Raw genomic sequence first — 461,373 nt, forward strand, 5'->3', positions numbered from 1 at the left:
TCAGGCGGTTGATGTTGGCGCCAAGCTGCGAACGCAGAGTGCCGACGGCGTCCAGAGCGGTTTCCAGCTCGTCCATGGCGCTACCGGCGTTGGTGGCGTCATCGAGGGTCTCGGCCTTGATGGTGGTGATCGCACCGGTAACGGCGGTCAGGTTTGCACTGGCGTTGAACGACAGGGTTTCGGCGCTGCTGGAGCCGATCTGGAAGGTCATTGCAGCGGTCAGCTTGCCACCGGCAGCAAACAGGGCTTCGCCTGCGTACTTGGTGTTGCTGATGATGTTGGTCAGCTCGTTGCCCAGCTCGTCGTACTCGGCCTTCAGCGAGGTACGGTCGTCGTCGCTGTTGGTGTCGTTCGCGGCCTGGGTGGCCAGGTCCTTCATGCGTTGCATGATGTCGGTCATCTCGCTGAAGGCGCCTTCGGCGGTCTGCAGCAGGGAGATGGAATCACCGGTGTTGCGCATGGCCACGTCCATGCCGCGCGACTGAGCGTTGAGGCGGGTAGCGATCTGCAGGCCGGCGGCATCGTCGGCGGCGCTGTTGATGCGCAGGCCGGTGCCCAGGCGCTGCTGGTTGGTGCCCAGGGCGTTGTTGGTTTTGCCCAGGTTGGTCTGAGTGATCAGCGAGGAGTAGTTGGTATGAATCGACAAGGCCATGATCGTAATCCTTCGTGCGGTAGGCGCGGAATGAAGCTGGCTGTGATTGCCTGCTGTAGGTGAAGGGCGACCGGCTTTTGGCGCTGCTTAAATGACGCCGAAGATTTTCCTGCACTGCGCAAAGGTTCGGGCACCTGCCTGGGCCTTTAATGAAAACGGCGACCCGAAGGTCGCCGTTGTGGTATTGCCAAGGCCGATCAGCCGATTTCGATCATCTCGAAATCCATCTTGCCGACGCCGCAGTCGGGGCACAGCCAGTCTTCCGGCACGTCTTCCCAGCGGGTGCCGGGGGCGATGCCGTCATCCGGCCAACCCTGGCTCTCGTCGTAAATCAGTCCACAGACCACGCATTGCCACTTCTTCATATCGACCTCGGGTGAATCTCACGGTGCCGGCAAGCTACCGCAATTGGCGGGATGCGCCAAGCCGGCTGGCGGCAATCGCCGCCAGTCGGCGGACCAAGCACAGTCGGGTCGTGCGATAGACGACCCGTGTGGCGTCAGCGCGCGGCCATCAGCGGATCGGTCAGCGCCATGCCGTACATCGCCACCAGCGCGATCACACCAGCCATGGTGAGGTAGTACAGCGTCGGCAGAATGGTCTTGCGCAGGGTGATGCCTTCACGGCCGAGCAGACCGACGGTCGCCGAGGCCGCCACCACGTTATGGATGGCGATCATGTTGCCCGCCGCCGCGCCGACCGACTGCAGTGCCACCATCATTGCCCCGGACACACCGAGCAGCTGCGCCGCGTTGAACTGGAACTGCGACAGCATCAAGTTGGACACGGTGTTGGAGCCGGCGATAAAGGCGCCTAGCCCGCCCACCGCGGGGGCGAAGAACGGATATACGCCGCCGACGCTATCGGCCACCAACTGCGCCATGGCTACCGGCATCGACACCAGGTCGCTGCCATTGACCCCGGAGTTGATCAGGATACGCACCATGGGGATAGTGAAGATCAACACGAAGCCGGCGCCTAGCAGGGTCTTGCTCGACTCGCCCACCGCCGCCTTGAGCTCGGAGAAGCGCATGCGATGGAGGAAGAAGGTCACCAGCACCACCATGCACAGGATGCCGCCTGGCAGGAACAGCGGCTCGATGGTGCCGGACACGCCGGTCTCGCCGAGGATGTCTTTCCAGCCGAAGGTAACGCTCATCAGTGCCGCTTTCACCTCGGGGAAGGTGCGCGAGATCACCAGGAATGCCGCCAGCAGCAGGTAGGGCGCCCAGGCCATGGGCACCGAGATCGGCGCCTTGCCTGCCACCTCGTCCAGTTTCATTTCGATCTTGCCCATCCAGTCGGACGGCCAGTCCTTGGGATCGGCGAAGTCCCAGGTCTCCTTGGGCAACAGAAAGCCCGCCTTGGCAGCCGGCACCACGATGGCCAGGCCGACCAGGGCGCCGATCATCGAGGGGAATTCCGGGCCGAGGAACACGCCGGCAGCCATGTAAGGCAGGGAGAAGGCAAAGGCGGTGAAGATGGCGAACGGCGCGATGGCCAGACCTTCCTTCCAGCTCTGATTGCGGCCGAAGAAGCGCGTCATGATCATCACCATGATCAGCGGCATCAGCAGGCCGATCAGGCCGTGGGTGATGGCCACCCGCGAATAGATCAGGTGGAAGAAGGTTTCCCAGGTGCTGCCGGTGGCCACCAGTTGCTCGGTGATACCGGTCTTGTCCAGACCGGCGCCGACGCCCACCAGGATTGGCGTACCCACCGCACCGAAGGATACCGGCGTGGATTGCACCATCATCCCCAGCACCACTGCGGCCAGGGCCGGGAAGCCCAGCGCCACCAGCAGCGGCGCGGCCACTGCGGCCGGGGTGCCGAAGCCGGAGGCGCCCTCGATGAAGCAGCCGAACAGCCAGGCGACGATCAGCGCCTGCACGCGACGGTCCGGGCTGATGTTGGAGAAGCCCCGACGAATCGCCGCGATGCCACCGGAGTGCTTGAGGGTGTTCAGCAGCAGGATCGCGCCGAAGATGATCCACAGGATCGAGGCCGTGAGAATCAGTCCCTGCAGACTGGAGGCAATGACCCGGTTGAGGGACATGTCCCAGGCCAGCAGGCCGATCAGGGCTGTGAGGACGAACACCAGCGGCATCGCGTACTTGGCCGGCCAGCGAAAGCCGATCAGCAGTACACCCGCCAGTACCAGTGGCACGAAGGCCAGGATGGAGAGCAGCGTTTGACTCATGGGTTGGTTCCTTCTTTTTCTTGTGAACCACAGTTTTCCGGGGATACCCGGCGCCACGCATCTGGAAGGGCCGGGCACCACGGCGCCGACCTTTCCGCGAGCCGCGACGGCAGGGATCACCCGCCACCGCGCTCATGCTCGAAAGCCCCGACGGTCAGCGACCGTCAGGGCTTGTTTCGTGGAGGCTTTCGGCTCCGTCCACGATGGTTAGTCTGCTTTTTGTGGGAGGGGCTTTAGCCGCGAGCTTTTTGTAGTTGTTTTGTCGCGGCTAAAGCCCCTCCCACAGTAGTTCAAACCTCCTGCTTGAAACGCAGCCGCCAGGCATGCAGCAGCGGCTCGGTATAGCCGGACGGCTGCTCGCGGCCCTTGAACACTAGATCACAGGCAGCGCGGAAGGCATGGGATTGTTCGAAGTCAGGTGCCATCGGGCGGTAGGCCGGATCGCCGGCATTCTGTCCGTCGACCACCTGTGCCATGCGCTGCAGCGTCTCGCGCACCTGGGCCTCGTTGACCACGCCGTGGTGCAGCCAGTTGGCGATGTGCTGAGCCGAAATGCGCAGGGTGGCACGGTCTTCCATCAGGCCGACGTTGTGGATATCCGGCACCTTGGAGCAGCCGACGCCCTGCTCGACCCAGCGCACCACGTAACCGAGGATGCCCTGGCAGTTGTTGTCCAGCTCCTGCTGGATATCGCTGGCGCTCCACGGCCGCTCGGCGCTGACCGGCACGCTGAGTAGATCGTTCAGCAGGCTGTCGCGCTGGCTGGCCAGGTCGATCAGTTCCAGCTCGCTCTGTACCGCCTGCACGTCGATCTGGTGATAGTGCAGGGCGTGCAGCACGGCGGCGGTCGGCGACGGCACCCAGGCGGTGTTGGCGCCGGCTTTCGGATGGCCGATCTTCTGCTCCAGCATGGCTGCCATCAGATCCGGCATGGCCCACATGCCCTTGCCGATCTGCGCCTTGCCGCGCAGCCCGCAGGCCAGGCCGACCAGCACGTTATTGCGCTCGTAGGCCTGGATCCAGGCGCTGGATTTCATGTCGCCCTTGCGCAGCATCGCGCCAGCTTCCATGGCGGTGTGCATTTCGTCGCCAGTGCGGTCGAGAAAACCGGTGTTGATGAAGGCCACACGCGCGCTGGCGGCCTCGATGCACGCCTTGAGGTTGACGCTGGTGCGCCGCTCCTCATCCATGATGCCCATTTTCAGGGAATTGGCCGGCATGCCCAGCAGCTGCTCGACGCGACCGAACAGTTCGTTGGCGAAGGCCACTTCGAACGGCCCGTGCATCTTCGGCTTGACGATATACACGCTGCCGGTGCGCGAGTTGCCGCGGCGCTTGAGGTCATGCAGGGCGATCAGGCTGGTCACCACCGCATCGAGGATGCCCTCGGGAATTTCCAAGCCTTCACCGTCGATGATCGCCGGGTTGCTCATCAGGTGGCCGACGTTGCGGATGAACAGCAATGAGCGACCGTGCAGGGTCAGTTCGCTGCCATTGGCTGCGGTGTAGATGCGATCCGCATTGAGGCGCCGGGTGATGCGCTTGCCAGCCTTTTGCAGATCTTCGGCCAGATCGCCCTTCATCAGGCCCAGCCAGTTGCGGTAGACCACCACCTTGTCGGCGGCGTCGACGGCAGCGACGGAGTCCTCGCAGTCCATGATGGTGGACAACGCCGCTTCCATCAGCACGTCCTTCACGCCGGCGGCGTCGGTACGGCCGATGGGGCTGCTGGCGTCGATCTGGATCTCGAAGTGCAGGCCGTTGTTCTTCAGCAGCACGGCGCTCGGCGTGGCAGCATCGCCCTGGAAACCAACGAATTTCTCCGGTTGCGCCAGCGAGGTCTGCGCGCCGCTGCTCAGGGTCACCTGCAGTTGGCCGGCGACTACGGCATAGGCACTGGCGTCTGAGTGCGAGCCCTGGGCCAGTGGCGCGGCCTGGTCAAGGAAGGCGCGGGCGAAGGCGATCACCTTGGCGCCGCGCACTTCGTTATAGCCCGGGCCCTTGCTGGCACCACCTTCTTCGCTGATGGCATCGGTGCCGTACAGCGCGTCGTACAGCGAGCCCCAGCGGGCGTTGGCGGCGTTCAGCGCGTAGCGCGCATTCATCACCGGCACTACCAGCTGCGGGCCGGCCTGGGTGGCGATCTCGCTGTCTACGTTGGCGGTGGTCGCTTTGACCTGCTCCGGCTGCGGCAGCAAGTAGCCGATGGAGCCGAGGAAGGCGCGGTAGGCGTTCATGTCGGTGATCGGCCCAGGGTTGGCGCGGTGCCAGGTATCCAGCTCGGTCTGCAGACGGTCGCGCTCGGCCAGTAGGGCACGGTTGCGCGGCGCCAGGTCGTGCACCAGCGCATCGAAACCGCTCCAGAAGGCCGCCGCCTCGATACCGCTGCCGGGCAGCACTTCGCTTTCGATGAATTGCTTGAGCTCGGCGGCTACCTGCAGGCGCTGACATTGCACGCGTTCGGTCATTTTTCTGTTCTCCTGTCTAATCGCTTGCGAGAGGGGCCAGGCGTTGTCTGTTGGAACCCTCTTCCGTCACTTCGTGACACCTTCTCCCGGAGGGAGAAGGTCATCAGTTGGCGGCTGCGCCGCATGTTTAAAGGGCCGCAATACCCGCCTTTGCCACCTGCGCATCCTGTTCGGCCTTGACCCCGGATACACCGACGGCACCCACAACCTGGCCATCCACCAGAACCGGTACACCGCCCTCCAGCGAGGTGATCAGCGGCGCGCTGACGAAGGCGGTGCGACCGCCGTTGACCATGTCCTCGTAGCCCTTGGTTTCGCGGCGGCCAATGGCGGCGCTGCGCGCCTTCTCGGTGGCGATGTAGGCGCCGATGGGCGCGCAGCCGTCGAGGCGCTCCAGAGCCAGCGGATGACCGCCGTCGTCGACCACGGCGATAGCCACGGCCCAGCCCTGTTGCTGCGCTTCGTTACGGGCGGCTGCGATGATCTGACTGACTTCGCTCTGGCTGAGTACGGCTTTGTGTTGCATGGCATACCTCGTGTTCTTGGTTTTTCTCCCCTCTCCCGCATGCGGGAGAAGGTGTTCAGTCGCGTAGCCCGGATGCAATCCGGGAATATCTGGCGCTTTGCCCGGATTGCATTCGGGCTACCGGGCAATCACCGTGGGAGCGGCTTCAGCCGCGATAAAAGCTCGCCGCTAAAGCGCCTCCCACAGGCGGGACTCATTCCTCCGCTTGTGCGTTGCGGTACATCTGTAGCCGTGCGCGTGGCACCGGCTACGCGTGATCAGCCCATCGCCTCCTCGACGATCTCGATCCAGTGGCGCACCGGTGTGCGTCCGGCACCGTCCAGATGGGTCTGGCAGCCAATATTGGCGGTGACGATGGCGTCCGGTTTGCCGCTTTCCAGGGCGTTCAATTTGTTGTCGCGAAGCTGCCGCGACAGTTCTGGCTGGGTCAGCGAATAGGTGCCGGCCGAGCCGCAGCACAGGTGACCGTCCGGCACAGCGGTCAGGCCGAAGCCGAGGCGCGTCAGTACGCCTTCAACCGCGCCGCCGAGTTTCTGCGCATGCTGCAGGGTGCAGGGGCAGTGGAAGGCCAGGCGCTGCTCGGCGCGTACCTGCAGCTGTTCCAGTGGCTCACCCAGCAGCACCTCGACCAGATCCTTGGCCAGGGCGCTGACCCGCGCCGCCTTGCTTGCATACGCCGGGTCACTGGCGAGCAGGTGGCCGTAGTCCTTGACGAAAGCGCCGCAGCCGCTGGCGGTCTGCACGATGGCCTCAGTGCCGGCTTGGATGGCCGGCCACCAGGCGTCGATGTTCTGCCGCGCGCGTTGCAACCCGGCTTCCTGGGCGTTGAGGTGGTAATCCACGGCGCCGCAGCAGCCCGCCTCGCGGATCGGCGTGACGCTGATGCCAAGGCGATCCAGCACGCGTGCGGTGGCGGCGTTGGTGTTGGGCGACAGCCCCGGTTGCACGCAGCCTTCTAGCATCAGCACGCGGCGGGCATGCTGCTGCGTCGGGCGCGGCTTGGCCGGGCGAACCTCGCGCGGCAGCTTGGCCTTGAGCGCGGCCGGCAGCAGCGGGCGCAGGGCCAGACCGGTCTGGGTCAAAGTCTTGAACAGCGCCGGGCGTGGCACCACGGCGCGCAGGCCCTGACGCAGCAGGCGCTCGTTCAGCGGCCGCGGCACCGCCTGCTCGACCACTTCGCGGCCGATATCCAGCAGGTTGTGGTACTGCACACCGGATGGACAGGTGGTCTCGCAGTTGCGGCAGGTCAGACAGCGATCCAGGTGCTCCTGGGTCTTGGCCGTGACTTCGCCACCTTCGAGCATCTGCTTGATCAGGTAGATGCGTCCGCGCGGGCCGTCCAGCTCGTCACCGAGTAGCTGGTAGGTCGGGCAGGTGGCGTTGCAGAAGCCGCAATGCACGCAGGAGCGCAGGATGCGTTCGGCTTCCTCGGCGCGCGGCAGGCGCTTGGCCTGTTCACTCAAATTGGTCTGCACGTCTTATACCTCGGCGTACATGCGGCCAGGGTTGAAAATACCCTGGGGGTCGAGCTGGTTCTTCAGCTGGCGCTGGTAACGCAGCAGAGGAGCAGCCAGCGGCTGGAAGGGTTGTACCTGGCCGGCGGCGAAGCAGGTGGCGTGGCCGCCGAGCCCCCCCGTCACGCGCTGGATCAGCTCGCCATCGGCGTCGGTTTTCAGCCAGCGCTGCGCGCCGCCCCAGTCGATCAGCTGGCGGCCGGGCAGGTCGAGCAGGCCGCTATTGGCCGGCAGCGACAGGCGCCAGAGCGTGCCGCTGGCGCTGAAGAACGGCAGGCGCTGTTCACGCAGTTCGTGCCAGTAAGCGTTGTCGATCTCTTCACCGCCCAGGCGCTGGCGCGCAGCCAGAACCGAGCCTTCGCCGCCCTCAAGGCGCAGGTGAAGCGCGACACCGTCATGGCTGGCGGCGCTGATTGGCAATGGCTGCTGGCCCCACTCGGCAAGCTTGTTGAGCGCGTCGCGAGCACTCATGTCCAGGCGCAGGCTGAGCACCTGGCGCGGTTTGGGCAGCACCTTGAGCGAGACTTCGGCGAGCAGGCCAAGGCAACCGAAGCTGCCGGCCATCAGGCGCGACAGGTCGTAGCCGGCGACGTTCTTCATCACCTCGCCGCCGAAGCGCAGCAGCTTGCCCTGGCCGGTGATCACGCGGGTGCCGAGCACCTGATCGCGCACCGAACCGGCCCAGGGCCGACGCGGGCCGGACAGCCCGGCGGCGACCATGCCGCCCAGGGTGGCGCCATCGCCCAGGTGCGGCGGTTCGCACGGCAGCATCTGGTTGTTGGCCTCCAGCGCCGCTTCGATTTCTGTAAGTGGTGTGCCGGCGCGGGCGGTGAGCACCAGTTCGGTGGCGTCGTAGCTGACGATGCCGCGGTGCATGCGGGTATCCAGCACTTCGCCGGTGGTGGCGCGGCCCAGATGGGCCTTGCTGCCGCTGCCCTGGATGCGCAGCGCCGTGGCGCTGTTGAGCGCGTGGTTGACCTGTTCCAGCAGCGCGGCGCTGGCATCGAAATCCTGCTGCATCAGAAGCGCTCCAGTTCCGGGAAGGGCAGTTGGCCGTGGTGCACGTGCATGGCACCGAACTCGGCGCAGCGGTGCAGGGTGGGGATGTTCTTGCCCGGGTTGAGCAGGCCGCTGGGGTCGAACGCCGCCTTTACCGCGTGGAACAGGGTGATTTCGTCGCTGTTGAACTGCGCGCACATCTGATTGATCTTCTCGCGGCCGACGCCGTGCTCGCCGGTGATGCTGCCGCCGACCTTGACGCAGAGTTCGAGGATCTTGCCGCCGATGGCCTCGGCGCGCTCCAGCTCGCCCGGTACGTTGGCATCGAAGAGGATCAGCGGGTGCATATTGCCGTCGCCGGCATGGAACACGTTGGCCACGCGCAGGCCGTACTCCTCGGACAGCTCGGCGATGCCGCGCAGCACGCCGGGCAGCTCGCGCCGCGGGATGGTGCCGTCCATGCAGTAGTAGTCCGGCGAGATGCGCCCGACCGCCGGGAAGGCGTTCTTGCGCCCGGCCCAGAATTTCACCCGCTCGGCTTCGTCGCGGGCCAGGCGTACTTCGGTGGCGCCGGCCTGTTCCAGCACCTCACGCACGCGCTCGCAGTCGTCGGCGACGTCGGCCTCCACGCCGTCCAGCTCGCAGAGCAGGATGGCCTCGGCCTCCACCGGGTAGCCGGCGTGGATAAAGTCTTCGGCGGCGCGAATCGCCAGGTTGTCCATCATCTCCAGGCCGCCGGGGATGATGCCGGCGGCGATGATGTCACCGACCGCGCGGCCGGCTTTTTCCACCGAGTCGAAGGCCGCCAGCAGCACCTTGGCAACCTGCGGCTTGGGCAGCAGCTTGACCGTCACCTCGGTGACGATGCCGAGCATGCCTTCGGAGCCGGTGAACAGCGCCAGCAGGTCGAAACCCGGCGCGTCCAGGGCGTCGCTGCCGAGTGTCATGAACTCGCCTTCGACGGTGAGGATGTCCACCTTGAGCAGGTTGTGCACGGTCAGGCCGTACTTCAGGCAATGCACGCCGCCGGCATTCTCGGCGACATTGCCGCCGATAGAGCAGGCAATCTGCGAGGACGGATCAGGGGCGTAATACAGGTCGAACGGCGCGGCGGCCTGTGAGATCGCCAGGTTACGCACGCCGGGCTGTACCCGGGCGAAGCGGCCTTCACGGTTGATCTCGAGAATTTGGTTGAAGCGCGCCATCACCAGCAGGATGCCCTTCTCCAGCGGCAGCGCACCGCCGGACAGGCCGGTGCCGGCACCGCGCGCCACGATCGGCACGCCACGGGCGTGGCAGAGCTTGAGCAGCTGTTGCACTTGCTCGATGCGCTCGGGCAGCACCACCAGCATGGGTGTGGTGCGGTAGGCGGACAGGCCATCGCACTCATAAGGCTTCAGGTCTTCGACGGTATGCAGGATGTCGAGGTCGGGTAGGCACTGGCGCAGCTCGGTCAGCAGCGCGGCCTTGTCGACTTTGGGCAGCGCGCCGTCGACGCGCTCGTCGTACAGAATGCTCATGGCAGGCTCAATCGGGAACGTTGTTTTTATAGGCGGTCATGCCGCGACCATGGCCTTATGTTTAGGCCGCCTGAATTTTTACGTCCATCGTCTTTATCACTGGTAGGACCAGTTTCTTTCGTCAACCTTTCGCACAAGGCTGCTCAAAGTGCTTATTCTCATAGGCTTTGAACATGGCTTTCGGATGAAGGGCGTATGCTCGCGTCAGCTGGTACGACCAGTTGAAGGGAGGGTTGAAATGGATACGAATCAGGCTGTCGCAAGACGGCAGGTCAGCGACGTGGTGGCCGAGCGCATCGAGCGGCTGATCGTCGATGGCGTACTCAAGGTGGGTCAGCCGCTGCCCTCGGAGCGGCGCCTGTGCGAGAAGCTGGGCATTTCCCGTTCGGCGCTGCGTGAAGGGCTGAAGGTCCTGCGTGGGCGCGGCATCATCGACACTGCGCAGGGGCGTGATTCACGGGTGGCCAAGCTTAGCGGCGAGCGCGATGCCAGCCCGCTGATGCATCTGTTCGGCTCGCAACCGCGCACCCTGTACGACCTGCTGGAAGTGCGCGGCCTGCTAGAGGGCGAGTCGGCGCGCCTGGCGGCGCTGCGTGGCACCGACGCGGATTTCGTCCTGCTGACCCGGCGCTACGAGGAAATGCTCGCGGCCCACGCGCAGGAGCATCCGGTCGACCCACGCGAACACGCACGCCTCGATCACGCCTTCCACTTGGCCATCTGCGAGGCGTCGCACAACCCGGTGCTGGTGCACACCTTGCAGTCGCTGACCGACCTGATGCTCAGCACCGTGTTCGCCTCGGTGAACAATCTCTATCACCGCCCGGCGCAGAAGCGGCAGATCGACCGCCAACACTCGCGCCTGTATCACGCGGTGATCGAGCGCCTGCCGGAACAGGCCCAGCGCGCCGCGCGCGATCACATCAACAGCATCCGCGACAACCTGCAGGAGATCGAGCAGGAAGAGCAGCGCCTGGTGCGCGCGACCATGCGCCTGGAGGGCTGGGCGTAGGGCGGGTGACACCCGCCGGTCAATGGTGGCGGGCTGCACCCGCCCTACATATTTGTGGGAGGGGCTTTAGCCGCGACCCGCCAGACCCGCTCGCCGCGCAAGCGCCTCCCACGTGGCATGACACCCTACCTGAAGGTGCTGGTGACCACGCCATCTTCCACCACCTGCGCCTCGATTACCTTCTGGCTACCGAGGTTGCGCACGCGGATCACCTCGCCTTCGCGGCCATTGGCCAGCGCCTCGCCGGTGGCCGAGGCGGAGATACCGTCCTGGCTGGCGATGATGGTCACCTGCTGGCCGCGGCGAATCAGCAGCGGTGCGGTGAGCAGGTTTGGCGCGATCAGCTGGCCGGCGCGCACGCGGCGTTTGGCGCCCTGGCCGACCACCTCGTCGAGGTCGTTGTAGAAACCGCGCGATGCCTTGCCGATGTTCACTTCCTGCAATTGCAGCTGTTCGGCGCTGATGGTCTGGCCGCGTTCGATCACCCGCGCGGCATGTACCACCGGTAGGAAGACGTTGGCCTGCACCAGGGCGGTGATGCTCCAGCCGGGGGTGTCCGGGCAGCTCAGCTCCAGGCGCTGGCGCGCCAGCGCCGAGGGATCATCGCTGGCGACCGCCACGCTCAGGGCCTGGGCGCAGGCCGGCAGTCGTTCCGCGCTGCCCACCAGCGTTGTATCGAGGCTGTGGCGCTGGCCTTGCCAGGCCTGGCGTTTGGCCTCCTCGGCAAGCTTCTGCTGCATATGCGTAGCGATGGCCTGATTGATCTGGCCGGCGGCGTCGGCCTGCGCACGTGCCGTATCCGCAGGCAGTGCGGCGAAGAGGAAGAGCACTGACGCCAAGGCGGAAAAAGCCTTTCCGCTTTTCCCTCCGGCGATGCGGCGATGCGGAAAAAGGGCGACGCGAAAGGCGCCGGCGGTTCTCAAGAATCCCTGATAAATCAATGTAATACGGCTCTCTTATGGGTTGGGCACGCTTTGTGCTCAAGGCACCTGGGCACAACCTTGGGTTAAGGGTACCGGTGAATGAGTATACGGATTGATGACGTGGTGGGGCTGCATTCGCGAGCCATCGAACTGCGTATGCAGCGCAGCGAGATTCTCGCCGCCAACCTGGCCAACGAAGACACGCCGGGCTTTCTCGCCCGCGACATCGATTTTGCCGGCGAGATGCAGCGGCTCGATCCACAGCAGGCGTTCAGCGCCAGCACTGCCGATCTCAAGTACCGCGTGCCGACCCAGCCGTCGCAGGACGGCAACAGCGTCGAGCTGAGTGTGGAACAGGCCGCGTTCTCCAAGAACAGCATGGACTTCCAGACCAGCCTGACCTTTCTCAGCATGAAATTCCGCGGCCTGAAACAGGCCATCGAGGGACGCTGACCATGGCTTTCGATTCCATCTACCGCATCGCTGGCTCGTCGATGAACGCGCAGACCGTGCGCCTCAACACCGTGGCCAGCAACCTGGCCAACGCCGACTCGGCCGCGGCCAGTGCCGAGGACGTGTACCAGGCGCGCAAGCCGGTGTTCGCCGCCGTCTACAACAACGATCAGCTGACCCGCGGCGTGGGCATGGGCGGCGCCCATGTGCAGGTGCTCGACGTGGTCACCGCCGGCCGCGAGCCGGTGCGCCGTTACGAGCCGGACAACCCGCTAGCCGATGACAAGGGCTACGTGTTCTACGCCGACATCGATCAGATCGAGGAAATGACCGACATGATGTCGGCCACCCGCAGCTTCGAGACCAGCGTCGAGGTGCTCAATCGCCTGAAAAGCATGCAGCAAGGCCTGCTCAAGCTCGGAGAATCCTGATGGCCACGGTCAGCAACAACAGCCAGAACAATCCCGCTTACAGCATCGACGAAGCGGTGAAGCAGTCGGTCAACGTCAGCGACGCGACCCAACTGGAAAACAACTTCCTCACCCTGATGGTCGCGCAGATCCAGAACCAGGACCCGACCAAACCGGTGGACAGCACCGAATTCCTCAACCAGTTCGCCGCCATGAGCCAGGTCAAGAGCCTGGAGAACATGGCCTCGCTGAGCAAGAGCAACCTGGTGCTGCTGGACAACCTGCAGACCCTCACCGCTGCCGGCCTGGTCGGCCAGGAAGTCAAGGTCGCCACCGAGCAGCTGGAGCTGGATGCAGACAAGGTCAAAGGCGAGGTCAATCTCGAGCACGCCGCCGGCAAGCTGGCCCTGGTGGTCACCGACAGCAACGGCGTGAAGAAGGAAATCGACCTGGGTTCCCAGGCGCCGGGCCGCGTGCCCTTCGAGCTAGACCCCAAGGCCCTTGGCCTGGCGCCAGGCCGCTACAAGGTCGAGGTCAAGAGCGACAGTGGCGAGTATCCGAAGGTCGAGGTGGCCGGCCGCGTCACCCAGGTGCGCGTCAGTGCCGAGGGGCCGGTGCTGGAAGTCGTCGGCATCGGCTCCGTGCCCTTCTACAACATCACCGAATTCGGCCAGACGCAGACCGCCGGTCTGCTCTGAACCCACCCAGTCGTTAATTCAAAGGTCCAGTCGCCATGAGTTTCAATATCGCCATGACCGGCCTCAGTGCCGTCAACGAACAGCTCAACACCATCAGCCACAACATCGCCAACGCCGGCACCACCGGCTTCAAGTCCTCGCGCACCGAGTTCGGCAGCATCTACGCCGACAGCCAGGCGATGGGCGTGGAAGTGCTGGCCACCACCCAGAGCATCAGCCAGGGCGGCTCCCTGGTGACCACCGGGCGCAGCCTCGATTTGGCCATCTCCGGCGGCGGCTTCTTCGTTACCCGCGGCGGCAATGGTGATGTCAGCTACACCCGCGCCGGCGTGTTCGGCGCCGACAAGGACAACAACATCGTCAACGCCGCCGGCCAGACCCTGCAGGGCTACCCGGTGGACGCCGCCGGCAATCTGCAGGTAGGCGCCATGGGCGACCTGCAGCTGCAGAACGCCAACCTGCCGGCGCGCGCCACCGACAGCCTGGCCTTCGTCATGAACCTGGACTCCAACCAGACTGTGCCGGCCACCGCGCCGTTCGATCCGGCGGACGTCAACACCTACAACTCCACCTACACCACCAAGGTGTTCGACTCCCAGGGCAAGGAACACACCCTGACCCAGTACTTCGTCAAGACTGGCGATAACAACTGGGAAGCCCACTATTACGCCGGCGGTGCGGCTGTAGGCGCCCCTCAAACTCTGACCTTCGGCACCAACGGCACGCTCACCGCGCCGGCCGGCCCGGTCAACGTCGGTTTCGCCCTGCCCGGTGTCGACCCGATGGCCATCGCCATCGACTACAGCAATTCCAGCCAGTACGGCTCCGACTTCGTCGTCACCACCAACCGCGCCAGCGGTTATGCGGCGGGCGAGCAGACCGGCTTGTCGGTAGAGAAGGACGGCATGGTCTATGCCAACTACAGCAACGGCCAGCGCATGCTGCAGGGCCAGGTGGCGCTGGCCACCTTCGCCAACGCTGGCGGCCTGAAGAACATCAGCGGCACCGCCTGGGTGGAAACTGCCGACTCCGGCGCGGCGCTGATCGGCGTGCCTGGCGTCGGCCCGTTCGGTGCGCTGGTGGCCGGTTCGCTGGAGAACTCCAACGTCGATCTGACCCAGCAACTGGTCGGTCTGATGGAGGGGCAGCGCAACTACCAGGCCAACACCAAGGTGCTGACCACCAACAAGGAACTCACCCAAGTGCTGTTCGGCGCGATCTGAGGCTGAACCATGGACCGTCTCGGTTACACCGCAATGACCGCCGCCAGCCGCACCATGAGCTCGCTCACGGTGCGCGCCAACAACCTGGCCAACGTCAACACGCCCGGCTTTCGTGCCGACCTCGAACAGGCTCAGGCCGTCGCCGTGGAAGGCTACGGCTACGACAGCCGCCACCTGGCACGGGTGAAGAACAACGGCGTCAACCTGGCGCCCGGCGAGCTGATGGCCACCGGCCGTGATCTCGACGTAGCGATCCAGGGCCGCGGCCTGTTCGCCGTCGAGGGCGATGAAGGCGCCGAGCGCTACACCCGCAACGGCGCGCTGCAGGTCGATGCCGAGCTGCGCCTGACCCTGAACGGCCGCGCCGTGCTGGGCGAGGGCGGCCCCATCGTGCTGCCCGAGTACGACAGCCTGCATATCGGCCGTGACGGCACCGTTTCGGTAATCCCGCGTGGCGATTTCGTCACCGCCGAGGTGGACCGCATCCGCGTGGTGGATGTCGACGCCGCCGACCTGACCAAGGACGCCAGCGGCCTGCTGGCGCGCATCGATGGTCAGCCGGCAGAGGGGCTGGAAGCGCCGGTGCTGGTGTCCGGCTACCTGGAGGCGAGCAATGTCGGCGCCATCGATCAGCTGGTGGCGACCATGAGCCTGAACCGCCTGTTCGAGACCCAGGTGAAGATGATGAAGGCCGCCGAGGACCTGTCCGAGGCCGGCAACCGCATGATTCGCGGCAGCTGAGCCGGAAAGCCGGCGGCCGTGTAGGAGCGAGCTTTGCTCGCGAATCGAGTTTCGCCAGACACAGCTTCGCGAGCAGAGCTCGCTCCCACGAAACACAGGCGCACGTCGTTGATAAGGCGTTCGCCACAGCGAAGAGGTAACGCACATGAGTTCCGCACTTTGGGTCAGCAAGACCGGCCTGGCCGCACAGGACAAGGCCATGAGCGCCGTGGCCAACAACCTGGCCAACGTCAACACCAACGGCTTCAAGAGCGACCGCGTGGTGTTCGAAGACCTGTTCTACGCCATCGAGCTGCAGCCGGGCGCGCAGGCCGATGAGGTCAATACCGTACCGTCGGGCATCCAGCTCGGCAGCGGTGTGCGTGTGGCCGGTACGCAGAAGGTGTTCACCGAAGGCAGCATCCAGACCACTGGCCAGCCGATGGACCTGGCGATCATCGGTGCCGGCTTCTTCCAGGTGGAAGCGCCCAACGGCGATATCTACTACACCGAGAACGGCCAGCTGCAGCTCAACGCCGAAGGCATGATCGTCAACTCCCAGGGCCTGCCGCTGACGCCGGCCATCGAAGTGCCGGCCGGTAGCAGCCGCTTCACCGTGGGCAGCGACGGCATCGTCACCGCCGTGCTGGCCGGCGACACCCTGCCCTCCGAGCTGGGCCAGATCACTCTGGTCAACTTCACCAACCCGGGCGGCCTCGAGGCGCTGGGCGGCAACCTCTATCGCGAAACCGTGGCCAGCGGCGAGCCGCAGGAAGGCGTGCCGGGCGAGGAAGGCCTGGGCAACCTCAAGCAGGGTGTGCTGGAAGGTTCCAACGTGCAGGTGGTCGAGGCCATGGTCAACATGATCTCCATTCAGCGTGCCTACGAGGCCAACGCCAAGGTGCTCGACGCTGCGTCGGGCATGCAGCAGTTCCTCAACCAGACCGTGTGATCGCCATGACCCGCCTGCTCCCGCTCGCTCTGCTTCTGGCCCTCGGCGGCTGCGCCAGCTTCAACGAGATGCTGCCTGAGGAAGACTCCAGCCACTACGAGCCGCTGGCGCTGGACTACAGCGTGCCGCCGACCACCGGCGGTGGCCTGTTTCGCAGCGGCTACAGCGGCTCGCTGACTGGCGACAAGCGTGCAGTGCGGGTCGGCGACATTCTCACCGTCGTGCTCGACGAGTCCACCCAGTCGAGCAAGAGCGCCGGCACCAGCTTCGGCAAGACCTCGGGCGTTTCCGTCGGTATTCCCACCGTCCTGGGCAATACCTACGACCGCCTGGAAAGCTCCGCCTCGGCCGAGCGCGATTTCAATGGTTCGGCGCGCAGCTCGCAGCAGAACACCCTGCGCGGCTCCATCGCCGTGACCGTGCATCAGGTGCTGCCCAACGGCACCCTGCTGATCAAGGGCGAGAAGGCCCTGCGCCTGAACCAGGGCGACGAGTACATCCGCCTGGTCGGACTGGTGCGCATGGACGACATCAACCGCGCCAACCAGGTGTCCTCGCAGAACGTGGCCAACGCGCGCATTTCCTATGCCGGCCGCGGCGTGCTCAACGACAGCAACTCGGCGGGCTGGTTGACGCGTTTCTTCACCCACCCGCTGTTCCCGCTCTGAGGCCCGGTCATGCTCAAACGCTCACTCGTCGCCCTGCTCCTGACCTGGCCACTGTCGACCCACGCCGTGCCGCTGATGGACCTGGTGGATATCGAAGGGATCCGCGGCAACCAACTGATCGGCTACGGCCTGGTGGTCGGCCTCGACGGCACCGGCGACAAGAACCAGGTGCGCTTCACCAGCCAGTCGGTGGCCAACATGATCAAGCAGTTCGGCATCAACCTGCCGCCGAACGTCGACCCCAAGCTGAAGAACGTCGCGGCAGTCACCGTGACCGCAGAGATTCCGCCGTCCTATAGTCCGGGGCAAACCGTGGATATCACCGTCGCCTCGCTGGGCGATGCCAAGAGCCTGCGCGGCGGCCAGTTGCTGCTGACGCCGCTGCAGGGCGTCGATGGCGAAACCTATGCCCTGGCCCAGGGCGCCGTGGTTGTCGGCGGTCTGAATGCCACCGGGCAGAGCGGCTCCAGTGTGGCGATCAACTCCGCCAACAGCGGCCGCGTGCCCAACGGCGCCACCGTCGAGCGGATGATCCCCAGCGATTTCAGTACGCGCGACGAGGTCATGCTCAACCTGCGCCAGCCCAGTTTCCAGACCGCTGCCAAGGTGGTCGAGGCGGTCAACGGCCGCTTCGGCAGCGGCACTGCCAGCGCCCTGAATTCGACCAAGATCGCCATCCGTGCGCCGATCACCAGCACCCAGCGCATCGGCTTCATGGCCATGCTTGAAGGCCTTGAGGTGGAAGAAGGTCGTGAGCGACCGAAGGTGGTGTTCAACAGCCGCACCGGTACCGTGGTGGTTGGCCAGGGCGTGCGGGTCAAGGCCGCTGCTGTGGCTCACGGTACCCTGACCGTGACCATCAGCGAGAACCCGCAGGTCAGCCAGCCCAACGCCTTCTCCGGCGGCCAGACCGCCGTGGTGCCGCGCTCCGACGTTGCCGTCAGCCAGGACAAGAACGCCATGTTCAAGTGGCCCGATGGCGCCAGCCTGGACAGCATCATCAACACCGTGAACAGCCTCGGCGCCACCCCGGACGATGTCATGAGCATCCTCCAGGCGCTGGAACAGGCCGGTGCCCTCAACGCTGAACTGATCGTGATCTGAGCCATGAGCATCGTTTCCCTCGCCCAACACATGAACAGCCACCGCGGCAGCGCCGACGGCATCGGCACCGCCCGCGAGCAGCAGCTGCAGGCTGCGGCCGAGCAGTTCGAGGCGCTGTTCCTGCAGCAGATCCTCAAGCAGATGCGCAAGGCCAGCGACGTGCTCGCCGAAGGCAACCCGATGCGCAGCCGCGAGATGGACACCATGCGCGACTTCTACGACGAAGTGCTGGCCGAGACCCTGGCCGGGCGCAAGCAGACCGGCATCGCCGACATGCTGGTCAAGCAGCTGTCCGGTGGTGGCAATAGCGCGGTGGACATGGACGCGGCCGCCGCCGCTGCCCGCTCGGCAGAATTGCCGCAGCGTTCCGCCAGCAGCCTGCTGGAGCCGTTGCGCAGCACCTGGCAGCGCGGCATCGACAGCCTCGGCAAGGTCTGGGACAAAGGCTCGGCAGGCTTCGTCGCCCTGGTCGATCGCGTCATCCAGCAGGAGTCGGCCGGCCGCGTCGACGCTGTATCGCCCAAGGGTGCGCGCGGCCTGATGCAGCTGATGCCGGACACCGCGCGGGAAATGGCTGCCGAACTCGGCCTGCCCTTCAGCGAGTCTCGCCTGACCACCGACGCCGCCTACAACAAGCGTCTGGGCAGTGCCTACCTGGACAAGATGCTGCAGCGCTACGACGGCCACCAGGCGCTGGCGCTGGCGGCCTACAACGCCGGCCCCGGCCGCGTCGACGAGTGGCTGAAGGTCAACGGTGACCCGCGCAGCGGCGAGATCGCCACCGGCGCCTGGATCGAGCGCATCCCCTTCCAGGAAACCCGCGACTACACGCGCAAGATCCTTGGCGACCTGGCCAAGACGGAGATGCCGGCCAAGGACGATGTCCAGGCCAGCAGCCCGCTCAGCGCGCAGACCCGCCAGCAACTGGCCAGCGCCCTGAGTGCCGACAGCGGCCTGTTGCTCGGCACCGTGGCCGGCAAACAGGCGCTGACGCGTGACGAATTTAAGTCCGTCGCTGATTCCGTCGCCCTGTCATCGGTAACAGCCCAATTCGCTGCCGACGACGCCCGTGCGCCGCGTCTGGCGGCTTTCGCTCAGCCGATGCGCTTCGAGCGGCAGGAGAGTTAATTCGTGAGCATCCTCAACCAAATCGCCTACAGCGGTGTGCGTGCCAGCCAGGTGGCCCTGGCCAGTACCGGGCAGAACATCGCCAACGTCAACACCCCGGGTTTCAGTCGCCTGCAGACCATCACCGGATCGCTGGCCGGGCAGGGTGGCCTGAGCGTCGGTGGCGGCGTGGAGGTGATCAGCATCCGCCGCATGACCAACGAATTTCACAACCAGCAACTGTGGCGCGCGACCACCGAGCAGAACTTCTATGGCGCCTCGCAGCAGTACCTGACTGCGCTGGAGGCGCTGATGTCCGGCACCGGATCGAGCATCAGCGCCGGTCTCGACCAGTTCTTCGCGGCCTTGAGCGAAGCCAGCGCTACGCCCGGTTCCATCGCCCTGCGCCAGCAGATCATCAGCGAGGCCGGGAACCTGGCGCAGCGCTTCAACGGCCTGAGCAGCAACATCGACGCGCAAGTCAAGGCACTGCAGGAGCAACGCAGCGCCATGGCCACCGAGATCAACGGCCTGACCGAGAACATCGCCCTGCTCAACAAGAAGATCGTCGAGACCGAATCGGTCAAGGGCGACAGCACCGCGCTGCGCGATCATCGCGAAAGCCTGATCGGCGAGCTCAGCCAGTTCGCCAAGCTGCGTGTCAACGAAGTGCCCGATGGTTCGGTCAGCGTCGCCCTGGCCAACGGCCAGCCGCTGGTGGCCGGTCCGACGGCCGGCCAGCTCAAGGTGGCGATGACCGCGAGCGGTGAACAGGAAGTCAGCCTGGCCTTCGCCGGCACCAGCTTCCCGCTGCGCCAGGATGGCTTCGGCGGCGCCTTCGGTGGTCTCCACGAGGTCGAGTACGGCAGCCTGCGGCCGAACCTGGACGCGCTGCATGACATGGCCAGCCAACTGGCGCAGATGGTCAATGACGTGCTCGCCACCGGCTTCGACCTCAATGGCAACCCGGGCCAGCCGCTGTTCGTCTACGACCCGACCAGCACCACCGCGCTGCTGCGTGCCGAGCCGCTGACGGCCGAGCAACTGGCGCTGTCCTCGGCTGCCGGGGAGACCGGCAACAACGAAGTGCTGCTGGATTTGCTCGGGCTGAAGAACCAGACCATCACCTTGGGCGGCAGCCAGGTGACGCTCAACGACGCCTATGCCGGCCTGCTTGGCCAGGTCGCCAGTGACAGTCGGCAGAATCAGGCCGACCTCAAGTCCGCCACCGCCGTGACCCAGCAGGCCCAGTCGCAGCGCGACAGCGTCAGCGCCGTGAGCCTGGACGAGGAGGCGGTCAACCTGATGACCTACCAGCAGGCCTACCAGGCCAACATGAAGGTCATCAGCACCGCCAACCAGTTGTTCGACGACATGCTTTCCGCGTTCTGACGCGGCTCTAGAGAGATTCAGCCATGATGCGCATCACCAACTCGCAGATCACTTCGATGATGCACAGCTCGATGAACGCCAGTTCCGCCGAGTTGGGCAAGCTGATGCAGCAGATGGCCACCGGCAAGCGCATCCTGCTGCCGTCCGACGACCCCGTCGCCAGCGTGCGCGTGCTGCGGGTGGAGCGTGAAGAGGCGAGCCTGGAGCAGTTCCGCAAGAACATCGCCAACGTCTCCGGCAGCCTGTCGACGCAGGAGGCCAACCTCAAGTCCACCTCCGACGCCATGCTCAACGTGCGTGATCTGCTGCTGTGGGCAGCCAACGGCTCCAACGCCAGCGAAGACCTGGCCGCGATGGCCGGCGAGCTGTCGATCATCGAGGACACCATCTTCAGTTTCGCCAACGTGCGCGACGAGGAAGGCCGCTACCTGTTCTCCGGCACCCTCAGCGACACGCCGGCGCTGGCCTTCGACGCCGCGACCCAGACTTACAGCGTTACCGGCAACGACAAGCATCGCCAGGCCGCCGTGGCCAACGGCGTGCTGGTCGACGAGAACGTCACCGCTGCCAGCGTCTTCGGCGCCGGCGTGGACGTGCTCAACGAACTGCGCGGCCTGATCAACACCCTGCAGGACCCGGCGCTGGACGCCACCGACCCGGCCGTCCGGCAGCAGATCGTCGACACCTTGGGCGCCCTGGACGAGGCTCATGGGCGCGTGATGGGCTCGGTCACCGAACTCGGCGGCCGGCAAAACGCCCTGACCCTGCTGACCGACAGCAACGAGGACGTCTCGCTGGTCAACCAGAAGATCGAGGGCGAGCTGTCGAAGCTGGACTATGCCGGCGCCACCATCGATCTGAATAACTACCAGCTGGCCCTGGGGGCAACGCAGAAGACTTATCTGAAGATCAACGAGATGTCGTTGTTCAGCCTGCTGTAAGGAGCCTGCGGTGATCAAGGTCGATAAACAGCTACCGGTCGTCACGCCCCTCGATCCGCAGGCACGGCGCCCGGTGCAGGGCGAGCAGGCGGTGCAGCGCCAGCGTAAGCAGGCGCCCGCTGCCGAACAGTCTGCGCAGCCTCGCGGCAAGAGCGCCACCTTCAACCTGCAGCTCAATCAGCAGCTGACCTCGATGCAGGCCGCCGACAGCTATCTGGGCGAACTGGCCGGCCGCCTCGGCCAGCTCAAGCTCAGCCTCAGTCGCGAGCTGAGCAACGCCCAGGCCGGCGAACGCGAAGGCCTCAAGCGTGAGCTGGAGCAGGTGCGCAAGCTGCTTGGCGAACGCAGCCAACGCTCCGGCGAGGCGCTGGATGCCGGCTTCAAGCTGCGCCTCAACGAGCCGGTGCGCAGCCGCTTCAGTCTGCAGGGGCTGGATTCGATCGCCAGCGTGCAGCAGGCCGGCAAGGAAACCCTGTTGTTCAGCGCCGGGCGCAAACTGGCCGAGCCGCTGGCAGTAGTGCTCGACGAGGGGCTGAGTGAGCAGCAGATCCTGCGCCGCTTCAATGCCGGCCTCGCTCCGGCGGGCATTCGCGCCGAAGTCGATAACGGCGGGGCGCTCAAGTTCAGCGCCCGCGAAAGCGAGTGGCAGCAGCTCAGGGGCGAGCTGCGTATGCAGGGCGAAGGCAAGCTGGCGGCCAAGGCCGCGGCGCCCGTCGTCAGCCAGGAAGACCAGCTGCTGCGTCTGCCCGAAGCTGCGCGCCTGGACGGCGCGCGAGAACTGCGCCGGGCGCTGGACGAAGTGGTGGCGGCGCTGGACAAGATCGGCGCATTGCGTGAGCAGCTCAGCCATCGCCAGGACGAAATCCGCGAGTTTCTCGCCCGTCATGCCGAGCACAACGAGCGCGAATGGGCGCGCGACTTCGCCGGCGAGGTCTTCAGCCTGATGCGCCGCAGCCCCAGCAGTTATGCCGCGGTGACCCAGACCGTCGTCGCCCAGGCCAACATCAGCAGGTCCACGGTGGTCAGCCTGCTCTCCTGAGCATCGATACTCCGACTCCTCAGCCGTCAGTCGCTCTTCCCCTTGTTTCATGGCGACTGGCGGCTTTTTTATGCGAACGCTGACGACCAGTCGTCCGCTTCATGACTGGTCGCACAGAATGATGGCGTTTTAGCAGCTATCATTGCGCCCTTTCCGCAGCAACTGGGCCTTGCGCCCGTCGAACTGCCCCTCGCATTCCAATAAAAACCCCGCACTCAAGGGTTCACCCATCACTGCTGGCGCACGCCTGCGGTGCATTGCCTCGTCCCCGAATTGGAGTACCGACGTGTTGAAGAAGTACCTATCTCTTATTCTGCTCGCCTGCACCGCGCTGGTGAGCATGCCAAGCCTGGCGCAACTGACCGATTCCGAAGCCATGAACATGGCCGGCCTGCAGCGCTCGCTGACCCAGCGTATGGCCAAGAACTACCTGATGCTGGGTGCCGATGTGCGCGTGGACGTGGCCCAGCGCCAGCTGCAGGAAACCATCCAGCGCTTCGATGCCAGCCACACCGCGCTGATCGCCTATGCGCCCACCGCCGAGATCAAGGCTGCGCTGGCCAAGGTCGATGCCACCTGGACCGTCCATCGCCAGCAGATCGAAGCCAAGCCGGAGCACGCCAAGGCTGCGCAGATGCTCGCCACCAGCGAGGAATTGCTGCAGCAGACACAGCACGTCAGCGACCTGATGGGCCAGCACCTGGGCGCCATGGGCGCCTCCGTGCACCGCACTGGCTGGGCACGCGTGCAGACCCAGCGCATCGCCATGCTCTACATGGCCAAGTCCTGGCGTGTGCCGGCGCCGGACCTGGACGCCAAACTGGACACGGCCGTGAGCGATTTCGAGACCATCCTCAAGGAGCTGGAAGCCCGCGGCACGCCGAGCGAGGAAATCGCCAACACCCAGCGCCGCGCCCGCGCACACTGGGGCTTCACCCTCAAGGGTATCGATCTGCATGCCGAGCGTGACTTCGTGCCGACCGTGATCACCGTCAGCACCGACTCGCTGTTCCGCCAGCTCAACGAGCTGACCCGCCTGTACGCCGGCCTGCAGGCCAAGGAAGCCTGATAGCCATTCGCCAGGCCGTCACCTTGGCCGCCCGTTTTTGCGCTATAACGGAGCGCAAGGCGGGCACAGGTGGCGGACATGAGCGAAGCAACTGATCAGGCGGTTTACAAGACCCTGCTGGAGTCCACCCGGGCGATCCCCTGGAAAATCGACTGGAAGACCATGACCTTCGCCTACATCGGCCCGCAGATAGAGAGTCTGCTGGGTTGGTCGCAGGCCAGCTGGGTCAGCGCCGAGGACTGGGCCTCGCGCATGCACCCGGACGATCGCGAGAAGGTGGTGCAGTTCTGCGTGTCGCAATCGCAGAACGGCGTCGACCACGAGGCCGACTACCGCGCGCTGACCGCCGCCGGCGACTACGTGTGGATTCGCGACGTGGTGCATGTGGTACGCGACGACAACGGCGAGGTGGACTCGCTGATCGGCTTCATGTTCGACATCAGCGAACGCAAGAAGACCGAGGAGCAGTTGCTGATCCTGCAGAAGCAGCTGGAAGAGTATTCCTACAAGGACGGCCTGACTGGCGTGGCCAACCGGCGCATGTTCGACACGGTGCTGGCCACCGAGTGGGCCAATGCCCAACGCACCCAGCAGCCGCTGTCGCTGATTCTGCTGGATATCGATCACTTCAAGCAGTTCAACGACCATTACGGCCATATCCAGGGCGACGATTGCCTGAAGAGTGTCGGCCAGGCACTGAGCCGCGCCGCCAGCCGGCCACGGGATTTCGTCGGCCGCTTCGGTGGCGAGGAGTTCGTGCTGGTGTTGCCGGAGACCGACGAGGCCGCCGCCCGCCATATCGCCGAACGCTGCCGCCAGCAGGTGCGCCAACAGCGCATTCCCCATGAGCGCTCGTCAGTATCGTCCATGCTCACCATTAGCCTTGGTGTCGGCACCATCGTGCCGGGCGCGCACGACCGCCCGCTGGATTTCCTCAATGGCGTCGATAAGCTGCTCTACCTGGCCAAGCAGCGAGGTCGCGACCGCTTGGAAGTAGCCAAGATGCCTGCTCGCTCTGGGTTGGACGGTGCCGCCGACGCCCGCGCTTGAGCAATCGTTAACCTGGGCGTAACGATTGCGCCGCCTGCTTGATTGATGACCCTAGGGTCACGCTCCTAAGGTGCCTCCACGACAGCGGAACTCGTGGAGTCATCGATGACAACAACAATATCCCCACCGCCGCAGTGGTCGCGCCGTCGCGCGGAAAAGGCGCGGCGACTCGATCAGGTGCGCACCCTCGCCGATGGCGTGGTGTTGCCCAGCGACAAGATAGTCGCGGCACTCGAAGCGCTGATCGCTCCTGGCGATCGGGTGGTGCTCGAAGGCAACAACCAGAAGCAGGCGGATTTCCTCTCCCGCTCGCTGGCCCAGGCCGACCCCGGTCGCCTGCACGACCTGCACATGATCATGCCCAGCGTCAGCCGCGCCGAGCATCTCGATCTGTTCGAACGCGGCATCGCCCGCAAGCTCGACTTCTCCTTCGCCGGGCCGCAGAGCCTGCGCATCGGCCAGCTGCTCGAAGACGGGCTGCTGGAAGTCGGCGCCATCCACACCTATATCGAACTCTACTCGCGTCTGCTGGTGGATCTGATCCCCAACGTCGCCCTGGTCGCCGGCTTCCAGGCCGACCGCCACGGCAACATCTATACCGGGCCGAGCACCGAGGACACCCCGGCGCTGGTCGAGCCGACCGCGTTTTCCGACGGCATCGTGATCTTCCAGGTCAACGAGATCGTCGACGAGCTGCCGCGTGTGGACATTCCCGCCTCCTGGGTCGACTTCGTGGTGGTGGCTGACAAGCCTTTCTACATCGAGCCGCTGTTCACCCGCGACCCGCGCCATATCAAGCCGGTGCACGTGCTGATGGCGATGATGGCGATCCGCGGCATCTACGAGAAACACAAGGTGCAGTCGCTCAACCACGGCATCGGTTTCAACACCGCCGCCATCGAGCTGATCCTGCCGACCTACGGCGAATCCTTGGGTTTGAAGGGCAAGATCTGCCGCAACTGGACGCTCAACCCGCACCCGACGCTGATCCCGGCCATCGAGACCGGCTGGGTCGAGAGCGTGCACTGCTTCGGCACCGAGCTGGGCATGGAGGGCTATATCGCCCAGCGCCCGGACGTGTTCTTCACCGGTCGCGACGGCTCGATGCGCTCCAACCGCATGATGTGCCAACTGGCCGGGCAGTACGCGGTGGACCTGTTTATCGGCGCCACGCTGCAAGTGGACGGCGATGGCCATTCTTCGACCGTCACCCGTGGGCGCCTGGCCGGTTTCGGCGGCGCGCCGAACATGGGCCACGACCCGCGTGGTAGGCGGCACCCGACCCCGGCCTGGCTGGATATGGCCATGCCCGGTGGTGAAGCCCCGGTGACCATGCTCGAACGCGGCAAGAAGCTGGTGGTGCAGATGGTCGAGACCTTCCAGGAGGGCGGCAAACCGACCTTCGTCGAGCGTCTGGATGCAGTGGACGTAGCCAAGAAAGCCGGTATGCCGCTGGCGCCGATCATGATCTACGGCGACGACGTCACCCACCTGCTCACCGAGGAAGGCATCGCCTACCTGTACAAGGCGCGCTCGCTGGAAGAGCGTCAGGCGATGATCGCCGCGGTCGCCGGCGTGACCGCCATCGGCCTGCGCCACGACCCGAAAGAAACCGCACGCATGCGCCGTGAAGGGCTGATCGCGCTGCCGGAGGATCTCGGCATCCGCCGCACCGATGCCAGCCGCGAACTGCTCGCAGCCAAGAGCATCGCCGAGCTGGTTGAGTGGTCGGGCGGCCTCTATAACCCGCCCGCCAAGTTCAGGAGCTGGTGATGAATGCACTGACTGCAATTCAGCCACAGCTCTCGCTGTCCCTGGGCGATTGGCTGGCGGACCTGGCGGTCGACGCCCTGATCGATGAGGCCGACCTGTCGCCCAAGCCGGGGCTGGTCGACCGGCGTGGCAGCGGCGCGCACACCGATCTGCACCTGGGGCTGATGCACGCTTCGGCGCTGGCCCTGTGGCCGAGCTTCAAGGCCATGGCCGAGGCCGCGCAGCATCGTGGCGAGATCGGTCTACAGCTGCGTGAAGATGTCGGCCGCATAGGTCGCGAAGGCGAAGAGGAGATGCTGCGCGTAACCGGCGGCGTCAACACCCATCGCGGCGCGATCTGGGCGCTGGGCCTGCTCAGCAGCGCAGCGGCGCTGGACGTGAGCATGCTGGCGCCCGCACAGGTCGCCCTGCGCGCCGCCCGCCTGGCCCTGCTCAACGACCGCGCCGCGCCCGTCACTGGCGACAGCCATGGCGCGCACGTGTGCCGTCTATATGGCGTACATGGTGCCCGCGAGGAGGCGCAGCTGGGCTTCCCGTCAGTGATCCACCAGGCACTGCCGCAGCTGGCGCGCAGCCGCGCCGCCGGGGCCGGGGAGCAGAACGCCCGCCTGGATGCGCTGCTGGCGATCATGACCCAACTGGCCGACACCTGTGTGCTGTATCGCGCCGGCATGGCCGGGCTGACGCGCATGCAGAGCGGCGCCCGTGCGGTGCTCGCCGCTGGCGGTTGCGCCAGCCTCGACGGTCGCCGCTGCCTGCGTGATCTGGAGCGCGACATGCTGCACCTGCGTGCCTCGCCTGGCGGCGCTGCCGATCTGCTCGCCGCCACCCTGTTCCTCGACCGCCTGCAGCATGGCCTGCCGGCGCAGCTTGGGAGTCTGTGAAATGGAAACCCTGTCTTTTCAATTCCCCGCCGGGCAACCGGCCAAGGGTCGCGCGCTGGTCGGTTGCGTCGGTTCCGGCGACCTGGAAGTGATGCTCGAACCCGGCCAGGCCGGCACGCTGGCGATCGAAGTGGTCACCTCGGTCAACGGCAGCGCGCCGCGCTGGCAGCTCTTGTTCGAGCGCATGTTCGGCGAGCAGCAGCTGCCCGCGCTGAACATCGTCATCCATGATTTTGGCGCCACGCCCGGTGTGGTGCGCCTGCGCCTGGAACAGGGCCTGGAGGAACTCAACCATGGCTGAGCAGAACATCCAGCGCCTGCTGGCGCAGCGCAGCTTTACTGAACTCGGTGCCCGCGAACGGGCCCGCGCACTGCTCGATGCCGGCAGCTTCCGCGAGTTGCTCGATCCCTTCGCCCGGCTGATGTCGCCCTGGCTGCCCAAGCAGGGCATCGTGCCCCAGGCCGATGACGGCGTGGTCGTGGCCAAGGGGCTGATCGACGGCCAGCCTGCGGTGGCGATCGCCATCGAAGGCGCCTTTCAGGGCGGCAGCCTTGGCGAAGTGAGCGGCGCGAAGATCGCCGGTGCCCTGGAGTTGGCCGCCGAAGACAACCGCAATGGCACGCCGACTCGCGCCGTGCTGCTGCTGGAAACCGGTGGTGTGCGCCTGCAGGAAGCCAACCTGGGCCTGGCGGCTATCGCCGAGATCCAGGCCGCTATCGTCGAGCTGCGCCAGTATCAGCCGGTGATCGGCCTGGTCGCCGGCCCGGTCGGCTGCTTCGGCGGCATGTCCATCGCCGCCGGGCTGTGCAGCTACCTGCTGGTCACCCGTGAGGCGCGCTTGGGCCTCAACGGCCCGCAGGTGATCGAACAGGAAGCCGGGCTGGACGAATACGACTCGCGCGATCGGCCCTTTATCTGGAGCCTGACCGGCGGTGAACAGCGCTACGCCAGCGGCCTGGTCGACGGCTATGTGAGTGATGACGTCGAGGCCATTCGCAGCGAGCTGCACGGCCTGTTCGCCAAGGGCAAACCGGCCCAGGAACGCAGCCGTCGCCACGCCTGGTTCCTCGAGCACCTGCGTGACGTCGACACCTCGATTCAGGCCGATGCCGCTGCCGTGCGCAGCGCCTACCAGGGAGCATGAACATGACAACTGCACAGCAACAACGCGGCTTGCACTGGTTCCAGGCCCTGGCGGGCGATGCCCAGCCGCAACAGGGCTTGCCTGCCTCGCTGCGGGTCGCCGACGGCGAAGTGGCCGGCCAGGCGGTGCGCTATCTGGCGGTGATCGCCGATGCCAACAACCCATTCCCCCGTGCCCGCAACGGCGAGGTCGGCCTGCTCGAAGGCTGGGGCCTGGCCCAGGCCGTGGATGCAGCCATCGAGGCGGATCGCGACAATCCACACAAGCGCGCGCTGATCGCCATCGTCGACGTGCCGAGCCAGGCCTATGGTCGCCGCGAGGAAGCCTATGGCATCCATCAGGCGCTGGCCGGCGCGGTGGACGCCTATGCCCGAGCCCGTCTGGCCGGTCATGCGGTGATCGGCTTGCTGGTCGGCAAAGCCATGTCCGGCGCCTTCCTCGCCCACGGTTACCAGGCCAACCGCCTGATCGCCCTGCGCGACGCCGGGGTGATGGTGCACGCCATGGGCAAGGCCGCCGCCGCGCGCATCACCCTGCGCAGCGTCGACGAACTGGAGGCGCTGGCCGCCAGCGTGCCGCCGATGGCCTACGACCTGGACAACTACGCCTCGCTTGGCCTGCTGGCGGAGGTGCTCGATGTGGAGCAGGCCGCGCAGCCGACCAGCGCTGATCTGGCCCATGTTCAGGACGCCCTGAGTCGCGCCCTGGCCGATATCGCCGCCAGCCCGCGTGACTTACGCAACCGCCTGGGCGCCGCCAACCGCGCGGCTTCCTCGACGGTGCGTGAGGCCTTGCGCGCGCAGTGGTGAAGCGAAATGGCGGGTTGCACCCGCCCTACAGAGGACTCTGCGGCACCTTGTGCACATGAGCTGCTGCAGACAAGTAGGGCGGGTGAAACCCGCCAACCCCGAATAACGCGAAATGGTGGGTTGCACCCACCCTACGGAGAAACCGCGATGCACCCGACACCCCGTCCACATGATCTGCTTTGGGGCCTGCGCCCCGAGCAGCTGCCACAGGAGGCGCCGGCCTGGGCTCGCGCCGCCCTGGGCGGGCATGTGCCGGTGGTGGTGCGCCGTGCGCCTGCCGAGTCCGGCTGGGCGGCGGTGGGTGTGCGTGGCGCCGCGCGTGAGCAGCGTTACGCCACCTGGATGCGCCTGAGCGAGATCAGCCAGGTGATCAGCCCCGAAGCGGTTGCCCGCGCCGGGCACTGGCGCCAACACGCACAGCCGCAATGGCCGGCATTGCAGGCATTGGAACAGCTGGCGCAGCAGTTCGATGCGCTTGGCCTGAGCTGGGGCGTGACCGGTAGCCTGGGCTTCGAACTGGCCAGTGGAATCGCCGCCGCGCACGCGGACAGCGATCTTGACCTGCTGCTGCGCGCCCCGCAGCCGTTGTCTCGCGACCGTGCGCGCAGGCTGTGCGACAAACTGGATGCGGCGCCGTGCCGGATCGATTTGCAACTGGAAACCCCGCAAGGCGCCGTGGCGCTGCGCGAATGGGCCGGCGAGTCGCCGCGCGTATTGCTGAAAACCCAGGAAGGTCCGCTGCTGATCAACGATCCCTGGCAAACGCAGCAGGTGGCGGCATGAGCACGCTCTGGGCCTTTCCGGGCCAGGGCGCGCAGCAGCCCGGCATGCTGCATGCCTTGCCTGATGCGCCTGTGGTGCAGGCCTGCATCGAGCAGGCGAGTTCTGCGTTAGGTGAAGACGTACGCCTGCTGGATTCAGCCGAAGCCTTGCAAAACACTCGCGCCGTGCAGCTGTGCCTGTTGATTGCCGGCGTGGCGGCGGCGCGCGTGCTGAGCGAGCGTGGCCATCGCCCGGACTACGTCGCCGGGCTTTCCATCGGCGCCTATGCCGCCGCCGTGGTAGCCGGCGCGCTGGATTTTGCCGACGCGGTGCGCCTGGTCGCCTTGCGTGGTGAACTGATGCAGCGTGCGTACCCTAATGGCTACGGCATGACCGCCATCCTCGGCCTCGACCAGGGCAGCGTCGAGCGCCTGCTCGCCGAAGCCGAAGGTCCGGTGTACCTGGGCAATATCAACGCCGAAACCCAACTGGTGATCGCCGGCAGCGATCCCGCCATGGCAGTGGTCGCCGAGCGCGCCCGAGCACTGGGCGCCGGCTGTGCCAGGCGCTTGGCCATGAGCGTGCCGTCGCACTGCGAACTGCTCGCTGCACCGGCTCGCGAGCTGGCGGCGGCGTTCGCCAAGGTTGAACTGCGGTCGCCCCAGGTGCGCTACCTGAGCGGCAGTTCGGCGCGCCTGATCCGTGATCCCGAAACCCTGCGCGACGACCTGGCTTACAACATGAGCCGCGTCGTCGACTGGCAGGCCACCCTCGTCATTGCCTATGAGCGCGGCGTGCGCTTGCACCTGGAATTGCCTCCAGGCAGCGTGCTGACCGGCCTTGCCCGCCGCGTATTCGAACCTGGCCAGGCGATCGCCTTCACCGGCGCGCGCCTGGATACACTCGACGCCATGTTGCGTCAGGAGGTAAGCCGCGACCGCTGAGCCGTAGCGTTTACCGAAGCACAAAAACAACAACTTCGAACGTAAAACGAGGACAACAACAATGATCATCTACGGTGTCGCCTTTCTGGCGTTCTGCACCCTGGCAGGCATCTTCATCGGAGAGCTGCTGGGCAAACTCATTGGCGTGCCCGCCAACGTCGGCGGTGTCGGTATCGCCATGCTGCTGCTGATCTTCCTCGGCAGCTACCTGAACAAGCGTGGCCTGTTCACCGGCAAGTCGGAGCAGGGCGTGGAGTTCTGGAGCGCGATCTACATCCCCATCGTGGTCGCCATGGCCGCCCAGCAGAACGTCTACGGTGCCCTCAGCGGCGGGCCGATGGCGATCATCGCCGGGATCGCCGCCGTCGCTGCCGGTTTCGCCCTGGTGCCCGTGCTCAGCCGGGTCGGGCAAAAGAAGCCTGAAGCCGATGTCACCTCCTCCATGACCAAAGCGCCACGGTGATCGCCATGTACGAATCCCTGCTCAAGGTACTGACCAGCTACGGCATGCTCAGCGGCTTCGCCATCATCGGCATCACCATGTGGGTGTCGTACTGGATGTCCGACAAACTCACGCGCGGTCGCCTGCACGGTTCAGCCATCGCCATCCTGCTCGGCCTGCTGCTGTCCTATATCGGTGGCGTTTATACCGGTGGGCAAAAGGGCCTGGTGGACATACCCCTGTTCGCTGGCGTGGGCCTGCTCGGCGGCGCCATGTTGCGTGACTTCGCGATCGTCGCCACGGGCTTCGGCGTTAGTGTCGAGGAACTCAAGCGTGCAGGGTTCGCCGGGGTGCTGGCACTGTTCGTTGGCGTGCTGTCGTCCTTCGTCGCCGGGGTAGCAGTGGCCATGGCCTTCGGCTACACCGACGTGGTCAGCCTGACCACCATCGGCACCGGCGCGGTGACCTATATCGTCGGCCCGGTGACCGGTGCGGCCCTCGGCGCCAGCTCCGACGTGATGGCACTGTCCATCGCCGCCGGCCTGATCAAGGCGATCCTGGTGATGGTGGCCACGCCCTTCGTCGCCCCCTATATCGGCCTGAACAACCCACGCAGCGCGGTGATCTTCGGTGGCCTGATGGGCACCTCCAGCGGCGTCGCCGGTGGCCTGGCGGCGACCGATCCCAAGCTGGTGCCGTACGGCTGCCTGACCGCGGCCTTCTACACCGCGCTGGGCTGCCTGCTCGGCCCGTCGCTGCTCTACTTTCTGATGCGAGGCCTTCTGGGCTGACTCTTTGCCCGCCGCCATGGCGGGCTTTTTATTTAGGCTGAACGCGCTGCCCTGTGGGAGGCGCTTCAGCGGCGACGCTTGCGCCTACGACTGCCTGCTATACATCCGGCACTCGGCGAGCAGCGCCAACAGGTTCGGGTCGCGTTCCTTGGCCTTGAGGAACACCACGCCGATATGCTGTTGCAGGTGGTACTTGGCCTGCAGCGGAATCAGCTTCACCCGGTTCTCGTACACCGCGGCCACGCGCCCCGGCAGCAGGGCGTAGCCGACACCGGAGCTGACCATGCTGAGCAAGGTGAAGATATCCTTCACCTGCATCGCCACCTTCGGCTCGAACCCGGCCTGCTGAAAGACCCGTTCGCCGTCTCGGAAGGTGGCGTAGCCCTGGGTGAGGGTGATGAAGGTGTCGTCGCGCAGGTCGGCCAGATCCACTTCGGCCTGCTCGGCAAAGGGTGAGTCGTTCGGTGCGGCGAGGAAGATGTCATCGGAGAACAGCGCCAATTGCTCGCAGTCCGGGTCGCTGACGCTGTCGTCGAGGGCGATGAGGATGGCATCCAGCTCCATGTTCTTCAGCTTGTACAGCAGGTCGACGTTGGAGCCGAGCACCAAGTCGATGTTCAGCTCGCTGCGGCGCAGCTTGAGACCCATGATCAGTTGCGGAACCGTCTTCACCGTCAGCGAGTAGAGCGCGCCGAGCTTGAAACGCTCGGCGCCGAAGCCTGCTGCCTCACGGGTCAGGCGCACCATCTCCTGGGCGTCCTGGATCAGCTTTTGCGCCTTCTCCTCCAGCATGTAGGCGCTTTCCAGCGGGATCAGGTTGCGCCCTTCGTGCTTGAACAGCGGGCAGCGCAGCGCACTTTCCAGCGAGTGGATGGCGCGGTGCACGCTGACATTGCTGGTCTGCAGCTCGCTGGCGGCGCGCGCCAGGTTGCCGCTGCGCATGAACGCCAGGAAGACCTCCAGCTTTTTGAGAGTCAGTTCTTCGTCGATCAGCATTGGCCTGTCCTTTTCCAGCGGTAGACGATTGTGCCGCATTCTCGAGGGGCTGCGGTGGTCGATCGTTATGACTTTGGTGGCATGAGCAGGCATTGCCAGGCCACGCGGATTACCTTGGCGTGCGAACTGTGCTGTAGTGCGAGCGATGTCCGCTTCTTCTCGCGCCCAGGAGTCTGCCCATGCAACTGATCTACGCCGCTGCCTCTCCCTTCGCCCGCAAGGTTCGCGTGCTGGCTGCGGAAACCGGCCTGCTGGCACGTATCGAACTGCTCGATACCGCCGTATTGCCAACCACCGTCAATGAACAGGTCAACGCGCGCAATCCGCTGGGCAAGATTCCGGTGCTGCTGACTGAAGACGGCGAGGCGCTGTACGACAGCCGGGTGATCTGCGACTACCTCGACACTCTGCACCAGGGCCGCAAGCTGCTACCGGACGGCGCTGCACGCTGGCAGGTGCTGCGCCTGGCGGCACTGGCTGACGGCCTGATGGACGCGGCACTGCTGGCGCGCTACGAGCGCAGCGTGCGACCGGTCGAGCTGCAATGGCCGGCCTGGCTCGACGGCCAGCTGGGTAAGGTGCAGCGCGCGTTGACGGAGCTGGAACGCCAGATCGACCAGTTGCAGGGGCCGCTCGACCTGGCACAGATCGGCGTCGCCTGCGCGCTGGGCTATCTGGACTTTCGCTTTGCCGACCTCGACTGGCGCGCCGAGCATTCAGGGTTGGCGGCATTTCAGCAGACCTTTTCTCAGCGCGCGTCGATGCAGGCAAGTGTGCCTGGGTAAGATCGTGCATGGCCTGCGTATCTATCACCAGACAACGCAACCTTTGGCTGCGTAACTCCGTAGCGGATGTCAGGCAGCCAACGCCGCGGGCGAGACGGTGTTAAGTGTTCTGGCAGGCTTGGTCGAGTGGCATCGAGTGTCGGGCATGCCAATTGGCCATTCAAACGGAGCCATCGAGGCTTCCGCCACTGATTCCCGAAAAGATTCACAACTTGGCGCGCGTTCTACGTTCGTATGGGAGGACAAATGTGTAAGTTGTCACTTATCATACGTCCTACAACTGCGAAGGCGGTTGTGAATCCCGGCGCCGCAGCCGGGTCTCATTCAATGTCCCGGTGGTGCCTTATGCGCCATCCACTGACAGGAGAACGCCATGCTGAGTCTGACTGGCCACAATTACATCGGCGGTGAGCGCCGCGCCGCCGGTACCGTCGAGCACAAGAGCCTCGACGCCAGCAGCGGTGAAGCGCTGCCTTACACCTTCATCCAGGCCACGCCGGAAGAAGTTGACGCTGCCGCCCAGGCTGCCGCTGCCGCTTACCCGACTTACCGCAACCTGTCGGCCGTGCGCCGTGCAGAGTTCCTTGAGGCGATCGCCGACGAAATCGACGCCCTCGGCGATGACTTCGTTGCCTTGGTTACCCGCGAAACCGCACTGCCGGCTGCTCGCATCCAGGGCGAACGTGGTCGTACAAGTGGCCAGATGCGTCTGTTCGCCAAGGTGCTGCGTCGTGGTGACTTCTACGGTGCACGCATCGACCGCGCCCTGCCGGATCGCCAGCCGCTGCCGCGCCCGGATATCCGTCAGTACCAGATCGGCGTTGGTCCGGTCGCCGTGTTCGGCGCCAGCAACTTCCCGCTGGCCTTCTCCACCGCTGGTGGCGATACCGCTTCGGCCCTGGCTGCCGGCTGCCCGGTGGTATTCAAGGCGCACAGCGGCCACATGGCCACTGCCGAGTGCGTAGCTGATGCGGTGATCCGCGCGGCCGAGAAAACCGGCATGCCCAAGGGCGTGTTCAACATGATTTTCGGCGGCGGCGTCGGCGAAATTCTGGTCAAGCACCCGGCCATCCAGGCCGTTGGCTTCACCGGTTCGCTGAAAGGCGGTCGCGCCCTGTGCGACATGGCTGCTGCCCGTCCGCAGCCGATCCCGGTATTCGCCGAGATGTCCAGCGTCAACCCGGTGATCGTCCTGCCGGGCGCCCTGAAGGCGCGTGGCGCCACCGTTGCCAAGGAGCTGGCTGGCTCCGTGGTACTGGGCTGCGGCCAGTTCTGCACCAACCCGGGCCTGGTTATCGGCATTCGCAGCGCCGAGTTCAGCGACTTCGTCGCCGGCCTGGCCGACGCCATCGGCGCCCAACCGGCGCAGACCATGCTCAACGCCGGCACCCTGCGCAGCTACGCTGGCGGCGTCGCGCAACTGAAAGGCCATGCCAAGGTCAGCCGTCTGGCGGGTAACGAGCAGACCGGCAACCAGGCGCAGCCGCAGCTGTTCAAGGCCGACGTCAGCATGCTGCTCGAAGGCGACCACCTGCTGCAGGAAGAGGTCTTCGGCCCGACCACCATCGTCGTCGAAGTCGCCGACAGCGCCGAGCTGACCCGCGCTCTGCAGAGCATGCACGGCCAGCTGACCGCGACCCTGATCGCCGAGCGTGAAGACCTGACCGCCTTCCGCGACCTGCTGCCGCTGCTGGAAGTCAAAGCTGGCCGCGTGCTGCTCAACGGCTACCCGACTGGCGTGGAAGTCTGCGACTCCATGGTCCATGGCGGCCCGTACCCGGCGACCTCCGACGCCCGCGGTACCTCGGTCGGCACCCTGGCGATCCACCGCTTCCTGCGTCCGGTCTGCTACCAGAACTATCCGGATGACGTCCTGCCGGAAGCGCTGCAGAACGCCAACCCGCTGGGCATCCAGCGTCTGGTCGACGGCGTGCACAGCCGTGACGCGCTGAGCTGATCCGCGCGCTGAAATGAAAAATGCCGCACCCTTGGGTGCGGCATTTTTCGTTGAGGCGACGGCGAGGTTTACTTCGCGGCTGCCTGGGTTTTCTCCACCGCCTGGATGATCACCTTGGCCACATCGCTCGGGCGCGACTGCTGCGGTACGTGGCTGGCGGTAACTTCGGTAGTGTGCGCACCGATTTTCTTGGCGAAGTCGCGCTGCATCTGCGGCACGATCATGCGGTCATCATTGGCGACGACGTACCAGGACGGCTTCTGCTTCCAGGCTTCCACGCTGGTGCGTTCATCGAATGCGGCGGCGCGAATCGGACCCTGCGTCGCGGTCATCACCGCGGTCTGCTCGGCAGACAGATCCTGAGCGAAATCGGTCGCCATGCCCTGCGGTGTCAGGTACAGGAAACCGTTCTTGTCGGCGGCGATCTGGCTCGAACCGGGTGCGGTAGGATAGCCGGCGTAGAGTTCGCCGGTGGACTGGCCTGCATTCGGTGCGAACGCCGCGACATAGACCAGGCTGCGTACCTTGTCGTCGGTACCGGCCTGGCTGATCACCGTGCCGCCCCAGGAATGGCCCACCAGAACGACATCACCGTCCTGGTTGTTCAATACGCGCTGGGTGGCGGCGACGTCGTCGGCCAGCGAGGTCAGCGGGTTCTGCACCACGGTAACCTTGATGCCTTTATCCTGCAGCAGCGGCACGACCTTGGCCCAGTCGGAGCCGTCGGCGAAGGCGCCGTGAACGATAACTACCGAAGGCTTGGCGTCGGCGGCCTGGGCATTGACTGCGAAGAAGGGACTGGCGATGGCGAGGACGAGGATCAGCGGCTTGGTATTGAACATGATTGAATCTCCTGTGCTTGGGAGATGCCAGTGTCGGTAATGCGCCGAGGCTGCGGTATCGGTCGTTTATCCGAGGCGTGGAAAAAGGAGAGGTATGCAATGCAGGTGAATGACGCCGTCGCGCTGGAAGACGCCCTGCTGGCGCTGGCCATGGTCGGTGACCTGAGCATGGGCCAACCGATCGATCAATCGCGCCGTACCGCGCGCCTGGCCCAGTGGCTGGTGCAGGCCAGCGGCGGCGATCAGGCGCAGATCGCTGCGGTGCGGCAGGTGGCGTTGCTGCGCTGGTCTGGCTGTACTGCCAACGCTGAGGGGTTCATGCGCCTGCTTGGTGACGATGTCGGCGGGCGCCGCGATATGCTCGCGCATACGCTCGATGCTGCCGGCCGGCGCGCCATGCTGCGCACCACGCCATTGGCCGTGGTGCACTGCGAAGTCGCCGGCGAGGTGGCGCGCACACTGGCGCTGGGAAGTGACGTCGAGCATGGCCTGCGGCACATTTTCGAATGTTACGACGGCAGCGGCCGCCCGCTCGGTCTGCGCCATCCGGATGTTCCGCAAGTGGTGTATCAGGTGGTGTTGGCGGGCGACCTGGAAATCCTGTCGAGGGCTCATGGGCTGGAGGCAGCGCTGGAGTGGATCGTCGCTCAGGGCGATCGCCGTTACCCAGCTGCGCTGGTTGCCGCACTGTCACGCCACGCGACGGATTGGCTGCAAGCCTTGCGTACGCCCGAGGTCGCCCAACCGAGAACAGGGCCGGAAGTACCCCTGACCCTGGTGGGCGACGTAATCGACCTCAAGCTGCCCTGGCTGGCCGGCTATTCGCGTCAGGCTGCCAACCTCGTGCGTGACGCCGGCCGGCTGTGGGGCCTACCCGAGCCGCGCATCGAGATGCTCGCCAAGGCGGCGCTGATTCATGGCCTGGGCCGTGCGGCCGTGCCCAATCGGGTCTGGAGCACGCCCGGGCCTTTGCTTGACGGCGATCTTGAGTCGGTACGTCTGGTGCCCTACTGGACGCATCGGGCCTGCAGCCAGATCGACGGCCTGAACGAAGCCGGACAATTGGCTGCGCATGCCTACGAGCGTCTGGATGGCAGCGGCTATTTTCGCGCCCTCGGTGGCGAAGCCCTGCAGGCCGAGCATCGCCTGCTGAGCGCAGCGTTGGCCTGGCAAGCACTGCGTGCCGAACGGCCCTGGCGCGCAGCTTTAGATGATGATCAGGCCGCCCGGCTGCTGCAGGATGAAGCCGAGCAGGGCCGCTTTGATCTGCGAGCCTGCCAGGCGGTGATCAGCGCGGCGCACGGCGAGCATGCGCCGCTGGCCAGCAAAGCTGGCAACGGCCTGCTCAGCGAGCGCGAAACGCAGATTCTGCAGCGCATCAGCGGCGGGGCGAGCAACAAGGCGGTGGCGCGCGACCTGGGCATCAGCCCGAGCACCGTGCGCACCCATGTCGAGAGCGTGTTCCGCAAGCTGCAGTGCTCGACGCGCGCCGCTGCGACGCTAAAGGCGCTGACCTTGGGAGTGATTTGAGACAGGAGCGACGGATCAGTCGCCCCCGCCGCCACCATCGCCCCCGCCGCCCGAGTCGAAGCCCCCGTCACCGTATCCGGGGCTGGAATCCTGCCCGCTCAGGCCGCTTCTCCTGCTTTTACCCGCGCGTGACTTGGGCCTCGAGCGTTGCCACGAATAGATGCAGAACACCACGAATGCGATAGCGATCAGCGGCAGAATATCCATGCGTATTTCTCTCCATTGCGTGGCGATGGTCCTGGCGGCACTGGCCTGCTGATCTCGGACGCCTATCCAGCTAGAACCTCGCCGCTAGAGAGGCGTCCGAGTCGCCTACAGCGCACTTTCCGCAAGCGCCGGCACGGTGAACTGAAACTCCGAGCCCTTGCCCAGTTCGCTCTGGACGCCGATATGCCCGCCGTGGGCTTCCACGATGCCTTGGGTAATGTACAAACCAAGACCCGTCCCGGTGGGATTGCCATCCTTTGCCGTCCAGTAACGGTCGAACACATGAGGCAGGTGCTCCGTGGGGATGCCCTCGCCGGTATCGCGCACGGTGAATACGATGTCATCGCCGACAGATTTCGCACGGACTCCGACCTGGCCCTGTCGCGGGGTGAACTTGATCGCATTGCCGATCAGGTTCGAGAGCACCTGAAACAGCCGCTCTGGATCAGCATGAATGCGCAGATCAGGATCAGCCTCGAAGGAAATACTGATGTCCTTATCAAGCGCGAGTGGTGCGAGCAGCGATTGCGCTTCTTCGAACATGTGCCCGACATCGAGCTTTTGCGGGGTGATGGTATAGCGCCCGGCGTCGATCTTCGACGTATCGAGCAAATCCTCGAGCAGCGTGTTCATCCGTCCGGCGGCCTGCTGCATGGTGTCGAGCGCGGTAGCGATGCGTCGCGAGGTATGCGGGCCGTCAGAGCTAAAGGTCTTTTGCATCATGCCGCAGAGCATCGAAATCACCGTCATGGGGTTTCTCAGGTCATGCGAGACCACGGCAACCAGCTCGTCACGGGCACGCACCGCCTCCTGCTCGCGGCGTACTTGCCGGGCGAGATCATGCTCCAGCGCCGAGCGGCGCAAGTCGTTGGCCGCAAACAAGTCTCCCTGGCTCCATTTGGTTGAGATCCCGGCCATCTCCACCTTCCAGATTTCGAACGATGTGCGAGGCCGCAAGCGCAGGCCAGCATCGGAATTTTCCAGATCCATGGGTTTGCGCGGATCGCCGCTCCAGTTGATGCTTTCCTTCACCTCTGGACGAAACCACAGAACCCCGTTATCCACCGGCTTGGGCAGGCTCATCGCCAGTAGGCCGCTAGCCACCTGCGGATACTGCGCGGCGGGCGGATAGGCAGCAGAAAGGCAATGACTGGAAAACACCGGCTCGCCCCGGTCCTGCAACCATTGGTGCAGCGCACGGATTTCCTGAGGCTCCGGGCAGTTGCCGTATCGGCGTAGCTGCTTGTCTTCGATGACTGCGACACCGCCAGCCCCCGTCAGCGCCATCAGCACCTCAGGTTGCGCTGCCAACCCATCGAAAACAGTCTGCGAAGAATCGATCATGGCCTGATTGAGCAGCCTCAGCGCATCGATCTTCGCTTCACGCTGACGGTTGATCTCCAGCGACTCCATGGCGCTGATCTGCAGCGACAGTACCTGGCCGATAGTCTGGCAGGCGCTACGCAGCTCATGCGGTACGTGCAACGGCTGGCGATTGCCGCAGCTGATCAGGCCCCAGAGTTTGTCGTCCTTGAGCAGGGAGATACTCATCGACGACAGCACCCCCATGTTCTTCATGTATTGGCAGTGAATCGGGGAAACGCTGCGCAGCGTGGCGAAGCTCAGGTCCAGCGGGGTCTGCGTGTCGGGACGCAGCTTCGGCACCAGAGGCACCGGTTGGTAATCGGCGTTGGGGATGATCCGCAGCCAATTGGTGCGATACAACTCGCGGGCCTGTTCGGGTATGTCCGAGGCGGGGAAGAACAGGCCATTGAAGAGCTCCATTGACGGCGCGGTGGCTTCAGCGATTACCTGACCATGGCCCTCTTCCTCGAAGCGATAGATGAGCACCCGGTCATAACCGGTCATCGCCTGAATTTCCTTGACGCTGATGTCGTACAGCTCCTGCAGCGTGCTCGCTTGTTGCAGGCGCTGGAGCATGCGTCCCAGGTTGGTGTTGAGCCCCGCGACGTTTCGCGGCTGGAAATTTTCCACGTGGATTTCCAGCTCCAGGATCAACACGCCCTGATGCCGATGCAGCAAGCCCTCGAATGTCATGCCATTGATGTGAAAGTGAAGTGGCCCGGCGTCGGCGAACGCTGGCCGCAGCAACGCCTCGCGTACTGCTTCGGCGTGGGCCTGGCCAATCAGCTTGTGTAACGGTTGGCCGATCAGTTCTTGCGGCGTGTGCGCCAGCAATGTTTCGACATTGGCGCTGATCTGGATGATCTCGAGATCCGGTTCGCTGAGTGTCAGCAGCAATCCATGAGGCTGGATCGCCCCGGGGAAGCGGATTGGCTCGTCGGCGCAGTTGGCCAACAGTTCTTCGAAGGCCTCTTTGTTCTGCGGGGTCATATCAGTACCTCTCTGCGTTCGAGCCAGCGCTCGAAACAGGCGAATGTGGTCTGGGCCGCCATGACAACGGCTTCGCGCTCGTCCGTATCCAGGGATTGACTTCCCAGATACGTAATAAAACTGCGCCAGCGTCGCCCGGTTTCCGCGCCATAGATATCGAGGAACGCCGCTCCGTTGTCGGCGTTCAGGCCTAGTCGTGAAGCCATTTCCCGGCGCAGGATTTGTCCACCGAGTGTGGCCCCTTCGAGCACATACAGAACGCCCAGGAAGGCGGGCCTGCAGTTTATTGCAGGTAATCTCTGGCAGATCGGCAAACGCTCGATGGCCTCGGCTGAAAGGCCTAGAGCATGCAGGTCCTTGCACAGGGTCGGTGCTTTGAGGCGCGACACCAGGTCGAAATCGGCAGGTATCACGTCGCTATCGAGCAAGGCATTTTCAAGGGGCAGATAGAAGCCGTAGTAGGCCTGCATCAGCCGTTGAAAGGCGTTTCTGTCGAGAAGGTCAGAGAAAAAGGGAAGTTGTTTTTCCAGACCGATGTGCATTTTTGCAGTACCGGCCCGCAGATCCTGTAGCACCGGCAGCACAGGAACTTCGCGTGCCTTGGCTTGCATTTGGGACGCTCTTGTGAGGGCCGCGTGCGGCGGCCAATTTTAAGATGAGCAGGGACTAACCCTATCACGCGAGGTGCCATACCCAAGCTAAAAACGGTTTATTCCAGATAAGCGGGGTGCTGGATGGCCGAAGGCCAGCCCAGGTGTAAGCGCCATCGTGAGGCACGCCGACTGGCTGCAGAGTGGGTTCGAAACGCCAGCCCACTGCTATCCGGACCGTTGAACCGCGTCATGAGCCTGATTTCCGAGAGCCCTATATAAGCACGTCGTCGCACCGTGTGCTCAAGCGTGATTTCGCCGTGTGCGCCGGGCGCTGAGAATGAATGCACCAAGCGCCTGTTGGAAGAACCTAGTCCTTGCATCAGGCCTTGGTTCGAAGCGGGCATTCGCCCTCTCATATCCATGAGACAGCACCCATCGAAAAAAAGGGCCGAGGTTTTCACCTAGGCCCTTGTTTTCTATCTGGCGCATCCGGCGGGATTCGAACCCTCGACCCCTGCCTTCGGAGTCCTAAAAGTCACCCTTTACGATCAAGACGTTAGCGCGGAACAGCTAGAAAATCAAAGAGTTGTGGACGCTGCCGTTAGCGGGTTTGCGCCTCGTTTAGCGGAGCGAGTGTGGCAAATTTGTGGCATCCAATAACCAGAAATGCGTTAGACAGTTAATTCTTTTGCAATCATCTCCGCCTGCTTCAGTACCGTTTCCGTAGCAAGCAACTGCATGTCTGGCGGATAGCCAAACTGACGCAAAGTACGTTTCACGATCACCTTGAGTTTTGCTTTGACGCTTTCTTTGATGGTCCAATCGATAGAGGCGTTTTCACGCACTCGCAAGGTTAGCACCACGGCCAGCTCGCGCAATTTATCTTGTTCCATCAGCTCACGAGCGCTGTCGTTGTTGGCCACGGCACTGTAGAAGGCGTACTCGAAATCCGTCAGGCCCATGTTCTTGGCTTCATCGTCCGAGGCCACGATTTCCTTGCTGATCTTGATGAGCTCGTCCATCACTTCGGCGGCAGTCAGGATTTTGTTGTGGTACTTCTTGATGGCGTTTTCCAGCATCTCCATCAAGCTCTTGCTCTGCACCAGATTCTTTCGGGTCCGCGCTTTTAGTTCGTCGTTTAGCAGCTTCTTAAGCACCTCAAGCGCCACGTTCTTGTGTTTGTGGTCCTTCAGTTCGGCCAGAAACTCGTCGGAGAGAATAGAGATATCCGGTTTCTTGATGCCTGCCGCATCGAACACGTCGATCACCTGTTCCGATACCAGCGCCTTGTCGATCACCTGACGGATAGTGGTTTCGATGTCTTCATCGCTGCGGCCTTCACCAGTACCGCCGTCGAACTTGACCAGGCGGGCTTTGACCGCCTGGAAGAAACTCACTTCGTCCTTGGCATCCAGCGCTTGCTCATGGGGCACCGCAATGGCAAAAGCTTGCGACAGTGCAGAGACTTCCTTGATATAGCGGTTACGCCCATCTTCCAGCCCGAGGATATATTCTTCCGCCGCCAGGATCAGCGAGAGCTTTTGTGCAGTATCGGCCTCGAAGAAGTCTTCATAAGCGAACCCGTGGTACATGGCTGAGATCACCTCGATCTTCTCCAACATCAGCGCCACCGCTTGCTCCTGCGCCAGGGTCGGGTCGCCTTTGCCGCCGGCATCGGAGTAGAACGACAGCGCCTCTTTCAAATCGGCGGCAATGCCCAAATAGTCCACCACCAGGCCGCCCGGCTTGTCCTTATGCACGCGATTCACCCGGGCGATGGCCTGCATCAGGTTGTGGCCCTTCATCGGTTTGTCGATATAGAGGGTATGCATGCTGGGTGCGTCAAAGCCCGTCAGCCACATATCGCGCACGATCACCAACTTGAGCGGGTCGGTATCGTCCTTCATCCGCTCGGCTAGCATTTTGCGTTGTTCTTTGCTGGTGTGGTGTGTGGCCAACATCGGGCCATCGCTGGACGAAGCGGTCATCACTACCTTGATCACACCTTTGCTCAAGTCATCCGAGTGCCACTGCGGACGCAGCTTGACTATCTCGCTGTACAGCTCGGCAGCAATGCGCCGCGACATGCTTACCACCATGGCCTTGCCTGCAAAGACCTCCTGGCGGGCGTCGAAGTGGGCAACAATATCGCCTGCAATGTTCCTAATGCGTTGCTCGCTGCCGATCAGTGCTTCCATCCGCGTCCACTTGGCCTTGGCTTTCTGTGTTTCGGTCAGCTCTTCCTGCTCCAGCTCTTCGTCCAGTTCGGCGATCAGCTGTTTGCCTTCTTCGCTGAGCGTCACTTTAGCCAAGCGACTCTCGTAAAAGATGCGCACCGTAGCGCCATCGTCCACGGCCTGGGCGATGTCGTAGATATCCACGTAGTTGCCAAACACGGCGGGCGTATTGACGTCGGTCTTCTCGATGGGGGTGCCGGTAAAGCCCAGGTAGGTCGCGTTGGGCAGGGCATCGCGCAGGTACTTGGCGAAACCGTAAATCACCTTCTTGCCGATCAGGGTACCGTCGGCGCTTTTCTCGTCCACCGTTTTGGCCGCAAAGCCGTACTGGGTGCGATGCGCTTCGTCGGCGATCACTACTATATTGCGGCGCTCGGAAAGCTCTTCGTAGACGTTGCCTTCCTCAGGTTGGAATTTCTGAATAGTGGAGAACACTACGCCACCGGAGGCCACCTTGAGCAATGCCTTGAGGTCGTCACGGTCCTTGGCCTGCACCGGCTCCTGGCGCAGCAGCTGCTTGGAGGCGGCGAAGGTGTCGAATAGCTGGTCGTCCAGGTCGTTACGGTCGGTGATCACCAGAATGGTTGGGTTATCCAGCAGTAAGACTATCTTGCCGGTGTAGAACACCATGGAAAGCGATTTGCCCGAACCTTGGGTGTGCCACACCACACCCGCCTTCTTATCGCCTCGGGGCTGCCTGGTCACGCCGGGTAGGCCATAGCTGGCAGGGTTTTCCCTGGTGCTCAGGCCTGAGTCCATATCCACGGCCCGCAAAGTGGAGGCTATCGCCGCATTGACCGCATAATACTGGTGATAAGCCGCCAACTTCTTCACCGTGTTGATGGTGATCTGGCCGGTTTTCGGGTCTTCCTTTCTACCCTTCTCGAACACGATAAAGTGGCGCAGCAGGTCAAGCAGCGTGGCCTTGTTCAGCATGCCGACGATCAGGGTTTCCAACTGACTGACTAGGTGCGAGGCCTCGGCCTTGCCGTCGGCACTCTTCCACGCCATAAAGCGCGACAATCCCGCCGAGAGCGAACCGGCCTTGGCTTCCAATCCATCCGAGATCACCACGAAGGCATTACTGGCGAACAGGCTTGGGATGCTTTGTTTGTAGGTTTCGATTTGCTGGTAGGCGCTTTTCAGCGTGGCGTTTTCCGCGGCGGCGTTTTTCAGCTCGATCACCACCAGGGGCATACCGTTGACGAACAGCACCAAATCCGGTCGTTTGGTCTGGTTGTTCTCAATCACGGTGAACTGGCTGGCGACTACGAATTCATTGTTCTCCGGGTGAGCGAAGTCGATCAGCCAGACCCGTTCGCCACGCTCGTCACCATCCTTGTGCCGACTCACCGGCACGCCTTCGCTCAGTAAACGGTGAAACGCCTCGTTATTCGCCAATAGTTCGGGGGACTGCACGCGCTGCACATTCTTCAACGCGTCTTGGACGACATCCACCGGCAGCTTGGCGTTGATGCGCCGAGCTGCCTTTTCCAACCGGCCAAGCAGCAGAACTTCGGCATAGTCGCTCCTCTCCGGATTATCACTGTCCGGCGCGCTATCGGGGGCGTGAATGGCCTGATAGCCCAGGCGTTCGAACAACCTGATGGCGAAGGTTTCGATAGCGGATTCGGTTAGTGTGGACAAAATGGATTTCCCTATGGATGTTCTGGCGCCGCCAGCATGTTCATGATCAGGCGGATCAAGGTGTCCTTCTGCCTGGGGTCCGACTCCGCTACCAGTAGGGGCAGGGCGGCCAGGCCGGTATCGTTGATCACCGGCTCCCCGCGAGTATTGAGCAAACGCCCGTTGCGGTGCAGAAAATCGACGAACAAGAAGGCCCCGCTGCGCTTGTTGCCATCGGTAAACGGATGATTCTTCACCACGAAATAAAGTAGATTCGCCGCCTTGCGGATCAGCGCCAGGGCCTGCTCCAATTCGGCAGCGTTCTGTTCGAAGCGGACCTGATGCAGGCTGTAACCCTGGACCAGATGCTGACGCAGTACCTGAGTGGCCCACTGACGAAAGCGCGTCCCCTGCACTGATTTGACCCGGTAACCCACCGAGATGATCACATCCAGATTGTAATGCTTGACCTGGTAGGTCTTACCGTCCTCGGCAGTATGTGCAACATTTGCACATACTGAATCGGCATCCAGCTCGCCTTCGGCGAAGATATTGCGCAAATGCTTGGTAATCACCGAACGCTCGCGGCCAAACAACTCACTCATCTGTTCCTGGCGCAGCCAAACCGTGTCTGCCTGGATATGCACATCGAGCTCGGTGCTGCCTTCAGCGGTTTGGTAGAGGGTGATCTGGCTTTGCGGTTGCGGGGTCATCTGCACAGCCTTCCTGCGTGGTAGGTAACGCCTCGACGCTTACTGAAATCTTGCGACTTGACATTAGGGCCGTGAATAGAGCGGTAGCCGAACTTCCCAAGTAGTCCAATCATTGGGCCCGATAATCTGCTCACTCGTCACCCTCAGACTCTAAGAAGATCTTGTATTCTGTTTGATAGGCAGGCAGATCTACATTGTAAAATATTTCGCTAGCCGTATAGGAGTACTCGCCCATTGCAAATTCACCAAATGATTCGTCCCAAAAATCATTGAATTCTTCGTTATCCTCATAGGCAGGCATAGTTTCTTCATCAGAAATCGTCTTCGATTCGACGGTAGATTTTCTCTCCTCAAAAGCTCGGATTAGAAAAACAGCTATTGAGAGTGTGCTGTCGATCAGGAAGTCCTTCGTCATTTCGTCAAATTGACTGTTTCTGTTTTTAAGCTCGTCTAGAGTTCGTCCGTGAGATGTGGGGCTGATCTGGTTTCTTAATGTTCCAACTTGTAATGCGATTGTTGTCAGGCTTCTAGATATCTGACTAACGTTATTTGAGTTGCTATAGCCAAGAGCAGAAAATGCACACCTTACAATCTGATGGAAGTCCTCATTTTTTAGTACAACGTCATTTGCTTGGCAGAGTTCTTTGCTGATGGTTTCTATCATTGCCTTGGAGTTTTCAAGCGCAAGGCTAAAGTCAATAGAAGCTGAAGCCTCAATGCGATCAATATACTCAGAAAGACCACTCCATCTATGGTGCTGAAGAACCAATGCGCGAAGCTTTTCCATCAGTAAGATACCCTTACTTCACCACTTACTAATTTTGGTAATAGGGTGTCGCGCAGCTTTTCGAGGCTGTTGATTTGTTCGCAGCTCCGGATAATTTTGTCATTTATTGGTTTGGCCTCATTCTCAAAACGCTCAATAAAATTGATTGTGGGAATTGATGAGGTAATGGTTTCAAGATCCGATTTGCTGATTGAGCCAAAAACAGTGCCTTCATCGTTAAACTTCATGATCTCTGTCATCAAGGAACGAAGCTTGAAGTATGTGTATGTATAGAAATTACTGTTGCTTCTGTATCGAAATGCAGCAATACCGCGACCTATACAGCACTCTTGGTTTGCCATGTTTTGTGCTCCAACAGGGGCGCGAACGCTGATCAGAGTATCCATTGGTTGTGCGAAGCGTTTTGGTTCTGTGGTGAAGACTCTATTTTTCGGAAAGCGAAAACCAAAATCCGCATTCCCCTGGAACATTGGTATACCAATATATTCTGTGTTGAACGAATCGCCTGGTGGAGACTGCCCCATCGTGAAGTCAAACTCATCACTTAGCTTTCCCGTCGCCCAACTCTCCTGCGCTTCTTCTACAAACCACTGGCGGAACAGAGTTTCGGCTATGGTTTCGAGAGTTTTGTTTTGGCGGTGGAGTAGATCGATTTTGTCGTCGAGGTTGCTGAGCACAGATGCAATGGCTTTTTGTTCTTCCAGCTTTGGCAATGAAATAGCCATCCTTCTAAGCTGGCCTAGGTTAAATCCCGGGACGGCCGCGCCTATTCCATTATTTAGAATCTCTTGCTGTTTTTCTGGTCCAGAAAAAAGATAATAAATAAACAATGGATCAGCTTTGCTTCGGTCAACGCTGAGCTTCATTTGTTTATTTGAGATCACATAGTTAGGGTGGCTTGCTCTGCTATCAATTAATCCGACCTGATTAATTGTTCCCCAGCATGTAAATATTAAGTCCCCTGCACCTACTACAGAGCGACTGAATTCCTCTGCTTTATCTTTGGAAACAAAAACCAACCCCTCATCATTAAGGCGTTTGCCGACCTCTGTGCTTAGATTTCCTCCTCGAATTACAGGCACACCCTGTTCAACAAAAAATTTAGAGCTGATTGATGAGCCGAATGGGCCAGTCGCTAATGAATTTTTACCCGGCGCAGCGATATCTTCGACCAAAAAGACTTGCCACTCACTCATAGCTGCAATCTCGCCAGATTCTTGGCGATAGCCTTATTAAGCTGCGCCTCCTCCAACAACTGCGCCTCAAATTCTGCCTTTAATGCGGCAAAACGCTCAGCAAAGTTAAAGTCGTCGTCCTCGTCAGGTAGGCCCACATAGCGACCCGGCGTCAATACGTAGTCAAGCTCCGCCACCCGCTGCAGGGGCACCGAGGCGCAGAAGCCCTTTACGTCTGCATAGCCGTCTTCGCCGGTGCGCCAGGCGTGGTAGGTGTCGGCGATTTGCTGAATATCCTCGGCGCTAAGTTCCCGGGTGCGGCGGTTAATCAGGTGGCCGAGGTTCCGGGCATCAATAAACAGCATTTCACCTTTGCGCGGGTGGCCATTGCTGCGGGCGCGGTTCATAAACCACAGCGCAGCCGGAATTTGGGTGTTCAGAAACAGCTTGGCCGGCAGGTTGACGATGCAGTCGATCAGGTTGCCATCGGCAATCAGCGCCTTGCGGATATCGCCTTCGCCGCTGCTCTTGCTGGTCAGCGCGCCCTTGGCCAGCACCACACCGGCACGGCCATTGGGTGCCAGATGGTGGGCGAAGTGTTGCAGCCAGGCGAAGTTGGCATTACCCACCGGCGGGGTGCCGTACTGCCAGCGGCCATCACCACGCAGCAGCTCGCCGCTCCAGTCGCTGACGTTGAACGGCGGATTGGCGATGATAAAGTCGGCTTTCAGGTCTTTATGCGCATCATTAAGGAAGGAGCCTTCGTTGTTCCACTTCACCTGGGAGGAGTCGATGCCGCGAATGGCCAGGTTCATCCGTGCCAGGCGCCAGGTGGTCTGGTTGCTTTCCTGGCCATAGATGGAGATATCGTTGACTCTGCCCTGGTGCTCTTCGACGAACTTTTCCGACTGCACGAACATGCCACCGGAACCGCAGCAGGGGTCGAATACCCTGCCCTTGTAGGGTTCCAGCATCATGACCAGCAGCTCGACGATGGAGCGCGGGGTATAGAACTGGCCACCCTGTTTGCCTTCGGCCAGGGCGAACTCACCGAGGAAGTATTCGAACACATGGCCCAGCACATCGGCGCTGCGGTTCTTGGCATCACCCAGGGCGATATTGCCCACTAGGTCGATCAGCCCGCCAAGGCTTGCAGGGTCGAGGTTCTGCCGCGCGAACACCTTGGGCAACACGCCCTTGAGCGAAGGGTTTTCCTTCTCGATGGCGTCCATGGCGTTGTCCACATGCCGGCCTATATCGGGTTGCTTTGCCATGCTCAGCAGATAGAACCAGCGTGCTTCGAGCGGCACGAAGAATACGTTTTCGGCCTTGTACTCGTCCTTATCCTCCGGGTCTGCCCCGGCGTACTCGCCTTCGCCGGCTTTGAGCTTGTTGTACATGTCTTCGAACGAGTCGGAGATGTACTTGAGGAAAATCAGGCCGAGCACCACATGCTTGTACTCGGCGGCGTCGATGTTTTTGCGCAGCTTGTCGGCGGCTTTCCAGAGCTGTTTTTCCAGGGGCTCTTCTTTGCTCGATTTTACTGCTTTGGGCCTAGCCATTTGGTTCCTATCCACTCGTGAAATCGAACGTGGGCTCCTGAGAGCATCACGTATGGGTTTTATCGGGCCTGCGTCACGAACATCCTGATGAAGGCTTTACCCCTTCAATAGGTGTTCACTTGGTTCGGGACAGGCTTGAATTTATGCCGGCAAATAAGCTCGCTTGAGAGGAATGAGGCGTTTTATTTCGGAGTCGGTGCTTTCATAATGCTCGACGAGTGCGCGTACCAAATTATCTAACGTCCAAAGAGTCAGCGGTACGCTGGCGCGATCGGCCTCGTAATAGGCGTCCTTGGTGAAGCCGCCGGTACTTACGTAGAGTCCTCGATCATCCTTGTGACGGCCACCAAGAAAGCTGCGGACTGCCTGGCTGCCCATCTGCCCGTTGCGGTGTTTCACCTCGACAATGATCCGCGGATTTTCAAAACCAAATCCATCGGGCGAGGCGATGATGTCTTTGCCTCGGTCGGGGCCGGCGGGGGAGACTTGGGTCTTGTAGCCCATCGCGCGTAGCAATCCTGCAACCAGCTCCTGCATCTCATTCCAATCGAGAGAGTTGACCAAGTCTTTGATACGCTCAATAGCCAGGCTTTCTAAGCCGCTCAGCGGGTCAGTTTCGATTTCCTCCTCAGCAGTTTCTGACAGGGCCGGTACAGGCTTACCCGCAGCATTGGCTAGCAGCTCCAGCATGGCAAACTCTGGCACAACGAACACAGTAAGCGTGGAGCCCAAACTGTTCTTGCTGGCGGTAGCAAGGCTATCGCGCTCAATTTCCTTGTTTTGCCACTGCACAGGACGGATCAGAGGCATGTCGTCGGCAGCCCAGTCGGGGCGATATTCATAGGGGCCGGTGATCTTGCCCACTAGGTAGGTCCGGTTGGCAGGAGAATAGGTAACGACCCAATCCTCAGGCTTGATTTCATTGATGAAGCGCCAAACCTGTGAGGCACCAGAGATGGCCGTGCCGGATTTGATGTTGGGCTCCATCCCTTGGTAAAGAGCCGTGAGTTCTTTACGTGTCATGTTTGGCTTGGCGACTGCGGCCAACTGCGACCACCCGATAGCGGCCACTTTCCGCTCGCGAAAGTCATCATAGAGCCGCCCACTTTCACCCCTGATCATCCACATCTTTGCCATGATCGTTCCTCTTGTGTCTTCGAGCAGTGTTTCCACACTGACGCTATTCAGCGTTAAGGGCTTGTTCGTAAGCTTTGGAGAAGCTTGTGAGGTCCGTACCCAGTACAAGGCAAAGGTCCCGAAGCTGGACGACGTCTAGCCGTCTCACTCCGCGTTCCACATCACTCATGAATGACTGCGGCCGGGTAAGGGCAGCGGAGCACTGGGCCTGCGTCAATCCGGATTCGATTCGGAGACGTTTCAGCAGCTGAAGAAAAATCTCGTGCTCGCGTCGATAGATAGCTTTGGTCATGGCCGCGTCTAGTTGAGGTGCGGCTTGCCAAACTATATCTGCTTTTAAGATATCCGATTTTCAGATGTTTTCGTTTCAAACATTGGCGCGAGGACAGGAGATGAGGCTGGTATGGGAGCTGATGCGGACGTTATGGGTCGTCGGGTGCATTCCGGTCGGAGCGCTGCTGTTAGTTGTCATGGTGCTGTGCGGCTTCAACCTACCATTTTTCCTGGGCATCAGCGGCGGTGCTGACCCGGTTGTGCGCTGGTTGTTCTGGGCCTTGGTCATGTACTTCGTTGGCGGGTGCTGGTTATTCCGGTGGCTCGGTCAACGCTATGCCAGCAAGCTGAAACATCTAGCCGCAGAGTTGCAGGCCCAGGTGGATGCCCCACTCACGCCGTGCAACCTCAAGCACGCATTGAAACAGCGCGAGCTCGCGTTTGACTGTGTTGCCCTTGCGAATCTTCAGGCGCTCGTCGCGGTAGCGAGCGAAGTCGGAAGAGGTGAGGGTGGCGACAATGCGGCCGGCCAAGGGGTGCCGTTTGAGGGCTTCGGGGCGCTTGATTTCTGAGTAGGCACCCTTATGCTTGGGAGCAACCTCGGCGATGTAGCGATCGATGAGCTCGCTGAATAGCGTGCGCTCTGCTTAGGCTCGGGAGACGAAGACGCCACGGTCCATTTCGCTTTCGATCATGCGCGCCCAGGCTTGGGCATCGGCTTTGGTTTCGAAGGTTTTGCGCTGGGCTGGATAGCCCTTGCGGCGGATCTGCACTTCCCACTGATACTCGCCGCGATTCCTGATCGTTGCCATTCCTACCATCCACGGCACATCAACTGTGGCAAATTTGTGGCAAAAACGACTTTCAGGCCTAGGACGGGTTTTCGTTAGAAGCGCATCCCTTTGATCTCAAAGGGAAAAAGATGGCGCATCCGGCGGGATTCGAACCCACGACCCCTCCTTCGGAGGGCAATGCGGTACAGATATTTAGGTTGGCGGCAAAGGTTCAAAAATGCCTCTAAGTACCGTCCTGCAAGGCTTTGGCCTTATCTCGCTGCCTGCAGTTTATAGCTCTTAGCGGTATCTAAGGGTGGTTATCTAGGGCACAAAAAACGAAATGGGGACCAGCGCTTTTGACACCTAGCCAGCCCCTAGCTCGTCCTGCCGTCTTCTCACCGAACCTGAGTTTCTACAAGCGGCTGGTGGCCTACGGGCAGCGACTTAGCCCAGCATTGTCACAGGTCGCAGTGGGCATTAACACGATCAAGTAACACCTGCCGCTTTGGGCTTTCCCGCGTCCACACAAACCTGTTCTGTTGCCCTCGGCTGTTGCTTTACATATAGGCAACTCAGGAGTGCGCAAGCCCTAAAGTTAGCGATGCTTTTCTGGTGGAAGACTCTACTCTCGCAGGGGCCAAAGCCGTGCAAGATGCGTCGGGGTTAGTGCAGCAGTTAGCTCACTCGTCCTTGGCGTTTATCTCGGCAGAGATTTCGCCAAACGACTCCCAATGGCCAACCAGTTCATCAACGCGATCAGGAATGCGCGGTGACTTACTGAGCACCAGACAGCGGGTCGTACCCACGTATTCCTCAAGGAGGTAGAGCGTGTCCCCAACGTCGACGCCCATTTCCTGTAGAACGTCGTCAGGCAGGCGAATGGCGCCATCGCCGTCCCAGTCTTCGATCACAACGTGATGTTTCATCGCGGCTCCAGAAGACGGTTGGATGAGATGTCCGCAGGGGGAGGCAGTGGCACGCTGCCAACTAAGTCCCGCGGCGCAGGCCGGCAGCATAGCAAAGAGCGGGCAGGCTCAGGGAGAGGTAACGAACGCGTCTACCCAGCCATTGCTGCCGGTGGACGAAAACTCACCCGAGCAGCTCAACTGCGCAAGTCGGGAACGAGCACCCGGAATGGGGCGTCAGGAATGCGCTCAATCGATTCAGGCCACGAACAGAGCGATACCAGATGCCAGGCACTTACCCGCTGCATGATGCGCCAAATGACGCTACAATAATGCCATATGTCGCATCTGGAGGAATGCTCTATGGTTTCCGCCGACACTCGCACTCGCACCCGCAAGGCAGCACCCGCCGCCCGTAGGCCAACGGAATACCTTTTCCAAAGTGACTCTGACCAGCTCAGTCCGGTCATGGTCTACAGGCTCACGGTCAAAGGCTTCGACCTGAAAGACGTGCAAGACATGCTTGCGATTTCTGATCTGTATTCGACGAAGAAGATCATGAGTCGCATTGTGGGCAAGTCCATCAGGACGATTCAGCGCCAGGGCAGCAAGCAACCAGCACACCTCAACTCCCAACAGAGCGCCGTGGCATTTCAGTACGCGAAGGTGCTGGAACACGCGATCAATGTATTCGGCACTCAAAAGCTGGCCGAAGAATGGCTAGGGCGCCCTTGCAAGTATCTGGACGGTGACGTGCCGCTGGACGTTATCGACAACCCAGTGGGTTTTCAGGCAGTCGAGGACTATCTGGAGCGCATCGAGTACGGGGTCTATCAGTGAACCCATTTCCCTGGTCTGGCTCATGGTACGCATGGCGCCTCGACCGTGAGCTCTACAAGGACACCTGGGACAGTGGCATTGGTGCCCACAAGCTGGGTGGCCGCTGGAACGCTCCGGGGCGAAACGTTGTGTACGCATCGGCAGATCCCTCAACCGCCATCCTGGAGGTGGCGGTGCATGTCGGCTTCGATGCGTTGGATACGGTTGCGCATGTGCTCACATGCTTCGAAGTGCTCGATCAAAGCCTTATCAAGGTCGTACAGCCTGAAGATGTTCCCAATCCTATCTGGCTGACGAGTGCATCCGCTTCACCTAACCAGCAGAAGTTTGCAGACGCCCTGCTGGCCGAGCATCCGTTCGTACTCATCCCATCCGCCGTCACTCGCCACTCTTGGAACTTGCTTGTCAGTCGCGAGCTGGCCGAGGGCAGGTATCGAATGATCAGCCAAGAGCGCTTCGGCCTGGATACGCGTCTCGTTAAGGTCTGAGTGGCTTGCGCTGGCTGAGCCAGCAGTGTCTTTCAGGTGAATGCCTTTAGATTGCTTGACAGCTTTTCACGTAGCCGTAGCACCAGGACGTGTACCGGCCAGAACAACAGGCCCTACCTGTCCCCCCTGATTTACAACGCCCCAGCCTACGGCACAGCAACCAAGCCAGTGAAAGCTCACTTGGGCCTTTAAACTGACGCCGCTCTTTTTGAGTAGGAAACGACGGAATACCACCGGGGAAATTCACTATCCCCATGCCGCACTCAGCTAATCCACCAGCAGCTCACTGATAGGTCATCGAGACTTCGCTCTGTAGCCACCGTGGCTGCACTCGATTACCGCAGAATGTCGGTGGCAGTCCTGCAAAAACCACTGAGCCGCCACAAGTGCTCACTGGGACACCTTCGCCGAACTAGCCAAATACACCCTCGTGACGACAGAACCCTCCACCAAATCGCCAATACCCAGCGTGCGCCCCCGGAATAAATCGTTAAACCTCGACTGGCCTGGCCTTTCACTCGCCCTATTCAAATGACACCGCCCCTGCGGACCATTAAACGGAGCCCACCCACCAGGACAAATACGTATCATGAGGCAGCGGGTTAGCTTGGTAAGCTCGCTCTCAGACAACTTTTGTCAATGTGGCCGTCATGGAAGAAAGCGCGCAACAGCGTTCAGAACGCTATGTATCCGCCCGCAGCCAGCACCCTGCGTGGCTTTTGCTCGCCTCACGGCGTGCTCCGCTCGTATTGGGCTGCCTGCGCACGCTGTTCGAGCGGGCGCACGATGGGATTCCCATGGAGGATGCGCTGCAAGCGCTGTCCGAAATGCTGGCTGCTTATGCCAGCCAGGAGCTTTACGAAATCGACCCGGATGCAACGCATCTCCAAGCAGGTCGTGAACTTCGTGAATGGATCAAGCGGCGTCTCGTCGTAGAGCGAGAGGGCCGTATCTACGCAACCGACGCGCTGGAGTCAGCCATCCAGTTCGTAGATTCGCTGGATAGTCGGATCATGACTTCCACAGCATCTCGCCTTTCGGTGGTTCAGCGCGAGATCGAAAACTTGGAAACGGGTCTGAACCCCAGCCCAACTGGCCGTATTGCCAGCCTGCGCCGCCGAATCCAGGATTTGGAGCACGAGCTAGCGCGGGTAGAAACTGGCCACGTCGTCGTGCTGGATGAAGCGCAGGCGATAGAGGGCATACGCGAGGTATATAACCTGGCCACCAGCCTGCGCGCAGACTTTCGACGAGTTGAAGACTCTTGGCGCGAGGCGGATCGCGCCCTTCGACACTCCATCATCAGCGAGCAGTCTCACCGTGGAGAAATCGTCGATCGGTTGTTGGACGGGCAAGATGCTCTACTCAACACTCCGGAGGGGCGTGTCTTCGAAAGTTTCCAGCAGCAACTGAGGCAGTCCGCTGAGCTGGAAACCATGCGTGAGCGCTTGCGCACCATCCTTCGTCATCCAGCGGTTCCAAAGGCGCTGAATCGTCCCCAGCAACGTGAGCTGCGCTGGCTGGCGTTACGCCTGGTTCGGGAGTCGCAGGCTGTGCTCCAAGCGCGCGCCCGAAGCGAGCGCGATGTTCGTGGCTTCATGAAGACGGGGCTGGCCGCCGAGCATCATCGCGTCGGACAGTTACTCAACGACTTCTTCAATCTAGCGCTCAGCGTCGACTGGCAACGCCAGTCAGAACGCCGTAAGCCTGCATGTTTACCACCAGTTGGTGTAGCCATTACCGGTGTCCCAGCAATCGAGCGTCTCCGCTTCAAGACTCTGGATGACGATGATACGGGCGAGCTGGATCTGAGTTTGAAGCCTGCGGGGTTGGAGCAGATTGATGATGACTTCTGGGATGCCTTCGACGGGCTGGATCGTGAAGCGCTGATTCATGACACCCTGGCTGTGCTGGTGGAGCAGGGTCGCCCCGTGAGTCTCGTGGAGCTTGCGTCTTTGCTTCCACCTGTTCACGACCTGGAAACCTTTGCGCTCTGGCTGGCGATGGCGCGCGAGGCAGGTATCGAGGTGCTGACAGAGGAACGTCAGCTCGTGGAGCTGGTGGACGAGGATGAGCAACGCTGGCGCTTCAATCTGCCTTATGTCGGACTCGACCACGAGGCACTCAAGGACATCGATTGGGAGTTGTGAGCATGGCAGGGATCTTCGATCGAATTGCAGGCGCCTCTGGCGCCGACGAAACGGAGCTGACGGTGGAGGCCATAGCGTTGGATGACGGCATGGATGATGAACAGCCTCTTATGAGCGCCGCTGTTCAGGTCGATGAGCGCCGGACGCCGCAACGGGTACGTGAGGCCGTACAGGAAATGCTCAAGTACGGGCTGCTGGAAGAAAGTCACAAGCCCAATCTGTATCGCTCGGCGCTTGCCAATATCGAGGCGGTCGACACAATCCTGGAACCCCTCGACCTGGCCATGGGGGTCGACGAGGTTCGCGGGCTGGTGTTTGTTACCGTTCGCCAGGGCGAGGTAGCCGAGCAGGATGACTGGTCGCACCCCCTTGTGCGCAGGCAAAGGCTGAACCTGGAGCAGTCCCTGCTGATCGCCATTCTGCGCCAGCATTTCATCGCCTACGAACAGGAAAGCGGTACGGGTGCCACTCAGGCACTGGTAGCTGTTGATGAGCTGATTCCGCAATTGCAGGTTTACCTGGGCGAGCTGGGCAGTGAGGCGAAGGAGCGCAATCGCGTCATCACGCTGCTGGATCAGCTCAAGGGGCATGGTTTGGTGTCGGCTCTGGACGCCCATGACCGCGTCATCATCCGCCCCATCATTACCCACTTGGCCAACCCGGAGAACCTGCAGGCACTGGTGGTTTGGCTGCGCGAGCAGGTGGAGGGCGCGACTACCCCGGCTGCCGCTGCTGAGGAGGACGAGGCGTGAAGCAAGCACTGCTCTGGCGTGACAGCGAGACCTTCATTCTCAGCAGCATCGAACTCTATAACTGGGGCGGCTTTCAGGGCTATCACCGTGCCGAGATCGATCCCTCAGGCACCGCCGTGATCGGCCCAACGGGTAGCGGTAAAACGACGCTGGTGGATGCTCTGATGACATTGCTGTGCGCCAACCCGCGCTACAACCTAGCTTCCACAGGTGGGCATGAAAGCGACCGTGATCTGGTGTCCTATGTGCGCGGGGTTACCGGCCCTGGAGACGGAGGTGTAGAGCAATCTCATATCGCGCGCCAGGGTAAGACGGTCACCGCCATTGCCGCCACGCTCGAGCGTGACGGTGCGCAGGTGCGACTGGGCGCTGTACTCTGGTTCGAGGGCACCAGCTCCTCGGCGTCCGATCTGAAAAAACTTTGGCTTTTAAGCGAGTCCCCCGAGCAGACGCTGGAGCATTGGCTGAGCCAGCATCACGCAGGTGGCATGCGGGCGCTGCGTCAGATGGAGAAGGATGGGACGGGTATCTGGCCTTATCCCAGCAAGAAAGCTTTCTTAGCTAGGCTAAGGGATTACTTCGAAGTGGGTGAAAACGCCTTCACCTTGCTCAACCGCGCTGCCGGCCTGAAGCAGCTCAACAGTATTGATGAGATCTTTCGAGAGTTGGTGCTGGATGATCGCTCTGCCTTCGAGCGGGCTGCCGAGGTCGCAAGCAGCTTCGATGATCTAACGGACATTCACCGAGAGCTGGAAACCGCTAGAAAGCAGCAGCGCTCATTGCAACCGGTCGCCGATGGCTGGGAGCGTTACAAGGCCTTGCAGCAACAGTTACACGATAAACAGACGCTCGAAGGCATTCTTCCGGTCTGGTTCGCCGAACAGGGGTATCGCCTGTGGTTGGCTGAAACCAACAGGCTTGAGAAGGCGCAAAAACAGGCCGAACTGAATCAGGAGCAATGCAGGGGACAGTTTGATATCCAGAAGGGCGTGGTCGATCAGCATCGTCAGCGCTACCTGCGAGTAGGCGGTGCAGAGATAGATCTATTGCGCGCGCGCATCGCGGATTGGGTTCGGGAGTTTGATAAACGGCGCCTGAAAGCCGAGCAGTACCAGCGTTTGGCCAAAGGGCTAGGACTCGTGGTGGAGTTATCAGCCGCTGCGCTCGAGGAAAATCAGCAGCAGATCACGGCACGCCTGGAAGTACTGGCCGAGCAAATTACTGAGGCACGGCAAAAGGCGTTCGATGCAGGCATCGTCCAGAAAGAACTCGATGGCCGCCTGCAGAGCTTGCAGCATGAGCGTGCCGAGGTTGAGCGACGGCCCGGCTCGAACCTGCCTGGGCATTTTCATGCTTTTCGAGGTGATCTGGCGCAGGCGCTTTGCGTCGATGAATCGGCCCTTCCTTTCGTCGCCGAACTGGTGCAGGTCAAGCCCGAGGAGCTGGCTTGGCGGGGGGCCATCGAGCGGGCAATCGGTAGCCACCGGCTGCGTATCCTGGTGCCGCAGGGCTCGTCCGAGGCTGCATTGCGCTGGGTGAACCAACGACACAACCGCTTGCATGTGCGCTTGTTGGAGGTCAAGGAGCCGTCATCGCGGCCAGTGTTCTTTGACGATGGTTATACCCGCAAGCTGACTTTCAAGGAGCATCCGTACCGAGAAGCTGTAAAGGTTCTACTGGCGGACAACGACCGACATTGCGTGGAAAGCACAGAGCAATTGCGTCATACCCCTTACGCCATGACGGCCCAGGGGCTGATGTCGGGCAAAGAGCGCTTCTTCGACAAGCAGGACCAGAAGCGCCTCGATGAAGACTGGCTGACCGGCTTCGATAACCGCGACCGTCTGGCCTTCCTGACTGAACAAATTCGCGAGGTCAATGAACAGCTCGCGCCTGCCAAGCTGGCCTTGGATGCTGCCCAGGGCGATGTCCGCAAGTTGGAGGATCAAGCTTCGCTGCTGCAGCGCGTCGAAGAACTGCAGTTCGAGGAGATTGATCTGCCGGGCGCCGAGCGTCAGCTGGAGTCGCTGCGTGCTCAGCTGGACACCCTGACACGCCCCGACTCTGACCTCGCCCTTATCAAGTCTGAGCTGGATGAAGCTGAGGCATTGCTGGACTCTCTGGATCGACAGAGGCAACAACTTATCGAGCAGTGCGGTCAGTTGAAAATTCAGTTCGAGCAGGCCGCATCCGCTACCCGTAAGGCCTATCGCGGCGCCGAGAAGGGGCTGAGCGATACGCAGCGTGAGTTGGCGCAAGCGCACTTCCCGACCCTGGCGGCAGATGACCTCGGCGATATTGTCGAACTGGAGCGCCAGCATACGCGTGAGCTGCAAGGGCAGCTCAAAGCGCTCGGCGATAAACTGGGCGACCAGAAATCGGAGCTAGCCAAACGCATGTCCGACGCCCTGAAGGTGGACACCGGTGCACTGTCAGAAGTCGGGCGAGAGCTGGTGGACGTACCCAAGTATCTGGAGCGTCTGCGCGTGCTGACCGAGGAAGCCCTGCCCGAGAAACTCAAGCGCTTCCTGGAATACCTCAATCGTTCCTCGGATGACGGCGTCACCCAGCTGCTCAGCTATATCGACCATGAAGTCGTGATGATCGAGGAGCGCCTGGATGACCTCAACAGTACGATGCAGCGTGTCGACTTTCAGCCCGGACGCTATCTGCGCTTGGTCGCGAAAAAGGTCATTCATGAAAGCCTTCGCACCTTGCAACAGGCTCAGCGTCAACTGAACTCGGCGCGTTTCATCGATGATGAAGGCGAGAGCCACTACAAGGCATTGCAGGCGCTCGTTGGCCTGCTCAAAGATGCTTGCGAGCACAGCAGGAATCAGGGCGCCAAGGCGCTGCTGGATCCGCGCTTCCGCCTGGAGTTCGCGGTCTCGGTGATCGATCGCGAAAGCAGGAGTGTCATCGAAACCCGAACAGGTTCTCAGGGGGGTAGTGGTGGCGAGAAAGAGATCATCGCCTCCTATGTGCTGACCGCTTCCCTCAGCTATGCGCTCTGTCCCGACGGCAGCAGCCGGCCGTTGTTCGGCACCATCGTGCTCGATGAGGCGTTCTCGCGCAGCTCCCATGCTGTTGCCGGTCGGATCATCGCTGCGCTGAGGGAGTTCGGCCTGCACGCTGTCTTCATCACCCCCAACAAGGAAATGCGCCTGTTGCGCCACCATACGCGTTCGGCAGTCGTTGTTCATCGGTGCGGCGTGGAATCCAGCCTGGTTTCCCTGAGCTGGGAAGCGTTGGATGAGCATCATCAACAGCGCATCAAGGCCATGCATGAAGTCGCCCACTGAAATCGGCCGCAGCTTGGCCAGGCAATGGCAGCGCTCCAGCGTGCGTTTGGAGCGCTTGCTCAATCCCGCTAGCTGGCCGCAAACCCTCAACATCGGCAAACCTTCGCCACGCCTGTTCACTGACAACATTCAGGCGGTGCTCCGGCATGTGGAGAACTGGCGGAGCGTGAACGTGGGTACAGTCGACTGGCAACCCGTCAGCTACCGAGCAGGGCTGGCCCCCATTTCCTTGCCGATACGTTGGCACTTGCACAGCCCCTCCGAATGGATTGCCGCAGCCAATGATTCAGCGGTCAGCCAGGAATACGCTCAACTCGAATATCTGGTCGAACGGGTAGACAGTGCCTTTCATGCACTGCTGGTGGCTCAACGCAGCCTGTGGTTGGCGAAGCCCGCTGAAGAAGTCGTCGCCACGGCGCAACTCGCCACCCGCTTGTCGCCAGGCTGCGCCCGAGGCCGTCCACTGCGCCTGCTTGCCGAGCATGGCGTGGACACCAAGTTTTTCGAGCGCAACGCCAGCTTGCTGACCAGGCTCCTCGACGAGCGCTTCGCAGGCGCGGCGTCCGAACAAGGCCTGACGACGTTTCTGGATGCCTATGAAGAAAGCGCTCACTGGGTTCTGGTCGTTCCTCTTCAGCCTGGGCTGCTGCCCTTCAAGCGGCTCAGGCTCACCACTGCGGAACTGGCCAAGACCGCACTTCCCGGTTCGCGCTTGCTCGTGGTGGAAAATGAGCAATGCATTCACTTGCTGCCTGAGAACTTACCGGACACCCTGGCTGTGCTGGGCTCAGGACTCGATTTGCAGTGGCTAGCGTCCGCGCACCTGGCCGGGAAACAGATCGCATACTGGGGCGATATGGATACCTGGGGCTTGCTGATGCTGGCGCGAGCGAGACTCCATCAACCAGCAGTCGAAGCACTATTGATGGAGCAAGAGCTGTTTGAGCAGCACTCACCGGTGAGCGCAGTCGTCGAGCCGACCAAAGCTCTGGATTCGGCACCGCCTGGTTTGCTGGCTGACGAAGCGGACTTCTATCGGTATCTGCTGGTGCAAGAACGAGGACGTCTTGAGCAGGAGTACCTGCCAAAGGAACAAGTTGAGCGCGCTATCGAGCAGTGGGCTCGAAAGATCCCTGTATAGAGCGGCTGGCGGTGGGCTCAATAGCCCTGTAATCCAGAGACCGCCTACCCTTAAACCACAGTCTTCAGATATTCCTTCTCTGAAAATTCCAACGTTGATCACTTTAGGCGGCCGGTTTTCAGCGATGGTCTGCAACGAGCCTTTCCACCTCGTCGACGATCTCGGCTGCGGTGCAGCCTAGGGGTGTAGCTAGCTTGATCAAGGTGGTGATCGTTGGCTGGTTGATGCCCCGTTCCATCAGGCTGACGTAGTTACGCTGCAATTCCGCCTCATGGGCCAATTGCTCCTGGGTGAATCCTGCTTCGACACGCCGTCTGCGCAGGACCTTTCCGAACGCCAATCCGACTTCCACAGATGACTCCCCAAAAGGGAGGACTATCTGGGCGGCGTCATCTCTGGTCTTCACGGTATATTGTGAATTTGGTAGAACGTGACCTCATGGCATGGCGTCACCCCAGCGAATTGCAGGGCTGCCTTCCTACATGCCGTCTTCGTAATCGGCTGTAATTCAGTGCAAACGATTAATTTCCGATAAATAAGCAGTTAAATAGAAGGATGTTAAAAGTATATGAGGATTATTGGTATGGCTGCTTTCGTGTCATTTGCACTGTCTTTGCAGTCTGGAGCCTCCGCTGGCGAAACTGGAGTTCAGCAACTTGTTAAAAGATGCGAGGCTGCTTCCAAGGCGCACGGATCCTCACCTGCGCTCTGTTCGTGCACGTTGGAAAGAATGCAGGAGTATGGGTTCACTGATTTGGAGATTGTTAATTTTTCTCGACGAGACTTTAAGCCAAAGGATCTACATGAAACTGAACGCCATATGGACTACAGCATTAAGATTCGATTAATAGCAGGGCAATGCGGCTGATTAGATTTTCCACAGTCGTCAGTCTAGTCGTACGTCATTGATTATGTGATTTGCCGTAAAGGATTTTATGCGGAACTTTTCTGGGTTTGTTTCATTAGCTCTTGCTGGATCTATTCTTGCTGGTTGCGGCAGTGAGGATTTCACAGGCGCGTATCGTTATAAGATACCCGGTAGCGAGCGGGTAATGGTTCTCAACGTTCACGGTGATGAGGCTGAGATATTTGGAGAGGATGTGAGCGACGGTCGCATCAAGCCGCTGGTTAAGATGAAAGTTTCAGTAAAAGATAAAAAACTTCTCCTTGATGATGTTAATAGTTCCGAACGCTTGGCCCTCACGCGAAATGTAGATGAGCAGAGTATCGATTGCCTCAACTGCAAGGTGCTTGGCATCAATGACGCGGCGGTTTGGAAATATGACCCTCAAGGGCCTTATGACGTAGAGCGGATGCTGAAAGACCAAGCCCTTAAGGATGAAGAGGCATTGAATGCCGAGCTACTCAAGATGCAGGAGCAAATTTATGAGCAGGCCAAGCGAGACGAAGAAGCAACCAAACTAGTCCCATATGAAGGCGATTGGGTTTATCAGAGAACAACGAAACAAGACCCCTTGATCATCATGACTATCTGGCGCAAAAGTCAGATTAAACGCTGGTCGTTCCGATTTGAATCCATGGATCGCATAGGACAGGAAGTACCAGGGTTCGAGGTCTCAGATGTTGGATTGAAGGTCAAAGTTGGCTCTGAGAGCCGCCTATACAACCTCAACCCTGATAAGCAGATATTGACCTGCACTAACTGCAATAGGCCTGAGCGCTGGGTCAAGGCTGACCCCAAGAAAGACCTAAGCGATCGCCATTACGCTCGACAGATGGCTGGTAATCCGTAAATCGTAAGAGACCCTGTCCAAATTTGCATTGAACAGGGGCTTATTTCGCTACTGTGCGTATCGGAGTTCTGAGATTTGGGCAATTGCCTCCGATACTCATACCAGTTGAGCCGCTCTCAAGAGGAAGAGAGGAATATCTGAGTGTTTTCCTCCCCAGCCGCCGAAACTTTACACCTGATGCGCTCCATGATTTCTTCTCCAAGCTCGCGTGATGTAAAGTCGAACCTGAGCTGGTAAGACTTTTCGCTGCGCTCGGCTTCCCAATACGAAAGCCCCTGATCAAACTGGATGGTCAGTTGATTACCGGAGCGCAGCTTAAGCTGTAGCCGGCGGTAGTGCGGCAAGGTAGGCAGGCTTAGCACCTCTCCCTCGCGGCCGCAGTACGCCAGAGCCTGGCGGAGGGCCTCATCGCGCTCGCGAGCTGAGTGCCAGTCATGCCGGCACTGCCAAGGCGAGCGATTGTCTTCCCGCTGATATTGTCGGCCTAGGATTCGGATAGCGAAATCTGCATCACTCAGCCGTCCGAGCTCGTGGATCACGCTGACCAGCAGATTCACAACTAGCGGGCTGCATACGTAACGGTCGCTGTAAACCAGTTCTGTAATTGGATCCTTGCCTGTGAGGGCATCATTAATCAGGCCATTGGCCTCAGTACCTAGGTGCTCCCAGAACCGACGAGCAAAGTTGTCGAGCGAGCCATCCAGCTGATTGCCGATCTCGATCTTGATCAAGCCAGAGGGTGGGGCCGGCATGAGATCGGCAGCATTCAAGATGCGCTCTGCCTTGAGGTCGGAGGGGGTGCCTCGGATGATCCGTGCACCGGCCTCCGCTAGATCCCATGTGTGGCCAGGTGCGGCCAGGTTCGTATTGTCGCTAGCCCAGGCAATGCAGCCTTGTGGGCCTTGCAGTGAGACATTGAATGCCAGCGCCCCGAGATCCGGTATGGAATTGTGTAGGCATATCTGTACTCCGTTGAAGGCTAGCTTTGCCAACCATTCCTTTTGGTCTCTTGGCAGGCTGGAAACGGTACTTTCCAGTAAATGTAATTGCACTAGGTGTCCGACGCTTTCCCAGCTATGCAGTTGATGCCTCAGGCGGCGTGCGACAGCAAGATCCCACTCTTCGGCGGGTGCAGTGAAGTAAATGGCTACGGTCTTCGCGTTGTCGTCCCTAGTAATCGCTCTTTCGACCGCTTCCTGTAGAGTGGAGATTTCTGCCTGGCTTTTCGGACCAAAGACAGCGAGCTCGGCAGGCAGCGCCAGACCGGCCAGCCAGGCCGGGTTGATCCATGCCAGCGCGGCATGGCGATCCAGGCGATCGGCCTCGAAGCGGGTATCGAAACTGAGCAGGCAGCGCTGGCAGGCATGCGAGCAGTTGCAGCTGTCCAAGCGGGTGATGACCCGCTGCCACAGGCTGGCTTCATTCAGCCGCTCTGCGGCCTGGGTGGTATAGCCACCGCTGCGCAGGTCGAACACGCGGATGGCGCGGGTTGGCTGGCCATCGACCTTGATCGGGTGGCTGTCGCAGCCCAGCTCTTCGGTCTGTATGCCCAGATCGGCGGCAATCGCTTCGCGCAGCGCCACGGCAATCGAGTAGGCGGTGATATCGTCGTTGAGCAGTTCGCCGCTGGTAGGGTTGCGCAGCACCAGTTCCAGCGCATCGGTCAGGCTGTCATGGCCGAGGTGGACGTTCTGCTTGATCTTCCAGCTGTTGTGGCTGCCGGGGCAGATGTTGTCGCCGTCGTCGCTCCTGCCGCCGCGCAGGCGGCGGTGCTGCGCCTTCTGGCGGAAGATGGCCGGCAGATACTGTTCATTGGCAGGGGCGGATGCGTCGGGATAGCTGAGCATCGGCTCGGCCTTGCCGCACTCCAGGCAGATGGCAAAGCCCTTCTGGTTGGCGCCCGAGGTGTAGTTGAACAGCTGCGCCTGCTGGCTGGCGCGGAACTGGCCGAGTGCCGGGTTGGCCAGGCAGACCCAGCTGGCCGGCACGTTCAGCCAGGGCGCATTGACCGGCACATACTGCAGGCGGCTGATGTCGTTGTGCGGCTCGTCGAAGAAGTCCACGGCAAAGCCGGAGGGCACCAGATATTCGCGAATATGTTCATCTTTGATCGGCTCACCGCACGCCTGGCAGTTGATCTCCCGTCCGGGGTTGATGGCCGTGCTGCTGGCACCGCACTTGTTGCAGTGCCAGGCCTTCTTGAACAGCTGCAGCTCCTTGACGTTTTCGGCAGACGCGGGAGCGTGCCAATTCAGGGTGATGCCGGAGGACTTGTAGACCAGCCCATCCATGACCAGCTCGGCGCCCGGCGCATATTCGCGCAGGCCGGTGATGCGGTCGCGGGAAGCCAGCGAGCGGTAACGGGCGCGGTTGTCCTCGCGCTTGTCGCCGTCCTCCTGCTTCAGGGTCTGCATGCAGCGGTTGTCGAAGCTGACGATGTCGGTCGGGAAGCCGTAGCCCGGCAGGAAGCGCCGGTCAGCCAGCTCGCTGAGCAGGTACTCCTTCGCGATGCGGCTGAGCTGTGCCTCCATAGCGCGGTAGGCGGCGGCCTTCTTGTCGGTAATCTGCTGCAGTTGGGTGTGGCTGGCCGAGTATTCCTGCTGCCATGCCTGCATGATCTCTTTCATGCGGCGGCTGGCATGCTTGAACAGCTCGGGCTGCGGGGTGGTGTCGAGGATGCTGCGGCGGGTGATGTCCTTGAGGGCCTGTCCCACCAGCGTTTCGGTATCGACCGCCTGGTTGTCGCACCACAGGCAGAAACGCGCGGCCAGCGACATAGGCAGTTCGCCGTCGAGGAAGAAGGCACCGGCGGTCATCGACTTGATTTCCTGGGCGGCGACCACGTGCTTGAGCCAGTGCGACAGCAGCCAGGCATTGACGTGGCGCTGTACCAGATCGGGGCTCTGCAGGGACACCTTGGGCATGCGCATGGGCGTGTTGAACGGCCAGAGCGGGTTGTTGAACACGCTCTGGTCGTGCGGGGTGTTCTTGCAGACGGCCAGGGCCAGCGAGCGTCCCTCGCGGCGGCGCCCGGCACGGCCGGCACGCTGCAGGTAGTTGGCCGGGTGCGGGGGCACGTTGTTCATCGCCACCACGCTGATGCCGCCGATGTCCACGCCCATTTCCATGGTGGTCGAGCAGCTCAGCAGGTTCAGCTTGCCGGTCTTGAACTTGCCTTCGTAGCTGTCTAGTTTGCTCTTCGGCTGCTGCGCCGAGTGCTCGGCGGCACGGAAGTAGTGGCCCCCCTCGATGACCCGGTCCATGACGTCCGACCAGAGCGCGTCATTGCGCAGCTGCTGGATCTGCGGCTCGCTGTTCAGCCAGTCGCGGATCGCCAGCAGGCCCTCATCACCCGGCACATGCAGGAGCGCCTCGGGCGGCCGCGGCAGGGTGTAGGGCGTCACCTTGACGACCATCTCGCGGTCGGTACGTGGCGTATAGGGACTGAGTTGCTCGAACGGGGTGTCGATGAAGCGCCGCGATACCGGGCACAGATAGACCGTTTCGGGCAGCCGGAAACTCAGGTCCTTGAGGTCGAGCTGATAGCCGTCGCCTGACGTAATCAACAGCTTTGCCTGCTGGGTCAGTACCCGCCAAGCCTCACTCAGGATCGAGTCGATCTGATTCTGATGGATCGCGGTCGACCAGTTGAATGCCTTGCAGAGCAGCAGAATGGCCCGCGACTGGATGCCATTGACGGTGTTGACCGCTGGCCAGCGGACAAAGCGGCTCTGCAGCTTTTCAGGCTTTTCCCCCAAGACCGGCGCAACTACCCATTTGGGGCGAATGCGTGCGCCGATCAGTGACTGCCAGCGTTCGTTGATGTTCAGGATGGTGTTTTCGCGGACGAAGAAGTCCAGCAGCACTTTCAGGTAGGTACGCCAAGACTCGGCATCCAGGTGCGCGGGCCAGGCCATGGGTTTGCCGGTGACGTTGGCCAGCTTGGGATAGCAGACCTGTACCAGGCCCAGGGTTTCCAAGCTGTTGGCGCGCTTCGGGCGGCGATAGAACTCGCGCGCCAGCAGCATGCTGGCCAGGGCGACACTGTCCTGCTTGCCGAAGGTATTCGGCGCGAGGTTGTTGTAGTAATCGAGCATGCCCATCTGCAGCTCTGGGGTGCCGGCCAGATGGTTGGCCATATCTGTCCAGCTTATTTCCGCTCCCTTTGTAGCTTCAGCCTGCCTGTCGAGCAAAGACTGCAGGTGTTTCTGCTCGATACGACTCAGTTGCGTTGCTGTTTGTAGGTCTTGCAGATCCTGCAAGTCCTCTGCGGACAGTCCATCGATCGGTTGTGCCTGCAGCAAACGCTGATATATCAGCCCGCGGATCCGATTGCGCTCGGAGTCCTGCTGCAGCTTGATGGCAATACGCGCCGTGCCCTGGCGACTGTCGGTGAAGGAAATCAGCTTGCGGCCCTGGAAAGGCTTGCCGGTAGGCATCGGATCTGGTGGGCAGAATTCCAGCAGGGTGCCGATCACCGTGCTCAGGGTGAAAGGCGTGCCGATGCGCGCCGGACGTAGCAGGCTGCGGCCCTGGATATTGGCGCCACAGCAAGGGCATTCGTTCTTGATGGTGCGGAAGAGCTGCAGCTCGATACCGCCATCCGCGGGACGATTGGGGGTCAGTCGCTGGGTGGTGCGATCGAGGAAGTCGCCACTGTAATTCTTGACGGCGCGATTAGTGATCAGGATCTGGATAGATGACACAGTATCTTCGGCCTGATCCTCGGCCCCCGTAGAATCTTCGTCGAGGGCGAACTCGTCGACCTGTTGCTGAGTCGGGTCGACCAGCTCGCTGCTACCCTTAGTCCCCGCCTGCAGGAAGCTCTCGTTGCACTCCTCGCAGGACACCAGCGGCATTAGCGGCGCGCCGCAGCGGCAGTGAGTTCGCTCTTCCAGGTAAACCATGCCAAACGGCCAGTCGGCATGCTCCAGCGCGGTGCCGGCCTTGTGGCTGCAGTGGCGGTCCACGCAGGCGCGGATTGCCGGAATCACGTTATGGAACAGGTGTGCGCGCAGCGGCAGGAAGGACAGGCCCTCGGCACTCTTGGTGCCGGACAGCAGATCCAGCCAGGCGAGCACCTGCGCCGAGGGTAGACCGGACTCACGGATCAGCCCTTGCAGGCTTTGTGGTTTCACCTGGCCATCAGGCATGAACAGGGCGCGCAGCCGCCGAGCGGTGGGGCTAGCTTCCAAGCGCTGGTAGCGCAGCGTCGACTGTTCCTGGTCCGCCTCGATGGCACAGATGGCTTCAGGGGTGTCCTGCTCGGCAACCGGGGTGGCGTTCAGCAGCGTCGGGATATCCCGATGTCCCTGCACGACATGCACCTGCTGCGGATCCACTCCGCCGATATCGGCGAGGAAGGTGCGCAGGCTCTCGATGGTCTGAGTATCCGAGCCGAAGGTGGCCGAGGTCGCCACGAAGCGCACATCCTGTGGCTTGACTTGGAAGGCCAGCATCACCCGGCGCAGCAGCAGCGCCATCTCCGCGGCCTGGGAGCCGATGTGGGTGTGCGCCTCGTCCAGAATGATCCAGCGCAGCTTGCCGGCCGACTTCTGCAGGATCGGCTCGTCATCCTTGCGGATGAGCATGTACTCCAGCATGGTCGCGTTGGTCACCAGCAGTTGCGGCGGGCTGGCGCGCAGGCTCTTGCGGTCGATCACCTGGCCATCGTACTGCTGGTCTCTATTCCTGCGTTCGTTCTCCAGGGCACCGGTGTATAGACAATGGCGAATCTGTCCGCCGAATCCGTGGGTCCAGGCATCCAGGCGGTTCTGTTGCGAGTTGATCAGGGCGTTTAAAGGGTAGATGAACAGGGCGCGGACACCCTCCGGGTCTTCGCCAGCGTCGATTTCCTTGGCCAGCTGGCTGAGGACCGGTACCAGGAAACACTCGGTTTTGCCCGAGCCGGTGCCGCTGGTCACCACCAGTGATTGCGGCTCGGGACGGTTGAGAATCTCCCAGGCCGCCAACTGGTGGGTGAAAGGATGGCGATTGCTGGGGAAGGCATATTCCTCTGCAAGATCATGGGGCTCCTTGGGCGGGGCCGCCATGGCTTCGGCAAGGCGTCGGTGTAGTAGGTCACCGCCGGCCAGCGAACTCATGGTTTCAGAGCTTTCCTGCCAGCCGAAGGTCGGTTCGAAGACCGGGTCGGCCAGCCAGGCGCCCGGAGTGCCGGGGGCGGCGGTCAGCTGATCATGCAGGAACTGCCGCAGCTGCGGATTGCCTAGACTGAGCAGGCCCTGGGCGGCGCGCTCGCTGCGGGTACTCAGGTTGCTGGTAAGAACGGAGAAATAGTTCTTCTGATAGAGCATGGGATTCACTTCTGCATCGAGGCGGCTTGCGCCATGGCCAGGCCGAGTTGATAGGCGGAGTCAAACCAGACCGTATCGAACTGGCGAGCGTTTCTTAGGCTGAACAGGCGTGCCGGATCGGCTTGCCACTGCTGTCCATGGCCGGAGTAGGTATCGAAGGCGGCCATGAAGGGCAGCATGACTGTGGTCAGCTTGAAGTCGTTGGCGGGGAGCTTGCAGTGGCGGAGGAGCATTTGCCCGTGGGGTGTTTTCAGGAATTCCCCGATATCCGTATTGCCACTGCCAGGATATTGATGGGTTTCAGCGGGATTGCGTCGGAACATCTGCTGCATGGCCGAGTGCTCGCCATCCAGCAGTTGAGACAACCAGGAGTCGGTGAGCATCGCCGGATTTCTCAGGAAGAACGCCACATCTGGGCTTTGTAGATCGAACGAGTGGTGCAAGCCCTGATCGAAGATAAAGCGCAGCGCCGGCTGCCAGCGTGACAGGAACTGGCTCTTGCTCTGGATGTCGTTGCGGATCACCGACAGCAGGCGGGGATTGTCGGCTGCCAGCTGCTGGCGCAGTGTCGCGAAAGTGTCGAACCAGTGCTTTGGCGCGATCAGCAGCCACTCGAAGGGCAGCTCGCAGGGCAGGCGCTCTGCCAGCCGGCTGGAGAAATCGTCCAGCAGCAGCGTTGCCGTGGCCAGAGCCTGCGGCTCGCGGATTAGTGCCTGGCAGATGTCCAGGCTGGCCAGCGGCAGGTGGTGCAGCCGGTCCAGCAGCAGCTCTAGTGTCTGCCAGTCCTCGGCTTCCGGGTCTGCTGCCATGGTGTGTAGCGCAGCCCGGAGCTGGCACATGCGCTCTTCGCCATTGGCTTCGCAGAGCGCCTTGCGCAGCGGGGTCAGGGGCTTCGACAGTTGGCTCGCGGTCGGTGGCACGATGGTCGCACGGCTGTGTAGCGGTGACTCGGCAGAGGTGTACAGCAACCAAGGGCCGACGGCATCGTCTGGCAGGCTGACCAGCCAGCTGCCGGTGAACACCTGTTCGGAAAAATGCAGCGGCAGGCTGACCGGGTCATGTTCCGGTTCTGCCAGTGGCAGGCCCAATATCAGACCCTCGGCATGCGGCTGCTCAAGCAGAACGTCGGAGCCGCTATCGTTCAGTGACGCCATCTCGCGCTGGCTGTGCAGGCGGATGCGCGTCGAGTAGCGGCCCACCTGTAGGCGAGCGTGGGTCTGGTGGGCATGAATCAACTCTAGCTGCACGACATGATCGAGCCCCGGGTGGCAGGACAACATCTGCTGTATCGCCGGGATCAGCTCGAACAGGCGGATTTCACGAATCCCGGTGTAGCGAATTTCCTGAGAGAGGGTGGAGCGGGCATCGGCGCCGCTGGACGTCAGGCGAATCTGCCAGTTCTCGGCGCCCTGTGCCGACATCAATACCGCACGGCATCCGATCAGCTCTTCGATGGTCAGGGCCTGATTCAGCTTGAGAGGAGTGTCGTTGCGCAGCAGCGTGACGCCATAGCCGGGGAAGGGTAGAGTGAGCCTCTGCTCGCCGTCGGGCCACTGCAGACACAGCGGAACCGTGGTGGCCGGCCGGCTGCCGTTGCTCTTCAGCCGCAGGAGCAGGCCTGTCCCATCATGGCGGCGCTCCAGCGCGACCTGTTCGCTCTCGCAGCGCACCGGCACATCAGGCCAGTGGTGCAGGCGAATGCTGCCCTCGAGGGTGCTGGCGCCCGGCGCGTAGGTGATGGAGGCTTCGTCCGGGAGAAGCACGGCGCGGGTGTTCAGCAGGCGCTGGCCATTCTTGCGCCAGATCAGCCGGCACAGCCCTGGCGCCCGGGCTTGGGCGAGCGGCAGCTCCCTGCCTTGAGTGCGGACAAACAGCTCATGGGCGGGCGCATAGCTGGAAAAGCCCGTTCCCTGCTCAATGCGTAGGCGCGGCGTGCCACGGAACAGCAGCCCCGGCACGGAGAGCGCCTCCAGACTGTTGCCATGCCAGTAGGCTTCCGGGTGGCGGGTAGCGCTGGCGCTGATGGTGACAACGAAGGGCTGTTGTTTGTACGTGAGCCGGGTGGTGCCGGCGGGAAGTTCCATCAGCATTTGCCCGTCGGCCAGGCAGTCATGCAGCTCGCGAGCCTCGCCTTCTTCGGCATACACGATGGTTCTCGCCGGCATGGCCGCCAGTGCCGACTCGCCCTTGACCAGCGCATCGCCCTGCGCGAGCAGGCGGGCAAAGGGATAGGTATTCTCGAAGATCAGCGGCTCGTCATGGCTCAAGGCTTCGCCGCCCGGTAGGTTGGCAATGTGCAGGGTGGCGCCCCAGCGGCTGACGATCAGCTGCGCGGCATTGTGCAGGCTGTGGATGGCCGGCAGCGGCCTGGCGATCAGCTGGTATTCCTCGTCTCTAAGCAGAGCTTCGCCGACCAGGTATTCCCGCTCGCCGATGCGCAGCAGCAGCTGGAAGTGTGGCGGCAGCGCCTCCATGGCCATCCCCAGTGCTTCGGCCACCTGGTCGCGTCGGGCCTGAGCCTGCATCGCGAATGTCAGCTCGTAGACGGGCATTGAGCCATCGGAGCTGAAGCGCAGACCGCGCTGGATCTGGAAAGGAGGCCGCCGCGACTGGGGCGTGATGCTGACTGTATCCCGGACCAGGCCTTTGATCAGGCTGGCGGCGGCCTGAGAATCGAGGGCGATGGGGAAGAGATCTTCCCAGTGAGGGCACTCTCCCTGCAGCCGGGCGATTGGGTCTTGGGCGCCCTGCAGGGCATAGGTCTTGCGGATGTGCAGCACCGCCTTGACCAGATTGTCGAGCAGCTCGTAGACCGGCGCCTGCTGGTAGCAGGCGGGCAAGAGCTCGGCTTGGGCCTCGATAGCCTGACGCAGCTGCTCATCCTGCAGCTCGTAGCGCAGCGCCTGCTCGGTGACCATGCGCAGCAGGCCGGACAGCCCGCCCTGCGCCGACTCGACCAGGCGCATGGGCAGGCCGCCATTCACTGCGACCAGGCCGATGAAGCGCTTGCCTTCATTCTTGATGGCGGTCTGCAGACGCCATAGGTGGCGTCCGTCGATGACCAGTCTGCGGGTCTTATCCTGGGGCAACCCCTGCTGGCCGGCTGCCTCGCACAGTGGTCCCCAACGCCATGCTCCTCCCGGATATTCGCGCTTCCACCATTCGGCCGCAAAGAGTAGCCAGGCCTGAGCATATTTGGGGTGCGCGTGTTGCCCCACGTTGAGCCCATGCAAAAGCTGACGCAGTGTCTCGAATTCTTCTGATGAGGTCTTATAGGCGAATAGCGGGCGACTATCCGGTTCTTGCAGTCCACGCCTAGATAAAAAGTCTGAAATCCATTGGACAAGCGGCACACATAATTCCTTTTTTGTGAACGAGTGAGCTGCCTCAAAGGCTGTCCTTGGATCGTGTCCTTTTTTCAATCTCAAAACAAGGCGACAGATTCATCTAGCTCGTGGTGCTTGGGACGAGGTGTCCGATAACTGGGCCATGTTGGATGGCGGTGTTTCATATCCACCAATAGATCATTCTCGTTTCCCAGCCTGGGATCTGACGAAATTTCTGGCACCAGCGTTAACACAACCGAACATCGGGTTACCGTGGTATCTCGTAGGTAATCGGGAGTGGGAGTGCACGCTGATGAGATGGTTTTGCGTAGCGATATTTTGCGGTGGCATCGGGCTTTGGCTAAGTACCGAATACCAAATCCCGCAATGGCTGCTTTGGTCTTTGCTGTCGCTAGGAAGCACGATGTGGGGCCTGGCCAAGTGGATGGAGCGGCAGGAGGCCAAGACGGAGTGCAGTCATGATTGAGCACACAGATCCGGGTTGGTCTGCATGCCCAAGACTGCAGGCTTTGCAGCTTTCTGCACGGCAAAAACTAATTGGCATTGCACCTTATCTGGAGCGGTTTCACAGCGGGCGGGAAGGCCTGCAGGAATTCCAGGTTGATGGACTGCTGTTCTACCCACTGGAGCTAATCAAGGGCGTGCTGGTACTTTCGCCTCAATGGCCGCGGCGCTTAACTACGCGCTGTGTGATGGACGATGGTGAGCCAGCTATCCAGGACTTTGAGTTCATGACCAGGAGACAACGAGATTGACTCTTCCTTTTGAGAGAACACGCGCCATCGTCAAAACAGAGGAGTTCCTGCGTGAGCTCTCCCGTCATTCGGGGTTACCGCAGGATATCCGCAGCTATGCGAAAAGCCTGCTCAGGCACTATCCATCTGCCGATCAAATTTTCTCGCTGGGGCGCCTTGAGGAATGTCTGGTAAACGAAGCGCTTGAAGATGAATACCGACGGCGGGTAATCGCCTTCCACCAGCCACTGCTCTGCTCGTCGCTGGAGTATGAACGATAGCAATGGCCCGCTATTTGTCTGAACCGCCGGTATCTCAACTCGTTATGCAACGGGTTAAGCGGCTGCGAAAAGGAAGACCTTTCAGCATCAGAGACTTCGCAGAGCTTGGTACGAGTACGGCCATCTCCAAAGCAGTAGCCCAGTTGGTTCGGCGGGGCGAGCTTGAGCGTGTGTGTCGTGGCATTTACATGCGACCCAAATACAGCCAATGCACTGGCCGAGCTGTGCGTCCTGGACCATTGGACTTGGTAAATCTGATTGCCAAGCAAAACCGTTGGACACTGCAGATTCATGGCGCTGATGCAGTGAGGCGATTCGGTCTGAGTACACAGATGCCGGTCATTCCAATCTATTACACCAGCGGCCCTAGTCGATCGATATATGTAGGGAAGGCAGAGATCAGGCTCATGCATGCTGCTCCGATGGTTATGCAGCGCGCAGGTGGCAGGGTCGGGATGGCCATCAGCGCGCTTTTTTATCTCGGTAAAGGCGGCACCACTCCGGAAAATGTTGCTGTAGTCAAAAAAGCTCTCAGCCCCGAAGAGATGAAAAAACTATGGGCCTGCAGAATGCCGAAATGGATGCGCATAGCGCTGACTGAGAAATAAGTTCAGTCTGGAATTTCGTCGACGCGCGGCGGAAATACCTGACAAGGAGGAGTTGGCCGCCCCTCTGTAAAACCCGCGCATGCGCGGAAATATCATATGGCTGAACAATTTTTTCGCAGCATGGATTGATCAAAAATCTGCTCGCTACCCGTCATTTCCTAAGGACATGGGAGCTTCTGCGTCTGCGCGGAACCGGTAATGAAAAATCTCGGTCCGTGCTCATGTCCGAATGAGGGGTTTGGCGCTCCCACTATGAAGGTGAACCCTTTGTAGAGCGACAACCACATGAACCGACAAGCGCTAATTTCTCTAGCCTCAGAGCAGGGCCAATCCGGCCAGGTAATCGGGCAAATCCTCGATGTTATTTGTGCACACCCTGACCTAATCGACTTGCCACGGATGGTGGCAGGGCTGCTACGCGCATTGCGCGTATCCGAGCTTGGTTCCCCTATCAAAATAGGAAACTGTGATCCGCTCGTATGGCGAGAGGCATCCCAGTGGATCGTCTCGCTGAGCAGTCAGCCCCACATCTCGGAGCGTTTGGGTAGCCGCTTCTGGTTGGGGACGCCCCCGCCTACTCGAAACCCTGTGCTGAGCCGGGGTGTGAAAACGTATGGGTTCCCGTACGCCGCGCTGTGGCATGCGCCACGAGACACAGAGAATGCACCAGACTACGACCGCCTGATTGCTCAATTGATAGCGGCAACGCAGACATCTAGTCAGCTTCAACTGTCTGCCCAGCGCTATGCCGCGTTCCTAGATCTGAGGTGGTTGTGCGAAACGCGCCATCTGATCATTCCCTCAGAACTGAGGGTTTGGGGTACCACGGCCAGTTTCGTGGCGGCATGCCGAGGTTTCTCAGCACCCGACTCCAGGTCGGAAAATGCGGATCGATTCGCTTCAATTACCCGATTGGTCCGTTACAGCCAGGGAGAGGTGCCGCAGACGAGGTCGAACGGGGGTGGCAGCCGCGGCAGACGAGGAAAATCGGATACTCCGGAGCTAACGCATTTCATTGCTGAGGACCACCGTGGGTTTGTCCTGGGTGATCCAGATGATCCGGATCAGTTGCCGGGCCACTATCAGATTCTCACCAAATCACCAACGATTGATGAGGATGTCGATGGGCTGGCTCCAGATGAATTGAGTCCTGCTGCTGAGATCTGGCTACTGGACGATGACGGTATTGAGCGACCGTTCGTTGCTGACCTGCTAAGCCAGCAGGGAATCGAGAATCACATTGTACGGAGCCGGCAGCAGTTGCCGTTTACTTATGCCCAATTCACGCTTGCGGAGTTGAGAGATCTGCTGTTCGGTGCCAGCGATCTATTCATAGCATGTCGGCAAAAACTGAATAGCAACCAAGACTGCGTGCAGGCTCAGCTACGGATGGAGGCCATCCTGATGCTGCACCTCAGTCTGTGGCTCGGACAACCTCCAATCCATGTCGTTCAGTTGATAGTGGTGGATCGGGAGATGGACTGCTCCGACGGAGTGGCCTTGGTGAGAGGGGCGCCCGGGCAGTTCAGCGTAGGTGTTCGACGTCCGGAGCTGGCAGGAGATGAGCGTTGGCAGGCCTCAGCCGGAATCCGATCCTCACAGACTCGCCTGCTACTGCCCGATCTGGCCGGCAGCTCTGCATTGATCGAAGCGCTACTACGACATTTTCCTCGAGCATCCAATCGTGTTTTTACACATCAGACCGAAGCGCTGGTCACAGAGGCCAGAAGGGTTCTCTCGATTCTGGGTAAAGGCGACCCTAGGTATACCCTAGGAAAGGTAAGGAATTATTTGTTCCACCGACTTGTCGCGGATACTCACGACATAGCCATCGCTGGGATGTTGTCTGGCGTTCGAGTGCCATCTGCGCAAACGCCGCAGTATTACCTGCAGCCTAGGGTCAGCCATTTACGACGCATTTACAGTGCGTCCCTAGGGCGGGTTCTACAACAGGTCTATGCCTGTGCTGGGCTGGCGTACGAATTGCCAGAGCTGGATGAGAGTGATCATGACGGTAGCGTAGGTGCGACGCACTGCCTGTTGCCCGAGACGATTTCAGCGAATGTGAGCGCCTTGGCGAGCATACTGCGTAAGAGGCCGCCCTCTACTCTAGATGGCCAAATTGCTTGGCATAACGCGTACACGCTGTGGGTTGTGCAAATGTTCATGCTATCCACAGGTTGCCGGGCTATCCGCAACCCGCTGCGGTTCGTTGACGAATTCGATCCGCTGCTGAGGATGGGCGCTATAGCTGATAAGGACAGCGGCGATCGGCACATGAGCCGGCTGGTCTGCGTGCCTGAAATGCTGCAACGGCAATTGGCCCACTACTTCGCACATTGCGCGGCGATCTCGAAAACCCTTCTCTCTGCCACCGTGGAGGGTGACGAGCGATGGTCCCGCGGCTTCCTCCTCTCGCACAGTGAGAGCGGAGTCCGCCGCATAGAGATCAGGCCCGCCACCCTGTACCTACATATGGAGCAAGTGGCTGGCTATATCCCGCACCGCATTAACGCCTACCGGAAGTTTATCCGCACAGAACTGTTCGAGCGTGGCTGCCCTGCAGAGGCGCTAGCCGCATTCATGGGCCACTGGCTGCGCGGAGAAGAGCCGCAAGATCACTATTCCTCGTTTTGCCCCGCAGCCTATGCCGAAGAAATGAGCAGTTGGATTACGCGGCTGTTGAAATCACTGGGCTGGTACGTACAGGGGAGCCGGTGGAGTGTGATGCGATGAATATGTCACGCCTGAATGACCAGCAGATCGAGTATCTGTGGTCCGCCGCTCCTCATGAGCCGGACTGGAAAAGAGAAATGCGTGAGCGCCTGAGGCTGATCGCCGGGAGTTGCGGAGTGCCGCTGGGCCAGTGGTTACTGGGTACGCGTGCCATTCGAGAAGTTACGGTTGAGCATGTGCGCGAATTGGAGGCCCATCTAGGTACTGACCACACGCTGCGCAACATGCTGCGCAGCATTACTCGGCGGGTGCGTAGCCAGCTCCCGGGGTTTCCGCTGGCGCGTCTGGCTATTGCTGTTGAACGGCCAGCAAACCCGATCAATCCGGATCTGTATCCCGCTGAGCGATTACGTCTCAGTCGTCAGTTGCTCCAGGCCATGCAGGATGGATTCAGACGGGAGCTCGACTCCCTGATTCCTACAGAGCGCGTCGGCCTATTCTTGATGAGTGCCTCGTATGGCGCTGGCCTGATGGAAGTCGCGCAACTGAATGCTCTCGTTTCGGTGTCCCCGAAGCAGATCGACTGGCTTGCGGGCTTGCCTGAGATCAGGCTGCCGTTACCCATTCGTGGCAAGGCAGAGGCTGAGTGCCGACAATGGTTTCCGGATCCGGCCACGCTCGCTCTGATGTTTCGGTGCGCGGATGACCTCCTGGCGCTGAAGGAGCAGCTGCAGCGTAAGGGCGGCAAGATCCGATGCGTCCGGGCGTTTTTAACGTCAGTTGGGGTATCTGGTAGCGATCTTCCAAGCAGTTTGACTGGGCTACTGGATTTACTGCGCCTACAGATGCAGTTACGCCTGCCTCAGATAATGGTCAATTTTGCCTGCCGGCAGAAGTTTGTTTCCCAGTCTCTGCGCCCCTCGGCATGGGGCGAGCTGTTTGGGCTAATCGGACTGGAGGACCCGGCTGATGCGTATGGAGGCAGCACCGGAGGTGCGACTGAGGTACAGGAGAAGGAGGACGCGCCTGGCTGGCTAATGGAGCTATGCCAGCAGATTCGTGCCGACCTACCTATCCAGTCGGGCCAGCATGCCGGGGAGCATGAAATCCTAGTGAAGGAGTGGGCGGGCTACATGCTGTCTGGGGGCTCGCTGTATGGCCACGTTATAGGACGGTCAACGGTAGCCCGCTATGTTCGGCTGCTTGGGGGGGCTCTGACGCAGCTGGATGGTCTGACGGTTTTCAGGCTGGAGCCAGATGCATTGGAAAGCGTCTACGAAGGTCTACTCGAGGCCCAGCCCACGGATGGCAAGCGTCGGGTTTTGGCCAAGGGGATTTATGAATTTCATACGTTCCTAGAGCGTCGCTACCACTATCCTCCGATTAGTCCATATGCCGTGCTGGGTATCGGTCAGGACGTTGTAAGCGTGGATGCACGTATCCTCTCCGAAGATCAATATCAGGCGGTTTTGCGCGCCTTGGATATCTGTGGACTGGAGTTGCGAACGCCGCGCCTAGTGACTGCTGCCAAACTGTTTCTAGTTCTTGGATTCCGACTTGGTCTGCGACGCAACGAAGCTCTAAAGCTGCGGCTATGCGATATCCATCTGCCTCAGCTAGCAGCAGATGCCAGCAAGCGCATTCATCAAAGTCACCCAAACATGCGCAAGCTAACGCTGGCAGAACTGGATTTGTCCGTTGACCTGCTCGTGCGTCCCCACGCACAGCGTGGCCTGAAAACCCAGAACTCGGTCAGGAGGCTGCCGCTTCGAATGCTGCTGGAGCCTGACGAACTTACGTTAATGATGAGCTGGTATCAGCAACGTCAGATTGAGGAAAGCGAGGCGCATTTTTCGGAGTTTCTGTTCTGTATCCCGGAGCTGAAAACACAATGGATAAGCGAAAGCACGCTGCTGCCGGCTTTGCATGCTTGCATGCGATCGGTAACGGGATCGCAGCTAATTCATTACCACCATCTACGCCACTCATGCGCTACCTGGTTGATGCTCAAGCTGACGGGATTGATCACTGATGCGTCGCCAAGCCTTATTTTCGGTGATTTACCGCAAACCAGCCGGTGGCTGCAGGATCTTGGTAGGTTGCGTAGTGAGCTGGTACTCCTTAATGGCGGGCCCACACGGCGCATTGTTCATATTGTCAGTGCCCTGCTTGGTCATGGCAGCCCCAAGACCACATTGCTGCACTATGTTCACTGCCTGCCACAGGTCCTGGCACTAGCCTGGCAGTGGAACCCCAAAGCTTGGCAGTTCAGTGCACATAACGTCGCCTCGATTGCTCGAGTGAGCCTTCCCTTGATGGCTGGGACCTCAGATGCTGAGCACCTGTTGAAGATAATTGGCCGGACCAAGCAGCTCAAAGCCAAGAAGCGGGCTCGGCAAGCTGCCGTGCAAATACAAACGAAGAAAATTGAAAATCACTGGGCGATCGGGCGAATTCAAACGATCGAGTCGATGCTGGCCTATGCCTCATATGCCGAACAGACAGGTCGGGAGATCAACCTCGACTGGGTCGAGTTTGCTGCTGAGGAGCGTGCGCTAATGTTGGAGCGGGCACGCTATATCCGCGACATGCAGCAGCGTCCTGGCACAAGTAGCCAAAGGCCTAAACATAGATTGCAACCTACTCTGCATTCAGAAGGTTCGTCGTATCTATCGCTGTTGCCTTCACCTCCCAAACATGGGGGCCGGGAGGCCGTGGCCGAGTACGCTCAGCTCCTATACGAACTGCTCGAGGGCCCAGATAGCGAACGCGCCCAGCGAGTGATTGATGATTTTGTTGAACGTTGCTGGAAGACGGATACCACGTTGCGATTCCAGCGCGATCGGGATGAGGAACATGCTCAGGACTATCTGTGGCTGCTGAGTGCTATAGGTATTCCGGCTCGATCTATCGAGCTGATCGTCTACGACGCTAACAAGCCGAAGACGACCAAGTCCTACTGGCGTCAGCAACTCGGGAGCACTCGCCGGTCGTTCAGTCAGCACGCGCCGGAGAGTAACGATGTAGCGAATCTACATTTGGGTATAAGGGCGAAGCTTGAGCTGAAGGGTGAGGCAAGGCAGAACCATCACTCCGGCGCGGCCTTGCGCTACCTGATGCTGATGGCCTCCATCGACTGGCATTTCCGTGCCTGACCAAGTCCGGAGAGCATTCAGCCCTCCGGATCATCCTGCAATTCCAGCAAATCCCCCACCTGGCAGTTCAGGTACTGGCAGATCGTTTCCAGGTCCTTGAGCTCCACCCTCTGCGCGGTCTCGTGATAGAGCCGCGTGAGGGTTCCGCGGTTGATCCCGGTGTCCCTGACCACGTCACTGATCTTCAGTTTCCGCTCGCCGAGTAAGCGAGACAAATGGCACTTGACCATCTAAATCTCCAAAAATGATCTGCAGAAGATCATTTTGTCCTTGCAAAGCTCAAAATGAGCGCTATATTGATCTGCAGGAGGTCATTATGAGCACTCAGAAGCTCATAAGAATCCGCTGTCGTTCAATTTAGCAGAGAGGGCATAGCCATGTCTCACACATACCTGACTACCGAGGAACTGGCCACGCGCATGAAGTACGACGCGCGCACCATCCGTAATCGCTTGAAAGATTCAGTCCTCCTGGAAGGGATTCACTACTTCCGCCCCTTTGGCGGCCGCAAGATTCTTTTCATCTGGGAAGCAGTCGAAGAAGACATGCAGAAATTCTCGCGGACTTCCGGGCTGGTGCCGATGGCCGGCGGGGGTATCTGCCATGGGTAAGATTCGAGCGCGTGCAGACAACGAAAAGTTGTTCTTTGACTTCACCTACCTGGATCAGCGCTGCCGCGAGCAGACCACGCTGCCTGATACGCCCGCAAACCGGAAAAAACTGCAGAAGATCCTGGAGCGCATCGAAGCAGAAATCACCCTTGGGAGCTTCGACTATGCCACCTACTTTCCTCAAAGCAGCAAAGTACTGGAGATCAGTAGGCTGCAGGCTGGCTGTGCATCGCTGAAAACACCGCTGTTCAGGGATTTTGCCGAACTGTGGTTTGAGGAGATGAGGGTCGAGTGGCGTGAAACGCACGCCAAAACCGTACGGCTTACTCTCGATAAGCATTTGCTGCCTGAGTTCGGCAAAAAAGAGGTCAGCGCCATCACCAAAGCAGAACTTTTGTCCTTCCGCTCGGCACTCGGCAAAGTCCCCGGGCAGAAAGGTCAGAGTCTGACAGCGACGCGAATCAACCACATCATGACGCCATTGCGCATGATCCTTAGTGAGGCAGCTGACCGCTTCGAGTTTACCTCGCCATACCTCAACATCAAATCACTGAAAGTCCCGAAGACAGACGTGGAGCCCTTCACCCTGGATGAAGTGCTGCAGATCCTCAGCACAGTGCGTGAAGATTTCCGCAATTACTACACGGTGCGTTTCTTCACCGGCATGCGCACAGCCGAAGTTGATGGTTTGCAGTGGAAGTACGTCGACTTTCAGCGGCGGCAGATTCTGATCCGTGAAACCTGGGTGGGCGGCAAGCTCGACTACACCAAGAACGACGGCTCACAGCGTGAAATCGACATGTCCGAGCCGGTTTACCAGGCCCTCATCGGCCAGCGGGAGAAAACCGGCAGCGGCCAGTTCGTCTTCTGCACCCGCGAAGGTACGCCGCACGCATACCGCAACATTAACGACCGGGTTTGGTACCCGCTGCTGCGCCACCTGGGTTTGCGCAGGCGGCGCTCCTACCAAACCCGCCATACAGCCGCGACCCTCTGGCTGGCGGCTGGTGAAAACCCAGAGTGGATCGCCCGGCAGATGGGACACACCACCACCGAGATGCTGTTCCGTGTCTATTCGCGCTATGTGCCCAACCTGACGCGGCGTGATGGCAGTGCCTTCGACAACCTGATCAAAGCCAATCTCAAGGCCTGAGGAGTTCCACCATGAAACTGATCAAACGTGACAACGTAACCCCTCTGTATCCATCGATGGAGGCTCGCGAGCATAAGTACCTCAAGCATCTGGCTTCAGCCATGAGTCACTACCTCGAGAACCCCCATGGCACTGAGCTTGTTTGCATCCTGGGCTCTGGCTACGAGAAGGATAACCGGCATGCCCTCGAAACCTGGGTCGCCTACCACCGCAACGAAGTTTTCGAAAAACGCCTGGAGGGGCGTAGCCCGCTGGATTACCTGATCGAGAAGCTTGAAAGCCTGTTGGCTAACTAAGTTCACAAGGGGCCGAAAGGCCCCTTCATCGTTCTACCCCGGCAGCAGCTCATACCAATATTTGCTGGGAGCAAAAGCCGCGCTGTTGCTACAGCTCAACTTGAACATCCAGTCAGGCAGTTAAAGACCCGGATTGAAGGATTGGTTTACTATCCGGACGCGAACCAGAGCACATTTTTCTCTTGCCCGCAGATGGGCAAGAGGGAGGCCGGGAGAACAGGGACAGTGGTAAACAAGCAACGCGTATTGGCCAGTTGGGTTGGCGGGAATGATCTCAAGGCAGTCGCAGGCACTGAGGCAGGCCCGATTCTGGCGACCCTTAACACGGTTTCCGTTGATAGCGTCGAGCTTCTGTGCTCATACCCTGCCGAGCGCGTTGAGCCCTACCTGGCCTGGCTGCGCGGTCAGGTAGATGTACCGATAACCGCACATTACGTTTCCCTGTCCTCGCCCGTTCATTTCGGCGAGATCTACCAGGCCGCCAGTCAGCATTTAAAGCGCCTCAATACTCCCGCAAACCAGCTCTCCATTCTGCTCAGCCCCGGCACGCCGGCCATGCAAGCGGTGTGGATTCTGCTGGGCAAAACCCGATACCCGGCGACCTTCTTCCAGTCCTCCCTTGAACAAGGCGTGCAGCAGGTTGAGGTGCCGTTTGAGATCGCCGCCGAGTATGTGCCAGCCGCCACTGCCATCAGCACCGACAAGCTGGTTCAGCTCGCCGGGCTGGATGCGCCTGTGGATGCAGCCTTCGACAGCATCGTGACGCAGAGCGAGCGCATGCTGGTGCTCAAGGCGCAGGCGCAAATACTCGCGGCGAAGCAGGTGCCGGTGCTGATTTACGGCGAAACCGGCACCGGCAAAGAGCTGTTTGCCCGCGCTATTCACAATGCGGGTCCACGTTCTGCTGCACCCTTTGTGGCGGTGAACTGCGGTGCCATCGTGCCGGAGCTGATCGACTCCACCCTGTTTGGCCACAAGAAGGGCGCATTCACCGGCGCGATTGCCGATCGGCCTGGGGTGTTCCAGCAGGCCCATGGCGGCACGCTGTTTCTCGATGAGTTCGGTGAGCTGACGCCGGATGTGCAGGTGCGACTGCTGCGTGTACTGCAGGAAGGCACCTTCACCCCAGTCGGCTCCAACCAGGAGTTCAAGGTCGATGTGCGGCTGATCACCGCCACCCACCGCAACCTGATGCAGGAAGTCGCTCACGGGCGCTTCCGTGAAGACCTGTTCTACCGCATTGCTGTGGGTGTTCTGCACCTGCCGCCACTCAGAGAGCGCGAAGGTGACCTGCTGTTGCTGTCCGAAGCGCTGCTGGCAGGCATTGCCAGCCAGGACACCAGTCTCGGCGATAAGAAAATTTCCGCAGAAGCAAAAAATCTTATCCTTCAGCATCCCTGGCGTGGCAACGTTCGTGAGCTGCAATCCACCTTGTTGCGCGCAGCGCTCTGGTGTCAGGGTGATTTGATTACTGCCCACGATATCGAGCAGGCACTGTTCAAGCTGCCGCAAGCGCAGGCTGATGTATTGGCCATGGATGTTACCCAAGGTATTGATCTGCAACAGGTAATGGCTGAGGTGGCAGGGCATTATCTGCGCAAGGCGCTGACGCTTACCGGCAACAACAAAACCCGTGCTGCCAGCTTGCTAGGTCTGAAAAGCCAGCAAACGCTGAGCAATTGGATGGACAAATACGGCATCGAATAAAACTGGCACGGTCCTCGCTATAGGACCGACATGGACAGAATCGCCTTTATGAAATCAGTCAACTTCGAGTTCCTCCGCTCCGGCAACGAGCTGCTGGCCAACCTCGCCGGGCTTGCCGAGGCTGTTCTGCACATCGATCCGGGCAGCGCGCTCACCCGTCTACGCAGCTTTGCCGAAGAGCTGACCAAAGCCATCTACAAGGAAGAACTGCTGCCGCGCATGCCGCAGTCGAGCTTCTACGACCTGGTGAAAAATCCGGTGTTTGTCGATTGCGTCAGCAAGCCGCTGGTGCACCAGATCAACTTCCTGCGCATCCAGGGCAACGACACCGCCCACGGTGCCGAAGGTGATTTGCGCAATGCCCAGCTGGCCCTGAAAACGGCCTACCAACTGGCCATGTACATGGCCATCAAGTATTACGGCACCGCGCAGGCTTCGATCCCCGCATTTGCCGAGGTCAAAGACCCAACGGCGATGCTGGCCAGCCTGCAGAAAACCGTCTCCAGCTATGAGAAGGAACTCAACCAGCAGCAGGAAGCGCTGCAGAGCGTGATGGACAAGCTGGAGCAGGAGCGCACCCGCCACCTCGACAAGGTCGACCCGCCCGCCAAGCCTGACCAGCAAAAGCGTCAGCAGCAGAGCCAGAAGGTGGCCGATAGCCTGCAGTGGAACGAGGCCAAGACCCGCGCATTGCTGATCGACGCCATGCTCTTGCAAGCCGGTTGGGATGTCAGCAACCCCGCACAGGTCGGCCAGGAAGTGGAGGTCGACTTCCCCGGCAACGTCTCCGGCAAGGGCCGAGCTGACTACGTGCTATGGGGCGACAACGGTCAGCCCCTGGCCGTGATCGAGGCCAAGAAATCCGGCAATGTCAGCCTGCAAGCCGGGCGCGAACAGGCCCGCATGTACGCCGACGGCTTCGAGCGCATGGGCATGCAGCGCCCGGTGATTTTCTACAGCAACGGCTACGAAACCTTTATCTGGGACGATAAGCAGTACAACACCTACCGCCCGGTGTACGGCATCTACAGCAAGGACAGCCTGGAATACCTCGCCTATCAGCGCCAGTACCGCGTCCCAGCGCTGGAGAAACACAACCCCGAGCTGAGCATTGCCGACCGCCCTTACCAGATCGAAGCGATCAAAACCGTCGCCGCGCACTTCCAGCAGCAGCGCCGCAAGGCCCTGATCATTCAGGCCACCGGCACCGGCAAAACCCGTGTGGCCATCGCCCTGGCTGAATTGCTGCTGCGCACCGGCTGGGCCAAACGTGTGCTGTTCCTCTGTGACCGCAAAGAGCTGCGCGTGCAGGCTGATGAGGCCTTCAAGCAAAACCTGCCCAGCGAGCCGCGCTGTGTGATCGGCGAAACCGGCAAGGTCGACCAGACCGCGCGCATCTACATCGCCACCTACCCGGGCATGATGAACCGCTTCGCCCAGCTTGATGTGGGCTTCTTCGACCTGATCATCGCCGACGAAAGCCACCGCAGCATCTACAACAAGTACCGCGACCTTTTCGACTACTTCGATGCGCTGCAGGTCGGCCTCACCGCCACTCCGGTGAAGTTCATCAGCCGCAACACCTTCGATATTTTCGACTGCGAAACCACCGACCCGACCTTCGAGTTCGGCCTCGATGCTGCCATCAATAATGAGCCGCCGTATCTGGTGCCATTCCGCGTGAAGGACCTCACCACGGACTTCCTACGCGATGGCATCCACTACAACGACCTCAGCGAAGATCAGAGGCGCCAGCTCGAAGAGGACCTCGGCGAGGAGGAGGCCAAGCGCACCACCATCGCCGGCAAAGACATCGGCCGCAAAATCTTCAGCGAAGACACCGACCGCATCATCCTGGAAAACCTGATCAACAACGGCATCAAGGATGAGACCGGCTCACTGGTCGGCAAAACCATCGTCTTCGCCCAGCGTCAGGACCACGCCGAGCACCTGGAAAAGCTCTTCTGCAAGCTCTACCCGCAGTACGGCACCAAGGTCTGCAAGGTCATCCACAACGCCATCCCGCATGTGGACACCCTGATCAAGGAATTCAAAAAGCCAGACAACGACTTCCGCATCGCCATCTCGGTCGACATGCTCGACACCGGCATCGACGTGCCGGAAGTGGTCAATCTGGTGTTCGCCAAACCGGTCAAATCCTGGGTCAAGTTCTGGCAGATGATCGGCCGCGGCACGCGCCTGCGCCCCAACCTGTTTGGCCCCGGTAAAGACAAAACCGAGTTTTTGATCTTCGACCACTACGGCAATTTCGATTTCTTCGAGCAGGAGTATCAGGAGCCGGAAGACACCGGCAGCAAATCCCTGCTGCAAACCACCTTCGAAGCCCGCCTGGCGCTGGCCCAGGCCGCCCTGCGTCATAACCATGCCGCCGCCTTTGATGCCGCCATTGCCCTGTTGCGTGCTGACATTAACGACTTGCCCGACACCAGCGTGGCGGTAAAGCGTGAACTGCGCGCCGTGCACCAGTTGCAACAAACCCAGCAGCTGCAACAGTTCGATGGCAAAACCCAGCACCTGCTGGCCAACACCATAGCCCCGCTAATGTCCGCCCGCGTGCTACGCGACAAAAACGCCACTGCGCTGGATAAGCTGATCGCCGGTATTCAGTGCTGCCTGGTCGAGCAGGCCACCTGCTTCGAGGACGGCAAAATTGCCCTGCTGGCCGAGCTGGACAAGCTCGCTGTGAATATTCAGGCCGTACGCCAGAAGGATGCCCTAATCGCCGAAGTCCGCAGCGCCGAGTTCTGGCTGCAGCCGGGCATCGACAAGCTGGAAAACGCCCGCCAGGAACTGCGCGGCATCATGAAATACCGGCAAACCGGCACTCTGCCGGGTTCCGGTATAGAAACCACCAAAACCAAGGATGGCAACCTGCTGGGCGACGAGCGCGCGGTTTATATCAACGGTGCCAGCGAGGCCATGATCTACCGCCGCCGTCTCAAGGACATCCTTGCCGGTATGCTCGCCGCCAACCCGACCCTGCAAAAAATCCACAAGGGCGAACCGATTGCCGAAACCGAGCTGAAAACCCTGACCTCGACCATCCTCACCAGCCACCCCGGCGTCAGCCTCGAGGTGCTCAATGAGTTCTACGGTCGTACAGCGGATCAACTGCACCTCACCGTGCGCGAAATCATCGGCCTGGATACCCATGCCATCGAGGAACACTTCAAACAGTTCCTCCATGCCCATCCCAGTCTCACCGCCCAGCAGGTGCGCTTTATGAACCTGCTGAAAAACTACATCGCCCAGCACGGCAGCATCGTGATTGAAACCCTCTACGACGCGCCGTTTTCCAGCATCTCCCACGAGGGCATCGACGGCGTGTTCGCCCCCGCCGATGTCACCGAGCTGGTGGCCGTGCTTAAGCCCTTTTTGCGCGGGGATATTTACGTTGAGCTCTATGAGATAGCGATTCGTCGAGCAGGCCAGGCACAGCTCGCGGAAAAGTCCGGATGCCCAGACCGCCTGGACCCGAACAAGAGCTATGCAACAACTCCCCTAAAATCAGGCAAGGCCGAAATCAGCTGTTCAATTGTGGTCGACGTGGAATTGCCCGATGACGTTGCCGGTTTTATCGGGAAGGCTTCGATGCATTGCTGGAGTACTACCAGCATGGCCATTGCAAAGTCTTCAGCCCCAATAACGTTAAAGCAGCCTAAGGAATGACAATGTCCAATCCGGAAGTTGAAAGCGTTGTACAAGAGGCGATGGATGCGTTTTGGGCGGTAGTTGCCAAGCGCTATCCAGAAGCCAAATCAGGTGATCTGTCGCCTGGGCGGGTTTTCTCTTTTGAGGCCGAGGCTACTTCGGCGGTGGAAGAGTGGAAGCTGTCCAACGTGAAGTGAGCATTTCGCTCAGTAAACTTAAAAGTCCAACCGGCATGCACCTCCCGGTTGGGGGTTGCATGCCGGTTCACAACTGGAGCCACACCATGCAGCCTTCACTCAAAATCAGCGCCACTCAAGCCCCTCAGCTTTTGCTGGATGCGCCTTACAAGAAATCGTTTGAGCCGATTCCACGGAAGGAGCTAGATGCCATTCGTTGCTTCTTCTACATCAACCCCATGGTTGCCGAGGAAGATCTGCAGCAGTTTGACAACTGGTTCTTGCAGCTTCGTCGCAAACCCGAGGTTTACTCCATTAGCCGCTATCGACAAGTAACTTTTCACGCCACTATCGGTGGTGATCATGAACCTGTCGACTGGCTGATCTATCGCACCTGGGCCAACACGTTCCATTTGCGTTACGAGGAGATTCTCAAGGCGATCGGATTGAAAGCAACTAGTCCGTTCATCCATCCTGAAAAGCAATTCATGGTCACCGCCATGATGCTAACGCAGGGTGTTCGACCGAAGGCGCTGGCTGAGTGCACTCTCCCGAGTGTGCTGAGCTAGTCGTCGGTTCATGCTGTAAACAAGACGCCCCCGGATGTATTGGGGGCTGTCTTTGCAGGACCTTTATGAATGCACCTGAAGCAGGTATATTCATAAGCATTCCTGGCCCCTCTATGTGAGTGGCTTGAATCCCAGCTGGTGGTTTACCAGCACTTAACAGGACATCCGTCCTCAGCCCTTACCGGTGTGTTTCCCCGGTTGGGGAGCATGCCGGTCTCGTTTTAGGAGATTCGCCATGCAAGCTAAAAACTCCCCATTCCAGGTTCTCGTGATTCTTACTCAGGAAGACATCGCGACCTTTCGTATGGGCAAAAAACCGCACAACGTCATCGAGTCCGATTTTGCCACTCAGGCCGAATTAGACGCGTATGTGAGTGGCTTCGATGTTTACGACGACGCCGAGGTTGGGCTCGAAGAGTTGAACGTTATTGGCTCCAAAGTGACTTTCAACGTGATCGAAGGAAATTCTGTCATCGAGCATCATTGCGAGGAGTTCAGCACCCCAGCTGAAGCCGAAGCTGTTGCTGCTGACCGAAAACTGACCCAGTAGAGGCTGTTCTGCCGACTGAAAACTGACCCAGGTGTTCAACTACTTCTGCTCAATTTTTGAGCAGGAGAACACAGGGTGATCAGTATGGAAATGATGGGCAAAATTCGCCGGATGTATTTCCGCGACAAGCTGTCGCTGCATGAGATAGCCAAGCGCACCGGGTTGGCGCGCAACACGATTCGCAAGTGGGTCAGAGCACCTGAGGCCAAGCCGCCGGTCTACCAACGCCGCGCGATCTTCAACAAACTCAGCCCTTTTCACGCCACGCTGGAGCAGGCGCTAAAAGCCGATTCGCTGCGGCCCAAGCAACAGCGGCGCAGTGCCAAGGCGCTGTTGGCGCAAATCAAAGCCGAAGGTTATGACGGTGGCTACAGCCAGCTCACCGCGTTTATCCGTGCCTGGCGAGGGGGACAGGGCAAGGCGTCGCAGGCCTTTGTGCCGCTGACCTTTGCTCTTGGCGAGGCGTTTCAGTTTGACTGGAGCGAGGAAGGCTTGCTGGTCGGCGGCATTTACCGGCGTATGCAGGTGGCACATCTGAAGCCGTTATTTGGCCGCGCTCGATGCAGCTGATCGGCATATTCCTAGCGCCTCGGAGCCAGACACCGCAAGCCTGGAAGAGAAAATCGCCAAGCTCAAAGCGCAGATGAAAGAGTTTCAGGGGATAGAAGTTCAGCTCAACGAATCGCCAGATAAACAGGTTTCGCTGACCGACCCGGATGCCCGTTCGATGATGACGCGCGGCAGCGGGATCGTCGGCTACAACGTACAGACGGCGGTCGATACGCAGCACCATTTGATCGTTGCTCACGAGGTCACCAACAGCGGTTCAGACCGTGACCAACTCAGCTCAATGGCGAAGCAAGCTCGGGAAGCCATCGGCTCAGAAACGCTGTCCGTAGTGGCTGACCGAGGCTATTTCAAAGGCGAGGAAATCCTGGCCTGTCACGACGCAAACATCACCGCCTACGTGCCGAAGCCGATGACCTCCAGTGCTAAGGCAGAAGGTCGATTCAACAAAGATGCCTTCGTGTATGACGCGACGAAAAATGAATACACCTGCCCGGCGGGAGAGGCACTGACCTGGCGATTTTCCAGCGTTGAGAAAGGCATGAATATGCACTGTTACTGGAGTTCTAAGTGCCAGAGTTGCGCGCTGAAAACCCAGTGCACACCAAGCACAAATCGTCGAGTAAGGCGCTGGGAGCATGAAGCTGTGCTGGAGGAAATGCAGCGTCGGTTGAACCAAGCGCCAGAGATGATGCGGGTTCGAAAACGGACTGTTGAGCATCCCTTCGGGACGCTCAAACAATGGATGGGCGCAACGCACTTCCTGACCCGAAAGCTGAACGGGGTGTGGCTCGGGAAAAGCGTGTGCTTGAGCAGCATAAAAACACGCTGACTGTGCACATTGATGATCTGGAAAGCCGCATAGAGCAGTTAACCAGTGCCCAGAAGACTCAGACGCCTTTCCCAGCCATGTCGCTGATGGATTCTGGAAAGGAATTTCGAGCAAGCATGGAGCACGAGTCCGTGCCTGGACTCAAACAGTTTGCTGAAGAGCTCCAGCATCGTATTGCTACGGCGGAAGAGCAGGTTGAGCTGTTTTATCCCCTTGAAGATATTCGCCTGCTGCTAGGCGGATTGGCTATGAGTCAGCTGCATGTCTTCCAGGGCATTAGTGGTACGGGTAAGACCAGTCTGGCGAAGGCTTTTGCCAAGGCCATGGGCGGCTTCTGTACCGATATTGCCGTCCAGGCGGGCTGGCGTGATCGGGATGATTTGCTCGGCCACTACAACGCCTTTGAGCGACGTTTCTACGAGAAGGATTGCCTGCAAGCCCTTTATAAGGCGCAAACACCGCGCTGGAGAGATACCTGTAATGTGATTCTTCTCGATGAGATGAACCTTTCTCGTCCCGAGCAGTACTTTGCAGAGTTTCTCTCGGCTCTTGAGAAAAACAATAGGGATGAGCGTCTGATCAGCCTTGCAGAGACGGCCATGCCCAATGCGCCTGTCATGCTGCGTGATGGGCGCAAGATTCTTGTGCCTAGCAACGTCTGGTTTATCGGTACCGCCAACCATGACGAAACAACCAATGAGTTGGCTGATAAAACCTATGACCGCGCGCATGTGATGACCCTGCCGAAGCAGGACCACCGCTTCACGATCAAACAATACGACCCCGCAAGTTTCTCGTATGCCTCTCTGAACAAAGCCTTCGACGAGGCATGCAATAAACATCGGCAGGAAGTCGGTGACCTCCTGAAGTGGCTCAGCGAGGATGATCTGACCAAGCAATTGGAAACAGATTTTGGGTTGGGTTGGGGAAATCGGTTTGAGAAGCAAGCGATGCGCTTCATTCCGGTCATTAAAGCGGCGGGTGGATCCGAGGGTGAAGCTCTGGACCATCTGTTGTCCACGCGTGTGATGCGCAAGGGTATTGCCTACTCGTTGCAGTATCAAGATCCGAACGCATTTTCCCGTGCGTTTAAGAGCTGGACCGGATGTTCGCCGCAACACTGGAGAAACACATCCTTTAGTTAGCTCCGCTCAACGATCAGGCGATGTTTGGTTGCAGGTGCAATCCTTCTGCTTAATAGGTCAAGGGGCAACCATCATCTCGAATGGTAATGCCGACGCGGCCAAGAACCTGCATGGCGCTGACTTCAATCGACTGGTAGTGAACAGCACCAATGAAGGCGGCTGGCTTTTCGTCGGCCCGGATCACAGATTAGGCCAGACGATAAGAGTGCTTCGTCGCACAGCCAAGCACAGCCTATGGGCTGTGCTTGGCCATTCCCATGGAGCCCGTTAATTTTCCGGTGCCTTATGTTGCTGTCTGCGATAGACCGCCGGACTACAGCCGGACCAGCGTTGAAAGGCATGGATAAATGCGGCTGATTCGGCATAGCCCAATTTCCCCGCAATAGTTTCTACCGATAGTTGGCTGTTCTCGAGTAGCTGCCGTGCGCGATTGAAACGCAACTCGTCCAGAATGCGTCGAAACGACGTCCCCAGGCTGCGCAGCTCATGGCGCAAAGTCCGTTCGGGAAATCCCAGAATCGCGGCCACCTCTGCAGCTGTAGGAAAGCCTTCAGTGAACAGAGCTAGGTGCGCGCACACCTGTTCAGCCAGGTTACTGCTGGCCTGCTCCTGTTTTTGCTGTTGCAACAATTGATCGCATTGCTGACGGTAAAGGGCTTTGGCAGTCGGATCGCCACTGGGTAGGTGCCACTGCAAGTGTTCGTTGTGCATCCAGAAACGCCCTTTGGTCGCGGCAAAGTTCACTGGGCAGCCATAGAACTGTTCATAGAGCTGGGCTTGCGCGGGTTTGGGGTAAGGAATGTCGACCTGAATGACATACAGGTCTTTGTGCAGACTGGTCTGAATGTCGCGTATGAACTTGTAGGTGCCGGCCATCTGGAGGTCGATCATCAGTCGCCGTGCCGGCTCTGCCAGCTTGAGCGGTGTCAGGGTCAGAGCACTGGTTTTTTCACCGGGATGAAAACCGAGCTCACTGAACAGATAGGTCAGTTGCTGATAACGCAACCCGCAGTGCATAACCTCAAAGACGGTATCGCAGCTCAACATAAGCAAGCCCAGAGAGCCGTAGCCGGCAAAGCCAACGCCATTGCCCATGCTCAGGCCTATGCTTGGTTCTTCCAGTTCTTCGGCCAACTCGCAGAGTAGGCGCAGTTCCAGATTGCGATCAATACGGGCATCGGGGGCTAGGTGCTCCAGGTTCAGACCATAGCGCTGCAGCAAGGGCGAGACATCCAAGCCCTGCTTATGCAGGCTCTTGATGATGTAGATAAGTCCGAGGATGGGATGACTGGCCATATTGGTTTTATTAGCTTGCCGAAATTATCAATTTATTCTCAACCCTAGCATATCCTCCGCAAATACAGGTTCCTAGACTGGCCGCGTTAAGTTCTCCTCCCGTCCAGGAATGCCTATGAACAGCTCAGCGCAAGCCGGTACCGGTGCCAGCAAAATTATCGATGTTGTCATCATTGGCTCAGGCTTTGGTGGCCTGGGCATGGCCATCAAGTTGCGCGAGACAGGCAATGAAAACTTTGTCGTGCTGGAAAAGGCCGACGAAGTAGGTGGCACCTGGCGGGAAAACAGCTATCCAGGTGCAGCCTGCGATGTGCAATCGCATCTGTATTCGTTCTCCTTTGCACCGAAGCACGACTGGAGCAAACGTTATGCCGGCTGGCAGGAAATCCAGCAGTACATCCTGGATACAACAGAAAAGTTCGGCATCCGTTCATTCGTACGCTTCAACCGTGAAGTCTGCGGTATGCACTTCGATCAGACCCAGGGGCTGTGGGCAGTCGACACCGTGGCAGGTGAGCAGTTTGTCGCCCGCCATGTGGTAATGGCTTCCGGCCCCCTTCATGTCCCGTCAATCCCTGCGCTGCCAGGACAAGAAAACTTCAAGGGTAGGATCTTCCACTCAGCGCAGTGGGACCATGATTACGACCTGGCAGGCAAGCATGTGCTGTCGATTGGCACGGGCGGCAGCGCTATCCAGTACGCTCCGGAAATTGCGCCTAAAGTGGCCAAATTACACATCCTGCAACGCACCCCTGCCTGGCTGATCCCACGTGATGAGCGGGCTTATGCCGGTTGGGAAAAACGCTTGTTTGCAAGCCTGCCTTTCACCCGATCGCTACACCGTGCACGGTTGTACTGGAGCAATGAAGCGCGCGTCTGGCCGCTGTTCGCCCCCCGGGTTGCTGCGGTTGTACAGAAGCTGGCCAAACTGTTTATCACGACCAAGGTGCGCGATCCGCAACTAGCCCGCCAACTGACGCCGGACTACACCTTTGGCTGCAAGCGTCTGCTGATTTCCAACAAATGGTTGCCGATGTTCAATCGCGACAATGTCGAGCTAGTCAGCGTGGGTATCCAAGAACTGCGCGAACACTCGGTTCTGCTACGCGACGGGCGTGAGCTGCAGGCTGATTGCATCATCCTCGGGACCGGTTTCGTTACTGACCCCCGGATCTACATGAAGAACTTTCCCTGCAAAGGCTTGCCCGGCCACGACCTGATGCAGGACTGGAAAAGCAATGCCGAAGCCTATTACGGCACCACCGTGACCGGTTTTCCAAACTTCTACCAACTGGTCGGTCCAAACACCGGCCTCGGACACAACTCGATCATTTTCATGATTGAAGCCCAGGTGCATTACGTCCTGCAGTGCATCAAACGCCTACAGGAAAAGGGTGCCGATTATCTGGATGTGAAGCCGCAAGTACAGCGTGAGTTCAACGAGAAACTGCAGACCAAGTTCGCCGGCACCGTGTGGTCATCCGGCTGCTCTAGCTGGTACCAGCAAGCCGACGGTAAAAACATCCTGCTCTGGCCAGGGTCCACCTGGCGCTTCTGGCTGAAAACTCGACGCGTGCGCGATGAGGATTATGTATTCGTCACATGTGCCAGTCAGCCGAAACAGGTCGAGGCGCTGAGCGAAGCTTCGAGTGCTGCCTGAAAACAACCTTTTAGATGTTTGCCATGACCAGCCAAAAGTGGACGTGTTACCTACACCAAGCAAGCGCTGATTGTGTGACTGCAAATCTTGTCCGCCCATTGTTCTTACCCACAGCCCACTTATTGGTTCGTCTGGGTGTGCTGCAGCAGATTTATCGAGGAAAACTTGCTCATGCATGAGTTCGATTACGTGATTGTGGGTGGTGGTTCAGCTGGTTGCGTGCTAGCCGCGCGCTTGAGCGAGGACCCGGCAATCAGCGTTTGCCTGCTCGAAGCTGGCGGTACGGGTAATAGTCAAATCGTCAACGTTCCCATGGGCATGGTAGCGATGATGCCGACCAGGCTGAACAACTGGTCCTTGCAGACCGTTGCTCAACCTGGTCTGAACGGTCGGGTCGGTTATCAGCCACGCGGCAAAATGCTGGGTGGCTCTAGCGGCCTCAACGCCATGGTTTACATCCGTGGGCACCGCTGGGACTACGACCACTGGGCCGAACTCGGCAACCTTGGCTGGTCCTATGATGAGGTGCTGCCGTATTTCATTCGCTCGGAAAACAATGAAACCCTGCGGGATCATTTTCATGGTCAGGGCGGCCCGCTCAACGTTGCTGAACTACGCACCGACAACCCCTTTCAGCAACACTATCTGGATGCCGCCAAGCAAGCCGGTTTCGCCCTAACTCGCGATTTCAATGGCGAGCAACAGGAAGGGGTCGGCATCTATCAGGCCACGCAGAAAAACGGTGAACGTTGCAGCGCCGCGCGCGCCTACCTGCACCCGCAAATTCATCGCGCAAACCTCAGTGTGATCACAGCTGCTTCGGCACGCCGCGTGCTGTTCGCCGAAAAACGCGCGATAGGTGTCGAGTACAGCAAAGGCGGTCAGATACGCCAGGTACACGCCCGTTGTGAAGTGCTGCTCAGTGCGGGAGCTTTCCAATCTCCACAGCTGCTGATGCTTTCTGGCGTCGGCGACAGCGCACAGTTGCGCCAAGTAGGTATCGAGCCATTGCACCATCTTCCAGGTGTCGGGCAGAACCTGCAGGATCACCCGGATTTTGTCTTTATTTATAAGGCTAAAAGCCACAGCCTATTCGGCCTGTCATTACTCGGCAGCCTGCGTATGCTCAAAGAGTTCTGGCGCTACCTGACTGGCCGCCGCGGCATGCTGACGAGCAACGTCGCCGAAGGGGGTGCCTTTCTCAAAACTGACTCAGCACTGCCCGCACCCGACGTGCAACTGCACTTTGCCACCGCACTGGTGGAAAACCATGCCCGCACCATTCGTTTGGGCCACGGCTACTCTTGCCACGTCTGTCTGTTGCGACCAAAAAGCCGCGGTAGCGTGAAATTGCGCAGCGCCAACCCGGATGATACGCCGCTCATTGACCCGAATTTTTTCGGCGAGTCGGAAGACCTCGAAACTATGGTCAAAGGTTTCAAATTGACCCGTCAGATCATGAATGCTCCGGCCCTGGCCGAACGACGTGTTGCCGAACTGCATACCGAGAATGTGCACAGCGACGAGCAAATCCGTCAGATTCTGCGCGAACGTAGCGATACGGTTTACCACCCTGTCGGCACTTGCATGATGGGCCAAGGCCCGTTGGCAGTGGTCGATGCCGAGCTACGCGTGCACGGCCTGCAAGGCTTGCGTGTGGTCGATGCCTCGGTCATGCCAACCCTGATCGGCGGCAATACCAACGCACCGTCGATGATGATCGGCGAGAAGGCAGCGGATCTTATCCGCACGTCTTACACAGCCGCGTATTCACGCACCAGTATTTCGCAGTCACTGGCTTAGTCGAAGCCGACTAAGCCCCATCAATTTTTCACCAGGAGCACCGTGATGAACCGTAATGATTTTCACAATAAGGTCGTCGTCATCACTGGCGCAGGCTCTGGTATCGGACGAGCACTGTCACTGCAGTTTGCTGCAGCCGGGGCCCGACTGGCGTTGTCCGATGTCAACCGCACCGGCCTGGACGAAACACTGGCATTGCTACCCGCCTCCAGTGAAGCTCGCGGCTACAGTGTCGACGTCTCCTCACGCGAGGCCGTATATACCCATGCCGAAGATGTTCGTCGTGACTTCGGTACCGCACACGTGCTGATCAACAATGCCGGTGCCGCTCTGATTGGCACTATCGCCCACACCAGCATCGAAGAGTTCGAGTGGCAGATAGGCATAAATCTGTGGGGGGGTAATCTACGGCACCAAGGCATTTATGCCGATGATGTTGGAACAACGTGATGGCTGCATCGTTAACATCTCTAGCATCTTCGGCCTGATTGGCTTTCCCCTGCAAGGTGCCTACAACATCTCAAAATTCGGCGTGCGTGGCTTTACCGAATGCCTTTGGCACGAATTGGAAGGTACCGGTGTACGGGCAGTTTGCGTCCATCCTGGCGGGATTAAAACCAATATCGGCAAGGCCGGACGTCTGGTGATGAATGCAGGCAAGGAAGAATCAATTTTCTCTGCCTTGGCCGACAAGATGCTGCTCACCTCACCGGAAGAGTGCGCCGCCGATATTCTCAAAGGTGTGCTCAGCGGCCAACGACGAATTCTCACTGGAAACAAGTCGAGCACAATGCACTGGCTCGCCCGGTTACTGCCTAACAGTTACCCAGCGATCATTCGCTTTATCGCGCGCTAAGCGCCGCCCGCTCGTGAAAATATGCACTGTGCTAGGAAACGGGTTTTCGCAGGGACTGGGCTTGCTGGCGAAAACCGAAGGACTGCACAAGACACCAAGCATTACTCAGAGAAAAACAAAAATGCCGAATAACCAACACGCAAACTCGCTGATCACCAAGGTCTTTTGGCTCGCAGGTGGCTACAACATTGTGGGTGTTCTGACGTTCTCACAGTTCTTCACTAATAGCCTGCTCTCGGCCACCGACCCAGCTGTCTTTTCCTGGCTGGGTCTGGTTTCCATCATGCTTTGGGGCGTGGCCTATACGTCTGTGGCCAAAGCCTATCGAGCTGTGCCTTATCTCGTGCTGCTGTTTTTCGTGGAAAAGATGCTCTACGTCCTGACCTGGCTGATGTGGCTTAGTAAAAATGCCAACACCCTGCCGGCGCTCTTTGCTGAATCGCCGCTGACCGCAATTTTCTATTCGATCTATGGCGCGGGAGACTTGGTCTTTGGCTTGTTCTTTCTGTGGGTGGCCTGCCATAGCCTGTCCCAAAAAAGCCTCTAAACGTCTGCGGCGCGCGATGTCTAGCCAGGAACCAATATGAACACACCTATCTCGAAACTGTGGCTGCTGTATGGCGCAACTGGTTACTCCGGAAAACTGATAGCGCAACAGGCGATACGCCAGGGGCTGCAGCCAATACTGGCTGGCCGCAGCACCGCCGTATACGAACTGGCCACTTCACTCGGCTTGTCGGCACGAGTGTTCGATCTCGCGGACCGCAAAGCGACCCTTGCGGCGCTACAAGCCATCGACCTCGTGCTCAATTGTGCCGGCCCGTTTTCCGCGACCGCGCAGGCGATGATCAAAGCCTGCCTTGCACGTAAAGCTCACTACCTCGATATCACAGGCGAGATCGCTGTATTCGAATACGCGCACAGCCAGCACGATGAAGCGCGCGAGCAAGGTATCGTACTTTGCCCAGGTGTCGGCTTCGATGTGATCCCAACCGATTGCATGGCTGCAGCCTTGAAAGAAACATTGCCCGACGCCTGCGAACTGATGCTCGGTTTCGATACCGCCAGCGGCCTCAGTCCCGGCACCTTGAAAAGTATGATCGAAGCCCTGCCGCTGGGCGGTATGGTGCGCCAGGATGGTCGCATCATCGGGGTACCGCTTGGTTATAAGATTCGCACAGTGGATTTCGGCTTTGGTCTGAAGAGCGCAGTCACCATCCCCTGGGGCGACATCTCGACCGCTTATCGCACCACCGGCATTCCGAACATAGAAACTTATATTGCTATACCGAAAACGGTCGCCTATCTCATGCGCTACTCAAACTGGACGCGTGGTTTGCTCAAGCGTCCGGCAGTGCAGCGCTTTCTCAAGCGCTGCATCGAACAATGGGTAAAGGGGCCCGATGCAGAACAACGCGCAACGCTGCGTACCGCTGTCTGGGGTCAAGCCAGGAACGAACACGGCGATATATGCAGCGCGCGTATCGAGACCGACAACGGTTATGCATTGACGATCACCGGGGCGCTGGCATTGACCCAGCATCTACTCGGTAGCGCTCCTGCGCAAGGCGGCCATTACACACCGGCCAAGCTTTGCGGCTGGCGCCTGATCGAAACCCTACCTGGGTCGGGAAAGATGCAGATAAGCATCTTGCCGAGCACGTCGACTGCCGTCTGACTATTCCCCCTACTTCTTATCGAGAGAAATCATCATGGTCGACAAGCATGTACGCATCCTGTTTGGTTCCGGTGCGCTATTCAACCTCATGGCCGGCTTGTCGATCCTGTTCGCCGGCCCGCTATTTGGTCGCCTTATCGGTATGGAGCCGCTACCGGGTCAGGGTTTCTTCGAGCAAGCGACCGGTTTTGCCATTGTTCTATTTGGCTGGATGTACTGGCTGGTAGGCCAGGCCCCCGTCAAATATCGGCCATATATCATGATCGGCATCATCGGTAAGCTTGGCACCGTCACCCTCGCCTTTTTCAATTACTGGACCGGCATGCTCAATTTGCCGCTGCCGTTGCTGACACTGGTAGACCTGATCTATGCCGCCCTGTTCTGGCGCTACCTGAGCGGCACCAGATAATCATGCAGACCTTCAAGACCAACACCGATCACCTTGCCTAGGGCGTCGCTCAAGGAAAAGGGGCCATTGCCTTATCCGACTAGAGCTGGCGACAGATGAGATCGAACGGGTGAGCTAAAGAGCAACTAAAGCCCCTGGCCATTGGGGCGATTTGCAAGGCCAACCACGGTGTACGGGCAAAGAACCAACAGAAAGTGCACCTAACGCAGTTGACCGACTGCCACGGCTGACTTCTGGTAACCCACACAGGGCACTCCTCATATAGCGGTAGTGTCTGGCGAAAACCGGCCGCTGGGCCACTCGTAGAATTACCGAGGTAGATACATGGCTGACTACAAAGCTCCCCTGCGCGATATGCGCTTCGTGCTCAATGAAGTGTTTGAAGTTTCCAAGCTGTGGGCCCAGTTGCCGGCCCTGGCTGAAGTGGTCGATGAAGACACTGCAGCGGCCATTCTCGAAGAAGCCGGCAAGGTCACCGGCGGCGTAATCGCCCCGCTGAACCGTAGTGGCGACGAAGAAGGTTGTTCCTGGGCCAACGGCGCGGTGAAAACCCCAGCCGGCTTCCCGGATGCCTACAAAACCTACGCCGAAGGCGGCTGGGTTGGCGTTGGTGGTGATCCGGTATTTGGCGGCATGGGCATGCCCAAGGCAATCTCGGCCCAGGTCGAGGAAATGGTCAACTCGGCCAACCTGTCCTTCGGCCTCTACCCGATGCTGACGGCCGGTGCCTGCCTGTCGATCAACGCACACGCCAGCGAAGAGCTGAAAGAAAAATACCTGCCGAACATGTATTCCGGCGTCTGGGCGGGCTCCATGTGCCTGACCGAGCCGCATGCCGGTACCGACCTGGGCATTATCCGCACCAAGGCCGAGCCGCAGGCTGACGGCAGCTTCAAGGTGTCCGGCACCAAGATCTTTATCACCGGGGGTGAGCACGACCTGACCGATAACATCATCCACCTGGTACTGGCCAAGCTGCCGGACGCCCCGGCCGGTCCGAAAGGCATCTCGCTGTTCCTGGTACCGAAGTTTATGGTCAACGCCGACGGTTCCCTGGGCGAGCAGAACAGCCTGTCCTGCGGTTCCATCGAACACAAGATGGGCATCAAGGCCTCGGCCACCTGCGTGATGAACTTCGACGGTGCCACCGGCTGGATCGTCGATGCGCCGAACAAGGGCCTCGCCGCCATGTTCACCATGATGAACTATGAGCGTCTGGGCGTCGGTATCCAGGGTCTGTCCCTGGGCGAGCGCAGCTACCAGAACGCCGTGGAATACGCCCGCGACCGTATCCAGAGCCGCGCGCCGACCGGCCCGGTAGCCAAGGACAAAGCCGCTGACCCGATCATCGTGCACCCGGACGTGCGCCGCATGCTGCTGACCATGAAAGCGCTGAACGAAGGCGGCCGTGCCTTCTCCAGCTACGTGGCCATGCAACTCGACACCGCCAAGTACAGCGAAGATGCCGCCACCCGTAAACGCGCGGAAGAGCTGGTTGCTTTGCTGACCCCGGTGGCTAAGGCCTTCCTCACCGATATGGCGCTGGAAACCACCACCCATGGCCAGCAGATATTCGGCGGCCATGGTTATATCCGTGAGTGGGGCCAGGAGCAGCTGATCCGTGACTGCCGCATCACCCAGATCTACGAAGGCACCAACGGTATCCAGGCCCTCGACTTGGTCGGCCGTAAAGTGGTCGGCAGCGGCGGTGCGTTCTACAAGCACTTCGCCGAAGAGATCAAAGCCTTCACCGATTCCGCCGACAGCAGCCTGGCCGAGTTTATAGAGCCGCTGAAAGGCGCCATCGCCAACCTGGAGCTGATGACCGCTGACCTGCTGGAACGCGCCAAGGCCAACCCGAACGAAGTCGGCGCTGCCTCGGTCGAGTACCTGCAGGTGTTCGGTTACACCGCCTATGCCTATATGTGGGCTTTGATGGCACGCACCGCGCTGGCCAAGCAGGATCAGGACGAGTTCTACGTGAGCAAACTGGGCACCGCGCGCTTCTTCTTCGCCCGCCTGCTGCCGCGTATCCACTCGCTGACTGCGTCGGTCAAGGCCGGTAGCGAAAGCCTGTACCTGCTCGACGCTGCACAGTTCTAACGATTGAGCGTTACGCGGGACCCGCACTTGGGCCCGCGCTTTTTATCTGTTTGCATTTGCCTACATTGCGGTGAGGGCTAACTAGCTGACACCTCAGCCAAGACCGCCAGCGAAAGCCTGTACCTACTAGATGCCGCAAGGTTCACCACCGCCTTGGTCGGTGCCCTAGCCACCCGGTTGGTGCGACCGGCTCGCGGCTCACTCTCATCCTGATCAACTCGCGACAGAACACCAGTGGTAAGCGTGGCGAAACTACCTTTTGCATTAGCGACGGCGAAGCTGGAAGGGTGTATGCCTCTCCCCCGCCCCTTACACCGCTTCGGCCAGCCGAAACGCAACGATGGCTCCAACCGAAGGCGGGAGAAAGTCCGCGAGGATGACCGCCACGAACAAATCCTGGCAAACCGCCGTTACGCCCCGCTAGAGCACTTGGCTCCCATCAAGTTTCTGACTCTCGAGAATCTGGATCGCCAGCTCATCCATATCGATGATGCTGCGCGTTAGATAGAACTCGATGCCACCAGAGGGTTGGTGGACGCTCTTGCTCAGTAACTGGCCGCGTACGAAGCGGTAGTTTTTGTGAATCGCCTCGAAACTTTTGGCGAACTCCTCATGACGTTTGATCAACTGTACGAAACGTTCATTGATGGCTGAGTCCTGCGCTTCAAGTTGCGTATCACTCATGCCAACGGAGCTACCAGCTGCCAGAGGGTAGGAGCGAATCTGGTAGTTCAGCAACATGTGAGACATCGCCAGGCTCTGCTGATGCAGCTCACGAGCCCTCTCAAATCTTGCCCCACTCTGCTGGCGATATTGCTCATCGGCCCAGGACTCTGCCTGACGTTGTAATTCCAGCAGGTGCATGAGTTTTTCTGGATACAGGCCGGCATCCTGCCGTGGCATGCGCTCCAGGCTTTTCATCAGCCCTTGCATGCTGCGCTGAATCTCGACCATATGAGATGGCTGGCCGAGCTGCACCGTTCGCGTGTGTAAGCGCATCAGGCTGTCGTAATTAGAGGCCAACGCGCGAGGATCGGGCGACTTGATCGCGGGGTTGAAGTAAAGCATCGCGCTGGAACAAAGCAGGTAGCTACGTGTGCGAATTTCGTGGAGAAACTGCAGCCTCTGGTCATCCGCCCAAGTATCTGCAGAGCACAACATCCAAAACATCAGAAGAATACCGGCTCGCATACCCCCTCCCCGCCCACTCGTTGATGAGTGGTATGGAACGGTCTTTCTCTAGCTTTTCCGCCCCCCAAAGTCGGGGGGTGGCAAGTAAGCCAAACCTCCTCAGGATCACCGGGTAGAGATTCAACGATACCGCCCGCCGTCCACCTCGAGGAATAACAATATGTTGTACGAAAGCATCGATACTGCCGCCATCAATGACGAAGATATGCCATGGGTGCCATTCACGCCCTACAGCAATGAGGTTTTCATCAAATACATCAAGTGCGATCCGGTTCGCGGCGAGACTATCACCCTGCTCAAAGCCCCTGCGGGCACTACCCTGCCCAAGCATTACCACACCGGCACCGTGATCGTTTACACCATCAAAGGTGGCTGGAAGTACCTCGAGCATGACTGGGTATCCAAACAGGGCGGAGTAGTGTTCGAAACCGCAGGAACCAGCCACACCCCTATCGCCCTTGCCGAGTATGGCGACGAGATCATCACCCTGAACATCACCCAGGGCGATCTGCTGTATTACGACGAGAACGACAACATTTGCGCCATCGAAAACTGGAAGTCCAGCGTGGAGCGCTATCGGGCCTTCTGCGCTACCAATGGCATCGAAGCCAAGGACATAACCAGCTTCTCGGTCTGAGCCGCCCTCTCGCCGCAGCCTGGCCACAGCGCCCGGCGGCACATCACCACAAGAACAACAATGGATGGAGATCCCATGAGCCAGAAGCGCTCTATTCCCCAGTATTTCCCGCTTAAGCTGAGCTTGCTACTTGCCAGCTCAATCGCGTCAGCACAGGACACGCTGCCCTTTCCGCCTACGCCTTCGGCCAGCGAAGCCAAGCCGACCTTGCAAGCGTCTAAACACCAGAAGCGTCAGCAACAACCGCACCTGCCGACCGATGCGCCGAATATTCTGGTGATCATGCTCGACGATGCCGGCTTCGCGCAGGCAGACACCGTCGGCGGCACCATTCATACGCCGACCCTCACCCGCATCGCCGATAGTGGCGTGCGTTACAACGCCTTCCATACTACGGCGATCAGTTCGGCGACTCGTGCCGCCCTGCTCACCGGCCGCAACCATCACCGGGTCGGCAATGGCGTGATCGCCGAGCTGGCCACCGACTGGGACGGCTACACCGGGAAGATCCCGAAAAGCTCGGCGACCATGCCCGAGGTGCTCAAGCAGTACGGCTACAGCACCGCCGCCTTCGGCAAATGGCACAACACCCCGACACTCGAAACCACGGCTGCCGGTCCGTTCGATGCCTGGCCGACCGGCTATGGCTTCGAACACTTCTACGGATTCATGGCCGGCGAAACCTCGCAGTACGAGCCGCGCTTGTACCGCAATACCACACCGATTGAACCGCCACACGATCCGCAGTACCACCTCAGTGAAGACCTGGCGAATCAAGCGGTGAGTTGGCTCCAGGACCAGCAGTCCTACGCCCCGAACAAGCCTTTCTTTCTTTACTGGACCCCGGGTGCAGTGCACGGCCCGCACCATGTAAACGCCGAGTGGGCGGACAAATACAAGGGCAAGTTCGACAGTGGCTGGGACCTCTACCGCGAGCAAACCTTCACTCGTCAGAAGGCACTCGGCTTTATTCCCCAGAACGCCAAGCTCACGCCACGTCCGGCCGAACTGCCTGCCTGGGACAGCCTCAGTGCCGAACAGAAGCAGTACCAGGCACGCCTGATGGAGGTCTACGCCGGCTTTTTGGAACACACCGACACCCAGGCAGGGAAGATCCTCGACGAGCTGGAGCGCCTGGGAGAACGCGACAACACCCTGATCTTCTATGTCCTAGGCGACAATGGTGCCTCTGCCGAAGGCATGGAGGGGACGATCAGCGAACTGCTGGCCCAGAACGGTATTCCGGTACCCAAGGAGCAGCAACTGAAGGTACTCAACGACATGTACGGTGGGTTATCGGCCCTTGGTGGTCCAAAGCTAGAAAGCATGTACAACGCCGCCTGGGCCTGGGCCGGCTCAGGGCCGTTCGTCGGCACCAAGTTGGTGGCCGGCTACTTCGGCGGTACTCGTACCCCCATGGCGGTTTCCTGGCCAAAGCAGATCAAGGCTGACGCCGAGGTTCGCGGGCAGTTCCACCATGTCAACGATATCGCCCCGACGGTCTACGACATCCTTGCCATCACCGCACCGAAGCAGGTCAACGGCGTCGCCCAAGACCCGATCGACGGCATCAGCATGCGCTACACCTTTGCCGACGCCGAAGCGGCGTCGAAGAAGCCCGCGCAGTACTTCGAAGTTCTCGGCAGCCGTGGGATCTACAAGGACGGCTGGATGGCCTCGGTGTTCGGCCCACGCAAACCCTGGGTCCAGGGCTTCTCCCAGTTTATGGGTTGGAACCCGGAAACCGATCAGTGGGCACTCTACAACCTGGACAGCGATTACTCGCAAGCCACTGACGTGGCCGCCAGCAACCCAGAAAAGCTTGCCGAGCTAAAGGCCGAGTTCGATACCCAGGCCAAAGCCAACCATGTCTACCCACTCGGCGCGGGCCTGTATCCGTTTCTTGATCCGAGCGCTCGGGTTGGCACCAACCAACGTGAATGGCATTTCAGCGACCGGATCAAGCGCCTGCCGGAGTTCGCCGCGCCCAGCCTGGGCAGCAAAAACAACAAGGTTGTGGTGGAAGCGGTGCTGCCGAAAAATGCCAGCGGCGTGTTGTATGCCATGGGCGGGATTGGTGGCGGCGTGAGCCTGTATTTAGATGACGGTTATCTGGTCTACGAGTACAACGCGCTGGCCGTTGCCCGAGTAGAACTGCGCTCGGCTGAGAGAGTTCCAGCCGGCAATGTCAGCATCGAGGTACTCACCACGATGACGGCCAAACCCGGCTCACCGGCCAGCCTCAATCTTCGGCTGAATGGTCAGGAAGTCGCCAGTGGCACTACGCCCTTCACACCGCCGCTGGCCTTCACCGCTAGCGAAACCTTCGACGTAGGCGAAGACCTCGGCTCGCCGGTGTCCCTCGACTACTTCGACCGCGCGCCTTTCGCGTTCAACGGCAAGATCAGTGATGTGCACGTTGCCTATATGCCCTGAGACGACAACGACCGCCCCAGGCTGACTGGGGCGGCTTTCGCATTATCGGCAACGCACGCACGTTGGAGCTGAAACACTATGACTGTACTCGTTGAACTGCCAGACCGTCCAAGTCTGAGCCAGCGCCTGCTGGCGGGCATCTTGCGCAACAGCATGCGCCTGCTGTTCCGCGGCTTGGTGCGCCCGCCAATGCCGATTGTCGGGCAGCGCGGGATTATCCGCTGCCTCACCGCCACGGCTGCAACGCCACGTGGCATCAAGCGGTGCAGCAGCACCTTGGCGGGCAGAGCCTGCGAGTGGCACCGCCCGCCTCAGGATAATGGCCGTGTGCTGCTCTACCTGCATGGCGGTGCCTACCTCATCGGCGCACCGGTGACCCATCGCAGCATCACCAGCCATCTGGCTAAGCACTGCGCCATGCCGGTGTGTGCGCTGGCCTACCGGCTGGCACCCGAGCACCCTTATCCGGAGGCGCTGGAGGATGCAATGGCGGCTTATCGTGCGTTGCTCGCGCAAGGCTACGCGGCTAAACAGATCGTGATCGGCGGCGACTCGGCGGGTGGCAACCTGACACTGCTCACCGCACTGCAAATAAAACAGCAGGGGCTACCAATGCCAGCCGCACTGGTGTGCTTCTCACCCTGGACGGATGCGACCGGCACTCAGCTGCACAATCCACCAGCCGGTGACCCCGTGATTCATCCCGCCTGGATGCATCAAGCCGGTGAGTTGTTTCTCCCGAAAGGCATGGATCGACGCGACCCCGGGCTATCGCCGCTTTATGCCGACTTGACAGGGCTCCCACCATTGCTGATTCAGGTGGGCGAGGATGAGTTGCTGTTGAACGACAGCCTGCGCTTCGCCAAGCAAGCCACAGCTGCTGGAGTGCCGGTCGTACTGGAGCGTTATCCGGGGTGCTGGCATGTATTCCAGATCCATGCCGGCATGCTCGATGTGGCCGATCTGGCCTTGGCTAGGGTTGCACGTTTTCTGCAACAGCTGGATAGCTGAGTTTGACAGCACTTTGGCCAACGCTCTTTGCGCTATCTACGACTGTCGGTGCCCCTTTAGCGAGCGCTTCTGTTGAGCCGTACCAGGCTCGACGATAGCATCCAGGAGGTTTCGGCGGCGGCCAGCAGGGCATGGCCGTCAGCCGAGAACTTGCGCAATAGCCAGTGGATTGAGCGGATGGCGAAGCACTTTCGCACCGGAGCGACTGATACCGTGCGCTGCGGGGGCGACGCAGCTGATCGGACGCGCCAACTCAGCGCGTTGCCCAAAGAGACACTCTGAACCTCAATCACCACGGATGATCAGCGGCCCCTTGAACGCCTGCATGATGTGCGATGCCGGCAACCCACGGCTGACCAGTTGCGCCATGGCGTTCATGTACTGAGTGATATGGCCGAAGTAATGTTTGTAGCTGGGACATAGGTAGTTCAGTCCCGGCTCGCCATCGGGCGTGGCGGTAAAGCGGTTCTTCGGGCATTCGCCGTGACAGGCGAACAGGTAGGGACAGGCTTTGCAGTAATCCGGCAGAGTTACTTCCTTGGCGGCGCCAAATGCCTGTTGGGCCGGTGACTCGACCAGGGCCAACGGATCGTCTTGGAGAATGTTGCCCAGCCGGTACTGCGGGTACATGAAGTGGTCGCAGGAGAACACCTCGCCACTGTGCTCGACGATCAACGCTTTGCCGCAGCGCGGCGCGAACAGACAGACGCTCGCCGGCAGCTGGCACCAGGCGGCTAGCGCCCACTCGAAATTCATCACATGGACGCTGCCGACATCCTCGCGCACCCACTCGTCGAAGATCGCGGTCAGGAAGCGCCCGTAGGCCTCCTGCCCGACGCTCTGTCCACTGAGCCTTGGTCCGCCAACGCTGGTGATCAGGCTATTCCTGGCCAGTTCCGGTGGTGTGGAAAAATGCAGGCCGGTGTCCACATCCGCCCCTTCAGGCAGTCGCTCGACCACCGGATTGAACTGAATAAAGCGCACACCCTCGCTCTTAAGAAAATGGTAGATCTCCAGTGCGTGACTGGCGACATCATGAGCCACGGTGACCAGCACATTGACCTTCACACCTTGTTCGAGCAACAAACGCAGGCCGCGCAGCGTGTCGTCAAAGCTCGAACGCCCGCGCTTGTCGAGCCGGTAGAGGTCGTGGACGTGCCGCGGCCCATCTAGGCTGAGGCCAACCGTAAAGTCCTCATCGTGCAGAAACGCTGCCCAGGCTTCATCGATCAATGTGCCATTGGTCTGCAGGGTATTGCGGATTTTCTTACCGTTAGCGAACTCGCGTTGATAGGCAGTAGCCTCACGAAAGAATTCGAGGCCCACCAGCATCGGCTCACCGCCCTGCCAAACAAACTCGACCTCAGGCGTCGGCTGCGTGGCGATATAACGCTGCACGTAAGCTCGCAACACCTCGTCCGGCATGCGAAAGCGCTCGCGCGGCGGATACAGCTGTTCCTTCTCCAGATAGAAGCAGTAACTGCAATCGAGGTTGCAGATCGGACCGACCGGCTTGGCCATCAGGTGTAGGCCCTGCATGTGGGGGGTGAGTTCGCTCAATAGGGTCTCCCGGATGGCTGTTGGTCTAGCTCGTTACGCCAGGTTTCGACTCTACGACCGACAGCGCTCCCGTACCCCCCCAGACAATGGGGGGATAGAGAAAGTGCAAAGTACGTAAGCTGACCGAGAAGACGCTAGGCAACTGTCGGCTAGTCCATAAGCAACGGAACATCGAAGCCTTGCAGGCGTTGCAGTACAGCTCGAGGCGACAGCTGTCAGTGGAGCGTTTCAAAGATACTGACTCACCCTCGCCTGAGACGGGTAAGCGTTCAGCCAAGGTTTGCGCCGATGACAATTGCTCGAAAGTAGGTAGCCAGATGAAAACAATAATAATGCTGTCTCTAGCCGTATTGATGATTACAGCCGTCAAGCTGCTCAACGACGCCCGGGTGGAATCGCAGCGTCTAGCGGCCAACGAATGTCAGGCGAACCATTACGCGTGCTTCAGACCTGCAGTGGGTTTCGCCTCTTTGCGCTGATCCCTCGCAGCACCAGAATCTGCTGTCGAGATCGGTCTTCCGGTGCTTGGCAATAAAGGCGCAGGCAGCACGTCGAGACGCGCCTCGAAGCCCCCGCTCTCCAGCGCCTCTAAAAGCGCATATTCGGTACCTAAGGCAATTCGCTCACGGCCGAGCAGCATGTTGATGATTTGCGGCATGGTCTTGGCACTGGTATCGCCCTACACATCGAGTACAGAGAGGTGATCCTGGATAGCGATGCCCCGCTCCGTAGAGGAGCGCTTTATACAAACCATGAAAGCCTTGTCCATACCAACTGGCTAACGCGCCTTGCGGACGTAAGCCAACACCCGCACGGTGCCGAGGGCGCGCTGCTGGTCCGGCAAAGCATCCTGCTCAGGAATGATCATGTCGTGCCTCAGGCTGGCAATCCCGGCCAGGCAGCGCAGGCGCGGCACACTAATGAACGACTTTCCTGGACCGATAAACGAAGCCTAGCCTGGCACCGCGGTGCCAGGCTCCAGCAGATTTTTATCAGCGGACTTTCTGCAGCAGAAAGTGCGAGAGAGCGGGAATCAGCACCAGCGCACCGACCATGTTCCAGATGAACATAAACGTCAGCAGGATACCCATGTCGGCCTGAAACTTGATCGGCGACCAGGCCCAGGTGATCACTCCGGCAGCCAGAGTCACGCCGACCAGAGCCACCACCTTGCCGGTGAAAGCCACCGCATTCTTATACGCGTCCTTCAACGGCACGCCAGCACGCTGCTGTGCCAGCTGCACGCTGAGCAGGTAAAGCGCATAGTCCACCCCGATACCCACGCCGAGCGCGATCACCGGCAAGGTGGCGACCTTCACGCCCATACCCAGCCAGACCATCAGGGCCTCGCAGAGGATTGAGGTGAGCATCAACGGCACCACGGCAACCACCACCGCACGCCAGCTGCGGAAAGTGATAAAGCACAGCAGGATCACTGCGCCATAGACGTAGAGCAGCATGGTCCGGTTGGCCTCACGCACGACGATGTTGGTCGCCGCCTCTATGCCGGAACTGCCGGCCGCGAGCAGGAACTGGCGTTCCTCGTTGCTGTGCTCATGGGCAAACTGCTCGGCGACCTCGACCACACGTTCGAGCGTTTCGGCTTTGTGGTCCGTTAAGTAGGCCACCACCGGCATCATCGAGCACTCGTTGTTGAATAATTCCGGATTGTTCACCGAGGCTTGTTGAGCGCCGTAGTTCAGCACTTCCTGGTTACGGGCGACAGTCATCCATTTCGGATTACCCTCATAGGAGCCGGCAGTGATCTGCCGCACGGCATCGACCAGCGATACCGTGGTCTGTACGCCAGGCTGCTGTTGCAATAACCAACCCAGCCGATCCGCCTCAATCAGAGTCTCGTACGTCAGGCAACCTTCCACTGGAGTTTTCACCATCACCGCAAATAGGTCGCTGGAGAGCGCGTAGTTGGCAGTGATGTAGGCATTATCGCGGTTATAGCGTGAGTCGGAGCGCAGTTCCGGGGCACCTGGGTCGAGGTCACCGATTTTCAACTGGGTGCTGACCATCAGGCCCCCACCGGCCATCAGTCCCGCCACCACCACGGCAATGGTCGCCCAGCGCCGCTCGGTAAAACGATCCAGCAGATCCCAGAGCGCTCCCAGGCCTTTTCCCCCCTGATTACCCTCGTTCAGACTGCGCTGCGCCGCTGCTTGGCTGACACTGGTGTAAGACAGCAGGACCGGCAGCAACACCAAGTTGGTGAAGATCAACACAGCCACGCCTATGCTGGCGGTGATCGCCAAGTCCTGGATCACCGGAATGTCGATCAGCATCAACACCGCAAAGCCCACGGCATCGGCCACCAACGCGGTAAGACCGGCGAGAAACAAGCGACGGAAGGTATATCGCGCGGCCACCAGCTTATGGGTACCACGCCCCACGTCCTGCATGATGCCATTCATCTTCTGCGCGCCATGGGAAACCCCGATGGCGAATACCAAGAAGGGCACGAGAATGGAAAACGGATCGAGGGCGTACCCGAATAGGGCTACCAGGCCGAGCTGCCAGACCACCGCAACCACCGAACAGGCCACCACCAACGAGGTGCTGCGCAGGCACCGGGTATAGGCGTAGATGATGGCGGTAGCGATCAGCGCAGCCACGCCGAAATACATCATTACCTGCACTAGGCCATCGATCAGGTCGCCCACGAGCTTAGCGAAACCGATCACTCGGATCTTGATCTTGCCCGAGCCTTCTTGATCCGCCGAATGCATACGCGCGTCGCCGGCATACTCGAAGCGGTTGCGCAGCTTCTCTTCGAGCAGACGCGAGAACGCGTGGTAATCGATGGATTGACCGCTGACCGGGTCTTTGTCGAGCAGTGGCACGAAGATCATCGACGATTTGAAGTTATTACCAACCAGGCTGCCGACGATGCCAGAGCGGGCAATATTTTGTCGCAACTGCTCCGCGCCTTTGCTTGAACCGTCATAGGAATCCGGCATCACCGGACCGCCGCGAAAGCCCTCCTCGGTTACTTCAGTCCAACGTACCGCCGGCATCCACAGCGACTTCATCCAGGCGCGATCCACTCCGGGGGTGAGGAACAGCTCATCATTGACTTGCTTGAGCAGCTCCAGATATTCCGGATCGAAGATATCGCCTTCAGTATTTTCCACCACCACCCGCACCGAGTTACCCAGCCCGCGCAACGAATGGCGGTTCTCCAAGTAATTTTTGATGAAGGGTTGCTCGTGCGGGATCATCTTTTCGAAACTGGCATTCAGCTCCAGCCGGGCTGAGGCAACATAGCCCAACACGACAGTGGCGAGCAGGCAGGCCAAGATCACCAGCCGTCGATTATTGAAAATCAGCCGTTCCAGCAGATTGCCGGAGCGCGGATCGAAGTCCTTCAGCTCGCGTATCACGGGCATCGAATCGAGCTTGTAGTTCGCCATGAGGTGTTGTCTCTCTTTTTAATGCTTATTCAACCGGTAGCACGCGTACGCCGCGCACACCGGCCAGGACCAGCGACTCATGTCCTTGTCCAGTCATAACCACAGCGGAAACGGGTGACAGTTGGGGCCGCTGACTCAGGTGGAAGGTGGCGCCATCATCCCGGCTCACAAGTACATGGCCGGCTTGTGAGAGCAGGACGATCCAGCCGTCGCGGGTCACGGTGCCCGCTGTGACGCTCAGCGGCACAGCAATCTCGACCTTGCTCCAGTTCTGCCCCGCATCGGTACTGCGATAAACGTTGCCGCGTAGGCCAAAGACCAGCACCACTCCGTCTTTTCCGGTAATGCCAAAATAGGTGCCGTTGTAGGGCGTAGGGACAGCAGTAAAGCGCTGGCTGATTTGGTCCAACTTAAGTACCAGCCCTTGTTCACCGACGATATACAGCTCCGCACCGATAGGGCGGATCGCATACAGATGCAACATGCCTGGGTTATCCAACTGCTCGAGCAAAGGCGTCCAGTTACGGCCACCGTCATCAGTGCGAAAGATCAGGTTGAATGCACCGACGATGTAGCCAACCCGCTCACTCTCAAACCAGACATCCAGAAACGGCTTATCGGCACCCTGCTCGCTCATGCGCTGCGATTCCTCCACCAGCGCGGCAAATGTCGAGTCATCCGGCCGGATGGCCAGCAGCTTTTGGTAGTGCTGCAACATGACTGCCCCTACATGGCGGCCATCGAGCTGGCGGTTCCAGGTTTCGCCGGCGTCGCGACTGTGGAGCACTACACCATCATGGCCGACCGCCCAGCCCAGCTTCGGTGTCGGGAAATGCACGGCGACCAGGTCCGAACTGACCGGTACCTGAGCCTGCCGCCACTGTTTGCCAGCATCATCTGAATAGAGGATGTGCCCGCGCTGACCGACAGTGACCAGACGCTCACCTGCCTGAGCCAAACCAGTGAGGATGCCCTGGACGGCCAGCGGGCTCTGCATCGCTGGGGTGTCCAGTACTTCGGCAAAATCCGCAGCAACCACGGCCCGTGTAAATGGCATTGCCAGCGCAGCTACTAGCGCCGCGAACAGTACCCATTTGAATATATGCATGGCTGTTTCTCGGGGTAAAAAACCGCCGGGCAGCGTGCGAGCACGCCACCAGACGGCAAAAACCTGTAGGGGTTCGATTCAGCGGATACCTGTACCAGCCAGCGACTCGGCCGACCACTTGGCTTTCGAGAGCGGTTCGATGTACTTGATCCCGCCGTATGGTCCGTACATGCCGGTGATGTTGTAAGAACCCGAAACGAAGTCATAGAACATATGGTTATCCGAGTTCGGTGCCTGCACGTCATAGCTGTAGGCCATATGCGCGAAGGAGCCACGGAACAGCTGGCCACGGGCGTCATAGGACTCGGCCGCCAGGGCGATCCAGCTGTCCTCGTCGACATAGAATGTGCGCTTAGCGTAGATATGGCGCTTGCCAGGCTTCAGCGTGGCTTCCACCACCCACACACGGTGTAACTCCCAGCGCACCAAATCAGGGTTGACGTGGTTAGGCGTGGTGATGTCGGCCGCTTTTTTGTGGTAATTCAGCTTGTAGGTGTTGTACGGGACGTACATTTCCTTCTTGCCGACCAGCTTGAAGTCGAAACGGTCCAGGGCCCCGTTGAATACCCACGCATCGTCGTAAGTGGACGCACCCGCCGAGCCAGGGTTCGGCGTGTCGTAGGCGATATCCGGTGCCAGCTTGACCCGACGCTGCCCGGGCAAGTACTGCCAGCCACGGCGTGGTTGTTTCAGCGGATTGACTGCATCGACGAGCAGAATTGCCTCACCGGCGCGCCGCGCCGGTCCCTGATAGTAGAGCTTGGTTTTGAAGTAGACATCGTTCGCTTTGGCCGGCTCGGTGCGAGCAGGGTCATATAGAGGGTACTCAAGGAACGCATTGCCGGTGGTGGCCAGCGAGGCGTGCCCAGATGAGTCGACGTTCCATGAATCGTACTTGGAGTTGAGAGCGTGGCCCTGGTAGCGCAACAGGTGGTTCCACATCACTTCATTGCCGGTTTGCGGAATGGGAAACGGTACGCCAGCCAGGGCATTCTCCATGGCCACTCCACCTTCGACCGACATCGCATTCACGGCGTTTTTCACCGTGTTATCGAGAATGCGCTGCGGCAGGGCCACCGTGCGATGCGTCGGATACACATCGATCCGGTAACTGGGGAAACGCTTGAGCAGCTCTTGGGTTGCCACAGTCAGTTTGTCTTGGTGTTCTGTGGCATTTTTGCCACTGATCACCAAACGTGGCGTCTCGCCTGCAAAAGGGTCAGGACGGAATGAACTGCCCTTCTCGTAGGTGTCCGGAGGCGTGGTCAAGCCACCGGTGTACTCAGGGATACTGCCATCGGCGTTGCCGCTTTTTTCTGCACCAATCAGAGTCAGGCTGGTGCCGAGCTTAGCGGCTTCTTGCGGGGATACGGCGGCCTGGGCGGCACCACCTATGACTACTGCCAGGGTAGTGGCCAGTAAGGATTTAACTAGTTTCATGTGCTCTCTCCTGCAATCAGGCAATTCGGCGATCAGAACGATGTCTTGAAGGTCAGGGTGACCATGCCACGATCTTTTAGTTGAGACGGTGTACCCGCAAAGGCTGTCGTCTGACCGGGCGTGCATTGGTACATGCCGTTGGCACCGGGAGCGGCGCCATCACCCTGAATACCGCCGGCAGGCACCGTGCCTGCGTTCTCGCAGGTATCAAACGGACCGAAGTTGTCGACATACTTCAGGTCGAAGCGATATTGGCTACGCACATCAACACCGACACCCACCGAGTAGCTGCCCGAATCCTCATTGCCACCCAACTGCACAGCCGAATGGCCATTCAGCCCGACGTTGTAGCTGACCGGCATGTACATATCGACGCCGGGAAATACCTGGTACCAAGTCGGGTTGAAATTTACGCCGAGGATAAAGTTGTCTTTGCTGACCTTGTCGACGCCGCGATACCAGCTCTCGCCCTTGAACAACTGTTCGTTCTCGGTGACGTCCAGCCAGCGGCTGTAGCCCAACTCGACTAGCAGCGAAGAGGCATCCCAGATCGGCGTATCGCCAAAGGTGACTAGACCGTTGAGTACCGCGTGCACGGTGTTGCCACGAGCCACACCGTCGTCACCATCGAAACTGCCGACAAAGCCGGGTAACCCTGCCGCGGCAGCAGCTGGGCTGACGGTGGCAGGCACGCTGGCCAGAGGCATGTTTTCACGGTAATTCAGGTCAAACCCAACGCTGACACCCGCGATGCTCTTAGACAGACTAATGCCGTAGATATCGATGTCGTCAACGTAGAATTGGTTGTAGCTGCCGATGTTGCCGGAGATCAGTTGGGGCATGCCGACAGCAGTTGGCGACAAGGCCAGATTCGGCAGAATGTCGGAGGTATTGCGGTAATAGAAACCCAGGGTACCGTCCAGCCAGGCAGGGCTCCACTTGGCCATCAACCCGAAGTCACCGCTGTCGTCCGGCGTAAAGGTCTTGCCATTGGACAGACGCAGGTATTGGTGAACACCGTGTGGCCCAGGGGCGCCAAAGAATGGATTGAGCCCTCCTATCAGCGACAGATTATGTCCACCGCTCTGGATGCCATCGTTGAACCCCAGATAGGTTCCCGATTCCGGCAAGCGCGAGGCATCCCAGTCGAAGAAGTACTGCGCCCCCAGGGTCAGTTCCGAGTTGACGGTCAGGCTGGTGGACAGTTGGTTACGCGGGATAAACAACTCTTTTGCTTCTGTCCCCGGAATGGCAAGAGCCTTGGAGATATCCAGGCCCGACTGGCCATAACTGTTGCCGTGGGCGAAGGCCAGAATGCTCTCACCCCAGTACTGAGTGTGACTGCCGAGTTTGGCACCGAGCAGCGACTCCTCGCCGATCTCCATGCTGCCAAAAACAAAGGCATCAAGGATCTCGGAGGACGGACCGTTGTAGTAGCGATCCGCGTAACCGCTGATATGACGAGAGTCCGCTTGGCCGTCGTTGATCTGATTGGTTGCCGGGTTATGACTGCCGACATTGTCATAGGCATGGTCATACCAAGTGTTGGCACTGACCCGAAAACCCATCTACTGCTTGAACACCACGTCCAGCTCGGACAACACATCGACACGCTGCGAAACCGCGCTACCCGAGGAAAAATTGCGATTTCCGTCGTTGTTGTTCCAAGACTCGGCCAACTTAGAGTTGGCACTTTCCACCCGCTGTGCATAGTTCAACTTGAGGGTATTGTCGAAACGGATTGACAGGTCTTCATGACCTGTATCGAACTCAAAGGCATGTGCGGGAGGCAGTCCCATGCCGGCCAGTATCGCAGTTGCTAACACTCCTCGTCGGAGGCTGAGATGACATATCTTATTGTTGTTATTCATTGCGCTTACTCACCTTCTCTGTAGTTACACCAAAGGATGTTTATTTCACTCATCGCTACGCCTGCGTCTCCCATCATCAGATGCGCTGCAGAATGGTTACCGATACTGAGCGGCCAAGTGCCGCGCTGTGCTGAAGCGCCGTTCGCGCCCCGGGTACTTGCCGCGCAGCTGCCTCGCCACGCAGTTGCCAAACTAATTCGGCGATCTGTGCCAGAGCTGTCGCGCCAGGAGCATGCCCGCGACCCAGCAAACCACCTGAAGGGCAGACCGCCAGGGGACGCCCAAGTAGGCTGCGTTCCTGACGTACGAACGCATCGATCGCATCTTCACGACAAAAACCCAAAGCGGCGCTGTAGACCATGAGATCTCCCACGCTCTGGTCGTGCAGCTCAGCCACCTCAATCTCGTCCGCACCAACTCCCGCCTGCTCATAAGCCTGTCGAGCAACCCTGCAAGTGGTGGCACGCCCGAGTACATCCAGCACATTGTTCGACTCCAGCTCCGAGAGGCTATCGCTGCTGCGCACACTGGCGAGAATCGATACACCACCACGAGCCCCATAGCGATTCACAAACTCACGCGAGCAGAGCAGTACTGCTGCAGCACCACAGGCCGGCGGGCACAGGTATGGCGCTAACCAGCCATCACGCTCGGAAGAGCGATTCAATACTGCGTTAGGGTTGAATTTGGCCTGCGAGTGGGCCTGGCTGAGCACTCGTTCAAAGCTGCTTTCGGAAATACCCAAGCGGCTCAGTAGCCAACTGGTCTGCGCGGCGAACAGCGCCGCCGGATGCTGGCGGCGGGACAGCACCGTCAAGGGATCACGGCGCTGCGCCAGGCTGTCCCACTCCTCGCTCGGGTATTCGTCGAGGCCGAAAAACGCACGATTGGAAATGCCCGCCGGCATACACTCATAGCCGAGAACCAGCACACACTCGGCCTCACCCGCAAGCACGCTGGTGCGGGCCAGCTGTAACGCGATGCTGGCTGACGCGCAGCCGTCGCTGATATTGAATATGGGAATTCCGGCAACACCTACTTGAGCCAGCACCTGCTCGCCGCTACCGGCTGCACCGTGTACACAGGAAGTGAACACCTGGTCGATAAGGTCATAGTCAATACGCGCGTCTTCAAGCGCCAAGCGAATAGCCTGCCCGGCAAGCTCGGCCGTGCTAACACGGGCGCTAAGCGGGACGAACGGGGCCATACCCACCCCCGCAATCAGCACTCTTTCAGGCATTAGCCTATTCCTCGATAATCAGCACTCGGCCGATCAGTCCATAGAGCATCGCTACCAACCGGGTAATCCGATCAGGGACAGAAACTTACCTTGGACTCAGACTATGGCTTCGCCGACAGGCACACCCCCCCAGCGTATGGGGGGGGGCAATTTGAGGAGACGGGATGGGGGCGGCGCTGGTTCTGCCGCGTGAAGAGCAGAAGGCACGCTTACTATGAAGGCGCTGCCCAATGGGTTTTGCACGCAGCAAGCATTTTGACTACACACGGCTTGAAAGGTATCGCGAGGCGACCGAGTGGTACCTAAGCAACGGGAGGTTTAGCCGGCAGGCTCAAGGATGCCCAACATGTAGGCGCGATCCACTACATGCTTGCGAGTACCGGCCTGAAATTTTCCGAACAAATTCTTCAGATGCCACTTCACGGTTTCTTCGCCGACATTTAGTGCCAGCGCTATCTGCTTGTTCGACAGATTACGTGCAAGCAACTGCAGCACCTCACGCTCCTTTGGCGTCAACAACCGACTGGGCGAAACGCTCGACATCAGGGGTTCCGGACGTAAAATCGGTGCAGACTGAACCGGAGCTGGTGCAACCAGCTCTACGTTTTCACGGCGGACCTTCTGCAGCCACTTGAGCAAATCGGGATGGGTGTCCTCCACAATCCGCTGTAGGCCGTATTCATCAGCGAGGCTGGTTGCTTCGAGCAGGCAAGATAATCCGTCGCTCCCCAACTCCTTCAGCGCCAGTGCCTTAAGCAATTTTACCTGAACAATCTCTCGCCCCCGGCGTAGGCGCTCTGCCGTCTCATTAACGGTGATCAGTACGTTCAACAAGGCCTGCCAGTCACGCTGCACAAGGGCGATATAAGCACTTGCCAATCCAGCCACCATAAATAGTTCTGGCCCCAACAAACCGCGTTGTTCGCGCGCGAAATCCGGCATCAGCTCATCCAGCCGTCGCCACAATGCCAAGCAGGTGTCAACCCGCCCATGCAAGGCATGCATACGAATCTGCTCACCCAGGGACACCATGCTAAAGCGTGCAATGCCGCGCTCTTCGCCCAAAGCGAGCAGTGCCTCCAATAAGTCGTAGCCACGATGGGTTTGCCCCTGCAGCACAGCCAGACGTACCGCCGTTAGGAACCCCATCACGATCGCATCCGGCGCGGCCAACCGCTCGACGATATCCAGGCGGTTGGCGAGGACTGTCGAAGCCTCCTGAATCTCACCACGCTCAAGAAGCGCAGTGGCCAGCCCACAGGCCAGTCCCACCGCCACCGAACTGCGCCGACCAATGTCCTGCTCGGCACGCAGCAAGCTGTCTCGCAGAGTGGCCTCGGCTGGCAGCATACGACCCTCGTTCAGATAGGTCATTCCGACGACCCACTCACCGAATCCACGGATTGCATCAAGCCCTGGGCTCCAGACATAGTGCGGTGCGCGCTGAAAAATACGTCGGGCCTTTTCTGGTTGCCCCTGAAACAACGTCAGCCGGGCGACCGCATTGGCGAGAATCGCTTGCAGCTTGATCGAGCCGGAAGGCGGCGCATCAGCCCAGGGGGCGATGATCGCCAGCGACTCGTCTGGACGATCGGCAAAGTAGGCCGCAGCAGCGGCTATCGTCGCCGCTTCGCAGCGAATGACCTCATCCGCTGTCGGGTCGTTCTGGATGCTGACGAGCAACTTGGCCGCTTCCACATTCCGCTCGCTCATAGCCAGCGCCCAAGCGGCAGCCAGGCACATTCGCGGACGGGGCTCCACTTCCTCGGGGGGAAGTTCTTCGACCCACCCCAACACTCGGCCAAACTGCCCGCGCAGCATGATCTCGTACAAGCATTGCTCGATCATCTCGTAGGCCTGCGCGGTATGCCCCGCCAGCAGGTACTGACGTGCAGCCTCCTCGAAGAACGAGTGTTCTTCGAGCCAGCTCGCGGCCCGTTCATGGAATGTCTGCCGCTGCGCGAGGGGTAAGTTGGAAAAGCGCCCGAGAAGAAACTCCCTCGCCAAGGGGTGGATACGCACCCAGTCGCTGTCGATACCCTCGACGAAGATCGGCGTCGAGACGCAAAGCCCATGCAGTAGTTCGTGTGCCCGTTCGTTACAGGTCAGTGCAACACAAAGCGAGGGATGAACCATGTCCAGCAAGGCAATGCATGTGAGGAAGTCGACCTGTTCAACAGGTAAACGGGCAACCAAGCTGTCAACGAAATAGCGCTGGATATCACCCGAACAGGCCGATAGATCTTCGATAGCCTTAACCAGGTTAGCGCTCTTCTCAATAGCGGCAATCGCCAGCTGCAATCCTAGAGGCCAACCCTCGGTGAGTTCGTGCAGTCGTACGCAAAGGTCCGGGTCGATACGTGCGCCAAAGCGGCTGCTGAGAATCTCCACAGCCTCCTCAATGCGAAAACGTAATGCATCGGCCATTATTGTGACGTAGAGACCGCGTGCAACTAAGTCAGCTACATGTAGGTTCAAACGACCACGCGAAGCCATAATGATGCGTAAGTTGGCAGGGGCGTTGTGCAATAGATAGGTCAGGGAATGACGAATGGTCGCCTCGGGCAATGCATCGACCTCATCGAGAATCAGCACAGTTTCACTGCCGAGATCGGCCACTTCGGCCAGCCAATCGGTAAGCCCCTCCAGCTCGTCGCGGCCATGGCCAGGCATACGTTCAAACGCACCGGCGAAAGACTGCCTGCCACTGCCTATCGCCATGGCCGCGGCCAGGCCTTGAGCAAAGCGGATGCCATCGTCATGACCATCAAGCATTAGCCAGGCAACCACCGCCCCGCGTGAAAGGAACTCCCGGCGCCATTGGGCCAATAAGAAGGTCTTGCCGAACCCCGCCGGAGCATGGACAGCGATCGCCACCTTGTCCGCAAGCTCGGGGGCCTCAATACTGAATCGTTCCCGCGATTGAGCCGTTTTCTGGCTTCGGGGTGGAGTGGTCTTAAGGACCAGCTCAGGCTCTATGCGATCCACGTTGGTCATGCCTCTCTACAGTCCAGTGCACTGCGTGGAAGAGACAGAGTACCGATGTACAGGCATCAATTCCTTCTCATTTATTGTTCTTAGATATGTACAGAGTGAGTGTTATGCATTGGCAGTGTCAGGCATTTTGTAGCACTACTCGGAGTGGCGCGCCGCAGACCCGTCAGCCACCCCGAGCCTAGCTCATCTTTCCTCGGCTAAACGATAGTCCCTAAATTGCTCGCGCAACTTCATTTTTTGCAGTTTGCCCGTCGCCGTATGCGGCAACTCCTCGACATAGGCCACATCATCCGGCAGCCACCACTTCGCCACGCGGGTTTCAAGGAAGTCCAACAACTCTTCTTTATTAGCAGCCTTGCCGGGTTTCAGCACCACAACCAACAGTGGCCGCTCCTGCCACTTCGCATGTGGAATGCCAATTACAGCCGCCTCCGCAACTGAGGGATGACCTGCTGCGGCGTTTTCCAGATCGATCGAGGAAATCCACTCACCACCTGACTTGATAACATCCTTGGCCCGGTCGGTGATCTGCATGTAACCGTCAGGGTCGATGGTAGCGATGTCACCGGTATCGAACCAACCGGCGTCATCGAGGATGCACCCACCTTCACCTCGGTAGTACTGGCTGGCAATCCAGGGCCCCTTGACCAGTAAGTGGCCGGAGGCCTTGCCGTCGCGGACCTGCTCTGCCCCCTCCTCATCGACGATTTTCATTGATACGCCAAACAGCGCACGTCCCTGCTTGGCCTGCAAGTTGAGCACTTCGTCCAAAGTGGCATCACTGTGTTTAGGCAGCAGGTTGCAGACTGTGCCAAGCGGGGACATCTCCGTCATGCCCCAGGCGTGAAGAACACTTGCACCAAAACGGGTTTCAAATGTTTCGACCTGAGCCCGTGGCGCTGCGGCGCCGCCGATCACCACCCGATTCAGGCATAGATCGTTTGCAGGGTTTAGCCCCCTGGTTTCGACATGCTGCTGCAACATCATCCATACCGTAGGCACGCCCAGGGCCAGGGTTACCTCTTCGGTACGCATCAGCTCGTAGAGACTCTCGCCATCCAGCGCGGGTCCTGGCAGCACCAACTTGGCCCCGCACATCGCTCCCGCATAGGGCATACCCCAGGCGTTGACGTGAAACATAGGCACCACTAACAAAGCCGAATCCGCCACCGACAGTCCAACGCCATCACGCGAGCACATCGCTAGAGAGTGCAGGATCGTCGATCGGTGTGAATACAGCACACCCTTTGGGTTACCTGTGGTGCCTGAGGTGTAGCACATCGACGAAGCCGCTCGTTCATCAAGGATCGGCCACTCAAATTCGTTACTTTGTCCCCCGATGAAGTCCTCATAGCAGAGCAGGTTAGGCACCTTAATTGCTGGCATGTGGCTACGATCCGTAAGGGCGATAAACGCCTTAACGGTCTTCATCTGCGGCGCGAGCTGCTCAACTAAAGAGGCGAACGACAGATCGAAGAACAGGTACTGGTCTTCGGCGTGGTTGGCGATGAACTCGATCTGCTCGGGGAAAAGGCGCGGGTTGATGGTATGCAGTACTGCCCCCATTCCCGACACACCGAAATACATCTCCATATGGCGGTAGCCATTCCAGGCCAGGGTACCGATCCGCTCGCCAGGTTGTACTCCCAGCTCGGTCAGGGCATTCGCTAACTGTTTCGCGCGCTGGCCTATATCGGCGTATGTACAGTGATGCATCGGTCCCTCGACCGTGCGCGAGGCAATCTCACTCTTTGGGTGCGCTGTGAGTGCATGCTCGAGGACGGACGAGATAAGCAGTGGTTGATCTTGCATTAAGCCCAGCATGGCTTTGTGCTCCATTCAGATTTTGTTGGCGTGCGCCCAGATGAAACGAGCCACTTATGTCGAACAGGCAGCATAGGAGCTTGCACCTGTCCTTTTACCCCCCAATACGAGGGGTGTCTGATTGCCTGCTAGGTTTGCTTAATAGCCATTCACGGGGAGTGAGGGGGGCAGCAGTGCAGGTAGAACGACTTACTACTGACGATGGTGCACTTGTTTACTGGGCAAGGTATCTCCCGATGAAAATGTCGCCCACGCCCTGCTGGATGAAGCCAATGTGGCGGTGGTACCGGGCAGAGCTTTCGGCTATGTACGCATCGCCTATGCGCTGGATGAGGCGTCGCTAAGAAGCGCCTGGACGCCGCCACCCTCGACGGAGAGGCTTCAGGTGCCCCTTTCGCAGGCACCGGGCTCCCTCCGGCCTCAAGCGTAGATGCTGAGCATCTTTGACGAGATACTTCACTACCTTGTGGACATGACGCCGAATCGCTCGATCGCTTCGCAGGATACGGCCAACACCACACCCGCCACCGTATTGCTCCTTATCGTGATTGCAGCTGTGCATGTAGCCCTGGCCATGCGTAATGTCCTCCCACAACTCACCTAGCTGGATGGCCTTGTAGACATCTCCACGCACCTCGTTGCCATTGAAGAAGTAGGCGGCATGGGCGTGGTAGCCACCGCCATCATTCCGATCACCCTGTTCGACCGCATAGATGTGGCCGATGAGATGCTCGAAGGTTGGGTTGTCCTCATGCTCGGCAATCAACCGTTTCAGATCATCGAACACATGCTCGACACGTAACCTGGCCTGCGCCTCAGAACGGTAATGGAAGTCGACCCTGACGATGGTAATGCGCGAGTAAAGCTCGCATAAGGCTTGAGCATACTCGCAGACACGGATCTCCTGCAGCTCAGCCAGATCACGACGATCCCCAGCCCTACGTCGGTAACACCGTTCACGAGTCAGTTGACGGATCCGGGCGACCAAGACGTTCATGCTGCGATGATGATCCAGGTAGGCAGTGCCCCCTTCGTTCAGACAGAGCGGACCACCAGGGTGACGCTCAAGGCCGATGTCATGACAGGCCTCCCTGAACGCTTGCAGGTGCTCGCTGTAGCTGTACTGCACTCGATCATCGAACAGGTCGACCATCTGCTTGATGTGCGTGAAGTAGCACGAGAGCCTGGTCGTTTCGATACGCTCGTAGCCTGAGCGGCTTTGCGTGATTCGGAATGCTGGTGTCTCGGACTTCTCGATGGCTTGGACGAGTGACTCAATCTGCAGGGCTATGTCGGATTGTGAAAGGTGGGTGTAGGTCTTACGATTGCTCATGGTGGGTACCTGGTTGGTTGAACTCATACCAAGTACGTGATGTGTATTTTTTGACCGTTCTCCTTTTCCTCTGCTGGTAGTCAATGCTGGGTATGGATAGTGCTGACTACTATTGAATGGCTAGAACAGATAGGTAATAGCTATATCAATAGATGCAGCGCCGCCCATTGCCGACCATCCCGGCGAGACAGGACAATCGGGAACAACATTGCCTGGCCTGGCGAGAATTTTTCAGCATTGCATCCTGGGAGAGTTAGCTGAGAGTGCTGCGCCCTCGGCAGCGGCATAAACGCCATGACCAACCTTAGCTGGTCATGGCGCTTTGATCAGCTCTAGCTGGCCATGCTTAGGTGGCCGGTGGCGCGCACCGCTGTTCCCTCGGTCTGGTCGCGTTCTTCAATCCTGGCCAGGATCCAATCGTGCACCTCGCTATCGACCCAGCCGACGCAGCGGTCGCCAAGGGACACCGGTTTCGGGAAGGTGCCTTCCGAGATGTATTTGTAGATAGTCGACCGGGCAAGACCAGTCGAATCGATGACTTCTTTCAGGCGGATGATTCGCATGAGCAGGCTCCTCTGTATGGCTCAGAGGATGTGCAGGGGCGATTTAAAATTACCTAACCTCTCAACAAGCGCTTCGCAGGTGGCGTCACCAATCCAAACTGGAATCGGTAGCTCAACGGCATCTCGGCTTCTGACCCCCAGCTTTTAGGGGCAACGCCATCGCGCCCACCGTCCCGAAGAACCGTGCATGCGGACAGTTCTTTAGGCCGCGGATGCAAAAGCATCGCAATACATCTTTCTCTCTCATCATACGACACCGGCAAGATACTAAACCCAGCAGAGCTGAAACCAACCCCGTTCGCCACTTCAAACCTTGCCCTGTATACCGACGCGACTCTTACAACCAAATTACAAAAATGGCTGATAACAGCTCTCCACTCCAGATCAGCACTGACATCTCCGAGATTGGGGTCACTCGAACACTGCAAGACAGCCTCAATCCGCTCGGACAACCATTCGTAATGGACTGGCCCCTCACGCGCAAGATCAACCCAGTGACGCGAGAGCAACTCGGAGGCGCATTGATAGATGATGAGCCGCAATACATCGATGACTGAACGCCGCTCATTGGCTAGCAAGTGAATAACTTCAATGGGGGTCTCTGACGGGCTCACCGGTGAAACGGTGCGAGCCGCCAAAATATCCCGCCACAGTACATCTACAGCGTCGGTTTCAGCTTTGCTTTCACTCACCACGTGTACCATAACGGCACAGTCACCCGTCACACCAAAGCCCGGATGATTTAGGTTGAGGAAATACGTACTGTTGACCCTCCTGGCACGGAAAATTGAACTCGTCACACCTGGCACACAACCGCGCAGGCTCGGCGACCGGATGAGTCAAAAGCAACGACTCAGTCCAAATCTTCTTCAATCGCAGCCTGATGCGCTCATCATCCTTCCGTTGATCGGCTAGACGACCTGCCCGTATGGCTTCGATTTCAGCCTCGCGTTCCTTATTAACAGCACGCTGTTTAACCTGGTCACTGGAGTTGGTAAGTCCAAGTTGACCGGCTACCTCTTCAACCGTGGTTGGGAAGTCCCAGCCTTTCAGCCACATGAGCAGCTTGAAGCCGTCATGGAATGAACCGCAGGTGTTGCACATCCCTCCCCCAGTTTCGAGGAAGTCTTTTTTGAACAGCTTGAAGCCATCACCTTTTGTACCACCGCTGTGAACGGGGCACGCAACGTGACGACCGAGCTTTGTGAATGCGCCTTCAGGAATTTCTGGGGCCAGCCTCGAAAGAACCGAGTCCCATTGTCCAAAAGCAGCTTTTTTTACAACGCTAGCGTCAAAGTTCTTCATGGTAATCCTCCAGTCAAAAACCCCAGCTTCGGGGCTTCCTAAAACCCCCGAGATAGGGGCTTGAGGAAGCCCCGAAGCCGGAGTAGGAAACTGAAGGGACCTCACCCGCAGGGGGAGAGAGTCCCCCCAGGGGTTATGCAGCCTTTAGCGTTACACGCCGTTGTTTGTTGAAATCAGATCGAGCCTGTTGAATATCGTACTCACCGACGAGGCGCATCGCAGCCAATACGACACGCTGGCGCTGAATATGCGTGCGGCATTGCCCAAGGCGATGTTCCTGGCCTTTACCGGTACGCCGCTGATTGCCGGCGAAGAGCGCACCAAAGAAATCTTCGGCGACTACGTTTCTATCTATGATTTTCAGCAGTCCATCGAAGACGGCGCCACCGTGCCGCTGTTCTACGAGAACCGCACGCCAGAATTGCAGCTTATTAATCCGGACTTGAACGAGGACATCTATCAACTGATCGAAGATGCCGAACTCGACCCAGACCAAGAAGCCAAGCTGGAGCGCGAGCTGGGCCGGCAATATCATCTGATCACCCGTGATGATCGGCTGGACACTGTGGCGGCCGACATCGTGCGGCACTTCCTGGGCCGTGGCTTCGTCGGTAAGGCCATGGTGGTGTGCATCGATAAAGCCACTGCGCTGCGCATGTACGACAAGGTCAAGCAGCACTGGGCTGCTGAAAGCGCACAGGTGCAGAAAGAGCTGGGTGAACTCGCATACCAAGCACATAGCGGTGGAATGACCTCGGATCAGGCAAGACGCGATTTACGCGCAGCCGAACTGAAACAACGCTTAGAGGTACTGATCACCACAGACATGGCCCTGATTGTTTCACCAGGGCAAAATGAAATTCAGCAAATGCAGAGCTTAGGGCTGGATATCGAACCGCATCGCAAACGAATGTACGAGTCGAATCCGGGCTTGGATGAGAAGTTCAAGGACACCGAAGACCCGCTGCGCATCGCCTTCGTTTGTGCCATGTGGCTGACCGGCTTCGACGCACCAAGCTGCTCGACGATCTACCTCGATAAGCCGATGCGTAACCATTCGTTGATGCAGACCATTGCGCGAGCTAACCGTGTTTTCCCTGGTAAGCACAGCGGCGTCATCGTTGATTACGCCAACGTATTCGCCTCCCTGGAAAAGGCGTTGGCCATCTACGGCGCGGGCAAAAATGGCAAGAAGCCGGTCAAAGACAAGCAGCAGCTGGTTGAAGACTTGCGTAAGACTGTGGCTGAAGCGACCACATTCTGCGCCGCTCATGGTGTGATATTGGATGAGATCGAGGCTACACCCGTTGGTGGCTTGGAGCGCTTGCAGTGCATCGCTGACGCAATGAACGAACTGATCTCGCCTGATTCATTGCGCCGTGACTTCTTTGCGCATGAAAGGCTGGTCAGCACGCTGTACCAGGCAGTCAAACCTGATCCGTCTGCGCTGGAGTTTGCCAGTCGTGTTGCCTGCATATCGACGCTGGCTGATTGTATCCGCACCAGTCTGAGCCCGAATCCGCCTGACATTTCGCTGGTAATTAATAACATCAACAGTTTGCTGGATGACTCCATCACCGGGCATGCCATCCGCGAGGAAGGGCCACCAGCGCTGGATCTATCAAAGATAAACTTCGAAGCATTGGCCAAGCGCTTCAAAGAAGCCAAGCACAAGAACACCGACCTTGAGCAACTCAAGGCGGCGATTCGCGCCAAGCTTGAAAAAATGATTCAGCTGAATCGAACTCGTGCCGACTTTGCCGAGAAATTTGAAGCGCTGATTGAGAGCTACAACGCTGGCAGTCGCAGTATTGAAGAGCTTTATCAGGAGCTGCTAGACCTAAGTAACAACTTGAATCAGGAGCAGGAGCGGCATGTCCGCGAGAACGTGACTGAGGAAGAACTGGTCATCTTCGACATCCTCACTCGTCCTGCCCCAAACCTCAGCCCGGAAGAGCGTACTGCGGTCAAAAAAGCCGCCCGCGAACTGCTGGCCCGCCTCAAGGAGTTGCTCGTCATCAACTGGCGACAGAAGTCCACAGCACGTTCACAATTAAAGTTAGCCATCGAAGACACTCTGGACCTCGGTCTGCCTCGTGCCTATACACCTGAACTCTACAACCTGAAATGCTCAGCCCCTCGGCAACGATGTAGTGGTCGATCAAGCGGGGAATGTGGGCGTACTCCCGTGCCCAGCGCCGCTTGTCCATGCGCGAGCGCTCTGCCAGAACGCGGAAGAAGAAACTGAACAGCTTGTATAAATCCTCTGCGGTCACCGCGTAGTGCTTGCAGTGCAGGCAGTTCATGAAGTTCATGCAAGTCGCGCCCTCGCGCTTCGGGGCGTACTGGCCGTTCACCGGGTCGGTGCAGCGGCCCATGGGGGTGTCCCAGTAGGTCGCACCGATGGTCCGAGTCAGCAACTCCTGCACCAGTACCTCTCCCATGAACTGCCAATTGCGACGGGAATTCTCGTCGGGTGCCAAGTAGCTTTGGCCGGTCACCTGAGGGGTATTACCGAGGGCTGCAGCGGTGGTTGCCACATCGCCATCGGTCAGCTCGAAGATGCGGTTGGCGAAGGTCTTGCGCAGGCGCGAGATGTTGATGCGCAGCGGCTCGCTACTACCACTGCCTCTACTGGTTTCGATCGGGAGACTGACGGTGTTTTTGGCGATGCCTCGGTTCCTGACCAGGTGATTGCCGTGACCTTGCCTGATGGCTCGGTCGGTTCTTGGCTAATCTCGCAAAACCTCACCTGCCGCTGGGGTGAAATCAACGATTACAGAGCCGACAAAAAACCTTTGAAACCGTTGATCGACAACCCTCAGCTGTTTGAGAGCCTGCAAAATCAGATGTGGGAGGAGTCGACATTTATCGTTCGTAAGGATGGCCAGTACGGGGTCCTTTTCGAGCGCGAATACGCCACGCAGCATTCAGAAGTCAATAACATTGACCCTGATAGTCCCCGCTACGAAGAGGAGCTTGCCTCCTACGACACCGAGGCTTCTGCACATTCCTTTCTGCTCAAGGCCGTCGAAAAATTGGCTGCCGAGTTCCCGAATGTTCAGTTTTGTCTTCCCCCAAAGGAAGAGATGATTGAAGAACGCTTGGGGCTGTGGGCATCCATGATGCTCGCCAAGCAGACCTGTCTGCTGAGCTTGCAGCCTTTGGTTGTAAATCACTCATCTCCGCAGGTGCAAAGCCTCAGGACATGTCAGCCTTAGCTGGGCTGGTCTATGTTGGGAACGATGAAACGAAGCAGTGTCTCGTGGCAGCTCTTAGCTACTGGAAAGAGCAGGGTATGTGCGAGCCGACTGAACGGTCTGATGAGGTCCATGACCTTGCCACCGCCGGCGGCGAAGTAACTTCTGCTTCCGAAGAGGATGTGGAGGCCCTGATCGCACAGCTCAACAACATCCCGACTCCGCTCGACTTCCATCAACAGATGGCGGGAGCGCTGATGGGCATTGATGCAGATGCTCCGATCGTAGTTGTTGAAATAAAGGGTGGAGCCTTGTGCGGTGTTCGCACGTCGATGCCGATGGATGTAGTGACGGTTGGCGGCTTTCAGAATGCTGGGCGCTTTCAGCATGGTACAGGTCAACAATCTTCTGCCAGTCCTCGACCAGGCCTGCCCAGGCTGGACCGTACTTGGCCATCTCGCCCATACGCGGCACCCAGGCAGGAAACAGCGCCAGCAGGCGCACACAGCGCCCCAGGTCGCTCGGGTCGTGCGGTGCATCAACGTCTTCATAGTGCTCACCAAGCATGTGAGCCAAGATGGAAGTACTCGATGTGCCCGTGTCCTCGGAAAGCAGCCAGGCGATTGCGCGTTGTTCATCAGTTTTCATAGGGCGTTCCTGTTAGGCGAGAAGTTGCTTCAGCCACTGGCCAGCGATGTTTTCTAGTTTTGCCCTGGCCATCTCAGCCGAGGGCAGTCCGGTCATTTCCAGAGTTGAGCCATGGAGCGTGCACTTGGCCTCAAACGTTCCATCTGGACAGCCACGAATGCCGCCGGCCAGGTTTGATCCAATGCGCAGTTCTTGTGAGCCTTCAGCTGGGCCTGCTGTCCAGCGAAGCGATACTGCATCGAGCAGGTGCGCACGTTCGCCGGTAAGGGCGACCACCTTCAATTCCAGTTTTTTGATTTTTTCGGCGTTTTTTTTGTACGCCTGATAGGCGTGCCACGACTGGCCTTTGCTGGCGCTGGTGCGGATTGCCGCAACGTCATCGCTTGAAAGGGTTGTCAGTGGGTGCTCGGGGGTCAGCAGCATCAAGCGGGAGTCCCAGTCGAAACCGGCCTGCATGCTCACGATGCGCGAGACAGGGGTGCCGCCTATAGATCCAGGGCGAAACACGCGTACAGCGAGCGAAAGAGGCGCTACGGCCATGCGGGGGCCGTTGATGTGCTCTGTCAGAAGGTGCAATGCATCTTCTACGGTGAGAGGGGGTGTTTCAGGGGTGCTGGTCATGTGAGCACGGCCACCTGTTCAAGTAATCAATACGAGTCAGGTGAGTCTGTCACGACCTATCAGGATGCAAGGCCCAGTTCGGCCCATTTTCGGGGGATAAACAGACCACGGCCACCGGTGGTGACCATGGATCAGAAGTCGCTGAAAGAGGACATGCTGTAAGAGTCATCGATCATGCAGGCGCTGTTCGGATCAGAAAAAGACGAATAAATGTCGTCGGTCGGCATAGCGTTATACACCAGTGGAGCGCCAGGGTTTTCAGTGCTGCACATATTGCCAAGGGCGTCGAAAAAGATGCTTGCGAATAGATTAAACATGGTGTGTTTCCTCTGTAGTAAATGGCCTTCAGGCCCCGTAATTTCTATACTTCTAGTATCTCGCACTTCCTCAAACTGCAACCTCGAAAAGCTGTATTTAGACGTGTTTATGGGGTTAAATTATGGCTCTTTTTGTGGGCCTTATTGCCCTGTTAAGCGCCTGCTTGCATATTTGCAAGTCCGGGTAATCATCCAGGCCTACAAACCTGGTAGGGAATGCTTTGTGGATAGCTATCTGAACGAGTCCGGTAATTTTGACGTTAAGCTTTGGGCGGCTTGGGCTGAAAAGCGCGGTTATCTGCCTTGGCAAATGACGTTGGCTGAGTACAGCGCTTTCCTTGATCGCGACCGCAAGCCGCTGGCGCAGCAGACGGGGCATGTCAGCTTGCAGGGGATTGCCCTTGCTGAGCAGGAACGCCTGTCCATGAAGCGGATGCAGCTGGAGAACCACAAGCGGGACGTTAAGCAGGCGTTTACGGCTGGCAAGTCCGTACGGGCCGAGGTTCTCGCCGAATACGACCTGGGCGGGGCTGTGCCGGTGCCCTACATCGCTGCCGGCATTGCTCAGGCCGGCGTTTCTCAACAAAATTCGTGTGGTAAGGGGCTATGAATTCTGACGCTTTAGACGCGATTGTGCAGAACCTGAGTCCAAAACTGATAGCCAGCCTTGGCACCAAACCAGACACTGTTCTGGCGGCAGAGTTCGAGGTAAGCGTTAAGATCGTCAAATTGGCACGTAAGACGAAAAACATTCCCAGAACCACCTACACCCAAGGTCTCCTGAATAACCCAGAGTTCATGAGTCTCGTTGGCAAAGCACCTGACACAAGTCTTGATATCAAATTCAACTGTCCCGGTGGAACAGTGCTAAGAACTCGAACAATTCTTGGTCTCCCGGCTTTTGTACAGGAGCCTACCCAAGAGTTAATAGACGCCTTGGGTACGATGCCTGATAGTGATATCGCATCTAAATTAGGATTCGCACTAAGCTTTGTACAGAACGTGCGCAGGAGACTGAGTATACCAGCGGGAAACCATACAAACCTATTGGCTTCAAATGAAGAATTTCTGTCTTCACTAGGTGAATTAAGTGATGAGGAAGTTGCCTTTAAATTTCGCTGCAGTAGTAACTTTGTCGCGAAGAGACGAAGAATCTTGTCCATCCCCTCGAAGCATAATCACTCAGTTTCTGTGGGGGCGGCTTGGCAGGCCAAGTATTTGCAAGAAGTGATTCCTCTACTGGGCACAATGCCAGACGCGGAGTTGGCACGCCTTTATGGAGGGCTAACCTCGCGCTATCGGCATTTGCGTCTAAAGGAGGGAATCCAGGCATTCCAGCCAGAGCCTGACGTGGCAGCTGTTAAAGCGCCTAAGCAGGTGCCGCAGCCCAAAGCCGAGCGAAAGTTATCGCGGCGCAGCCGAACTAAGCCAACCTATACCCTGCCAGATGGAGTCATTGAGCTTCTGGGCACTATGAACGACCGGCTGCTTAGTGAAGAGACTGGCGCACCATACGAACACATTCGGCATTACCGTGCCTGGCTCAAAATTCCTCCAGCCCGTAGCAAAGTATTCATTCCTCAGGAGCTAATTGACAGTCTTGGAAAAATGAAGGATGAGGATGTTGCTGAAAAATTTGGCCGCCCTCACATTTGGGTCAGAAAAGAACGAAACAAGCGGGGTATCCCCCCTTTTTATCTCTATTCAATACCAGGAGTAGTTGAATCCCTGGGGAAGATGACCGACTTCGAAGTTGCATCGAAATACGATGTGTCGCTCGGCTGGGTAAGGCGAGCCCGACAACAACGTGGTATTCCGTGTTTTAAACCAAAGAAGGGCGCTAAGTTGTCTGAGTAAGACACCGATTCAGTGCTTGGCTTGCATAACCCAGGGCCCGTGAGACGCTGCTCTTTATCGAATAGCGAGTACTTCGGAAATGAAAACAGCATTGCCGTTTAAGCGAAAGCCAGGGTTAGGTCATTACAATGCATCTCGTGCGGACTGGTACGCCGCATATCGGGAAGCGCGAGTGGCCATTAAAGCTGGTCACAAGCCTGACCATACGCTCTTCGGGGTGCGCTGGAAAACGCAGTTGATTGTCGCAAATGAACGAGATGGTCAAGGCGATCTGCTTCGGTTCGATGCACCTACCAAGCTGTACATGCATCGCCTAACTGATGAATTTCTCAGTAATAGCCGCGCAGGTAAGGAAGCTTCACTATGACCATCGACGATCTTTTCAAGGGCATTGGGCTCGAAATCGTAGACGGCAACGGCCGAGCCCGGGCACTCCTCCAAATTGGTCATGAAATCACTGCGACCGACGGGAAGGGGGCCAATTACGTCATCGCCATCAAAAATGGCCAGTTGTCCTGCACCGCTGTCGAGAAGGGCCAGTGCCCGGCCCCGCCAATGTTGATTGTTCGCCCAGCGCAAGATTGATTTGAGGATAAGCAAGGTGCCAACAGGCCTTGCCATCTTCAGCCAAAACTAAAAAAAGACTCCCAAATACTGATGGTGATCTTCTTCGTCATTTTGGCCAAGGCGGCAGTGTCCTCGATGGCGGTAAGCCAACTGGCCCGATCCAGGTTCTTGGTCAGCCGGTCTTCGAGGTGGTTTTCAGAGAGCCATTCAGCAAGTTCCTCGGTTGTAGCCCGTGCAGGACTCACCGGGATGTCCATCGCGAAGAGTCTGTAGTGGGTAGCCTCGTGATCTGCCCAGCAGGGTATGTAACTGGAGCGCTGTCAAGGACCAGTTCTACACCGCCAGAGCAGCACCAGCACCTGTGGGATGAAAATAAAGTGTCATCCATAATAATAAAGTGTCATCCATTAAAATAAAGTTTCATCCAAAACCGGCATGCGCTATGTTGAAATCATCGATGCGGATGCTGGTTTGCTTATGGCTGGGACATTTAAGGGCCTGACTCAGGCCCAAATCGACAAAAGGTTCAAGGAAGGTCGTGGCCAAGGCCAGGGGGCAGACTACAAACCGTTCATCTACACCAGGGATGTGTCCTCGCTGGGGCGCTCCCATCGCCTGCTCGGCAGCAAATCTCGCCGTCTGCACCATTTCCTCTCTGATCTTGAGCTGGCAATTTTCCTGACTCTGGACTGGTCTCCCCGTGTCACCGATATCCGGGAGCAATTTCCGATGATGGTCGTGGACACTGTTCGAATCGCCGAGGAGTTCGGTCTTGCTCATGGTCGCTACCAAGGCATTCCACAAGTGCTGACCAGTGACTTCCTTGTGGATTTCGATGACAAACAACGGCCGACAGTTGCGATTCAGGCCAAGTACAGCGCCGACCTGCAGAAGCCTGAAGTCATCGAGAGACTTGAGTTAGAGCGGCGCTATTGGCTCGAGAAAGGAATTCCTTGGGTCATCGTTACGGAACGAGAGGTGCCAAAGGAAGCAATTGCCAATATTCAATGGCTCTACCCTGCCCAATCAGAAGACGATATTTCTGCGGATGAACTTGAGCACTACCGGCAACTGTTCCTGTATGAATTTCGGCGTGATCCTGATCGGAGGCTGACGGCCATTGCTCAAGGACTGGATGTGTCTGGCGAACTGGAGCCGGGCCAGGCGCTTTATTGGCTTCGCCAATTGCTGGCCAGGCACTGTTTTCTGTTCGACATTGGTAAACCTTACCGGGAACTCAGTACGAAAGACCTTGTAGTCAATCCTCACTACGAGTTGCAGGAGCTGAGCAGTGCTGCCCGTTAACCAGGTTTTTAGCATGGGGGAGTTGCGCAAGCGCCTGATTTGGTCTGATGCCGCGATGGCCGTCTGGATCGATATTGATTCGGACACGGCTTTGCCCGAACCGATAAAGGTTGTAGAGCTGGAACGTCTGCTGATGGACGGGGAGCTAGTGTGTATTGTTGACCCATTCGAGGAGGCGGTTCTGCGGGAGGTGGAAGAAGGCTCTCTTGATCAGCAGAAGCGCGATGCTGCCTGGGAAATGCTTGCGGATGTCGCTCAAAACCCTGGGTTGTTCATTCGCAAATCAAGAGGACAAATCCTCATAGGCATCATGGAACGCCATGGTGTTACTAAGCAGACGGCATACAGGCTGTTGAGGCGCTATTGGCAGCGGGGTATGTGCAGGAACGCCCTATTGCCGGACTACGTCAATTCGGGCGCGCTCGGAAAACGACGAAAACCAAGCCAAGCCAAGCTGGGCAGACCCAGGGTTGTGAGAGAGGGGCGGGGGAGCAACGTCACACCGGACGTGGAACGTATTTTCCGTCGAGTCATCGATGAGCGCTTACTAAAGCAAAAACATCCGTCCATCCCAGACGCTTACGCATCCGGGTTGAATCTGCTCCATGCAGTCCTACCGATGCGGTCTGTCGCCGAGCTGCCGACTTTGGAGCAGTTCCGCTACTTCTACAAACGTGAATACCACTTCACGGAAACGTTACCAAACAGGATGTCCGCCGTTGATTTCGCCAAGGACATCCGTCCGATCACAAGTACATCGACGGCCGAAGTTCTGGGCCCTGGGTACCGCTATCAGATCGACGCTACCGTAGCTGACATCTATCTGATTTCAGAGCAGGATCGCAGCCGCATCGTCGGTAGGCCCGTCGTGTATATGGTGATCGACGTGTTCAGCCGTATGGTTGTTGGCATGTACGTCGGTTTCGAGGGACCTTCCTGGGTCAGTGCAATGGTGGCTTTGGCCAACACGGTCACCGACAAGGTCGAGTACTGCCGCCAGTATGGCGTGGATATCGATGTTGGCGATTGGCCGGTTAAGGGCTTGCCGGATGCGTTTCTGGCCGACAAGGGCGAACTAAACGGCACCAAGGTCGAAGCATTTTCCAAAGCATTCGGTGTTCGTATCGAGAATGCGCCGGCCAGGCGCGGGGATGCCAAGGGTATCGTCGAGCGCTATTTCCGGACGGTACAGGAGAATTTCAAGCCCTATGCCAGCGGCGTGGTCGGAGATACCACAAGTCGGAAAAGAGGTGGCCACGACTACAGGCTCGATGCCAGTCTGACGCTAGGCGAGTTCACTCGAATCATCATCGCAGGCGTACTCTGGCATAACAACTTTCATACGCTGGGCAAGTACGACAGAGCTGCTGGTATGCCGGGCGGTCTGCCGGCTATACCTACCATGCTGTGGAGTTGGGGGCTGGCCAACCTAACTGGTCGGTTGCGCACTGCACCTGAAGATCTGGTCCGGATCAACCTTTTACCTCATGATCAGGCCACGGTTTCGGAGCTGGGAATCAGGCTGTTCGGCTGCTTCTACACCTGTCAGGAAGCAATCAAGGAGGGTTGGTTTCACCGAGGCCAGGGGCGTAGGCCGACAGGGGTAACGGTCGCATACGATCCGCGTAGCGCCGACCACATCTATCTGCGGCCATCTAATAGCCTCAAGGACTACTGGATTTGCGATCTTGCTGACCGTAGTCGACGTTTCAGGGGGATGACCTTCTGGGATGTCTGGCTGTTGTCCAGAGAGGAACGTCGTAGCGATGCCAACGCGGCGGCGGAGGCCTTAATGGAGAGAGGCAAGCTTCTGGAGCGGATCGAGTCCATCGTTGCCCAGGCAGAGGATGCTAGTCCGGTCAAAACGGGTATGACCAAGAAGGATCTTGGAACCCAGATCCGTGAGAACAAGCAGCAGGAAAAGCGTCAGGAACGCCGGAAAACGGCATTCAAACCGGCGAAAGTGCAGCAAGAAATACCTGCCGAAGTTATCCCGCTGCGAGGCGAAAAGCAGGAAGACTATGCCTTCCCAGATCTCAGTGACCTGATATTCAAGGAGGAAGGCGATGACTGAAGAAATCCGGCGCGGAGTTATCCCCCCGGCTCGTTACCATGAGCAGCAGCTTCCCGAATATCAGGAAAATCCACTCATCAGCGCATTGCCCCCGATACCTGATCTGCAGGAGGTGGTCGGCTTGTTGCAGAAGCTTCCCAGTTTCGAGCCGCAGGAGGTACTCCTGGATGGTAGGCTCAGGGCTCATGCAATCGCCCGGCTGTTGCACGGCTTCTTCCAGCCGCTCAGCCACCACTTGGAGCTGGAGAGCAAGATCAGCCTGATGATCCGTCAGGGCTACATCGGTCGGAATCCTGCCTGCGGCGCTTGGTATGCTCACTTGCAGAATGGCTATCGCCGGATCGAGGAGGAGAATCTGGATGCGGTGGTTTACCAGAGTGTCTCCTCCACGGCCAACAGCTTGTCGCTATTCGGCTGCTCAGGTTGCGGGAAAACGCGCACTCTTGAGCGGATTCTGGGCATGTACCCCCAGGCTCTACATCACCCAGATTACAACATCACCCAGCTGGTCTACCTGAAGGTCGACTGTCCCATCGACGGTGACCTGGATGAGTTGTGCCTGAGTTTCTTCAACGAGGTAGACAAGATTCTTGGTACAACCTATAGCCGCAGCCATGGTCGCAAGAAACTGGGCACCAAGCGCCTGATGGCATCCATGTGCCAGGTGGCCAACCTGCACGCGCTTGGTGTGCTGATCATCGACGAGGTTCAGAACCTCAACGAGGCCCGCTCCGGTGGTGCCGAGAAAATGCACAATTTCTTCGTGTCGCTAGTGAATACCATCGGTGTTCCGATCATTCAGGTCGGGACCCACCGAGCCAGTAAGTTCTTTCAGCGCACATTCCGAGCCGCGCGTCGAGTCTCCGGGTTGGGCAGCATTCGCTGGGACAGGTTGCCTCGGGATGAGCACTGGAAGCGCCTTTTGAAGCGGCTCTGGAAGTACCAGTGGCTGCGAAATGCGGCGCCGCTGGACGACGAGTTGGAATCGACTATGTACGACCTCACACAGGGGGTTATGGACATTGTCATCAAGCTGTTCGCGTTGGCGCAGATCCGGGCGATAGTGACTAGCGTCGAATGCATCAAGCCACTGTTGCTACGCAAGGTTTTCGAGGACGAGTTCAAACCGGTCCAGCCCATGCTGGCTGCCTTACGGAGCGGTAGACCCGAACTGATCGCCAAATATGACGACCTGCTGATGCCTGAGATCGAGGGACGGTTGCTGACATTGACGCGCTCTCTGGATAACGTCGCCCAACCGAAACCGCCGACACCTTCGGCTGATGACAAGGCGAAGCGACTGGCCGCCCTGCTCGAAGAGATGGATATCCCTATGGATATCGCTATTCCCATGGCTGACGAATTGTTGGCAAAGAATCCGGGTATCCCGATGGCGGCCCTGATACATAAGGCCACGGCCTACCTCGTGCAGGATATCCCCAAAAAGCCCAGTATTTCCAGGTTAAAGCGGACAGAGTGGGGATGCCTATCCGAGGAGGATCTGCGCAGGCGTTATGCTGACGGGTCTGAGAGTGAGGTCTACGACAGATTTAAACAGGCCGGCCTGATCCTCGATCTGCGGCTTTTATTGAAGGCGAGCTGACATATATTTCCCCAGGCTTTATCCGGACGAGCTGCTCTACAGTGGCATTGCTCGGTGCAGGGTACATCTGGGGATAGGTAGTCATAAAACGCTGCTGCACATGCTTTTTGGTGACAGTAAGGTAGCCGCTATAACCGACCTGCCCACGCATCTGACCGCTCTGGCGAACAATACTGGGCTGGATACGGCGAACGTGATAATGCATCACACACTATTTCCGCTCTATGCCCCCTTCATTCCACAGGCTCGTCGTACTGACCTTTTCCAGGCCATGCTCGCTGCTGATCGGTCGACCATCGGTCTTGCAGGGGCTTCGACGGCCTTGGTCAAGTGGCCCGAGTGGCTGCGTTACTGCCCTGTCTGTTTCGAGGACATGGCCGCCTGTTTCGGTGAGCCCTACTGGCGGCGTAGCTGGCAGATGCAAGGAATAGACGTTTGTCCCGAGCATGCCTGTCAGCTCTTGGATTCACCCATTCCGTTCCGTCGAGCGCAGCGACACGAGTTTCACCCAGCTTCTCCACTGTTTTTGTCCCGTAATGTTCGCGCTAGACTCGCAAGCGAAGAGGCAATCAGGCTCGCCAAGGCAGCTACGCAACTTCTGGCGCTCGAAGAGGCGCAATCGACTGGTTACGGGCACTGGACTAACCTGTACCGGTACTTGGCAGAAGAGTGCGGTGCCAGGCGCGGCCGACAGGTCAGAGCCGAGGTCTTATGGGATAAGATCCTAGCATCTCACCATAGGGATTGGCTTGTTGCGAACGGTTTGCTAGCAACCGGGGAGCCTCCGCCCTGGCTTTTGGCGATGTTCAGGAAGCATCGCAAGGGATTTAGTGCGCTGCAGCATCTTATCATTTGGACAAGCCTGCGCCCCGGCCAGCATGCTAGCGATCTGATCGGCGAGGCGAAGACTCGCCAGGTCGATCTTTCCATCGAACATTCAATGCAGCTGCTCTCCGACGTGTTTGAGCAAAAGCAGCTGTACCGAGCTGTTTGGCTGCAGGCACTGGATAGGAACGCTGGAGCCAAGGCAGCTAGACAACACGGAGGGGAGGCATGTTATGCCTGGCTCTATCGTCATGACCGAAGTTGGTTGATGGCTGCGAACCAGGCAAGGCAGCGTCGACAGGGTAACAACAGGCACATAGACTGGCTAGCACGCGACAGGAAGTTGGTGCGCCTGCTGATTCGGATTGGCAGAAACAGCGAAGAAAATCTGAGTCTTCCACGCAGGAGCCGCAACTGGTTCCTGCAGCAGTTACCCCACCGGGCATCAGTCGAGCACCATCTTGATCAACTGCCTACGTGCCGTACCTTCCTGGATCGTTATGCCGAATCCGTCGGCGAGTATCAGATCCGTCGCCTGACTGTAGCCGTACAGGAGGATGTAATGGATGGTATGCCCATGCCGTCTAGGCGCTGGAAGCTAGAAAAGCGTTGTGGGTTGGAAAAAAGCAGGGAGGCACCGCTGACTACTGAGTTCATTCGATTGATAGGAAGATGGATTGAATAGGACCTTATTCCGTCAGATTCAGACCGGATCTAAGCTGCGGGCTATTGGAAATTTCTACAGAGCACCCTCTCCGGAGGCTCGGTGGTGCATGGCGGCACTGTTTGAGTGCGATGGCCAGCCGCAGTTCAAGCAGCTCCCATTGGAAATGTCCTGTGTCCTCGCGACTGGTCGCGAGTTTCTTGGGGCAGACGGGGTTCCTTTCCGCTCCAGTGGTTTCAAGAAAACGGTGGTGCTGCCTGCAATAGATACCTGGCGGGAAAAACATTTGGGCGAGTGTCCACGTCTGGCCAGAAGGCTGGCAGCAAATCCTGAGATATCTGCACAGCGATGCTTTGTATTCGAGGTTAATGGCCTGACAGTCTGGCTACCGAAATTTGAGCTTGCGCGAAAACTATACTTTCACGCGGCTTTTATAGTCCGTGCAGCCTTTGTACCGAATGGCCTAGACATGGCCTTCACGATCTATAACGAGGGCGATGTTGTTCATATTCATACGCCCCCTAAGACAGGCGCGCCAAGTAGGCTCCTCAAAGTCAAGGCGTACAGAGACTATTTAAGTTGGCTGCTGCTGACTCAGGATGTGAAGCGATCCTTCGAGTCAATCTGGAAAAGCCTCAACCAAGCGCAAGAGCAGGTATCACAAAAATCGGCTTATGCCAGATGGCAGTTCGACTTCCAGGCACCTCCTTCTATCGCGGGTACCATGATGGATGTGCGAGGCCCCTTTGATCCAGAAAGCAAAGAGTTGCTGGTCTGGGAGATCGAAACGCTCCAGGGACTACAGTTTAGCCATCGTGGAGAAATTTTCTTCCATCACCCTGCTCTCAAGTTACCAGTTAGGGGAGAGAACTCCGGCTGCGGAACTGTGCCATCGGGGGCTGACGAAGTTGAGGTGGATGCTGAAGAAGATCCCACTGCCGCGAAGGAGCCGAGTTTGATTCATTTGCCTGTGGAGGGAATCAAATTTGATGCTCAGATGAATACGATGATTGCCTTCAACGGGGAGCATGCCAGCGGTCATGGCAAGGAGGTCAATGATGAGCAATCTCCGGGCAAAGAAAGCAAACTCCTCGGTGTTGCTGATCCCGTGAGCGACGGCAGCACAGCTCCAGGGGAGTTCCAGAAACTGGGAGAGATAGAGGACAAGGACAAGGACGAAGACAAGGACGAAGACAAGGACGAAGACAAGGACGAAGACAAGGACGAAGACAAGGAGCATGATCGGTTTGTTGGTCGCTTCTCGCTTCTCCGTGAAATCATTGAGCAGATCCCCCACGAGTCCGATATTGCGCTGGTATCACTGTATGTGAAGCCACTGCCTCCTGTTCCGCGCTGCAGCTACCATATGTTTGATCACGAAAAGCCACGCTGCTATTTGATGGCAATGTTCAAGCTGAAAAACGGTAATCAACGCTACCTTCTAGAAATAGATACCTCAGACAATCGTAAGACCATGTCAACGCGAGTCATGGGCTTCAAAGCAGATGTTGAGGTAGAAAAATGCATAGGCCGGATCTTGAAAAATACAGTGAAGGGCTCGTTGCGCTGGCCAAGCAATATGGCGGACTTCTGTGAGCCTTTGCACTCCGTACATCACCCGAAAGAAAGCCAATCCAGCACCAACCATGCCAGGGTGAACGACTGGAAGCAGCGTATACGTGATGTCCTGAAGTGATCGCAGAACTCTGCTAGAAGGCATCTCAAGCTGATCAAACCTGGTAAAGGTACTTCTGAAACCCACAAACGCTTTTCGTATGCTATCGGACGTCTCAGATCAGCGAATGCATACGCAATCGCGTGTTGTATTTGAGCTAATGGCCCCAGCTTAACTTCGTCGAGCTCATCCACGTCGGCGCTGAGCAAGTACGAAATTCAAAAAGCCTGCAGCTTGGTATCCGTCCGGCCAATACACCTTCCTGACCCCGACACCATTTCTAGCCTTTTACCCGAGGCAGGAACCGTATGCGGTAGTTCCGCACTTACGGATCTGTGCGGGGAATGGCAGGTAACTGCCATCCCTACCGCAACCTCCCTATTAATGTACATGACAACCTTAAGTTAATAGCTGGACCAGACCTGTCTCATGCCGCTTAGAACTGCGCGGCGCCGAGCAGATACAGGCTCTCGCTGCCGGCCTTGACCGAGGCGCTCAGCGAGTGGATGCGCGGCAGCAGGCGGGCGAAGTAGAAACGCGCTGTGCCCAGCTTGCTGGCGTAGAACTCGTCCTGGTCTACCTTGCCCAGCGCAGCACGGGCCATCAACGCCCACATATAGGCGTAGGCGGTGTAGCCGAACACCTGCAGGTACTCCACCGAGGCGGCGCCGATCTCGTTGGGGTTGCCCTTGGCGCGGTCCAGCACCCAGGCGGTCAGCTCGTCGAGGTTGGCCACCGCGGCGGCCAGCGGCTGGGTGAACTCGGCCAGCGAGGCATCGGCGTCGGCGACGAAGGTCTTGATCTCGTCGGCCAGGTGCCGGTAGAAGCTGCCGCCGCTGCCGACGATCTTGCGCCCCATCAGGTCCAGCGATTGGATGCCGTTGGTGCCTTCGTAGATCTGGGTGATGCGGCAGTCGCGGATCAGCTGTTCCTGGCCCCACTCACGGATAAAGCCGTGGCCGCCAAAGATCTGCTGGCCGTGCACGGTGGTTTCCAGCGCCATGTCGGTGAGGAAGGCCTTAGCCACCGGGGTGAGCAGGGCGACCAGATCTTCGGCGCGCTTGCGGGTGGTGGCGTCTTCGCTGTACTTGGCGGTATCCAGCTGCATGGCCACGTAGCTGGAGAAGGCGCGACCGCCCTCGTTCAGCGCTTTCATGGTCAGCAGCATGCGACGCACATCCGGATGCACGATGATCGGGTCGGCGGCTTTGTCCTTGGCTACCGGGCCGGTTGGCGCACGGCTCTGGATGCGGTCACGAGCGTATTCCACAGCGTTCTGGTAGCTGCGCTCACCCAGGGACAGGCCTTGAATGCCGACGCCCAGGCGCTCGTAGTTCATCATGGTGAACATGGCGGCGAGGCCCTTGTTCGGTGCATCGACGATCCAGCCGGTGGCGCCGTCGAAGTTCATCACGCAGGTGGCCGAGGCCTTGATGCCCATCTTGTGTTCGATCGATCCGCAGGACAGCGCGTTTTTCTCGCCCAGCGAACCGTCGGCATTGACCATGACTTTCGGCACCAGGAACAGCGAGATGCCTTTCGGGCCAGCCGGTGCGTCCGGCAGTTTGGCCAGCACCAGATGGATAATGTTCTCGGTCAGGTCGTGCTCGCCGCCGGTGATGAAGATCTTGGTGCCGCTGACCTTGTAGCTGCCGTCGGCCTGCGGCTCGGCGCGGGTTCTGATGATGCCAAGGTCGGTACCGGCGTGGGGCTCGGTCAGGCACATGGAGCCGGCCCAGACGCCGGCGTACATGTTCGGCAGGTACTGCTGCTTCAGCTCTTCGCTGGCGTGGTTGAGGATCGACAGGCAGGCACCGGCGGTCAGCATCGGGTACAGTCCGAAGGACAGGTTGGCCGAGTTGACCATCTCCTCGACCTGGGCCGAGATTACCTTGGGCATGCCCATGCCGCCGAAGCGCGGGTCGCCGCCGACGCCACCCCAGCCGCCCTCGGCAAAAGTCTTGTAGGCCTCGGGAAAGCCGGCCGGCGTGCGCACTGCGCCGTCGTGCCAGCTGCAGCCTTCCTCGTCGCCGCTGCGGTTGAGCGGGGCGATCATCTCGGCGGCGACCTTGCCGGATTCCTCGAGGATGGCGTTGGCGGTGTCTTCGTCCACCACTTCGGCCAGGGCCGGCAGTTCGGCCCACAGCTTGGAGACCTCAAACACTTCGTTGAGCACGAAACGCATATCGCGTAGGGGAGCTTGGTAATCAGACATGCTTGAGTCACTCAGGTAATGCGAGGGCATGGAACATGCCCCGGTTAATAGAAGGGTCAGCCGCGCAGGCTGGCCCCGGGAAAGCGCAACGGCACTACGGTTGCGCCATCTGCAGCCGCGCTCGGCTGCTTGAGAACGCCGGCCAGGGAACCGAGGACGATCGCGCAGATCACCTCCTGCCGCTGCGCCCGGCTCAAACCGGATTGATCCAGCCAGGCCGGCAGGTTGTTCAGCCAGGCGACGACCGCCTGCACGGTGGCCTTGAGCACCGGCAGCGGGCCGCTGGCGCCGGCCTCCAGCAGGCGCGCCAGGAGCTTTTCCTCATAACGCCCGCGCATCTGCCGGATCTGGCCCTGGTGCTGCGGCGAGAGACAGCGATACTCCCGCTCGGCCATCAGGAAATGCAGACCACGGTGCTCGTGCAGTGCGATATGGGCCCGCAACAAGGCCTGCAGGCGGCCGTGCACGGCGTCCTTGTCGCTGAGCAGGGCCGCCTCGAGCAGGTCTTCATAGAGCTCCTCGATCAGCTCAAACAGCAGTTGCTCCTTGCTCTCGAAATGGTGGTACACCGAACCGGCGCCTATCCCCAGATGGAGGGCCAGCTCACGCATGCCCACCTCGGCAAAGCCCCGCTCGGCGAACAGTTCCAGCGCCTTGCCGCGGATCTGCTCGAGTCGCGAGAGCGCTGCCCCTGACTCGTCAGGGTACGATCGCTTGGTATTCATGCCGACATGCCTCCCGGAAAACGCCAGCGCTGGCCCATGGTCAGCCATAGCGATAGAAGCCATGGCCACTCTTGCGCCCGAGGCGACCGGCTGCCACCAGTTCCTTGAGCAGGGAGGGCGGGCGATATTTGGGGTCGCCGAAGCCCTGCTGGAAGGACTCCAGAATCGCCAGCAGGGTATCCAAACCGATCAGGTCGGCCAGCGCCAGCGGCCCCATGGGCTGACCACAGCCCAGCTTCATGCAGGTGTCGATGTCCTCGGCACTGGCCAGGCCCTCCTGCAGGGTGAAGATGGCCTCGTTGAGCATCGGCACCAGGATGCGGTTGACCACGAAACCCGGACGGTTGCCGGCGCTGATCGCGGTCTTGCCGATGCGCTCGGCAAACGCTAGGGTGCGGGCATGGCACGCCTCGGCGGTTGCCAGCCCACGAACCACTTCCACCAGGCTCATCAGCGGTACCGGGTTGAAGAAATGCAGGCCGATAAAGCGCTCGGGATGACTGACAATGGCCGCTAGCTGACTGATCGACAGCGACGAGGTATTGCTGGCGATGATGGCCTCGGCAGCGACCTGCTCACTGATCTGCTTGAGAATGCGCAGCTTCAGCTCCAGGTTCTCGGTGGCCGCTTCGATCACCAGGCTGGCGCTGGCTAGGCTGGTATAGTCGGTGCTGGTGCCGATGCGCACCAGCGCCTCGGCGCGCTGCTGCTCGCTCAGCATGCCCTTCTCCACCTGCCGGCCGAGACCGCTGGCGATGGTCGCCATGGCCTTGGCCAGGGCGGCCTCGGAAATGTCGACCAGGGCGACGGACAGACCTGCAAGGGCACACACCTGGGCAATACCGCTGCCCATGATGCCGCCACCGATGACGCCGATACGTTCGTCGCTCATGGTCCTGCTCTCCTGCCTGCTCAAACGCGCTCGAAGATCGCGGCGATACCCTGGCCACCGCCGATGCACATGGTCGCCAGGGCATAGCGGCCCTGGGTGCGCTGCAGCTCGTGGATGGCCTTGGTGACGATGATCGCCCCGGTGGCGCCGACCGGATGGCCGAGGGAGATGCCCGAACCATTCGGGTTGACCTTAGCCGGGTCGAAGTCCAGCTCGCGGGCCACGGCGCAGGCCTGGGCCGCGAAGGCTTCGTTGGACTCGATCACATCTAGGTCGGCGACCTTCAGGCCGGCCCGCTGCAGGGCCAGACGGGTGGCCGGGATCGGCCCCAGGCCCATCAGCTCGGGCTCGACGCCGGCATGCGCGTAGCTGACCAGGCGGGCCAGCGGGCGCAGGTTGTCGGCCTGCACCGCCGCGCCTGTGGCCAGCACTACCGCCGCCGCGCCGTCGTTGAGTCCCGAGGCGTTGCCGGCGGTGACCGTGCCGCCCTGCTTGAACGCGGTGCGCATGCCCGCCAGTTGGACGAGCGAGGTCTCACCGCGCACATGCTCGTCGACCTCGAACAGCTGGGTGCCTTTGCGGCTCTTGATCTCGACCGGCACGATCTGGCCGGCGAAGCGTCCTTCGGCAATCGCCCGCGCCGCCCGCTGTTGGCTTACCAGTGCCAGGGCATCCTGGTCTGCGCGGCTGATGCCCAGGCGCTCGGCGATGTTCTCGGCGGTGATGCCCATGTGCATGCGCTGGAACGGATCATGGAGGATGCCGAGCATGTAGTCGACGGCCTGCATGTCGCCCATGCGGCCACCCCAGCGCGCCCCCGGCAGCAGGTACGGGCCGCGGCTCATGGACTCGGCGCCGGCACCGATGGCGATATCGCATTCGCCCAGCAGCAGGCTCTGCGCCGCCGAGACGATGGCCTGCAGGCCGGAACCGCAGAGGCGATTGACGTTGAACGCCGGGACTTCCTTGGGGATACCGGCATTCATCGCGGCCACCCGGGAAATGTAGGCATCGCGCGTCTCGGTAGGAATGACATTGCCCATCACCACATGCCCGACCCGTTCGGCGGCGCAACCGCTACGCTGCAGGGCGGCGCTGACCGCGGTCGTGGCCAATTCGCAGGGTGGGGTATCCTTGAGCGTGCCGCCGAAGGAGCCGATTGCGGTTCTGACGGCGCTGACGATATAGACTTCGGGGTTAGGCATGGGAGACTCCGGTGGCAGTGAGATGCGGCTGTTTGCCGAGCGGCGCGACCGTGATGGCACGCGCACCACTCAAGCCTGGATTAGTATAGAAAAGGCGATTGGCCCCGGCCTATGCCGAAAATGACCGATTTGACTGATGCTTTTTGCCACTCCTGGCAACTGACCGCAGCGAGCGAGCGTTATGCGAGAGAAGGACTCGGTGGCCGTGTATTTCGTCCGGGCCGCCCTCTACGGACTGCGCAACAATCCGCAGCGCCGGGCGCAACTGCTGTGCCAGGCAGGCATTGCCGAAGAGCTTCTGGACGACCCTAGGGGCCGGGTCGCGGCCTTGCAGCTGGCCAAACTGTGGCTGGCCATAGCCGAGGAACTGAACGACGAGTTCCTCGGCTATGACTCGCACGGCATGCCGCTGGGCAGCTTTGCCCTGATCTGCCGCGGCCTGATCCAGGCGGACAACGTTGGCCAGGCTCTGCGCCAGTGCCTGAGCGGCCTGGGCCTGTTCTTGCGGGATATCCGCGGCAGCCTGTCGGTACGTGGCGACCGCGCGGTGATCAGCCTGCACAATCGCCAACCAGACCCGCTGGCGCGCGGCGTCACCGAGGAAATCTACCTGACCGTGGTGCTTGGCCTGCTGTGCTGGCTGGCGGGGCGGCGCATTCCAATCGACCGCTCGCAGTTCGCCCACCCTCGACCGTCGCATGGCGACGACCATCTGTTTTGGGGGCCGAACCTGACATTCGAGGCCGCCCAAAGCGAAATCGAATTCGCCGCCAGCTATCTCGACCTGCCGGTGGTGCAGGACCTGGCCTCGCTGAAAACCTTCCTCGGCACCTCACCGCAATGGCTGATCGTACGCTTCAGCAACCGCCAGGGGCTCAGTGCCCAGGTATACAAAGAGTTGCGCAACTGCAGTTACGAGCACTGGCCCACCCTGGCCGACATGGGCGAACAGCGCGCCCTGAGCATCGCCAGCTTCCGCCGCCAGTTGCAGCGCGAGGGTTTCTCCTTCCAGGAACTCAAGGACGAGGTGCGCCGCGCCATCGCCTTCGAGTGCCTGCGCAACAGCGACCTGAGCATCACGGCGATTGCCGAGAAGGCCGGCTTCCGTGAGGCCAGCGCGTTTCACCGGGCGTTCAAGCAATGGACCGGCGAAAGCCCCGGTCAATACCGGATGAAATGGCGTAGCAGCGGATAATCACGCCCTTGGGCTATACCTTCTGCGCGTCGACAAACTCGCGTCGAGCATGCGTCCAGCAGACCAGGTGTTTGATGCCTCTTGAATGACCACGGCGTTGTAACCGGCGTAGTTGTCGGTACTCATGTAGCCGCAGTAGCCGTCGAGCAGGCGCAAGGGCTCCTCCTGCGCTCGGCTGGCGGTGTTGTCGAAAAGGACCACCGGTTTGTCGGGTGGTGGCCCACCGCTTTGTACTTAAATCCAGGACTGCGCGCTGGAATCGTATCCCGGTTCATGCTGCACCTACAGGCATGTTTCGTCGCAGTGCAATAGCGGTTACTTCAGCAGCGTGTCGCGCATTAGATTGAGCAGCGGTTACAGTTGCTCGCCACGTTGGATCACCCAGCGCCCCAGGGGCTGGCGTGGGATGTCGACGCCGTGGTGGCTGAGCATCTTCTCGAAGCGGTACAGCGGGATGCCGTTGGCGTACTTGGCGGTCAGTAGTATCGCCAGCACGCTGGGGCTGGCCAGGCTCTTCTCGATCAGTTGCGGCGGGTCGGCGCTGCTTCGCAGACGTAGGTCTTACGGATGTGGCGGAGACAGCGGCTTGCGCTTGCCTCGACGCTTGGCCGGTGTAACGACTTCTTCGGCTTCGCTTGACGCGGCTGCGGGCTCTTCGAGCAGCTCTCTTCTGCCATAATGGCCAGCTGCGGCGAGTTGGCGTCTTTTGGGCTGCGCTCGGACTTTGTGGGCAGCAGGGCGACCTGTTCTCGGAGTCGTGCCACCTTCCCGTGCGCCAACAGCAGCACAGTCCGGTGGCCTTGTCACTCACATCGGGCTTGGTCTTGAAACGCTCGGCTTCAAGACGCCTGGGCTACAGGCAGAAACCATTGCGCTCCCAGGACAGGATCTTGACCTGGCTGCGAGAGTGGTTGTATTAAAAGCCTCTGTTACCGCTCGGTGGCGCCGCCACCCAAGAGGTTCTAGTACATCCGCACCATATTAGCGAAGCTGTTGCTTGGCGCCCCCTCCATCAGGTGCGTATCAGCGCGCGGCCGGAGCTGCACTTGATCGAGCGAGTTGGATGCGAGCTTTTGGTCAACCTGTAGGCGAAGGGTAGGGATAACGGCTACGGGAACGGCACCTTCCGTTTGAGGAAGTCGAGTTGCCGGGCGCTGACCTGTTCGAAGGCTTCATCTAGGTAGATGGCAAAGTGGCCTTCTTGGCACAGATGTACTTCCCCATCCGGGGCTTGTCCGGCATAGCGCAGTGCCGGGCCAGCCGGGGCCACGCTATCGGTCCGGCATATGCAGAAGAGCGTTGGGCACTGAATTTTTGCGGTTTGCCTGCCTGGCGAGTAACGCAGAACCGACAGTGCTATGCGTGCCGCCACCTGGTTCTGAAAGGAACAGTGTTCCGGCTTCAGGGCGAGGTAGCCAGGTTCTGCATCTGCTGCGGTCAAGAGCGCTGCCGAATGCCTGGGTCCAACCAGCTTGACCATAACCGGTGCGGCGCCGAACATGGAACCGACCATATCTGCCAGCGCCAGCGCGCCCACCTTGAGCAGGCTCAAGGTGTCCATGGCCCGGCAGGCAGCGGGGCCGTCGGTAAAGGGACCTTGGACCATCGCGGCGGCGATAGCGGAGTCTGCGGCTGCCACTTCGAGGACATGCCCTCCACTAAAAGAGCTGCCCCACAGGATGACGCGCGTTGCATCCAGGCTGTCTAGGGTTCTGGCGTAAGCCACCGCAGAGCGCCAGTCCTGCAACTGGTGCGCGATATCCAACAGCTGTCGAGGTTGGCCTTCACTGGCGCCGAAATGTCGATAATCGAATACCAGGCAGGCATAGCCGGCCCTGCAGAATTTTTCGGCATAGGCATCCAGGCGCATCTCGCGAGTGCCGCCCAGGCCATGGGCCATGATTATGACGGGATGGGGCTCTTGCCGTTCCGGCTGATACAGCCAGGCTGCACAGTGCACTTCGCCGGACAGGAATAGGACATCGGTACGCTGGATCATCACGAGCTTCCCTCTTATGGGGGCGAAGTTATTGCGGGCGTCCCGGCATGCCGGACACGGATCTGCGGTTGCCCATTTTGATTAGGCTGCGGCTGCTCTCGCACAGACCGGCGCCAGGCTGCGTATCCCACGGTCGCGACTGGCCTCCATCGGCTCCTGCAGATTCTTCGGCGGCTGGCCCGGTTGGAGGGGGGTTATCTACTAAGGATGTGGATGGCCACTTCCGCCTCTTCGATTCCCTGCAGGCCACCGCCATTCTCCTGGATCGCATGCCGGGCGTCTTTAACCTGGCGCGCGCCGGCCTCACCGCGCAGCTGGGTGACAAGTTCGTACAGCTGGCCGATGCCCGTAGCGCCTAGTGGATGGCCTTTGGATTCCAAGCCGCCGGAGGTGTTGATGGGCAGGCGCCCGCCGAGGCTGAACTCGCCGCGCTCGGCGCATACGCCGCCCTGGCCGAGAGGCGCCAGGCCAAGGTTTTCCGCATGGATGATCTCGCCCATGGCCGATGCGTCATGCAGCTCGGCGACGTGCATGTCCTGTGGGCCGAGGCCCGCGATCTCGTAGGCCTGGAGGGCGGCGAGTCGACTGACATGCTTTTCCGGTTCGTCCAGGCGGCGGTTGCTGAAGCTGCGCAGGACGCTGGCGGATATTTTGATGCAGCGCTTCTTGTCGGCGCCGATTCGCTTCAGCCCTTCTTCCGTACACAGAATCGCGGCGGCGGCACCGTCGGAGAGCGGCGCGCACATGGGCAGGGTGATCGGGTAGGTGATTGGTGGGGCCGCCAGCACTTCGTCGATGCTGAACGGCTTGCGGAACTGCGAGTAGGGGTTGTGTACCGAGTGTTGGTGGTTTTTCGCACAGACCGCAGCGATCTGACGTTGAGTGGTGCCATAGGTGTGCATGTGCCAGCGGCACATGGCGGCGTAGATGGCCATGAACTTACTGTAGGGCTTGTCCGATTCGGAGCCGGCTGGCGGGGTGATACCCGCGCCCATCTTGACCAGGATCTGGTAGTTCTCCTCGGCGCGGGAAACATCCCAGCCAGCCTCAAACAGGGCAAAGGCCTTCATCTTGTCCGGGATGTTCATCTTCTCGGCGCCGATGGCCAGGACTACGTCAGTGGTGCCGGCTTTGAGGCACTGCACAGCTAGGTTGATCGCCGAGCTGCCGGAAGCGCAGGCGTTCTCGACGTTGACGATGGGGATCTGCTCGATGCCGAGCTTACTCAGCACCACTTGCCCGGGGATGGAAATCTGTCCCTGTAGGGGACCATTGGTCATGCCGGCGTAGTAGGCCGCGCCAAGATCCTGGGTGCTGCACCCGGCATCTTTCAGCGCACCGCGCAGGGCCTCACCGGCTAGGTCGTCCAGACTGCGTTCCAGGTGGCGACCGAACACGGTCATGGCGATACCAGCGATATAGATAGTGCTCATGAATGACTCCTGTGGATGGCTTGCTGGGCTGGTGTGTCGGTTACTGCGTGGGCATTTGACTTTTAGTGTCTGCCTTTTGCGGTCAGTGCGAAGCGAGTCAACTGGCGTTGCTCCCGCTGGCGGTTTGCAGGCTGCTGGTGTTGCGTAGATAGCGCCAGAACAGCAGAGCGAAGATCAAATCGCCGAAGGCCAGGATCGGAAAGTGCAGGCCGGTGTTGCCGCTGAGCCAGTGGCCAAGGATCACGCTGGCCACCAGCAACTTCAGGACAATACTGAGGCCGATGTAGGGGCGATAACGTACGGGATTCCGGGCGATGAGCCAGTAGGTAAAGCCGAACACCACGACCACGCCCATGGTTATGTGCATGAACAGTATGGCTGCCGGGTTGAGCGACAAGCCCAACAGGGCGGAGGCCGGGCCGGGGGCCAGCAAGAGGGGCAAGCCCGCTAGCAGACTGAAGAGTGCTGCGGAGATAAACAGTTTGCGGCTATGACGTTTGGACATCGGTTTTCTCCAGCGCTATCGCCCCGCCTTGTCCGTTAGACGAAGGCGGCTACGTGGGATTCTTGCTTCAGCAGTTGGACTTCACCCAGCTGCCAGCTTTGTCGAATCGACTCGACAGTGGTGCCGCCCTTGCAGCCCATCATGATCCTGGCCGACTCGAGCAGGTAAAGGGGGCATCGACAGCTTCTGATCATGCAACGCAGAGCGTAGTTCGGCGGCCAAACGGGAAGGCTTATGACGGCTGTTGCGGGTTTTGGGCATACCAGCGGAGTGATGTTTTGAGAGTCCGCAACGGTTCTGTAGGCAGAAAAAACCCGTGCCAGAGGGCACGGGGGACGCTCAAATCTTCCTGCCGCTTTCTTTCCAGTAATGCTCGCGAAGATCCTTCTTCAGCACCTTACCGACTGGGCTGCGGGGCAGGTTGTCGATAAAGTCGATTGTCTTAGGCGCCTTGACCGACCCCAGATTCTCCTTGCACAGGGCGATAAGGTCTTCGGTCGAGACACTCTGGCCCTCGTTCAGTTGAACCACGGCCTTGACCGCCTCGCCCCAAGTTGCGTCGGGCACGCCGATCACGGCGCAGTCCTGCACGGCTGGGTGGCCCCAGATAACCTGCTCGACCTCGCTGGGGTACACATTGAAGCCGCCGGAAATGATCATGTCCTTCTTGCGGTCAGTGATGTGCAGGCAGCCCTCGGCATCGATGTGGCCGATGTCGCCGGTGTGCAGCCAACCGTCGATGATGGTTTCCGCAGTCTTGTCCGGAGCCTTGTAGTAGCCTTTCATCAACAGGTCGCCACGCACGCAGATTTCGCCGCTCTCACCCTGTGCCAGGATCTGATTGTTGTCGCCCAGGATCTCGACCTGTATCAGCGGGTTGGGCCAGCCGACCGAGGACAGCCGTGTATCGTCGGCGATTTGCCCGTTGCGAAAATGCGCATCCGGTGGCAGGTAGGCGATGGAGCCTGGGCACTCAGTCTGGCCATAGCCGCCCATCATCACCGGTCCGATGACCTCGATGGCCTGCTTGAGCTTTTCCACCGACATTGGCGCGGCGCCATACATCAGGTACTTCAACGCGGAAAAATCGACCTTCTGCTTGAGATCCGGCACATCCAGCAGGCGGTAGATCACTGTCGGCGGCAGGAACAACTCGGTGACCCGGTGTCGACTGATGGCGCCCAGCAGCACGGCCGGATCAGGACTGGTGACGACCACCACGCAGCCGCCGCGGGCGGTGGCCGGTATCGATAGCAGGCCGGCGGTGTGGGTCATAGGCGCCGCGGCCAGGTTCACCGGCCGTTCCTCGGCGCCGTAGGGACAGCCGATCATGAAGTGGGCAAATAGGGTCTGCAGGCTGCGGTGGGTGTTCATCACCCCCTTGGGCATGCCGGTGGTGCCACCGGTCGACATCAGCGCCACCACATCGTCCATGTCCACCGCGAGGTTGGGCTTGCTCGCCGGCTGGCCGGCGATCCACTGCTGCAGCGTCAGGCTGCCGGTCACTTGCGGGGCGGCGCCGTCGATGCAGATCCAGTGGCGGACCTTCGGCAGGCGCGGCTGCAGATCGGCGATCACCTTGGCGAAGTACTCCTGGAAGAACAGCACTTCACAGTCGAAGGCATCCAGCACGTAGTGGTTTTCCTCGGTCGAGTTGCGCGCGCCGACCGGAATCCAGCTCATGTTGGCACGCCACAGGCCGAGGGTGCAGGTCCAGGCGGTGACGTCATTGGTGGCCCATACCGCGCCGTTGCTCTGCACTGGCAGACCGGATTCGAGCAGCGCGTTGGAGATGCGGCAGGACAGCTCGCCGACTTCGCTGAAGCTGAACTCCCGCTCGTCCTGGATATAGGCGGCGCCCCGGGGGTTGCTGCGCCAGCCGCGGTCGAAGAAATCGATGATGGCCATGTCGTAATCCTGAAAATAGACGTGGGTTCCAGGCACGGAAGCCACGCCAAAGGGTAGTAATTAGAGCTCACTGACGCTGGCGCGGGCCAGACCGCGCTGCTCGAGGAATCCAAGCAAGTAGCGGTGGCCGAATGCCTTGGAACCGGAGGCGAAGCCGACCTTGTTGGTCTCGCCGTCGAGCAATTTGATGGCGGCTGCGGTCTGCAGGGCGCCTGTGGAGATGTAGGGGGCAACGCCATGCACGGTGGCGCGTACGGCAGCCAGCTGGCCGCGTCCGATGGCAACGTCGACGCTGCGCTGAACGGTGGTGCGCTCACGTGGCGGCATGGTCGGCGTAGTCGACTCGACCAGGCTCTTGACCACGGCGTCCTGCTGTTCCTTGGGCATGTGCTTGTATTCGGCTTCCCACTTCTGGGCCAGGGTGTGGACCATCTGCATCACATTGTTGTCGTAGAAACCCACGCTGGAAATGCAGCTGCGTACCCGTGAGTCCTGCTCGGGGTTGTACGCCGGAATCCCAGAAATTTCCGTCAGCCCAGCTCCAGTCCCGCCACGAGCGCATCCAGGTCGATGAACTTGCCGTCAGTCTGGAAGGTGTAATGCCCGTTCAGCAGGATGTGCCGCCAGGCCGCTGGCGACATCTGCGTGATCAACGCCAGCGCCTTGGCATTGCCAGCTGCCTCGTACTTCGTCAGCAGCAGGGACAGGATCGCCGAGTTGTAGAAGATGATCGCGTTGCCGATCAGCCTGGCGCACTGGTTGCTGATCTCGATTTCGATGTCGGTGCGGCCGGTCAATTCCTTCTTCCCACCGACTTGGGCGATGGTCGAGCGTAGCTGGTGATAGGACTCAATGCGGTTCTGCGAGCGGTGAACATTACGCTCCAGTTGCGGGTCGCGCAGGTAGCGCAGTGTGTAGATACTGCGGATGAGCTTGTCGAACTCGAAGATTGCGCGCCGCGTCGGGTTCGGCGCCGTATAGGTGCACAGCTTGCGGATCAGCGTGCCCTGCGTCATTTCCTTCAGGCCCAGTGTGGCGACGATTCGGTCGATGTTCGCCTTCTCACCGACGATGAGTTGCCGGTCGATCTGGCCAGCCGGCCGGATCAGGCATTTCTCGTACAATGCCAGATCATCGGCGCAATACAGCTCTTGCAACTGGTCGTCGAGGTCGGTGAAGCGCGGCTCGAAACGAAGTCCGAACCAGTGCAGGATGGCGAAGTTGGCCTTGTTGATGCTGTGCATGTCGCCGGTGATCGCGCTCGGCACGATGTCCGACGTGTTGCGGTACCAGATGTCGAACACGTGGTGAGCCTCGTACTCGTGTGCGCCTATCAGGTAGCCGTTCAACGGCACGTGATTGCACAGCAGCGTGTAGGCGACGACGCCCTTGCCGCGGCCGAAATATTTGCGCGAGTAGCGCGCCTTCACAGTTGGTCGCTCGACGCCGAATTTCTGCCCATCAACGGCACCGTACAACGAATCGAGGTCGAACGAGTAATGCGGGAAGATCGGCAGTGCGGCGATGGCGTTGCTGATGCAATCGTTGGCCACATGTAGCGTCGCCTGGCGCAGGTACTGCTGGTAGGTACTCTCCAGGACGTGGTACGGGATGTCGCTGGTACGTGCCATAACCTGGTTGCCGTGGTTCATGGCTTGGGCAATGATCACCGCCATCAGACTGTCGGCGTCGGCTACCTTCTTCGCATAGCGTGGCTGCAATGGTGTCAGCGCCGACAGGAACTGGCACTGGCCGTTGACGAAGCGAAACACGTCGGCGACATCGCAGTATGGCAGTTGCTCGTAGAGAGCTTGCTCGCGCGCCTTCTGGTTCTCCCCCTTGGGCTTGCGCCAGGTCAGTCTCTGCGTGTCCTTGTCGTATTCCAGGTGCGTCAGCTTGCCCTGTTTCAGCTCGCGATTGAACGCCACCCATTGCGCACGCAACTCGGCCGCCAGTGCATCGAGCTGGGCACTGACCGGCTGCCGCAGGAAGGGGATGTCCATCTGCGCGAGCACAGCGGCTTTCTCGTCCATCGAAACCAACTCGTCGGACAAATGCCGGTGCTGCAAGCTGTCGTCAATGTAGAGCTCGCCCGCCTGGAAGCGTTTCCTGACCTGACGGTAAAGCCAGAATTCGTAACGATCGGCATGCAGGCCTGTCGGCGTGCCTTCGGCATCGAACATCAGCAGGTACGGACGCAAGCGTTTCGGCAGCGTTGCCGCCGGACATTCGTCGAGTGGCCGTTGTGATAGGCGCTGCTGCTTGGCGAACACGCTCTTGGCCCAAGTCAGCGCCGCGAGCCATGGGTTATCGGGGGCCGTGCCGGCGAAGTCGAGCGCGACGTACAGCGGCCGTAGATGGCGTCGAATGCGTTCGGCCAGGCCGTCCACCGCCTGCCAGTGCAGCGCCAGTTTGTTCAGTGGCTTGACGCTCATGCGCTGCGCCGTGTTTTGCAGCAATTCCCTGGACATGATTTTGTAGGCGCGTTGGCGCACCTCGCCGAACGGCGTCGGATCGGCCACGCTGTCGTCCACGTACAGCGACAGCAGGCGGCCAACCTGCGGCGTTTCCTGATGGCGTCGCAGCTGTTCGGCGACAAAGGACTGTTTCGCACCCGTGCGGCTCTCGTCCTCAAGTTTTTTCATGTGGAAGGCCATCGCGTCGACCAGGTTGTCGGTGAGCTGCCGGTAACGTACCCAGGCATAGCACAGCAGGTAGAGCCGGGTCTGCTCCGCCTTCAGGTGGCGCAGGTCATGGACGGTATAGAAGTTCGCCAGGCTCGCGTAGTACAGCAGGTTCTGCTGCGAGATGCCGAGCTTGGGCAGCAGCGCCTTGGCGATCCCGTGCAAGGACTTCAGCGTGGCGCGCTTCTCGCGCTCCCCTGCCATCTGACGCCAGCCAAAATCTTTAGCGTCCTGCTTGAGCGCTGCCAGTTGAGACAGGGTGTCGTCACGCACCAGGAGCTGGCCCAGCGCAGCTTTGGCCGATTCGTCCAACACTTCTGCCAGCAAGCCGCCCAAGCGCCTGCGTTCGGTGGACAGGGCTTCACTGACCAGCTCTTGTAAGGTGGTGTGGCCGGGCCGGATGATTTTGTGCTCGCTGAGCCAAACGATCAGTTCGGCGGCCACGAATCCTGGCATTACGTCGCGCCGCACGATCTGTTCAGCCTGCTGTGCCAGTTGCGGCAGGAAGCTAGCCGCCCACGACCGGTAGCCGAACAGTTCGGCGATCTGACCCCTCTGGCTGTAGTGCTCATGCTTGGTGATCGCCTTGCGTTCGAACGCTTCGCCGTGGAAATAGCGACTCAGCACGAAGGCGCAATCGTCCTCGACCTCATGCCAATCGAAGCGGAAGAAAGCATGCTTGGCCTTGAAGTAGCCGATCTGCAAGACGCAATAGACTTGGGCCTGCAGGCTAGGCCGGCTGCTGGCGAACGCCAGTTCAGATTCGGTCAACGCCAGGTATTCCAGCCGCTGAGCATCGTCGAAGTCCGGTAGGCCGTACAAGGCTTCCTGCTCTGCGTCAGAAAAGACGGTGAGTAGCTTATTCTTGTTGCTCATCGACCGTCCTTCCCGCACCACGCCAACCTGCTCGCGTCAATGTTTCGATCAACGTAGTGCGCTTGACATTGAAGTTGCGGCACACCGCCGCCTTAGACATGCCGCCATCGAGCGCGGCGACGATGGCGTCCAGCTTCTCACCAGTGATCGCCTGCGGCCGGCCGCCGATCCGGCCGCGTTTGCGTGCGGCGGCCAAGCCCGCGACGACGCGCTCCTGAATCAAGGCGCGCTCGTACTGCGCGAGCGCACCGAACACCTGGAACAGGAATTCGCCCGAGGGCGTCGTAGTGTCCAGGTTCTCTGTCAGCGAGCGGAACGCCACCCGCTTGTCCTTGAGCGAAGTCACAATGGCGAGCAGGTGCGACAGCGAGCGACCGAGCCGGTCGAGTTTCCACACCACCAGCACATCGCCGGCTCGAACGAACTCAAGCGCCCGCGCCAAGCCGGCACGGTCATCCTTCGCGCCAGAGGCACGATCCTCAAACAGGTGACGCGGATCGACGCCGGCGGCGAGCAGCGCGTCGCGCTGCAAGTCCGTGCTCTGGCGGTCGGAGTCCGACGACACGCGCATGTAGCCAACCAACATAGGCGGATAACCATCAAAAACAGGTTTCCGCATAATAGTGAATAGCGATAGAGTTTTCCGTACATTTTTGAGGGGGTGTTGCACAGGTAGCACAGCGGCGGCTGACAGCCTGTCGCAAAACAAATGTTTTACGACACCTCCTTGAGGTTGCCGCGTTTACATCATTACCTGAACAGGTATAAAATTCCGTCATGACAAACAAAGAAAAACCGCTCGAATGGATCGCGAGCAGCCACAAGGATTTGATGGCGTTGCCGTCCGACGTGCGTCGCCGTTTCGGTTACGCGCTCTCGTTGGCGCAGATAGGCGATCAGGATGACGCAGCAAAGGTGCTCAAGGGGTTCGGTGGTGCCGGCGTGCTGGAGGTCGTCGAAGACGATGCCGGCGGCACCTATCGAGCGGTATACACGGTCAAGTTTGCGGAAGCGATGTTCGTCCTGCACTGCTTCCAGAAGAAGAGCAAGAGCGGAATCGCCACGCCAAAGGCCGACATGGACATCATCCGCGCTCGGCTGAAGGTGGCCGAGGTATTGGCACAGGAGCTACGAAATGCAAAAAGGAATCATTGAAGGCGTCGAGGTTCAGCGCAGCTCGGGCAACGTCTTTGCCGACCTTGGACTGCCTGACGCTGAAAAGCTCAAGATCAAGACCGGCCTGGTGGTCGAGATCAGGAGGGCCATGCGCGCCCTTGGGCTGACTCAACAAGCGGCGGCCAAACGCATGGGCATCCCGCAACCGAAGGTGTCGGGCATGATGCGCGGCGACTTCACCAATCTATCCGAACGCAAGCTGATGGATTGTCTGAATCGCCTCGGCTACGACATCGAAATCAAGGTACGGCCAGCAGCCGAGCCGATCGGGCATCTAACGCTCGCAACCGCTTAATCGGAGCTCTCCTGATGGCAGCCCGCATCACCGACGACGAATGGGACGAACTGACTCCCGAGAATTTCGATACCACGGCACTGCTGCGTGCAGTCGATGCCGTGGACGTGCTGCGCGGCGATTTGAATGACAGCGCAGACGGCGCACCTCCGCAACTGCGCACCGACCTGTTGAAGCTGCATCAACTGGCAATGGCCGCGTTCAACGAGGGATCACGCAGCCGAGTGGCTGAGCTATTTGATCTCGCCGTGGATCTTCAGGATCAGGTTGATCATCTGATGACCTCGCTGGAACAAGTGCAAGAAACCCTGTCCCGGTTGACGGCGCTCTACCCAGAAAGCCTGTCCTGAATGTTCTTGGAGACAACCACATCATGAGCCGCAGCCGCCGCAAAACGCCCATCGTTGGGCACACGACCTGCCGTAGCGAGCGCGAGGACAAGAAACTCTGGCATCAGCGCTGGCGAACCCACGAGCGCACCGCGCTGGCCAGCGCGTCGCCGGAAGCTCTATGCGCCCATCTGCCTCTACTGGAAAACCAGGTCAGCAACGTCTGGTCGATGGGTAAGGATGGCCGCTCCTACTGGCCCATCAAGCGCCAGGCCGCCACGGCGGATCGCATTGCCAACCACAAGGGACGCAATCCGCAAGAGCGCGCCTCCCTGAAAAAGCGTCTGCTGCGCAAGTGGATGAGCAAATGAACCTGTCCACCATCGAGGCGCTGGCTATCGCTTGGGCGCGAATCGCTGAAGAAGCAGAACTCCCAGCCGGCTACGAGGGCACGGCGACGCCAGAGGCGCATCGGGCCTGCGAGGTGATCCAGGAGCGGATTCGAGAGCACGTCGTCGCCACCAATGACATGCGGCTGTTCGGCCTGCTGCACCTGCTTGGGCAGGCGTCGCTGCGCATGGAGCAAGCGCTGTGGCCGGAAGAATATGCGCGGATGACCCGCGAGGTCGAGGAAGCTCTCCGAGAGGCCGACGACCCCAACGCCAAGTCGTACACCCACGAAGAAGTCATGCAGGCGATGCAGGAACGCATCGACCGAGCGCGAGACAAAGCCATGTTGATCGGCTGACGGAAATTTCGGCGGTTCCGGCTGATCCAAGAATCTTGGCGTGACCTTACCTCCGCTCTACCGCTGGGTGCCAGCCTCGGCGCACGCCTAACCACCCAACTCAGAAAGGAAAATAAGTTGGTAAAACGCATTCCCGTATCCGAGCTTCGTCTCGGCATGTACATCCACAAGCTCGCCGGCTCTTGGGTTCGACACCCATTCTGGCGCGGCAGCTTCCTGCTGACCGAGCCTCAGGATCTCTCTGCCATTCGAGAATGTGGCGTCGGGGAGGTCTGGGTCGACTTGGCCAAAAGCCAAGTCGACCCAGAGAGCCCAGAGAGCCCAGAGAGCCCAGAGAGCCCAGAGAGCCCAGAGAGCCCAGAGAGCCCAGAGCCCAGAGCCCAGAGCCCAGAGAATTGTCGGAGGAGCAATCTCTGCCGTCTAGTCCACTAAGCAAGAAAAGTGACGGCGCAACCTCAATGGAGAGCGAAATGTGTTATGCACGGAAACTCTGTCTTGCGGCCAAGTCCCAAGTCATGGACATGTTCCAGGAAGCCCGGCTTGGCAAGGCCGTCGACCCAAGCACGACGTTGCCGCTGGTCGGAGAAATCGCTGCCTCGGTGCTGCGCCAACCTCATGCCCTCATCAGCGTCGCACGCATCAAAACGCACGACGATTACACCTACCTGCACTCGGTTGCCGTCTGCGCCCTGATGCTATCGCTGGCCCGGCATCTCGATCTAGACGAGGAGCAAACGCGCCTGGCTGGCATCGGCGGACTGATGCACGACCTAGGCAAGGCCGCGATGCCGCTGGAAGTGCTTAACAAACCAGGCAAGCTCACCGATGCCGAGTTCGCCATCATGAAGCGCCACCCTGTGGAGGGCGCAAAGATGCTGCGCGCAGGCGGGGCCGAGCCCGGGGTGGTGGACATTGCCCTGCACCATCACGAGAAGATCGACGGAACCGGCTACCCGGATCGCTTGGCCGGTGACGCCATTTCACTCCTGGCCCGCATGGGCGCAATCTGCGACGTCTATGATGCCGTGACGTCGGAGCGAGCCTACAAAAAGCCGTGGGACCCGTCCGCGGCGATGCGGCAGATGGCCAAGTGGGAGGGCCATTTCGACAAACGCATCTTCCACGCCTTCGTCAAGGCCGTGGGCATCTACCCCGTCGGCTCCTTGGTTCGCCTGTCCTCTCAGCGTCTGGCCGTTGTCGTTGAGCCGGGAATGGAATCACTGCTGACTCCCAAGGTTCGCGTGTTCTTCTCGCTACGCTCGAGAGAGCCGATCCCGATGCAGACCATCGACCTGGCGGCCACGAGTTGCAAGGACAGTATCACTGGCCCCGAAGACCCGACGCTCTGGAACTTCAAGAACCTCGACGACTTGTGGATGGAATAGCCCCCACAAAACGACGGCCCCGTGAGGGAGCCGTTGAACATCGTCGAGCGATGCCCGTCCAGGGAGGGATGGCCGAGCTCGATTCTCCAGAAGGTAGCTGGTGACACGAGTGTTGAGCCCACCCAACTAGGGTGACGGAAATTTCTGGGGTTCCGGCTTACATCCCCTGCTCGAAATAGACCGGCAGCGAGGTGCCGCTCCAGGGCAGGGAGAACACTGGCTGGATGAAGTTCGGGTCGACGATGTTGAACGCAGCGGTGACCTCATGCGCTTTCAGCTTGCCGTCCCAGAGGTAGCACTGCTCGGAGCGGAACAGCTCGAAGATGGACGCGGCCGATCCCACGCTGACGCCAGCGACATCGCGCGGGCCGCGGCACATGGCGGCGGTTTCCAGGGCATCGATGCCCTGGGTTTCCAGGGCCAGCTCGGCGGCGATTTCGGAGAAGCTGTACATGTAGGAAATGGACGGCGACACCAGCAGGCCAGCCTGGCGATACAGCTCGCCGAACTGCTCGCGCACTTGGCGGATGTAGCCCTGCTCGCCGGTGGTGTCGAGGTGGTGGCAGCCGGCCTTGAGCGCGGCCTCGACGGCGGTCAGGCCGAAATTGACGAACGGGCCGACGGTGTTGCACACCACTTTGGCGCCCTTGAAGGCGCTGACCAGGGCGTCGACGTTGTGTTCGGCCTCGATGATTTCATAGGTGGCGGATTCGAGACGTACCACCCGCTGGGCCATCATTTCCTGGGTGCGCTTGGCGTTGCGGGCCACGGCGGTGAAGGGGATGCCCTGGTCGATCAGCCAGTCTATGGTCAGCATGCCGGTGTAGCCGCTGGCGCCATAAACAACTACGGGGTACTTAGCCATTTCTCTTTCCTCTCTCTTGCTCTTGTTAGGTGGGGCCGTGGGGGACGGACACTCAGTTCTGTGTCCAGCCGTCCTCGAACAGCTGTTGTGCGAGGAAGCCGAGGCGGGTGGTCAGCATGTAGCTGTCGCCGTCCTCGATAAGTGCGGCGCGGGCATCGCGGAACAGTTTCTCCAGCGGGTATTCGCGGGTCAGGCCGTTGCCACCGAACAGTTGCAGGGCCTCGCTGACCACGTGCATGGCTTCCGTGGTTACGGTGACCTTGCCGGAGGCGGTGGCCCAGGGGTGGCCCTGTGGGCTGAGCCGGGCATAGGCCAGGGAGCGGCGTGCGACGGCCCGGCACAGCTCGACGCGGCGCAACATGTCGCCGATGCGGTGGCGGGTGAGCTGGTGATTGATCAGCAACTGGCCGCCCTGTTTGCGCTCATGGCAGTAGGCCAGGGCCAGTTCGAAGGCGGAACGGGCCACGCCAGTGAACATCTGTGACATGTGGGTGCCGGCGAACGACCAGGCCGAGGCGACATTTCCGTAATACTCGTCCTGCAGTGCGATGGCGAAGCGCTTGGGAATCCTGACGTTGTCGAAGTAGACCTCGCCCTGTGGCAGGGCGCGCTGGCCGATCTTTTCCAGCGGCTTGCCCTTGCTGACCCCAGGCAGATCCAGCGGCACGATCACGGTGACACCGTTGGGTCGGCCTTGGGCATCGTAGAAGCCGTCACCATAGTCGGCGGTCATGTAGGCCAGGGCCACCTGCGCCACCGCACCGTTGGACACCCAGGCCGAGCACTGGCCGTTGATGACGATCTCGTGCTCGCCGACCTTAGCGAACAGGTTGCCCTTGTTGCCCGGTTGGCCAGGCACCCATTCGCGCTGCAGGTCGAAGGCGCCGACGTCGGAACCCTTATCCGGATGGGTGATCATCCAGCAGCCGATCTTGCCGGCACACAGGTCGATCAGTTCCTGGTTGCCGACGGTCTTGGCCATCTCGCTCGGGAAGGCAGTCACGGTCAGGGACACCGCCAGGCCGGCATCGCCCCAGCCCATTTCCTCGCCGATCATCGACTCGACGCGCACGGCCGTTTCCGGCGGCAGTTCGGCCAGCAGATCGGAGTCCAGGCCAAGCTTGGCGGCTTCGCTGAACAGGCTGTAGTACGGCGAACCCGGGGCGATCACCTGCTCGGCGCTCATCTTGTCGAGTTCCTGGCCGAGGGGGCGCATGAAGTCCTTGGCAAAGCGATGCACGCTGTCCTGGATGCCGCGCTCGATCTCGCTCAGCGGCGTTTCAAAGCCGGTCATTGAAATGTCTGGCAGATTGATCCGATTGCTTAGTTTCATGGTGGGCCTCGTCATGCCGCTCGGTTTTCTTATGACCTGTACTCTAGGTGTCGATGCCAGTCGCGGCTTTCAACAAAGACCCGTATATTTGTCAAAAAAGACTCATCCACGGAGGACGCTTGCATGCCTGCACCGAGTTGGCTGAAGGTTCGTCGGGAACTGGGGCATAGCCCCATCGTCGAGGGCCGCATAGGCGGTTCGGCACCGCTTTATGTCGAGCGCTACCTGTATCAGACGGTAGAGCGCACCGTGTCCGGCAACGACATGACCAGCCTGGTCACCCAGTTTGGTGGCGGCCGTGTGCGGGAAGGGGAGATCGACCACTGGCGCAGCCTGAGTCTGCCAACCCAGTCGCAGCTGTTACCGGGCGGTGTACCCACGCACTGGTACTACGCTGGCACGGTGGATTTCGCCGTGTTCTATTTTCTCGATGGCGGCAGTAGCGCCATGCAGAGCCTGAACCGGCTGGCCGCTTCGCGCGATGAGCCGATTCCGTTCAGTGACCCGTTGGTCGGGGCACTGGCGCTGCAACTGGTCAATGAGCTGCAGAAGGGGCGCCTGGCCGATCAGGGGTTCATGGCGCAATTGGCCGAACTGATGCTCGAACAGACCTTTCGGCTGCTGACGACGGCCGGGACGCGCGGGATCAACCCGCGGCATGTGCATTTTGCGCGACTGCAGAGGGTGCTCAACCATATCCACGAGCATGTGGCCGAGGACTTGCGTACGGCGACGCTGGCCCGGCTCGCCGATGTCAGCCTGGCCCATTTCCGCCGCATCTTCGAAGACGCCATGGGCATGCCGCCGCACCGTTATATCCTCAGCGTGCGCCTCGAGCAGGCGCGCAAGCTGCTGACCCTGTCGCCGATGCCGATCGCGCAGGTCGCTCAGGAGTGTGGCTTCAGCAGCCAGAGCCATCTGACCGCCTGCTTTCGCGCGACCCATGCCGTGACCCCGGCCCACTATCGAATGGCGACAGGGGCCGAGCGACAATCCGGTAACTAGGCGGCCCCCCCCGGGCTTGCTGGTGTTCAGTCGGCAGTCTGCGCCAGCGTCATCGCCAGCTCGTCGAGATCGAGCACCGCGCGACTGAGATAGAACTCGGCACCGCCCTGGGCGCGGCTGTTTTCCTGCTGCAGTTCGCCGCGCACGAAGCGATAACTGCCCCTGACCTTGGTCAGCACCTCGGCATGCGCCGAATGCGCCGCCAGCGGCCGTCGAAACGCTGTTCGATGGCGCAGTCGAGGGCCAGCCGTTGGGCCGGCGTCAGGGCGAATTCCGCTTTGTCCGGCAACGGGTAGCGGCGCAATTGGTAGTCCAGCAACAGATTGCCCAGGGCCTGGCTCAGCGCATTGAGCGGTTGCAGCGGCTTAGCTACGAGCAGGCCGGGCTGCGCGCGTGAGTAGGTATCGGTGGCCTGCTGCAGCTGCCGGTGCGCTACCAGCAGTTGTCGCACCAGTTCCGGATAACGCTCGCGTTGGGCATGCGGCAGGCGGTCCAGTTCGGCGAACAGGCCTTTCATGGCGCGCACTGGCTGCGCCAGCTGGTCCGGCTGGCCGAGCTGCAACACGTGGGTCTCCAGGCTGTTGAGGTGATGAAAGACCGCAGTCAGGCTACGTGGGTCGGGACTGCGCTCCTGCGGGTTGAAATAAACCATGGCACTGGCACACAGCAGCCGGCTGCGGCTGCCGACTTCGCTGAGCTGCTGGGCACTGCGCCCATCACCCCAGGTCAGCGGACTCAACAGGTACAGCAGAAACAACAGCACGGTCGTTCGCATCTTGTCCATTCTCGGTTCTGGTGGTTCTGGTGGTTCTGGCGGCTCTGGCCGGTCTTGGGCTTCAAAACCCCCAGTGCAGTAACAGCAGCACCAGGGCGACCAGGAAGACCGTCTCGCCGACCATCAGCAGGATCGGCTTGATGCCGACTGAGGCCAGCTCCTTGAGCTGGGTCTTCATGCCCAGGGCAGCGATGGCCACCACCAGGCACCAGCGCGACAGCTCGTTGATCCCGCCCTGGACCAGCTGCGGCACCCAGCCGGTGCTGTTGACGCAGGCCAGGATGACGAAGCCGACGGCGAACCAGGGCAGCAGTGGCGGGCGCTTGCCGGTCGGGTCGGCGCCCTGCATGCGGGTGATCATGGCGGCGACGACGATCACCGGCACCAGCATGGCCACCCGCATTAGCTTGACCACGGTGGCGGTGTCGCCGGTCTCCGGCGACATGCTGTAGCCGGCGCCGACCACCTGGGCGACGTCGTGGATGGTGGCGCCGAGGAACACCCCGGCTTCCTGCGGCGACAGGGTGAACCAGTTGGCGATCATCGGATAGACGATCATCGCCAGGGTCGACAGCGCCGAGACGCCGATCACGGTGAACAGGGTGGCGCGCTCCTTCTGCGGATCGTTAGGTAGTGCCGCCGCCAGCGCCAGTGCCGCCGAGGCGCCGCAGATGGCGGTGGCGCCGCCGGTGAGCATGCCGAAAATGCGCTTGAAGCCCAGGGCCTTGGCCGCTAGCACCGAGATCCCTATAGTCACCACCACCACGATCACCACCAGCGCCACCGGCTTCCAGCCGAGGCCGACAATCTGTTCCAGGGTGATGCGCATGCCCAGCAGGGCGACGCCGATACGCAGCACGCTGCGCGCGGTGAACTCGATGCCGGCCTTGCACTGGCCGTCGGCGGCCAGGAAATTCAGGGCCATCCCCAGTAGCAGGGCGAACAGCATCACTGGCGCGCCGTAGTGCTCGGAGAGGAAGGTGGCCGCTGCGGCGACTATCAGGCTGACGACGAAGCCCGGTGCCAATTCGCGTACGCGGCTGTGGATGCTGGCGACAGCGATGCTGCTCATGGTGCGGATTCCTCTGAAGTTATGCTGGGCGAACTGGGGCGGCCGTGATTGGCGCGTAGCGGTTGAGGGTCTTTGTTCATGCACCGGCTAATGCGCTTCCGGGCTCGCGCCACAGGCTCCTGCTGCGGCCTGTGGATGAGCTGCCGGTGTGCTGCGCCACTGGCGCTCCGGCAGGCACTATGCAGCCTCAGACCTTATGACTGGGCAGCAGGAAGTGCGACAGCGCCGGGATCAGGATCAGCGCGCCGAGCATGTTCCAGACGAACATGAAGGTCAGCAGGATGCCCATGTCGGCCTGGAACTTGATCGGCGACCAGGCCCAGGTGATCACCCCGGCGGCCAGGGTCACGCCGACCAGAGCCACGACCCGACCAGTGAAGGCCACCGCGTTCTTGTACGCCGCCGCAAGCGGCAGACCCTGGCGCTGGAAGTGCAGCTGGACGCTGAGCAGGTAGAGCGCATAGTCGATACCGATGCCCACGCCGAGGGCGATCACCGGCAGGGTGGCGACCTTGACGCCGATGCCCATGTACACCATCAGCGCCTCGCACAGGATCGAGGTCAGCACCAGCGGCAGCACCGCCACCACGGCCGCGCGCCAGCTGCGGAAGGCGATCAGGCAGAAGATGATCACCGCCGTGTAGACGTAGAGCAGCATGGTGCGGTTGGCCTCGCGCACCACGATGTTGGTCGCTGCCTCGATCCCGGCTGAGCCTGCGGCCAGCAGGAACTGGCGCTCCTCGCTGCTGTTTTCCTGGGCGAAGCGGTCGGCGATGGCCACCACCTCGTCGAGGGTCTCGGCCTTGTGGTCCTTGAGGTAGGCGATCACTGGCATCAACGAGCAGTCGCTGTTGAACAGTTCCGGGGCATTGACCGAGGCCTGCTGCGCGGCGTAGTTGAGCATGTCCTGGTTGCGCTGGATGCTGTTCATCTTCGGGTTGCCCTCGAAGGAGCCGGCGGTGATCTGGCGTACCGCGTTGACCAGCGACACCGTGGTCTGCACCCCCGGATGCTGCTGCAGCTCCCAGGCCAGGCGGTCGGCCAGGACCAGGGTGCGGTAGTTCAGGCAGCCTTCCGGGCCGGTCTTGATCATCACCGCGAACAGGTCGCTGGACAGCGCGTAGTGGCCGGTGATGTAGGCGTTATCGCGGTTGTAGCGCGAGTCGGCGTGCAGTTCCGGGGCGCCGCTGTCGAGGTCGCCGATCTTCAGCTGCAGGCTGACCATGAAGCCGCCGATGCCCAGCAGCAGGGCCACCAGCACCGCGCCGGTCGCCCACCTGCGGGTGGTGAAGCGGTCGAGCAGGTCCCACAGCTTGCCCAGGCCGCGATGCTGGATGGCATGGGCGTCGATGATCAGCGCACGCTCGGCGGCCTTGGGGCTGACGCCGACATAGGACAGCGCCACCGGCATCATCAGCAAGGTGGTGAAGATCAGTACGGCCACGCCGATGCTGGCGGTGATCGCCAGGTCCTGGATCACCGGGATGTCGATCAGCATCAGCACGGCGAAGCCCACAGCATCGGACAGCAGCGCGGTGACCCCGGCGATGAACAGGCGGCGGAAGGTGTAGCGCGCCGCCACCAGCTGGTGGATGCCCCGGGCGATGTCCTGCATGATGCCGTTCATCTTCTGCGAGGCGTGCGACACGCCGATGGCGAAGATCAGGAAGGGCACCAGCACCGAGTAGGGGTCGATGGCGTAGCCGAGCCAGGCGACGATGCCCAGCTGCCAGATCACCGCCATCAGCGAACAACCGATCACCAGCAGGGTGCTGCGCAGGCAGCGGGTGTACAGCAGGATGATGCAGAAGGCACTGAGCACGGCGACGCCGAAGAACATCATCACCTGGATCAGGCCATCGATCAGGTCGCCGATCAGCTTGGCGAAGCCGATCACGCGGATCTTGATCTTGCCGCTGCCCTCCGCGTCGCCCTGGCGGACGCTGTCAGCGGAAAACTCGTACTTGTCGCGCAGTTTCTCCTCGAGCACCCGGGAGAACTGGTGGTAGTCGATGCCCTGGCCGGTGGCCGAGTCCTTGTCGAGCAGCGGCACGATCAGCATGCTCGACTTGAAATCGCTGGCTACCAGGCTGCCGACGATGCCGGCACGGTTGATATTCTGCCGCAGCAGCTCGATGTCCGCCGGCGTGCCGCTGTAGGTATCGGGCATCACCGGGCCGCCCTGGAAGCCTTCCTCGGTCACCTCGGTCCAGCGTACCGCCGGGCTCCACAGCGACTTCATCCAGGCGCGGTCGACGCCCTCGGTGAGGAACAGCTCGTCGTTGACCTGTTTGAGTACCTCCAGGTACTCGGGGTCGAAGATGTCGCCCTCGGTATTTTCCACCACCACCCGCACCGAGTTGCCCAGGCCGCGCAGCGAGGCGCGGTTTTCCAGGTAATTCTGGATGTACGGCTGGCTCTGCGGAATCATCTTCTCGAAGCTGGGGCGCAGCTCCAGGCGGGTCACCGCCATGTAGCCCAGCACCAGGGTGACCAGCGCCATGAGCAGGATGAACGGCACGCGGTGGTTGAACACCATGCGCTCGAGCAGGTTGCCGGTGCTCGTGTCGAAATCGCGAACATCGCGGATCACCGGCATGGTGTCTTGTTGGATTGTGCCCATGTCAGGGTACTCGCTCTTCTAATTCTTTTCGTTATTCGACGGGCAGCACGCGCACGCCACGGGTACCCACCAGCACCAGGGCGCCATTGGCGGCCAGGGTGGCGCCGGCGACCGGCGACTGCTGGGCCTGTGGCACCAGCTGCAGGGCGGCGTCGGCGCCGGCCCGGAGCATGTGCCCGGCCTGGGTGAACAGCCGGTAGTCGCCCTGGGCATCCAGCGCGGCGGCGGTGATGCTGACCTGCAGGCCGCTGTCGAGCGGCTGCCAGTTCAGGCCGGCGTCGCGGCTGTGAAAGGCATGCCCGCGCAGGCCGTAGACCAGCACCTCGCCAGGGCTACCGATCAGACCGAAGTAGCTGCCCTCATAGGGCGTGGCGACGGCGACAAAGCGCTCCTGCTCGGCATCCCACTTGCGCAGCAGGCCCTGTTCGCCGGCGAGGTACAGCGCATCACCGGTTGCGGCGATGGCATTCAGGTGCAAGCCCTGGGGGTTGTCGGTGCGGTCCTGCAGCGGCGTCCAGCTCTGGCCGCCGTCGCGGGTAGCCAGGATCAGGTTGAACACGCCGACCGCATAACCGCGCTGGGTGTCGGCGAACCAGACGTCGAGAAACGGCTTGTCGGCGCCGTCGGCCGTCAGGCGCTCGCCTTCGGCTACCAGCAGCGGCCATTGCTCGTCGGCCGGCTCGGCACTGGCCAGCGCGCCGTAATGCTTGACCAGCAACGCGCCGATCGCGCGGCCGTCGAGCTGCTTGCTCCAGGTCGCGCCGGCGTCATTGCTGTGCAGGATCACGCCATCGTTGCCCACCGCCCAGCCTTGCTCGGCAGTGGGGAAATGCACTGCATTCAGATCGGCGCTGACCGGCACGGCGGCCTGCTGCCAACGCTCGCCGGCATCGTCGGAATAAAGAATGTGGCCACGTTGGCCAACAGCGACCAGACGCTCACCCGCGCGGGTCACGTCCAGCAAGGGACTGCGCACGGCCAGGGCACTCGGCTTGGCCGGCAGTTCCAGTACATCGACATAGCTGGCTGCCTGAGCGACAGCCTGCACCAGCGTCAACGTGGCGCACAGCACGAGCAGCACGCATTTGTTGAAAGAACACATAGTGCGTCCTCTTGGAAAAAAAGTCGCCGGAATGCATGGGCATGCACTCCGGCGCAAAGTCTGCCCGGCGTCGACCGGGCAGGCGGAGTAGCCTGAAACCTAGCTCAACGGATGCCTGCACCGGCCAGCGACTCGGAGGACCATTGGGCTTTGGACAGGGGCTCGCTGTACTTGATGCCGCCGTACGGGCCGGCGAGGGCGCTGACACTGTAGCTGCCGCTGATCAGGTCGTAGGTGACGTTGGGCGCAGCATCCGGAACCTGCTGGTCGTAGCTCTGGCTGAGGAAGGCGAAGGCCCCCCGGTACAGCTGGCCGCGGGAGTCGTACTGATCCGAAGCCAGGGCGACCCAGGAGTCCTCGTCCAGGTAGAAGCGGCGCTTGTGGTAGATATGGCGGGCGCCCTCCTTGAGGGTGGCTTCGACTACCCACACGCGATGCTTCTCCCAGCGCACGGAGCTTGGCTCCAGGTGGTTGGGCGTGACCAGCTTTTTGACGTCTTTCTCGTAGGTCACGCGGTAGGTATTGTAGGGCACGATCAGCTCCTTCTTACCGACCAGTTTCCAGTCGTAGCGGTCCAGCGCGCCGCTGAAGACGAAGGCGTCATCGTAGGTAGCCGAGCCGGCGGTGCCCGGGTTGGGCGTGTCGTAGGCTAGGTTCGGCGCCAGCTTGACCCGGCGCACGCCGGGCAGGTACTGCCAGGCTCGACGTGGTTGTTCCAGTGGGTTGACCGCGTCGCGCAGCAGGATCGCTTCACCGGCACGCCGGGCCGGGTCGGTGTACATCACTTTGATCTGATAGTAGGTGTCCTTCGCCTGTATCGGCTTGCTCAAGTCGTCGTACACCCCGAAGTTGATCCAGGCGTCGGCGGTGGAAGCCAGGCTGGGCCGGCCGTTGCTGTCGACAAACCAGTTGTCGTATTTGGTTTCGATGTTCACGCCCTGGTAGCGCAGCAGGTGGTTCCACATGGCCTCGGCTCCCGACTGCGGGATCGGGAAGGGGATGCCAGGCAGCACGTTCTCGATGGCGTTGCCACCTTCCGTGGTCTTGGCCGTGATGGCGTTTTTCAGGGTATTGTCCAGTACGCCCTGGGGGATGGAGGCGCTGCGGTGAGTCGGGTAGACCTCCATGCGGAAGCTGGGGTAACGCCGGGCCAGTTCGACGGCCACGGCGGTCAGCTGATCTTTGTACTGCTCGACGTTCTTGCCGTCGATCACGAATACTGGCTTCTCGTCGACGAAGGGGTCGGGGCGCATGCGGTCGCCGGGCTTGTAGCTGGCCGGGGCGGTGGTCAGGCCACCCGCGTAGGCCGGGATGGAACCGTCGGCGTTGCCCGCCTTTTCTGCGCCGACCAGGGTCAGCTCGACGCCGAGCTTGGCGGCTTCCGCCGCGGAGACGGCCGCCTGGGCCTGTCCGGCGAGGGTCAGGGCCAGGGAAGTAGCCAGTAACGTATGCACGAATTTCATCTTGTTGTTCTCCTGCTTGTTTGCAAGCAATTCGTGGATCAGAAGGTGGTTTTCAGGGTCAGGTAGACGGCGCTGGCGCCGCCGCCGGTGAACGCCGTGTAGCCACCGGCGTAGCAGGTGTAGTCTTCTTCGCCGTCGAGCACGTTGGGCGTGGTGCCATCGGCTTGGCCGTCATCGCAGGACTGACTCTTGCCGAAGGCGTCGACGTACTTCAGGTCGACGTAGTACTTGTTGTAGATCGCCGCACTGAGGCCGACGGAGTAGGTGCCGGCGTCCTCCGCACCACCGGCCACCACCGGCGATACGCCGTCGAGGCCGACGTTGACCGACAGCGGCGCACTCAGGTCGACACCCGGGAACACCTGGTACCAGGTCGGGGTGAAGTTGACCGCCAGGCCCCAGTTGTCACGGGTCGGCTTGTCGATACCGCGGTAGGTGCTCTTGCCCTTGTACAGCGCCTCGTTCTCGCTATCGAGGCTGATCAGGTTGCTGTAGTAAAGCTCGGCAAGCAGGGTGCCCTCATCGAACAGTGGGGTGTCGGCAATGGTCATCAAGCCATTGAGGGTCCAGTGCAGGGTGTCACCGGTGGCGCTCATGCTGTCGCCGTCCCGGGGTGTACCAAAGACCACGCCCGTGCCGGCCGTGCGTGGGGGAATGGCCGCGAAGCCATTGCCAAGCCCCAGCGGGCTGCTTGAACTCAGCACGGCGGGAATGCTGGCCAGCGGCATGTTCTGACGGAAGTTCAGATCGCTGCCGACACTGACACCGCCGAACTCCTTGGACAGGCTGATGCCATAGATGTCGATGTCATCGCCATAGGCGAGCTGGTAAGTGCCGGTGGACAGCGAGTTGAGCAGGTTGGGCACTGCCCCCCCTGGCAACGGCAGTGCCCCGGCAATAGAGAACGACGAGGCATCCAACCATGCCTGCGGCAGAATATCCGAGGTTTTACGGTAGTAGGCGCCGAGGGTGCCATCCAGCCATTCTGGTGACCACTTAGCCATTACACCCCAGTCGCCACGGTCATCCGGGGTCAGGTCATCGCCACGACGAATATTGGTAAGCGCATCTTGAAGCAGGAAACCCGGGGTTCCGGTATGTCCGATTAAGATTGACTGAGCGCCTTGCCCAAGCAGGTCGGAGCCACCGTAGTAGGTACCGGCTTCAGACAGGCGAGCCTCGTCCCAGTTGAGGAAATACTGGGCGCCGATGGTCAGTTCCGGATTGACGGTGAAGGAGGTGGAAATCTGGTTGCGCGGAATGAACAATTCCTTGGCCTCTGTGCCAGGGGACGCTGACAGCTTGGCCAGATCCAGGCCTGCCTGGCCATAGCTCACCGAGTGCACTGGGTTGAGGATGGTTTCACCCCAGAACACGTTGTGCTGGCCAGCCTTGACGCTGAATAGGGACTGCTCGCCAACCTCGGTGCTGTAAAACACGAAGGCATCGAGAATCTCGCCGGAGGGGCCGCTGTAGTAACGCTTGGCATAGCGACTCAGGTGGGGACTACCGAAACCGACGCCATCCGCGGTAATCAGGGGCGTCCGTGGATCTTCCAGCACCTGGCCCGATTGGGCACCATTGCCATTGACGAACGGATTGGAATTGGAACCGGTGTTGTCATAGGCCTTGTCGTACCAGCCGGCGGCGCTGACGCGAAAGCCCATGCTGCCCTGGTAGACCACATCCAGTTCGCTGAGCAGGTCGACGCGGTTGGTGATATTGGTGCCGGCCTTGCGGAAGTTGTAGTCGCCGTCGTTGCTGTTCGGCGTGCCGAGCATGCGCTTGTCGGCGCTCTCGGTGCGCACGCCGTAGTTGTACTTGACGGTATTGTCGAAGCGGATCGACCAGTCTTCGCTGCCTGTATCGAATTCGAAGGCCTGGGCCGGAGACAGACCCAGCCCGACAAGGACTGCCGTGGCCAGGAGTCCGCGTTGGAGGTTGATTTTATTATTGTTGTATTTCATTGGTTTACCTACCTCTTGTTGTGATCGTTCGATCTCGTGTCTATCTATTGCTGCCCTAGCGAAACAGTCTGAATCGCACCCTAAAACATGCGTTGCAGAATCCCGACTGACACCGCGCGCCCTAGCGCCGAGCTGTGATGCAGGGCTGTGTGTGCGTCTTTGACCTGGTGTGCCCCGGCGTCACCGCGTAATTGCCAGACTAGTTCAGTTACCTGCGCCAGGCCGCTGGCCCCGGGCGCATGGCCCCGGCCGAGCAGACCACCGGAGGGGCAGATTGCCACCTGACCATCTTCACCGGCGTGGCGGCCCCGGCTGAATGAGTCCATCTGCGCTTCGCTGCAGAAACCCAGGGCTGCACAGCCGATCAGGTAGTCGGCCACGCTATGGTCATGCAACTCGACCACATCGATGTCCTCGGGGCCCAGGCCGGCGTGTTCGTAGGCCTGGCAGGCAACCCGCCGGGTCGCCGCGCGCCCCAGCACATCGAGTACTGACAGTGATTGCAGGTCGCCCTCGGTATCGCTGCCGCGCACGCTGGCGAGGCTGGCCACGTCGGCGCGCAAACCATAGCGCCGGGCGAATTCGGGGCTGCACAGGAGGACGGCTGCGGCTCCGTTGGCCGGCGGGCATAGGTAGGGCGCGCCCTCGCCCAGATAGTCTTGGTCGGCGTTGAGCAGGGCATGGGGGTTGAGTCGGGCCTGCCGGTGCGCTTGAGCGAGCACGCGCTCGCTGACAGCCGCGGCCCCCCCCAGAAGCGCCTGCAGGGCGCTCATCTGGGCGGCGAACAGTTTCTCCGGAAACTGCCTGAGCATCAGCAGATCCCGCAGGTCCTGGCTGACGAGCAGGCTTTCACGGTCGGTTTCGGGAACCGCGTCGAGGCCGCACGAGGTGCGACCGGCGCTGTCGCTGGACAAGGCTTCGCAGCCGACCGCCAGAACACATTCGGCTTCGCCGGAGAGTACGCACTGGCGCGCCAGGTGAAAGGCCGTATAGCCGGACATCTCGCCATCGCTGATGCTGACCAGAGGCGTGCCGGTAAGGCCGAAACTGCGCATGGCGTGCTCGCCAACGGCGGCTCCGGCATGCGCGTTGGCGGTGAAAATCTGGTCGATCAGCTCGAAATCGATGCAGGCATCGGCCAGGCACAGCTGCACCGCGCCGGCTGCCAATGCCGCGGGTTCTGCAGGACTACCGTTCGCAGTGAACGGCATCATCGCTACCCCTGTGACCAGAACCTTTCTAACCATGCTGTATGCCCCGTCTCGGCAATCGTTTCGGCCGGATGACCTCGAACATTCCTTACGCGTGTCGCTAAGCGTGTGGTGCAACCGGCCTCTGGCGCATCACGCACAGCGTTCGGTTCAACCTGCTGATCAGACTAGTGCGCTTGGGGAGACGAGGAACCCCCAGCGTTGGGGGGGGCAGCGCCTTTCTCGGGTGGCAGAGGATTGCGCTCGACTGTGCCACTGCTGCCACGATGTACCGGGCAGGCTTACGGCGAACGCGCATGCCTGAGCTACCCGGGTGGGCATCCGGCGGGAGAGGGCTGGTGTGCTGTCTTGCCATAAGCCATTGCTCAAGCCGCTGCGGGCAGGCCTAGGGCTGCGCCGGTGTCATCGGAGCGGTAATTTTGCGACAGCACCCCTAGCGATTCGGGGCGAGTACCTCAGTGGCGGCGGGTGGCATGCTGTGGGGATCCAGTTCGCTGAGCGCCTGAAACTGGCTGAGAAAGATGCGACCGGCGAAGCTTTCCACGAAATGCGAGCGCTTCAGGCGATCCATCACCGGGCCTTTGACTTCGGACAGGTGCAGCTGGATCGCACACGAGCGCAGGCGTTCGGCGATTGCATCCAGGCTCTCCAGCGCACTGGCGTCAATCAGGTTTACCCCGGAGCACATCAGCACCAGGTGTTCGATGTCCGGGTGCTGGTTGGTCAGTTCGGCGATGCGCTCTTCGAGGTAGCGGGCATTGGGGAAATACAGGCTCTCGTCGATGCGCAGCGACAGAACGCGCCGGCTTTGCCGCACGCTAAAGCGCTCGACGTTACGGAAGTGTTCACTGCCGGGTAGCTGGCCGACAACAGCCATGTGCGGGCGGCTGGTGCGCCAGAGGAAGAGCAGCAACGACAAGCCAACGCCGAGCAGGATACCGCTCTCGACACTGAACAGCAGCACGCCTGCGAGGGTGGCGAGCTGTGCCGCCCCGTCCGCTCGCGAATAGCGCCAGGTGCGCACCAGGGAGTTCAGGTCAACCAGGCGTAGCACCGCGACAATGATGGTCGCGGCCAGCACGGCCTGGGGCAGGTTATGCAGGAAGGGGGTCAGCAGCAAGACGCCTATGGCGATGCCGGCTGCTGCGAATACGCCGGCCATGGGCGTCCGGGAGCCGGCCTCGAAGTTGACCACTGAGCGGGCGAAGCCGCCCGTCACCGGGAATCCCCCGCTGAACGCAGCCGCCAGATTGGAAGCGCCTAGCCCGAGCAATTCGTTGTCGGGTTCGATGCGCTGCTTGCGTTTGGCCGCCAGCGTCTGGCCCACCGAGACCGACTCGACGAAGCCCACCAGGCTTATCAGCAGAGCAGCCGGCAGTAGCTTGAGGATCAATGGGTAGTCTAGCGGCGGCAGGCCATGGGGGATGTCGCCGATCACCTTGAGGCCACCTTGCTCCAGTTGCAGGAGGGTAACCAGCAGGATGGACAGGATGATCACCAGCACTGGTGCCGTTCGGGCGAGGTTGGCGGCCAGGGGCGGGCGCAGGCCGAGGCGCACCAGCCAGGGCCTGAGTTGGCTACCCGACAGCCAGAGTAGCACCAGACTGGATACCCCGAGCAGCATGGCCGGTACGTGCATGCCGCCCAAGTTGCTTGCCAGTGACGGCAGCAGCTCCAGCAGGTTTTCGCCGCTGGCCTGGATGCCGAGGATGTGCTTGAACTGGCCCACGGCAATCAGAATGCCCGAGGCGCTGATGAAGCCGGAAATCACCGGATGGCTGAGACAGTTGGCGATGAAGCCGAGCCGCAGCAGGGCCATGCCGGCCAGGATGAGTCCCGAGAGGAGGGCGAGCAGCATTGCCGCCCCGACATACTCGGCGCTGCCGAAGGGATACAGCGGTCCGAGCGTCGCTGCGGTCATCAGCGATAGCACCGCTACCGGTCCGACGGCGAGGGCCCGGCTGGAGCCAAGCAGGGCGTACGCGATCAGCGGTAGAATACTGGCATACAAACCCGTTACCGGTGGCATCCCGGCGAGCATGGCATAGGCGAGGCTCTGCGGAATCTGCATCAGCGTAACGATGATCGCCCCCAGGCCATCCTGCAGCGCCAGCCCGGCCGTATAGCCTCGTCCTCAGTCGAGGATGTGCAGCCAGTGGGTTCTTTTCATGCGGGTCTTTCCCAGGGGGAGTTCCGGCGAAAGGTCTGGAAGGCGACTACGTGATCAGTCGACCTGCAGTCGCCGGCTGACAGCCAGGTGGCCACATCCGGCGGCGACCGGTGCCCGCGAGCATCTGCAGACCAATGCCGGCACTCGCTCACTGGTTATGCAGCAATTGCAGCGCCCCCCGATCTCGGGTCGACCGGTGCAGCCTGAAATAGAACAGCAGCGCCAGCAGGGTGATGAAATCCGCCCCGAGAAGGGCCGTGGTCAATGGCGTGGCCACGCCTTGCGCCTCGAATACGTCGGCGAAGAAGCCGATGGCGTAGGTGCCGGTGCCGATGATCAGCACGTTGGCGATGAACATGGTGAAGCCCGCCGCTGTCGATTGAATGCCTGTTGGTGCATGGTCCAGCACCAGCGAGAACATTGCGCCATAGGGGAAGGCCAACATAAATACGGATGCCGCCATGCCGGTATAGAACAGAGGTGTTCCTGGCGTGGAGAGGCGGAACAGTATCAGCAAGGGCGCGCTGATCAGCACGACGATGACGATGAACAGGGCGCGCGTGCTGGCAAAGCGGCGGCAGAACCAGTCGGCCGCCATGCCGCCGAGCAGGGACGAGGGAATGGCGCAGGCCAGGAAGATACCGCCATACAGCGACGAGGCAGCGGACTGCTCCAGGCCTTTATCGGCCACCAGCCACAGCTGCATGAACTGGGTGCTTGCATACAGCATATGCATGACTGACATGCCGATCACGGCCCAGCGGAAATTCGCATTGCCCCTGAATGCCGTAGCCAATTGACTCAACATGGCGCGCACGGAGAGCCCTGGCAACCTGTGTTGTGCATGCCCTTCGGGCAACTCTTTGCTGGTGAGCCGGAAGAACGGCACCAGCAACAGGCTGATCACTACGCCAAGGCCGCCCAGCAGGTAGAACATGTTGCGCCAGCCGATGTCAGCGCCCACGTTACCGGCCAACCAATACGCCAGCCCCAGGCCGATCTGGCTGCCCATGAAGAACAGCCCGAAGACGGTAGCTCGCTGGCTGGATGAGAACAGGCGGCCGAGTATGCCTGCGGCAGCAGGGTGCAAGGTGGCTTCGCCTATGCCGATGGCCATGCGTGGGATAAGCAGGTGCAGGAAGTTCTTGGCCAGCCCGGTGATAAAGGTCATCGCACTCCATAGCAGGATGCCGCAGGCGATGACCTTGCTCGGGTTGTAGCGGTCGGCTAGCACGCCCATCAGTGGGCCGCTGAGTGCATACACGGTGACAAAGGCGAAGCCGGTCAGCGCGCCGAACTGCTGGCGGGAGAGCTCGAGGTCAGCAGAAATCTGGCTGGCGAACGCCGGCAGCATGTGCCGATCGACGTAGCTCAATATGTTGATCAGTATGAGCAGCAACAGTAGGTAGTAACGGGACATGTTCATGACCTCTTGGGGCGCGGTGCCTGCAGTTTAGGCGTCGCGGGGGGGGGGCTGGCAGGTTGGCCCTGACTGCCCATCTCAGCGGTGCTCGGGCTCGGGCATCCGGTTTCCAACGCATTGATACCCGACTCGGGACCGAGTTGAAAGCGCTGGGCATCCTTGCTGTAGTGCCGGTTGGCGACGATGAAGCAGAGTCCGGCCAACAGGCTCGCGAGCGGCATCACGGCCATGGCGGTGGACAGATCTGTGAAGTCAGCCAGCAAACCGGTGAGGAAGGGGCCGGGTGCCATGCCCAGCAAACTGATGGCCAGTGCGATCACAGCCAGCACGGTGGCATGCACCCGTGGATCGTTGACGCAGGTCGCCACCGCGCTCGAGGGGCCGCTGTGGGCGCCGGAGAGAAGCATGCCGGTGCCGATCAGCAGCAGTTGCAGCACGCCAGGAGCAATGCTGAACGCGACGATGAACAACAGCATGGTGGCGCAGGCGTAGAGCGCGGTGAGACTCAGTTTGCGCTTCGGCGCATGGCGTGCGAGCCGATCGACCAGGGCGCCACCGAGGGTCATACCGACGGCTGATACCAGCACCAGCAGGCCCGCCTTGAGGCCGGCCTCGCTTGGTTCCATGGCGTAGTAGCGATTGAGGAAACTGGGCATCCAGGCAATGGTCGCTCCCACGGTAAACATCTGCAGGCCGCAGCCGAGGTAAACGTAGTTGGCCGTCAAGAGGAGAACACTGCGCGAAGTGCCTGGCGCATGGGCAGCTTGGCCGCTCCGGTCTCTGCCTGACCCTGTGCCGCTGCAGGTTCACGGGCAACCAGACGAAACAGTGCGGCTGTCACCAGGGCAATCACGCCGAAGACCACGAAAACCGTGCGCCAGCCATAGCGCTCGGCGAGGATGCCACCGAGGACGATGCTGAACACCGAGCCGAACAGGGCTGACGCGAGAAAAGCCCCCATGACCGTGGAGTGCTGGCGCGCCGGGAACAGCCCCAGCAAAATGGCGCCGCCGGCACTACCGAAGGCCGCCTGGGCAACGCCGACCAGCATGCGGGCTACCAGCAGCAGCATGAAGTTTCCGGCCATGGCGCAGAGGATGGTGGCAGCGCCCCACATGAGCGCCATCAGGGTCACGCCGAGTACTCGCCCGTAGCGATCGACCAGCAGCGAAATGGGAAGAGAGAGCAGGCCGACGGTCAATGCGACGACGCTGACCAGCGAACCCAACTGAGCGTCCGACAGGCTCCAATCGTTCTTCAGGAAGGGGAATAGTACGGTCACCACCTGGCGCGACAGGTAGTTGGACATCATCAGGGCAACCAGCAGGGCGAACATCAGCCACAGGTACAGGTGTGACCTGGATGACTGATGGGCGGCTGCAGAGTTTTGTTCTTGTTGGGTAGACACAATGCTCATCCTGTTTTCTTCCAGCTTGGGAGCATTGTGAACTCACAGGAGGAGTCACCGCCCCCCCCATGGCGCGGGGGTTAGTTAGTGCTGAGCGGGGTTCCGCGCACAGCGCCGAAGCTACGGTTCTGCTCGGCGGGGTTGCCTTGGGCCTGACGCATCGGCGGCGGTACCGGCGGGCTCAGCTTGATCTCCTCGCTACAGTCCTGCATGCAGGCCTCGGCCTGTACATCCGGGGTGCCGCCGTTGCCCATGCCGCCCTGGCTGGCCGGCGCACCGGGCCACAGGCCGTGGTCGTTGGTCATGCCGTTGCGATTGGGCAGCAGCGCCTGCACTTCGGCCATGTTGGCCTGGTTCAGGACGAAGTCCGCCGGGACGATCTGGGCGAGGTTGAGCAGATAGGCCAGCACGCCGTAGACCTCGTCCGGCTGCAGCGACTTGGGCTCGGTCCAGGGCATGGCGCGCTGGATATAGTCGAATAGCGAGGACAGGGTGGCGGTTTTCATGAATACGGTGCGTTCGCGGCTGGGGCCGGCGCTGAGTGCCTGGACCCGCCCGACCTCGACGTCCTGCGCGTCGGTGCCGCCGATCAGCGGGGTGAACATGGCGTTGGATTCGCCTTCGGCGCCATGGCAGGCCGCGCACTTCTCGGCGAAGATCTGCTTGCCCTCGGCCACGCTGGCGGAGCCGGCCGGCAGGCCGAGGAAGTCCGCGCGCACGTCGATATCCCAGGCACGCACTTCGTCCGGCGTGGCGGCGCGGCCGATGCCCTGGAAGGGATCCTCGGCCGCTGCTGCCGAGCCGGCCAGGAGCGCACACAACAGCAGCGCTTCAGAGTACCTGGACATTGTTCACCTCGCCGCTGGTCGCCACTTCCCAGGACTGGATGGCATTGTTGTGGTAGATCGACTGGCTGCCGCGCACTGCGCGCAACTGCCGGTAGTTCGGCTGCACATAGCCGGTTTCGTCGATGGCGCGCGATTGCAGAATCGCCGGCCGGCCATCCCATACCCAGTCGATGTTGAAGCGGGCCAGGGCCTTGTCCAGAACCGCGCCATCGAGGCGCGCCGGCGTCCAGTTGCGCCCGCCATCGAAGGATACGACGACCTGTTTGATCTTGCCGCGTCCCGACCAGGCCAGGCCGGTGACGTTGTAGAACCCCCGAGTGAGCAGGGTCTGCCCACCCGAGGGGCTGGTAATGACCGACTTGCACTCTTGGGTCGAGGTGTACTGGCGATGCTGACCATCGGGCATCAGGTCGACGTAGTGGATGGCCTCTTCTCGGGTGGCATAGGGCTGGTCGCCGACCTCGATGCGGCGCAACCACTTGACCCAGGACACCCCCTGCACGCCCGGCACGACCAGGCGCAGCGGATAGCCGTTTTCCGGGCGGAGCATCTCGCCGTTCTGCCCATAGGCGACGAATACCTCGCCGGATTCGACCAGTTCCATCGGGATGGTGCGGGTCAGGGAGGCACCGTCGGCGCCTTCGGCCAGCAGGTAACGCGCCTTCCTGAAGTCGACGCCACAATGTTACAGTAGCAGGCGCAACGGCACTCCGGTGAACTCCGAACAGGACAGCAGGCCATGGGTGTACTGCACCGTCGGCACTAGCGGACTGCCCCACTCGGTGCCGGTATTGCCACCGCACTCGAGGAAGTGGATGCGCGATACCGACGGCAGGCGCATCAGGTCATCCATGCTGAACACCATGGGTTTGTCGATTAAGGTTGGAGTGGACGCGGTGATCATCAGGCGGTGCCGGGCCGGATCGACGTCGTGCCAGCCCTGGTGATGGCGCTCGTAGTGCAGGCCGGAGGGCGTGATGATGCCGAACAGCCCCTGCAGCGGGGTGAAGGAGGCGGAGTTGCCGCTGACCTTCGACAGGCCGCGCATCTCGCGGCGCTGCAGGTTGCCCTCATGCTCTGAGGGCAGGCCGTAGGGACGGGCGGCGACCGGCTGGCCGGCGCTCTTCGACCAGTTGGGCAGCTCGAGGATCGCCGGATCGCCGGATCGCCGGCGCCCGCCCTAGCGGCCAGGGGGGCGCTTAGGGCTGCGGTAGCGGCCAGCAGGCTGCTGCGCAGGAAGTCGCGGCGCCCGGCTTTGACCTCGCCGATCTGCGCCTCCGTGAGAAAGCTCTCTGGTGCGGGGCGCAGGCGCCCCGGCCGGCTGAGTTGCTCCGACATCTATTGACTCCTCGTTGTCTTCAGGCGTTGCCGGTAGCAACCACGCCACCGCGCTGGCACCAGTCGCTCCAGCTGCCGGGATAGAGCCGCGCCCCGCTCAGCCCGGCCAGCTCCAGGGCCAGCAGGTTGACGCAGGCGGTGACCCCGGAGCCGCAATAAAGAATCGGCGCGGGTTTGTCGGCAAACAGCGGCTGCCAGCGGGCGAGCTGGGCTTCGGCGTCGCGTAGCAGGCCGGTTTCACCCAGTGATTCGCGCCAGGGCATGTTGATGGCGCCGGGAATATGCCCGGCATGCAGGTCGATCGGTTCGACTTCGCCGCTGTAGCGGGGTGGGTCGCGGCTGTCGATCAGTACCGGGCGATACTCGCCATAGCACACCGCCTGGAAATCGACGCAGAGGGCCGGGTCGATGTTCGCCGCAAAGGTGCCGTTGCCAGCCGCCACCGCTCCGGGCTCGACTTGCTGGTCTGCCGCGACCCAGGCAGCGATACCGCCATCGAGCACCGCCACCTTGTCATGGCCAAAGTAGCGAGCCATCCACCAGAGCCGCGATGCGGCAGCCAGGTCCCCGGCATCGTAGGTCACCAGCAAGGTGTCGGCATCGACGCCGAAGCGCTGCAGTAGGGCCGTGAACTCGCCCTCCGTTGGGATCGGGTGGCGACCGCCAGCGGACTTGTCCGCGGCTGACAGGTCCAGTTCCAGATGAGCATAGTGCGCGCCCGGAATATGCCCGGCCAGATGGGCTTGTCTCCCTGCATCGGAGGCCATGGGATCGAAGCGACAATCGACGATCGCAAGCTTGGTGCCGTTGGCGAGCAATGCCGACAGCTGCGCAACCTCTATTACCGGGTGGGTCATGTTCGGTTCTCTCTGGTAACAAACAATAATGGCAGTAACTCGTTGATCGAGCGTTACAGCTGATCCCACATCGGTACGCCAACGTCGTTCTTTTCCCAGAACTCGCGGGCGTTCTTCAGCAGGGCGCCCATGGCGGCCGGACGCTTGCCCTCCCATACGTCGGTCTCCAGCCAGAGGCGCCGCAGATGACGGCGGTTTTCCCACTCGGCGGCATCCTTGTATTCGCTACGCGCATGCATCATGAAATGGTTGTTGACGAACAGCATGTCGCCGGGCACCTGGCGCAGGCGCACCACCAGCGATTCGTCCCACTTGGCCTGCTTGAACGCCTCGAACGCCTCCAGGTCCTGCTCCGTCAGGCGCGGCACCTCGTCGAAGCGCTGGGCACTGCGCACGTAGTCGGTCAGGCAGAAGCAGGCGATGCCGCCGTCGTCCAGGCGGTTCAGCAGGCGCGATTTGTAGTAGGGCTTCTCGCCTGGCTGCTCTTCGCCGCGCCAGTCGATGCAGTACTCGGTCTCCAGCAGATGCTGGGCCGCTGCGGGGTTGTCCTCGATCACCTTGTTGAAGACGGCCACCGCGCTGCACAACTGGTTCTCGCCGCCCTCGGGGGCCTGCTTCAGGCACAGCAAGCCGGCGATGTCGGCACCGTCGGTGTGCAGGTCCAGGTCGGAGGTGGTCTGGTAGCCGCGCGCGGTGGGGTCATTGACGCTGCGCCCCTCATCGATCACGTCGCCGAGCACATGGCCGCGGGCATTCTGCTGCCAAGGCTTGCCAATATAGGAACCGATACCCCAGTAGATCGCGCTGGCCTGGTCCTTGGTATAGCGCTCGGCGGGAAAGCCCCTGAGGTAGAAAATGCCCAGGCCTGAGACGAGGCTGTCCAGGTAGCGTTGCAACTTCTTGGCCAGCTTCGGCATAGGGAAATCCTGCTTGCCGAACTTCGGCACGACCAGCCCCTTGGCCTTGACCTGCTGCAGCGCGGCGTCCAGTTCGGCAATGTCCTCTTCGCTCAGTTGGTAGATCCACTGGTCACTCTGCGCCATCAGGCTTTGGGCAGTCCAGGCGGCCGGGTGGTTGATCTTGGTCAGTTGCATAGCGCTCATGATTCATCCTCATGTGATTCGGCGGTTGCCCTGGCGGTACCGGAAGCTTCGGTCGGCGGCGCGGGCTGGAAGAGAAAATACCACGCGGCTGAGTTGTTTTGTACCCCCGGTCGGATTTTTCCCGGCGATGTCGTATGTTGGAAACAACTCGCGTGTGGTGTTTGTTGGGTTGGTCATCCGTTCCCTGACAAATCAGGAGTGCAGGCAGCTTGCAGACGGCAACCAGGAACACGACCGCGAGAAGGCGCCAAGCAGCCTAACCGCACGCTGGGCCGGTGATGAGCACTGCAGTCGTTCCGACTTCTTCGACCGCCTGGGCGAAGCGAGAAGCGCTTGCACGCCCGGGTGGCCGCGAGTCGCATCACTGTGTTCGAGGGCATTCTGGACAGTTTCGAGAGCCTAGTTGGCCTGCTGCACAGCGACAAACGCGGCAAGCGGATGGTGAAGATCAGATGAAAGAAAAACCGCGCAGGGCCTGCCGGCACTGCGCGGTTTCTGCGGGAGCCCATGGCCCGACCAGGCCTGGTGCGCGCCTACATGTGATCCCACATCTGCACGCTGGATTCGGGGTGCTTCTAGGTGTTCGAGACCCGCAGCAGACTCTCCATGGCCGCCGGCCGCTTGCCTTGCCATGCCGGGCTTTCCAGCCAGAGGCGGCGCAGATGGCGCTTCTCGCTGGGCTCCTGGCGCACGCGCACCACCAGCTCTTCGGCCCAGATGGCCTTTTTGAATGCCGCGAAGGCTTCAAGGTCTTGCTCAGTAAGGCGCGGGACCCGCGGCAGGCGTTGGGCGCTGTGGATATAGCCGATCAGGTTCAGGCAGGCCACGGCACCCACGACGGGGGTAAGTACCCTGGCCCGGTGGAAGGGCTCTTCACCCGCCGGCTGTTCGCCTCGCCAGTAGATGCAATATTCGGTTTCCAGCAAATGTCGGAGTGCCTGCGGGTCGCTCTCCAGCAACCTGTTGTAGGCCGACACGGCGCTGCTGAGCTGGTTTTCCCCGCCCTCCGGCGCCTGCTTCAGGCACAGCAGCGCGACGATGTCGGCGCCGTCGGTGTGCATGTCCAGATCTGCCGTGGTCTGATAGCCGCGCGCCATTGGGTCGTCAAGGCTGCGGCCTTCGTCACGAATGTCGCCGAGCAGGTGGCCACGATTGTTCTGCACCCAGGACCTGCCGATATGGCAACCTATCCCCCAGAAGATCGCACTGGCCTGATCCTTGGTGTAACGGCTGACCGAAAAGCCCTTGATGTAAAGAATGCCGAGGCCGAAATCCAGGCTCGCTGTATAGGGTGCCAACTTGGCCGCCAGCTTCGGCATCGGAAAATCGTCCTTGCAGAAATTCGGTACCTGCAGCCCCTCGGCCCTGATCTGCCGCAGAGCGGCATCCAGTTCGGCGATATCGTCTGCGTTCAGCTGTTAGATCCACTGGTCGGTCTGCGCCATCAGACTCTGCGCAGTCCAGGCGGCAGGATGGTCGATTGTGCCAAGTACTGGCTGCTCGGGCTTGGTTAACGGCATAACGGTCATGATCAATCCTCGCACTGGTCTTGTTTTCTGATTGGCCTTGAGGTGGATGCCCCGCGGGTTGCTACGCAGTTTGCAAGCCAGTCCGAACAGAACAATGTAGATGCGCTTTTTGTTGGCATGCATCAATTTCCGCGCCGCATGCCATAGCCTGAGCGCCCACCTGGAACGCTGCCGGCATGCCGATACGCGGCGCTTGCGCCCGACCGGTAGGTGGCGTGGTAAAGCCGCCGTCCCGTGGGAGCGGCAAGTTCCGCTGAGGGGCGCGGGTGTAGATCTGCTCCAAAATCACAAGTTTTTTGGCGTCCGAGCGCCTAATAATCAGGCGCAACAGTGGCCTGCCCCCAATCACCTCAGAAGCAGTGAGCCCAGCATGACTGAGTACGCCCAAACCCTGACCCTCTGGGGTACGCCCCACTCGCTGTACACCGGCAAGGTGCGTTCCTACCTGATCAAGAAAGGCTTGCCGTTTCGTGAGATGCTGCTGTCGCATCCGCGCTTCCGGACCCAGATAGTGTCCGCCGTGCGCCTGATAGTAGCGCCGGTACTGGAACTGCCGGACGGCGAGCTGATTCAGGACAGTACCGACATCCTCGCGGCGCTCGAGCGGCGTTTTCCCGACAATCCCATGTTCCCGGCAACGCCGGTGCAGGCTTGCGTGGCGCACCTGCTCGACGGCTTTGGCAGCGAAGGCTTGCTGGCTGCGGCCATGCACTATCGCTGGAGCTACCGCGCCGAGCAGGAGCAGTTCCTGCGCGCCGAATTTGGTCGGGCGGTGCGCAGCGGGCCCGACCGTGAAGGGCGGCTTGCCGCCGGCGCCGCCCTGATGGATTACTTCAATGGCTTCTTGCCGCTTCTCGGGGTCACGCCCGAGACCATCCCGGCGGTGGAGGCGGCCTATCTGGACTTGCTCGATGCGCTGGATGTGCATTTCCAGCACTACCCGTACCTGCTCGGCGGCCGGCCGAGCATCGCCGACTTTGGCTTCATGGCGCCGCTGTTTGCCCACCTTGGCCGCGACCCGGTGCCGGCGATGCTGATGACGCAACGCGCGCCCAACGTCTACCGCTGGACCGAACGCATGAACCTGGTCAATATCGCCGACGGCGAGTTCCCCGATTGTGCGGAAAGCAGCTACCTGGCCGGCTACGCCATCCAGGCCATCCAGGCCACCCTGGAGCCGGTGCTGGCCCTGCTGTTCCGAGACTGGGGCCACCAACTGCTGGCCGATGCCGAGCATCACAACGCCTGGGTCGACAGCCATGCCGACCTGCCCGCAGGCCAGCTGGTGGGCCTCGACGGCGAGCGCAAGGTGCACCCGAGCCTCGGCCTGGTAGTGTCGGACTGGCGTGGCGCCCGCTGCAGCCGGGCCAGCGCGCCGCACGCGCTGTGGTTGCTGGACAAGGCGTTGGCGTGCGCCGCTGCACTTTCGGCGCCGGTCCGCGAGCGATTCGCCTGGCCCGGCCGCTGCAGCGTCGGGATCATGTGCTGGTGCTGGCCTGATCGGCCCGTGAGGCGGGTGCGCTGAGTCCTGGCTGCCGGATGTGCCGGAGGGGGGCTCGAGCCGTGGCGCCGCCTGCTAGTCGATCAGCCGCTCGATCCCGCGTAGCAGTATTGCAGTCAGCGATTCCTGGTCACGCTCTTGGTGCACAGGCCTCGAGCGTCCTGCCGTGATCCAGCCGCCGAGTATCAGGGTGAGGATTTGATAGCTGGTCTCAATACAGCGCATCTCGCTCCACTCCGGATGAATCTTCTGCACCAGCCCCTGGTAGTAGCGGCTCGCCTCCTGATACCAGCGGTCACGTACTTCACTGTAGTTTGGGTGGCGCCGCCAGAAGGCCGTGGCCTCGAAGAAGAACACGTCGTCGGTGTCGCGGATGCGCGAGAAGTGCAGGGCCGCGATATCGAGTAGTTGGGTGCGGGGGTCGAGCTCGACCTCGGCGATCTTCGCCTTGAGTAGGTGGCGCAGACGCTCGATACCGGTCGCAAAAAACGCAACCAGCAGGTCTTCCTTGGTCGGGAAATAGTGGCGCACTGCGCTCTGGGTCACCCTGGCCCGCTCGGCGATGGCCTTCTGCGAGGCGGCGGTCGGCCCTTCCTCGATGATCAGGTCATAGGTGGCATCGAGAATTGCCTGCAGAGTCTTCTTACCTTTGGCATAGCGGGCCCTGCTGAGGAACTCATTCTCGAGGTTGATCGGTTGGTCCGGCATAGGAAGCACTCGTGTGTGGTTGGCCGGCCTTATCTTAGCGTGAAAGTCGCGCAGCGACGCCTTCCTCATGCCCGTTAACCCGTGAGTAACCGGGGCTGGCGAGAAGGGGCCGCGCAGCTGTGGAGGCCGGCTCGCATTGCGCGCTTGTGAGCGGGCTACCGTGGCCAGATATCGACCAGCGCCGTCGAGAGCGCCTGGGGCTGCCTGGGGCTGGCGATCATCGTCGAGCGCTCTGTAGACCCGATGAGCGCGAGTGCAGCAATGCCCAGTGAGACGATAAACAGTGGTTTGCTGAACATGTTCAGGTTTACCTCGGTTTCTGCTGGTGTTCTGTCGCTGGCACTCAGCGCTGGCCTGGTGCACGCGCTGCACCGCCTGGGCAGGGTGCTCGACAGTGTCTGGCGCGGCACCATCCAGATTACCCACGAAGGCAGGAGCTGCCGCCGCCCCCTTGTGTGGGGGGCACAGGTCGGTTCGCGGTGTCCGCGCTCTTGGGGGGCGCTCGATGACAAGGCATCGTCCGAGCGAAAGTCATCGAAGCTGGAATGCACGGGCGAGCGGTGCGATCCGTTTCGCTACGGCTGCCTGGTCGGGGGCTACCTGTTGCCGAGCGGTGCTGGCAAACCAGTCAAGTCTCGGGTCCCAGGATACCGAGCAGATAGGCGCGATCCACCACATGTTTGCGGGTGCCTGCCTGGAACTTGCCGAACAGGTTCTTGATGTGCCATTTGACGGTTTCCTCGCCCGCATTCAGCGCCAGCGCTATCTGCTTGTTGGTCAGGTTGCGCGCCAACAGTTGCAGCACTTCCTGTTCCTTGGGTGTCAACAACTGGCTCGGCGACACGTTGACCGGCTTGCTGGTGCGTGGCGGGTGAGCCATCGTCTCGGTCGCCGTTTCTGTCTTTGACCGGGGTAAGGCGCCGCCCTGCTTGGCCACCCACTCAGCCAGGTCGGGGTGGGTATCGCTCAGTACACGGCGCAGGCCCAGCTCCTCGGCCAGGTCCAGCGCCTCGTGCAGCAACTGGCTGCCGTCCTGGCCCAGCTTCTGCCGGACCATGGCCTGCAGCAGCTTGACCTGTACGGACTCCCGTCCACGGCGCAAGCGTTCGGCCAGTTGGCCGGACTGTTCCAGTAACGGCAACAACTCGGCCCAGTCGGATTGCTGGGCGAGGGCGACCTGGATGCGCGCCATTGCCACCGGCAGGGCCAGCTCGGCGCCGAGTACCCCCGTCTGCGTGCGCAGCACGTCGGGTGTCAGGGCGTCGAGACGCCGCCACAGGCTCAGGCAGGTCTGCGCATGCCCGCGTAGCGCGTGCTGATGAATCTGTTCGGTCAGCGAGAGGATGCAGAAACGCGGCAGGTGGCGACTCTCGCCCAAGGCGAAGAGTTCCTCGAGCAAGTCCATTGCCCGGTGTGAATGGTCATGCAGGAAGGCCAGGCGCGCCGAGGTCAGGTAACCAAGTGTTACCGCTTCCGGCGCCGCCAGGCGGGCGAGGATATCCAGTCGGTTGGCCAGCACGGTCTCGGCTTCCTGGGGCTTGTCTTGCTCCAGTAGGGCGGCCGCCAGCGCGGTGGCCAGGGTCACGGCCATCGCGCTGCGGCGGCCGATGTCCTGGTCGGCTCGGCCCAGGCTTTGGCGCAGTGCCTGTTCGGCGGCGCTCATGCGGCCTTCCCACCAGTAGCTTAGGCCGAGCACCCATTCACGGAAACCACCAATGGCATCTAGGCCAGGCGCCCACTGGTAATGCGGTGCGTGCAGACAGCAGTGACGTGCGCGCTCCAGTTGCCCCTGCCACAGGGCCACGCGGGCCTCAAGATTGTTGACGATGGAGCGCAGTTTTAGCGACTCGGGCGGGTTTTCCAGCCAGGGTTTGATGATGGCGATCGACTGTTCCGGGCGATCGGCGAAATAGGCCGCCGACGCGGCGATGATGGCGGCCTCGCAGCGCTCTTCGCTGCCGGCCTGCGGATCGCTGGTTATGCCCTCGACCAGACCGAGGGCTTCGTCCTGGCGATCGGTTAGCGCCAGCGACCAGGCGGCTGCCAGGCGCAAACGTGGGCGGCGCAGGACTTCGGCTTCGGGAATACGCTCCAGCCATTCCAGGACGCGACCAAACCGTCCCCGCAGCATGATTTCGTAGAGACTGCCTTCGGCTTGGGCGTAGGCCTGCTCGAACATCCCGGCCGAAAGGGCATGGCGCGCGGCTTCTTCATGCTGGCCTTGGGCCGACAGCCAGGCCGCCGCCCGGCGATGCATGAGCAGACGCTCGGCCTCGGGCAGTTCGGCGAAGCGGGCGCGCAGCAGCTCGTGGGCCAGCGGGTGGATGCGCACCCACTCGCTGTCGACGCCCTCGATCATCAGCGGGGTCGTGGCGCACAGCTCTTCGAGCCAGATCGCGGCGCGCTGATCTTCCAGCACGGCAGTGCACAGGGCCGGACTGACCATCTCGAAGGGGGCGATACGGTAGAGGAACTCGGCCTGCTCCGGCGCCAGTCGGCTGAGCAGGGCGTCGACGAAGTAACGCTGGATATCGCCGCCGCAGACAGCAAGTTCGGCAATGGCCTGCTGCAGATCGGCGTGGCGCTCGAGCGAGGCAATCGACAACTGCAGGCCCAGCGGCCAGCCCTCGGTGATCTCGTAAAGCCGTAGGCAGCTGTCGGGATCGAGACGTTGACCGAAGCGGCTGGCGAGCAGCTCCAGGGTTTCCTCCACGGTGAAGCGCAGATCCTCGCCGGTAATCATGGCGAACTGTCCTTGCGCCAGCAGGTCGGCCATGGGCAGCGCCAGACGGCTGCGGGAGGCCATGACTACGCGCAGGTTGGCGGGGGCGTTGCGCAGCAGGTAGGTCAGGCAGTGGCGCACCGAAGCATCCGGCAGGGTATGCACCTCGTCGAGGACCAGCAGGGTTTCCCGGGCCATGTCGGCGACTTCGGCCAGCCAGCCGGTCAGCCCCTCGAGTTCACCGGGCTCCTGTCCGATCATGCTGACACTGGGCGGCGTAGCGCTGCGGCCGCTGCCCATGGCCAGCGCCGTGTACAGGCCCTGGGCCAGGCGGTAGCCATCGTCGCGCTCGTCGAGGGTGAGCCAGGCGACGATGGCGCCGCGCGCGAGGCTTTCGCGCCGCCACTGCGCGAGTAGCTGGGTCTTGCCGAAGCCCGGTGAGGCCTGCACCGAAATGGCTGCACTGTCGGCTAGTCTGGGGCTGTCCAGGCTCAAGCGAGAGCGCTGCAGGGCAGACTTCTGCACTCGCGGAGGCGTGGTTTTCAGGACCAGTTCAGGGTCGGTATGCACTAGGATATTTGCGCCTCACTGCCGTCGGATGGGCGCGCTCGGCGAGCGTTTCTTCCCCGGCGCCGCTCACCCCCCACTCGTTGTTCTTATAGCCGACAAAGCGGCTGCAAGCCCTGCGCAGGACAGTCGCGCTACGATCAGCCTGCGCCCTGAAGTGAACTGGGGCGCTGGATTCCTGCGGGCTACTCCGGCAGGCGGAAGTCGCGGAACATCTCGCGTAGCTTGAGCTTCTGCAGCTTGCCGGTGGCAGTATGCGGCAGATGATCGACGAAGACCACATCGTCGGGCAGCCACCACTTGGCTACCTTGTCGATCATGAAGCCGAGCACCTCCTCCTTGCTGAGCTGTTTACCGGGCTTGGTCACCACGATCAGCAGCGGACGCTCCTGCCACTTGGGGTGGGCGATGCCGATCACCGCGGCTTCGGCCACGGCCGGATGGCCGACGGCAGCGTTCTCCAGGTCGATCGAGGAGATCCACTCGCCGCCGGACTTGATCACATCCTTGGAGCGGTCGGTGATCTGCATGTAGCCATCCGGATCGATGGTGGCGATATCGCCGGTGTCGAACCAGCCCTCTGCGTCGAGGATTGACGCCTCTTCGCCACGGAAGTAACTGCTGACGATCCAGGGACCCTTGACCAGCAGGTGGCCGAAGGCCTTGCCGTCGTGCGGCAGTTCGTTGCCCTCGTCGTCGCTGATTTTCATCGATACCCCGCAGAGCGGGCGGCCCTGTTTGGCCTGCAGATCCAGGCGCTGCTCCAGGGACGAGCCAGCATGCTTGGGCAACGGACGGCAGACGGTGCCCAGCGGCGACATTTCGGTCATGCCCCAGGCGTGCAGCACACGGGCATCGAAGCGGGTTTCGAAGCACTCGACCAGGGCGCGCGGCGCGGCGGAGCCGCCGATCACCACGCGATTCAGGCACAGCTCGCGGGTGACATCCCGCAGTTCATTAAAATATGCTGGTCACAACATCGGGGGCTGCGCTTTTCCTGCTTCCTGCGCCCAGAAGGATGTAGACACTGTTATTAGTTTCAAAGATATAGTTATTCTTGAGTTCGACCAAAAGCGTACTCCTGACCCAGTCGCCTGGTAAGAATCGACGAGCACTATCTGTGACTACAGTGTGGGCATAGAGAAGAATTGGCTGAAATCCTTGCTCTGTAACCAACGCTTTCTTGTCATCTGAAATATCGAGGTCGACGAGAATCCATTGCCTTACTGAACAGTATGGTTTTCCTGGGCACAGTTCCTGAGCCATGGCGACTCCAGCGACCTCATCCTCACAAGCACTAGCTACTGGCTCTCCTGCTCGCGTTAGAAAATCACTTACGTCCTCAATGCTTATATTTTTCATGTGCTGACGCTCCAGCGTATTGCGAAGCGTATCCGTCCGGCCAACACACCTTCCTGGCCCCGACGCCAAAGGCGATGGTGTCCACCTGATTTAAGTGGACACCATTTCTAGCCTTTTAAGCGGGTCTTTCATGCAGCCACAACGCCGTTCCTACTCCAAATCCTTCAAGGCCCAGATCATTCAAGAGTGCGCCCAGCCCGGGGCCTCGATTGCCAGCGTTGCGCTGAGCCACAGCCTCAACGCAAACCTCGTCCATAAATGGATCCGAGTGCACACGCAGAAAGCCATGGCGCTGCAACCTGCTTTCATTCCTCTGTCCTTGCAGGCTATCGGGACAAAGTCGGATTCCGCGTCATCGACTATCTGTCTGGAAATCCCACACCCGCGCGGCACCATCAAAGTGAACTGGCCGACCGAAAGCGCCGCTGCCTGCGCGACCTTTCTGCGAGATCTGCTGCGATGATCCGCATCGACTCCATTTGGCTCGCCACCGAGCCTATGGACATGCGTGCTGGCACCGACACCGCAATGGCGCGGGTGGTGGCGGTGTTCGGTGCGGCTCAGCCGCACTGTGCTTATCTGTTTGCCAATCGCCGCGGCAATCGGATGAAAGTGCTGGTGCACGACGGGTTGGGTATTTGGTTGGCGGCGCGCCGCCTGCATCAAGGCAAGTTCTTCTGGCCGGGTTCTCGACACGGCTCTCAGATGGAATTGGGTGCCGAACAACTACACGCCCTAGTGCTGGGTTTACCCTGGCAACGACTTGGGCCGGGTGGCGCAATTTCTATTCTGTGATGCCTGCCATCGCCTGCCTGACCGTGCAATTGTCCGATGGGCCTCTCGTCGGGTTTAGCCTGCTCGGGCAAAATCGGCGGCATGACTTCGCTGCCCAATCTCGACCAACTGCCCCCTGAACAACTGCGCGCTCTGGCGGCGCAGTTGATGCAACGTGTCGAGAGTCTCGATCAGAAAGTCGAGACAATGGGCAAGAAGATCCACCGCGACCAAACGCTTATCGAAAAGCTGACCCATGAGATTGCGCAGCTCAAGCGCTTCAAGTTTGCCAAGCGCAGCGAGCAATTGAGCCCGGATCAAGTCAGTCTGCTTGATGACCTGATCGACACCGACATTGCGGCCATCGAAGCAGAACTTGAAGCGCTGAAACCTGCTCCCGCTTCGACTGAGGTTCGGCAAAAACCTAAACGCACCGCCTTGCCGCCACAGTTTCCATGCACTCTGATCCACCATGAACCCGATAACAGCCACTGCCAGTGCGGTTGCGCGCTCAAGCGTATCGGTGAGGATGTCAGCGAGAAACTCGACTACACACCGGGCGTGTTCACCGTTGAGCGGCACATCCGTGGCAAATGGGTCTGCGATCAGTGCGAAACCCTGATCCAGGCCCCCGTGCCGGCCCAGGTGATCGACAAGGGCATCCCAACCGCCGGCCTTCTGGCTCACGTGATGGTGGCCAAATTCGCCGACCACTTGCCACTATATCGGCAAGAGAAAATCTTTGGCCGTGCCGGCCTGGCCATCGCTCGCTCGACACTGGCGCAGTGGGTCGGACAAACCGGCGTGCAGCTCCAGCCGCTAGTCGATGCCCTGCGCGAAGCCGTGCTGGCCCAACGCGTGATCCACGCTGACGAAACCCCGGTGCAAATGCTCACCCCAGGCGAGAAGAAAACCCATCGGGCTTACGTCTGGGCCTATAGCACCACACCCTTCGCCGATCTGAAGGCCGTGGTGTACGACTTCAGTCCCAGCCGTGCCGGCGAGCATGCGCGCAATTTTCTTGGTCAGTGGAATGGCAAGCTGGTCTGCGATGATTTTGGTGGCTACAAGGCCAGCTTTGAACTCGGTGTCACCGAGATCGGCTGCATGGCCCATGCCCGGCGCAAATTCTTCGAGCTACACGCCACCAATAAAAGCCAGCTTGCCGAGCTGGCCTTGAGGTACATCCAGCTGCTGTACGAAATCGAGCATGAAGTCCGCGACCTAGAACCGGATTTACGCCGCCGAATACGACAAGAAAAAGCCGTACCGGTGATGGACGCTTTGCATGCCTGAATGATCACCCAGCGCCTACTTGTGCACGATGGCTCGGCCATCAGCAAAGCATTGGATTACAGCCTCAAACGCTGGACGGCGCTGTCGCGCTATCTCGATGACGGCGCTGTACCCATTGACAATAATTGGGCAGAGAACCAGATCCGGCCATGGGCGTTGGGGCGCAAGAACTGGCTCTTTGCAGGTTCACTGCGCAGCGGTAAACGGGCAGCGGCGATCATGAGTTTGATCCAGTCAGCTCGACTCAACGGGCATGACCCGTACGCCTATTTGAAGGACGTCCTCACACGTCTGCCGACGCAGCGGGCAAGTGAGATTGCGGAGCTGCTGCCGCATAGGTGGCGACTGGTTTAGTTGCGCAAGACGGGATGCCCAGACGCATACTGCGAAGCGCTTATCTGCGCGTATGCATATAAGCTCTGCAACATTGAAAGCCCGGATACCCGCTTCGATTCAGAGTCTAGGGTGCGTAATAACATTCGTTGAGTACAAATGCTTGAGTAATGAAATTAACTCACTGTTAAACAGCCTAGTACATGTCAGAGCTACATCATCGCTGGAACGCGTAATGGACAAGCAGATTGACGTCTCGTACTGTCGTGGAGTCGATCATCCAGGTATCCAGATCGATCAGCCCTTCCTGATTCAGTCGAATGTGCAACCGCTTAAGCAGTTAGTCGAACGTGCCGTCGTCTCTCCAATCACGAAAGCGTTGATACACAGTCGACCATGGGCCGAAGCGCTCCGGCAGATCGGGCCAGGCAGCACCTGAGCACAAGATCCAGAAAATGCCATTGAGCATCAGTTGGTCATCACTGCGAGGTCGCCCCATTTTCTGTTCGGGGGAAACCAAATCGGCGATCAGCTCCCAAGCTGCATCTGGGAGTTCGTAGCGCTTTGCCATGCGGGCCTCCAGCCTGTCATGGCGCCGATTTTAACCGTTAGGACTTTTCGTACAGAACCTAAGAAAGCGAAGTAGGTCTGTAGCGTGGCGTCAGCGGTAAGTCGCAATTCCGCTGACGCAAGTAGATTACGGACTAACGATGACCTTGATGTCCGATTCCGAGATGCTCTTGATGTATGAGTAGCTCGTTCCCAATACAGCAAGCTGCCCCTTCGACACCTTCTTCGCTGATATCGCGGGTTGCACGACCACAAAACTGAAGATCAACTCGTGATCATTGCATTTGTTGCGCAGTATCTCCAGTTGCTGAGGCGTCCCTTTCAGGATTCTGTCGAAGTCCTTGAGCAGTGATTGCTGGGAGCTATTCACGACAGGCTACTTTCTGCCTGTCTAGCGATACAGTCTAATGGTCAAGCCTTATGCAATCGGTGGTCAGCGCAAATGCAACTGACTGGTCAGATGGGCGCAATTGCGCATGTATTGCTGGGGTCTGGTTTCACGAGAATTGAAGGGCACCAACCAGGCGCTTTTTCTTGCTTGTGGCGAGATAGGATTACCGCCTCAGGATGACGGAATAGCCCAAGAGGGGTTATAGATGAATCTCCGTACGACGGATACCGAGTTTGCGTAGCTCGTTGACCAAGCTTTCGAGGTCGGAAAAAGAGTCGATCTCATCCTGATCATCTATCAAAAAGAAACTGCGGCCTGCATCCTTCTTGAACATCACGATCCATTCGCGGGTATTTGCCGGGTTGGCCATGATTTGAGTATCAAAAAACACACCTTCGTCAATTCTGACTTTCACTTTTTCGCGCTTCATTACTTCTCCTGTACTGGCAAAACGGCCCGATCAATATGGTGTACTGCGGGCTTGCTGGCACACACGCTTCACCTAAAGCCCTTGTACTATTATATCGCTCATGACAATGCTCACAGGCTCCAATGCTTGCAGACGGATGCAGACCCGAACTTCAACGTCGAGTACGCTTGGTCCCCGAGCATCGTGCTGAAAGCGCTAAGCGAGCATTCGGGCTCTCGGGAAGCAGCGCACTTTGACGGGAAGCAAGCAACAACGGAGTGATTGAGCCTACTCCAGAAGATCCACTGGTGCCCAGAGGGAGAGAACGTCGCCGGGGAGTTGCTTCCCTTCGCAACACTCACCCTTACCCGCAGAGATGGACTACCCCTCATCCAGCTGCTCAGGCAGATAGTCCGCAAACTCATTTCCGAATAAGCTGATTTGCTGCTTTCTCCCAAACTGTCTTGTTGCTCATTGCTATCCCAAGTCTTCGATTCCACCAGCATATCTGGATGGGGCAGGCCGAATAGCGGAGCTAGATTGCGCTAGCGAGTCCGTTTCGTTGCTCCTGAGAAACTTGAGCTGGCAAGTGTAGAGGGAGGCCAGAAATGACCTCCCTCTACAAGCCCCGTCATCACTGTGTTTCCGGCAAAAGGATGAAACTTTATTTTCATATTTTAGGTCATGGCGGACGGCCTTGCCGCAAATTGGATGATACTTTAAGGGCATCTACTGATTTCCACCCCGGCACAAATCCGGCCTAGGTCTTCGGCAGATTTCTGGCTATCTAATTGATTTATAAATATTTTATTTCATTTTTTAAGCTTGATAATGAAGCTTTAAATTGGATGAAACTTTATTTTCATCCCACACCAAGTTCCTCAGCTGGATCTCCAGCACTTTCTTACCCATTGGGGCCACTCTGCCCCTATGGGGTATGTGGCTCCCGCAACCCTAGGAGTTTCACATGCACTCTTCCAATGCCCTCCACGCCCAGCCCAGCCAGATGGCCGAGATAACCGTCGATTAAATCCCGGTTCACATCGGCCAGGGCCAAATCACGGCCAAAAGTTGCCGCCCGCAATACGCAGCTGTCGAGGAAATTGCGCAGTCCATTACTGCAGTAGCTAGCCACGGTGGTTGCTGTGACGGTCCCCTCTTGGCCTGCGAGGAAACGTTCGATCTGGCGCTGGCAAGCGTAGGTGATGGGGTCGATGCCGGCACCGTACCAGCAGGCGAAGTCGAAGCGTCGTAAGCAGGAGGTGTTCCGCCCGAACTCGACCATAGTGTTCTTCGACGGGATGGCCTCGGGCAGAATGACCACATTGCCTGCCGCGTCGTGGTTGTGCTCAACGTGCGGAACGCCGAGATCGGTCTTGGCAAATACCTTGCGCTTGCCCATCAGGCCGCCTCCGCCAGTGCGTTTAACTCGTCGTCATAGGCCAGCACCGCCTCGTCGGCCATTTCGTTGACCAGGTGCAGGTACACTATGGTCGTCTGAATTGAACTGTGGCCGAGTTGCCGCTGAACGAACACCAGGGGATCCAGCCCGCTCGCACGGTTACGCTGAAGGCTGACGAGGGTATGGGTGGCATAGGTATGCCGCAACATGTGCGTATGGGCCTTGATTCCAGCCCGCTTGCCTGTCTCGCTGATGATCCGGTTGAGGCTCTTGCCGTCCCTGCCATAGGGCTCCCCGGACTGGTTGAGGAACAGCGCTCTTTGCGGGGCCTTGCTCAGCGAGGCACGCTCGCCGCGCACCTTCGTGACATAGCGATAGAGTTCGGCCATGAACTGGCGGCTGACATAAATCTCTCGCGGCTTGCTGCCCTTGGTCACCATGCCGCTGCCGTCAAACGGATCGAGGCGAATGCGTAGGTTCTGCTCGGTTCGTCCCGCCTTGTCCGGGTCGAAGACATTGGCCAACGGGAAGGCGGCGATTTCCTCGCGGCGCAGACCTGTATGCAGAGCCAGGCGCATCATCATCCGGTGATGGGGGTTCTCGGCTGCGGCCAGGAGCGCCTTGATCTCGGTCATGCTCAGAAACTTGGGCAGGGCCTTGTGTCTACGCGGCATCACATCGTTTGCCTTGGCCTTGCCGCCACTGGCATCGACATGCGCAAGGAAGCTTGTCTCGCGCCTCACGGTGCGTTCTTCATAGGCGAAGGGCAGGCGCTTCACCCATCCTTCCTTCAGCGCGAACTCGTAGAACTTGCAGATGTAAAGCAGACGCTGGCGAGTGGTGTTCGGTGCCAGTTCGCACGCCACCAGGCAGTAGTCCCGATAGGCCGCCACAAGGCTCTTGGCCTCGCCACGATCAACGTCGCGCCAGTCCAACTCATGTGCCTGGATGAAGCTGAAGAAGTCGTACAGCGCGCGTCCGGTGCTGGGCCAGGATCGCTTCGAGCCAATGGCCCCTCGAAGCAGGTAGTGACGAACGAACTGATTGGCCGGGACGCAACTTTCCATTGAGTCCCAAAGCAGAATGGGGAACCCTGGATAGGGTTGCCCAGCGATCACCAAATCCTCAGTAGCCCACACAAGCTCCATCTGCTACCCCCTGCACTGACCAGACACCCAATCCCTTGTCTTCTCTGACAGAGTTAGGGCCATTAGATCGACCCTCAAGCACTTCTCCAAGACTATGGTCTCGTAAGGGCCTGATTTCTTATAGAGTGGGAAACTATCGTTTGCAAGGTGTCAGATCAGATGGCGGCTACTGCCATAAGTGTAGGGTTGAAGGCTTTCGCCGGAGACCTGGACAGCGCAACAACGCAACATTGCTGACCCGCGGGGTGCGCACACTGTGCCCCGAGCCATAAGCTACAGCGGCTCGCAAAACAGGTGCAGGTAATGATGGCTCTGCGGTTCGTCCACCGGCTCACATAGAGGGCAGGGCGCACCACCTCCACCGCCAATGGCGGTCCTTCCTGGGAACAGGAAGTCTCCCCGAAAGGGAGAGGGGCCAGGCAAAACCCGCTGCCCACGTTACGGGCACAGATTTCTAAACCCGGCCCTCGTGCCGGGTTTTCTGTTTCTGGTGCCAAGCAGACCAGCTGAAGAGCGGACAGGGTTGGTTGTGGTCGACCACCGCGGCTGTGGCTATGCTCAGAAGACAGGCAAAAGCAATGGAGCTTTCGGCCTTATCCACGGGAGAGAATACATGGGGAAGAAAACTGAACTCGCCAAAGGACTGGTTGGGGATGCCTGGAGCAAGCTGGCTCACGATCAGGCAGACAGAACCGGGTTATCAGCCAAGCGTGTTTCAGACTCGCTGGATAAAGGGGTTCACCCTGATGTGGTTGCCCTGCAGGTGAACAAAAACCAAGAAGCCAATAACCCAGCAGATCCGCTGACTTTCACCGGCGATGAAATGAAGGTAATCGCCAAATTCCATATGGCAAACAAACGTCGGCCCGCATACACCGGTGCTCAGGCTGCTGTTTTAGACAGCAACCAAGCCGCGCTCGATGGCGCTGGCTCTGCAGCCCAGGATGATGCCCTTCCTGCATAACGTTTCTCACCCCTGACAAGGCCGAGCTATCGCTCGGTCTTTTTCATAAGCCGTGAAGCCTCCGCATGGTCAGTATCGATCCTGATCCCCGTAAAGGCTGAGTCCACTGGGGACACCATGGATATGTTTGGTTAAAAACCTGAACCACCTCTTCGAAGGTGGTTTTTTTTGCCTGCAATAAAGGCGGCTGCTCGCTGATGCACTGGTCAGCTGTAGTGGCGGGGCTTGCAGTTCCGATTGCCCGTGAGATGCTTTGAACACTTAGCAAACCAAGGCCCAAACCATGACAACCTCTTTTTTGATTAAGCCTCGCCCACTGTCATCAATCGTTCGTGTCAGCACGTTCTCGTTCACGAGAAAAAAGGGGGGCACCGGCCAGTCTACCGGGACGCTCGATCCAAAATTTACAGGATTTGCGTCGGTGTCTGTGGTGCGCGGCTGGTATGACGAAGAGACTGGTTATTGCTTCCAGGTGAAAGCGGCATCAAACGACATGGTTGAATACCTGCGCCAGCATGGTGCTGGTTCCGATCAGGTTTATATCAGTCAATTTCATTTGATCAACCCGGCCGATCTTGAAGAAATGAAAGCCTTCTGCGGGCTGTAGAGCCAAGCCAGGTTGGTTGAATCGTGCGGCGCGGTTTGAGCTGACCGGGCCTAAATGGCCTTCAGTGCGCCTTATAATGAAATGATCACGCTTGGCTAAAATGAATCGATATGAGCTCGCCTAAAACAGCCGGTAAAACGGCTACCAGAACCACGGATCACATTACCGAATACAGCGATGTGTTCATCGTGCGCATCACGCGCAAAGGGAAGGAGCACCAGCGCTCATTCCGCTTTGGCAACGCTGCTACGAAAGGCATTGCATTAGCTGAAGCGGTATTGTGGAAGAACAAAATGCTCAGCTCCCTGCCCAAGCCCCTTAATGGAAGAGGGTCATACAGAGATAGCTGTATGCCTAATAAAAACTCTGTTGGGCGAACCGGGATTTCTCGATACATGCGATCCGACAACCGCCGAGCTGGAAAGCCAAAATACCTTTGCTACGGCGTGAACTTTGTCGACAGTGACAAGCGCCCCTCCGTGAAGACGTTCCAGGTTGGCCGCGCAGACGCCGTAACTTGGCAGCAGGAACTGCACGCCAGCCTCACCGCCGAAGCCTTCCGCTCAGAGTGGGAGTGGTGCGTGGACAATGGCGTTCAATTCGATCCGGCAAAGTACGCTGACTGGACCACTTGTGATCGTTATCCGTTCGTGGCTCCCGTTTAGTGAACAATTTCATGAAGCCTCGCCTCCAGGCAGCGCCTAGAGCAAACAGGAAGCCAATACCCGTGCTGACATATTTCATTGAAGCTTTGCGGCCTGTACTGGCGGCCGGCGTGCTGGTGCTGGTCACCTGCAGCACCAGCTTGGCTGCCCCTATTGCTGATCCCTACTTCGATGCTCCGATCATCAAGATGTTCTGGGGCTCAAAGCAGCCTTCGTACCAGTCTGATATGGACAGCGTTACGCCTGGCAGTCCCCATGGTGCGGCTTTACATCTGTTCTACCTTAACGCTGCGTTTGAAGACGCGGGTGTCAGCCTCGACAAGTCGTTTCGTAACTGGATTGAGGTTTACACCAGCGAAGGGCAGGAGACCCTCTATCCCGAAGTGGTTTCGTTTGGCAAAAACGCTTCGCTCAGGAGCGCTGCGCTGAGGAACCCAGGGTACGTAAATGTTTTTACACACTCTGGGCCGACTCCAGCCCGTTGCGCCGTTGGTTACGCAGCTGCAAAGCGGCCATTCGACTCGAAAAAATCTCAACCACACATAACTGCAATGACATCACCACCAAAGAGGTTCGTCCTATGTCATTGCAGTGCCCTCGTTGTCACTCCCCCAAAGTTGCGTCATTCCATCAAGCCATGAAAGTCGGCGCAGCCATCGGCACCGTAGGCGGTGTTGCGCGTGGCGTCAGCGCTGCACTGGCTGGCGGCCAAGCAGGTGCGCTGATTGGCACCATCGCAGGGCCTTTCGGCATCACACTCGGCTATGTATCAGGTGCCATCCTCGGTGGCCTAGCCGGCGGGGTTGGTGGTTGCGCGCTTGGCGCACAGCTGCCATCGGCCACCTGGGCGCTATTCACTCGTTCCCTGAGCAGAAAGTGCTGTTTCGCTCGGACACCAAGGCACCGTTGTCGGTGGTCTCCAACCGCTATCACACCGTGCAGCCACGCGAGGTGCTGGAGTTCTACCGCGATCTGACTGAGGTCTCTGGCTACGAGCTGGAAACCGCTGGCGTGCTTAAAGGCGGACGCAAGTTCTGGGCGCTGGCTCGTACAGGTCAAGGTGCTGCGATTAAGGGTAACGACCAGGTGAACGGCTAAGCGTTGTGCACCAGGCGGTCGAGGATGGCATCGGCCAGGGTTGGATCGCCGATCAGTTCGTGCCAGTTGTCCACGGGCATTTGGCTGGTCACGAGGGTCGAGCGCTGGCCGTAGCGGTCGTCCAGTAGCTCCAGCATGTCGCGGCGCTGTTCGGCGGTGAACGGGGCCAGGCCCCAGTCATCAAGGATCAGCAGGTCGGTCTTGGCATAGCCGCTCATCAGCTTGGCGAAGCGCCCGTCGCCATGGGCTAGGCCCAACTCTTCCAACAGGCGCGGCAAGCGCAGGTAACGCACGCTGTAACCCTCTCGGCAGGCCTGGTGGGCCAGGGCGCAGGCCAGCCAGGTTTTACCCACGCCGGTGGGCCCGTTGATGATCAGGTTGAGTCCGTCGCGTAACCACTGACCGCTGCTCAGCTGGAGGAGCAGCGCCTTGTCGAGTCCGCGCGGGCTGCGGTAGTCGATGTCTTCGAGGCAGGCGTTGTGCTTGAGCCGGGCCTGACGCAGGCGGCTGCTGAGGCGCTTGTCGTCGCGTTCGGTCAGTTCGCGGTCGACCAGCAGGCCGAGGCGTTCCACGAAGCTCAAGCTGTCGATGTCCGGGGTTTTCAGTTGCTCGGCGAGTGCCTTGAGCATGCCGGTCAGGCGCAGGGTCTGGAGCTTGTCCAGGGTCGGATGGGGCAGCATGGTGGGATTCCTTGTATTCAGTGGTAGTAGCCGGGGCCGCGCAGATTGGCGTGGTCGTCCGGCAGCAGGGGCAGGTTGGCTTGAGCCAACGGCAGGCTTTCCAAACCCTGGCGCAGGATCGATTCGAGGCTCTTGTAGCTGCACGCACCGAGGCTGAGGGCGCGACGGCAGGCCAACTCCAAGCGCACTTCGCCATGGGTCTTGCCCAGGCGCAGGATGCCCAGGCAGGCCCGGTAGCCTTGGGTTGGGTGGATGCGCCGTTCGAGGATGTGGCTGATCACGCCGGCCGTGTTCGGCCCGGTCTGCTCAGCCCAGCGGATCAGCCGTTGTGGCGTCCACTCGGCGTGCTCGCGATGGCTCTTGGGCATGTGCTCGGCCTGTGTGCTGTGCCGGCCCTTGTGCGGTGAGCGAAGGTGGCTGGCCACCCGCTGATTGGCGTGGAAGCACTCCACCGTGCGCGCTGTCAGGCGTACTTCCAGTTGTTTCTTCACCAGTTGGTACGGCACCGAGTAGTAGTGCCCATCAACCTCGACGTGGTAGTCGATGTGCACCCGCGCCTTCTTCCACTCGGCATAGACGTAGGGCTGCTCCGGCAGCGGCCGCAGCACCGGACGATCCAGGGCTTCGAAGGCCGAGTGCCGGGAGCCCGGCAGCTTGCGAAACGGTCGTCGGTTGAGGCGCTCCAGCAATAAGGCGATGGCGCTGTTGAGTTCGTCCAAGGAGAAGAGCTGGCGGTTCCTCAGCGCGGCGAGGATCCAGCGCTCGACCACCTGCACGCCGACCTCGGCCTTAGCCTTGTCGCGCGGCTTACGCGCCCGCGCCGGCACCACCGCCACGCCATAGTGCTCGGCCAGATCGCGGTAGCTCGGGTTGATGTCCGGCTCGTAACGATGGGCCTTGCTCACCGCGCTGCGCAGGTTGTCCGGCACCACGATCTCCGGCACGCCACCGAGGAAGGCGAAGCAGCGGGCATGGGAGCCCAGCCAGTCAGGTAACTGCTGCGACCAGGTGGCTTCGGCGAAGGTGTAGCTGGAGGCGCCGAGCACCGCGACGAACACCTGCGCCTGGCGGATCTCGCCGCTGTGCCGGTCGATCACCGGCACCGTCTGCCCGGCGTAGTCGACGAACAACTTCTCGCCGACGCGATGTTCCTGGCGCATCACCACGTCCAGCTTGCCTTGCCAGGCCCGGTAGTGCTCGCAGAACCAGCTGTACTGAAAACCCTGCGGCTGGCTCAGGCGATACTCCTGCCAGAGCAGCGCCAGGGTCACGCCGGGGCGACGCAGCTCGGCGTGCACCCAAGACCAATCAGGCAGTGGCCGCTGCTCACTGGGCACCGCAGGGGCCAGTGGGAACAGTTGCTGTTCCAGTTCGGAATCGGACAACGAGCAGGGCCAGGCTAGACCGCTGGCGGCAAAGCGACAGAGGTAATCACCGGCACTGCTGTGGCCTATGCCCAGACTGCGGGAGATCTTACGGACAGACAGCCCGCAATCGAACTTGAGGCGCAACACCTCACGGATTTTACGCATGGACAAACGCTCCACGACGACCTCTCTGCTTCGAAAAAGAGGTCGATGGTAGTGAATAAATCCTGCGTAGCTGCCTGCCTGGAAAGTGTCCGGATGGCCGTGGAATCGGTGTCCAGATGCTCGTGGAATGAGTGTCCGGATCAGCGTGGAATCACTGTCCGGATGTGCGTGGAATGGGTGTCCGAGTCAGCGTGGAATCCGCAGGTCGGACAAACCGGCGTGCAGCTCCAGCCGCTAGTCGATGCCCTGCGCGAAGCCGTGCTGGGCCAACGCGTGATCCACGCTGACGAAACCCCGGTGCAAATGCTCACCCCAGGCGAGAAGAAAACCCATCGGGCTTACGTCTGGGCCTACAGCACCACACCCTTCGCCGATCTGAAGGCCGTGGTGTATGACTTCAGTCCCAGCCGTGCCGGCGAGCATGCGCGCAATTTTCTTGGTCAGTGGAATGGCAAGCTGGTCTGCGACGACTTCGCTGGCTACAAGGCCAGCTTCGAGCAAGGCATTACCGAAATCGGCTGCATGGCCCACGCCCGCCGCAAGTTCTTCGATCTGCACGCTGCAAACAAAAGCCAGTTGGCCGAACAAGCACTGCACGCGATGGGCAGCCTGTACGAAATCGAACGGCAAGCACGGGACATGAGCGATGAAGAACGCTGGCGAATACGACAGGAAAAGGCTTCACCGATCCTCGATACACTGCATGACTGGATGCTGGCCCAGCGTGATCTTGTGCCCAACGGATCGGCCACGGCGAAAGCCTTGGATTACAGCCTTAAACGCTGGCAGGCACTGACTCGCTATGTCGAGGATGGTGCTGTGCCCATCGACAATAACCAGGTCGAGGTGCGACACGAAGTCGCTTAATGAAGTTGTTCCCCTTGGTGGGAACCACCCGTGTCACCGGGTGAATCTAGAAGGCTGAATCAAGAGCGCCTTCGACAATGGAACGAGGCATCGCAAGGTGCGGGGTACCAATCGTGAGAGGCGTACCCTTCTGGCAGCCATGGCCGGACAAGGGCTAGATAGTTGGTATGGTGAACACATGTGAATCTGCGCAACGATCGTTAAGTTGAACGAGCGGAAATGGCTTATACGCTCGAACCAAAAGGTAACGGAGGTGGGAATCGCGTCTTTCGACTACGCATTCGTGACCCACATGCCTCCCGGTCGATAGCAGGCACCTAACCCGACGCACTTCAATAAGCGGAACGTGGAAATCCCGTATCGCTCCCGCCAGGGAAAGCCGTTTGTAAAAACTGCCCATGGCGGTGCGGGCGAAGGAACGAGGAAAAAGCGAACGCCATCCTGTAATGGGCTGGATAGGAGTTGAAACATCACTTCACGCGAAAGCGGGCAGACGTCCTCATGGTCTCTCTTCACACGAGAGTAGGTAGAACCCTTTCAACGGAAGGAGAGCAAATGAACGCAGCAGCATTGGCGTGTGCACCTTCCGGCACGTCGTGGGAAGCCATCGATTGGATTGCCGTACAACGTCGTGTCAGAGGGCTGCAAGCGCGTATTGTGAAGGCTGTACAAGACGGCAGACATAACAAGGTGAAAGCCCTGCAATGGCTGCTGACTCACTCGTTCAGCGGTAAGGCATTGGCCGTGAAACGGGTGTCTGAAAACAAAGGCAAAAATACCCCAGGTGTGGACAAGGTTACTTGGAATACGCCTAGGGCCAAGATCGGTGCGATAGAGTCGTTGAAGCGGCGAGGCTACTCGCCGCTTCCGCTTCGGCGAGTTCTTATCCCGAAGAAAAACGGCAAGACGAGACCTCTCGGAATACCCGCCATGAAATGCAGGGCCATGCAGGCACTCCATCTGCTGGCTTTGGAGCCCATTGCGGAAACCACCGCCGACCCAAACTCGTATGGGTTCAGGCCGGAACGCTCGACCGCGGATGCGGCAGCACAGTGCTTTGGTGTGCTGTCACGAAAAGCAAATGCGGAGTGGATTCTAGAGGGTGACATTCAAGGCTGTTTCGACAATATCAGCCATGATTGGTTGATCGCCAACATCCCCATGGATAAGGCGATCTTGCAGAAGTGGCTCAACGCCGGATACATCCACAACGGCCAGCTGTTCCCTAGTAACGCAGGAACGCCGCAGGGAGGCATCATCTCTCCGGTACTGTCCAACATGACGTTGGACGGGCTAGAAGCGATGCTGGCGAAGAGGTTTCCTACCGCCAAATGGACAGGCAAGAAACTGCAAGCAGTGCGGTATGCGGACGACTTCATCATCACCGGGTACTCGAAGGAGTGGCTGGAAAATGAAGTTCGTCCTGCCGTGGTCGAGTTCTTGGCAAAGCGTGGTCTCACGCTTTCCAAGGATAAGACCAAAATCACGCACATAGGGAACGGGTTCGACTTTCTCGGCTGGAACGTGCGCAAGTACAACGGCAAGCTCTTGATCAAGCCTTCCAAGGCGAATATCAGCGCTCACCTTGCCAAGCTACGAGAGTTGATCAAGGCCAACAAAACGATACGGCAGACCAATCTGATAGGTTTGCTCAACCCGGTTCTACGGGGCTGGGCGAACTATCACAGTCATGTCGTCGCCAAGAAGGTCTTCAACCAGGTGGACAGTGCAGTGTGGGAAATGCTCTGGCGATGGGCGGTACGTCGCCACCCTCGCAAGACACGCCGATGGGTGAAGGATCGGTATTTCAAAGTACAAGGGGGGCGTCGATGGGTGTTCTCATGTGCTGAAAAATCCGCCGATGGTCGGAAGCGTCAGTACACGTTATTGGACGCCTCGGACACGCCAATTGTGCGACATATCAAGATCAAGGCCGCTGCCAACCCACACGACCCCGCTTGGGATGAATACTTCGAGTCCCGCTGGGGCAAGAGGATGCTCACTTCCGCGAAAGGTCGAGCCAAGCTGTACCGGATTTGGGTGCAACAGGGCGGTCGGTGCTGCGTCTGCTTCAAGCCGGTTACCAAAGACACACCGTGGCATAGTCGCCATATTGTGAAGCTAGGTCATGGCGGAACGGACGCGGCGGCTAATCTTGAGATATACCACCTGCGCTGCCCGAGGGATGTGCAATTTGCCTATGCCGATGACGTACAACCGGGTGCCTAGAGGTGCCTTAGCGGAGGCTTGAGCCGTGTGCTGGGAAACTCGCATGCACGGTTCTTAGGGGGTTGGACGCGGGCAACCGCGTCTGACTACCCGACAACCAGATTCGTCCATGGGCCCTGGGGCGCTCGAACTGGTTGTTTGCCGGGTCGCTACGCAGCGGCAAACGCGCGGCGGCGATCATGAGCCTTATCCAGTCGGCCCGCATGAACGGGCATGATCCGTATGCCTATCTCAAGGACGTGCTGACACGCCTGCCGACGCAACGGGCGAGTGAGGTCGGCCAACTGCTGCCGCATCAGTGGGCGCCTGCCTGAATCACGCAAGGTGAGTTCGGCGGACGCTTAGTGCGCCAGTTAAAGCTGGCGGAGGATAGTCGATGAAAGTTCGATACTGGTAAGAAATGGCGAATCAACCAGACCCCGAGTCATGCACGCTGCACCGCGAGGTACAGGGTGAAGCGTTGACAGGGGAAACCGATGGGCCAGCCATTGAGCCGCGAAATCAGAAATTCGGGATGCCGATGCTGTTAAGCGAAGCAGAAGGCAATACGGAGCATGGCGTTATACGCCAGTCATGCACTGATCCCGCGCGGTCGGAGACCCTGTGCACGTCGGGAAGTCCTTCGCACAGAAACTGGGAGATCTCAGCGGTGCCCGGTGCGCAAGCACCGGGCGGAGCAGGAAAGGCCAAAAGCCGTAACCCTGCTGTCAACGGCGCTGAGAAGTCGGATACGTCCGTAGTACCTGAGAAGCCATCGAACAAAGGGTCTAGCCTAGCGGAGATAGTGGAGGAAAGGGGCGTAGCCAAGGGAAACACCAACAAGCCTCCCGCGTCCCGGACACAGAGCCGGACCAGTTGCGCGTCGATGGGACTTGAAGGTGTACGTGAAGCAGCCCGAAGGAACAAGGGTACGCAGTTCACGGCATTGCTGCACCACATCACACCGCAGTTATTGGCGCAGAGCTTTTATGCTCTGCGCCGCGATGCAGCGGTGGGTGTGGACGGTATGTCGTGGCGAGAATATGAGGAAGGTCTTCTCCAGCGGGTAACCGATTTGCACGCAAAGCTCCACAGCGGAGCTTATCGGGCAAAACCATCGCGGCGGGTCTACATTCCCAAAGCCGATGGCAGGCAGCGCCCACTGGGCATTGCCTCTCTGGAGGACAAAATCGTACAGCAGGCAGTCGTTACTGTTCTGAATGCGATCTATGAAGAGGACTTTTTTGGGATTCTCGTACGGGTTTCGGCCTGGGCGCAGCCAGCATGATGCGCTGGATGCGTTGACGGTCGCGCTGAAGGGCCAGAAGGTGAACTGGATATTGGATGCGGATATCGCGTCGTTCTTTGATGAGATCGACCATGAATGGATGCTCATGTTTCTGGGACACCGGATTGCAGACCGGCGCCTGCTCGGGCTTATCTGCAAATGGCTCCAAGCGGGTGTGATGGAGGATGGCCGTAGGGTGGCTGCGACCAAGGGGACTCCCCAAGGCGCAGTAATATCGCCACTGTTGGCGAACATCTATCTTCACTACGTGCTGGATCTGTGGGCAAGGCAGTGGCGCCAGCGGCATGCCCGTGGCGATGTGATTGTTGTGCGATACGCGGACGACAGCGTGGTGGGTTTCAGGACGCAATTGCAGGCTCAGCAGTTTCTGGTGCAGTTGCAGGAGCGTTTGGCCAAGTTCGGTTTATCCCTCAACGCCTCGAAGACACGGCTGATTGAGTTTGGTCGTTTTGCTGCGAGAAATCGTAGGAAGCGAGGGTTAGGTAAACCGGAGACGTTTGACTTCCTAGGCTTTACGCACTGTTGCAGTACCAACAGAAGCGGTGGTTTTCAAATACTGCGACTGACGGTCAAGAAGCGAATGCGTGCGACGCTGCTGGCTATTCGGGATGAGCTGAAGCGCCGACGTCATGAGCCCATCCAGGCTCAAGGGCAATGGCTCAAACGGGTGGTTGGCGGCTATTTCAACTACCACGCGGTGCCGGGCAACCTGCTCCGCCTTGACGGTTTTCGGGCAGCTGTCTGCCGCCTATGGCGGCAAGCTCTCAAGCGGCGCAGCCAGCGTAACCGACTCCAGTGGTCACGCTTTGGTCGTCTCGCAGACATCTACATACCGAAGCCCAGAACTGCACATCCCTATCCGGAGGAACGCTTCGCGTCACGAACCTGAGGCAGGAGCCGTATGCGGTAGTTCCGCACGTACGGATCTGTGCGGGGGGTGGCAGGTAACTGCCATCCCTACCGCGACCGTGGATTCTATCCACATGACAAGATGGCGGATTTCTACGACACGACCAACCGAATTGTCTTGGGCAATGGCGATACCTGCAACATCCGCCTCAGTGCCGACAGCCACCATATTGAGAAGGTCAAATGGCGGGCTCATGGGTTCAGCCTGGACTACCAGCGGCGCCGGCGACCGTCTGGGCTGAGTTTCTCGTTCCGCTCAATCGATACCGACCGCGATTTCACTCGCGAGTACCTAAAGTCCGAACTGGCCTCTTGGGGGCTTGATGCAGCCATCGAGCCGCGGAGCGTGCTGGAAGATGTACTGGTCGCGGGCGGCGATTGCTTCGGTATCGACTACAAGAACCTCGTTCACCCAGCTCCGGGAACCGCTCCCGGTTATCTGGATATGCTGGGCTACATCGAGGCGATCGAGTCCAAGGTCAACAAGCCCTTCACCTTCGGCAGCCTGAACAAACCACCGCAGGCCAACGGTTTGGATGTCACGGTAAAGCCTAGCGGTGACGTATACCTGTATGGCATCGAGAATCAGCGCCTCGGCAACATTCACTTTGACCGGGTCGATTGGACACAGCTAGTTGCCCACGTGCGGGAGACACCTCTACCCCGAGCGCTCTATACGCAACCCTTAACAGAGTTACTGGCTCGGCTGGAGACCACTGACCTGTTGCGTTCAATCATTGCCAAGACAAACAACCCTTACTGGCTGGTGAAGGAACTGGCAGGTCATGCCGGGCTGCTCGAACAATGGGAGGTTGCATGATCGATTCACATAGCCACACCTCTTATTCAAAGCATGCGATCGGCAGCGTCGACGAGTTAGTTCGCGCCTCGATCGCTGCTGGAGTGAGTGTCTTAACTATTACCGACCACGCGCCGTTCCCCGTGGATATGGACAATCGTCTGCTCGCGTCCGAACTTGATCGCTATTTCGCTGACATCGCGCGGGCGCGGGAGATTTATCAGGGGCAGATCACCATCCTGTGTGGCCTGGAGCTCGACTACATGCCAGGCACCGACGCCTTCAATCGCGAGCTGCTTACTCGTTATCCGATGGACTTCGTAATCGGCTCGATTCATTACGTAGAAGTTCCGGGAGAAACCATGGTGAAGGTATGGGAGCTGCCGCGTCTTGCTGGGCAGGCGTTCCTGGATCGCTACTTCGCCAATCTCGAGGACCTCTTAGACAGTGGATTGTTCGATGCTGTAGGGCACGCCGACACTTTGCTGCGTGGCGTGCCGGAAGACATTTTCCTACGCCGTTTCGAACCGTTAATGACGCCGCTCGCCAGAAGCGGTGTCGCATTCGAGCTCAATGCCTCAGGTCTTCGAAAGTCGAGCCTGGACCCGGCAACGGGGAGAGAGGTTCAGGGCCGTTGGTCTTATCCGTCTCGGGAATTGGTGGCGCAGCTCATCGCACACGAAGTGCCCTTCACGGTTGGGTCTGATGCCCATGACCCGAGTGACGCTGGTGCGGGCATTGCTGAACTGCTTGAGACCCTGAGGCCCCTGGGGCTGAAGAGCATTAGTTACTACGAGAAGCGCCGTCGAATCGATGTCGCTCTCGACAGCCTGACGTTACCGGGCACACTGGCAACTTTGACAGCAGGACTTGAAGGGCCTTGAACATGATTTCCCCCGGAAATTCTCCGCTATGGTCCGAGGTACTTAATAGCCCGGCTGATGTCCAGTTGGCGATGTTTCGTCAGGCTTCCGCTCAGCCCTGTGCTGATGATGTGAAAACTGGTTTCCGCGCTTTCGCAGCCGACCTGTTTGCACGTGACCTGATCAGCATGACCGAGTATGTTTCGATTTTTGGCGGTACTGCCCTGCACTGCCTTACACCTGCCGAGTCGGGGTTGTTCCGCGACATGGCCTCGGGCAGCGATGCCACAGCGCTGGCTGGGATCTACAGCCGTGCAAAATACGGCGGTGTGCATGACATCCGGTATCTCGCAAGACAACTGATCGACTACCTCAGTGGCGAGCTGGATAGGCCAGACTCGCAATGGTCATACCTGTTCCAGAACGCCAAGGTCTGTGGTGACAACGTGGTGATGATGACCACTGGTTGGCGCAACGTGCCGTCCACGGCGAACGTGCTCTATGAGATCGTGGTCGAGGAGGTCAACGTCAAATTGGCGCATATGGCGTTGCCGACCATCATCAACGTCAAGCTGCCCAGGATTGCGCCGCCCTGCGAGGACTACGCCAGCCTCAGCACCGAGGAGCGGGAGCGCGTCAATCTGGTCCAGGATCATGTCATTCCGGCTGAAAATTTCTATCGTTGGAGCGGTGTGCATGTGATCTTCGGCGACGATGTGTTGGTTACCGGATCTACTGCCGACAAACTGCTTTATGAATCCATGCGTAACGGTGCAAAGTCGTTCCGCGCAATATATCCCGTGGCGATCGACCCCCGGGTGGCGCTGGGCGACGCCTCGGTTGAGGATCGGCTGAATAGTGTGGTGATTGAGCAACGGCTGGACGATACCGTTGCGGAGCTGTTGTCTGCGCGGGACTACCAACCAATCCTGCGCACCCTGCGCCTGTTGTTCGGGGAGGGAAACCGAGAGTCGCTCGCCACCTTCCTGCCGAAGGTGCCTGCGCTGACCTGGCTGCGCCTCTACAAGTCGGCCTTGGGTAACGAGTTTCTAGGTCAGCCACAATGCGCTCCTTCAATGGCGTTGTTGAGGGAGTACCTGACGAATGTCGGGTTGCTAAGTACCAATGGCATGGCGATTCACCCGTGAACAGCTGCCTTCATAGTTCCGTTCGATATGTGAGCTATTGGGAAAATGCCCCTGGGCAGGTCATGCCAGCCTATGTCGCGCTGGCATTGGTCTCGATGCGTAGAGCCCTGGGTGAGCGCTTTCAATTGCTTACACCGCGGACGGTCCAGGACCTGATCGCCCCTCGAATCCTTGATAAACCTTGGGCCTTTGAACCGTTGCCATTTACTCTAGCGGAGGGGATCGAGGCCATAGTTGCCAGGAGCGACTTCATTCGCATGGCCTTCGTCCATCAATATGGAGGTGCGTGGGTGGATGCAGACACATTGTTATTGTGCGACCCAACTAGCTTACTGTTTCCGGCAGGCCTCAGTCATAAGCTGCATTGGTATGACGAATGTATTTTTGCGTCCCAACCAGGAAACCCACTTCTTGCCCGCGCATTGGCTACTGGGCTTGAGGCAGGCGCCCATGCTTGGGGTAATCCTGGGCGTATCAAGGACATCGTGGATCAATCTGGTGACGAAGTAGTGCCTATAGCCGGAGATATCGTCGACCCCGGCTACCGTCCAAAGTACAACTTCGCAAGCTGTGAGGTGATGCGTCGTCGGGATGTCAGCGTTGTAGACTTTCTAGTGAGAGATACTGCCATGCTCAAACTCTACAACACCTACTTCCGGCGTACGGCCACGCGTATAGAATCTGTTGAAGAGTTTCTCTCTGGCGGTACCTTGCTGGCCAATTTGTTCCTGCACATCGAGGCTGATCGTGGCTATTGGATAGGAGAGAGCGAGCGGCTGATGGGCACCGTTTTTTGATGTGTGAGTGTCAGTGTTACTGCGCTTGCGCGCAGATGAATTTGGCACTCACTGACCTCACTAAGGTTTAACTGCTGAGTTATCACCTCATGGACGGTCGGTGTGCCACGGTGAGGGGATGCGTGGGCAATGTACAACCATGCGGGCACGCGCGTTGGTGGTGGGCCGAACTCGAGCTCAACGCGTACCAGGTCGAATACTTCAGTCGTCCGTCCGCTCGGAGTCCAGGCGAGCGGAGCAGTGCGATGATCGGGCTGCGTCACTTCGAGAGGACATTCGAGCTCCAAGTTTATGGTCCCAGGGTGACAGTCAGCGACCTCGGGGAAGTCCTTGCTGATCAGGGGTAACTGACGGGCGAGGGTTCCCTGTGCGACGCCCAGACCAGGTACTAACCGCGCTCTGATCGAATGGAGCTGCTCAGTTTCGGGTGTAGTGACCAACAATTGATGAAGGTTTTCCAACAGAGCCTCTATTGAGAACGCATTCATGTCCCTCTTGCCGGTGCGCCGAACCTGATCAGTGTGTTGCAGGCTATAGACGACCCGAGTTAAAGGAGAAGGTGGGGGCAGCCACGGGTTAGCTTGTCCAGCCATGGCTGGGTAGATTGCCACCAGCTTTGTTTCTAGGCCGACCGCCATGTGAACGATTGCCGTGTCGACACTGACCACGACCTGTGCGCAGCGTATGTGCCCGGCGGCATCCTTAGGGGATGCCAGTCCATGGACGACGCGCACGTTTCGTCTAGCCACCGCGACTTCCATGCGCAGCGCATCTGCTCGTGTCACGGGGCTGTATAGGATTCCGATAGACCGAGTTGGATAAGTGTCGGCGATGGCGTTCAGCACGCTCACGGATCGGTCGAAGGCCAAGCTTTTATCTGTGCGGCTGGCGTAGGGGTTGAATAGGATTTCCCGGGCTGAGGTGGCGCTCGGCATCGTGTCAGGAAGGGGAACGATGTACTTCCTATCGACCATGCGTGCACCCAAGTCAATAAGCACGCATCGGTAGCGCTCGGCCATGTCGAGACCGGCAGTTGCTTCACCGAACTTGCGATTGACACAGCGCAAACGGTCATCGAGGGAGTACACGCGGGCCGGGTGCAGCAATCGCAAAAACAGGATCTCCGCAGGCTGGATTCTCCCTACCAGATGCACCACAACATCGACCTGTCCAAGCTGCTGCGCTAGGCGGCGAAGTTCGAGTACTCCAGGATTGGCGTTCGTAATCACGACTTGATCCACGCCAAAGTCCTGCGCGTGCATCTGGGCAAGCTCAACGACCGTCAGAACGGTCACGCGGGCATTGAGTTTGCGAGCCTCTCGAAAGAAGAAGGATGAAACGATAGAGTCGCCCAGCTTGGCATCCCAACGAGGGATAAGAATGTGCAGGTTTCCTTCCGTAGGCCTGGGCTGCAGCGACCTATCGACCAGTAAGCGAAACATCACACGCATGCATGCTCTAGATGCGTTTCGCACAAATGACATTTGTGTAGGCTCAATTTTCCACGGGGCCGCATAGACACTAAAGCAGAGCAGAGTGTTTGCCTATCAAAACAGGCTTGGCCTCGAGCATTCGCCGTTGAAAGGGCAAATGACGGCCAGTGATTGAGTAGCCATTTGACTTTCGTCAGTCTGCTAAAGGGCGCTATAAGGCACTCTGCTAGTAAAGGAATTGATGGTTCGTAAGGGGGCCGCCTGGTCGCGTAAGGATAATGAATGGTTTCTGATAATTTTGCCCCGCTGAAGTCTCGCTGGCCCGAGCTGTATATGCACGCCTCGCTTGCTGAGCGCTATGTGTTTGCCGACCCGCACACTGCTGTCATAAAACTCCGCTGCTTTGCAGAGGTTCTGGTTGGCGTTCTCTACAGAGATTTGAGCCTGCCCAGTGAACCGTCCGATGGGTTCTTCGAGAAGCTCAAATATCCGGCCTTTCAGGAGGTAGTTGGCGACATCGTGCTGCAGAAGCTGCACGCCCTGCGGATGATCGGCAATAAAGCCGCCCATGGCAGTTTAATCGACGCCAGCGTCTCGATTGCCCTGATTGGGGATGCGTATTTGATCGGCCAGTGGCTCTTCAAGACCTACAGCGGTGAGTCTGCCGACACCTATCCGCCATTCACGGCTCCTGTAGAAGCCTCGGAGCAGGGCGGCCCTGCAGAAGACCCTGCCGAGCAGTTGGCCTTAGCGAAAGACGAGTTGAGCCGCCTGGAAGCTGCAGAGAAAGACTCTCAGGCTGTAGCTGCGTCAATAGCTCCAACACCTGATCAGGCCAGGCTGGATGATTTCAAGTACGCCTCGGCTCATGCCTTGGGTAGCATCGATTTCAGCGCCGCGAACACGCGCCGGCATCTCAGCATTCACGATGCCTTTGCCGGTTATACGCTGACCAGCGGCCAGACGGAGCTGATCAATCAGCTCGAGCATTTCCTCGCCAGCAATACGCAGAATGTCTTCCTACTCAAGGGCTACGCCGGTACCGGTAAAACCTTTATCACCAAGGGGCTGACCGAATATTTCCGGGCGATTGGCCGCAACTATGTACTGGCTGCGCCAACCGGAAAGGCCGCGAAGGTGATCGCCAGCAAAACCCAGTCGCCGGCTTACACCCTGCACAAAACTCTCTATGCGTTTGACGATATGGAAGAGTACCGCGATGCAGACACCGAGGGTACCGAGACCTTCAAGATCTACGCCAAGCTGGCGGTGAACACGCTTTCTGTGGATACGGTGTACATCGTGGATGAGGCGTCCATGGTGGCGGATATCTACCAGGAGGCGGAGTTCTTCCGCTTCGGGTCTGGCTATCTACTTGCCGACCTGTTCGAGTTCGTCAATCTGGACCATAACGATCACCGCAAGAAGGTCATCTTTATCGGTGACGATGCGCAGTTGCCTCCCGTGGGCATGAGCTTTTCGCCGGCGCTGGATGCGGAGTATCTGTTGCGTCATCATCGCGTCCGTTGCAGCGAATACGAACTGTCTGAGGTGGTGCGGCAGAAAGCGCAGAGCGGCATTCTGGCCAATGCTCAGCCCCTGCGACAGTCACTGCAGAGCAAGGTGTTCAACCGCCTGACCATGGACCTCTCCTATCCGGACGTTGAGAAGGTCGAATATCAGGCGCTGTTGCAGCGTTATCTTGACTCCTGTGGCGGCAAGATCAACGGCGAGTCCATCGTCATTGCTCACTCCAACGCTGACGTGTGCGATTACAACCGGCTAATTCGTGAACACTTCTTCCCCGGCTGCGCGCAGGTGATGCCGGGAGACAAGGTGATGGCTGTCGCCAATAGTAATGCGCACGGATTCTTTATCTCGAACGGTGATTTCGGCCTGATTCGTGAGGTGCTCGGAGAGGTTGAAGAGCACAGCGTCAAGCTGAGGCGGAGAAATCCCGAAACTGCAGTGGTCGAGGAAATTGTTGTGCCACTGCGCTTCAGGGACGTGCTGGTAGGCTTCCGTGACCTTGATGGCACAGCGCATTTCTTCCCGGCCAAGATCATCGAGGATCTGCTTTACAGCAAGGAGCCAACGCTCTCGTCAGATGAGAGCAAGGCGCTCTACCTCGACTTCTGCATGCGCCACAAGCACTTGCCAAGGCGGACTAAGGCCTTCAAGGACGCCCTGATGGCGGATCCGTATTTCAATGCCTTGAGGCTCAAGTTCGGTTACGCCATCACCTGCCACAAGGCGCAGGGCAGTGAATGGAACCATGTGTTTGTGAAATGCAAAAGCCATCAAAGCCAGCTCACGGCTGACTACTTCCGCTGGCTCTACACGGCGATTACGCGCACGGCGCACCACCTTTATCTGCTCGATCCGCCGAACCACCAGCCGTGGAGTGGTATTCAGATGGTGGCCAATCCGGCGCTGGAGATGCTTGGCGCGGCGCCCAGCATGTCCGCGGCTCCGGCTCCGGCTCCGGCTCCGGCTCCCAGCGTTGCAGCGCCAGCATTTGCAGCGGTTGCCCCTGCGCCGCAGGACGAAACATTCGGCATCCCCGCCAGTGCAACAGTGCTGCTCGCGTTGCTGGCCGAGGTACGTCGGTTAATTGCCGGGCGGGGGATCAGTATCGATGACGTTCTCCATCACCAGTACCAGGAGGTTTATCTCTTCAGCCGTGATGGGGAGTCTTCCCGTATAGACATTGCCTATAACGGCAAGAGCAAAGTTACCGGTGTAGCGGCTCCTTATCTTTCCGAGTTGAGCGGCGAACTGAGTGCTGTGCTGGCCGCGCTCAAGGGCTTGCCGCTTGCGGATGGGGGGACGGCAGGGGTTGCCGATGTTCATTTCGCCAAGCCGTTCCTCAATGAGTTTCACGCCAAGGTGCTGAACCTGTGTGCGGGCAGTGGTATCACGCTTCACAAGGTGGTTGAGCAGCTGTGGTGCCAGCGCTACAGCTTTACCCGCGATGGTGCTGTGGCCGTTTATGACATCTGGTACAACGGCAAAGACCAGTTCACGAAATGCCAGCCCGTGGTCGCAGCGTGCTCCCCGGGCCCCTTGCCCGCTGAAGTGGGGCAGCTTCTTACGGCAGGTATGCAGGCATGATTAGCAACAAGGAGGTTTTTGCCAAGCGCAGGGAAGGGGCGATCGACGAAGCCTACAAGATGGCGCTTGAGTTGATGGCTGCGCCGCAGGCCGATGAATGGGACCGCAAGGCATTTGCCTGGTGCTTGATCGACCTGATCAAGCGTGACGTCAAGGATGGGCAGTTGGGGAGCCTGCCGCACTATCGCAGTCAGCTGGAGAGCATTGTTGTCGATCCTGCTGACGATGTGCTGAGTAAAGGCGTTCGCCATACGCTCTCGATGTGCAATCCCTTTGGTCAGCAGATCAGCGAGGCCAAGGCACTCAGCAAGAGCGGGCAGCACGCGCAAGCGGCTGCAATCTACCGCAAGGTATGGATGAACGGCGCTGCCGATCAGGATATCCAGACCAGTTTCGGCTGGGAGCTTTACCAGCACACCAAGGCACTGATGGCCGGGGAGGACTTCAACGTTGGTGAGGCCAAGCGTAATTTAAGTGACTACCTCAAGCTGGCGATCGAAAAGCCCTCTTCGCTCCACTCTCGCATACTGCAGTTAGCCGCCAAGCTGGCCGGGCAGGACAAGCTGAAAATGCTGGCCTTTTCCCGCCATTGGAATCTTCAGCATCTGCGCGAGGAAGACTATGAGCGCTATCGCGCCGAGGATGGCAGGGAGTTTCCGTCACTAGCTGAGAAAGTCATCCAGCAGGCTGGCAAGGAAGCGGCTGCTGCCGATGATGCGGACGGGCAGGCGTACATGCTGCCCTTCATTGATGGTGCTATGGGGCGCTTTTCGGACAATGTATTTCTCAAGCTGAACAAGGCCAAGCTGCTGCTCGCGCTGGGCCGGCATGACGAGGCGTTGGCTTTCGGGATTGCAGTGACCAAGGCCAAGTCAAACGACTACTGGGCCTGGGGACTGCTGGGTGACATTGTCTCGCAGAAGGATCCGGACGCTGCGTTGGGCTGTTACTGCAAGGCGCTGACCTGTCCGGCAGAAGACAAGTTCACTGGGAAAATTCGCCTGGAAGTCGCCGAGCGCATGCTGGAGGCCAACGACTATGCAGCAGCCAAGCACGAAGTCGAAGCCATTATTCGAGCCAAGGAGCAGGAGGGTTATAAGATCCCAGAGGCTGTTGCCAGCATTGCCGCGCAGGATTGGTTTGCCGGGGTGCAGGCCAAGGCGTCCAACCGTGACTACTACAGGCTTCATGCAAAAGTGGCTGAGGCGCTGCTGTTCAATGACTTGCCCTGGATTGATGCTTGCCTGGGCGAGATGTTCGTCGTGCCGGGCAAAGAGGACAAGCCAAAACCCAAGCCCAGGCGCAAGATTTTCCTGAAAACGGACGCCATCCCCACGGAGGTAGCGATTCCTGAGTCAAAGGTCGCACGGATGAGTCTGGCGACCGGGGATGCCGTCAGGGTCAAGGGCGAGTTTGATGAGAATCAGCGCTTCAACCTGTTTGTGCTGGAGCGCCGGGCTGGCGCTACTGCGTGGGATGTCGCGCCCGAGCTTTTAGGGGTTGTGAACCAGGTGAATGAGGACAAACAGGTCATTCGCTACATCGTTAGCCGGGAGATTAATGGCGAGATCCCGATGTCGGCATTGCCGTGTGGGTTTGCCGAGGGCGATGCCATCGAAGTGCAGCTGGTTCGCTACGTTTCGAAGTGGGGGCCCCAGTACCGGGTGATTGCCGCGAAGGCGAGTGAAAAAATACCGGGCGATTTGTTGCGCAAGGACTTCACCGAGCCGGTTCGCATCTCCAACGGCATGGGCTTTACCCCGAGCGAAATCTTTATTCCGCCGTCGCTGGTGGAGCGCTGCGCGATCGAAGACGGTCAGCAGGTTTCTGGTACGGCGGTACAGGTCTACAACAAGAAGCGTGAAAGCTGGGGTTGGAAGGCCGTATCCATTCAACCGCTGTAGGCGTCTACTCGTTGGTCTTTCTCTGGCTCTCTTGAGAGTTGACGAATAATTGCGAAAGAAAATTCTGCAGTCCGGCTTTTTCAAGGCAGCATCCCTTGCGGCCGCCCCAAGCCTGATCATGGGGGCGCTGCCTTTGCTGGGTTATGCGCCGTGGGGGCGGACCAGCTTGGAGGTTGTTGTTTTTTTTGTGGTGGTTTATTCCGCCATCCATGTGCTTGTTGCGCTGTTGGTAATGCTGGTCAGCCGAAAGTGGCGGGAGTATTTCCCGGCCATCATGCTGGGTGTGCTTCTGGGCGGCCTTGCCGGTTTGCAGGCGGGAACAGCAATGAGAATGGAAGGCTATGAACGGGCGGGTGAGCGTGCTGCTGTATTGGTCACTGCGATAGAGCATTACATTGAGGCTACCGGAGAGCCCCCTCAGCGCTTGGAGCAACTGGTACCAGATTTTATCGAGGCGATCCCAGGCAGGCTGCCGCCACTTGAGATAGTAACGGGCGAGGCGGCTCTCAAAGGTTTCTATGGCAATCAATGGGCACTGCTGTTCAAAGCAGGTAGTGGTTTGAACTGGGATCAACTCGTTTATTTACCAAAGCAGAATTACGATCAGGTCGAATCGAAAACCCTGCTGGGGCGCTGGGCATATCTCCACGAGTGATCATGTGTTTTTCGCTGCCGGCACTGCCTGAGGGTGGTCGGCGGCGCTCAGCGCATCAGCAGGGACGGCTAAAGCCGGCCAGCAGTTCTCGGGCAAATGGCCGAACCATGACCTTGCTTAACAGAACAGAGCGTTGTGGCTGCAGCTCTTTATGGCTAGTACTCAAAATCCCCGCTCGCAAAATAGGGGGCCAGACTTTGAGGCACGATTTAGGCACAGAATTGGCACAGCCCGAAAATGAGTCGGAAAGGAGCGCTGCGGGCAGTACTCACCACAATCTGAGTATCCGCATGGAGATCAATTTTGAGAGATTAGCCAATTCGGGATCTGGATCGGCAGAGCCTTAGGAAAAGGCTTTTAAATCATACAGATATGGCGCACCAGGCGGGATTCGAACCCACGACCCCCGCCTTCGGAGGGCGGTACTCTATCCAGCTGAGCTACTGGTGCGTAATTGTTGCGGCGGTCTATTTGACCATTAGCTGACACCCATCTCAACTCGACGAGTATTGCCTTCGGAGGGCAGTACTCTATCCAGCTGAGCTACGGATGCGTTGCGGGGCGCAATCATACCCATGTCGGCGGTTAGCGTCCATTCTGCATGATCGTGCGTTATTTCGAACGAGCTTTACACTTTTTGATCCTTCGCAGCCGAGTCTCGCCAGTTTTTAACGCTTCTTTCGTCAATTTTGCCCTTTCGACTATTGCCCTTTAACGTTGCCGCTCCTAGGATTCGTTTGAGATTTCAAACGGTGCGTTCGGTCATTCTGAACCCCCGCACGTTCAACGGCTCTGAATCCATTACCCAGGCTTCGCAAGGCCCGCCTTTCCAGCCTTGTGGGCTCTGTCCGTGACTCCAACGACTTTACCCCGGCGCTCGGGCGCCGGAACTGAAGGAGACTGCCATGCAACTGAAAGACACCCAGCTGTTGCGCCTGCAGGCCTATATTGATGGCCAGTGGCTGGACGCCGACAGCGGTCAGACCATTGCCGTGAACAACCCGGCCACCGGTGAAATCATCGGCCATGTACCGAAGATGGGCCGCGCCGAAACCCGCCGCGCTATCGAAGCCGCCGAGAAGGCGCTGCCGGCCTGGCGTGCGCTGACCGCCAAGGAGCGTGCGAACAAGCTGCGCCGCTGGTTCGAGTTGCTGATGGAGAACCAGGATGACCTTGGTCGCCTGATGACTCTGGAACAGGGCAAGCCGCTGGCCGAAGCCAAGGGCGAGATCGCCTATGCCGCCTCCTTTATCGAGTGGTTCGCCGAAGAAGCCAAGCGCGTCTACGGTGACGTGATCCCCGGTCACCAGCCGGACAAGCGCCTGATCGTGATCAAGCAGCCGATCGGCGTCACCGCGGCCATCACCCCGTGGAATTTCCCCGCCGCGATGATCACCCGCAAAGCCGGCCCGGCACTGGCCGCCGGTTGCACCATGGTGATCAAACCGGCTTCGCAGACCCCGTTCTCCGCCCTGGCCCTGGTCGAGCTGGCCGAGCGTGCGGGCATCCCGAAAGGTGTGCTGAGCGTGGTCACCGGCAGCGCCGGCGAAGTGGGCGGCGAGCTGACCAGCAACCCGATCGTGCGCAAGCTGTCCTTCACCGGCTCGACCGAGATCGGTCGCCAGTTGATGGCCGAATGCGCCCAGGACATCAAGAAGGTGTCGCTGGAGTTGGGCGGTAACGCGCCGTTCATCGTCTTCGACGACGCTGACCTGGACGCTGCTGTGGACGGCGCACTGATCTCCAAGTACCGCAACAACGGCCAGACCTGCGTCTGCGCCAACCGCATCTACGTCCAGGACGGCGTCTATGATGCCTTCGCCGAAAAGCTCAAGGCGGCAGTGGCCAAGCTGAAAATTGGCAACGGTCTGGAAGACGGCACCACCACCGGCCCGCTGATCGACGAGAAGGCCGTGGCCAAGGTGCAGGAGCACATTGAGGACGCGTTGGCCAAGGGCGCCAAGATCGTTCTGGGCGGCAAGCCCCACGCGCTCGGCGGCACCTTCTTCGAGCCGACCATTCTGGTGGACGTGCCGAAAACCGCTGCCGTGGCCAAGGAAGAGACCTTCGGCCCGCTGGCGCCGCTGTTCCGCTTCAAGGACGAGGCCGAGGTGATCGCCATGGCCAACGATACCGAGTTCGGCCTGGCTTCCTACTTCTATGCCCGCGACCTGGGCCGCGTATTCCGCGTGGCCGAGGCGCTGGAGTACGGCATGGTGGGCATCAACACCGGCCTGATCTCCAATGAAGTCGCGCCGTTCGGCGGCGTGAAGGCTTCCGGCCTGGGCCGCGAAGGCTCCAAGTACGGGATCGAGGACTACCTCGAGATCAAGTACATGTGCCTGGGCGGCATCTAGTCGCTGCTGCACTCGGCCGGACGTCGTTGGCGCAAACGGGAAAATGCTCATTGGCTACAGCCAACTCCGCTTTTCCCGTTTGCGCCGCCTAGCCCGGCCATCGCTCGCGACGCGCCTAGCGTTCTGATCCGGGTCGTAGCGAGCCAGAATTTCCCCCGCCTCCGGCGGCCCGACGCAGTCGATCATCGTATGCTGCGGCGATCCCCCTCCAGAGGCATTTCCTTGCAACCGAGCCGCCCGATGACGGCCATGAGGACACCATGAGCAAGACCAACGAATCCCTGCTGCAACGCCGTGCTGCCGCCGTACCGCGCGGCGTCGGCCAGATCCACCCGATCGTCGCCGAGCGCGCCGAGAACGCCACCGTATGGGACGTCGAAGGCCGCGAGTACATCGACTTCGCCGGTGGTATCGCCGTACTGAACACCGGCCACCTGCACCCGAAGGTGGTCGCTGCCGTTCAGGAGCAGTTGAGCAAGCTGACCCATACCTGCTTCCAGGTGCTGGCCTACGAGCCCTATATCGAGCTGTGCGAAGAAATCGCCAAGCGCGTACCGGGCGACTTCGCCAAGAAGACCCTGCTGGTCACCTCCGGCTCCGAAGCTGTCGAGAACGCCGTGAAGATCGCCCGCGCTGCTACCGGCCGTGCCGGCGTGATCGCCTTCACTGGCGCCTACCACGGCCGCACCATGATGACCCTGTCGCTGACCGGCAAGGTGGTACCGTACTCTGCCGGCATGGGCCTGATGCCGGCTGGCGTGTACCGCGCCCAGGCGCCGTGCCCGCTGCACGGCGTGAGCGAGGACGAGTCCATCGCCAGCATCGAGCGCATCTTCAAGAACGACGCGCAGCCGCAGGACATTGCCGCCATCATCATCGAGCCAGTGCAGGGCGAGGGTGGTTTCTACGTCAACTCTCCGGCCTTCATGCAGCGCCTGCGCGCCCTGTGCGACCAGCACGGCATCCTCCTGATCGCCGACGAAGTGCAGACCGGCGCCGGCCGTACCGGCACCTTCTTCGCTACCGAGCAACTGGGCGTGGTGCCGGACCTGACCACCTTCGCCAAGTCCGTTGGCGGCGGCTTCCCGATCTCCGGCGTGTGCGGCAAGGCCGAGATCATGGACAAGATCGCCCCCGGTGGCCTGGGCGGCACCTACGCCGGCAGTCCGATCGCCTGCGCCGCGGCCCTGGCCGTGCTCAAGGTGTTCGACGAAGAGAACCTGCTGGCGCGCTCCAACGCCGTCGGCGAGACGCTCAAGGCGGGCCTCAAGACCATCGCCGAGAAGCACAAGGTGATCGGTGACGTACGCGGCCTGGGTTCGATGGTCGCCATCGAGCTGTTCGAGGGCGGTGACCACAACAAGCCGGCTGCCGAGCTGGTGGGCAAGATCGTCGCCCGTGCGCGTGACAAGGGTCTGATCCTGCTGTCGTGCGGCACCTACTACAACGTCATCCGCTTCCTGATGCCCGTCACCATCCCGGACGCGCAGCTGGATAAAGGCATCGCCATCGTCGCCGAGTGCTTCGACGAGCTGGCCTGAGCCGGACGCTAAGCACGCCTCGGCGTGCTGATAGGAAGACCCGCCCTGTGCGGTAATGCTGTTCAATTAAGCGGTGGTTGGGCGCGATCAGTCCCCTCGCCCCTCTGGGGAGAGGGTTAGGGCGGGCCGCGTTCGGCGGGGGGGGGCGGCAGCAGGCTCGCGGCGTTTTCAGCCCTCTCCCCCAGCCCCTCTCCCATAAATGGGAGAGGGGAGCAAAGCGCGCACAACCTTATGTGAACAGCATTACGCCCTGCGCGGGTCTTTTTTTGCCTGAGCATTTATAGCTGGTTGACGAGGTAAAGTGATCGTTTTACCTTGATCCTATGAATATTGACGCCAAGCTTATATCCGTGGCCGAAGAGCTGTTCGACCGTCACGGCTTCAACGCAACCGGCATGGATCGCCTGGCGCAGGCCGCCGGGATGTCCAGCCGCACGCTGTACAAGCACGCGGGCAGCAAGAACGAGCTGATCGCCGCCGTGCTGATGACGCGTGGGCAGCGCTTCCTGCAGCGCCTGGAGTTGGACAGCGTCGAGGCGCTGTTCGATGCACTGACCAGCTGGATGGGCGAGGAAGGTGCGCGTGGCTGCCTGTTCCTACGTGCCCAGGGCGAACTCGGCACGGCCCTGCCGGAAGTCACCGAGGTCGTGGCGGCGTACAAGACGCGCTTCAGCGAGACGGTGCGGCGGATTCTCGCCCGTCAGTTGGGCGCCAGCGCCGATGAGGAATTGGTCGAGCAAGTGGTCATTCTCTTCGAAGGTGCCACGGCCGCGGCTAGCTACCGCGGCCTGGCGGCAGTGGCCACGGCGGGTCGCGCGGCGATGCTGCTGGCCCTGCGGGGGCGGGCGTGACCCGCGAATGGCGCCTCGGTATTACGGGCTTCGGCCTGATCGCGGTGTGCTACGGCTTCGCCCGTTTCGCTTTCGGCCTGTTCCTGCCGCAGATCGATGCTGACCTCGCTCTGCCGGACGCCGTTGGCGGCCTGATCGCCGGAGGTTCGTTTCTGGGTTACTGCCTCGCCATTGTCGTCGCCGCGCAGTTGACCGAGCGCCTGGGCGCACGTGCCGTCGCGCTCGCCGCCGCATTGGTCGCCATGCTCGGCATGCTCGGTATCGCCCTCGCGCCAGCGGCGTTGTGGCTCGCCGCTGCGGTGTTGCTCGCCGGTATGAGCACTGGCTTGGCTTCACCGCCCATGGCCGCCGCGGTGGCTGCGGTCGTCGAGCCGCAGCGCCAGGACGGCACCAATACCCTGATCAACGCCGGCACCAGTGCAGGCGTGATTCTGTCCGGCCCGGTCGCGCTGATGTTCGGCGCCGAGTGGCGGCTGGCCTACGGCGTTTTCGCAGCCGCCGCGTGCGCGCTGGCGGTGCTGGCGGTTTTGCATGTGCCGCGTACCTCCGCGCCGCCTGTGCAGGCTCACGCGGGGGCGGCACTGTTCAGCGCCACCTTGAAGCGACTGGTGGTGGCGTCCCTGCTGATGGGTGCGGCCAGCACGGCCTTGTGGTCGTTCGGCAGCGAGATCGTGGCGCAGCGTCTGGGGTGGCAGAGCGCTGGAGCCGGATTGCTCTGGGTGGTGATCGGTGCCGCCGGAATCGCCGGTGCCGGAGCTGGGGCTCTGGTCGCTAGGCTGGGCGTCGACTGGGCGCACCGTCTGTGCCTGGCCGCGCTGGCGGCGGCCATAGTCCTGGTCGGTCTGGGGAGCGCGCCGGCCCTGACGCTGCTCGGCGGCGCGCTGTTCGGCGCGGCCTACATCACCCTGAGCGGTATCTATCTGGTCTGGGGCGTGGCCGCATTGTCCGAGCGCCCCGCTACCGGGCTGACCATCGCCTTTCTTGGCATTGCCGTTGGCCAGACGTTAGGTGCACCGGTTTTCGGCGCTCTGGCGAGCTGGCTGAGCCTGACGCATGCCGTGGTGCTTTTCGCGCTGCTGGCGTTGCTGGCAGGCACCATGCGCTCGGCTGTAGTCGAGGCTGTGCCCGCCCGCTGAGGCAGCTATTGCGCAGAAAAAGACCCGCACAAGGCGGGTCGAAGGGTGACAAGCAACAACAGGATTCGATGAGCCCGGAACCCGTCCGTGCGGCTCGCGGTCAGGTGCTTACTTGGGCTCGAAGATCACATAGACCTTGCGGCAGGCTTCCAGCACTTCCCAGGTGCCGGAGAATCCGGCGGGAATCACGAAGCGGTCGCCGGCGCGTACGGTTCTGGCGTTGCCATCGGCATCACGCAGCACGGACACGCCCTGGAGGATCTCGCAGTACTCGTGCTCGGTGTAGTTCACCGTCCACTGGCCCACTGCACCTTCCCAGATGCCGGTGCTGAACTGGCCGCAGGGGCTGCTGTAGTGGTTGCGTACGCTCTGCTCGGGGTCACCCTTGAGCACTTTCTCCGCTGCGGGGCGATAGTGTTCGGCGGCCGTGCCGGCCTGGGCGAAGTCGACGATCTGCTCGATGTTCATCTGGCTGTTCCGTGGGGCGGTGGCGTTGATCACGCGGCCAGCGGGGCCGCGACGGTAGAGTCGTGGCGGCAGTCTATGTTTAAAAAAACGAACATGACAAGGGCTTTTCCCCGTCTATGTCAAAAATATTGAAAAGCCACAGCCCACTGGTTTAGTGTGGCGAGCAGGATTCGGCCAGCGACCTGGCCTTGCAGAATTATTGACAGCGCGCGTCCCTGCGGGCGCCGCTTCCACCCATTGAGAGGATGCCGGAATGACTAGCCTGACTCGTAGCGACTGGGAACAGCGTGCCAAGACCCTGACCATCGAAACCCGTGCCTTCATCCACGGCGAATACCGCGCCGCCGAGTCCGGCGCCACATTCGAGTGCATCAGCCCGGTCGACGGACGTCTGCTTGGCCTGGTGGCCAGCTGTAATCAGGCCGACGCCGAGCTGGCGGTCAAGGACGCCCGCGCCGCCTTCGACTCCGGCGCATGGTCGCGTATGGTGCCGGCCCTGCGCAAGAAGGTGATGATCCGTTTCGCCGAGCTGATCGAAGAGCATGGCCAGGAGTTGGCTCTGCTGGAAACCCTGGACATGGGCAAGCCGATCAGCGATTCGCTGAGCATCGACGTGAACAGCGCGGCCAATGCCATTCGCTGGAGCGGCGAGGCCATCGACAAGGTCTATGACGAAGTTGCCGCCACGCCTCACGATCAGCTTGGTCTGGTCACCCGTGAGCCGGTGGGCGTGGTCGCCGCCATCGTGCCGTGGAATTTCCCGCTGCTGATGTCCTGCTGGAAGCTTGGCCCGGCGTTGGCCACCGGTAACTCCATTATCCTCAAGCCCTCCGAGAAGTCGCCGCTGACCGGCATCCGCATCGCCGAGCTGGCTATCGAGGCCGGCATCCCGGCCGGCGTGTTCAACGTGCTGCCGGGCTTCGGCCACACGGTGGGCAAGGCCCTGGCCCTGCACATGGACGTCGACACTCTGGTGTTCACCGGCTCGACCAAGATCGCCAAGCAACTGATGGTCTATGCCGGCGAGTCGAACATGAAGCGCGTCTGGCTGGAGGCTGGCGGCAAGAGCCCGAACATCGTCTTCGCTGACGCACCGGACCTGCAGGCCGCTGCCGAATCTGCCGCCAGTGCCATCGCTTTCAACCAGGGCGAGGTCTGCACCGCCGGTTCGCGCCTACTGGTGGAGAATTCCATCAAGGACAAGTTCGTGCCCATGGTGGTCGAGGCGATCAAGGCCTGGAAGCCGGGCAACCCGCTGGACCCGGAGACCAATGTCGGTGCGCTGGTCGACACCACGCAGATGAACAACGTGCTGAATTACATCCAGGCCGGCCATGACGACGGCGCCAAGCTGGTGGCCGGCGGCAAGCGGGTGATGGAAGAAACCGGCGGCACCTACGTCGAGCCGACCATCTTCGACGGCGTGAGCAACGCCATGCGCATCGCCCAGGAAGAAATCTTCGGCCCGGTGCTGTCGGTGATCGGCTTCGATGATCAGGACGAGGCCATCGCCATCGCCAACGACACCGTCTACGGCCTGGCCGCTGCGGTATGGACCAGCAACCTCTCGCGCGCCCACCTGGTGGGCAAGGCGCTGCGCGCCGGCAGCGTGTGGATCAACCAGTACGACGGCGGCGACATGACCGCGCCGTTCGGCGGCTTCAAGCAGTCCGGCAACGGTCGCGACAAGTCGCTGCACGCGTTCGACAAGTACACAGAGCTGAAGTCTACCTGGATCAAACTTTAAAGGTAGCGGGGCGATCACCTGGTCGTCGGCCAGGTAATCGGCTCCCCTCTCCCATTCATGGGAGAGGGGCTGGGGGAGAGGGCCGAGAACGCAGCGAAACGGCCGGTTATCTCGCTCCCGAAACCTACGGCCGGGTTCCCGAGGAACCCGGCCGTTGTCTTTGCAGAGGCTCGTCAGCCAAGGAATTCACCAATGCGTTGGGGCACCTACTTCGCTGTCTGTGCGGCGGTCATCAGCATCGGCCTGGCGCTGGGCGTGACCATGCCGTTGGTGTCGTTGCGCCTGGAAAGCTGGGGCTACGACTCCTTCGCCATCGGCGTGATGGCCGCAACTCCAGCTGTCGGCGTGTTGCTCGGTGCCTTGCTGGCGGGACGCCTGGCGGCGCGCTTCGGCACCACCGTGCTGATGCAGCTATGCCTGCTGCTCGGCGCAGTGTCGGTGGCCGGGCTGGCGCTGGTACAGAACTATGCGGTCTGGGTCGGCCTGCGCCTTTTCATCGGTGTGGCGCTGACCGTGGTGTTCATCCTGGGCGAAAGCTGGATCAACCAACTCGCCGTGGAGAAATGGCGCGGCCGTTTGGTGGCCCTGTACGGCACCGGCTATGCCCTCAGCCAGCTCAGCGGCCCCCTGCTGCTGACGGCGCTCGGCACGGCGACCGACCGGGGTTTCTGGACGGGCGTGTGCCTGCTGATCGGCGGCTCGCTGATCCTGATCGGGCGCAGCGGCGCGCCACAGGTGGATGCACACAGCGCCTCCGGGCGCGGGCTCCTGGTGTTCTGCCGCAAGCTGCCGGCGATCGCCTGGGCGGTGATGCTGTTCGCCGCCTTCGAAGCGATGATGCTGACCCTGTTGCCGATCTACGGCCTGCGCCAGGGCTTCACCCAGGAAGTGGCGCTGTTCATGGTCAGCGTGGTGGTGGTCGGCGACGCGGTGCTGCAACTGCCCATCGGCTGGCTGGCGGACCGCATGTCGCGGCAATTGCTGTTCCGCGCATGCGGCTGCGTGCTGCTGGTCTCCAGCCTGGCCATCCCACCGTTACTGCACACGCCGGTGATCTGGCCGGTGCTGGTGGCCTTCGGTGCCAGTGCCGGCGGCCTGTTCACCTTGTCGCTGATCATGATCGGCGAGCGTTATCGTGATGACGAGTTGGTGCGCGCCAATGCCCATGTCGCTCAGTTGTGGGGTCTGGGCTGTCTGATCGGGCCACTCACCACAGGTGCCGTCAGCCAGTGGTTGAGCGGCCATGCGCTGCCGCTGATGATGGCTACTGGCGCTTTCGTGTTCATCATCCTGGCGAGCAAGCGCGGGGCCTTCAGCGAGATGGAAGCGGCGCGTTCCTGAACCGGCTCAGCGCCACTGCCCGAGATCCTGCGTGTGCTGCAGGTCAGCCTCTTCGATCAGCTCGGCGATGGTCACACCGATCTGCTTCACTGCTGCTTCGATGGTCGCGCTCGGCGGCTCGGCATAGTTCAGGCGGATGCAGTTGCGGTACTTGCCGGCTGCCGAAAAGATGCTGCCCGGGGCGATCTGGATCTTGTGTGGCAGCAGCGCGCGATTGAGCTTCTGGCTGTCGAAGCCCTGCGGCATCTCCACCCATAGCATGAAGCTGCCCTGCGGTCGGCTGACCCGGGTGCCGGCCGGGAAATAGCGGCTGACCCAGTCCACCATCAGATCACGGCTACGCAGGTACTGCGCGCGCATGCGCCTTAGGTGCGGTTCGTAATGCCCGTCCTTGAGGTATTCGGCCAGCGCCAGTTGTGGCAGCTGCGCGGTGCTACCGGTGCCCAGGTACTTCATGTGCACCACCTGCTCCAGGTAGCGTCCGGGGGCGATCCAGCCGACCCGCAGACCCGGCGCCAGGGTCTTGGAGAAAGAGCTGCAGAACAGCACACGACCATCCTCGTCGAAGGACTTGATGCTGCGCGGTCGTGGGTAGCTGTAGGCGAGGTCGGCGTAGACGTCGTCCTCGATGATGGCTACATCGAAGCGCTGCGCCAGGGCCACCAGGGCGCGCTTGTTGGCGTCGGGCATGATGTAGCCAAGCGGGTTGTTGCAGTTCGGGGTGAGCTGGATGGCCTTGATCGGCCATTGCTCCAGAGCCATCTCCAAGGCGTCGAGGTTGATCCCGGTGAGCGGGTCGGTAGGCAGTTCCAGCGCCTTCATGCCGAAGCCCTTGAGCGCCTGCATGACGCCATGGAAGCTCGGCGAGTCGACCGCGACGATGTCACCTGGCTGGCAGATGGCGCGCACGGCCGCCGACAGGGCTTCGTGGCAACCAGTGGTGACCACCAGGTCTTCAGCGGCCACTTGGCAGCCGGAGTCGAGCATCAGCCGGGCGATCTGTTCGCGCAGGCGAATATCGCCGCGAATGCCGCCATAGGTGAGTACGTCCGGGTCCTGCCGGCGCGCCTGGCGCGACAGGTTGCGCAGCAGTGGCTTGAGTGTCGAGCCGCTGATGTCCGGGCGGCCTCGGCCCAGCTGCAGCATGTCGTGCTGTGGCGAGCTGCTGATCAGTTCCAGTACGTGATCCCACTGCGAGACCTCCACGGGACGCTGTGCGGCTCGACTGATCTGCGGCAGGGCGGGCATTTGCCGCCCCACCGGCACGAAGTATCCGGACTTCGGTCGCGGCGCGGCCAGCCCCATGTCTTCAAGGTGGCGGTAGGCCTGTTGCACGGTGCTCAGGCTGACGCCGTGTTCCTGACTCAGGCTGCGTATCGACGGCAGACGGTCGCCTGGGCGGTACAGTCCCTGCTCGATACGGGTACCAAGCAGTTCGGCCAGGTTCAAATAGAGCGTCATGACGGTCGTCCGCTTTGGTGCAGGGTGGGTTTGAACCAGTACAGTTCGCCTTGAAAAATCCCATTCAGGGGAAAAATCGGCGAATCTGTATGGAGTAAATAAGGATTTTTTGAATCTGTCATGTGTTTTCTAACGACCGCATGCTGATCTCCCATGACAGAAGGGTAAGAGGGAGGCAGCCATGAGCGGATTCAGCAAGACAGATTTCGCGGCGGTGGGCGAGCATGTACAGGTAGCGCCACACAAGGATGAGGCCCGCTACTTCGGTCGCAACTGGCCGGCCTTCTGGCGGCGCCTGAGTACGCGCCGCGCGCTGCTCAAGCTCAGCGACCAGCAGCTGCGCGACATAGGCCTGAGCCGCGCCCAGGCCGAGCGCGAGGCGAGCCTGCCGTTCTGGAAGCTATAAGGTCAGCTTCGCCGCGCGGCACGCCCGTAGGAGCGGCTTCAGCCGCGATTTGTAGGCCTACAGCAATTCTTTAAGCCGGTGCCAGGCCATTCCCAGTGCCAGCAACGGCGAGCGCAGGTGCTTACCGCCGGGGAAGGTCATGTGCGGGACCTGGGCGAACAGGTCGAAGCCGCGGCTTTCCTGTCCGGCGATGGCCTCGGCGAGCAGCTTGCCTGCCAGATGCGTGGCGTTGACGCCGTGCCCGGCATAGGCCTGGGCGTGGAACACGTTGGGCTGGTCCTTGAGTCGGCCGATCTGTGGCAGGCGGTTGGCACCGATGCCGATCATCCCGCCCCACTGGAAGTCGATACGCACGTTGGCTAGCTGCGGGAACACCTTGAGCATCTTCGGTCGCATGTAGGCGGCGATGTCGGCCGGATCGCGCCCGGAATAGTGGCAGGCACCGCCGAACAGCAGTCGGCGGTCGGCCGAGAGGCGGTAGTAGTCGACGGTCACGCGCTGGTCGCACAGCGCCATGTTCTGCGGAATCAGCTGGCGCGCCTGCTCTTCGGAGAGTGGTTCGGTGGCGATGATATAGCTGCCGGCCGGTAGCACCTTGCCGCTCAGTGTCGGGTTGAGACCGTTGATGTAGGCATTGCAGGCCAGCACCAGGTACTTGGCGCGCACCTGGCCATTGGCAGTGTGCACGCGCACTTCGCTGCCATAGTCGATGCCGGTCACCGGTGAGTCTTCGAACAGCTGCACGCCCAGCGACTGGGCGGCAGCGGCTTCGCCTAGCGCCAGGTTGAGCGGGTGCAGGTGGCCCGAGCCCATGTCGATCATGGCGCCGTGGTAATTGTCGGAGCCGACCACCTCGTGGATGCGTTCCCGCGGCACCATGCGCAGCTCATGCCGATAGCCGAGGCTCTCCAGCTCGGCCTTGTCCTCGGCGAAGCCGTCCATGTGCGCCGGCTTGTTGGCCAGGTCGCAATAGCCCCAGGTCAGGTCGCAGTCGATGCGAAACTGCTCGACGCGGCTGCGTACGATCTCCACGGCCTCCAGGCCCATCAGCTTGAACTGGCGCACGCCGTCCTTGCCGACCACCGATTCGAACTGTTCGACATCATGGCCGACGCCGCGAATCAGCTGCCCGCCGTTACGGCCGCTGGCGCCCCAGCCGATCTTGCGCGCCTCCAGCAACGCCACCGAGAGGCCCTTCTGTGCCAGCTCGATGGCCGTGTTCAGGCCGCTGAACCCGCCACCGACGATGCACACATCCACCTGCCGTTCGCCGTCCAGGGGCGGGTAGGCCTGCTGGCGATTGACGCTGGCGGCGTAATAGGAGGCGGCATGCCGTGGGCTGTGGACGGGCTGGTGAACGCGGGCGTTCATGTGCGAAATCCTGATTTCGTTGTGTGGAAAATTAAACGCAGCATAAGCGCGTGATTGTTATCACGCCAAGAGACAGACAGAAAAAAAGCAGGCTGTCTTCTCTCATGGGGCTTTGGCCTGTCGCCGCTGAAGCGCCTCCCACAGGGAGTGCTGGGCCCCTGGTGGGAGGGGCTTAGCCGCGACTTGAGGTGTCTGATCGAATGACATTGCGGCGCCTGGCAGTAAACTTGCCGCCATCACCTAAGGATACCCAACGATGAGCTGCACCGACCGCAAGATCGACCACCTGCGCCGGCAGATTCCGCGTTTCGACTGCGTGCCCGGCTGCCACGACTGCTGCGGGCCGGTCACCGCTTCGTCCGAGGAGCTGGCGCGCCTGCCGGTGAAAAGCGATGCCGAGCATGATGCGGCGTTGGCCGAGTACAACTGCGTGCATCTGGGACCGAACGGCTGCGAGGTGTATGAGCAGCGCCCGCTGATCTGCCGCCTGTTCGGCACCACACCGAACTTGCCATGTCCGCATGGTCGCGGGCCGGAGCAACCGATCGAGCCAGCGGTGGAGCACCAGGTGCACCGGCTGATCGCCACCACTCGGCAGCGATTGGTGTAGACGCAGCGGCATCTCCTGTGGGAGCGAATTCATTCGCGATCCTGGATGGTATGGCCCCCGTTCAATCGCGAATAAATTCGCTCCTACAACGGCAATAGCTCACTTCGGCCCGGTAGGGCCTGGCTCTTCTTGATGGCCCATGTGTCAGCGCTCATTAGCTTGCAGGCGGAGCGTGGAGCGACCCTTGTAGGAGCGAATTTATTCGCGAATGAGGTTGGTACGGTATTGCGGCTGATCGCGAATAAATTCGCTCCTACAAATGGCATTTGCTCATTCGGGCGCCGGTAGGGCCTGGCTCTTCTTGATAGCCCATGTGTCAGCGCTCGTCAGCTTGCAGGCGGAGCGTGGAGCGACCCCTGTAGGAGCGAATTTATTCGCGAACGAGGTTGGTACGGTATTGCGGCTGATCGCGAATAAATTCGCTCCTACAAATGGCATTCGCTCATTCGGGCGCCGTTAGGGCCTGGCTCTTCTTGATAGCCCATGTGTCAGCGCTCGTCAGCTTGCAGGCGGAGCGTGGAGCGACCCTGTAGGAGCGAATTCATTCGCGAATGAGGTTGGTACGGTGCTGCGGCTGATCGCGAGTGAATTCGCTCCTACAACGGCAAATGCTCATTCCGGCACCGGCAGCGCCAGGCTCTCCTTCACCTCTTCCATGACGATATAGCTCTTCGATTCGCGCACGTGCGGCAGCTTGAGCAGGATGTCGCCGAGCAGCTTGCGGTAGCTGGCCATTTCGTTGATGCGCGCCTTCACCAGGTAGTCGAAGTCGCCGGACACCAGGTGGCATTCCAGCACGTGCGGCAGTTTGAGCACGGCGCGGCGGAACTCCTCGAAGGTATCGCCGGACTTGTAGTCCAGGCTGATCTCGACGAACACCAGCAGGCTGGCCTTGAGGTGCTGCGGGTTGAGGCGGGCGTGGTAGCCCATGATGATGCCTTCGCGTTCCAGGCGGCGTACGCGCTCGGTGCAGGGCGTGGTCGACAGGCCCACGCGCTCGCCCAGTTCGGTGAAGCTTATGCGCCCATCCTCCTGCAGGATACGGAGGATGTTGCGGTCGATCTTGTCCAGTTCACGACGGCTTTGATGCTGGGTTCTCATGGGGAATCCGCCTCTGCAAAACGGCTTTTTGCCAAGAATTCTCGCCAAATATAGCCGTGTATATGGTGAAAAGCACTGCACGGCTCTTCCTATACTGCGCCCATCGACAACAATGGCCTGTAACGCACGCGCCCTGGGCGCGGCGGGGAGAAAAACATGCGTGTTCTGGTTCTCGGCAGCGGTGTGATTGGTACCGCCAGTGCTTACTACCTCGCCCGTCAGGGCTTCGAGGTGGTGGTGGTCGACCGCCAGGACGGCCCGGCGCTGGAAACCAGCTTCGCCAACGCCGGCCAGGTTTCTCCGGGCTATGCCTCGCCATGGGCCGCCCCGGGCGTGCCGCTGAAAGCCATCAAGTGGCTGCTGCAGAAACACGCTCCGCTGGCGATCAAGGCCACTGGTGACGTCGACCAGTACCTGTGGATGGCGCAGATGCTGCGCAACTGCACCGCCAGCCGCTATGCGATCAACAAGGAGCGCATGGTTCGTCTGTCCGAGTACAGCCGCGACTGCCTCGACGAGCTGCGTGCGGAGACCGGCATCGCCTACGAAGGCCGTCAGCTCGGCACCACCCAGCTGTTCCGCACCCAGGCCCAGGTCGATGCCGCCGCCAAGGACATCGCCGTGCTGGAAGCCTCGGGTGTGCCGTTCGAGCTGCTCGATCGCGACGGCATCGCCCGCGTCGAGCCGGCCCTGGCTGGCGTCAAACACAAGCTGGCCGGCGCCCTGCGCCTGCCCAACGACCAGACCGGCGACTGCCAGATGTTCACCACCAAGCTGGCGAACATGGCCAAGGCGCTCGGCGTCGAGTTCCGATTCGGCCAGAACATTCAGCGTCTGGACGCCGTGGGCGACCGCATCAACGGCGTGTGGATCGACGGCAAGCTGGAAACCGCCGATCGCTACGTGCTCGCCCTCGGCAGCTACAGCCCGCAGCTGCTAAAGCCGCTGGGCGTGCGCGCGCCGGTATACCCGCTCAAGGGCTACTCGCTGACCGTACCGATCACCAACGCCGACATGGCGCCGACTTCGACCATTCTCGACGAGACCTACAAGGTCGCCATCACCCGGTTCGACGGCCGTATCCGCGTCGGCGGTATGGCCGAGATCGCCGGTTTCGATCTGTCGCTCAACCCGCGTCGTCGCGAAACCCTGGAAATGATCACCTCCGACCTCTACCCGGAAGGCGGCGATCTGCAGCGCGCCGATTTCTGGACTGGCTTGCGTCCAGCCACGCCCGACGGCACCCCGATCGTAGGTGGCACAACTTTCCGTAACCTGTTCCTCAACACCGGCCACGGCACTCTGGGCTGGACCATGGCTTGCGGTTCCGGTCGTCTGCTCGCCGACCTGATGGCCAACAAGCGTCCGCAGATCAGCGCTGATGGCCTGGATATTTCGCGTTATTCGCGCAAGGCTCGCGAGGTGCACAGTGCGCCGCAGCCGCTGCGCACCTGATAGGCTGCGCGGCCCGGAAATTCAAAGGAGATTCGCAGTATGTCGATCCAGCGCCTGCATGTGGCCAAACGCTACAGCGAAGTGGTGATCCACAACGGCACGATTTACCTCGCCGGCCAGCTGGCCGACGACTTCGACGGTGACATCCGCGAGCAGACCCGCCAGACCCTGGCCAACATCGACAAGATGCTGGCCGAGGGTGGCAGCGACAAGAGCAAGATCCTCTCGCTGACCATCTTCCTCAAGGATATGGCCGACTATGACGGCCTCAACGCCGAGTACGACGTCTGGGTCGCCGATGGCCAGGCACCGGCCCGCGCCTGCGTCGAGGCGAAGATGTACAAGCCCGAAGTGCTGGTGGAAATGTGCGTGGTGGCTGCCGTCTGAGGCAGTCACCGCAGTGAACAATTTTTGCGGCCCGCCATTCCTGGCGGCCGCCCTGACGGGCCGTCGCGGGGCGACGTCAAAAATTGTTCCAGACAATTTTTTGTGTTGGCTTCTCGCCCGGCTCCCCCGCCGGGCTTTTTTTATAGCCTGTAGCCCGGATGCAATCCGGGGCTTGGCAACGACCATACCCGGATTGCATCCGGGCTACGAAATCAGCGAAGCAGTGAGAAATAACGAACCATGCGCCCTGCCCGTGCCCTTATCGACCTCGACGCCCTGCGTCACAACTACCAACTGGCTCGCGAGCTGAGCGGCGCCCGCGCCCTGGCCGTGGTCAAGGCCGATGCCTACGGGCATGGCGCGATGCGTTGCGCGCAGGCGCTGGAGAGCGAGGCCGATGGCTTTGCCGTTGCCTGCATCGAAGAGGCGCTGGCGCTGCGCGAGGCCGGCATCCGGGCGCCGATCCTGCTGCTCGAAGGCTTTTTCGAGGCCGACGAGCTGCCACTGATCGACCAGCATGACCTGTGGTGCGTGATTCATGCGCAGTGGCAGATCGAGGCCGTCGAGCAGGCTCAGCTCAGTAAGCCGCTTACCCTGTGGCTCAAGCTCGACAGCGGTATGCACCGCGTCGGCCTGCATCCGGCCGAGTACCAGGATGCCTACCGTCGCCTGCTGGCCAGCGGCAAGGTCAGCAAGATCGTGCTGATGAGCCACTTCGCCCGTGCCGACGAGCCCGAATGCGCGCGTACCGCCGAGCAGTTGGCGGTGTTCCAGAAGGCGCGCGAAGGCCTGGCCACCGAGGTCAGCTTGCGCAATTCGCCGGCCGTGCTGGGCTGGCCTCAGGTGCCAAGCGACTGGGTGCGCCCCGGCATCATGTTGTATGGCGCCACGCCGTTCGAGCAGGCCCAGCAGCAGGCCGCGCGCCTGCGTCCGGTGATGACCCTGGAGTCAAAGGTCATCAGCGTCCGCGAACTGCCGCCCGGCGAGCCCGTGGGCTACGGCGCGCGCTTCGTCTCCAAGCGGCCGACTCGCGTCGGTGTGGTCGCCATGGGCTATGCCGACGGCTATCCGCGCCACGCACCGACCGGCACGCCAGTGATGGTCGACGGCCAGCCGACGCGCCTGATCGGCCGTGTGTCGATGGACATGCTCACCGTCGACCTCACTGATCTGCCACAGACGGGCCTGGGCAGCCGTGTCGAGCTGTGGGGTAAACAGGTACTGGCCAGCGACGTGGCCATGGCTGCGGGCAGCATCCCCTATCAGATTTTCTGCAACCTGCGGCGGGTGCCGCTGCTCTATCTCGGAGGTTGATTCGACCGGCTGTAGAAGAGCATGAACGCAAGTGTTGTAAATTCCGAACGCTATGCCATGATACGGACACTTTCCGTATCAATCCCAAAGGGGGACTCCAGCATTGGACGTCGGCGTTCGACTGCAATCGATTCGTAAGCTCAAAGGTCTTTCTCAGCGTGAACTCGCCAAGCGGGCGGGCGTTACCAACAGCACCATTTCCATGATCGAGAAGAACAGTGTGAGTCCCTCGATCAGCTCACTGAAAAAAGTGCTGAGCGGTATCCCCATGTCGCTGGTGGAATTCTTCTCCCTCGACATGGAGCAGGAGAACCAGATTCAGGTGGTCTACCGGGCCTCCGAGCTGACCGATATCTGCAGTGGCGCCATCACCATGAAGCTGATCGGCAAGGCTCATCCGAGTCGCGCCATTTCCTTCCTTGACGAAACTTACCCGGCCGGCACCGATACCGGTGACGAGATGTACGCCCACGAGGGCGAGGAGGCCGGCATGCTGGTAGAAGGCAGGCTGGAGCTGACCGTGGGCAACGAGGTATTCATCCTCGAGCCGGGCGACAGCTACTACTTCGAGAGCAGCAAGCCGCACCGCTTTCGCAACCCGTTCGACGTACCGGCGCGCCTGATCAGCGCCACCACGCCGGCGAACTTCTGATCAATAACCCTGCGACAATATGGGTTGTTTCGGTGGGGCGCGCTTGCCGTTATACTGTCGCCCGCTCGCGAAACCGTGGCCGCGGGCGTGACTAGCCACGAAGAGGGTGTACCGTGAATCTGATGAAGAAAATGCTGGCAGTACCGGCTGCCGTATTGGCCCTGTGGGCAGTGACTGCTCAGGCCACGACCGATGAAGCCATTGCCGAGCGCCTCAAGCCTGTGGGCGAAGTGTGCATCATGGGTGAAGAGTGCAAGGGCGTCGAAGCCGTTGCCGCTACCGCCGGTGGTGGTGCGCGTACCGCTGACGACATCATCGCCAAGCACTGCAACGCCTGCCATGGCGCTGGCGTACTGGGTGCACCGAAGATCGGTGACACCGCTGCCTGGAAAGAGCGCGCCGATCACCAGGGCGGTCTCGACGGCATCCTCGCCGCTGCCATCTCCGGTATCAACGCCATGCCGCCGAAAGGCACCTGCGCTGATTGCACCGATGAAGAGCTGCGCGAAGCCATCCAGAAGATGTCCGGTCTGTAAGACCCGCCGCTTCCTGAAAAACCGCCCTCCGGGCGGTTTTTTCGTTTAGAGCCTGTTCACGATCTCGCGAGCTAGAGCCATACAAGGCAAAAATAGGCGAGGAACGCTCGGAGTCGCGCTCGACTTTACGAGCTATAAATGAGCATTCCGAGCCTGTTTTTAACGCAGCAGGGCCGACGCGCAGCAGATCGTGAGCAGGCTCTTAAGGCGATGGCATGCAACCATGCCGGCATCCACGCAGTCCAAGCAGCATTCGTCACGGATGCCGCAAGGAGCGCCAGATGCCGCAGACCTGCACCATCGAGCAAGCCGTCGAACTCGTCCTGAGTGAAATCGACGGGCCGATTCACCTGGGCCTGCCGCTCGGCCTGGGCAAGCCCAATCGCTGGGTCAATGCGCTGTATGAGCGCGTGCGCAACCTGCCTGAGCGGCAACTGACCATCTACACCGCGCTGTGCCTGGCGCGCCCGCGTGCCGATCAGGATCTACAGCGGCGCTTTCTCGAGCCCTTCGTCGACCGGGTCTACGGCGATTACCCCGAGCTGGAATTTCTCGCCGACCTGCAGGCCGGCAGCCTGCCGGCCAACGTGCGTGTCGAGCAGTTCTTCTTCCAGCCCGGCAGCCTGCTCGAATGTGCGCCGGCGCAGCAGGATTACATCAGCAGCAACTACAGCCATGTCGCCCGCGACCTCAATACCAAGGGCCTGAACGTGGTCGCCCAGTACGTGGCGGCTGACACACGGCGGCCGGAGCATTTCAGCCTGAGCTGCAACCCGGACGTGACCCTGGACCTGCTGCCGCTGCTGGAGCGACGTCGCGCGGCGGGCGAAACCGTGCTCGGCATCGCCCAGATTCACAGCGACCTTCCGTACATGGTCGGCGATGCCCAGGTGCCACGCGACACCTTCGATATCCAGCTGCTCGAAGACGAGCGCAGCACGCTGTTCTCCACGCCGAACATGCCGGTGACGGTGCAGGATCACTGCATCGGCCTGTTCGCCAGTGCGCTGGTGCGCGATGGCGGCACCCTGCAGATCGGTATCGGTGCGATGGGCGATGCCCTGAGTGCTGCGCTGATCACTCGCCAGGCGGATAACGCCGGCTACCAGGCCCTGCTGCAGTCCCTGCATGGCGACGCCGGCTCGCTGCAGGCCAGCGCCGAGATTGGCGGTGTACTGCCGTTGCGCGAAGGGCTGTACGGCTGCAGTGAAATGTTCGTCAACGGTCTGCTGGCGCTGGCCGAAGCCGGCCTGGTGCGGCGCGCGGTCTACCCCGACGTCGAGGTGCAGCGCCTGGCCCTGGCCGGTGGTCTGGATGGGCAGGGCCGGCCGCACAGCATCCAGGCTCTGCTCGATGCCGGGCTGGCGCCACGGCTCGATGAGCACGGCCTGCAATGGTTGCAGCAGAGCGGTCTGCTGGCCGAGGAGGTGCGTTTCGAGAAGGGACTGCTGCGCCTGCCGGACGGCAGCCTGTTCGATGCCGATCTGGGCAATGCGCAGCTCCAGGCGAGCCTGCACCCCTTTCTTGGCAAGGCCCTGGGCGGCGCGGTGCTGCATGGCGGTTTCTTCCTCGGCCCGGCGGCCTTCTATGCGCGCCTGCGTGAGCTGGACGAGGCAATCAGGCAGCGCTTCGCCATGACCGGTATCCGCTACATCAATGAGCTGCATGGTCAGGAAGCGCTCAAGCGCCTGCAGCGCCGCGACGCGCGTTTCGTCAACACGGTGTTCACCATGACCCTGCTCGGCGCCGGGGTGGCCGATCAGTTGGAAGATGGTCGCGTACTGAGCGGTGTCGGCGGGCAGTACAACTTCGTCGCCCAGGCCCATGCGCTGGAGGATGCGCGCTCCATTCTGCTGTTGCGCAGCTGGCGCGAGTCGGGTGGGGAGGTCAGTTCCAACATCGTCTGGGAATATGGCCATACCACCATTCCCCGGCATCTGCGCGACATCGTGGTGACCGAATATGGCGTCGCCGACCTGCGCGGCAAGACCGATGCCCAGGTGATCGAGGCGCTGCTTGGCATCTGCGACTCGCGCTTTCAGGACGAGTTGATCGAGCAGGCGCAGCAGGCTGGCAAACTGCCGGCCGATTTTCGCCTCGATCAGCGCTTTGCCAACAACCTGCCCGAGCGTCTGCAGTTATTGCGCGAGCAGCATGCTGCATTGTTCGCCGAATACCCGTTGGGCAGCGATTTCAGCGCGGTGGAGCAGGACCTGGTGCGTGCGCTGAGCTGGCTCAAGAGCAAGCTGCGCCTGACCGAGGCGCTGGAGCTGGGTAAGGCCACGCTCGATGCGCCGGAGCCGGGTGCGTATCCCGAACACTTGCGGCGCATGAACCTGGAAGCGCCGGATGGCGTACGCGAGATCCTTTACCAGCGCTTGCTACTGGCGGGCCTGCAGGCCACCGCCGCGCCCTGAAGCGCGCGAGGCCGTGCACAGCCTTTAATCGAGGAAGCGCACCTGGCCGTTCTCCAGAGCGGCGACACGGGCCAGCGATTCGACGCGGTAGCCTTCGCTCTGCAGCAGGTTGCGGCCTTCCTGGAAGGACTTTTCGATGACGATGCCGATACCGGCAACCTGGGCGCCGGCCTGCTGGATCAGGTCGATCAGCGCCTTGGCGGCGTGGCCGTTGGCGAGGAAGTCGTCGATCACCAGCACCTTGTCAGCGGCGGTCAGGTGGCGGGCGGAAATGGCGATGGTGCTTTCGGTCTGCTTGGTGAAGGAGAACACCTTGGAAATCAGCAGATCGTCCTTGAGCGTCAGCGACTGGAACTTGCGCGCGAAGATCACCGGGATGCCCAGCTCCAGGCCGGCCATCACTGCCGGGGCGATGCCCGAGGCTTCGATGGTGACGATCTTGGTGATGCCCTGGCCGGCGAAACGCTGGGCGAACTCGTGGCCGATCTCCTGCATCAGGCGTGGATCGATCTGGTGGTTGAGAAAGGCGTCCACCTTGAGTACGTGCTCGGACAGCACGATGCCTTCGCTGCGAATCTTCTGTTTCAACGACTCCACGGTCGATCCTCTGGTTGAGCAGAAAAGCTGCGGATTTTCGCTCAAAACACCCCGGATTGTGTAGTGAAACCGGAGCCTGCCCGACAGTCGTAGCCAGTTGACCGCTCAGACAGGTTGTTGGCGCCGTAGCCCGGATGCAATCCGGGGGCGCTCAGCATGATTCCAGTGACAGGTATTGGGCGTGCCCGCTCATGCGCTCTTGTTCAGCCGCCGCAGAATGTCCCTGGGGATGCCGCAGGTATCCAGTGGCAGCTTCTCCGGCGCGGGCTCCAGGCCCAGCTCGTAGAGCCAGTTGAGGGCGTACTCGCGTAGCTGCTTGAGTTCGTAGGCCTGCCACTGCTGGCGAATCGGCGCGAAGGCTTCGATCTCGTAATCGAACGCGCGCAACGGTTTGCGCCCGGTCAGCGCGGCACTGAGCAGCGGGTGCGCATGCAGGTCGTCGAGGGTGAACAGGAACGACTCGCGCATGGCGATGCGCTGCGGTATGTCAAGGTTGGGCACCTGGCTGTAGCGGTCGGGATCGAGTTCGATCTGCTGGCGCTGTTCGCTGTGCTGATCCTCTGGCGACAGGCTCAGGACGCTGCCGCTTTCCAGGTCCAGCCAGTGTTCCTGCTGTTCGCGGCCATTGATCAGCTGTATCAGGGCATCGAGGTCGAGGGTGAAGGTACGCATGGTTGCAGCCCCTGTTTCTGAACGTGGTGTTCTTCTGACTGGCAAATATGAAGAGGGTGCCGGTGCCGAGTGCAAAGGGATAAGGTAACCGCCAAAACCAACTCCAGTGGGAGCGGACTTGTCCGCGAAGCTATTTCGGAGGAGCTGGTTGTTGAGTGTGGTCATTTTTCTATGGGGCAGGGTGGAAACCTTTTTCGCGGACAAGTCCGCTCCCACACAAGTCCGCTCCCACCCAAGCTCGCTCCACCCCAGCTCCCTCTCACACAAGTCCTTACCCACACAAATCTTCTGCTGTACCAGCCCAGCCCCGCCCCCTGCTTGGGAAGTGGGGTGTCTACAGCGAGCTGAGTCAGCGCTTGAGCATGGCGCGCATATTGGCCAGGGCGTCGTTGCCGCGTGCGGTCTTGACCTCCACGGGCGCCTCCTCCTGACCTTCCCAGACCAGGTCCTCCGGCGGCAGCTCGTCGAGGAAGCGACTCGGCGAGCATTCGATGATCTCGCCGTACTGCTTGCGCTTGGCGGCGAAGGTCAGCGCCAGGTTGCGCTTGGCGCGGGTGATGCCGACGTAGGCCAGGCGCCGCTCCTCCTCGATGGTGTCGGCCTCGATGCTGGAACGGTGCGGGAGGATCTCCTCCTCGAAGCCGATGATATACACCGAGGGGAATTCCAGGCCCTTGGAGGCGTGCATGGTCATCATCTGCACGCCCTCGGCGCCTTCTTCCTCTTCCTGCTGGCGCTCGAGCATGTCGCGCAGCACCAGCTTGCCGATGGCGTCCTCGATGGTCATGTCGCCGTCTTCGTCGCGCTCCAGGGTGCTTTTCAGCGCCTCGACGAGGAACCACACGTTGCCCATGCGCGCCTCGGCCACCTTATCGCTGGAGGCGTTCTGGCGCAGCCAGTTCTCGTAGTCGATGTCCATGACCATGCTGCGAATGGCGGCGATCGGGTCGTTCTGCGCGCACTCCTGGCGTACGCGATCCATCCATTTGGTGAAGCGCTGCAGGCGTTCGGTGAAGCGCGCGTCGAGGTGTTCGCCGAGGCCGATTTCGCCGGCAGCGGCGTACATGCTGATCTTGCGCTCGCTGGCGTAGTTGCCGAGCTTTTCCAGGGTGGTGGAGCCGATCTCGCGGCGCGGTACGTTGATCACCCGCAGGAAGGCGTTGTCATCGTCCGGGTTGACCAGCAGGCGGAAGTAGCTCATCAGGTCCTTCACTTCCTGACGGGCGAAGAAGCTGGTGCCGCCGGAGAGGCGATAGGGAATCTGGTGGTGCTGCAATTTCAGCTCCATCAGCTTGGCCTGGTAGTTGCCCCGATAGAGAATGGCGAAGTCGCTGTACGGGCGCTGGGTGCGCAGGTGTTCGGTGAGGATCTCCAGCGCCACGCGTTCGCACTCGGCGTCTTCGTTGCGGGTGCGGATCACACGAATCTCGTCGCCATGGCCCATCTCCGACCACAGCTGCTTTTCGAACACGTGCGGGTTGTTGGCGATCAGCACGTTGGCGCATTTGAGGATGCGGCTGGTGGAGCGGTAGTTCTGCTCCAGCATCACCACCTTCAGCGAGGGATAGTCCTCCTTCAGCAGCATCAGGTTTTCCGGGCGCGCGCCGCGCCAGGCGTAGATCGACTGGTCGTCGTCGCCGACCACGGTGAACTGGTTGCGCATGCCCACCAGCATTTTCACCAGCAGATACTGGCTGGCGTTGGTGTCCTGGTATTCGTCGACCAGCAGGTAGCGGATGCGGTTCTGCCACTTCTCCAGAATGTCCTGATGCTCCTGGAACAGCTTCACCGGCAGCAGGATCAGGTCGTTGAAGTCCACTGCGTTGTACGCCTTGAGCGTGCGTTGGTAGTGCAGGTAGACGATGGCTGCGGTCTGCTCCTTCGGCCCACGGGCATTGGCCAGCGCCTCGTCCGGCAGAATCAGGTCGTTCTTCCAGCTGTCGATCAGGTTCTTGATCTCGTCGGCACCGTCGTCGCCGGCGTACTCCTTCTGCATGATGTCGGTGAGCAGCGCTTTGATGTCGCCGTCATCGAAGATCGAGAAGCCGGGCTTGTAGCCCAGGCGCGCGTACTCCTTGCGGATGATGTTCATGCCCAGGTTGTGGAAGGTGGACACGGTCAGGCCGCGCGCTTCGCTGCCCTTGAGCAGCGTGCCGACGCGCTCCTTCATCTCGCGCGCGGCCTTGTTGGTGAAGGTCATGGCGACGATGTGCTGGGCGCGGATACCGCAGTTCTGCACCAGATGGGCGATCTTGCGCGTGATCACGCTGGTCTTGCCGGAGCCTGCGCCGGCGAGCACCAGAAGTGGGCCGCCGACATAGTTCACGGCCTCTTGTTGCCGGGGGTTCAGTCGGGACATGGGTTCGATCACAGAAAAATGGCCGCGCATTTTAACAGGCCTGGCAGCTTCTGCCGCGACCGTCCGGAACTGTGGCCTGGCGCACGTAATTGAAGCGTGGCGCGCTGGGTTATTCGAACGGATGCAGTACTCTGGTTCCACTTGCCGGTTTTTTGGCTATACCTCAGGATGTGCGTTCACTTTCACCCGGATGTGATTGATTAGACGTCGGTTAAGACGCGGGCAGGCGACACGATTCGCCATTATTCTTGATCATTTGGGGGAGGTCGCTTGTCCACGCTCGTCGAACCCATGCGCCTGGTTCTGCTGGCGGATTCGCCTGGCTGGGCCGAATCATTGCGCGAGCACCTGGCTGCCCTTGGCAGCTCCTCTGCGTTGATCACCGCACCGTCCTGGGAAGCGGCCAGCAACCTGTTCGATGATCACTCCAGTGGCCTGCTGCTGGCCACGCCTGAGCGCATCCCCGAGGCCGGTCAATGTCCGCTGCCGATGGTATTGCTGCTCGAAGACGAGCCCAGCGAGGAGCCGGCCGGTGTCAGCGACTGGTTGGTGCGTAGCAGTCTCAACCTCGATGTGTTGCGCCGCTGCCTGCGCTACGCGCGTGAGCAGGGCAATCTCAAGCACACCCTGCAACGTCTCGCCGAGCAGGACCCGCTGACCGGCATCGCCAACCGCCAGGGTTTCCAGACCCTGCTCGCTGCGCGCCTGGCCGAATGCGGTGGCCGCGGCCTGGTGCTGGGGCACCTCGACCTGGACAACTTCCGCCATGCCAACGATGCGCTGGGCTACCAGGGCGGTGATCGCCTGATCCTGCAGGTGGTGGCGCGCCTCAAGGGGCTGCTGCAGCCCTGCGACCAACTGGCCCGCCTGGGCAGCGACGAATTTGCCCTGCTGCTGGACGTACGCCGCGACCCGCAGCGCGTCGAGCGCCTGGCCGAGCGCGTCACCGAAGTGCTGGGCGAGCCCTACTGGGTCGACGGCGAGAGCCTGCTGATCGGTTGCAGCCTGGGGCTGGCCCATGCCCGCGCCGGGGAGGGCGCCGATCCGCTGCTGTGGCACGCACATATCGCCATGCAGCAGGCCAAGAGTCAGCAGGGCTGCGTGTTTCACGTCTATGACGAGCGCCTCAACCGCGGTGCGCGCAGCCAGGCCGATCTGGAGAGCGAGCTACGCCGCGCGCTGCGTCGGGACGAGCTGGAATTGCATTACCAGCCGCGGCTGTGCCTGGAAAGCGGGCGCATCGTCGGCCTGGAGGCGCTGGTGCGCTGGCAGCACGGCGAGCGCGGGCTGCTCTCGCCCAGTGAGTTCGTGCCGCTGGCCGAGGAAACCGGGCTGATCGTGCCGCTCGGTTACTGGGTCATCTCCCGCGCCTTGCGCGACATGCAGTGGCTGCGCGGGCGTGGCCTGCCGGCGCTGCATATGGCGATCAACCTGTCGTTCCGCCAGTTCCAGGACAGCCAGCTGCTGCCGACGCTCAGCCGCCTGATCGAAGAGCGTGGCATCGATGCGCAGTGGCTGGAATTCGAGCTGACCGAAACCGCAGTGATGCGCCGCAGCGATCAGGTGCAGCAGACCATGCTGGCGCTGGGACGGCTTGGCGTGCGTTTTTCGCTGGACGACTTCGGCACCGGTTTCTCGTCCTTCGTCCACCTCAACAGCCTGCCGATCACCCTGCTGAAAATCGACAAGAGTTTCGTTGGCGGCATGGGCGAACGGCCCGAGAACCGCCAACTGGTGCGGGCGATGATCAACCTGGCGCACAACCTCAACCTGGAAGTGGTGGCCGAGGGGGTTGAGAATATCGAGCAGCTCGACATGCTGCGCCAGTTCGGCTGCGATCAGGCGCAGGGTTATCTGATCAGCAAGGCCGTGCCGCTCACCGAGCTGGCGCGTTTTCTGGTGTTCGGCATGCGCCAGCCGCTGCTCGGCGGATCGTAACCCGTAGCCCGGATTGTATCCGGGCTACGACAGGCAGACCTCGCCCTCTACCCTGTTCGGCCGCTGCAGACGTGCCGTCTTCCATTGGAAACCCAGCACTAGACCGCTGGCCGTCGCCGCCAGGCCCGCGGCCAGCCCCCACCAGACGCCATGCGCGCCCCAACCCAGCGGGAAGGCCAGTAGCCAGGCCAGCGGCGCGCCGATGCACCAGTAGCCGGTCAGGCCGATCACCAGGGTGGTGCGGCCGTCGTTGAGCCCGCGGATCGCACCCATGGCGATGCTTTGCAGGCCGTCGAACAGCTCGAACCAGGCGGCGATCGCTAGCAGGCTCACGGCCAGGGTGACGATATCGGCGAACGCCGGGTCATGCTGATCGAGGAACAGGCCGATGATCCATTCCGGCAGCAGCCAGAACAGCAGGGCGAACAACAGCATCAGTGCTGCGCCCAGGCCCATGCCAAGGTGCCCGGCCAGGCGCGACAGGTGCAGGCGGTCGGCGCCGTAGTGCAAGCCGACGCGAAAGGTCACCGCGTAGGACAGGCCCTGCGGCACGATGAATGCCAGGGCAACCGTCTGCATGGCGATCTGATGGGCTGCCAGTTGCACGCTGCCCAGCGCACCCATGCACAGCGTGGCGAAGGTGAACAGCCCCTGCTCGGCGGCGTAGGTGCCGCCAATCGGCAGGCCTAAACGCAGCAGGGCGCGCATCTCGTCCCGCTGTGGGCGACCCAGGCCGCCTCGAAGCTTGTAAGCCTGGTAGGTCGGCGAGATCAGGATGTACAGCGCCAGAGCCAGGGCCATGGCGCTGCTGACCAGCGCGGTGGTCATGCCAATGCCGCTCAGGCCGAGGCTGGGCAGGCCGAACCAGCCCTTGATCAGCGCATAATTGATGACGAAGTTGGCGACCGTGCCGATGATGCTGATGGTCATCACCGGGCCGGGATGGCCGATGGCGCTGGTGAAGCCGCGCAGGGCCATGAAGCACAGGTAGCCAGGCAAGGCCAGCGACAGCGGGCGCAGAAATGCCATGGCCTGGCTGGCCGCTGTCGGGTCCTGGCCCAGGTGCGGCAGCAGCGGGCCCAGGCCGTTGAGGCACAGCGCGCTGACAACGCCCAGCAGCATCGCCAGCCACAGGCCATTGCGCAGCAGGCGGGTGACGCCGCTCGGGTCACCGGCACCATGGCGAATGGCGACCAGGCTGCCTACCGCGGCGATCACGCCGGTGCAGAAGATCGAGAAGATGAAATAGCAGGTGGCACCCAGCGCGCCGCCGGCCAACTGCTGCGGGCCGAGCATGGCCATCATCAGCGTGTCGGTGAAAATCATCAGCGCATGGGCCAGCTGTGCGGAGACCAGCGGGCCGGCCAGGCGCAGCAGCGCACCCAGCTCGTGACCAGGGGAGTTCTTCATGATGAGTAAAACTTCGGCAGGGTAAGCATCCCCGGGCTGTCGGGGGACGAGCAATGGCAGCTATTCTCTGGTTTGCAGCGACCATTCACAAAAGGAAAATAGCCATGCCAGGTATGACAAAAACTCATGGAATTGGACTGTGACCCGTCGCTTGCCGCCGCTGTACGCCCTGCGGGCCTTCGAGGCCGCTGCGCGCCATTCGTCCTTCACCCGCGCCGCCGAGGAACTGGCCATCACCCAAAGTGCGGTGAGCCGGCATATCCGCACGCTGGAGGATTACTTTGCCTGCCGCCTGTTCGAGCGCCGCGGCCGCAGCCTGCAACTGACCGATCCGGGCCGGGCCTTGCTGCCGGGGCTGAGCGATGGCTTCGATGCACTGGAGCGGGCCAGCGCCGCCCTGCGCGCCGACGATCAGGTGCTGCGCCTGAAGGCACCGTCGACCCTGACCATGCGCTGGCTGCTGGCGCGCCTGTCGCACTTTCGCCTGAGCAATGCGGACAGCGAAGTGCAACTGACCAGCGCCTGGATGGATGTGGACAAGGTCGACTTCCGCCACGAGCCCTTCGACTGCGCGGTGCTGCTTTCCGATGGCCAGTTTCCGGAAGATTGGGAAAGCGTGCTGCTGTTCGAGGAATGGCTGATCCCGGTCTGCGCAGCAGCCGATATCGCAGCCGGCCCCTGGTCTCTGGCACGTTTGCGGGCCGCCGAGCAACTGCACCCGACGCCGGACCGCCGCGACTGGCGGCGCTGGTTGCAGGCCACCGGCCTGGGGGAGCAGGTGCCACTGAAGACCGGCCAGCTGTTCGACATGCTCGAACTGGGCATCGTCGCCGCCGCCCGCGGATACGGCGTGTCCATCGGCGATCTGCTGATGGTGGCCGAGGACGTCAACGCCGGCCGGCTCGGTCTGCCCTGGCGCACCGCCGTCAGCAGCGGTGAGGGCTACTATCTGGTGTGGCCGCGCGGGCATCGTGCCGCCAGTCGTATCAACCGATTGTCGGATTACCTGCAGGATGAAGTCGCGCGGATGTGCCTGCCTGAGGTGTCAAGAGCTTGATTTTTTTCGGGTTTCACCGAGCGGTCGGTCACAGGTTGCAACCAGTGCCATCATTTTGAAATTGACCTAGAGATTTTGTCGGGTATCCTGCCGCGCCTCCTACTAAAGTCGTAGGACAACCCCCACAATTTCGCCGCCAGTTTAAGGGTGGCTCGAGGCTCTCCCATGCAATCGCCCCGGTCACGTATTGCCTTGCAACTGGCCACCGCGCTGGCCGTCGTGCTGGTCCTGCTTATCAGCGCCAGCACGCTGTTCGCCCTGCGTTCGCTGAACAACGCCAACCTTGTTACCCGCGAAGAACACCTGGCCAGCGAGGCGCGCTTGCTGGCCGACCAGCTGGACACCTTCCACAGCAGCCTGCGCGACAGTACCCAGCGCCTGGCGGGTCTGTTCGAGCGCCGTTTCTCCAGCGGCCTGAATGTCAGCAGCCAGCGCGTTGCGGTGGCGGGCGTGCAGGCGCCGGTGCTGTCCCTGGGTTCGGCGGCGTTGAACAACGACTTCACCCAGGTGGACGAGTTTCATGACCTGACTGCAGGCGTGGCGACCGTCTTCGTACGTGACGGCGACGATTTCATCCGTATCAGCACCTCTGTAACCAAGCCGGACGGCAGCCGCGCCATCGGTACCGTGCTGGACCGCAACGGCCCGGCCTACCCGAAGGTGGTCAGCGGCGACAGTTATGTGGGGCGCGCGTTTCTCTTCGGCCGTTTCTACATGACTCAGTACACCCCGGTGCGCGATGCCAGTGGCCGGGTTTTCGCGGTGCTGTTCGTCGGCTTCGACTACACCGACGCGCAGAACGCTCAGTTCGACAACCTCAAGCGCTTCCGCATCGGTGAAACCGGCTCCCTGGCTCTGCTCGACGATCAGGGATCCTGGCTGGTGCCGCCGGCCGGTGCTCGTCAGCCGGAGCAGGTCGCCGGCAAGCTGGCCAATGTGCTCGACGAGCCGGGCCGCGGCACCTTCTGGAGCGACGGTGTCGAGGAGTTCTTCAGCGTGGCCATGCCGTTCAGCGGCGGCCCCTGGCAGGTAGTGGCGAGCATGCCGCGCACGGAAATCCAGGCGGTGACCTGGCGCGTCGGCAGCCAACTGGCGGTCGGCAGCGCCATCACCCTGCTGTTGGCGGTGATCGCCGTGGTCTGGCTGCTGCGGCGCAAACTGCGCCCGCTGGGTGATCTGGTGCAGCAGGCGCAGGCGCTCGGCGCCGGCCATCTCGGCGCGCGCATGGCGCAGTCCAGCAACGATGAGATAGGCGAGCTGGCGGGCAGCTTCAACCGCATGGGCGAAGCGCTGGCGAGCATGGTGGCGGGCATTCGCAGCGCTGCCCAGGATGTCAGCGCCCGTTCGCAGGCCATGTCGACGCTGTCGCGTGATGCCTATCAGGGTATCGATCAGCAGTCCGGCGAGATCACCAGCATGGCCGGCGCGGTGGAGGAATTCAGCGCCACCTCACAGAACATCGCCGACAACATGCGCAGCACCGAGCGCCTGGCCAGCGACAACGCCCAGCAGACCCGCATCGGGCGCACTTCGATGGATCAGGCCTCCGAAGCGCTGGTGCAGATCGCCGAAGCCCTGGAGCAGACCTCGAGCGCAATCAACGGCCTCGGCCAGCGCTCCCAGGAAATCGGCGGCATCGTCAGCGTGATCACCTCGATTGCCGATCAGACCAACCTGCTGGCGCTCAACGCCGCCATCGAAGCCGCGCGTGCCGGTGAGCAGGGCCGCGGTTTCGCTGTGGTCGCCGACGAGGTACGTAACCTCGCCGGGCGTACTCGCGAGGCGACCAACGAGATTTCGACGATGATCGGCAGCATCCAGAGCGAGACCAGCAGCGCCATCGCCACCATGGAGCAGGGGCGCCAGCTGATGCAGGACGGCCTGGAGCGCAACGCCAAGGTGGCGGCTGCACTGGCGCAGATCAGCGAGCAGAGCGAGGCGGCGGGCGAGCAGTTCGCTGCGATCACCACCGCCACCAGCGAGCAGAGCAGCACTGCGACCGTGCTCAGCGCCAACCTGCAGAGCATCGCCCAGGCCAATGGCGAGCAGCGCGAAGTGGTGGCCAACCTGGCCGACACCGCCCTCGAGCTGGATCGCCTTGCCGCTCAGTTGCGCCAGGAAGTCGAGCGCTTTCGCTGATTCAGCCCGCGGCGGGGCGATACTGCAGCGCCTCGGCCAGATGCTCGCGGCTGATCGCCTGCTGCTCCGCCAGGTCGGCCAGTGTCCGCGCGACCTTGAGCACGCGGTGCGCGGCTCGTAGGGAAAGGCCCAGGCGTTCGCAGGCGTTTTCCAGCCACTGGCGATCGATATCGCTCAGGGCGCAGTGCTGGCGCAGGCCGGGCAGGTCGAGAAAGGCGTTGGCCACACCCTGGCGGCGCAACTGCCGCTCACGTGCCCGCGCCACCTTGGCTGCCGCCTGCGCAGTGCTCTCGCCATCCTGCGGCGGGGCATTCAAGGCTGTCGTTTCGCGGGCAACCGTCAGGTGCAGGTCTATACGGTCCAGCAGCGGCCCGGACAGCTTGGCGCGGTAGCGCTGGATCTGCTCTGGCGTACAGCGGCAGCGGTTGCTCGGGTCGCCGAGGTAACCGCACGGGCAGGGATTCATTGCCGCGACCAGCTGGAAACGCGCCGGGAAGCGCACCTTGTCACGCGCCCGGGCAATGACGATATGGCCACTTTCCAGCGGCTCGCGCAGCACCTCCAGTACCTTCCTGTCGAATTCCGGCAGCTCGTCCAAGAACAGCACGCCCTGGTGCGCCAGGGTGATTTCGCCGGGCTGTGGGCGGCTGCCGCCGCCGACCAGTGCCGGCCCGGAAGCGCTGTGGTGCGGGGTGCGAAAGGGCCTCTGCGGCCAGTGCTGCAGCGGCGTATGACTGGCCACCGAGTGGATTGCCGCGACCTGCAGCGCTTCGCGTTCGTCGAGCGGCGGCAGCAGGCCGGGAAGGCGGCTGGCCAGCAGCGTCTTGCCGGTGCCGGGCGGACCGCTGAGCAGCAGGTTATGCGAGCCCGCAGCGGCCACCAGCAGGGCGCGTTTGGCGGCCAGCTGACCCTGAACTTCGGCCAGGTCCGGGTAAGGCAGGCTCTGTCTGAGCAATCCCTGTGCAGCATAGGGTTCGAGTGGTGCGCTGCCGTTGAGGTGCGCAGCGATCTGCAGCAGATGCTCGACGGCGATCACCTTGAGCCCGGAGGCGAGGCTGGCCTCCTCGGCATTGGCCTGTGGCACCAACAGGGTGCGTCCGGCTTCACGCGCAGCCAGTGCGGCCGGCAGAACGCCCTGCACCGGACGTACAGCGCCGGATAGCGCCAGCTCACCCAGGCATTCGTATTCATCGAGCGACTGAGCCGGCACCTGACCGCTGGCGGCAAGAACGCCCAAGGCGATGGCGAGATCGAAACGGCCGCCGTCTTTCGGCAGGTCGGCCGGCGCCAGATTCAGGGTGATGCGCTTGCTAGGGAATTCGAAGGCGGCATTGAGGATGGCGCTGCGCACGCGGTCCTTGCTTTCCTTGACCGCGGTCTCGGGCAGGCCCACCAGCGTCAGCGAGGGCAGGCCGTTGGCCAGGTGCGCCTCGACGGTGACGGCCGGTGCTTCGACGCCGACCTGGGCGCGGCTGTGGACGATGGCCAGGGACATGATCTCTCCTTGATCAAGTAGGGTGCAGCGCCTGTAGGAACGGCTTCAGCCATGAAGCCTGTTCGCGGCTGAAGCCGCTCCTACAACATAACCTTAGTCTGCGGCGGTGAGCTTGGCTTCCAGTTCGGCGACCTTGGCTTCCAGCGCTTCCAGGCGGGCGCGGGTACGGGCCAATACCACCATCTGGCTGTCGAACTCTTCGCGGCTGACCAGCTCCAGCTTGCTGAAACCGCTTTGCAGCAGGGCTTTGAACTGGGCTTCCAGTTCGGCGCGCGGCAGCGGGCTATCGCCGCTGAACAGGCGCGAGGCGTGGCTACTGAGGGTGTCGAGCAGGGCTTTCGGCGGCAGCATGATCAGGTTCCGTAAACAGACGGTCGGCAGTGTAGCACGCGACCTGAGGCGGGACGCCCCAGGCCATGTTGCACGATTTTTGAGCATGACCCGATGCGCTGCTGCACCAATCTTGTGCGGTTAGGGTGTGGTAAACGCCATGCGTTATCGCTGGGCATCGGTAAGAGCCTGATAGGCAGCGCTTTTCCGGGAGATGGCAAGCTTTCTGCTTAGACCCCAACGACGCGTGCACCGATGCAGTACCGGTGCGGCAGACGAAGCGGGGAAGTGTTTCGTCGAGGGCGGTTGGTGGGTATCGACCAGGCCAGGCTGGAACGGTCGGTGCATTACAAAAGCCAGACACTGCGCTTAGACTTGAGCCGGGTTCGTAATTCCTGGGGCAAGTCCACCTTACACGGGAGAAAGTTTCATGAAGCTAGTCACTGCCATCATCAAGCCGTTCAAGCTCGACGACGTGCGCGAGTCGCTGTCGGAGATCGGCGTGCAGGGCATTACCGTCACCGAGGTCAAGGGCTTCGGCCGCCAGAAAGGCCATACCGAGCTGTATCGCGGTGCCGAGTACGTGGTCGACTTCCTGCCCAAGGTGAAGATCGACGTGGCCATCGCTGACGACCAGCTGGATCGCGTGATCGAGGCCATCACCAAGGCTGCCAACACCGGCAAGATCGGCGACGGCAAGATTTTCGTAGTCAACCTGGAACAGGCAATTCGTATCCGTACCGGCGAAACCGATACCGACGCGATCTAAGCAGCCTCCGAACCCCACGCCCCAGGAGTAAACCCCATGACTCTGCGAACTTTCGCAGGGCTAGGAGCCCTTTTGCCCTCGAATTCTGGCCATGCGCTGTATTCGAGGGCGAATGCCGGAGCTGGCGAGTCCTTCGCCGCTCTGCTGTGCCAGACCCTCTTCAGGTCTAGCGCTCGGCCTAGTGATGGGAATGCCTGGTCGCCTTACGGCGCAGGGGTTCCGGTGATCCAGAGCGAGTGTGGCAACGACCTGTAAAGCATGCGGAACGCGCCCAGAGCCAACCTGGACGTTTCAACCGAACAGCGCACAACGAAAGCGCCGGCAAGAGGTGAAAAATGGATAACACAGCATTGACTGCATTGCAGTACGGCTTCGATACCTTCTACTTTCTGATCTGTGGTGCCCTGGTGATGTGGATGGCAGCGGGCTTCGCCATGCTCGAATCCGGCCTGGTGCGCGCCAAGAACACCACCGAGATCCTGACCAAGAACATCGCCCTGTATGCCATCGCCAGCGTGATGTACCTGGTGATCGGCTACCACATCATGTACTCCAGCCCCGAGGGCGGCATCCTGCCGAGCCTGGGCTTCCTGATCGGCGACGAGAACAGCGTCGATGCGGTGCTCGCTGGCGGTGACGATGCGCCCTATTACTCGGCGCGCTCGGACTTCTTCTTCCAGATCGTCTTCGCTGCGACCTGCATGTCGGTGGTTTCCGGTGCGGTGGCCGAGCGCATGAAGCTGTGGGCCTTCCTCGCTTTCGCCGTGGTCATGACCGGCTTCATCTACCCGGTTCAGGGCTTCTGGAAATGGGGCTCGGGCTTCCTCAACGAAGCCGGTTTCCTCGACTTCGCCGGTTCCGGCGTGGTGCACATGGCTGGTGCTGCCGCTGCTCTGGCTGGCGTACTGCTGCTGGGCGCGCGCAAGGGCAAGTACGGCGCCAATGGCCAGGTCAACGCCATTCCGGGTGCCAACCTGCCACTGGCAACGCTCGGTACCTTCATCCTGTGGATGGGCTGGTTCGGCTTCAACGGTGGCTCGCAATTGAAGATGAGCACCATCGAGGATGCCAACGCCGTCGCCCAGGTGTTCGTCAATACCAACATGGCCGCTGCCGGTGGCCTGATCGCCGCGCTGATTACCGCGCGTATCCTGTTCGGCAAGGCTGACCTGACCATGGCGCTCAACGGCGCGCTGGCCGGCCTGGTCGCCATCACTGCCGAACCGCTGACCCCGAGCGCCCTGCAGGCGACCCTGATCGGTGGCGTGGGCGGTGTGCTGGTGGTCTTCGCGATCCTCGGCCTGGACAAGATCAAGATCGACGACCCGGTCGGCGCCATCTCCGTGCACGGCGTGGTCGGTATCTGGGGCCTGCTCGCCGTGTGCCTGACCAATGGCGATGCCTCGCTGGGCGCTCAGCTGCTGGGTATCGTCTGCATCTTCGCCTGGGTGTTCATCGCCAGCCTGATCGTCTGGAGCATCATCAAGGCGGTGATCGGTCTGCGCGTCAGCGAAGAAGAGGAATACGAGGGTGTGGATATCGCCGAGTGCGGTATGGAAGCCTACCCGGAGTTCACCGGCAAGAAGTAAGCTTCGCCGGAATGACAAGGGCGCCTTTTGGCGCCCTTTGTTTTTTCTGACAGCACGCTAGAATGCGCGCGCTGGAGCCATCGAGAGTGAGAAGCGGCATGTGGCAGCAACGCATCATCAGCTTGCGTCCGCGTGAGCGAGGTTTTCATCTGGTGACCGAAGAGGTGCTGGCGAAATTGCCGGAACTGGCGCAGATGCGCGTCGGTCTGTTGCATCTGTGGCTGCAGCACACCTCGGCATCGTTGACGGTGAACGAGAACGCCGACCCCGCGGTGCGCCGCGATTTCGAGCGTTTCTTCAACCGCCTGGTGCCGCAGGGTGAAGCGGGCTACGAACATGATTACGAAGGGCCGGACGATTTGCCGGCGCACTTCAAGGGCAGTTTGCTGGGCTTTCAGCTACAGCTGCCGATACAGCAGGGACGGCTGGCGCTGGGGACCTGGCAGGGTATCTATCTGGGCGAGCACCGCGATCATGGCGGCGCTCGGCAAGTGGTGGCGACCCTGCACGGCGAAACAATATGAATTTTTCCGGACGTGCGGTTGCACTTCGTACGGCTGGGCTATAACTAACCTGCTTTTCGCAAGTCATGAGGTTGAACATGAGCGACGAAGACCTGGAACAAGATGATCTGGAAGGGGCCGACGAGGACGATGGCGAGGAGCTGGCTGCCGCCGATGACGGTGACAGCAGCGATGACGAAGGCGGTGGCGAAGCCGTAACCAGCGGCAAGAAGAGCAAGGCCAAAGCCGTTGAAGTCGACGAGATGCCCAGCGTCGAAGCCAAGCAGAAAGAGCGCGATGCGCTGGCCAAGGCCATGGAAGAGTTCCTCTCCCGTGGCGGCAAGGTGCAGGAGGTGGAACCCAACGTGGTCGCCGACCCACCCAAGAAGCCCGACAGCAAATACGGCAGCCGCCCCATCTGAGGACGGCTCGCCGCAAGGAACCCGCCCCAGTGGCGGGTTTTTTGTGCCCGCCATCTCCGGCGGCGATTCGTACGTGCCGTCCGAGGTTCTTCCGGCAGCGACGAGGGGGCCGGCTGTTCAGTTAAGGTCGTGCGCTTCGCTTTGCTCCCCTCTCCCATTTATTGGGGGCACGCCTAGTGGAGAGGGGCTGGGGGAGAGGGTCGAACACCGCGCCAATCTGCCGGCTATCCGATCACTGAACAGCGAGTTGTGTCGTGAGTACCGACGCTGTACGCGGCTTGTACTCAGACCACTCTGCGAGTCAGCGTGTCCAGCTGCCCAGCAATGCCGGCAGCTCGGCCAGGCTGGCGATCTGCGCATCCGGCGTGGTTTCGCCCTTCCAGGGACGCCCTTGCGGGTTGAACCAGATCGCGCGCATGCCGGCCGCCTGCGCGCCGGCGATATCGTCGCTGGGGTGATCGCCAATATGCACGGCGCGCTCGGCGGCAATGCCACCGGCGCGGCTGAGCGCCTCGCGGAAGGGTTTCGGGTCAGGCTTGCCAACCCCAAGCTCTTCGGCGCACAGGGCGAAGCGAAAATACTCGGACAGACCGAGACGGCGTACATCGGCATTGCCATTGGTGATCACGCCGAGCATGAAGCGCTCAGCCAGTGCCTCCAGCGTCGGGTGCACCTCGGTGAACAGCGCCACCTGATGGCGGGCGCCGAGAAACACCTGGAATCCGGCCTCGGCCAGCGTTTGCGCCTCGCCGTGCGGGTAGCCGGCATCCTCCAGGGCGTGGAACAGAATGCGCCGGCGCAGCTCGCTGAGACGATGCTTGAGCATCGGTTCGGCTTCGAGCAGGCGGCTGCGCACGGCCCACAGGTGTTCCACCGGCACCGCGCCCAGGCGCGGCGCGTGCAGGGCCAGCCAGTTGCGCAGCGCCGCCTCGGCGTCCTGCATCACCGGCGTGACGTCCCACAGCGTGTCGTCGAGGTCGAAGGTGATCAGTTCAATGCTCATTCGGAACCGCCTTTGCGTTTGGCCCTGGGGTGGGCCTGGTCATAGACATGGGCCAGGTGCTGGAAATCCAGGTGGGTGTAGATCTGCGTGGTGGCGATGTCGGCGTGGCCGAGCAACTCCTGCACGGCGCGCAGGTCCTGCGAGGACTCCAGCATATGGCTGGCGAAGCTGTGGCGCAGCATGTGCGGATGCAGGTGCTGGCCAAGCTCGCGTACACCGGCCTGGCGCACGCGCAGCTGCACCGCACGCGGCCCGAGGCGGCGGCCCTGCTGGCTGATGAACACTGCCCCGTCGCCGGGGTTGGCCAGCTTGCGCAGGGGTAGCCACTGCTCCAGCGCCTGGCGCGCCAGGCTGCCGACCGGCAACTCGCGCACCTTGTTGCCTTTGCCGCGTACGCGCACCAGGCCGGCAGGCAGGTCAAGGCCATCGAGATCGAGCCCGACCAGCTCCGACAGGCGCAGCCCGGAGGAATAAAATAGCTCGAGCATGGCCTGATCGCGGCGGGCGATGAAGTCATCCTCGACCGCGCCGTCGAGCAGCTGCGCGCTGCGATCGGCGTCCAGCGTGCGCGGCAGGCGGCGTTCGCGTTTCGGCGGGCTGAGGCCGGTGGCCGGGTCGTGGCGGCACAGGCCTTCACGCAACAGATATTGATAGAGGCCGCGGGTGGCCGAGAGCAGGCGTGCCAGGCTGCGGCTGGACAGGCCCTGCTGATGCAGTCGGGCAACCAGGCGGCGCAGGTTGCGCGTATCCAGCTCGGCCCAGTCACTCAGGCCTTCGGCTTCGCAGAACGCCAGCACCTTGCCGAGATCACGGCGATAGCCGTCGAGGGTATGCACCGACACCTGGCGCTCGCGGCGCAGGTGTTCGAGGTAGGCATCGAGAGCAGCGGCAAGCTTCAAGCTTCAAGCTCCAAGTAAAAGCGTTCGGTCTGCCTGTTCTTGCGGCTTGTAGCTTGAAGCTTGTAGCTGCTTCTAACGTACCGACCGCAGCGGCGTGGCGAAGCTGGGCAGCACGCGCGCCAGGACTTCGGCGATATAGCCGAGGAACAGCGTACCGAGCGAGCTCTTGTAGTGCTGCGGATCGGCGCTGCCGATGGCGAGAACGCCGTGCAGGCCCTGATGGGTGAGGCTGACCACGGCCGCGGAACCGACTTGCGCCGCGTCGTCCTTGCCGAACAGGAACTCCAGCTCATGCGGGCGCAGCACGCCGCAGATGGTCTTGCCGCCGCTGAGCAGGCCGCCGACCTGTTGATGCGCTTCGGCCGAGCTGACCGAGCGACCGACCGGCAGCTTGTTGTCGCTGAACAGGATCAGGCCGACGAAGGGCACCTGGAACTCGTGGCGCAGGCTGTCTTCGACCACGCCGACCACTTCCTCGAGGCTGCCGGCATCGAGCAGGTCGAGCACCAGGCGGCGGGTCTTGTCGAATAGGCGGTCGTTGTCGCGAGCCACGTCCATCAACTGGCCGAGGCGGTGGCGCATCTCGATGTTGCGCTCGCGCAGCAGCTTGACCTGGCGCTCGACCAGCGACACGGCGTTGCCGGGCTGGTGCGGAATGCGCAGTTCGGGGATCAGTTCTTCATGGTCGATGAAGAACTCCGGGTGCAGGCGCAGATAGGCTGCGACCGTTTCCGAATCGAGCGGTTTGGGCGAATCCTGCTGGTCGGTCATAGGCGAACCTGTCCTTCGTATACGCGGGCAGCGGGCCCGGTCATCATAACCGGCTGACCTTCGCCTGCCCATTCGATGGACAGTTTGCCGCCCGGCAGCTCCAGTTGCACGGGCGAATCCATCCAGCCCTGGCGAATCGCCGCGACTGCTGCGGCGCAGGCGCCGGTGCCGCAGGCCTGGGTTTCCCCAGCGCCGCGCTCCCACACGCGCAGGCGCGCATGCTTGCGGTCGAGCACCTGAAGGAAGCCGACATTGACCCGCTGCGGGAAGCGCGGGTGATGTTCCAGCTTCGGCCCGAGCGTATGCACCGGGGCGTTGTCGACGCTGTCGACGCGCAGCACGGCGTGCGGGTTGCCCATCGACAGCGCGGCCAGTTCGACGCTCTGGCCGTCGACGTCGACGCGATAGCTCAGCGCGGCCTGTTCGGCCTGGAACGGCACCTGTTCCGGCTGCAGACGCGGGGCCCCCATGTCGACGCAGACCTGGCCGTCGTTCTGCACGCGCAGCTCGATGATGCCGCTCTTGGTCTCGACGCGAATGATCTTCTTGGTGGTCAGGCGCTTGTCCAGCACGAAGCGGGCGAAGCAGCGCGCACCGTTGCCGCATTGCTCCACTTCCGAACCGTCGGAATTGAAAATGCGGTAGCGGAAGTCGATATCCGGGTGGTTCGGTGGCTCGACGATCAAAAGCTGATCGAAACCGACGCCGGTGTGGCGATCGCCCCACTGCTTGGCGTGCTTGGGCTGCACGTGGGCATGCTGACTGATCAGGTCGAGGACCATGAAGTCATTACCCAGCCCGTGCATCTTGGTAAAGCGCAATAGCATGGCGTCGCCCTCAGGCCGGCAGCAGGCTTTCGCCGGCATAGAGCTCTTGGACGGTTTCGCGACGACGCACCTCGAAGGCCTGCTCGCCGTCCACCAGCACCTCGGCGGCGCGGCCGCGGGTGTTGTAGTTGGAGCTCATGACGAAACCGTAGGCACCGGCCGAGCGCACGGCCAGCAGGTCGCCTTCTTCCAGCACCAGCTGACGATCCTTGGCCAGGAAATCACCGGTTTCGCAGATCGGCCCGACCAGGTCGTAGTTGCGTGCTTCGCCTTCACGGGGCTGCACCGGCGACACCTCCATCCAGGCCTGGTACAGGGCCGGGCGGATCAGGTCGTTCATCGCCGCATCGATGATGGCGAAGTCCTTGTGTTCGGTGTGCTTGAGGTATTCCACCTGGGTCAGCAGCACGCCGCCATTGGCAACGATGAAGCGACCCGGCTCGAACACCAGCGACAGGTCGCGACCTGCCAGGCGCTTGCGCACGGCGGCGATGTAGTCGCCGGCCAACGGAGGTTGCTCGTCGCGGTATTGCACGCCGAGGCCGCCGCCCAGATCCAGATGCTTGATGACGATGCCGCGCGCGGCCAGCTTGTCGACCAGCAGCAACAGGCGATCGAGCGCATCGAGGAAGGGCTCGAGGGTGGTCAGCTGCGAGCCGATATGGCAGTCGACGCCGATCACTTCCAGGTTCGGCAGCTCGGCAGCGCGGGCGTAGACCGCCTCGGCCTGCTCGATGTCGATGCCGAACTTGTTTTCCTTGAGCCCGGTGGAAATGTACGGGTGAGTGCCGGCGTCCACGTCCGGGTTGACCCGCAGCGACACGGGCGCCTTGACGCCCAGTTCGGCGGCGACCTTCTGCAGGCGCTCCAGCTCGACGCTGGACTCGACGTTGAAGCAGTGCACGCCGACTTCCAGCGCGCGGCGCATGTCATCGCGGCTCTTGCCGACGCCGGAGAAGACGATACGGCTCGGCTCGCCACCGGCGGCCAGCACGCGCTCCAGCTCACCGCTGGAAACGATATCGAAGCCGGCACCGAGACGCGCCAGCACGTTGAGCACGCCGAGGTTGGAGTTGGCCTTGACCGCGAAGCAGACCAGGTGCGGCATGCCCGCCAGGGCGTCGGCATAGGCGCGGTACTGCCCTTCGATATGGGCGCGCGAATAGACGTAGGTGGGCGTGCCGAAGCGCTGGGCCAGCGCAGACAAGGCAACGCCTTCCGCGAACAGCTCGCCGTCGCGGTAGTTGAAGGCTTCCATGGGGCAGCTCCTGTCAGAGTTCGAAACGGTCTCGGCTGTTGCCAGCGTTTTCGTCGCCCGGCAGGTACAGCGGGCCTTTCTGACCGCAGCCGGCCAGCAGGCATACGGCGGCGAGGAGCGCGAGGGTCAGTCGCTTCATGGGACGGTCCTTGAAAATAAGCATGATTGCGCCGGAGTATACCGACCCCCCGCCACCTTGCCTATGCGCCCGGCGCCCGCCTGGCGGGGCGCCGGCTCGATTTGCGTCTGCATCTGGCGCGTGCGCCGAAGGCATTCGCGCCGGCTTGGGTTAGCATGCGCTGAGCAACGAGGAGCCAAGATGGACAATCCCGCGATTCTGGCCGGCTCGGTCTCGGTCGCCTACCTGCAAGGCCTGATCGAACACCTGCAGCGACAAGGGGTGGCCACCGAGGCGCTGCTCGCCCATATCCAGCTCAGCCCTGAAGCCTTGAGCCAGCGCGATCAACGCATTGCTGCCAGTGCCTATCTGACCTTGCTGGGTGAGGGTGTGCGCTTGACCGGCGATCAATATCTGGGCCTGCATCTGGGCGAGTCGGTGCGCCCGGGCTATTACGGCGTGCTCGGCTCCCTGATCATGAGCTGCGCCACCCTGGCCGACGCCCTGCATCGCCAGGCGCGCTACGCTTCGCTGGTCGGCAGTCTGGGGCGGGTCATACTCGATGACGAGCCCGTACGGCCCGGCTGCGAGCCGCTGGTCGCCCATCGCTGGGAGCCGTTGCTGGCGCAGCAGCAGCGTCAACTGAGTGAGGAAACCCTGGCCGGCTGGGTGAGCTTCGGGCGCTGGATCAGCGGCCTGGATATCTCCCCAACCGAGGTGCGCTTCCAGCATCCGGCGCCAGCCGATACCACGGAGCACGCGCGCATCTTCCGCTGCCCGGTGCTGTTCGATCAGCTCGACAATGCCCTGATCTTTCCCAGGCGTCTGCTGAGCGTGCCGCTGAACCAGGCGGATGCGCAGGTACGCGGGATGCTCGATGCCTACGCCGATCGCCTGCTCGCCGAACTCAACCAGGGCAGCAGCGTGCTCGACCGCGCGCGCCTGGAACTGGCGCGTCAGTTGCCGGAGCAGGGGCCGGATCTGGAGGCCATCGCCGCCGCCCTGGCCTTGAGCCCGCGGACCTTGCAACGGCGTCTGCGTGAGGGCGGGCTGTCGTTCAGCCAACTGGTCGACGAGACGCGCCAGCAACTGGTGCTGCATTACCTGCGCGACCCTGCGCTGGAACTGGCGGAGATCGCCTTTCTGGTGGGCTTCAGCGAGCCGGGCTCGCTGGCACGTGCATTTCGTCGCTGGACGGGAACGAGTCCGGGCGAGTACCGTCGCCACCTTTGTGCCCAGGCCGGTTAACCTGGCCTGGCATCTACCGCTAATTTCCATGCAGTCGCTGCATCTAGTGAGGACACCCCGATGAGCCTGAGCGAAGCCCGCTTTCACGACCTGGTCGATGCCACCCAGCAGGCGGTGGAGGACATCTTCGACGACAGCGGTCTGGACGTCGACCTGGAGAATAGCGCTGGTGTGCTGACGGTGCGTTTCGACAACGGCAGCCAGCTGATCTTCAGCCGCCAGGAGCCGATTCGTCAGCTGTGGCTAGCGGCCCGTTCCGGTGGCTTCCACTTCGATTACGACGAAGCCGAGGGTCGCTGGATCTGTGACACCAGCGACGAGCAACTGGGCGAGATGCTGGTGCGCATCACCCTCGAGCAGTGCGGCACCGAGCTGGAGTTCGATGAGCTCTGAGCCGAGCGAGGCGCCGCTGGCCTCGCCGTGCCGGCGCCAGTGCTGCCTGGACGAGCGCGACCAGTGTATGGGCTGCGGTCGCACCCTGCAGGAGATTCTTGACTGGGGCGCGGCCGATAATGCGCGGCGCCGCTCGATCTGCCAGGCCGCGCAGCAGCGTTTGCAACAACGCCAGCAAGGCCATTGACCCGCCAGTCTTGTTTATTTGTCCGGCTGTGTTAGGGTCGGTAAGACATTCAGTCGAACCCTGCCTTCGGGCGGGGTTTTGCTTTTTTATGGCTTACGCGAGGAGACCGCCCGGCATCATGAACAGCGCACCTACCATCACCATTACCCGCCTCGATCTGCAGCGTCTGGAGCGCCTGCTCGACAGCCTGGACGAGTTCGGGCCGGGCGCCGAGGCGCTGCAGGCCGAGCTGGATCGTGCCGAAGTGGTGGGGCACGACGAGGTGCCGGCAGGAGTGGTGACCATGAATTCGCGCGTGCACTGCCGCGAAGAGAGCAGCGGCAAGGATTACCACCTGACCCTGGTCTACCCGCAGGACGCCGGCGGCGATGGCAAGGTCAGCATCCTCGCGCCGGTCGGCAGCGCCCTGCTCGGCCTGTCTGTCGGCCAGCACATCGATTGGCCGGTTCCGGGCGGCAAGCAACTCAAGCTGACCCTGCTCGAAGTCGAATACCAGCCGGAAGCGGCCGGCGAATACGACCGCTAAACGGCCGTTCAGGCCGGCAGCGGCTCAGTTTTTGCCGGCCGGCATGCCGCCCCGCACTCCTGCAGATCGATGCTGCGCTCGAACAGGCGCTGCACCGCCGGTTGGTGGCTGACCGCGATCAGCGTGCAGTTCGGCAGGCGTTGGCGCAGCCGTTCGAGGAGTTGGCAGGCGGCCTTGTCATCGAGCTGGTTGGTGGCCTCGTCGAGGTAAAGCGTATCGGGCCGGTAGAGCAGGGCGCGGGCCAGCGCCAGGCGCTGCTGTTCGCCACCGGAGAGCTCCCGGCCCCATTCGGCTTCCCTGTCGAGCTTGTCGATCAGATGCTCGAGGCCCACATCCTTCAACACGCCGATCAGCTTGAGGCTGTTCGGGACCTGCGCTGCCGGATAGGCCAGCGCCTCGTCCAGACGGCCACTAGCCAGGTACGGCTTCTGCGGCAGCAACAGGCTGCGCCCTCCCGGTAACTGCCAGGTGCCACGGTGATGAGGCCAAAGGCCCATCAAAGTGCGAAGCAGCGTGGATTTGCCCAGCCCGCTGGCGCCGGCCAGGCGCAGCCATTCGCCGGGTTGCGCGTGCAGCGTCAGGCCGCACAGCAGCGCTTCGCCATTGGGGCGTAGGACGTCCAGGCCGCAGGTGTTGAGCGTGTCGCCACGGCTGAGTTCGACGGGTTCGAGCCGCTCCATGGCCTGCTGGAACTGGCCAAGGCGCTCCACCGTGGCGCTCCATTCCATCAGCGTGCGGTAGGAGAAGATGAACCAGCTCAGTGATTCGTATACCGCGCCGAAAGCCGTGCGGATCTGCATCAGCCCGCCAAGGGTGATGGTCTTGGCGAGAAAGGCCGGCAGCGCGATGAACACCGGAACGATCAATCTGACGCGTTCGTAGCCGACGGTGAATGTGCCGAGCTTCAGCTCCCGTTGCATCAGGCTCCGCCAGTTGTTGGCAATGGCGGAGAAACGCAGCCGCAGACCTTGCTGCTCGGCTTCCTCACCGCCATACAGGGCGATCTGTTCGGCATGGTCGCGCTTTCGCAGCAGATCGGTACGGAAGGCGGCTTCGCTGCGCTGTCGTTCATAGTTGAGACCATGCAGCGGACGGCCCAGCCAGTGCGTGACCAGGGTGCCAATCAGGGTGTAGATCACCACGGCCCAGACCAGGTAGCCATCGAGGGTCACGCTGTAATCGCCAAGCGTGAAGGTCTGCGTGCCGGAAAGCTGCCAGAGAACGCTGACGAACGCGCCGATCTGCATGGTGTTGATGAACAGCGAGACGACCAGGCCGACGGTCTTGTCCGACAGCAGATACGCGTCCTCGGCGATACGCTGATCGGGGTGGTCCGGTTCGCCGCTGAGGCCTAGGCGGTAGTAGCGGCGCTCACCAAGCCAGCGTTCGAGCAGGTAGTCGTTGAGGTGCTGGCGCCAGCGCAGGATGAGCGCCTTGGTGAGCCAGTTCTTCGAAACGATGACGGCGATCAGCGCCGCGATGGCCAGTGAGTAATCACCCATCAGGGTGAGCAAAGCGCCGCCATCGAAAGTCGCCAGGGTGTCGTAGAAACGCTTGCTCCAGGCGTTGATGTAGACATTGGCCTGGACGATGCCGATGCCCATGGCGAACACCAGGCCAAGCAGCGCCCAGCCCGGCCAGCCGGCGCGGCTGCCCCAGAATGGCCTGGCCAGCATGAAGAACATCCGCAGGGTTTTCACGAGTCGGCATCCTTGGGCAGCACCTGCATGCGCACTTCATTGGCCCGCGGGAACAGCTGGCGCGCCAGACGCTGCATGGGTTCGGGCTCTAGCGCGGCAGGCAATTGCCCTTGCTCGCTGAGGTAGCGCGGATCGCCCCAGGCGCGTTCGCTGAGAATCAGGCGGTGCAACTGGGTGGCGGGGTCTTTGCGGCGTTCGGCTTCCTTGCGCGCCAGGTCGTTGCGCAGGCCGGCAACGCGTTGCGCGGTTACCGCCTCCGGCAATGTGGCCAGGGTTTCCTGTGCCAGTTGCCAGAGTTCATCGGCTCGTTGTGGCGAGCTGCTGAAGTGCAGTTCGCTGTCGATGCGCTGATGATCGGCGCTCAATTCGGCCTCGAAGCGCAGGCGATAAATGCCGGTAGCGTCGCCGCGCAGGCGCTGCTTGAGCTGGGCATTGGCGATTTCACGCAGGGCTTTGATGCGCGCGGCATCGGCCGGGTTCCAGGCGTGGGGTTGGAAGCTGCTGGCATAGAGGGCCGCACGCGGCTCCATCGCGATAGCCAGCGTGGCCTGGCGCCGGCCCGGCTGGCGGGGAAGACTGGCATCGGGCAGCGGTTCGCCGCGCGGAATCGCGGCCAGGTACTGGCTGACCAGGGCGGTTAGTTCGGCTTCGCTCAGCTCGCCCATCAGGTAGTAGGTGACCGGGGCTGCAGCCTGACGCTGCCAGTCCGCTTCCACCTGCTCGCGTTTGAGCGTGGCCAGGGCCTGCGCGGTTGGCTGCTGCCAGTCGTTCTCACCTTGCTTGAGACGCCGCCAGGTGGCGTCCTGCTCGCTGCGCACATGGTCGCGCTGGCGCGACAGTTGGTCCCGCAGCGCCTCGATGCTTTCGCCATAGGCCTGGTCATCCAGGCTGCTGCGAACCTGACGTGCCTGATACAGCGCCAGCAGGCTGCGCACGTTTTTTACCTCAGCGCTGCCCTGAGCTTCCAGGCGGCTGGCGCCTTGCGCGAAGGACAGTTGCACACCCTCGCGTTTTTGCCAGGCGCTGAACTGTTCGTCGCTCCAGCCCTGCGGTGGGGTCTGCAACGCCAGCTGGTTGGCGATCTGCGCGCGCCAGGGCACGGCGCCTTCGTGCAGGAAGCCGGCAGTGGAGTCGACCCGCAGTTGTACCTTGCCGTCGGCCCCTGGGCGGCGCAACCACACCAGGCGGTCACCGTTGCTCAACTGCCAGTGCTCCACCTGCTCGGCGGCGAAGCTGCGCCGCTGCAGCACACGGCCGCCTGGCAGATCGCTGGTCAGCCGCGGAATTTCCACCTCGGCCTGAGCGACAGGCGGCAGCGGTGCAGCCAAATCCGCCCGCGCCATGGCCTGCCATTGCTGCAGCACAGTATCGGCGGTGGGCAGGTTCAGCTCCGTACCGCCAGGTGCACTGAGCTGCAACACCCGGTCCGGGCTGGCCAGCCAGCTGCGGATGCGCTGCTGCAGATCGTTCGCGCTGATGCTGTCCAGGCTGTCCAGGGCATTGCGGGCGATCACCGCGGGGTCCTGCAACACCCGCTCGGCAATGGTTGCATCGTTGAGTTGGCGTACCCAGCCATCGAAATCACGCGGGGCGGGATCATTCAGCATGCGTTCGGCGATCTGGCGAACGTCGTCTTTAGCCGTCTGCACATCTTGCTCATGCAGGGCGTGACGGTTGATCCGCTGCAGTTCACGCAGCAGGGTTTCCAGCGCTTGCGGGTGATGCTGGCCCTTGACCGAGGCGGCCACGGCCAGCACGCCGGTGCGCCGGCCGATCTGGGTCTTCACGGCGGTGAGGCTGCTGGCGGTATTCTCGTCCAGCGGCTGGCGGCGCAACTGGCGCGACAGCACGCTGAGGGCCAGGCGGTCGATCAGGCGTTCACGGCCGCCGGCCACGGTCTGCTCGCGGCTGTCGAGTTGCTGGAAGCGAAACAGCAGGGCCATCTGGTTGCTGCCGCTCTGACTGTCCTGCACGCGAAACACCTTGAGCTTGTCGTCCAGCGGCAGTTCCAGATACTCGCGGCTCGGCACCTGGCCGCGCTGAAACTTGGCGAAAGCCTGTTCGATCTGCGCGATCATCTGTTGCGGCTCGAAGTCGCCGACCACGTTAAGCACCATGTTGCCCGGCAGATACCAGCGTTGCTGGAAGGCCTGCAACGCGCTCAGCTGCGCCTGTTCGATGGCCTGGCGGTTGCCGATGGTGCGGTGCGCCGGGTAACGCGAACCGGTGCGTTGGGCCGCGGTGCGCTTGGCGTTCATACGCTGCGCCACGCCGAGGCCGCCGCGCCATTCCTCGATGACGATGGGGCGCTCGCGCTGCAGATCATCCGCTGTGAAGTCGGCGGCGAAAGCCATGGTCGCCAGGGTCTGCAGTGCCAGCTCCGTACTCTTGACGCCATTGGGCGGGCTGAGCAGGTACTGGGTTCGCTCGTAACTGGTCACCGCATTGAAGTGACGGCCTTGCTGCCACCCCGCCTTCAACAGGCGCTGGCGCGCGTCCAGCGTGTCGCCGCCATGGCTGTAGAACGCCAGGTGTTCGAGCATGTGGGCGACGCCGACCTGGTCGTCGGCCTCGTCCACCGAGCCGGCATGTACCGTCAGGCGCACATCCAGACGGCCCTTTTGTTCATCGAGGCGTATCAGGTTGTAGCGCAGGCCGTTGGGCAGCTCGCCGCGCGTGACGATGGGATGCCATTGCAGCGGCGCGTCGCCGTCGGGCAGGGAGGTGCAGGCACCGAGCAGCAGCGCTGCCAGTGCCGTGATCAGGATTTTCACGGGATGCATGGGCGCGCGCCTTATTAGAATTGGTAGCCGACTTCGAGCCAGTACTGGCGGCCGGTCTCGTAGCTGATGGTGCCGGCTCTGTCGCTGACGATGGTGTTGATCTTGTCGGTGACGTTGGTGATGTCGACCGCTACATAGGTCGACTGGGTGCCGCCAAGCGGCAGTGTCCACTTGATTCTGGTATCCCAGGTTGGCGCGGCGGGTACGCTGCCGACTTCGTAGTTCTCGTAGTCGGCGCCATCGATGGTGATGGTATCCGGGCTGGCGCGGAAAATCTGATCGTAGGGGCCGCGGTAGCGCAGGAAGTTGGTCCAGGTCAGGTTCAGCGCCGGGATGCTGGTCACCGTATTCAGGCGCACGGTCCACGGGCGGTTGAAGTTGTCGGCCGGCAGTTCGCTATAAGGCATGAGGCTGCCGTCGAAATAGACGTCGTCGTCCGCCAGGCGGCTTTCGTTGAGAGTGTTCTCGTAGCTGTTCTGCGCGCTGCGTGTGCGGTTCCAGTCCAGGCCCAACAGAAAGCTGGTCTGGGTGCCTGCGAACCTCAGGTTTTGCAGCGGGTTGACCGTCAGGGTGACGGTCTCGTTGCGGCTTTTTCCGGCATTGGTGTAGGTGTAGTAGTTGGCGATGCTGTCTGTGCCATCGCCCGCTTCCAGGCCAAGATAACTGGCACGGCTGCGCACTACCTGATCCTTGCCGTCGCGGTGCACGTACTTGAGTTCGAACTGCATGCCCAGCGCTTGCTGGGCGAAGCCGATCATCCATTCGTCGTCGTAGGGAATGTCGATCTTGCGGAAGCTGCTCTCATCGACGCCAAAGTTGGTCCAGGGGCCGAAGTCGCGGATGGTGTCGGTATTGGAGTTCAGGCGCGTGGCCCGCCAGCGCAGAGACTCACGGCCATCGGCGAGGCGGTATTTGAACAGGTTGCGCCCGTAGTAACGATTGGCGCCGACGGTCAGCACGCTGCGCTCGTCGCCGAAGAAGTCGTAGCTGGCCGCGAAGCGCGGCGCGATGGTCTTCCTGTCCATGTAGTTATCGGCGTCGAAGCGTACGCCAGGGCGCAGTTTGAGATTGCCGATCTGGATGTCGTCCTGCAGGTAGAGCGCATAGTCGATCTGTTCGGCTTCCACCTTTCCCGCTCTGACGTTGTTCAGCAGGCCAAAGTACTGGCGCTCGGGCTTGCCGGTGGCATCGACACTGACCGAGCAGTACTCCGTATCGAGCGTGCCACTGGCGGTGACGCAGCTGGTGCCAGCGGTCGCCGTGGTGCGCCTGAGCACCGAAGCGCCAAAGGCATCTTCCATCACTTCGTAAGATGCCTTCTGCCTGCGTACTTCCAGGCCAAACCCCAGCGTATGGGTCGCGGCCGCGAAGTTGAACGGATTGGCTACTATGTCCAGGTTGTACTCGAAGCCGGTTTGCCGCTGTTCGAGATCGCCCATGCCGCCTTCGACACTCGTGGAGCCAGCACCGCGCAGCGGGTTGCCCCAGTTCTTGTCCTGCGACCAGCGCCACTGCTTGTGAACGTTGCTGTCGGTGTCGCGCGAGCTTTGCACCATCTTGTAGGCGAGCTGATGGGTGTAGGTGAAGGTGTCGCCCGTCCAGACGGTTTTGAGGGCAGCGGTCTGGCCCCCCTGGTCGATTCGAAAACCGGAGTTTTTCTGGTTGTTCTTGAAAAAGGTGTTTTCAGCCGGCGCATCGACCAGGGTCAACGTCATGTCCAGACGGTCATGGGGCGTCCAGAATGCCTTGATCATCTTGTTGTCGATGTTGCGCTTCTGGTCCTTCTTGACCTGGTCGCCCGTGCTTTCAAAGCCTCCGTCGTAGGTATACAGCGGAATCTCGGAGTTCTTGCGCACGAAGCTGCCGAGCAGCCCGAAGTTATCGGTGACATGGCCTTCGAGCAGAACTCGGGTGGTGAGCTTCTTGAATTCCGGCTGGTTGGAGTAAGTGCTGGACTTGGCGAATTCCTCTTCGCTCATCTCGTCATGGTTGATGTGGTATTCGGTCCAGTCGGACTTGGTCATCTGCGCGGAAATCTTGCCATGGAAGTCGTGCGTCGGTCGGCGGGTGATCGCGTCGATGACGCCGCCGTTGAAGCGCCCGTACTTGGCCGAGACGTTGGAGTCGTAGACCCGCACCTCTTCAAGCAGGTCGGCGTCCAGAGCGATGCCGAAGGCGTTGCTGGGCAGGCCATAAGCGTTGTTTATGTCGTTACGCGAGCCACTGCTTGCCCCTGGGTCCAAGTCGTTGTTGATGCTGACGCCATCGACCATGAAGTTGTTCTGGTAGAACTTGGCCCCGTTGATGCTGATGTCCGCCGGGTTGATTTCGCCGGGTGTATTGGAGCTTTGCTGGGTGGTATCGAAGCGCACGCTGGGGTGCATCTTGAGCATGGTGGTCATGTCGCCATTGGCACCGGCGAAGTTCTCGATGGCGCGGCGGTCGATGACGGCTTCGCCCTGGTAGGCACTGTCTGATCTGCCCATCACCACCGAGTTGCTCAGTTCCAGCACATCGCTTTGTCTGTCGAGCTGATGGAAGCTCAGCAGCCCTTGCTCAAAGCTCCAGCCGATGTTGCTGCCGGTAAGCATTCGTTGCAGGGCCTGCTCAGCGCTCATCTGCCCTTTGACCTGGTTGCCATGCCGGCGTGCGAGCAGGTAAGGGTCGGCGCTGATCTGAATGCCACTTTGCTGGGCGAAGGCGATCAGCGCGTCGCCCAGGGGTTGGGCGGAAATGTCGAAGACATGCTGTTGCTGCAGCTGGACGCTCACGCTGTCATTGGCCAGCGCATGGCTGGTCGCCATAGGCAGGGCGCCACACTGGACCAGAATGCCCAGGCTGATGGCCCGAACCAGTTTCTGACGATGGATGGCGGGAGTTCCTTGCCGCTGCAACTGCTTGTCCATGTTTTCCCCGAACAGGCCAGAGGCCCAAATGAAAGCTAATGCGAATCTGTATCGATTCGAGTTCGAGGCAATGACGTTCCGGCGCGGGAAATTTTCAGAAATTTTTCAATTATTTTCGTATGAACGAAAAAGACGCCGCACGGAGCGGCTCAGGGCTGGCCTTCGACGATGCGCAACCAGCCGGTCCAGGTGCTGACCCGGCCCTGATAGGGTTGCACCACGGCGCGCAGGGCCGCGTCCGGATCGTTCAGGTCGTAGACGCCGGTAATGCGTTTCTCGCCGAGGGTTTCGTTGCGCAGAACCAGCTTGCCGGGTAGGTGAGGGCGCAGTTCGTCGAGCACGTCGGCAATCCGTGCATCGCGCGCTACCAGCTTGCCGTGCTGCCAGGCGGCGATCTGGCTGACCGGGAGCTTGTCGAGGCTCACTTCGTCATCGCTGCGCCAGCGTAACCGCTGTCCCGACTGCAGCGATTCCGCTATCAGGCTATCGTCCTGCGCGACGCGCACCGAGCCGTGCTGCACCGCCACGGCCAACTTACCGGGACGGATGGCGACGTTGAAGGCGGTGCCGGTGACGGTGATCTGCAACTGATCGGCATCGACGGTGAAGGGGCGGCTCTTGTCCGGCGCCACTTCGAAGAACGCCTGGCCGCTGAGCAGGCGGACTTCACGTCGATTGCCGTCGAACTCGACGGCAATTGCCGATTGGCTGTCCAGTTGTATGCGGCTGCCGTCGTCCAGCTCGATGCTGCGCTGCTCGCCGAGACCGGTGCGGTAGTCACTTTGGTAACTCAGGTAGGCGTCCGGCGCGATGAATACCACCAGGCAAGCAGCCAGCGAACCTGCGAGCAGGGCGGGCCAGCGGCGGCGACGCGAACGCAGCGGGCGCGCCGCCCGCGGGATTGCCGTTACTGGTGGCGCGACATCGGCAGGCACTTCGGTAGCTGCAGACTGAGCCATGCCGGTCAGCCGCCAGACCCGCTCGGCCTTGCGGTAGGCCTCGACATGGTTGGCATCGCTGGCCAGCCAGGCGGCCAGCTCGCTGCGCAACGCGGCATCCTCCGGGCGCTGCTGGATGCGCAGCAGCCAGTCCAGAGCGATGTGTCTGAGGTTGCCGGTCATGGTCGTTCCGGGGTGTCCTGAAAAGTGGGCAAGGGTCGCACAGTGGCGGCCATACGAGCAAAAGACGGATCAGCGCAGCGGATTTTCAGATCAGCCATTGGCCTGCTCCAGGCGGTCGGCGCAATGACACAGCGCCTGGTGCACCAACTGATGCGCCAGGCCGACTGAAATGTTCAGTGTCGCGGCGATGTGCTGCAAGGTGTGGCCTTCCAGGCGGTGCATTTCGAAGGCGCGCCGCACGCGTTCCGGCAGTTCGGCCAGGGCCGCATTGACGATGCGCAGCTCGTCGCTGCTGGCAGCCTGCTGCTCCGGCCCGGGCGTGTGGTCTGACAGTTCTTCGAGCAGGCGTTCGCCATCGGCCTGCTGGCGCTCGCTGGTCACCCGGCGGATCAGGTCGAAGGCGAGATTGCGAACGATGCGATAGAGATAACCGACCGGCTGGTTGATCGCTGCCTCTTGGTCGGCGCGGCCGTTGAAGCGCAGCCAGGCTTCCTGAACGACATCTTCGGCCTGGGCGCGGCAGCCGAGTATGGGGGCGGCGTAGTCTACCAATGCATTGCGATGGGCGAGGTAGAGGTCGAGTTTCGAGTTGGGTGATGAGGACACGATACGGGCTGCCGGCGGCTGCGGACATCGGGAGCGTCACAGCGAGCCGGCATCATATCTCTAATGAGAATCCTTATCAATAATGCATCTAAAGGGTTCGCAGCGCCTGGTTCAGAGCTTCTTCCAGGCTGGTCTTGAAGCGTAGGTAGTTCACCACCGAGGGGTGGCGGTCGCCTTGTACGGCGGACAGATCGAGGTCGGTGATGTAGCACGGGTAGCGCTCTTCGTCGCGGCGCTGGGCGAGGATATGGCGTGCCACGCTGGCGAACAGCGAGTCGCCGTATTCCAGTTCGGAAAACTCGCGATGGTTGCAGTACAGCGTGACATGGCGCTGGCGGCCGTCGCCCGGCTCGACGATGGCCTGCACATCGTAGAAGGGATGGCTGACCTGGGACTCGGGCGCCGGCCTTCGCTCGAGGCGCTGGGCGCGCAACGGCGCAGCCGGAAGCAACTGATAGTAAAGGATTTCCAGTGCCGGCGGGTTGTCGCTGCCATCGAGCGGCAGCATGGCGTTGCGCCGATACAGCAGCGACTGCAGAAAGCGCTGCAGCGGCGTGAGCAGGCTTTGCTCGTCACGAAACGGCAGGCGTCGGCGCCACAGGGCGTTGTGCTCGTCGAGCAGGGTCAGCTCGGCTTCGCCGCTGGTTTCGTGCAGGCGGTAGAACACCTGGATGCACTGTGGACGCCCCATGGGCAGGATCAGTGCCAAGTCGTCGCTATCGAGCGCATGGCGGTCCAGGCGCAGCGGGCTGTAGATGTCCTGTTCGGCGCCTAGGTGATCGAGCAGTGCGGGCAGATCGCCCAGCGCGGCATGGCTGACCTGGCCGGGCTTCAGTTGCAGCACGTGGTAATGCTGGCGCACCTGCACCAGGTAGCGCGATTGGCGACCTTCGGCGTAGCTTTCGAGCAGATCGCGCAGCAGCTCTTCGACCCGCTCGGCGATGGCCTGGGCACGATTGCGGCAATAGCAGCGCACGACCACCTTGGGTTGCGGGCCGCCCAGCGGCAGGCTGTTGAGCAGGTCGCGCAGGCAGTCGAGCAGCGCGTCCTGGCCGTCGTAGCGGCTGACCTGCAACTCGTTCCAGCTGTTGAGCACGATCTGGTCGAGGGTCAGCACCAGGTTCTCGCGGACTCCGGAATATCCCAGCGCATCGGTGCGCCCGGTGGTCATGTGCACGTTCATCTGGCTGTGCTGTTTGAGCGGGTCGACGCCGACATTGACCAGCAACAGCACTTCGCCGGGCACGCTGGCGCGCAGGAGGGCCGCCTCTTCCACGCTGGGCAGGGGCAACGGGAAGCTCTGCTGCAGGCTGCCGATCAGGTTGGACAGCTCGTACTCGGTGAGGTCGCTGGTGCCCGGGTGCAGCGACAGGCGCGTGCTGCTATCGATCACGCCGTTGCGATGGCACCAGGCAAGCAGCTCGATCAGTTCGCGCGAGCGCTTCAGCGGCGCGAAATCGGCCCACTCCTGAGCGCCCAGGCTGCCATTGAACAGCGCCCAGAGGTTTTCGTTCGGCGCCTCGGGGCTGGGATACTGGACCAGGGTCAGGGTGTCTTCGGCCAGGTCCGGGGCGATGCCGGGGTTGATGAACTCAACCTTGCCGGCCTTGCGCTCGAATGCGGCGTACAGACGTCTGCCCAGTACATTCAGGTCGCGATTGTTCAGCGAGCTGCCGGCCTGGGCGCTGCGGGCGAACTGCGAGAGGAAGCGGTAGCTGTAGGTCAGCTCGTTGACCAGCACACGCCGTTCGGCGGCGACCTGGCGCACCTTCCACTGGCTGCGGCTGTCGAGCACGCTGAGCTGGCGAGTCTGCCAGCCCCACTCGTCGGTCAGGCGTTCCAGTAACAGGCGCTGCCAGCTCTTGGTGCGACCGCGGGTCGGCGGGCGGCTGATCTTCTTGTTCACCTTGAGGTACAGGCAGCGGCGGATCAGCTCGAGCCTTTCCCGGTCGTCCCGTGCGCTGAGATATTCCTCCAGGCGGCGGTAGACGACGATATAGGGGTCGAGTTCGTCGAGGTCCAGGCGGCCTTCGAACACCGCCTGCTTGAAGCGCAGCGCCAGGCATTCGACCTTCGGGTGTTCGCTGGCGTAGACCTCGGTGAGCAGCAGCTTGAGCGCGGACTTGTAGGGCGACTCGATGCCCTTGTACAGCTGCCACATGCCCGCGCCGATGAATTCTTCCGGCGGGATGTGCGCCAGATGGCCAAGGTCGAGTACGTCTTCGGCGCGCACGAAACGCTTGCTCAGCAGAGTGCGGCAGTAGTCGTGATAGCGCGCCTCCTCGTAAACCGGCACCAGCCACCAGATCGGCGTGCGTCCGCCGAGCCAGATCGCGGTGCGGTAGAACTCGTCGAGCAGCAAGTAGTGTTGGGTGGTGCCGCAGTCGTCCGAGGTCAGCTGCGCCTCACGTGCGCCCTGGGTGAAGCGTTGCGGGTCGACCAGAAAGACATGCACTTCGGCGCCCTGGGTGGCGGCCCAGCTTTCCAGCTGGTCGCATTTTTTGCGCAGGTCCTGCAGCTCCTGCGCGGTGAGATTGGGCGAGTGGCACAGCCACAGGTCCATGTCACTCTGCTCGGCTTGGGCCACGGTGCCCAGGCTGCCCATCAGGAACAGTCCATGCAACGGCGCAGCACCCTGGCCGCGACGCGGCTTGTAGACGAAGGAGCGGGTCAGGCGCTGCACTTCGGCCAGGCTCTCGTCGTCCGGCTCGAAACCGCTGAGGCCGGCCGGTGTGCTGGCCGAAACATAGCCGGGCAGCAGCGGATGGTTGACGTGCAACAGCAGCGGCAACAGCTTGAGAACCAGCTGCTGACGCGTGGACAGCGCTTCCATGGCCCGTTGCAGACGGCCTTGGTTGATCTGCAGAAAGCGCGCACGCAACTGTGCCAGCACCTTGCGGTCGATGCCGTCATCGATATCGGGGCGTATTTCCTGCGTGCGCGTCATGCTCGAACTCTACTGCGGGTGCGGCAAGCCTATCAGCGGCGTGCTCGCCAGTGCAGTGCCTTGACGCTATATCGCCCGCCGCGCCTTCCCCTTGAGGGCGGCCGGCGGGCAACCGAAATTAAGCGGAGGTGGTCTTGCGGGCCGAAAGAATGGTCAGCAGCGCCTGTGCATGTTCGGCAGCGTCGATGCCCAGGCTGGTCAGGTAGCCGCCATCGGCCTGGCTCACCAGGCCTTTTTCGTAGAGGCGAGTAATGGCGCCCTGTGCCTTGAATGAGGCGTTGTTGTGCACCTTGAGCCCTTCCTGATGGTTGTCCAGGTTGTACAGGGCGAGGATTTCCAGCTCGTCGATCAGGTCAGCGTCGAATGACTTCATGGTGACTCCGTCTTGTCGTTATGGCGCTCTTGCAGTGTAGAACCCTGTGGCGCGCTCTGCCTATCGGCGAGTTGCCTGGTTCAGCTTTCTTCCGGCAGCTCCGGTAGAGCGCGCAGGGCCTGTTCATACCAGGCGCCATCGAAGGGGCGATCCTCGCACAGCATGGCGTCGACTTCATGAGCCAGCACCAGCGCCATCAGCTCGAGAATCTCCTCGCGCTGGTAACCGACCAGCGTCAGCGTGTTGTACACCGCCTTGGCGGCAGCCGGTTCGCCACTTTCCAGCTGGTTCTCGATCGCCTGGATCAGGGTGGCTTCGGCGAAGTCTTCGTCTTCTTGCTCGTCGACAGTGCTCAAGGTGCAAATCCATGTCTTTGGAAAGAGTGTTCAGTTTGACAGCGTGGTTGCGTACTGGCCATGCGGAATACCTTGTGAATTATTGACTCCTATAATGTGGGAGTTGGTTTCGCATGTTGAGAATTATAAAAAAGCCGATTAGAGTCCATCGTCAGGAGAGACCTATGTCCCATAAAAACAACAACCAAGCACCCACTGGTGCCCAGGCGCTTTTCAGAGGGCTGGCTGTGATCGACGCCGTTGCCCAGGGGGCCAGCAGCCTCGCCGACATCGGTGCAATCATTGGCTGTACGCGCAGCACCACTCATCGCCTGATCACCGCTCTGGTGCAGGCAGGTCATTTGCGCGCCATTGGCGGTAGCGCTGGTGGCTATCAGCTTGGCCCAAAACTCATCGAACTCGGCTACAAGGCCCGCGCGCAGATGCCGCTGGCGAATGTGGCGCGCCCTCATCTGGAGGCCTTGGCACGGTTAACCCAGGACACCGTGCACCTGGGCGTGCGTGAGGACGGCGATGTGCTCTACATCGAGAAGCTACCGAGCAGTCGCGGTCTAGAAATGCGCTCGCGAATCGGCCTGCGCATGCCCCTGGCGCTGACGGGAATTGGTAAGTCGCTGATGCTCGACCTGACGGAAACGCAGTGGTTGGAGCTATACGAACAGGGCCTGCGACGTCGAGCCGGGCAGTCTGGCTTGCGTGAGGTTTTTACGCCTTGGGATGAGTTTCGCGAGCTGATGAACGGCTATGCCAAGGGCGGTTTCAGCCTCGACTTAGAAGAAAACGAGCTGGGCGTGCGCTGTGTCGCCGCGCCAGTTCGCGATGCCAGCGGGCAAATTGTCGCTGCGCTGAGTGTTGCCGGTGCCATCCCTTATATGCCGGAAGCACGTCTGCACGAATTGCGCCCGGACGTAACGGCTTGTGCCGTCGCCATTTCCCGAGAATTGGGTTGGAGTGCCTCATGACTGAACGCCACTCGCCGACGCTGATCGCCCTCGACTGGGGTACCTCATCGCTACGCGCTTATCTGCTCGGCGAAGACGGCCGGGTGCTGGCTTCGCAGAGTCGGCCGTGGGGCGTACAGCACACACCAGATGGCGATTTTGCCCGCGCTTATGAAGAGTTGATAGGTGACTGGCATCGCCAATGGCCTGAGCTGCCTGCGCTGGCGTGCGGCATGATTGGCAGCCGCCAGGGCTGGCGCGAGGTGCCCTACGCCGTATGCCCGGCTACGGCGAGCGACCTGGTGGATGGGTTGCTGGCTTTGCATACTGCCTGCGGCACGCTGCATCTGGTGCCCGGGGTGCTCGATGCAGGCGCGCTACCCGACGTGATTCGAGGTGAAGAAACCCAGGTCTTCGGTGCTTTGCAACTGGCCCCTGAACTAGGTGACGACGCCTTGCTGGTTTTGCCGGGTACCCACAGCAAATGGGTCACGGTGCGCGACGGCGCGATCAGCCACTTCGCGACCTATATGACAGGCGAGTTGTTCGCGGTCTTGCGTGACCATTCGATTCTTGGTCGCCCGGCCCGTGAGCAGGGAAGCGAGCGCAGCGACGCGGCTTTCATTGGCGGGCTCGATGCCGCTCGGCAGAGCGGCGCCGAAGGTATTTCCGGTCGTCTGTTCAGCACCCGCAGTCTTTTGCTCACCGACCGCCTGAGCGCGGGAGAGAGTTTGGATTATCTCTCTGGACTGCTGATTGGCGAGGAGCTGCGAAGCGTGCTCGCCAGTCTTGAGGGTGGCGCCTGTCCGCCGCTGGTGCTGATTGGCGATGCCCACCTGTGTGAGCGCTATCGATTGGCCCTGGCTCGCTTTGGCGTGGACTCCGTACGCATCCTGGAAAACGCCGGGGTCGTGGGGCTCTGGAACCTGGCCTGTGCCGCCTCTCTTGTCATCGCACCGCCTGTCGACGCTTCGAGGAGTGCCCAGCATGGATGATTCCTACCTGCAGCAATTGCCGCTGATCGCCATTCTGCGCGGTGTCACCCTTAAGGAGATCGTCCCCATAGGCTTGGCGCTCTATGAGGCAGGCTTTCGCTTGATCGAGATTCCACTGAATTCGCCGCAGCCATTGCAGAGCATCGGCTTGCTGGCGGCTGAACTGGGTGATCGCGCACTGATCGGAGCAGGCACCGTGCTCAGCACAGGGCAGGTGGAAGAGGTGGCGCAGGCTGGTGGGCGCTTGATCGTGTCGCCCAACTGCAACCCTGAAGTGATTCGCGCCACACGCCGCGCCGGGCTGTTCAGCTCGCCTGGGGTGGCCACACCGAGTGAAGGCTTCGCCGCGCTGGAGGCCGGTGCCCAGGTGCTCAAGCTGTTTCCCGCCGAGCAATTCAACCCGTCGATCATCAAAGCCTGGCGCGCGGTGTTCTCTCGTGACATCGCCCTGCTGCCGGTCGGCGGTATTACGCCAGCGGGTATGGCCGCGTACGTCCAAGCGGGTGCCAGCGGTTTCGGTCTTGGTTCGGCGTTGTACAAGCCGGGAATGAGCGTGGCCGAGGTCGGCGAGAACGCGGCAGCCTTCGTGTCGGCCTGGAGGGCAACGCAAAACTGATATTCGCTGCACCCAATCACCATGACAGCTGTACTCGACAATAATAAAAGGAGAGCTCGTTATGCTCATTAATCATGCACCCCGCATGTCACAGTCTTTCACCCTCGGCAAATTGCTGAGCCGCGCCGGTTGCAAACTGGCCGCACTCACCCTTGCACTGGGCTTGGCCATACCAGCGATGGCCGCCGAATGGCCAAGTCGTCCGGTGAGCATTATTGTGCCGGCTGGTGCTGGAGGCGGTTCCGATGGAACCGCGCGGATCCTGTCCAAGTACCTCAAACAGGAGCTGGGCCAGCAGTTCAATGTCATCAACCTGGGCCAGGGTGGTGGTGTGGTTGGCATTCAGAAGATCATCAGCTCCAAGGCCGACGGCTACACCTTGGGGATCCTGTTCAACTATGCCCACTACAAGGAGATGGGCCAGGCCGACTTCAAGGCTAGCGACTTCACGCCCATCGGCCAGTACAACTTCGACCTGGCCGGCTTCCAGGTCAAAACCGATTCGCCCTTCACCAACCTGCGCCAAGCGCTCGATGCGCTGAAGGCGGACCCCGCCAAATACACCATCGCCTGCGCCGGCGGTTGCGGAGGTTCCTGGCCGATGGCCGTGGCCGGGCTGCTGGATGCCTGGCAGGTCGACATGCAAAAAGTGCGCATGATTCCCGGCCAGGGCGCCGCTGCGGCGATGCAGGATCTGGCTGCTGGCGGTGTCGACTTTGTACCGTGCTCGTTACCCGAGGCCGACGCGCTGCTGCGCTCGGAAAAAGTACGCAGTCTCGCTGTATTCGGCTCCGAGCGTCAGGCCGCCTACCCGAATGTGCCGACCCTGAAAGAGGAAACTGGCCTGGATCTGGAACTGGGTTCGTTCCGTGCACTGGTGGCGCCTGCCGGCCTACCAGACGACATCAAGATCAGGCTCGAGACGACCCTGGAAAAAATCTACAACGACCCCGAATGGCGTAAGGAAATGGAAGATCGTGGCTTCCGTCCGCAGTGGCGCAACGCTGAGGCCTTCGGAGAGTACCTGGAACAGCACACCCGCGACGTTCAGTCTCTGATCGGCAAGCTCAATCCTTAACCGACACAGTGGCCGCCTATGCCTGTTAGGGGCCATTGCCGATCGACAGGAGCGCACAGTATGAAATTCAGCGATATCACTCTTGGGGTGAGCTTCACCCTGCTCGGGTTGGTTGTGTTGGTACACGGTCAGCAGATGAAAACTTCGCCGTTCTTCCAGTACGGCGCCGGCTTCTTTCCTTCGATCATCGGCAGCCTGTTGGCGGTCTGTGGGGTGATCCTGCTGATCAAGGGCATCCGCCTGACGCTGGTTCAGCAAGGCGGTTTCTGGCTGGTACAGGCCGGCCCCTGGATGTGTGATCGCGAGCGAGTGATCAATGTCGTGCTGGTGCCGCTGCTGGTGGTGGCGTTCATCGCGGCTATCGAAAGCGTCGGTTTTCCGCTGTGTAGCGTGTCGTTGGTGGGGTTGCTCTGTCAGCGCTTCAGCGGTCGTCCGTTGCTGTCCTGGGTGACCGCGGTGCTGGTTACGGTGTTTCTCTACCTGTTTTTCCAGCAGCTGATGAGCGTGCAATTGCCCATGGGCGTTCTCGCCAACTACCAGGGGCGCTGAGCGTGGACGCGATAATCAATGCTTTCGGTATGGTCATGACCTTCGAGGTCCTGGTGGTGATGATGATTGCCGCCTTGTACGGCCTTTTTGTCGGCGCCATTCCTGGGCTCACTGCCAGCATGGCGGTAGCGCTGATGGTGCCGGTGACCTTCTTCATGGACCCAGTGCCAGCGATTGCCGCCATCGTCACCATGGCCGCCATGGCGATCTTCTCCGGCGACCTTCCCGCCGTGTACATGCGCATGCCCGGTACGCCGGCATCCGCGGCCTACACCGAGCCCTGCCATGGCCTGTCGCAGCGAGGCCTGGGTGAGTATGCGCTAAGCATGAGTGCGGTCAGCTCGGCCATCGGCGGCAGCGTCGGCGTACTGGCGCTAGTCCTGTTCGCGCCATCCCTGGCCGAGTTCGCCCTCAACTTCAGTTCGTTCGAATATTTCTGGCTGGCCTGCATGGGCCTGACCGCCGCCATTGCGGTGTCTGACAGCTCGCCAGTCAAAGGTGCAGTGTCGCTGCTGCTCGGATTGCTGGTGGCAAGCGTGGGACTGGACCCTGTTTCCGGTGAGGCGCGGTTTACCTTCGGCAATGCTGACCTGCTCGGCGGTTTGGGTTTCATCCCGGTGATCATCGGTATGTTCGCCGTGGCGGAGATCCTGCGCTTCTGCACCCGTAACAGCCGCGCGGGCAACTCCCGGCAGGCCGCCCTGGTGCCTCAAAAGCCGATGCTGCTGCAGGCGCTGCGCGACATCTTCAAGTACAAGCTGGGTGTCGCCCGGGGGTCGTTCGTCGGTGTGCTGGTGGGCATTCTGCCTGGGGCCGGCGCCGACGTGGCGGCGTACATTTCCTATGCAATGTCCAAGCGCGCAGCGGCCCGGCGCACCACCTCGGATGAGATCAACATGGCCAAGATTGTTCCGGCTACCGCAGCTAACAACGCGGCAGTTGGTGGCAGTTTCATCCCGGCCACGGTGTTCGGGATTCCCGGAGATTCGCTGACCGCCATCGTCATCGGCGTGCTGTTCATGAAGGGCCTGAGTCCGGGCCCAACTATCTTTACCGAGAACGCCGACATGATCAGCGCGGTGTTCCTGGCGTTCCTGCTCGCCAACCTCATGCTGATTCCTTTCGGTTTTCTCGCCATCAAGCTGTTCAAGCGCGTGCTGCAGGTGCCGCAGAGCATCCTCATGCCGGTGATCCTGGCGTTCTCTATCGTCGGTGCCTTCGCCGTGGAAAACACCCTGTTCGCCATCGTCATCATTCTCGCCTTCGGCATCATCGGCTTCGTCATGGAAGAAAACGGTTTTCCACTGGCGCCAATGATCCTCGGCATCGTCCTCGGGCCGATGCTCGAGGAAACCTTCATCACCTCGATGATGCGCGCCCAAGGCGACCTGATGGTGTTCTTCGAACGCCCGGTGTCGCTGGCGCTCGCCATCATTACCCTGTCTCTGTGGCTGCTGCCGCTGCTGTTGCGCTTACTCAAACACCGCGCAGGCATTGCCCCGGAATCCCCTGCTCACCGTAAAGAGGAATGCACCCAATGACCTTCAACGACCTGCGCGGCAAGCGCGTTCTGATCACCGGCTCCACACAGGGTATCGGCTTAGCTACTGCGCGCGCCTTCGCCAAGCTTGGCGCCAACGTCGGCATCACCGCACGCAACTCGCCGGCCAACCTCGATTCGCTGCTCAGTGAGTTGTCAGCCGATGGCGGCCAGGCGGCGTTCTTCGCTGGCGATCTCGGTAAGACTGAAGCCTGCGTTGCCACGGTTGCGGCATTCGTCGAGCGTTTCGGCGGTATCGATGTATTGATCAACAACGCTGGGGCACTGCTGGAGCGCCGTGGCCTGGAGAGCATCGATGACGCCTTCTTCGATGCCATGACCGACGTCAACCTGCGTTCGGCGCTGATGTTCACCCGTGAGGCCATTCCCCATCTGCGCGCCTCGGCCAAAGCCAGCGGACAGAGCGCCGCAGTGATCACCACCGGCTCGATCGCCGCGCATGGCGGCGGTGGCCCCGGCGCTAGCCTCTATGCTGCGGCCAAAGCCTGGTTGCACAACATTCAGCGCAACTGGGTACGTGAATTTACCCCGGTCAATATCCGGTTCAACATCGTTTCGCCTGGCACCGTGGACACTGCCTTCCACGCCGATAAGGATGAGGCTGCGCGCGCAGCGGTCAGCACCACCATCCCGATGGGCCGCTTTGGCACCCCGGAGGAAATGGCGCCGTCTTATCTGTTCCTCGCTTCACACGCCTGCAGCGGCTACATCACCGGGCAGGTGCTCGATGTCAACGGTGGGCAGGCAATGCCATGAGTGCATCAGACCGATTCGCTCCCGGTGTACTGAGCTATGGCGCTCCTGTCGATTTGCAGCAGGCGCGACATATTGCTGCAGCGGCTGAGCGTGAAGCGTTGGCCAACGGCTGGCCGATGGTGATTGCAGTGGCTGACAGCGGTGGAAACCTGGTGCTGTTGCACAAACTCGATGAAGCGGCCCTGGGCAGCGTCGATATAGCGATCAAGAAGGCGTCCACTGCGGCGCTGTTCAAGCGCTCGACTAAGGGCTTCGAGGAAACTCTGGCAACTGGCGGCGCGGCACTACGCTTGCTGTCGATGCACAATGCCATTCTGCTTGAGGGTGGTGTGCCGCTGGTTCGGGATGGCGAGGTCATCGGCGCTATAGGCGTGTCAGGCATGCACCCGACCCAGGACGGGCAGGTGGCGCTGGCCGGCGCTGCAGCGCTGGGCTAATCACAGAGCCCGCGTGTACTACGCGGGCGTGTTTGCCCAGCAACGGTTGGCAATTGCCTGCAGATTTTCGTGGCTATTGAACAGCGCGGTCATCAGCTCGCAACAGATACGCGTGCCGATCAGGCCCTCGCCGGCCAGGCGGTAGCCGGCGTGCTCGCTCTGCAGGCGGGCTGAAGTGTTCGTAGAAGTCGATAGCCGCGGTGTTCCAATCCAGCACTGACTATTCAAGGCGGCCACCGCCAGTTAATGCAGCAGCGCGCCTTGCTGCTTCTGAAGCAGGCTCATTCGCAGGGTGCGCCGACGCCTTTCAGGCTGACTTCAAAATTGCAGGCGAAAACCTGAGTTAGCAGCTCGACTGCAAAGATTCGTATTGAGGGTGCGGTATTCTGCGATGAAGATCGGTTCGCCCTGGCTGCACATGTATCACCTTAGGCCAGAGGTGTTGCCCTAGCCAGACGCTGGCTTTCTCAGCCTGCGGCGAAGTCCAGCAAGGCCTGGCCGGTGAGGCGATAGGTGGTCCATTCGCTTTGCGGGCGGGCGCCGAAGGACTCGTAAAAGTCGATGGCGGGCGTATTCCAATCCAGCACCGACCATTCGAAGCGGCCGCAGCCGCGCACCACGGCCAATTGCGCCAGGTGGCGTAGCAACGTTTTGCCGGCGCCTAGGCCCCGTGCTTCGGGGCTGACGTAAAGATCTTCCAGATACAGACCGTGCTTGCCCAGCCAGGTGGAGTAGTTGAAGAAGTACACGGCGTAACCGATCGGCTCGCCGTTCAGTTCACAGATCAGCCCATGAGCAGTGCTGCCATCGGCAAACAGGCTGTCGCGGATCCCTGCGGCATCGGTCTTCACTTCGTGCTCGGCCTTTTCGTAGATGGCCAGGTCAGTGATGAAGCGCAGGATCAGCTCGGCGTCGTCAGGGGTGGCGGGGCGGATGTCTATAGGCATGGAAATGTCTCGTGGCAGCGTTCAGCTGTAAGTGACGGTCAGCCACGTCAGGGGCAGGCCAACCAGGCAGAGGAAGCCGAACGTTGCGACCCAGGCGCTGCGCGAACCCGAAGGGTCGGTCACGCGCAGCGGCAGATTCGGGTAGCGGCCCAGCGTCAAAAGTCGTAGTGCCAGCCAGCCGCTGGTGTAGAAGACGTAGCCGATTATGATTTCAAGCATGATCTCGGCGAGTAGCGCCAAGCCGCGCAACAATAATTCAGGCATGGGAACTCCTTTTCCCGTTTCTCGCCGAGCCGTGCTTAGCGGCTGGCCAGCAGTTCCCGGCCGCGTGCCACCGCCGCACGCACCTGAGCCGGTGCGGTGCCGCCGATGTGGTTGCGGGCGTTAACCGAGCCTTCCAGGGTCAGCACGGCGAACACGTCCTGCTCGATCTGGTCGCTGAACTGGCGCAGCTCGTCCAGGCTCATCTCGGCCAGGTCCTTGCCGCTGTCGACGCCGTACTTCACCGCGTGGCCAACGATTTCGTGGCAGTCGCGGAACGGCAGGCCTTTGCGCACCAGGTAGTCGGCCAGGTCGGTGGCGGTGGAGAAACCGCGCAGCGCCGCTTCACGCATGATGGCGTGCTTGGGTTTGATCGCCGGGATCATGTCGGCGAAGGCGCGCAGCGAATCGCGCAGGGTGTCGGCTGCGTCGAACAGCGGTTCCTTGTCTTCCTGGTTGTCCTTGTTGTAGGCCAGCGGCTGGCCTTTCATCAGGGTCAGCAGGCCGGTCAGGGCGCCGAACACGCGGCCGGTCTTGCCGCGCACCAGCTCGGGTACGTCGGGGTTCTTCTTCTGCGGCATGATCGAGCTGCCGGTGCAGAAACGATCCGGGAGGTCGATGAACTGGAACTGGGCGCTGGTCCACAGCACCAGTTCTTCGGAGAAGCGCGACAGGTGCATCATCGCCAGCGAGGCGGCGGCGCAGAATTCGATGGCGAAGTCGCGATCCGATACGCCGTCCAGGGAGTTGCCGCCCACGGCGTCGAAGCCCAGCAGTTCGGCAGTGATTTCACGCTGAATCGGGTAGGTGGTGCCGGCCAGCGCAGCGCTGCCCAGCGGCATGCGGTTGGTGCGCTTGCGGCAGTCGACCAGGCGCTCGTAGTCGCGCGACAGCATCTCGAACCAGGCCAGCAGATGGTGGCCGAAGGTCACCGGCTGGGCTGTCTGCAGGTGGGTGAAGCCGGGCATGATGGTCTCGGCTTCGCGCTCGGCCTGTTCCAGCAAGCCCTGCTGCAGGCGGGTGATTTCCGCCAGGATCAGGTCGATCTCGTCACGCAGCCACAGGCGGATGTCGGTGGCTACCTGATCGTTGCGCGAGCGGCCGGTGTGCAGCTTCTTGCCGGTCACGCCGATGCGGTCGGTCAGGCGCGCTTCGATGTTCATGTGCACGTCTTCCAGGTCGACGCGCCAGTCGAAGGTGCCAGCTTCGATCTCGCCCTGAATCTGCTTCAGGCCATCGATGATCGCATCGCGCTCGGCGTCGCTGAGCACGCCGACCTTGGCCAGCATGGTGGCGTGGGCGATGGAGCCCATGATGTCGTGGCGGTACAGGCGCTTGTCGAATTCGACCGAGGCGGTGAAGCGGGCGACGAAGGCGTCGACGGGCTCGCTGAAGCGGCCGCCCCAGGATTGGTTGGTTTTTTCGCTGCTCATGGTTCGGGCTCTGGATCGGGCTGACCTAATTGCTGGCCAGCATGGCGGACAAAGTGGGTCGATAATAGCAGGGTCGGCGGACGTTTCGCCGGGCCGCGTTCGCCGTCGGGCGGTCGCTGGCGTTGTCGGTTGCTTCACAATTTTGCGCTGAAGGCGGCATTTCGGTGCTTTATTTCGTCCGGCTGGAGCCGTCTCGCTTGCCGGCCCGCAAGGCGACACGGAAACTGCGTCGATGCACACACAATCGCTTGCCAAGAATAAATCCAACACCGCCATCGACGACTTTTTCGTCCCGGAACTGTGCCAGCCGGAAGCCCTGCTGAGCATGGTGCTGCTGGCCGAGCTGCTGGTACTGGTGCTGGTGCTCGCCGAACCGATGACGCCGGGCTTCGACTGGGTGCGCCTGGCCCTGACCTCGCTGTTCGTGCAATGGATCGTGCTGCTCTCGGCGGCCGTGCTATGTCGCCTGCGGCCGCTGCTGGCGCGTCTGCGTCCGGCGCTGGCGGGCGGCCTGTGCTGCGCTCTGGTGGTGCTGCTGACCCTGGGTTGCACGGCGGTGGCCGACTATTACGAACTCGGCGGGCCGCTGCCGCGCGCCGGCGAGGTGAATCTTTACCTGCGCCATGCGCTGATCAGCCTGATCATGTCCGCACTGCTGCTACGCTATTTTTATCTGCAGAGCCAATGGCGGCGGCAGGAGCAGGCCGAACTGCGCGCGCGCATCGAATCGTTGCAGGCGCGGATTCGTCCGCATTTCCTGTTCAACAGCCTCAACAGCATCGCCAGCCTGGTCACGCTCGACCCGTACAAGGCCGAGCAGGCGGTGCTGGATTTGTCCGATCTGTTTCGCGCCAGCCTGGCCAAGCCCGGCACGCTGGTTGCGTGGAAGGAGGAACTGGAACTGGCGAAACGTTATCTATCTATCGAGCACTATCGGCTCGGTGAGCGACTACAGTTGCAGTGGGAGGTCGAGGGTGTGCCGGAGGATCTGCCGATTCCCCAGCTGACCCTGCAGCCTCTTTTGGAGAATGCGCTGATCTATGGCATCGCGCCACGTATCGAAGGTGGCCTGGTGCGGGTTGAAGCGCATTACCAGGATGGTGTGTTCAGCTTGTGTGTCAGCAATCCGTATGAAGAGCGGGGCGAGCAGCACCCGTCGCGGGGAACGCAGCAAGCGCTGAGTAATATCGATGCGCGTCTGGCGGCACTTTTTGGCCCCCGCGCGAGTCTCAGCGTGGAGCGCCGTGACGGCCGTCACTACAGCTGTCTACGCTATCCTTGTGCGAGACTCACGCAGGAAGCCAGAGCAATATGAATGTCCTGATCGTCGATGACGAACCCCTTGCCCGTGAGCGCCTGAGCCGCATGGTCGGTGAGCTCGAGGGCTACCGGGTCCTGGAGCCCGCCGCCAGCAATGGCGAGGAAGCCCTGACCCTGATTGATAGCCTCAAGCCGGATGTGGTCCTGCTGGATATCCGCATGCCCGGGCTCGACGGCCTGCAGGTCGCCGCGAAACTCTGCGAGCGCGAAGCGCCGCCTGCGGTGATCTTCTGCACGGCGCACGACGAGTTCGCCCTGGAGGCCTTCCAGGTCAGCGCCGTTGGCTATCTGGTCAAACCGGTGCGGCCCGAGAGCCTCAACGAGGCCTTGAAAAAGGCCGAGCGGCCCAACCGCGTGCAACTGGCCGCCTTGACCCGCCCAGCCGCCGAGACCGGCGGTGGGCCGCGCACCCATATCAGCGCCCGCACCCGCAAGGGCATCGAGCTGATTCCGCTGGATCACGTGGTCTATTTCATCGCCGATCACAAGTACGTGACCCTGCGCCACGAGGGCGGCGAAGTGCTGCTGGACGAACCGCTCAAGGCGCTGGAAGACGAGTTCGGTGACCGTTTCGTGCGCATCCATCGCAATGCGCTGGTGGCGCGCGAGCGTATCGAACGCCTGCAGCGCACCCCGCTCGGGCATTTCCAGCTGTTCCTCAAGGGGCTGGAAGGCGATTCGCTGGTGGTCAGCCGCCGCCATGTGGCCGGCGTACGCAAGTTGATGCAGGCACTCTGACACTCTGAGCTGCGCGCCAGGGCGTCATCGCCTTCGCAGTGACCGACAAACCTGCGGCCTATGGCCGCCTGGCAGCGCCCGTAATGGGCGAGCCTGTTATGATTCGCGGCAATCCGTTTTCTGGAATTGCCCCATGTCCCGCGAAATCCGCATCGCCACCCGTAAGAGCGCCCTGGCCCTGTGGCAGGCCGAGTATGTCAAAGCCCGACTGGAACAGGCCCACCCTGGCCTGAAGGTCAGCCTGGTGCCCATGGTCAGCCGCGGCGACAAGTTGCTCGACGCGCCGCTGGCGAAAATTGGTGGCAAGGGGCTGTTCGTCAAGGAACTGGAAACCGCGTTGCTGGAAAACGAGGCCGACATCGCCGTGCACTCGATGAAAGACGTGCCGATGGATTTCCCCGAGGGGCTGGGCCTGTACTGCATCTGCGAGCGTGAAGACCCGCGTGACGCCTTCGTCTCCAACACCTACGACAGCCTCGATGCACTGCCGGCCGGCAGCGTGGTCGGCACCTCCAGCCTGCGTCGCCAGGCCCAGTTGCTGGCGCGCCGGCCCGATCTGAAAATCCAGTTCCTGCGCGGCAACGTCAACACCCGTCTGGCCAAGCTCGATGCCGGCGAATACGACGCCATCATCCTCGCCGCTGCCGGTCTGATCCGCCTGGGTTTCGAAGATCGCATCCGCAGCTCGATCAGCGCCGAAGACAGCCTGCCGGCCGGCGGCCAGGGCGCCGTGGGCATTGAGTGCCGCAGCGCCGACAGCGACGTGCATGCCCTGCTGGCGCCTCTGCATCACCGTGAGACTGCATTGCGCGTCACCGCCGAGCGGGCGCTGAACAAACACCTCAATGGCGGCTGCCAGGTGCCTATCGCCTGCTATGCCCTGCTCGAGAACGACCAGCTGTGGCTGCGCGGCCTGGTTGGCCAACCCGACGGAGGTCTGTTGCTGCGCGCCGAAGAGCGCGCCGCCAGCAGCGATGCCGAAGCGCTGGGCGTACGCGTGGCTGAGGCGCTCCTGGCGCAGGGTGCCGAGGCCATTCTCAAGGCCGTTTACGGTGAGGCCGGTCACCCTTGAGCGCCTGGCGCCTGTTGCTGACGCGTCCTGCCGAGGACTGTGCGGCGCTGGCGCAGACCCTGGCCGCCCAGGGAGTCGCCAGTCACTGCATGCCGCTGCTGGCCATCGAGGCGTTGGCCGAAACCGCTGAGCAGCGCAGCACCTTTGCCGAGCTGCAGCGCTATTGCGCGGTGATCGTGGTCAGCAAACCGGCCGCCAGGATTGGTCTGCAGCTATTGGCGCGACATGCGGCAGCAGTCGACCTGCCCTGGTTCAGTGTCGGCGCCGCCACTGCTGCGGTGCTCGCCGAGCAGGGCTTGCGTGTGTATTTTCCCGACTCTGGCGATGACAGCGAAGCGCTGCTCGCACTGCCGGCGCTGCACCAGGCTATCGCCACGACAGCTGCGCCGCGCGTACTGATCCTGCGTGGCGAAGGTGGCCGAGAATTTCTCGCCGAGCGCTTGCGCGGCCAAGGCGTGGCGGTCGACTATCTGCCACTGTATCGCCGTGTGCTGCCGCAGTACGCGCCGGGCGAGCTCGGCCTGTGCGTGCGAGCGGAACGCCTGAACGGCCTGGTTGTCAGCAGTGGACAGGGTTTCGAACATCTGCTGCAGCTGGCCGGCGATGACTGGCCGGCGTTGGCTCGGCTACCCTTGTTCGTACCCAGCCCGCGCGTTGCCGAGCAGGCGCGCCATGCGGGTGCGGAAATCGTTGTGGACTGTCGCGGCGCCAGTGCCGCGGCCTTGCAGGCAGCGCTGGAGCAGTTTCCGGCTGCCGCCCTCTAAAAGGACGGATACGTGAGCGAAGCATCCACCCCGAAGACGCCAGAAGAAAAACCGGCCAGCGAAGCCGTGAAAAGCACGCCAACAGCTCAACCTGCTCAGGCATCCCGCAGTGGCGGGGGCAGCGGCGTTGCCGCCTTGGCCTTGTTGATCGGCCTGGCAGGCGCTGGTGCTGGTGGCTGGAGCCTCTGGCAACTGCACGAAATGCAGGGCAGGGACCAGCAGCAGGCCGATGCTCTGCAGAGTACCCGCGACGACACTACGAAGAATTTGAAGGATCTGGGCCAGCGCCTGGATTCGCGTTTGGCTGACCTGCCCAGTGCAACCGAACTGGAGGAGCGCCGCCGCTTGCTGGCCAACCTGCAGAGCGACCAGCAGCGTTTGAGCCAGCGCCTGGAAAGCGTGCTTGATGGCAGCCGCCAGGATTGGCGCCTGGATGAGGCCGAGCACCTGCTGCGTCTGGCGACCTTGCGCTTGTCGGCGTTGCAGGATGTGGCCAGTGCCGAGGCGCTGGTGCTGGCGGCTGACGATATCCTCCGCGATCAGGACGATCCCGCCGCCTTCGCTGCCCGCGAGCAGCTCAGCCGCAGCCTGGAAGCGCTGCGCACTACGGAGCGACCGGATCGCGTCGGCCTATTCCTGCAACTGGGCGCCCTGCGTGAGCAGGCCGCCACGCTCAACCCGCTGGCGCCGACCCTCGAAGGGCAGGGCGACGTGCTCTCCGAGCTGGCGGCCGAGGGCGATGGCAGCGCCTGGTGGAGCGAGTGGGCGAAGAAGCTTTCCGACTACTTCCGTATCGAATTCGATGCCGATCGCAACGTGCGTCCGCTGCTCTCCGGGCAAAGCCTGTCGCAGGTTCGCCTGAGCCTGTCGCTGGCCCTGGAGCAGGCGCAGTGGGCCGCGCTGCATGGTCAGACCGGTGTGTACAAGCAGTCGCTGAAGCAGGCCGAGGACATTCTCGACGCGCACTTCAATCTGGATAATCCGGACAGTCGCGCCCTGCGCCAGCGCTTCAGCGAGCTGGCCGATGCCAGTATCGAGGTCAAGGTGCCGGATCTGAGCGAGTCGCTCGATGCATTGCAGGCCTACCTGCAACGCAAGCAGGCGCAACGTCGGCAGGGGGCCGCCGCGGCCGGGGAGGCGCAATGAAACGCCTGATCTGGCTTCTGTTATTGCTGGCCATCGCTGTCGGGCTCTACCTGCTCAGCCTGGCCATCGAGGCTGACCGCGGCTACGTGCTGTTCGCCTACAAGGGCTTCCGCTACCAGTCCGGCCTGTGGGCATTCCTGGGCCTGCTGGTGGTCGTGGTGGTGCTCTACTACCTGATCAAGTGGACGTTGCGTCTGTTGCTCAGCTCGACGCGGATGGCCAACCCCTGGTCGCGACTGCACCGCACTCGCCGTGTGCGCCAGGCCTCCGAGCAGGGCATGCTGGATCTCGCCGAAGGCCGCTGGGCACGCGCCCAACGCCAGCTGACCCGCGCCGCCGAGGCCGATAGCCAGCCGCTGATGTACTACCTTGGCGCTGCTCGGGCAGCCGGCAAGCTTGGTGAGCACGAACAGAGCGACGCACTGCTCGAGCGGGCGCTGAACAGGCAGCCGCAGGCCGAGCTGGCGATTGCCCTGACCCACGCCGAGCTGCAGCGCAAGCGCGGCGACAGCGACGCGGCGCTGGAAACCCTGCAGGCCATGCGTGAGCGCCATCCGGGCCATCATCTGGTGCTGCGCCAGTTGCAGCGTTTGTATCTGCAGCGCCAGGACTGGTCGGCGCTGCTCGGCCTGCTGCCGGAGTTGCGTAAGGAAAAGGCGCTACCCGCCGCAGAGCTCGACGAGCTGGAGCGCGAAACCTGGCGTGGGCGCCTGGCCGAAGTCGGCGAGCTTGGCTTGGCGCAGGGAGAAACTGCCCTGCAGCCCCTGAGCAAGGCCTGGAGCCAACTGTCGGCCAGCCTGCGCAACGAGCCTGAGCTGATCGCCACCTATGTTGAGCAGCTGCGCCGCCTGGGCGCACAGGAAGAAGCTGAGGAAGTGCTGCGCGGCGCGCTCAAACGAGGCTATGACAGCCGCCTGGCGCGTTTCTATGGCGTGCTGCGTGGCGCCGATCCGGCGCGTCAGCTGCAGACAGCCGAGCTCTGGCTCAAGCAGCATCCACAGGACCCGGCCCTGCTGCTGACCCTGGGCCGCCTGTGCCTGCAAAACCAGCTGTGGGGCAAGGCGCGCGACTACTTCGAGACCAGCCTCAAGCTCGAGCGTCACCCGGAAACCTGCGCCGAACTGGCGCGCCTGCTGGCGCAGTTGGGTGAACTGGAACGCAGCAACCAACTGCTGCTGGAAAGTCTCGGCCTGTTGCACCAGGGCCTGCCGTCGCTGCCGCAACCGCAGGGTGTCGCGGTCTGAATGGATGCGGCCGATTGCCGCGCTTGGCCATCCGTGCGGACGGAGGGGCGTTCCGGCATGATGAACAGCCTGTTATGAGCCGTGGGGCGCCTTGAAAGGCGCCCTCGCTTTCCTCTACCGTACGCCCTCGATTTCCCTTACGGAGCCACCATGCAATTGGCCAGTCCGCGTCCCCTGTTTTTCCTGGCATTCATCGGCTGCGTACTGCTGATGGCGGCTGCGCTGTACCTGGAGCATGTCGTCGGCCTGGAACCCTGCCCGATGTGCGTACTGCAGCGCATCTGCGTGATCCTGTTCGGCGTGGTCTGTCTGATCGCGGCGATCCATGGCCCAGGGCGTCTCGGTCGACGCATCTACGCCGTGGTGGCCTTGCTGTTCGCTGGCGCCGGTGCCGCCACCGCAGGTCGGCAGATCTGGCTGCAGAGCGTGCCTGCCGATCAGCTCGAAGCCTGTCTGCCGAGCCTCGAGTTCATGATGGAAGCCCTGCCCATGCAGGACATCGTGCGTCTGGTGTTCCAGGGCAGCGCAGACTGCGCCGAAGTGAAGTGGACGCTGTTCGGCATGAGCATTCCCGAGTGGAGCCTGCTCGGCTTCATCGGCATGCTGCTGTTCTGCCTGTTCCAGCTATTGCGCCGCAATTGAGCGTGTGAATCGCATGAAGCCACGGAGTTCGTGGCTTCTCGATTAAACGCCCGTATGAAAGTTTCTCGCGCCTATGCCTTGATGGTGTCTGCCAGCGGGCATAATCTGGCTCGCACGCACCGTCGGAAAAACGCCATTTTGCGGTTGCCTTTCCAAGAGCAAGCTTCGATTGACGGAAAATCGTCAGGAATGACTTTTAGCGTCGCGCAGCCAATGGTTCGAGGGATGGTCGCCAGGGATGGGGCCCTTAAAGAAAACGTCTCGGGAACGGGCGTATAACAGGCATTATCGATAAGGGAAACGAGGTTCATCATGCTCGAGAGTTGTCGGAACGCACAGGAACGTTGGGGCGGGGTTCACCAACTGATCGATCGCTGGCTGGGTGAGCGCCGCGAACTGGTGCTGGCCTATACCGCTCTGAATAAGGCGCCGCAGGCTCCAGCCATCAATTGCGAGTCGTTGCAGGGCTTCTGCGAGCTGCTGGTGGACTACGTCTCGGCCGGCCACTTCGAGGTCTACGAGCAGTTGACCAGCGAGGCCAAGGCCTTCAACGACCAGCGCGGCCTGGAACTGGCCAAGCAGATCTACCCGCGCATCGAAGCCATCACCGAGGTCGCGCTGGCCTTCAACGACCGCTGTGACAACGGCGACAGTCGTGACAACGCCTCGCTGGTGGTCGAGCTCAACCGCCTGGGACAGCTGTTGCACGAACGTTTCGAGCTGGAAGACTGCCTGATCGAGGTGCTGCACAACGCCCATCAGGAACAGGCTGCCGAAGCGATCTGACCGCTCGATGTCAAAAAGCCCGGTCTGAGTCCGTAATGCTGTTCAATTAAGGTTGCACACGATTGGCTCCCCTCTCCCATTTATGGGAGAGGGGCTGGGGGAGAGGGCAGAAGACTCCGCAAACTGCCAGTTTCCCCCCTCTCCCTAAGCATCTCCCTGGAGGGGCGAGGGGACTGATCGAGCTAGACCGTTTCTTAAGTGAACAGCATTCCGGATCTGAGTCCGGGCTTTTCATTGTGGATCAGGGCGGCGCTCAGTCGGCTACGTCCAGCAGGCGCAGGTCGAAGACCAGAGGCGCATGGGGCGGTATCAGATCGCCCGCGCCGTCTTCCCCATACGCCTGAGCTGATGGAATCACCAGGCGCCAGTGAGCGCCCTTCGGCATCTGCAGCAGTGCGCTGCGCCAGCCGGCGATCAGGCTGTCCAGACGAAACCACTGCGGTGTGCTGCTCTCGTCGAAGACGCTGCCATCGGCCAGCTCGCCGCGATAACTCACCTGCACTCGGCTGCGGGCAGTGGGCTTGGCTCCGCTGCCAGGTTTCAATTCGGTCACCAGCACGCCGTTGGCCAGCGCCCGCACGTTGGCGCGGCGACTCTCCTCGGCGAGAAAGCGCTGCTCGGCTTCGATGGCCTTGGCATGGCGTTGCGGCGAGGCTTCGATACGGGCTTCATGCTCATCGAGCAGTTGCTCGATACGGCTGGCTTCGAGCCGCAGCGGCTTACCCTCATAGGCCTGGCGCAAGCCTTCGAGCAGTTCGCTCAGCGGCAGGTCGGGCACCTCTTCATGCAGGCGTTCGCCGAGGCGCACACCGAGGCTATAAGCCAGGTCCTGCTGGTGCTGGTCGGCCTGCACACCCAGGCTGCAGCACAGCGCGAGTGTGGCGAGTACGGCGCGGCTCATGACGATCTCTCCCGATGAATGTGCCAGCGATTATGCCAGGCGCGCGATGCCCGTGCTGCGATCGCCAAAAGGCCTATGGCGGGGCGTCTCGCCTGCGTCTAGTATGGGCGCATCCACATCCGCCTGGAGGCGCGCCATGTCGGCCAAGAAGAAGTCCGTGACCACCCCGCTGCACCTGTTGCACCAACTGTCTGCCAGTCTGCTCGAACATCTGGAGAATGCTTGCTCGCAAGCGCTGATCGACGCCGAGAAACTGCTCGCCAAACTGGAGAAGCAGCGCGGCAAGGCTCAGGAGAAACTGCACAAGGCGCGCAGCAAGCTGCAGGACGCCGCCGTTGCCGGCAAGGCCAAGGCGCAAGCCAAGGCCAAGAATGCCGTCGCCGAGCTGGAGGAGCTGCTCGATGGGCTCAAGGCCAGCCAGAGCGAAACCCGTACCTACATCGCCCAGCTCAAGCGCGATGCTCAGGAAAGCCTGAAGCTGGCGCAGGGCGTTGGCAAAGTGAAGGAAGCCGCCGGCAAGGCGCTGGACGCACGTGAAGCCAAGGCCGCAGCGCCGGCAGCCAAGTCTGCCAGCAAGCCGGCCGTTGCAAAGAAACCCGCTGTCGCAAAAGCACCGGTGAACAAGGCCCCGACCAAACCCGCTACTGCCAAACCGGCCAGCAAACCAGCCGCCAAGCCGGTAGCGGCCAGCAAGTCGGCTGCCAAACCCGCGGTCGCCAGCAAGCCAGCGGCTAAACCTGCTGCCCGCAAGCCTGCAGCGGCTAAAACGGCCGCGCCCAAGGCTGCCGCCAAACCTGCTGCCGCCAAGCCGGCGGTCAAGCCTGCCGCAAAGCCAGCCGCCGCGAAAACGCCGGCGAAGCCAGCAGCGGCCAGTAAGCCAGCAGCCAAGCCAGCTACCACCAAACCCGTAGCGGCTAAACCTGCTGCGAAGCCCGCCGCCAAAGCCACGCCTGCCAAGCCTGCTGCTGCGAAGAAACCGGCTGCAGCGAAGAAGGCTCCGGCCAAGCCTGTAGCAGCCAAGCCAACTGCCGCGCCGGCAGCGCCAGCAGCTCCGGCTGCCCCGGCGACGCCCGCTGCGCCTACCGTAAGCAGCGGCAGCATCACCCCGAGCGCCTCCTAAGGCGGATTGACGGCGCCGCGCAGCACCTGCAGCGCGGCGCTGTCGTTTTCGGCCAGGCGAATCAGCCAGTCGTCTCTACCCGCCTCGCCAGGCCAGCTCTCGGTCACCGTCTGCAGCCGTTCGAGCAATACCCGCTCGGCCTGCAATTCCAGTTTCTTGATCTGTTCGCGCAAGGCCGCCAGCTCGGCATCTTCGCCTGCTGCCGTGCGCCAGTGGCGGCGTGTCTGGCGCAAGGGCGAGATCACCTCGCGCTGCCAGGGCGCGGCCACGTCCGTCAGGGCACGCAGACGTTCCTCCAGGCAGCGCACGCCGCGCTGCTGTAGCCAGGCGCCAGTCAGTAGCAGGCAAACGTCGCTGCCCGCGTCCTGCAGTTCCAGGCAGGCCTTTTCCACGCCTGGTCTGGCATAGAGTTCGAGGGCGAAATTCCACAGATCCTGCACGCGGCCTCCGGGGCGATTTGATAGACTCCGCGGCCATTATGATCCGACTCCAGAACCTCACTCTACAGCGTGGTCCGCAACGCCTGCTCGAAGGCGCCGAGCTGACCCTGCACGCCGGTCACAAGGCCGGTCTGATCGGTGCCAACGGCGCCGGTAAATCCAGCCTGTTCGCCCTGTTGCGCGGTGAGCTGACACCGGATGCCGGCGATTGCCTGCTGCCCGGCGACTGGCGTATCGCCCATATGCGCCAGGAGGTCGACAACCTCGAGCGGCTGGCCGTTGACTACGTGCTCGACGGCGATCACAACCTGCGCCGCGTGCAGGCCGAGTTGGCCGCAGCCGAGCAGAGCCACGACGGCGCCGCCATTGCCCGCCTGCACAGTGAACTGGACAGCGCCGACGGTTATACCGCCGATGCCCGCGCGCGCAAGCTGCTGGCTGGCCTGGGCTTCGAGAACGCGCAGATGGATCGCCGCGTCGGCGACTTCTCCGGTGGCTGGCGTATGCGCCTGAACCTGGCCCAGGCGTTGATGTGCCCGTCCGACCTGCTGCTGCTCGACGAGCCAACCAACCACCTGGATCTGGACGCGATTCTCTGGCTCGAAGGCTGGCTGCAGAGCTACCCGGGCACCTTGCTGCTGATCTCCCACGACCGTGATTTTCTCGACGCCGTGGTTGACCATGTTGCCCATGTCGAGCAGCGCAAGCTGAACCTGTATCGCGGCGGCTACACGGCCTTCGAACGCACTCGCGCCGAACGCCTGGCCCAGCAGCAACAGGCCTACGAAAAGCAGCAGGCGCAGCGCGCGCACATGAAAAAGTACATTGCCCGCTTCAAGGCTCAGGCGACCAAGGCCCGCCAGGCGCAGAGCCGGATCAAGGCGCTGGAGCGCATGGAAGAGCTGAGTGCGGCGCACGTCGACTCGCCCTTCGACTTCGTCTTCCGCGAGGCCGACAAGATCTCCACGCCGCTGCTCAGCCTCAGCGAAGGCCGCCTGGGCTACGGCGACAAGACCATCCTGCAGCAGGTCAAGCTGAGCCTGGTGCCGGGTGCGCGCATCGGCCTGCTCGGCCCCAACGGCGCGGGCAAGTCGACGCTGATCAAGAACCTATCGGCCGAGCTGCAGCCGCTGGCCGGCAGCCTGACCCGCGGCGAGAACCTGGTGATCGGCTACTTCGCCCAGCACCAGCTCGATGCCCTGGACGACAAGGCCAGCCCGCTGCTGCACCTGCAGCGCATCGCGCCGAGCGAGCGCGAGCAGACGCTGCGCGACTTTCTCGGCGGTTTCGATTTTCGTGGCGCGCGCTGCGACGAGCCGGTGGTGAATTTCTCCGGTGGCGAGAAAGCGCGCCTGGCCTTGGCATTGATCGCCTGGGGTAAACCCAACCTGCTGCTGCTCGATGAACCGACCAACCACCTCGACCTGGAAATGCGCCTGGCGCTGACCATGGCCCTGCAGGAGTTCGCCGGTGCCGTGGTGGTGGTCTCGCACGACCGCCATCTGCTCAAGAGCACCACCGACGAATTCCTGCTGGTCGCCGATGGTCGCGTGGCGCCGTTCGACGGTGATCTCGATGATTACGCCCGTTGGCTGGTCGACTACCGTCAGCGCCAGGCACCGCCCAGCGCAGCGGCCGAAGGCGCTGCAGACAAGACCGACAAGCGTGCCCAACGCCAGGCCGCCGCCGCGCTGCGCCAGCAACTGGCGCCGCACAAGAAGCAGGCCGAGAAGCTCGAGCAGGAACTGGGCAAGGTGCAGGAAAAGCTCGCCGCGGTGGAAACCCAGTTGGGCGACAGCGGTCTGTACGAAGCCGCGCGCAAGGACGAACTGCGCCAGCGCCTGGCCGAACAGGCGCAGCTCAAGGCGCGTGAATCCGAGTTGGAAGAGGCCTGGCTGCTGGCGCTGGAAACCCTGGAGGCGTTGCAGCAGCAACTGGAGGAAGCCGAGTAATGGAACAGCTGGAACTGCTGATGGCCTGGCGCGAGCCGCTGATTCGTGCTGGCCAGGTACTGCTGATCATCCTGCTGGCATGGATCGCTCAGCGCATTCTCACTCGCGCCATCAGCCGCCTTGGCGCGCGCTACAGCCTGTTGCCGGCAGAAGTGTTGCAGCCGCTGCGCGGCCTGGTGCGCTGGCTGATCATGGGCAGCGCACTGCTCATGGTGCTGGAGCGCCTGGGCGTATCGGCGAACGTGCTGTGGACGGCGCTGACTGGTTTCACCGCTGTCGCTGCGGTGGCGTTCTTCGCCATCTGGAGCGTGCTGTCGAACATGTTCTGCGCGCTGCTGATCTTCACCATGGGCCCGTTTCGCCTGGGCGATACCGTCGAGGTCATCGACAGCGCCGACAAGCCGGGGGTGAAAGGGCGGGTGATCGCCATCAACCTGTTCTACACCACCTTGCAGGACCTCGACGAAAACGCCGCCGGCGCATTGTTGCAGGTGCCCAACAGCCTGTTCTTCCAGAAGTCGGTGCGCCGCTGGCGCTGAATGCGGGGGCAGGAGTAGGCTGTAGCGCTCTCTCCCTGATTTCCGCTTTTCGAGGTACGCATCATGGCATTGGAAACCTGGCTCGCTTTCTTCGTCGCCTGCTGGGTAATCAGCCTGTCGCCGGGTGCCGGTGCCGTGGCGTCGATGTCTGCCGGTATGCAGTACGGCTTCTGGCGCGGTTACTGGAACGCGCTCGGTTTGCAGCTCGGTTTGGCGCTGCAGATCGCCATCGTCGCCGCCGGTGTGGGCGCCATTCTCGCGACCTCGGCACTGGCCTTCAGCCTGATCAAGTGGTTCGGCGTGGCCTACCTGATGTTTCTCGCCTACAAGCAGTGGGTCGCTCTGCCCAGCGATCTGGATACCGGCGCGGCCGAGCGTCCCATTGGTCGGCCACTGACCCTGGTGCTGCGTGGTTTCCTGGTCAATTTCAGCAACCCCAAGGCGATCGTCTTCATGCTCGCGGTGCTGCCGCAGTTCATCAACCCGCATGCGCCGCTGCTGGGGCAGTACCTGGTGATGGGCGTGACCATGATCGCCGTGGATCTGATCGTCATGGCCGGCTACACCGGCCTCGCCTCACGCGTACTGCGCCTGCTGCGCACGCCGCGCCAGCAGCGGGTGATGAATCGCAGTTTCGCTGCGCTGTTCGCCGCCGCCGCTGGCCTGCTGGCCACGGTCAAGCGCGCCGCCGTCTGACACCTCGCGCTCAATCCTGTAGGCGAGAACGGGCGGCGTTCCGCTTTATTCGCGATCCGAGCCGGGCATGGAGCCGGGCCCGATCGCGAATAAATTCGCTCCTACCAAGGCGATGGCCTGGCCTGAGCGAAGGTGGTTTAGTCAGTTTGTTACCAAATATTTCATATTTTTCTTGTCTGTGCGGGCTCGTCCGGCAACAATTTAATGCCACCCATTCTCGTTTGGGATGCATTAATGATCCGCTTCCGTTCCCCCCTTTCCTGGCTGATGCTGCCACTGCTGGCCTGCCTCAGCTTTCTCGCCGTCGGCGAGCCTTTGGATGGTGCCGCCCAGGCGCTGCACCTGATCGGTTATATCGGCGCTGATTACCCTGCCACCGTCGCGGGCGGTCAGGTCGTCGATGCTGGCGAATACCAGGAGCAACTGGAGTTTCTCGATGTGCTGCAGGGCTTGATCGTCGCCCTGCCGGCTCAGGCCGGACGTGCCGAGCTGGAGCAGGGCGTGGCCGATCTGCGCCAGGCCGTTACCCAGCGCAGGCCTGGCAAAGAGGTTTCCAGCTCGGCACGCCAACTCGGCGCACGCCTGGCCGATCTTTATCAGGTGTCACTGGCGCCGGTACTGACGCCGGACCCGGAGCGTGGTGCGCCGCTCTACGCCCAGCACTGCTCGGTTTGCCATGGCGATAGCGGCCTGGGCGACGGGCCGGCCGGCATCGGTCTGGAGCCGCCACCGGCCAATCTGCGCGACGCCGCGCGCCTGGACCGGCTGAGCCTTTACGATCTCTACAACACCCTCGGCCTGGGCATCGAGGGCACCGATATGCCGGCCTTCGCTGACCAGCTTGACGACCGTCAGCGCTGGGATCTGGCTGTCTATATCGCCGGCTTCACCGCTGTGCCGGCGCAGGGCAAGGCACGTTTCGCCATGAGCGAGCTGGCCGGCCGCACGCCTGCCGAAATCGCCGCTGCTGGTGGCGATGTCGCCGCGTTCCGCGCCCAGCGCGCGCATCCGGTGCTGGAGCAGCGTGGCCCGCAACAGTTGATCGGCTACACCCGCGAAACCCTAGAGCGCAGCCTGCAGGCCTACCGCGATGGTGACCGCGAGCAGGCCTACGACCTTTCCGTCGGCGCCTACCTGGAAGGTTTCGAGTTGGTCGAAAGCGCCCTCGACAACCTCGATGCGGTGCAGCGCAAGACCACCGAGCGAGCCCTGATGGCCTACCGCCAGGCGCTGCAGGATAGCGCCGGCGTCGCGCAGGCGGCTCAGGCGCTGGAGCTAGCCAAGGTCGAGCTGGACAAGTCCGCCGCGCTGCTCGCCGATGGTGCCATGGACGGTAGCCTGAGTTTCTTCGCCAGCCTGCTGATTCTGCTGCGGGAGGGCCTGGAAGCCATCCTGGTGCTGGCGGCGATTCTCGCCTTCCTGCGTAACACCGGGCAGCAGCAGGCGGTGCGCAGCGTGCACATCGGCTGGGGACTGGCGCTGCTCGCCGGGGTCGGCACCTGGGCGGTGGCAGCGTACGTGATCGACGTCAGCGGCGCCCAGCGCGAACTGCTCGAAGGGATCACCGCGCTGTTCGCGAGCGTGGTGCTATTGTGGGTCGGCGTGTGGATGCACGACCGCCGCCATGCTGCGGCCTGGCAGGACTACATCAAGAGCAGCCTGGTCGGCGGCGGTGGCCGATTCGGCTTTGCCGTGCTGGCGTTCTTCTCGGTTTATCGCGAGCTGTTCGAAGTCATCCTGTTCTACGAAACCCTCTGGCTGCAGGCCGGCCCTGCCGGTCACGGCGCGGTGCTGGCCGGCGCTGCCGCCGCGCTGGTACTGCTGATCGGCCTGGCCTGGGTGATCCTGCGCGGCTCGCGCAAGCTGCCGCTGGCCACCTTCTTCGGCATCAATGCGGTGTTGCTGTGCGTGCTGTCCGTGGTCTTCGCCGGCCATGGCGTGGCGGCGCTGCAGGAAGCCGGCGTGCTCGGTACGCGCCCGGTGGCGTTCTTCGAGTTCGACTGGCTGGGCATCCACGCCGACGCCTGGAGCCTGTCCGCTCAGGGCCTGGCACTGGCCGGCATCGCGCTGCTGTATGGGCGCAGCCTGTTGGGCGAGCGTCGGCGTCTGGCCGAACAGGGCTGAAAGAGTGATTCGAGGGCGGTTTCACCGCCCTCGTTGCCTCATAGCGTGAACCGCTGCCACGACAGCGAGTCTCAGTGCACCTAGGCTGGTTCCAATTTCTTTGCCGAGTGCACGCATGTCTTCCTCGATCCATTCCACTCATTACGCCGACAGCCCTGATCTGGCGTTGGCTGCTCTGCGTCATCCCTCTCTAGAGCAGGCGCTGTCGGCAGCCTGCGCTCAACTGGCCGTGCGCGAAGCTTTTCTCGCTGCGTTGCGTGATCCGGCCATTGGCCCGCAGCCAAGGTTGCTGCTGGCGGTTTCCGGTGCCGACCTGCAAGGTCAGCGGCGTTTGGCTGCGTTGGTCGCCGAGCTGCTGCCGGACGAGGTGGAGCTGGACCTGATCGAGCTGGCCGACGACAACCTGTCGCGTGCCGTACGCGAGCGCTGCGAGCCGTTCTATAAGTCCTGAGGCGTCCGCCTGCTGGCATACTGCGCGCTGGTTTCTCTGCGGAAGTTGCTGCATGCGCGTATGGATCGACGCCGATGCCTGCCCTCGGGCGGCGCGGGATCAGGTGGTCAAGTTCGCCCTCAAGCGGGGTTTCGGGGTGGTGCTGGTGGCTGGACAGGCCGTGGCCCGGCCGAATTTCGCCTGCGTGAAACTGATCGTGGTGCCCAGCGGGCCGGATGCGGCGGACGATCATCTGGTCGAGCATGCCGTGCCCGGTGAACTGGTGATCTGCAGTGACGTGCCGCTGGCCGACCGTCTGGTGAAGAAGGGTGTTGCCGCGCTCGACCCGCGTGGCCGCGAGTTCGACGAGCGCAACATGGGCGAGCGCCTGGCGGTACGCAACCTGTTCACCGACCTGCGCGAGCAGGGCCAGGTCGGCGGCGGTCAGGCGCCCTATTCGGAGAAGGATCGCCAGGCCTTCGCCAATGCGCTGGACCGCATCCTTACGCGTTTGAGTCGCTAGCCAGGCTACGCACCGCTTATGTGGGAGGCGCTTTAGCGGCGATCAAGGTGGCGCCAGTCGCGGCTGAAGCCCCTCCCACAATGTGCGTTGCCACTACCCGCACAGATAGGTGCCGGTGCCCACGGCCACCAGCACGTCTTCATCGTTATGCAGCTCCATGCGGATCACCGCCACCTTGTTGCCGGCGCGCAGCGGCATGGCCGTGGCGGTGAAGCGCTGGCCGCGGCCTGGACGCAGGTAGTCGATGCGCAGGTCGATGGTGCCGAGCTTGGACAGCTTGCTCATGCGTTCGGCTGGCGGCAGGTGCTGGTGGTTGGCGAAGGCGCCGATCAGCGCCATGGCGCCGCCGCAGACGTCGAGCAGCGAGGAAATCACCCCGCCGTGCAGGATGCCGTGGACGAAGTTGCCGATCAGTTCGGGCTTCATCGGCAGGTGCATGGTCACCCGCTCGGAGCTCAGCTCATCGAGCTCGATGCCGAGCACCTGATTGAAGGGAATGCGCTGGAAGAAACTGGCCACCGCCTGTTGCAGGTCGGGGCTGAGGACGAAGGGCTGGGACATGGCAGGGGCTCCGGGAAATCCTGTCGCCACGCTGCCGCAGCCCAAGCGGTTTGACCAGCGGCGCGGCCAGACTGCCCTGGCCAATGACCGAAGCGCCCTGTAGTGGTGCTGGTTGGTAGGGTGGGGCGGGCGGCGTTGCGCTTTATCCCACATTGATCGCCATTGGTGGGCTAAAGCCCACCCTACAGACAGGAACCCTGAACTTTGTAGGGTGGGCCGGGCGGCGCTCCGCTTCAGCCCACGCGGATCGATACTGAAGCTTAAGCGGAACGCTTCCCGCCCACCCTACAAAGCCCCTACATAGCGTAAGTCAGTGGTGCGCCAGCTCCAACACACGGTCGACCAGTTTGTTGATGCCCGACGCTGCCTCGGCGATGGATTGGGCGAGCATATAGGCCGGTGTAGTCACCAGCTTGCGCTGGCTGTCTTCGATGATATCGCTGACCTCGCACTCATGGTGCTCGGCGCCCATCTGGGTCAGGGCGGCGGCGGTGTCATGATCGCTGCCGATGGTGCAGACCACGCCGGCACCGAAGATCTTCGCCGCCAGTACCGGGGCGATGCACATCAGGCCGACCGGCTTGCCGGCATCGACGAACGCCTTGCAAGCCGCCAGCACGTCAGGCTGCACGGTGCAGCCGGCGCCGCTGGTGGCGAAGTCGGAGAGGTTCTTCGCTACGCCGAAGCCGCCGGGCAGGATCAGCGCGTCGAACTCTGCCATGTGCAGCAGCTTGACGTCCTTGATCTGGCCGCGGGCGATGCGCGCCGATTCCACCAGCACGTTGCGCGTCTCGTTCATCTCGTCGCCGCTGTAGTGATCGACCACGTGCAGCTGCGGCACGTTAGGGGCGAAACACTGGACTTCGGCACCACGCTGGTCGAGGCGCAGCAGGGTGATCACGCTTTCATGGATCTCGGCGCCATCGTAGACGCCACAGCCGGACAGAATCACTGCCACTTTCTTGCTCATGCTCGACTCCTGGTGAGGAAAGACGCGACCTTGAAACGGGCGCGGGTATTACCAATGCTGGGGTTGTCGCCAAATGCCACTCGGACTGTCATTTGCCGCCGCGAAGCCTGACGAAGCTGCGCATAGGATGAATAACAGCTCATTCCCGACACAAGTACAACGATATGGTGCAGTCATGAATTACGTTCTTTACGCAATGCCCTTCTTCTTCCTGCTGATCGGCCTGGAATTGCTCGCTGACCGCTGGCGCGGCATGCGCACCTATCGCCTGGCCGATGCCCTTAACAGCGTCAGTGCCGGCGTACTGTCCCAGGCCACCGGGATTCTCACCAAGGTGGTCGTCCTGCTGACCTACGCCTTCGCCTGGGAGCAGCTGGCGCTGTTCGAGTTGTCCGAAAGCAGTCTCTGGGTATGGCTCTTCGCCTTCGTCTTCTACGATTTCTGCTACTACTGGAACCACCGCCTGGGCCATGAGCGCAATGTGCTCTGGGCCGCCCATGCGGTGCACCACCAGAGCGAGGACTACAACCTCTCCACCGCGTTACGGCAAACCAGCACCGGTTTCATCTTCGGCTGGATCTTCTATCTGCCGATGGCCGTGGTCGGTGTACCGCCGCTGGTCTTCCTCAGCGTTGCCGCCCTGAACCTGCTGTATCAGTTCTGGGTGCATACCCGGCATATCCCCAAACTGGGCTGGTTCGAGTGGCTGTTCATCACCCCGTCCAACCACCGCGTGCATCATGCACAGAATCCTATCTACATGGATCGCAATTACGGCGGTGTGTTCATTGTCTGGGATCGAATTTTTGGCACCTTCCAGGAGGAGCTCGACGAAGAACCGGTGGTCTTCGGCGTGACCGTGCCGCTGGCCAGCTGGAACCCGCTGTGGGCCAACCTGCAGGTCTACGCCGGGCTATGGAGTGATGCCAGGCGCGCCAGTTCCTGGTGGGACAAGCTGCGCATCTGGTTCATGCCTACCGGTTGGCGCCCGGCCGACGTCGCGGCGCGTTACCCGCAGGCCAAGGCGGACCTGAGCCATTTCCGCAAGTTCGAGGTACCGCTGGGGCGCGGCGCGCAGGTCTACGCGCTGCTGCAGTTCGTCTGCTACCTGCTGGCCGTCGTGTGGCTGCTGGCGCAGGGCGATGCGCTGGCCACCGGCGCCGTGCTGCTGGCCTGTCTGTGGATGGCCCTGGGCCTGTACAGCATCGGCATGTGGCTGGAGAACCGCAGCCATGCCTGGCGTCTGGAGTGCCTGCGTCTGGCGATCAACCTGCCGGCATTCTGGCTGGCCGGCGAACTCGGCATGCTGACGTTGGATGCCACCGCCTGGGCCTGGCTGATCGGCTACAGCCTAGTCAGCATGCTTGGATTGTGGCTGGTGCCGCGCGTAGGGCGGACCGGAACGCCGGCCGCTCGTAGCGAAGCGAACAGTCCGCACATTGGCGCATGACCTGATATCCACATGAGTCGTGAAGCTGCAGCGGCGTACTGCCTGCGGCGAGCGGATCGCCGCCCGGTACGCCCTACGCGCTGATGGGTATCTGGCTGGCGCGCGGCTCAGCCGCGCCGGCGCTGACGCCACCGGTATAGCCAGGCGAGGGAAAGCAGCAGCACCACGGCCGCGAGCAGGATGACCTGGTAGTTGCGCAGTGCCTCAAGCAGGCCGCCCATGGCATTGCCCAGGCTGTAGGCCAGCAGGCTGATGCCGCCGGCCCAGACACCGGCGCCGATGGCGTCGAGCAGCAGGTAGCGGCGCCAGGAATAGCCGGACAGGCCGATGGTGAGCGGCATCACCGTGCGCAGGCCGTAGAGAAAGCGAAAGCACAGCACCCACAGATCCGGGTAACGCTTGATAAGCGCGCTGGCACGTTCGCCCAGCGGTTGCCAGCGCGGTTTGCGTTCTAGCAGCGCGCGGCCGTGACGGCGGCCAAGGTAGTACCACAGCTGATCGCTGGCGAAGGTGCCGAGGAAGGCGCACAGCGCCACCCATTCGATCTCCAGCACGTTGCGCACGGCCATGTAGGCGGCCAGCAGCAGGGATACCTCACCTTCGAGGAAGGTGCCGAGTACCAGTGCCGGGTAGCCAAACTGGCGGATCAGGTCTTGGAGCATGCCGTGAGCTCATCGATGCAGGTGCTGAAGACTACTCTGACCACGAGGAGGCCGGAAGGTGGCGCGTCATGCCACAATGCGCGACTGGCTGTGCGACTCGCCGTCGCACGCGGTCATTTGGCCGTCATCATTTGGTCATAATGGTCGCTTATAACCGTCACACTGGCCCGCTCGTGCGGGCTCTGGAGTCTGCCGTGAGCGTTACCCCCGCCAATCGTCTGTTCCCCGCCACCCGCCTGCGTCGCAATCGCCGCGACGATTTCTCCCGTCGCCTGGTGCGCGAGAATCGCCTGAGCGTCGATGATCTGATTCTGCCGGTGTTCGTCCTCGACGGCGAAAACCGCCGTGAAGCCGTGCCATCGATGCCGGGCGTCGAACGCCTGTCCATCGACCTGCTGCTGAAGGAAGCCGAACATTGGGTGGCGCTGGGCATTCCGGCGCTGGCGCTGTTCCCGGTTACCCCGCTGGAGAAGAAGTCCCTGGATGGGGCGGAAGCCTGGAACCCGGACGGTATCGCCCAGCGCGCGATCCGCGCCCTGCGTGAAAAATTCCCCGAGCTCGGTGTGATCAGTGACGTCGCTCTCGACCCGTTCACCACCCACGGCCAGGACGGCATTCTCGACGACTCCGGTTATGTGCAGAACGACATCACCGTCGATGCGCTGGTCAAGCAGGCGCTGTCGCATGCCGAGGCTGGTGCCCAGGTGGTGGCGCCGTCGGACATGATGGATGGCCGTGTGCAGGCGATCCGCGAGGCGCTGGAGCTGGCCGATCACGTCAATGTGCGCATCATGGCCTACTCGGCCAAGTACGCCAGCGCCTACTACGGCCCGTTCCGCGACGCGGTGGGTTCGGCCGCCAACCTTGGCAAGGGCAACAAGCTCGGCTACCAGATGGACCCGGCCAACGGCAACGAGGCCCTGCACGAAGTAGCCGCTGACCTGGCCGAAGGCGCCGACATGGTCATGGTCAAACCGGGCATGCCTTACCTGGACATCCTCTGGCGAGTGAAAGATGCCTACAAGGTGCCGACCTTCGTTTATCAGGTCAGTGGCGAGTACGCCATGCACATGGCCGCGATCCAGAACGGCTGGCTCAGCGAGGCGGTCATACTGGAGTCGCTCACCGCCTTCAAACGTGCCGGTGCCGATGGCATCCTCACCTATTTCGCCGTACGGGCAGCAGAACTGCTAAAACAAGGGCGATGACGCCCTCAGGAACCCAGCGATGAACAGCGAAGGACTCAACAGCGAAGTGCTCGACAACAACCCGCCTCAGGCCGAGGTGGTCGCCGAGACGCCAGTGGTGGAAACCCCGCCGCCGGCCCCGATTCCCAGCCTGGATGACAGCAGCCTGTACATCCACCGTGAACTGTCGCAGTTGCAGTTCAATATCCGGGTGCTGGAGCAGGCGCTGGACGAGTCCTATCCGCTGCTCGAACGTTTGAAGTTCCTGCTGATCTTCTCCAGCAACCTCGACGAGTTCTTCGAGATCCGTGTCGCCGGCCTGAAGAAGCAGATCAATTTTGCCCGCGAACAGGCTGGCGCCGACGGCCTGCAGCCGCACCAGGCGCTGGCGCGCATCAGTGAGCTGGTGCACGAGCAGGTTGAGCGCCAGTACGCCATCCTCAACGACACCCTGTTCCCGGCGTTGGCCAAGCACAACATCAACTTCATCCGCCGGCGGTTCTGGACCACCAAGCTCAAGACCTGGGTGCGCCGCTATTTCCGCGACGAGATCGCACCGATCATCACCCCCATCGGTCTCGACCCGACGCACCCCTTCCCGCTGCTGGTGAACAAGAGCCTGAACTTCATCGTCGAGCTCGAGGGCATCGATGCCTTCGGCCGCGATTCCGGTCTCGCCATCATCCCGGCGCCGCGCCTGCTGCCGCGCATCATCCGCGTGCCCGAGGACGTCGGCGGCCCCGGCGACAACTACGTGTTCCTCTCGTCGATGATCCACGCCCACGCCGATGACCTGTTCCAGGGCATGAAGGTCAAGGGCTGCTACCAGTTCCGCCTGACCCGTAACGCCGACCTGTCGGTGGACACCGAGGACGTCGAGGACCTGGCGCGTGCCCTGCGCGGTGAGCTGTTCAGCCGTCGCTACGGCGATGCGGTGCGCCTGGAAGTGGTCGACACCTGCCCGAAACACCTGCGCGACTACCTGCTCAAGCAGTTCGGCCTGACCGAGAGCGAGCTGTACCAGGTCAATGGCCCGGTCAACCTGACCCGCCTGTTCAGCATCACCGGCCTGGATAACCACCCGGACCTGCAGTACGCGCCGTTCACCCCGGTGATCCCCAAACTGCTGCAGAACGCGGAGAACATCTTCAACGTGGTCAGCAAGCAGGACATCCTCCTGCTGCACCCCTTCGAGTCCTTCACCCCGGTGGTCGACCTGTTGCGCCAAGCGGCGAAAGACCCGCACGTGCTGGCGATCAAGCAGACCCTGTATCGCTCCGGGGCCAACTCGGAGATCGTCGACGCGCTGGTGGAGGCCGCGCGTAACGGCAAGGAAGTCACCGCGGTGATCGAACTGCGCGCGCGCTTCGACGAAGAGTCCAACCTGCAACTGGCCAGCCGTCTGCAGGCCGCCGGTGCGGTGGTGATTTATGGCGTGGTCGGCTTCAAGACTCACGCCAAGATGATGCTGATCCTGCGTCGCGAGAACGGCGAGATCGTCCGCTACGCCCACCTCGGCACCGGCAACTACCACGCCGGCAACGCCAGGTTGTACACCGACTACAGCCTGCTCACCGCCGACGTCGCCCTCGGCGAAGATGTGGCCAAGCTGTTCAGCCAACTGATTGGCATGGGTAAGACCCTACGCATGAAGAAGCTGCTGCATGCGCCCTTTACCCTGAAGAAGACTCTGCTCGACCTGATCGCCAAGGAAACCGCCGCGGCGGCCGAAGGCAAGCCGGCGCAGATCATCGCCAAGTTCAACTCGCTGACAGACGCCAAGGTGATCCGCGCGCTGTACAAGGCCAGCCAGACCGGGGTGAAGATCGACCTCGTGGTGCGCGGTATGTGCTGCCTGCGTCCGGGCATCGCCGGGGTATCGCACAATATCCAGGTGCGTTCGATCATCGGCCGTTTCCTCGAGCACACACGGGTGTTCTACTTCCTCAATGGCGGTGACGAGAAAATCTACCTGTCCAGCGCCGACTGGATGGAGCGCAACCTCGACAAGCGCGTGGAGACCTGCTTCCCGGTGGAGGGCAAGAAGCTCATCACCCGGGTGAAGAAGGAGCTGGAAAGCTACCTGACCGACAACACCCAGGCCTGGGTGCTGCAGCCGGACGGCCGCTACCTGCGTCAGCAGCCCACCGGCAACCAGAACCCGCGCAGCGCGCAGTCCGGCTTGCTGGAAAAGCTCACCGCCCCGGTCGTGGTCGCTCGCTAAAAGCGGCCGCTTGCGGCCTTCTGATGACCCTCTCCCGCTTGCGGGAGAGGGTGGCCGAAGGCCGGGAGAGGGTTGAGGCCGCGTGTTGAAGCTTTTGAAGACACTGCTTCCTGCGCCGATGAACGCCTGATCACTGGCGATCGGGCCGGGGCGCGGAGCGGGTGCCCGAAGGCCGGGAGAGGGCTGGGAAGGCCGCGGGCGATAGTTTGGATAACTGCTCCTGCGCCGTTGAGGGCTTGATCGCTAGCCCTCTCCCCCGGCCCCTCTCCCGCAAGCGGGAGAGGGGAGAAAGCAGCCCGGCCGCATGTTTCGTAGGTGCGCTGCCCCCTACACCGATGTGCGGCCGCAGCCCCTTACCTCTCCAGGCACAGGGGTAACTGACAGCTTTGCGGTGTTCTCAGCCCTCTCCCGTGAATGGGAGAGGAGCAAGACCAGAGCCTTGCCTTCCGCCTTTTCCCGGATTGCATCCGGGCTACGCTATCCCTACAACCTTGCCCGCACCTGCTTCGGGCTGATGCCGAACGCACGCTTGAACGCCGTGGAGAAGTTGGCGGCGCTGCTGTAGCCGGCGATCCAGGCGGCCTGGCCGACACTCACGCCCTGACGCTCCAGCGCCTCGCGTGCCTGTTGCAGCTTGCGCTGGCGCTGATACTCGAACAGCGAGGTGCCCTTGGCCGCCTGGAACTGACGCTGCAGGGTGCTGGCGCAGCAGCCGACCTCGTGGGCGATATCTTCCAGTGACCAGCCATCGGCCTCGCCGCTGTGCAGCAGTTCCAGGGTGCGGCGGATGCGCTGGTGCTCGTGCGGGCGCAGATTCGGCACTGCCTGAGTCGGCTGCCGGGTCATCAGGCTCAGCGCTTCGCCGGCGATCTCCAGAGCACGGCTTTCCAGGTAAAGATTTTCCAGCAGGCGATTGCCGCAGCCGGGATGCAGTACCTGTTCGGCCATCGTCAGCAGGCGTGGCGACGGTTGCCAGCGCAGTACATTGAGTGGCCGGTAATTGCCCTGCAGCAAAGCCTTCAGCTGCGCCTGGCCATCGAAGCCGCTCGATTCGAACCACTCCGGCGCCAGGCTCACCGAAACCTTGCGAATGCGCTGGCCGCGGCGTGCGCGACGGGCGAAGAGCATCGGCTCGTTGAGCGCGATGGTCACTCCCTCGCCAGCAGCGCCGGATCCACCGAAGGTGAAGGGCCGACCGTCGTAGCTGACCTCGCTGCGCCCCTGCAGGAAGAGGATGAAATTCAGGTGCGGGCGCGCCTCGGTCTGGGTGGCGAAGTCCTGCAGTTCCTGGCAATCCGAGCAATGCAGCGACAGGCCGCTGCGCAGCCTGCGCCAGCTCAGGTGACCTTGGAACAGGCGGTCACGCGTGCGCTCGCCGTCCACCAGGCGAATGTGTTCATCGGCCAGGTTGGCCAGTTCTGCGGCGCGGACGATGGGGGCGTGGCTGGTCATCGATGACACCTCTGCATGCCTCTGGCGCAAAGAACAAATCCCCGCGCACAAACCTCTTGTTACAAACAGGGTGGCAGACTACGCCTCGCTATTTATTGATGCAAATCATTCGCATTGAATGTTGTGCCGGCGCATCATGCCGTGCACATCGGGGAGGGGGCATGTACCTGCAAACGCGTCATCATTCACTCAAACCCTTGGCCATCGCCATGCTGCTGGTTGTGCCGGCATTGGCAGCGGCTGCCGAGGAGCCGTTGCAACTGCAGGCCACCGAGGTGCTTGGCACCGCGCAGGAGGAGCTCAAGCAGGCGCTCGGCGTATCGGTGATCACCGCCGAGGACATCCAGAAAGCGCCGCCGGCGAACGATATCGCCGAGATCATCCGCAAGCAGCCGGGCGTCAACCTGACCGGCAACAGCGGTTCAGGCGCGCGTGGCAACAACCGCCAGATCGATATCCGTGGCATGGGCCCGGAGAACACCCTGATCCTGATCGATGGCAAGCCGGTGAGTTCACGCAATGCCGTGCGCTATGGCTGGCGCGGTGACCGCGACACCCGCGGCGATACCAACTGGGTGCCGGCCGAGCAGATCGAGCGTATCGAAGTGCTGCGCGGCCCGGCCGCTGCGCGCTATGGCAGCGGCGCTGCCGGTGGCGTGGTCAACATCATCACCAGGCAGGCCGGCCTGGAGCATCACGGCAACCTCAGCCTGTACGCCAACATGCCGCAGCACAGCGAGGAAGGCGCCACCCGGCGTTTCAACTTCGGTCTCAGCGGCCCGCTGGCGGAGAACATTTCCTATCGCGTCTACGGCAACCTGAACAAGACCGACTCGGACGACGCGGACATCAACGAAGGCCGCGCCGTCAGCACCAGCAACGCCGCGCTGGCGGGCCGCGAAGGTGTGCGCAACCGCGATGTCGACGGCACTCTGAGCTGGCGCCTGGACGAATCGCAGACCCTCGACCTGCAGGCCGGCTTCAGTCGCCAGGGCAACATCTACACCGGCGACAGCATGAACAACCTGAGCAGCAACGCGGGGATCAACAGCGCGCGCGCCGATTGGATCGGCCGTGAAACCAATCGCATGCTGCGCAACACCTACGCCATCACCCATCACGGCGACTGGGACTTCGGCAGCACGCTGAACTACCTGCAATACGAGCGCACGCGCAACAACCGCCTCAAGGAAGGCCTGGCCGGCGGTCCTGAAGGTGCTATCAATGGCAACGAGTTCGGCACCATCGAGCTGCAAAGCCTGACCGCGCACAGCGAAGTCAGCCTGCCGCTGACAGCCCTGTTCGAGCAGGTGTTGACCCTCGGCGCCGAGTGGAACGAGCAACGCATGGAGGATGGCGTGTCCGATCTCGCTGCGATCCAGAGCATCGGCTATCCGACTCGTTTCGCCGGCAACATCGCCATGCGCACCGCATCGCTGTTCGTCGAGGACAATATCGAACTGCGCCCGGGCACCATGCTTACGCCAGGGCTGCGCTACGACCACAACAGCATCAGCGGCAGCAACTGGAGCCCATCGCTCAACCTGTCGCATCGCCTGGACGATAACTTCACCCTCAAGTCCGGTATCGCCCGCGCCTACAAGGTACCCAATCTGTATCAGAGCAACCCGTCCTATGCGCTCTACAGTAACGGCATCGGTTGCTGGGATTTCGTCGCCGGAGGCCCGGGCTGCTTCCTGGTGGGCAACGAGAATCTTGAGGCGGAAACCAGCGTCAACAAGGAGCTTGGCCTGGAGTTCGAGTCTGGTGAATATCAGGCCAGCCTGACCTGGTTCCGCAACGATTACCGCGACAAGGTCGAGGCCGGCCGCGTTCCGGTCGGTACGGTGGACTTCACGCAGGGCAGCGCTACCCGAGTGGCCAACGTGTTCCAGTGGAGCAACATTCCGCGTGCGGTGGTCGAGGGTTTCGAGGGCAACCTGAAGATGCCGCTAGCAAGCAGCCTGAGCTGGAACACCAACTTCACCTGGATGCTGCAATCGAAGAGCAAGGAGACCGGCGAGCCGCTGTCGATCATCCCCGAGTTCACCGTCAACTCGACGCTGGACTGGCAGGTCAGCGACCCGCTGTCGTTACAGACCACAGTGACCTGGTATGGCCGGCAGACGCCGGGCAAGTACGACTATCAGGGCAACGTGCTGACGGGCGACGCGCGCCGCGAAATCTCGCCCTACGCCCTGGTCGGCATCGGCGGCAACTATGCCATCGACAAGAATTGGAGCGTCGGCGCCGGCATCAGCAACCTGTTCGACAAGCGCCTGTACCGCGAGGGCAATAGCCGCGAGGCCGGCGCCTACACCTACAACGAACCGGGGCGCACCTTTTACGCCAGCATCAGCACCAGCTTCTGAGCGGACGAGGGAGTGGTTCAAGCCACTCCCTCGCCCTTGCGACAACCACGACAAAAGCGGGCCCACCCGCCACCACCTGATGAGCCTTACTGCATGATTCGATTCCAAGGTACCGCGACCACCGCTTCGGCCTCGCTGTACATGACCAAGCTGTGCAAGCACTTTCGCCACAAGATCGCCGTGGAGTTCGACGAGCGCAGCGCCGATGCGCAATTTCCCTTTGGCCGCTGTCTGATGCACGCCGAAGCCGATGCGCTGCATTTCGACTGTCAGGCCGACGATGCCGAGGCTGCCGCGCGCATCCGTTTCGTCCTCGACGATCATCTAGTGCGTTTCGCCCGCAAGGAGGGCCTGGCGATCATCTGGAGCGAAGAGGCCAGCGATGAGAGCTAGCGTTGCCCTGTTCGTCCTGGCGCTGTGCGCGTCGCTCGGCGTGGCGGCCGAAAGCTGGCAGCCGGCGACGCTGGTGCAGGCCGAGATGCGTGACCTGCAGTCGCGGCACACCGGGCGCAGCTATCGACTGTATCTGTCGAAACCGCAAGGTGAGGCGCCGGCGCAGGGCTACCCGGTGGTCTATGTGCTCGATGCCGAACTGTTCTTTCCGCTGCTGGCGCAGCAGGCGCTGATGTATACGCCGCATGCCGCGCGTGACGGGCGCGAGGCGGTGCTGGTGGTTGGCATCGGCTATCCGGGGGATGCGCCTTTCGACATTCCGGCGCGGGCCGAGGACTACACGCCGCCAGCGCCGAACCTCGGCGATAGCCATACCCGCGAGGGCGGCGCCGAACGGTTTCTGGATTTTATCGAGGATGAGGTCAAACCCCTGGTGGCGTCACGCTACAAGGTCGATACACGACGCCAGACCCTGTTCGGCCACTCCTACGGCGGCCTATTCACGCTCTACACCTTGCTGTCACGGCCACAGGCGTTCCAGCGCTACGTTGCTGCCAGCCCGTCGTTGTGGTGGCACCGGCGCTACGCCTTCGATCTGCTGGAGACCTTCGCCAGTCAGGAGCCGCGTCCGAACGTTCGCCTGATGCTCAGCGTCGGTGCGGCCGAGCAGCCAGCGGCCGATGCGCCGCTGCTGGATGCGCGACAAAAACACCTGGCCGAGCGGCGCATGGTCGATAACACTCGGGAATTTCAGCAGCGCCTCGGCGCGCTGGGCATGAACGCGCAATTGCTGCTGACGCCTGGCGAGGATCACGCCGGCAACGCCTTCGTCAGCAGCCTGCAGGTGCTGGATTTCGCGCTGCAGCGCTAGGGCGGGTGAGGCCGGTTTCACCCGCCCTACGGTACTCCCGATCAACGCACGCTCAATGTCAGCCGGTAGAGTGCGCCGTGCGCACCGCCTGATCAGCGCACGCTCAGGGTCAGGTCGATGCGCTTGAGCCACTCGGCCTCGGCTTCGAAATCCGCCTGGGTCAGCGGGTTGGCCGCCAGCCAGCCTTCGGGGAAGACGATCTCCAGACTGTCGTCGCCGGCCTTGAACTGCACCTGTGGCATATCCTGCGTACCGCGGATGTGATGGAACAGGATGGCGAAGCGCAGCAGCACGCACAGGCGCATCAGCTTGATGCCTTCCTCGCCGAAGTCGGCGAACTTGTCCTTGGGAATGTTGCGCCGGTGGCCGCGCACCAGCAGGGCGAGCATCTGCTGATCCTGGCGCGAGAAACCGGCCAGGTCGGAGTGCTCGATCAGGTAGGCACCGTGCTTGTGGTACTGGTAGTGAGCGATATCCAGGCCCACCTCGTGCACCTTGGCGCCCCAGCTCAGCAGCTCGCGGTGCCAGACGTCGGTCAGCCCCCAGTCGCTGGCGACCTTGTCCAGCGCCGACAGCGCCTTGGCTTCGACGCGGGCGGCCTGGTCGGTATCGACGTGGTAGCGCTCCATGAACGCGGCCAGGGTGCGCTCGCGCACGTCCTCGTGCTGGTGACGGCCGAGCAGGTCGTACAGCACGCCTTCGCGCAGCGCGCCTTCGGAGTGGCTCATGCGCTGGATGTCGCAGGCATCGAAGATGGCTTCGAGAATCGCCAGGCCGGCGGGGAAGATGCTGCGACGATCCGGCTTGATGCCGTCGAGGTCGAGCTTGTCCACCTCGCCGAGCTTGAACAGCTTGCGCTTGAGCCAGGCCAGGCCCTCGACCGTGACCTCGCCATTGCCCAGGCCGGCGGCCTTGGTCGCCAGACCGATGGCCTTGATGGTGCCGGAGGCGCCGACGGCGTCCTCCCAGCCGAGACGGCGCAGGCCCTGTTCGATGCCCATCAGTTCCAGACGGGCGGCGGTATAGGCCTGGGCATAACGCGCCGGGGTGATCTTGCCGTCCTTGAAATAACGCTGGGTGAAACTGACGCAGCCCATCTGCAGGCTCTCGCGCAGCAGCGGCTCGAAACGCTGGCCGATGATGAATTCGGTGCTGCCGCCGCCGATGTCGGCAACCAGGCGCTTGCCGGGGGTGTCGGCGATGCTGTGGGAGACGCCGAGGTAGATCAGGCGCGCTTCCTCGCGGCCGGAAATCACCTCGACCTGGTGACCGAGAATCTCCTCGGCGCGGCGGATGAACACGGCGCGATTGCGCGCTTCGCGCAGGGCGTTGGTGCCGACGATACGCACGGCGCCTTCCGGCAGGCTGTTGCTGAACTGGGCGAAGCGGCGCAGACAGTCCAGGCCGCGTTGCATCGCTTCCTCGCTGAGCTGGCGCTCGTCATCCAGGCCTGCCGCCAGTTGGACCTTGTCGCCGATGCGCTCGAGGATGCGGATCTCGTGATTGTCGGCCTTGGCCAGCACCATATGGAAACTGTTCGAGCCCAGGTCGATGGCGGCGATCAGGGGAAAACTCTCGGCAGGGGCTTGGGGCATGATTGCGGCATCTCGTTCGATTTCCGCGCATCCTGCCACGACTGAGCGCATGAGCCAACGCATTCGGATGTCGCATGAAACTGGTCTAGACCTGTGGTTATCGCAGGTTCAGCACGCTCAGCGGCTGTTTCAGAGGCTGTTCGTCGCAGTTGTGACCCTCGCCGCCGCGGTCCACCACCAGGAAGCGTCCTGGGTGTTGCAGGCACAGCAGCGGGTGGTGCCAGGTGCCGCGGGCGTAGTTCACGCCCTGGTCTGGCGCACTGATGAACGCACGTATTTTCGACTCGTCCAGCTCACCGGGCGGAGCGACGACGATCAGCATGCGCCCGCCGTCCACCGGATAGAACGCCTGGCTGCCCAGCGGGTGGCGTTCGAGCATGCGGATGGCGATGGGCGCATGCCAGGCCTTGCCTTCGAACAGGTTGACCAGGGTGCGCGGCGCCTCGCCGGCCAACTCCACTTGCGCCAGATCGTGGTAGCGCGTGGTGGTCCCAGCGTTGATCGCGAAGGCGTTGGCGCCGGCCGTTTCGATCACCTCACCGAAGGGCGCGAAGGCCTCGCGGGTCAGCGGCTCGACCTGCAGCGGCAGCGGCGCTGGCGCGTTCACAGGTTCACCGAGCCGATGAAGTTGCGCAGCTCTTCGGTCCGCGGGGCAGCGAACAAGGCTTTCGGATCGCCGATCTCGTGCACCTTGCCCTGGTGCATGAACACCAGCTTGTCGCCGACTTCGCGGGCGAAGCGCATCTCATGGGTGACCATGATCAGGGTCATGCCCTCGCTGGCCAGTTGCTTGACCACCGCCAGCACCTCGTTGACCAGTTCCGGGTCGAGCGCCGAGGTGATCTCGTCGCACAGCAGCACCCTGGGCGACATGGCCAGGGCGCGGGCGATGGCCACGCGTTGCTGCTGGCCGCCGGACAGGCGCTCGGGGTAGGCGTCGAACTTCTCCGCCAGGCCGACGCGCTCGAGCATCTGCCGGGCGATCCGCTCGGCCTCGGCACGCGGGGTCTTCTTCACTACCTGCGGCGCGAGCATGACGTTCTCGCCGACGGTCAGGTGCGGGAACAGGTTGAACTGCTGGAACACCATGCCGACCTTCTGCCGCAGGCTGCGCAGGTCGGCGCGGGCGGCGTCGATGTACTCGCCGTCGACTTCGATCACGCCGTCTTTGATCGACTCCAGTCCGTTCAGGGTGCGCAGGAAGGTGCTCTTGCCCGAGCCGCTGCGGCCGATGATGGCGACCACTTCGCCTTCCTCGACCTTGAGGTCGATGCCCTTGAGCACATGGTTGTCGCCGTAATACTTGTGCAGGGCGGTGACGTTAAGCAGTGACATTCAGCCTCCTTTCCAGGCGGTATGCAGCGAGCGAGAGCGGGTAGCAGAGCAGGAAGTAACCGAGGGCGACGAAGCCGTAGACCATGAACGGCTCGAAGGTGGCGTTGGCCAGCATGCTGCCGGTCTTGGTCAGTTCGGTGAAACCGATGATCGAGGTCACCGCAGTGCCCTTGACCACCTGCACCGAGAACCCGACGGTGGGCGCCACGGCGATGCGCAGCGCCTGTGGCAGCACCACATGGCGCAGGGTTTCCAGGCGGCTCATGGCCAGGCTTTCGGATGCCTCCCACTGGCCACGGCTGATCGACTCGACACAACCACGCCAGATTTCGGCGAGAAAGGCGCTGGTGAACAGCGTCAGCGCAGTGGCCGCAGCCAGCCAGGGCGACACGTCCACCCCGAGCAGGGCGATGCCGAAGAACACCAGGAACAGCTGCATCAGCAGCGGCGTGCCCTGGAACAGTTCGATATAGCCGCGGGCGAGCATGCGCGGCGCCGACAGTGGCGACAGTCGCGCCAGCAACACCAGCAGGCCGGTGATGCCGCCACAGACGAAGGCCACCAGCGACAGCAGCAGCGTCCACTGCAGGCCGGTGAGCAGATTGCGCAGGATGTCCCAGAGGGTGAAGTCCATCAGCGGGCCCCCATGACGAAGCGGCGGCCAACCCAGGCCAGCAGTTGGCGAACCAGAATGGCCATGACCAGATACAGCGCCGTGGTCAGCAGGTAGGTCTCGAAGGCGCGGAAGTTGCGTGACTGGATGAAGTTGGCGGCGAACGACAGCTCCTCGGTGGAGATCTGCGAGCACACCGCCGAACCGAGCATGACGATGATGATCTGGCTCGACAGCGCCGGCCACACCTTGCCCAGTGCCGGGCGCAGTACCACATGGCGGAAGGTCTCGAAGCGGCTCATGGCCAGTGCGCTGGCGGCCTCGAGCTGGCCGTGCGGTATGGCCTGGATGCCGGCGCGGATGATCTCCGTGGAGTAGGCGCCGAGGTTGATCACCATGGCCAGCACCGCCGCTTCCCACTCGCTCAGGCGTACGCCGAGCGAGGGCAGGCCGAAGAAGATGAAGAACAGCTGAACGATGAACGGCGTGTTGCGGATCAGCTCCACATAGACGCCAAAAAACCGGTCGAACGGGCGGATGCGCCAGGCGCGCAGTATCGCCCCGACGATGCCGAGACCGACCCCCAGCAGGGTGCCGATCGCCGTCAGCGCGAGGGTGAAGGCCGCGCCTTGCAACAGCAGGTCGCTGTGCTGCAGGACTGCGGCGAAATCGAACTGGTACGCCATGGCTCAGTTCCCCGCGCGGCTCAGAGGTCGGCCGGCAGCGGTTGCTTCAGCCACTTCTGGCTCAGTGCCTCGAGGCTGCCATCGGCCTTGGCGTCGGTGATGATGGCGTTGACCTTGTCCCGCAGCGCGGCCTGGTTCTTGTTCACGCCAACGTAAACCGGCGAATCCTTGAGCTTGATCTTCATGTTCGGCACACGCTTGGGGTTCTTCTCGGAGATGGCCACCATCACCACGTTGCCGCTGGCGATCAGCTCGACCTGGCCGGAGAGGTAGGCGGCGATGGTCGAGTTGTTGTCCTCGAAGCGCTTGATGGTGGCGCCTTTCGGCGCGACGTTGCTCAGTTCGATGTCTTCGATGGAGCCGCGGGTGACGCTGATCGTCTTGCCGGCGAGGTCGTCGAGGCTGGCGATGGCGGTGTCTTCCGGGCCGAACACGCCGAGGTAGAACGGCGCGTAGGCCGCGGCGAAATCAATCACCGCCTCACGCTCGGGGTTCTTGCCGAGGCTGGAGATCACCAGATCGACCTTGCCGGTGGTGAGGAAGGGGATGCGGTTGGTGCTGTTGACCGGGGTCAGCTCCAGTTTCACCGCCAGCTTGTCGGCCAGCAGCTGCGCGGTGTCGATATCCAGGCCGCGCGGCTTCATGTCTGGGCCGACCGAGCCGAACGGCGGGAAATCCTGTGGTACGGCGACTTTCAGTACGCCGGCCTTGCCGATGTCCTCCAGTGCATCGGCGTGAACGGTGCTGGCGCCGAAGGCCAGGGCGGCGAAGAGGGTACCCAGCAAGGTGCGGTGAAAGGTGCGCATGTCGAACTCCCGATCGATGAAGGAAAACTCAAGTGTTTTGCTTGGCTCATGCACTGCATCGCCTGTGCCAGGTTCAGGGAATTCAGGGCTCTCATCGCTACAGGCGAGTGACGATAAGGTCTTACTGGTCTGAACAGTTGGCATTGCTGACCAAATGGTCAGAAGCGCTCCTGTGCCATCTCGGTGCGTTCTCTGGTGAGCTGTGCCACAAGGGGGCGTCGCTTGCCTGGAGCGCTATTCAGGCCTTACAAAGGCGGCTTCACTGGACTGACCGGCCCGAACAGCCATGAATGCTTCTGCTCCCCGCGCGGTACCCGAGTACGCCCTGCAGGCGATCCGCCGTCTGATCGAGGAGGAAGGCTATCGTCCTGGCGATGCGTTGCCCTCGCAGCGCGACCTGTCCGAGCGCCTGGGTGTCAGCCGTGCCTCGCTGCGCGAGGCGCTTTCATCGCTCAGTGCTCTGGGCCTGGTCAGCGTGCAGGCCGGCAAGGGCGTATTCGTCCAGCAGGCGCCGAAAGTGGAGGGGGCTGGTGGTTTCGTCTGGCCGTTCGCCGCGCAGGTGTCGGCCGCCGACACCTTTCAGTTGCGCTTCGCTCTGGAGGGATTCGCCTGTGGCCTGGCTGCCGGGGTGATGACCGCCGAGGAGTTGGACATTCTCGAAGACAACGTCGAGCAGATGCGCCGTGAGCTGCGTGCGGGCGATTTCGCCCAGGCGACGCGCCTGGACTTCGAGTTCCACCAGCGCATCCTCGCCGCCAGCGGCAACCAGGCGATGTTCGCCCTGGTGACCTCCAGTGCGGACATTTTCCTGGAAAGCCAGAAGCTGCCGTTCATCCGACCGGAGCGGGCGATGGAAACCTGGCAGGAGCACCGCAAGATTCTCAAGGCCCTGGCCCGGCACGCCGCCGGCCCGGCGCAGAAGGCCATGCAGCAGCATATCCGCGCCGCTGCGCTGCGCACCGGCATCGCATTCGCCACACTTGGCGATTGAGGCGTACATTAGCGGCTATTGAAAGGCTCAATCGTCAGCGCCTTTCGGTGTCACTCAAGCCGGGCTATGATGGCGCCACTTTTTTGCTTCCGAATATACGGAGACTCCTCATGAGCGAATTCATCACCAACGTCAGCGACGCCAGCTTCGACCAGGACGTCATCCAGGCTGAGGGTCCGGTTCTGGTCGACTACTGGGCTGAATGGTGCGGCCCGTGCAAGATGATTGCACCGGTGCTCGACGAGATCGCCAAGGAATACCAAGGCAAACTCAAGGTGTGCAAACTCAACATCGACGAGAATCAGGAAACCCCGCCGAAGTACGGCGTACGCGGTATCCCGACCCTGATGCTGTTCAAGAACGGCAATGTCGAAGCGACCAAGGTCGGCGCACTGTCCAAGTCGCAGCTGGCTGCGTTCCTCGACAGCAACATCTGAGTCGAGTCGCACTGGAGAAGCCCCGCTAAATTGCGGGGTTTTTTCATTTTCGGGGCTAGACGCTGTTTTTTCACGGTGTTAAATTCGGCCTCGCTGCATCCTCCATGCAGCTCTCTGCATGCCGTCGCCGATTCATTCCTATACGAACTCGTTCGCGATCCTGTCGCCTTCTCTGCGGCGCGGCTTCTCAAGCTAACAGCTTTCTTCTCCTCTCGATGATCACGTCATTCCTATGAATCTGACCGAACTCAAGCAAAAGCCGATTGCCGAACTGCTGGACATGGCCGAACAGATGGGCCTGGAAAACATGGCCCGTTCGCGCAAGCAGGACATCATCTTCGCCCTGCTGAAAAAGCATGCCAAAAGCGGCGAGGAAATTTCCGGTGACGGCGTGCTGGAGATCCTCCAGGACGGTTTCGGCTTCCTGCGTAGCGCCGACTCCTCCTACCTGGCGGGCCCTGATGACATTTACGTCTCGCCCAGCCAGATCCGCCGTTTCAACCTGCGTACCGGTGACACCATCGTCGGCAAGATCCGTCCGCCGAAGGAAGGCGAGCGTTACTTCGCCCTGCTCAAGGTCGACAGCATCAACTTCGACCGCCCGGAAAACGCCAAGAACAAGATCCTGTTCGAGAACCTCACGCCGCTGTTCCCGAATCAGCGCCTGACCATGGAGGCCGGCAACGGCTCCACCGAGGACATCACCGGCCGTGTGATCGACCTCTGCGCGCCGATCGGCAAGGGCCAGCGCGGCCTGATCGTCGCCCCGCCGAAAGCGGGCAAGACCATCATGCTGCAGAACATCGCCTCGAACATCACGCGTAACAACCCGGAAGTGCACCTGATCGTTCTGCTGATCGACGAGCGCCCGGAAGAAGTGACCGAGATGCAGCGCACCGTGCGCGGCGAAGTGGTCGCCTCCACCTTCGACGAGCCGCCGACCCGCCACGTGCAGGTCGCCGAAATGGTGATCGAGAAGGCCAAGCGCCTGGTCGAGCACAAAAAGGATGTGGTCATTCTGCTCGACTCCATCACCCGTCTGGCGCGCGCCTACAACACCGTGATCCCGAGCTCCGGCAAGGTGCTCACCGGTGGTGTCGACGCCCACGCCCTGGAAAAGCCGAAGCGCTTCTTCGGCGCCGCGCGTAACATCGAGGAAGGCGGCAGCCTGACCATCCTCGCCACCGCGCTGATCGAAACCGGCTCGAAGATGGACGAGGTGATCTACGAGGAATTCAAGGGCACCGGCAACATGGAGCTGATCCTGGATCGCCGCGTGGCCGAGAAGCGCACCTTCCCAGCGATCAACATCAACAAGTCCGGCACCCGCCGCGAAGAGTTGCTGACCGGTGAGGAAGAGCTGTCGCGCATGTGGATTCTGCGCAAGCTGCTGCACCCGATGGATGAAATCGCGGCGATCGAGTTCCTGATCGACAAGCTGAAAGCGACCAAGACTAACGATGAGTTCTTCCTGTCGATGAAGCGCAAGTAAGACGTTGCGCTGTGCCACAAGGCCGGGGACACCCGTAATGTTGTTCACGTAAGAAAAGGTCGAACGCGATCAGTCCCCTCGCCCCTCCGGGGAGAGGGTTAGGGAGAGGGGAAAGCTGGCAGTTTTGCGGTGTTTCCGGCCCTCTCCCCCAGCCCCTCTCCCATACATGGGAGAGGGGAGCTAAATGCGTACAGCCTTAAGTGAACAGCATTCCGGGAAAACCCGGCCTTGCCGTTTCTGCGGCTTTCAAGCCTTCTGAAAGCCCGACTTCGGCGCTAAACTTTGCGGCCGACTCCTGCCTGTCCGACACGAGGCTCCTGCATGCAGTATCGCGACCTGCGCGACTTCATCCGTGAACTGGAAAAGCGCGGCGAACTCAAGCGCATCCAGACCCCGGTATCGCCCGTTCTGGAAATGACCGAAATCTGCGACCGCACCCTGCGCAAGGGCGGCCCGGCGCTGCTGTTCGAAAAACCAAGCGGCTTCGATGTGCCGGTACTCGGCAACCTGTTCGGCACGCCCAAGCGCGTGGCGCTGGGTATGGGCGCCGAGGATGTGTCCGAGCTGCGCGAAATCGGCAAGCTGCTGGCCTTTCTCAAGGAGCCCGAGCCGCCAAAGGGCCTCAAGGACGCCTGGAGCAAGCTGCCGATCTTCAAGAAGGTCATTTCCATGGCGCCCAAGGTGGTCAAGGACGCACCCTGCCATGAAGTGATCGAGGAGGGCGACGACGTCGACCTCGGCAAACTGCCTATTCAGCACTGCTGGCCGGGCGACGTGGCGCCGTTGATCACCTGGGGCCTGACCATCACCAAGGGCCCGAACAAGGAGCGGCAGAACCTCGGCATCTACCGCCAGCAGGTGATCGGCCGCAACAAGGTGATCATGCGCTGGCTCAGCCATCGCGGCGGCGCGCTGGATTACCGTGAGTGGTGCCAGAAGCATCCGGACAAGCCTTACCCGGTGTGCGTCGCACTGGGCGCCGACCCAGCGACCATTCTCGGCGCTGTGACGCCAGTGCCCGATACCCTCTCCGAATACGCCTTCGCCGGTCTGCTGCGTGGTCATCGCACCGAGCTGATCAAGGCGCGTGGCAGCGACTTGCAGGTGCCGGCCAGTGCCGAGATAGTCCTCGAAGGCGTGATCCATCCGGGCGAGACCGCGCCGGAAGGCCCCTACGGCGACCACACCGGCTACTACAACGAGGTCGACACCTTCCCGGTGTTCACCGTCGAGCGCATCACCCGGCGTCGCGACCCGATCTATCACAGCACCTACACCGGCCGCCCGCCGGATGAGCCGGCGATCCTCGGTGTGGCGCTGAACGAAGTGTTCGTGCCGATCCTGCAGAAGCAGTTTCCGGAGATCACCGACTTTTACCTGCCGCCGGAAGGCTGCTCCTACCGCATGGCGGTGGTGACCATGAAGAAGCAGTACCCGGGCCACGCCAAGCGCGTAATGCTCGGTGTGTGGTCGTTCCTGCGACAGTTCATGTACACCAAGTTCGTTATCGTCACCGACGACGATATCAACGCACGGGACTGGAATGACGTGATCTGGGCGATTACCACGCGCATGGACCCCAAGCGCGACACGGTGATGATCGACAACACGCCGATCGACTACCTCGACTTCGCCTCGCCGATCTCCGGCCTGGGTTCGAAGATGGGCCTGGACGCCACCCACAAGTGGCCGGGCGAGACCACGCGCGAGTGGGGCCGCGCCATCGAGAAGGACCCGGCCGTGGTGGCGCGCGTCGACGCGCTGTGGAGCGAGCTGGGAATCGATTGATGAACGTCACCCTGCAACCCTCCGGCATCACCCTTGCCCTGCAGCCGGGCGAGCGCATCCTCGATGGCGCCCGCCGTCTGGGCTACGACTGCCCGCAAAGCTGCCGCAATGGCAATTGCCATATCTGCGCCGCCTTGCTGGTGGAGGGACGGGTGCGGCAGAACGAGGTGGAACTGGATCATGGCGAGCTGTTCACCTGCCTCGCCGAACCGCTGGAAGATTGCGTGCTGCACTGGGATGGCGTGTTGGCGCCGGGTGAACTGCCGGTGCGCGAGCTGAGCTGCCAGGTGATCGAATGCCTGGACGTAGGCGGCGACGTATTCCGCGTGCGCCTGCGTACGCCTGCGGGCAAGGCGCCTCGCTACCATGCCGGGCAGTACCTGCTGCTGCAGCGCCCGGATGGCGAGATGGCGGCCTTTTCCCTGGCCTCGGCGCCGCACGCCGGGCGTGAGCTGGAGCTGCATATCCTCGCCCGCGAGGGCAGCAGCGTCGCCCTGCTGGAGCACCTGCGTGGTGCAGGCATCGCTCGTGTGCAGATGCCTTACGGCGATACCCACCTCGCCGATCTGCCCGATGGTCCGCTGGTGCTGATCGCCGCCGGTACCGGCATGGGTCAAATGCACAGTCTGATCGAACACTGCCGCGCCGCCGGTTTCGCCCACCCGGTACACCTGTACTGGGGTGCACGTCGGCCCGAAGACTTCTATGAACTACCGCATTGGGCCGAGTGGCAGCAGCTGGACAACCTGCACCTGCACCAGGTGGTCAGCGACCAGTGTGGCTGGCAGGGCCGTTGCGGCCTGCTGCACGAAGCGGTGCGCGAAGACTTCCCCAACCTCAAGTCCCTGCACGTCTATGCCAGTGGCTCGCCGTCGATGGTCTACGCCACGCTCGATGCGCTGGTCGAAACCGGGATGGACGCCCACCAGATGCGCGCTGACGTGTTCGCCTACGCGCCGCGAGGCTGAATGAAAAAGCCGCCCTCGGGCGGCTTTTTCATATCGATCCGACGCTTATCCTGTGGCGGGATCGGCCAGCCGCTCGGCAAAGGCTTGCAGCGCTGGTAGCCCCTGCACATCGGCCGCCAGTAGCGGAAGTTGCTGCACCGGCAGATGGTCCAGGGCCTGGCGCAACTCGTCCAGGTAGCGTTCCTCCTGCTCACGGCGCTCGGCCAGAAAGGCACCGGCATCGGCTGGCGAGCGCTTGTTGATCACTAGGCCTGCGACGGTCACCCCGCTGCGCTGCAACTGCCCGTGCAGTTCGATGCTCTCCAGCACCGGCAGGCGCTCGGCCGCCAGCACGATGACGAAGGCGCAGCGTTCGGCATCGCCAAGCACTTCGCGCAACTGGCTGAAACGATGTCGACGGCGATCCAGCAGTCGGCGTACCTGGCTGTCGCGATCATCCGGGGAGTCGCCCGGCTCGCGGCCCAGCAGCGACTCGCCAAAGCCGCGGTCGTCGCCACCCAGGTTGCGCAGCACCGCACCAAAGCCGGCACTGCGCTCACGGCGGCGCATCAGACCTTCGGTCCAGGCTGACATCATCTCCGGCAGCGCCATCAGGCGCGCGGTATGCCCCGAAGGGGCGGTGTCGAAGACCACCAGGTCGTAGTCGTGCAGGCCGCTGTCGACCGTTTCGGCGATGCGCTCCAGCAACGCAGCCTCGTGCATGCCCGGCGCGTCGCGCGACAGGCTCATGTGCTTGTCCACTTCTCCAGCCAGGTGCGCGGGCATCAGCTTGCGCAGCGCGGCGCCCACCTCGTTCAGGTGCTGTTCGACACTGGCCTGCGGGTCCAGCTCCATGCCATCGAGACCGTCGACCAGCGCCACTGGGCGCGGGCCGACTGGTTGGCCCCACAGGTGGCCCAGGTTGTGCGCGGGGTCGGTGGACACCAGCAGCACGCGGCGTCCACTGCGTGCCTGGGCCAGTGCGGTCGCCGCCGATACGGTGGTCTTGCCGACGCCGCCCTTGCCGCCGATGAACAGCACGCGGCGTTTTTCAGCCAGTTCTAGCAGCATCCGATGTGATCCAGTGGTGAGCGCTCCATGCCCATGCGTCGATGCCACTCGTGAAAGCGCTCGTACAGCACCGGCATCAGCTCCAGGGTGTAATAGGCCGCCGGATTGGGTACGCCGAGGGTTTCGCTGAACACCAGCAGCATGAACAGATCGTCCTCGTCGCGCCGGGCACGGGCGAAGGTTCGCCGGTACGGCGCGACGTAGAATTCGCGCAGCCCGGCGGATACCCGTTGCAGCAATGGCGCCTGGCGCTCGCTCACTCGCGCGCCTCGCCTTGCGCGTCAGCCTCGACCGGGTCGCGGCCCTGGCGCATGGCGATGAACGATTCCAGGGTCACCCACAGCGCGGCGATCAGGATCACCACGTCCATGCCCAGCAGCAGCCAGTTTTCGGCGCGGTAGAACTGGCCCATCTGCACCAGCAGGGCGAAGATCGACATCGCCAGCAGGAACACCAGCGGCACCAGGGTGTAGATCGCCGGGCGGCCCTTCTTGATCAGGATCACGGTGATGATCGCCAGAGTCAGGCCGGCCAACAGCTGGTTGGTGGTGCCGAACAGCGGCCAGATGATCATGCCACCGCTGCCATCGGCGCCGGCGCCGAAGGCCAGGGTCATGCACACGCCCACGGCCAGCACGGTACCGACCAGGGTGTTGACCTTGATTCCGGCCAGCTCGCCGGCTTCCTGGATGACGAAGCGCTGCAGGCGCAGGCCGGTATCCATGGTGGTGCCGGCGAACAGGATGGCCATCACCGCCAGGATGGTCGCGCCGAGATCCGCCGGCAGGCCCAGGCCGTTGGCCAGCAGGCTACCGCCGCCGGCCACGAAGGCGTTGACGCCGCCGGTGCCGAATGCGGTGTACACCGCCTGCCAGTCCACCAGGGTGGCGAAGCCGGCGGTGCAGCAGATGATCGCTGCCAGCGACAGCATGCCTTCGCCTACTGCACCGAAGTAGCCAACGAAGCGCGCGTCGGTTTCCTTGTCCAGCTGCTTGGAGGTGGTACCCGAGGCGACCAGACCGTGGAAGCCAGAGATGGCGCCACAGGCGATGGTCACGAACAGCAGCGGCACGATGCTCGGGGTGTTGGCCGGCAGTGCATCGTTGAACGCGGGGGCGACGATTTCCGGTGCGCCGAACAGCACCGCCGTGTACAGCAGGCCGAGGCCGACGAACAGCTGCAGGCCGTTGATGTAGTCGCGCGGCTGCAGCAGCACCCATACCGGCAGCAGCGAGGCGATGGCCGCGTAGGCGAACAGCAGCAGGATCCACACCGACTTGGCCGACAGGCCCAGCACGGTTTCCGGCAGCACCACCGGCACCGCGTTACCCAGCAGGATCAGCGCATAGAGCACTGCCACGCCAATGATCGACGGCCACAGCAGACCGACCTTGTAGCGATAGATCGCCTGGCCGATGAGCAGTGCCACGATGATCGCGCCCCATACCGGGATCACCGAGGTCGGCGTCGACACCAGCAGGTTGGAGATGACCGCAGCGAAGGCGCCATTGACCATCAGCAGCACCAGGAAGATCACTACCAGGAACAGGCTGCGTCCGCGTGCGCCGATCAGCTTCCCGCTGAGCATGCCGATCGACTGGCCGCGATTGCGCGCGCTGGCCCACAGGGCGCCGAAGTCATGTACGCCGGCGAAGAAGATGGTGCCCAGCGTCACCCACAGGAAGGCCGGCACCCAGCCCCAGATCACGGCGATCGCCGGCCCGACGATGGGCGCAGCGCCCGCCACCGAGGTGAAGTGATGGCCCCACAGCACGAAGCGATTGGTCGGCACGTAGTCGACCCCATCGCCCATGGTATGGGCTGGCGTGCGGTAGTTGGGATCGAGGCGGTAGATCCGCTCGGCGATGAACTTCGAGTAGAACAGATAGCCCAGCGACATGGCGCTCAGACCGACCAGCATCAGCAGGATAGAACTCATCGTTGCGTTCCTTCGACTGCGCCCCGCTTTCGGGCATGCGCGCATGCCAGCCGCGGAATCTGGCCCGCGCGTCAGAGCAGGCAGGGCGTCATTTTTTATCAAGCGGCCCCAGGCCGCACGCACGCTCAACGGCGCAGCCCGAACTTACCGGCACAAGCCGCTGGGGTAAACCCTGAATTGCCCGCCAGGGCGCTGACGGCGCAGCGAAGGACGCTAATGGCATGACCATACCCAAGCGTTTCGTGAACGGTATCGGCTGATGGCGGCTTGGCTCATGGCGCTGCGCATATCCATCGCGCGCCGCTGCAAAGCAGGCCTGCCCGGCGCTCGCTGATGCAAAAGTTGGCACTTTCCGCTGCGCTGCCTGGTCGTAAAAGGTGAGGGAAGGGCAATGTGCCGAAGGCACCGCCAGACGCCAGCTTCACCGCAGCGTCATGCCCTGCATCCGAACGGCAGCCTGAACCGGGTAGCCGTTTCCAGGCGTGCCGCGTCATGTGGTCCGCCATCGACATGCGAGGAGATCGTCATGGGCTTGGGAACCATACTGCTGATCATTCTGATCCTGTTGCTGATCGGTGCCATTCCGGCGTGGCCGCATAGCCGCAGCTGGGGCTACGGGCCTACCGGAGGTCTGGGGCTGGTGCTGGTGATCGTACTGGTACTGCTACTGCTGGGTTACATATAAGCCTGCGTCGGCGACGCGGGCGCTGAACCGTCAGCGATCCGTGGTCACTGACGGTGAGCGTCTGGGCGGCAGCTTTGCAGTTCGTTGTGCCAGCCGCCCCACGTGCCTCAACGAACCTGCACCACCACCTTGCCCACGGCCTTGCGTTGACCAAGGGCATCGATCGCCTCGCCACCACGCTCCAGCGGGAAGGTCTGTGATACCAGCGGCTTGAGTTTGCCTTCGGCATGCCAGGCGAACAGTTGCTGGAAGTTGTCGGCGTTGTCCTGCGGCTGGCGCTGGGCGAACGAGCCCCAGAACACGCCGACCAGGGAGGCGCCCTTGAGCAGCGGCAGATTGGCCGGCAGGGCCGGGATGCCGCCGCCGGCAGCGAACCCCACCACCAGGAAGCGACCATTCCAGGCGATGCTGCGGAAGGCTTCTTCGAACAGCGCGCCCCCAACCGGATCGTAGATCACGTCCACGCCCTGGCCACCGGTAAGCTTCTTCACTTCGTCCTTAAGGCTCTGCTCGCTGTAGTTGATCAGCTCGTCGGCGCCGGCATTGCGCGCGACTTCCAGCTTCTCGGCGCTACTCGCAGCGGCGATCACCTTCGCGCCCATGGCCTTACCGATTTCCACTGCAGCGAGGCCGACGCCACCGGAGGCGCCGAGCACCAGCAAGGTTTCACCCGGTTGCAGATTGGCCCGCTGTTTTAGGGCGTGCATCGAGGTGCCATAGGTCATGCCAAAGGCCGCTGCTGTGGTCAGGTCCATGCTCTTGGGCACCGGCAGCACGTTGTAGGCCGGCACCGCGACCTCTTCGGCGAAGCCGCCCCAGCCGGTCAGTGCCATGACCCGGTCACCGGCGCGCAGGTGGCTGACCTTCTCGCCGACGGCCTTGACCACGCCCGCTACCTCACCACCCGGCGAGAAAGGGAAGGGCGGTTTGAACTGGTACTTGCCTTCGATGATCAGCGTGTCGGGGAAGTTGACCCCGGCAGCCTGCACCTCTATCAGCACCTCGTTCTTTTTCAGTTCGGGGCTTGGCAGGTCTTCCAGTACCAGGGTGTCGGCGGGGCCGAAGGCTTTGCACAGCAGGGCTTTCATGCAGGTCATTCCTCTTGCAGGGTGCCTTGCAGTGTAGAAAGCGCCCGCCGAGGGTCAACGAGCATGCCGCAGCCTGATAGGCCGGCATAAGCGCCGGGCTTGGGTGCAGGCCTGTGGATGGCTATGCTAGGCACATCCCCGATGGAGTGCCGAACGTGAAACTGTTGACCGCCCTGCTGCTGAGCCTGTCGATCTGTCTGCCTGCCCTGGCCTCTTCGGAGAAGAAAGAAGAGGCGCCGACGACGCTCTACTACAACCTGACGCCAGCCTTGATCGGCAATCTGGCCGACCAGGGCAACCGCCTCAAGTTTTTCAAGGCCGATGTGTCGCTGCGCGTGACCGGCACCGAGGCCGAGGAGAAGCTCAAACAGCATGAGCCGCTTATCCGTCATCAGATGGTGATGCTGTTCTCGGCGCAAACCAGCGAGACCATCAACGCGCCCGATGGCCGCGAGACCCTGCGTCAGCAGGCACTCAAGCAGGTGCAGGATGCGATCAATGGCGAAGAAGGCAAGCCCATCGTCGAGGATCTGCTGTTCAACAACCTGATCATTCAGTAGCCAGGCGCTTCGGCACCGATCCGGTGCCGGCAGTCGGCGCAAGCAGCATGTCCCGCATCGCTGTTCAACGCATGGCGAGAATCGCCTTCCATTCGGCTTCGCCAACCGGCATCACCGACAGGCGACTGCCGCGTTGCACCAGGGCCAGGTCGGCCAGCAGCGGGTTGTTCTTCAGGTGCTGCAGCGCCAGCACCTCGTCGAAAGCTTCGACGAGTTCCACGTCCAGGGCGCTCCAGGGATTCTTCTCGGCACTGGCCTTGGGGTCGTGATAGTGGCTTTGCGGGTCCAGCGCGGTTGGGTCCGGGTAGACCTCGCCGGCAATGCGCGCGATGCCGGCAATGCCCGGTTGCGGGCAACTGGAGTGGTAGAAGAAGAACAGATCGCCCGGTTTCATCGCGCGCATGAAGTTGCGCGCCTGGTAATTGCGCACGCCGTCCCAGCGGGTTTTGCCCAGGCGTTGCAGGTCGAGAATGGACAATTCATCGGGTTCGGACTTCATCAGCCAATGAGGCATGAACTTTGCTCCTGCAGGTCTGTCCGTAGGCGGACGCTCGTTTGAGAGAAGTCTCCGACGGCCGGTTGGCGTCGGAAATTGCACCGCGACTTGCGCTGGCGGAAAATGCTCGGCTAAACGCCTGGCGCCGTCATGTTGCATACAACAATAACGCGCGACCAACGCGCGCATTGCCTTGAAGGGGGAGGCAATAAATGAAACGCAAGCCAGATCTTTTGTGGGTTCTCGTCGTACTGTTCAGCCTGGGCGTGGTTACCACGGGTTACACCCAGAGCCTGTGGGAGCGCCAGAGCGAAGCTTCCATCAATGTAACGCAGCAGCCCTGATTCGCGGACTGCCAGCGTAAGCGCCGCAGGGAATGCGGCGCCGCATCGCTCGAATCAATACCACGCCCTGTCCGTCACCGTTGCCTGCAAGGGCACATCCCAACTGGCCATCGCCAGTTCGTCCACTCGCTGACATTCATGCGCCAAGCCCAATAGCGTCGGCATGTGCCAATTTTTGCGCCTGTGCAGATAGGCCAGGCTGCGGTCGTAGAAGCCGCCGCCCATGCCCAGGCGCCCGCCGCGATCATCGAAGCCCACCAGCGGCAGCAGCACCAGGTCCAGTGCCCAGACCTTGCGCTGGCGTTTCGCTTGCGGGCGCGGTTCGAGGATACGGAAGCGGTTGCCCGACAGTTTCTCGTGCCGGCTCACGTGCTGGAACACCATCTTGGTGCGTGGCCAGGCGCTGAGTACCGGCAGGTAGGTGCGTTTGCCACGTTTCTGTGCGGCAGCCAGCAGCGGCCTGGGATCAATTTCGCCGTCATTGGGCAGATACAGGGCGATATGCCGGGCGCGGCGAAACTGCGGGCTCTGCACCAATTGGCGATACAGGCTGCGTGCGGCAGTGCGTTGCTGGCTGCGGCTGAGTGCGCGACGGCGCTGGCGCAGCACGCGACGAAGTTGCGGGCGGCTGAGTGGCGCGGACATGGTCATGGGATAAGGATGGAGCGAGACAGGTAGCTGCAGCTACCGGGGGAAATGATGACTTCCCAGCGTGCCGCTGTCGGTTTAGCCCTTGAACCCGAAAGTTCAAGGTGGAGGTTGCAGGAGGCGTTAAGGCTTTCCGTCAGGCGGACATGCACACCGGCCCCAACGTGCAACCCCCGTGGTTGTGCGTATCGGCTCAGGGACATCACCGACTGGCGCACACCCCAGGAAGTTGCGCCCAGTATACCCGAATAGACGGCTTGCGGGGCGGCCTGCGACGAACAGGCGGACATGCCGGAGCTCAGGACGCCGAGTCGTCGGTCAGCGCCTGGTCGACGCGGTCGAGCAGGTCGCGCACCTGCTGGCGGGTGGAACTGGCGTCCTGATCCAGGCGCTGCTGTTTGTGCAGCAGGTCGTGGGTGATGTTCAGCGCGGCCATCACGGCCACGCGGTCGGCACCGATCACCTTGCCGCTGGTGCGGATCTCGCGCATCTTGCCGTCCAGGTAGCGGGCGGCGCTTTCCAGGTTGGCGCGTTCATCCTGCGGGCAGGCGATGCAATATTCTTTGTCCAGAATGTGGACGGTTACGGTGTTCGACTGGGTCATGAGTCCTGCTCCAGGGCTTTGAGGCGCGAAATCATCGATTCGACCTTGTGCCGGGCCATTTCGTTCTTTTCGATCAGATGGGCGCGTTCCTCGCGCCAGGCCTGTTCATTCGCCAGCAGGAGTCGGTTGTGAGCCTTCAGCTGCTCGACACGCTGGATCAGCAACTCCAGCTTGGCGGTCAATGCGTGCAGTTCGGCGTCTTCCATGGGCTCTCGCTATGGGGAGGGAATGGCTGGACTATATAGGCCTGTCCCGGTTTCGGGTCAAACCCAGATGGCAGTGGTGTGATGCAGATGACGGCATCACCCCGGCGGCCTCGGATGGTCTTGGCGCGCCTGCCGGTGCTAGGATACGAGGCCTCCATTCTAGAGATTGCGCCGTCTGGCGCCTAGCTATCTATGTCGATTCCAAGCTCTCCCTACGCCGCCTTCGCCGCTTTGTTGAACAGCGCCGGGCATTCCGTTTCCCCAGCCGAACTGCACGGCCTGCTGCTCGGTCGCAGTTGCGCGGGTGCCGGCTTCGACGCCGATGCCTGGCTGGTCGACGCCACCGAGCTGCTCGGCGACGAGCCGCAGGACAACGTGCGCCAGGCGCTGATCGGTCTGCAGGAAATGGTCAAGGGTGAGCTGTGCAGCGAGGACGTCACCGTGGTCCTGCTGTTGCCGGATGACGATACCCCGCTGGCGCAGCGCGCAGCCGCTCTGGGGCAGTGGTGTCAGGGCTTTCTCGGCGGCTTCGGCCTGACGGCCCGCGATGGCGCACTGAGCGCCGAGGCCATGGAAGTGTTGCAGGATCTCTCCGCCATCGCCCAGGTGCAGAGCGCCCTGGAAGAATCCGAAGATGGCGAGAGCGATTACATGGAGGTGATGGAGTACCTGCGTGTGGCGCCCCTGCTGCTGTTCGCCGAATGCGCCAAGCCCGAGGCGCCTGCCGCCAAACCCTCCCTGCACTGATTGTCCGCCGGAGCCTGCCTTGATCAGCATCCCCAAGTCCGAATATGCCCGTCGGCGCAAGGCGCTGATGGCGCAGATGGAACCCAACAGCATCGCCATCCTGCCGGCGGCGCCGATGTACATCCGCAACCGCGACGTGGAGCACGTCTACCGCCAGGACAGCGACTTCCAGTACCTCACCGGCTTCCCCGAGCCGGAGGCGGTGATGGCGCTGATCCCCGGGCGTGAGCATGGCGAGTACGTGCTGTTCTGCCGCGAGCGTGATCCCGAGCGAGAGCTGTGGGACGGCTTGCGCGCCGGCCAGGACGGTGCGATCAGCAAGTTCGGCGCCGACGATGCGTTCCCCATTGGCGATATCGACGACATTCTCCCCGGGCTGATCGAAGGCCGCGAACGCGTCTACTACGCCATCGGCTTCAATCAGGAGTTCGACCATCGGCTGATGGAGTGGGTCAAGCACATCCGCGCCAAGGCGCGTCAGGGCGCCACGCCGCCGAACGAGTTCGTCGCCCTCGATCATCTGCTGCACGACATGCGCCTGTACAAATCGGCCGCCGAGGTGAAGGTGATGAAGGAGGCCGCCGAGATCAGTGCGCGCGCCCATGTGCGGGCCATGCAGGCAAGCCGTGCCGGTCTGTACGAATACCATCTGGAAGCCGAGCTGGATTACGAATTCCGCAAGGGCGGGGCGAAGATGCCGGCCTACGGCAGCATCGTCGCCGCCGGCAGGAACGCCTGCATCCTGCACTACCGCGAGAACGATGCGCCGCTCAAGGACGGCGATCTGGTACTGATCGACGCCGGCTGCGAGATCGACTGCTACGCCAGCGACATCACCCGTACCTTCCCCGTCAGCGGCAAGTTCTCCCCCGAGCAGAAGGCGATCTACGAGCTGGTGTTGGCCTCGCAGGAGGCGGCCTTCAAGGAGATCGCTCCGGGCAAACACTGGAACGAAGCCCACGAGGCCACCGTGCGCGTGATCACCGCCGGGCTGGTGGAGCTGGGGCTGCTAAGCGGCGATGTCGACGAGCTGATCGCCAGTGAGGCCTACAAGCCTTTCTATATGCACCGCGCCGGCCACTGGCTGGGCATGGATGTGCACGATGTCGGCGACTACAAGGTTGGCGGTGAATGGCGAGTGCTGGAGCCGGGCATGGCGATGACCGTCGAGCCGGGCATCTATATCGCCGCCGACAACGACAAGGTCGCCAAGAAATGGCGCGGCATCGGCGTGCGCATCGAGGATGACGTGGTGGTGACCAAAAAGGGCTGCGAGATTCTCACCGGCGGCGTGCCCAAGACCGTCGCCGAGATCGAGGCACTGATGGCTGCCGCGCGCACCGAGGCGGCCTGAGCCCATGTCCCGTGTGAACCTGGCGATCATCGGTGGTGGTCTGGTGGGCGCCAGCCTGGCGCTGGCCCTGCAGGACACTGCGCGTCAGCGCGGCTGGCGCATCGCCCTGATCGAGCCCTTCGCCCCGGGCAGCGAATACCAGCCCAGCTATGATGCCCGCTCCACCGCGCTCTCCTACGGCAGCCGGCTGATCTACGAGCGCCTCGGCCTGTGGCAGAGCATCGCTCAGCGGGCCGAGCCGATTCAGCAGATTCATGTGTCCGACCGCGGCCGCTTCGGCGCCACGCGTCTGCAGGCCATCGAGGAAGGCGTCCCGGCGCTCGGCTACGTGGTGGAGAACGCCTGGATCGGCCATTGCCTGTGGCAGGCGCTGGATCAGGATGTGATCGAATGGCGTTGCCCGGCCGAAGTGGTCGGCATGCAGCGTCTCGATGACGGTTACCGCCTGACCCTGAACGATGAAACCTGCCTTGACTGCGATCTGGCGATTCTTGCCGATGGCGGGCGTTCCGGCTTGCGTGAGCAGCTCGGTATCGGCGTTAGCATCAAGCCCTACGGGCAGAGTGCGCTGATCGCCAACGTCAGCCCGCTGGAGGCGCATCGCGGTCAGGCTTTCGAGCGTTTCACCGATGACGGCCCGATGGCCATGCTGCCGTTGGAAGGCAATCGTTGCGCATTGGTCTGGACGCGTACCAACGCCGATGCCGAGCGCTTGCTGCGGGTCAGCGAAACAGACTTTCTCGGGGAATTGCAGCAGGCCTTCGGTTACCGACTGGGCGCCTTGCAGCAGGTCGGCGCGCGGCATCTTTATCCGCTCAATCTGGTCGAGGCGCAGGAGCAGGTGCGGGCGCATCTGGTGGTGCTGGGCAATGCCGCGCACAGCCTGCACCCCATCGCCGGCCAGGGTTACAACCTGTCGCTGCGCGATACGCTGGCGCTGGCTGAAGTGCTGATCGGCAGCGAAGCGCCACTGGGTGATTTCGCCACGCTGCAGCGCTACCGGCAGCGCCAGCAGCTCGATCAACAAATGACCGTCGGCTTCTCGGACCAGGTAACGCGTCTGTTCAGCAACGCGCAACCACTGCTGACCGCAGGTCGCAACCTCGGCTTGCTGGGCCTAGACCTGCTGCCGCCGGCCAAGCGCTGGTTCGCTCGCCAGGCCATGGGCATGGGAACCCGCAGCCTGTGACAGCCAGGTGGCAGCGGTTCGTGAGCATGGTCGCCCTTATCGAGAACAAGGCAACCGACTGATTCAGTGGTGAACCAATTACTGTGGGAGCGGACTTGTCCGCGAGTTTTTATCTGGAAACGTTCGCGGACAAGTCCGCTCCCACCTATGTTTGCGAACAGGCAGCGCGTCGTCTGGACTGCGGGGCCGCTCCTACAGCGAAACACTAAGGAATGGATATGCGCGCGGATCTGATCATCGTCGGTGCCGGTATGGTCGGCAGCACCCTGGCCCTGGCGCTCGAGCACAGCGGCCTGGACATCCTGATCGTCGATGGCAGCCCACTCAGCGTTTCGCCGTTCGCTGCGCAGGCGCCGTTCGAGCCGCGCGTCAGTGCGCTGTCGATGGCCAGCCAGCGCATTCTCGAACGCCTGGGCGCCTGGCCAGGCATCGCCGCCCGGCGTGCCTGCCCCTATGGCGAGATGCGCGTGTGGGACGGCTCCGGTACCGGCAGCATCCACTTCTCTGCCGCCAGCGTGCATGCCGAGACGCTCGGGCATATCGTCGAGAATCGGGTGGTGCAGGACGCTCTGCTCGAACGCTTGCATGACAGCCAGATCGGCCTGCTGCCCGGCGCACGGCTGGAGCAGTTGCGCCGCAGTGGTGACGACTGGCTGCTGACCCTCACCGATGGTCGCCAGCTGCGCGGGCCATTGCTGGTGGCCGCAGATGGCGCCAACTCCGCAGTGCGCCGTCTGGCCGGCTGCGCCACCCGTGAATGGGATTATCTGCATCACGCCATCGTCACCAGCGTGCGTTGCGAGCGCCCGCACCAGGCCACCGCCTGGCAGCGCTTCACCGACGATGGCCCGCTGGCCTTCCTGCCGCTGGCGGGGCCAGCCGGCGAGCACTGGTGCTCGATCGTCTGGTCCACCGTGCCGGACGAGGCCGAGCGCCTGATGGCGCTGGAAGATGAAGCCTTCTGCGCCGAGCTGAGCAAGGCCTTCGAACATCGCCTCGGCAAGGTGCTGCACGCCGACCGCCGGCTGTGCATCCCGCTGCGCCAGCGTCATGCCAAACGATATGTGGAACCGGGGCTGGCGCTGATCGGCGATGCTGCGCACACCATCCATCCGCTGGCGGGGCAGGGCGTCAACCTGGGCTTGCTCGACGCCGCGGTGCTCGCCGAGGTGTTGCAGCATGCCGGCGAGCGTGGCGAGAGCCTGAGCGAGGAGCGGGTGCTGAGCCGTTTCGAGCGTCGGCGCATGCCGCACAATCTGGCGATGATGGCGGCGATGGAAGGCTTCCAGCGCCTGTTCCAGGCCGACCCGCTGCCGTTGCGCCTGCTGCGCAACGTTGGTCTCGATCTGGTCGATGGCCAGGCCGAAGCCAAGGCGCTGTTCGTGCGCCAGGCGCTGGGTTTGTCTGGCGACCTGCCGGAGTTGGCGCGGGCCTGAGGCGTTAGCGGGAATGGGGCGCTGCTGGCCATGGCTCCATTTGGCCAGCGAGATGACTGCCCGAATTTCCCGCCATGGCCATTCGCGGACAAGTCCGCTCCCACGGTTCAGCGTTGCCTAGTCGCAGAGCGCTCCGTGTGGGAGCGGGCTTGTCCGCGATCTTTTGGCTGTCGATACCTGCAACGCACGGCAAGCTGAGCGTCCCTACCCCACGATCGATTTTCTAGCTATGACGCCATCCTGGCTCGGCAGTATGAACGGGAGCGTAAGCGAGCACTGATAGCAGAGCGGTCCGTATCGTCACTTGCACGGATTGCCATGTCTGTAGAGAATGAGACAGATTATCATTTGCCTCGTTCGGCCTACGACATGACCGCTCCGGATTCTCGCGCCCTGCATCTTCTCTACACCGAGCACAACAGCTGGTTGCAGGGCTGGTTGCGCAGCAGGCTCGGTAACTCCAGCGATGCTGCTGACCTGGCGCAGGACACCTTCATGCGTGTGTTGGTGGCGCGCAACGTGGCAGCCATTAGAGAACCGCGCTCCTACCTCAGCTCCATCGCCCGTGCGCTGCTGATCGACCGCTTCCGCCGTCGCGCGGTTGAGGATGCCTACCTGGCTGCACTGGCAGCGCGTCCCGAGCCGCTGGATATTTCCCCGGAAACTCGCCTGAGCATCCTCGAAACACTGACCGCCATCGACAGTATGCTCGATGGGCTGGGCGAGCGTACTCGGCGTATTTTCCTCGCCGTGCAGCTGGAGGGGCTGAGCTATGTTGCGGTCAGTGAGCGCCTGGGGGTTTCGGTGACGACAGTGAAGAATCACCTGATACGCGCCATGACCCACTTCCTGCTGTTGGTCGAAGATTGAGTGTGCTCGACCGCCAGGTGCTAGAAGCCGCTGCCACCTGGTATGTACAGCTTAACGGCGCCCCACCCAGTGAGGCCGAATGTCAGGCCTGGCGCGCCTGGGTCGAGCAGCATCCCGCACACGCCGCGGCATGGGCACGGGTAGAGAAACTGCAGCAGCAACTGGGCAGCGTGCCGCAGGACGTTGCCCTGCCGACTCTGGCCGGCGTGCGTGCCCGCCGCCGCGCCGTGCTCAAGACACTGACGATACTGCTTGCTGCTGGCGGCCTGGGAGTCGCCGCTCGCGAGCCTGCGCAAGGTTGGATGGCCGAGCACCGTACCGCAAAAGGGGAGCGCCGAACGTTACGTCTGGTCGATGGCAGTCGACTGGACCTGAACACCGACAGCGCGGTGGATCTGGCTTTTGGCAGCGAGCTGCGCGAAGTGCTGTTGCGCCACGGTGAAATCCTCGTTGAAACGTCAGCGGATACGGCACGACGGCCGTTTATCGTCCATCTGCCGCAGGGCAGCGTGCGGGCACTGGGTTCGCGTTTCAGCGTACGCAGTGAAGGTGGACGGGCGCGGGTGGCTGTGTTCGAACATGCGGTGGAGGTGCGCCCGCAGCACTGGCAGGGCGTGCCGCGTCGCCTAGAAGCCGGACAGACGCTGAGCTTTGACGCGCAAGACATGGGCGCGCCGCAGCTGTTGGCAGCGGGTGAGGGCGCCTGGCGTCAGGGCATGCTCAGTGTGGTCAATGAGCGTCTGGCGGATGTCGTCGCCGAGCTGGCGCGTTATCGGCTTGGCTATCTGCAATGCGCGGCGGAAGTGGCCGACATGCGCCTGTCCGGCGCATTCTCCGTCGACGATACCGAGCTGGCGCTGGAGAACCTCAGCGCCTCGCTGCCAGTGCGCGTGCGTTACCTGACTCGTTACTGGGCACGTGTCGAACCCGTTTGACTGTTCATATCCTGTGGGGAGGGGCTTTAGCCGCGACTGGCGAGTAACAGCTCGCCGCTAAAGCGCCTCCTACAAAATGCGACGAACGATAAAATTTTCACTTATGGGTTGCCGATTTTCATTCTCATCCGGCCAAGCAGGTGAAGTGGCGTTTCCAGCCGCATGTCTGCCCCGCCAACGATAAGGAAAACCGCATGCCCCGATTCACTCCCGCCGCCCGGCCGCTGCTGCGCGCCGTGCAACTGGCCCTGTTCGGTCTGCCCCTGGCGCCGCTCGTTTTGCTGTCCGCTCCGGCTTATGCGCAGGAGCAGGGTGCTTTCGAATACAACATCGCTGCCGGCCCGCTCGATGCTGCACTGAGCCAGTTCGCTACGGCAGCCGGTGTGACGCTGTCGTTCGCCAGCACGCAGGTCAGCGGCTTGCAATCGCCGGGCTTGCAGGGGCGTTATGGTGTCGAGGAGGGATTGGTCTATCTGCTCGCCGGTAGTGGCTTGCAGGCGCAGCGCCAGGCCAATGGTGGCTATGTGCTGGTGAGTGCGGTGCCTGCCGGAGCTGTGGAACTGACGCTGATGACCATTTCCGGCAAGGCGCCTGGCTCGACTACCGAGGGCACCGGCTCCTATACCACCGAGTCCTCCAGTAGCTCGACGCGCCTCAATCTGTCGCTCAAGGAGACGCCGCAATCCGTCACCGTGCTGACTCGCCAGCGCATGGAAGATCAGAAACTCGACAACATCACCGATGCGCTGGACGCTACCACGGGAATCACGGTGATCCGGGAAAGCCTGGGGGCTGACAGCACCGTTTATCTGTCGCGCGGTTTTCCGGTTAACAACTTCGAGATCGATGGCGTACCGACCTCGTCGCGTATGGATAACTACACCCAGAATACGGCGATGTACGACCGTGTAGAGATCGTGCGCGGCGCCACTGGCCTGATCAGTGGCCTGGGCAATCCTTCGGCGACCATCAATCTGATTCGCAAGCGACCCTCCATCGAGCCTCGGGTACAGCTTTCGACCGAGGCTGGCAGTTGGGATCGTTACGGTCTGGGCGTGGACGTTGGTGGTGCGCTGAATGAAAACGGCACGGTACGGGCGCGTTTGGTGCTCGACCACAAGGACCAGCATGCCTGGCTGGATCGCTTCAGCCAGGAGGTGACCACTGGCTATGGGATAAGCGAGTTCGACCTGTCGGATGCGACGCTGCTGACGCTGGGCTTCAGCCATCAGGTCACTCATAGCACGGCGCCGATGCGTACCGGTTTTCCGTTGTTCACCACCGACGGTGGGCTTACGGACATCAAGCGCTCTTTTAATACGGCACCAGATTGGAGCTACTACGACCGCCAGCAGAGCACGCTCTTCACGTCGATCGAGCAACACTTCGGCGACAACTGGAGCGCCAAGCTGGAATACAGCTTCATGCGTAACGACTACGACACTGTAGTCACCTACATGGACGGTGAGATCGATGCAGCGACCGGTGAAGGCGCTTACATCATGCCGACGCGCTGGCAGGCCAAGCCCGAGCAGCACAACCTCGACGGTTATCTGACCGGTTCCTTCTCGCTATTCGGGCGCGAGCACGAGCTGATCAGCGGCGTCACGCTGTCGCGTCTCGAGGAGCGCGGCACGCCGAACTACGGCGGCTGGCAGACCTCCTGGGCAGGCTTCAGTGGCGATATCGACAATATCTACGCCTGGGACGGCAATATCCCCAAGCCGACTTTCACCAAGCGCGGCGATAGCGACCTGACCGAAACTCAGAACGCGGCTTACTTGGCGTCCCGCTGGCGATTGAGCGATCGCGCCAGCCTGATTCTCGGCTCTCGTGTGGTGGATTGGCAGCGTGACAGCGAGAGTCGGATCTACGGCGGGGCGACTACCAAAACCCGTCGTACCGAGACTGGCATCGTCATTCCCTACGCCGGCTTCGTCTATGACCTCAACGACGTATGGACGGCATATGCCAGCTATACGCAGATCTTCAACCCGCAATCGGCTTCGGTGCGTGATGTCAACGGCTCGCCGCTCGATCCGCTGGAGGGCACCGGCTATGAACTGGGTTTGAAGGCCGATTTCTACGACGGGCGCCTCAATACCAGCCTGGCGCTATTCAAGGTCGAGCAGGACAACCTGGCAGTTGCCGACGGTAACCGACTGCAGCCCAATGGTTTCCAGGCTTACCGGCTGGAAAGCGGCACCACCAGCGAAGGTGTGGAACTGGAAATCAATGGTGAGGTCAGCGAGGGCTGGCAGCTCACCGGAGGCTATTCCTACAGCGTCAGCCGCAACTCCGATGATCGCCGCATCGTTACCGAGATTCCGCGTAACAGCGTGAAGATCTTCACCACCTATCGTCTGTCCGGGGCTTTGGACAAGCTCACTGTCGGTGGTGGGGTGAACTGGCAGAGCCGGGTCGGTTACGACCTCAGCTATGCCACCACGCAAAGCAGTTATGCACTGGTTGGCTTGATGGCGCGCTATCAGCTCACGCCCGAGCTATCGGCCGCGGTGAACGTCAACAACCTGTTCGACAAGGAGTACTACACCACCACAGCGGCAGGGCTGTACGGTGCTCCGCGCAATTTCATGACCTCTCTTAAATACAGCTTCTGAAGCGTGTCGTGAGTTGGCGCCTTTCACCGGGCGCTGGCTCGCAGCAGTTGTTTCAGCTTCTGAAACAACTGCTGACTTTTATGGCTGCTTTTACATTGAGAAGGCAAATAGCATTCACTAGTATTCAGCCACTTTGCTTATCCACAAGAGGCTGGTCCCATGAAGGCTCGCAACGCGCTGCTCGCTGCATTCACCCTCAGTACCCTGGCAACTGCCGTCCAGGCCGCCGACGAGGTGGTGGTCTACTCGTCGCGCATCGATGAACTGATCAAGCCGGTGTTCGATGCCTACACCGCCAAGACCGGGGTGCAGGTCAAGTTCATCACCGACAAGGAAGCGCCGCTGATGCAGCGGATCAAGGCCGAGGGCGAGAACGCCGTAGCCGACATGCTGATCACCGTCGATGCCGGCAACCTCTGGCAGGCCGAGCAGATGGGCATCCTGCAGCCGACCCAGTCCGATGTGATCAAGGCCAACATCCCCGCCCAGTATCGCTCCAGCACCGACAGCTGGACCGGCCTGTCGCTGCGTGCGCGGACCATCTTCTACTCCACCGAGCGCGTCAAGCCGGAAGAACTGTCCACCTACGAGGCGCTGGCCGACAAGAACTGGGAAGGCCGTCTGTGCCTGCGCACCAGCAAGAAGGTCTACAACCAGTCGCTGACCGCCACCCTGATCGAAACCCACGGCGCCGAGAAGACCGAGGAACTCATCAAGGGCTGGGTCAACAACCTGGCCACCGACGTGTTCCCGGACGACACCGCGCTGCTGCAGGCCATTGATGCCGGCCAGTGCGATGTGGGCATCACCAACACCTACTACTACGGCCGCCTGCACAAGGAGCAGCCGGACCTGAAGGTCAAGCCCTTCTGGCCGAACCAGAACGACCGTGGCGTGCACGTCAACCTGGCCGGTGCCGGTGTGACCAAGCATGCACCGCACGCCGAGCAGGCCAAGAAGCTGCTGGAGTGGATGACCACCCCGGAAGCGCAAAGCATCTTCGCTGGCGTCAACCAGGAGTTCCCGGCCAACCCGGCGGTCGCTCCGTCTGACGAAGTGGCCGCCTGGGGTACCTTCAAGGCTGACTCCATCGCCACCGAAGTGGCGGGCAAGCGCCAGGCCGAAGCGACCATGCTGATGGATCGCGCCGGCTGGCAGTAAGACCGTATCTGCTTGATCGTGCCCACGCTCCGGCATGGGTACGTCGCCAGTGACGCACCGCGTCACGCCTGCCGGCTTCTGACGCTGGAGCGTCGAGAGCTGCATTCCCACGCGGAGCGCGGGAACGATCATCGATAGCTCGCGAGATCGTACCTTCAGTGGTTCACGCCGCTGCCGTTATACTGCGACGCCCCGCCTAGCCGGGGCGTTGTCTTTTCCGGAATCGAGGAATCCGCGTGCCGCATCCCGTCCAGCGTCGCTGGTATCCCATCGTCCTTGCCGTCGCCGCCCTGGTGCTGATGCCGCTGTCGGTCTTGCTGCTGAGCTGGCATGAGGTCGACCAGCAGATCTGGACGCACTTGTGGCAGACGCAGATGGCGCGGCTGATCGGCAACACGCTGACCCTGGTGCTTGGTGTTGGTGTGGGCGTGACGCTGCTGGGCGTCAGCCTGGCCTGGCTAACCAGTCTCTGCGAATTCCCCGGTCGGCGCTGGCTGGACTGGGCATTGATGCTGCCTTTCGCCATTCCCGCCTACGTGCTGGCGTTCGTCTTCGTCGGCCTGCTGGATTTCGCCGGTCCGGTGCAGACGCTGCTGCGTGAGTGGTTCGGCAGCGGCCTGCGTCTGCCGCGGGTACGCTCCACTGGCGGGGTGATCATCGTGCTGGTGCTGGTGTTCTACCCCTACGTCTACCTGCTCGCCCGTGGCGCCTTCCTGGCTCAGGGCAAGGGCCTGATGGAGGCGGCGCGGGTGCTCGGGCAGAGCCCCTGGCAAGCCTTCTGGCGCGTGGCGTTGCCGATGGCGCGCCCGGCCATCGGTGCCGGTCTGGCGCTGGCGATCATGGAAACGCTGGCCGACTTCGGCGCGGTATCGGTGTTCAACTTCGATACCTTCACCACGGCGATTTACAAGACCTGGTACAGCTTCTATAGCCTGACCAGCGCGACCCAGCTGGCCAGCCTGCTGCTGCTGGCCGTGGCTCTGGTGCTCTACGGCGAGCGTCGCGCGCGCGGCGCAGCGCGGCCGGCCAACGAACGCCCGCGCGGCAAGGCGCTGTATCACCTGCAGGGCTGGAAGGCCTTCGCCGCCAGCGCCTGGTGCGGCCTGGTGTTCGCCTGTGCCTTCGTCATTCCGCTGCTGCAGTTGCTGGTCTGGTTCTGGCAGCGCGGTCGCTTCGATCTCGACGAGCGCTACGCCGGGCTGATCCTGCATACCCTCTACCTGGGCGGTATCGCTGCGCTGATCACGGTCAGCGTGGCCATGCTGCTGGCCTTTGCCCGTCGCCAGGCGCCGACTCGCGGCGTGCGCGTCGGTGTGGCGCTGGGCAATCTGGGCTATGCCTTGCCGGGTTCGGTGCTGGCGGTGGCGATCATGCTGGCGTTCAGCTTTCTCGATCGCGAGCTGGTGATTCCGCTATCCAGTGCATTGGGTGGCGCCGGCAAGCCGCTGCTGTTGGGCAGCCTGTCGGCGCTGCTGGTGGCCTATCTGATCCGCTTCATGGCGGTGGCCTACGGGCCGCTGGAAACCAGCTTGGCGCGCATCCGCCCGTCGCTGCCGGAGGCCTCGCGCAGTCTTGGTGTTGGCGGCTTCGGCCTGTTCTTCAAGGTCTACCTGCCGCTGCTGCTGCCGGGCACCCTGTCGGCCGCGCTGCTGGTGTTCGTCGACGTGCTCAAGGAGATGCCGGCGACCCTGCTGATGCGTCCGTTCGGCTGGGACACCCTGTCGGTGCGCGTATTCGAAATGACCAGCGAAGGCGAATGGGCACGCGCTGCGTTGCCGGCCCTGACCCTGGTGCTGGTCGGCCTGTTGCCAGTGATTCTGCTGATCCGCCGCTCGGCTCGCAGTTTCGGTTGAAAGCCTCTGGTTCCGGCTCTGGACTGACACAGATCAAGGCTAGGAGCACTGCGCGACCTTTGGTCAGATGACCCCCGCAGACCTTGCGGCTACAATGCGCGCCATTCGCGAGTCGGGGTAACCCGGCAAGATTCATCTAGAAGCGTTGCCGAGGCCGCCAGTGCAAGGCGCGGGCAAGCGAGAAACGCCCGGGGTCGCGCCCGACTGTGCTTTTGCACATGAGCATTTCGAGCTTGCCTGTAACGCAGCAATGGCAACGCAGGTAGCTTCTAGGGGTCTGAATCGCTTCGCCAAGCCCGGAAGGAGATTTACCCATGGGACAGCGCACCCCCCTCTATGATCTGCACGTGGCGCTGGGGGCCAAGATGGTGGACTTCGGCGGCTGGGACATGCCGCTGCACTACGGTTCGCAAGTGGAGGAGCATCATCAGGTGCGCCGCGACTGCGGCGTGTTCGACGTCTCGCACATGTGCGTGGTGGACCTGAGCGGCAGCCAGGCGCAAGCCTACCTGCAGCGTCTGCTGGCCAACGACGTGGCTCGTCTGCAAAGCCCGGGTAAGGCGCTGTACAGCGCGATGCTCAACGAGCAGGGCGGGGTGATCGACGATCTGATCGTTTACCTCACCGGCTCTTCTTCCCAGGAGCAGGGCTACCGCCTGGTGGTCAACGCCGGTACCCGTGACAAGGACCTGGCGTGGATGCACGCCCAGGCTGGCGACTTCGATGTACAGCTGCGCGAGCGTCGCGATCTGGCCATGCTCGCCATTCAGGGGCCGAAGGCCCGGGCGCGGGTCTCCGAGCTGCTGACCCAGGCGCGTGCGGCGCTGATCCACGAACTCAAGCCGTTCCAGGGCCTGCCCGAGGGCGACTGGTTCATCGCCCGTACCGGTTATACCGGCGAAGATGGCCTGGAGATCGTGCTGCCGGTGGCCGAGGCGGTGTCCTTCCTCAACGAGCTGGTCGGGGCGGGTATTTCGCCTATCGGCCTAGGCGCCCGCGACACCCTGCGCCTTGAGGCGGGCATGAACCTCTACGGCCAGGACATGGACGAGCAGGTCAGCCCGCTGGCGGCCAACATGGCCTGGACCATCGCCTGGGAGCCAGCCGCGCGTGACTTCATCGGCCGCCCGGCGCTGGAGGCGCAACGCGCCGCCGGTTGCCCGAGCAAACTGGTGGGCCTGGTGCTGGAAGAGCGTGGCGTGCTGCGCGCGCATCAGGTCGTGCGCGTCGAAGGCCTCGGCGAGGGTGAGATCACCAGTGGCAGCTTCTCGCCGACGCTGAACAAATCCATCGCTCTGGCACGGGTGCCGTCACAGACCGGGGATCGGGCCGAGGTGGAGATTCGCGGCAAGTGGTACCCGGTACGGGTAGTCAAGCCGAGCTTCGTGCGTCACGGCAAAACGCTAATTTGAATGATCGGGCCGCGGCGCTGGCTTTCCCTTCTGCCGCGGCCTGCTAAATTGTCCTGACGGCCCGCTTGCCGTCATCGCTTACGAGGAAAGACACATGAGCAATATCCCCGCCGATCTGCGTTATGCCGCCAGCCATGAGTGGGCTCGTCTGGAAGCTGACGGTAGCGTGACCGTGGGCATTTCCGACCACGCCCAGGAAGCCCTTGGCGACGTGGTGTTCATCGAGCTGCCGGAAGTCGGCAAGCAACTGAACGCTGGCCAGGAAGCTGGTGTGGTGGAGTCGGTCAAGGCTGCATCCGATATCTACGCGCCGGTTGGCGGCGAGGTGATCGCGATCAACGAAGCGCTGGCCGACAGCCCGGAAAGCGTCAACAGCGACCCCTACGGCAGCTGGTTCTTCAAACTCAAGCCGAGCGATGCCGGCGAGCTGGACAAGCTGCTGGACGCCGCGGCTTATGAGGCTGCCGCGGACGCCGACGCCTGATCGGCGCGATGTTGAAAGAACCCGCTGCGGCGGGTTTTTTCGTTCTTGCGGCAAGGCTAGATCCGCCGGCTGCAGGCTCCGCGAGCGCAGCGGTGCGCCGAAACGCGCCTTGCCAGGCGGACCTGCTAAATGAAATGAAACAAATCGAATAAGCCGGAAGCATGGGCGACTTGATGCAGATCAAGCCGCACCGGGTTGGCGCTGGGCATGGTCGAGGCATAACCAGATCAGCCAATACCTGAGGAGATACCCACATGCGCACTCTGAGCCTGATGGCCGGGTTGTGCCTGGGCGCCAGCGCCTGGGCCACCGTACCAGCCGACGAACCCGTCCAGCCCATCGCCCCCGCCGAGATCACCGATCCGGCCAAGGTGGAACTCGGCAAGCAATTGTTCTTCGACCCGCGCCTGTCGCGCTCGGGGTTCATTTCCTGCAACTCCTGCCACAACCTGTCGATGGGCGGCAGCGACAACCTGCCCAGCTCCATCGGCCATGCCTGGCAGCAGGGGCCGATCAACTCGCCCACCGTGCTCAACTCCAGCCTCAACCTGGCGCAGTTCTGGGATGGCCGCGCCGCCGACCTCAAGGAGCAGGCCGCCGGGCCCATCGCCAACCCGATGGAAATGGCCTTCACCCACATTCTCGCCCTCGACGTGCTGCGCTCGATCCCGCAGTACCGGGAGTCGTTCAAGGCCGTGTACAAGCACGACGAGATCACCCTCGACGAAGTGACCGATGCCATCGCCGAGTTCGAGAAGACCCTGGTCACGCCCAACTCCCGCTTCGACCTGTGGCTCAAGGGCGATGCCAACGCCATCACCCAGACCGAGCGGGAGGGCTACGAGCTGTTCAAGTCCATTGGCTGCGTGGCCTGCCATAACGGCCCGGCGCTGGGTGGCAACTCATTCCAGAAGATGGGCCTGGTCGAGCCCTATGAAACCAGCAACCCGGCCGAAGGCGTGGCCGGCCTGACCGGCAAGGATGCCGACCGCTTCAAGTTCAAGGTGCCGACCCTGCGCAACGTCGAGCTGACCTATCCCTACTTCCACGACGGTGCCTACTGGAAGCTGGAGGAGTCGGTGGACATCATGGCGCGCCTGCAGCTCGGGCGTAAGCTGAGCGAAGGCGAGATCGGCAAGATCACCGCCTTCCTCAAGACCCTGACGGGCGAGCAGCCGAGCTTCGCCCTGCCGATCCTGCCGCCGTCGAACAACGATACGCCGCGGCCACAGCCGTTCGACTGATCAGTTGTCTTCCAGCGCCTCGGCGAACTGGCGCACGGCATCGACCACCTGCCGTGCGCCCCTCTGGATCTGCTCGATGACATCGCCGGCCTGGTTGACCAGGCCCACACCCTGATCGACCTTGTGCTGGCTCGATTGCATGTTGTTCACCGCGTCTTGCGCCAGGTCGTGGTTGCGCTTGACCACCTCGACGATTTCCACCGTCGCCTGCGCGGTACGCGCTGCCAGGCTGCGCACTTCATCGGCGACCACGGCAAAGCCGCGGCCCTGTTCGCCTGCCCGCGCCGCTTCGATGGCCGCGTTGAGGGCGAGCAGGTTGGTTTGTTCGGCGATGCCGCGGATGGTCTGCACGATGCTGCTGATCGTCTCCGACTGCTGGCTGACTGCGCTGATGCCCTCGGCGGCCCGGGACAATTCGTCGGCAATGCCGCGCACCACCGCCACCGTCTCGCTGATCACCTGGGCGCCATGCCGGGCACTGTCGTCGGTACGCTGGGATACCTCGTAGGCGAGCTTGGCGGCATCGGACTCGGTTTGTTGCTGGTGGACCTGGGCGGTGATGTCACGCGCGAACTTCACCACTTTGTAGAGGTTGCCGCTGGCATCGAAGACCGGGTTGTAAGTCGCACTGAGCCAGACGATATCGCCGTGGCGGTTGATTCTCTGGTAACGACCCGAGAAGAACTCGCCACTGTTGAGTCGCTCCCAGAAGCTCCGGTAAGCCGCTGACTCCGCCTCCTCGCGCGTACAGAACATGCGGTGATGCTTGCCACGAATCTCATCGAGGCGATAACCCATGGTCTGCTCGAAGTTCTCGTTGGCTTCCAGCACCTCACCCTTGAGGTTGAAGGCAATGACCGCCATGGAACGGCTGATGGCCTGCACCATGCTGTTCTGTTCCTGCTCACGAGTGACCTGGGCGGTAATGTCGGTAGCCAGCTTGAGCACGCCTTCGACACGACCGTCTGCGCCCCGGATCGGGTTGTAGCTGGCTTCCAGCCAGACTTCCCGACCCTGTTTGTTGCGGCGGCGGAAGCGTTCGCGGATGTACTCGCCCGCGGCCAGGCGTTGCCAGAAGCGACGGTACTCGGCGCTGGCCTGGTACTCGGGAAAGCAGAACATGCTGTGGTGTTTACCGATGATCTCTTCCAGCCGATAGCCCATGGTGGCCAGAAGATTGTCGTTGGCACTGACGATGGTGCCGTCAGGTTTGAACTCGATCATGGCCGTCGAGCGATCGACGGCAGCCAACCTCGCGAGGGCGGACTGCAACTGCTGATGAGAGGCTTCCAGGTCGCGTTTGAGGGCTTTATTGAACATGGCATGCTCTTCGAGGTAACGGGCTGCTCCCAACCAAGCCTATCGGCTCGGTCAGGATCAACTTGAAGCCCTCTCAGAACAATTTTCAGCCGTTTTGCGGCGCCGGTTGTTGCTGAGTGATGCAATGGATATTGCCGCCACCGAGGAGAATCTCGCGGCCGGGCACCATCACCACACGATGCTCGGGGAACACGCGCTGCAGGATGGCGCGGGCTTCCTCGTCCTTCGGATCATCGAAGCTCGGCGCGACGATGCCGCCGTTGACGATCAGGAAGTTGACGTAGGAGCCGGCCAGGCGCACCTCGGGGCTGCGCTCCTGGCTGCCATCGACGATGTCGACGCCGGCGCATTCTTCGACAGTGGCGTGGAGCGGGCCGGGGATCGGCATCTTGTGCACGGTCAGCTGGCGGCCCTTGGCATCGCGAACGCTCTCCAGCACGCGCATGGCGGCCTGGCAACGCGGATAGTTGGGATCGTTCGCATCCTCGGTCCAGGCCAGCAGCACCTCGCCGGGGCGCACGTAGCAGCAGAAGTTGTCGACGTGGCCGTCGGTCTCGTCGTTGTACAGGCCGTCCGGCAGCCAGATCACCGTATCGATGGCCAGGTGCCCGCGCAGCACCGCCTCGATCTCTTCGCGCGACAGGTGCGGGTTGCGGTTCTTGTTCAGCAGGCACTCTTCGGTGGTGATCAGGGTGCCTTCGCCGTCGACATGGATCGAACCGCCTTCGAGGACGAAACCCTCGGTGCGGTAGCGCTTGCAGCCTTCGATCTCGAGAATCTTGCGCGCCACCTGGTCGTCACGCAGCCAGGGCGAGTACAGGCCGCCATCGAAGCCGCCCCAGGCGTTGAAGGCCCAGTCCACGCCGCGCACTTCGCCGCTGGCGTTGGTGACGAAGGTCGGCCCGGTATCGCGGACCCAGGCGTCATCGGTGGTGATTTCCACCAGGCGAATGTTGTCGTCGTCCAGACGCGCGCGGGCGTTTTCGTATTGCGCGGCGGAGGCGCAGACGGTTACCGGCTCGAACTGGGCGATGGCCTTGGCCACGGCGGTGAAGGCGGCCTGCGCCGGTTTGCCGCCGTTACGCCAGTTGTCCGGGCGCTCGGGCCAGACCATCCAGGTCTTGCTGTGCGGTGCCCACTCGGCGGGCATATGGAAACCATCGGCGCGTGGTGTGGTGTTGAGGGTGGTCATGTTTCACCTGTAGCCCGGATGCAATCCGGGGAGTCGTGAGAAAAAGCCCCGGATTGCATCCGGGCTACGTTCATTCGGATGGGGTTTCGCCATCGAGCGTGGAAAGTGGCCAGTATAGGTTCGGCCGGCGGTCGCGGAACACACCCCAGGCGCTGCGCGTCTTCTCCAGCGCGTCCAGATCGAAGGCGTGCACCAGGATGCCCTCTTCGGTCTGGTTCAGCTCCTTGACCTTCTCGCCATATTGGTCAGCGATGAACGAGCTGCCATAGAAGGTGATGGCGTAGCCGTCCTGTTCTTCGCGGCCGATGCGGTTGCTGGCCACCAGCGGCATCAGGTTGGCCCCGGCATGCCCCTGCTGCACGCGCTGCCAGTGTTCGCGCGAGCTGATGCTGGCGTCGTGAGGCTCACTGCCGATGGCGGTGGGGTAGAAGAGAATTTCCGCACCCATCAGCGCCATGCTACGCGCGCACTCCGGGAACCACTGGTCCCAGCAAATGCCCACGCCGATACGTGCATAGGCGGTATCCCAGACCTTGAAGCCGGTATCGCCCGGATTGAAGTAGTACTTCTCGTGATATCCAGGGCCGTCGGGGATATGGCTTTTCCGATAAATCCCGAGATTCGTGCCGTCGGCATCGATGATGGCGATGCTGTTGAATCGCGCGCGGCCGGCGCGCTCGAAGAAGCTGATCGGTAGCACCACCTTCAGCTCTGCAGCGACTTTGCGAAAATGCGCGATGGCGAGGTTTTCCTCGACCGTGGTGGCCAGCTGGATGTAATCGGCGTTGGGCTTCTGGCAGAAGTAGGGCGTCTCGAACAGCTCCTGGATCAGAATGATCTGCGCGCCCTGAGCGGCTGCCTGGCGCACCAGCTGTTCGGCGTTGGCCATATTCGCGGCGGTATCCCAGGAGCAGGCCATCTGGGTCGCGGCAACGGTAACGATACGGGACATAAGGCACCTCGTAGCAGGAGTGCGGTCAGCCGAACCCGGTACTGACCTGTGGTGGCCCACGGGTCAAATCATCAGGGCCTTTTTTCGATTTATATCCGATAAATATCGGTATTAGAAGATGTGATTGGTCGGTTCTCGATAAAATTGCAGATTTTTATCGATCCTGATCGGGTGTGTGCTTGTGGGAGCGGACTTGTCCGCGAAAGGGGGCGCGGTGTTTTTTCGCGGACAAGTCCGCTCCCACAGAGGCTCCCAGGCTCCCAGGCACAGAGGCACGGGCTTGGGGGCGTGGCGATAGACCGGTCAGGCCAGCGGCGTGGCCCGTTTCGGCAGCGCAGCCGGCAGGTACAGGCCCAGGTAGGCGTCGAACACACGCATGCCTTCCTCGGCCAGGCGTGGCGCGATTTCACCGTACAGCTGCACTGCGTGGGCGTAGACGCGGTCGCCCAGCGACATGGCCAGGCTGAAGACCTCGATATCCGTCGGCAATTGCGGCAGGGGGAAGTGGCGGTCGAACAGCGCGCGCATCAGTCGGCCCAGCTCCAGGTCGTGCTGGTGATCGGCCTGGGTGATTTCCGCTAGGCCGTGCTGGGCGAGGATCAGCTGGCGCGCGGCGGCATCGGCTGCGTAGATGGCCAGCATGCGTTGCTCGACCAGGCGCGACAGATCGTGCCAGCTGCGCAGTGCGGCGTGGTCGACCGGCTCCAGCAGGCTGGCGCGAAAGGCCGCGTGCACGTCGGCAGTCAGCCCTTCGAGCAGGGCGGGCACGCTGGCGAAGAAGTGATACACCGAAGAAGGCGGAATACCCGCGCGCTCGGCCACCGTATAGATCGACAGGTTGGCCATGCCCTGTTCGGCCAACAGCTCGCGGGCTGCCGCGAGAATCACGGCGATACGGGCCTGGCTGCTGGCGCGCGGCTTGCGGGTGCTGGCTGGGCGCGACATGGCGGGCTCCTCGATGAACGAGGCGCTATTGGACGTCAGGCAAGGTCACTTGGGCAAGCATGCTCAGCCGCCCGCACCTGGGTGCGGGCGGCCTACGGTTTACACGGTGTGCAGGTACCAGTTGTACTCGAGGTCGGAGATGGTGGTCTCGAACTCCTGCAGCTCGGCTTCCTTGCATGCGACGAAGATGTCGATGTACTTCGGGTCGATGTACTTGTTCAGCACTTCGCTGTCGTCCAGCTCACGCAGGGCATCGCGCAGGTTGTTCGGCAGGCTGGGTTCGAGCTGATCGTAGGCGTTGCCTTCGATCGGCTCACCCGGTTCGATATGGTTGGTCAGGCCGTGGTGGATACCGGCGAGGATCGACGCCAGCATCAGGTAGGGGTTGGCGTCGGCGCCGGCCACACGGTGTTCGATACGTACTGCATCGGCGCTGCCGGTCGGTACACGCACGGCCACGGTACGGTTGTCCAGTGCCCAGCTTGGCGCGTTGGGCACGTAGAACTGCGCGCCGAAGCGACGGTAGGAGTTGACGTTGGGGCAGAGGAAGGCCATCGACGCGGCCATGGTATCGAGGATGCCGCCGACGGCATGACGCAGCGAGGTGTTCTCCAGCGGATCTTCGGCGGCGAAGATGTTCTTGCCGGTCTTCTTGTCCAGCAGCGAGATGTGCACGTGCAGGCCGTTGCCCGCCTGGCCCGGGTAGGGCTTGGCCATGAAGGTGGAATCCATCTCATGGTCGTAGGCGATGTTCTTGATCAGGCGCTTGAGCAGCAGCGCGTAGTCGCAGGCCTTGATGGCATCTTCGACGTGGTGCAGGTTGACCTCGAACTGCGCCGGGGCGCTTTCCTTGACGATGGCGTCGGCCGGGATGTCCTGCTCCTTGGCGGCTTCGAGCATGTCCTGCAGGCAGTCGACGTACTCGTCGAGGTCATCGATCAGATAGACCTGGGTGGAATGCGGGCGCTTGCCGGAGATCGGCGAACGCGGCGGCTGCGGACGGCCGTTCACGTTCTCCTGGTCGATCAGATAGAACTCCAGTTCGAAGGCTGCACAGATACGCAGGCCCAGTTCGTCGAACTTCTGTACCACCTGGCGCAATACCTCGCGCGGGTCGGCGAAGAAAGGCGTGCCGTCCAGCTCGTGCATGGTCATCAGCAGCTGCGCGGTCGGGCGCTTCTGCCAGGGCTCGTTGCACAGGGTATTGGGGATGGGGAAGCAGATACGGTCGGCGTCGCCGATGTCCAGGCCGAGGCCGGTGCTCTCGACGGTGGAGCCGTTGATGTCGAGGGCGAAGAGCGAGGCGGGCAGGTTGATGCCTTTCTCGTACACCTTGTGAAGGGCGTTCCGGTCGATGCGCTTGCCGCGCACCACACCATTCATATCTGCAATAAGAAGGTCGACGAACTGGACCTCGGGATGTTCCTTGAGGAACGCGTTCGCTTCGTTAAGCTGAACGGCACGCGGGGGTACCGACATGATGCAACACCTTTTTGTTAAATATATCAATCATGCGACTGCATGGGTGTGAGTCAATCCGAAACGCACTTTACTGTCAAGCAGGCTGCATAGTGCCCTGTAGTGGGGCGTGATGGCCATTTTTGGGGCGTTTCAAGGCCTTTCAGCCTGCCCCAAACGCTGATCTTTCAGGGTGCTCAGTGGGGTGTGTTCAATTTTTTACAGGGCTATTGTGTAAAAAAATGAACAAGGCTAAGCTCGGTTCAAACCCATAACAGCAATAATACGGGTGTCTCATGTTTTGCCTGCCGGCCATCGGCGTCAGCGCTTGTACCAGGACCATCGGTCACGCTACCTCCTCGCGCATCAGCGAGGCGAGTCTGCACATCATGCGGGCTCGCATGACCGCTGCAATGCGGCAACCTCCTTCCTCTGCGGCCTGCGTGCCGCGCGACCTGTCACGTCAGGTTCTTCGTCCACCCTATATTCTGCACGATAGCGTACGCGGCCAAGCACCGCTGCCTGGCATGCGCCTTGGCCCGCGTCATGCAATGTACGACCCGCTCGCCGGCTTCGCAGGTTTCGCGCAAGGCCGCGAGATAGACAGTCCGGCGCCTGCAGGCGAGGGCGAACAATTTTGTTTCGGTGGAGTGAAATGCAAGGTGTCGGAGGTGCCGCACCCCTAGTAGCATCCACACGAATATCTCGCCTTCTTCCAGGCCTTTGGTGAGGCTTGCAGGGAGAGGGCGGGGCAACGCTGAACCCGCTATAACGCAAGCAGGTTCTACAACCCTGAGGTCTCTATGAGTACCAAGTTAGACCAGCTCACGAGCTGGCTGAAAGAACGCAAAATCACCGAAGTCGAATGCCTGATCAGCGACCTGACCGGCATTGCCCGCGGCAAGATCTCGCCGACCAACAAGTTCCTCGACGAGAAGGGCATGCGCCTCCCCGAGAGCGTGCTGCTGCAGACCGTGACCGGCGACTATGTCGAGGACGACATCTATTACGACCTGCTGGACGAGGCGGACATCGACATGTTCTGCCGTCCAGACCCCAATGCGGTATTCGTCGTGCCCTGGGCCATCGAGCCCACCGCCATGGTGATTCACGACACCTTCGACAAGCAGGGCAACCCCATCGAGCTGTCGCCGCGCAACATCCTCAAGAAAGTGTTGCAGATGTATGCCGACAAAGGCTGGAAGCCCATCGTCGCACCTGAGATGGAGTTCTACCTGACCAAGCGCAATAGCGACCCGGACTTCCCGCTGGTCGCGCCGGTAGGGCGCTCCGGCCGGCCGGAAACCGGTCGCCAGAGCTTCTCCATCGACGCGGCGAACGAATTCGACCCGCTGTTCGAAGACATGTACGACTGGTGCGAGCTGCAAGGCCTGGATCTGGACACCCTGATCCACGAAGAAGGCCCGGCGCAGATGGAAATCAACTTCCGCCATGGCGACGCGCTGCACCTGGCCGACCAGATTCTGGTGTTCAAGCGCACCATGCGCGAAGCCGCGCTCAAGCATGACGTGGCGGCCACCTTCATGGCCAAGCCGATCACCGATGAGCCCGGCAGCGCCATGCACATCCACCAGAGCGTGGTGGACATCAAGACTGGCAAGAACATCTTCTCCAACGAAGACGGCACGATGAGCGAGCTGTTCATGCATCACATCGGCGGATTGCAGAAATACATCCCCGAGCTGCTGCCGCTGTTCGCGCCGAACGTCAATTCCTTCCGCCGCTTCCTGCCCGATACCTCGGCGCCAGTGAACGTGGAGTGGGGCGAGGAAAACCGCACCGTCGGCCTGCGTGTGCCGGAGGCCAGCCCGCAGAACCGCCGCGTGGAAAACCGCCTGGCCGGCGCCGATGCCAACCCCTACCTGGTGCTGGCGGCGACGCTGCTGTGCGGCTACATGGGCATGGTCGGCGGCGTTAACCCCGGCGCGCCGGTCAAAGGCCGTGGTTACGAGCGGCGCAACCTGCGTCTGCCGGTGACCATCGAAAGCGCTCTGGAGCGTATGGAAGCCTGCAAGGACGCTGAAAAGTTTCTCGGCGAGAAGTTCATCCGTGGCTATGTCGCGGTCAAGCGTGCCGAGCACGAGAACTTCAAGCGCGTGATCAGTTCCTGGGAGCGTGAGTTCCTGCTGCTGTCGGTATAGAGCGCCGTGGGAGGGGCTTCAGCCGCGACAGTCGCCGCTAAAGCGCCTCCCACGGGAGCTCCGGATAAGGTGTGGTAATGAACAAGCAAGCGAGCAATCCCAAGACTGCCCAGTGGCAGGCCCTGAGCCAGGCTCATCACCTGGCGCCGTTCAGTGATTACAAGCAGTTGGCCGAAAAGGGCCCGCGCATCATCACTGAGGCCAAGGGCGTGCACCTGTGGGACAGCGAGGGCAACAAGATCCTCGATGGCATGGCCGGTCTGTGGTGCGTGGCCGTGGGCTATGGCCGCGAGGAACTGGTCGAAGCTGCGGCTACGCAGATGCGCCAGTTGCCGTTCTACAACACCTTCTTCCAGACCGCCCACCCGCCGGTGCTGGAGCTGGCCCATGCCATCTCGCAACTGGCGCCGGCCGGTATGAACCACGTGTTCTTCACCGGCTCGGGCTCGGAAGGCAACGACACCATGCTGCGTCTGGTACGCCACTACTGGGCGTGCAAAGGCCAGCCGAACAAGAAAATCGTTATTGGTCGCGATAACGGTTACCACGGCTCCACCGTGGCCGGCGCCAGCCTCGGCGGCATGAAGTTCATGCACGAGCAGGGTGATCTGCCGATCCCCGGCATCGCCCATATTCCGCAGCCGTACTGGTTCGGCGAGGGCGGCGACCAGTCGCCGGAAGAATTCGGCATTTGGGCCGCCGACCAGCTGGAGAAGAAGATTCTCGAGCTGGGCGTGGACAATGTCGCCGCCTTTATCGCCGAGCCGATCCAGGGTGCCGGTGGGGTGATCATCCCGCCGGAAACCTACTGGCCGCGGATCAAGGAAATCCTCGCCAAGTACGACATCCTGTTCGTTGCCGATGAAGTGATTTGCGGTTTCGGCCGGACCGGCGAGTGGTTCGGCAGCCAGTACTACGACCTCAAGCCTGACCTGATGACCATCGCCAAGGGTTTGACCTCGGGCTACGTGCCGATGGGCGGGTTGATCGTCAGCGACAAGGTGTTCGAAGTGATCGAGGCGCATGGCGACTTCAACCACGGCTTCACCTATTCCGGTCACCCGGTAGCGGCGGCGGTGGGCTTGGAGAACCTGCGCATCCTCAAGGAAGAAGGCATCGTTGAACGCGTGAAAGCGGAAACGGCACCGTATTTGCAGCGTCGTCTGCGTGAACTGGCGGATCATCCGCTGGTGGGCGAAGTGCGCGGCGTCGGCATGCTCGGCGCCATCGAACTGGTGCAGGAGAAGGCGACGCGTAAGCGCTTCTCTGGCGATGTGGGCGTGGGCATGGTTTGCCGTGGGCACTGCTTCAACAATGGCCTGATCATGCGCGCGGTGGGCGACACCATGATCATCGCGCCGCCGCTGGTGATCAGCTTTGCCGAGATCGACGAACTGGTGGAAAAGGCACGCAAGTGTCTGGACCTGACGCTGGAACAGGTGGCGAGCTGAGTCGCTGTGAATACACAGCGTGCAGTCGGTTACCACGGGAAAGTTGTATCACCGCGATGACCTTGCCAGACTGCGCCAGAGTGCGCGGGCCGGCCAGACCGGAAGTACTTGCGCTCGATCGCAAAACGACAAAACAACAGGAGCTGTTCGCATGAAAATTTTCGGCAAGACTCTTCTTGCGTTGTCCCTGACCGCAGCCGTGGCTGGCGCTGCGCAGGCTGATAGCAAGGTACTGCATGTCTACAACTGGAGCGATTACATCGCCGAAGACACCATTGCCAATTTCGAGAAGGAAAGCGGCATCAAGGTGGTCTACGACGTCTTCGACAGCAACGAGACGCTGGAAGCCAAGCTCTTCGCGGGCAAGTCCGGTTACGACATCGTCGTGCCCTCGAACAACTTCCTGGCCAAGCACATCAAGGCCAAGGTCTACCAGCCGCTGGACAAGTCCAAGCTGACCTGGGACAACCTGGACAAGAACCTGCTCAAGACCGTCGAAGTCAGCGACCCGGGCAACCAGTACGCCTTCCCCTACATGTGGGGTTCGATCGGCATCGGCTTCAACCCGGAGAAGGTCAAGGCCGTGCTGGGTGAAAACGCCCCGGTGGACTCCTGGGACCTGCTGTTCAAGCCGGAAAACATCGAGAAGCTGAAGTCCTGCGGTGTGTCCTTCCTCGACTCGCCCACCGAGATCCTGCCGATCGCTCTGCAGTACCTCGGCCATGAGCCGACCAGCACCGACTCCAAGCAACTCAAGGAAGCCGAGGATCTGTTCATGAAGATCCGTCCTTCGGTGACCTACTTCCACTCTTCCAAGTACATCTCCGACCTGGCCAACGGCAACCTCTGCGTGGCCGTGGGTTATTCGGGCGACATTTACCAGGCCAAGTCCCGTGCCGAAGAGGCCGGCGGCAAGGTCGAGGTGGCCTACAACATTCCGAAGGAAGGTGCCGGCACCTTCTTCGACATGCTGGCCATTCCGGCGGATGCCGAGAACGTCGATGCGGCCTACACCTTCCTGAACTACCTGCTCAAGCCGGAAGTGATGGCGCAGATCACCAACGAAGTGCAGTTCCCCAACGGCAACGCCAAGGCCACCGAACTGGTCGACGAGGCGATCCGCAAGGACCCGGGCATCTACCCGAGCGAGGACGTGATGGCCAAGCTGTACGCCTTCCCTGACCTACCGGCCCCGGCACAACGTGCGATGACCCGCAGCTGGACCAAGATCAAATCCGGTCGCTGATCGAAGCAGTGCATGACCTGGCGGGCACGCCTGCCAGGTCACGCAGCAACACTTAAAAGGATCACGATAAAAGGGCCGGGATGGCCATCGTTTTGCGCCTGTTTGGGCTGAGAGCCTTGGGAAGTGGCGGTGCGGCCTGATCCGACTCCGGCGGTCGCTGATTCCTGACGCGTTTTCCTATAAAGTGCCGCGCTTTTTTAGCGGCGCACCAAAGCGAGGATGAAACTGTGCGAGTAACCCTGCCCAAGACTCTGATCGCCCTGGCAGCCGCTAGCCTGAGTGGAGCCGCTCTGGCCCAGCAGACGGTGCATATCTACAACTGGAGCGACTACATCGGCGAAGAGACGCTGGCCGAGTTCGAACAGGCCACTGGCATCAAGCCGGTCTACGACGTCTTCGATTCCAATGAAACGCTGGAAGGCAAGCTGCTCGCCGGTCGTACCGGTTATGACGTGGTGGTGCCGTCCAATCATTTCCTCGGCAAGCAGATCAAGGCCGGCGCGTTCCAGCCGCTGGACCGTACCAAGCTGCCGAACTGGAGCAACCTCGATCCGGCGCTGCTCAAGCAGCTCGAAGCCAACGATCCGGGCAACCAGTACGCCGTGCCCTATCTGTGGGGCACCAACGGCATCGGCTACAACGTCGAGAAGGTCAAGGCGGCGCTGGGTGTCGAAAAGATCGACTCCTGGGCCGTATTGTTCGAGCCGGAGAACATGAAGAAGCTCGCCAGCTGTGGCGTGTCCTTCATGGATTCGGCCGACGAGATGATTCCCTCGGTGCTCAACTACCTTGGCCTGGATCCGAACAGCCAGAGTGCCGATGACTACGCCAAGGCCGAAGCCAAGTTGATGGAAGTGCGTCCCTACGTGAGCTACTTCCACTCTTCGAAATACATCTCCGATCTGGCCAACGGCAACATCTGCGTGGCGTTCGGTTATTCGGGGGACGTTCTGCAGGCGGCCGACCGCGCCGAAGAGGCCGGAAAGGGCATCGAAATCGCCTATGCGATTCCCAAGGAAGGCGCCAACCTGTGGTTCGACATGCTGGCCATCCCCAAGGATGCCCGCAACCTCGAGCAAGCCCATGCCTTCATCAACTACCTCCTCGATCCCAAGGTGATCGCCGGCGTCAGCGACTATGTCGGCTATGCCAACCCCAACATCAATGCGGGGGAAATCATGGACCAGGAGATTCGTCAGGACGAGTCGGTGTATCCACCACAGGCCGTGCTGGACAAGTTGTACGTGATGGCCGAACTGCCGCCCAAGGCGCAGCGTCTGATGACCCGCAGCTGGACCAAGATCAAGTCGGGTCAGTAACCGTTTCAGCCCGGCCGGCATGGCCGGGCGCTATCTTCCGGGAGTTTCCGAATGGCTGTTGCCTCCAGCGCCTATAAAAAAGCCCTCGAAGGGGACCAGAAACCGAAAGAGGTGCTGGTCAAGATCGATCGGGTGACGAAGAAGTTCGACGAAACCGTAGCAGTCGACGATGTATCGCTGACCATCAACAAGGGCGAAATCTTCGCCCTGCTCGGTGGCTCGGGCTCCGGTAAATCCACGCTGCTGCGCATGCTCGCCGGTTTCGAGCGGCCGACCGAAGGGCGCATCATCCTCGATGGCGTCGACATCACTGACATGCCGCCGTACCAGCGGCCGATCAACATGATGTTCCAGTCCTACGCGCTGTTCCCGCACATGACCGTGGCGCAGAACATCGCCTTCGGTTTGCAGCAGGACAAGCTGCCCAAGGCCGAGATCGACGAGCGCGTGGCCGAGATGCTCAAACTGGTGCACATGACCCAGTATGCCAAGCGCAAGCCGCACCAGCTCTCCGGTGGCCAGCGCCAGCGTGTGGCCCTGGCCCGCTCCCTGGCCAAGCGTCCCAAGCTGCTGCTGCTCGACGAGCCGATGGGCGCGCTGGACAAGAAACTGCGTTCGCAGATGCAGCTGGAACTGGTGGAAATCATCGAGCGCGTCGGCGTGACCTGCGTGATGGTGACCCATGACCAGGAAGAGGCCATGACCATGGCCCAGCGCATCGCCATCATGCACCTGGGCTGGATCGCCCAGACCGGCAGCCCGGTGGACATCTACGAGACGCCGACCAGCCGCCTGGTGTGCGAATTCATCGGCAACGTCAACCTGTTCGACGGGCAGATCACGACCGACGAAGTCGACCACGCGATCATAGATTGCCCGCAACTGGACAAGCCGATCTACATCGGTCACGGCGTCAGCACCCGCGCCGAGGACAAGAAAGTCAGCTACGCACTGCGCCCCGAGAAGTTGCTGATGGCCACCGCGCTGCCGGACGATCACGAGCACCCGCAATACAACTGGAGCCATGGCCACGTGCATGACATCGCCTACCTCGGCGGTCATTCGGTCTACTACGTCAAGCTCACCTCCGGGCAGGTCGTACAGTGCTTCATCGCCAACGCCGAGCGCCGCGGCAAGCGTCCGACCTGGGACGATCCGGTGGTGGTGTACTGGGAAGACGACAGCGGCGTGGTACTGCAATCATGAAAATGAGCAAACTGGCGCGGTATCTGCCCAGTGGGCGGCATGCCGTGATCGGCATTCCGTTCCTCTGGCTGTTCATGTTCTTCCTGCTGCCGTTCATCATCGTGCTGAAGATCAGCTTCGCCGAGGCGGACGTGGCGATCCCGCCGTACACGGAGATCTACGAGTGGGCGGACAACAAGCTGACGCTGTTGCTGAACTTCGGCAACTACATCTTCCTCACCGAGGATGCCCTGTACTTGGCCGCCTACCTGGGGTCGTTGAAGGTGGCTTTCTTCAGTACCCTGCTGTGCTTGGTGATCGGCTACCCGATGGCCTACGCCATTGCCAGGGCTCCGAAGTCGCAGCAAACCGTGCTGCTGCTGCTGATCATGATGCCGACCTGGACTGCGATCCTGATTCGCGTCTACGCCTGGATGGGCATCCTCGGCAATAACGGCCTGCTCAACAGCCTGCTGATGGGCATCGGCCTGATCGACTCGCCGCTGCAGATTCTCAATACCAACACCGCGGTCTACATCGGCGTGGTCTATTCGTACCTGCCGTTCATGATCCTGCCGCTCTACGCCAACCTGGTGAAGCACGACCTCAGCCTGCTGGAGGCCGCCTCCGACCTGGGTTCGAGCAACTTCAACAACTTCTGGAAGATCACCGTACCGCTGTCGAAGAACGGCATCATTGCCGGCTCGATGCTGGTGTTCATCCCGGTGGTCGGTGAGTTCGTCATCCCCGAACTGCTCGGCGGTCCGGAGACCCTGATGATCGGCAAGGTGCTGTGGCAGGAGTTCTTCAACAACCGCGACTGGCCGGTAGCCTCCGCTCTGGCGGTGGTGATGCTGGCGATCCTGATCGTGCCGATCATCCTGTTCAACCGTAACCAAGCCAAAGAGCTGGAGGGCCGCCCATGAAGCGTTTCAGTTTCTCCAGCCTCATGCTCTGGGTCGGTTTGGTCTTCATCTACCTGCCCATGGTCATCCTGGTCATTTACTCGTTCAACGCCTCGCGGCTGGTAACGGTCTGGGGCGGCTGGTCGGTCAAGTGGTACGTCGGCCTGCTGGACAACTCCCAACTGATGAACGCGGTGATGCGCTCGCTGGAAATCGCCTGCTATACCGCGATTGCAGCGGTGGCGCTGGGCACCCTGGCGGCCTTCGTGCTGACCCGCATCACCCACTTCAAGGGGCGCACGCTGTTCGGTGGTCTGGTCACCGCACCGCTGGTGATGCCGGAAGTGATCACCGGCCTGTCCCTGCTGCTGTTGTTCGTGCTGATGGCGCAGCTGATCGGCTGGCCAATGCAGCGCGGCATGGCCACCATCTGGATCGCCCACACCACCTTCTGCTCGGCCTACGTGGCGGTAGTGGTGTCGTCGCGCCTGCGTGAACTGGACATGTCCATCGAAGAGGCCGCCATGGACCTGGGTGCTCGGCCGTGGAAGGTGTTCTTCCTGATCACCGTGCCGATGATCGCGCCGTCGCTGGCAGCGGGCGCCATGATGTCCTTCGCCCTGTCGCTGGACGACCTGGTTCTGGCCAGCTTCGTATCCGGTCCGGGCTCGACCACCCTGCCGATGGAGATCTTCTCCGCCGTGCGCCTGGGGGTTAAGCCGGAGATCAACGCGGTGGCCAGCCTGATCCTGCTGGCGGTGTCGTTCGCCACCTTCCTGGCCTGGTTCTTCGCCCATCGTGCCGAGGAAAAACGCAAGAAAGCCATGCAGCAGGCGATGGACGAGACCACCAATCCATCCTGGCAGCCGGCCAGCGGTCAAAGCAGCAGTCACTGAGCTGCAGGCTGAAACCAAAACGGGCCCCGCAGGGCCCTTTTTTTTGTTGCGCTGGGTAGGGCGGTGTCTGCCATCCCTTAGATGCTTCGCGGACAAGTCCGCTCCCACAGATCGGGAAGGGCCTTCAAGCCTCTTTGTGGGAGCGGACTTGTCCGCGAAGTTGTTGCTGCATCCAGCGTGCAGTCGCCCCCTACACCAGCGCCTTCCACGCCTTGAGGCTGCTCACGATCTGCGCCTGGGTCGCGCGCAACTGACGCTGCTCGTCGTCCAGTTTCTGCTGCGCCAGGTCATACAGCTTGTTCAGCTCGCCATACAGACGGTCGACCTCGGGCACCTCCAGCACGCCGCGCGCCAGGCGCAGCCAGACCAGCAGGCGCTCCAGGCGCGGCATCTGTTCAGCCAGGTCTTCCGGCTGCTGCTGGTAGCGGCGTAGCTGCAGGGCAGTGCCTTCTTCGCCCAGCAAGGTCGGCAGCCAGTTGCCAAGCGCGGCGTTGCCCTGGCGGGTGCCACGGTTGTTGCGCTCTGTTGCCCAGCTACGTAGCAGCAGCCAGTGCGACAGCTTTAGCGACAGCAGGCCCCAGCGGCAGCCATCCAGTTCGGCGGCAAACAGCGCCGGAGCGTTGCGCCGCATGCTGTCGTCGTCCTGGCCAGCCGCCAGGCGCGGACGCCAGTCATCGAGCAGCGCGTCGAGCGCTTCGCGCAGCTCACGCGAGCTGGCGCGGGGCGCGGCCTGACCGAGGCTGGCTAGGAGGGCGCGCAGGTCGATCAGTTGCTCCAGCCATTGCTGCAGCAGGCTCCAGTGACCGTTCCAGCGATACTGCTCGGCCAGGCGCTGGCTGGCGCCGAGCAGATGCCAGGCGAGCGCGGCGAAGGCGTCGTCCAGGCTCATTTCGCCATTCAGGGCAGGAGCGGGCAGGCTCAGGCTGTAGCTGCCGGCATCGAACAGTCGATAGCCGCGCTCGGCCTTGCTGATGTCGCAGGGCATCAGCGGCAGGTCCGCCGCCAGCTCGCAGGCCAGCTCCAGCAGCGCCGCCGGTTCGCCCTGGCGCAGCTCCAGCTCAAGTTCGCAGATCTCTTCTTCACCCTCGCCGGCAACGACCTTGCCCAGATCCAGTGCGGCCTCGATGACCACCTTGGCCTTGCCGCGACCCCAGGCGATTTCGGCCTTCTCGCGGACGAAATCGGTGGTGAACAGCGGTTGCAGGGTTTTCTTGTCCAGATCGGCCAGGCTGGCCGGCCAGCAGCTGTCGTCGAGCTTTTTCAGGTCCAGCTTGGCCTTGCTCAGGTGCCAGTCCCATTCGTTGCGCTCGGACAGGCCGGCGACGCTCTGGCCGCGGCTTTTCAGCGTCTGGATGAACTGCTCGCCGTCACGGCGCAGACGCAGGGCGACCTTGGCATTGGCCAGTTCGCGGTCTGCGGTGTCGTAGTACTGATTGAACAGCTCGCCGCGCTGCCAACCGCTCTTGTTGCGCTTCTTCAACAGCGTGTGCTCGCGCAGGGCTGCCAGGGTGGCGCGGCTGACGCGCAGTTTGATTTCGGTTTCTTTGGCCATGATGGAGAGCTAGAACGCCTTTTATGAAAATGTGACAGACCGATGACGCGTGCTGGCGAATGACGAAACCGGTCCCTATACTTGCGGCCTTCTCAAAACGGGGGCTTACCCTATGCCTATCAATCCCTTTGTCAGCCTGTTCGGCCGTTCACCTATCGGCCCCATGCAACAGCATATCGCCAAGGCCCACGAGTGCGCGGCGAACCTGATGCCTTTCTTCGAGGCCGTAATGGCCGAGGATTGGGCCAAGGTGGAACAGGTACAACAGGAGATGTCCCGGCTGGAGCACGAGGCTGACAAGCTGAAGAAAAGCGTGCGCCTGCACCTGCCCAAGAGCCTGTTCCTGCCGGTGCCGCGTTCGGACCTGCTGGAGCTGCTCAGTGTACAGGACAAAGTCGCCAACCGTGCCAAGGACATCGCCGGCCTGATGCTCGGCCGGCAGATGGCCATTCCGCAGCCGCTGCAGCCGCTGATGCGGACCTACGTGCAGCGTAGCGTGGACGCCAGCGCCCAGGCGCTGAAGGCGATGAACGAGCTGGACGAGCTGCTCGAGACCGGTTTCGCCGGTCGTGAGGCCGAGCTGGTGGAAACCCTCATCGAGGAGCTCGGTTCGATCGAGAACGATACCGATCGCCTGCAGATCGAGGTCCGTCGCCACCTGTTCAAGCTGGAGAAGGATCTTCCCCCGGTCGATGTGATGTTCCTCTATCAGATCATCGACTGGATCGGCGATGTCGCCGACCGTGCCCAACGAGTGGGCAACCGACTGGAACAACTGCTGGCGCGCTAAGCGCCAGTGTCCTTTCTGGGATCTACGGAAACTAATTTATGTCTCTGATTGCGGACTACGGGCTGGTTCTGCTCGTTCTTGCCTGCCTTTTCGGTTTTTTCATGGCCTGGGGTGTTGGAGCCAACGATGTAGCCAATGCTATGGGCACATCCGTTGGCTCGCGTGCACTGACCATCAAGCAGGCGATCATCATCGCCATGGTCTTCGAATTCGCCGGTGCCTATCTGGCCGGCGGCGAGGTGACCGAAACCATCAAGAACGGCATCGTCGATGCCAATCTGATCAGCCCTAATCTGATGGTGCTGGGCATGATGTCGGCATTGCTGGCTGCCGGCACCTGGCTTCTGGTGGCCTCGACGCGTGGCTGGCCGGTGTCCACCACCCACACCATCGTCGGCGCAGTGATCGGTTTCGCTGCGGTCGGCGTGTCGATGGACGCGGTGCACTGGGGCGGTGTCGGCCCCATCGTCGCCAGCTGGGTGGTCACGCCGATGCTGGCCGGGATCATCTCCTTCTGCCTGTTCGTCAGCGTGCAGAAGCTGATCATCGATACCGACAACCCGTTCATGAACGCCAAGCGCTACGTGCCGCTGTACATGTTCATCACCGGCTTCATGATTTCACTGATGACCATGACCAAGGGCCTCAAGCATGTCGGCCTGAACCTCTCCAGCACCGAGGGCTTCCTGCTCTCGATCGGCATCGGTGTGCTGGTCATGCTGATTGGTATCGCTCTGCTCAGCCGCATTCACGTCGATGCCGAAGCCGACAAGGCTTTCCACTTCTCCAGCGTGGAGAAGGTGTTCGCCATCCTGATGATCTTCACCGCCTGCTCCATGGCCTTCGCTCATGGCTCCAATGATGTGGCCAACGCGGTCGGCCCGCTGGCCGCCATCGTCGGTGTGATCCAGAGTGGCGGCGAGCTTGCCGCTGGGCAGAAGTCGCTGGTACCGGGCTGGATCCTGCTGCTGGGCGCGCTGGGCATCGTGGTCGGTCTGGCCACCTACGGCTATAAGGTCATCGCCACCATCGGCAAGGAAATCACCGAGCTGACCCCCAGCCGTGGCTTCGCCGCCGAACTGGCTGCCGCCACTACCGTGGTCAGCGCCTCCGGCCTGGGCCTGCCGGTATCCACCACCCACACCCTGGTCGGCGCCATTCTCGGTGTCGGCCTGGCGCGCGGCATCGGTGCGCTGAACCTGGGCATGATCGGCAAGATCTTCCTGTCCTGGATCATCACCCTGCCAGCTGGCGCGATCCTGTCGATCGTCTTCTTCTTCATTCTGCGCGCGCTGTTCGGCGGGGTCTGATTCCATCCCGGCGGTTTCACCGACAAGGCGATGCCCCTATGATGGGGCACCGTCCGAGGAGATCGCCGATGCCCCTGCCATCCTTCCGAGAGCAGTTCGCCGCGCTGATCGCAGCGCCATCGGTGAGCTGTACCCAGCCCAACTGGGACCAGACCAATGCGCCGGTCATCGAGCTGCTTGCCGCCTGGCTCGGTGATCTGGGTTTTACCTGCGAAACCCAGCAGATTGCCCCCGGCAAGTTCAACCTGCTCGCCAGCTATGGCTCCGGCCCTGGCGGCCTGGTGCTGGCCGGACACAGCGATACCGTGCCCTTCGACGCCGCCCTGTGGCAGACCGACCCGCTCAAGCTGAGCGAAGTGGGCGACCGCTGGGTGGGCCTCGGCAGTTGCGACATGAAGGGCTTCTTCGCCCTGGCCATCGAAGCCGTGCGGCCGCTTCTCGACCAGCCCTTCAAGCAACCTTTGCTGATTCTCGCCACCTGCGACGAGGAAAGCTCCATGGCTGGCGCCCGGGCCCTGGCCGATGCCGGGCGGCCGCTGGGCCGTGCGGCCGTGATTGGCGAGCCCACCGGCCTCAAGCCGATCCGCCTGCACAAGGGCATAATGATGGAGCGCATCGATATCCTCGGGCGCAGCGGCCACTCCTCTGATCCCGCGCTCGGCCACAGTGCGCTGGAGGCCATGCAGGACGTGATGGGCGAGCTGCGCGGCCTGCGCGCGCAATGGCAACGCGAGTTCAACAACCCCCAGTTCAGCGTGCCGCAGCCGACGCTGAACCTCGGCTGCATCCACGGCGGCGACAATCCCAATCGCATCTGCGGTCAGTGTGCGCTGGAGTTCGACCTGCGGCCGTTGCCGGGCATGGACGCGGAGCAGCTGCGTGAGGCCATTCGCGGCAAGCTGCAGCCGCTGGCGCTCAAGCATCAGGTGCGCATCGACTATGGTCCGCTGTTCCCGGAAGTGCCGCCGTTCGAACAGCGCGCCGATGCCGAGCTGGTGCGTCTGGCCGAGCGCCTCACCGGGCACAGCGCGCAGGCGGTGGCGTTCGGTACCGAGGCGCCTTATCTTCAGCAGCTGGGCTGCGAGACCCTGGTGCTCGGCCCCGGCGACATCGATTGCGCGCACCAGCCAGGGGAACACCTGGAACTGGCCCGCATCGAACCTACCGTGGCGCTGTTGCGCCAACTGATCCAACACTATTGCCTGAGCCGGAGCGAAGACGTGCAGCGACGATGAGACCGACCTTCTGACCGAACATGACGGCCATGCCGTCCTAAGTCTCTACGTTAATGGATTGCTCATGCACGACTACGTCAATTGGCTACGCCACGCTTCGCCCTACATCAACGCCCACCGCGACCGCACCTTCGTGGTCATGCTGCCGGGCGAGGGCGTGGCTCACCCGAACTTCGCCAATATCGTCCACGACCTGGTGCTGCTGCACAGCCTTGGCGTGCGCCTGGTGCTGGTGCATGGTTCGCGCCCGCAGATCGAGGCACGCCTTGCCGCGCGTGGCCTGACCCCGCACTACCATCGCGACCTGCGCATCACCGATGCACCGACCCTGGAATGCGTGATCGATGCCGTCGGCCAGCTGCGCATCGCCATCGAGGCGCGCCTGTCGATGGACATGGCCGCCTCGCCGATGCAGGGCTCGCGCCTGCGCCTGACCAGCGGCAACTTCGTCACCGCACGGCCAATCGGCGTGCTCGACGGCATCGACTACCACCACACCGGCGAAGTGCGGCGCATCGACCGCAAGGGTATCAACCGCCAGCTCGACGAGCGCAGCATCGTGCTGCTGTCGCCACTGGGTTATTCGCCCACCGGAGAAATCTTCAACCTGGCCTGCGAGGACGTCGCCACCCGCGCCGCCATCGACCTGGGCGCGGACAAACTGCTGCTGTTCGGCGCCGAGGACGGCCTGCTCGACGACAATGGCAAGCTGGTGCGCGAACTGCGTCCGCAACAGGTGCCGGCGCATCTGGCGCGCCTGGGCAGCAACTACCAGGGCGAACTGCTCGATGCCGCCGCCGAGGCCTGCCGGGGTGGCGTGAAACGCAGCCATATCGTCAGCTACGCCACCGACGGCGCGCTGCTCAGCGAGCTGTTCACCCGTACCGGTAACGGCACCCTGGTGGCCCAGGAGCAGTTCGAATCCCTGCGCGAGGCGAGCATCGAGGATGTCGGCGGCCTGATCGAGCTGATCAGCCCGCTGGAAGAGCAGGGCATTCTGGTACGACGTTCGCGCGAGGTGCTGGAGCGCGAGATCGAGCAATTTAGCATCGTCGAGCGCGAAGGGCTGATCATTGCCTGCGCGGCGCTGTATCCGATCGCCGATTCCGATTGTGGCGAGCTGGCCTGCCTGGCGGTCAACCCCGATTACCGCCACGGCGGCCGTGGCGACGAATTGCTCGAGCGTATCGAGGCCAGGGCGCGGGCGCAGGGGATCAAGACCCTGTTCGTGCTCACCACCCGCACCGCCCACTGGTTCCGCGAGCGCGGCTTCGAGCCGAGCAGCGTCGAGCGCATGCCTACCGCGCGGGCATCGCTGTACAACTACCAGCGCAATTCCAAGGTGTTCGAGAAGGTGTTATAGGCGGGCTAGAGCAGGCCGGGTCTGTAGGAGCGGATTTATCCGCGAGCTTCGCGGCTGAGGCCGCTCCTACACTTGGAGCGATGCGGAAGGCCAAGGCCGAGCATGTAGCCCGGATGCAATCCGGGACAGCGAGCCAGAATACCCCCGGATTTCATCCGGACTACATCTCCACCAGCGCAATCCCAGGTGTGCGAGAAGGCGTTGTAGGCGGGGCGAGAACAGGCCGGAACTGTAGGAGCGGATTTATCCGCGAGCTTCGCGGCTGAAGCCGCTCCTACGCTTGGAGCGATGCAGGAGGCCAAAGCCCCTTCCGCGGTGCGTTCAGAGATTCAGGCGCTGCGCTGCTGCAGGCGCAGCTGTTCGGAGCCATCGTCCCAGCCGGCCTCCCAGGCTGCCGCAGGGATTTCCTCAGGGTAGGGCTGGCGGGTTCGGGCCTGGCCGGTGAGGCCGGCCATATAGCCTTGCTGGTAGGCCTTGGTCAGGCTCTCCAGGCTCCATTGCGGCGTGGCGTCTTCGGCCATGGGCGCTGCTCGTCTATCGTCCTTTACCCGGCAATGCTAGCTTGCCTGGCGGCCCCGGGAGTGCCCGCCCATCCCGGGTTTTGCTCCGCTGGTTGGCTTTGTGACGCAGTCGACGCTTCGTCGTTTTACACGGCCAGAGCCAGAATGCTCGCCTGATAGGCCGCGACGAAGGCGTCGAAGTCGCCCTTGGGCTGTGCTTCCAGCTCCGCCTGCTCGGCCAGCGACTGGTAAGCGGCCTTCTCGAAAGCCTGCTGTTGTTCGGCGCTCAGCGGCTGCGCGCGGAAGTACTCGGCGTGGCGCAGGCTCTGCTGCAGGGCGAAGTCGGTGAAGCTCTGGCCCTGACGCAGAATCGCCAGCACCTGCGCCGATGGCGTCATCTCCACGTCGGCGACCTTGGCCTGCTGTTGCGCCAGGGCCTCGATATGCGCGCCACTGCCCTGGCTGCGGTCGAGCAGCTCGGCCAGTGGCAGGATGCGTTCGAGCAGCTCGCCGGCCCAGACCTTGAGCTCCACCTGCTGGCTGCCCTTTTGCAGATGCAGACCGGGACGACGGCCTTCCTTGACCACCTTGAGGAAGTTGCTGGTGCAACTGTTGCATTCGCCGTTTTCCAGCAGCGGGCTGTCTTCCAGCGCGCAGAACAGCAGGAAGGCGTCGATGAAGCGCGCCTGCGCCACGTCGATGCCCAGCGGCAGGAAGGGGTTGATATCCAGGCAGCGCACTTCCACGTACTGTACGCCGCGGCTCATCAGTGCCTGGATCGGTCGCTCGCCGCTATGGGTCACGCGTTTCGGGCGGATGCTCGAGTAGTACTCGTTCTCGATCTGCAGGATGTTGGTATTAAGCTGCAGCCACTCGTCACCGCGCTTGGTGCCGGCTTCGACATAAGCCGGATAGGGCGTGCCGACGGCCAGGCGCAGGCTGTCGGTGTAGCTGGCCAGGTCGTTGTAGCAGGGGGTCAGGCCGGCCTGCGCGTTGCTCTGGTAGCCCAGGTCGCTCATGCGCAGGCTGGTGGCGTACGGCAGGTACAGGGTGCTGGCGTCCAGCTCCTGCAACTGGTGCGGGCGGCCGCGCATGAAGCCCTTGTCCAGCGCCGGCGAGGCGCCGAACAGGTACATCAGCAGCCAGCTGTAGCGGCGGAAATTGCGGATCAGCGAGATATAGCGGGCTGACTGGTAGTCGCGCGCGCTCTGCTCGCTACCTTCGCTGCGCTGCTGAAGTTGCCACAGCTCCTCGGGCAGGGAGAAGTTGTAGTGGATGCCGGCGATGCACTGCATGGTCTTGCCGTAACGCAGCGCCAGGCCCTTGCGGTACACGTACTTGAGGCGGCCGATGTTGGAGCTGCCGTAGCGGGCGATGGGGATCGTCTCTTCGTCCGGCAGGGCGCAGGGCATCGATGGGCTCCACAGCAGTTCGCCATCGAGCTTGTCGTAGGCGAAGCGGTGGATGTTCTCCAGTTCGGCGAGGGTGGCGGCCGGATTCTTGGCGGTGCCGGTGATGAACTCCAGCAGCGACTCGGAGTAGTCGGTGGTGATCTGCGCATGGGTCAGCGCCGAGCCCAGTGCCTGCGGATGCGGGGTCAGGGCCAGTTGGCCGTCGCGGTCGACGCGCAGGCATTCGCGCTCGATACCGTGCAGACATTCACCCAGCAGGGACAGGTTGGCCGGCTCGCCGAGCTGGGCCAGGCGGCGGGAGAGAAGATCGCTCAAGATGCAATTCCTAACTGGGCAGTCGCCACAATATGAGGACTGCAGCAGCAAGCTTCAAGCTGCAAGCCACAAGTAAGGGCGCGTGGGCATTTCCCTACAGCTTATGGCGTACAGCTTGCCGCTGCTTATATGCAGGCGAAGGTGCCTTGTGCCTTGGCGACCAGCTTGTCGCCCTGCAGCACTTCGGCTTCGACCACCTGGGTACGACGCCCGGCATGCAGCACCTTGGCGTGGCACAGCACGTTGCCCTCGGACACCGGGCGGATGTAGTTGATCTTGCACTCCAGGGTCACGCTGCTCGGGCCGCCATCGCCCAGGCTGTGGCTGGCCTGGCCCATGGCGGTGTCGATCAGCGAGAACAGCGCGCCGCCGTGCAGCTTGCCGTGCAGGTTGCGCAGTTCGTCGGTGAGGGTCAGGCGCACGCGCGCCTCGCCACCGCCGACCTGGAGGATCTCCAGACCGAGCAGGCGGGAAAAGGCGCTGCTGGCGCCGGCGTTGCCTTCCGTACTCATTTCTTCAACTGCTTGGCGTTGGCGAACAGGGCGGCCATGCCGCCGGTGGCGGGAGCCGGTTTGTCCTGGCTGGAGTAACGCTCGCTGCGCGGCGTGTTGCCGCCGCGGTTGCCGTTGCCGCGCGATTGCCCGCCACGTGCCCCCTCGACTTTCTCGCCCGGCGTGTCGCCCATGCGCATGGACAGGGCGATGCGGTTACGCGGGATATCCACTTCCATCACCTTGACCTTGACCACGTCGCCGGCCTTGACCGCCTCGTGCGGGTCCTTGATGAACTTCTCCGACAGCGCGCTGATGTGAACCAGGCCGTCCTGGTGCACGCCGATGTCGACGAAGGCGCCGAAGTTGGTGACGTTGGTCACCACGCCTTCGAGGACCATGCCCAGCTTGAGGTCGTTGAGGGTTTCCACGCCTTCCTGGAACTCGGCGGTCTTGAACTCCGGACGCGGGTCGCGGCCGGGCTTGTCCAGTTCCTTGAGGATGTCGCCAACGGTCACCAGGCCGAAGCGCTCGTCGGTGAACTTGGCCGGGTCCAGGCGCTTGAGGAAGCCCGAGTCGCCGATCAGCGAGCGAATGTCGCGGCCGGTGTCCTGGGCGATGCGCTCGACCAGCGGGTAGGTTTCCGGGTGCACCGCGGAAGCGTCCAGCGGGTTGTCGCCGCTCATCACGCGCAAGAAGCCGGCGGCCTGTTCGAAAGTTTTCTCGCCCAGGCGCGGCACCTTCTTCAGTTCGGCGCGCGAGGCGAAGGCGCCGTTGGCGTCGCGGTACTGCACGATGTTCTGCGCCAGGGTCGCGTTGAGGCCTGAGATGCGCGCCAGCAGGGCGGCGGAGGCGGTGTTGACGTCCACGCCGACGGCGTTCACGCAGTCCTCGACCACGGCGTCCAGGCTGCGCGCCAGCTTGAGCTGCGACACATCGTGCTGGTACTGGCCGACGCCGATGGATTTCGGGTCGATCTTCACCAGCTCGGCCAGCGGATCCTGCAGGCGGCGGGCGATGGACACCGCACCACGCAGCGACACGTCGAGATCGGGAAATTCACGGGCAGCCAGCTCGGAAGCCGAGTACACCGAGGCGCCGGCCTCGGAGACCATCACCTTGGTCAGCTTGAGGCCCGGTACTTTCTTGATCAGTTCGGCGGCCAGTTTGTCGGTCTCGCGGCTGGCGGTGCCGTTGCCGATGGAAATCAGGTCGACGCCGTGCTTGGCGCACAGCTTGGCGAGGATGGCCAGGGTGCCGTCCCAGTCGTTGCGCGGGGCGTGCGGATAAACGGTGGCGGTTTCCAGCACCTTGCCGGTGGCATCGACCACCGCCACCTTGCAGCCGGTACGCAGGCCCGGATCGAGCGCCAGGGTGGCGCGCGGGCCGGCCGGGGCGGCCAGCAGCAGGTCGTGCAGGTTGCGGGCGAACACGCTGATCGCCTCGTCCTCGGCCTTCTCGCGCAGCTCGCCGAGCAGGTCGGTTTCCAGGTGGTTGTACAGCTTGACCTTCCAGGTCCAGCGCACCACCTCGGCCAGCCACTTGTCGGCGGCGCGGCCTTTGTTCTCCAGGCCGAAGCGCTCGCCGATCATCAGCTCGCACGGGTGCAGGGTGCCGGGCAGCTCCTCGCCCACTTTCAGGCTGGCGCTGAGGATGCCCTCGTTGCGCCCACGGAAGATCGCCAGTGCGCGGTGCGACGGCACGCCCTTGAGCGCTTCGTCATGCTCGAAGTAGTCGCTGAACTTGGCGCCTTCGTTTTCCTTGCCCGGCACCAGGCGAGCGCTGAGGGTGGCGTTGTCCTTGAGGAAGCTGCGCAGCTTGTCGAGCAGCGCGGCGTCTTCGGCGAAACGCTCCATGAGGATGTACTTGGCGCCTTCGAGCACGGCCTTGGTATCGGCGAAGCCTTTCTCGGCATCGATGAAGCGCACGGCTTCCTGTTCCGGCGTCAGGCTCGGGTCGGCGAACAGCGCATCGGCCAGCTCGCCGAGGCCAGCTTCGAGGGCGATCTGACCCTTGGTGCGGCGCTTCTGCTTGTACGGCAAATACAAGTCTTCGAGTCGCGTCTTGGTGTCGGCCAGGTCGATCTCGCGCTTGAGCTCGGGGGTCAGCTTGCCCTGCTCCTCGATGCTGGCGAGGATCGCCCCGCGGCGCTCGTCCAGCTCGCGCAGGTAGCGCAGACGTTCTTCCAGGTGGCGCAGCTGGGTATCGTCGAGGCTGCCGGTCACTTCTTTGCGGTAACGGGCGATGAAGGGCACGGTGGAACCTTCGTCGAGCAGGGCCACGGCGGCGGCAACCTGTTGCGGGCGCACGCCCAGTTCATCGGCGATGCGATTGTTGATGCTGTCCATATGAAAACTACCCACTGAAGCGACAGGGCGGCCGTAAAGATGCCGGCCAGATACGAAAGCGGCGCATTATAAACACCGCATTCATAAGTACTGGGCACCGTTGGGGAAAAATCTGCTAACAATGGCTAAAGCGCCCACCGGTGCGCCTGAGCGATAATGCCGCCACTTGCCGTCCACAGTACGGCTGTCCAAGGAGACGCCATGACCCAGTCCGCCGCCCCTGCCGCCGCCGAAGGCGAGAAGATTCTCATCGTCGATGACGACGCCCGTCTGCGCCGCCTGCTCGAGCGTTTCTTCGATGAGCAGGGCTACCGGGTGCGTGCGGTGGAGAACGTCGAGCAGATGGACCGTCTGCTGGCCCGCGAGCTGTTCAATCTGGTGGTGCTCGACCTGATGCTGCCTGGCGAAGACGGCCTGTCCGCCTGCCGCCGCCTGCGTGAATCGAACAACCAGATCCCGATCATCATGCTCACCGCCAAGGGCGATGAGTCCAGCCGTATCCAGGGCCTGGAACTGGGCGCCGACGATTACCTGGCCAAGCCTTTCAACCCGCGAGAGCTGCTCGCCCGCATCAAGGCCGTGCTGCGCCGCCAGGCGCCGGTGGTGCCGGGTGCGCCGGGCGCCGAGGATGAAAGCGTCAGCTTCGGCGACTACGAGCTGTCCTTGGCCACGCGTGAGCTGAGGAAGGGCGAGGAAGTGCACATGCTCACCACCGGCGAGTTCGCCGTGCTCAAGGCCCTGGTGCAGCATGCGCGGGAGCCGCTGACCCGCGACAAACTGATGAACCTGGCCCGCGGTCGCGAGTGGGATGCGCTGGAGCGCTCCATCGACGTGCAGATCAGCCGCCTGCGCCGCCTGATCGAGCCGGACCCGTCCAAGCCGCGCTATATCCAGACCGTCTGGGGCGTTGGTTACGTCTTCGTTCCTGACGGCAACAAGTGACGCGTAGGAGCGAGCTCAGCTCGCGAATTGAAGCCACGTTTTCGCGAGCAGAGCTCGCTCCTACGGTTCTGCGCTGATGAAAGCCCCCTACTGGTTCCCGCAAAGCTTCTTCGCCCGCACCCTCTGGCTGGTGCTCGTCGTCGTGCTGTTCTCCAAGGCACTGACGCTGGTGTACCTGATGATGAATGAGGATGTGCTGGTCGACCGCCAGTACAGCCACGGTGCGGCGCTTACCTTGCGGGCCTACTGGGCGGCCAACCCCGATGACCGCGACCATATCGCCCAGGCCGCCGGGCTCAAGCGCATCCCGCGCGACAAAGTGCCGGCCAGCGAGCAGCACTGGCCCTACAGCGAAATCTTCCAGCGGCAGATGCAGACCGAGCTCGGCCCCGATACCGAAACCCACGTGCGAGCGACCACTCCACCGGCGCTCTGGGTGCATGCGCCGAGCCTTGGCGACGGCTGGGTGCGGGTGCCGATGTATCCGCACCCGCTGCGTGGCCAGCGGATCTGGAGCGTGCTTGGCTGGTTCCTCGGCATTGGCCTGCTGTCCACTGCCGCGGCCTGGATCTTCGTGCGTCAGCTCAATGCGCCGCTCAAACGTTTGGTCTTCGCCGCCCGCCAGCTTGGCCAGGGGCGCAGCGTGCGCCTGCCGGTGAGCGATACGCCGAGTGAAATGACCGAGGTGTACCGCGCCTTCAACCAGATGGCCGAGGACGTCGAGCAGGCCGGCCGCGAGCGGGAACTGATGCTGGCCGGCGTCTCCCATGATCTGCGCACGCCGCTGACGCGCCTGCGTCTGGCGCTGGAGTTCATGGACAACGATTCCGAGCTGACCGAGGACATGGTGCGCGATATCGAGGACATGGACGCCATCCTCGATCAGTTCCTCGCCTTCATCCGCGACGGCCGCGACGAGCCGGTGGAGGAGGCCGACTTCCCCGAGCTGGTGCGCGAAACCCTGGCGCCCTACAACCAGGGCGGCGAGCGCGTGCGCCTGTGCCTTGAAGCCATTCCACCGTTTCCGCTGCGCCGGGTATCGACCAAGCGCCTGCTTACCAACTTGGTGGAGAATGCGCTCAACCATGGCGGTGGTGATGCCGTCGAGGTGGTCGCCAGCCTGGCCGGTGATCACAGCGCGCCCTATGTGGTATTGAGCGTGCTGGACCGTGGCAATGGTATCGATCCGGCTGAGCTGGACAGTATCTTCAATCCCTTCATTCGCGGTGATCGTGCCCGTGGCGGGCGCGGCACCGGTCTGGGCCTGGCCATCGTCAAGCGCATCGCGGCGCTGCACGGCGGCAGCGTCGAGCTGCGCAACCGTAGTGGCGGCGGCCTGGAGGCGCGGGTGCGGTTGCCGCTGGGGCTGTTGTTGCCGCGCGACGCGGTGTAACCGGCCGTCCACTCGCGGCGCCCAAGTGCTGGCAATATGCTGCCAAGCGCTTTGGCGCTGGGCTATGCTGTGCCAGCGCATCACTTCGAGGCCTGCATGCCCGCCGCCTTCCCCGACCGCTTGCCCAGCTGGACCTGGTGGCTACCGCTGCCGATCTTCCACCTGGCAACCTGGATTTCCCTGGCGACCCGTCTGAACGACGGGATAGCGCTGTGCTACCTGCCCATGGTGCTCGGCCTGGCATTCTGCCTGTGGTGGGGCCCGCGCGTGTTGCCGGCGCTTTACCTCAACGCCTTGCTCAGCGTGCCGCTTTGGGACCTGCCCTGGCAGTGGGCGCCGCTCTATGCGCTGCCGGAAACCGCCGCGGTGGCCCTGGGTTGGGGGTTGTTGCGGCGCCAGTCGTTCGACCCGGCCCTGGGGCGCCTGAGCGATGTGCTGCGATTCCTCGCCTTCGCCGTGCTGATGCCGGCCACCCTGGTGGCCCTCTGGCTGCAGAGCAACCTCTGGCTTACCGGCTTTCAGGCCGGCGATCAATGGGCACGGGCGAGCCTGACGGTGTGGTTGAGCGACACCATCAACCTGCTGGCGCTGACGGCTCCCTTGTTGACCTTCGGCACGCCGCTGCTGCGCAGTCGCGGCTGGCTGCGCGAGCGAAGCCACGTCACCGCTCCTGCGCTGCCGATCAGCCGCTGGCCCGGTGGCTGGCCGCTGGCGTTGGGCGTATTTCTGCTGTTGATGCTGCTCGGTGCCAGCCTGCCGGCCCAACTCGCCTTGCCGCTGCTGGGGCTCTGTACGCTGGTACTGGCATTGCGTCACGCTTTCGCGGGGGCGTTATATGGCGTGCTGCTGGTGTTCGTTGTCACCCTGCCATTACCGCTCTGGCGCGGCAGTTCAAGTTTCACCGAGTTGGATCTGCAGCGCGATCAGCTGCATTTCGTCGTTCTGCTGCTGATGGGCGCCACGCTGGTGGTGGGGCGTGCGCTCAGTGACCTGCGCCAGGCGCTGGCGCGCAGCGCGCAGATGCAGGAGCAACTGGCCCGGGCCAACCTGGCGATGGAGGCCAGCCCGCTGGGCGTGACCATCGCCGACGCGCGCCAGGCCGATCTGCCGCTGGTCTACTGCAATGCTGCGTTCAGCCAGATAACCGGTTATTACGCCGAAGAGGTGCTGGGGCGCAATTGCCGTTTCCTGCTCGGCAGGGATCGCACCCAGCTGGAGCTGCAACCCTTGCGCGCCGCCCTGCGCGACGGCCGCAGCGGCCATGCCGTGGTGCGCAACTATCGCAAGGACGGCCGACCGTTCTGGAACGAGGTGGTACTGGCGCCGATGCGCGACGAGCAGGGCATCAGTCATTTCGTCGGTCTGCAGCACGATGTCACCGAGCGCGTGGAGCTGGCAGCCAAGGTCGAGCAGCAGCGCTCGCAGCTGCTGCGCCAGAGTCACCTGTTCAGCCAGACCGAAGACATCGCCAACCTCGGTGGCTGGGTGCTCGAAGTCGGCGACTACAGCATGTTCTGGAGTGATGGCTGCTACCGCATCGTCGAGCGTGACATCCACCTTGGGCCACCCCGTTTCGAGCAGGCGCTGCACTACTTCGACACGCCGAGCCAGGCGCTGATAATGCAGACCCTGCAGGCTGCGCTGGTCGGACTCGACGAGATCGACCTCGAACTGCATCTTGCGGCGCGCCTCGGCGGGCGCCTGGTACGCGTGCGCGGTATGGCCGAGCGCGATGAGGATGGCAGCCTGATGCGCATCTACGGCGTGGTGCAGGACATCAGCGAGCGCAAGCGCACCGAGTCGCAACTGCGCGAGCGCGACGAGCGCCTGCGTCTGTTCTTCGAGGCGCCGCTGATCGGCATGGCGCTGACCAGTCAGAGTTTCGGCTGGGAAGAGATCAACCAGAAACTGTGCAGCATTCTGGGGCGCAGCCGCGATGAAATGCTGGCCAGCAGCTGGCAGCAACTTTCGCACCCGGACGATCTGCCGGCCGAGCAGGCCAGTGTCGAGCAGGTACTGCTCGGCAACAGCGAAGGTTTCGAGATGGACAAGCGCTTCCTGCGCGCCGACGGCCAGGTGGTGTTCACCCGCGTCAGCCTGCGTGCGGTGCGTGGTAGCAGTGGGCGGCAGAGCGTATTCCTGCTGCTGGTCGAGGACATCAGCGCACGTCACCAGGCCGAGGCGCGCTATCGCACCCTGGTCGAGCATGCGCCCGAGGCGATTCTGTTGTTCAACCCCGATGGCGGCATCGTCGAGTGCAACGAGAACGCGCTGCGGCTGTTCCGTTATCGCCGCGAAGAGCTGCTCGGCCGGTCGATCCAGAGCATCAGCCCGTTGCGCCAGGCTGATGGCCGCCTGTCCTCCCGTGCCGGCAAGGCGTTCATGCGCCAGGCCGTGGCCGGTGAGGCGCCGGTGTTCGAGTGGACGCACCGCGACAGTGCCGGGCGCCAGCTGCCGTGCGAGGTGCGTCTGGTGCGCATGCCGGGCGAGGGATTGTTGATCCGCGCCAGCGTCACCGATATTTCCGAGCGCCAGCGCTACCAGCGCGAGATCGAGCGCCTGGCCTACAGCGACGAGCTGACCGGTCTGCCCAATCGCCGTCTGCTGCTCGATCGTCTGCAACACGCCATGGACCGGGAGAATCGCGAGGGCAGCCTGGGCGCGCTGCTGTTCATCGACCTGGATCATTTCAAGACGGTCAACGACAGTCTGGGCCATCTGGTCGGCGATGCCCTGCTGGTGGAAGTGACCACGCGCCTGGCCCGCGAGCTGCGCACCGAGGACACCCTGGCGCGACTGGGTGGAGACGAGTTCGTGGTGCTGCTCGAAGCCTTGGGCGGCGAGGCGCAGGCGGTGGCCGAGCATGCTGCCGCAGTGGGGGAGAAGCTGTTGCGCGGGCTGCAGGGCAGTTGCCTGATCGACGGGCACGAGCTGGCAATCAGCGCCAGTATCGGCATCGCCCTGCACCCGATGGGGCTGCAACATGCCTCGGACATTCTCAAGCAGGCTGACACCGCCATGTATCGGGCCAAGCACGCCGGGCGCAACGCCCTGCATTTCTTCGCGCCGGAGATGCAGGCGGCCATCGATCAGCGCCTGCAGTTGCAGGGCGAACTGCGCCAGGCCATCGCCCGCCAGCAGTTGCAGCTGGTGTTCCAGCCGCAGTTGATGCTGGCCGATGACTCGCTGGCCGGTGCCGAGGTGCTGCTGCGCTGGATGCACCCCGAGCGCGGCGAGATCGCGCCGGATCAGTTCATCCCGCTGGCGGAGGAAACCGGGCTGATCCAGGACATCGGCCGGTGGGTGCTGGAACAGGCCTGCGCGGCCCTGGCGCGCTGGCAGGCGCAGTGGCCGCAGCTGGTGCTGGCGGTCAACCTCAGCCCGCGCGAGTTGCGCCAGGCCGGCTGCGTCGAGCGGGTCGAGCAGTGCCTGCGTGATCACGGGGTACCGGCGCATGCTCTGGAGCTGGAAATCACCGAGGGCGTGCTGCTCGAAGACGTCGAACGCTGCATCGGCAACATGCAGCGACTCAAGGCGCAGGGCGTGCGCTTCGCCATCGACGACTTCGGCACCGGCTACTCGTCGCTCACCTACCTCAAGCGTCTGCCGCTGGACCGGCTGAAGATCGACCGCAGCTTCGTCGCCGATCTGGACGGCGCAGCGAGCGGGCGCATGCTGGTGCAGACCATCCTGATGATCGCACGCAACCTGGATCTGGAATGCGTGGCCGAAGGCATCGAGCAGGACAGCCAGCTGGCATTTCTGCGTGAGCAGGGTTGCGCGATGGGCCAGGGCTATCTGTTCGGCCGGCCGATGAAGGAGGCCGAGTTTCTCGCCTGGATGCAGGCGCGCCAGCGCTGAGGTGCGCTACCAGCTCAGGCTGTTGTCGCCGATCCGCGCCTGCTGGCCGTAGGGCCAGGGGAAATTGCTGTCGCCATGGCCGCTGGGCAGGTCGCCATAGAGCGGCACGCCCAGAGGTGCCAGGTATTCGCCGATGATCTGCTCCAGGCTGTGTTGCACCCCGCGCCGTGGGCAGTCGGTGAAGCTGCCCAGGCACACCGCGCGCGGCTTTCTCCCGGCGAAGCTGTGCAGCAGTTGCCAGAAGCTACGCTCCAGTCGGTAGTAAGGCTCGCCGACGTCTTCCAGGATCAGGATCGAATCCTCGGCCAGACGCATTTCGGCGCCTGTGCCGCAGGCGCTGGCCAGGGCCGTGAGGTTGCCGCCCTGCAGGGTGCCTGCGATGGCATGTCGCGGGCCGCTGATATGCCGCAGCGGCAGTTGGCGATGTTCGCCCTCGAGCATGCTCCAGAGCGCCTGCATCGAGGCCAGCCGTTCACGCTGGCCGGTGGGCGCCGACAGCATCTGATGGCCGAGCGCCGTGGCCACCGGGCCATGAATGGCCGGTAAGCCCTGCTGGGCAAAGGCTTCGAGCAGAATCGACAGATCGGAGAAGCCGATCAGCGGGCGCGCACTGGCCTGGCGCAGCAGCGCCCAATCGATTTCCGCCACCAGTTGCGCGCAGCCGTAACCGCCACGCAGGCACCAGACGGCGGCAATATCGGGCAGGGTAAAGGCCTGGTGCAGGTCCTCCAGGCGCTGCTCCGGCGTACCGGCGAGGTAGCGGTGGCGGGCGCGCACGTGCCGGCCCAGGTGGTAGCGCACGCCCAGCACGTCGAGCTGTGCCAGGGTCGCTTCCAGTACATCTTCGGCAACGGCCGCCGCGGGGGCGATCAGCGCCAGGCGACCGGCGAACGTTCGGTTCATCCGCGGCCCTTGGTGCGGGTCTGGCCGGGCTCGGCGTGCTTTTCCAGATGCTGGATGATCATGCCGGCGACGTCCTTGGCGGTGGTGGTCTCGATGCCTTCCAGGCCCGGCGAGGAATTGACCTCCATCACCAGCGGCCCGTGGTTGGAGCGCAGGATATCGACCCCGGCGACGTTCAGGCCCATCACCTTGGCCGCGCGCACCGCGGTCATGCGTTCTTCCGGGGTGATCTTGATCAGGCTGGCGCTGCCGCCGCGGTGCAGGTTGGAGCGAAATTCGCCTGCCTTGGCCTGGCGCTTCATCGCCGCGATCACCTTGTCGCCGACCACGAAGCAGCGAATGTCGGCACCGCCGGCCTCCTGGATGTATTCCTGGACCATGATGTCCTGCTTGAGGCCGAGGAAGGCCTCGATTACCGACTCGGCCGCCTTGGTCGTCTCGGCCAGCACCACGCCCATGCCCTGGGTGCCTTCCAGCACCTTGATCACCAGCGGCGCGCCGCCGACCATCTGAATCAGGTCGGGAATGTCGTCGGGGGAGTGGGCGAAGCCGGTCACCGGCAGGCCGATGCCCTTGCGCGACAGCAGCTGCAGGGCGCGCAGCTTGTCGCGCGAGCGGCTGATGGCCACCGACTCGTTGAGCGGGTAGACGCCCATCATCTCGAACTGGCGCAACACCGCGCAGCCATAGAAGGTCACCGAGGCGCCGATGCGCGGAATCACCGCATCGAAACCCTCCAGTGGCTGGCCGCGGTAGTGGATCTGTGGCTTGTGACTGGCGATGTTCATATAGGCGCGCAGGGTGTCGATCACCACCATTTCATGGCCCCGCTGCTGCCCGGCCTCTACCAGGCGGCGGGTGGAATACAGACGCGGGTTGCGCGACAGCACGGCGATCTTCATTGGGCACCTGGAAGGGCAGAGGAGAGTGAGGGTTTGTCCTGCACGTAGCTGAGCGCAGGATTGACCACCAGTTGGCCGGTGATCAGCGCCTTGGAGCCGAGTAATACGCGATAACGCATGGTCTTGCGACAGGCCAGGGTGAATTCCACCGGCCACAGGCGATCGCCCAGGGCCAGGTTAGTACGGATCACATAGCGGCTCTGCGCCTGGCCGTTGGAGCTCTTGATACGCTTGACTGATACCAGCGGCGCCTCGCAGCGATGACGGCGCTGCACCTGGGTGCCGAGGTAGGCGGTGAAGCGCACCCAGTCCTCGCCGTCACGCTGGAATGGCTGGATATCGCTGGCGTGCAGGCTGGAGGTACTGGCGCCGGTGTCGATCTTGGCGCGCAGGCCGATGATGCCGAGCTCGGGCAGATTGATCCACTCACGCAGGCCGATCACGCTGAGCTGGTCGAAGGTCTTCAAGGTGAGAGTGTCCCCTGAGGCGTACAACGCCTATGATTCCGCGCATTCTAGTTGTGTCGTGTGACAACTGCATCCGCCGCGCGTGCGAATGCCCAACCCCTTTCAGAGTGTGAGATGAGCGAAAAAGACGACGACAAGGTGCGCCTGGATAAATGGCTGTGGGCGGCGCGCTTCTACAAGACCCGGGCCCTGGCCAAGGCGGCTATAGAAGGTGGCAAGGTGCATCACCGCGGCGACCGCTGCAAGCCGGGCAAGGAGCCGAAGGTCGGCGACGAGTATGTACTGCGCACCGGCTTCGATGAACGCACGGTGGTCGTGCTGGCGCTCTCCAGCGTTCGCCGTGGCGCGCCCGAGGCGCAGCTGCTGTATCGCGAAACCGAAGAGAGCATTGCCCGCCGCGAACAGGCTGCAGCGATGCGTAAAGCCGGCGCTATGGGCGTGCAGACCGATGGCCGGCCGAGCAAGAAGCAGCGCCGGCAGATCCACCAGTTCAACGAGCATCAGGAGGGTGGCATGCGCCATCCCTGGGCCGACGAGGAATAGCAGCGTCGGAAGAGCTGTGGGAGCGGACTTGTCCGCGAATGTGGCGGCGCGGTTGTCAGGCTGTGCTGAAGAGCAGCTTCAACGCAGCATGCCCCATCGACCGAATCAGTGGTCTGGGCTACCAGCATAGCGGGCTCTTGTGGGAGCGGACTTGTCCGCGAATATGGCGGCGCGGTTGTCTCAGGCTGTGCTGAAAAGCGGCTTCAACGCAGCAGCCCATCGACCGAATCAGTGGTCGGGGCTACCAGGATAGCGAGCTCTTGTGGGAGCGGACTTGTCCGCGAATATGGGGGCGCGGTTGTCGGGCTGTGCTAAAAAGCAGCGTCAACGCAGCAGCCCATCGATCGAATCAGTGGTCGGGGCTACCAGGATAGCGAGCTCTTGTGGGAGCGGACTTGTCCGCGAATATGGCAGCGCGGTTGTCTCAGACTGTGCTGAAAAGCAGCGTCAACGCAGCATGGGCGTCGACCAGGGCAATGGTGGTGCTACCGGAAAGCTTCGCGGACAAGTCCGCTCCCACAGGTAGGCGCTGGGCCGAGGCCCGTAGTCGCATCGCCCACTACCACCCGGACGACCCAGGGTGGCAGTGAGGCCAGCCCCTCAGTGACCGCTGACGATGCTCATGCGGCCCAGTAGCGGCAGCTTGGCCAGGCGTGAGGTGATCGGCAGGGTGATCTTCTCCAGCCATTCGCTGGCGTGATAACCCAGCGGGGTGTAGCAGCTCCAGGCCAGGGCCAGCAGGCTGAGGAGCACGCCACCGACGAAGGCGTCCGCCCCCCAATGGGCACCGGCCACCAGGCGCGGGAGAATGCCGATCACGCTAATTGCCCAGACCAGCGCCAGACGCCAGCCGCGGGCGAAGAAACTCATGAAGTAGGCCCAGATCAGCAGCACGGAAGCGTGATCGCCGGGGAAGCTGCGGCTGGCGCTGTCCTTCAGGTCCCAGCGTTCTTCCCAGGCCGGGAACATTTCCGTCAGGCGCGCACTGCCTTCCACCACCAGCGACGGGCTGGCGTGCTGCCAGCCCATGTATTCGACCAGGTCGGCGAACAGCACGCGCATCAGCAGCATCACCGTCAGGGCGACGAGGAAGGCGAACAGCGCGCGGCGCACCTGGACACCGGTGAAGATCAGGTCCGCTTTGAGCATCACTGCCAGCATCACCACGCCGACCCCGGCGTCGACCGGGCGCATGCTGCCGATGGCCCAGATATGCGCCCACAGGCCGCCAGCATGCACCGGGTCGTTGAGCAGCTTGAACAGCCACAGGTCGAAGCCGTTCCACAGCTCGCGCGTGGGCTGCCACAACCAGCTGGCGAGCAGCACGAGGGCCACGATATGGCAGACCAGCATGGCGCGGGGATGCCATTGGCGATTGATGAACGTGCTCGACATGGGGATGTCCCTTTGCAGATATGTAACAGGCGTACTCAGGCGCGCGGATGATAGGCAGGGCTGACGCCAGCACAAGGGCAGCAGCGCAATCGTTCAGTCGAGGTTCAGGGGGCGGGATTGGTCACGAGAGCCACATCACATGACGTTCGGGCCTTGGTTGTGTCGGCATTTGTGCATAAAATCGCCAGCCTTTCAGACCCTGGGCCAGCCGCTATGAACGACTTCAGTCAACGTTTCCTGTTCGACGACACCGATGTGCGTGGGGAGATGGTCGCGCTACGCGAGAGCTATGCCCATGTGCTGGCCAAGCACGCCTACCCGCAGCCGGTGGCGCAGCTGCTCGGCGAAATGATGGCCGCCGCCGCGTTGCTGGTCGGTACGCTGAAGTTCGACGGCCTGCTGGTGCTGCAGGCCCGCGCTGAAGGCCCGCTGTCGCTGTTGATGGTGGAATGTTCCAGCGCCCGTGAGCTGCGCGGCATCGCCCGCTACGAGGCCGAGCAGATCGGCGCCGATGCCGACCTGCAAAGCCTGATGCCCAATGGCGTGCTGGCCATCACCATCGACCCGAGCCACGGTCAGCGTTACCAGGGCATCGTCGACCTGGAGGGAGTGGACCTGGCTGAGTGCCTGTCCAACTACTTCGCCAGCTCCGAGCAACTGCCGACCCGCTTCTGGCTCAAGGCCGACGGCCAGCGCGCCCGTGGCCTGCTGCTGCAACAGCTGCCGGCGCATCACCAGACCGAGGCCGAGGAACGTGCCGAGAGCTGGAACCATGTGCTGACCCTGGCCGACACCCTGACCGCCGAAGAACTGCTCGGTCTGGACAACCCGACCCTGCTGCATCGTCTTTACCACGAAGAAAACGTTCGCCTGTTCGATGAGCAGCCGCTGCAGTTCCGCTGCAGCTGTTCGCGCGAGCGCTCCGCCAGTGCCCTGGCCAGCCTCGGCCAGGCCGATGCCGAACTGCTGCTGGCCGAGCAGGGCGGCAGCGTGGTGATCGATTGCCAGTTCTGCAACGAGCGCTATGCCTTCGACGCCGCCGATATCGCTCAGCTGTTCGCCGGTGCCGGTAGCGAAGCGCCGTCGCAGACCCGCCATTGATGAACTTTTCTGATCGATAGCCGTTCTCTATCGGAGCGGAGGCTGCCAAGCAGTTCGCTTTTCTGGCATACTCCCGCGACTTTTTTACCGTGTAGTGCAGTTGCCCCTGCACTACACAACGTTCGGAAGACTCGGCCAGCGGCCGACGGGGACCCTCATGACGCAAGCCAACAACGCCGTGTACACCGACATCAGCGCCGCGCAACTGGTCGAAGAAGCCATTCGCCGCGGTGAAGGGGAACTGGCCGCCAACGGCGCGCTGGTCGTACGCACCGGTCATCGCACTGGCCGCTCGCCGGCTGATCGTTTCATCGTTCAGGAGCCGAGCACCGAGGCGCAGATCGCCTGGGGCAACATCAACCGTCCGTTCCCGGCCGACAAGTTCGATGCCCTGTGGGATCGCGTCGCCGCCTTCAACGATGCCCAGGAACACTTCGTTTCCCACGTGCATGTTGGCTCCGCCGAAGAGCACTACCTGCCGGTGAAAATGACCACTGCCACCGCCTGGCAGAACCTGTTCGGCCGTCAGCTGTTCATCAACCCGAGCGCCTACAACCCGTCGGCCAAGGCCGAGTGGCAGATCCTCAACGTCGCCAACTTCGAGTGCGTGCCTGAGCGTGACGGCACCAATTCCGATGGCTGCGTGATCATCAACTTCGCTGCCAAGAAAGTGCTGATCGCCGGCATGCGTTACGCCGGTGAAATGAAGAAGGCCATGTTCTCCGTGCAGAACTTCCTGCTGCCGGAAAAAGACGTGCTGCCGATGCACTGCGCCGCCAACATCGGCGAAGAAGGCGACGTGACCCTGTTCTTCGGCCTGTCCGGCACCGGCAAGACCACCCTGTCCGCCGACGAGTCGCGTTACCTGATCGGTGACGACGAACATGGTTGGGGCGAAGGCGTGGTGTTCAACATCGAAGGCGGCTGCTACGCCAAGTGCATCGACCTGTCCGAGAAGAACGAGCCGGTGATCTGGAAAGCCATCCAGTTCGGCACCGTGCTGGAAAACGTCGTGCTCGACGACGCCCGCACCCCGGATTACGCCGACGACAGCCTGACCCAGAACAGCCGCGCGGCCTACCCGCTGGAGTACGTCGAGAAGCGCAGCGAGAAGAACCTGGGCGGCGAGCCGAACGCCGTTATCTTCCTGACCTGCGACCTGACTGGCGTACTGCCGCCGGTGTCGATCCTCAACAACGAGCAGGCGGCCTACCACTTCCTGTCCGGCTACACCGCGCTGGTCGGTTCCACCGAAATGGGTTCGGGCGGCGGCATCAAGTCGACCTTCTCCACCTGCTTCGGCGCACCGTTCTTCCCGCGTCCGGCTGGCGTTTACGCCGAGCTGCTGATCAAGCGCATCAACGCCTTCGGCTCCAAGGTCTACCTGGTCAACACCGGCTGGACCGGCGGTGGCTACGGCGTCGGCAAGCGTTTCAACATCCCCACCACCCGTGGTGTGATCGCTGCCATCCAGAGCGGCGCGCTGATCGGTGCCGAGACCGAGCACCTGCCGATCATCAACCTGGACGTGCCGAAGGCCGTTCCGGGCGTCGAGACCAACCTGCTCAACCCGCGTAACACCTGGGCTGACAAGAACGCCTACGACGAAGCCGCCAAGGGCCTGGCCAAGCTGTTCATCGACAACTTCCAGAAGTTCGATGTCAGCGAAGCGATCAAGAACGCCGGCCCGCAGCTGTAAGCTGAGCCGCGTTCTCTGACAAAGCCGCCTTCGGGCGGCTTTGTCGTTGGTGGGCCATGAGCAGGCGTAGGGCGGGTGAAACCCGCCATGGCCGGAGCGGCGGGTTGCACCCGCCCTACGAGACTGCGGTCACGCTCTTGTAGGAGCGAATTTATTCGCGATCATCCTGCGGGCACGGCGCCGGGCTCTTTCGCGGATAAATCCGCTCCTACAGGCCAGGCGCAGGCTGCGTGAAGCTCTTGTAGGAGCGAATTTATTCGCGATCATCCTGCGGGCACGGCGTCGGGCTCTTTCGCGGATAAATCCGCTCCTACAGGCTGGGCGCAGGCTGCGTGAAGCTCTTGTAGGAGCGAATTTATTCGCGATCCTCCTGCGAGCACGGCGCGCGCCCTTTTCGCGGATAAATCCGCCCCCTACGGCCAGGCGTACCGATGCGAACGAGCCCCGGACTCCATCCGGGCTACGACTTTCCTCACTTTGCCGTTATGGTGAGGGCTCATTCGGCGGTCAACGGAGTGACAGCGCATGTCTACCCTCAAACGCGTCTTCGGTTTCGATCAGCTGCGCCCCGGACAGGAAACGGTGATCAGCGCCGTGCTCGCCGGTCGCTCGGCGGCGGCGATCTTTCCTACCGGCTCGGGCAAGTCGCTGTGCTATCAGCTGCCGGCCCTGCACCTGCCGCATCTGACCCTGGTGATCTCACCGCTACTGGCGTTGATGCAGGATCAACTGGCGTTCCTGCATGCCCATGGCATCGCAGCGGCCAGCATCGATTCGGCGCAAAGTCGCGAGCAGGCGGCCGAGGTCATGAACCGCGCGCGCAGCGGTGAGCTGAAGATCCTGATGATCTCGGTGGAGCGCCTGAAGAACGAGCGCTTTCGCAATTTCATCGCCCAGGTGCCGATCTCCCTGTTGGTGGTCGACGAGGCGCACTGCATCTCCGAGTGGGGTCATAACTTCCGCCCGGACTACCTCAAGCTGCCCGACTATCAACGCCAGTTCGGCATCGATCAGGTGCTGCTGCTCACCGCCACGGCGACGCCCAAGGTAATCGCCGACATGCGTGAGAAATTCGCCATCGCCGAGGCCGATGTGGTCACCACCGGCTTCTACCGGCCCAACCTCAACCTGCTGGTCGAACCGGTGCCTGGCGGCGCCAAGATGCAGCGCCTGCAGCAATGGCTGGCGCCGCGACGCGGCCAGGCGAGCATCGTCTACGTCACCCAGCAGAAGACTGCCGAGCAGGTCGCCGAGCGCCTGGCGCAAGACGGTCTGGCAGTCAGCGCCTACCACGCCGGCATGGCCCACGAAGTTCGCGAGTCGATCCAGCGCCGCTTCATGGCCGGTGAACTGGAGTGCATCGTCGCCACCATCGCCTTCGGCATGGGCATCGACAAGCGCGACATTCGCAACGTGGTGCGCTTCGACCTGCCCAAGTCGGTGGAGAACTACAGCCAGGAAATCGGTCGCGCCGGACGCGACGGCCAGGCCTCGGACTGTCTGGTGCTAGCCAGCCGCGACGGCCTCAGCGTGCTGGAGAACTTCGTCTACGGCGATACGCCGGAACTCGCCGGCATCCGCGTCGTGCTCGACGACCTGCGTGCGGTCGGCACGGGCGGGCAGTGGGAGCTGATGCTCGGGCAGCTGTCCGAGCAGAGCAATATCCGTGCGCTGCCGCTCAAGACCCTGCTGGTGCAGCTGGAGCTGCGCGGCATCATCGCGCCGCGCTATGCCTACTTCGCCGAGTATCGCTTCAAGCTGTTGCTGGACGACGAGGCCTTGCTGGCGCAGTTCGAGGGCGAGCGGCGCCAGTTCGTCGAGGCGATTCTGGCCTGCTCGAAACGGGCGCGTACCTGGTCGACGCTGGACTTCGACGCGCTGTACCAGCAGTACGGCGCCGAGCGCGCGCGCGTGGTCAAGGCGCTGGATTACTTTCAGGAAAAGGGCTGGCTGGAGCTGGAAAGCAAACAGATGACCGAGGTCTATGCCGTGCTCGACGGCGGTTTTGATCTGGAGACACTGGCCAACGATCTGCACGCGCACTTTCGCGCCCATGAGGCCAGCGAGATTGCCCGTATCCAGGCCATGCTCGCGCTGTTCGAAAGCGACGAGTGCCTGAGCCGCCGCCTGGCGCTGTATTTCGGCGACGATCAGGCGCCCGAGCGTTGTGGTCATTGTTCGGTGTGCCGCGGACAGGTCGCCACCTTGCCGCAACCGCCCGAACTGCCACCTCTGAGCGGACGAGATGCACAGGCGCTGTGCGCCGCTTTCATCGAGAAGCACCTGCAGTACGCCGGGCACGAACCGAGCCACGAGTGCCTGACGCGTTTTCTCTGTGGCGTGACCACGCCTCTGCTCACCAGGCTGAAGGCGCGCCAGTTGGCCGGTTTCGCTGCGCTGGAAGACTACCCCTACGCCGAGGTGCGCGACTGGTTGCGGGGCGTTTAGCCAGAGAGTGCAAATTTTGGGGCGGGGCTGCTGCGACGCTAGCGCGGTAGCGATCAGCGCCGCGCCGTCGCCGCTGAAGCGCCTCCCACGGGTAAGATGACATGGCGCAGCCTTGTCCACCCGTCAATCAGCGGCTGCGCTGCCCTTCGGCCAGCGTCCAGTTCACCAACTCACCGGCCAGGCGATCGCCGGCCTGGCCGAACGCCGCCACCACCGCAGTCATCGCGGTGTCGCTCGCCGCCTGGCTGGCGCTGAAGCGGCGGCTGGCGATGATCTGCTGGCTACGCGTATCGACCAGGCTGACCTCGAGGCGGATCAGCGCGTGGGGGACGCCGTCACGGTATTCGCTGTGGAAGCTGCGCAGGTCGCTGACCAGTTCCAGGTCGGCTTGCAGGCGCTGGTCCTCGTTGCTCAGCGCCTGAATCCGGCCGTCATCCTGAAACGCGTCGAGCAGGCGGCTGCGCAGCAACTGCGGCGTGCGCTCGCTCCAGCGTACGCCTTGGTAGGTGTTGACCAGGCCAGGCTCGGGCAGCACGACGATGCGCGTGCCGTCGAGCAACTGGCTGCTGACCGGGCTGTTCACCCGCAATGACCAGTCGACGCGTTGCGTCTGGGCCGGCAGCGCGCTGCCCGGCAACAGGTAGATATCCAGCGGTTCGCTCTGCGGCAGGAGCGAGCAGGCGCTGAGCAGGGCGGCAGCCAGCAACAGGGTGAGATGCTTCATGGTTGGAACTCCTTGATGCTGTCGCTGCGCAGCAGGTAGCCGCTGGGGTCCTGTTCCAGGCGGCGAGAGAAACCGCGCAGGGCGCCGAGGGTTTCGCGCAGCTCGCTGATCGTCGGGCCCAGATTGCCAAGGCCCTGCATGCCGCTGTCCAGTGCGCCGCGGTTGTTCTGCAGCAATTGCTCGATATTGCGGCTGCTGCGCTCCAGCGAGGCCATCAGGCGCTCGGCGTTCTCCAGCACCTGGCTGCCCTGATCGTCGAGCAGGCGATTGGCCGTGCGCATCAGTTCGGCGGCTTCCTGGGTGGCAACGCCGACCTGCTGCAGTGCGGCGCTGAGTTCGTCACGCTGCCCGGCGATGCCGGCGGTGACCTGCTCGAGGTTCTCCAGGGTGCGTGACACGCGCTCGGCGTTCTCGCGCGAGAGCATGCGGTTGGCGCGGTTGAGCAGACGGGTGATGTTGCTGACCAGGTCCTCGCCGTTGGCCATCAGCCGTGAAAGCGGCGAGCGGTCGGCGATGATGATCCCGGGCTGGCCATCCTTGCCCTCCAACGGCGGGCTCTCAGGGCTGCCGCCGTGCAGCTGGATGACCGCGAGGCCGGTGATGCCGGTGATCGCCAGGCGGGCGCGGGTATCCTCCTTGATCGGTGTCTGGCCGACGACACGGATGCGTGCGCGCACGGTGCGCGGGTCATCGGGGTCGAGGCCGAGGCTGATCACATCGCCGATCTTGATGCCGCTGTATTGCACCGCGCTGCCCTGTGACAGGCCGGTGACCGCCTCGTTGAAGATCACCTCGTAATCAGTCACGGCGCTGTCCGCCCCGGCCCTGTTCAACCACAGGCCGAACAGCAGCGCCGCGCCGACCGTGAGCACGGTGAACAGGCCGATCAGTACGTGATGGGCTCTGGGTTCCATTCATTGACTCCCTGCCGCCGTAGCGGCCTGTGCGGCCGCGCGTCCGCGCGGGCCGTGAAAATATTCCTGGATCCAGGCATCGTCGGTGGCAGCCACCACGTCCAGGCGGTCGGCCACCAGCACCTTTTTCTGCGCCAGCACCGCGACGCGATCGCAGATGCTGTAGAGCGTGTCCAGGTCGTGGGTCACCAGAAATACACTCAGACCCAGGCTGTCGCTGAGGGTGCGGATCAATTGGTCGAAGGCCGCCGCTCCAATTGGGTCGAGGCCGGCGGTGGGCTCGTCGAGGAACAGGATGTCCGGGTCGAGCGCCAGGGCGCGGGCCAGCGCAGCTCGTTTGACCATGCCGCCGGACAGTGAACTGGGGTATTTGCTGCCGGCACCCTGGGGCAGGCCGGCCAGCGCAATCTTGACCCTCGCCAGACGCTCGGCCGCGGCGCGTGACAGGCCGGCATGCTCGATCAACGGCAGGGCGATGTTCTCGATGACCGTCAGCGAGGAAAACAGCGCACCGCGCTGGTAGAGCACGCCGAAGCGCCGCTCCAGTTGCGAGCGGCGTTCGGCCGGCAGGTTCAGCAGCTCCTCGCCGAACACCCGCACGGTCCCCGCGTTGGGCCGGCGCAAACCGACGATGCTGCGCAGCAGCACCGACTTGCCGGTTCCCGAGCCGCCGACCACGCCGAGAATCTCGCCGCGATACAGGTCGAAATCCAGATGTTCGTGTACTACCTGGCTGCCGAAGCGGTTGCTCAGATCGCGTACCTCGATGATCTTGTCCCGGCTCACCAGCCCATCTCCATCAGAAACAGTGCGGCCAGGGCGTCGAGCAGGATGACCACGAAGATCGACTGCACCACCGCCGAGGTGGTGTGTTCACCTACCGACTGTGCGCTGCCGCTGACCTTGAAGCCTTCCAGGCAGCCGATCAGGGCGATCAGGAAGGCGAAGATCGGCGCCTTGAGCAGGCCGACCAGGAAATGCCGCAGCAGGTCGCTGTCCTGCAGGATCGACAGGTACATGGCCGTCGGGATATCCAGGGCCACCGCGCACACCAGACCGCCGCCGAGTATGCCGCTGAGCATGGCGATGAAGGTCAGGATCGGCAGGGCGATGAGCATGGCGAACACGCGCGGCAGCACCAGTAGTTCGACGGGGCTCAGGCCCAGGGTGCGAATGGCGTCGATTTCCTCGTTGGCCTTCATCGAGCCGATCTGCGCGGTGAAGGCACTGGCGGTGCGCCCGGCCATCAGAATCGCGGTCAGCAGCACGCCGAATTCGCGCAGGAAGGAGAAGGCCACCAGGTTCACCGTGTAGATGGTGGCGCCGAAGTCGGCAAGAATGGTGGCGCCGAGGAAGGCCACCACGGCACCGACCAGAAAGGTCAGCAGGGCGACGATGGGCACGGCGTTGAGCCCGCACTGTTCCAGATGCGCGGCCAGCGAAGTCAGGCGCCAGCGCGTGGGGCGCACCAGGATCGCCAGCATGCTGACCAGGGTCAGGCCCATGAAGCCGAGCAGCGCCCGGCCCTGGTGCCACATGCTCTCGACGACTTCGCCGATGTGGCCGAGCACTTCACGCAGTACGGATGGCTCCGGCGCGGGCTGCGCTTGTGGGCTTTCGGCCATAGCGTTGGCCACCGTCAGCAGCAAGGCGCGGCGTTGCTCGCCGATATCGGCCTGCTGCGTGAGCTGATGCAGGCGTTCACTGCCGAACAGTTCCACTAGCAGCGCCGCACCGGCTGTATCCAGCGCGGTCAGTTCGCCGAGGTCGACGTTCTCCTCGCCGCGCAGGCGTTCGCGCAGCGCCAGCACCTGGGGTTCGAGCTGGCTGTAGTGGGCCAGCGTCCAGTCGCCACCGAGCCGCAGGCCGCTGGCGGCGTCCGTGCTGCTGGTGTGCTGCGAGGTCAGGTAGGGTGTGGTCATCGCCACAGCTTAGCGCCGCACGGGCGTGTCAGGCCAGTCATGCCGCTCGGGGATGTGAGTGGCGCGGCGAATCGGCCACCTGACCCCGGCGAAGATCGAATGGCAGCCGCATAGGCTAAGGTGATGCTCATTGTCCCGAGCCGAGCGAGGCTGAGTCATGTCCGTCGAACATCTGGATGTCCTGATCATCGGTGCCGGCCTGTCCGGTATCGGCGCCGCCTGCCACCTCAAGCGGCTGTGCCCGGCCAAGCGTTTCGCCATTCTCGAAGGGCGCGAGGCCATGGGCGGCACCTGGGACCTGTTCCGTTATCCGGGCATCCGCTCCGACTCGGACATGTACACCCTCGGCTATAACTTCAAGCCCTGGAGCGACCCGCAGGCCATCGCCGACGGGCCGTCGATACGCCGTTACATCCAGGAAACCGCGGCCGAACATGGCATCGACCGCTCGATTCGCTATCGGCACAAGGTGCTCGAGGCCAATTGGTGCAGTGCCAGCGCCACCTGGCAGTTGCGGGTGCAGCGCGGCGAGGAAGACGAGCCGCTGCGCATCAGCTGCCAGTTTCTGATGATGTGCACCGGCTACTACCGCTACGAGGCTGGCTATACCCCCGAGTTCGCCGGTCGCGAGGACTATCAGGGCGCCTTCATCCATCCGCAGTTGTGGCCCGAAGGCTTCGACTACAGCGGCAAGCGCGTGCTGGTGATCGGCAGCGGCGCCACGGCGGTGACCCTGGTGCCGGCTTTGGCCGAGCGCGCGGCGCAGGTGACCATGCTGCAACGTTCGCCGAGCTACGTGATCAACCTGCCGCAACGTGACGGGCTGTCCAATGCGCTGCGCCGGGTTTTGCCGGAAACGTGGGTGTATCGCCTGGCGCGCGGGCGCAACGTGACCCTGCAGCTGGCTTTTTACAAGCTGGCCAAGCGCTTCCCCAACCTGGTGCGGCGGATACTCTTGGGGCTGGTGCGGCGGCAGCTGGGCGAGCGCGTCGACCTCCGCCACTTCAGCCCCCGCTACAAGCCCTGGGACCAGCGCGTCTGCGCGGTGCCGGATGGCGATCTGTTCCGCGTGCTGCGTCAGGGCAAGGCGCAGGTGGTCACCGCCGAGATCGAGCGTTTCACTGCCCAGGGCGTTCGGCTCAAGGGCGGCGAAGAGCTGGCTGCAGATGTCATCGTCAGTGCCACCGGCCTGCAGTTGCAGCTGTTCGGCGGTATCGCCGTGCAGGTCGATGGCGTGCCCTTCGAGGCGCCGAAGAGCATGGGTTACCGCGGCATCATGCTGCGCGACCTGCCCAACCTGGCGGTGGTAATGGGCTACACCAATGCCAGCTGGACGCTCAAAGCCGATCTTTCCAGCGAATACTTCTGCCGCCTGATCAATCATCTGGACGCCATCGGCATGCGCCAGGTGACTCCGTGCGACAGTACCGGCAGCGTCCGCCCGGAGCCCTTCCTCGACCTGCAGTCAGGTTATATCGAGCGGGCCTCGCACCTGTTGCCGGCGCAGGGCGACCGGGTGCCTTGGAAGCTGCACCAGAACTATCTGCTCGATCTGGCGCTGCTGCGCTACGGCAAGCTGGAAGACGACCATCTGGTTTTCTCTGCGCCTCGGCAGGCGCCACAAGCGGCGCTGGTGCAGCCCTGATTCGTCGCGGCCTATAGCGAATGTCCTACAAAATATTACACAATCGCGCCGCTTACTTTCCTGGCAGAGCGCCACTACACTTTTGCGAGCTGCGTCACGGAAGAACAACAAGGCGCCAAGCGCCCCACCAACCAGAGGTCGGCCATGAAGGAACAGCGCCATCTACCCGCACTGCGTGCTCACATCGAGCAACTTCTGAACAAGGGCTGGATCATTTCCAGTCGCAGCCCTTTGATGCTGCAGAACGGCCATCGCTGTTACCTCGTCTCCCACGGCATGCTGATCAGCGAGTCTGCCTCGCACGCAGCCTGAGCGCTTTCCCGACCGCTGCGTCCCAACCCGCTTGGCGCAGCGGTATTTTGGTTACCGGATATTGCCTCCGCGCCTTGCCCACTTTCTTCTCTTCGCCCCGTGATAGACGGGCTGTCGCCATCAGTCCGGCCTCTCATCGTGCCTCCGCCCGGAACCCGCTGCGGATGTAACGCCTTGGTCTGCGTGTGGTCAGTGCCTATAACCAACCGGTCACTGTGAGAGGAGCCACGCCATGCCCAGTCGTCGTCGAATCCTGCAAGGCAGCGCCAGCCTGACGGCGCTAGCCGCCCTGATGCCCTGGTTGCCATCGTCCGCCTTCGCCTCCGGCACCCTGCAGAGTCGGGCGATTCCCAGCAGCGGAGAGCTGCTACCGGTGGTCGGCCTGGGCACCTCGCGTACCCATGACGTGGCGATGAGCGATGAGGCGCTACAGCCCCTGCGCGAGGTCATGCAGACGCTGGTCAATGGTGGCGCCAGCCTGGTGGATACCGCGCCCAGCTATGGGCGGGCCGAGGCGGTTTGCGGGGCGTTGGCCGCCGAGGACGGCATGCGCAAACGCCTGTTCCTGGCCAGCAAGGTTTCCTCTTCCGGGCGTGCGGCCGGTGAGCGTCAGGTCGAGGCCAGCTTCGCCGCACTGCGCACCGATACCATCGATCTGATGCAGGTGCACAACCTGCAGGACACCAGCACCCAGCTCGGCTTGTTGCGCGAATTGAAGGAGCAGGGCCGGGTGCGCTACATCGGTGTCACCCATTATCTGGATTCTGCTCATGAGCGCCTGCTCGAGGTGCTGCGCAACGAGCCGGTGGATTTCGTCCAGTTCAACTACTCCATCGGCGAGCGCAACGCCGAACGCGAGTTGCTGCCCTACTGCGCTGACAAGGGCATCGCGGTGCTGATCAACCGGCCGTTCCAGCGCTCGGCGCTGTTCGACCGGGTCAAAGGACAAAACCTGCCCGATTGGGCGGCTATCGAGCTGGATGTCACCTCCTGGGCGCAGTTGATGCTCAAGTTCATCCTCGCCAACCCGGCAGTGAATGCGGTGATTCCGGCCACCTCCAACCCGCGTTACATGGCTGAAAACATTCTCGCAGGGCAGGGTCGCCTGCCTGACGCGGCGCAGCGCAAGCGCATCATCGAGCTGTTCGCCTGAGATGCAGGCGCTCTCGCGGCGCCTGGCGCGGGCAATCAATGCCGAGGCTGAGGAGCTGGCGGCGGTGTTGGCCGGCTTCGCCCTGTTCTTCTGCCTGTTCGCTGGTTACTTCATGCTGCGGCCGATCCGCGAGGCGATGGGTATCACGGGTGGGGTGCACAACCTGCAGTGGCTGTTCACCGCCACCTTCGTCGTCATGCTGCTGGCGGTGCCGCTGTTCGCCTGGCTCAACTCGAAAGTCCCGCGCATCCATTTCATCGACTGGGTATACGGCTTCTTCTGCCTCAACCTGCTGGCCTTCGTTCTGCTGTTTCGCCTCGATCATGACAGCGTCTGGCTGGCGCGGGTGTTCTACGTGTGGATCTCGGTCTACAACCTGTTCGTCGTTTCTGTGGCCTGGAGCCTGATGGCCGATGTGTTCGACGGCGCCCAGGCGCGCCGTCTGTTCGCCTTCATCGCCGCGGGCGCCAGCGTCGGCGGATTGTGCGGGCCGCTGTTGAGCGCTGCCTTGATCGATATGGCGGGCGAGTCCGGGCTGATGCTGATGGCCGCGGTGCTGCTCGGTGCGGCCATGGCGCTCAAGCGCTACCTGATGGCCTGGCGCGAGCGCCAGGGCGCCGGCCGACCCGGCGCGGTGGTCAATGAGAATCCGCGCAGGCCAGTGCCGGGCAACCCATTCAGCGGCCTGACGCGCATGCTAGGCTCGCGTTATCTGTTGGGCATTGGTGCCTTCATCCTGCTGCTGACCTCGGTCAGCACCTTTCTTTACTTCGAGCAGGCGCGCCTGGTGGCCGAGCTGTTCCCGGATCGCGCCGCGCAGGTGCGGGTGTTCGGCATCATCGACTTCGTCGTGCAGGCCGGCGCCCTGACGACGCAGGTATTCATTACCGGCCGGGTGGCGCAGAAGCTCGGCGTGCGCGTGCTGCTATCGCTGGTGCCGGCGCTGGTCTGCCTGGGCTTTATCGGCCTGGCGCTGGCGCCAACCTTCGCCATGCTGGCGGGGCTGATGATCGTGCGGCGCATTGGCGAATACGCCTTCGTACGCCCGGGGCGGGAAATGCTCTTCGCCCCGCTCGATGCCGAGAGCAAGTACAAGGCGAAGAACTTTCTCGACACCGTGGTCTATCGCGGCGGCGATGCCCTCAGTGGCTGGGCCAAGGCCGGGCTGGACATGCTCGGCCACGGCGCCTGGCTGGTGGCCATGGTCGGGGCGCTGTGCGCCGCGCTGTGGGGCGTGCTCGGCTGGTACCTGGGCGGCCGCGCGGATCGGCAGGCGCAAGGGTGATCGTCGGGTTGGCGGGTTGCACCCGCCCTACGCAGCCCGTGGCCGCAATTCGATTTGGATAGTCAGGCAAAGTTTTCCCGGATTGCATCCGGGCTACGGGGCGTGCGCACGGCGCAGCGCAGGTAGGGCGGGTGTAACCCGCCGCTGCCGGATTGTATCCGGCCTGCGGGTATCGTTCAGACGTCGTGAACCACCGCGACGATCTCCTCGACCAGCCATTGCAGCGCGGTGTCGCGCTGACGTTGCGCCAGGCTGACCACCTCCAGGTGGAAAGGCCCAAGGCTGAAGGGCAGATCGAACAACTGCAGTGGCAGCAGCGTGGCGAAATGCCGGGCCAGGGCGGTGGGCAGCACCGCCGCCAGCTCGCTACCGGCGACGATATGCGCCGCCTGCAGGTAGTTCGGCGTGGTGTAGAAGATCTGCCGCGACAGCCCCTGTTCGCCCAGCCACTGGTCAACCATGCCGCGCGTCTGCCCGCCATGTACCCAGAGGTGACGCAGGCGCAGGAAGGTGTCCAGATCCAGATTGTCACGGCGCAGCAGCGGATGCTCGCGGCGCACCGCCAGCTTGAGCGTCTCGCTCATCCAGTGACGGCGGGCGAAACGCGCCGGCAACTCGTCGAAGCGGCCCAGCACCAGGTCCAGCTCGCCCTTGTCCAGCGCCTCCATCGGCAGGCTGGGGCTGAGATGGCGGATGTCGATGCCGATGCCCGGCGCCTTATGGCTGAGGCGGTCGAGCAGGCGCGGCATGCACACCAGCTCGACGTAATCGGTGACGGCAATGCGAAAGCGTTGGCGGCTTTCGCCCGGCTCGAAGGCCTCGCCAGCGCTCAGGCTCTGTTCCAGCTGACGCAGCGCGCTGCGGATCGGCGCCTCCAGGGCCAGCGCCCGCGGTGTCGGCTGCATGCGCCGGCCTACGCGCACCAACAGCGGATCGCCGAGCAGTTCGCGCAGGCGATTGAGTGCATTGCTCACCGCCGGCTGGCTCAGCGCGAGGCGCTCGGCCGCGCGCGAGACGTTCTGTTCGCGCAGCAGGGCATCGAGTACACGCAGCAGGTTGAGGTCGAAATTGCTGAAATTCATCTACTGAATATGTCGTATCACAAGACTAAATTTCAAAAATAGTAGCGGCTTGCTTATCGTGACCCAAGCTTTTCCGTTTGTGCACGAGAGGAACAAAAATGAACAAACTCGTCTCGCCGCTTCGCTGTGCTGCCGTGATCGGCGCCGGCACCATGGGCCGCGGTATCGTCATCAGCCTGGCCAATGCCGGCCTGCAGGTGCTGTGGCTGGACAACAACCCGCAGATGGTCGAACAGGGCCTGGCGATGGCCGAGGAAACCTGGGCGCAGAACGTCGCCAAGGGCCGTATCGATGAGGCCGAAGCCGCGGCGCGACGTGCGCGTATCGAGGCGGTGGACGGTTATGCGGCGCTGGCCGATGCCGATCTGGTGATCGAGGCGGTGTACGAGAACCTCGAGCTCAAGCAAAACATCTTCCGCGAGTTGGACGCGGTGATGAAGCCTGGCGCCATCCTCGCCAGCAACACCTCGGCGCTGGATATCGACGCCATCGCGGCCGTTACCTCAAGGCCGGAAGCCGTCCTGGGCCTGCACTTCTTCAGCCCGGCGCACATCATGAAGCTGCTGGAGATCGTCCGCGGTGCGAAGACTGCACCAGCCGTGCTGCAAGCTACCCAGGAACTGGGCGCGCGCATGGGCAAGGTGGCGGTGGTGGCCGGCAACTGCCACGGCTTCATCGGCAACCGCATGCTGCACACCTACGTGCGCGAGGCGCGCATGCTGCTGCTCGAAGGCGCCTGGCCGCATCAGGTGGACGCCGCGCTGCAGGGCTTCGGCTTCGCCATGGGGCCGTTTCGCATGTACGACGTGGTCGGCATCGATCTGGAATGGCGTGCCCGCGAGCTGGCCGGCGAAGGGCAGGACGACCCGGCCGTGCAGGTGGATAACCGCCTGTGCGAGCTGGGCCGCTTCGGCCAGAAGAGCGGCAAGGGTTACTACCTCTACGCCCCCGGCAGTCGCCAGGCCGAGCATGATCCGGTGGTCGACGGCCTGGTGCAGATGCAATCGGAGCGCCTGGGCTTCACCCGTCGCGTTATTGGCGACGAGGAGATCATCGAGCGCTGCCTGCTGGCGCTGGTCAACGAGGGGGCGAAGATTCTCGAGGAGAACATCGCCGCCAACAGCCACGACATCGATCTGGTGTATCTCAATGGCTACGGCTTTCCCGCCGAGCGCGGCGGGCCGATGGCCTGGGCCGACGGCGAAGGGGGCGGCGCCATTCGCCAGCGCCTGCTGCAACTGAGCGAGCGCTTCGGCGCGCACTGGCAGCCGGCGGCGCTGATCGAGCGCCTGGCCGAGCAAGGCAAGAACTTCGCCGATGTCCAGGAGGGCCGGGTATGAGCTATCAGGCGCCACTGCGCGATATGCGCTTCGTGCTGCACGAACTGTTCGATGCCGCCGGTCATTGCGAGCGTCTGGGCAATGGCCTGGACCGCGAGCTGATCGACGGCGTGCTGGAGGAGGCGGCAGCCTTCGCCGCAGGTGAAATCGCTCCGCTCAATCGCAACAGCGACGAGGAGGGCTGTCAGCTGGTCGATGGCCAGGTGAGCACGCCCAAGGGCTTCGCCGAGGCCTACCGGCAATACGTGGACAACGGCTGGGCGAGCATGACCGGGCCGGTGGAGTATGGCGGCCAGGGCTTTCCGCAGCTGGTGGCCTTCGCCTTCCACGAGATGCTGATGGGCGCGTCGCTGTCCTTCCGCGTCTACTCCGGGCTGACCGAGGGCGCGGTGCTGGCGCTGCACAAGCACGGCAGCGAAACGCTGAAGCAGCAGTATCTGGGCAAGTTGGTCAGCGGCCAGTGGACCGGCACCATGTGCCTGACCGAGCCGCAGGCCGGCACCGACCTGGCGCTGCTGCGCACCCGCGCCGAACCGCAGGCCGATGGCAGTTACAAGGTCAGCGGCAGCAAGATCTTCATCAGCGGCGGCGAGCAGGATTTCTCCGAGAATATCGTGCACCTGGTGCTGGCGCGTCTGCCGGATGCGCCGGCGGGGGTGAAAGGCATTTCGCTGCTGCTGGTGCCGAAGTTCATCGCCGCTGCCGATGGCACGCCGGGCGAACGCAACAGCCTGTCGTGCGGGGCCATCGAGCACAAGATGGGCATCAAGGGCGCCTCTACCTGCGTAATGAACTACGACGGCGCCACCGGTTGGCTGGTGGGCGAAGCCAACCAGGGCCTGGCCTGCATGTTCACCATGATGAACGACGCGCGCTTTCAGGTCGGCCTGCAGGGGCTGGGTATCGGCGAGGCGGCCTTCCAGGGCGCGCTGCGTTATGCCCGTGAGCGTTTGCAGTCGCGTGGCCTGACTGGCGTGCAGGCAGCGGACAAACCAGCGGACCCGATCATCGTGCATCCCGATGTACGGCGCATGCTGCTGACGCAGAAGACATTGGTGGAAGGCAGTCGCATGCTTGCCGCCTACACTGCGCGCCAACTGGACCTGGAGCACGGCGCCGAGTCGGCCGAGGCACGCAAGGCAGCCGGCAAGCGCGCGGCGCTGCTGATTCCCATCGTCAAGGCGTTCTTCACCGACATGGGCCAGGAAGTGGCCAGCCATGGCGTGCAGGTCTACGGCGGGCACGGTTTCATCCGCGAATGGGGCATGGAGCAGCTGATGCGCGACAGTCGCATCACCCAGCTCTACGAGGGCACCAACGGTATCCAGGCGCTGGACTATATCCGTCGCAAGCTGCTCGGCGACGGCGGCGCCGAACTGTCTGCGCTGCAGGCTGAGTTCAGTGCGCTGTGCGATGCCCAGGCCACGCGACCGGCGCTGAAGGAGATGGCGGCCGTCTTGCAGGCCCGCCTGGGCGAATGGCGCGAGCTAAGCGCAGAAGTGATCGCCGCCTGCCAGCGCGATCCGCAGGAGATCGGTGCTACCTCGGTGGATTTCCTCCAGTACTCGGCCTATCTGCTGCTCGCCGGCTTCTGGCTGCAAGCCGCGGCGCGGGCGCAGGATGCGCTGGAGGCCGGCAGCGGCGAGGCCGCGTTCTACCAGGCCAAGCTGCACAGCGCGGAGTTCTACCTGCGCCGCGTATTGCCGCGCGCCAGTGCACACCGCGAAGCCCTGCTGGGCGGCGCGGATTGTTTGATGGCCATGGACGAGGGCAGTTTCGCCTTTTAGAACCCTATCCCCCAGCCCCCGCTTTGCGACTCTGCTCTTCGCAGAGCTCAGGGCGCACCAGCGGGCGAAGCGGTGTTTCGCTCTTTCCGCTCACGCCCCGCAAGCGGGAGAGGGGAGCTATAACGCCTTATTCGGGTCTACCTCGGACCGCTCCCTCTCCCATTTATGGGAGAGGGCTGGGGAGATGGATCGTAGCCCGGATGCAATCCGGGGAAATTTTGCCTGACCGATCCCGGATTGCATCCGGCATTACAACAAGAGGAGCACAGCATGCATCCCTTCAGCTTCGCCACCACCGCGCAGATCCTCTGCGAATCCGGCGCCAGCCTGCGCCTAGCCGAACTGTGCCGCGAGCGCGGCGCCCAGCGCGTGTTGATCGTCACCGACCCCGGCATCACCCGTCTCGGCCTGCTCGAGCCGCTGCTGCCGGGCTTCACCCGTGCCGGCATGAGCGTGCAGGTTTTCGACCAGGTGCTGGCCGACCCGCCCGAGGCCGTGGTGCTGGCGGCCGTGTCCCAGGCTCGCGAGATGCGGGCCGAGCTGGTGGTCGGCTTCGGTGGCGGCAGTTCGATGGACGTGGCCAAGCTGGTGGCCTTGCTGGCGCATCCCGACTGCGGCCAGGCCCTGAGCGAGATATACGGCGTGGGCAATGCCCGCGGACGGCGCTTGCCGCTGATCCAGGTGCCGACCACCGCAGGCACCGGTTCCGAGGTGACGCCGATCGCCATCGTCACCACTGGCGAGACCACCAAGATGGGCGTGGTTTCGCCGCTGCTGCTGCCGGATCTGGCCCTGCTCGATGCCGACCTGACCCTTGGCCTGCCGGCGGCGGTGACCGCCGCCACCGGCATCGACGCCATGGTGCATGCCATCGAGGCCTACACCAGCGCGCTGAAGAAGAACCCGCTGTCCGACTTGCTGGCGCGCGAAGCGCTGCGCCTGCTGGCGGCCAACCTCGATGAGGTGGTGCAAAACGGCAGCAACCGCGAGGCGCGTCAGGCCATGCTGCTCGGCGCCTGCCTGGCCGGGCAGGCCTTCGCCAACGCGCCGGTGGCGGCAGTGCATGCGCTGGCCTACCCACTGGGCGGGCATTTCCACATTCCCCACGGGCTGTCCAACGCCCTGGTGCTGCCGCAGGTGCTGGCGTTCAACGCGCCGGTGGCCGCGCCGCTGTACGCCGAGCTGGCGCCGCTGGTATTGGGCGAGCGTTTGCGTGCGGGCAATGCCGCAGCGCAGACCGAGCAACTGATCGAGGCGCTGGCAGCGTTCAGTCAGCGCAGCGGCCTGCCGACGCGGCTGCGCGACGCCGGGGTTGGTGAGGCGATGTTGCCCACACTGGCGGCGGACGCCATGCTGCAGCAGCGCCTGCTGGTGAACAATCCGCGTGAGATGAACGAGCAACAGGCGCTGGCCATTTACCAAGCCGCTTACTGATTCAGGTCGCGGCTAAAGCCCCTCCCACAAGAGCGCCGCAGCCTGTGGGAGGGGCTTTAGCCGCGACGCCAATCCAAGGACCATCATGAGCCAACCCCAACACCTGCGTGGCGACTACCGCCACTTCCAGCCGATCACCACGCGCTGGCACGACAATGACATCTACGGCCACGTCAACAACGTGACCTACTACAGCTACTTCGACAGCGCGGTGAATGCCTACCTGATCGCCGAGGGCGGGCTGGATATTCATGGCGGCGAAGTGGTCGGCTTCGTGGTCAGCTCCAGCTGCGACTACTTCGCCTCCATCGCTTTCCCTGACGCTATCGAAGTCGGCCTGCGCGTCGGCAAGCTGGGCAACAGTTCGGTGCAGTACGAGCTGGCGATCTTCAGGGCCGGCGAGGAACAGGCCTGCGCCGCCGGGCGTTTCGTTCATGTGTTCGTCGATCGGGCGAGTAATCGTCCGGTGAGCATCCCCGAGCCGCTGCGCTCGGCGCTGGAGCGTCTGCTGGCCGCCTGAGGCGTGCTAGGCTGTGGCGATTCATGCCGCCAGGGAGTGCCCATGTCCGATCTGCAACGCGAGCAGGCGCAACGCCGTGCCGAGCGCATCGCTGCGTTTCGTGCCGAACTGGCCGAGCTGCGCCGCGAACAGGTGTTGCAGTTGAGCGCTGAGCAGGAGCAGGGCCTGGCTGCCTACCACCAGCAGTTGCTGGCGCATTATCGACAGACCCTGGATATCGACGCCGATGCCCGCGCGCGCCAGCTGTCGCTGGGCATGCGCCTGGCCTCGCTGGTCGGTGCGCTGGCCCTGGCGGCCGGGTTGTTCTTCCTCTTCTACCAGTTCTGGGGCCTGTTCGATGCCGGTGTGCAGGTCGCTGTGCTGATCGGCAGCTCGCTGGGCAGCCTGCTGCTGTGCTTCTGGCTGCAGGCGCGCGACGCCTCCGGTTACTACGCCAAACTGGCCGCGGTGCTGGCGTTCGTCTGCTTCGTGCTCAACCTGTCGATGCTCGGGCAGATTTTCAATATCACGCCCTCGGACAAGGCGCTGCTGCCCTGGGGCGCGCTGGCATTGCTGCTGGCCTACCAATGCCGCCAGCGCCTGCTGCTGGTCACGGCGTTGCTGTGCTTCGGCCTGTTTCTCGCTGCGCGGTTGAACGACTGGACGGGCTTGTACTGGTGGTCGCTGGATGACCACCCGGAGAACTTCCTGCCTGCCGCGCTGCTGTTTGTGCTGCCGCAGTTCATCGATCAGACGCGACGGATCGGTTTCGCCGCCTGCTATCGGGTGGTCGGCTTGCTGTACCTGTTCGGGCCGATCCTGATCCTCAGCTACTGGGGGCAGGGCAGCTACCTCGAATGGCCGGCGCGCTGGGTGGAGGCGTTCTACCAGACGCTGGGCTTCGTCCTCGCGGGGCTGGTGATCTGGCTGGGCGTACGCCGCGGTTGGGCCGAGGTGGTCAATACCGGGCTGGGCTTCGCTCTGGTGCTGCTGTTCAGCAAGCTGTTCGACTGGTGGTGGGCGCTGCTGCCGCGCTACCTGTTCTTCCTCCTGCTCGGGCTGATCGCGCTGTTGTTGCTGGTCATGCTGCAGCGCTGGCGCCGTGGAGGTGCGGCATGAACCATGCACTTTGGCTCGGTCTCGGGCTGATCCTGACGAGCAATGCCGTGGCCCTTGCGGGCGTCTGGTACAACCGCAGCGGTGAGCCGCAGGCGCAACTGCAATTGAGCGAACGGGAAATCCAGTTGCCCTACGACAGCTGGCTGCGCGGCGAGGAAAACAGCGGTCTGCGTCTGCAACTGGCCTGGCGCCAGGCGGATGCCGACTGGTCCTGGCTGGACGAAGCCAAGCTGCGGGAGCTTGGCTTTGCGCCGAACGACCTGGGCCGCAGTGCGGAGCGCCCGCTGTGGCTGGTGCTGGAACTGGACGGGCCTAGCTATCGAAAGCAGGTCGAGCGGGCCAAGGTCGCGTTGGCCAGTGCGCAGACGGCGCTCGCTGCAATACCGCAAGACGAGACCTTGCGCCAGCAGCGCGATCAGCGCCAGCTCGAGCTGCGGCATGAGCAAGAGCAGGCCACGCGCCTGTTGCTGATGGACGCCGGCCTGGATGCCGAGGCTCTACGTAAAGCCTGGCCGGATCGTCAGCGCCAGGTCATCCTGGCCGGCCGCCTGACGCCCTATCGCTACGGCGACACGCCCCACTACAGTGCCAGCGTTGCGCTGGAGGGGGATCGCATCAGCGTGCCCAGACGCTACCGGGAGGCCTTCGGCCAATGGCGGCAATACCGCTACGACGAAAAAAGGCCCAAGGTGCAGGTCGAAGTCGCCTTCGGCCAGCGCCATGAGCCCTGGTTGATCAGCGTCGATCAGTGACGGCGCCAATGCTTGTGGTGCTTCTTGTGTTTCTTGCCGTGGTAGTGGCGACGCTTGTCACGACGGTCATCGTCGTAGCTGGCATTGCCCATGTAGTTGCCCAGCGCGCCACCGGCGCCGCCACCTACCGCCGCGCCAACCACCCCGCCGGTGCTACCGCCGACCTGCTGACCGACAACGTTGCCGCCTGCCGCGCCTAGCGCGCCGCCGATGGCCGCTTCGGTACGGCTGCGACGATCAGCACCGACCATGCTGCCGGCCGCACCGCCGAGACCGGCGCCGACCGCTGCGCCAGTGCTACCTCCAACCTGCCCACCAACCATTGCGCCCACCGCGCCGCCGAGGGCGCCGCCCAAACCCGCTTCGGTACTGCCGGCAAAGGCGAAACCGCCGCTGGTCAGGCCAAGAGAAAGGAAGAGCAATTGTAGAGATTTCATAGACTTCTCGATCACGGAGCCGCTTTGCGGCGGGAATTGCTCCATTGACCGAAGCGGCTCGCCCGTGGTTCCCGCCTTCCGTCGGCAGGCGCTCGGCGGAGGGCTTATAGCACGCTCTCGCGTCCCCACTGCTCCAGCGCCTGGGCCAGGGGCAGTACCTCGCCGGGGCGGCTCAGGGCGTAGCCGGGCAACTGAGCGATACGCGCCTGGAAGTCCGGATTCTGCAGCACCCGCAACAGCGCGGTCATCGCTGGCAGCTCGAGGCTGTCTTCGCGGCACAGCAGGCAATAGTGCTCGCGTGCCATGGGGATGAAGTCCAGGCCGAACTGGCGCGCCGCCGCTTCAACACCGAAGCCGACATCGGCCATGCCGCTGGCGACATAGGCCGCTACGGCTGCGTGGGTGAACTCCTCGTTGTGGAAACCCTTTATGGCGGTGCTGTCCAGGCCCTCGCGCTGCAGCAGGTCCTGCAGCAGCAGGCGCGTCCCCGAACCGTGCTCGCGATTGACGAAGCGCAGCTCGCCGCGCGCCAGGTCCGCCAGGCCTTGCACGCCGTGCGGGTTGCCGGGGGCGAGCATCAGCCCCTGGGTGCGCACCACGAAGGTGATCACCCGCTGATCGGGGCGCAGCCAGGGCTGGATGCGGTTCATGCTCAGCGTGCCGAGCGGTCCGGCCGGCACGTGCAGGCCGGCCACCTCGCAGTCGTGGCGCTGCAGGGCGATCATCGCCTCGCTGCCGCTGCGAAACTGCACGTCCCACTGCCAGCCTGGGTCGCGCTCCAGCCACTCGCGCAGCGCCGCTACGGCGAAACCGTGGCTGGCGTGGATGCGCAGACCCGGGTTGCTGGCCTGCAGCACCCGATTCAGCTCCAGCTCCAGCTCGCCGGCCAGGTTGTCCAGTTGCGGCGAAAGGCGTGCGCGGATGCGCTGGTCGGCCCACAGCAATTTTTCTCCCAGCGGTGCCAGCCGCGCCCCCTTGCCGCGCTCCAGCTCGATCAGCGGGCTGCCGAAGAACGCCTGCCACTTGCCCAGCAGGTTCCAGGCGTGGCGGTAGGAATAGCCGACGCGGGCAGCGGCCTCGGTCAGCTTGCCGGTGTCGTGTACGGCCTGCAGCAACTCCAGACCCTGCGGGTCGAGGCTACTGCCGTCGCGTTGGTGAAAGCGCCAACGCGGTTGAATATCGATACGGATCATATGCTCAGTACTTCATATTTGTTCGGCCGATTCCCCATGTTAATTTGCGGTACATGGGCGCTTTGTGACCCAGTATAAGAACTTTACTTCATATGTGGCGAGCCTTGCGGCTGCGCCTGGGATAAGCCGACCGGCAGCCGTGACTGGCCGGGTTATCTCCTGACAGTACCGGTATAGCCGCCGGCTGGAGCATCGAACATGGCCCTTCTTCCCCAGCGCTTCGCCCCCGAGCAGTGCGAGGCCGTCGCCCGTGAGGTGCTCGCCGCCCACCGCGGCCAGCCCGGCGCCCTGCTACCCATCCTCCACGACATCCAGGACCGCCTCGGCGCCGTACCGCCTGAGCTGTTGCCGCTGATCGCCGAGGACCTTTGCCTGTCGCGCGCCGAGGTGCACGGGGTGGTCAGTTTCTATCACGATTTTCGCGCCACGCCGCCGGGTCGCCAGGTGCTCAAGCTGTGTCAGGCCGAGGCCTGCCAGTCGATGGGCGTCAAGGCGCTGACCGCTGCACTGGAAAGCAAGCTCGGCCTGCCTTTGGGCGAGACCCGCGAGGACGGCAGCCTCAGTTTCGAACCGGTGTACTGCCTGGGCAATTGCGCCTGCGCACCGAGCATGATGCTCAATGGCGAACTGCACGGTCGCGTCGACGCCGATGAAGTGCTGGCGCTGCTGGCGGAACAGGAGACCCAGGCATGAGCGAGTCCATTACCGTTTTCGTCCCGCGCGATGCCACCGCGCTCAGCCTGGGCGCCGACAAGGTTGCCCGTGCCATCGTCGCCGAGGCTGCGGCACGCAATATCGAGGTGAAGCTGGTGCGCAACGGCTCGCGTGGGCTGTTCTGGCTCGAGCCGCTGGTCGAGGTCGCCACGCCGGCCGGTCGGGTTGCCTATGGCCCGGTCAAGGCACGCGACGTTGCCGGCCTGTTCGACGCCGGTTTCCACGAGGGCAAGGCACATGCGCTGGGCCACGGCCTGACCGATGAAATCGAATACCTCAAGCGCCAGGAGCGCCTGACCTTCGCCCGCGTCGGCATCACCGACCCGCTGTCGCTGGAGGACTACATCGCCCACGACGGCTACCGTGGCCTCAAGCGCGCCCTCGGCATGACGCCCGAAGCGATCGTCGCCGAGGTCACCGAGTCCGGCCTGCGTGGTCGTGGTGGTGCGGCATTCCCTACCGGCATCAAGTGGCGCACCGTGCTTGGCTGCCAGGCCGAGCAGAAGTACATCGTCTGCAATGCCGACGAAGGCGACTCCGGCACCTTCTCCGACCGTATGGTGATGGAGGATGACCCCTATGTACTGATCGAGGGCATGACCATCGCCGGTCTCGCGGTGGGAGCTACGCGCGGCTATATCTACCTGCGTTCGGAGTACCCGCACGCCGAGGCGGTGCTGCTCGAAACCATCGCCCGCGCCACGGCCGCCGGCTATCTGGGGGACGACGTGCTCGGCAGCGGTAAGGCCTTCCACCTGGAGCTGCGCCGCGGCGCCGGCGCCTATATCTGCGGCGAGGAAACCGCCCTGCTGGAAAGCATCGAGGGCAAGCGCGGCACCGTGCGGCCGAAGCCGCCGCTGCCGGCCATCGAGGGCCTGTTCGGCAAACCGACGGTGATCAACAACGTGATCTCGCTGGCGTCGGTGCCGATCATCCTCGACAAGGGCGGCGCCTACTACAAGGACTACGGCATGGGCCGCTCGCTCGGCACCCTGCCGATCCAGCTGACCGGCAACATCGCCCGTGGCGGTCTGATCGAGAAGGCTTTCGGTATCACCCTGCGCGAGTTGCTCTACGAATATGGCGGCGGATCGGCCAGTGGCCGGCCGATCCGCGCGGTGCAGGTCGGCGGCCCGCTCGGCGCCTATCTGCCCGAGTCGCAGTTCGACACGCCGCTGGATTACGAGTCGTTCGCTGCTCTTGGTGCGGTGCTCGGCCACGGCGGCATCGTGGTATTCGACGACACCGTCGATATGGCCGACATGGCGCGCTACGCCATGGAGTTCTGCGCGGTGGAATCCTGCGGCAAGTGCACGCCCTGCCGGATCGGCTCGACCCGTGGCGAGGAGCTGCTGTCGCAGATCATCGTGGCCCGTTCCGAAGGCCCGCAGCCGGGGCGCATCGAGCTGCTCAAGAGCCTCTGCGACACCATGCTCGGCGCCTCGCTTTGCGCCCTTGGCGGCATGACACCCTATCCGGTGATGAGCGCCATCAACCACTTTCCCGAGGACTTCGGCGTGTCGCAAGACAGCGCCGAAGCCCGCTGATCCGGAGGCGTCCCCATGGCCCTGTATCGTGAACTCGACTATGGCACCCCTGCTCGCAGCGGTGCTCCGGTAACCCTGGAAATCGACGGCAACGCCGTCACCGTGCCGGCCGGCACCTCGCTGATGCGCGCGGCCCAGGAGGCCGGCATCGCCGTGCCCAAGCTGTGCGCCAGCGACAGCCTGGAGCCGTTCGGCTCGTGCCGCCTGTGCATGGTGGAAATCGAAGGCCGCCGTGGCTTCCCGGCGTCCTGTACCACCCCGGTTGAGTCGGGCATGGTGGTGCGCACGCAGAGCCCGAAACTGGCCGAACTGCGTCGCGGCACCATGGAGCTGTACATCTCCGACCATCCGCTGGACTGCCTGACCTGCTCGGCCAACGGCAATTGCGAGCTGCAGGACATGGCCGGTGTGGTCGGCTTGCGTGAAGTGCGCTACGACCCAGTGAAGACTCACCTGGCCGAGGCCAAGGACGAGTCCAACCCCTATTTCAGCTACGACCCGTCCAAGTGCATCGTCTGCAACCGCTGCGTGCGCGCCTGTGAGGAAGTGCAGGGCACCTTCGCCCTGACCATCGACGGCCGTGGCTTCGACTCGCGCGTGGCCGCCGGCCAGGACGAGGATTTCCTCGACTCCGAATGCGTGTCCTGCGGCGCCTGCGTCAACGCCTGCCCGACTGCCACGCTGATGGAAAAATCGGTGATCGAGCTGGGCCAGGCCGAGCGCAGCGTCACCACCACCTGCGCCTACTGCGGCGTCGGCTGCTCGTTCAACGCCGAGGTCAAGGGCAACACCGTGGTGCGCATGGTGCCGAACAAGAACGGCCACGCCAACCACGGCCACGCCTGCGTCAAGGGCCGCTTCGCCTGGGGCTACGCGACCCACCCGGACCGCATCAAGACCCCCATGATCCGCGACAGCATCCACGAGCCGTGGCGCTCGGTGAGCTGGGACGAGGCCATCGGCTACGCCGCCCGGCGTTTCAAGGAGATCCAGGCGCAGTACGGCCGCAATGCGGTCGGCGGGCTGACCTCGTCGCGCTGCACCAACGAGGAAACCTACCTGGTGCAGAAGCTGGTGCGCGCCGCCTTCGGCAACAACAACGTCGATACCTGCGCACGCGTCTGCCACTCGCCGACGGGTTACGGTCTGAAGGTGACCCTCGGCGAGTCCGCCGGTACCCAGGACTTCGACTCGGTACTGTCCGCCGACGTGGTGCTGGTGATCGGTGCCAACCCCACCGACGGCCACCCGGTATTCGGCTCGCAGCTCAAGCGCCGCCTGCGCCAGGGCGCCAAGCTGATCGTTGCAGACCCACGTGGTATCGACCTGGTGCGCAGCCCGCACATCCGTGCCGAGCACCACCTGCAACTGCGTCCCGGCAGCAACGTTGCTCTGCTCAACAGCCTGGGCCACGTGATCGTCACCGAGGGCTTGGTCAACGAAGCCTTCGTCGCCGAGCGCTGCGAGGCAGAAGGCTTCGAGCAATGGCGCACCTTCGTCAGTGAACAACGCAACAGCCCCGAGGCCATGGAAGCCCTGACCGGCGTCCCGGCCGCCTCGGTGCGCGCGGCTGCGCGGCTGTATGCCACTGGCGGTAACGCGGCGATCTACTACGGCCTGGGCGTCACCGAGCACAGCCAGGGCTCGTCCACCGTGATGGCGATCGCCAACCTGGCCATGGCCACCGGCAACATCGGCCGTCCGGGTGTCGGCGTGAACCCGCTGCGCGGACAGAACAACGTGCAGGGCTCCTGCGACATGGGCTCCTTCCCCCACGAGCTGCCGGGCTACCGTCACGTTTCCGACCCGGTGGCGCGGCCGCAATTCGAGGCCGCCTGGGGCGTCAAGCTGCTCGACGAACCGGGCCTGCGCATCCCCAATATGCTGGCTGCGGCCCATGCCGGTACCTTCAAGGGCATGTACATCCAGGGCGAGGACCCGGCGCAGTCCGACCCCGACACCCAGCACGTCACCGATGCGCTCAAGGCCATGGAATGCGTGGTGATCCAGGACCTGTTCCTCAACGAAACCGCCAAGTACGCCCACGTATTCCTGCCTGGCGCCTCCTTCCTGGAGAAGAACGGCACCTTCACCAACGCCGAGCGCCGCATCTCCCCGGTGCGCAAGGTGATGCCGGCACTGGCCGGCAAGGAAGACTGGGAAGTGACCGTGGCGCTTTCCAACGCCCTCGGCTATCCGATGAACTACAAGCATCCGTCCGAGATCATGGACGAGATCGCCGCGCTGACGCCGACGTTCACCGGTGTCAGCTACGCCAAGCTCGAGCGCATGGGCAGCATCCAGTGGCCGTGCAACGACGAGGCGCCGGAAGGCACGCCGATCATGCACGAGGACGCCTTCGTGCGTGGCAAGGGGCGCTTCGTGGTTACCGAGTTTATTCCGACCGAGGAGCGCACCTCGCGCAAGCGGCCGCTGGTGCTGACCACCGGGCGCATCCTTTCGCAGTACAACGTCGGCGCGCAGACCCGGCGTACCGCCAACAAGGCCTGGCACGCCGAGGACATCCTCGAACTGCACCCGGTGGACGCCGAGGATCGCGGCATCAAGGATGGCGACTGGGTCGGCATCAACAGCCGTGCCGGCGAGACGGTGATGCGCGCCAAGGTCACCGAGCGCATGCAGCCGGGGGTGGTGTACACCACCTTCCACCACCCGGAATCCGGCGCCAACGTGATCACCACGGACAACTCCGACTGGGCCACCAACTGCCCGGAATACAAGGTCACGGCGGTGCAGGTGCGCAAGGTCGAGACGCCGTCCGACTGGCAGCAGGAGTTCGATAGCTTCACCCGCGAGCAGGTCAGCCTGCTGCCGGTGGTGCAGCTATGAAACCTCTGATCGCTAGGGTGCGCCGTGCGCACCCGCACTGCGCCAACCTGTACCGTCCCATTCGCGGAGCACAGCCATGGGCATGAACGCCACGCAACTGATCAAGATGGCCAACCAGATCGGCGCCTTTTTCGCTTCCCAGCCCGACCAGGAGCAGGCGCGTAGCGAGTACGCTCAGCATCTGCGACGCCAGTGGGACCCGCAGATGCGCACGGCGCTTTACGCTCACCTGGACGCCAGCGGCGGCGAAGGCCTGAGCGAGTTTGCGTTGCGGGTGCTATGTGATTCGCGCGGGCAGATCGCGCCGCAGGCTGTTACTGTCTGAGTGCTGCAATCCGGCTGTTTCGCACGGCGCCGCCAGGCGTCCTGCGATCATCGCGAGGAATCCGCATCACATGACTCATCGTGTTCCACGTTCACCTGCTGATGAAATCGCCAGCCCAACACCGGGCGGCTACGCCTATGCCGAACTGGACGAGACCGCCAGCGTGGGGCATGCGGTGCTGGCCGAGGAATGTGCGCTGGCTATCGCCTACAACGGCATCAACCATGCGGTGATGATGGTATCGCCCAGTGCGCTGGAGGATTTCGTCGTCGGCTTCAGCCTGACGTCTGCAGTCGTGGCGGCGGCCGAGGATATCTACGACATCCAGCTCAAGCGCGCGGGTGAGGCATTCAGCGCCGACGTTGAGATTGCCAGTCGTGCCTTCTGGGCGCTCAAGCAGCAGCGGCGCACTCTGGCCGGTACCAGTGGTTGTGGCCTGTGCGGTGTCGAAGCGCTGGAGCAGGCGCTGCCGCAACTCGACACCCTGAGCGTCAACCCGCTGCCACCGGCCGCGCACCTGGCCGACCTGCGTACGCGCATCGGCCTGGTGCAGAAGCTGGCGCGCCAGAGCGGCGCGCTGCACGCTGCGCTGTTCGTCGACGAGTCAGGTGAGATCGTCCTGTGCCGCGAAGACATTGGCCGGCACAACGCGCTGGACAAGCTGATCGGCGCGCTAAACCGTGAAAGCCGCGACGCCCGCCGCGGCTTTGCCGTGGTCACCAGCCGCTGCAGCCTGGAACTGATCCACAAGGCGGTACGCGCCGGCTTCGCCAGCCTGGTCAGCCTGTCGGCGCCGACCGAACTGTGCGTGCGCAGGGCGCGTCGGCACCGTCTCAACCTCATCCACCTGCCGCACCACAGCGCGCCACGCGTCTACAGCCCGGCGCCCTAGGCTCCCTCTTGGTAGCCAGATGCAACCCGGGAAAATCCTCGAAGAGCGTCCCTAATGCTGTTCACTTAAAAAACGGTCAAACACGATCAGTCCCCTCGCCCCTTTGGGGAGAGGGTTAGGGCGGGCCGCGTTCGGAGAGGGGGAAACCGGCGGTTTCGCGGTGTTTTCGGCCCTCTCCCCCAGCCCCTCTCCCATGAATGGGAGAGGGGAGCAAAACGTGTGCAACCTTAAGTGAACAGTATTACGAAGAGCGTCCCCGGATTTCATCCGGGCTACAGATTCAGCAGCAGCTCGCGGTAATCCTCCACCGCGTCGAATTCTTCGGTGTCCTTGGGCCCGGCCTGGCTGTCCGGCTGACGAACGGCAAGCAGGTGGGCGACACCGAACTGGCCAGCGCTGCGCAGAATCGGCAGGCTATCGTCGATGAAAAGGCTGCGAGCGGGATCGAACCCGACGTCCTGGCGCAGGGCGAACCAGAACTGCTGGTTCTCCTTGGGGAAACCATAGTCGTGAGAGCTGATCAGCCGCTCGAACCAGGGAGCCAGTTCGACCCGTTCCATCTTCAACGACAGCGAGTCGCGGTGCGCGTTGGTGATCAGCACCACACGCTTGCCGGCCTCGCGCAGGGCGCGTAGGAACAGTTCGGCACCCGCGCGCAGGGCGATCAGGTCGGCGACCTCGCGCTTGAGCTCGCGGATCGACAGTTTCAGCTCGCGGCTCCAGAAGTCCGTGCAGTACCAGTTCAGCGTGCCGGCGTGCTGGCGAAACAGCGGCAGCAGCTCGGCCTCGGCCAGCGCCAGGCTGATGCCATGATGCTCGGCATAACGCTGCGGCAGGTGCTTGAGCCAGAAGTGATTGTCGAAGTGCAGATCGAGCAGGGTGCCGTCCATGTCCAGCAGGACAGTGTCGATCTGGTGCCAGGTGAGTGAAGGCATGGGCGCGCCAGGTAATGAAAGTCGTGAATCTGCCGGCGCGCGTCGCGATCGCGCAATCTGCGCCGGGGATAATCGCAAAAGCCGCTGTATGATAACCGACCAGGTCTCGCCAAGGAGTCGCCCCATGCGTCAAAAACCCACGGTTCTCGCCCGCGAGATCGTCGCCAGCAGCCGCCTGTTCTGTGTCGAGGAGGTGCAGTTGCGTTTTTCCAACGGTACCGAGCGCACCTACGAGCGATTGGTCGGCAAGGGCGCCGGTTATGGTGCGGTGATGGTGGTGGCGATGCTCGACGCCGAGCACGCCGTGCTGATCGAGGAATACTGCGGCGGCACCGATGACTATCAGCTGTCGCTGCCCAAGGGGCTGATCGAGCCGGGTGAAGACGTGCTGGTGGCGGCCAATCGCGAGCTCAAGGAGGAGGCGGGGTTCGGTGCGCATCAACTGGAGTACATCACCGAGCTGAGCCTGTCGCCCGGTTACATGAGCCAGAAGATCCAGGTAGTGCTGGCGCGCGATCTGTACGAGGAGCGCCTGCCCGGCGACGAGCCCGAGCCGATGCGGGTCGACCGCATCAGCCTGCGCGAGCTGTCCAGCCTGGCCCAGCACGAGCAATTCAGCGAGGGGCGCGCCCTGGCCGCGCTTTATCTGGTACGCGACCTGCTCACTCAGCGCGGGGAGTACCGCCCGTGAGCCATCCCAATATCCCCAAGGTAATCGAACTGGTACGTGCCGCCGGCGCGGCGACCCTGCCGTACTGGCGCAGCGATGTGGCGGTAACGGAAAAGGCCGATGCCTCGCCGGTAACGGCCGCCGACCTGGCCGCGCACCATATCCTGCTCGATGGCCTGCAGGCGCTGGCGCCGGATATTCCGGTGCTGTCGGAAGAGGCCGCCGACATTGCGCTGGCCGAGCGCGCCGCCTGGACCCGCTGGTGGCTGGTCGATCCGCTCGACGGCACCAAGGAGTTCATCGCCGGATCAGAGGAGTTCACTGTCAACGTCGCGCTGATCGAGCGCGGCCGCGTGGTCTTCGGTGTGGTCGGCATCCCGGCCAGCGGCCGTTGCTATTACGGCGGCGCCGGTCTGGGCGCCTGGCGCAGCGAAGCGCCGGGTGAGGAGCAGTCGATCAGCGTGCGTCTGGCGCCGGCGCAAGGCTTTACCCTGGTGGCCAGCAAGCGCCACTCGAGCCCGGCGCAGGAAACCCTGCTGGCAGGGCTCGCCGAGCGTTTTGGCGAGCCGGTGCTGGCCAATATCGGCAGTTCGCTGAAGTTCTGTCTGTTGGCCGAAGGCAATGCCGATTGCTACCCACGCCTGGCGCCTACGTCGCAGTGGGACACCGCTGCGGCGCAGGGAGTGCTGGAAGGGGCGGGCGGCGAAGTGCTGGATCTGGCTGGCGAGGCGCTGACCTATGAGGCGCGTGAATCCTTCCTCAATCCGTCTTTCCTGGCGCTGCCGGCTGACGCCGAGTGGCGTGGCGCGTTGATCGAGCTGGCGCGGGCACTCTAATTGTAGGGCGGGTGAAACCCGCCACATCGCCCATGGCGGGTTGCACCCGCCCTACGGCTCAATCGAGCATATCGCCGTAGCGCTCGTCCTTCCTGAACACCAGCGGCTGGTCGAAGCCCGGCACCTTCACTTCTTCGGTGGTGATGGAGATCGCCTGGTCGTCGATCATGTCGTTGCCGAAGTTGTAGATGATGTCCAGCTTGCCCTGCAGCGCCTGCTGGTCGTAGGCGGCTGCGGCGGCGCGGGTGCCCTCGCGGCGGGCCAGGTAGGCGTTGAAGGCAGCCTGGCCGTGGCGCTTGCGCAGCATGCGCTCGGTCACGTGCGGGGCCAGTACCAGGGCGCTGGCATTGTTGCCGCCGAAACCCTTGGAGTTGATGAAGGCCACGTCCAGCGCGTGCTCACCCACCTTACGGTCTTCGGTGGACAGGCTCAGGTGATCCTGATGCACGTCGCCAGCGACGGCGTCGATGGTCTTGATCCCCGGCACGATGCCGTACTTGAAGGCGCCGAGGGCGCCGATGACCTGATCGCCGCTGGCGGTGGCCAGGGAGTGGCCGACGAAGGCCTTCACCGCCGTTACCGGCCATTGCTCGATACCGAAAGCAGCCGCGACGCGATCGAGAATCTCCGACTCGGTGACGCGGTTGGCTGGGGTGCTGGAACCATGGGCGTGGACGAAGCTGCGATTGCGTACGGCATCCAGACCGAGCAGCTGCGCGGCGCTGGCCACGGCCTTGGCCACGGTCAGGTAATTGCCCGGGCCGGGGGCGGAAATGGATTTCTTGAAACCATCGGCGTTGATAAATACGTCCGGCACCGCACCGTGGATATCGGCACCCAGCTCCAGGGCCAGCTCGTCGTCCATCAGCACCACGAACTGACAGGCCTCGGCCAGGGTGAAGCCGCAGTTGTCGCCGAACGGGCGGCTGGCGCGGCGGAAGTCCACCTCGCTCTTGCCCTCGATCTGGCGCAGGCCTTCTTCGGTGGCCAGCGCACCCATGGCGCCGTAGCCCTCGATGCATTCCTGGTTGATCGGCGCTTCGCTGCTGCCGACGATGACCACGCGTGCCTTGCCGGAGGCGATCTGCTCGATGCCCTTCTGCAGGTTGTAGAGGAAGGTGGCGCAGGCGCCGGTGATGCTGCCGGTGGTGCCGACGCTGCCGAGCACGTAGGCGTTGATAAAGTCCGCCGGCATGGTGTTCAGCCCCAGGGCCAGCTGCTTGGCGGTGACGCGGCCGCCCTTGAGGCGCGACTGCATCATGCCGCCGAAGCCGTTCTCGTCGAGCTGGCTCATGATGCAGCTGGCGAACACGGCGATCTCGTCCGGGGCGACGTGCTGGACGATGCGCTGCCAGTCGATGCCAACCGAGCGCAGAGCATCGGTGACGCCGACCACGGTCATGGTCAGGCCACGTGGGTGAAAGCGGGCGTTATACAGTTCGCTCGGCTCGAAACCGGTGGGCAGTTGGCCGGCGGACTTCACTGCCAACGGGCGATAGCTGTCGACCTTGAATTCGCAGCTGTCATGCAGGGTGACACGTACTTCGTTGCCCTCGAGCTCTTTGATCGACCAGTTGGCCGGCAGCGGCTCGGGCAGTTGCTTGCGCTGGGTGATGAAGCTCAGGTTGGCGCCATTGGCGGGGGCGACGCCGATGCTTTTCTGCCAGTGGGCGGCGTCCGGGTCCAGGTGCTGCTTCTCGATGCGGCGCACCAGGGTGCCGGCGAGGATTTGCTTGGCGTAGCGGCTTTCGATCTCTGCCAGGCTCAGCGGCTGGCCGTCCTGATCCTGATACTGGCCATCGACCACACGTACCAGCTTCATCATCTGCGCCAGCCCGGCCAGGGTTTCCTGGCGCGCCTGAGGTTCCAGCGACTCCTGCACGGTACGACGGAAACCATGGTGGAAGGAGCTGCGCCCGGCTGCGTTGTAACCCCCAAAACCCACGATCACAGGTAAGCGCGACATAACTCAAAAGCTCCTGAACAAGGCCAGCGCGACGCCAGGCCGGCGCCAGTGGGCGCGGGCGGGGTCATAGGGCGGTGGCATTTGGAAAATTTCGGCTGCTAACCTGACGTGGATCATGACCGTCGAGTCACTCATTCGTCCAATGTCGTGGCGAGTGCGGCGCGTGTCGCGGATGGGATGGGGCGTCTTCAGGGCGCAGGGTGCGCTTGGCGCACCCACGAAAAACGAGCCCGCCAGACGGCGGGCTTGGATGGCTCAGCTCTGGTAGCTGATATGCCCGTCGACCAGCGTGTAGCGCACCGCGCCGGGCAGGCAATGGCCGATAAACGGGCAGTTGCTGCCCTTGGAATACCACTGTTCGCCGGCGACGGTGGAAGCCTGCGCATCGAACAGCACGACATCGGCGGCGCCGCCGACGCTCAGCTTGCCGGCCGGCAGGCGCAGTGCGGCAGCCGGGCCGCTGGATAGGCGCGCCAGCAGCGTGGGCAGATCGAGCAGGCCGTCCTGCACCAGGCTCATGGCCAGCGGCAGCAGCAACTGCACGCTGCTGATGCCCGGTTCGGTGGCGGCGAAGGGCGCCAGCTTGGCATCGCGCTCGTGCGGCTGGTGGTGGCTGGCAATGGCCGAGATCACCCCGGCTTTCAACGCCTCGCGCAGGCCGTCGCGGTCGGCGCGCGAGCGCAGCGGCGGCTGCACGTGGTAGAGGCTGGAGAAATCGATCAGCGCCTCGTCGGTGAGGATCAGCTGGTACAGCGCGACATCGGCGGTCACTGGCAGGCCGCGAGCCTGGGCGCCTGCGATCAGCTCGGCGCCACGGGCGCTGGTGATCTGGCTGAAGTGCGCGCGCACGCCGCTCTGTTCCACCAGCAACAGGTCGCGGGCCAGGGCCACGGTCTCGGCGGTTTCCGGAATGCCGGCCAGGCCGAGGAAGCTAGCGGTCGGGCCTTCGTGGGCCAGGCCGCCTTCGGCCAGGTCGGCGTCCTGCGAGTGGAAGATCACCTGCAGGTCGAAGGTGGCTGCATATTCCAGCGCGCGGCGCAGGGTACGGCTGCTGCGGAAGTTGTCCAGGCCGTTGCCAAAGGCCACGCAGCCGGCATCGCGCAGCGCAACGAGCTCGGCAAGTTGTTCGCCGGCCAGGCCCTTGCTCAGCGCGCCGATGGGGAAGACCTTGGTGTGCCCGGCTTCGCGGGCGCGGTCGAGGATCAGCTCGGCCACGGCCGAGGTATCCAGCACCGGCTTGGTGAACGGTGGGCAGCACAGGCTGGTGACGCCGCCGGCCGCAGCGGCCAGGGTTTCCGTGGCGATGCTGCCCTTGCGGCTGTAGCCCGGCTCGCGCAGGGCCACGGACAGGTCGACCAGGCCGGGCGCGGCTATCAGGCCTTGGGCCTGGAGCGTCTTGTCGGCAGTGAAACCGGCCGGCGCCTGGCCGATGGCGGCCAGCTTGCCGCCGTCGATAAAGAGGTCGCTGACCTGATCCAGACCACTGGCAGGGTCTATCAGGCGGGCGCCGAGGATTGCGGTACGCATCAGTTGGTCTCCTCGGCGTTGAGTTGACGTTGGGCGTTCTGCCCGCTCATGGCCATCGACAGCACGGCCATGCGGATGGCGATGCCGTAGGTGACCTGGTTGAGGATCACCGATTGCGGGCCGTCGGCCACGGCCGACTCAATCTCCACGCCGCGGTTGATCGGGCCCGGGTGCATCACCAGGGCATCGGGCTTGGCCAGTTTCAGACGCTGCTCGGTGAGGCCGAACAGGCGGTAGAACTCGCCCTCGCTGGGCAGCAGGCCGCCCTGCATGCGCTCGCGCTGCAGGCGCAGCATGATCACCACGTCGACGTCCTTGAGGCCTTCGTTGGCGTCGCTGAACACGCGCACGCCGTAGCTTTCCTCCAGGCCGATGGGCAGCAGGGTCTTCGGCGCGATCACGCGGATGTCCGGGCAGCCCAGGGTCTTCAGCGCCAGCATGTTCGAGCGCGCCACTCGCGAGTGCAGGATATCGCCGACGATGGCCACCGAGAGGTTCTCGAAGTCGCCCTTGTGACGGCGGATGGTGAGCATGTCGAGCATGCCCTGAGTCGGGTGCGCGTGGCGGCCGTCGCCACCGTTGATGATCGCCAGATTCGGGCACACGTGCTCGGCGATGAAGTGCGCGGCGCCGGAGTCGGCATGGCGCACGACGAAGATGTCGGCGGCCATGGCCTCGAGGTTGCGCAGGGTGTCGAACAGCGTCTCGCCCTTGCTGGTGGAGCTGGTCGACACGTTCAGGCTGATGACATCGGCCGACAGGCGCTGGGCGGCCAGCTCGAAGGTGGTGCGGGTGCGCGTGGAGTTCTCGAAGAACACGTTGCACACGGTCTTGCCGCGCAGCAGCGGGACTTTCTTCACCGCCCGCGCGCCGACTTCGAGAAAGGAGTCGGCGGTGTCGAGGATTTCGGTCAACAGCTCGCGGGGCAGGCCGTCGAGTGAGAGGAAGTGACGCAGCTGACCTTGGTCGTTCAGCTGCAGCGGGCGCTTGGCGGCGAGTGGCGTCATCGCGGGGAGTCTCAGTTGGCGAGCGTCTGGAGTTCGAGGTTCAGCGGCATGGGGCCGGACAATTTTACCCGCTCGTTGGTCGCCAGCGACAGGGTGGCGCCGACCACGTCCGGGCGGATCGGCAGCTCGCGGGCGTTGAGGTCGAGCAGGCTGACCAGGGTCACGCTGGCCGGGCGGCCGTAGTCGAACAGTTCGTTCAGCGCGGCGCGGATGGTGCGCCCGCTCATCAGCACGTCGTCGATCAGCACCAGATGCTGGCCCTCGATCTCGAACGGCAACTCGGACGGTTGAACCTGTGGGTGCAGACCGTTCTGGGTGAAGTCGTCGCGGTAGAAGGACACGTCGAGGATGCCAAGGGCGTCATCACGGCCCAGCGCCTGCAGCAGGGCCTGGGCGACCCAGACGCCGCCGGTGCGGATGCCGATAAAGCGCGGTTCGCTGATCTGGCGCTGGTTGAGGTGCTGGGTCAGCGCACTGGCCATGGCCGGCAGCAGGTCGTTGGGGTTCGGTAGCATGGCGAAACTCCTTGGTGCGGGCCGACTCGCTCAGCCCGTGCAGTTTTCCTCTAGCCAGCCCTGTAGCAACAAGGCTGCGGCAATGGCATCGACCGGGCGCTCGCGGTAGCCGCCGCTCTGGCCTTCGCGCAGGCGCTGGCCCTTGGCCTCGAAGGTGGTCAGGCGCTCGTCGTGGGTGTAGGCGGGCAGGTTGAAGCGGCCATTGAGGCGGCGGGCGAATTTCTCGGCGCGGGCGCTCATCTCGCTGGGCGTGCCGTCCATGTTCAGCGGCAGGCCGACTACCACGGCGTCCGGCTGCCACTCCTTGATCAGCGCTTCGACGCGGTTCCAGTCCGGCACGCCGTTCTGCGCCTTGAGCACGCACAGCTCACGGGCCTGGCCTGTGATCACCTGGCCGACGGCGACACCGATCTGCTTGGTGCCATAGTCGAAGCCCAGCAGCAGGCGCAGTGGCTTGTCACTCATCAGGCGTGCCCGACCTGCGAGGTCAGCAGGCTGAGGTTGACTCCCAGGCGTGCTGCAGCGGCATCGAGGCGCTGGTCGTAGGGCATGTCGAAGAGAATGCTGCTGTCGGCGGGGCAGGTCAGCCAGGCGTTGTCGGCCAGCTCCGCTTCCAGTTGCCCGGCTTCCCAGCCGGCGTAGCCGAGCGTGATCAGGTAGCGATCCGGGCCGCTGCCGTCGGCGATGGCGAACAGCACGTCCTGCGAGGTCGAAAGGCCCAGCTCGCCCAGCTCCAGGGTCGCCTGGAACTGCGGGCCAGCCGGATGCAGGACGAAGCCGCGGTCGGTCTGTACCGGGCCGCCGGCGAAGATCGGCAGGCTGTGGCACAGCGCTGCGGGCTCCTCGTCAGGGCGTAATTGCTCCAGCACTTCGGCCAGGTTGAGGCCGTTGGGCTTGTTGATCACCAGGCCCATCGCCCCCTGCTCGTTGTGTTCGACCAGGTAGGTGACGGTTTGCGCGAAGTTCGGATCGGCCATGTGCGGCATGGCGATCAAGAAATGGTGCTTGAGCGAGGTGGGGGCTGAATTCTTCATGGCGCCTAGTTTGAAGCTGCAAGCTGCAAGGGACAAGCTGCAAGTAAAGGCGAAAAGCCTGGGTGAGACAGGAGGGCGTGAGTGGCCTTCTTGAGGCTCGCAGCTTGAAGCTTGCAGCTGCCCTATCAGTTGCTCGACAGCCGGTCGCCGCGGTCGAAGCGCCAGGTGCGGATGATTTCCAGGCGGTCGATATCGGCCAGGTCGCCGGTGAAGGGCGCATAGGGCGCGGCCAGGCGCACGATGCGTTGCGCGGCCTGGTCGAGTACGGCCTGGCCCGAGGACTCCAGCACCTGCACTTCGTACAGCGAGCCATCGCGGTTGATCGACACCAGCAGGCGCAGGCTACCGTAGATGCGCTGGCGGCGGGCGTCGTCCGGGTAATTGAGGTTGCCGATGCGCTCGACCTTCTTGCGCCATTCGTCCTTGTACCAGGCGCCCTTGTCGCGCATGGTCGAGGCGGCGTTGAGGCGGTGGATCTTCGGGCGCTTGGCGTAGGCTTGAACTTCCTGCGCCAGTTCGGCTTCCAGGCTGGCGATTTCCGCCGAGAGCTGGGCGGAGTCGAATACCGGTGCCGGGCGCGTTTCCGGGACCGGTTTGGCTTCTTCGCGTTTGACCGGTGTTTTCTGCTGCTGTGGTGCGCGCGTGGCGACGGCGGCCTTGGGCGCTTCTGGCTTGCTGGCAGGTTGCTGCGGGGCGGCAGGTGGTGTGACCTTGCGCACCTCGCTGTCCTGGAAGGGAGCCTGCTCGGTGGTTTTCGGTGCAGCGGCATGTTCCAGCGTACCGCTGCCTTGCTGGTTGTCCTGGGCGAGGAAGTCGGCCTCCTTGGGCTTCTCTTCGCTCTTGAATGTGGACAGGGTAATTTCCAGCGTCTTGCTGATCTCTGGTGGCGACTCCAGGGTGAAGCCGACGCCAAGAATCAGCGCCACATGCAGGGCTGCGGCGAGAAACAGGGTGAACCCCAGGCGATCCGCCGGACGGACGGTGGCGGAGGAAGCGGTGGTTGGGGTGGCGGCTGCGTTCATCGCGTATCGGGTCTGCTTTCGAATGTCGCGCAGTCTGCGGCGCGACGCTTCAGGCTGCAAGCCTGAAGCGCCAGGCTGTTAGCTGGTTCAAGCTTGTGGCGTTTATGTGATGCTGGCGTAGGGCGGGTGCAACCCGCCGGCCAGGCAGTGGCGGGTTGCACCCGCCTTACGATCCGCGCTTTGCCGCGATGCAGTCCATCAGGCGCTCGCCGATACGGGTATCGAAGGCAGCGTCGATCTCGCGGATGCAGGTCGGGCTGGTAACGTTGATTTCCGTCAGGTGGTCGCCGATTACATCGAGTCCGACGAAAATCAGCCCTTTTTCACGCAGGGTAGGGCCGACTGCTGCGGCGATCTCGCGGTCGCGTTCGGTCAGCGGCCTGGCTTCGCCACGTCCGCCTGCAGCCAGGTTGCCACGGGTTTCTCCGGCAGCCGGAATGCGCGCCAGGCAGTAGGGCACCGGTTCGCCATCTATCATCAGGATGCGCTTGTCGCCATCCTTGATGGCAGGCAGGTAGGCCTGCACCATGATCTGCTGCTGGCCGTGCAGGGTCAGGGTTTCCAGAATCACCGAGAGGTTGGGGTCGCCTGCGCGGTGGCGAAAGATCTGCGAACCGCCCATGCCATCAAGGGGTTTGAGAATGATGTCACGGTGCTCATCGGCAAACTGGCGCACAATATCGGCGCGTCGACTGACCAGGGTCGGTGGCGTGTATTGGGGAAACTGGGTGGCGAAGAACTTTTCATTGCAGTCGCGCAGGCTCTGCGGCCGATTGACCACCAGTACGCCGTCGCGCTCCGCCTGCTCGAGCAGGTAGGTGGAGTAGACGAATTCGTTATCGAAGGGCGGGTCCTTGCGCATCAGGATCACGTCCAACTCGGCGAGCGGCGTGTCCTGTTCCATGCCAAGGGTGAACCAGCGCTGCGGGTCATTGAACACTTCCAGCGGGCGCAGGCGGGCACGAGCCTGACCGCGAACCTGGTAGAGATCCTGCTGCTCCATGTAGAACAGCGACCAGCCGCGTGCTTGAGCGGCCAGCAACATGGCCAGCGAGCTGTCCTTCTTGAAGGAAATGCTGGCAATCGGATCCATGACGATCCCGAGACGAAGGCTCATGGGGGTAACTCTCCGCGAGGTAGAGGGTAGAGGCCGGGTTGGCCATGCCGTGAAAGGCTGTCAGGGTGGCGTTGGCCGGGGCCTTGGTCAAGGGCTGGTGCTGCCCCGGCAGGCTTATAGATTGCATCTGGAGAGTGTGCTAAAAAGGCCCGACGATTGGGTCAAGCCCCATCGGCGACTGGGCCTCAGGCATACTGATAACGCGAATATAACGACTCACCGAGGCGATGGTAGGGCGAACATGGAACAGCATTCCGAGGGTTTGAAAGTGATGGTGATCGACGACTCGAAGACGATTCGTCGCACCGCCGAAACTCTGCTGAAAAAAGTGGGTTGTGACGTCATCACCGCGGTCGATGGCTTCGATGCCCTGGCCAAGATTGCCGACACTCACCCCAGTATCATCTTTGTCGACATCATGATGCCGCGTCTCGATGGGTATCAGACCTGTGCCCTGATCAAGAACAACAGTGCCTTCAAATCCACCCCGGTGATCATGCTGTCCTCCAAGGATGGCCTGTTCGACAAGGCCAAGGGCCGCATCGTCGGCTCCGATCAATACCTGACCAAGCCCTTCAGCAAGGAAGAGCTGCTCGGTGCGATCAAAGCCCATGTGCCGGACTTCACCCCGGTGGAACAAGCCTCCTGACGCACCGGCCTCGCGGCCCCTGCGTCTCTTCTGCATTGGGAAACACCATGGCTCGAATTCTGATTGTTGATGACTCCCCGACCGAGATGTACAAGCTGACCGCCATGCTGGAAAAGCACGGCCATCAGGTACTGAAGGCGGAAAACGGCGCCGACGGCGTGGCCCTGGCTCGCCAGGAGAAGCCGGACGCGGTCCTGATGGACATCGTCATGCCCGGCCTCAATGGCTTCCAGGCGACTCGTCAACTGACCAAGGACGCCGAAACCAGCCACATCCCGGTGATCATCGTCACCACCAAGGATCAGGAAACCGACAAGGTCTGGGGCAAGCGCCAGGGCGCGAAGGACTACCTGACCAAACCGGTCGATGAAGACACCTTGCTGAAAACTCTCAATGCGGTACTGGCCGGCTGATGCCGTGCCGTCCGTTGACTGAATAAGAAGAAGGCCACGGCTGGCATGTCGGACGCGCAGACTCCTTTCCAGATTCTCCTCGAGATCGACCAGCGTTGCCGGGCCCTGGCGGCCGGCCTGCCGTCGCAACAGGCGGCGGTGCAGACCTGGAGCGGTATCGGCTTTCGCATGGGCGAACGATTCTTCGTCGCGCCGATGGGGGAAGTGGGCGAGGTCCTGCACGAGCCGCGCTACACCCTGCTGCCGGGTGTGAAGAGCTGGGTCAAAGGGGTGGCCAACGTGCGTGGCCGCCTGTTGCCGATCATGGACCTGTGCGGGTTCTTCGGCAGTGAACTGTCGCCGCTGCGCAAGCTGCGGCGAATCCTGGTGGTCGACCATCAGGAAATCTTCGCCGGCCTCACGGTCGACGAAGTCTTCGGTATGCAGCATTTCCCCGTGGATGCCTTCTCAGAACAACTGCCGCCTCTCGAGGCGAGCATTGCGCCGTTCATCCACGGTGTTTTCCAACGGGAACAGCCCTGGTTGGTGTTCAGCCCTCATGCGCTGACGGCCGATCCGGGCTTTCTCGACGTGTCCTATCAGTAGATTTCGGTTGGGCCGGCTCTGCCGGCTCTTTGGCGTTACATGGGAACCCTAGTGCGGTCGGTCCAGGCGGGGGCCAGATAATGAAAAAACTAAATGCAGGCAATTTGTTGGCGGGGGCACGCAGCAGTACGCTGATCGCAGCGCTGTTCGTCGTGCTTATCGTTTCCATCGTGCTGTTGTTCGCGAACTTCGCCTACATCAACACCCAGTCCAACTACGATACCGAGTACATCAGCCACTCCGGTGAGCTGCGCGTACTGTCCCAGCGTATCGCCAAGAACGCCACGGAAGCGGCGGCGGGTACTGCCGAAGCCTTCGGTCTGTTGCGCGACGCGCGTAACGACTTCCAGCAGCGCTGGGGCTACCTGACTGATGGCGATGCCAGCAGCGGTTTGCCGCCGGCGCCCGAGTCGGTGCAGACGCAGATGGCTGCGGTACAGCAGGACTGGGATAGCCTGCGGCAGAACACCGACGCCATTCTCGCCAGCGAGCAGACTGTACTGTCGCTGCACCAAGTAGCCGCCACCCTGGCGGAAACCATCCCGCAGCTGCAGGTCGAGTACGAGGAAGTGGTCGACATCCTGCTGGAAAGTGGCGCGCCGGCCGCCCAGGTTTCCGTGGCCCAGCGTCAGTCGCTGCTGGCTGAACGTATCCTCGGTTCGGTGAACAAGGTACTGGCCGGTGACGAAGACTCGGTGCAGGCCGCCGACATGTTCGGCCGTGACGCCAGCCTGTTCGGTCGTGTACTGGCGGCGATGCTCGAAGGCAACGCCGCGATGGAAATCAGCCAGGTGACCGACGAGGAAGCCCTCGAGCGTCTGGCCGAGATTTCCGAGCTGTTCGAATTCGTATCCGGTTCGGTGGACGAGATTCTTGAGACCTCGCCGGAACTGTTCCAGGTGCGTGAGTCGGCGAACTCGATCTTCACCGTGTCGCAGACCCTGCTGGACAAGGCGTCCGAGTTGGCCGCCGGCTTCGAAGACCTCGCCGACGGCCGTGCCATCAACACCCTGTTCGGTTACGTGCTGGGTGGTCTGGCGCTGGGCTCGATCATTCTCATCGGCCTGGTGATGGTGCGTGAAACCAACCGCCGTCTGGCTGAAACCGCCGAGAAGAACGAACGTAACCAGGCGGCGATTCTGCGTCTGCTCGACGAAATCGCCGACCTCGCCGACGGTGACCTGACCGTGGCCGCGACGGTAACCGAAGACTTCACCGGTGCCATCGCCGACTCCATCAACTACTCCATCGACCAGCTGCGCGACCTGGTAGCCACCATCAACCTGACCGCCGTTCAGGTAGCTGGCGCGGCCCAGGAAACCCAGGCCACGGCGATGCACCTGGCCGAGGCTTCCGAGCACCAGGCGCAGGAAATTGCCGGCGCCTCCGCGGCGATCAACGAAATGGCCGTGTCGATTGACCAGGTATCGGCGAACGCCTCGGAATCCTCCGCGGTAGCGGAACGTTCCGTAGCCATCGCCAACAAGGGCAACGAAGTCGTACACAACACCATCACCGGCATGGATAACATCCGTGAGCAGATCCAGGACACCTCGAAGCGGATCAAGCGCCTCGGTGAATCGTCCCAGGAGATCGGTGACATCGTTAGCCTGATTAACGACATTGCCGACCAGACCAACATCCTCGCACTGAACGCCGCGATCCAGGCGTCCATGGCCGGTGATGCGGGCCGCGGCTTCGCCGTGGTAGCGGACGAAGTACAACGCCTCGCAGAACGTTCCTCTGCGGCGACCAAGCAGATCGAGGCGCTGGTAAAAACCATTCAGACCGACACCAACGAAGCCGTTATCTCCATGGAACAGACGACTTCCGAAGTGGTGCGCGGTGCCCGCCTGGCGCAGGACGCCGGTGTGGCACTGGAAGAGATCGAGAAGGTATCGAAGACCCTCGCGGCCCTCATCCAGAACATTTCCAACGCCGCTCGCCAGCAGGCCTCTTCGGCCGGCCACATTTCCAACACCATGAACGTGATCCAGGAGATCACCTCGCAGACGTCCTCGGGTACCACCGCCACCGCCAAGAGCATTGGTAACCTGGCCAAGATGGCCAGCGAGATGCGCAAGTCGGTGTCCGGCTTCACCCTGCCAGACGCCTGATAAAGGAGCGCGGAGGCTGGCTGCAGCCTCCGCATCACAGCCATGACCCAGGGCGAAGGTATGCAGTCAGCGGGCGTTTGGGCATTGCGCCCGGTGACCGATATGTCGCAAGCCGATTTCCACGACTGGCAGACGCTACTTGAGGCGCGTACCGGTGTGGTGATCAGCGAGCAGCGGCGCGCGTTCCTGCAGACCAACCTGAGTGCGCGCATGCGCGAATTGGGCGTCGAGGATTACGCCAGCTACTACCGTCAGGTTACCGATGGTCCGCGTGGCGCGGTGGAGTGGTCGACCCTGTTGGATCGGCTGACCGTGCAGGAAACCCGTTTCTTCCGTCATCCGCCTTCCTTCGAGGTGCTCTCGCAGTACCTGCAGGAGCGCCTGGCGGCAGGGCTGGGCAAGCCCTGGGAACTGTGGAGCGTGGGTTGCTCCAGTGGTGAGGAGCCTTATTCGCTGGCGATCATGGCCGCCGAAGCCCTGCAGGGCAGCGAGCTGCCCGAACACTTTGCGGTGACCGGTACGGATATCAGTCAAGGTGCACTGAGCAAGGCGCGTGAGGCGTGCTACTCGGCGCGGCGCCTGGAGCAGGTGAGTGACGAACTGCGCGAGCGCTACTTTCTCGCTCAGGCCGATGGACGTTTCAAGGTGGTACCGAGTCTGGCGGCGCGCGTATGCAGCGCCCGGCTCAATGTGCTGGAACTGGCCAAGGCGCCGATGTCCGGCATGGATGTGATTTTCTGTCAGAACTTGCTGATCTATTTCCGCCGCTGGCGTCGCCGCGACATCCTCAACCGCCTGGCTGAGAGCCTGGCGCCGGGTGGCCTGCTGGTCGTGGGCGTGGGCGAAGTAGCCGGTTGGCAGCACCCGCAACTGGTGCCGGTGGCCGACGAGCGAGTTCTGGCGTTTACCCGCAAGGGATAAGGCCAAGTTTATGAGTGGAGTGGCTATGGGTGATCGGCATGATTATGTCGCCCTGGAGTGGGTCAAAGGCGAGATCGGGGAAACCCTGAAGCAGGCGCGGCAGGCCCTGGAGGCGTTCGTCGAGAACCCGCAGGACCCCACGCGCATGCGCTTTTGCCTGACCTACGTGCACCAGGTTCACGGCACCTTGCAGATGGTCGAGTTCTACGGCGCAGCATTGCTCGCCGAAGAAATGGAACAGCTGGCCAAGGCGCTGATGGAAGGTCGCGTGGCCAACCAGGGCGAAGCCCTGGAAGTGCTGATGCAGGCCATCCTGCAATTGCCGGTGTACCTCGACCGTATTCAGACCGCTCGCCGCGACCTGCCGATGGTCGTGCTGCCGCTGCTCAACGACCTGCGCGCCGCCCGCGGCGAAAAGCTGCTGTCGGAAACCAGCCTGTTCTCCCCGGACATGTCCGCACGTCTGCCGGCGCTGCCCTCGGACAGCCTGGCGCGCTTGCGTACTGCCGAGCTGCCGGTTCTGTTGCGCAAGCTGCGGCAGATGCTGCAAATGGCGTTGGTCGGTGTGATCCGTGGCCAGGACCTGGCCACCAACCTCGGCTACATGGCGCGTGTGTTCGCTCGTCTGGAAAGCCTGTGCAAGGACGCCCCGCTGGGCGGCCTGTGGCAGATCGCCTCCGGCCTGATCGAAGGCCTGGCCAATGGCAGCGTGGTCAATGGCACCTCGGTGCGCACGCTGCTGCGCCAGGTCGACAAGGAGCTCAAGCGCCTGGTCGAGCAGGGCGCCGACGGCATCAACCAGCCCGCCCCAGACGAACTGACCAAGAACCTGCTGTTCTACGTGGCCAAGGCGCCAGCGCAGTCGCCGCGTATCCGTAGCCTCAAGGAACAATACCGTCTCGACGACGCACTGCCCGACAACGAGGTGGTGGACGAAGAGCGCGCCCGCCTGGCGGGTCCTGACCGTGATGCCATGCGCTCGGTGGTTGCCGCGCTGTGTGAGGAGCTGGTGCGGGTCAAGGACAGTCTCGACCTGTTCGTGCGCAGTGATCGCAGCCATCCCGGCGAGCTCGACGCCCTGCTGGCGCCGCTCAAGCAGATCGCCGATACCCTCGCGGTGCTGGGCTTCGGTCAGCCGCGCAAGGTGATTCTCGACCAGATCGACGTGGTCCATAGTCTGTCCCTTGGCCAGCGCGAGCCCAACGACGCCGTATTGATGGACGTCGCCGGTGCGCTGCTCTACGTCGAGGCGACCCTGGCCGGCATGGTCGGCCCGAGCGACGACAGCCCGAACGAGCAGAGTCACCTGCCGACCACCGATGTGGCGCAGATCCACCAGCTTGTCATTAAAGAGGCGCGCAACGGCCTGGAGCAGGCCAAGGACGCGATCATCGAGTTCATCGCCTCGCAGTGGAACCACGAGCATCTGGCCCGTGTGCCCGAGCTGCTGACCCAGGTCCGTGGTGGTCTGGCGATGATCCCGCTGCAGCGCGCCGCCGACCTGCTCAACGCCTGCAACCGCTACATCCAGGAACAGCTGCTGGCGCGCAAGGCCGTGCCCAACTGGCAGAGCCTGGACACCCTGGCCGATGCCATCACCAGCGTCGAGTACTACCTCGAACGCCTGGCCGAGGACCATGGCTCTCAGGGCGACCTGATACTCGATGTCGCCGAGGAGAGCCTGGAGACCCTGGGCTACCCGCTCAATGAAAAGCCATCGATCCTCGACCGCGTCGAACCGCAGGAAGAGAGCCTGGCGCCGCTGGCCGACCCGTTGCAGGAAATCGAGCTGCTGGGCGCCGAAGATGAACAACTCGAAGAGCCTCTGGCCGAGCTCGAACCGGCGTTCGAGCTGGACGAGCCTGCTGACGATGTTGTTGCCGAACTGCCAGCGCTGGACGACGAGCCCGAGCTGCCGAGCGCCAACGAAACGGTCGATACCTTCACTTTTGAACTGGATGAACTCGAAGAACTGCCCGCGCTACAGAGCGAGGAGACCGTCGCCGCGCCGTTGCTCGATGCCGAGCCCGAATCTGCGCTGGAACTCGAAGAGCTGAGCCTGGAGCAACTGGCCGAGACGCCGCAGTGGGACGAACTGGAACTGGCGGACCTGGAACTGCCGGAAGTCGAGCTGCCCAGCGCACCCGAGGTCACGCCCGAGGTTGACTCGCCGGCATTGGAGAAACCGCTGTCGATGGCCGATGTGATGGCTGCCCCGGTGCAGGCAATCAACCCGCCCGCCGCCGATGTGCCGCCGAGCCTGCTGCCGCCGCCTGCCGATGAAGAACCGGTGGACGAAGAACTGCTGGAAGTCTTCATCGAAGAAGCCGGTGAGGTGCTGGAAACCATCGCCGAGTACCTGCCGCAGTGGCAGGCCGATACCGCCAACAAGGACGCGCTGATCGAAGTCCGCCGCGCCTTCCATACCCTCAAGGGCAGTGGGCGCATGGTGCGTGCGCTGATCATCGGCGAACTGGCCTGGTCCATCGAGAACCTGCTCAACCGCGTGCTGGATCGCAGCATCGAGCCGGGCGAGTCGGTGCAACAGGTGGTGCTCGACGTCGTGGCGCTGATGCCGGCACTGGTCGAGGAGTTCGCCGCCAAGGCGCAGCGCCAGCGTGATGACGTCGACCTGTTGGCCGCCACCGCGCATGCGCTGGCCAAGGGGCAGACGCCCCCAAAATCTGACGCCCCGGCCGCCCAGCAGGTAGCCGAGCCCGCGGGCGTTGACCAAGCTACCGAGGTCGCCGGGCCGGTCGCCTCAAGCGACAACCAAGCGCTCGAAGGCGAGCCTGTCGATGGCGAGCCCCTCGACCCGCAGTTGCTGGAGATCTTCCGTAACGAGGCGGAAACCCATCTGGACACCCTGGTGGGCTTTCTCGCCGACTGCGCGCAGGAACTGCCGCAACCGGTGACCGATGACCTGCAGCGCGCCCTGCACACCCTCAAGGGCAGCGCGTACATGGCCGGTATCCTGCCGGTGGCGGAAATTGCCGCGCCGCTGGAGAAGCTGGTCAAGGAGTTCAAGACCAACCTGATTCAGGTCGATCTGGCGGCCGCCGAATTGCTCAGCAGCGCCGAGGGCCTGTTCCGCACCGGTCTCGATAACCTGGAAAGCCAGCCGTTGGCGCCGATTCCCGGTGCCGAGGCGTTTCTGGCACGCGTGCAGGCGCTGCATCAGGAGCGTCTGGCCAATGCCGAAAACGAGCGTATGGCGCAAAGCGGCGAGAGCCGTGATCCGCAGCTGATCAGCATCTTCCTCGCTGAAGGCATGGACATCCTGCTCGATGCCGAGGACCTGCTGCGCAAATGGCGTGAGCACCCGTCCGAGCGCCAGGAGTTGTCTGCACTGCTGGAAGAGCTGACCACCCTCGGCCGTGGTGCCGAGATGGCCGAGCTGCCGCAGATCGACGAGCTGTGCGAAGCCCTGCTGGACCTTTACGGCGCCGTCGAAGAAGGCAGCCTGGCCGTCAGCGAGCGCTTCTTTGATGAGGCGGAAAAGGCTCACGAAGCGCTGATCGGCATGATGGATCAGGTCGCCGCCGCCTTGCAGGTCAGCCCGCAACCCGAGCGGGTACAAGCGCTGCGCGAGCTGCTCAGCGAAGCCATCGATCCCAATACCCTGGCCTTGCTGACGCCTGGCGCCGAGGGGCTGGAAATCACCGAGCTCGATCAGGCCATGGTTGAGCTGGAGCAGGCCGATAGCGAGCCGCAGAGCCTGGATGAGCAGGTTGCCGAGGCGGAGTTCATCGAGGAGACGGTCGAAGCGCCGCAGGCCGAAGCGCAGGTCGAAGATGACCCGAGCGCGGCCGATGCCGAACTCGACGAGGAAATGGTGGAAATCTTCCTCGAAGAGGCGGTGGACATTCTGGAGAGTGCCGGTCAGGCGCTGGAGCGCTGGCTCGGCGAGCCGGACAATACCCTGCCGTTGTCCTCGCTGCAGCGCGACCTGCACACCCTCAAAGGCGGTGCGCGCATGGCCGCGATTCGCCCGATCGGTGACCTGGGCCACGAGCTGGAGTCGCTCTACGAAGGCCTGGTCGACCGCCGTTACAACCACTCGCCGGAGCTGGGCAGTCTGCTGCAGCAAAGCCATGACCGCCTGGCGCAGATGCTCGACCAGTTGCAGGCGCGCCGGCCGCTGGTCTCGGGCGACGACCTGAACCAGGCGATCCGGCAGTTCCGTCAGGGCGGCACGCCGCAAAGCCTGTCGGCCGCCGTTGCTCAGATCGAGCCTGAGGCGGATGACGAGCCAGCCGAGGCGCAGGCGGAAAGCTTCGAGCTGCCGCCCCTGGCGCTGGTCGAAGACGAGATCGTGTTCGATGACGAGCCACAAGCCGGGCCTGAGGCCGAGTTGCCGCTGATCGACGAGGTCGAGCTCGTTCTGCCCGAAGACGAGCTGCCGCCGAGCGAAGCTGTTGCCGAGCCCGAGCCCGAGCCCGAGCCCGAGCCCGAGGCGCAGGATGCAGCGCTGGCCAACTGGCACGACGAGCGTGATCCCGAGCTGGTGGAGATTTTCCTCGAAGAAGGTTTCGACATCATCGATAGCGCCGGCGCCGCGCTGCAGCGCTGGATGGCCGATGTCGACAACAGCCTGGAGCTGGAAGCCCTGCAGCGCGACCTGCACACGCTCAAGGGCGGGGCGCGCATGGCCGAGATTCGCGAGATCGGCGATCTGGCTCACGAACTGGAATTCCTCTACGAAGGCCTCGGCGCCGGTCGCCTGCGCGCCAGCCCGGAACTGTTCAGCCTGCTGCAGGCTTGCCACGACCGTCTGGCCGAGATGCTCGAAGCCGTGCGCGGTCAGCGCGCGGTGCCGCAGGGCGATGCCCTGATCGAGACCATCAAGCGCTTCCGGGCCAACCCTGACGAGCAGCTCAGCATGCCGTCGGCGGTGCAGCTCAAGGCGGTGGTCGAGCGCGACGAAGCCGAAGAAGCGGATAGTGACATCCTCGATATCTTCCTCGAAGAAGGCGACGACCTGCTCGAGGCGATGGAAACCGCCGTCGGCCGCTGGGAAGAACAGCGCGACGACAGCAATGCCATCGACGAGATGCTGCGCATCCTGCACACCCTCAAGGGCGGTGCACGCCTGGCTGGGCAGAAGCGTCTTGGCGACCTGAGTCACGACCTGGAACAGCATCTGAGCGAAGCGCTGCAACAGGGCGCGCCCTGGCCTGACAGCCTGTTGCTGGACGTGCAGTCCGGTTTCGAAGGGCTGCAGCAGGAACTCGACCTGCTGCGCCAGCGCCTCAGCGCCAGCCTTGCCGATGAAGCGGTGGCTGCGCCTGTCATCGAGGCGGAGCCTGAGCCAACGGTCACCACGCTGCGCAACCCGATCGTCGCCGCCAGCGAAGTGCCGGCTCAGGTGCAGGCGCCGAAGGTGCTGCCGTTCGTACAGCGCGCCCAGGCGGCCGCTCAGGAAGCCGCTGCCCGTCGCGCCCCGCAGGAGCTGGTCAAGGTGCCGGCCGAGCTGCTCGAGGGTCTGGTCAACCTGGCGGGTGAGACCTCGATCTTCCGCGGTCGTGTCGAGCAGCAGGTCAGCGATGTCAGCTTCACCCTGAGCGAGATGGAAGCGACCATCGACCGGGTGCGCGACCAGTTGCGCCGTCTCGATACCGAGACCCAGGCGCAGATTCTCAGCCGTTACCAGGCCGAGGCCGAGCGCGCCGGCTACGAAGACTTCGACCCGCTGGAGATGGATCGTCACTCGCAACTGCAGCAGCTCTCGCGTGCGCTGTTCGAGTCCGCCTCCGACTTGCTCGATCTCAAGGAAACCCTGGCGGCGAAGAACCGCGACGCCGAGACCCTGCTGCTGCAACAGGCGCGGGTGAACACCGAGCTGCAGGAAGGCTTGATGCGCACGCGCATGGTGCCGTTCGACCGCCTGGTGCCGCGCCTGCGCCGTATCGTCCGCCAGGTGGCCGGCGAGCTGGGCAAGCAGGTCGAGTTCGTCGTCGGCAACGCCGAAGGGGAAATGGACCGTACCGTGCTCGAGCGCATCGTCGCGCCGCTGGAGCACATGCTGCGTAATGCCGTCGATCATGGTATCGAGTTGGCCGAGGTGCGCCGCGCCGCCGGCAAGCCGGACACCGGCACCATCCGCCTCAATCTTGGCCGCGAGGGCGGCGACATCGTCCTCACCCTGGACGATGACGGTGGCGGCATCCGTCTGGAGGCCGTGCGCCGCAAGGCCATCGAGCGTGGCCTGATGGATGCCGACAGCGACCTCAGCGACCACGAGGTGCTGCAATTCATCCTCGAGGCCGGTTTCTCCACGGCAGAGAAGGTCACGCAGATTTCCGGGCGTGGCGTCGGCATGGACGTGGTGCATTCGGAGGTCAAGCAGCTCGGTGGTTCGATGAGCATCGACTCGAGCCTGGGCCAGGGCACGCGCTTCACCATTCGCCTGCCGTTCACCGTGTCGGTCAACCGCGCGCTGATGGTGTACTCCGGCGAAGACCTGTATGCCATCCCGCTCAACACCATCGAAGGTATCGTGCGCGTCTCGCCCTACGAGCTGGAGGCCTACTACGCCCCCGATGCGCCGCGCTTCGAATACGCCGGCCAGGCGTACGAGCTGAAGTACCTGGGCGACCTGCTGAACAACGGCCAGCAACCCAAGCTGGTAGGTCAGAGCCTGCCGCTGCCGGTGATCCTGGTGCGCTCCAGCGAGCACGCCGTGGCGGTGCAGGTGGACAGCCTGGCTGGCTCGCGCGAGATCGTGGTGAAGAGCCTCGGCCCGCAGTTCGCCGGAGTGCATGGGATTTCCGGTGCGACCATCCTCGGTGACGGCCGCGTGGTGGTGATCCTCGATCTGCTGGCGACCATTCGTGTGCTGCACGCGCATCTGCAGAATCAGCTGACGCCGCGCCTGGCCTCGCGTCAGGCCGCAGCCAACGAGGACGTGGAAGTCGACCGTCCGACGTTGGTCATGGTGGTGGACGACTCGGTCACCGTGCGCAAGGTTACCAGCCGCCTGCTCGAGCGTAACGGCATGAACGTGGTCACCGCCAAGGACGGTGTGGACGCCATCGCCCAGCTGCAGGAGCATAAGCCCGACATCATGCTGCTGGACATCGAGATGCCGCGCATGGACGGCTTCGAGGTGGCCACCCTGGTGCGTCACGACGAGCGCCTGAAGGACCTGCCGATCATCATGATCACCTCGCGGACCGGCGAGAAGCACCGCGAGCGGGCCATGGCCATCGGCGTCAATCAGTACCTCGGCAAGCCTTATCAGGAATCCTTGCTGCTCGACACCATTGCACAGTTGGTGGATAGCCACCGGGTCAAACGGACATGACAGACAAATCCTCCGCGCGTATCGCAGTAATCGCCGACACCTCGCTGCAGCGCCATGTGCTGCAGCAGGCATTGGCCGGTGGCGGCTACCAGGTGGTACTCAACAGCGACCCGGCACGCCTCGACGAGCAAGCGCTGGCGGCCTGTGAGACCGACCTGTGGCTGGTGGACCTTGCGCAATCGGAAGATTCTCCGCTGGTCGACAGCCTGCTGGAGCGCGCCAGCGCCCCGGTGCTGTTCGGCGAGGGCCACGCGCCCGAGCGCCATTCGGAAAACTACCCGCGCTGGGAGCGCAGCCTGTTCAGCAAGCTCAAGCGCCTGGTCGGTGACCCGACCCAGGCGGTCGGCCCCAGCCTGCAGGCGCTGCTCGACGAGGCGCAGCGCCCGGCGCGGCTGGAGCTGCCGCAGGTGCTGGCCAACACGCCGCTGAAAGCCGGTGAGCCAGCACGCCAGGTCTGGCTGCTGGCGGCTTCGCTGGGCGGCCCGGCGGCGGTCAAGGCCTTCCTCGATGCGTTGCCGGGTGGCCTGCCCATCGGTTTCATCTATGCCCAGCACATCGACGCCAGTTTCGAGGCGACATTGCCGCAGGCAGTCGGGCGCCACAGCCAGTGGCACGTCAACGCGGCGCGGCATGGCGACCCGGTGCGCTGTGGCGAGGTGGTGGTGGCGCCGATCACTCGCGAGCTGGGCTTTGCCGAAGACGGCGCGATGCAGATTGCCGAGCGCGGCTGGCCCGAACCCTACAGCCCCTCTATCGATCAGATGATGCTCAACCTGGCGCAGCAGTTCGGTGCCCAGTGCGGCGTGATCGCCTTCAGCGGCATGGGCAGCGACGGCAGTGCTGCCGCCGCCTACGTCAAGCGCCAGGGCGGGGTGATCTGGACCCAGCGCGCCGACAGCTGCGCCAGCCCGAGCATGCCTGACAGCCTGCGTGAGGGCGGCTACAGCAGCTTCAGCGCCGACCCGCGCGAGCTGGCCGTGGCGCTGGTCAATCACCTCGCCGAACATTGCAGTTGAGGACGTTTCAATGAGCCAAGCCGTCGCCACCCAGAACAGCGCCGCCGGTCTTACCGGCCTGCTGGTGCCCCTGGTCGACCGCACCCTGCTGCTGCCCAACGTGGCGGTGGCCGAGCTGATTCCCTATCGCGCGCCGCAGGTCAGCGAGGGCACGCCCGACTGGTTTCTCGGGCAGGTCGCCTGGCGTGACCTGCGCTTGCCGTTGCTGTCCTTCGAAGCCGCCAGCGGTGCCCAGGCGCCGGTCGCCAGCGGTGCCCGCGTGGCGGTGATCAACGCCCTGGGCGGGCGGCCCAAGGTCAAGTTCATCGCTCTGCTGGTGCAGGGCATTCCGCGCTCGCTGAAGGTCGGTAGCGACCTGCCGGCAGCCGATGTCGAGCTGGCGCCGCTGGAGCTGGGCGCCGCGCGCGTCGGTGACGACGTGGTGCGCATTCCGGATCTGGCCGCGCTGGAGCAACTGCTTGCCGATGCCGGCCTGATCTGAAGTTAGCCCGCGCTAAGGCGAGCGCCCATGAAAAAGCCCCGGCACTGGCCGGGGCTTTTCATTACTGCGGTAGGCTGATCAGCGCTGCGGTTGCTGCGCTTCGGTCTTGTCCGCAGTCCGGTTGTCTTCCGAGGTCCAGTAGTCAGCATTGGTGATGCCGAGTTTCTCCGGGTTGAATACCGGGTCCTTACCCTCGTCCAGCTGCTGCTCGTAGTCCTTCAGGCACTTGTAGGCGACCTTGTGCATGAGCAGGATGGCGATGATGTTCAGCCAGGCCATCAGGCCTACACCGAGGTCACCCAGGTCCCAGGCGAAGGTGGCGGTGTGCACGGTGCCGTAAACGGTAGCCGCGATGATGCCGAACTTCAGCAGCAGGGTGAGGATGGGACGCTTCACCTTGCGGTTGATATAGGCAATGTTGGTTTCGGCGATGTAGTAGTACGCCAGGATGGTGGTGAAGGCGAAGAAGAACAGGGCAATGGCGACGAAGGCATTGCCGAAGCCCGGCATCATGTTCTCCATCGCGGTCTGCACGTAGCCCGGACCGGCAGCGACACCGGCGATACCGGTGAACATCGCGCTGCCATCGGGCGCCTGCACGTTGTACTGACCGGTGATCAGCAGCATGAAGGCGGTAGCGGAGCAGACGAACAGGGTGTCGATGTAGACCGAGAAGCCCTGAACCAGGCCCTGCTTGGCCGGGTGGCTGACGGCAGCAGCCGACGAAGCATGCGGGCCAGTACCCTGACCGGCTTCGTTGGAGTACACGCCGCGCTTGACGCCCCACTGGATGGCCAGGCCGACAATGGCGCCGAAGCCGGCCTCAAGGCCGAAGGCGCTCTTGACGATCAGCATCACGACTTCCGGCAGCTGAGAGATGTTCAGCAGGATGATCACCATCGCGACCAGGATGTAGCCCAGCGCCATGAATGGCACGACCACCTGAGTGAAGTGGGCGATGCGCTTGACGCCACCGAAGATGATCAGACCGATCAGCACGGCCAGTACGGCGGCGGTGACGTTCGGGTCGATACCGAAGGCGGTGTTCACGCTGGAGGCGATGGAGTTGGCCTGTACGCCCGGCAGCAGCAGGCCGCAGGCGAACACGGTAACGATGGCGAACAGCCAGGCGTACCACTTCAGACCCAGGCCACGTTCGATGTAGAAGGCCGGGCCACCACGGTATTCACCGTTGAGCTTTTCCTTGTACACCTGGCCGAGGGTGGACTCGACGAACGCCGAGCTGGCGCCGAGGAAGGCCACCATCCACATCCAGAACACGGCACCTGGACCACCGAAGGTGATCGCGGTGGCCACACCGGCGATGTTGCCGGTACCGACGCGACCGGCGAGGGTCATGGTCAGGGCTTGGAAGGAGGTGATGCCATGTTCATCGGTCTTGCCGGTGAACATCAGGCGAATCATTTCTTTGAAGTGGCGAACCTGGAGAAAGCGGCCGCGTAGGGAGAAGTAGAGACCAACGCCGAGACACAGATAGATCAGCGCCGGGCTCCAGACCAGACCGTTTAGGGTCGAGACCAGTTCGTTCATGCAATGCTCCTGGGCATGCGGCCGCCTTTTGGGCGGTGCCGAGGCCCGTTGTTTGTTATTGGAAGAGAACGACGCTGCGGGGCGCCGGCCTCGGCCGCGCGCGGGTCGCTGGTGAGCGGGTCGCGCGTGCGGCGCGCAGAGCATGACAAAGACTGCCGGACTTGCAATCTCTTGAGGTCACATTTTGTTACGGCAAGGCGACATTTTGCGCCTAGAGGTCGCCCCAGAGCTGCTGAGCGACACTCAAGGCCACCACGGGGGCCGTTTCCGTGCGCAAAACCCGTGGTCCGAGGCGGGCGGCATGGAAGCCGGAGCCTCTGGCCTGGTCGACTTCGGCATCGCTCAAACCGCCTTCCGGGCCGATCAGAAATGCCAGCGAGCGCGGCGGGGTATGGCCGACCCAGGGCTCTGCGACCGGGTGCAGTACCAGCTTCAGGTCGGCTTCGATCTGCTGCAGCCAGGCGTCCAGCTCCAGCGGCGGATGGATCAGCGGCAGCACCGAGCGGCCGCATTGCTCGCAGGCGCTGATCGCCACCTGGCGCCAGTGCGCCATACGCTTGTCGGCGCGCTCGTCCTTCAGGCGTACCTCGCAGCGCGCCGAGACGATCGGGGTGATTTCGCTGACACCGAGCTCGGTGGCTTTCTGGATCGCCCAATCCATGCGCTCGCCGCGCGACAGGCCCTGGCCCAGATGGATGCGCAGCGGAGATTCGCTGAGCCCGGCGACAGATTCGCGCAGCTCGACGCGCACGCTTTTCTTGCCCACCTCGATCAGCTCGCCCAGGTATTCCTGGCCGCTGCCGTCGAACAGCTGCACGGCATCGCCCACGGCATGGCGCAGCACACGACCGATGTAGTGGGCCTGTGCCTCGGGCAGTTCGTGCTGGCCAAGGGAGAGCGGGGCGTCGATGAAGAAACGGGATAGGCGCATAAGGACAGCTGCAGGCGGCAAGTGGAAAACCGCAAGTGTAAAGCAACGGCGCTGGCTTTTACTTGCAGCTTGGGGCTTGCGGTTGCTTCTAGCCCGGATCGCGATGATCCGGATAGTGGCTGTTGTCCACCGCCACGCTGACCGATTCGCGCGTGGCGATATCGATGCCTTCGCTGGCCACCTCGGCGAGGAAATCGATCTCCTCCGGGCTAATCACGTACGGCGGCAGGAAATACACCACGCTGCCCAGCGGGCGCAGCAGCGCGCCACGCTCCAGTGCATGCTGATACACGCGCAGGCCGCGGCGCTCCTGCCAGGGATAGGCGGTCTTGGCGGCCTTGTCCTGCACCATCTCGATGGCCAGGGCCATGCCGGTCTGGCGCACTTCGGCGACATGCGGGTGATCGGCCAGGTGCGCTGTGGCGCTGGCCATGCGCGCTGCCAGGGCCTTGTTGCGTTCGATCACATCGTCATCGCGGAAGATGTCCAGGGTCGCCAGCGCGGCGGCACAGGCCAGCGGGTTGCCGGTGTAGGTGTGCGAGTGAAGGAAGGCACGCAGCGTGGCGTAGTCGTCGTAGAAGGCGCCATAGACGTCATCGGTGGTCAGCACCGCGGCCATCGGCAGGTAGCCGCCGGTCAAAGCCTTGGACAGCACCAGGAAGTCCGGGGTGATGCCGGCCTGCTCACAGGCGAACATGGTGCCGGTGCGGCCGAAGCCGACGGCGATCTCGTCATGGATCAGGTGCACGCCGTAGCGGTCGCAGGCCTCGCGCAACAGCTTGAGGTAGATCGGGTGGTACATGCGCATGCCGCCGGCGCCCTGGATCAGCGGCTCGACGATCACTGCGGCGACTTCGTGGTGATGCTCGGCCAGCGTCTGCTCCATGTGCGCGAACATGACACGCGAGTGTTCCTCCCAGCTCACGCCTTCTGGGCGCAGGTAGCAGTCCGGGCTGGGCACCTTGATCGTGTCGAGCAGCAGCGCCTTGTAGGTATCGGTGAACAGCGACACGTCGCCCACCGACATCGCCGCCACGGTTTCGCCGTGATAACTGTTGCTCAGGGTGACGAAGCGCTTCTTGTCGGCCTGGCCCTTGTTGAGCCAGTAGTGAAAGCTCATTTTCAAGGCCACCTCGATGCCCGAGGAGCCGTTGTCGGCATAGAACACCTTGTTCAGACCGGCCGGAGTGATCTGCACCAGACGTTCGGACAACTCGATCACCGGCTGATGGGTGAAGCCAGCCAGCATCACGTGTTCGAGGCTTTCCAGCTGCTCGCGGATGCGCGCATTGATGCGTGGGTTGGCATGGCCGAAGACGTTCACCCACCAGGAGCTGACCGCATCCAGATAGCGCTTGCCATCGAAGTCTTCCAGCCAGACACCGGTGGCCTTGCGAATCGCCACCAGCGGCAGGCGCTCGTGATCCTTCATCTGGGTGCAGGGGTGCCACAACACGTCGAGATCGCGTTGCATCCAGTGATCGTTCAGGCTCATGAGCTATCTCCCAATGTTCGGCGGCACAGCCTACCAGAAGCCGCCGCAGGGGCGTGGCCGCTGCCGTCGGTCCGGTGTTACGTACCGTCGGCGCTGCTGGCGATGAACTTTGCGCCGAGCACTGGGCACCAAGCGGGTCGGTACTCAGGCGTTCGAAGCCAGATATCGCATTTCTCGATGTTTCATAGCGAAAAATTCCGCTTTAAATCGATATATTTGCCGTTAGTCTTGCTCGGAATCTGAATCAGGAAAGCCCCCATGCAATGGCGCAACACCTCTGCTCGTTATGGTCTGGTCAGCGTGCTGCTGCACTGGCTGGTCGCGTTGGCCGTATTCGGTCTGTTCGGCCTTGGCTTCTGGATGGTGGGGCTTAGCTATTACGACCCGTGGCGGCAGAGCGCGCCCGACCTGCACAAAAGCATCGGCATCCTGTTGTTCGCCGTCATGCTGCTGCGTGTGCTGTGGCGCCTGCTCAATCCGGCGCCGGCTGCTCTGGCCAGCCACGGCCAGCTCACTCGCCTGGCCTCCAAGCTGGGGCATGGTGTGCTCTATCTCGGCCTGTTTGGCGTGATGATCTCCGGTTACCTGATCTCCACCGCCGATGGCCGTGGTATCGAGTTATTCGGACTGTTCAGCGTGCCGGCCACCGTGACCGGTATCCCGCAACAGGAAGACATCGCAGGCGCCATCCACGAATACCTGGCCTGGGGCCTGGTGATCTTCGCCGGCCTGCATGGCCTGGCTGCACTCAAACACCATTTCATCGACCGCGACAGCACCCTGCTGCGGATGTTCGGGCGCTGAAGCATTTCATAACCGGGCCCATGCCCACCTAGATCGACAACCTCGCAAGGAGAACTCCCACATGTTGAAGAACGCCCTCGCTGTACTGGTACTCGGCTCCGCTCTGATCGGCGGTCAGGCCATGGCGGCCGATTACGTCATCGACAAGCAAGGCCAGCACGCTTTCGTCAACTTCAAGATCAGCCACCTGGGTTACAGCTGGCTGTATGGCACCTTCAAGGACTTCGACGGCAAGTTCAGCTTCGACGCCGCCAAGCCCGAAGAGAGCAAGGTCAGCGTGAACCTGAAGACCGCCAGCGTCGACACCAACCATGCCGAGCGCGACAAGCACATCCGCAGCGCCGACTTCCTCAACGCCAGCAAGCACGACACCGCGACCTTCGAGTCCACTTCGGTCAAGTCCACTGGCGAAGGCACCGCTGACATTACCGGTAACCTGACCCTAAACGGCGTGACCAAACCGGTCGTCATCGCGGCCAAATTCATCGGCGAAGGCAAGGACCCGTGGGGCGGCTACCGCGCCGGCTTCGAAGGCACCACCACCCTGAAGCTGAAGGATTTTGACATCGCCATGGACCTCGGCCCGGCTTCGGAAACCGTCGAGCTGATCATCTCGGTCGAAGGTATTCGTCAGTAAAGAAAGCGGCCGCTTGCGGCCAGCTGATTTGCCCAAAGGACGGGAGAGGGCTGGTTCTCCAGTGGCCTCTCCCCCCTAAACAAAAACGCCGCCCATTGGGCGGCGTTTTCGTTTGCGCGTCAGCTTACTCGTCGCGATTACGCGTGAGCAGCGCCGGCTTCTCGCCACGCGGACGGCTGTTGTTGCTCAGCTCGTCGAGTTGCTCGGCAGTGGGGAAGCGATCCAGGCGCGAGCCCTTGTGCATGATGACCGGCTGCTTCTCGCGCGGGTTACGCACGGCCGCATCGGAGCGTGGCAGCTCGTCGCGGTCGAGCGAGGTGATCCGGCCGTCACTGGCTGGGCGACCACGGCCACGATTGGCACCGTTACGCCCCTGACCACCCTGGCCGGCCTGGCCGCCACCCTGGCGACGGTTCTTGCCTGCACCGTTGCCGCCGCCGCCGTTGTTGCGCGGCCCCTTGCCGTTCTGGCGCGGCTGCCCCTGCGGCGCGCCATTGGCCGGTGCGCCACCGGAGCGACGGCCACGACCCTGCTGCTTGTTCTGGTTCGGGCTGACGTAGTCGACGCGGTTACCGAAGTTGTCGATATCGTCGTCGAGGAATTCTTCCGGATCACGATCCGGCGGCAGCGCCGGGATGGCTGCCGCGGCCTGACCCTGGCCGCCGTTGCGCTGGCCCTGGCCACGACGGCCCTGGCCTTGCGGCTTGGCCTTCTGCTCCTTGCCGCCGTCCTTACCCTTGTCCTTGCGGCCGCCGCTGTGGCGCTCGCCCTTGGGCTTGTCGCCGCCTTCGGCCTTCTGCTTCTTCTGGCCGGCATTGCGCGGTTGGCGCGGCTCGCGCACTTCCGGGCGCTCCGCTTCAACGGCGCTGGCATCGAAGCCCATCAGATCGCCATCGGGGATCTTCTGCTTGGTCATGCGCTCGATGCTTTTCAGCAGCTTCTCTTCGTCCGGGGCGACCAGCGAGATGGCCTCGCCGCTACGGCCTGCGCGGCCGGTACGGCCGATACGGTGGACGTAGTCTTCCTCGACATTGGGCAGCTCGAAGTTGACCACATGCGGCAGCTGGTCGATATCCAGGCCGCGGGCGGCGATATCGGTGGCAACGAGGATGCGCACCTGGTTCGCCTTGAAGTCGGCCAGGGCCTTGGTGCGCGCGTTCTGGCTCTTGTTGCCGTGGATCGCGGCAGCCGGCAGGCCGTGCTTGTCGAGGTACTCGGCGAGGCGGTTGGCGCCGTGCTTGGTGCGGGTGAACACCAGCACCTGTTCCCAGGCACCCTGAGTGATCAGGTGGGCGAGCAGGGCGCGCTTGTGGCTGGCAGCCAGGCGGAACACGCGCTGCTCGATACGCTCGACCGTGGTGTTCGGCGGGGTGACCTCGATGCGCTCGGGGTTATGCAGCAGCTTGCCGGCCAGGTCGGTGATGTCCTTGGAAAAGGTCGCCGAGAACAGTAGGTTCTGGCGCTTGGCCGGGAGGCGGGCGAGGACCTTTTTCACGTCATGGATGAAGCCCATGTCGAGCATGCGGTCGGCTTCGTCCAGCACGAGGATTTCCACGTGGGACAGGTCGACGCTGCCTTGCCCGGCCAGGTCGAGCAGACGGCCCGGGCAGGCGACGAGTACGTCGACACCCTTGGCCAATGCCTGGACCTGCGGGTTCATGCCGACACCGCCGAAGATGCAGGCGCTGACGAATTTAAGGTCACGTGCGTAGATCTTGAAGCTGTCGTGGACCTGGGCGGCCAGCTCGCGGGTGGGCGTCAGCACCAGCACGCGCGGTTGTTTCGGGCCGTGGCGCTGTTCGCGGTCCGGGTGGCCGGCGGGGAACAGACGCTCGAGAATCGGCAGGGCGAAACCTGCGGTCTTGCCCGTGCCCGTTTGCGCCGCCACCATGAGGTCGCGACCTTGCAACACGGCGGGAATGGCCCGCTGTTGCACCGGAGTGGGCTGGGTGTAGCCGGCGGATTCGATCGCACGGACTAGAGCCTCGGAGAGACCGAGGGAAGCAAAGGACATGGGCAATCCTGTACGTAGTGAGGGCGTGGCCCTATGGGGTGATATTGCCTGGCTTGAATCATGCGTGGGGCGCGTGATCCCGTCCGGTACTGCTGGCTTCTGGGAGCTAGCATCCGGGCGCAAGCCTGGCGGGAAGTCCCGAGTATAACAGAGCCGGAGGGCTGTGCAGCTACCAGCCTGTCGGTTGGTTCACGACCTGATGCGTTCGGGGTGTGGCGTAGCGCCGCTGCAACTCGGCGTAGGCAGGCTCGCGCTTGAAGCGGCGCAGCTCACGGGCGAAGTCGACGGCCAGACGTTCGAAGGCCGGTTCCTTGCGCAAGGCCAGGTACAGACGATCATGGCCGACGGCCTTGCGGTTGTAATCGATCTGCTCGAGCAGGCCCAGTTGTGCGCCCAGGTAGAGACCGGCGCGGCGATCGCTGACCACCAGATCGACCCGGTGGCGAATCAGTTTGCCCAGATTGGCTTCGTGGGTCGGCGCCTCCTCGCGGCTGAACAGGGGCGACGTACGGAAGCTTTCATTGGCGTACCAATACCCGGGCGAGATGCCGATCACCAGATCACGCAGGTCTTCCAGGCGTTCATAGGGATAGGGGCGATTGCGCGCGTGAAACAGCACGAATTCGACGTCGCTCAGCGGCTCTTCGACGAAGCGCATGCTCGCTTCACGTTCGGGCAGATGGAAAATGTCCAGAATGCCGTCTGCCATACCCTGTTCAAGGGCCAGCAGGCAGCGCTTCCAGGGCAGGAACTGCAAGTCCAGCTTCATGCCCAGGCGGTGCAGCACTTCACGGGTGATCTCGTAGTCGAGGCCGGCCGCCTGGCCATTTTCTTCATAGACATACGGCGCCCACGCCTCCGTAACCAGGCGCAGCGTTTCGCCGCGAGCGGCGAACGCGATGCAGCCTAGCAGCAGGAAAGCGATGAGTTGGCGCTGAATTGATGGCATTTAGCCAGGTTAGCGGCTTTGGCCGCGCCCCGGAAGCCCATCCATACTTTAGTCCACCACCCGATAGCAGGGCTCGTAGGCACTGCCGCCCGGCAGCTTCATGCGGTGCTGTTCGACGAAGGCCTGTAGCAGGCGATCCAGCGGGCGCATGATGGTGGTTTCGCCACGGATGACGTAGGGGCCGTGTTCCTCGATCAGGCGGATGCCGTTCTCCTTGACGTTGCCGGCGACGATGCCGGAGAAGGCGCGGCGCAGGTTGGCGGCCAGGTGATGCAGTGGCTGCTCGCGGGTCAGGTTGAGGCTGGCCATGGCCTCATGGGTCGGTTCGAACGGGTGCTGGAAGCTTTCGTCGATCTTCAGTAGCCAGTTGAAGTGGAAGGCGTCGTTGCGCTCGCGACGGAACTGGCGCACGGCCTTGATGCCGACGGCCATTTCGCGGGCCACCTCGCCCGGGTCGTTGACGATCATGCTGTAGCGCTGCTGCGCCGCCTCGCCCAGGGTGGCGCCGATGAAGTCATGCAGCTGCTGCAGATAAGGGCCGGCGCTCTTCGGCCCGGTGAGAATGACCGGGAAGGGCAGGTCCTGGTTGTCCGGGTGGGTGAGGATGCCCAGCAGGTAGAGGAACTCTTCGGCCGTGCCGGCGCCGCCCGGGAAGATGATGATGCCGTGGCCGACGCGAACGAAGGCTTCCAGGCGCTTCTCGATGTCCGGCAGGATCACCAGTTCGTTGACGATCGGGTTCGGCGCTTCGGCGGCGATGATGCCCGGTTCGGTCAGACCCAGGTAGCGGCCGGTGAGGTTGCGCTGCTTGGCGTGGCTGATGGTGGCGCCCTTCATCGGCCCCTTCATCACGCCCGGCCCGCAGCCGGTGCAGATGTCCAGGCCGCGCAGGCCCAGCTCGTGGCCGACCTTCTTGGTGTACTTGTACTCCTCGGTGCTGATCGAGTGGCCGCCCCAGCACACCACTATCTTCGGCTCGACGCCGCTGCGCAGGGTCTGGGCGTTGCGCAGCAGGTGGAAGACGTAGTCGGTGATGCCTTCGGAGCTGTCCAGGTCGATGCGCTTGTTCTCCAGCTCGCTCTGCGTGTAGACGATGTCGCGCAGGGCGCTGAACAGCATCTCGCGGGTGCTGGCGATCATCTCGCCGTCTACGAAGGCATCGGCCGGCGCGTTGATCAGTTCCAGGCGGATGCCGCGGTCCTGCTGGTGGATCTTCACTTCGAAGTCCGGGTAGGCCTCGAGAATGGTCTTGGCGTTGTCGCTGTGCGAGCCGGTATTGAGGATTGCCAGGGCGCATTGGCGGAACAGGCGGTAGACGCTGCCCGAGCCGGTTTCGCGCAGTTGCTGCACTTCGCGCTGGGAGAGGGTTTCCAGGCTGCCCTTGGGGCTGACGGAGGCGTTGATCGTGGAGCGTTTGAGCATGAAATGTGATCCCGGTGGCAGGCTCGCGCCGAGGTCGGCGCGGAGGCGTTCGAATAGGTTGTCGCAGCGAATGTTGCGGTCGTCGGTGGCTGGCGCTCAGGGTGTGTTGGCTGGCGTAGTGGTTGCGGCTTCGCTCGGGTTCAGCAGAAATACCACATAGCCGCGGAACCAGGGACTGCTTTGCAGGTAATCCGGCGCCTGCCATTCGCCGTTTTGTATCAGGCCGATGCGAAACGGCAGTTGCAGTCGCGCGATGCTCGGCAGGTAGCGCGAGTAACCGGGGATGCTGTGGTGGCCCTGGTAGGTCTGCATCACCACTTCATCGACCACCCCGGCGAGACGGTTGAGCGCCGCCGGGTCGGCGTTGCCGGCCCAGTCGAGCAGGCCGGTGATGCTCAGGCGGTACTGCTGCGGCAGGCGCTGGCGCAGGTCTTCGAGGAAGGCGGCATAGCGATCCAGGCGCAGGGTCTGCGCGTCGAAGTCGATCTGCACCCCGGTGACCCGGTTGCCGGCGCGTTGCCAGCGCTGCAACTGACTCAGCAGCAGGGCGAACACCTCCTCGTCCCAGTCCAGGGTATGCGCGCGATACACCACCCAGAGCTCGACGTTCTTCGACAGCCTGGGCGTGGCCGGGTTCTGTGCCTGCATGCGCGCGGGTGGATCGCCGGCGCGGCGCGGGCCGTCGATCTGCCCCTGCAACACGTACAGGGTGTCGGCCTGGGCCAGTACCGGTTGTGGCGTGACGCCGGCCCACAGCCAGAACGCCTGATAATCGGCGGCGTCGACGCGCGCGGCCTGCGCCGGCAGGCCCACCGCCAGCAGGAGCAGGCCTACCAGTAGTACTTGAGTCGCTGCGCCCACTGGGTGTCCGCGTAGCTGCGTTTGAGGGTCTGGAACCACTGCTTGCGCTGGTCCTTGGCGATGTCCTGACGGTCGCAGCTGTTGTAGCCGCTGGGGGCATAGCAGTTGATCGCGCGGAACAGGGCGTAGGCCTTGTCCTCGCGACTAACCTGCGGCGCAGCGAGCAGCATCTGGTAGCCGGCCAGGCGCGAAAAGGACGCGCCCTGGAACTGGCTCGGTACGCTACCCAGCTCGCCGGCGGCTGGCGGCCGGTTCAGCCAGTGATCGTCGAGGCCATGGACGCGGATGAAGTCGCCCAGGCACAGCATGCCCTGGGCATCCTTTGCATCGGCTGCAAGGCGCTCGGCGATCTTGACCAGGCTCGGGCAGGCATAGCCGGCGTCGTTGCCGCCGTTCCAAGCGAACAGACTCGGATCGAGGCGCTGCGCGGGCTGCGTCGATGTGTAGGGGAACTGCGCGTAATCGCCGAGAAAGTCGGTGTAGCGACCGTAATCCAGGTCGCGATAGAGCAGGGTGTACAAGGCGGTTGCCCGCTCGCCCGCAGGTATCTGCTTGTCACCGGCCTGCTGGCGCAGCAGCTCGGGGCCGGTGCCATGGGCCAGCAGGCGCTCGCGGATCGGCGCGGTGGTGATCGGCGAGTCGGCGGCGAACACCTTGTCCAGCTCGCCAATACGCTCGTAGCTCAAGGCCAGGGCCAGTTGCAGCTGGGCCTGCTGCAGCGGGTCTTGGCTGCGTGCCAGCAGCGCCTGCCAGTGCTGCAGTGCCGCAGTCGTCTCACCCCTGGCCTCCAGCGCCAGGCCGCGCAGGGTTTCCTGGCTGAAGGCGAGGGCATTCAGCGGCCCGGAACCGGCATCCGGCAGCGCGGCGAGGGTCCGTTCGGCATCGCCGCCGCGGTAGAAATGCCAGGCAGCGACCAGGTAGGCGTGCAGGCCAGGCTGGCTGGCGAAGCGCGGTTGCTGCGCCTGCAGTTGCTCGAGGCTGAGGCGCGGCTCGCTGTTGCTGCCGGGATCGCGCAGCTGGATCAGGTCGACCATGGCCAGCAGCAGCGGGTCGTCGATGGCATCCGGGGCGAGGCTGGGCAGCAGCTTGCCGTCCAGTTCCTCGATCAGCGCGGGCATGTCGACCTGCTGCGCGCCACGCTCGAATTGCCGGGCAAAGGCCTCGGCAAAATGCCGCGTATCACCGGCAAGCCAGTACACGCGACGTTGCAGGCCGCGCGCCGAGTCGCTGTAGAGACCCTGCGGGTAGTTCTCCAGGTACTGCTCGAAGGCCTTCGCGCTGGCGTCGAGGCTGATTTTATCGACCTGCTCGGGGCTGAAGAAACCGTATTCATCGAAGGCGTTGAGCTGCGCCCGGTTCAGCGCGACACGGCCGAGCAGGTACTGGGCGGTTTCGCTCAGCCAGGGCTGCTCGCTGTGTGCGAGTTCGGCGAAACGTTCACGCGCCTGGTCGAAGTCGCCGCGATAGAACGCGTCGGCGCCGCGCAGGTAGTTGCCGAAGGCCTGCGCAGCGGGCGACCGCAGTTGCTCCGCCTGCGGGAGGATGTCCTGCGCTTGCGGATCGCCCTCGCCGCACAGGCTCAGCAGGCTGCGCCGCGAGCGGGCCAGCGCCTGCGCTTCGCTCGCGGCCAGCGCTGGCGTGGCGCTGAGAGCGTCGACGAAGCCGCGCATGGCCTGCAGGTCATTGCTGCGGCAGCGATTGCCCTCGCCTTCGGCGAACTGATGCACGGCGAAGGCATCCGCTTCGCTGTCGACGCCCAGGCGCTGCAGGGCCTGGGTCAGGTACGCCACGTCCGGATCGACGCTTTGCTCGTCTGCCTCGGCCGCTTCGCTGCGAGCGCGGCTCGAGTCGAGCATGCCGAGGCTGAAGGGCACCAGTCCGTAGCCGTATTCGTAACCTTCAAGTGCCAGCGGTTCGCGCGTCAGCTTCAGGTGGCCGGCGTCGTCGAGCAGCAGTTGCAGGTTGACGCGGCTGTCGTTGCCGGGGCTGAGAAAGGCCAGGTTGTTGCACCCCGAGAGCTGGTCGGAAATCAGCTTCCAGCTCGGTGTGCAGGTCATGTCGGAGCTGGCCTGTGCAGTGGGCGAGGACAGGCCGGCGAGCAGGGCGAGGGGGAAGAGGTGCTTGATTGTCATAGGGCTCATCCTTGAGCGCGGGAGCCGCTGTGCGGCTCCCTGCCCGTCAACGTTTGAGGTCGAGGTTGTTCCAGATGGCCAGGCTGGGGCCGGCCAGGTTCATGCTGTAGAAGTGCAGGCCCGGCGCACCACCCTGCAGCAGGCGTTCGCACATCTCGGTGATCACCTGCTCGCCGAAGGCGCGGATGCTGTCGCTGTCGTCGCCATAGGCTTCCAGCTGCTTGCGCACCCAGCGCGGGATTTCCGCGCCGCAGGCGTCGGAGAAGCGTGCCAGCTTGCTGTAGTTGGTGATTGGCATGATGCCCGGCACCACGGGGATATCCACGCCCAGCTTGCGCACGCGCTCGACGAAGTAGAAGTAGCTGTCGGCGTTGAAGAAGTACTGGGTGATGGCGCTGTCGGCACCGGCCTTGGCCTTGCGCACGAAGTTGGCGATGTCGCTTTCGAAGTTGCGCGCCTGCGGATGCATCTCCGGGTAGGCGGCCACTTCGATGTGGAAGTGATCGCCGGTTTCGTTGCGGATGAACTCGACCAGCTCGTTGGCGTAGCGCAGCTCACCGCTGGCCATGCCCATACCGGACGGCAGATCGCCGCGCAGCGCGACGATGCGCCTGATGCCGGCATTCTTGTACAGGTTGAGCAGCTCACGCAGCTCGGCCTTGCTGTCGCCGACGCAGGACAGGTGCGGGGCGGTGGGCACCTTCACTTCGCCATCGAGTTGCAGCACGGTGTTGAGTGTACGGTCGCGGGTCGAGCCTCCGGCACCGTAGGTGCAGGAGAAGAAGTCGGGCTTGTAGGTCGCCAGCTGACGCGCCACGTCCATCAGTTTTTCATGCCCGGCTTCGGTCTTGGTGGGGAAGAACTCGAAGCTGTAGCGGCGTTCTTGAGTCATGGAGAAGGTTCTCTTCTCAGCGGCAAGCTACAAGCCACAAGCTGCAAACAGAGCGGTTCGGCGCCTGCTTGCAGCTTGCAGCTTGCAGCTTGTGGCTGCTGTTAGTAGCGGTAGGTATCGGGCTTGAACGGACCGTCGACGGTCACGCCGATGTATTCGGCCTGCTGCTTGGTCAGCTGGGTGACGACGCCACCGAAGCCCTTGACCATTTCCAGGGCGACTTCCTCGTCCAGCTTCTTCGGCAGCACTTCCACGGTCAGGCGCTGGGCCTTGTGCTCGGGCAGCATGTCGGCGAACTTCTGCTCGAACAGGAAGATCTGCGCCAGCACCTGGTTGGCGAACGAGCCGTCCATGATGCGGCTCGGGTGGCCGGTGGCGTTGCCCAGGTTCACCAGGCGGCCTTCGGCCAGCAGGATCAGGTAGTCGTCGTTGGCCGGGTCGAATTGACCGGCGCCGGTGCGGTGGATCTTGTGCACCTGCGGCTTGACCTCTTCCCATGCCCAGTTCTTGCGCATGAAGGCAGTGTCGATTTCGTTGTCGAAGTGACCGATGTTGCAAACCACGGCGCGTTTCTTCAGGGCCTTGAGCATGCCGGCGTCACAGACGTTGGCGTTGCCGGTGGTGGTGACGATCAGGTCGATCTTGCCCAGCAGCGCCTTGTCGATGCAGGCGTCGGTGCCGTCGTTACGGCCGTCGATGTATGGCGAAACCAGCTCGTAGCCGTCCATGCAGGCCTGCATGGCGCAGATCGGGTCGATCTCGGACACCTTGACGATCATGCCTTCCTGGCGCAGCGAGGCGGCCGAGCCCTTGCCCACGTCACCGTAGCCGATGACCAGCGCCTGCTTGCCCGACAGCAGGTGGTCGGTGCCGCGCTTGATGGCGTCGTTGAGGCTGTGACGGCAGCCGTACTTGTTGTCGTTCTTGCTCTTGGTGACCGCGTCGTTGACGTTGATCGCCGGGACTTTCAGGGTGCCGGCCTTGAGCATGTCGAGCAGACGGTGCACACCGGTGGTGGTTTCTTCGGTGACGCCGTGGATGCGCTCGAGCATCTGCGGGTATTTCTTGTGCAGGATTTCGGTCAGGTCACCGCCGTCGTCGAGCACCATGTTGGCGTCCCACGGCTGGCCGTCCTTGAGGATGGTCTGCTCGATGCACCACTCGTATTCTTCTTCGGTCTCGCCCTTCCAGGCGAATACCGGGATGCCGGCGGCGGCGATGGCGGCGGCGGCCTGATCCTGGGTGGAGAAGATGTTGCAGGAGGACCAACGCACTTCGGCACCCAGGGCGGTCAGCGTCTCGATCAGCACGCCGGTCTGGATGGTCATGTGGATGCAGCCGAGGATCTTCGCGCCCTTGAGCGGCTGGCTGGCGGCGTACTTGCGGCGCAGGCCCATCAGCGCCGGCATCTCGGATTCGGCGATGATCAGCTCGCGGCGGCCCCAATCGGCCAGGGAAATATCGGCGACCTTGTAGTCGTTGAAAGCGCTCATTAAAGCTCTCCATTCGTTGTCTGCGAATGGGCGCCGTTGATGCGTTTGGATAACGCCCCGGGCGAGCCTGACAGCCTTTCAGGCTGCTGCAGCGCCCCTCGACCGGGTGGCGGGAGCGACCGGAGCTGTGCCGGTCGTTTGAAACTGGCGGATTATAGCTGCGTGCGGCGTGCAGCCCAAGGCTTTCCGTCGCTCCGTTACCATCGCAGGTGGTAGCCTTGGCAGGTCTAGTCGCAACGGATCGGCCATGGCCAACCACAAAATCGAAATTCGCCGCCGCAACGTCAAGAAGATCCTCCTGGCCGCCGAAAAGGTCTTCGCCGAGAAAGGCTATGGCGGCACCGCCATGGCCGATATCGCCGAGCTGGCTGAATTGCCGCGCTCGAACCTGCACTACTATTTCAGCACCAAGGACGAGCTGTACCGTGCCGTGCTGCTCGACCTGCTCGAAGTCTGGAAACAGGACGCCCAGTGCTTCGAGGTGTTCGATGATCCGCGCGTGGTTCTGAGCAGCTACATTCGCGCCAAGATGAACCACTCGCGCAGCCGGCCGTATGGCTCAAAGGTCTGGGCCAACGAGATTATCCACGGCGCGCCGGTGCTCGGCGTCACCCTCGACGAGGGCCTTTACGACTGGGCGAAGATGAAGGAGGCGAAGATCCGTCAGTGGGTCGAGACGGGGCGCATCGTGGCTGTCGAGCCCTCGGCGCTGCTCTATATGATCTGGGCCTCGACCCAGCATTACGCCGACTTCAGCCATCAGGTGACGGTACTCAACGAGCACCGGTTGCTATCCGACATGCAATTCGAACGAGCGGTGCAGACCGTGACCAGCGTGATCTTGCGCGGTATAGGCCTGGAGCCGTAACCGCGTGGCGGGGTGCGTCGTGCCCAGCGAAGCCGCGCAAAGGCTTCCTGGGCACGGCGCACTTGCCGGTCACGAGGCCGCGCGATAGGGATTGCGCGGGTCGTGGTTCCAGTCAAGGAAGGGCTTGCCGCTATCCTGCGGCACCATCTCGATACAGTCCGTCACCGGGCAGGTGATCTGGCACAGATTGCAGCCCACACATTCTGCGTCGATCACTTCGTACTTATGCGTGCCGTCGGCCTGGGCCAGGCTGGCGATGGCCTGGTGCGAGGTGTCTTCGCAGGCGATGTGACAGCGGCCGCAGCCAATGCAGGCGTCTTGGTCGATTCGGGCGATGACCTGATAGTTGATGTCCAGGTACTTCCAGTCGGTGGTATTGCCCACCGCGCGCCCGGAGAAGTCCGCAAGGCTTGCATGGCCCTGGCTGTCCATCCAGCGCGAGAGGCCGTCTTTCATTTCCTCGACGATGCGAAAACCATGCAGCATGGCCGCCGTGCATACCTGCACGGCGCCGCAGCCCAGCGCCACGAATTCCGCCGCGTCGCGCCAGCTGCCGATGCCGCCGATACCGCAGATCGGCAGGCCGCGGGTCTCGGGGTCGCGGGCGATTTCGGCAACCATGTTCAGCGCAATGGGTTTGACTGCCGAGCCGCAGTAGCCGCCGTGGGTGCTCTGCGTGCCGACTATGGGGTGGGCGACCATGCGCTCGAGATCGACGCTGGTGATGGAGTTGATGGTGTTGATCAGCGACACGGCGTCGGCGCCACCGCGATGGGCCGCGCGTGCGGAGGTGCGGATGTCGGTGATGTTCGGCGTCAGTTTGACGATCACCGGCAGTGAGCAATAGGTCTTGCACCAGCGCGTGACCATCTCCACGTATTCCGGCACCTGGCCGACGGCCGCGCCCATGCCGCGCTCGGGCATGCCGTGCGGGCAGCCGAAGTTCAGCTCGATGCCGTCGCAGCCGGTGGCTTCCACCAGCGGCAGGATGGCTTTCCAGGATTCTTCGACGCAGGGCACCATCAGCGAAACGATCAGCGCGCGATCCGGCCAGTCCTTTTTCACCTGGGTGATTTCGCGCAGGTTGATTTCCAGCGAACGGTCGGTGATCAGCTCAATATTGTTGATGCCCTGCACCTGGCGGTTGGGGCCGAAGTGCGCGGAGTAGCGCGATGACACGTTGACTGCCGCAGGGTCTTCGCCAAGGGTTTTCCAGACCACACCGCCCCAGCCGGCCTCGAAAGCACGGACGACGTTGTAGGCCTTGTCGGTGGGCGGCGCGCTGGCCAGCCAGAAGGGGTTGGGTGCCTTGATTCCGGCGAAATCGATGGATAGATCGGCCATTTACGCGGCCTCCACATTGAGCATCAGATAAGAGTGGATGGCCTCGGCGGCCAGCTTGCCGTGTTGCACGGCCTGAACGGTGAGGTCCTGGTCTAGGGCGATGCAGTCGCCTCCGGCATACACGCCGGGCACGCTGGTGCGTAGCTGGGCATCGACCCAGATACGCTCGCCCTCGCGTTTCAGCTCGCGGGCCAGTGGGTCGCTCAGCGCCTGGCCGGCGAAGGCCTGGCCGATGGCGGTGAAGATGGCATCGGCGGGCAGCTCGAAGGTCTGCCCGGTGCTGTGCAGGCGACCGTTCTCCACGCGAGTGCGGGCAAAGCGCATGCCGCGCACCTGCCCCTGGTCGTTCAGCAGCACCGCGTCCGGCTGTGCCCAGGTCAGCAGCCGTACCTGGTTGGCCTTGGCGATGTCCTGTTCGTGCTCGGTGGCACCCATCTCCTCGAAGCCGCGGCGATAGACCAGATTGACGTCGCGAGCGCCGAGCTTGCTCATCTGCACCGCCATGTCGATGGCGGTGTTGCCGGCGCCAAGAATGATGCAGCGCTCTGCCACGGGCAGCTGGGTCAGGTCATCGCTTTGGCGCAGTTCACGGATGTATTCGGTGGCCGCGAGCAGGCCCGGCGCCTCTTCGTCCGCCAGTCCGAGGCGTTTGCTGGCGGCCAGACCGATGCCGAGGAACACCGCGTCGAACTGCTGATGCAAGGCGCTCAGGCTGAGGTCATCGCCCAGCCGGTGACCGTGGCGGATCTCGATGCCGCCGATCTGCAGAAGGAACGCCACCTCGCGCTGGGCGAAATCGTCGACCAGCTTGTAGGCAGCGATGCCGTATTCGTTGAGGCCGCCGGCTTTCTCGCGCGCCTCGAAGATCACCACCTCATGGCCATGCATGGCCAGGCGGTGGGCGCAGGACAGGCCAGCCGGGCCGGCGCCGACCACAGCGATGCGTTTGCCACTGGCGGGGGCGCGCTGGAACGGATGTTCGCTGAACTGCGCGTTGTCGATGGCGTACCGTTGCAGCAGGCCGATCAGCACCGGTGCGCATTCCTGGGCGTTGTTGCGCACGCAGGCCTGCTGGCAAAGAATTTCCGTCGGGCAGACGCGGGCGCAACTGCCGCCGAGGATATTGGCCGAGAGAATCTTCTCGGCCGCGCCCTGGATGTTCTCATGGCTGATATTGCGGATGAACGAGGGGATGTCGATCTCGCTGGGGCAGGCGTTGATGCAGGGCGCATCGTAGCAATACAGGCAGCGGGCACTTTCCAGGGCGGCCTGGCGTGCGTTGAGCGGCGGGGCCAGATCGCTGAAACGATCGGCCAGTTCGGCCGCCCCGGCATCCGGGCGCGGCAAATGGCTTAGGGTGTCTATCACGGTTATTGCCTCACGGTTTTGTGGCTTTTATTCGGCAGTTAACAGCGGATAAGCGGCCGTCCGGCCTCTATGGGCCGGTGTGGCTAAGTCATCTATGGTGGGCGTTACGCGCGGCCTAGCGCTCGACGGCAGTTGGTCGGCTGTGCTCGGCGCGCTTGCTCAATAGGTCGAACACCGCCGGGTAGGCCGGTCGCTCGACATAGCGGCCGGCGCCGCGTTCGGCACGCAGCTCGCCATCGATCCAGACCAGCTTGCCGGCGCTGATGGTATGGCTGGGCACGCCGCGGACGGTCTTGCCTTCGAAGATGTTGAAGTCGACCTGCTGGTGATGGGTCTTGGCTGAGATGGTCCGGGTGCCTTGCGGGTCCCAGAGCACCAGGTCGGCATCGGCACCGACTTGCAGCGCGCCTTTGCGCGGGAACAGATTGAAGATTTTCGCGGTGTTGGTGCTGGTCAGCGCAACGAAGTCATTCATCGACAGCTTGCCGCTGTTCACCCCTTCATCCCAGAGCACCGCCATGCGGTCCTCGATTCCTGCCGTTCCGTTGGGAATCTTGCTGAAGTCGTTGCGGCCGGCGGCCTTCTGTTCGGCACAGAAGCAGCAGTGATCGGTGGCGGTGGTGTGCAGGTTGCCCGATTGCAGGCCGCGCCACAGCGCCTGCTGATGCCCGCGCGGGCGGAACGGTGGGCTCATCACATAGCCGGCAGCGGTTTGCCAGTCGGGGTGGCGATAGACGCTGTCGTCCAGCAGCAGATGGCCGGCGAGCACTTCCCCGTATACCGGTTGGCCCTTGGCTCGAGCGTAGGTGATTTCGTCCAGGGCTTCCTGAGTCGAGACGTGCACGAGGTACAGCGGCGTACCCAGTGTTTCAGCGATACGGATGGCGCGGCTGGCAGCCTCGCCCTCGACCTGCGAGGGCCGCGACAGCGGGTGCGCCTCTGGTCCGGTCAGGCCCTGAGCGAGGAGCTTCTGTTGCAGGTGGTAGACCAGCTCGCCATTTTCCGCGTGCACAGTGGGCACTGCACCTAGCTCAAGGCAGCGCTCGAAGCTGGCCACCAGGGTGTCGTCAGCGGCCATGATGGCATTCTTGTAGGCCATGAAGTGCTTGAAACTGTTGACCCCATGCTTCGTTACCAGCTCGCCCATCTCGGTGGCTACCTGCTCGCTCCACCAGGTGATAGCGACATGGAAACCATAGTCGGACGCGGACTTCTCTGCCCAGCCACGCCAGGTGTGGAAGGCTTCGAGCAGTGATTGCTGCGGATTGGGAATGACGAAATCGATGATCGAGGTAGTACCGCCGGCGAGGCCGGCAGCGGTGCCGCTGAAGAAGTCCTCGCTGGCCACCGTACCCATGAAGGGCAGTTGCATGTGGGTGTGCGGGTCGATGCCGCCGGGCATCAGGTACTGGCCGCTGCCGTCGAGCACCTGGCAGCCGGCCGGGGCATCGAGGTTGTCGCCAATGGCCTGGATCAGGCCATCTGCACAGAGCAGATCGGCGCGGTAGCTTCGCTCATGGGTAACCAGGGTGGCGCCACGGATCAACAGCGACATGATGGATTCCTCGCAGGCTGGCCGATGGGTGTCGGCTCTTGGCTTTCTGATGCTGACGAGGACAGTTTTTTATTCCTGTCAGCAGTGACAGGAATTGAATCTAGTTGCAGTAAATGGATTGGGCAAGATTATTTTTTGAACAATTGTAATCTTAGTAAATTATTGAAAAATAAAGGAAATAATTAAAAATCACCAAAATGGTGAGGCCTCTCACCATTTTGACGCACTTGACAGAATGACAATATCGTCAAGATTTCTCATGGAAAATCAGCCGCTTGTGCCAAGGCGTCGAGTGGCCTTGGGGCGGCGAAAAAAATTCGCCTGCACCAGTTTGAAACCTGACTGACAGGACAGGCTGCTCCGAGGATCGCAAGGGGATTGTGCAGGCGAAGTCGGTGGCTTCAGATAAAGCGTTTTCAGATCAGTTGTTTAGTGTCTTCAAGCAGAGAGGATGCAGGCCCGGCGGGGAAATGCGGCACGCTTATTGAGTGGTGCTGCCTCCGTGCTGGCCGGTTCCTGAACTCCGGCCATCGAATTAGCCCGATGCGCTAACAATCAGAAAAATACTGGAGAGGCCCATGCAGCAGAACAGATCGGAAGTGACCGAGCGGGAGGGCTTGTATGAGCTGAACGCTGGCAGCGACGTACTGGACAGCCCGCGCTACAACCACGACATCGCCCCGACCAAGGTGCATCAGCGAACCTGGAACAAGTGGCATATCACCGCGTTGTGGGTCGGCATGTCGATCTGCGTGCCCACCTACACCCTGGGTGGCGTGCTCACCGCGTATTTCGGCCTGTCGGTGGGCGAGGCGCTGCTGGCGATTCTGCTGGCCAACGTGGTGGTGCTGATCCCGCTGACCCTCAATGCCTTCGCCGGCACCAAGTACGGCATCCCGTTCCCGGTATTGCTGCGCTCCTCGTTCGGCATACTCGGCTCCAACGTGCCTTGCCTGATCCGCGCCGTAGTGGCCTGCGGCTGGTTCGGCATCCAGACCATGTTCGGAGGCCTGGCCATTCACCTGTTGCTGGGCTCGATCTTCGACGGTTGGAAAGCGCTCGGCGGTACCGGCGAAGTGATCGGCTTCATGATCTTCTGGGTACTCAACCTATGGATCGTGCTGCGTGGCGCCGAGTCGATCAAATGGCTGGAAACCCTGTCGGCGCCGTTGCTGGTGCTGGTTGGGGCGGGGCTGTTGGTATGGGCACTGCCCAATGTGTCGATGAGCGAGCTGCTGGCGCGGCCGGCCAATCGCCCGGAAGGCGCCAGCGTCATCGGCTACTTCCTCGCCGGGCTGACCGCCATGGTCGGTTTCTGGGCCACCCTGTCGCTGAACATTCCGGATTTCAGCCGCTACGCGAAGAGCCAGAAAGACCAGATTCTCGGGCAGATCTTTGGCCTGCCGCTGACCATGTTCCTTTTCGCTGCGCTCGGCGTGGTGATGACCGCCGCTTCGGAATCGCTGGTGGGGCAGACGGTAGCCGATCCCGTCAGTCTGATCGGGCATATCCAGAGCCCTGGCTGGGTCGCCCTGGCGATGGCGCTGATCATCGTCGCGACCTTGTCGACCAATACTGCGGCGAACATCGTTTCACCGACCAACGACTTCCAGAACATCGCGCCCAAGCTGATCGATCGCACCAAGGCGGTGATCCTCACCGGCCTGATCGGTCTCGGCCTGATGGCCCATGAACTGCTGAAGAAACTTGGCCTGCTGGTTTCCGAGCTGAGCCTGGAGAGCGTGTATTCCAACTGGCTGCTGGGTTACTCCAGCCTACTGGGGCCGATTGCCGGGATCATGGTGGTCGACTACTTCCTGATCAAGAAGCAACAGCTGGACCTGGCTGGCCTTTACCACGATGACGTTTATCCGGCGTGGAACTGGACGGGCTTCGCCGCTTTCGCCGTGCCGGTCGCGCTGACCCTGCTGTCGCTCGGCAGCAGCTCGTTCAGCTGGTTCTACGACTACGGCTGGTTTACCGGCTCCTTCCTGGGCGGCTTGATCTATTTCGGCTTGTGCAGCCTGCGTAGCACAAGGCCGGTGGTAGCCAAGGCGCCGGTTTAAGGCAACAGCAGCGTGACCCGGAGGACGCGCCCTGATGCGCGTCTCAGACAACCAGAGAGGCCGAGGAAATGACCATGAACACTGCCACCGAGGTTCTGCAATCCAGCCAGTCGCACATTAACGGCGAGCGGCTGTGGCAATCACTGATGGAGCTTGCGCAGCTCGGGGCCACCGTCAAGGGCGGGGTATGTCGCCTGGCGCTGACCGACCTCGATCGCCAGGCGCGCGACCTGTTCGTACGCTGGTGTGAGGACGCAGGCTGCAGCGTAACGGTGGACGGCGTCGGCAACATCTTCGCTCGTCGCCCCGGGCGCAACTCCGCCCTGCCACCGGTGATGACCGGCAGCCATATCGATACCCAGCCCACCGGTGGCAAGTTCGACGGTTGCTTTGGCGTGCTGGCCGGCGTCGAGGTGCTGCGTACCCTGAATGACCTGGGCGTGCAGACCGAAGCGCCGCTGGAAGTCGTGGTGTGGACCAATGAGGAAGGCTCGCGCTTCGCCCCCTGCATGATGGGCTCGGGGGTCTTCGCTGAAAAATTCACCTTGGAAGAAACCCTGGCCAAGCGTGACGCGGAAGGCGTCAGCGTCGGCGAGGCACTCAATGCCATTGGCTACGCCGGCCCGCGGGCGGTGAGCGGTCATCCCGTGGGCGCCTACTTCGAAGCGCACATCGAGCAGGGGCCGATTCTCGAAGATCAAGAAAAGACCATCGGCGTGGTGCTTGGCGCGCTCGGGCAGAAGTGGTTCGACCTCAGCCTGAAGGGTGTCGAAGCCCACGCCGGGCCGACCCCGATGCACCTGCGCAAGGATGCCCTGGTCGGCGCTGCGGCCGTGGTCGCGGCGGTCAATCGGGTGGCGCTCGAGCATCAACCGCATGCTTGCGGCACCGTCGGTTGCCTGCAGGCGTACCCTGGCTCGCGCAATGTGATTCCCGGCGAGGTACGCATGACGCTGGACTTCCGCCATCTCGAGCCGGCGCGCCTGGATTCGATGATCGCGCAGGTGCGCGGCGTGATCGAGGCGACCTGCGCCAAGCATGGGCTCAGCTTCGAACTGACGCCGACTGCAGACTTTCCACCGCTGTATTTCGATCAGGGTTGCGTCGAGGCAGTGCGCAGCGCGGCGGCGGGACTGGGCTTGTCGCATATGGACATCGTCAGTGGCGCCGGACACGACGCGATCTTCGTCGCCGAGCTGGGCCCGGCCGGGATGATCTTCGTGCCGTGCGAAGGAGGCATCAGCCACAACGAAATCGAGAACGCCGCTCCGGCTGACCTCGCCGCAGGCTGCGCAGTGCTACTACGCGCCATGCTCGCGGCCTCCATGGCATTGGCGGAGGGAAGGCTGGCGGCCTGACTGGCGAATCAGCAGCGGCTGCCGCCCTCGTTAGGGAGAGGCTGCGCACCCCTTTACCGGCTGCGGAGCCTCCATGGTCCGCGCCTGCGGGTGCGTCCTGGTTCCTATCCGGAGCGGCGACTGCCAGTTTCCTCGGTTCAACAGTCAGTTGGGGCGTTTCCGTACCTGAACCCTGGCTGACCGAAGGACGCGAAAGACAGCCGTTGTGACAAGAGGTCGCTTGGCCCGACCGGAGCGAGCCGCGATACTGGCGGCCCCTTGTCACCCTGGGAAGTCGTTCGATGGTCCTAAAGAAACTCCTCCTCACCTGCGTCTGCGTGACATTGGCCGCGTGTGGCGGGGTCGATCCCGAGTCGCCGTTGGGTAAGCGCCAGGCGTTGTTCA

At 62.3% G+C, this 461,373-nt stretch carries 391 protein-coding genes, 1 tRNA gene, 1 other RNA gene, 19 pseudogenes and 1 riboswitch (1 of these 413 cut by a window edge); of the genes and pseudogenes, 227 read left to right on the plus strand and 185 right to left on the minus strand.

Features of this window, described 5'->3' with window-relative positions:
• The 8 genes from B2U07_RS15175 to glcD all read right to left on the minus strand — a co-directional run.
• Positions 1-652: Lateral flagellin (locus B2U07_RS15175; protein WP_296277219.1), on the minus strand; the 652-nt coding region annotated here is incomplete at its 3' end.
• 197 nt (positions 653-849) lie between these two features.
• Positions 850-1,017, minus strand: coding sequence for a rubredoxin (locus B2U07_RS15180; protein WP_003242223.1), 168 nt, complete (start codon positions 1,015-1,017; stop codon positions 850-852).
• A 134-nt stretch (positions 1,018-1,151) separates the two neighbouring features.
• Positions 1,152-2,852, minus strand: a complete 1,701-nt coding sequence (locus B2U07_RS15185) for an L-lactate permease (protein ID WP_296277220.1) — start codon at positions 2,850-2,852, stop codon at positions 1,152-1,154.
• 290 nt (positions 2,853-3,142) lie between these two features.
• The gene (locus B2U07_RS15190) at positions 3,143-5,320 is read right to left on the minus strand and encodes a malate synthase G (protein ID WP_296277221.1); all 2,178 of its coding nucleotides are present in this window, start codon (positions 5,318-5,320) and stop codon (positions 3,143-3,145) included.
• Between the two features lie 127 nt (positions 5,321-5,447).
• Complete coding sequence (locus tag B2U07_RS15195) at positions 5,448-5,846, minus strand: heme-binding protein (protein WP_275546589.1); 399 nt, start codon at positions 5,844-5,846, stop codon at positions 5,448-5,450.
• A 257-nt stretch (positions 5,847-6,103) separates the two neighbouring features.
• A complete protein-coding gene (gene glcF / locus B2U07_RS15200; RefSeq protein WP_296277222.1) occupies positions 6,104-7,321 on the minus strand; it encodes a glycolate oxidase subunit GlcF in 1,218 nt (405 codons plus the stop codon).
• A 3-nt stretch (positions 7,322-7,324) separates the two neighbouring features.
• Positions 7,325-8,380: a glycolate oxidase subunit GlcE gene (glcE, locus tag B2U07_RS15205; protein WP_296277223.1), complete on the minus strand. Its 1,056-nt coding sequence runs from the start codon at positions 8,378-8,380 to the stop codon at positions 7,325-7,327.
• Entirely contained in the window at positions 8,380-9,879 is a 1,500-nt protein-coding gene (gene glcD / locus B2U07_RS15210; protein WP_296277224.1) for a glycolate oxidase subunit GlcD, read from the minus strand. The genes glcE and glcD overlap by 1 nt, the downstream gene beginning before the upstream one ends.
• A gap of 238 nt (positions 9,880-10,117) precedes the next feature.
• Here glcD and glcC point away from each other — a divergent pair, with 238 nt between their 5' ends.
• The gene (gene glcC, locus B2U07_RS15215) at positions 10,118-10,891 is read left to right on the plus strand and encodes a transcriptional regulator GlcC (protein WP_275546593.1); all 774 of its coding nucleotides are present in this window, start codon (positions 10,118-10,120) and stop codon (positions 10,889-10,891) included.
• Positions 10,892-11,016: 125 nt separating this feature from the next.
• Here glcC and flgA read toward each other — a convergent pair whose 3' ends face one another.
• A complete protein-coding gene (flgA, locus tag B2U07_RS15220; protein ID WP_296277627.1) occupies positions 11,017-11,721 on the minus strand; it encodes a flagellar basal body P-ring formation chaperone FlgA in 705 nt (234 codons plus the stop codon).
• Positions 11,722-11,913: 192 nt separating this feature from the next.
• Between flgA and flgB the strand changes: the two genes are divergently transcribed.
• The 23 genes from flgB to madM all read left to right on the plus strand — a co-directional run bounded on the left by flgB (position 11,914) and on the right by madM (position 32,190).
• Complete coding sequence (flgB, locus tag B2U07_RS15225; protein WP_197857734.1) at positions 11,914-12,267, plus strand: flagellar basal body rod protein FlgB; 354 nt, start codon at positions 11,914-11,916, stop codon at positions 12,265-12,267.
• 2 nt (positions 12,268-12,269) lie between these two features.
• Positions 12,270-12,698 carry a flagellar basal body rod protein FlgC gene (gene flgC, locus B2U07_RS15230; RefSeq protein ID WP_013713376.1) on the plus strand — a complete coding sequence of 143 codons (429 nt, stop codon included), beginning with the start codon at positions 12,270-12,272 and terminating at the stop codon, positions 12,696-12,698.
• Entirely contained in the window at positions 12,698-13,375 is a 678-nt protein-coding gene (flgD, locus tag B2U07_RS15235; protein ID WP_296277225.1) for a flagellar hook assembly protein FlgD, read from the plus strand. The genes flgC and flgD overlap by 1 nt, the downstream gene beginning before the upstream one ends.
• Positions 13,376-13,410: 35 nt before the next feature.
• Complete coding sequence (gene flgE, locus B2U07_RS15240; protein ID WP_296277226.1) at positions 13,411-14,598, plus strand: flagellar hook protein FlgE; 1,188 nt, start codon at positions 13,411-13,413, stop codon at positions 14,596-14,598.
• A gap of 9 nt (positions 14,599-14,607) precedes the next feature.
• On the plus strand, positions 14,608-15,339 hold the full coding sequence (locus tag B2U07_RS15245) for a flagellar basal body rod protein FlgF (RefSeq protein ID WP_296277227.1): 732 nt from the start codon (positions 14,608-14,610) through the stop codon (positions 15,337-15,339).
• A gap of 145 nt (positions 15,340-15,484) precedes the next feature.
• Complete coding sequence (gene flgG, locus B2U07_RS15250; protein ID WP_197857738.1) at positions 15,485-16,270, plus strand: flagellar basal-body rod protein FlgG; 786 nt, start codon at positions 15,485-15,487, stop codon at positions 16,268-16,270.
• Between the two features lie 5 nt (positions 16,271-16,275).
• The gene (flgH, locus tag B2U07_RS15255; RefSeq protein WP_275546597.1) at positions 16,276-16,938 is read left to right on the plus strand and encodes a flagellar basal body L-ring protein FlgH; all 663 of its coding nucleotides are present in this window, start codon (positions 16,276-16,278) and stop codon (positions 16,936-16,938) included.
• 9 nt (positions 16,939-16,947) lie between these two features.
• Complete coding sequence (locus B2U07_RS15260; RefSeq protein WP_275546598.1) at positions 16,948-18,042, plus strand: flagellar basal body P-ring protein FlgI; 1,095 nt, start codon at positions 16,948-16,950, stop codon at positions 18,040-18,042.
• A gap of 3 nt (positions 18,043-18,045) precedes the next feature.
• Positions 18,046-19,170, plus strand: coding sequence for a transglycosylase SLT domain-containing protein (locus B2U07_RS15265; protein ID WP_296277228.1), 1,125 nt, complete (start codon positions 18,046-18,048; stop codon positions 19,168-19,170).
• A 3-nt stretch (positions 19,171-19,173) separates the two neighbouring features.
• Positions 19,174-20,541 (plus strand): flagellar hook-associated protein FlgK, encoded by a 1,368-nt coding sequence (flgK, locus tag B2U07_RS15270; RefSeq protein ID WP_296277229.1) that lies wholly within the window; start codon positions 19,174-19,176, stop codon positions 20,539-20,541.
• Positions 20,542-20,564: 23 nt separating this feature from the next.
• Positions 20,565-21,482: a flagellar hook-associated protein FlgL gene (gene flgL / locus B2U07_RS15275; protein ID WP_296277230.1), complete on the plus strand. Its 918-nt coding sequence runs from the start codon at positions 20,565-20,567 to the stop codon at positions 21,480-21,482.
• Positions 21,483-21,495: 13 nt separating this feature from the next.
• Positions 21,496-22,521 (plus strand): hypothetical protein, encoded by a 1,026-nt coding sequence (locus tag B2U07_RS15280; protein ID WP_275546622.1) that lies wholly within the window; start codon positions 21,496-21,498, stop codon positions 22,519-22,521.
• Positions 22,522-22,807: 286 nt separating this feature from the next.
• Entirely contained in the window at positions 22,808-23,590 is a 783-nt protein-coding gene (locus B2U07_RS15285; RefSeq protein WP_197857744.1) for a type IV pili methyl-accepting chemotaxis transducer N-terminal domain-containing protein, read from the plus strand.
• Between the two features lie 78 nt (positions 23,591-23,668).
• Positions 23,669-24,640, plus strand: coding sequence for a sensor domain-containing diguanylate cyclase (locus B2U07_RS15290; RefSeq protein WP_296277231.1), 972 nt, complete (start codon positions 23,669-23,671; stop codon positions 24,638-24,640).
• A 105-nt stretch (positions 24,641-24,745) separates the two neighbouring features.
• Positions 24,746-26,413, plus strand: a complete 1,668-nt coding sequence (gene mdcA / locus B2U07_RS15295) for a malonate decarboxylase subunit alpha (RefSeq protein ID WP_296277232.1) — start codon at positions 24,746-24,748, stop codon at positions 26,411-26,413.
• Entirely contained in the window at positions 26,413-27,297 is an 885-nt protein-coding gene (locus B2U07_RS15300; RefSeq protein ID WP_296277233.1) for a triphosphoribosyl-dephospho-CoA synthase, read from the plus strand. Before mdcA ends, B2U07_RS15300 begins: the two co-directional genes overlap by 1 nt.
• A gap of 1 nt (position 27,298) precedes the next feature.
• Positions 27,299-27,598, plus strand: a complete 300-nt coding sequence (locus B2U07_RS15305) for a malonate decarboxylase subunit delta (protein WP_296277234.1) — start codon at positions 27,299-27,301, stop codon at positions 27,596-27,598.
• The gene (locus B2U07_RS15310) at positions 27,591-28,442 is read left to right on the plus strand and encodes a biotin-independent malonate decarboxylase subunit beta (RefSeq protein ID WP_296277235.1); all 852 of its coding nucleotides are present in this window, start codon (positions 27,591-27,593) and stop codon (positions 28,440-28,442) included. The genes B2U07_RS15305 and B2U07_RS15310 overlap by 8 nt, the downstream gene beginning before the upstream one ends.
• Positions 28,443-28,444: 2 nt before the next feature.
• Positions 28,445-29,251, plus strand: coding sequence for a biotin-independent malonate decarboxylase subunit gamma (mdcE, locus tag B2U07_RS15315; protein ID WP_296277236.1), 807 nt, complete (start codon positions 28,445-28,447; stop codon positions 29,249-29,251).
• 147 nt (positions 29,252-29,398) lie between these two features.
• Positions 29,399-30,034, plus strand: a complete 636-nt coding sequence (locus B2U07_RS15320; protein ID WP_296277237.1) for a malonate decarboxylase holo-ACP synthase — start codon at positions 29,399-29,401, stop codon at positions 30,032-30,034.
• Positions 30,031-30,957 carry a malonate decarboxylase subunit epsilon gene (mdcH, locus tag B2U07_RS15325; RefSeq protein ID WP_296277238.1) on the plus strand — a complete coding sequence of 309 codons (927 nt, stop codon included), beginning with the start codon at positions 30,031-30,033 and terminating at the stop codon, positions 30,955-30,957. The genes B2U07_RS15320 and mdcH overlap by 4 nt, the downstream gene beginning before the upstream one ends.
• Positions 30,958-31,018: 61 nt before the next feature.
• On the plus strand, positions 31,019-31,420 hold the full coding sequence (madL, locus tag B2U07_RS15330) for a malonate transporter subunit MadL (protein WP_296269703.1): 402 nt from the start codon (positions 31,019-31,021) through the stop codon (positions 31,418-31,420).
• 5 nt (positions 31,421-31,425) lie between these two features.
• Positions 31,426-32,190 (plus strand): malonate transporter subunit MadM, encoded by a 765-nt coding sequence (gene madM / locus B2U07_RS15335; protein ID WP_197857754.1) that lies wholly within the window; start codon positions 31,426-31,428, stop codon positions 32,188-32,190.
• Positions 32,191-32,274: 84 nt separating this feature from the next.
• Here the strand turns inward: madM and B2U07_RS15340 are convergent, their stop codons facing one another.
• Positions 32,275-33,186 (minus strand): LysR family transcriptional regulator, encoded by a 912-nt coding sequence (locus B2U07_RS15340; RefSeq protein WP_275546612.1) that lies wholly within the window; start codon positions 33,184-33,186, stop codon positions 32,275-32,277.
• A gap of 179 nt (positions 33,187-33,365) precedes the next feature.
• Here B2U07_RS15340 and B2U07_RS15345 point away from each other — a divergent pair, with 179 nt between their 5' ends.
• Positions 33,366-33,971, plus strand: a complete 606-nt coding sequence (locus B2U07_RS15345; RefSeq protein WP_296277239.1) for a glutathione S-transferase — start codon at positions 33,366-33,368, stop codon at positions 33,969-33,971.
• A 373-nt stretch (positions 33,972-34,344) separates the two neighbouring features.
• On the plus strand, positions 34,345-35,928 hold the full coding sequence (locus B2U07_RS15350; protein WP_296277240.1) for an aldehyde dehydrogenase (NADP(+)): 1,584 nt from the start codon (positions 34,345-34,347) through the stop codon (positions 35,926-35,928).
• 68 nt (positions 35,929-35,996) lie between these two features.
• On the opposite strand, the gene B2U07_RS15355 is transcribed toward B2U07_RS15350, so the two are convergent.
• The gene (locus B2U07_RS15355; protein ID WP_296277241.1) at positions 35,997-36,770 is read right to left on the minus strand and encodes an alpha/beta fold hydrolase; all 774 of its coding nucleotides are present in this window, start codon (positions 36,768-36,770) and stop codon (positions 35,997-35,999) included.
• A 99-nt stretch (positions 36,771-36,869) separates the two neighbouring features.
• Here B2U07_RS15355 and B2U07_RS15360 point away from each other — a divergent pair, with 99 nt between their 5' ends.
• The gene (locus B2U07_RS15360; protein ID WP_296277242.1) at positions 36,870-38,300 is read left to right on the plus strand and encodes an HD domain-containing phosphohydrolase; all 1,431 of its coding nucleotides are present in this window, start codon (positions 36,870-36,872) and stop codon (positions 38,298-38,300) included.
• A 312-nt stretch (positions 38,301-38,612) separates the two neighbouring features.
• Here B2U07_RS15360 and B2U07_RS15365 read toward each other — a convergent pair whose 3' ends face one another.
• The 9 genes from B2U07_RS15365 to B2U07_RS15405 form a co-directional block, all read right to left on the minus strand.
• On the minus strand, positions 38,613-40,862 hold the full coding sequence (locus B2U07_RS15365) for an ATP-binding protein (RefSeq protein WP_296277243.1): 2,250 nt from the start codon (positions 40,860-40,862) through the stop codon (positions 38,613-38,615).
• Entirely contained in the window at positions 40,859-41,473 is a 615-nt protein-coding gene (locus B2U07_RS15370; protein WP_296277244.1) for a biliverdin-producing heme oxygenase, read from the minus strand. The genes B2U07_RS15365 and B2U07_RS15370 overlap by 4 nt, the downstream gene beginning before the upstream one ends.
• A gap of 653 nt (positions 41,474-42,126) precedes the next feature.
• A complete protein-coding gene (locus tag B2U07_RS15375; protein ID WP_296277245.1) occupies positions 42,127-45,339 on the minus strand; it encodes a type I restriction endonuclease subunit R in 3,213 nt (1,070 codons plus the stop codon).
• A gap of 11 nt (positions 45,340-45,350) precedes the next feature.
• On the minus strand, positions 45,351-46,031 hold the full coding sequence (rhuM, locus tag B2U07_RS15380; RefSeq protein WP_296277246.1) for a virulence protein RhuM/Fic/DOC family protein: 681 nt from the start codon (positions 46,029-46,031) through the stop codon (positions 45,351-45,353).
• A 130-nt stretch (positions 46,032-46,161) separates the two neighbouring features.
• Entirely contained in the window at positions 46,162-46,818 is a 657-nt protein-coding gene (locus tag B2U07_RS15385; RefSeq protein ID WP_296277247.1) for an abortive infection family protein, read from the minus strand.
• On the minus strand, positions 46,818-48,014 hold the full coding sequence (locus B2U07_RS15390; RefSeq protein WP_296277248.1) for a restriction endonuclease subunit S: 1,197 nt from the start codon (positions 48,012-48,014) through the stop codon (positions 46,818-46,820). The genes B2U07_RS15385 and B2U07_RS15390 overlap by 1 nt, the downstream gene beginning before the upstream one ends.
• Positions 48,011-49,555: an HsdM family class I SAM-dependent methyltransferase gene (locus B2U07_RS15395; RefSeq protein WP_296277249.1), complete on the minus strand. Its 1,545-nt coding sequence runs from the start codon at positions 49,553-49,555 to the stop codon at positions 48,011-48,013. Before B2U07_RS15395 ends, B2U07_RS15390 begins: the two co-directional genes overlap by 4 nt.
• Positions 49,556-49,696: 141 nt before the next feature.
• Positions 49,697-50,692 (minus strand): restriction endonuclease, encoded by a 996-nt coding sequence (locus tag B2U07_RS15400; RefSeq protein WP_296277250.1) that lies wholly within the window; start codon positions 50,690-50,692, stop codon positions 49,697-49,699.
• Positions 50,693-50,735: 43 nt separating this feature from the next.
• A complete protein-coding gene (locus tag B2U07_RS15405; RefSeq protein ID WP_296277251.1) occupies positions 50,736-50,984 on the minus strand; it encodes a helix-turn-helix domain-containing protein in 249 nt (82 codons plus the stop codon).
• A gap of 100 nt (positions 50,985-51,084) precedes the next feature.
• On the opposite strand from B2U07_RS15405, the gene B2U07_RS15410 reads away from it, so the two are divergent.
• Complete coding sequence (locus B2U07_RS15410; RefSeq protein ID WP_296277252.1) at positions 51,085-51,537, plus strand: hypothetical protein; 453 nt, start codon at positions 51,085-51,087, stop codon at positions 51,535-51,537.
• Positions 51,538-51,612: 75 nt separating this feature from the next.
• Here B2U07_RS15410 and B2U07_RS15415 read toward each other — a convergent pair whose 3' ends face one another.
• The gene (locus B2U07_RS15415) at positions 51,613-51,777 is read right to left on the minus strand and encodes a hypothetical protein (protein ID WP_296277253.1); all 165 of its coding nucleotides are present in this window, start codon (positions 51,775-51,777) and stop codon (positions 51,613-51,615) included.
• A gap of 644 nt (positions 51,778-52,421) precedes the next feature.
• On the minus strand, positions 52,422-52,667 hold the full coding sequence (locus tag B2U07_RS15420; protein WP_003294186.1) for an AbrB/MazE/SpoVT family DNA-binding domain-containing protein: 246 nt from the start codon (positions 52,665-52,667) through the stop codon (positions 52,422-52,424).
• 342 nt (positions 52,668-53,009) lie between these two features.
• On the opposite strand from B2U07_RS15420, the gene B2U07_RS15425 reads away from it, so the two are divergent.
• From B2U07_RS15425 to B2U07_RS15450, 6 genes are all read left to right on the plus strand, one after another.
• A complete protein-coding gene (locus B2U07_RS15425) occupies positions 53,010-53,486 on the plus strand; it encodes an antitoxin Xre/MbcA/ParS toxin-binding domain-containing protein (protein WP_003294185.1) in 477 nt (158 codons plus the stop codon).
• Entirely contained in the window at positions 53,483-53,974 is a 492-nt protein-coding gene (locus B2U07_RS15430; protein ID WP_003294183.1) for an RES family NAD+ phosphorylase, read from the plus strand. Before B2U07_RS15425 ends, B2U07_RS15430 begins: the two co-directional genes overlap by 4 nt.
• 650 nt (positions 53,975-54,624) lie before the next feature.
• On the plus strand, positions 54,625-56,124 hold the full coding sequence (locus B2U07_RS15435; RefSeq protein WP_134618637.1) for a DUF3375 domain-containing protein: 1,500 nt from the start codon (positions 54,625-54,627) through the stop codon (positions 56,122-56,124).
• A gap of 2 nt (positions 56,125-56,126) precedes the next feature.
• Complete coding sequence (locus B2U07_RS15440; protein WP_169917819.1) at positions 56,127-56,876, plus strand: DUF4194 domain-containing protein; 750 nt, start codon at positions 56,127-56,129, stop codon at positions 56,874-56,876.
• On the plus strand, positions 56,873-60,178 hold the full coding sequence (locus B2U07_RS15445) for an ATP-binding protein (RefSeq protein WP_134618636.1): 3,306 nt from the start codon (positions 56,873-56,875) through the stop codon (positions 60,176-60,178). Before B2U07_RS15440 ends, B2U07_RS15445 begins: the two co-directional genes overlap by 4 nt.
• Positions 60,129-61,319, plus strand: coding sequence for a Wadjet anti-phage system protein JetD domain-containing protein (locus B2U07_RS15450; protein WP_244251205.1), 1,191 nt, complete (start codon positions 60,129-60,131; stop codon positions 61,317-61,319). The genes B2U07_RS15445 and B2U07_RS15450 overlap by 50 nt, the downstream gene beginning before the upstream one ends.
• Before the next feature lie 118 nt (positions 61,320-61,437).
• Here the strand turns inward: B2U07_RS15450 and B2U07_RS15455 are convergent, their stop codons facing one another.
• On the minus strand, positions 61,438-61,671 hold the full coding sequence (locus B2U07_RS15455; protein ID WP_043100189.1) for a helix-turn-helix domain-containing protein: 234 nt from the start codon (positions 61,669-61,671) through the stop codon (positions 61,438-61,440).
• A 700-nt stretch (positions 61,672-62,371) separates the two neighbouring features.
• Between B2U07_RS15455 and B2U07_RS15460 the strand changes: the two genes are divergently transcribed.
• Positions 62,372-63,073 carry a hypothetical protein gene (locus tag B2U07_RS15460; RefSeq protein ID WP_134618638.1) on the plus strand — a complete coding sequence of 234 codons (702 nt, stop codon included), beginning with the start codon at positions 62,372-62,374 and terminating at the stop codon, positions 63,071-63,073.
• Positions 63,074-63,189: 116 nt separating this feature from the next.
• On the opposite strand, the gene B2U07_RS15465 is transcribed toward B2U07_RS15460, so the two are convergent.
• Together B2U07_RS15465 and B2U07_RS15470 are read right to left on the minus strand one after the other, a co-directional pair.
• Positions 63,190-69,387 carry a DEAD/DEAH box helicase gene (locus B2U07_RS15465; protein ID WP_134618635.1) on the minus strand — a complete coding sequence of 2,066 codons (6,198 nt, stop codon included), beginning with the start codon at positions 69,385-69,387 and terminating at the stop codon, positions 63,190-63,192.
• Positions 69,388-69,392: 5 nt separating this feature from the next.
• A complete protein-coding gene (locus tag B2U07_RS15470; RefSeq protein WP_296277254.1) occupies positions 69,393-72,740 on the minus strand; it encodes an STY4851/ECs_5259 family protein in 3,348 nt (1,115 codons plus the stop codon).
• Positions 72,741-73,192: 452 nt separating this feature from the next.
• Between B2U07_RS15470 and B2U07_RS15475 the strand changes: the two genes are divergently transcribed.
• The 5 genes from B2U07_RS15475 to B2U07_RS15495 all read left to right on the plus strand — a co-directional run bounded on the left by B2U07_RS15475 (position 73,193) and on the right by B2U07_RS15495 (position 80,188).
• Positions 73,193-73,489: a hypothetical protein gene (locus tag B2U07_RS15475; protein ID WP_134619127.1), complete on the plus strand. Its 297-nt coding sequence runs from the start codon at positions 73,193-73,195 to the stop codon at positions 73,487-73,489.
• Positions 73,486-73,749: a BPSL0761 family protein gene (locus B2U07_RS15480; protein WP_296277255.1), complete on the plus strand. Its 264-nt coding sequence runs from the start codon at positions 73,486-73,488 to the stop codon at positions 73,747-73,749. Before B2U07_RS15475 ends, B2U07_RS15480 begins: the two co-directional genes overlap by 4 nt.
• Positions 73,750-73,793: 44 nt before the next feature.
• Complete coding sequence (locus tag B2U07_RS15485) at positions 73,794-74,357, plus strand: DUF6088 family protein (protein ID WP_308462732.1); 564 nt, start codon at positions 73,794-73,796, stop codon at positions 74,355-74,357.
• Positions 74,358-74,960: 603 nt separating this feature from the next.
• Positions 74,961-77,093, plus strand: coding sequence for a hypothetical protein (locus tag B2U07_RS15490; RefSeq protein ID WP_244251203.1), 2,133 nt, complete (start codon positions 74,961-74,963; stop codon positions 77,091-77,093).
• Positions 77,090-80,188 (plus strand): tyrosine-type recombinase/integrase, encoded by a 3,099-nt coding sequence (locus tag B2U07_RS15495; RefSeq protein ID WP_144441039.1) that lies wholly within the window; start codon positions 77,090-77,092, stop codon positions 80,186-80,188. Before B2U07_RS15490 ends, B2U07_RS15495 begins: the two co-directional genes overlap by 4 nt.
• A gap of 17 nt (positions 80,189-80,205) precedes the next feature.
• On the opposite strand, the gene B2U07_RS15500 is transcribed toward B2U07_RS15495, so the two are convergent.
• Positions 80,206-80,418 carry a helix-turn-helix domain-containing protein gene (locus B2U07_RS15500; protein ID WP_003292745.1) on the minus strand — a complete coding sequence of 71 codons (213 nt, stop codon included), beginning with the start codon at positions 80,416-80,418 and terminating at the stop codon, positions 80,206-80,208.
• Positions 80,419-80,565: 147 nt separating this feature from the next.
• Between B2U07_RS15500 and B2U07_RS15505 the strand changes: the two genes are divergently transcribed.
• The 11 genes and pseudogenes from B2U07_RS15505 (at position 80,566) to B2U07_RS15555 (ending at position 91,466) form a co-directional block, all read left to right on the plus strand.
• On the plus strand, positions 80,566-80,799 hold the full coding sequence (locus tag B2U07_RS15505) for a hypothetical protein (protein ID WP_019341962.1): 234 nt from the start codon (positions 80,566-80,568) through the stop codon (positions 80,797-80,799).
• A complete protein-coding gene (locus tag B2U07_RS15510; protein WP_296277269.1) occupies positions 80,792-81,952 on the plus strand; it encodes a site-specific integrase in 1,161 nt (386 codons plus the stop codon). The genes B2U07_RS15505 and B2U07_RS15510 overlap by 8 nt, the downstream gene beginning before the upstream one ends.
• Positions 81,953-81,963: 11 nt before the next feature.
• Positions 81,964-82,248 (plus strand): hypothetical protein, encoded by a 285-nt coding sequence (locus B2U07_RS15515; protein WP_003160962.1) that lies wholly within the window; start codon positions 81,964-81,966, stop codon positions 82,246-82,248.
• Positions 82,249-82,389: 141 nt separating this feature from the next.
• Positions 82,390-83,955: a sigma-54 interaction domain-containing protein gene (locus B2U07_RS15520; protein WP_296277277.1), complete on the plus strand. Its 1,566-nt coding sequence runs from the start codon at positions 82,390-82,392 to the stop codon at positions 83,953-83,955.
• A 48-nt stretch (positions 83,956-84,003) separates the two neighbouring features.
• Positions 84,004-87,645: a DEAD/DEAH box helicase family protein gene (locus B2U07_RS15525; RefSeq protein WP_296277280.1), complete on the plus strand. Its 3,642-nt coding sequence runs from the start codon at positions 84,004-84,006 to the stop codon at positions 87,643-87,645.
• 2 nt (positions 87,646-87,647) lie between these two features.
• Positions 87,648-87,824: a hypothetical protein gene (locus tag B2U07_RS15530; protein ID WP_296277282.1), complete on the plus strand. Its 177-nt coding sequence runs from the start codon at positions 87,648-87,650 to the stop codon at positions 87,822-87,824.
• Positions 87,825-87,910: 86 nt separating this feature from the next.
• Positions 87,911-88,372, plus strand: a complete 462-nt coding sequence (locus B2U07_RS15535) for a hypothetical protein (RefSeq protein WP_296277283.1) — start codon at positions 87,911-87,913, stop codon at positions 88,370-88,372.
• 235 nt (positions 88,373-88,607) lie between these two features.
• Positions 88,608-88,922, plus strand: a complete 315-nt coding sequence (locus B2U07_RS15540; protein ID WP_296277285.1) for a hypothetical protein — start codon at positions 88,608-88,610, stop codon at positions 88,920-88,922.
• Between the two features lie 84 nt (positions 88,923-89,006).
• A pseudogene (locus B2U07_RS15545) lies at positions 89,007-89,480 on the plus strand (IS21 family transposase); the annotation flags it as partial.
• Positions 89,461-90,276 (plus strand): annotated as a pseudogene (locus B2U07_RS15550) (transposase); the annotation flags it as partial. The pseudogenes B2U07_RS15545 and B2U07_RS15550, both read left to right, overlap by 20 nt.
• A 17-nt stretch (positions 90,277-90,293) precedes the next feature.
• Positions 90,294-91,466: an AAA family ATPase gene (locus tag B2U07_RS15555; RefSeq protein ID WP_296277287.1), complete on the plus strand. Its 1,173-nt coding sequence runs from the start codon at positions 90,294-90,296 to the stop codon at positions 91,464-91,466.
• Between the two features lie 267 nt (positions 91,467-91,733).
• On the opposite strand, the gene B2U07_RS15560 is transcribed toward B2U07_RS15555, so the two are convergent.
• Entirely contained in the window at positions 91,734-92,762 is a 1,029-nt protein-coding gene (locus B2U07_RS15560; protein ID WP_296277288.1) for an AraC family transcriptional regulator, read from the minus strand.
• A gap of 115 nt (positions 92,763-92,877) precedes the next feature.
• Between B2U07_RS15560 and B2U07_RS15565 the strand changes: the two genes are divergently transcribed.
• The 8 genes from B2U07_RS15565 (at position 92,878) to B2U07_RS15600 (ending at position 101,271) form a co-directional block, all read left to right on the plus strand.
• Positions 92,878-94,422: a flavin-containing monooxygenase gene (locus B2U07_RS15565; RefSeq protein ID WP_296277289.1), complete on the plus strand. Its 1,545-nt coding sequence runs from the start codon at positions 92,878-92,880 to the stop codon at positions 94,420-94,422.
• Positions 94,423-94,593: 171 nt separating this feature from the next.
• Positions 94,594-96,225 carry a GMC family oxidoreductase gene (locus tag B2U07_RS15570; RefSeq protein WP_296277290.1) on the plus strand — a complete coding sequence of 544 codons (1,632 nt, stop codon included), beginning with the start codon at positions 94,594-94,596 and terminating at the stop codon, positions 96,223-96,225.
• A gap of 45 nt (positions 96,226-96,270) precedes the next feature.
• Positions 96,271-96,675 carry an SDR family oxidoreductase gene (locus B2U07_RS15575; protein WP_296277291.1) on the plus strand — a complete coding sequence of 135 codons (405 nt, stop codon included), beginning with the start codon at positions 96,271-96,273 and terminating at the stop codon, positions 96,673-96,675.
• Complete coding sequence (locus B2U07_RS15580; protein ID WP_296277293.1) at positions 96,656-97,081, plus strand: SDR family NAD(P)-dependent oxidoreductase; 426 nt, start codon at positions 96,656-96,658, stop codon at positions 97,079-97,081. Before B2U07_RS15575 ends, B2U07_RS15580 begins: the two co-directional genes overlap by 20 nt.
• 61 nt (positions 97,082-97,142) lie before the next feature.
• The gene (locus B2U07_RS15585; RefSeq protein WP_296277294.1) at positions 97,143-97,628 is read left to right on the plus strand and encodes a hypothetical protein; all 486 of its coding nucleotides are present in this window, start codon (positions 97,143-97,145) and stop codon (positions 97,626-97,628) included.
• 48 nt (positions 97,629-97,676) lie between these two features.
• Complete coding sequence (locus B2U07_RS15590) at positions 97,677-98,759, plus strand: saccharopine dehydrogenase family protein (RefSeq protein WP_296277628.1); 1,083 nt, start codon at positions 97,677-97,679, stop codon at positions 98,757-98,759.
• A 34-nt stretch (positions 98,760-98,793) separates the two neighbouring features.
• Positions 98,794-99,168, plus strand: coding sequence for a hypothetical protein (locus B2U07_RS15595; RefSeq protein WP_296277295.1), 375 nt, complete (start codon positions 98,794-98,796; stop codon positions 99,166-99,168).
• A 324-nt stretch (positions 99,169-99,492) separates the two neighbouring features.
• Positions 99,493-101,271: an acyl-CoA dehydrogenase C-terminal domain-containing protein gene (locus B2U07_RS15600; RefSeq protein ID WP_296277296.1), complete on the plus strand. Its 1,779-nt coding sequence runs from the start codon at positions 99,493-99,495 to the stop codon at positions 101,269-101,271.
• Between the two features lie 420 nt (positions 101,272-101,691).
• On the opposite strand, the gene B2U07_RS15605 is transcribed toward B2U07_RS15600, so the two are convergent.
• Positions 101,692-102,462, minus strand: coding sequence for a hypothetical protein (locus B2U07_RS15605; protein WP_296277297.1), 771 nt, complete (start codon positions 102,460-102,462; stop codon positions 101,692-101,694).
• Positions 102,463-102,622: 160 nt separating this feature from the next.
• Between B2U07_RS15605 and B2U07_RS15610 the strand changes: the two genes are divergently transcribed.
• From B2U07_RS15610 to B2U07_RS15620, 3 genes are all read left to right on the plus strand, one after another.
• Positions 102,623-103,099 (plus strand): 2,4'-dihydroxyacetophenone dioxygenase family protein, encoded by a 477-nt coding sequence (locus B2U07_RS15610; RefSeq protein ID WP_296277298.1) that lies wholly within the window; start codon positions 102,623-102,625, stop codon positions 103,097-103,099.
• Positions 103,100-103,174: 75 nt separating this feature from the next.
• On the plus strand, positions 103,175-105,535 hold the full coding sequence (locus B2U07_RS15615) for an arylsulfatase (RefSeq protein ID WP_296277299.1): 2,361 nt from the start codon (positions 103,175-103,177) through the stop codon (positions 105,533-105,535).
• Positions 105,536-105,613: 78 nt separating this feature from the next.
• The gene (locus B2U07_RS15620) at positions 105,614-106,546 is read left to right on the plus strand and encodes an alpha/beta hydrolase (protein ID WP_296277300.1); all 933 of its coding nucleotides are present in this window, start codon (positions 105,614-105,616) and stop codon (positions 106,544-106,546) included.
• 285 nt (positions 106,547-106,831) lie between these two features.
• On the opposite strand, the gene B2U07_RS15625 is transcribed toward B2U07_RS15620, so the two are convergent.
• From B2U07_RS15625 to B2U07_RS15665, 9 genes and pseudogenes are all read right to left on the minus strand, one after another.
• On the minus strand, positions 106,832-108,106 hold the full coding sequence (locus B2U07_RS15625) for an anaerobic sulfatase maturase (RefSeq protein ID WP_296277301.1): 1,275 nt from the start codon (positions 108,104-108,106) through the stop codon (positions 106,832-106,834).
• Between the two features lie 433 nt (positions 108,107-108,539).
• Positions 108,540-108,764: a hypothetical protein gene (locus B2U07_RS15630; protein ID WP_296277302.1), complete on the minus strand. Its 225-nt coding sequence runs from the start codon at positions 108,762-108,764 to the stop codon at positions 108,540-108,542.
• Between the two features lie 334 nt (positions 108,765-109,098).
• The gene (locus B2U07_RS15635) at positions 109,099-111,528 is read right to left on the minus strand and encodes an efflux RND transporter permease subunit (RefSeq protein ID WP_296277303.1); all 2,430 of its coding nucleotides are present in this window, start codon (positions 111,526-111,528) and stop codon (positions 109,099-109,101) included.
• A gap of 25 nt (positions 111,529-111,553) precedes the next feature.
• Positions 111,554-112,636 carry a WD40/YVTN/BNR-like repeat-containing protein gene (locus tag B2U07_RS15640; RefSeq protein WP_296277304.1) on the minus strand — a complete coding sequence of 361 codons (1,083 nt, stop codon included), beginning with the start codon at positions 112,634-112,636 and terminating at the stop codon, positions 111,554-111,556.
• A 78-nt stretch (positions 112,637-112,714) separates the two neighbouring features.
• The gene (locus B2U07_RS15645) at positions 112,715-114,076 is read right to left on the minus strand and encodes a DUF1329 domain-containing protein (protein ID WP_296277305.1); all 1,362 of its coding nucleotides are present in this window, start codon (positions 114,074-114,076) and stop codon (positions 112,715-112,717) included.
• Positions 114,077-114,108: 32 nt separating this feature from the next.
• Positions 114,109-115,947, minus strand: a pseudogene (locus tag B2U07_RS15650) (DUF1302 domain-containing protein).
• Between the two features lie 76 nt (positions 115,948-116,023).
• Positions 116,024-117,187 (minus strand): thiolase C-terminal domain-containing protein, encoded by a 1,164-nt coding sequence (locus B2U07_RS15655; RefSeq protein ID WP_296277306.1) that lies wholly within the window; start codon positions 117,185-117,187, stop codon positions 116,024-116,026.
• A gap of 318 nt (positions 117,188-117,505) precedes the next feature.
• Positions 117,506-120,184: a LuxR C-terminal-related transcriptional regulator gene (locus B2U07_RS15660; protein WP_296277307.1), complete on the minus strand. Its 2,679-nt coding sequence runs from the start codon at positions 120,182-120,184 to the stop codon at positions 117,506-117,508.
• Positions 120,185-120,367: 183 nt separating this feature from the next.
• Positions 120,368-122,008 (minus strand): 3-(methylthio)propionyl-CoA ligase, encoded by a 1,641-nt coding sequence (locus B2U07_RS15665; RefSeq protein WP_296277308.1) that lies wholly within the window; start codon positions 122,006-122,008, stop codon positions 120,368-120,370.
• 235 nt (positions 122,009-122,243) lie between these two features.
• Between B2U07_RS15665 and B2U07_RS15670 the strand changes: the two are divergent.
• Positions 122,244-122,438, plus strand: a pseudogene (locus B2U07_RS15670) (hypothetical protein); the annotation flags it as partial.
• Here B2U07_RS15670 and B2U07_RS15675 read toward each other — a convergent pair.
• From B2U07_RS15675 to B2U07_RS15690, 4 genes are all read right to left on the minus strand, one after another.
• Positions 122,349-123,341 carry an inovirus-type Gp2 protein gene (locus B2U07_RS15675; protein ID WP_296277309.1) on the minus strand — a complete coding sequence of 331 codons (993 nt, stop codon included), beginning with the start codon at positions 123,339-123,341 and terminating at the stop codon, positions 122,349-122,351. The pseudogene B2U07_RS15670 and the gene B2U07_RS15675 overlap by 90 nt on opposite strands.
• A gap of 332 nt (positions 123,342-123,673) precedes the next feature.
• A complete protein-coding gene (locus B2U07_RS15680) occupies positions 123,674-123,904 on the minus strand; it encodes a helix-turn-helix transcriptional regulator (protein ID WP_296277310.1) in 231 nt (76 codons plus the stop codon).
• A 53-nt stretch (positions 123,905-123,957) separates the two neighbouring features.
• Positions 123,958-124,596 carry a hypothetical protein gene (locus B2U07_RS15685; RefSeq protein WP_296277311.1) on the minus strand — a complete coding sequence of 213 codons (639 nt, stop codon included), beginning with the start codon at positions 124,594-124,596 and terminating at the stop codon, positions 123,958-123,960.
• Positions 124,597-124,618: 22 nt separating this feature from the next.
• Positions 124,619-125,209 (minus strand): primase-helicase zinc-binding domain-containing protein, encoded by a 591-nt coding sequence (locus tag B2U07_RS15690; RefSeq protein ID WP_296277312.1) that lies wholly within the window; start codon positions 125,207-125,209, stop codon positions 124,619-124,621.
• Between the two features lie 187 nt (positions 125,210-125,396).
• Between B2U07_RS15690 and B2U07_RS15695 the strand changes: the two genes are divergently transcribed.
• Entirely contained in the window at positions 125,397-127,457 is a 2,061-nt protein-coding gene (locus B2U07_RS15695; RefSeq protein WP_296277313.1) for a type I restriction endonuclease subunit R, read from the plus strand.
• On the opposite strand, the pseudogene B2U07_RS15700 reads toward B2U07_RS15695, so the two are convergent.
• The 4 genes and pseudogenes from B2U07_RS15700 to B2U07_RS15715 form a co-directional block, all read right to left on the minus strand.
• A pseudogene (locus tag B2U07_RS15700) lies at positions 127,342-127,824 on the minus strand (hypothetical protein); the annotation flags it as partial. The gene B2U07_RS15695 and the pseudogene B2U07_RS15700 sit on opposite strands and share 116 nt — an antisense overlap.
• Positions 127,825-128,426: 602 nt before the next feature.
• Positions 128,427-128,798, minus strand: a complete 372-nt coding sequence (locus B2U07_RS15705; RefSeq protein ID WP_296277314.1) for a hypothetical protein — start codon at positions 128,796-128,798, stop codon at positions 128,427-128,429.
• A 271-nt stretch (positions 128,799-129,069) separates the two neighbouring features.
• On the minus strand, positions 129,070-129,678 hold the full coding sequence (locus B2U07_RS15710; RefSeq protein ID WP_296277315.1) for a hypothetical protein: 609 nt from the start codon (positions 129,676-129,678) through the stop codon (positions 129,070-129,072).
• Positions 129,679-129,809: 131 nt separating this feature from the next.
• The gene (locus B2U07_RS15715; RefSeq protein ID WP_296277316.1) at positions 129,810-129,995 is read right to left on the minus strand and encodes a hypothetical protein; all 186 of its coding nucleotides are present in this window, start codon (positions 129,993-129,995) and stop codon (positions 129,810-129,812) included.
• Positions 129,996-130,218: 223 nt separating this feature from the next.
• Here B2U07_RS15715 and B2U07_RS15720 point away from each other — a divergent pair, with 223 nt between their 5' ends.
• The 4 genes from B2U07_RS15720 to B2U07_RS15735 all read left to right on the plus strand — a co-directional run bounded on the left by B2U07_RS15720 (position 130,219) and on the right by B2U07_RS15735 (position 132,437).
• Positions 130,219-130,605, plus strand: a complete 387-nt coding sequence (locus B2U07_RS15720; RefSeq protein WP_296277317.1) for a hypothetical protein — start codon at positions 130,219-130,221, stop codon at positions 130,603-130,605.
• A complete protein-coding gene (locus tag B2U07_RS15725; RefSeq protein WP_296277318.1) occupies positions 130,602-131,852 on the plus strand; it encodes a hypothetical protein in 1,251 nt (416 codons plus the stop codon). Before B2U07_RS15720 ends, B2U07_RS15725 begins: the two co-directional genes overlap by 4 nt.
• Before the next feature lie 79 nt (positions 131,853-131,931).
• Positions 131,932-132,219: a hypothetical protein gene (locus B2U07_RS15730; protein ID WP_296277319.1), complete on the plus strand. Its 288-nt coding sequence runs from the start codon at positions 131,932-131,934 to the stop codon at positions 132,217-132,219.
• Positions 132,216-132,437: a hypothetical protein gene (locus tag B2U07_RS15735; protein ID WP_296277320.1), complete on the plus strand. Its 222-nt coding sequence runs from the start codon at positions 132,216-132,218 to the stop codon at positions 132,435-132,437. Before B2U07_RS15730 ends, B2U07_RS15735 begins: the two co-directional genes overlap by 4 nt.
• 38 nt (positions 132,438-132,475) lie before the next feature.
• On the opposite strand, the gene B2U07_RS15740 is transcribed toward B2U07_RS15735, so the two are convergent.
• Complete coding sequence (locus B2U07_RS15740) at positions 132,476-132,676, minus strand: hypothetical protein (protein WP_296277321.1); 201 nt, start codon at positions 132,674-132,676, stop codon at positions 132,476-132,478.
• Positions 132,677-132,896: 220 nt separating this feature from the next.
• On the opposite strand from B2U07_RS15740, the gene B2U07_RS15745 reads away from it, so the two are divergent.
• From B2U07_RS15745 to B2U07_RS15765, 5 genes are read left to right on the plus strand one after another with little or no spacing between them, the layout of a single operon-like run.
• Entirely contained in the window at positions 132,897-133,724 is an 828-nt protein-coding gene (locus B2U07_RS15745) for a TnsA endonuclease C-terminal domain-containing protein (RefSeq protein WP_349681761.1), read from the plus strand.
• Positions 133,725-133,737: 13 nt separating this feature from the next.
• Entirely contained in the window at positions 133,738-135,798 is a 2,061-nt protein-coding gene (locus B2U07_RS15750; RefSeq protein ID WP_349681762.1) for a Mu transposase C-terminal domain-containing protein, read from the plus strand.
• Entirely contained in the window at positions 135,791-137,401 is a 1,611-nt protein-coding gene (locus tag B2U07_RS15755) for an ATP-binding protein (RefSeq protein ID WP_296277324.1), read from the plus strand. The genes B2U07_RS15750 and B2U07_RS15755 overlap by 8 nt, the downstream gene beginning before the upstream one ends.
• 1 nt (position 137,402) lies before the next feature.
• Positions 137,403-138,911 (plus strand): TnsD family Tn7-like transposition protein, encoded by a 1,509-nt coding sequence (locus tag B2U07_RS15760; protein WP_296277629.1) that lies wholly within the window; start codon positions 137,403-137,405, stop codon positions 138,909-138,911.
• Positions 138,904-140,586 carry a Tn7-like element transposition protein TnsE gene (locus tag B2U07_RS15765; protein ID WP_349681759.1) on the plus strand — a complete coding sequence of 561 codons (1,683 nt, stop codon included), beginning with the start codon at positions 138,904-138,906 and terminating at the stop codon, positions 140,584-140,586. The genes B2U07_RS15760 and B2U07_RS15765 overlap by 8 nt, the downstream gene beginning before the upstream one ends.
• Positions 140,587-141,001: 415 nt before the next feature.
• Here the strand turns inward: B2U07_RS15765 and B2U07_RS15770 are convergent, their stop codons facing one another.
• Genes B2U07_RS15770 through B2U07_RS15785 form a run of 4 tightly spaced genes read right to left on the minus strand, consistent with a single transcriptional unit; the run spans position 141,002 to position 145,602 of the window.
• Positions 141,002-142,780, minus strand: coding sequence for an acyl-CoA dehydrogenase C-terminal domain-containing protein (locus tag B2U07_RS15770; RefSeq protein ID WP_296277326.1), 1,779 nt, complete (start codon positions 142,778-142,780; stop codon positions 141,002-141,004).
• A gap of 56 nt (positions 142,781-142,836) precedes the next feature.
• Complete coding sequence (locus B2U07_RS15775) at positions 142,837-143,505, minus strand: TetR/AcrR family transcriptional regulator (RefSeq protein ID WP_203477129.1); 669 nt, start codon at positions 143,503-143,505, stop codon at positions 142,837-142,839.
• A 40-nt stretch (positions 143,506-143,545) separates the two neighbouring features.
• A complete protein-coding gene (locus B2U07_RS15780) occupies positions 143,546-144,397 on the minus strand; it encodes a 3-hydroxybutyryl-CoA dehydrogenase (protein ID WP_203477131.1) in 852 nt (283 codons plus the stop codon).
• A gap of 20 nt (positions 144,398-144,417) precedes the next feature.
• Complete coding sequence (locus B2U07_RS15785; protein ID WP_203477484.1) at positions 144,418-145,602, minus strand: acetyl-CoA C-acyltransferase family protein; 1,185 nt, start codon at positions 145,600-145,602, stop codon at positions 144,418-144,420.
• Between the two features lie 181 nt (positions 145,603-145,783).
• Between B2U07_RS15785 and B2U07_RS15790 the strand changes: the two genes are divergently transcribed.
• Entirely contained in the window at positions 145,784-146,797 is a 1,014-nt protein-coding gene (locus B2U07_RS15790; protein WP_203477133.1) for an AraC family transcriptional regulator, read from the plus strand.
• A 16-nt stretch (positions 146,798-146,813) separates the two neighbouring features.
• Here the strand turns inward: B2U07_RS15790 and B2U07_RS15795 are convergent.
• The 8 genes and pseudogenes from B2U07_RS15795 to B2U07_RS15830 form a co-directional block, all read right to left on the minus strand.
• Positions 146,814-147,585: pseudogene (locus B2U07_RS15795) on the minus strand (IS66 family transposase); the annotation flags it as partial.
• A 320-nt stretch (positions 147,586-147,905) separates the two neighbouring features.
• Complete coding sequence (locus B2U07_RS15800; protein WP_203477135.1) at positions 147,906-148,796, minus strand: alpha/beta hydrolase; 891 nt, start codon at positions 148,794-148,796, stop codon at positions 147,906-147,908.
• Between the two features lie 194 nt (positions 148,797-148,990).
• Positions 148,991-150,229, minus strand: coding sequence for a thiolase family protein (locus tag B2U07_RS15805; RefSeq protein ID WP_296277327.1), 1,239 nt, complete (start codon positions 150,227-150,229; stop codon positions 148,991-148,993).
• A 97-nt stretch (positions 150,230-150,326) separates the two neighbouring features.
• A complete protein-coding gene (locus B2U07_RS15810; protein ID WP_203477139.1) occupies positions 150,327-150,734 on the minus strand; it encodes a hypothetical protein in 408 nt (135 codons plus the stop codon).
• 339 nt (positions 150,735-151,073) lie between these two features.
• On the minus strand, positions 151,074-152,642 hold the full coding sequence (locus B2U07_RS15815) for an AMP-binding protein (protein WP_296277328.1): 1,569 nt from the start codon (positions 152,640-152,642) through the stop codon (positions 151,074-151,076).
• A 60-nt stretch (positions 152,643-152,702) separates the two neighbouring features.
• Positions 152,703-153,176, minus strand: a complete 474-nt coding sequence (locus tag B2U07_RS15820) for a DUF5938 domain-containing protein (RefSeq protein ID WP_349681763.1) — start codon at positions 153,174-153,176, stop codon at positions 152,703-152,705.
• Positions 153,173-156,202, minus strand: coding sequence for a Tn3 family transposase (locus tag B2U07_RS15825; RefSeq protein WP_010799689.1), 3,030 nt, complete (start codon positions 156,200-156,202; stop codon positions 153,173-153,175). Before B2U07_RS15825 ends, B2U07_RS15820 begins: the two co-directional genes overlap by 4 nt.
• On the minus strand, positions 156,186-156,788 hold the full coding sequence (locus B2U07_RS15830) for a recombinase family protein (RefSeq protein ID WP_010465829.1): 603 nt from the start codon (positions 156,786-156,788) through the stop codon (positions 156,186-156,188). Before B2U07_RS15830 ends, B2U07_RS15825 begins: the two co-directional genes overlap by 17 nt.
• A 191-nt stretch (positions 156,789-156,979) precedes the next feature.
• On the opposite strand from B2U07_RS15830, the gene B2U07_RS15835 reads away from it, so the two are divergent.
• The 7 genes from B2U07_RS15835 (at position 156,980) to B2U07_RS15865 (ending at position 160,135) form a co-directional block, all read left to right on the plus strand.
• A complete protein-coding gene (locus B2U07_RS15835) occupies positions 156,980-157,357 on the plus strand; it encodes a type II toxin-antitoxin system RelE/ParE family toxin (protein ID WP_203788600.1) in 378 nt (125 codons plus the stop codon).
• Positions 157,338-157,673 carry a helix-turn-helix domain-containing protein gene (locus B2U07_RS15840; protein WP_203788597.1) on the plus strand — a complete coding sequence of 112 codons (336 nt, stop codon included), beginning with the start codon at positions 157,338-157,340 and terminating at the stop codon, positions 157,671-157,673. The genes B2U07_RS15835 and B2U07_RS15840 overlap by 20 nt, the downstream gene beginning before the upstream one ends.
• Before the next feature lie 14 nt (positions 157,674-157,687).
• Complete coding sequence (locus B2U07_RS15845) at positions 157,688-158,023, plus strand: hypothetical protein (RefSeq protein ID WP_000741275.1); 336 nt, start codon at positions 157,688-157,690, stop codon at positions 158,021-158,023.
• Positions 158,024-158,046: 23 nt separating this feature from the next.
• Positions 158,047-158,373, plus strand: a complete 327-nt coding sequence (locus B2U07_RS15850; RefSeq protein WP_000091614.1) for a hypothetical protein — start codon at positions 158,047-158,049, stop codon at positions 158,371-158,373.
• Entirely contained in the window at positions 158,370-158,750 is a 381-nt protein-coding gene (locus tag B2U07_RS15855; RefSeq protein WP_001054412.1) for a hypothetical protein, read from the plus strand. Before B2U07_RS15850 ends, B2U07_RS15855 begins: the two co-directional genes overlap by 4 nt.
• A 156-nt stretch (positions 158,751-158,906) precedes the next feature.
• Positions 158,907-159,182, plus strand: a complete 276-nt coding sequence (locus B2U07_RS15860; protein WP_267130131.1) for a DUF3391 domain-containing protein — start codon at positions 158,907-158,909, stop codon at positions 159,180-159,182.
• An 83-nt stretch (positions 159,183-159,265) separates the two neighbouring features.
• Positions 159,266-160,135: an HD-GYP domain-containing protein gene (locus B2U07_RS15865; protein ID WP_223198360.1), complete on the plus strand. Its 870-nt coding sequence runs from the start codon at positions 159,266-159,268 to the stop codon at positions 160,133-160,135.
• Positions 160,136-160,292: 157 nt separating this feature from the next.
• Here the strand turns inward: B2U07_RS15865 and B2U07_RS15870 are convergent, their stop codons facing one another.
• Positions 160,293-161,000 carry a saccharopine dehydrogenase family protein gene (locus B2U07_RS15870; protein ID WP_296277329.1) on the minus strand — a complete coding sequence of 236 codons (708 nt, stop codon included), beginning with the start codon at positions 160,998-161,000 and terminating at the stop codon, positions 160,293-160,295.
• Between the two features lie 52 nt (positions 161,001-161,052).
• A complete protein-coding gene (locus B2U07_RS15875) occupies positions 161,053-162,333 on the minus strand; it encodes an acyl-CoA dehydrogenase family protein (RefSeq protein ID WP_296277330.1) in 1,281 nt (426 codons plus the stop codon).
• A gap of 123 nt (positions 162,334-162,456) precedes the next feature.
• Here B2U07_RS15875 and B2U07_RS15880 point away from each other — a divergent pair, with 123 nt between their 5' ends.
• On the plus strand, positions 162,457-163,338 hold the full coding sequence (locus B2U07_RS15880; protein ID WP_296277331.1) for a helix-turn-helix domain-containing protein: 882 nt from the start codon (positions 162,457-162,459) through the stop codon (positions 163,336-163,338).
• 26 nt (positions 163,339-163,364) lie between these two features.
• On the opposite strand, the gene B2U07_RS15885 is transcribed toward B2U07_RS15880, so the two are convergent.
• The 19 genes and pseudogenes from B2U07_RS15885 to B2U07_RS15975 all read right to left on the minus strand — a co-directional run bounded on the left by B2U07_RS15885 (position 163,365) and on the right by B2U07_RS15975 (position 184,350).
• Positions 163,365-163,517 carry a hypothetical protein gene (locus tag B2U07_RS15885; protein ID WP_241474444.1) on the minus strand — a complete coding sequence of 51 codons (153 nt, stop codon included), beginning with the start codon at positions 163,515-163,517 and terminating at the stop codon, positions 163,365-163,367.
• Positions 163,511-164,122, minus strand: a complete 612-nt coding sequence (locus tag B2U07_RS15890; protein ID WP_241474445.1) for a hypothetical protein — start codon at positions 164,120-164,122, stop codon at positions 163,511-163,513. Before B2U07_RS15890 ends, B2U07_RS15885 begins: the two co-directional genes overlap by 7 nt.
• 52 nt (positions 164,123-164,174) lie before the next feature.
• Entirely contained in the window at positions 164,175-165,185 is a 1,011-nt protein-coding gene (locus B2U07_RS15895) for a YeiH family protein (protein ID WP_241474446.1), read from the minus strand.
• 187 nt (positions 165,186-165,372) lie between these two features.
• A complete protein-coding gene (locus B2U07_RS15900) occupies positions 165,373-167,808 on the minus strand; it encodes an efflux RND transporter permease subunit (RefSeq protein ID WP_296277332.1) in 2,436 nt (811 codons plus the stop codon).
• A 31-nt stretch (positions 167,809-167,839) separates the two neighbouring features.
• The gene (locus tag B2U07_RS15905) at positions 167,840-168,910 is read right to left on the minus strand and encodes a YCF48-related protein (protein ID WP_296277333.1); all 1,071 of its coding nucleotides are present in this window, start codon (positions 168,908-168,910) and stop codon (positions 167,840-167,842) included.
• Between the two features lie 104 nt (positions 168,911-169,014).
• Complete coding sequence (locus tag B2U07_RS15910; protein ID WP_296277334.1) at positions 169,015-170,373, minus strand: DUF1329 domain-containing protein; 1,359 nt, start codon at positions 170,371-170,373, stop codon at positions 169,015-169,017.
• Between the two features lie 38 nt (positions 170,374-170,411).
• On the minus strand, positions 170,412-172,340 hold the full coding sequence (locus B2U07_RS15915; protein WP_296277335.1) for a DUF1302 domain-containing protein: 1,929 nt from the start codon (positions 172,338-172,340) through the stop codon (positions 170,412-170,414).
• Positions 172,341-172,420: 80 nt separating this feature from the next.
• Positions 172,421-173,587 (minus strand): thiolase C-terminal domain-containing protein, encoded by a 1,167-nt coding sequence (locus B2U07_RS15920; protein ID WP_296277336.1) that lies wholly within the window; start codon positions 173,585-173,587, stop codon positions 172,421-172,423.
• A 397-nt stretch (positions 173,588-173,984) separates the two neighbouring features.
• Complete coding sequence (locus B2U07_RS15925) at positions 173,985-175,622, minus strand: SulP family inorganic anion transporter (protein WP_419096350.1); 1,638 nt, start codon at positions 175,620-175,622, stop codon at positions 173,985-173,987.
• Positions 175,623-175,869: 247 nt separating this feature from the next.
• Entirely contained in the window at positions 175,870-177,141 is a 1,272-nt protein-coding gene (locus B2U07_RS15930) for an MFS transporter (protein WP_296277337.1), read from the minus strand.
• A gap of 2 nt (positions 177,142-177,143) precedes the next feature.
• The gene (locus tag B2U07_RS15935; RefSeq protein ID WP_296277338.1) at positions 177,144-177,869 is read right to left on the minus strand and encodes an MFS transporter; all 726 of its coding nucleotides are present in this window, start codon (positions 177,867-177,869) and stop codon (positions 177,144-177,146) included.
• Positions 177,866-178,552 carry an MFS transporter gene (locus tag B2U07_RS15940; RefSeq protein WP_296277339.1) on the minus strand — a complete coding sequence of 229 codons (687 nt, stop codon included), beginning with the start codon at positions 178,550-178,552 and terminating at the stop codon, positions 177,866-177,868. The genes B2U07_RS15935 and B2U07_RS15940 overlap by 4 nt, the downstream gene beginning before the upstream one ends.
• A gap of 80 nt (positions 178,553-178,632) precedes the next feature.
• Positions 178,633-179,400: a c-type cytochrome gene (locus tag B2U07_RS15945; RefSeq protein ID WP_241474455.1), complete on the minus strand. Its 768-nt coding sequence runs from the start codon at positions 179,398-179,400 to the stop codon at positions 178,633-178,635.
• Positions 179,384-179,806, minus strand: coding sequence for a hypothetical protein (locus tag B2U07_RS15950; RefSeq protein WP_296277631.1), 423 nt, complete (start codon positions 179,804-179,806; stop codon positions 179,384-179,386). The genes B2U07_RS15945 and B2U07_RS15950 overlap by 17 nt, the downstream gene beginning before the upstream one ends.
• Before the next feature lie 96 nt (positions 179,807-179,902).
• Positions 179,903-180,448 (minus strand): annotated as a pseudogene (locus B2U07_RS15955) (molybdopterin-dependent oxidoreductase); the annotation flags it as partial.
• A gap of 310 nt (positions 180,449-180,758) precedes the next feature.
• Positions 180,759-181,595, minus strand: a complete 837-nt coding sequence (locus B2U07_RS15960) for a sulfurtransferase (protein ID WP_296277340.1) — start codon at positions 181,593-181,595, stop codon at positions 180,759-180,761.
• Between the two features lie 53 nt (positions 181,596-181,648).
• A complete protein-coding gene (locus tag B2U07_RS15965; RefSeq protein ID WP_296277341.1) occupies positions 181,649-182,698 on the minus strand; it encodes a TauD/TfdA family dioxygenase in 1,050 nt (349 codons plus the stop codon).
• 575 nt (positions 182,699-183,273) lie between these two features.
• Positions 183,274-184,017: a TauD/TfdA family dioxygenase gene (locus B2U07_RS15970; RefSeq protein WP_203477184.1), complete on the minus strand. Its 744-nt coding sequence runs from the start codon at positions 184,015-184,017 to the stop codon at positions 183,274-183,276.
• Between the two features lie 99 nt (positions 184,018-184,116).
• Positions 184,117-184,350: a hypothetical protein gene (locus tag B2U07_RS15975; RefSeq protein ID WP_296277342.1), complete on the minus strand. Its 234-nt coding sequence runs from the start codon at positions 184,348-184,350 to the stop codon at positions 184,117-184,119.
• Positions 184,351-184,597: 247 nt separating this feature from the next.
• Here B2U07_RS15975 and B2U07_RS15980 point away from each other — a divergent pair, with 247 nt between their 5' ends.
• The gene (locus B2U07_RS15980; protein WP_203477186.1) at positions 184,598-185,752 is read left to right on the plus strand and encodes a glutathione S-transferase family protein; all 1,155 of its coding nucleotides are present in this window, start codon (positions 184,598-184,600) and stop codon (positions 185,750-185,752) included.
• Between the two features lie 51 nt (positions 185,753-185,803).
• Here B2U07_RS15980 and B2U07_RS15985 read toward each other — a convergent pair whose 3' ends face one another.
• The 5 genes from B2U07_RS15985 to B2U07_RS16005 all read right to left on the minus strand — a co-directional run bounded on the left by B2U07_RS15985 (position 185,804) and on the right by B2U07_RS16005 (position 190,991).
• On the minus strand, positions 185,804-186,436 hold the full coding sequence (locus tag B2U07_RS15985) for a TetR/AcrR family transcriptional regulator (protein ID WP_296277343.1): 633 nt from the start codon (positions 186,434-186,436) through the stop codon (positions 185,804-185,806).
• Positions 186,437-186,591: 155 nt separating this feature from the next.
• Entirely contained in the window at positions 186,592-186,735 is a 144-nt protein-coding gene (locus tag B2U07_RS15990; protein ID WP_296277344.1) for a hypothetical protein, read from the minus strand.
• Between the two features lie 329 nt (positions 186,736-187,064).
• Positions 187,065-189,683: a LuxR C-terminal-related transcriptional regulator gene (locus tag B2U07_RS15995; protein ID WP_296277345.1), complete on the minus strand. Its 2,619-nt coding sequence runs from the start codon at positions 189,681-189,683 to the stop codon at positions 187,065-187,067.
• A gap of 227 nt (positions 189,684-189,910) precedes the next feature.
• The gene (locus B2U07_RS16000; RefSeq protein WP_296277346.1) at positions 189,911-190,639 is read right to left on the minus strand and encodes an AMP-binding enzyme; all 729 of its coding nucleotides are present in this window, start codon (positions 190,637-190,639) and stop codon (positions 189,911-189,913) included.
• A 43-nt stretch (positions 190,640-190,682) separates the two neighbouring features.
• The gene (locus tag B2U07_RS16005) at positions 190,683-190,991 is read right to left on the minus strand and encodes a DUF6957 family protein (protein WP_296277347.1); all 309 of its coding nucleotides are present in this window, start codon (positions 190,989-190,991) and stop codon (positions 190,683-190,685) included.
• A 226-nt stretch (positions 190,992-191,217) separates the two neighbouring features.
• On the opposite strand from B2U07_RS16005, the gene tnpA reads away from it, so the two are divergent.
• The 3 genes and pseudogenes from tnpA to tnpC (B2U07_RS16020) all read left to right on the plus strand — a co-directional run bounded on the left by tnpA (position 191,218) and on the right by tnpC (B2U07_RS16020) (position 193,511).
• Entirely contained in the window at positions 191,218-191,550 is a 333-nt protein-coding gene (gene tnpA / locus B2U07_RS16010; RefSeq protein ID WP_003462815.1) for an IS66-like element accessory protein TnpA, read from the plus strand.
• Positions 191,547-191,882, plus strand: coding sequence for an IS66 family insertion sequence element accessory protein TnpB (tnpB, locus tag B2U07_RS16015; protein WP_296277348.1), 336 nt, complete (start codon positions 191,547-191,549; stop codon positions 191,880-191,882). The genes tnpA and tnpB overlap by 4 nt, the downstream gene beginning before the upstream one ends.
• Positions 191,883-191,963: 81 nt before the next feature.
• A pseudogene (gene tnpC / locus B2U07_RS16020) lies at positions 191,964-193,511 on the plus strand (IS66 family transposase).
• Between the two features lie 235 nt (positions 193,512-193,746).
• Here tnpC (B2U07_RS16020) and B2U07_RS16025 read toward each other — a convergent pair.
• The 5 genes and pseudogenes from B2U07_RS16025 to B2U07_RS16040 form a co-directional block, all read right to left on the minus strand.
• Positions 193,747-194,061: pseudogene (locus tag B2U07_RS16025) on the minus strand (IS5 family transposase); the annotation flags it as partial.
• Between the two features lie 126 nt (positions 194,062-194,187).
• A pseudogene (locus B2U07_RS22955) lies at positions 194,188-194,418 on the minus strand (hypothetical protein); the annotation flags it as partial.
• Positions 194,419-194,650: 232 nt separating this feature from the next.
• Positions 194,651-194,881, minus strand: a complete 231-nt coding sequence (locus B2U07_RS16030) for a hypothetical protein (RefSeq protein WP_203477194.1) — start codon at positions 194,879-194,881, stop codon at positions 194,651-194,653.
• Positions 194,882-195,788: 907 nt separating this feature from the next.
• Positions 195,789-196,262 (minus strand): hypothetical protein, encoded by a 474-nt coding sequence (locus B2U07_RS16035; RefSeq protein WP_296277349.1) that lies wholly within the window; start codon positions 196,260-196,262, stop codon positions 195,789-195,791.
• Positions 196,262-197,410 (minus strand): site-specific integrase, encoded by a 1,149-nt coding sequence (locus B2U07_RS16040; RefSeq protein WP_296277350.1) that lies wholly within the window; start codon positions 197,408-197,410, stop codon positions 196,262-196,264. Before B2U07_RS16040 ends, B2U07_RS16035 begins: the two co-directional genes overlap by 1 nt.
• A gap of 613 nt (positions 197,411-198,023) precedes the next feature.
• Here B2U07_RS16040 and B2U07_RS16045 point away from each other — a divergent pair.
• From B2U07_RS16045 to B2U07_RS16070, 6 genes and pseudogenes are all read left to right on the plus strand, one after another.
• Positions 198,024-198,374: a hypothetical protein gene (locus B2U07_RS16045; protein WP_296277351.1), complete on the plus strand. Its 351-nt coding sequence runs from the start codon at positions 198,024-198,026 to the stop codon at positions 198,372-198,374.
• 283 nt (positions 198,375-198,657) lie between these two features.
• Positions 198,658-198,981, plus strand: coding sequence for a hypothetical protein (locus tag B2U07_RS16050; RefSeq protein ID WP_296277352.1), 324 nt, complete (start codon positions 198,658-198,660; stop codon positions 198,979-198,981).
• Between the two features lie 110 nt (positions 198,982-199,091).
• Positions 199,092-199,646 carry a hypothetical protein gene (locus tag B2U07_RS16055; RefSeq protein ID WP_296277353.1) on the plus strand — a complete coding sequence of 185 codons (555 nt, stop codon included), beginning with the start codon at positions 199,092-199,094 and terminating at the stop codon, positions 199,644-199,646.
• A 62-nt stretch (positions 199,647-199,708) separates the two neighbouring features.
• Positions 199,709-200,287: a hypothetical protein gene (locus B2U07_RS16060; protein ID WP_296277642.1), complete on the plus strand. Its 579-nt coding sequence runs from the start codon at positions 199,709-199,711 to the stop codon at positions 200,285-200,287.
• Positions 200,227-200,478: pseudogene (locus tag B2U07_RS16065) on the plus strand (hypothetical protein); the annotation flags it as partial. The gene B2U07_RS16060 and the pseudogene B2U07_RS16065, both read left to right, overlap by 61 nt.
• Positions 200,466-200,741 (plus strand): annotated as a pseudogene (locus B2U07_RS16070) (DUF932 domain-containing protein); the annotation flags it as partial. The pseudogenes B2U07_RS16065 and B2U07_RS16070, both read left to right, overlap by 13 nt.
• Before the next feature lie 2 nt (positions 200,742-200,743).
• Here B2U07_RS16070 and istB read toward each other — a convergent pair.
• A pseudogene (istB, locus tag B2U07_RS16075) lies at positions 200,744-201,424 on the minus strand (IS21-like element ISPpu23 family helper ATPase IstB); the annotation flags it as partial.
• A gap of 17 nt (positions 201,425-201,441) precedes the next feature.
• Positions 201,442-202,956, minus strand: a complete 1,515-nt coding sequence (gene istA, locus B2U07_RS16080) for an IS21 family transposase (RefSeq protein ID WP_296277354.1) — start codon at positions 202,954-202,956, stop codon at positions 201,442-201,444.
• 189 nt (positions 202,957-203,145) lie between these two features.
• On the opposite strand from istA, the pseudogene tnpC (B2U07_RS16085) reads away from it, so the two are divergent.
• The 8 genes and pseudogenes from tnpC (B2U07_RS16085) to B2U07_RS16120 all read left to right on the plus strand — a co-directional run.
• Positions 203,146-203,802: pseudogene (gene tnpC / locus B2U07_RS16085) on the plus strand (IS66 family transposase); the annotation flags it as partial.
• Between the two features lie 576 nt (positions 203,803-204,378).
• The gene (gene ltrA, locus B2U07_RS16090) at positions 204,379-206,052 is read left to right on the plus strand and encodes a group II intron reverse transcriptase/maturase (RefSeq protein WP_296277355.1); all 1,674 of its coding nucleotides are present in this window, start codon (positions 204,379-204,381) and stop codon (positions 206,050-206,052) included.
• 92 nt (positions 206,053-206,144) lie between these two features.
• Positions 206,145-206,366, plus strand: a pseudogene (locus B2U07_RS16095) (transposase domain-containing protein); the annotation flags it as partial.
• A gap of 551 nt (positions 206,367-206,917) precedes the next feature.
• Positions 206,918-208,288: pseudogene (gene ltrA / locus B2U07_RS16100) on the plus strand (group II intron reverse transcriptase/maturase).
• A 19-nt stretch (positions 208,289-208,307) separates the two neighbouring features.
• Positions 208,308-209,069, plus strand: a pseudogene (locus B2U07_RS16105) (radical SAM protein); the annotation flags it as partial.
• Positions 209,066-209,932 (plus strand): histidinol-phosphatase, encoded by an 867-nt coding sequence (locus B2U07_RS16110; RefSeq protein WP_296277356.1) that lies wholly within the window; start codon positions 209,066-209,068, stop codon positions 209,930-209,932. The pseudogene B2U07_RS16105 and the gene B2U07_RS16110, both read left to right, overlap by 4 nt.
• A 2-nt stretch (positions 209,933-209,934) precedes the next feature.
• The gene (locus B2U07_RS16115; RefSeq protein WP_079380346.1) at positions 209,935-211,059 is read left to right on the plus strand and encodes a hypothetical protein; all 1,125 of its coding nucleotides are present in this window, start codon (positions 209,935-209,937) and stop codon (positions 211,057-211,059) included.
• A gap of 62 nt (positions 211,060-211,121) precedes the next feature.
• Positions 211,122-211,856 carry a hypothetical protein gene (locus B2U07_RS16120; protein WP_296277357.1) on the plus strand — a complete coding sequence of 245 codons (735 nt, stop codon included), beginning with the start codon at positions 211,122-211,124 and terminating at the stop codon, positions 211,854-211,856.
• On the opposite strand, the gene B2U07_RS16125 is transcribed toward B2U07_RS16120, so the two are convergent.
• Complete coding sequence (locus tag B2U07_RS16125; RefSeq protein ID WP_419096361.1) at positions 211,811-213,298, minus strand: glycosyltransferase family 9 protein; 1,488 nt, start codon at positions 213,296-213,298, stop codon at positions 211,811-211,813. The genes B2U07_RS16120 and B2U07_RS16125 overlap by 46 nt on opposite strands.
• A 273-nt stretch (positions 213,299-213,571) precedes the next feature.
• Here B2U07_RS16125 and B2U07_RS16130 point away from each other — a divergent pair, with 273 nt between their 5' ends.
• From B2U07_RS16130 to B2U07_RS16140, 3 genes are read left to right on the plus strand one after another with little or no spacing between them, the layout of a single operon-like run.
• Entirely contained in the window at positions 213,572-216,403 is a 2,832-nt protein-coding gene (locus tag B2U07_RS16130; protein WP_296277359.1) for an ATP-dependent DNA helicase, read from the plus strand.
• Positions 216,400-218,307, plus strand: coding sequence for a DUF7017 domain-containing protein (locus tag B2U07_RS16135; protein WP_296277360.1), 1,908 nt, complete (start codon positions 216,400-216,402; stop codon positions 218,305-218,307). The genes B2U07_RS16130 and B2U07_RS16135 overlap by 4 nt, the downstream gene beginning before the upstream one ends.
• A gap of 49 nt (positions 218,308-218,356) precedes the next feature.
• Positions 218,357-218,962, plus strand: coding sequence for a hypothetical protein (locus tag B2U07_RS16140; protein WP_033867698.1), 606 nt, complete (start codon positions 218,357-218,359; stop codon positions 218,960-218,962).
• Positions 218,963-219,335: 373 nt separating this feature from the next.
• On the opposite strand, the gene B2U07_RS16145 is transcribed toward B2U07_RS16140, so the two are convergent.
• Positions 219,336-219,412 (minus strand) — tRNA-Arg (locus B2U07_RS16145).
• A 455-nt stretch (positions 219,413-219,867) separates the two neighbouring features.
• On the opposite strand from B2U07_RS16145, the gene gabD reads away from it, so the two are divergent.
• The 4 genes from gabD to B2U07_RS16165 all read left to right on the plus strand — a co-directional run bounded on the left by gabD (position 219,868) and on the right by B2U07_RS16165 (position 224,847).
• Positions 219,868-221,319 carry an NADP-dependent succinate-semialdehyde dehydrogenase gene (gene gabD / locus B2U07_RS16150; protein ID WP_296277361.1) on the plus strand — a complete coding sequence of 484 codons (1,452 nt, stop codon included), beginning with the start codon at positions 219,868-219,870 and terminating at the stop codon, positions 221,317-221,319.
• A 260-nt stretch (positions 221,320-221,579) separates the two neighbouring features.
• Positions 221,580-222,860: a 4-aminobutyrate--2-oxoglutarate transaminase gene (gene gabT / locus B2U07_RS16155; protein WP_296277362.1), complete on the plus strand. Its 1,281-nt coding sequence runs from the start codon at positions 221,580-221,582 to the stop codon at positions 222,858-222,860.
• 323 nt (positions 222,861-223,183) lie between these two features.
• The gene (locus B2U07_RS16160) at positions 223,184-223,711 is read left to right on the plus strand and encodes a TetR/AcrR family transcriptional regulator (RefSeq protein WP_296277363.1); all 528 of its coding nucleotides are present in this window, start codon (positions 223,184-223,186) and stop codon (positions 223,709-223,711) included.
• Positions 223,708-224,847 carry an MFS transporter gene (locus B2U07_RS16165; RefSeq protein WP_296277364.1) on the plus strand — a complete coding sequence of 380 codons (1,140 nt, stop codon included), beginning with the start codon at positions 223,708-223,710 and terminating at the stop codon, positions 224,845-224,847. Before B2U07_RS16160 ends, B2U07_RS16165 begins: the two co-directional genes overlap by 4 nt.
• Before the next feature lie 108 nt (positions 224,848-224,955).
• Here B2U07_RS16165 and B2U07_RS16170 read toward each other — a convergent pair whose 3' ends face one another.
• Positions 224,956-225,315 carry a cupin domain-containing protein gene (locus B2U07_RS16170; RefSeq protein ID WP_197857788.1) on the minus strand — a complete coding sequence of 120 codons (360 nt, stop codon included), beginning with the start codon at positions 225,313-225,315 and terminating at the stop codon, positions 224,956-224,958.
• Between the two features lie 253 nt (positions 225,316-225,568).
• On the opposite strand from B2U07_RS16170, the gene B2U07_RS16175 reads away from it, so the two are divergent.
• Together B2U07_RS16175 and B2U07_RS16180 are read left to right on the plus strand one after the other, a co-directional pair.
• Positions 225,569-227,062 carry an aldehyde dehydrogenase gene (locus tag B2U07_RS16175; RefSeq protein WP_296277365.1) on the plus strand — a complete coding sequence of 498 codons (1,494 nt, stop codon included), beginning with the start codon at positions 225,569-225,571 and terminating at the stop codon, positions 227,060-227,062.
• 192 nt (positions 227,063-227,254) lie between these two features.
• Positions 227,255-228,403 (plus strand): MFS transporter, encoded by a 1,149-nt coding sequence (locus B2U07_RS16180; protein WP_296277366.1) that lies wholly within the window; start codon positions 227,255-227,257, stop codon positions 228,401-228,403.
• A gap of 6 nt (positions 228,404-228,409) precedes the next feature.
• Here B2U07_RS16180 and B2U07_RS16185 read toward each other — a convergent pair whose 3' ends face one another.
• On the minus strand, positions 228,410-229,864 hold the full coding sequence (locus B2U07_RS16185) for a PLP-dependent aminotransferase family protein (protein ID WP_296277367.1): 1,455 nt from the start codon (positions 229,862-229,864) through the stop codon (positions 228,410-228,412).
• A gap of 181 nt (positions 229,865-230,045) precedes the next feature.
• On the opposite strand from B2U07_RS16185, the gene B2U07_RS16190 reads away from it, so the two are divergent.
• Positions 230,046-230,270 (plus strand): DUF1127 domain-containing protein, encoded by a 225-nt coding sequence (locus B2U07_RS16190; RefSeq protein ID WP_197857792.1) that lies wholly within the window; start codon positions 230,046-230,048, stop codon positions 230,268-230,270.
• Positions 230,271-230,327: 57 nt separating this feature from the next.
• Here the strand turns inward: B2U07_RS16190 and B2U07_RS16195 are convergent, their stop codons facing one another.
• Complete coding sequence (locus B2U07_RS16195) at positions 230,328-231,641, minus strand: NAD(P)/FAD-dependent oxidoreductase (RefSeq protein ID WP_296277368.1); 1,314 nt, start codon at positions 231,639-231,641, stop codon at positions 230,328-230,330.
• A 256-nt stretch (positions 231,642-231,897) separates the two neighbouring features.
• Here B2U07_RS16195 and B2U07_RS16200 point away from each other — a divergent pair, with 256 nt between their 5' ends.
• Positions 231,898-232,251 carry a YkgJ family cysteine cluster protein gene (locus B2U07_RS16200; RefSeq protein WP_296277369.1) on the plus strand — a complete coding sequence of 118 codons (354 nt, stop codon included), beginning with the start codon at positions 231,898-231,900 and terminating at the stop codon, positions 232,249-232,251.
• A 612-nt stretch (positions 232,252-232,863) separates the two neighbouring features.
• On the opposite strand, the gene dadR is transcribed toward B2U07_RS16200, so the two are convergent.
• Positions 232,864-233,352, minus strand: a complete 489-nt coding sequence (gene dadR, locus B2U07_RS16205) for a transcriptional regulator DadR (RefSeq protein ID WP_197857795.1) — start codon at positions 233,350-233,352, stop codon at positions 232,864-232,866.
• 156 nt (positions 233,353-233,508) lie between these two features.
• Here dadR and dadA point away from each other — a divergent pair, with 156 nt between their 5' ends.
• From dadA to B2U07_RS16235, 6 genes are all read left to right on the plus strand, one after another.
• Positions 233,509-234,807, plus strand: a complete 1,299-nt coding sequence (gene dadA / locus B2U07_RS16210; protein ID WP_296277370.1) for a D-amino acid dehydrogenase — start codon at positions 233,509-233,511, stop codon at positions 234,805-234,807.
• A 39-nt stretch (positions 234,808-234,846) separates the two neighbouring features.
• Positions 234,847-235,194, plus strand: coding sequence for a RidA family protein (locus tag B2U07_RS16215; protein WP_296277371.1), 348 nt, complete (start codon positions 234,847-234,849; stop codon positions 235,192-235,194).
• Between the two features lie 240 nt (positions 235,195-235,434).
• Complete coding sequence (alr, locus tag B2U07_RS16220) at positions 235,435-236,508, plus strand: alanine racemase (protein WP_296277372.1); 1,074 nt, start codon at positions 235,435-235,437, stop codon at positions 236,506-236,508.
• 103 nt (positions 236,509-236,611) lie between these two features.
• Positions 236,612-237,160 carry a cupin domain-containing protein gene (locus B2U07_RS16225; RefSeq protein ID WP_197857798.1) on the plus strand — a complete coding sequence of 183 codons (549 nt, stop codon included), beginning with the start codon at positions 236,612-236,614 and terminating at the stop codon, positions 237,158-237,160.
• A gap of 113 nt (positions 237,161-237,273) precedes the next feature.
• A complete protein-coding gene (locus B2U07_RS16230) occupies positions 237,274-237,696 on the plus strand; it encodes a c-type cytochrome (RefSeq protein WP_197857799.1) in 423 nt (140 codons plus the stop codon).
• Between the two features lie 281 nt (positions 237,697-237,977).
• Positions 237,978-240,113 carry an acetyl-CoA hydrolase/transferase C-terminal domain-containing protein gene (locus B2U07_RS16235; protein ID WP_275545695.1) on the plus strand — a complete coding sequence of 712 codons (2,136 nt, stop codon included), beginning with the start codon at positions 237,978-237,980 and terminating at the stop codon, positions 240,111-240,113.
• 24 nt (positions 240,114-240,137) lie between these two features.
• On the opposite strand, the gene B2U07_RS16240 is transcribed toward B2U07_RS16235, so the two are convergent.
• From B2U07_RS16240 to rep, 3 genes are all read right to left on the minus strand, one after another.
• Positions 240,138-240,710: a xanthine phosphoribosyltransferase gene (locus B2U07_RS16240; protein WP_275545694.1), complete on the minus strand. Its 573-nt coding sequence runs from the start codon at positions 240,708-240,710 to the stop codon at positions 240,138-240,140.
• A 189-nt stretch (positions 240,711-240,899) separates the two neighbouring features.
• Positions 240,900-241,382, minus strand: a complete 483-nt coding sequence (locus B2U07_RS16245) for a UPF0158 family protein (RefSeq protein ID WP_275545693.1) — start codon at positions 241,380-241,382, stop codon at positions 240,900-240,902.
• A gap of 349 nt (positions 241,383-241,731) precedes the next feature.
• A complete protein-coding gene (gene rep, locus B2U07_RS16250; RefSeq protein WP_275545692.1) occupies positions 241,732-243,741 on the minus strand; it encodes a DNA helicase Rep in 2,010 nt (669 codons plus the stop codon).
• A 270-nt stretch (positions 243,742-244,011) separates the two neighbouring features.
• Here rep and B2U07_RS16255 point away from each other — a divergent pair, with 270 nt between their 5' ends.
• The gene (locus B2U07_RS16255) at positions 244,012-245,679 is read left to right on the plus strand and encodes a putative bifunctional diguanylate cyclase/phosphodiesterase (RefSeq protein ID WP_275545691.1); all 1,668 of its coding nucleotides are present in this window, start codon (positions 244,012-244,014) and stop codon (positions 245,677-245,679) included.
• A gap of 24 nt (positions 245,680-245,703) precedes the next feature.
• Here B2U07_RS16255 and B2U07_RS16260 read toward each other — a convergent pair whose 3' ends face one another.
• Complete coding sequence (locus B2U07_RS16260; protein ID WP_275545690.1) at positions 245,704-247,089, minus strand: NorM family multidrug efflux MATE transporter; 1,386 nt, start codon at positions 247,087-247,089, stop codon at positions 245,704-245,706.
• 139 nt (positions 247,090-247,228) lie between these two features.
• Between B2U07_RS16260 and B2U07_RS16265 the strand changes: the two genes are divergently transcribed.
• The 3 genes and pseudogenes from B2U07_RS16265 to B2U07_RS23135 all read left to right on the plus strand — a co-directional run bounded on the left by B2U07_RS16265 (position 247,229) and on the right by B2U07_RS23135 (position 250,285).
• Complete coding sequence (locus B2U07_RS16265) at positions 247,229-248,146, plus strand: LysR substrate-binding domain-containing protein (protein ID WP_275545689.1); 918 nt, start codon at positions 247,229-247,231, stop codon at positions 248,144-248,146.
• 165 nt (positions 248,147-248,311) lie between these two features.
• Positions 248,312-249,427: pseudogene (locus tag B2U07_RS23130) on the plus strand (Cache 3/Cache 2 fusion domain-containing protein); the annotation flags it as partial.
• 135 nt (positions 249,428-249,562) lie between these two features.
• Positions 249,563-250,285, plus strand: coding sequence for a methyl-accepting chemotaxis protein (locus B2U07_RS23135; RefSeq protein WP_419096362.1), 723 nt, complete (start codon positions 249,563-249,565; stop codon positions 250,283-250,285).
• Between the two features lies 1 nt (position 250,286).
• On the opposite strand, the gene B2U07_RS16275 is transcribed toward B2U07_RS23135, so the two are convergent.
• Together B2U07_RS16275 and B2U07_RS16280 are read right to left on the minus strand one after the other, a co-directional pair.
• A complete protein-coding gene (locus tag B2U07_RS16275) occupies positions 250,287-251,780 on the minus strand; it encodes a YifB family Mg chelatase-like AAA ATPase (protein WP_275545687.1) in 1,494 nt (497 codons plus the stop codon).
• Positions 251,781-251,873: 93 nt separating this feature from the next.
• Entirely contained in the window at positions 251,874-252,131 is a 258-nt protein-coding gene (locus B2U07_RS16280; protein WP_017361208.1) for an accessory factor UbiK family protein, read from the minus strand.
• A 409-nt stretch (positions 252,132-252,540) separates the two neighbouring features.
• Between B2U07_RS16280 and glnK the strand changes: the two genes are divergently transcribed.
• The 4 genes from glnK to sutA all read left to right on the plus strand — a co-directional run bounded on the left by glnK (position 252,541) and on the right by sutA (position 255,393).
• A complete protein-coding gene (glnK, locus tag B2U07_RS16285; protein WP_003096476.1) occupies positions 252,541-252,879 on the plus strand; it encodes a P-II family nitrogen regulator in 339 nt (112 codons plus the stop codon).
• Between the two features lie 335 nt (positions 252,880-253,214).
• The gene (locus tag B2U07_RS16290) at positions 253,215-254,468 is read left to right on the plus strand and encodes an ammonium transporter (RefSeq protein ID WP_296277373.1); all 1,254 of its coding nucleotides are present in this window, start codon (positions 253,215-253,217) and stop codon (positions 254,466-254,468) included.
• 98 nt (positions 254,469-254,566) lie between these two features.
• Positions 254,567-254,992, plus strand: coding sequence for a secondary thiamine-phosphate synthase enzyme YjbQ (locus B2U07_RS16295; protein ID WP_197858991.1), 426 nt, complete (start codon positions 254,567-254,569; stop codon positions 254,990-254,992).
• 77 nt (positions 254,993-255,069) lie between these two features.
• Positions 255,070-255,393: a transcriptional regulator SutA gene (sutA, locus tag B2U07_RS16300; protein WP_197858992.1), complete on the plus strand. Its 324-nt coding sequence runs from the start codon at positions 255,070-255,072 to the stop codon at positions 255,391-255,393.
• Positions 255,394-255,694: 301 nt separating this feature from the next.
• Here the strand turns inward: sutA and B2U07_RS16305 are convergent, their stop codons facing one another.
• The 6 genes from B2U07_RS16305 to lptM form a co-directional block, all read right to left on the minus strand.
• The gene (locus tag B2U07_RS16305) at positions 255,695-256,396 is read right to left on the minus strand and encodes an HAD family hydrolase (protein ID WP_275545685.1); all 702 of its coding nucleotides are present in this window, start codon (positions 256,394-256,396) and stop codon (positions 255,695-255,697) included.
• Positions 256,393-257,295 carry a tyrosine recombinase XerC gene (gene xerC, locus B2U07_RS16310; RefSeq protein ID WP_275545684.1) on the minus strand — a complete coding sequence of 301 codons (903 nt, stop codon included), beginning with the start codon at positions 257,293-257,295 and terminating at the stop codon, positions 256,393-256,395. Before xerC ends, B2U07_RS16305 begins: the two co-directional genes overlap by 4 nt.
• Before the next feature lie 72 nt (positions 257,296-257,367).
• On the minus strand, positions 257,368-258,066 hold the full coding sequence (locus B2U07_RS16315; protein WP_275545683.1) for a DUF484 family protein: 699 nt from the start codon (positions 258,064-258,066) through the stop codon (positions 257,368-257,370).
• On the minus strand, positions 258,063-258,893 hold the full coding sequence (gene dapF, locus B2U07_RS16320; protein ID WP_275545682.1) for a diaminopimelate epimerase: 831 nt from the start codon (positions 258,891-258,893) through the stop codon (positions 258,063-258,065). Before dapF ends, B2U07_RS16315 begins: the two co-directional genes overlap by 4 nt.
• Positions 258,894-258,903: 10 nt before the next feature.
• Positions 258,904-260,151, minus strand: coding sequence for a diaminopimelate decarboxylase (lysA, locus tag B2U07_RS16325; protein ID WP_275545681.1), 1,248 nt, complete (start codon positions 260,149-260,151; stop codon positions 258,904-258,906).
• A gap of 13 nt (positions 260,152-260,164) precedes the next feature.
• The gene (gene lptM / locus B2U07_RS16330; RefSeq protein ID WP_003242379.1) at positions 260,165-260,290 is read right to left on the minus strand and encodes an LPS translocon maturation chaperone LptM; all 126 of its coding nucleotides are present in this window, start codon (positions 260,288-260,290) and stop codon (positions 260,165-260,167) included.
• A 180-nt stretch (positions 260,291-260,470) separates the two neighbouring features.
• Here lptM and B2U07_RS16335 point away from each other — a divergent pair, with 180 nt between their 5' ends.
• The 4 genes from B2U07_RS16335 to rnk all read left to right on the plus strand — a co-directional run bounded on the left by B2U07_RS16335 (position 260,471) and on the right by rnk (position 262,623).
• Positions 260,471-261,517 carry an AraC family transcriptional regulator gene (locus tag B2U07_RS16335; protein ID WP_275545680.1) on the plus strand — a complete coding sequence of 349 codons (1,047 nt, stop codon included), beginning with the start codon at positions 260,471-260,473 and terminating at the stop codon, positions 261,515-261,517.
• A gap of 60 nt (positions 261,518-261,577) precedes the next feature.
• Positions 261,578-261,910, plus strand: coding sequence for an iron donor protein CyaY (gene cyaY / locus B2U07_RS16340; protein WP_003458550.1), 333 nt, complete (start codon positions 261,578-261,580; stop codon positions 261,908-261,910).
• On the plus strand, positions 261,900-262,097 hold the full coding sequence (locus B2U07_RS16345; RefSeq protein ID WP_275545679.1) for a DUF1289 domain-containing protein: 198 nt from the start codon (positions 261,900-261,902) through the stop codon (positions 262,095-262,097). Before cyaY ends, B2U07_RS16345 begins: the two co-directional genes overlap by 11 nt.
• 118 nt (positions 262,098-262,215) lie before the next feature.
• Positions 262,216-262,623, plus strand: a complete 408-nt coding sequence (gene rnk / locus B2U07_RS16350; RefSeq protein WP_197859000.1) for a nucleoside diphosphate kinase regulator — start codon at positions 262,216-262,218, stop codon at positions 262,621-262,623.
• 8 nt (positions 262,624-262,631) lie between these two features.
• Here rnk and B2U07_RS16355 read toward each other — a convergent pair whose 3' ends face one another.
• The 8 genes from B2U07_RS16355 to B2U07_RS16390 form a co-directional block, all read right to left on the minus strand.
• The gene (locus B2U07_RS16355) at positions 262,632-264,323 is read right to left on the minus strand and encodes an ABC transporter ATP-binding protein/permease (RefSeq protein WP_275545678.1); all 1,692 of its coding nucleotides are present in this window, start codon (positions 264,321-264,323) and stop codon (positions 262,632-262,634) included.
• Positions 264,320-267,106 (minus strand): M16 family metallopeptidase, encoded by a 2,787-nt coding sequence (locus B2U07_RS16360; RefSeq protein ID WP_275545677.1) that lies wholly within the window; start codon positions 267,104-267,106, stop codon positions 264,320-264,322. The genes B2U07_RS16355 and B2U07_RS16360 overlap by 4 nt, the downstream gene beginning before the upstream one ends.
• A 14-nt stretch (positions 267,107-267,120) precedes the next feature.
• Positions 267,121-270,012, minus strand: coding sequence for a TonB-dependent receptor (locus B2U07_RS16365; protein ID WP_275545676.1), 2,892 nt, complete (start codon positions 270,010-270,012; stop codon positions 267,121-267,123).
• Positions 270,013-270,161: 149 nt separating this feature from the next.
• A complete protein-coding gene (locus tag B2U07_RS16370) occupies positions 270,162-271,133 on the minus strand; it encodes a FecR family protein (protein WP_275545675.1) in 972 nt (323 codons plus the stop codon).
• Positions 271,134-271,223: 90 nt separating this feature from the next.
• Entirely contained in the window at positions 271,224-271,739 is a 516-nt protein-coding gene (locus B2U07_RS16375) for a sigma-70 family RNA polymerase sigma factor (RefSeq protein WP_275545674.1), read from the minus strand.
• Positions 271,740-271,827: 88 nt separating this feature from the next.
• Positions 271,828-274,686, minus strand: coding sequence for a class I adenylate cyclase (locus B2U07_RS16380; RefSeq protein WP_275545673.1), 2,859 nt, complete (start codon positions 274,684-274,686; stop codon positions 271,828-271,830).
• Between the two features lie 118 nt (positions 274,687-274,804).
• The gene (locus B2U07_RS16385) at positions 274,805-275,059 is read right to left on the minus strand and encodes a TIGR02647 family protein (protein WP_275545672.1); all 255 of its coding nucleotides are present in this window, start codon (positions 275,057-275,059) and stop codon (positions 274,805-274,807) included.
• An 80-nt stretch (positions 275,060-275,139) separates the two neighbouring features.
• Entirely contained in the window at positions 275,140-275,415 is a 276-nt protein-coding gene (locus B2U07_RS16390) for a hypothetical protein (protein WP_419096351.1), read from the minus strand.
• A 164-nt stretch (positions 275,416-275,579) separates the two neighbouring features.
• Between B2U07_RS16390 and B2U07_RS16395 the strand changes: the two genes are divergently transcribed.
• The 8 genes from B2U07_RS16395 (at position 275,580) to B2U07_RS16430 (ending at position 282,348) form a co-directional block, all read left to right on the plus strand.
• The gene (locus tag B2U07_RS16395; protein ID WP_275545671.1) at positions 275,580-276,377 is read left to right on the plus strand and encodes an IclR family transcriptional regulator; all 798 of its coding nucleotides are present in this window, start codon (positions 275,580-275,582) and stop codon (positions 276,375-276,377) included.
• Entirely contained in the window at positions 276,374-277,351 is a 978-nt protein-coding gene (locus tag B2U07_RS16400; RefSeq protein ID WP_275545670.1) for a 2-dehydro-3-deoxygalactonokinase, read from the plus strand. Before B2U07_RS16395 ends, B2U07_RS16400 begins: the two co-directional genes overlap by 4 nt.
• Positions 277,344-277,967, plus strand: a complete 624-nt coding sequence (locus tag B2U07_RS16405; protein ID WP_275545669.1) for a 2-dehydro-3-deoxy-6-phosphogalactonate aldolase — start codon at positions 277,344-277,346, stop codon at positions 277,965-277,967. The genes B2U07_RS16400 and B2U07_RS16405 overlap by 8 nt, the downstream gene beginning before the upstream one ends.
• 85 nt (positions 277,968-278,052) lie before the next feature.
• Positions 278,053-279,045, plus strand: a complete 993-nt coding sequence (locus tag B2U07_RS16410) for a Bug family tripartite tricarboxylate transporter substrate binding protein (protein WP_275545668.1) — start codon at positions 278,053-278,055, stop codon at positions 279,043-279,045.
• 60 nt (positions 279,046-279,105) lie between these two features.
• On the plus strand, positions 279,106-279,594 hold the full coding sequence (locus B2U07_RS16415; protein WP_275545667.1) for a tripartite tricarboxylate transporter TctB family protein: 489 nt from the start codon (positions 279,106-279,108) through the stop codon (positions 279,592-279,594).
• Between the two features lie 35 nt (positions 279,595-279,629).
• The gene (locus B2U07_RS16420; protein WP_275545666.1) at positions 279,630-281,135 is read left to right on the plus strand and encodes a tripartite tricarboxylate transporter permease; all 1,506 of its coding nucleotides are present in this window, start codon (positions 279,630-279,632) and stop codon (positions 281,133-281,135) included.
• A complete protein-coding gene (locus B2U07_RS16425; protein ID WP_275545665.1) occupies positions 281,132-281,911 on the plus strand; it encodes an SDR family NAD(P)-dependent oxidoreductase in 780 nt (259 codons plus the stop codon). Before B2U07_RS16420 ends, B2U07_RS16425 begins: the two co-directional genes overlap by 4 nt.
• Positions 281,908-282,348 carry a heme-binding protein gene (locus tag B2U07_RS16430; protein ID WP_275545664.1) on the plus strand — a complete coding sequence of 147 codons (441 nt, stop codon included), beginning with the start codon at positions 281,908-281,910 and terminating at the stop codon, positions 282,346-282,348. The genes B2U07_RS16425 and B2U07_RS16430 overlap by 4 nt, the downstream gene beginning before the upstream one ends.
• Before the next feature lie 467 nt (positions 282,349-282,815).
• Here the strand turns inward: B2U07_RS16430 and B2U07_RS16435 are convergent, their stop codons facing one another.
• From B2U07_RS16435 to argH, 3 genes are read right to left on the minus strand one after another with little or no spacing between them, the layout of a single operon-like run.
• Complete coding sequence (locus tag B2U07_RS16435; protein WP_275545663.1) at positions 282,816-283,295, minus strand: GNAT family N-acetyltransferase; 480 nt, start codon at positions 283,293-283,295, stop codon at positions 282,816-282,818.
• Between the two features lie 21 nt (positions 283,296-283,316).
• Positions 283,317-283,559, minus strand: a complete 243-nt coding sequence (locus tag B2U07_RS16440; protein ID WP_275545662.1) for a hypothetical protein — start codon at positions 283,557-283,559, stop codon at positions 283,317-283,319.
• A gap of 35 nt (positions 283,560-283,594) precedes the next feature.
• Positions 283,595-284,989 (minus strand): argininosuccinate lyase, encoded by a 1,395-nt coding sequence (argH, locus tag B2U07_RS16445; RefSeq protein ID WP_041976060.1) that lies wholly within the window; start codon positions 284,987-284,989, stop codon positions 283,595-283,597.
• Positions 284,990-285,221: 232 nt separating this feature from the next.
• Here argH and B2U07_RS16450 point away from each other — a divergent pair, with 232 nt between their 5' ends.
• The 8 genes from B2U07_RS16450 (at position 285,222) to B2U07_RS16485 (ending at position 292,701) form a co-directional block, all read left to right on the plus strand.
• On the plus strand, positions 285,222-286,304 hold the full coding sequence (locus tag B2U07_RS16450) for a sensor histidine kinase (RefSeq protein WP_275545661.1): 1,083 nt from the start codon (positions 285,222-285,224) through the stop codon (positions 286,302-286,304).
• The gene (locus B2U07_RS16455) at positions 286,301-287,047 is read left to right on the plus strand and encodes a LytR/AlgR family response regulator transcription factor (RefSeq protein ID WP_197859013.1); all 747 of its coding nucleotides are present in this window, start codon (positions 286,301-286,303) and stop codon (positions 287,045-287,047) included. The genes B2U07_RS16450 and B2U07_RS16455 overlap by 4 nt, the downstream gene beginning before the upstream one ends.
• Before the next feature lie 133 nt (positions 287,048-287,180).
• Positions 287,181-288,119, plus strand: coding sequence for a hydroxymethylbilane synthase (gene hemC, locus B2U07_RS16460; RefSeq protein ID WP_275545660.1), 939 nt, complete (start codon positions 287,181-287,183; stop codon positions 288,117-288,119).
• Positions 288,116-288,883 (plus strand): uroporphyrinogen-III synthase, encoded by a 768-nt coding sequence (locus B2U07_RS16465; protein ID WP_197859015.1) that lies wholly within the window; start codon positions 288,116-288,118, stop codon positions 288,881-288,883. Before hemC ends, B2U07_RS16465 begins: the two co-directional genes overlap by 4 nt.
• Positions 288,884-288,895: 12 nt before the next feature.
• On the plus strand, positions 288,896-290,029 hold the full coding sequence (locus tag B2U07_RS16470; RefSeq protein WP_275545659.1) for a uroporphyrinogen-III C-methyltransferase: 1,134 nt from the start codon (positions 288,896-288,898) through the stop codon (positions 290,027-290,029).
• Positions 290,026-291,273 (plus strand): heme biosynthesis HemY N-terminal domain-containing protein, encoded by a 1,248-nt coding sequence (locus tag B2U07_RS16475; protein WP_275545658.1) that lies wholly within the window; start codon positions 290,026-290,028, stop codon positions 291,271-291,273. The genes B2U07_RS16470 and B2U07_RS16475 overlap by 4 nt, the downstream gene beginning before the upstream one ends.
• Before the next feature lie 150 nt (positions 291,274-291,423).
• Positions 291,424-291,915 (plus strand): disulfide bond formation protein B, encoded by a 492-nt coding sequence (locus tag B2U07_RS16480; protein ID WP_017361228.1) that lies wholly within the window; start codon positions 291,424-291,426, stop codon positions 291,913-291,915.
• A 312-nt stretch (positions 291,916-292,227) separates the two neighbouring features.
• A complete protein-coding gene (locus B2U07_RS16485) occupies positions 292,228-292,701 on the plus strand; it encodes an Rsd/AlgQ family anti-sigma factor (protein WP_017361229.1) in 474 nt (157 codons plus the stop codon).
• A 253-nt stretch (positions 292,702-292,954) separates the two neighbouring features.
• On the opposite strand, the gene B2U07_RS16490 is transcribed toward B2U07_RS16485, so the two are convergent.
• Positions 292,955-293,602 (minus strand): FKBP-type peptidyl-prolyl cis-trans isomerase, encoded by a 648-nt coding sequence (locus B2U07_RS16490; protein WP_275545657.1) that lies wholly within the window; start codon positions 293,600-293,602, stop codon positions 292,955-292,957.
• A 136-nt stretch (positions 293,603-293,738) separates the two neighbouring features.
• Between B2U07_RS16490 and B2U07_RS16495 the strand changes: the two genes are divergently transcribed.
• Positions 293,739-294,722 (plus strand): AlgP family protein, encoded by a 984-nt coding sequence (locus B2U07_RS16495; RefSeq protein WP_275545656.1) that lies wholly within the window; start codon positions 293,739-293,741, stop codon positions 294,720-294,722.
• Here the strand turns inward: B2U07_RS16495 and B2U07_RS16500 are convergent.
• Positions 294,719-295,162 carry a TIGR02444 family protein gene (locus B2U07_RS16500; RefSeq protein WP_275545655.1) on the minus strand — a complete coding sequence of 148 codons (444 nt, stop codon included), beginning with the start codon at positions 295,160-295,162 and terminating at the stop codon, positions 294,719-294,721. The two genes, B2U07_RS16495 and B2U07_RS16500, sit on opposite strands and share 4 nt — an antisense overlap.
• Before the next feature lie 38 nt (positions 295,163-295,200).
• Here B2U07_RS16500 and B2U07_RS16505 point away from each other — a divergent pair, with 38 nt between their 5' ends.
• The 6 genes from B2U07_RS16505 to B2U07_RS16530 all read left to right on the plus strand — a co-directional run bounded on the left by B2U07_RS16505 (position 295,201) and on the right by B2U07_RS16530 (position 301,426).
• The gene (locus tag B2U07_RS16505; protein WP_296277374.1) at positions 295,201-297,114 is read left to right on the plus strand and encodes an ATP-binding cassette domain-containing protein; all 1,914 of its coding nucleotides are present in this window, start codon (positions 295,201-295,203) and stop codon (positions 297,112-297,114) included.
• Positions 297,114-297,653 (plus strand): mechanosensitive ion channel family protein, encoded by a 540-nt coding sequence (locus B2U07_RS16510; RefSeq protein WP_197859022.1) that lies wholly within the window; start codon positions 297,114-297,116, stop codon positions 297,651-297,653. The genes B2U07_RS16505 and B2U07_RS16510 overlap by 1 nt, the downstream gene beginning before the upstream one ends.
• Positions 297,654-297,716: 63 nt before the next feature.
• Positions 297,717-298,349, plus strand: a complete 633-nt coding sequence (locus B2U07_RS16515) for a LysE family transporter (RefSeq protein WP_296277375.1) — start codon at positions 297,717-297,719, stop codon at positions 298,347-298,349.
• Between the two features lie 234 nt (positions 298,350-298,583).
• On the plus strand, positions 298,584-300,473 hold the full coding sequence (locus B2U07_RS16520) for a cytochrome c/FTR1 family iron permease (protein WP_296277376.1): 1,890 nt from the start codon (positions 298,584-298,586) through the stop codon (positions 300,471-300,473).
• Positions 300,474-300,588: 115 nt separating this feature from the next.
• Positions 300,589-300,924 carry an enhanced serine sensitivity protein SseB C-terminal domain-containing protein gene (locus B2U07_RS16525; protein ID WP_197859024.1) on the plus strand — a complete coding sequence of 112 codons (336 nt, stop codon included), beginning with the start codon at positions 300,589-300,591 and terminating at the stop codon, positions 300,922-300,924.
• Positions 300,925-300,976: 52 nt separating this feature from the next.
• Positions 300,977-301,426: a YaiI/YqxD family protein gene (locus tag B2U07_RS16530; protein WP_296271915.1), complete on the plus strand. Its 450-nt coding sequence runs from the start codon at positions 300,977-300,979 to the stop codon at positions 301,424-301,426.
• Between the two features lie 93 nt (positions 301,427-301,519).
• Here the strand turns inward: B2U07_RS16530 and B2U07_RS16535 are convergent, their stop codons facing one another.
• Positions 301,520-301,987: a thioesterase family protein gene (locus B2U07_RS16535; RefSeq protein WP_296277377.1), complete on the minus strand. Its 468-nt coding sequence runs from the start codon at positions 301,985-301,987 to the stop codon at positions 301,520-301,522.
• Positions 301,988-302,297: 310 nt separating this feature from the next.
• Positions 302,298-302,957, minus strand: a complete 660-nt coding sequence (gene elbB / locus B2U07_RS16540) for an isoprenoid biosynthesis glyoxalase ElbB (RefSeq protein WP_003458610.1) — start codon at positions 302,955-302,957, stop codon at positions 302,298-302,300.
• A 175-nt stretch (positions 302,958-303,132) separates the two neighbouring features.
• On the opposite strand from elbB, the gene B2U07_RS16545 reads away from it, so the two are divergent.
• Entirely contained in the window at positions 303,133-304,407 is a 1,275-nt protein-coding gene (locus tag B2U07_RS16545) for a sterol desaturase family protein (protein WP_279531527.1), read from the plus strand.
• A gap of 107 nt (positions 304,408-304,514) precedes the next feature.
• Here B2U07_RS16545 and B2U07_RS16550 read toward each other — a convergent pair whose 3' ends face one another.
• Positions 304,515-305,069 (minus strand): DedA family protein, encoded by a 555-nt coding sequence (locus tag B2U07_RS16550; RefSeq protein WP_169970949.1) that lies wholly within the window; start codon positions 305,067-305,069, stop codon positions 304,515-304,517.
• Positions 305,070-305,263: 194 nt separating this feature from the next.
• Between B2U07_RS16550 and hemB the strand changes: the two genes are divergently transcribed.
• The gene (hemB, locus tag B2U07_RS16555; RefSeq protein WP_055984533.1) at positions 305,264-306,277 is read left to right on the plus strand and encodes a porphobilinogen synthase; all 1,014 of its coding nucleotides are present in this window, start codon (positions 305,264-305,266) and stop codon (positions 306,275-306,277) included.
• Between the two features lie 19 nt (positions 306,278-306,296).
• Positions 306,297-308,480 (plus strand): polyphosphate kinase 1, encoded by a 2,184-nt coding sequence (gene ppk1 / locus B2U07_RS16560; protein WP_197859029.1) that lies wholly within the window; start codon positions 306,297-306,299, stop codon positions 308,478-308,480.
• A 483-nt stretch (positions 308,481-308,963) separates the two neighbouring features.
• On the opposite strand, the gene B2U07_RS16565 is transcribed toward ppk1, so the two are convergent.
• On the minus strand, positions 308,964-309,932 hold the full coding sequence (locus B2U07_RS16565; protein WP_296271919.1) for a helix-turn-helix transcriptional regulator: 969 nt from the start codon (positions 309,930-309,932) through the stop codon (positions 308,964-308,966).
• Between the two features lie 161 nt (positions 309,933-310,093).
• Between B2U07_RS16565 and B2U07_RS16570 the strand changes: the two genes are divergently transcribed.
• The 3 genes from B2U07_RS16570 to B2U07_RS16580 all read left to right on the plus strand — a co-directional run bounded on the left by B2U07_RS16570 (position 310,094) and on the right by B2U07_RS16580 (position 313,568).
• Positions 310,094-312,304 carry a TonB-dependent siderophore receptor gene (locus B2U07_RS16570; protein ID WP_296271920.1) on the plus strand — a complete coding sequence of 737 codons (2,211 nt, stop codon included), beginning with the start codon at positions 310,094-310,096 and terminating at the stop codon, positions 312,302-312,304.
• A gap of 93 nt (positions 312,305-312,397) precedes the next feature.
• Positions 312,398-312,697 (plus strand): DUF2218 domain-containing protein, encoded by a 300-nt coding sequence (locus B2U07_RS16575; RefSeq protein WP_296271921.1) that lies wholly within the window; start codon positions 312,398-312,400, stop codon positions 312,695-312,697.
• The gene (locus B2U07_RS16580; RefSeq protein WP_296271922.1) at positions 312,687-313,568 is read left to right on the plus strand and encodes an alpha/beta hydrolase; all 882 of its coding nucleotides are present in this window, start codon (positions 312,687-312,689) and stop codon (positions 313,566-313,568) included. The genes B2U07_RS16575 and B2U07_RS16580 overlap by 11 nt, the downstream gene beginning before the upstream one ends.
• A gap of 92 nt (positions 313,569-313,660) precedes the next feature.
• On the opposite strand, the gene ppx is transcribed toward B2U07_RS16580, so the two are convergent.
• The 6 genes from ppx to B2U07_RS16610 form a co-directional block, all read right to left on the minus strand.
• Positions 313,661-315,163, minus strand: a complete 1,503-nt coding sequence (gene ppx / locus B2U07_RS16585; RefSeq protein WP_017363859.1) for an exopolyphosphatase — start codon at positions 315,161-315,163, stop codon at positions 313,661-313,663.
• A gap of 97 nt (positions 315,164-315,260) precedes the next feature.
• Positions 315,261-315,770, minus strand: coding sequence for an ureidoglycolate lyase (locus tag B2U07_RS16590; protein WP_296271923.1), 510 nt, complete (start codon positions 315,768-315,770; stop codon positions 315,261-315,263).
• Complete coding sequence (locus tag B2U07_RS16595) at positions 315,767-316,498, minus strand: amino acid ABC transporter ATP-binding protein (protein ID WP_296271924.1); 732 nt, start codon at positions 316,496-316,498, stop codon at positions 315,767-315,769. Before B2U07_RS16595 ends, B2U07_RS16590 begins: the two co-directional genes overlap by 4 nt.
• Complete coding sequence (locus tag B2U07_RS16600) at positions 316,485-317,135, minus strand: amino acid ABC transporter permease (RefSeq protein ID WP_178101819.1); 651 nt, start codon at positions 317,133-317,135, stop codon at positions 316,485-316,487. Before B2U07_RS16600 ends, B2U07_RS16595 begins: the two co-directional genes overlap by 14 nt.
• Positions 317,132-317,797, minus strand: a complete 666-nt coding sequence (locus B2U07_RS16605) for an amino acid ABC transporter permease (protein ID WP_017363855.1) — start codon at positions 317,795-317,797, stop codon at positions 317,132-317,134. Before B2U07_RS16605 ends, B2U07_RS16600 begins: the two co-directional genes overlap by 4 nt.
• A 20-nt stretch (positions 317,798-317,817) precedes the next feature.
• Positions 317,818-318,603, minus strand: a complete 786-nt coding sequence (locus B2U07_RS16610) for a transporter substrate-binding domain-containing protein (protein ID WP_017363854.1) — start codon at positions 318,601-318,603, stop codon at positions 317,818-317,820.
• Between the two features lie 286 nt (positions 318,604-318,889).
• On the opposite strand from B2U07_RS16610, the gene B2U07_RS16615 reads away from it, so the two are divergent.
• The 5 genes from B2U07_RS16615 to B2U07_RS16635 all read left to right on the plus strand — a co-directional run bounded on the left by B2U07_RS16615 (position 318,890) and on the right by B2U07_RS16635 (position 324,279).
• Positions 318,890-319,594 carry a FadR/GntR family transcriptional regulator gene (locus tag B2U07_RS16615; protein ID WP_197859038.1) on the plus strand — a complete coding sequence of 235 codons (705 nt, stop codon included), beginning with the start codon at positions 318,890-318,892 and terminating at the stop codon, positions 319,592-319,594.
• A 110-nt stretch (positions 319,595-319,704) separates the two neighbouring features.
• The gene (trxA, locus tag B2U07_RS16620) at positions 319,705-320,031 is read left to right on the plus strand and encodes a thioredoxin TrxA (RefSeq protein ID WP_037052882.1); all 327 of its coding nucleotides are present in this window, start codon (positions 319,705-319,707) and stop codon (positions 320,029-320,031) included.
• Positions 320,032-320,263: 232 nt separating this feature from the next.
• On the plus strand, positions 320,264-321,523 hold the full coding sequence (gene rho / locus B2U07_RS16625) for a transcription termination factor Rho (RefSeq protein WP_013713520.1): 1,260 nt from the start codon (positions 320,264-320,266) through the stop codon (positions 321,521-321,523).
• A gap of 321 nt (positions 321,524-321,844) precedes the next feature.
• Positions 321,845-323,311 carry a 4-hydroxy-3-polyprenylbenzoate decarboxylase gene (ubiD, locus tag B2U07_RS16630; RefSeq protein ID WP_296277378.1) on the plus strand — a complete coding sequence of 489 codons (1,467 nt, stop codon included), beginning with the start codon at positions 321,845-321,847 and terminating at the stop codon, positions 323,309-323,311.
• On the plus strand, positions 323,311-324,279 hold the full coding sequence (locus B2U07_RS16635) for a CDP-6-deoxy-delta-3,4-glucoseen reductase (RefSeq protein WP_296271927.1): 969 nt from the start codon (positions 323,311-323,313) through the stop codon (positions 324,277-324,279). The genes ubiD and B2U07_RS16635 overlap by 1 nt, the downstream gene beginning before the upstream one ends.
• Positions 324,280-324,324: 45 nt before the next feature.
• Here B2U07_RS16635 and B2U07_RS16640 read toward each other — a convergent pair whose 3' ends face one another.
• The 3 genes from B2U07_RS16640 to B2U07_RS16650 are packed head-to-tail and all read right to left on the minus strand — an operon-like array spanning position 324,325 to position 327,268.
• On the minus strand, positions 324,325-325,329 hold the full coding sequence (locus B2U07_RS16640) for an ArsA family ATPase (RefSeq protein ID WP_296271928.1): 1,005 nt from the start codon (positions 325,327-325,329) through the stop codon (positions 324,325-324,327).
• Complete coding sequence (locus tag B2U07_RS16645) at positions 325,320-325,589, minus strand: cory-CC-star protein (RefSeq protein ID WP_275545644.1); 270 nt, start codon at positions 325,587-325,589, stop codon at positions 325,320-325,322. The genes B2U07_RS16640 and B2U07_RS16645 overlap by 10 nt, the downstream gene beginning before the upstream one ends.
• Complete coding sequence (locus B2U07_RS16650) at positions 325,586-327,268, minus strand: carbon starvation CstA family protein (RefSeq protein WP_275545643.1); 1,683 nt, start codon at positions 327,266-327,268, stop codon at positions 325,586-325,588. The genes B2U07_RS16645 and B2U07_RS16650 overlap by 4 nt, the downstream gene beginning before the upstream one ends.
• Before the next feature lie 526 nt (positions 327,269-327,794).
• On the opposite strand from B2U07_RS16650, the gene B2U07_RS16655 reads away from it, so the two are divergent.
• Positions 327,795-327,953, plus strand: a complete 159-nt coding sequence (locus B2U07_RS16655; protein ID WP_161865703.1) for a DUF3309 family protein — start codon at positions 327,795-327,797, stop codon at positions 327,951-327,953.
• Between the two features lie 107 nt (positions 327,954-328,060).
• Here the strand turns inward: B2U07_RS16655 and B2U07_RS16660 are convergent, their stop codons facing one another.
• The gene (locus B2U07_RS16660; protein ID WP_275545642.1) at positions 328,061-329,041 is read right to left on the minus strand and encodes an NADPH:quinone oxidoreductase family protein; all 981 of its coding nucleotides are present in this window, start codon (positions 329,039-329,041) and stop codon (positions 328,061-328,063) included.
• A gap of 155 nt (positions 329,042-329,196) precedes the next feature.
• On the opposite strand from B2U07_RS16660, the gene B2U07_RS16665 reads away from it, so the two are divergent.
• The gene (locus B2U07_RS16665) at positions 329,197-329,601 is read left to right on the plus strand and encodes a flagellar basal body-associated protein FliL (protein WP_197859045.1); all 405 of its coding nucleotides are present in this window, start codon (positions 329,197-329,199) and stop codon (positions 329,599-329,601) included.
• 64 nt (positions 329,602-329,665) lie between these two features.
• Here B2U07_RS16665 and B2U07_RS16670 read toward each other — a convergent pair whose 3' ends face one another.
• Complete coding sequence (locus B2U07_RS16670; protein ID WP_275545641.1) at positions 329,666-330,115, minus strand: EVE domain-containing protein; 450 nt, start codon at positions 330,113-330,115, stop codon at positions 329,666-329,668.
• Positions 330,116-330,309: 194 nt separating this feature from the next.
• Here B2U07_RS16670 and B2U07_RS16675 point away from each other — a divergent pair, with 194 nt between their 5' ends.
• The gene (locus tag B2U07_RS16675; RefSeq protein WP_269476145.1) at positions 330,310-330,441 is read left to right on the plus strand and encodes a hypothetical protein; all 132 of its coding nucleotides are present in this window, start codon (positions 330,310-330,312) and stop codon (positions 330,439-330,441) included.
• Between the two features lie 54 nt (positions 330,442-330,495).
• Here B2U07_RS16675 and B2U07_RS16680 read toward each other — a convergent pair whose 3' ends face one another.
• The 4 genes from B2U07_RS16680 to B2U07_RS16695 all read right to left on the minus strand — a co-directional run bounded on the left by B2U07_RS16680 (position 330,496) and on the right by B2U07_RS16695 (position 331,899).
• Positions 330,496-331,092 carry a 5-formyltetrahydrofolate cyclo-ligase gene (locus B2U07_RS16680; RefSeq protein WP_275545640.1) on the minus strand — a complete coding sequence of 199 codons (597 nt, stop codon included), beginning with the start codon at positions 331,090-331,092 and terminating at the stop codon, positions 330,496-330,498.
• Positions 331,093-331,141: 49 nt separating this feature from the next.
• A non-coding RNA gene (gene ssrS / locus B2U07_RS16685) (6S RNA) lies at positions 331,142-331,320 on the minus strand.
• Between the two features lie 67 nt (positions 331,321-331,387).
• Positions 331,388-331,693: a cell division protein ZapA gene (locus B2U07_RS16690; RefSeq protein WP_197859048.1), complete on the minus strand. Its 306-nt coding sequence runs from the start codon at positions 331,691-331,693 to the stop codon at positions 331,388-331,390.
• The gene (locus B2U07_RS16695; RefSeq protein ID WP_197859049.1) at positions 331,690-331,899 is read right to left on the minus strand and encodes a TIGR02449 family protein; all 210 of its coding nucleotides are present in this window, start codon (positions 331,897-331,899) and stop codon (positions 331,690-331,692) included. The genes B2U07_RS16690 and B2U07_RS16695 overlap by 4 nt, the downstream gene beginning before the upstream one ends.
• Positions 331,900-332,091: 192 nt before the next feature.
• Between B2U07_RS16695 and B2U07_RS16700 the strand changes: the two genes are divergently transcribed.
• The 12 genes from B2U07_RS16700 (at position 332,092) to B2U07_RS16755 (ending at position 347,205) form a co-directional block, all read left to right on the plus strand.
• Entirely contained in the window at positions 332,092-332,646 is a 555-nt protein-coding gene (locus B2U07_RS16700; RefSeq protein ID WP_275545639.1) for a YecA family protein, read from the plus strand.
• A gap of 19 nt (positions 332,647-332,665) precedes the next feature.
• Complete coding sequence (pepP, locus tag B2U07_RS16705) at positions 332,666-334,000, plus strand: Xaa-Pro aminopeptidase (RefSeq protein WP_275545638.1); 1,335 nt, start codon at positions 332,666-332,668, stop codon at positions 333,998-334,000.
• Between the two features lie 4 nt (positions 334,001-334,004).
• On the plus strand, positions 334,005-335,189 hold the full coding sequence (gene ubiH, locus B2U07_RS16710; protein WP_275545637.1) for a 2-octaprenyl-6-methoxyphenyl hydroxylase: 1,185 nt from the start codon (positions 334,005-334,007) through the stop codon (positions 335,187-335,189).
• Positions 335,190-335,407: 218 nt separating this feature from the next.
• Positions 335,408-336,625, plus strand: a complete 1,218-nt coding sequence (locus B2U07_RS16715; RefSeq protein ID WP_275545636.1) for a 2-octaprenyl-3-methyl-6-methoxy-1,4-benzoquinol hydroxylase — start codon at positions 335,408-335,410, stop codon at positions 336,623-336,625.
• 369 nt (positions 336,626-336,994) lie between these two features.
• Positions 336,995-337,495, plus strand: coding sequence for a sigma-70 family RNA polymerase sigma factor (locus B2U07_RS16720; protein ID WP_275545720.1), 501 nt, complete (start codon positions 336,995-336,997; stop codon positions 337,493-337,495).
• Between the two features lie 2 nt (positions 337,496-337,497).
• Positions 337,498-338,430, plus strand: coding sequence for a FecR domain-containing protein (locus B2U07_RS16725; RefSeq protein ID WP_275545719.1), 933 nt, complete (start codon positions 337,498-337,500; stop codon positions 338,428-338,430).
• A 194-nt stretch (positions 338,431-338,624) separates the two neighbouring features.
• Positions 338,625-341,051 carry a TonB-dependent receptor gene (locus B2U07_RS16730; RefSeq protein WP_275545635.1) on the plus strand — a complete coding sequence of 809 codons (2,427 nt, stop codon included), beginning with the start codon at positions 338,625-338,627 and terminating at the stop codon, positions 341,049-341,051.
• A 159-nt stretch (positions 341,052-341,210) separates the two neighbouring features.
• Complete coding sequence (locus B2U07_RS16735; RefSeq protein ID WP_275545634.1) at positions 341,211-342,212, plus strand: extracellular solute-binding protein; 1,002 nt, start codon at positions 341,211-341,213, stop codon at positions 342,210-342,212.
• A gap of 236 nt (positions 342,213-342,448) precedes the next feature.
• Positions 342,449-344,065 (plus strand): ABC transporter permease, encoded by a 1,617-nt coding sequence (locus B2U07_RS16740; RefSeq protein WP_275545633.1) that lies wholly within the window; start codon positions 342,449-342,451, stop codon positions 344,063-344,065.
• Positions 344,066-344,379: 314 nt separating this feature from the next.
• Positions 344,380-345,477: a glycine cleavage system aminomethyltransferase GcvT gene (gene gcvT / locus B2U07_RS16745; RefSeq protein WP_275545632.1), complete on the plus strand. Its 1,098-nt coding sequence runs from the start codon at positions 344,380-344,382 to the stop codon at positions 345,475-345,477.
• Positions 345,478-345,571: 94 nt separating this feature from the next.
• Positions 345,572-345,961, plus strand: coding sequence for a glycine cleavage system protein GcvH (gene gcvH / locus B2U07_RS16750; RefSeq protein WP_161865714.1), 390 nt, complete (start codon positions 345,572-345,574; stop codon positions 345,959-345,961).
• A gap of 254 nt (positions 345,962-346,215) precedes the next feature.
• Positions 346,216-347,205: a cytochrome-c peroxidase gene (locus tag B2U07_RS16755; protein WP_275545631.1), complete on the plus strand. Its 990-nt coding sequence runs from the start codon at positions 346,216-346,218 to the stop codon at positions 347,203-347,205.
• Here the strand turns inward: B2U07_RS16755 and B2U07_RS23140 are convergent, their stop codons facing one another.
• The 6 genes and pseudogenes from B2U07_RS23140 to B2U07_RS16780 form a co-directional block, all read right to left on the minus strand.
• The gene (locus tag B2U07_RS23140; protein ID WP_419096363.1) at positions 347,206-347,664 is read right to left on the minus strand and encodes a methyl-accepting chemotaxis protein; all 459 of its coding nucleotides are present in this window, start codon (positions 347,662-347,664) and stop codon (positions 347,206-347,208) included.
• Positions 347,665-347,751: 87 nt separating this feature from the next.
• A pseudogene (locus tag B2U07_RS23145) lies at positions 347,752-348,525 on the minus strand (PAS domain-containing protein); the annotation flags it as partial.
• 85 nt (positions 348,526-348,610) lie between these two features.
• Positions 348,611-349,717 carry an agmatine deiminase gene (gene aguA, locus B2U07_RS16765; protein WP_275545629.1) on the minus strand — a complete coding sequence of 369 codons (1,107 nt, stop codon included), beginning with the start codon at positions 349,715-349,717 and terminating at the stop codon, positions 348,611-348,613.
• Positions 349,718-349,787: 70 nt separating this feature from the next.
• On the minus strand, positions 349,788-350,669 hold the full coding sequence (gene aguB, locus B2U07_RS16770) for an N-carbamoylputrescine amidase (RefSeq protein ID WP_275545628.1): 882 nt from the start codon (positions 350,667-350,669) through the stop codon (positions 349,788-349,790).
• Positions 350,670-350,972: 303 nt separating this feature from the next.
• Positions 350,973-351,614, minus strand: a complete 642-nt coding sequence (locus B2U07_RS16775) for a TetR/AcrR family transcriptional regulator (protein WP_275545627.1) — start codon at positions 351,612-351,614, stop codon at positions 350,973-350,975.
• Between the two features lie 99 nt (positions 351,615-351,713).
• Complete coding sequence (locus tag B2U07_RS16780) at positions 351,714-353,093, minus strand: glutamine synthetase family protein (protein ID WP_275545626.1); 1,380 nt, start codon at positions 353,091-353,093, stop codon at positions 351,714-351,716.
• A 782-nt stretch (positions 353,094-353,875) separates the two neighbouring features.
• On the opposite strand from B2U07_RS16780, the gene B2U07_RS16785 reads away from it, so the two are divergent.
• The 7 genes from B2U07_RS16785 (at position 353,876) to B2U07_RS16815 (ending at position 362,236) form a co-directional block, all read left to right on the plus strand.
• A complete protein-coding gene (locus B2U07_RS16785; protein ID WP_197858116.1) occupies positions 353,876-355,234 on the plus strand; it encodes a glutamine synthetase family protein in 1,359 nt (452 codons plus the stop codon).
• 77 nt (positions 355,235-355,311) lie between these two features.
• Positions 355,312-356,685 carry an aspartate aminotransferase family protein gene (locus B2U07_RS16790; protein WP_275545625.1) on the plus strand — a complete coding sequence of 458 codons (1,374 nt, stop codon included), beginning with the start codon at positions 355,312-355,314 and terminating at the stop codon, positions 356,683-356,685.
• Positions 356,686-356,836: 151 nt separating this feature from the next.
• Positions 356,837-357,931: a polyamine ABC transporter substrate-binding protein gene (locus B2U07_RS16795; RefSeq protein ID WP_275545624.1), complete on the plus strand. Its 1,095-nt coding sequence runs from the start codon at positions 356,837-356,839 to the stop codon at positions 357,929-357,931.
• A gap of 227 nt (positions 357,932-358,158) precedes the next feature.
• A complete protein-coding gene (locus B2U07_RS16800) occupies positions 358,159-359,250 on the plus strand; it encodes a polyamine ABC transporter substrate-binding protein (RefSeq protein ID WP_197858113.1) in 1,092 nt (363 codons plus the stop codon).
• Positions 359,251-359,301: 51 nt separating this feature from the next.
• Positions 359,302-360,456, plus strand: coding sequence for a polyamine ABC transporter ATP-binding protein (gene potA / locus B2U07_RS16805; RefSeq protein WP_197858112.1), 1,155 nt, complete (start codon positions 359,302-359,304; stop codon positions 360,454-360,456).
• 23 nt (positions 360,457-360,479) lie between these two features.
• The gene (locus tag B2U07_RS16810) at positions 360,480-361,361 is read left to right on the plus strand and encodes an ABC transporter permease subunit (protein WP_275545718.1); all 882 of its coding nucleotides are present in this window, start codon (positions 360,480-360,482) and stop codon (positions 361,359-361,361) included.
• Positions 361,358-362,236, plus strand: a complete 879-nt coding sequence (locus B2U07_RS16815) for an ABC transporter permease subunit (protein WP_275545623.1) — start codon at positions 361,358-361,360, stop codon at positions 362,234-362,236. Before B2U07_RS16810 ends, B2U07_RS16815 begins: the two co-directional genes overlap by 4 nt.
• Positions 362,237-362,426: 190 nt before the next feature.
• Here B2U07_RS16815 and B2U07_RS16820 read toward each other — a convergent pair whose 3' ends face one another.
• The gene (locus B2U07_RS16820) at positions 362,427-363,788 is read right to left on the minus strand and encodes an inorganic triphosphatase (protein ID WP_275545622.1); all 1,362 of its coding nucleotides are present in this window, start codon (positions 363,786-363,788) and stop codon (positions 362,427-362,429) included.
• Between the two features lie 112 nt (positions 363,789-363,900).
• On the opposite strand from B2U07_RS16820, the gene B2U07_RS16825 reads away from it, so the two are divergent.
• The 4 genes from B2U07_RS16825 (at position 363,901) to argA (ending at position 368,486) form a co-directional block, all read left to right on the plus strand.
• A complete protein-coding gene (locus tag B2U07_RS16825; protein ID WP_197858109.1) occupies positions 363,901-364,578 on the plus strand; it encodes a TIGR00153 family protein in 678 nt (225 codons plus the stop codon).
• A gap of 38 nt (positions 364,579-364,616) precedes the next feature.
• The gene (locus B2U07_RS16830) at positions 364,617-365,888 is read left to right on the plus strand and encodes an inorganic phosphate transporter (protein ID WP_275545621.1); all 1,272 of its coding nucleotides are present in this window, start codon (positions 364,617-364,619) and stop codon (positions 365,886-365,888) included.
• A 68-nt stretch (positions 365,889-365,956) separates the two neighbouring features.
• The gene (gene argE, locus B2U07_RS16835) at positions 365,957-367,123 is read left to right on the plus strand and encodes an acetylornithine deacetylase (protein ID WP_275545620.1); all 1,167 of its coding nucleotides are present in this window, start codon (positions 365,957-365,959) and stop codon (positions 367,121-367,123) included.
• A gap of 64 nt (positions 367,124-367,187) precedes the next feature.
• Positions 367,188-368,486, plus strand: a complete 1,299-nt coding sequence (argA, locus tag B2U07_RS16840; RefSeq protein ID WP_275545619.1) for an amino-acid N-acetyltransferase — start codon at positions 367,188-367,190, stop codon at positions 368,484-368,486.
• A gap of 329 nt (positions 368,487-368,815) precedes the next feature.
• Here argA and rmf read toward each other — a convergent pair whose 3' ends face one another.
• The 4 genes from rmf to B2U07_RS16860 form a co-directional block, all read right to left on the minus strand.
• On the minus strand, positions 368,816-369,007 hold the full coding sequence (rmf, locus tag B2U07_RS16845) for a ribosome modulation factor (protein ID WP_275545618.1): 192 nt from the start codon (positions 369,005-369,007) through the stop codon (positions 368,816-368,818).
• A 125-nt stretch (positions 369,008-369,132) separates the two neighbouring features.
• Positions 369,133-370,713, minus strand: coding sequence for a glutamate--cysteine ligase (gshA, locus tag B2U07_RS16850; protein ID WP_296277379.1), 1,581 nt, complete (start codon positions 370,711-370,713; stop codon positions 369,133-369,135).
• Between the two features lie 125 nt (positions 370,714-370,838).
• On the minus strand, positions 370,839-371,225 hold the full coding sequence (locus tag B2U07_RS16855) for a PaaI family thioesterase (RefSeq protein ID WP_296277380.1): 387 nt from the start codon (positions 371,223-371,225) through the stop codon (positions 370,839-370,841).
• Entirely contained in the window at positions 371,222-373,552 is a 2,331-nt protein-coding gene (locus B2U07_RS16860) for a Tex family protein (protein ID WP_296277381.1), read from the minus strand. Before B2U07_RS16860 ends, B2U07_RS16855 begins: the two co-directional genes overlap by 4 nt.
• A 201-nt stretch (positions 373,553-373,753) precedes the next feature.
• On the opposite strand from B2U07_RS16860, the gene ompR reads away from it, so the two are divergent.
• From ompR to B2U07_RS16875, 3 genes are all read left to right on the plus strand, one after another.
• The gene (gene ompR / locus B2U07_RS16865; protein ID WP_275545614.1) at positions 373,754-374,494 is read left to right on the plus strand and encodes a two-component system response regulator OmpR; all 741 of its coding nucleotides are present in this window, start codon (positions 373,754-373,756) and stop codon (positions 374,492-374,494) included.
• A 76-nt stretch (positions 374,495-374,570) separates the two neighbouring features.
• Positions 374,571-375,887 carry an ATP-binding protein gene (locus B2U07_RS16870; RefSeq protein ID WP_275545613.1) on the plus strand — a complete coding sequence of 439 codons (1,317 nt, stop codon included), beginning with the start codon at positions 374,571-374,573 and terminating at the stop codon, positions 375,885-375,887.
• Between the two features lie 96 nt (positions 375,888-375,983).
• Positions 375,984-379,748 (plus strand): EAL domain-containing protein, encoded by a 3,765-nt coding sequence (locus B2U07_RS16875; protein WP_275545612.1) that lies wholly within the window; start codon positions 375,984-375,986, stop codon positions 379,746-379,748.
• Positions 379,749-379,754: 6 nt separating this feature from the next.
• Here the strand turns inward: B2U07_RS16875 and B2U07_RS16880 are convergent, their stop codons facing one another.
• Genes B2U07_RS16880 through B2U07_RS16890 form a run of 3 tightly spaced genes read right to left on the minus strand, consistent with a single transcriptional unit; the run spans position 379,755 to position 381,987 of the window.
• Complete coding sequence (locus tag B2U07_RS16880) at positions 379,755-380,651, minus strand: S66 peptidase family protein (RefSeq protein WP_275545611.1); 897 nt, start codon at positions 380,649-380,651, stop codon at positions 379,755-379,757.
• Positions 380,648-381,553, minus strand: a complete 906-nt coding sequence (gene rimK / locus B2U07_RS16885; protein ID WP_197858097.1) for a 30S ribosomal protein S6--L-glutamate ligase — start codon at positions 381,551-381,553, stop codon at positions 380,648-380,650. Before rimK ends, B2U07_RS16880 begins: the two co-directional genes overlap by 4 nt.
• Positions 381,550-381,987, minus strand: coding sequence for an ATP-dependent zinc protease (locus B2U07_RS16890; RefSeq protein WP_197858122.1), 438 nt, complete (start codon positions 381,985-381,987; stop codon positions 381,550-381,552). The genes rimK and B2U07_RS16890 overlap by 4 nt, the downstream gene beginning before the upstream one ends.
• 147 nt (positions 381,988-382,134) lie before the next feature.
• Between B2U07_RS16890 and B2U07_RS16895 the strand changes: the two genes are divergently transcribed.
• Positions 382,135-382,563, plus strand: a complete 429-nt coding sequence (locus B2U07_RS16895; protein ID WP_275545609.1) for an RNA-binding S4 domain-containing protein — start codon at positions 382,135-382,137, stop codon at positions 382,561-382,563.
• 600 nt (positions 382,564-383,163) lie between these two features.
• Here B2U07_RS16895 and B2U07_RS16900 read toward each other — a convergent pair.
• Positions 383,164-383,958: a phosphatase PAP2 family protein gene (locus B2U07_RS16900; protein WP_275545608.1), complete on the minus strand. Its 795-nt coding sequence runs from the start codon at positions 383,956-383,958 to the stop codon at positions 383,164-383,166.
• A gap of 213 nt (positions 383,959-384,171) precedes the next feature.
• Here B2U07_RS16900 and hslO point away from each other — a divergent pair, with 213 nt between their 5' ends.
• From hslO to B2U07_RS16915, 3 genes are all read left to right on the plus strand, one after another.
• Entirely contained in the window at positions 384,172-385,059 is an 888-nt protein-coding gene (gene hslO, locus B2U07_RS16905) for an Hsp33 family molecular chaperone HslO (RefSeq protein WP_275545607.1), read from the plus strand.
• A gap of 157 nt (positions 385,060-385,216) precedes the next feature.
• A complete protein-coding gene (locus tag B2U07_RS16910) occupies positions 385,217-386,758 on the plus strand; it encodes a phosphoenolpyruvate carboxykinase (protein WP_275545606.1) in 1,542 nt (513 codons plus the stop codon).
• A gap of 525 nt (positions 386,759-387,283) precedes the next feature.
• Positions 387,284-389,206, plus strand: coding sequence for a RecQ family ATP-dependent DNA helicase (locus B2U07_RS16915; RefSeq protein ID WP_296277382.1), 1,923 nt, complete (start codon positions 387,284-387,286; stop codon positions 389,204-389,206).
• 127 nt (positions 389,207-389,333) lie between these two features.
• Here B2U07_RS16915 and B2U07_RS16920 read toward each other — a convergent pair whose 3' ends face one another.
• Genes B2U07_RS16920 through B2U07_RS16935 form a run of 4 tightly spaced genes read right to left on the minus strand, consistent with a single transcriptional unit; the run spans position 389,334 to position 392,766 of the window.
• Positions 389,334-389,930, minus strand: a complete 597-nt coding sequence (locus B2U07_RS16920; RefSeq protein ID WP_275545604.1) for an ABC-type transport auxiliary lipoprotein family protein — start codon at positions 389,928-389,930, stop codon at positions 389,334-389,336.
• Positions 389,927-390,844, minus strand: a complete 918-nt coding sequence (locus B2U07_RS16925) for an MlaD family protein (protein WP_296271958.1) — start codon at positions 390,842-390,844, stop codon at positions 389,927-389,929. Before B2U07_RS16925 ends, B2U07_RS16920 begins: the two co-directional genes overlap by 4 nt.
• Positions 390,845-391,630, minus strand: coding sequence for an ABC transporter ATP-binding protein (locus B2U07_RS16930; RefSeq protein WP_296277383.1), 786 nt, complete (start codon positions 391,628-391,630; stop codon positions 390,845-390,847). It abuts the gene before it with no gap.
• The gene (locus tag B2U07_RS16935; RefSeq protein ID WP_296277384.1) at positions 391,627-392,766 is read right to left on the minus strand and encodes an MlaE family ABC transporter permease; all 1,140 of its coding nucleotides are present in this window, start codon (positions 392,764-392,766) and stop codon (positions 391,627-391,629) included. Before B2U07_RS16935 ends, B2U07_RS16930 begins: the two co-directional genes overlap by 4 nt.
• 157 nt (positions 392,767-392,923) lie before the next feature.
• Between B2U07_RS16935 and B2U07_RS16940 the strand changes: the two genes are divergently transcribed.
• From B2U07_RS16940 to B2U07_RS16955, 4 genes are all read left to right on the plus strand, one after another.
• A complete protein-coding gene (locus B2U07_RS16940) occupies positions 392,924-394,411 on the plus strand; it encodes a flavin-containing monooxygenase (protein WP_296277385.1) in 1,488 nt (495 codons plus the stop codon).
• Between the two features lie 144 nt (positions 394,412-394,555).
• On the plus strand, positions 394,556-394,723 hold the full coding sequence (locus B2U07_RS16945) for a hypothetical protein (RefSeq protein WP_197858086.1): 168 nt from the start codon (positions 394,556-394,558) through the stop codon (positions 394,721-394,723).
• A 232-nt stretch (positions 394,724-394,955) separates the two neighbouring features.
• Positions 394,956-395,876: an aldo/keto reductase gene (locus B2U07_RS16950; RefSeq protein WP_296277386.1), complete on the plus strand. Its 921-nt coding sequence runs from the start codon at positions 394,956-394,958 to the stop codon at positions 395,874-395,876.
• Position 395,877: 1 nt separating this feature from the next.
• Complete coding sequence (locus B2U07_RS16955; protein WP_296277387.1) at positions 395,878-397,161, plus strand: NTP/NDP exchange transporter; 1,284 nt, start codon at positions 395,878-395,880, stop codon at positions 397,159-397,161.
• A 176-nt stretch (positions 397,162-397,337) separates the two neighbouring features.
• On the opposite strand, the gene B2U07_RS16960 is transcribed toward B2U07_RS16955, so the two are convergent.
• A complete protein-coding gene (locus B2U07_RS16960) occupies positions 397,338-398,243 on the minus strand; it encodes a LysR family transcriptional regulator (protein ID WP_296277388.1) in 906 nt (301 codons plus the stop codon).
• A 98-nt stretch (positions 398,244-398,341) separates the two neighbouring features.
• Here B2U07_RS16960 and B2U07_RS16965 point away from each other — a divergent pair, with 98 nt between their 5' ends.
• The 6 genes from B2U07_RS16965 (at position 398,342) to B2U07_RS16990 (ending at position 405,174) form a co-directional block, all read left to right on the plus strand.
• The gene (locus B2U07_RS16965) at positions 398,342-399,583 is read left to right on the plus strand and encodes a 3-hydroxyacyl-CoA dehydrogenase (protein WP_296277389.1); all 1,242 of its coding nucleotides are present in this window, start codon (positions 398,342-398,344) and stop codon (positions 399,581-399,583) included.
• Positions 399,580-401,370, plus strand: coding sequence for an acyl-CoA dehydrogenase C-terminal domain-containing protein (locus B2U07_RS16970; protein WP_296277390.1), 1,791 nt, complete (start codon positions 399,580-399,582; stop codon positions 401,368-401,370). Before B2U07_RS16965 ends, B2U07_RS16970 begins: the two co-directional genes overlap by 4 nt.
• A gap of 270 nt (positions 401,371-401,640) precedes the next feature.
• The gene (locus B2U07_RS16975; RefSeq protein ID WP_275545598.1) at positions 401,641-402,804 is read left to right on the plus strand and encodes an iron-containing alcohol dehydrogenase; all 1,164 of its coding nucleotides are present in this window, start codon (positions 401,641-401,643) and stop codon (positions 402,802-402,804) included.
• An 85-nt stretch (positions 402,805-402,889) separates the two neighbouring features.
• Entirely contained in the window at positions 402,890-403,324 is a 435-nt protein-coding gene (locus B2U07_RS16980) for an acyl-CoA thioesterase (RefSeq protein ID WP_090430043.1), read from the plus strand.
• Positions 403,325-403,366: 42 nt separating this feature from the next.
• Complete coding sequence (locus tag B2U07_RS16985; protein ID WP_296277391.1) at positions 403,367-404,422, plus strand: DUF2157 domain-containing protein; 1,056 nt, start codon at positions 403,367-403,369, stop codon at positions 404,420-404,422.
• Complete coding sequence (locus tag B2U07_RS16990; protein WP_296277392.1) at positions 404,419-405,174, plus strand: DUF4824 family protein; 756 nt, start codon at positions 404,419-404,421, stop codon at positions 405,172-405,174. Before B2U07_RS16985 ends, B2U07_RS16990 begins: the two co-directional genes overlap by 4 nt.
• On the opposite strand, the gene B2U07_RS16995 is transcribed toward B2U07_RS16990, so the two are convergent.
• A complete protein-coding gene (locus tag B2U07_RS16995) occupies positions 405,168-405,611 on the minus strand; it encodes a YMGG-like glycine zipper-containing protein (protein ID WP_296277393.1) in 444 nt (147 codons plus the stop codon). The genes B2U07_RS16990 and B2U07_RS16995 overlap by 7 nt on opposite strands.
• A 104-nt stretch (positions 405,612-405,715) precedes the next feature.
• Positions 405,716-406,804 (minus strand): substrate-binding domain-containing protein, encoded by a 1,089-nt coding sequence (locus B2U07_RS17000; RefSeq protein WP_296277394.1) that lies wholly within the window; start codon positions 406,802-406,804, stop codon positions 405,716-405,718.
• Between the two features lie 198 nt (positions 406,805-407,002).
• Between B2U07_RS17000 and B2U07_RS17005 the strand changes: the two genes are divergently transcribed.
• The 5 genes from B2U07_RS17005 (at position 407,003) to fdhD (ending at position 413,132) form a co-directional block, all read left to right on the plus strand.
• Entirely contained in the window at positions 407,003-407,497 is a 495-nt protein-coding gene (locus tag B2U07_RS17005; protein WP_197858074.1) for a formate dehydrogenase subunit gamma, read from the plus strand.
• The gene (locus tag B2U07_RS17010; RefSeq protein ID WP_296277395.1) at positions 407,494-409,065 is read left to right on the plus strand and encodes a formate dehydrogenase beta subunit; all 1,572 of its coding nucleotides are present in this window, start codon (positions 407,494-407,496) and stop codon (positions 409,063-409,065) included. Before B2U07_RS17005 ends, B2U07_RS17010 begins: the two co-directional genes overlap by 4 nt.
• 15 nt (positions 409,066-409,080) lie before the next feature.
• Entirely contained in the window at positions 409,081-411,915 is a 2,835-nt protein-coding gene (fdhF, locus tag B2U07_RS17015) for a formate dehydrogenase subunit alpha (RefSeq protein WP_275545591.1), read from the plus strand.
• A 76-nt stretch (positions 411,916-411,991) separates the two neighbouring features.
• Complete coding sequence (locus tag B2U07_RS17020) at positions 411,992-412,240, plus strand: formate dehydrogenase subunit delta (protein ID WP_275545590.1); 249 nt, start codon at positions 411,992-411,994, stop codon at positions 412,238-412,240.
• Positions 412,241-412,310: 70 nt separating this feature from the next.
• Entirely contained in the window at positions 412,311-413,132 is an 822-nt protein-coding gene (gene fdhD, locus B2U07_RS17025; RefSeq protein ID WP_296277396.1) for a formate dehydrogenase accessory sulfurtransferase FdhD, read from the plus strand.
• Between the two features lie 272 nt (positions 413,133-413,404).
• Here fdhD and yrfG read toward each other — a convergent pair whose 3' ends face one another.
• Positions 413,405-414,067, minus strand: a complete 663-nt coding sequence (yrfG, locus tag B2U07_RS17030; protein WP_275545588.1) for a GMP/IMP nucleotidase — start codon at positions 414,065-414,067, stop codon at positions 413,405-413,407.
• A gap of 124 nt (positions 414,068-414,191) precedes the next feature.
• Here yrfG and nudE point away from each other — a divergent pair, with 124 nt between their 5' ends.
• A complete protein-coding gene (gene nudE, locus B2U07_RS17035; RefSeq protein ID WP_197858068.1) occupies positions 414,192-414,758 on the plus strand; it encodes an ADP compounds hydrolase NudE in 567 nt (188 codons plus the stop codon).
• Positions 414,755-415,573: a 3'(2'),5'-bisphosphate nucleotidase CysQ gene (cysQ, locus tag B2U07_RS17040; RefSeq protein ID WP_275545587.1), complete on the plus strand. Its 819-nt coding sequence runs from the start codon at positions 414,755-414,757 to the stop codon at positions 415,571-415,573. Before nudE ends, cysQ begins: the two co-directional genes overlap by 4 nt.
• 58 nt (positions 415,574-415,631) lie before the next feature.
• On the opposite strand, the gene B2U07_RS17045 is transcribed toward cysQ, so the two are convergent.
• The 8 genes from B2U07_RS17045 to gshB form a co-directional block, all read right to left on the minus strand.
• On the minus strand, positions 415,632-417,539 hold the full coding sequence (locus tag B2U07_RS17045) for a beta-ketoacyl synthase (protein WP_275545586.1): 1,908 nt from the start codon (positions 417,537-417,539) through the stop codon (positions 415,632-415,634).
• Between the two features lie 255 nt (positions 417,540-417,794).
• Positions 417,795-419,066, minus strand: a complete 1,272-nt coding sequence (locus B2U07_RS17050) for a dihydroorotase (RefSeq protein WP_275545585.1) — start codon at positions 419,064-419,066, stop codon at positions 417,795-417,797.
• Positions 419,066-420,073 (minus strand): aspartate carbamoyltransferase catalytic subunit, encoded by a 1,008-nt coding sequence (locus B2U07_RS17055; protein ID WP_275545584.1) that lies wholly within the window; start codon positions 420,071-420,073, stop codon positions 419,066-419,068. Before B2U07_RS17055 ends, B2U07_RS17050 begins: the two co-directional genes overlap by 1 nt.
• An 11-nt stretch (positions 420,074-420,084) precedes the next feature.
• Positions 420,085-420,588: a bifunctional pyr operon transcriptional regulator/uracil phosphoribosyltransferase PyrR gene (gene pyrR, locus B2U07_RS17060; protein ID WP_275545583.1), complete on the minus strand. Its 504-nt coding sequence runs from the start codon at positions 420,586-420,588 to the stop codon at positions 420,085-420,087.
• Positions 420,589-420,618: 30 nt separating this feature from the next.
• Complete coding sequence (gene ruvX, locus B2U07_RS17065; protein WP_024306524.1) at positions 420,619-421,056, minus strand: Holliday junction resolvase RuvX; 438 nt, start codon at positions 421,054-421,056, stop codon at positions 420,619-420,621.
• Entirely contained in the window at positions 421,053-421,622 is a 570-nt protein-coding gene (locus B2U07_RS17070; RefSeq protein ID WP_197858063.1) for a YqgE/AlgH family protein, read from the minus strand. The genes ruvX and B2U07_RS17070 overlap by 4 nt, the downstream gene beginning before the upstream one ends.
• 125 nt (positions 421,623-421,747) lie before the next feature.
• Positions 421,748-422,644, minus strand: a complete 897-nt coding sequence (locus tag B2U07_RS17075; RefSeq protein WP_197858062.1) for an energy transducer TonB — start codon at positions 422,642-422,644, stop codon at positions 421,748-421,750.
• A 166-nt stretch (positions 422,645-422,810) separates the two neighbouring features.
• Entirely contained in the window at positions 422,811-423,761 is a 951-nt protein-coding gene (gene gshB, locus B2U07_RS17080; protein WP_197858061.1) for a glutathione synthase, read from the minus strand.
• A gap of 241 nt (positions 423,762-424,002) precedes the next feature.
• Between gshB and pilG the strand changes: the two genes are divergently transcribed.
• The 8 genes from pilG (at position 424,003) to B2U07_RS17120 (ending at position 437,249) form a co-directional block, all read left to right on the plus strand.
• Positions 424,003-424,410, plus strand: a complete 408-nt coding sequence (gene pilG / locus B2U07_RS17085; RefSeq protein ID WP_003458788.1) for a twitching motility response regulator PilG — start codon at positions 424,003-424,005, stop codon at positions 424,408-424,410.
• Between the two features lie 47 nt (positions 424,411-424,457).
• Positions 424,458-424,823, plus strand: a complete 366-nt coding sequence (pilH, locus tag B2U07_RS17090) for a twitching motility response regulator PilH (RefSeq protein ID WP_013713612.1) — start codon at positions 424,458-424,460, stop codon at positions 424,821-424,823.
• 45 nt (positions 424,824-424,868) lie between these two features.
• Entirely contained in the window at positions 424,869-425,408 is a 540-nt protein-coding gene (locus tag B2U07_RS17095; RefSeq protein ID WP_275545582.1) for a chemotaxis protein CheW, read from the plus strand.
• Positions 425,409-425,488: 80 nt separating this feature from the next.
• A complete protein-coding gene (locus B2U07_RS17100) occupies positions 425,489-427,525 on the plus strand; it encodes a methyl-accepting chemotaxis protein (protein WP_275545581.1) in 2,037 nt (678 codons plus the stop codon).
• 60 nt (positions 427,526-427,585) lie between these two features.
• Positions 427,586-428,446, plus strand: a complete 861-nt coding sequence (locus B2U07_RS17105) for a protein-glutamate O-methyltransferase (RefSeq protein ID WP_197858121.1) — start codon at positions 427,586-427,588, stop codon at positions 428,444-428,446.
• Positions 428,447-428,471: 25 nt separating this feature from the next.
• Complete coding sequence (locus tag B2U07_RS17110) at positions 428,472-435,752, plus strand: Hpt domain-containing protein (RefSeq protein ID WP_296277397.1); 7,281 nt, start codon at positions 428,472-428,474, stop codon at positions 435,750-435,752.
• Complete coding sequence (locus B2U07_RS17115; RefSeq protein ID WP_275545579.1) at positions 435,749-436,768, plus strand: chemotaxis protein CheB; 1,020 nt, start codon at positions 435,749-435,751, stop codon at positions 436,766-436,768. Before B2U07_RS17110 ends, B2U07_RS17115 begins: the two co-directional genes overlap by 4 nt.
• Positions 436,769-436,778: 10 nt before the next feature.
• On the plus strand, positions 436,779-437,249 hold the full coding sequence (locus B2U07_RS17120; RefSeq protein WP_275545578.1) for a chemotaxis protein CheW: 471 nt from the start codon (positions 436,779-436,781) through the stop codon (positions 437,247-437,249).
• A 78-nt stretch (positions 437,250-437,327) separates the two neighbouring features.
• On the opposite strand, the gene B2U07_RS17125 is transcribed toward B2U07_RS17120, so the two are convergent.
• The 3 genes from B2U07_RS17125 to B2U07_RS17135 form a co-directional block, all read right to left on the minus strand.
• Positions 437,328-438,800: an alanine/glycine:cation symporter family protein gene (locus B2U07_RS17125; protein WP_197858057.1), complete on the minus strand. Its 1,473-nt coding sequence runs from the start codon at positions 438,798-438,800 to the stop codon at positions 437,328-437,330.
• A gap of 211 nt (positions 438,801-439,011) precedes the next feature.
• Positions 439,012-439,731, minus strand: coding sequence for a 16S rRNA (uracil(1498)-N(3))-methyltransferase (locus tag B2U07_RS17130; RefSeq protein ID WP_275545577.1), 720 nt, complete (start codon positions 439,729-439,731; stop codon positions 439,012-439,014).
• Positions 439,732-439,819: 88 nt separating this feature from the next.
• Positions 439,820-441,226, minus strand: coding sequence for an adenosylmethionine--8-amino-7-oxononanoate transaminase (locus B2U07_RS17135; protein ID WP_275545576.1), 1,407 nt, complete (start codon positions 441,224-441,226; stop codon positions 439,820-439,822).
• A 258-nt stretch (positions 441,227-441,484) separates the two neighbouring features.
• Here B2U07_RS17135 and B2U07_RS17140 point away from each other — a divergent pair, with 258 nt between their 5' ends.
• Together B2U07_RS17140 and B2U07_RS17145 are read left to right on the plus strand one after the other, a co-directional pair.
• Positions 441,485-442,030 (plus strand): cytochrome b, encoded by a 546-nt coding sequence (locus B2U07_RS17140; RefSeq protein ID WP_275545575.1) that lies wholly within the window; start codon positions 441,485-441,487, stop codon positions 442,028-442,030.
• A 61-nt stretch (positions 442,031-442,091) separates the two neighbouring features.
• Positions 442,092-442,667 (plus strand): YceI family protein, encoded by a 576-nt coding sequence (locus tag B2U07_RS17145; RefSeq protein ID WP_275545574.1) that lies wholly within the window; start codon positions 442,092-442,094, stop codon positions 442,665-442,667.
• Positions 442,668-442,791: 124 nt separating this feature from the next.
• On the opposite strand, the gene B2U07_RS17150 is transcribed toward B2U07_RS17145, so the two are convergent.
• From B2U07_RS17150 to ahcY, 7 genes are all read right to left on the minus strand, one after another.
• On the minus strand, positions 442,792-444,681 hold the full coding sequence (locus B2U07_RS17150) for a DEAD/DEAH box helicase (RefSeq protein WP_275545573.1): 1,890 nt from the start codon (positions 444,679-444,681) through the stop codon (positions 442,792-442,794).
• A gap of 169 nt (positions 444,682-444,850) precedes the next feature.
• Entirely contained in the window at positions 444,851-445,630 is a 780-nt protein-coding gene (locus B2U07_RS17155) for a substrate-binding periplasmic protein (RefSeq protein WP_275545572.1), read from the minus strand.
• Positions 445,631-445,678: 48 nt separating this feature from the next.
• Positions 445,679-447,052: a nucleotide 5'-monophosphate nucleosidase PpnN gene (gene ppnN / locus B2U07_RS17160; RefSeq protein ID WP_197858051.1), complete on the minus strand. Its 1,374-nt coding sequence runs from the start codon at positions 447,050-447,052 to the stop codon at positions 445,679-445,681.
• Positions 447,053-447,148: 96 nt separating this feature from the next.
• A complete protein-coding gene (locus B2U07_RS17165) occupies positions 447,149-447,913 on the minus strand; it encodes a DUF3142 domain-containing protein (RefSeq protein ID WP_275545571.1) in 765 nt (254 codons plus the stop codon).
• On the minus strand, positions 447,883-450,045 hold the full coding sequence (locus B2U07_RS17170; protein ID WP_296277398.1) for a hypothetical protein: 2,163 nt from the start codon (positions 450,043-450,045) through the stop codon (positions 447,883-447,885). Before B2U07_RS17170 ends, B2U07_RS17165 begins: the two co-directional genes overlap by 31 nt.
• A 46-nt stretch (positions 450,046-450,091) precedes the next feature.
• A complete protein-coding gene (gene metF, locus B2U07_RS17175; protein WP_197858048.1) occupies positions 450,092-450,937 on the minus strand; it encodes a methylenetetrahydrofolate reductase [NAD(P)H] in 846 nt (281 codons plus the stop codon).
• Positions 450,938-451,038: 101 nt separating this feature from the next.
• The gene (gene ahcY, locus B2U07_RS17180) at positions 451,039-452,430 is read right to left on the minus strand and encodes an adenosylhomocysteinase (protein ID WP_296277399.1); all 1,392 of its coding nucleotides are present in this window, start codon (positions 452,428-452,430) and stop codon (positions 451,039-451,041) included.
• A 21-nt stretch (positions 452,431-452,451) separates the two neighbouring features.
• Positions 452,452-452,536: riboswitch (S-adenosyl-L-homocysteine riboswitch) on the minus strand.
• 141 nt (positions 452,537-452,677) lie between these two features.
• On the opposite strand from ahcY, the gene B2U07_RS17185 reads away from it, so the two are divergent.
• Complete coding sequence (locus B2U07_RS17185) at positions 452,678-453,298, plus strand: TetR/AcrR family transcriptional regulator (protein WP_275545567.1); 621 nt, start codon at positions 452,678-452,680, stop codon at positions 453,296-453,298.
• Positions 453,299-453,367: 69 nt separating this feature from the next.
• Here B2U07_RS17185 and preA read toward each other — a convergent pair whose 3' ends face one another.
• The 3 genes from preA to hydA form a co-directional block, all read right to left on the minus strand.
• Positions 453,368-454,642, minus strand: a complete 1,275-nt coding sequence (preA, locus tag B2U07_RS17190; protein ID WP_197858045.1) for an NAD-dependent dihydropyrimidine dehydrogenase subunit PreA — start codon at positions 454,640-454,642, stop codon at positions 453,368-453,370.
• Entirely contained in the window at positions 454,643-456,010 is a 1,368-nt protein-coding gene (locus B2U07_RS17195; RefSeq protein ID WP_275545566.1) for an NAD(P)-dependent oxidoreductase, read from the minus strand.
• Positions 456,011-456,125: 115 nt separating this feature from the next.
• A complete protein-coding gene (gene hydA, locus B2U07_RS17200) occupies positions 456,126-457,565 on the minus strand; it encodes a dihydropyrimidinase (protein ID WP_275545565.1) in 1,440 nt (479 codons plus the stop codon).
• A 578-nt stretch (positions 457,566-458,143) separates the two neighbouring features.
• On the opposite strand from hydA, the gene B2U07_RS17205 reads away from it, so the two are divergent.
• The 3 genes from B2U07_RS17205 to B2U07_RS17215 form a co-directional block, all read left to right on the plus strand.
• Complete coding sequence (locus B2U07_RS17205) at positions 458,144-459,631, plus strand: NCS1 family nucleobase:cation symporter-1 (RefSeq protein ID WP_197858042.1); 1,488 nt, start codon at positions 458,144-458,146, stop codon at positions 459,629-459,631.
• 74 nt (positions 459,632-459,705) lie between these two features.
• A complete protein-coding gene (locus B2U07_RS17210) occupies positions 459,706-460,989 on the plus strand; it encodes a Zn-dependent hydrolase (RefSeq protein WP_197858041.1) in 1,284 nt (427 codons plus the stop codon).
• A 281-nt stretch (positions 460,990-461,270) separates the two neighbouring features.
• Positions 461,271-461,373, plus strand: partial view of a c-type cytochrome gene (locus tag B2U07_RS17215; protein WP_275545564.1) — the start only. It continues 344 nt past the right edge of the window; only the first 103 of its 447 coding nucleotides appear in the window; it begins with the start codon at positions 461,271-461,273; the stop codon falls past the right edge of the window.

This window comes from Pseudomonas sp. UBA7530, assembly GCF_002479365.1.
Classification (GTDB): Bacteria; Pseudomonadota; Gammaproteobacteria; order Pseudomonadales; family Pseudomonadaceae; genus Aquipseudomonas.

What these genes read in the sequence shown, in the direction of transcription:
- B2U07_RS16360 (WP_275545677.1), bottom strand. Translation starts at nt 267,106, where the DNA reads ATGCATCCCGTGAAAATCCTGATCACGGCACTGGCAGCGCTGCTGCTC.
- flgB (WP_197857734.1), top strand. Translation starts at nt 11,914, where the DNA reads ATGAGTATACGGATTGATGACGTGGTGGGGCTGCATTCGCGAGCCATC.
- B2U07_RS17135 (WP_275545576.1), bottom strand. Translation starts at nt 441,226, where the DNA reads ATGAGCCTGAACGATCACTGGATGCAACGCGATCTCGACGTGTTGTGG.
- B2U07_RS15385 (WP_296277247.1), bottom strand. Translation starts at nt 46,818, where the DNA reads ATGGAAAAGCTTCGCGCATTGGTTCTTCAGCACCATAGATGGAGTGGT.
- B2U07_RS17045 (WP_275545586.1), bottom strand. Translation starts at nt 417,539, where the DNA reads ATGTCGCGCTTACCTGTGATCGTGGGTTTTGGGGGTTACAACGCAGCC.
- B2U07_RS16935 (WP_296277384.1), bottom strand. Translation starts at nt 392,766, where the DNA reads ATGACCACACCCTACCTGACCTCGCAGCACACCAGCAGCACGGACGCC.
- B2U07_RS16395 (WP_275545671.1), top strand. Translation starts at nt 275,580, where the DNA reads ATGTCCCATAAAAACAACAACCAAGCACCCACTGGTGCCCAGGCGCTT.
- B2U07_RS16950 (WP_296277386.1), top strand. Translation starts at nt 394,956, where the DNA reads ATGCCCAGTCGTCGTCGAATCCTGCAAGGCAGCGCCAGCCTGACGGCG.
- B2U07_RS17095 (WP_275545582.1), top strand. Translation starts at nt 424,869, where the DNA reads ATGTCGGACGCGCAGACTCCTTTCCAGATTCTCCTCGAGATCGACCAG.
- B2U07_RS16605 (WP_017363855.1), bottom strand. Translation starts at nt 317,797, where the DNA reads ATGGCGTACCAGTTCGATTTCGCCGCAGTCCTGCAGCACAGCGACCTG.
- B2U07_RS16785 (WP_197858116.1), top strand. Translation starts at nt 353,876, where the DNA reads ATGAGTACCAAGTTAGACCAGCTCACGAGCTGGCTGAAAGAACGCAAA.
- B2U07_RS15755 (WP_296277324.1), top strand. Translation starts at nt 135,791, where the DNA reads ATGACTGAAGAAATCCGGCGCGGAGTTATCCCCCCGGCTCGTTACCAT.
- B2U07_RS16115 (WP_079380346.1), top strand. Translation starts at nt 209,935, where the DNA reads ATGATTTCCCCCGGAAATTCTCCGCTATGGTCCGAGGTACTTAATAGC.
- B2U07_RS15735 (WP_296277320.1), top strand. Translation starts at nt 132,216, where the DNA reads ATGACCATCGACGATCTTTTCAAGGGCATTGGGCTCGAAATCGTAGAC.
- B2U07_RS15630 (WP_296277302.1), bottom strand. Translation starts at nt 108,764, where the DNA reads ATGCCGCAAATCATCAACATGCTGCTCGGCCGTGAGCGAATTGCCTTA.
- B2U07_RS16175 (WP_296277365.1), top strand. Translation starts at nt 225,569, where the DNA reads ATGACTAGCCTGACTCGTAGCGACTGGGAACAGCGTGCCAAGACCCTG.
- flgC (WP_013713376.1), top strand. Translation starts at nt 12,270, where the DNA reads ATGGCTTTCGATTCCATCTACCGCATCGCTGGCTCGTCGATGAACGCG.
- B2U07_RS16195 (WP_296277368.1), bottom strand. Translation starts at nt 231,641, where the DNA reads ATGAACGCCCGCGTTCACCAGCCCGTCCACAGCCCACGGCATGCCGCC.
- madL (WP_296269703.1), top strand. Translation starts at nt 31,019, where the DNA reads ATGATCATCTACGGTGTCGCCTTTCTGGCGTTCTGCACCCTGGCAGGC.
- B2U07_RS16790 (WP_275545625.1), top strand. Translation starts at nt 355,312, where the DNA reads ATGAACAAGCAAGCGAGCAATCCCAAGACTGCCCAGTGGCAGGCCCTG.
- B2U07_RS15905 (WP_296277333.1), bottom strand. Translation starts at nt 168,910, where the DNA reads ATGTGTTCTTTCAACAAATGCGTGCTGCTCGTGCTGTGCGCCACGTTG.
- B2U07_RS15910 (WP_296277334.1), bottom strand. Translation starts at nt 170,373, where the DNA reads ATGAAATTCGTGCATACGTTACTGGCTACTTCCCTGGCCCTGACCCTC.
- B2U07_RS16610 (WP_017363854.1), bottom strand. Translation starts at nt 318,603, where the DNA reads ATGCGCACCTTTCACCGCACCTTGCTGGGTACCCTCTTCGCCGCCCTG.
- gshB (WP_197858061.1), bottom strand. Translation starts at nt 423,761, where the DNA reads ATGAGCCTTCGTCTCGGGATCGTCATGGATCCGATTGCCAGCATTTCC.
- B2U07_RS15865 (WP_223198360.1), top strand. Translation starts at nt 159,266, where the DNA reads ATGGACATGTTCCAGGAAGCCCGGCTTGGCAAGGCCGTCGACCCAAGC.
- B2U07_RS15615 (WP_296277299.1), top strand. Translation starts at nt 103,175, where the DNA reads ATGAGCCAGAAGCGCTCTATTCCCCAGTATTTCCCGCTTAAGCTGAGC.
- B2U07_RS16870 (WP_275545613.1), top strand. Translation starts at nt 374,571, where the DNA reads ATGAAAGCCCCCTACTGGTTCCCGCAAAGCTTCTTCGCCCGCACCCTC.
- B2U07_RS16515 (WP_296277375.1), top strand. Translation starts at nt 297,717, where the DNA reads ATGGCATTGGAAACCTGGCTCGCTTTCTTCGTCGCCTGCTGGGTAATC.
- B2U07_RS16655 (WP_161865703.1), top strand. Translation starts at nt 327,795, where the DNA reads ATGGGCTTGGGAACCATACTGCTGATCATTCTGATCCTGTTGCTGATC.
- cyaY (WP_003458550.1), top strand. Translation starts at nt 261,578, where the DNA reads ATGAGCCTGAGCGAAGCCCGCTTTCACGACCTGGTCGATGCCACCCAG.
- lysA (WP_275545681.1), bottom strand. Translation starts at nt 260,151, where the DNA reads ATGGAAGCCTTCAACTACCGCGACGGCGAGCTGTTCGCGGAAGGCGTT.
- B2U07_RS16260 (WP_275545690.1), bottom strand. Translation starts at nt 247,089, where the DNA reads ATGAAGAACTCCCCTGGTCACGAGCTGGGTGCGCTGCTGCGCCTGGCC.
- ppk1 (WP_197859029.1), top strand. Translation starts at nt 306,297, where the DNA reads ATGAACAGCGAAGGACTCAACAGCGAAGTGCTCGACAACAACCCGCCT.
- B2U07_RS17145 (WP_275545574.1), top strand. Translation starts at nt 442,092, where the DNA reads ATGTTGAAGAACGCCCTCGCTGTACTGGTACTCGGCTCCGCTCTGATC.
- trxA (WP_037052882.1), top strand. Translation starts at nt 319,705, where the DNA reads ATGAGCGAATTCATCACCAACGTCAGCGACGCCAGCTTCGACCAGGAC.
- ahcY (WP_296277399.1), bottom strand. Translation starts at nt 452,430, where the DNA reads ATGAGCGCTTTCAACGACTACAAGGTCGCCGATATTTCCCTGGCCGAT.
- tnpB (WP_296277348.1), top strand. Translation starts at nt 191,547, where the DNA reads ATGATCCGCATCGACTCCATTTGGCTCGCCACCGAGCCTATGGACATG.
- B2U07_RS15680 (WP_296277310.1), bottom strand. Translation starts at nt 123,904, where the DNA reads ATGCGAATCATCCGCCTGAAAGAAGTCATCGATTCGACTGGTCTTGCC.
- B2U07_RS16485 (WP_017361229.1), top strand. Translation starts at nt 292,228, where the DNA reads ATGCTCGAGAGTTGTCGGAACGCACAGGAACGTTGGGGCGGGGTTCAC.
- B2U07_RS16400 (WP_275545670.1), top strand. Translation starts at nt 276,374, where the DNA reads ATGACTGAACGCCACTCGCCGACGCTGATCGCCCTCGACTGGGGTACC.
- B2U07_RS16670 (WP_275545641.1), bottom strand. Translation starts at nt 330,115, where the DNA reads ATGCCTCATTGGCTGATGAAGTCCGAACCCGATGAATTGTCCATTCTC.
- B2U07_RS16945 (WP_197858086.1), top strand. Translation starts at nt 394,556, where the DNA reads ATGAAGGAACAGCGCCATCTACCCGCACTGCGTGCTCACATCGAGCAA.
- B2U07_RS16160 (WP_296277363.1), top strand. Translation starts at nt 223,184, where the DNA reads ATGAATATTGACGCCAAGCTTATATCCGTGGCCGAAGAGCTGTTCGAC.
- B2U07_RS16530 (WP_296271915.1), top strand. Translation starts at nt 300,977, where the DNA reads ATGCGCGTATGGATCGACGCCGATGCCTGCCCTCGGGCGGCGCGGGAT.
- B2U07_RS15350 (WP_296277240.1), top strand. Translation starts at nt 34,345, where the DNA reads ATGCTGAGTCTGACTGGCCACAATTACATCGGCGGTGAGCGCCGCGCC.
- dadR (WP_197857795.1), bottom strand. Translation starts at nt 233,352, where the DNA reads ATGAGAACCCAGCATCAAAGCCGTCGTGAACTGGACAAGATCGACCGC.
- B2U07_RS16815 (WP_275545623.1), top strand. Translation starts at nt 361,358, where the DNA reads ATGAAGCGTTTCAGTTTCTCCAGCCTCATGCTCTGGGTCGGTTTGGTC.
- B2U07_RS16635 (WP_296271927.1), top strand. Translation starts at nt 323,311, where the DNA reads ATGAACGTCACCCTGCAACCCTCCGGCATCACCCTTGCCCTGCAGCCG.
- B2U07_RS15320 (WP_296277237.1), top strand. Translation starts at nt 29,399, where the DNA reads ATGCACCCGACACCCCGTCCACATGATCTGCTTTGGGGCCTGCGCCCC.
- B2U07_RS15185 (WP_296277220.1), bottom strand. Translation starts at nt 2,852, where the DNA reads ATGAGTCAAACGCTGCTCTCCATCCTGGCCTTCGTGCCACTGGTACTG.
- B2U07_RS16900 (WP_275545608.1), bottom strand. Translation starts at nt 383,958, where the DNA reads ATGTCGAGCACGTTCATCAATCGCCAATGGCATCCCCGCGCCATGCTG.
- B2U07_RS16120 (WP_296277357.1), top strand. Translation starts at nt 211,122, where the DNA reads ATGCCAGCCTATGTCGCGCTGGCATTGGTCTCGATGCGTAGAGCCCTG.
- B2U07_RS15570 (WP_296277290.1), top strand. Translation starts at nt 94,594, where the DNA reads ATGCATGAGTTCGATTACGTGATTGTGGGTGGTGGTTCAGCTGGTTGC.
- B2U07_RS15465 (WP_134618635.1), bottom strand. Translation starts at nt 69,387, where the DNA reads ATGCTCTATCAGAAGAACTATTTCTCCGTTCTTACCAGCAACCTGAGT.
- B2U07_RS15300 (WP_296277233.1), top strand. Translation starts at nt 26,413, where the DNA reads ATGAATGCACTGACTGCAATTCAGCCACAGCTCTCGCTGTCCCTGGGC.
- B2U07_RS15840 (WP_203788597.1), top strand. Translation starts at nt 157,338, where the DNA reads ATGCAAAAAGGAATCATTGAAGGCGTCGAGGTTCAGCGCAGCTCGGGC.
- B2U07_RS17075 (WP_197858062.1), bottom strand. Translation starts at nt 422,644, where the DNA reads ATGAACGCAGCCGCCACCCCAACCACCGCTTCCTCCGCCACCGTCCGT.
- B2U07_RS16335 (WP_275545680.1), top strand. Translation starts at nt 260,471, where the DNA reads ATGGACAATCCCGCGATTCTGGCCGGCTCGGTCTCGGTCGCCTACCTG.
- B2U07_RS15985 (WP_296277343.1), bottom strand. Translation starts at nt 186,436, where the DNA reads ATGCCGGACCAACCGATCAACCTCGAGAATGAGTTCCTCAGCAGGGCC.
- B2U07_RS16565 (WP_296271919.1), bottom strand. Translation starts at nt 309,932, where the DNA reads ATGACCAGCCACGCCCCCATCGTCCGCGCCGCAGAACTGGCCAACCTG.
- B2U07_RS16245 (WP_275545693.1), bottom strand. Translation starts at nt 241,382, where the DNA reads ATGCGTACCTTCACCCTCGACCTCGATGCCCTGATACAGCTGATCAAT.
- B2U07_RS16985 (WP_296277391.1), top strand. Translation starts at nt 403,367, where the DNA reads ATGTCCGATCTGCAACGCGAGCAGGCGCAACGCCGTGCCGAGCGCATC.
- mdcH (WP_296277238.1), top strand. Translation starts at nt 30,031, where the DNA reads ATGAGCACGCTCTGGGCCTTTCCGGGCCAGGGCGCGCAGCAGCCCGGC.
- B2U07_RS15580 (WP_296277293.1), top strand. Translation starts at nt 96,656, where the DNA reads ATGATGTTGGAACAACGTGATGGCTGCATCGTTAACATCTCTAGCATC.
- istA (WP_296277354.1), bottom strand. Translation starts at nt 202,956, where the DNA reads ATGCGTAAAATCCGTGAGGTGTTGCGCCTCAAGTTCGATTGCGGGCTG.
- tnpA (WP_003462815.1), top strand. Translation starts at nt 191,218, where the DNA reads ATGCAGCCACAACGCCGTTCCTACTCCAAATCCTTCAAGGCCCAGATC.
- B2U07_RS16735 (WP_275545634.1), top strand. Translation starts at nt 341,211, where the DNA reads ATGAAGGCTCGCAACGCGCTGCTCGCTGCATTCACCCTCAGTACCCTG.
- B2U07_RS15345 (WP_296277239.1), top strand. Translation starts at nt 33,366, where the DNA reads ATGCAACTGATCTACGCCGCTGCCTCTCCCTTCGCCCGCAAGGTTCGC.
- B2U07_RS16755 (WP_275545631.1), top strand. Translation starts at nt 346,216, where the DNA reads ATGCGCACTCTGAGCCTGATGGCCGGGTTGTGCCTGGGCGCCAGCGCC.
- B2U07_RS15605 (WP_296277297.1), bottom strand. Translation starts at nt 102,462, where the DNA reads ATGCGAGCCGGTATTCTTCTGATGTTTTGGATGTTGTGCTCTGCAGAT.
- B2U07_RS15620 (WP_296277300.1), top strand. Translation starts at nt 105,614, where the DNA reads ATGACTGTACTCGTTGAACTGCCAGACCGTCCAAGTCTGAGCCAGCGC.
- B2U07_RS15725 (WP_296277318.1), top strand. Translation starts at nt 130,602, where the DNA reads ATGAATTCTGACGCTTTAGACGCGATTGTGCAGAACCTGAGTCCAAAA.
- rho (WP_013713520.1), top strand. Translation starts at nt 320,264, where the DNA reads ATGAATCTGACCGAACTCAAGCAAAAGCCGATTGCCGAACTGCTGGAC.
- B2U07_RS15505 (WP_019341962.1), top strand. Translation starts at nt 80,566, where the DNA reads ATGTCTCACACATACCTGACTACCGAGGAACTGGCCACGCGCATGAAG.
- rep (WP_275545692.1), bottom strand. Translation starts at nt 243,741, where the DNA reads ATGTCCCGACTGAACCCCCGGCAACAAGAGGCCGTGAACTATGTCGGC.
- B2U07_RS15635 (WP_296277303.1), bottom strand. Translation starts at nt 111,528, where the DNA reads ATGGCGAACTACAAGCTCGATTCGATGCCCGTGATACGCGAGCTGAAG.
- hydA (WP_275545565.1), bottom strand. Translation starts at nt 457,565, where the DNA reads ATGTCGCTGTTGATCCGTGGCGCCACCCTGGTTACCCATGAGCGAAGC.
- B2U07_RS16480 (WP_017361228.1), top strand. Translation starts at nt 291,424, where the DNA reads ATGCAATTGGCCAGTCCGCGTCCCCTGTTTTTCCTGGCATTCATCGGC.
- B2U07_RS16595 (WP_296271924.1), bottom strand. Translation starts at nt 316,498, where the DNA reads ATGTCACTGCTTAACGTCACCGCCCTGCACAAGTATTACGGCGACAAC.
- nudE (WP_197858068.1), top strand. Translation starts at nt 414,192, where the DNA reads ATGCGTCAAAAACCCACGGTTCTCGCCCGCGAGATCGTCGCCAGCAGC.
- glcE (WP_296277223.1), bottom strand. Translation starts at nt 8,380, where the DNA reads ATGCAGCAGGATTTCGATGCCAGCGCCGCGCTGCTGGAACAGGTCAAC.
- rhuM (WP_296277246.1), bottom strand. Translation starts at nt 46,031, where the DNA reads ATGACCCCGCAACCGCAAAGCCAGATCACCCTCTACCAAACCGCTGAA.
- B2U07_RS16415 (WP_275545667.1), top strand. Translation starts at nt 279,106, where the DNA reads ATGAAATTCAGCGATATCACTCTTGGGGTGAGCTTCACCCTGCTCGGG.
- B2U07_RS16720 (WP_275545720.1), top strand. Translation starts at nt 336,995, where the DNA reads ATGACCGCTCCGGATTCTCGCGCCCTGCATCTTCTCTACACCGAGCAC.
- B2U07_RS15500 (WP_003292745.1), bottom strand. Translation starts at nt 80,418, where the DNA reads ATGGTCAAGTGCCATTTGTCTCGCTTACTCGGCGAGCGGAAACTGAAG.
- B2U07_RS15395 (WP_296277249.1), bottom strand. Translation starts at nt 49,555, where the DNA reads ATGGCTAGGCCCAAAGCAGTAAAATCGAGCAAAGAAGAGCCCCTGGAA.
- B2U07_RS15890 (WP_241474445.1), bottom strand. Translation starts at nt 164,122, where the DNA reads ATGGACAAGATGCGAACGACCGTGCTGTTGTTTCTGCTGTACCTGTTG.
- B2U07_RS15675 (WP_296277309.1), bottom strand. Translation starts at nt 123,341, where the DNA reads ATGAGCAATCGTAAGACCTACACCCACCTTTCACAATCCGACATAGCC.
- B2U07_RS15990 (WP_296277344.1), bottom strand. Translation starts at nt 186,735, where the DNA reads ATGTTCAGCAAACCACTGTTTATCGTCTCACTGGGCATTGCTGCACTC.
- B2U07_RS15260 (WP_275546598.1), top strand. Translation starts at nt 16,948, where the DNA reads ATGCTCAAACGCTCACTCGTCGCCCTGCTCCTGACCTGGCCACTGTCG.
- B2U07_RS15410 (WP_296277252.1), top strand. Translation starts at nt 51,085, where the DNA reads ATGAGGCTGGTATGGGAGCTGATGCGGACGTTATGGGTCGTCGGGTGC.
- B2U07_RS16825 (WP_197858109.1), top strand. Translation starts at nt 363,901, where the DNA reads ATGCCTATCAATCCCTTTGTCAGCCTGTTCGGCCGTTCACCTATCGGC.
- B2U07_RS15310 (WP_296277235.1), top strand. Translation starts at nt 27,591, where the DNA reads ATGGCTGAGCAGAACATCCAGCGCCTGCTGGCGCAGCGCAGCTTTACT.
- B2U07_RS16385 (WP_275545672.1), bottom strand. Translation starts at nt 275,059, where the DNA reads ATGAAGTCATTCGACGCTGACCTGATCGACGAGCTGGAAATCCTCGCC.
- B2U07_RS15600 (WP_296277296.1), top strand. Translation starts at nt 99,493, where the DNA reads ATGGCTGACTACAAAGCTCCCCTGCGCGATATGCGCTTCGTGCTCAAT.
- B2U07_RS16675 (WP_269476145.1), top strand. Translation starts at nt 330,310, where the DNA reads ATGAAACGCAAGCCAGATCTTTTGTGGGTTCTCGTCGTACTGTTCAGC.
- B2U07_RS16965 (WP_296277389.1), top strand. Translation starts at nt 398,342, where the DNA reads ATGAACAAACTCGTCTCGCCGCTTCGCTGTGCTGCCGTGATCGGCGCC.
- B2U07_RS16130 (WP_296277359.1), top strand. Translation starts at nt 213,572, where the DNA reads ATGGTTTCTGATAATTTTGCCCCGCTGAAGTCTCGCTGGCCCGAGCTG.
- B2U07_RS16520 (WP_296277376.1), top strand. Translation starts at nt 298,584, where the DNA reads ATGATCCGCTTCCGTTCCCCCCTTTCCTGGCTGATGCTGCCACTGCTG.
- mdcE (WP_296277236.1), top strand. Translation starts at nt 28,445, where the DNA reads ATGACAACTGCACAGCAACAACGCGGCTTGCACTGGTTCCAGGCCCTG.
- B2U07_RS15655 (WP_296277306.1), bottom strand. Translation starts at nt 117,187, where the DNA reads ATGCCTGAAAGAGTGCTGATTGCGGGGGTGGGTATGGCCCCGTTCGTC.
- B2U07_RS23135 (WP_419096362.1), top strand. Translation starts at nt 249,563, where the DNA reads ATGGCCGGCGCGGTGGAGGAATTCAGCGCCACCTCACAGAACATCGCC.
- B2U07_RS15525 (WP_296277280.1), top strand. Translation starts at nt 84,004, where the DNA reads ATGAAATCAGTCAACTTCGAGTTCCTCCGCTCCGGCAACGAGCTGCTG.
- B2U07_RS15485 (WP_308462732.1), top strand. Translation starts at nt 73,794, where the DNA reads ATGCAACGGGTTAAGCGGCTGCGAAAAGGAAGACCTTTCAGCATCAGA.
- B2U07_RS15340 (WP_275546612.1), bottom strand. Translation starts at nt 33,186, where the DNA reads ATGCTGATCGACGAAGAACTGACTCTCAAAAAGCTGGAGGTCTTCCTG.
- B2U07_RS17105 (WP_197858121.1), top strand. Translation starts at nt 427,586, where the DNA reads ATGCAGTCAGCGGGCGTTTGGGCATTGCGCCCGGTGACCGATATGTCG.
- B2U07_RS15565 (WP_296277289.1), top strand. Translation starts at nt 92,878, where the DNA reads ATGAACAGCTCAGCGCAAGCCGGTACCGGTGCCAGCAAAATTATCGAT.
- B2U07_RS16380 (WP_275545673.1), bottom strand. Translation starts at nt 274,686, where the DNA reads ATGACGCGCACGCAGGAAATACGCCCCGATATCGATGACGGCATCGAC.
- B2U07_RS16280 (WP_017361208.1), bottom strand. Translation starts at nt 252,131, where the DNA reads ATGCTGCCGCCGAAAGCCCTGCTCGACACCCTCAGTAGCCACGCCTCG.
- B2U07_RS17170 (WP_296277398.1), bottom strand. Translation starts at nt 450,045, where the DNA reads ATGACAATCAAGCACCTCTTCCCCCTCGCCCTGCTCGCCGGCCTGTCC.
- B2U07_RS17110 (WP_296277397.1), top strand. Translation starts at nt 428,472, where the DNA reads ATGGGTGATCGGCATGATTATGTCGCCCTGGAGTGGGTCAAAGGCGAG.
- glnK (WP_003096476.1), top strand. Translation starts at nt 252,541, where the DNA reads ATGAAGCTAGTCACTGCCATCATCAAGCCGTTCAAGCTCGACGACGTG.
- B2U07_RS17210 (WP_197858041.1), top strand. Translation starts at nt 459,706, where the DNA reads ATGAACACTGCCACCGAGGTTCTGCAATCCAGCCAGTCGCACATTAAC.
- mdcA (WP_296277232.1), top strand. Translation starts at nt 24,746, where the DNA reads ATGACAACAACAATATCCCCACCGCCGCAGTGGTCGCGCCGTCGCGCG.
- B2U07_RS15425 (WP_003294185.1), top strand. Translation starts at nt 53,010, where the DNA reads ATGGTTTCCGCCGACACTCGCACTCGCACCCGCAAGGCAGCACCCGCC.
- flgE (WP_296277226.1), top strand. Translation starts at nt 13,411, where the DNA reads ATGAGTTTCAATATCGCCATGACCGGCCTCAGTGCCGTCAACGAACAG.
- B2U07_RS16830 (WP_275545621.1), top strand. Translation starts at nt 364,617, where the DNA reads ATGTCTCTGATTGCGGACTACGGGCTGGTTCTGCTCGTTCTTGCCTGC.
- B2U07_RS16290 (WP_296277373.1), top strand. Translation starts at nt 253,215, where the DNA reads ATGGATAACACAGCATTGACTGCATTGCAGTACGGCTTCGATACCTTC.
- B2U07_RS16505 (WP_296277374.1), top strand. Translation starts at nt 295,201, where the DNA reads ATGATCCGACTCCAGAACCTCACTCTACAGCGTGGTCCGCAACGCCTG.
- B2U07_RS15610 (WP_296277298.1), top strand. Translation starts at nt 102,623, where the DNA reads ATGTTGTACGAAAGCATCGATACTGCCGCCATCAATGACGAAGATATG.
- B2U07_RS15405 (WP_296277251.1), bottom strand. Translation starts at nt 50,984, where the DNA reads ATGACCAAAGCTATCTATCGACGCGAGCACGAGATTTTTCTTCAGCTG.
- B2U07_RS16975 (WP_275545598.1), top strand. Translation starts at nt 401,641, where the DNA reads ATGCATCCCTTCAGCTTCGCCACCACCGCGCAGATCCTCTGCGAATCC.
- B2U07_RS15355 (WP_296277241.1), bottom strand. Translation starts at nt 36,770, where the DNA reads ATGTTCAATACCAAGCCGCTGATCCTCGTCCTCGCCATCGCCAGTCCC.
- yrfG (WP_275545588.1), bottom strand. Translation starts at nt 414,067, where the DNA reads ATGCCTTCACTCACCTGGCACCAGATCGACACTGTCCTGCTGGACATG.
- B2U07_RS16695 (WP_197859049.1), bottom strand. Translation starts at nt 331,899, where the DNA reads ATGGAAGACGCCGAACTGCACGCATTGACCGCCAAGCTGGAGTTGCTG.
- B2U07_RS16040 (WP_296277350.1), bottom strand. Translation starts at nt 197,410, where the DNA reads ATGGAGCTTGTGTGGGCTACTGAGGATTTGGTGATCGCTGGGCAACCC.
- B2U07_RS15925 (WP_419096350.1), bottom strand. Translation starts at nt 175,622, where the DNA reads ATGCAGATTCCGCAGAGCCTCGCCTATGCCATGCTCGCCGGGATGCCA.
- B2U07_RS15290 (WP_296277231.1), top strand. Translation starts at nt 23,669, where the DNA reads ATGAGCGAAGCAACTGATCAGGCGGTTTACAAGACCCTGCTGGAGTCC.
- B2U07_RS15785 (WP_203477484.1), bottom strand. Translation starts at nt 145,602, where the DNA reads ATGCCTAACCCCGAAGTCTATATCGTCAGCGCCGTCAGAACCGCAATC.
- glcD (WP_296277224.1), bottom strand. Translation starts at nt 9,879, where the DNA reads ATGAGCATTCTGTACGACGAGCGCGTCGACGGCGCGCTGCCCAAAGTC.
- B2U07_RS16680 (WP_275545640.1), bottom strand. Translation starts at nt 331,092, where the DNA reads ATGACCATGTCCGCGCCACTCAGCCGCCCGCAACTTCGTCGCGTGCTG.
- ppnN (WP_197858051.1), bottom strand. Translation starts at nt 447,052, where the DNA reads ATGCTCAAACGCTCCACGATCAACGCCTCCGTCAGCCCCAAGGGCAGC.
- B2U07_RS16450 (WP_275545661.1), top strand. Translation starts at nt 285,222, where the DNA reads ATGCACACACAATCGCTTGCCAAGAATAAATCCAACACCGCCATCGAC.
- B2U07_RS15495 (WP_144441039.1), top strand. Translation starts at nt 77,090, where the DNA reads ATGAATATGTCACGCCTGAATGACCAGCAGATCGAGTATCTGTGGTCC.
- B2U07_RS16980 (WP_090430043.1), top strand. Translation starts at nt 402,890, where the DNA reads ATGAGCCAACCCCAACACCTGCGTGGCGACTACCGCCACTTCCAGCCG.
- B2U07_RS15305 (WP_296277234.1), top strand. Translation starts at nt 27,299, where the DNA reads ATGGAAACCCTGTCTTTTCAATTCCCCGCCGGGCAACCGGCCAAGGGT.
- gcvH (WP_161865714.1), top strand. Translation starts at nt 345,572, where the DNA reads ATGAGCAATATCCCCGCCGATCTGCGTTATGCCGCCAGCCATGAGTGG.
- B2U07_RS15980 (WP_203477186.1), top strand. Translation starts at nt 184,598, where the DNA reads ATGACTGAGTACGCCCAAACCCTGACCCTCTGGGGTACGCCCCACTCG.
- argA (WP_275545619.1), top strand. Translation starts at nt 367,188, where the DNA reads ATGCACGACTACGTCAATTGGCTACGCCACGCTTCGCCCTACATCAAC.
- B2U07_RS15845 (WP_000741275.1), top strand. Translation starts at nt 157,688, where the DNA reads ATGGCAGCCCGCATCACCGACGACGAATGGGACGAACTGACTCCCGAG.
- B2U07_RS16780 (WP_275545626.1), bottom strand. Translation starts at nt 353,093, where the DNA reads ATGTCGGTACCCCCGCGTGCCGTTCAGCTTAACGAAGCGAACGCGTTC.
- ompR (WP_275545614.1), top strand. Translation starts at nt 373,754, where the DNA reads ATGACCCAGTCCGCCGCCCCTGCCGCCGCCGAAGGCGAGAAGATTCTC.
- B2U07_RS15815 (WP_296277328.1), bottom strand. Translation starts at nt 152,642, where the DNA reads ATGGCCATCATCGATTTCTTCGACCGCGGCTGGCGCAGCAACCCCCGG.
- B2U07_RS15265 (WP_296277228.1), top strand. Translation starts at nt 18,046, where the DNA reads ATGAGCATCGTTTCCCTCGCCCAACACATGAACAGCCACCGCGGCAGC.
- hemC (WP_275545660.1), top strand. Translation starts at nt 287,181, where the DNA reads ATGTCCCGCGAAATCCGCATCGCCACCCGTAAGAGCGCCCTGGCCCTG.
- B2U07_RS16430 (WP_275545664.1), top strand. Translation starts at nt 281,908, where the DNA reads ATGAGTGCATCAGACCGATTCGCTCCCGGTGTACTGAGCTATGGCGCT.
- flgG (WP_197857738.1), top strand. Translation starts at nt 15,485, where the DNA reads ATGAGTTCCGCACTTTGGGTCAGCAAGACCGGCCTGGCCGCACAGGAC.
- B2U07_RS15920 (WP_296277336.1), bottom strand. Translation starts at nt 173,587, where the DNA reads ATGGTTAGAAAGGTTCTGGTCACAGGGGTAGCGATGATGCCGTTCACT.
- aguA (WP_275545629.1), bottom strand. Translation starts at nt 349,717, where the DNA reads ATGACCACCCTCAACACCACACCACGCGCCGATGGTTTCCATATGCCC.
- pilG (WP_003458788.1), top strand. Translation starts at nt 424,003, where the DNA reads ATGGAACAGCATTCCGAGGGTTTGAAAGTGATGGTGATCGACGACTCG.
- B2U07_RS16570 (WP_296271920.1), top strand. Translation starts at nt 310,094, where the DNA reads ATGTACCTGCAAACGCGTCATCATTCACTCAAACCCTTGGCCATCGCC.
- B2U07_RS16855 (WP_296277380.1), bottom strand. Translation starts at nt 371,225, where the DNA reads ATGAGTACGGAAGGCAACGCCGGCGCCAGCAGCGCCTTTTCCCGCCTG.
- B2U07_RS16180 (WP_296277366.1), top strand. Translation starts at nt 227,255, where the DNA reads ATGCGTTGGGGCACCTACTTCGCTGTCTGTGCGGCGGTCATCAGCATC.
- B2U07_RS15705 (WP_296277314.1), bottom strand. Translation starts at nt 128,798, where the DNA reads ATGCTGAAAGCGCCCAGCATTCTGAAAGCCGCCAACCGTCACTACATC.
- B2U07_RS16920 (WP_275545604.1), bottom strand. Translation starts at nt 389,930, where the DNA reads ATGAAGCATCTCACCCTGTTGCTGGCTGCCGCCCTGCTCAGCGCCTGC.
- B2U07_RS17005 (WP_197858074.1), top strand. Translation starts at nt 407,003, where the DNA reads ATGGCCCTTCTTCCCCAGCGCTTCGCCCCCGAGCAGTGCGAGGCCGTC.
- B2U07_RS16440 (WP_275545662.1), bottom strand. Translation starts at nt 283,559, where the DNA reads ATGCCTGAATTATTGTTGCGCGGCTTGGCGCTACTCGCCGAGATCATG.
- B2U07_RS15790 (WP_203477133.1), top strand. Translation starts at nt 145,784, where the DNA reads ATGCGAGAGAAGGACTCGGTGGCCGTGTATTTCGTCCGGGCCGCCCTC.
- B2U07_RS16410 (WP_275545668.1), top strand. Translation starts at nt 278,053, where the DNA reads ATGTCACAGTCTTTCACCCTCGGCAAATTGCTGAGCCGCGCCGGTTGC.
- B2U07_RS15730 (WP_296277319.1), top strand. Translation starts at nt 131,932, where the DNA reads ATGAAAACAGCATTGCCGTTTAAGCGAAAGCCAGGGTTAGGTCATTAC.
- B2U07_RS15365 (WP_296277243.1), bottom strand. Translation starts at nt 40,862, where the DNA reads ATGACCCCGCAGAACAAAGAGGCCTTCGAAGAACTGTTGGCCAACTGC.
- B2U07_RS15575 (WP_296277291.1), top strand. Translation starts at nt 96,271, where the DNA reads ATGAACCGTAATGATTTTCACAATAAGGTCGTCGTCATCACTGGCGCA.
- B2U07_RS15710 (WP_296277315.1), bottom strand. Translation starts at nt 129,678, where the DNA reads ATGACCAGCACCCCTGAAACACCCCCTCTCACCGTAGAAGATGCATTG.
- flgH (WP_275546597.1), top strand. Translation starts at nt 16,276, where the DNA reads ATGACCCGCCTGCTCCCGCTCGCTCTGCTTCTGGCCCTCGGCGGCTGC.
- B2U07_RS16715 (WP_275545636.1), top strand. Translation starts at nt 335,408, where the DNA reads ATGCGCGCGGATCTGATCATCGTCGGTGCCGGTATGGTCGGCAGCACC.
- glcC (WP_275546593.1), top strand. Translation starts at nt 10,118, where the DNA reads ATGGATACGAATCAGGCTGTCGCAAGACGGCAGGTCAGCGACGTGGTG.
- B2U07_RS16880 (WP_275545611.1), bottom strand. Translation starts at nt 380,651, where the DNA reads ATGAACCGAACGTTCGCCGGTCGCCTGGCGCTGATCGCCCCCGCGGCG.
- B2U07_RS16185 (WP_296277367.1), bottom strand. Translation starts at nt 229,864, where the DNA reads ATGACGCTCTATTTGAACCTGGCCGAACTGCTTGGTACCCGTATCGAG.
- B2U07_RS15390 (WP_296277248.1), bottom strand. Translation starts at nt 48,014, where the DNA reads ATGAGTGAGTGGCAAGTCTTTTTGGTCGAAGATATCGCTGCGCCGGGT.
- B2U07_RS15540 (WP_296277285.1), top strand. Translation starts at nt 88,608, where the DNA reads ATGCAAGCTAAAAACTCCCCATTCCAGGTTCTCGTGATTCTTACTCAG.
- B2U07_RS16510 (WP_197859022.1), top strand. Translation starts at nt 297,114, where the DNA reads ATGGAACAGCTGGAACTGCTGATGGCCTGGCGCGAGCCGCTGATTCGT.
- B2U07_RS16490 (WP_275545657.1), bottom strand. Translation starts at nt 293,602, where the DNA reads ATGAGCCGCGCCGTACTCGCCACACTCGCGCTGTGCTGCAGCCTGGGT.
- B2U07_RS15900 (WP_296277332.1), bottom strand. Translation starts at nt 167,808, where the DNA reads ATGGGCACAATCCAACAAGACACCATGCCGGTGATCCGCGATGTTCGC.
- hslO (WP_275545607.1), top strand. Translation starts at nt 384,172, where the DNA reads ATGAACGACTTCAGTCAACGTTTCCTGTTCGACGACACCGATGTGCGT.
- B2U07_RS15800 (WP_203477135.1), bottom strand. Translation starts at nt 148,796, where the DNA reads ATGATCCAGCGTACCGATGTCCTATTCCTGTCCGGCGAAGTGCACTGT.
- B2U07_RS15180 (WP_003242223.1), bottom strand. Translation starts at nt 1,017, where the DNA reads ATGAAGAAGTGGCAATGCGTGGTCTGTGGACTGATTTACGACGAGAGC.
- B2U07_RS15535 (WP_296277283.1), top strand. Translation starts at nt 87,911, where the DNA reads ATGCAGCCTTCACTCAAAATCAGCGCCACTCAAGCCCCTCAGCTTTTG.
- B2U07_RS16955 (WP_296277387.1), top strand. Translation starts at nt 395,878, where the DNA reads ATGCAGGCGCTCTCGCGGCGCCTGGCGCGGGCAATCAATGCCGAGGCT.
- B2U07_RS16435 (WP_275545663.1), bottom strand. Translation starts at nt 283,295, where the DNA reads ATGCCTATAGACATCCGCCCCGCCACCCCTGACGACGCCGAGCTGATC.
- B2U07_RS15400 (WP_296277250.1), bottom strand. Translation starts at nt 50,692, where the DNA reads ATGGCAAAGATGTGGATGATCAGGGGTGAAAGTGGGCGGCTCTATGAT.
- ltrA (WP_296277355.1), top strand. Translation starts at nt 204,379, where the DNA reads ATGAACGCAGCAGCATTGGCGTGTGCACCTTCCGGCACGTCGTGGGAA.
- B2U07_RS15420 (WP_003294186.1), bottom strand. Translation starts at nt 52,667, where the DNA reads ATGAAACATCACGTTGTGATCGAAGACTGGGACGGCGATGGCGCCATT.
- B2U07_RS15750 (WP_349681762.1), top strand. Translation starts at nt 133,738, where the DNA reads ATGGGGGAGTTGCGCAAGCGCCTGATTTGGTCTGATGCCGCGATGGCC.
- B2U07_RS15640 (WP_296277304.1), bottom strand. Translation starts at nt 112,636, where the DNA reads ATGCATATATTCAAATGGGTACTGTTCGCGGCGCTAGTAGCTGCGCTG.
- madM (WP_197857754.1), top strand. Translation starts at nt 31,426, where the DNA reads ATGTACGAATCCCTGCTCAAGGTACTGACCAGCTACGGCATGCTCAGC.
- B2U07_RS16940 (WP_296277385.1), top strand. Translation starts at nt 392,924, where the DNA reads ATGTCCGTCGAACATCTGGATGTCCTGATCATCGGTGCCGGCCTGTCC.
- flgL (WP_296277230.1), top strand. Translation starts at nt 20,565, where the DNA reads ATGATGCGCATCACCAACTCGCAGATCACTTCGATGATGCACAGCTCG.
- B2U07_RS15440 (WP_169917819.1), top strand. Translation starts at nt 56,127, where the DNA reads ATGGCAGGGATCTTCGATCGAATTGCAGGCGCCTCTGGCGCCGACGAA.
- B2U07_RS16295 (WP_197858991.1), top strand. Translation starts at nt 254,567, where the DNA reads ATGTGGCAGCAACGCATCATCAGCTTGCGTCCGCGTGAGCGAGGTTTT.
- B2U07_RS17130 (WP_275545577.1), bottom strand. Translation starts at nt 439,731, where the DNA reads ATGCGCCTATCCCGTTTCTTCATCGACGCCCCGCTCTCCCTTGGCCAG.
- B2U07_RS15870 (WP_296277329.1), bottom strand. Translation starts at nt 161,000, where the DNA reads ATGGCTAAGTACCCCGTAGTTGTTTATGGCGCCAGCGGCTACACCGGC.
- B2U07_RS16550 (WP_169970949.1), bottom strand. Translation starts at nt 305,069, where the DNA reads ATGCTCCAAGACCTGATCCGCCAGTTTGGCTACCCGGCACTGGTACTC.
- B2U07_RS15435 (WP_134618637.1), top strand. Translation starts at nt 54,625, where the DNA reads ATGGAAGAAAGCGCGCAACAGCGTTCAGAACGCTATGTATCCGCCCGC.
- B2U07_RS15450 (WP_244251205.1), top strand. Translation starts at nt 60,129, where the DNA reads ATGAGCATCATCAACAGCGCATCAAGGCCATGCATGAAGTCGCCCACT.
- B2U07_RS16370 (WP_275545675.1), bottom strand. Translation starts at nt 271,133, where the DNA reads ATGACCGGCAACCTCAGACACATCGCTCTGGACTGGCTGCTGCGCATC.
- B2U07_RS16925 (WP_296271958.1), bottom strand. Translation starts at nt 390,844, where the DNA reads ATGGAACCCAGAGCCCATCACGTACTGATCGGCCTGTTCACCGTGCTC.
- B2U07_RS16125 (WP_419096361.1), bottom strand. Translation starts at nt 213,298, where the DNA reads ATGTTTCGCTTACTGGTCGATAGGTCGCTGCAGCCCAGGCCTACGGAA.
- fdhD (WP_296277396.1), top strand. Translation starts at nt 412,311, where the DNA reads ATGACTCATCGTGTTCCACGTTCACCTGCTGATGAAATCGCCAGCCCA.
- B2U07_RS17125 (WP_197858057.1), bottom strand. Translation starts at nt 438,800, where the DNA reads ATGAACGAACTGGTCTCGACCCTAAACGGTCTGGTCTGGAGCCCGGCG.
- B2U07_RS16275 (WP_275545687.1), bottom strand. Translation starts at nt 251,780, where the DNA reads ATGTCCCTGGCCATCGTCCACAGCCGCGCCCAGGTCGGCGTCGAAGCA.
- gcvT (WP_275545632.1), top strand. Translation starts at nt 344,380, where the DNA reads ATGGGACAGCGCACCCCCCTCTATGATCTGCACGTGGCGCTGGGGGCC.
- rnk (WP_197859000.1), top strand. Translation starts at nt 262,216, where the DNA reads ATGAACAGCGCACCTACCATCACCATTACCCGCCTCGATCTGCAGCGT.
- aguB (WP_275545628.1), bottom strand. Translation starts at nt 350,669, where the DNA reads ATGTCCCGTATCGTTACCGTTGCCGCGACCCAGATGGCCTGCTCCTGG.
- B2U07_RS17020 (WP_275545590.1), top strand. Translation starts at nt 411,992, where the DNA reads ATGGGCATGAACGCCACGCAACTGATCAAGATGGCCAACCAGATCGGC.
- B2U07_RS16475 (WP_275545658.1), top strand. Translation starts at nt 290,026, where the DNA reads ATGAAACGCCTGATCTGGCTTCTGTTATTGCTGGCCATCGCTGTCGGG.
- B2U07_RS16110 (WP_296277356.1), top strand. Translation starts at nt 209,066, where the DNA reads ATGATCGATTCACATAGCCACACCTCTTATTCAAAGCATGCGATCGGC.
- B2U07_RS15775 (WP_203477129.1), bottom strand. Translation starts at nt 143,505, where the DNA reads ATGAATACCAAGCGATCGTACCCTGACGAGTCAGGGGCAGCGCTCTCG.
- B2U07_RS15830 (WP_010465829.1), bottom strand. Translation starts at nt 156,788, where the DNA reads ATGTTGGTTGGCTACATGCGCGTGTCGTCGGACTCCGACCGCCAGAGC.
- B2U07_RS15895 (WP_241474446.1), bottom strand. Translation starts at nt 165,185, where the DNA reads ATGAGCAGCATCGCTGTCGCCAGCATCCACAGCCGCGTACGCGAATTG.
- flgD (WP_296277225.1), top strand. Translation starts at nt 12,698, where the DNA reads ATGGCCACGGTCAGCAACAACAGCCAGAACAATCCCGCTTACAGCATC.
- B2U07_RS16050 (WP_296277352.1), top strand. Translation starts at nt 198,658, where the DNA reads ATGACAACCTCTTTTTTGATTAAGCCTCGCCCACTGTCATCAATCGTT.
- B2U07_RS17070 (WP_197858063.1), bottom strand. Translation starts at nt 421,622, where the DNA reads ATGAAGAATTCAGCCCCCACCTCGCTCAAGCACCATTTCTTGATCGCC.
- B2U07_RS16030 (WP_203477194.1), bottom strand. Translation starts at nt 194,881, where the DNA reads ATGAAGCGCGAAAAAGTGAAAGTCAGAATTGACGAAGGTGTGTTTTTT.
- B2U07_RS15915 (WP_296277335.1), bottom strand. Translation starts at nt 172,340, where the DNA reads ATGAAATACAACAATAATAAAATCAACCTCCAACGCGGACTCCTGGCC.
- gabD (WP_296277361.1), top strand. Translation starts at nt 219,868, where the DNA reads ATGCAACTGAAAGACACCCAGCTGTTGCGCCTGCAGGCCTATATTGAT.
- B2U07_RS16640 (WP_296271928.1), bottom strand. Translation starts at nt 325,329, where the DNA reads ATGCTGCTAGAACTGGCTGAAAAACGCCGCGTGCTGTTCATCGGCGGC.
- B2U07_RS15835 (WP_203788600.1), top strand. Translation starts at nt 156,980, where the DNA reads ATGACAAACAAAGAAAAACCGCTCGAATGGATCGCGAGCAGCCACAAG.
- elbB (WP_003458610.1), bottom strand. Translation starts at nt 302,957, where the DNA reads ATGAGCAAGAAAGTGGCAGTGATTCTGTCCGGCTGTGGCGTCTACGAT.
- B2U07_RS15370 (WP_296277244.1), bottom strand. Translation starts at nt 41,473, where the DNA reads ATGCAAGCCAAGGCACGCGAAGTTCCTGTGCTGCCGGTGCTACAGGAT.
- B2U07_RS17120 (WP_275545578.1), top strand. Translation starts at nt 436,779, where the DNA reads ATGAGCCAAGCCGTCGCCACCCAGAACAGCGCCGCCGGTCTTACCGGC.
- B2U07_RS15825 (WP_010799689.1), bottom strand. Translation starts at nt 156,202, where the DNA reads ATGAGCAACAAGAATAAGCTACTCACCGTCTTTTCTGACGCAGAGCAG.
- B2U07_RS15665 (WP_296277308.1), bottom strand. Translation starts at nt 122,008, where the DNA reads ATGCTGGGCTTAATGCAAGATCAACCACTGCTTATCTCGTCCGTCCTC.
- rmf (WP_275545618.1), bottom strand. Translation starts at nt 369,007, where the DNA reads ATGGCCGAAGACGCCACGCCGCAATGGAGCCTGGAGAGCCTGACCAAG.
- B2U07_RS16730 (WP_275545635.1), top strand. Translation starts at nt 338,625, where the DNA reads ATGCCCCGATTCACTCCCGCCGCCCGGCCGCTGCTGCGCGCCGTGCAA.
- B2U07_RS16820 (WP_275545622.1), bottom strand. Translation starts at nt 363,788, where the DNA reads ATGGCCAAAGAAACCGAAATCAAACTGCGCGTCAGCCGCGCCACCCTG.
- B2U07_RS15780 (WP_203477131.1), bottom strand. Translation starts at nt 144,397, where the DNA reads ATGAGCGACGAACGTATCGGCGTCATCGGTGGCGGCATCATGGGCAGC.
- pyrR (WP_275545583.1), bottom strand. Translation starts at nt 420,588, where the DNA reads ATGCTACCGAACCCCAACGACCTGCTGCCGGCCATGGCCAGTGCGCTG.
- B2U07_RS16190 (WP_197857792.1), top strand. Translation starts at nt 230,046, where the DNA reads ATGAGCGGATTCAGCAAGACAGATTTCGCGGCGGTGGGCGAGCATGTA.
- B2U07_RS16915 (WP_296277382.1), top strand. Translation starts at nt 387,284, where the DNA reads ATGTCTACCCTCAAACGCGTCTTCGGTTTCGATCAGCTGCGCCCCGGA.
- B2U07_RS16055 (WP_296277353.1), top strand. Translation starts at nt 199,092, where the DNA reads ATGAGCTCGCCTAAAACAGCCGGTAAAACGGCTACCAGAACCACGGAT.
- preA (WP_197858045.1), bottom strand. Translation starts at nt 454,642, where the DNA reads ATGGCCGATCTATCCATCGATTTCGCCGGAATCAAGGCACCCAACCCC.
- B2U07_RS16970 (WP_296277390.1), top strand. Translation starts at nt 399,580, where the DNA reads ATGAGCTATCAGGCGCCACTGCGCGATATGCGCTTCGTGCTGCACGAA.
- B2U07_RS15975 (WP_296277342.1), bottom strand. Translation starts at nt 184,350, where the DNA reads ATGCATGCCAACAAAAAGCGCATCTACATTGTTCTGTTCGGACTGGCT.
- B2U07_RS15860 (WP_267130131.1), top strand. Translation starts at nt 158,907, where the DNA reads ATGTACATCCACAAGCTCGCCGGCTCTTGGGTTCGACACCCATTCTGG.
- B2U07_RS17140 (WP_275545575.1), top strand. Translation starts at nt 441,485, where the DNA reads ATGCAATGGCGCAACACCTCTGCTCGTTATGGTCTGGTCAGCGTGCTG.
- B2U07_RS15475 (WP_134619127.1), top strand. Translation starts at nt 73,193, where the DNA reads ATGATTGAGCACACAGATCCGGGTTGGTCTGCATGCCCAAGACTGCAG.
- B2U07_RS16995 (WP_296277393.1), bottom strand. Translation starts at nt 405,611, where the DNA reads ATGAAATCTCTACAATTGCTCTTCCTTTCTCTTGGCCTGACCAGCGGC.
- B2U07_RS15875 (WP_296277330.1), bottom strand. Translation starts at nt 162,333, where the DNA reads ATGAAACTAAGCAATCGGATCAATCTGCCAGACATTTCAATGACCGGC.
- fdhF (WP_275545591.1), top strand. Translation starts at nt 409,081, where the DNA reads ATGGCCCTGTATCGTGAACTCGACTATGGCACCCCTGCTCGCAGCGGT.
- metF (WP_197858048.1), bottom strand. Translation starts at nt 450,937, where the DNA reads ATGACTCAAGAACGCCGCTACAGCTTCGAGTTCTTCCCCACCAAGACC.
- ubiD (WP_296277378.1), top strand. Translation starts at nt 321,845, where the DNA reads ATGCAGTATCGCGACCTGCGCGACTTCATCCGTGAACTGGAAAAGCGC.
- B2U07_RS15690 (WP_296277312.1), bottom strand. Translation starts at nt 125,209, where the DNA reads ATGAAGAACTTTGACGCTAGCGTTGTAAAAAAAGCTGCTTTTGGACAA.
- alr (WP_296277372.1), top strand. Translation starts at nt 235,435, where the DNA reads ATGCGCCCTGCCCGTGCCCTTATCGACCTCGACGCCCTGCGTCACAAC.
- B2U07_RS16215 (WP_296277371.1), top strand. Translation starts at nt 234,847, where the DNA reads ATGTCGATCCAGCGCCTGCATGTGGCCAAACGCTACAGCGAAGTGGTG.
- B2U07_RS17010 (WP_296277395.1), top strand. Translation starts at nt 407,494, where the DNA reads ATGAGCGAGTCCATTACCGTTTTCGTCCCGCGCGATGCCACCGCGCTC.
- B2U07_RS17100 (WP_275545581.1), top strand. Translation starts at nt 425,489, where the DNA reads ATGAAAAAACTAAATGCAGGCAATTTGTTGGCGGGGGCACGCAGCAGT.
- B2U07_RS16315 (WP_275545683.1), bottom strand. Translation starts at nt 258,066, where the DNA reads ATGACCGACCAGCAGGATTCGCCCAAACCGCTCGATTCGGAAACGGTC.
- B2U07_RS15930 (WP_296277337.1), bottom strand. Translation starts at nt 177,141, where the DNA reads ATGTCCCGTTACTACCTACTGTTGCTGCTCATACTGATCAACATATTG.
- B2U07_RS15360 (WP_296277242.1), top strand. Translation starts at nt 36,870, where the DNA reads ATGCAGGTGAATGACGCCGTCGCGCTGGAAGACGCCCTGCTGGCGCTG.
- B2U07_RS16650 (WP_275545643.1), bottom strand. Translation starts at nt 327,268, where the DNA reads ATGAGTTCTATCCTGCTGATGCTGGTCGGTCTGAGCGCCATGTCGCTG.
- argE (WP_275545620.1), top strand. Translation starts at nt 365,957, where the DNA reads ATGCCCCTGCCATCCTTCCGAGAGCAGTTCGCCGCGCTGATCGCAGCG.
- B2U07_RS15965 (WP_296277341.1), bottom strand. Translation starts at nt 182,698, where the DNA reads ATGAGCGCTATGCAACTGACCAAGATCAACCACCCGGCCGCCTGGACT.
- B2U07_RS16795 (WP_275545624.1), top strand. Translation starts at nt 356,837, where the DNA reads ATGAAAATTTTCGGCAAGACTCTTCTTGCGTTGTCCCTGACCGCAGCC.
- B2U07_RS15195 (WP_275546589.1), bottom strand. Translation starts at nt 5,846, where the DNA reads ATGCAACACAAAGCCGTACTCAGCCAGAGCGAAGTCAGTCAGATCATC.
- B2U07_RS15530 (WP_296277282.1), top strand. Translation starts at nt 87,648, where the DNA reads ATGTCCAATCCGGAAGTTGAAAGCGTTGTACAAGAGGCGATGGATGCG.
- B2U07_RS15950 (WP_296277631.1), bottom strand. Translation starts at nt 179,806, where the DNA reads ATGCCCGATGGTCAGCATCGCCAGTACACCTCGACCCAAGAGTGCAAG.
- potA (WP_197858112.1), top strand. Translation starts at nt 359,302, where the DNA reads ATGGCTGTTGCCTCCAGCGCCTATAAAAAAGCCCTCGAAGGGGACCAG.
- B2U07_RS16345 (WP_275545679.1), top strand. Translation starts at nt 261,900, where the DNA reads ATGAGCTCTGAGCCGAGCGAGGCGCCGCTGGCCTCGCCGTGCCGGCGC.
- B2U07_RS16860 (WP_296277381.1), bottom strand. Translation starts at nt 373,552, where the DNA reads ATGGACAGCATCAACAATCGCATCGCCGATGAACTGGGCGTGCGCCCG.
- B2U07_RS16455 (WP_197859013.1), top strand. Translation starts at nt 286,301, where the DNA reads ATGAATGTCCTGATCGTCGATGACGAACCCCTTGCCCGTGAGCGCCTG.
- B2U07_RS16960 (WP_296277388.1), bottom strand. Translation starts at nt 398,243, where the DNA reads ATGAATTTCAGCAATTTCGACCTCAACCTGCTGCGTGTACTCGATGCC.
- B2U07_RS16690 (WP_197859048.1), bottom strand. Translation starts at nt 331,693, where the DNA reads ATGACCCAGTCGAACACCGTAACCGTCCACATTCTGGACAAAGAATAT.
- B2U07_RS15770 (WP_296277326.1), bottom strand. Translation starts at nt 142,780, where the DNA reads ATGTCTGATTACCAAGCTCCCCTACGCGATATGCGTTTCGTGCTCAAC.
- B2U07_RS15645 (WP_296277305.1), bottom strand. Translation starts at nt 114,076, where the DNA reads ATGAAACTAGTTAAATCCTTACTGGCCACTACCCTGGCAGTAGTCATA.
- sutA (WP_197858992.1), top strand. Translation starts at nt 255,070, where the DNA reads ATGAGCGACGAAGACCTGGAACAAGATGATCTGGAAGGGGCCGACGAG.
- B2U07_RS15660 (WP_296277307.1), bottom strand. Translation starts at nt 120,184, where the DNA reads ATGACCAACGTGGATCGCATAGAGCCTGAGCTGGTCCTTAAGACCACT.
- B2U07_RS16895 (WP_275545609.1), top strand. Translation starts at nt 382,135, where the DNA reads ATGAGCGAAAAAGACGACGACAAGGTGCGCCTGGATAAATGGCTGTGG.
- B2U07_RS17155 (WP_275545572.1), bottom strand. Translation starts at nt 445,630, where the DNA reads ATGCCATCAATTCAGCGCCAACTCATCGCTTTCCTGCTGCTAGGCTGC.
- B2U07_RS16910 (WP_275545606.1), top strand. Translation starts at nt 385,217, where the DNA reads ATGACGCAAGCCAACAACGCCGTGTACACCGACATCAGCGCCGCGCAA.
- B2U07_RS15880 (WP_296277331.1), top strand. Translation starts at nt 162,457, where the DNA reads ATGCCTGCACCGAGTTGGCTGAAGGTTCGTCGGGAACTGGGGCATAGC.
- B2U07_RS15805 (WP_296277327.1), bottom strand. Translation starts at nt 150,229, where the DNA reads ATGAGCACTATCTATATCGCTGGTATCGCCATGACCGTGTTCGGTCGC.
- pilH (WP_013713612.1), top strand. Translation starts at nt 424,458, where the DNA reads ATGGCTCGAATTCTGATTGTTGATGACTCCCCGACCGAGATGTACAAG.
- B2U07_RS15460 (WP_134618638.1), top strand. Translation starts at nt 62,372, where the DNA reads ATGGTTCTCAACGTTCACGGTGATGAGGCTGAGATATTTGGAGAGGAT.
- B2U07_RS15970 (WP_203477184.1), bottom strand. Translation starts at nt 184,017, where the DNA reads ATGCCGAAGCTGGCGGCCAAGTTGGCACCCTATACAGCGAGCCTGGAT.
- B2U07_RS15510 (WP_296277269.1), top strand. Translation starts at nt 80,792, where the DNA reads ATGGGTAAGATTCGAGCGCGTGCAGACAACGAAAAGTTGTTCTTTGAC.
- B2U07_RS15810 (WP_203477139.1), bottom strand. Translation starts at nt 150,734, where the DNA reads ATGTCCAAACGTCATAGCCGCAAACTGTTTATCTCCGCAGCACTCTTC.
- argH (WP_041976060.1), bottom strand. Translation starts at nt 284,989, where the DNA reads ATGAGCAGCGAAAAAACCAACCAATCCTGGGGCGGCCGCTTCAGCGAG.
- B2U07_RS17050 (WP_275545585.1), bottom strand. Translation starts at nt 419,066, where the DNA reads ATGCGTACCGCAATCCTCGGCGCCCGCCTGATAGACCCTGCCAGTGGT.
- B2U07_RS16660 (WP_275545642.1), bottom strand. Translation starts at nt 329,041, where the DNA reads ATGAAAGCCCTGCTGTGCAAAGCCTTCGGCCCCGCCGACACCCTGGTA.
- B2U07_RS16405 (WP_275545669.1), top strand. Translation starts at nt 277,344, where the DNA reads ATGGATGATTCCTACCTGCAGCAATTGCCGCTGATCGCCATTCTGCGC.
- B2U07_RS15415 (WP_296277253.1), bottom strand. Translation starts at nt 51,777, where the DNA reads ATGGCAACGATCAGGAATCGCGGCGAGTATCAGTGGGAAGTGCAGATC.
- B2U07_RS16200 (WP_296277369.1), top strand. Translation starts at nt 231,898, where the DNA reads ATGAGCTGCACCGACCGCAAGATCGACCACCTGCGCCGGCAGATTCCG.
- B2U07_RS16005 (WP_296277347.1), bottom strand. Translation starts at nt 190,991, where the DNA reads ATGGCTCAGGAACTGTGCCCAGGAAAACCATACTGTTCAGTAAGGCAA.
- B2U07_RS16535 (WP_296277377.1), bottom strand. Translation starts at nt 301,987, where the DNA reads ATGTCCCAGCCCTTCGTCCTCAGCCCCGACCTGCAACAGGCGGTGGCC.
- B2U07_RS17205 (WP_197858042.1), top strand. Translation starts at nt 458,144, where the DNA reads ATGCAGCAGAACAGATCGGAAGTGACCGAGCGGGAGGGCTTGTATGAG.
- B2U07_RS16545 (WP_279531527.1), top strand. Translation starts at nt 303,133, where the DNA reads ATGAATTACGTTCTTTACGCAATGCCCTTCTTCTTCCTGCTGATCGGC.
- dadA (WP_296277370.1), top strand. Translation starts at nt 233,509, where the DNA reads ATGCGTGTTCTGGTTCTCGGCAGCGGTGTGATTGGTACCGCCAGTGCT.
- B2U07_RS17055 (WP_275545584.1), bottom strand. Translation starts at nt 420,073, where the DNA reads ATGACGCCACTCGCCGCCAAGCGCCCGCTGCAGCTGAACGACCAAGGT.
- B2U07_RS15560 (WP_296277288.1), bottom strand. Translation starts at nt 92,762, where the DNA reads ATGGCCAGTCATCCCATCCTCGGACTTATCTACATCATCAAGAGCCTG.
- gabT (WP_296277362.1), top strand. Translation starts at nt 221,580, where the DNA reads ATGAGCAAGACCAACGAATCCCTGCTGCAACGCCGTGCTGCCGCCGTA.
- dapF (WP_275545682.1), bottom strand. Translation starts at nt 258,893, where the DNA reads ATGCTATTGCGCTTTACCAAGATGCACGGGCTGGGTAATGACTTCATG.
- B2U07_RS15745 (WP_349681761.1), top strand. Translation starts at nt 132,897, where the DNA reads ATGGCTGGGACATTTAAGGGCCTGACTCAGGCCCAAATCGACAAAAGG.
- B2U07_RS15740 (WP_296277321.1), bottom strand. Translation starts at nt 132,676, where the DNA reads ATGGACATCCCGGTGAGTCCTGCACGGGCTACAACCGAGGAACTTGCT.
- B2U07_RS17115 (WP_275545579.1), top strand. Translation starts at nt 435,749, where the DNA reads ATGACAGACAAATCCTCCGCGCGTATCGCAGTAATCGCCGACACCTCG.
- B2U07_RS16420 (WP_275545666.1), top strand. Translation starts at nt 279,630, where the DNA reads ATGACCTTCGAGGTCCTGGTGGTGATGATGATTGCCGCCTTGTACGGC.
- B2U07_RS17150 (WP_275545573.1), bottom strand. Translation starts at nt 444,681, where the DNA reads ATGTCCTTTGCTTCCCTCGGTCTCTCCGAGGCTCTAGTCCGTGCGATC.
- B2U07_RS16580 (WP_296271922.1), top strand. Translation starts at nt 312,687, where the DNA reads ATGAGAGCTAGCGTTGCCCTGTTCGTCCTGGCGCTGTGCGCGTCGCTC.
- B2U07_RS16875 (WP_275545612.1), top strand. Translation starts at nt 375,984, where the DNA reads ATGCCCGCCGCCTTCCCCGACCGCTTGCCCAGCTGGACCTGGTGGCTA.
- ppx (WP_017363859.1), bottom strand. Translation starts at nt 315,163, where the DNA reads ATGCCCCAAGCCCCTGCCGAGAGTTTTCCCCTGATCGCCGCCATCGAC.
- B2U07_RS16035 (WP_296277349.1), bottom strand. Translation starts at nt 196,262, where the DNA reads ATGGGCAAGCGCAAGGTATTTGCCAAGACCGATCTCGGCGTTCCGCAC.
- B2U07_RS15715 (WP_296277316.1), bottom strand. Translation starts at nt 129,995, where the DNA reads ATGTTTAATCTATTCGCAAGCATCTTTTTCGACGCCCTTGGCAATATG.
- B2U07_RS15595 (WP_296277295.1), top strand. Translation starts at nt 98,794, where the DNA reads ATGGTCGACAAGCATGTACGCATCCTGTTTGGTTCCGGTGCGCTATTC.
- B2U07_RS16575 (WP_296271921.1), top strand. Translation starts at nt 312,398, where the DNA reads ATGATTCGATTCCAAGGTACCGCGACCACCGCTTCGGCCTCGCTGTAC.
- B2U07_RS16365 (WP_275545676.1), bottom strand. Translation starts at nt 270,012, where the DNA reads ATGGACAAGCAGTTGCAGCGGCAAGGAACTCCCGCCATCCATCGTCAG.
- B2U07_RS16775 (WP_275545627.1), bottom strand. Translation starts at nt 351,614, where the DNA reads ATGTCGCGCCCAGCCAGCACCCGCAAGCCGCGCGCCAGCAGCCAGGCC.
- B2U07_RS15850 (WP_000091614.1), top strand. Translation starts at nt 158,047, where the DNA reads ATGAGCCGCAGCCGCCGCAAAACGCCCATCGTTGGGCACACGACCTGC.
- B2U07_RS15515 (WP_003160962.1), top strand. Translation starts at nt 81,964, where the DNA reads ATGAAACTGATCAAACGTGACAACGTAACCCCTCTGTATCCATCGATG.
- B2U07_RS16700 (WP_275545639.1), top strand. Translation starts at nt 332,092, where the DNA reads ATGTCGATTCCAAGCTCTCCCTACGCCGCCTTCGCCGCTTTGTTGAAC.
- B2U07_RS15945 (WP_241474455.1), bottom strand. Translation starts at nt 179,400, where the DNA reads ATGTCCAGGTACTCTGAAGCGCTGCTGTTGTGTGCGCTCCTGGCCGGC.
- B2U07_RS16990 (WP_296277392.1), top strand. Translation starts at nt 404,419, where the DNA reads ATGAACCATGCACTTTGGCTCGGTCTCGGGCTGATCCTGACGAGCAAT.
- lptM (WP_003242379.1), bottom strand. Translation starts at nt 260,290, where the DNA reads ATGAAGCGACTGACCCTCGCGCTCCTCGCCGCCGTATGCCTGCTGGCC.
- B2U07_RS15960 (WP_296277340.1), bottom strand. Translation starts at nt 181,595, where the DNA reads ATGACCCACCCGGTAATAGAGGTTGCGCAGCTGTCGGCATTGCTCGCC.
- rimK (WP_197858097.1), bottom strand. Translation starts at nt 381,553, where the DNA reads ATGAAGATCGCCGTGCTGTCGCGCAACCCGCGTCTGTATTCCACCCGC.
- B2U07_RS16045 (WP_296277351.1), top strand. Translation starts at nt 198,024, where the DNA reads ATGGGGAAGAAAACTGAACTCGCCAAAGGACTGGTTGGGGATGCCTGG.
- B2U07_RS15855 (WP_001054412.1), top strand. Translation starts at nt 158,370, where the DNA reads ATGAACCTGTCCACCATCGAGGCGCTGGCTATCGCTTGGGCGCGAATC.
- B2U07_RS16235 (WP_275545695.1), top strand. Translation starts at nt 237,978, where the DNA reads ATGCCGCAGACCTGCACCATCGAGCAAGCCGTCGAACTCGTCCTGAGT.
- B2U07_RS17185 (WP_275545567.1), top strand. Translation starts at nt 452,678, where the DNA reads ATGGCCAACCACAAAATCGAAATTCGCCGCCGCAACGTCAAGAAGATC.
- B2U07_RS16305 (WP_275545685.1), bottom strand. Translation starts at nt 256,396, where the DNA reads ATGAGCATTGAACTGATCACCTTCGACCTCGACGACACGCTGTGGGAC.
- B2U07_RS16615 (WP_197859038.1), top strand. Translation starts at nt 318,890, where the DNA reads ATGAATGCTTCTGCTCCCCGCGCGGTACCCGAGTACGCCCTGCAGGCG.
- B2U07_RS17000 (WP_296277394.1), bottom strand. Translation starts at nt 406,804, where the DNA reads ATGATCCGTATCGATATTCAACCGCGTTGGCGCTTTCACCAACGCGAC.
- B2U07_RS16170 (WP_197857788.1), bottom strand. Translation starts at nt 225,315, where the DNA reads ATGAACATCGAGCAGATCGTCGACTTCGCCCAGGCCGGCACGGCCGCC.
- B2U07_RS16425 (WP_275545665.1), top strand. Translation starts at nt 281,132, where the DNA reads ATGACCTTCAACGACCTGCGCGGCAAGCGCGTTCTGATCACCGGCTCC.
- ubiH (WP_275545637.1), top strand. Translation starts at nt 334,005, where the DNA reads ATGTCCCGTGTGAACCTGGCGATCATCGGTGGTGGTCTGGTGGGCGCC.
- B2U07_RS15190 (WP_296277221.1), bottom strand. Translation starts at nt 5,320, where the DNA reads ATGACCGAACGCGTGCAATGTCAGCGCCTGCAGGTAGCCGCCGAGCTC.
- B2U07_RS16495 (WP_275545656.1), top strand. Translation starts at nt 293,739, where the DNA reads ATGTCGGCCAAGAAGAAGTCCGTGACCACCCCGCTGCACCTGTTGCAC.
- B2U07_RS16135 (WP_296277360.1), top strand. Translation starts at nt 216,400, where the DNA reads ATGATTAGCAACAAGGAGGTTTTTGCCAAGCGCAGGGAAGGGGCGATC.
- B2U07_RS15245 (WP_296277227.1), top strand. Translation starts at nt 14,608, where the DNA reads ATGGACCGTCTCGGTTACACCGCAATGACCGCCGCCAGCCGCACCATG.
- B2U07_RS16525 (WP_197859024.1), top strand. Translation starts at nt 300,589, where the DNA reads ATGTCTTCCTCGATCCATTCCACTCATTACGCCGACAGCCCTGATCTG.